Source organism: Paenibacillus sp. URB8-2 (assembly GCF_013393385.1).
GTDB lineage: Bacteria > Bacillota > Bacilli > Paenibacillales > Paenibacillaceae > Paenibacillus_AQ.
On the sequence record NZ_AP023239.1, the window covers coordinates 288,357 to 749,729 of the forward strand.

At 52.8% G+C, this 461,373-nt stretch carries 401 protein-coding genes, 1 tRNA gene, 20 pseudogenes, 1 CRISPR repeat array and 6 riboswitches (2 of these 429 running past the window's edge); of the genes and pseudogenes, 293 read left to right on the forward strand and 129 right to left on the reverse strand.

Annotation, left to right across the window (positions count from 1 at the left end; translation table 11 throughout):
* A protein-coding gene (locus PUR_RS01405) for a cold-shock protein (protein WP_025332779.1) crosses the window boundary here: on the reverse strand, nucleotides 1–156 show its 5' portion. 45 nt of this gene lie to the left of the window's left edge; only the first 156 of its 201 coding nucleotides appear in the window; the start codon lies at nucleotides 154–156; its stop codon lies off the left edge, out of view.
* A 236-nt stretch (nucleotides 157–392) separates the two neighbouring features.
* Nucleotides 393–1,799, reverse strand: coding sequence for a MocR-like pyridoxine biosynthesis transcription factor PdxR (pdxR, locus tag PUR_RS01410; protein WP_179033703.1), 1,407 nt, complete (start codon nucleotides 1,797–1,799; stop codon nucleotides 393–395).
* Between the two features lie 96 nt (nucleotides 1,800–1,895).
* Here pdxR (PUR_RS01410) and PUR_RS01415 point away from each other — a divergent pair, with 96 nt between their 5' ends.
* The 5 genes from PUR_RS01415 (at nucleotide 1,896) to clpB (ending at nucleotide 6,988) form a co-directional block, all read left to right on the forward strand.
* Complete coding sequence (locus tag PUR_RS01415; RefSeq protein WP_179033704.1) at nucleotides 1,896–2,480, forward strand: GNAT family N-acetyltransferase; 585 nt, start codon at nucleotides 1,896–1,898, stop codon at nucleotides 2,478–2,480.
* Nucleotides 2,481–2,633: 153 nt separating this feature from the next.
* Nucleotides 2,634–2,834, forward strand: coding sequence for an alpha-crystallin domain-containing protein (locus PUR_RS26360; protein ID WP_332107929.1), 201 nt, complete (start codon nucleotides 2,634–2,636; stop codon nucleotides 2,832–2,834).
* Entirely contained in the window at nucleotides 2,831–3,082 is a 252-nt protein-coding gene (locus PUR_RS26365) for an Hsp20 family protein (RefSeq protein ID WP_332107930.1), read from the forward strand. Before PUR_RS26360 ends, PUR_RS26365 begins: the two co-directional genes overlap by 4 nt.
* Nucleotides 3,083–3,266: 184 nt before the next feature.
* Nucleotides 3,267–4,256: a DnaJ C-terminal domain-containing protein gene (locus tag PUR_RS01425; RefSeq protein WP_179033705.1), complete on the forward strand. Its 990-nt coding sequence runs from the start codon at nucleotides 3,267–3,269 to the stop codon at nucleotides 4,254–4,256.
* 95 nt (nucleotides 4,257–4,351) lie between these two features.
* Nucleotides 4,352–6,988, forward strand: coding sequence for an ATP-dependent chaperone ClpB (gene clpB, locus PUR_RS01430; RefSeq protein ID WP_179033706.1), 2,637 nt, complete (start codon nucleotides 4,352–4,354; stop codon nucleotides 6,986–6,988).
* A gap of 7 nt (nucleotides 6,989–6,995) precedes the next feature.
* Here clpB and PUR_RS01435 read toward each other — a convergent pair whose 3' ends face one another.
* The gene (locus PUR_RS01435) at nucleotides 6,996–7,169 is read right to left on the reverse strand and encodes a hypothetical protein (protein WP_179033707.1); all 174 of its coding nucleotides are present in this window, start codon (nucleotides 7,167–7,169) and stop codon (nucleotides 6,996–6,998) included.
* Between the two features lie 279 nt (nucleotides 7,170–7,448).
* Between PUR_RS01435 and PUR_RS01440 the strand changes: the two genes are divergently transcribed.
* From PUR_RS01440 to cas5c (PUR_RS01455), 4 genes and pseudogenes are all read left to right on the forward strand, one after another.
* Nucleotides 7,449–7,946, forward strand: coding sequence for a hypothetical protein (locus PUR_RS01440; RefSeq protein WP_232101669.1), 498 nt, complete (start codon nucleotides 7,449–7,451; stop codon nucleotides 7,944–7,946).
* A gap of 14 nt (nucleotides 7,947–7,960) precedes the next feature.
* Nucleotides 7,961–8,164 (forward strand): hypothetical protein, encoded by a 204-nt coding sequence (locus PUR_RS01445; RefSeq protein WP_179033709.1) that lies wholly within the window; start codon nucleotides 7,961–7,963, stop codon nucleotides 8,162–8,164.
* Nucleotides 8,165–8,409: 245 nt separating this feature from the next.
* Nucleotides 8,410–10,839, forward strand: coding sequence for a CRISPR-associated helicase Cas3' (cas3, locus tag PUR_RS01450; protein WP_179033710.1), 2,430 nt, complete (start codon nucleotides 8,410–8,412; stop codon nucleotides 10,837–10,839).
* A gap of 29 nt (nucleotides 10,840–10,868) precedes the next feature.
* Nucleotides 10,869–11,129: pseudogene (cas5c, locus tag PUR_RS01455) on the forward strand (type I-C CRISPR-associated protein Cas5c); the annotation flags it as partial.
* Between the two features lie 280 nt (nucleotides 11,130–11,409).
* Here the strand turns inward: cas5c (PUR_RS01455) and PUR_RS01460 are convergent.
* Complete coding sequence (locus tag PUR_RS01460) at nucleotides 11,410–12,525, reverse strand: IS110 family RNA-guided transposase (RefSeq protein WP_179033711.1); 1,116 nt, start codon at nucleotides 12,523–12,525, stop codon at nucleotides 11,410–11,412.
* 100 nt (nucleotides 12,526–12,625) lie between these two features.
* On the opposite strand from PUR_RS01460, the pseudogene cas5c (PUR_RS01465) reads away from it, so the two are divergent.
* From cas5c (PUR_RS01465) to cas2, 6 genes and pseudogenes are all read left to right on the forward strand, one after another.
* Nucleotides 12,626–13,087: pseudogene (gene cas5c, locus PUR_RS01465) on the forward strand (type I-C CRISPR-associated protein Cas5c); the annotation flags it as partial.
* A complete protein-coding gene (cas8c, locus tag PUR_RS01470) occupies nucleotides 13,084–15,000 on the forward strand; it encodes a type I-C CRISPR-associated protein Cas8c/Csd1 (RefSeq protein WP_179033712.1) in 1,917 nt (638 codons plus the stop codon). The pseudogene cas5c (PUR_RS01465) and the gene cas8c, both read left to right, overlap by 4 nt.
* Nucleotides 15,000–15,878, forward strand: a complete 879-nt coding sequence (gene cas7c, locus PUR_RS01475; protein ID WP_179033713.1) for a type I-C CRISPR-associated protein Cas7/Csd2 — start codon at nucleotides 15,000–15,002, stop codon at nucleotides 15,876–15,878. The genes cas8c and cas7c overlap by 1 nt, the downstream gene beginning before the upstream one ends.
* The gene (gene cas4, locus PUR_RS01480; RefSeq protein ID WP_179033714.1) at nucleotides 15,865–16,524 is read left to right on the forward strand and encodes a CRISPR-associated protein Cas4; all 660 of its coding nucleotides are present in this window, start codon (nucleotides 15,865–15,867) and stop codon (nucleotides 16,522–16,524) included. Before cas7c ends, cas4 begins: the two co-directional genes overlap by 14 nt.
* The gene (gene cas1c / locus PUR_RS01485) at nucleotides 16,521–17,552 is read left to right on the forward strand and encodes a type I-C CRISPR-associated endonuclease Cas1c (RefSeq protein ID WP_179033715.1); all 1,032 of its coding nucleotides are present in this window, start codon (nucleotides 16,521–16,523) and stop codon (nucleotides 17,550–17,552) included. Before cas4 ends, cas1c begins: the two co-directional genes overlap by 4 nt.
* 9 nt (nucleotides 17,553–17,561) lie before the next feature.
* The gene (cas2, locus tag PUR_RS01490) at nucleotides 17,562–17,852 is read left to right on the forward strand and encodes a CRISPR-associated endonuclease Cas2 (protein WP_179037695.1); all 291 of its coding nucleotides are present in this window, start codon (nucleotides 17,562–17,564) and stop codon (nucleotides 17,850–17,852) included.
* A 182-nt stretch (nucleotides 17,853–18,034) separates the two neighbouring features.
* A CRISPR array of direct repeats spans nucleotides 18,035–22,658; the repeat unit is 32 nt; unit sequence GTCGCACCCTATGCGGGTGCGTGGATTGAAAT.
* Nucleotides 22,659–22,808: 150 nt separating this feature from the next.
* On the opposite strand, the gene PUR_RS01495 is transcribed toward cas2, so the two are convergent.
* Nucleotides 22,809–24,023: an MFS transporter gene (locus tag PUR_RS01495; protein WP_179037696.1), complete on the reverse strand. Its 1,215-nt coding sequence runs from the start codon at nucleotides 24,021–24,023 to the stop codon at nucleotides 22,809–22,811.
* Nucleotides 24,024–24,349: 326 nt separating this feature from the next.
* Between PUR_RS01495 and PUR_RS01500 the strand changes: the two genes are divergently transcribed.
* Nucleotides 24,350–25,393 carry an AI-2E family transporter gene (locus tag PUR_RS01500; RefSeq protein ID WP_179033716.1) on the forward strand — a complete coding sequence of 348 codons (1,044 nt, stop codon included), beginning with the start codon at nucleotides 24,350–24,352 and terminating at the stop codon, nucleotides 25,391–25,393.
* A 138-nt stretch (nucleotides 25,394–25,531) separates the two neighbouring features.
* Here the strand turns inward: PUR_RS01500 and PUR_RS01505 are convergent, their stop codons facing one another.
* The gene (locus PUR_RS01505; RefSeq protein ID WP_179033717.1) at nucleotides 25,532–25,930 is read right to left on the reverse strand and encodes a hypothetical protein; all 399 of its coding nucleotides are present in this window, start codon (nucleotides 25,928–25,930) and stop codon (nucleotides 25,532–25,534) included.
* Between the two features lie 393 nt (nucleotides 25,931–26,323).
* On the opposite strand from PUR_RS01505, the gene PUR_RS01510 reads away from it, so the two are divergent.
* From PUR_RS01510 to PUR_RS01525, 4 genes are all read left to right on the forward strand, one after another.
* On the forward strand, nucleotides 26,324–26,869 hold the full coding sequence (locus tag PUR_RS01510) for a MarR family winged helix-turn-helix transcriptional regulator (RefSeq protein ID WP_179033718.1): 546 nt from the start codon (nucleotides 26,324–26,326) through the stop codon (nucleotides 26,867–26,869).
* A 36-nt stretch (nucleotides 26,870–26,905) separates the two neighbouring features.
* A complete protein-coding gene (locus PUR_RS01515) occupies nucleotides 26,906–28,354 on the forward strand; it encodes an aryl-sulfate sulfotransferase (protein WP_179033719.1) in 1,449 nt (482 codons plus the stop codon).
* Between the two features lie 365 nt (nucleotides 28,355–28,719).
* A complete protein-coding gene (locus PUR_RS01520) occupies nucleotides 28,720–28,935 on the forward strand; it encodes a hypothetical protein (protein ID WP_232101670.1) in 216 nt (71 codons plus the stop codon).
* A 35-nt stretch (nucleotides 28,936–28,970) separates the two neighbouring features.
* Nucleotides 28,971–29,207, forward strand: coding sequence for a DUF6953 family protein (locus PUR_RS01525; RefSeq protein WP_124696177.1), 237 nt, complete (start codon nucleotides 28,971–28,973; stop codon nucleotides 29,205–29,207).
* A gap of 423 nt (nucleotides 29,208–29,630) precedes the next feature.
* Here PUR_RS01525 and PUR_RS01535 read toward each other — a convergent pair whose 3' ends face one another.
* Both PUR_RS01535 and PUR_RS01540 read right to left on the reverse strand, forming a co-directional pair.
* Nucleotides 29,631–32,066: a UvrD-helicase domain-containing protein gene (locus tag PUR_RS01535; RefSeq protein ID WP_179033722.1), complete on the reverse strand. Its 2,436-nt coding sequence runs from the start codon at nucleotides 32,064–32,066 to the stop codon at nucleotides 29,631–29,633.
* 216 nt (nucleotides 32,067–32,282) lie between these two features.
* Nucleotides 32,283–33,092 carry an alpha/beta fold hydrolase gene (locus PUR_RS01540; RefSeq protein WP_179033723.1) on the reverse strand — a complete coding sequence of 270 codons (810 nt, stop codon included), beginning with the start codon at nucleotides 33,090–33,092 and terminating at the stop codon, nucleotides 32,283–32,285.
* 249 nt (nucleotides 33,093–33,341) lie between these two features.
* Between PUR_RS01540 and PUR_RS01545 the strand changes: the two genes are divergently transcribed.
* The 13 genes and pseudogenes from PUR_RS01545 to pdxR (PUR_RS01605) all read left to right on the forward strand — a co-directional run bounded on the left by PUR_RS01545 (nucleotide 33,342) and on the right by pdxR (PUR_RS01605) (nucleotide 45,326).
* Nucleotides 33,342–34,142: a DUF6492 family protein gene (locus tag PUR_RS01545; protein WP_179033724.1), complete on the forward strand. Its 801-nt coding sequence runs from the start codon at nucleotides 33,342–33,344 to the stop codon at nucleotides 34,140–34,142.
* 126 nt (nucleotides 34,143–34,268) lie between these two features.
* Nucleotides 34,269–35,294 (forward strand): LacI family DNA-binding transcriptional regulator, encoded by a 1,026-nt coding sequence (locus PUR_RS01550; RefSeq protein WP_179033725.1) that lies wholly within the window; start codon nucleotides 34,269–34,271, stop codon nucleotides 35,292–35,294.
* Nucleotides 35,295–35,667: 373 nt separating this feature from the next.
* Nucleotides 35,668–36,420, forward strand: a complete 753-nt coding sequence (locus PUR_RS01555; RefSeq protein ID WP_179033726.1) for a B3/B4 domain-containing protein — start codon at nucleotides 35,668–35,670, stop codon at nucleotides 36,418–36,420.
* Between the two features lie 65 nt (nucleotides 36,421–36,485).
* Nucleotides 36,486–37,172 carry an AzlC family ABC transporter permease gene (locus tag PUR_RS01560; protein ID WP_179033727.1) on the forward strand — a complete coding sequence of 229 codons (687 nt, stop codon included), beginning with the start codon at nucleotides 36,486–36,488 and terminating at the stop codon, nucleotides 37,170–37,172.
* A complete protein-coding gene (locus tag PUR_RS01565; RefSeq protein ID WP_232101671.1) occupies nucleotides 37,169–37,468 on the forward strand; it encodes an AzlD domain-containing protein in 300 nt (99 codons plus the stop codon). Before PUR_RS01560 ends, PUR_RS01565 begins: the two co-directional genes overlap by 4 nt.
* A gap of 29 nt (nucleotides 37,469–37,497) precedes the next feature.
* Entirely contained in the window at nucleotides 37,498–38,175 is a 678-nt protein-coding gene (locus PUR_RS01570; RefSeq protein WP_179033729.1) for a flavodoxin family protein, read from the forward strand.
* A gap of 48 nt (nucleotides 38,176–38,223) precedes the next feature.
* Nucleotides 38,224–38,562, forward strand: coding sequence for an AraC family ligand binding domain-containing protein (locus PUR_RS01575; RefSeq protein ID WP_197970116.1), 339 nt, complete (start codon nucleotides 38,224–38,226; stop codon nucleotides 38,560–38,562).
* A 27-nt stretch (nucleotides 38,563–38,589) separates the two neighbouring features.
* Nucleotides 38,590–40,098 carry an anthranilate synthase component I family protein gene (locus PUR_RS01580; protein WP_179033730.1) on the forward strand — a complete coding sequence of 503 codons (1,509 nt, stop codon included), beginning with the start codon at nucleotides 38,590–38,592 and terminating at the stop codon, nucleotides 40,096–40,098.
* Nucleotides 40,070–40,669, forward strand: coding sequence for an anthranilate synthase component II (locus tag PUR_RS01585; RefSeq protein ID WP_179033731.1), 600 nt, complete (start codon nucleotides 40,070–40,072; stop codon nucleotides 40,667–40,669). The genes PUR_RS01580 and PUR_RS01585 overlap by 29 nt, the downstream gene beginning before the upstream one ends.
* Before the next feature lie 12 nt (nucleotides 40,670–40,681).
* Entirely contained in the window at nucleotides 40,682–40,987 is a 306-nt protein-coding gene (locus PUR_RS01590; protein WP_179033732.1) for a chorismate mutase, read from the forward strand.
* Nucleotides 40,956–42,431, forward strand: a complete 1,476-nt coding sequence (locus PUR_RS01595) for a UbiD family decarboxylase (RefSeq protein WP_232101672.1) — start codon at nucleotides 40,956–40,958, stop codon at nucleotides 42,429–42,431. Before PUR_RS01590 ends, PUR_RS01595 begins: the two co-directional genes overlap by 32 nt.
* Before the next feature lie 14 nt (nucleotides 42,432–42,445).
* Nucleotides 42,446–43,661: pseudogene (trpB, locus tag PUR_RS01600) on the forward strand (tryptophan synthase subunit beta).
* Nucleotides 43,662–43,787: 126 nt separating this feature from the next.
* Nucleotides 43,788–45,326: a MocR-like pyridoxine biosynthesis transcription factor PdxR gene (gene pdxR / locus PUR_RS01605; RefSeq protein WP_179033734.1), complete on the forward strand. Its 1,539-nt coding sequence runs from the start codon at nucleotides 43,788–43,790 to the stop codon at nucleotides 45,324–45,326.
* Nucleotides 45,327–45,891: 565 nt separating this feature from the next.
* On the opposite strand, the gene PUR_RS01610 is transcribed toward pdxR (PUR_RS01605), so the two are convergent.
* Complete coding sequence (locus PUR_RS01610) at nucleotides 45,892–46,311, reverse strand: hypothetical protein (RefSeq protein ID WP_179033735.1); 420 nt, start codon at nucleotides 46,309–46,311, stop codon at nucleotides 45,892–45,894.
* A 3-nt stretch (nucleotides 46,312–46,314) separates the two neighbouring features.
* Nucleotides 46,315–46,512, reverse strand: coding sequence for a helix-turn-helix transcriptional regulator (locus tag PUR_RS01615; protein ID WP_179033736.1), 198 nt, complete (start codon nucleotides 46,510–46,512; stop codon nucleotides 46,315–46,317).
* A 316-nt stretch (nucleotides 46,513–46,828) separates the two neighbouring features.
* Between PUR_RS01615 and PUR_RS01620 the strand changes: the two genes are divergently transcribed.
* The 6 genes from PUR_RS01620 to PUR_RS01645 all read left to right on the forward strand — a co-directional run bounded on the left by PUR_RS01620 (nucleotide 46,829) and on the right by PUR_RS01645 (nucleotide 52,987).
* Nucleotides 46,829–47,665, forward strand: a complete 837-nt coding sequence (locus PUR_RS01620; RefSeq protein WP_232101673.1) for a sugar phosphate isomerase/epimerase family protein — start codon at nucleotides 46,829–46,831, stop codon at nucleotides 47,663–47,665.
* Complete coding sequence (locus PUR_RS01625; protein ID WP_179033738.1) at nucleotides 47,665–48,624, forward strand: sugar kinase; 960 nt, start codon at nucleotides 47,665–47,667, stop codon at nucleotides 48,622–48,624. The genes PUR_RS01620 and PUR_RS01625 overlap by 1 nt, the downstream gene beginning before the upstream one ends.
* Nucleotides 48,625–48,626: 2 nt before the next feature.
* The gene (locus PUR_RS01630) at nucleotides 48,627–49,928 is read left to right on the forward strand and encodes an MFS transporter (RefSeq protein ID WP_179033739.1); all 1,302 of its coding nucleotides are present in this window, start codon (nucleotides 48,627–48,629) and stop codon (nucleotides 49,926–49,928) included.
* Nucleotides 49,925–50,713 carry an orotidine 5'-phosphate decarboxylase / HUMPS family protein gene (locus PUR_RS01635; RefSeq protein ID WP_179033740.1) on the forward strand — a complete coding sequence of 263 codons (789 nt, stop codon included), beginning with the start codon at nucleotides 49,925–49,927 and terminating at the stop codon, nucleotides 50,711–50,713. The genes PUR_RS01630 and PUR_RS01635 overlap by 4 nt, the downstream gene beginning before the upstream one ends.
* Before the next feature lie 90 nt (nucleotides 50,714–50,803).
* Nucleotides 50,804–51,352 (forward strand): 6-phospho-3-hexuloisomerase, encoded by a 549-nt coding sequence (gene hxlB, locus PUR_RS01640; protein WP_179033741.1) that lies wholly within the window; start codon nucleotides 50,804–50,806, stop codon nucleotides 51,350–51,352.
* A gap of 384 nt (nucleotides 51,353–51,736) precedes the next feature.
* Entirely contained in the window at nucleotides 51,737–52,987 is a 1,251-nt protein-coding gene (locus PUR_RS01645) for a DUF445 domain-containing protein (protein ID WP_179033742.1), read from the forward strand.
* Nucleotides 52,988–53,216: 229 nt separating this feature from the next.
* Here PUR_RS01645 and PUR_RS01650 read toward each other — a convergent pair whose 3' ends face one another.
* Nucleotides 53,217–53,543, reverse strand: coding sequence for a P-II family nitrogen regulator (locus tag PUR_RS01650; RefSeq protein ID WP_179033743.1), 327 nt, complete (start codon nucleotides 53,541–53,543; stop codon nucleotides 53,217–53,219).
* Nucleotides 53,544–53,693: 150 nt separating this feature from the next.
* On the reverse strand, nucleotides 53,694–54,806 hold the full coding sequence (locus PUR_RS01655; protein ID WP_179033744.1) for a glycosyltransferase family 4 protein: 1,113 nt from the start codon (nucleotides 54,804–54,806) through the stop codon (nucleotides 53,694–53,696).
* A gap of 231 nt (nucleotides 54,807–55,037) precedes the next feature.
* On the opposite strand from PUR_RS01655, the gene PUR_RS01660 reads away from it, so the two are divergent.
* The 24 genes from PUR_RS01660 to PUR_RS01775 all read left to right on the forward strand — a co-directional run bounded on the left by PUR_RS01660 (nucleotide 55,038) and on the right by PUR_RS01775 (nucleotide 82,174).
* Nucleotides 55,038–55,805 (forward strand): YheC/YheD family protein, encoded by a 768-nt coding sequence (locus PUR_RS01660; protein ID WP_179033745.1) that lies wholly within the window; start codon nucleotides 55,038–55,040, stop codon nucleotides 55,803–55,805.
* Between the two features lie 185 nt (nucleotides 55,806–55,990).
* Nucleotides 55,991–56,926: a glycosyltransferase family 2 protein gene (locus PUR_RS01665; RefSeq protein WP_232101674.1), complete on the forward strand. Its 936-nt coding sequence runs from the start codon at nucleotides 55,991–55,993 to the stop codon at nucleotides 56,924–56,926.
* Between the two features lie 139 nt (nucleotides 56,927–57,065).
* Nucleotides 57,066–59,105 (forward strand): ATP-binding protein, encoded by a 2,040-nt coding sequence (locus tag PUR_RS01670; protein WP_179033747.1) that lies wholly within the window; start codon nucleotides 57,066–57,068, stop codon nucleotides 59,103–59,105.
* On the forward strand, nucleotides 59,102–59,707 hold the full coding sequence (locus PUR_RS01675) for a C39 family peptidase (protein WP_179033748.1): 606 nt from the start codon (nucleotides 59,102–59,104) through the stop codon (nucleotides 59,705–59,707). The genes PUR_RS01670 and PUR_RS01675 overlap by 4 nt, the downstream gene beginning before the upstream one ends.
* Nucleotides 59,708–59,948: 241 nt before the next feature.
* Nucleotides 59,949–61,904 carry a type I pullulanase gene (gene pulA, locus PUR_RS01680; protein WP_179033749.1) on the forward strand — a complete coding sequence of 652 codons (1,956 nt, stop codon included), beginning with the start codon at nucleotides 59,949–59,951 and terminating at the stop codon, nucleotides 61,902–61,904.
* A gap of 966 nt (nucleotides 61,905–62,870) precedes the next feature.
* Complete coding sequence (locus tag PUR_RS01685; RefSeq protein ID WP_179033750.1) at nucleotides 62,871–64,355, forward strand: glutamate synthase subunit beta; 1,485 nt, start codon at nucleotides 62,871–62,873, stop codon at nucleotides 64,353–64,355.
* A gap of 311 nt (nucleotides 64,356–64,666) precedes the next feature.
* Entirely contained in the window at nucleotides 64,667–65,212 is a 546-nt protein-coding gene (gene yfcE, locus PUR_RS01690; RefSeq protein WP_179033751.1) for a phosphodiesterase, read from the forward strand.
* A gap of 332 nt (nucleotides 65,213–65,544) precedes the next feature.
* Nucleotides 65,545–66,573: an agmatine deiminase family protein gene (locus tag PUR_RS01695; protein ID WP_179033752.1), complete on the forward strand. Its 1,029-nt coding sequence runs from the start codon at nucleotides 65,545–65,547 to the stop codon at nucleotides 66,571–66,573.
* Nucleotides 66,574–66,594: 21 nt separating this feature from the next.
* Nucleotides 66,595–67,470 (forward strand): N-carbamoylputrescine amidase, encoded by an 876-nt coding sequence (aguB, locus tag PUR_RS01700; RefSeq protein ID WP_179033753.1) that lies wholly within the window; start codon nucleotides 66,595–66,597, stop codon nucleotides 67,468–67,470.
* A 265-nt stretch (nucleotides 67,471–67,735) separates the two neighbouring features.
* The gene (locus PUR_RS01705) at nucleotides 67,736–68,548 is read left to right on the forward strand and encodes a basic amino acid ABC transporter substrate-binding protein (RefSeq protein ID WP_179033754.1); all 813 of its coding nucleotides are present in this window, start codon (nucleotides 67,736–67,738) and stop codon (nucleotides 68,546–68,548) included.
* Nucleotides 68,549–68,678: 130 nt separating this feature from the next.
* On the forward strand, nucleotides 68,679–69,326 hold the full coding sequence (locus PUR_RS01710) for an amino acid ABC transporter permease (RefSeq protein WP_179033755.1): 648 nt from the start codon (nucleotides 68,679–68,681) through the stop codon (nucleotides 69,324–69,326).
* A gap of 13 nt (nucleotides 69,327–69,339) precedes the next feature.
* Nucleotides 69,340–70,062, forward strand: coding sequence for an amino acid ABC transporter ATP-binding protein (locus PUR_RS01715; protein WP_179037698.1), 723 nt, complete (start codon nucleotides 69,340–69,342; stop codon nucleotides 70,060–70,062).
* 323 nt (nucleotides 70,063–70,385) lie between these two features.
* Complete coding sequence (locus PUR_RS01720; RefSeq protein WP_179033756.1) at nucleotides 70,386–70,979, forward strand: TerD family protein; 594 nt, start codon at nucleotides 70,386–70,388, stop codon at nucleotides 70,977–70,979.
* A gap of 59 nt (nucleotides 70,980–71,038) precedes the next feature.
* The gene (locus PUR_RS01725) at nucleotides 71,039–71,614 is read left to right on the forward strand and encodes a TerD family protein (protein WP_179033757.1); all 576 of its coding nucleotides are present in this window, start codon (nucleotides 71,039–71,041) and stop codon (nucleotides 71,612–71,614) included.
* A 64-nt stretch (nucleotides 71,615–71,678) separates the two neighbouring features.
* Nucleotides 71,679–72,260 (forward strand): TerD family protein, encoded by a 582-nt coding sequence (locus tag PUR_RS01730; protein WP_179033758.1) that lies wholly within the window; start codon nucleotides 71,679–71,681, stop codon nucleotides 72,258–72,260.
* A 301-nt stretch (nucleotides 72,261–72,561) separates the two neighbouring features.
* Nucleotides 72,562–73,308 (forward strand): TerC family protein, encoded by a 747-nt coding sequence (locus PUR_RS01735; protein WP_179033759.1) that lies wholly within the window; start codon nucleotides 72,562–72,564, stop codon nucleotides 73,306–73,308.
* 83 nt (nucleotides 73,309–73,391) lie between these two features.
* Entirely contained in the window at nucleotides 73,392–74,600 is a 1,209-nt protein-coding gene (locus PUR_RS01740; protein WP_232101675.1) for an HpcH/HpaI aldolase/citrate lyase family protein, read from the forward strand.
* Nucleotides 74,545–76,053: a phosphoribosyltransferase family protein gene (locus PUR_RS01745; RefSeq protein ID WP_197970117.1), complete on the forward strand. Its 1,509-nt coding sequence runs from the start codon at nucleotides 74,545–74,547 to the stop codon at nucleotides 76,051–76,053. The genes PUR_RS01740 and PUR_RS01745 overlap by 56 nt, the downstream gene beginning before the upstream one ends.
* On the forward strand, nucleotides 76,050–77,201 hold the full coding sequence (locus PUR_RS01750; protein WP_179033760.1) for a cysteine protease StiP family protein: 1,152 nt from the start codon (nucleotides 76,050–76,052) through the stop codon (nucleotides 77,199–77,201). Before PUR_RS01745 ends, PUR_RS01750 begins: the two co-directional genes overlap by 4 nt.
* Nucleotides 77,198–78,028, forward strand: coding sequence for an HAD family hydrolase (locus PUR_RS01755; RefSeq protein WP_179033761.1), 831 nt, complete (start codon nucleotides 77,198–77,200; stop codon nucleotides 78,026–78,028). Before PUR_RS01750 ends, PUR_RS01755 begins: the two co-directional genes overlap by 4 nt.
* Nucleotides 78,025–79,080: an ATP-grasp domain-containing protein gene (locus PUR_RS01760; RefSeq protein WP_179033762.1), complete on the forward strand. Its 1,056-nt coding sequence runs from the start codon at nucleotides 78,025–78,027 to the stop codon at nucleotides 79,078–79,080. The genes PUR_RS01755 and PUR_RS01760 overlap by 4 nt, the downstream gene beginning before the upstream one ends.
* Before the next feature lie 82 nt (nucleotides 79,081–79,162).
* Entirely contained in the window at nucleotides 79,163–79,912 is a 750-nt protein-coding gene (locus tag PUR_RS01765) for a hypothetical protein (protein WP_179037701.1), read from the forward strand.
* 11 nt (nucleotides 79,913–79,923) lie between these two features.
* On the forward strand, nucleotides 79,924–81,024 hold the full coding sequence (locus PUR_RS01770; protein ID WP_179033763.1) for a toxic anion resistance protein: 1,101 nt from the start codon (nucleotides 79,924–79,926) through the stop codon (nucleotides 81,022–81,024).
* Between the two features lie 361 nt (nucleotides 81,025–81,385).
* A complete protein-coding gene (locus PUR_RS01775; protein WP_179033764.1) occupies nucleotides 81,386–82,174 on the forward strand; it encodes a formate/nitrite transporter family protein in 789 nt (262 codons plus the stop codon).
* Nucleotides 82,175–82,261: 87 nt separating this feature from the next.
* On the opposite strand, the gene PUR_RS01780 is transcribed toward PUR_RS01775, so the two are convergent.
* On the reverse strand, nucleotides 82,262–82,729 hold the full coding sequence (locus tag PUR_RS01780) for a rhodanese-like domain-containing protein (protein WP_179033765.1): 468 nt from the start codon (nucleotides 82,727–82,729) through the stop codon (nucleotides 82,262–82,264).
* Between the two features lie 129 nt (nucleotides 82,730–82,858).
* Here PUR_RS01780 and PUR_RS01785 point away from each other — a divergent pair, with 129 nt between their 5' ends.
* Nucleotides 82,859–83,737 carry a LysR family transcriptional regulator gene (locus PUR_RS01785; RefSeq protein ID WP_179033766.1) on the forward strand — a complete coding sequence of 293 codons (879 nt, stop codon included), beginning with the start codon at nucleotides 82,859–82,861 and terminating at the stop codon, nucleotides 83,735–83,737.
* 173 nt (nucleotides 83,738–83,910) lie between these two features.
* Here PUR_RS01785 and PUR_RS01790 read toward each other — a convergent pair whose 3' ends face one another.
* Complete coding sequence (locus tag PUR_RS01790; RefSeq protein WP_179033767.1) at nucleotides 83,911–84,060, reverse strand: hypothetical protein; 150 nt, start codon at nucleotides 84,058–84,060, stop codon at nucleotides 83,911–83,913.
* 332 nt (nucleotides 84,061–84,392) lie between these two features.
* Here PUR_RS01790 and PUR_RS01795 point away from each other — a divergent pair, with 332 nt between their 5' ends.
* Nucleotides 84,393–87,518, forward strand: coding sequence for an EAL domain-containing protein (locus PUR_RS01795; RefSeq protein WP_179033768.1), 3,126 nt, complete (start codon nucleotides 84,393–84,395; stop codon nucleotides 87,516–87,518).
* Nucleotides 87,519–87,756: 238 nt separating this feature from the next.
* On the opposite strand, the pseudogene PUR_RS01800 reads toward PUR_RS01795, so the two are convergent.
* Together PUR_RS01800 and PUR_RS01805 are read right to left on the reverse strand one after the other, a co-directional pair.
* Nucleotides 87,757–88,978, reverse strand: a pseudogene (locus tag PUR_RS01800) (IS110 family transposase).
* Between the two features lie 316 nt (nucleotides 88,979–89,294).
* Nucleotides 89,295–90,335 carry a GGDEF domain-containing protein gene (locus PUR_RS01805; protein ID WP_179033769.1) on the reverse strand — a complete coding sequence of 347 codons (1,041 nt, stop codon included), beginning with the start codon at nucleotides 90,333–90,335 and terminating at the stop codon, nucleotides 89,295–89,297.
* 251 nt (nucleotides 90,336–90,586) lie between these two features.
* Nucleotides 90,587–90,686, forward strand: a riboswitch (purine riboswitch).
* 73 nt (nucleotides 90,687–90,759) lie between these two features.
* Between PUR_RS01805 and PUR_RS01810 the strand changes: the two genes are divergently transcribed.
* The 7 genes from PUR_RS01810 (at nucleotide 90,760) to PUR_RS01840 (ending at nucleotide 100,218) form a co-directional block, all read left to right on the forward strand.
* A complete protein-coding gene (locus tag PUR_RS01810; protein ID WP_179033770.1) occupies nucleotides 90,760–92,190 on the forward strand; it encodes an NAD(P)/FAD-dependent oxidoreductase in 1,431 nt (476 codons plus the stop codon).
* Between the two features lie 243 nt (nucleotides 92,191–92,433).
* On the forward strand, nucleotides 92,434–93,957 hold the full coding sequence (locus PUR_RS01815; protein WP_179033771.1) for a methyl-accepting chemotaxis protein: 1,524 nt from the start codon (nucleotides 92,434–92,436) through the stop codon (nucleotides 93,955–93,957).
* 185 nt (nucleotides 93,958–94,142) lie between these two features.
* Nucleotides 94,143–95,807 carry a sensor histidine kinase gene (locus PUR_RS01820; RefSeq protein WP_179037702.1) on the forward strand — a complete coding sequence of 555 codons (1,665 nt, stop codon included), beginning with the start codon at nucleotides 94,143–94,145 and terminating at the stop codon, nucleotides 95,805–95,807.
* Nucleotides 95,804–96,529, forward strand: coding sequence for a LytR/AlgR family response regulator transcription factor (locus tag PUR_RS01825; RefSeq protein ID WP_179033772.1), 726 nt, complete (start codon nucleotides 95,804–95,806; stop codon nucleotides 96,527–96,529). Before PUR_RS01820 ends, PUR_RS01825 begins: the two co-directional genes overlap by 4 nt.
* Before the next feature lie 128 nt (nucleotides 96,530–96,657).
* A complete protein-coding gene (locus tag PUR_RS01830) occupies nucleotides 96,658–97,917 on the forward strand; it encodes an L-lactate MFS transporter (protein WP_179037703.1) in 1,260 nt (419 codons plus the stop codon).
* 498 nt (nucleotides 97,918–98,415) lie between these two features.
* Nucleotides 98,416–98,751 (forward strand): alpha/beta fold hydrolase, encoded by a 336-nt coding sequence (locus PUR_RS01835; protein ID WP_232101676.1) that lies wholly within the window; start codon nucleotides 98,416–98,418, stop codon nucleotides 98,749–98,751.
* A 96-nt stretch (nucleotides 98,752–98,847) separates the two neighbouring features.
* Nucleotides 98,848–100,218 carry an aldehyde dehydrogenase gene (locus PUR_RS01840; RefSeq protein WP_179033773.1) on the forward strand — a complete coding sequence of 457 codons (1,371 nt, stop codon included), beginning with the start codon at nucleotides 98,848–98,850 and terminating at the stop codon, nucleotides 100,216–100,218.
* 450 nt (nucleotides 100,219–100,668) lie between these two features.
* Here PUR_RS01840 and odhB read toward each other — a convergent pair whose 3' ends face one another.
* Nucleotides 100,669–101,955, reverse strand: a complete 1,287-nt coding sequence (gene odhB, locus PUR_RS01845; RefSeq protein ID WP_179033774.1) for a 2-oxoglutarate dehydrogenase complex dihydrolipoyllysine-residue succinyltransferase — start codon at nucleotides 101,953–101,955, stop codon at nucleotides 100,669–100,671.
* A 6-nt stretch (nucleotides 101,956–101,961) separates the two neighbouring features.
* Entirely contained in the window at nucleotides 101,962–104,874 is a 2,913-nt protein-coding gene (locus PUR_RS01850; protein WP_179033775.1) for a 2-oxoglutarate dehydrogenase E1 component, read from the reverse strand.
* A gap of 542 nt (nucleotides 104,875–105,416) precedes the next feature.
* A riboswitch (cyclic di-GMP riboswitch) is annotated at nucleotides 105,417–105,506 on the forward strand.
* Between the two features lie 26 nt (nucleotides 105,507–105,532).
* Between PUR_RS01850 and PUR_RS01855 the strand changes: the two genes are divergently transcribed.
* Nucleotides 105,533–105,685 carry an anti-repressor SinI family protein gene (locus PUR_RS01855; RefSeq protein WP_179033776.1) on the forward strand — a complete coding sequence of 51 codons (153 nt, stop codon included), beginning with the start codon at nucleotides 105,533–105,535 and terminating at the stop codon, nucleotides 105,683–105,685.
* A 187-nt stretch (nucleotides 105,686–105,872) separates the two neighbouring features.
* Here PUR_RS01855 and PUR_RS01860 read toward each other — a convergent pair whose 3' ends face one another.
* The 5 genes from PUR_RS01860 to PUR_RS01880 form a co-directional block, all read right to left on the reverse strand.
* Nucleotides 105,873–106,217 carry a helix-turn-helix domain-containing protein gene (locus PUR_RS01860; protein ID WP_124696223.1) on the reverse strand — a complete coding sequence of 115 codons (345 nt, stop codon included), beginning with the start codon at nucleotides 106,215–106,217 and terminating at the stop codon, nucleotides 105,873–105,875.
* Between the two features lie 166 nt (nucleotides 106,218–106,383).
* A complete protein-coding gene (locus tag PUR_RS01865; protein ID WP_232101677.1) occupies nucleotides 106,384–107,361 on the reverse strand; it encodes an aldo/keto reductase in 978 nt (325 codons plus the stop codon).
* A 50-nt stretch (nucleotides 107,362–107,411) separates the two neighbouring features.
* On the reverse strand, nucleotides 107,412–107,645 hold the full coding sequence (locus tag PUR_RS01870) for a hypothetical protein (RefSeq protein ID WP_179033777.1): 234 nt from the start codon (nucleotides 107,643–107,645) through the stop codon (nucleotides 107,412–107,414).
* Nucleotides 107,646–107,652: 7 nt separating this feature from the next.
* The gene (locus PUR_RS01875; RefSeq protein ID WP_179033778.1) at nucleotides 107,653–109,491 is read right to left on the reverse strand and encodes a bifunctional diguanylate cyclase/phosphohydrolase; all 1,839 of its coding nucleotides are present in this window, start codon (nucleotides 109,489–109,491) and stop codon (nucleotides 107,653–107,655) included.
* Nucleotides 109,492–109,889: 398 nt separating this feature from the next.
* A complete protein-coding gene (locus tag PUR_RS01880) occupies nucleotides 109,890–110,486 on the reverse strand; it encodes a DUF5317 domain-containing protein (protein ID WP_179033779.1) in 597 nt (198 codons plus the stop codon).
* 205 nt (nucleotides 110,487–110,691) lie between these two features.
* Between PUR_RS01880 and PUR_RS01885 the strand changes: the two genes are divergently transcribed.
* The 4 genes and pseudogenes from PUR_RS01885 (at nucleotide 110,692) to nfsA (ending at nucleotide 114,661) form a co-directional block, all read left to right on the forward strand.
* Entirely contained in the window at nucleotides 110,692–111,042 is a 351-nt protein-coding gene (locus PUR_RS01885; protein ID WP_179033780.1) for a metal-sensitive transcriptional regulator, read from the forward strand.
* Nucleotides 111,043–111,056: 14 nt separating this feature from the next.
* Nucleotides 111,057–111,260 (forward strand): copper ion binding protein, encoded by a 204-nt coding sequence (locus PUR_RS01890; RefSeq protein ID WP_179033781.1) that lies wholly within the window; start codon nucleotides 111,057–111,059, stop codon nucleotides 111,258–111,260.
* Between the two features lie 120 nt (nucleotides 111,261–111,380).
* Nucleotides 111,381–113,837, forward strand: coding sequence for a heavy metal translocating P-type ATPase (locus PUR_RS01895; RefSeq protein WP_179033782.1), 2,457 nt, complete (start codon nucleotides 111,381–111,383; stop codon nucleotides 113,835–113,837).
* A 52-nt stretch (nucleotides 113,838–113,889) separates the two neighbouring features.
* A pseudogene (gene nfsA, locus PUR_RS01900) lies at nucleotides 113,890–114,661 on the forward strand (oxygen-insensitive NADPH nitroreductase).
* 163 nt (nucleotides 114,662–114,824) lie between these two features.
* On the opposite strand, the gene PUR_RS01905 reads toward nfsA, so the two are convergent.
* The 5 genes from PUR_RS01905 to PUR_RS01925 all read right to left on the reverse strand — a co-directional run bounded on the left by PUR_RS01905 (nucleotide 114,825) and on the right by PUR_RS01925 (nucleotide 119,779).
* Nucleotides 114,825–115,691 carry an ABC transporter ATP-binding protein gene (locus PUR_RS01905; RefSeq protein ID WP_179033783.1) on the reverse strand — a complete coding sequence of 289 codons (867 nt, stop codon included), beginning with the start codon at nucleotides 115,689–115,691 and terminating at the stop codon, nucleotides 114,825–114,827.
* A 40-nt stretch (nucleotides 115,692–115,731) separates the two neighbouring features.
* Nucleotides 115,732–116,496: an ABC transporter permease gene (locus tag PUR_RS01910; RefSeq protein WP_179033784.1), complete on the reverse strand. Its 765-nt coding sequence runs from the start codon at nucleotides 116,494–116,496 to the stop codon at nucleotides 115,732–115,734.
* A complete protein-coding gene (locus tag PUR_RS01915; RefSeq protein WP_179033785.1) occupies nucleotides 116,493–116,786 on the reverse strand; it encodes an MTH1187 family thiamine-binding protein in 294 nt (97 codons plus the stop codon). The genes PUR_RS01910 and PUR_RS01915 overlap by 4 nt, the downstream gene beginning before the upstream one ends.
* A 99-nt stretch (nucleotides 116,787–116,885) precedes the next feature.
* Nucleotides 116,886–117,953: an ABC transporter substrate-binding protein gene (locus PUR_RS01920; RefSeq protein ID WP_179033786.1), complete on the reverse strand. Its 1,068-nt coding sequence runs from the start codon at nucleotides 117,951–117,953 to the stop codon at nucleotides 116,886–116,888.
* A gap of 209 nt (nucleotides 117,954–118,162) precedes the next feature.
* Nucleotides 118,163–118,275: riboswitch (TPP riboswitch) on the reverse strand.
* Nucleotides 118,276–118,345: 70 nt separating this feature from the next.
* Nucleotides 118,346–119,779 carry a hypothetical protein gene (locus PUR_RS01925; protein WP_179033787.1) on the reverse strand — a complete coding sequence of 478 codons (1,434 nt, stop codon included), beginning with the start codon at nucleotides 119,777–119,779 and terminating at the stop codon, nucleotides 118,346–118,348.
* Between the two features lie 196 nt (nucleotides 119,780–119,975).
* Here PUR_RS01925 and PUR_RS01930 point away from each other — a divergent pair, with 196 nt between their 5' ends.
* From PUR_RS01930 to PUR_RS01965, 8 genes are all read left to right on the forward strand, one after another.
* A complete protein-coding gene (locus tag PUR_RS01930; protein WP_179033788.1) occupies nucleotides 119,976–120,416 on the forward strand; it encodes a pyridoxamine 5'-phosphate oxidase family protein in 441 nt (146 codons plus the stop codon).
* A gap of 145 nt (nucleotides 120,417–120,561) precedes the next feature.
* Nucleotides 120,562–121,590: an EAL domain-containing protein gene (locus PUR_RS01935; RefSeq protein WP_179033789.1), complete on the forward strand. Its 1,029-nt coding sequence runs from the start codon at nucleotides 120,562–120,564 to the stop codon at nucleotides 121,588–121,590.
* Between the two features lie 144 nt (nucleotides 121,591–121,734).
* On the forward strand, nucleotides 121,735–122,409 hold the full coding sequence (locus PUR_RS01940; RefSeq protein WP_124696238.1) for a response regulator transcription factor: 675 nt from the start codon (nucleotides 121,735–121,737) through the stop codon (nucleotides 122,407–122,409).
* Nucleotides 122,406–123,917 carry a HAMP domain-containing sensor histidine kinase gene (locus PUR_RS01945; protein WP_179033790.1) on the forward strand — a complete coding sequence of 504 codons (1,512 nt, stop codon included), beginning with the start codon at nucleotides 122,406–122,408 and terminating at the stop codon, nucleotides 123,915–123,917. Before PUR_RS01940 ends, PUR_RS01945 begins: the two co-directional genes overlap by 4 nt.
* 92 nt (nucleotides 123,918–124,009) lie before the next feature.
* Nucleotides 124,010–124,918: an ABC transporter ATP-binding protein gene (locus PUR_RS01950; RefSeq protein WP_179033791.1), complete on the forward strand. Its 909-nt coding sequence runs from the start codon at nucleotides 124,010–124,012 to the stop codon at nucleotides 124,916–124,918.
* A complete protein-coding gene (locus PUR_RS01955) occupies nucleotides 124,915–125,631 on the forward strand; it encodes an ABC transporter permease (RefSeq protein ID WP_179033792.1) in 717 nt (238 codons plus the stop codon). The genes PUR_RS01950 and PUR_RS01955 overlap by 4 nt, the downstream gene beginning before the upstream one ends.
* A 4-nt stretch (nucleotides 125,632–125,635) precedes the next feature.
* Complete coding sequence (locus PUR_RS01960; protein WP_179033793.1) at nucleotides 125,636–126,373, forward strand: ABC transporter permease; 738 nt, start codon at nucleotides 125,636–125,638, stop codon at nucleotides 126,371–126,373.
* A gap of 217 nt (nucleotides 126,374–126,590) precedes the next feature.
* Nucleotides 126,591–126,956, forward strand: coding sequence for an ArsR/SmtB family transcription factor (locus PUR_RS01965; protein WP_124696243.1), 366 nt, complete (start codon nucleotides 126,591–126,593; stop codon nucleotides 126,954–126,956).
* A gap of 181 nt (nucleotides 126,957–127,137) precedes the next feature.
* Here PUR_RS01965 and PUR_RS01970 read toward each other — a convergent pair whose 3' ends face one another.
* Complete coding sequence (locus tag PUR_RS01970; RefSeq protein ID WP_179033794.1) at nucleotides 127,138–127,902, reverse strand: CPBP family intramembrane glutamic endopeptidase; 765 nt, start codon at nucleotides 127,900–127,902, stop codon at nucleotides 127,138–127,140.
* The gene (locus tag PUR_RS01975) at nucleotides 127,883–128,425 is read right to left on the reverse strand and encodes a helix-turn-helix transcriptional regulator (protein WP_179033795.1); all 543 of its coding nucleotides are present in this window, start codon (nucleotides 128,423–128,425) and stop codon (nucleotides 127,883–127,885) included. The genes PUR_RS01970 and PUR_RS01975 overlap by 20 nt, the downstream gene beginning before the upstream one ends.
* A 194-nt stretch (nucleotides 128,426–128,619) precedes the next feature.
* Between PUR_RS01975 and PUR_RS01980 the strand changes: the two genes are divergently transcribed.
* Nucleotides 128,620–130,860 carry a heavy metal translocating P-type ATPase gene (locus PUR_RS01980; RefSeq protein ID WP_179037705.1) on the forward strand — a complete coding sequence of 747 codons (2,241 nt, stop codon included), beginning with the start codon at nucleotides 128,620–128,622 and terminating at the stop codon, nucleotides 130,858–130,860.
* A gap of 180 nt (nucleotides 130,861–131,040) precedes the next feature.
* Here PUR_RS01980 and PUR_RS01985 read toward each other — a convergent pair whose 3' ends face one another.
* The 3 genes from PUR_RS01985 to PUR_RS01995 form a co-directional block, all read right to left on the reverse strand.
* Nucleotides 131,041–131,994: an L-lactate dehydrogenase gene (locus PUR_RS01985; protein WP_179033796.1), complete on the reverse strand. Its 954-nt coding sequence runs from the start codon at nucleotides 131,992–131,994 to the stop codon at nucleotides 131,041–131,043.
* Nucleotides 131,995–132,293: 299 nt separating this feature from the next.
* Complete coding sequence (locus PUR_RS01990) at nucleotides 132,294–132,791, reverse strand: CcdC family protein (protein ID WP_179033797.1); 498 nt, start codon at nucleotides 132,789–132,791, stop codon at nucleotides 132,294–132,296.
* A 346-nt stretch (nucleotides 132,792–133,137) separates the two neighbouring features.
* Nucleotides 133,138–133,395, reverse strand: coding sequence for a GlsB/YeaQ/YmgE family stress response membrane protein (locus PUR_RS01995; RefSeq protein WP_038693228.1), 258 nt, complete (start codon nucleotides 133,393–133,395; stop codon nucleotides 133,138–133,140).
* Between the two features lie 256 nt (nucleotides 133,396–133,651).
* Between PUR_RS01995 and PUR_RS02000 the strand changes: the two genes are divergently transcribed.
* The 3 genes from PUR_RS02000 (at nucleotide 133,652) to comX (ending at nucleotide 135,994) form a co-directional block, all read left to right on the forward strand.
* The gene (locus tag PUR_RS02000) at nucleotides 133,652–134,704 is read left to right on the forward strand and encodes a lactonase family protein (protein ID WP_179033798.1); all 1,053 of its coding nucleotides are present in this window, start codon (nucleotides 133,652–133,654) and stop codon (nucleotides 134,702–134,704) included.
* Between the two features lie 143 nt (nucleotides 134,705–134,847).
* On the forward strand, nucleotides 134,848–135,762 hold the full coding sequence (locus PUR_RS02005; protein WP_179033799.1) for a polyprenyl synthetase family protein: 915 nt from the start codon (nucleotides 134,848–134,850) through the stop codon (nucleotides 135,760–135,762).
* 34 nt (nucleotides 135,763–135,796) lie between these two features.
* A complete protein-coding gene (gene comX, locus PUR_RS02010) occupies nucleotides 135,797–135,994 on the forward strand; it encodes a competence pheromone ComX (RefSeq protein ID WP_179033800.1) in 198 nt (65 codons plus the stop codon).
* A 23-nt stretch (nucleotides 135,995–136,017) separates the two neighbouring features.
* Here comX and PUR_RS02015 read toward each other — a convergent pair whose 3' ends face one another.
* Nucleotides 136,018–138,342 carry an alpha/beta hydrolase gene (locus PUR_RS02015; protein ID WP_179033801.1) on the reverse strand — a complete coding sequence of 775 codons (2,325 nt, stop codon included), beginning with the start codon at nucleotides 138,340–138,342 and terminating at the stop codon, nucleotides 136,018–136,020.
* A 321-nt stretch (nucleotides 138,343–138,663) separates the two neighbouring features.
* Between PUR_RS02015 and PUR_RS02020 the strand changes: the two genes are divergently transcribed.
* The 4 genes from PUR_RS02020 (at nucleotide 138,664) to PUR_RS02035 (ending at nucleotide 141,912) form a co-directional block, all read left to right on the forward strand.
* Nucleotides 138,664–139,776 carry a sulfate ABC transporter substrate-binding protein gene (locus tag PUR_RS02020; protein WP_179033802.1) on the forward strand — a complete coding sequence of 371 codons (1,113 nt, stop codon included), beginning with the start codon at nucleotides 138,664–138,666 and terminating at the stop codon, nucleotides 139,774–139,776.
* A gap of 78 nt (nucleotides 139,777–139,854) precedes the next feature.
* Complete coding sequence (gene cysT / locus PUR_RS02025) at nucleotides 139,855–140,691, forward strand: sulfate ABC transporter permease subunit CysT (RefSeq protein ID WP_179033803.1); 837 nt, start codon at nucleotides 139,855–139,857, stop codon at nucleotides 140,689–140,691.
* 34 nt (nucleotides 140,692–140,725) lie between these two features.
* Nucleotides 140,726–141,589, forward strand: coding sequence for a sulfate ABC transporter permease subunit CysW (cysW, locus tag PUR_RS02030; RefSeq protein ID WP_179033804.1), 864 nt, complete (start codon nucleotides 140,726–140,728; stop codon nucleotides 141,587–141,589).
* Nucleotides 141,590–141,696: 107 nt separating this feature from the next.
* Entirely contained in the window at nucleotides 141,697–141,912 is a 216-nt protein-coding gene (locus PUR_RS02035; RefSeq protein ID WP_124697615.1) for a YezD family protein, read from the forward strand.
* Between the two features lie 117 nt (nucleotides 141,913–142,029).
* On the opposite strand, the gene PUR_RS02040 is transcribed toward PUR_RS02035, so the two are convergent.
* A complete protein-coding gene (locus PUR_RS02040; RefSeq protein ID WP_179033805.1) occupies nucleotides 142,030–142,338 on the reverse strand; it encodes a hypothetical protein in 309 nt (102 codons plus the stop codon).
* A gap of 161 nt (nucleotides 142,339–142,499) precedes the next feature.
* Between PUR_RS02040 and PUR_RS02045 the strand changes: the two genes are divergently transcribed.
* The 4 genes and pseudogenes from PUR_RS02045 (at nucleotide 142,500) to PUR_RS02060 (ending at nucleotide 146,671) form a co-directional block, all read left to right on the forward strand.
* Nucleotides 142,500–143,174, forward strand: coding sequence for a DUF421 domain-containing protein (locus tag PUR_RS02045; RefSeq protein ID WP_179033806.1), 675 nt, complete (start codon nucleotides 142,500–142,502; stop codon nucleotides 143,172–143,174).
* A 51-nt stretch (nucleotides 143,175–143,225) separates the two neighbouring features.
* Complete coding sequence (locus PUR_RS02050) at nucleotides 143,226–143,639, forward strand: GNAT family N-acetyltransferase (RefSeq protein WP_179033807.1); 414 nt, start codon at nucleotides 143,226–143,228, stop codon at nucleotides 143,637–143,639.
* Between the two features lie 508 nt (nucleotides 143,640–144,147).
* On the forward strand, nucleotides 144,148–144,780 hold the full coding sequence (locus tag PUR_RS02055; RefSeq protein WP_179033808.1) for an NAD(P)-dependent oxidoreductase: 633 nt from the start codon (nucleotides 144,148–144,150) through the stop codon (nucleotides 144,778–144,780).
* 30 nt (nucleotides 144,781–144,810) lie between these two features.
* A pseudogene (locus tag PUR_RS02060) lies at nucleotides 144,811–146,671 on the forward strand (NAD(P)H-hydrate dehydratase).
* A 48-nt stretch (nucleotides 146,672–146,719) separates the two neighbouring features.
* Here PUR_RS02060 and PUR_RS02065 read toward each other — a convergent pair.
* The 3 genes from PUR_RS02065 to PUR_RS02075 form a co-directional block, all read right to left on the reverse strand.
* Nucleotides 146,720–147,166, reverse strand: coding sequence for a hypothetical protein (locus PUR_RS02065; protein WP_179033809.1), 447 nt, complete (start codon nucleotides 147,164–147,166; stop codon nucleotides 146,720–146,722).
* Between the two features lie 48 nt (nucleotides 147,167–147,214).
* The gene (locus PUR_RS02070) at nucleotides 147,215–147,763 is read right to left on the reverse strand and encodes an SDR family oxidoreductase (RefSeq protein ID WP_179033810.1); all 549 of its coding nucleotides are present in this window, start codon (nucleotides 147,761–147,763) and stop codon (nucleotides 147,215–147,217) included.
* A 789-nt stretch (nucleotides 147,764–148,552) separates the two neighbouring features.
* Nucleotides 148,553–149,779 carry a phosphorylase family protein gene (locus PUR_RS02075; protein WP_179033811.1) on the reverse strand — a complete coding sequence of 409 codons (1,227 nt, stop codon included), beginning with the start codon at nucleotides 149,777–149,779 and terminating at the stop codon, nucleotides 148,553–148,555.
* A gap of 180 nt (nucleotides 149,780–149,959) precedes the next feature.
* Here PUR_RS02075 and PUR_RS02080 point away from each other — a divergent pair, with 180 nt between their 5' ends.
* The 3 genes from PUR_RS02080 (at nucleotide 149,960) to sdaAA (ending at nucleotide 152,282) form a co-directional block, all read left to right on the forward strand.
* Complete coding sequence (locus PUR_RS02080; RefSeq protein WP_442953748.1) at nucleotides 149,960–150,481, forward strand: GNAT family N-acetyltransferase; 522 nt, start codon at nucleotides 149,960–149,962, stop codon at nucleotides 150,479–150,481.
* Between the two features lie 218 nt (nucleotides 150,482–150,699).
* Entirely contained in the window at nucleotides 150,700–151,404 is a 705-nt protein-coding gene (sdaAB, locus tag PUR_RS02085; RefSeq protein ID WP_179033812.1) for an L-serine ammonia-lyase, iron-sulfur-dependent subunit beta, read from the forward strand.
* Nucleotides 151,401–152,282 carry an L-serine ammonia-lyase, iron-sulfur-dependent, subunit alpha gene (sdaAA, locus tag PUR_RS02090; RefSeq protein WP_179033813.1) on the forward strand — a complete coding sequence of 294 codons (882 nt, stop codon included), beginning with the start codon at nucleotides 151,401–151,403 and terminating at the stop codon, nucleotides 152,280–152,282. Before sdaAB ends, sdaAA begins: the two co-directional genes overlap by 4 nt.
* A gap of 5 nt (nucleotides 152,283–152,287) precedes the next feature.
* Here the strand turns inward: sdaAA and PUR_RS02095 are convergent, their stop codons facing one another.
* On the reverse strand, nucleotides 152,288–152,590 hold the full coding sequence (locus PUR_RS02095; protein WP_179033814.1) for a hypothetical protein: 303 nt from the start codon (nucleotides 152,588–152,590) through the stop codon (nucleotides 152,288–152,290).
* A 108-nt stretch (nucleotides 152,591–152,698) separates the two neighbouring features.
* Here PUR_RS02095 and PUR_RS02100 point away from each other — a divergent pair, with 108 nt between their 5' ends.
* Nucleotides 152,699–152,908, forward strand: a complete 210-nt coding sequence (locus tag PUR_RS02100) for a YwbE family protein (RefSeq protein WP_179033815.1) — start codon at nucleotides 152,699–152,701, stop codon at nucleotides 152,906–152,908.
* Between the two features lie 95 nt (nucleotides 152,909–153,003).
* On the opposite strand, the gene PUR_RS25895 is transcribed toward PUR_RS02100, so the two are convergent.
* Nucleotides 153,004–153,996 carry an HNH endonuclease signature motif containing protein gene (locus tag PUR_RS25895; RefSeq protein ID WP_232101678.1) on the reverse strand — a complete coding sequence of 331 codons (993 nt, stop codon included), beginning with the start codon at nucleotides 153,994–153,996 and terminating at the stop codon, nucleotides 153,004–153,006.
* 296 nt (nucleotides 153,997–154,292) lie between these two features.
* Here PUR_RS25895 and PUR_RS02110 point away from each other — a divergent pair, with 296 nt between their 5' ends.
* Together PUR_RS02110 and PUR_RS02115 are read left to right on the forward strand one after the other, a co-directional pair.
* A complete protein-coding gene (locus tag PUR_RS02110) occupies nucleotides 154,293–154,862 on the forward strand; it encodes a hypothetical protein (protein ID WP_232101679.1) in 570 nt (189 codons plus the stop codon).
* A 53-nt stretch (nucleotides 154,863–154,915) separates the two neighbouring features.
* Nucleotides 154,916–155,716 (forward strand): AAC(3) family N-acetyltransferase, encoded by an 801-nt coding sequence (locus tag PUR_RS02115; protein WP_179033816.1) that lies wholly within the window; start codon nucleotides 154,916–154,918, stop codon nucleotides 155,714–155,716.
* Nucleotides 155,717–155,911: 195 nt separating this feature from the next.
* On the opposite strand, the gene serS is transcribed toward PUR_RS02115, so the two are convergent.
* A complete protein-coding gene (gene serS / locus PUR_RS02120; protein WP_179033817.1) occupies nucleotides 155,912–157,204 on the reverse strand; it encodes a serine--tRNA ligase in 1,293 nt (430 codons plus the stop codon).
* Between the two features lie 272 nt (nucleotides 157,205–157,476).
* On the opposite strand from serS, the gene PUR_RS02125 reads away from it, so the two are divergent.
* The 5 genes and pseudogenes from PUR_RS02125 to PUR_RS02150 all read left to right on the forward strand — a co-directional run bounded on the left by PUR_RS02125 (nucleotide 157,477) and on the right by PUR_RS02150 (nucleotide 161,628).
* Nucleotides 157,477–157,890, forward strand: a complete 414-nt coding sequence (locus tag PUR_RS02125; RefSeq protein WP_232101680.1) for a hypothetical protein — start codon at nucleotides 157,477–157,479, stop codon at nucleotides 157,888–157,890.
* Between the two features lie 161 nt (nucleotides 157,891–158,051).
* Complete coding sequence (gene ssuE / locus PUR_RS02130) at nucleotides 158,052–158,606, forward strand: NADPH-dependent FMN reductase (protein ID WP_179033819.1); 555 nt, start codon at nucleotides 158,052–158,054, stop codon at nucleotides 158,604–158,606.
* A gap of 767 nt (nucleotides 158,607–159,373) precedes the next feature.
* A pseudogene (locus PUR_RS02140) lies at nucleotides 159,374–159,805 on the forward strand (alpha/beta fold hydrolase); the annotation flags it as partial.
* Between the two features lie 63 nt (nucleotides 159,806–159,868).
* Nucleotides 159,869–161,009 (forward strand): IS630 family transposase gene (locus PUR_RS02145; protein ID WP_179033643.1). Its coding sequence is split into 2 segments (ribosomal slippage): nucleotides 159,869–160,308 and nucleotides 160,307–161,009, totalling 1,143 coding nucleotides; the frame shifts between segments, so codons are not numbered across the junction.
* Nucleotides 161,010–161,049: 40 nt separating this feature from the next.
* The gene (locus PUR_RS02150) at nucleotides 161,050–161,628 is read left to right on the forward strand and encodes a hypothetical protein (protein ID WP_442953820.1); all 579 of its coding nucleotides are present in this window, start codon (nucleotides 161,050–161,052) and stop codon (nucleotides 161,626–161,628) included.
* 9 nt (nucleotides 161,629–161,637) lie between these two features.
* Here the strand turns inward: PUR_RS02150 and PUR_RS26455 are convergent.
* Nucleotides 161,638–161,894: pseudogene (locus PUR_RS26455) on the reverse strand (IS30 family transposase); the annotation flags it as partial.
* On the opposite strand from PUR_RS26455, the gene PUR_RS02155 reads away from it, so the two are divergent.
* Nucleotides 161,892–162,026 carry a zinc ribbon domain-containing protein gene (locus PUR_RS02155; RefSeq protein ID WP_179037709.1) on the forward strand — a complete coding sequence of 45 codons (135 nt, stop codon included), beginning with the start codon at nucleotides 161,892–161,894 and terminating at the stop codon, nucleotides 162,024–162,026. The pseudogene PUR_RS26455 and the gene PUR_RS02155 overlap by 3 nt on opposite strands.
* Before the next feature lie 302 nt (nucleotides 162,027–162,328).
* Nucleotides 162,329–164,473 carry a methyl-accepting chemotaxis protein gene (locus PUR_RS02160; RefSeq protein ID WP_179033822.1) on the forward strand — a complete coding sequence of 715 codons (2,145 nt, stop codon included), beginning with the start codon at nucleotides 162,329–162,331 and terminating at the stop codon, nucleotides 164,471–164,473.
* 134 nt (nucleotides 164,474–164,607) lie between these two features.
* Here PUR_RS02160 and PUR_RS02165 read toward each other — a convergent pair whose 3' ends face one another.
* Entirely contained in the window at nucleotides 164,608–165,129 is a 522-nt protein-coding gene (locus PUR_RS02165) for a hypothetical protein (RefSeq protein WP_179033823.1), read from the reverse strand.
* A gap of 188 nt (nucleotides 165,130–165,317) precedes the next feature.
* On the opposite strand from PUR_RS02165, the gene PUR_RS02170 reads away from it, so the two are divergent.
* Genes PUR_RS02170 through PUR_RS02180 form a run of 3 tightly spaced genes read left to right on the forward strand, consistent with a single transcriptional unit; the run spans nucleotide 165,318 to nucleotide 169,320 of the window.
* On the forward strand, nucleotides 165,318–167,282 hold the full coding sequence (locus PUR_RS02170) for an ABC transporter ATP-binding protein/permease (protein ID WP_179033824.1): 1,965 nt from the start codon (nucleotides 165,318–165,320) through the stop codon (nucleotides 167,280–167,282).
* 45 nt (nucleotides 167,283–167,327) lie between these two features.
* Nucleotides 167,328–168,005 carry a response regulator transcription factor gene (locus tag PUR_RS02175; RefSeq protein WP_179033825.1) on the forward strand — a complete coding sequence of 226 codons (678 nt, stop codon included), beginning with the start codon at nucleotides 167,328–167,330 and terminating at the stop codon, nucleotides 168,003–168,005.
* Nucleotides 167,998–169,320, forward strand: coding sequence for a sensor histidine kinase (locus PUR_RS02180; protein WP_179033826.1), 1,323 nt, complete (start codon nucleotides 167,998–168,000; stop codon nucleotides 169,318–169,320). Before PUR_RS02175 ends, PUR_RS02180 begins: the two co-directional genes overlap by 8 nt.
* Nucleotides 169,321–169,406: 86 nt before the next feature.
* On the opposite strand, the gene PUR_RS02185 is transcribed toward PUR_RS02180, so the two are convergent.
* The 4 genes from PUR_RS02185 to PUR_RS02200 all read right to left on the reverse strand — a co-directional run bounded on the left by PUR_RS02185 (nucleotide 169,407) and on the right by PUR_RS02200 (nucleotide 176,119).
* Nucleotides 169,407–170,438, reverse strand: coding sequence for a ribonucleotide-diphosphate reductase subunit beta (locus tag PUR_RS02185; RefSeq protein WP_179033827.1), 1,032 nt, complete (start codon nucleotides 170,436–170,438; stop codon nucleotides 169,407–169,409).
* 240 nt (nucleotides 170,439–170,678) lie between these two features.
* On the reverse strand, nucleotides 170,679–173,012 hold the full coding sequence (locus PUR_RS02190; protein WP_179033828.1) for a ribonucleoside-diphosphate reductase subunit alpha: 2,334 nt from the start codon (nucleotides 173,010–173,012) through the stop codon (nucleotides 170,679–170,681).
* Nucleotides 173,013–173,621: 609 nt separating this feature from the next.
* Nucleotides 173,622–174,137: an anaerobic ribonucleoside-triphosphate reductase activating protein gene (gene nrdG / locus PUR_RS02195; RefSeq protein ID WP_179033829.1), complete on the reverse strand. Its 516-nt coding sequence runs from the start codon at nucleotides 174,135–174,137 to the stop codon at nucleotides 173,622–173,624.
* Nucleotides 174,134–176,119 (reverse strand): anaerobic ribonucleoside triphosphate reductase, encoded by a 1,986-nt coding sequence (locus PUR_RS02200; protein ID WP_179033830.1) that lies wholly within the window; start codon nucleotides 176,117–176,119, stop codon nucleotides 174,134–174,136. Before PUR_RS02200 ends, nrdG begins: the two co-directional genes overlap by 4 nt.
* 206 nt (nucleotides 176,120–176,325) lie before the next feature.
* Nucleotides 176,326–176,559: riboswitch (cobalamin riboswitch) on the reverse strand.
* 324 nt (nucleotides 176,560–176,883) lie between these two features.
* Here PUR_RS02200 and PUR_RS02205 point away from each other — a divergent pair.
* Both PUR_RS02205 and PUR_RS02210 read left to right on the forward strand, forming a co-directional pair.
* The gene (locus tag PUR_RS02205) at nucleotides 176,884–177,192 is read left to right on the forward strand and encodes an MTH1187 family thiamine-binding protein (protein ID WP_179033831.1); all 309 of its coding nucleotides are present in this window, start codon (nucleotides 176,884–176,886) and stop codon (nucleotides 177,190–177,192) included.
* Nucleotides 177,193–177,441: 249 nt separating this feature from the next.
* A tRNA-Thr gene (locus PUR_RS02210) sits at nucleotides 177,442–177,513 on the forward strand.
* 102 nt (nucleotides 177,514–177,615) lie between these two features.
* On the opposite strand, the gene PUR_RS02215 is transcribed toward PUR_RS02210, so the two are convergent.
* A complete protein-coding gene (locus tag PUR_RS02215; RefSeq protein WP_179033832.1) occupies nucleotides 177,616–179,442 on the reverse strand; it encodes an APC family permease in 1,827 nt (608 codons plus the stop codon).
* Here PUR_RS02215 and PUR_RS02220 point away from each other — a divergent pair.
* From PUR_RS02220 to PUR_RS02230, 3 genes are all read left to right on the forward strand, one after another.
* Entirely contained in the window at nucleotides 179,360–179,635 is a 276-nt protein-coding gene (locus PUR_RS02220) for a hypothetical protein (RefSeq protein ID WP_179033483.1), read from the forward strand. The two genes, PUR_RS02215 and PUR_RS02220, sit on opposite strands and share 83 nt — an antisense overlap.
* Nucleotides 179,636–179,664: 29 nt before the next feature.
* Nucleotides 179,665–179,979, forward strand: coding sequence for a PA14 domain-containing protein (locus tag PUR_RS02225; RefSeq protein WP_179033833.1), 315 nt, complete (start codon nucleotides 179,665–179,667; stop codon nucleotides 179,977–179,979).
* Between the two features lie 260 nt (nucleotides 179,980–180,239).
* A complete protein-coding gene (locus tag PUR_RS02230; protein WP_179033834.1) occupies nucleotides 180,240–180,596 on the forward strand; it encodes a YmaF family protein in 357 nt (118 codons plus the stop codon).
* A 209-nt stretch (nucleotides 180,597–180,805) separates the two neighbouring features.
* Here PUR_RS02230 and PUR_RS25905 read toward each other — a convergent pair whose 3' ends face one another.
* Nucleotides 180,806–180,901, reverse strand: coding sequence for a YjcZ family sporulation protein (locus PUR_RS25905; RefSeq protein ID WP_232101681.1), 96 nt, complete (start codon nucleotides 180,899–180,901; stop codon nucleotides 180,806–180,808).
* A 187-nt stretch (nucleotides 180,902–181,088) separates the two neighbouring features.
* Entirely contained in the window at nucleotides 181,089–182,537 is a 1,449-nt protein-coding gene (locus PUR_RS02235) for a glycoside hydrolase family 32 protein (protein ID WP_179033835.1), read from the reverse strand.
* A 205-nt stretch (nucleotides 182,538–182,742) separates the two neighbouring features.
* On the opposite strand from PUR_RS02235, the gene PUR_RS02240 reads away from it, so the two are divergent.
* The 13 genes from PUR_RS02240 (at nucleotide 182,743) to PUR_RS02300 (ending at nucleotide 197,129) form a co-directional block, all read left to right on the forward strand.
* Entirely contained in the window at nucleotides 182,743–183,789 is a 1,047-nt protein-coding gene (locus PUR_RS02240) for a LacI family DNA-binding transcriptional regulator (RefSeq protein ID WP_179033836.1), read from the forward strand.
* Nucleotides 183,790–183,811: 22 nt separating this feature from the next.
* Nucleotides 183,812–184,804: a carbohydrate kinase family protein gene (locus PUR_RS02245; protein ID WP_179033837.1), complete on the forward strand. Its 993-nt coding sequence runs from the start codon at nucleotides 183,812–183,814 to the stop codon at nucleotides 184,802–184,804.
* Between the two features lie 159 nt (nucleotides 184,805–184,963).
* Complete coding sequence (locus PUR_RS02250) at nucleotides 184,964–185,467, forward strand: PTS sugar transporter subunit IIA (RefSeq protein WP_179033838.1); 504 nt, start codon at nucleotides 184,964–184,966, stop codon at nucleotides 185,465–185,467.
* A gap of 820 nt (nucleotides 185,468–186,287) precedes the next feature.
* Nucleotides 186,288–187,238, forward strand: coding sequence for an alpha/beta hydrolase (locus PUR_RS02255; protein ID WP_442953822.1), 951 nt, complete (start codon nucleotides 186,288–186,290; stop codon nucleotides 187,236–187,238).
* A gap of 473 nt (nucleotides 187,239–187,711) precedes the next feature.
* Nucleotides 187,712–189,235 (forward strand): HD domain-containing phosphohydrolase, encoded by a 1,524-nt coding sequence (locus tag PUR_RS02260; RefSeq protein ID WP_179033839.1) that lies wholly within the window; start codon nucleotides 187,712–187,714, stop codon nucleotides 189,233–189,235.
* Between the two features lie 149 nt (nucleotides 189,236–189,384).
* The gene (locus PUR_RS02265) at nucleotides 189,385–189,762 is read left to right on the forward strand and encodes a NusG domain II-containing protein (protein ID WP_179033840.1); all 378 of its coding nucleotides are present in this window, start codon (nucleotides 189,385–189,387) and stop codon (nucleotides 189,760–189,762) included.
* A complete protein-coding gene (locus tag PUR_RS02270) occupies nucleotides 189,746–190,297 on the forward strand; it encodes a Gx transporter family protein (RefSeq protein ID WP_025332917.1) in 552 nt (183 codons plus the stop codon). The genes PUR_RS02265 and PUR_RS02270 overlap by 17 nt, the downstream gene beginning before the upstream one ends.
* Nucleotides 190,298–190,329: 32 nt before the next feature.
* Nucleotides 190,330–191,196 carry an ATP-binding cassette domain-containing protein gene (locus PUR_RS02275; RefSeq protein WP_179033841.1) on the forward strand — a complete coding sequence of 289 codons (867 nt, stop codon included), beginning with the start codon at nucleotides 190,330–190,332 and terminating at the stop codon, nucleotides 191,194–191,196.
* Nucleotides 191,172–192,068 (forward strand): energy-coupling factor transporter ATPase, encoded by an 897-nt coding sequence (locus PUR_RS02280; protein WP_179033842.1) that lies wholly within the window; start codon nucleotides 191,172–191,174, stop codon nucleotides 192,066–192,068. The genes PUR_RS02275 and PUR_RS02280 overlap by 25 nt, the downstream gene beginning before the upstream one ends.
* Nucleotides 192,061–192,852 (forward strand): energy-coupling factor transporter transmembrane component T family protein, encoded by a 792-nt coding sequence (locus tag PUR_RS02285; RefSeq protein WP_179033843.1) that lies wholly within the window; start codon nucleotides 192,061–192,063, stop codon nucleotides 192,850–192,852. The genes PUR_RS02280 and PUR_RS02285 overlap by 8 nt, the downstream gene beginning before the upstream one ends.
* A 37-nt stretch (nucleotides 192,853–192,889) precedes the next feature.
* On the forward strand, nucleotides 192,890–194,827 hold the full coding sequence (locus tag PUR_RS02290) for a peptidase U32 family protein (RefSeq protein ID WP_179033844.1): 1,938 nt from the start codon (nucleotides 192,890–192,892) through the stop codon (nucleotides 194,825–194,827).
* Between the two features lie 62 nt (nucleotides 194,828–194,889).
* Nucleotides 194,890–196,200, forward strand: coding sequence for an aspartate aminotransferase family protein (locus PUR_RS02295; protein WP_179033845.1), 1,311 nt, complete (start codon nucleotides 194,890–194,892; stop codon nucleotides 196,198–196,200).
* A 44-nt stretch (nucleotides 196,201–196,244) separates the two neighbouring features.
* On the forward strand, nucleotides 196,245–197,129 hold the full coding sequence (locus tag PUR_RS02300; RefSeq protein ID WP_179033846.1) for a UbiA-like polyprenyltransferase: 885 nt from the start codon (nucleotides 196,245–196,247) through the stop codon (nucleotides 197,127–197,129).
* A gap of 106 nt (nucleotides 197,130–197,235) precedes the next feature.
* Here the strand turns inward: PUR_RS02300 and PUR_RS02305 are convergent, their stop codons facing one another.
* From PUR_RS02305 to PUR_RS02320, 4 genes are all read right to left on the reverse strand, one after another.
* On the reverse strand, nucleotides 197,236–198,216 hold the full coding sequence (locus PUR_RS02305; RefSeq protein ID WP_179033847.1) for a polyprenyl synthetase family protein: 981 nt from the start codon (nucleotides 198,214–198,216) through the stop codon (nucleotides 197,236–197,238).
* Between the two features lie 7 nt (nucleotides 198,217–198,223).
* On the reverse strand, nucleotides 198,224–198,685 hold the full coding sequence (locus PUR_RS02310) for a hypothetical protein (protein WP_179033848.1): 462 nt from the start codon (nucleotides 198,683–198,685) through the stop codon (nucleotides 198,224–198,226).
* 233 nt (nucleotides 198,686–198,918) lie between these two features.
* A complete protein-coding gene (locus tag PUR_RS02315) occupies nucleotides 198,919–200,799 on the reverse strand; it encodes an FAD-dependent oxidoreductase (RefSeq protein ID WP_179033849.1) in 1,881 nt (626 codons plus the stop codon).
* Nucleotides 200,800–200,846: 47 nt separating this feature from the next.
* Nucleotides 200,847–201,407 (reverse strand): FMN-binding protein, encoded by a 561-nt coding sequence (locus tag PUR_RS02320; protein ID WP_179033850.1) that lies wholly within the window; start codon nucleotides 201,405–201,407, stop codon nucleotides 200,847–200,849.
* 858 nt (nucleotides 201,408–202,265) lie between these two features.
* On the opposite strand from PUR_RS02320, the gene ltrA reads away from it, so the two are divergent.
* The 10 genes from ltrA (at nucleotide 202,266) to PUR_RS02370 (ending at nucleotide 215,214) form a co-directional block, all read left to right on the forward strand.
* Complete coding sequence (ltrA, locus tag PUR_RS02325) at nucleotides 202,266–204,122, forward strand: group II intron reverse transcriptase/maturase (RefSeq protein ID WP_179033851.1); 1,857 nt, start codon at nucleotides 202,266–202,268, stop codon at nucleotides 204,120–204,122.
* 619 nt (nucleotides 204,123–204,741) lie between these two features.
* Complete coding sequence (locus PUR_RS02330) at nucleotides 204,742–205,017, forward strand: hypothetical protein (protein ID WP_179033852.1); 276 nt, start codon at nucleotides 204,742–204,744, stop codon at nucleotides 205,015–205,017.
* Between the two features lie 109 nt (nucleotides 205,018–205,126).
* Nucleotides 205,127–206,542 (forward strand): sensor histidine kinase, encoded by a 1,416-nt coding sequence (locus PUR_RS02335; RefSeq protein WP_179033853.1) that lies wholly within the window; start codon nucleotides 205,127–205,129, stop codon nucleotides 206,540–206,542.
* 180 nt (nucleotides 206,543–206,722) lie between these two features.
* Nucleotides 206,723–207,916, forward strand: coding sequence for an MFS transporter (locus PUR_RS02340; protein ID WP_232101683.1), 1,194 nt, complete (start codon nucleotides 206,723–206,725; stop codon nucleotides 207,914–207,916).
* Nucleotides 207,917–207,975: 59 nt separating this feature from the next.
* Entirely contained in the window at nucleotides 207,976–208,686 is a 711-nt protein-coding gene (locus tag PUR_RS02345; RefSeq protein WP_179033855.1) for an oxidoreductase, read from the forward strand.
* Between the two features lie 57 nt (nucleotides 208,687–208,743).
* A complete protein-coding gene (locus PUR_RS02350; protein WP_124697214.1) occupies nucleotides 208,744–209,124 on the forward strand; it encodes a RidA family protein in 381 nt (126 codons plus the stop codon).
* Nucleotides 209,125–209,312: 188 nt separating this feature from the next.
* The gene (locus tag PUR_RS02355) at nucleotides 209,313–209,897 is read left to right on the forward strand and encodes a TetR/AcrR family transcriptional regulator (protein WP_179033856.1); all 585 of its coding nucleotides are present in this window, start codon (nucleotides 209,313–209,315) and stop codon (nucleotides 209,895–209,897) included.
* A gap of 87 nt (nucleotides 209,898–209,984) precedes the next feature.
* Entirely contained in the window at nucleotides 209,985–210,794 is an 810-nt protein-coding gene (locus PUR_RS02360) for an alpha/beta hydrolase (RefSeq protein ID WP_179033857.1), read from the forward strand.
* Between the two features lie 448 nt (nucleotides 210,795–211,242).
* Nucleotides 211,243–214,404, forward strand: coding sequence for a DEAD/DEAH box helicase (locus PUR_RS02365; protein WP_179033858.1), 3,162 nt, complete (start codon nucleotides 211,243–211,245; stop codon nucleotides 214,402–214,404).
* Nucleotides 214,405–214,449: 45 nt separating this feature from the next.
* Entirely contained in the window at nucleotides 214,450–215,214 is a 765-nt protein-coding gene (locus PUR_RS02370; RefSeq protein ID WP_179033859.1) for a hypothetical protein, read from the forward strand.
* Between the two features lie 284 nt (nucleotides 215,215–215,498).
* Here the strand turns inward: PUR_RS02370 and PUR_RS02375 are convergent, their stop codons facing one another.
* A complete protein-coding gene (locus PUR_RS02375) occupies nucleotides 215,499–216,080 on the reverse strand; it encodes a GTP pyrophosphokinase (protein WP_179037711.1) in 582 nt (193 codons plus the stop codon).
* Between the two features lie 224 nt (nucleotides 216,081–216,304).
* Complete coding sequence (locus tag PUR_RS02380) at nucleotides 216,305–216,682, reverse strand: hypothetical protein (protein WP_232101684.1); 378 nt, start codon at nucleotides 216,680–216,682, stop codon at nucleotides 216,305–216,307.
* A 242-nt stretch (nucleotides 216,683–216,924) separates the two neighbouring features.
* On the opposite strand from PUR_RS02380, the gene PUR_RS02385 reads away from it, so the two are divergent.
* The 4 genes from PUR_RS02385 (at nucleotide 216,925) to PUR_RS02400 (ending at nucleotide 219,587) form a co-directional block, all read left to right on the forward strand.
* Complete coding sequence (locus PUR_RS02385) at nucleotides 216,925–217,683, forward strand: zinc ribbon domain-containing protein (RefSeq protein WP_179033861.1); 759 nt, start codon at nucleotides 216,925–216,927, stop codon at nucleotides 217,681–217,683.
* Nucleotides 217,684–217,718: 35 nt separating this feature from the next.
* Nucleotides 217,719–218,561 carry a TrmB family transcriptional regulator gene (locus PUR_RS02390; RefSeq protein ID WP_179033862.1) on the forward strand — a complete coding sequence of 281 codons (843 nt, stop codon included), beginning with the start codon at nucleotides 217,719–217,721 and terminating at the stop codon, nucleotides 218,559–218,561.
* Nucleotides 218,562–218,605: 44 nt separating this feature from the next.
* Entirely contained in the window at nucleotides 218,606–218,911 is a 306-nt protein-coding gene (locus PUR_RS02395; protein WP_179033863.1) for a hypothetical protein, read from the forward strand.
* 97 nt (nucleotides 218,912–219,008) lie between these two features.
* Nucleotides 219,009–219,587: a xanthine phosphoribosyltransferase gene (locus PUR_RS02400; RefSeq protein WP_179033864.1), complete on the forward strand. Its 579-nt coding sequence runs from the start codon at nucleotides 219,009–219,011 to the stop codon at nucleotides 219,585–219,587.
* Between the two features lie 587 nt (nucleotides 219,588–220,174).
* Here the strand turns inward: PUR_RS02400 and PUR_RS02405 are convergent.
* The 3 genes from PUR_RS02405 to PUR_RS02415 all read right to left on the reverse strand — a co-directional run bounded on the left by PUR_RS02405 (nucleotide 220,175) and on the right by PUR_RS02415 (nucleotide 223,202).
* The gene (locus tag PUR_RS02405) at nucleotides 220,175–221,524 is read right to left on the reverse strand and encodes a YegS/Rv2252/BmrU family lipid kinase (RefSeq protein WP_179033865.1); all 1,350 of its coding nucleotides are present in this window, start codon (nucleotides 221,522–221,524) and stop codon (nucleotides 220,175–220,177) included.
* Nucleotides 221,525–221,671: 147 nt separating this feature from the next.
* Nucleotides 221,672–222,010, reverse strand: a complete 339-nt coding sequence (locus tag PUR_RS02410) for a DUF4870 domain-containing protein (protein ID WP_124697204.1) — start codon at nucleotides 222,008–222,010, stop codon at nucleotides 221,672–221,674.
* Nucleotides 222,011–222,176: 166 nt separating this feature from the next.
* On the reverse strand, nucleotides 222,177–223,202 hold the full coding sequence (locus tag PUR_RS02415) for a serine hydrolase domain-containing protein (RefSeq protein WP_179033866.1): 1,026 nt from the start codon (nucleotides 223,200–223,202) through the stop codon (nucleotides 222,177–222,179).
* Nucleotides 223,203–223,796: 594 nt separating this feature from the next.
* Here PUR_RS02415 and PUR_RS02420 point away from each other — a divergent pair.
* The 7 genes from PUR_RS02420 to PUR_RS02450 all read left to right on the forward strand — a co-directional run bounded on the left by PUR_RS02420 (nucleotide 223,797) and on the right by PUR_RS02450 (nucleotide 230,674).
* A complete protein-coding gene (locus PUR_RS02420) occupies nucleotides 223,797–223,985 on the forward strand; it encodes a hypothetical protein (protein ID WP_019913840.1) in 189 nt (62 codons plus the stop codon).
* Between the two features lie 347 nt (nucleotides 223,986–224,332).
* Nucleotides 224,333–225,379 carry a cytochrome c oxidase subunit II gene (gene coxB, locus PUR_RS02425; protein ID WP_179033867.1) on the forward strand — a complete coding sequence of 349 codons (1,047 nt, stop codon included), beginning with the start codon at nucleotides 224,333–224,335 and terminating at the stop codon, nucleotides 225,377–225,379.
* Nucleotides 225,380–225,499: 120 nt separating this feature from the next.
* Nucleotides 225,500–227,338 carry a cytochrome c oxidase subunit I gene (ctaD, locus tag PUR_RS02430; protein ID WP_179037712.1) on the forward strand — a complete coding sequence of 613 codons (1,839 nt, stop codon included), beginning with the start codon at nucleotides 225,500–225,502 and terminating at the stop codon, nucleotides 227,336–227,338.
* 7 nt (nucleotides 227,339–227,345) lie between these two features.
* Nucleotides 227,346–227,972, forward strand: a complete 627-nt coding sequence (locus tag PUR_RS02435; RefSeq protein WP_179033868.1) for a cytochrome (ubi)quinol oxidase subunit III — start codon at nucleotides 227,346–227,348, stop codon at nucleotides 227,970–227,972.
* Nucleotides 227,973–227,975: 3 nt separating this feature from the next.
* Nucleotides 227,976–228,299: a cytochrome C oxidase subunit IV family protein gene (locus PUR_RS02440; protein ID WP_179033869.1), complete on the forward strand. Its 324-nt coding sequence runs from the start codon at nucleotides 227,976–227,978 to the stop codon at nucleotides 228,297–228,299.
* Between the two features lie 965 nt (nucleotides 228,300–229,264).
* Complete coding sequence (gene ctaG / locus PUR_RS02445; RefSeq protein ID WP_179033870.1) at nucleotides 229,265–230,173, forward strand: cytochrome c oxidase assembly factor CtaG; 909 nt, start codon at nucleotides 229,265–229,267, stop codon at nucleotides 230,171–230,173.
* 36 nt (nucleotides 230,174–230,209) lie between these two features.
* Complete coding sequence (locus PUR_RS02450; protein ID WP_179033871.1) at nucleotides 230,210–230,674, forward strand: DUF420 domain-containing protein; 465 nt, start codon at nucleotides 230,210–230,212, stop codon at nucleotides 230,672–230,674.
* A gap of 147 nt (nucleotides 230,675–230,821) precedes the next feature.
* Here PUR_RS02450 and PUR_RS02455 read toward each other — a convergent pair whose 3' ends face one another.
* The 6 genes from PUR_RS02455 to PUR_RS02480 form a co-directional block, all read right to left on the reverse strand.
* A complete protein-coding gene (locus PUR_RS02455) occupies nucleotides 230,822–231,652 on the reverse strand; it encodes a PIG-L deacetylase family protein (RefSeq protein WP_179033872.1) in 831 nt (276 codons plus the stop codon).
* Nucleotides 231,653–231,693: 41 nt separating this feature from the next.
* Nucleotides 231,694–232,788 (reverse strand): sugar phosphate isomerase/epimerase family protein, encoded by a 1,095-nt coding sequence (locus tag PUR_RS02460; protein WP_179033873.1) that lies wholly within the window; start codon nucleotides 232,786–232,788, stop codon nucleotides 231,694–231,696.
* A gap of 32 nt (nucleotides 232,789–232,820) precedes the next feature.
* Nucleotides 232,821–233,996: a M24 family metallopeptidase gene (locus PUR_RS02465; RefSeq protein ID WP_179033874.1), complete on the reverse strand. Its 1,176-nt coding sequence runs from the start codon at nucleotides 233,994–233,996 to the stop codon at nucleotides 232,821–232,823.
* Between the two features lie 103 nt (nucleotides 233,997–234,099).
* On the reverse strand, nucleotides 234,100–235,665 hold the full coding sequence (locus PUR_RS02470) for an extracellular solute-binding protein (protein ID WP_179033875.1): 1,566 nt from the start codon (nucleotides 235,663–235,665) through the stop codon (nucleotides 234,100–234,102).
* 24 nt (nucleotides 235,666–235,689) lie between these two features.
* Nucleotides 235,690–236,562: a carbohydrate ABC transporter permease gene (locus PUR_RS02475; RefSeq protein ID WP_179033876.1), complete on the reverse strand. Its 873-nt coding sequence runs from the start codon at nucleotides 236,560–236,562 to the stop codon at nucleotides 235,690–235,692.
* A 25-nt stretch (nucleotides 236,563–236,587) separates the two neighbouring features.
* Nucleotides 236,588–237,553 carry an ABC transporter permease gene (locus PUR_RS02480; protein ID WP_232101685.1) on the reverse strand — a complete coding sequence of 322 codons (966 nt, stop codon included), beginning with the start codon at nucleotides 237,551–237,553 and terminating at the stop codon, nucleotides 236,588–236,590.
* Between the two features lie 250 nt (nucleotides 237,554–237,803).
* Here PUR_RS02480 and PUR_RS02485 point away from each other — a divergent pair, with 250 nt between their 5' ends.
* Nucleotides 237,804–240,152, forward strand: coding sequence for a helix-turn-helix domain-containing protein (locus PUR_RS02485; RefSeq protein ID WP_179033877.1), 2,349 nt, complete (start codon nucleotides 237,804–237,806; stop codon nucleotides 240,150–240,152).
* A gap of 294 nt (nucleotides 240,153–240,446) precedes the next feature.
* On the opposite strand, the gene PUR_RS02490 is transcribed toward PUR_RS02485, so the two are convergent.
* Both PUR_RS02490 and PUR_RS02495 read right to left on the reverse strand, forming a co-directional pair.
* Nucleotides 240,447–241,022, reverse strand: coding sequence for an NAD(P)H-dependent oxidoreductase (locus PUR_RS02490; protein ID WP_179033878.1), 576 nt, complete (start codon nucleotides 241,020–241,022; stop codon nucleotides 240,447–240,449).
* Nucleotides 241,023–241,170: 148 nt separating this feature from the next.
* Nucleotides 241,171–241,473, reverse strand: a complete 303-nt coding sequence (locus PUR_RS02495; protein ID WP_036588831.1) for an ArsR/SmtB family transcription factor — start codon at nucleotides 241,471–241,473, stop codon at nucleotides 241,171–241,173.
* A gap of 168 nt (nucleotides 241,474–241,641) precedes the next feature.
* Between PUR_RS02495 and PUR_RS02500 the strand changes: the two genes are divergently transcribed.
* The 5 genes from PUR_RS02500 to PUR_RS02520 are packed head-to-tail and all read left to right on the forward strand — an operon-like array spanning nucleotide 241,642 to nucleotide 245,928.
* Nucleotides 241,642–242,370: a hypothetical protein gene (locus PUR_RS02500; RefSeq protein WP_179033879.1), complete on the forward strand. Its 729-nt coding sequence runs from the start codon at nucleotides 241,642–241,644 to the stop codon at nucleotides 242,368–242,370.
* A gap of 44 nt (nucleotides 242,371–242,414) precedes the next feature.
* Complete coding sequence (locus PUR_RS02505) at nucleotides 242,415–242,822, forward strand: GntR family transcriptional regulator (protein ID WP_179033880.1); 408 nt, start codon at nucleotides 242,415–242,417, stop codon at nucleotides 242,820–242,822.
* 3 nt (nucleotides 242,823–242,825) lie between these two features.
* Nucleotides 242,826–243,755 (forward strand): ATP-binding cassette domain-containing protein, encoded by a 930-nt coding sequence (locus tag PUR_RS02510; RefSeq protein WP_179033881.1) that lies wholly within the window; start codon nucleotides 242,826–242,828, stop codon nucleotides 243,753–243,755.
* A gap of 3 nt (nucleotides 243,756–243,758) precedes the next feature.
* Nucleotides 243,759–244,661 carry an ABC transporter ATP-binding protein gene (locus tag PUR_RS02515; protein WP_179033882.1) on the forward strand — a complete coding sequence of 301 codons (903 nt, stop codon included), beginning with the start codon at nucleotides 243,759–243,761 and terminating at the stop codon, nucleotides 244,659–244,661.
* Entirely contained in the window at nucleotides 244,654–245,928 is a 1,275-nt protein-coding gene (locus PUR_RS02520; RefSeq protein ID WP_179033883.1) for an ABC transporter permease, read from the forward strand. The genes PUR_RS02515 and PUR_RS02520 overlap by 8 nt, the downstream gene beginning before the upstream one ends.
* A gap of 517 nt (nucleotides 245,929–246,445) precedes the next feature.
* Here the strand turns inward: PUR_RS02520 and PUR_RS02525 are convergent.
* Nucleotides 246,446–246,922 (reverse strand): annotated as a pseudogene (locus PUR_RS02525) (IS256 family transposase); the annotation flags it as partial.
* Between the two features lie 365 nt (nucleotides 246,923–247,287).
* Here PUR_RS02525 and PUR_RS02530 point away from each other — a divergent pair.
* The 13 genes from PUR_RS02530 to PUR_RS02590 all read left to right on the forward strand — a co-directional run bounded on the left by PUR_RS02530 (nucleotide 247,288) and on the right by PUR_RS02590 (nucleotide 260,508).
* A complete protein-coding gene (locus tag PUR_RS02530) occupies nucleotides 247,288–247,497 on the forward strand; it encodes an ATP-binding cassette domain-containing protein (protein WP_179033884.1) in 210 nt (69 codons plus the stop codon).
* Nucleotides 247,498–247,893: 396 nt separating this feature from the next.
* Complete coding sequence (locus PUR_RS02535; RefSeq protein WP_179033885.1) at nucleotides 247,894–248,931, forward strand: LacI family DNA-binding transcriptional regulator; 1,038 nt, start codon at nucleotides 247,894–247,896, stop codon at nucleotides 248,929–248,931.
* A 457-nt stretch (nucleotides 248,932–249,388) separates the two neighbouring features.
* The gene (locus PUR_RS02540) at nucleotides 249,389–250,780 is read left to right on the forward strand and encodes an ABC transporter substrate-binding protein (protein WP_179033886.1); all 1,392 of its coding nucleotides are present in this window, start codon (nucleotides 249,389–249,391) and stop codon (nucleotides 250,778–250,780) included.
* 112 nt (nucleotides 250,781–250,892) lie between these two features.
* Entirely contained in the window at nucleotides 250,893–251,969 is a 1,077-nt protein-coding gene (locus tag PUR_RS02545) for a carbohydrate ABC transporter permease (RefSeq protein WP_179033887.1), read from the forward strand.
* Nucleotides 251,969–253,036, forward strand: coding sequence for a carbohydrate ABC transporter permease (locus PUR_RS02550; RefSeq protein ID WP_179033888.1), 1,068 nt, complete (start codon nucleotides 251,969–251,971; stop codon nucleotides 253,034–253,036). Before PUR_RS02545 ends, PUR_RS02550 begins: the two co-directional genes overlap by 1 nt.
* 59 nt (nucleotides 253,037–253,095) lie before the next feature.
* The gene (locus tag PUR_RS02555) at nucleotides 253,096–254,775 is read left to right on the forward strand and encodes a glycoside hydrolase family 13 protein (RefSeq protein ID WP_179033889.1); all 1,680 of its coding nucleotides are present in this window, start codon (nucleotides 253,096–253,098) and stop codon (nucleotides 254,773–254,775) included.
* Nucleotides 254,776–254,806: 31 nt separating this feature from the next.
* Complete coding sequence (locus PUR_RS02560; RefSeq protein ID WP_232101847.1) at nucleotides 254,807–255,814, forward strand: HoxN/HupN/NixA family nickel/cobalt transporter; 1,008 nt, start codon at nucleotides 254,807–254,809, stop codon at nucleotides 255,812–255,814.
* Complete coding sequence (locus tag PUR_RS02565) at nucleotides 255,795–256,100, forward strand: urease subunit gamma (protein WP_179033891.1); 306 nt, start codon at nucleotides 255,795–255,797, stop codon at nucleotides 256,098–256,100. The genes PUR_RS02560 and PUR_RS02565 overlap by 20 nt, the downstream gene beginning before the upstream one ends.
* A gap of 69 nt (nucleotides 256,101–256,169) precedes the next feature.
* Nucleotides 256,170–256,538 (forward strand): urease subunit beta, encoded by a 369-nt coding sequence (gene ureB / locus PUR_RS02570; RefSeq protein WP_179033892.1) that lies wholly within the window; start codon nucleotides 256,170–256,172, stop codon nucleotides 256,536–256,538.
* Between the two features lies 1 nt (nucleotide 256,539).
* Nucleotides 256,540–258,243: an urease subunit alpha gene (ureC, locus tag PUR_RS02575; RefSeq protein WP_442953823.1), complete on the forward strand. Its 1,704-nt coding sequence runs from the start codon at nucleotides 256,540–256,542 to the stop codon at nucleotides 258,241–258,243.
* A gap of 16 nt (nucleotides 258,244–258,259) precedes the next feature.
* On the forward strand, nucleotides 258,260–258,943 hold the full coding sequence (locus PUR_RS02580) for an urease accessory protein UreF (RefSeq protein WP_232101686.1): 684 nt from the start codon (nucleotides 258,260–258,262) through the stop codon (nucleotides 258,941–258,943).
* Nucleotides 258,944–258,980: 37 nt separating this feature from the next.
* Nucleotides 258,981–259,664, forward strand: a complete 684-nt coding sequence (gene ureG / locus PUR_RS02585; protein WP_179033895.1) for an urease accessory protein UreG — start codon at nucleotides 258,981–258,983, stop codon at nucleotides 259,662–259,664.
* Nucleotides 259,665–259,800: 136 nt separating this feature from the next.
* The gene (locus PUR_RS02590; protein ID WP_232101687.1) at nucleotides 259,801–260,508 is read left to right on the forward strand and encodes an urease accessory protein UreD; all 708 of its coding nucleotides are present in this window, start codon (nucleotides 259,801–259,803) and stop codon (nucleotides 260,506–260,508) included.
* 485 nt (nucleotides 260,509–260,993) lie between these two features.
* Here PUR_RS02590 and PUR_RS02595 read toward each other — a convergent pair.
* A pseudogene (locus PUR_RS02595) lies at nucleotides 260,994–262,167 on the reverse strand (MFS transporter).
* Between the two features lie 52 nt (nucleotides 262,168–262,219).
* Nucleotides 262,220–263,164, reverse strand: a complete 945-nt coding sequence (locus tag PUR_RS02600) for an alpha/beta hydrolase (RefSeq protein ID WP_179033897.1) — start codon at nucleotides 263,162–263,164, stop codon at nucleotides 262,220–262,222.
* 186 nt (nucleotides 263,165–263,350) lie between these two features.
* Between PUR_RS02600 and PUR_RS02605 the strand changes: the two genes are divergently transcribed.
* On the forward strand, nucleotides 263,351–263,896 hold the full coding sequence (locus PUR_RS02605) for a TetR/AcrR family transcriptional regulator (RefSeq protein WP_179037714.1): 546 nt from the start codon (nucleotides 263,351–263,353) through the stop codon (nucleotides 263,894–263,896).
* 147 nt (nucleotides 263,897–264,043) lie between these two features.
* Here PUR_RS02605 and PUR_RS02610 read toward each other — a convergent pair whose 3' ends face one another.
* On the reverse strand, nucleotides 264,044–264,634 hold the full coding sequence (locus PUR_RS02610) for an isochorismatase family protein (protein WP_179033898.1): 591 nt from the start codon (nucleotides 264,632–264,634) through the stop codon (nucleotides 264,044–264,046).
* A gap of 138 nt (nucleotides 264,635–264,772) precedes the next feature.
* Here PUR_RS02610 and PUR_RS02615 point away from each other — a divergent pair, with 138 nt between their 5' ends.
* Nucleotides 264,773–265,666: a TetR/AcrR family transcriptional regulator gene (locus PUR_RS02615; RefSeq protein ID WP_232101688.1), complete on the forward strand. Its 894-nt coding sequence runs from the start codon at nucleotides 264,773–264,775 to the stop codon at nucleotides 265,664–265,666.
* A gap of 45 nt (nucleotides 265,667–265,711) precedes the next feature.
* Here the strand turns inward: PUR_RS02615 and PUR_RS02620 are convergent, their stop codons facing one another.
* Nucleotides 265,712–266,170: an SRPBCC family protein gene (locus PUR_RS02620; RefSeq protein WP_179033900.1), complete on the reverse strand. Its 459-nt coding sequence runs from the start codon at nucleotides 266,168–266,170 to the stop codon at nucleotides 265,712–265,714.
* Nucleotides 266,171–266,582: 412 nt separating this feature from the next.
* Between PUR_RS02620 and PUR_RS02625 the strand changes: the two genes are divergently transcribed.
* The 6 genes from PUR_RS02625 (at nucleotide 266,583) to PUR_RS02650 (ending at nucleotide 271,708) form a co-directional block, all read left to right on the forward strand.
* Nucleotides 266,583–267,059, forward strand: coding sequence for a PTS sugar transporter subunit IIB (locus tag PUR_RS02625; RefSeq protein WP_179033901.1), 477 nt, complete (start codon nucleotides 266,583–266,585; stop codon nucleotides 267,057–267,059).
* Between the two features lie 22 nt (nucleotides 267,060–267,081).
* Entirely contained in the window at nucleotides 267,082–267,885 is an 804-nt protein-coding gene (locus PUR_RS02630) for a PTS mannose/fructose/sorbose/N-acetylgalactosamine transporter subunit IIC (protein ID WP_179033902.1), read from the forward strand.
* On the forward strand, nucleotides 267,878–268,696 hold the full coding sequence (locus tag PUR_RS02635) for a PTS system mannose/fructose/sorbose family transporter subunit IID (protein ID WP_179033903.1): 819 nt from the start codon (nucleotides 267,878–267,880) through the stop codon (nucleotides 268,694–268,696). The genes PUR_RS02630 and PUR_RS02635 overlap by 8 nt, the downstream gene beginning before the upstream one ends.
* 30 nt (nucleotides 268,697–268,726) lie before the next feature.
* Complete coding sequence (locus PUR_RS02640; RefSeq protein ID WP_179033904.1) at nucleotides 268,727–269,149, forward strand: PTS sugar transporter subunit IIA; 423 nt, start codon at nucleotides 268,727–268,729, stop codon at nucleotides 269,147–269,149.
* Nucleotide 269,150: 1 nt separating this feature from the next.
* Nucleotides 269,151–270,836, forward strand: coding sequence for an alpha-glucosidase (locus tag PUR_RS02645; protein ID WP_179033905.1), 1,686 nt, complete (start codon nucleotides 269,151–269,153; stop codon nucleotides 270,834–270,836).
* A gap of 116 nt (nucleotides 270,837–270,952) precedes the next feature.
* Nucleotides 270,953–271,708 carry a MurR/RpiR family transcriptional regulator gene (locus PUR_RS02650; protein ID WP_179033906.1) on the forward strand — a complete coding sequence of 252 codons (756 nt, stop codon included), beginning with the start codon at nucleotides 270,953–270,955 and terminating at the stop codon, nucleotides 271,706–271,708.
* Between the two features lie 79 nt (nucleotides 271,709–271,787).
* On the opposite strand, the gene PUR_RS02655 is transcribed toward PUR_RS02650, so the two are convergent.
* From PUR_RS02655 to PUR_RS02665, 3 genes are all read right to left on the reverse strand, one after another.
* Nucleotides 271,788–273,218, reverse strand: a complete 1,431-nt coding sequence (locus tag PUR_RS02655) for a radical SAM/SPASM domain-containing protein (protein WP_179033907.1) — start codon at nucleotides 273,216–273,218, stop codon at nucleotides 271,788–271,790.
* A 248-nt stretch (nucleotides 273,219–273,466) separates the two neighbouring features.
* Nucleotides 273,467–273,640, reverse strand: coding sequence for a hypothetical protein (locus tag PUR_RS02660; protein ID WP_179033908.1), 174 nt, complete (start codon nucleotides 273,638–273,640; stop codon nucleotides 273,467–273,469).
* A gap of 20 nt (nucleotides 273,641–273,660) precedes the next feature.
* Nucleotides 273,661–273,966 (reverse strand): hypothetical protein, encoded by a 306-nt coding sequence (locus tag PUR_RS02665; protein ID WP_232101689.1) that lies wholly within the window; start codon nucleotides 273,964–273,966, stop codon nucleotides 273,661–273,663.
* Nucleotides 273,967–274,130: 164 nt separating this feature from the next.
* Here PUR_RS02665 and PUR_RS26460 point away from each other — a divergent pair.
* Nucleotides 274,131–274,244, forward strand: a pseudogene (locus tag PUR_RS26460) (transposase); the annotation flags it as partial.
* 84 nt (nucleotides 274,245–274,328) lie between these two features.
* Here PUR_RS26460 and PUR_RS26465 read toward each other — a convergent pair.
* On the reverse strand, nucleotides 274,329–274,451 hold the full coding sequence (locus PUR_RS26465) for a hypothetical protein (protein WP_442953856.1): 123 nt from the start codon (nucleotides 274,449–274,451) through the stop codon (nucleotides 274,329–274,331).
* Nucleotides 274,452–274,507: 56 nt separating this feature from the next.
* Here PUR_RS26465 and PUR_RS02670 point away from each other — a divergent pair, with 56 nt between their 5' ends.
* Nucleotides 274,508–275,422, forward strand: coding sequence for a transposase (locus PUR_RS02670; RefSeq protein WP_442953752.1), 915 nt, complete (start codon nucleotides 274,508–274,510; stop codon nucleotides 275,420–275,422).
* Here the strand turns inward: PUR_RS02670 and PUR_RS26470 are convergent.
* Nucleotides 275,337–275,705 carry a recombinase family protein gene (locus PUR_RS26470; RefSeq protein WP_179033909.1) on the reverse strand — a complete coding sequence of 123 codons (369 nt, stop codon included), beginning with the start codon at nucleotides 275,703–275,705 and terminating at the stop codon, nucleotides 275,337–275,339. The two genes, PUR_RS02670 and PUR_RS26470, sit on opposite strands and share 86 nt — an antisense overlap.
* A 480-nt stretch (nucleotides 275,706–276,185) precedes the next feature.
* Here PUR_RS26470 and PUR_RS02680 point away from each other — a divergent pair.
* Together PUR_RS02680 and PUR_RS02685 are read left to right on the forward strand one after the other, a co-directional pair.
* A protein-coding gene (locus tag PUR_RS02680; protein ID WP_442953824.1) for an IS630 family transposase occupies nucleotides 276,186–277,230 on the forward strand; the annotation gives its coding sequence in 2 pieces (ribosomal slippage) (nucleotides 276,186–276,689 and nucleotides 276,691–277,230; 1,044 coding nt in all).
* A gap of 560 nt (nucleotides 277,231–277,790) precedes the next feature.
* Nucleotides 277,791–278,399 carry a hypothetical protein gene (locus tag PUR_RS02685; RefSeq protein ID WP_179033910.1) on the forward strand — a complete coding sequence of 203 codons (609 nt, stop codon included), beginning with the start codon at nucleotides 277,791–277,793 and terminating at the stop codon, nucleotides 278,397–278,399.
* A 48-nt stretch (nucleotides 278,400–278,447) separates the two neighbouring features.
* Here PUR_RS02685 and PUR_RS02690 read toward each other — a convergent pair whose 3' ends face one another.
* The 3 genes and pseudogenes from PUR_RS02690 to PUR_RS02700 form a co-directional block, all read right to left on the reverse strand.
* On the reverse strand, nucleotides 278,448–278,915 hold the full coding sequence (locus PUR_RS02690) for a YhfM domain-containing protein (protein WP_179033911.1): 468 nt from the start codon (nucleotides 278,913–278,915) through the stop codon (nucleotides 278,448–278,450).
* Between the two features lie 161 nt (nucleotides 278,916–279,076).
* Nucleotides 279,077–279,403 carry a potassium channel family protein gene (locus tag PUR_RS02695; protein WP_179033912.1) on the reverse strand — a complete coding sequence of 109 codons (327 nt, stop codon included), beginning with the start codon at nucleotides 279,401–279,403 and terminating at the stop codon, nucleotides 279,077–279,079.
* A 118-nt stretch (nucleotides 279,404–279,521) separates the two neighbouring features.
* Nucleotides 279,522–279,812 (reverse strand): annotated as a pseudogene (locus PUR_RS02700) (DUF350 domain-containing protein); the annotation flags it as partial.
* A 336-nt stretch (nucleotides 279,813–280,148) separates the two neighbouring features.
* Between PUR_RS02700 and PUR_RS26475 the strand changes: the two are divergent.
* Nucleotides 280,149–280,307: pseudogene (locus PUR_RS26475) on the forward strand (transposase); the annotation flags it as partial.
* A gap of 36 nt (nucleotides 280,308–280,343) precedes the next feature.
* On the opposite strand, the gene PUR_RS26270 reads toward PUR_RS26475, so the two are convergent.
* A complete protein-coding gene (locus tag PUR_RS26270; RefSeq protein WP_269474695.1) occupies nucleotides 280,344–280,466 on the reverse strand; it encodes a hypothetical protein in 123 nt (40 codons plus the stop codon).
* A 56-nt stretch (nucleotides 280,467–280,522) separates the two neighbouring features.
* On the opposite strand from PUR_RS26270, the gene PUR_RS25910 reads away from it, so the two are divergent.
* Complete coding sequence (locus PUR_RS25910; protein WP_232101690.1) at nucleotides 280,523–280,912, forward strand: hypothetical protein; 390 nt, start codon at nucleotides 280,523–280,525, stop codon at nucleotides 280,910–280,912.
* Between the two features lie 137 nt (nucleotides 280,913–281,049).
* Here the strand turns inward: PUR_RS25910 and PUR_RS02715 are convergent, their stop codons facing one another.
* Both PUR_RS02715 and PUR_RS02720 read right to left on the reverse strand, forming a co-directional pair.
* Nucleotides 281,050–282,090, reverse strand: a complete 1,041-nt coding sequence (locus PUR_RS02715) for an NAD(P)-dependent alcohol dehydrogenase (RefSeq protein WP_179033915.1) — start codon at nucleotides 282,088–282,090, stop codon at nucleotides 281,050–281,052.
* Nucleotides 282,091–282,222: 132 nt separating this feature from the next.
* Nucleotides 282,223–282,768 (reverse strand): TetR/AcrR family transcriptional regulator, encoded by a 546-nt coding sequence (locus tag PUR_RS02720; protein WP_179033916.1) that lies wholly within the window; start codon nucleotides 282,766–282,768, stop codon nucleotides 282,223–282,225.
* A gap of 182 nt (nucleotides 282,769–282,950) precedes the next feature.
* On the opposite strand from PUR_RS02720, the gene PUR_RS02725 reads away from it, so the two are divergent.
* From PUR_RS02725 to PUR_RS02770, 10 genes are all read left to right on the forward strand, one after another.
* Nucleotides 282,951–283,280, forward strand: coding sequence for a carboxymuconolactone decarboxylase family protein (locus PUR_RS02725; protein ID WP_179033917.1), 330 nt, complete (start codon nucleotides 282,951–282,953; stop codon nucleotides 283,278–283,280).
* Between the two features lie 12 nt (nucleotides 283,281–283,292).
* A complete protein-coding gene (locus PUR_RS02730) occupies nucleotides 283,293–284,276 on the forward strand; it encodes an aldo/keto reductase (RefSeq protein WP_179033918.1) in 984 nt (327 codons plus the stop codon).
* Nucleotides 284,277–284,299: 23 nt separating this feature from the next.
* Entirely contained in the window at nucleotides 284,300–285,472 is a 1,173-nt protein-coding gene (locus PUR_RS02735; protein ID WP_179033919.1) for an MFS transporter, read from the forward strand.
* Nucleotides 285,473–285,813: 341 nt separating this feature from the next.
* A complete protein-coding gene (locus tag PUR_RS02740; RefSeq protein WP_179033920.1) occupies nucleotides 285,814–286,797 on the forward strand; it encodes an aldo/keto reductase in 984 nt (327 codons plus the stop codon).
* Nucleotides 286,798–286,988: 191 nt separating this feature from the next.
* The gene (locus PUR_RS02745; protein WP_179033921.1) at nucleotides 286,989–288,464 is read left to right on the forward strand and encodes a family 43 glycosylhydrolase; all 1,476 of its coding nucleotides are present in this window, start codon (nucleotides 286,989–286,991) and stop codon (nucleotides 288,462–288,464) included.
* Nucleotides 288,465–289,826: an ABC transporter substrate-binding protein gene (locus PUR_RS02750; protein WP_179033922.1), complete on the forward strand. Its 1,362-nt coding sequence runs from the start codon at nucleotides 288,465–288,467 to the stop codon at nucleotides 289,824–289,826.
* Between the two features lie 54 nt (nucleotides 289,827–289,880).
* Complete coding sequence (locus PUR_RS02755) at nucleotides 289,881–290,801, forward strand: carbohydrate ABC transporter permease (protein WP_232101691.1); 921 nt, start codon at nucleotides 289,881–289,883, stop codon at nucleotides 290,799–290,801.
* A 2-nt stretch (nucleotides 290,802–290,803) separates the two neighbouring features.
* On the forward strand, nucleotides 290,804–291,637 hold the full coding sequence (locus PUR_RS02760) for a carbohydrate ABC transporter permease (protein WP_179033923.1): 834 nt from the start codon (nucleotides 290,804–290,806) through the stop codon (nucleotides 291,635–291,637).
* Nucleotides 291,638–291,711: 74 nt separating this feature from the next.
* Nucleotides 291,712–293,451, forward strand: coding sequence for a sensor histidine kinase (locus PUR_RS02765; protein ID WP_179033924.1), 1,740 nt, complete (start codon nucleotides 291,712–291,714; stop codon nucleotides 293,449–293,451).
* Between the two features lie 28 nt (nucleotides 293,452–293,479).
* On the forward strand, nucleotides 293,480–295,063 hold the full coding sequence (locus PUR_RS02770; protein WP_179033925.1) for a response regulator transcription factor: 1,584 nt from the start codon (nucleotides 293,480–293,482) through the stop codon (nucleotides 295,061–295,063).
* Between the two features lie 108 nt (nucleotides 295,064–295,171).
* On the opposite strand, the gene PUR_RS02775 is transcribed toward PUR_RS02770, so the two are convergent.
* The 3 genes from PUR_RS02775 to PUR_RS02785 all read right to left on the reverse strand — a co-directional run bounded on the left by PUR_RS02775 (nucleotide 295,172) and on the right by PUR_RS02785 (nucleotide 298,470).
* Nucleotides 295,172–296,368 carry an MFS transporter gene (locus tag PUR_RS02775; RefSeq protein ID WP_179033926.1) on the reverse strand — a complete coding sequence of 399 codons (1,197 nt, stop codon included), beginning with the start codon at nucleotides 296,366–296,368 and terminating at the stop codon, nucleotides 295,172–295,174.
* 83 nt (nucleotides 296,369–296,451) lie between these two features.
* The gene (locus tag PUR_RS02780; RefSeq protein WP_197970119.1) at nucleotides 296,452–296,838 is read right to left on the reverse strand and encodes a MerR family transcriptional regulator; all 387 of its coding nucleotides are present in this window, start codon (nucleotides 296,836–296,838) and stop codon (nucleotides 296,452–296,454) included.
* 405 nt (nucleotides 296,839–297,243) lie between these two features.
* Complete coding sequence (locus tag PUR_RS02785; protein ID WP_232101692.1) at nucleotides 297,244–298,470, reverse strand: stalk domain-containing protein; 1,227 nt, start codon at nucleotides 298,468–298,470, stop codon at nucleotides 297,244–297,246.
* Nucleotides 298,471–298,593: 123 nt separating this feature from the next.
* Nucleotides 298,594–298,653, forward strand: a riboswitch (Fluoride riboswitch).
* Between the two features lie 66 nt (nucleotides 298,654–298,719).
* Between PUR_RS02785 and PUR_RS02790 the strand changes: the two genes are divergently transcribed.
* The 4 genes from PUR_RS02790 to PUR_RS02805 all read left to right on the forward strand — a co-directional run bounded on the left by PUR_RS02790 (nucleotide 298,720) and on the right by PUR_RS02805 (nucleotide 301,332).
* A complete protein-coding gene (locus PUR_RS02790) occupies nucleotides 298,720–300,063 on the forward strand; it encodes a voltage-gated chloride channel family protein (RefSeq protein ID WP_179037718.1) in 1,344 nt (447 codons plus the stop codon).
* A gap of 77 nt (nucleotides 300,064–300,140) precedes the next feature.
* Nucleotides 300,141–300,587 (forward strand): MarR family winged helix-turn-helix transcriptional regulator, encoded by a 447-nt coding sequence (locus tag PUR_RS02795; protein WP_179033927.1) that lies wholly within the window; start codon nucleotides 300,141–300,143, stop codon nucleotides 300,585–300,587.
* Between the two features lie 128 nt (nucleotides 300,588–300,715).
* Nucleotides 300,716–301,084 carry a YidH family protein gene (locus tag PUR_RS02800; protein WP_179033928.1) on the forward strand — a complete coding sequence of 123 codons (369 nt, stop codon included), beginning with the start codon at nucleotides 300,716–300,718 and terminating at the stop codon, nucleotides 301,082–301,084.
* Between the two features lie 65 nt (nucleotides 301,085–301,149).
* Nucleotides 301,150–301,332 carry a hypothetical protein gene (locus tag PUR_RS02805; RefSeq protein WP_179033929.1) on the forward strand — a complete coding sequence of 61 codons (183 nt, stop codon included), beginning with the start codon at nucleotides 301,150–301,152 and terminating at the stop codon, nucleotides 301,330–301,332.
* A 582-nt stretch (nucleotides 301,333–301,914) separates the two neighbouring features.
* Here PUR_RS02805 and PUR_RS02810 read toward each other — a convergent pair.
* A complete protein-coding gene (locus tag PUR_RS02810; RefSeq protein WP_179033930.1) occupies nucleotides 301,915–303,150 on the reverse strand; it encodes an MFS transporter in 1,236 nt (411 codons plus the stop codon).
* A gap of 204 nt (nucleotides 303,151–303,354) precedes the next feature.
* On the opposite strand from PUR_RS02810, the gene PUR_RS02815 reads away from it, so the two are divergent.
* Together PUR_RS02815 and PUR_RS02820 are read left to right on the forward strand one after the other, a co-directional pair.
* Nucleotides 303,355–303,747, forward strand: coding sequence for a MerR family transcriptional regulator (locus PUR_RS02815; protein ID WP_179033931.1), 393 nt, complete (start codon nucleotides 303,355–303,357; stop codon nucleotides 303,745–303,747).
* Between the two features lie 6 nt (nucleotides 303,748–303,753).
* Entirely contained in the window at nucleotides 303,754–304,077 is a 324-nt protein-coding gene (locus PUR_RS02820) for a thioredoxin family protein (protein WP_179033932.1), read from the forward strand.
* Nucleotides 304,078–304,739: 662 nt separating this feature from the next.
* Here PUR_RS02820 and PUR_RS02825 read toward each other — a convergent pair.
* The gene (locus PUR_RS02825) at nucleotides 304,740–305,648 is read right to left on the reverse strand and encodes a CHAD domain-containing protein (RefSeq protein ID WP_179033933.1); all 909 of its coding nucleotides are present in this window, start codon (nucleotides 305,646–305,648) and stop codon (nucleotides 304,740–304,742) included.
* 165 nt (nucleotides 305,649–305,813) lie between these two features.
* Between PUR_RS02825 and PUR_RS02830 the strand changes: the two genes are divergently transcribed.
* Together PUR_RS02830 and PUR_RS02835 are read left to right on the forward strand one after the other, a co-directional pair.
* On the forward strand, nucleotides 305,814–306,782 hold the full coding sequence (locus PUR_RS02830; protein WP_179033934.1) for a copper amine oxidase N-terminal domain-containing protein: 969 nt from the start codon (nucleotides 305,814–305,816) through the stop codon (nucleotides 306,780–306,782).
* Nucleotides 306,770–307,687 (forward strand): lipoate--protein ligase family protein, encoded by a 918-nt coding sequence (locus PUR_RS02835; RefSeq protein ID WP_179033935.1) that lies wholly within the window; start codon nucleotides 306,770–306,772, stop codon nucleotides 307,685–307,687. Before PUR_RS02830 ends, PUR_RS02835 begins: the two co-directional genes overlap by 13 nt.
* A gap of 444 nt (nucleotides 307,688–308,131) precedes the next feature.
* Here the strand turns inward: PUR_RS02835 and PUR_RS02840 are convergent, their stop codons facing one another.
* Nucleotides 308,132–309,190, reverse strand: coding sequence for a DUF4179 domain-containing protein (locus tag PUR_RS02840; protein WP_179033936.1), 1,059 nt, complete (start codon nucleotides 309,188–309,190; stop codon nucleotides 308,132–308,134).
* The gene (locus PUR_RS02845; protein ID WP_179033937.1) at nucleotides 309,165–309,713 is read right to left on the reverse strand and encodes a sigma-70 family RNA polymerase sigma factor; all 549 of its coding nucleotides are present in this window, start codon (nucleotides 309,711–309,713) and stop codon (nucleotides 309,165–309,167) included. The genes PUR_RS02840 and PUR_RS02845 overlap by 26 nt, the downstream gene beginning before the upstream one ends.
* 212 nt (nucleotides 309,714–309,925) lie before the next feature.
* On the opposite strand from PUR_RS02845, the gene PUR_RS02850 reads away from it, so the two are divergent.
* The gene (locus PUR_RS02850) at nucleotides 309,926–310,561 is read left to right on the forward strand and encodes a nitroreductase family protein (protein WP_179033938.1); all 636 of its coding nucleotides are present in this window, start codon (nucleotides 309,926–309,928) and stop codon (nucleotides 310,559–310,561) included.
* Nucleotides 310,562–310,615: 54 nt separating this feature from the next.
* Nucleotides 310,616–310,912: a putative quinol monooxygenase gene (locus PUR_RS02855; RefSeq protein WP_179033939.1), complete on the forward strand. Its 297-nt coding sequence runs from the start codon at nucleotides 310,616–310,618 to the stop codon at nucleotides 310,910–310,912.
* 259 nt (nucleotides 310,913–311,171) lie between these two features.
* Here PUR_RS02855 and PUR_RS02860 read toward each other — a convergent pair whose 3' ends face one another.
* Nucleotides 311,172–311,951, reverse strand: a complete 780-nt coding sequence (locus tag PUR_RS02860) for a carbon-nitrogen family hydrolase (RefSeq protein ID WP_179033940.1) — start codon at nucleotides 311,949–311,951, stop codon at nucleotides 311,172–311,174.
* 159 nt (nucleotides 311,952–312,110) lie between these two features.
* Here PUR_RS02860 and PUR_RS02865 point away from each other — a divergent pair, with 159 nt between their 5' ends.
* The 4 genes from PUR_RS02865 to PUR_RS02880 all read left to right on the forward strand — a co-directional run bounded on the left by PUR_RS02865 (nucleotide 312,111) and on the right by PUR_RS02880 (nucleotide 315,699).
* Entirely contained in the window at nucleotides 312,111–312,491 is a 381-nt protein-coding gene (locus PUR_RS02865; RefSeq protein WP_179033941.1) for a hypothetical protein, read from the forward strand.
* 127 nt (nucleotides 312,492–312,618) lie between these two features.
* Nucleotides 312,619–312,945, forward strand: a complete 327-nt coding sequence (locus PUR_RS02870; RefSeq protein WP_124697130.1) for an ArsR/SmtB family transcription factor — start codon at nucleotides 312,619–312,621, stop codon at nucleotides 312,943–312,945.
* A gap of 155 nt (nucleotides 312,946–313,100) precedes the next feature.
* Nucleotides 313,101–314,861 carry a SulP family inorganic anion transporter gene (locus tag PUR_RS02875; protein WP_179033942.1) on the forward strand — a complete coding sequence of 587 codons (1,761 nt, stop codon included), beginning with the start codon at nucleotides 313,101–313,103 and terminating at the stop codon, nucleotides 314,859–314,861.
* 148 nt (nucleotides 314,862–315,009) lie between these two features.
* On the forward strand, nucleotides 315,010–315,699 hold the full coding sequence (locus tag PUR_RS02880) for a DUF1361 domain-containing protein (protein ID WP_179033943.1): 690 nt from the start codon (nucleotides 315,010–315,012) through the stop codon (nucleotides 315,697–315,699).
* Here PUR_RS02880 and PUR_RS02885 read toward each other — a convergent pair.
* Nucleotides 315,696–316,013: an MGMT family protein gene (locus PUR_RS02885; protein WP_179033944.1), complete on the reverse strand. Its 318-nt coding sequence runs from the start codon at nucleotides 316,011–316,013 to the stop codon at nucleotides 315,696–315,698. The genes PUR_RS02880 and PUR_RS02885 overlap by 4 nt on opposite strands.
* A gap of 218 nt (nucleotides 316,014–316,231) precedes the next feature.
* Here PUR_RS02885 and PUR_RS02890 point away from each other — a divergent pair, with 218 nt between their 5' ends.
* The 6 genes and pseudogenes from PUR_RS02890 to PUR_RS02915 form a co-directional block, all read left to right on the forward strand.
* Nucleotides 316,232–316,867 (forward strand): alpha/beta hydrolase, encoded by a 636-nt coding sequence (locus tag PUR_RS02890; protein WP_232101693.1) that lies wholly within the window; start codon nucleotides 316,232–316,234, stop codon nucleotides 316,865–316,867.
* 47 nt (nucleotides 316,868–316,914) lie between these two features.
* A complete protein-coding gene (locus tag PUR_RS02895) occupies nucleotides 316,915–317,211 on the forward strand; it encodes an antibiotic biosynthesis monooxygenase family protein (protein WP_179033946.1) in 297 nt (98 codons plus the stop codon).
* Between the two features lie 24 nt (nucleotides 317,212–317,235).
* A complete protein-coding gene (locus tag PUR_RS02900; RefSeq protein WP_179033947.1) occupies nucleotides 317,236–317,781 on the forward strand; it encodes a DUF1697 domain-containing protein in 546 nt (181 codons plus the stop codon).
* A gap of 687 nt (nucleotides 317,782–318,468) precedes the next feature.
* Nucleotides 318,469–320,779: pseudogene (locus PUR_RS02905) on the forward strand (glycosyltransferase family 39 protein).
* Between the two features lie 89 nt (nucleotides 320,780–320,868).
* Nucleotides 320,869–321,855: a glycosyltransferase family 2 protein gene (locus tag PUR_RS02910; protein ID WP_179033948.1), complete on the forward strand. Its 987-nt coding sequence runs from the start codon at nucleotides 320,869–320,871 to the stop codon at nucleotides 321,853–321,855.
* Between the two features lie 367 nt (nucleotides 321,856–322,222).
* A pseudogene (locus PUR_RS02915) lies at nucleotides 322,223–322,537 on the forward strand (hypothetical protein); the annotation flags it as partial.
* Between the two features lie 71 nt (nucleotides 322,538–322,608).
* On the opposite strand, the gene PUR_RS02920 reads toward PUR_RS02915, so the two are convergent.
* From PUR_RS02920 to PUR_RS02955, 8 genes and pseudogenes are all read right to left on the reverse strand, one after another.
* Nucleotides 322,609–324,372: a glycoside hydrolase family 2 protein gene (locus tag PUR_RS02920; protein WP_179033949.1), complete on the reverse strand. Its 1,764-nt coding sequence runs from the start codon at nucleotides 324,370–324,372 to the stop codon at nucleotides 322,609–322,611.
* On the reverse strand, nucleotides 324,369–326,417 hold the full coding sequence (locus tag PUR_RS02925) for an alpha-L-arabinofuranosidase C-terminal domain-containing protein (protein ID WP_179033950.1): 2,049 nt from the start codon (nucleotides 326,415–326,417) through the stop codon (nucleotides 324,369–324,371). The genes PUR_RS02920 and PUR_RS02925 overlap by 4 nt, the downstream gene beginning before the upstream one ends.
* Before the next feature lie 19 nt (nucleotides 326,418–326,436).
* Nucleotides 326,437–327,364: pseudogene (locus PUR_RS02930) on the reverse strand (carbohydrate ABC transporter permease).
* Nucleotides 327,358–328,341 (reverse strand): ABC transporter permease, encoded by a 984-nt coding sequence (locus PUR_RS02935; protein ID WP_179033951.1) that lies wholly within the window; start codon nucleotides 328,339–328,341, stop codon nucleotides 327,358–327,360. The pseudogene PUR_RS02930 and the gene PUR_RS02935 overlap by 7 nt, the downstream one beginning before the upstream one ends.
* 33 nt (nucleotides 328,342–328,374) lie before the next feature.
* Nucleotides 328,375–329,964: an extracellular solute-binding protein gene (locus tag PUR_RS02940; protein WP_179033952.1), complete on the reverse strand. Its 1,590-nt coding sequence runs from the start codon at nucleotides 329,962–329,964 to the stop codon at nucleotides 328,375–328,377.
* Nucleotides 329,965–330,071: 107 nt separating this feature from the next.
* On the reverse strand, nucleotides 330,072–330,941 hold the full coding sequence (locus tag PUR_RS02945) for an AraC family transcriptional regulator (protein WP_179033953.1): 870 nt from the start codon (nucleotides 330,939–330,941) through the stop codon (nucleotides 330,072–330,074).
* A gap of 40 nt (nucleotides 330,942–330,981) precedes the next feature.
* Entirely contained in the window at nucleotides 330,982–332,139 is a 1,158-nt protein-coding gene (locus PUR_RS02950; protein WP_179033954.1) for an anaerobic sulfatase maturase, read from the reverse strand.
* A gap of 43 nt (nucleotides 332,140–332,182) precedes the next feature.
* A complete protein-coding gene (locus PUR_RS02955; protein ID WP_179033955.1) occupies nucleotides 332,183–333,685 on the reverse strand; it encodes a sulfatase family protein in 1,503 nt (500 codons plus the stop codon).
* 741 nt (nucleotides 333,686–334,426) lie between these two features.
* On the opposite strand from PUR_RS02955, the gene PUR_RS02960 reads away from it, so the two are divergent.
* Nucleotides 334,427–335,542 carry a DUF4037 domain-containing protein gene (locus PUR_RS02960; RefSeq protein WP_179033956.1) on the forward strand — a complete coding sequence of 372 codons (1,116 nt, stop codon included), beginning with the start codon at nucleotides 334,427–334,429 and terminating at the stop codon, nucleotides 335,540–335,542.
* Between the two features lie 367 nt (nucleotides 335,543–335,909).
* Nucleotides 335,910–336,257 carry a VOC family protein gene (locus tag PUR_RS02965; protein ID WP_179033957.1) on the forward strand — a complete coding sequence of 116 codons (348 nt, stop codon included), beginning with the start codon at nucleotides 335,910–335,912 and terminating at the stop codon, nucleotides 336,255–336,257.
* 410 nt (nucleotides 336,258–336,667) lie between these two features.
* On the opposite strand, the pseudogene PUR_RS02970 reads toward PUR_RS02965, so the two are convergent.
* Together PUR_RS02970 and PUR_RS02975 are read right to left on the reverse strand one after the other, a co-directional pair.
* Nucleotides 336,668–337,940 (reverse strand): annotated as a pseudogene (locus tag PUR_RS02970) (IS110 family transposase).
* A 188-nt stretch (nucleotides 337,941–338,128) separates the two neighbouring features.
* Nucleotides 338,129–338,677: a copper amine oxidase N-terminal domain-containing protein gene (locus tag PUR_RS02975; protein WP_179033958.1), complete on the reverse strand. Its 549-nt coding sequence runs from the start codon at nucleotides 338,675–338,677 to the stop codon at nucleotides 338,129–338,131.
* 264 nt (nucleotides 338,678–338,941) lie between these two features.
* On the opposite strand from PUR_RS02975, the gene PUR_RS02980 reads away from it, so the two are divergent.
* The 8 genes and pseudogenes from PUR_RS02980 (at nucleotide 338,942) to PUR_RS26370 (ending at nucleotide 346,621) form a co-directional block, all read left to right on the forward strand.
* Nucleotides 338,942–339,871, forward strand: coding sequence for a 2,5-dihydroxypyridine 5,6-dioxygenase NicX family protein (locus tag PUR_RS02980; RefSeq protein WP_179033959.1), 930 nt, complete (start codon nucleotides 338,942–338,944; stop codon nucleotides 339,869–339,871).
* A gap of 215 nt (nucleotides 339,872–340,086) precedes the next feature.
* Nucleotides 340,087–340,542 (forward strand): VOC family protein, encoded by a 456-nt coding sequence (locus PUR_RS02985; protein WP_179033960.1) that lies wholly within the window; start codon nucleotides 340,087–340,089, stop codon nucleotides 340,540–340,542.
* A complete protein-coding gene (locus tag PUR_RS02990) occupies nucleotides 340,535–341,209 on the forward strand; it encodes a DNA alkylation repair protein (protein WP_179033961.1) in 675 nt (224 codons plus the stop codon). The genes PUR_RS02985 and PUR_RS02990 overlap by 8 nt, the downstream gene beginning before the upstream one ends.
* 213 nt (nucleotides 341,210–341,422) lie before the next feature.
* Nucleotides 341,423–341,656, forward strand: coding sequence for an XRE family transcriptional regulator (locus PUR_RS02995; protein WP_179033962.1), 234 nt, complete (start codon nucleotides 341,423–341,425; stop codon nucleotides 341,654–341,656).
* Between the two features lie 288 nt (nucleotides 341,657–341,944).
* Nucleotides 341,945–342,566 (forward strand): annotated as a pseudogene (locus tag PUR_RS26480) (tyrosine-type recombinase/integrase).
* A gap of 141 nt (nucleotides 342,567–342,707) precedes the next feature.
* Nucleotides 342,708–344,846 (forward strand): serine hydrolase domain-containing protein, encoded by a 2,139-nt coding sequence (locus PUR_RS03005; protein ID WP_179033963.1) that lies wholly within the window; start codon nucleotides 342,708–342,710, stop codon nucleotides 344,844–344,846.
* A 360-nt stretch (nucleotides 344,847–345,206) separates the two neighbouring features.
* On the forward strand, nucleotides 345,207–345,911 hold the full coding sequence (locus PUR_RS03010) for a hypothetical protein (protein WP_179033964.1): 705 nt from the start codon (nucleotides 345,207–345,209) through the stop codon (nucleotides 345,909–345,911).
* An 11-nt stretch (nucleotides 345,912–345,922) separates the two neighbouring features.
* The gene (locus PUR_RS26370; protein WP_332107932.1) at nucleotides 345,923–346,621 is read left to right on the forward strand and encodes a CD3324 family protein; all 699 of its coding nucleotides are present in this window, start codon (nucleotides 345,923–345,925) and stop codon (nucleotides 346,619–346,621) included.
* 89 nt (nucleotides 346,622–346,710) lie between these two features.
* Here the strand turns inward: PUR_RS26370 and PUR_RS03020 are convergent, their stop codons facing one another.
* Nucleotides 346,711–347,610, reverse strand: a complete 900-nt coding sequence (locus PUR_RS03020) for an AraC family transcriptional regulator (protein ID WP_179033965.1) — start codon at nucleotides 347,608–347,610, stop codon at nucleotides 346,711–346,713.
* A gap of 157 nt (nucleotides 347,611–347,767) precedes the next feature.
* Between PUR_RS03020 and PUR_RS03025 the strand changes: the two genes are divergently transcribed.
* From PUR_RS03025 to PUR_RS03070, 10 genes and pseudogenes are all read left to right on the forward strand, one after another.
* A complete protein-coding gene (locus PUR_RS03025; protein WP_179033966.1) occupies nucleotides 347,768–348,682 on the forward strand; it encodes a DMT family transporter in 915 nt (304 codons plus the stop codon).
* A gap of 21 nt (nucleotides 348,683–348,703) precedes the next feature.
* Nucleotides 348,704–348,859: pseudogene (locus PUR_RS03030) on the forward strand (tRNA-binding protein); the annotation flags it as partial.
* A gap of 85 nt (nucleotides 348,860–348,944) precedes the next feature.
* On the forward strand, nucleotides 348,945–349,082 hold the full coding sequence (locus tag PUR_RS03035) for a hypothetical protein (RefSeq protein ID WP_179033967.1): 138 nt from the start codon (nucleotides 348,945–348,947) through the stop codon (nucleotides 349,080–349,082).
* Between the two features lie 85 nt (nucleotides 349,083–349,167).
* Complete coding sequence (locus PUR_RS03040; RefSeq protein ID WP_179033968.1) at nucleotides 349,168–350,958, forward strand: cache domain-containing sensor histidine kinase; 1,791 nt, start codon at nucleotides 349,168–349,170, stop codon at nucleotides 350,956–350,958.
* On the forward strand, nucleotides 350,936–352,192 hold the full coding sequence (locus PUR_RS03045; protein WP_179033969.1) for a response regulator: 1,257 nt from the start codon (nucleotides 350,936–350,938) through the stop codon (nucleotides 352,190–352,192). Before PUR_RS03040 ends, PUR_RS03045 begins: the two co-directional genes overlap by 23 nt.
* The gene (locus PUR_RS03050; protein WP_179037719.1) at nucleotides 352,140–353,396 is read left to right on the forward strand and encodes an ABC transporter substrate-binding protein; all 1,257 of its coding nucleotides are present in this window, start codon (nucleotides 352,140–352,142) and stop codon (nucleotides 353,394–353,396) included. Before PUR_RS03045 ends, PUR_RS03050 begins: the two co-directional genes overlap by 53 nt.
* A 398-nt stretch (nucleotides 353,397–353,794) precedes the next feature.
* Nucleotides 353,795–356,431, forward strand: coding sequence for a glycoside hydrolase family 31 protein (locus PUR_RS03055; protein WP_179033970.1), 2,637 nt, complete (start codon nucleotides 353,795–353,797; stop codon nucleotides 356,429–356,431).
* 93 nt (nucleotides 356,432–356,524) lie between these two features.
* Nucleotides 356,525–359,059: a glycoside hydrolase family 31 protein gene (locus PUR_RS03060; RefSeq protein WP_179033971.1), complete on the forward strand. Its 2,535-nt coding sequence runs from the start codon at nucleotides 356,525–356,527 to the stop codon at nucleotides 359,057–359,059.
* Between the two features lie 256 nt (nucleotides 359,060–359,315).
* Nucleotides 359,316–360,308, forward strand: a complete 993-nt coding sequence (locus tag PUR_RS03065; RefSeq protein WP_179033972.1) for a ParA family protein — start codon at nucleotides 359,316–359,318, stop codon at nucleotides 360,306–360,308.
* Nucleotides 360,305–361,174 carry an SIR2 family protein gene (locus PUR_RS03070; RefSeq protein ID WP_179033973.1) on the forward strand — a complete coding sequence of 290 codons (870 nt, stop codon included), beginning with the start codon at nucleotides 360,305–360,307 and terminating at the stop codon, nucleotides 361,172–361,174. The genes PUR_RS03065 and PUR_RS03070 overlap by 4 nt, the downstream gene beginning before the upstream one ends.
* A 200-nt stretch (nucleotides 361,175–361,374) precedes the next feature.
* Here PUR_RS03070 and PUR_RS03075 read toward each other — a convergent pair whose 3' ends face one another.
* The 4 genes from PUR_RS03075 to PUR_RS03090 all read right to left on the reverse strand — a co-directional run bounded on the left by PUR_RS03075 (nucleotide 361,375) and on the right by PUR_RS03090 (nucleotide 363,693).
* Entirely contained in the window at nucleotides 361,375–361,548 is a 174-nt protein-coding gene (locus tag PUR_RS03075) for a hypothetical protein (protein ID WP_179033974.1), read from the reverse strand.
* A gap of 116 nt (nucleotides 361,549–361,664) precedes the next feature.
* Nucleotides 361,665–362,309 carry a hypothetical protein gene (locus tag PUR_RS03080; protein ID WP_179033975.1) on the reverse strand — a complete coding sequence of 215 codons (645 nt, stop codon included), beginning with the start codon at nucleotides 362,307–362,309 and terminating at the stop codon, nucleotides 361,665–361,667.
* Between the two features lie 266 nt (nucleotides 362,310–362,575).
* Entirely contained in the window at nucleotides 362,576–363,007 is a 432-nt protein-coding gene (locus tag PUR_RS03085; protein WP_232101698.1) for a toxin-antitoxin system TumE family protein, read from the reverse strand.
* Nucleotides 363,004–363,693: a helix-turn-helix domain-containing protein gene (locus tag PUR_RS03090; protein WP_179033977.1), complete on the reverse strand. Its 690-nt coding sequence runs from the start codon at nucleotides 363,691–363,693 to the stop codon at nucleotides 363,004–363,006. The genes PUR_RS03085 and PUR_RS03090 overlap by 4 nt, the downstream gene beginning before the upstream one ends.
* Nucleotides 363,694–364,031: 338 nt before the next feature.
* Between PUR_RS03090 and PUR_RS03095 the strand changes: the two genes are divergently transcribed.
* Both PUR_RS03095 and PUR_RS03100 read left to right on the forward strand, forming a co-directional pair.
* Nucleotides 364,032–365,090 (forward strand): alpha/beta fold hydrolase, encoded by a 1,059-nt coding sequence (locus PUR_RS03095; protein WP_179033978.1) that lies wholly within the window; start codon nucleotides 364,032–364,034, stop codon nucleotides 365,088–365,090.
* Between the two features lie 55 nt (nucleotides 365,091–365,145).
* Complete coding sequence (locus PUR_RS03100; RefSeq protein WP_179033979.1) at nucleotides 365,146–365,745, forward strand: TetR/AcrR family transcriptional regulator; 600 nt, start codon at nucleotides 365,146–365,148, stop codon at nucleotides 365,743–365,745.
* Nucleotides 365,746–365,754: 9 nt separating this feature from the next.
* On the opposite strand, the gene PUR_RS03105 is transcribed toward PUR_RS03100, so the two are convergent.
* A complete protein-coding gene (locus tag PUR_RS03105; protein WP_179033980.1) occupies nucleotides 365,755–366,885 on the reverse strand; it encodes an NADH-dependent flavin oxidoreductase in 1,131 nt (376 codons plus the stop codon).
* 161 nt (nucleotides 366,886–367,046) lie between these two features.
* On the opposite strand from PUR_RS03105, the gene PUR_RS03110 reads away from it, so the two are divergent.
* The 13 genes from PUR_RS03110 to PUR_RS03170 all read left to right on the forward strand — a co-directional run bounded on the left by PUR_RS03110 (nucleotide 367,047) and on the right by PUR_RS03170 (nucleotide 385,671).
* Nucleotides 367,047–367,937, forward strand: coding sequence for a LysR family transcriptional regulator (locus PUR_RS03110; RefSeq protein ID WP_179033981.1), 891 nt, complete (start codon nucleotides 367,047–367,049; stop codon nucleotides 367,935–367,937).
* A gap of 266 nt (nucleotides 367,938–368,203) precedes the next feature.
* Complete coding sequence (locus PUR_RS03115; protein ID WP_179033982.1) at nucleotides 368,204–369,208, forward strand: LacI family DNA-binding transcriptional regulator; 1,005 nt, start codon at nucleotides 368,204–368,206, stop codon at nucleotides 369,206–369,208.
* 168 nt (nucleotides 369,209–369,376) lie between these two features.
* A complete protein-coding gene (locus tag PUR_RS03120) occupies nucleotides 369,377–370,792 on the forward strand; it encodes an ABC transporter substrate-binding protein (RefSeq protein WP_179033983.1) in 1,416 nt (471 codons plus the stop codon).
* 144 nt (nucleotides 370,793–370,936) lie between these two features.
* Nucleotides 370,937–372,019 carry a carbohydrate ABC transporter permease gene (locus tag PUR_RS03125; RefSeq protein ID WP_179033984.1) on the forward strand — a complete coding sequence of 361 codons (1,083 nt, stop codon included), beginning with the start codon at nucleotides 370,937–370,939 and terminating at the stop codon, nucleotides 372,017–372,019.
* A complete protein-coding gene (locus tag PUR_RS03130; RefSeq protein ID WP_179033985.1) occupies nucleotides 372,020–373,114 on the forward strand; it encodes a carbohydrate ABC transporter permease in 1,095 nt (364 codons plus the stop codon).
* A 121-nt stretch (nucleotides 373,115–373,235) separates the two neighbouring features.
* Entirely contained in the window at nucleotides 373,236–375,575 is a 2,340-nt protein-coding gene (locus PUR_RS03135; protein WP_179037720.1) for a glycoside hydrolase family 65 protein, read from the forward strand.
* A 54-nt stretch (nucleotides 375,576–375,629) separates the two neighbouring features.
* Nucleotides 375,630–375,794 (forward strand): YetF domain-containing protein, encoded by a 165-nt coding sequence (locus PUR_RS03140; protein ID WP_232101700.1) that lies wholly within the window; start codon nucleotides 375,630–375,632, stop codon nucleotides 375,792–375,794.
* 315 nt (nucleotides 375,795–376,109) lie between these two features.
* Nucleotides 376,110–377,846, forward strand: a complete 1,737-nt coding sequence (locus PUR_RS03145) for a sensor histidine kinase (protein ID WP_179033986.1) — start codon at nucleotides 376,110–376,112, stop codon at nucleotides 377,844–377,846.
* A 123-nt stretch (nucleotides 377,847–377,969) separates the two neighbouring features.
* Complete coding sequence (locus tag PUR_RS03150) at nucleotides 377,970–379,541, forward strand: response regulator (protein WP_179033987.1); 1,572 nt, start codon at nucleotides 377,970–377,972, stop codon at nucleotides 379,539–379,541.
* Nucleotides 379,542–379,886: 345 nt separating this feature from the next.
* Complete coding sequence (locus PUR_RS03155) at nucleotides 379,887–380,804, forward strand: ABC transporter permease (protein WP_179033988.1); 918 nt, start codon at nucleotides 379,887–379,889, stop codon at nucleotides 380,802–380,804.
* Nucleotides 380,805–380,821: 17 nt separating this feature from the next.
* The gene (locus PUR_RS03160) at nucleotides 380,822–381,757 is read left to right on the forward strand and encodes a carbohydrate ABC transporter permease (RefSeq protein ID WP_179033989.1); all 936 of its coding nucleotides are present in this window, start codon (nucleotides 380,822–380,824) and stop codon (nucleotides 381,755–381,757) included.
* Between the two features lie 66 nt (nucleotides 381,758–381,823).
* The gene (locus tag PUR_RS03165; protein WP_179033990.1) at nucleotides 381,824–383,407 is read left to right on the forward strand and encodes an ABC transporter substrate-binding protein; all 1,584 of its coding nucleotides are present in this window, start codon (nucleotides 381,824–381,826) and stop codon (nucleotides 383,405–383,407) included.
* A gap of 191 nt (nucleotides 383,408–383,598) precedes the next feature.
* Nucleotides 383,599–385,671, forward strand: coding sequence for a beta-galactosidase (locus PUR_RS03170; protein ID WP_179033991.1), 2,073 nt, complete (start codon nucleotides 383,599–383,601; stop codon nucleotides 385,669–385,671).
* A 231-nt stretch (nucleotides 385,672–385,902) separates the two neighbouring features.
* Here PUR_RS03170 and PUR_RS03175 read toward each other — a convergent pair whose 3' ends face one another.
* Nucleotides 385,903–387,717: a putative bifunctional diguanylate cyclase/phosphodiesterase gene (locus PUR_RS03175; RefSeq protein WP_179033992.1), complete on the reverse strand. Its 1,815-nt coding sequence runs from the start codon at nucleotides 387,715–387,717 to the stop codon at nucleotides 385,903–385,905.
* A gap of 242 nt (nucleotides 387,718–387,959) precedes the next feature.
* Between PUR_RS03175 and PUR_RS03180 the strand changes: the two genes are divergently transcribed.
* On the forward strand, nucleotides 387,960–388,316 hold the full coding sequence (locus tag PUR_RS03180; protein ID WP_124697380.1) for a nucleotide excision repair endonuclease: 357 nt from the start codon (nucleotides 387,960–387,962) through the stop codon (nucleotides 388,314–388,316).
* A gap of 74 nt (nucleotides 388,317–388,390) precedes the next feature.
* Here PUR_RS03180 and PUR_RS03185 read toward each other — a convergent pair whose 3' ends face one another.
* The 5 genes from PUR_RS03185 to PUR_RS03205 all read right to left on the reverse strand — a co-directional run bounded on the left by PUR_RS03185 (nucleotide 388,391) and on the right by PUR_RS03205 (nucleotide 392,998).
* Nucleotides 388,391–388,864, reverse strand: coding sequence for a ferritin family protein (locus PUR_RS03185; RefSeq protein ID WP_179033993.1), 474 nt, complete (start codon nucleotides 388,862–388,864; stop codon nucleotides 388,391–388,393).
* 122 nt (nucleotides 388,865–388,986) lie between these two features.
* Nucleotides 388,987–389,601 (reverse strand): hypothetical protein, encoded by a 615-nt coding sequence (locus PUR_RS03190; RefSeq protein ID WP_179033994.1) that lies wholly within the window; start codon nucleotides 389,599–389,601, stop codon nucleotides 388,987–388,989.
* Between the two features lie 228 nt (nucleotides 389,602–389,829).
* Entirely contained in the window at nucleotides 389,830–390,396 is a 567-nt protein-coding gene (locus PUR_RS03195; protein WP_179033995.1) for an FAD-dependent oxidoreductase, read from the reverse strand.
* A 179-nt stretch (nucleotides 390,397–390,575) separates the two neighbouring features.
* Nucleotides 390,576–392,315 (reverse strand): sensor histidine kinase, encoded by a 1,740-nt coding sequence (locus PUR_RS03200; protein ID WP_179033996.1) that lies wholly within the window; start codon nucleotides 392,313–392,315, stop codon nucleotides 390,576–390,578.
* Complete coding sequence (locus PUR_RS03205; protein ID WP_179033997.1) at nucleotides 392,312–392,998, reverse strand: response regulator transcription factor; 687 nt, start codon at nucleotides 392,996–392,998, stop codon at nucleotides 392,312–392,314. The genes PUR_RS03200 and PUR_RS03205 overlap by 4 nt, the downstream gene beginning before the upstream one ends.
* A 640-nt stretch (nucleotides 392,999–393,638) precedes the next feature.
* On the opposite strand from PUR_RS03205, the gene PUR_RS03210 reads away from it, so the two are divergent.
* From PUR_RS03210 to PUR_RS03220, 3 genes are read left to right on the forward strand one after another with little or no spacing between them, the layout of a single operon-like run.
* On the forward strand, nucleotides 393,639–394,802 hold the full coding sequence (locus PUR_RS03210) for a glucose-1-phosphate adenylyltransferase (protein ID WP_179033998.1): 1,164 nt from the start codon (nucleotides 393,639–393,641) through the stop codon (nucleotides 394,800–394,802).
* Between the two features lie 23 nt (nucleotides 394,803–394,825).
* On the forward strand, nucleotides 394,826–395,929 hold the full coding sequence (gene glgD / locus PUR_RS03215) for a glucose-1-phosphate adenylyltransferase subunit GlgD (protein WP_179033999.1): 1,104 nt from the start codon (nucleotides 394,826–394,828) through the stop codon (nucleotides 395,927–395,929).
* Nucleotides 395,930–395,967: 38 nt separating this feature from the next.
* Nucleotides 395,968–398,400 (forward strand): glycogen/starch/alpha-glucan phosphorylase, encoded by a 2,433-nt coding sequence (locus PUR_RS03220; RefSeq protein WP_179034000.1) that lies wholly within the window; start codon nucleotides 395,968–395,970, stop codon nucleotides 398,398–398,400.
* A gap of 137 nt (nucleotides 398,401–398,537) precedes the next feature.
* Here the strand turns inward: PUR_RS03220 and PUR_RS03225 are convergent, their stop codons facing one another.
* Nucleotides 398,538–399,017 (reverse strand): GAF domain-containing protein, encoded by a 480-nt coding sequence (locus PUR_RS03225; protein WP_179034001.1) that lies wholly within the window; start codon nucleotides 399,015–399,017, stop codon nucleotides 398,538–398,540.
* A gap of 257 nt (nucleotides 399,018–399,274) precedes the next feature.
* On the opposite strand from PUR_RS03225, the gene PUR_RS03230 reads away from it, so the two are divergent.
* The 3 genes from PUR_RS03230 to PUR_RS03240 all read left to right on the forward strand — a co-directional run bounded on the left by PUR_RS03230 (nucleotide 399,275) and on the right by PUR_RS03240 (nucleotide 401,828).
* Nucleotides 399,275–399,574 carry a hypothetical protein gene (locus tag PUR_RS03230; RefSeq protein WP_179034002.1) on the forward strand — a complete coding sequence of 100 codons (300 nt, stop codon included), beginning with the start codon at nucleotides 399,275–399,277 and terminating at the stop codon, nucleotides 399,572–399,574.
* Between the two features lie 154 nt (nucleotides 399,575–399,728).
* A complete protein-coding gene (locus PUR_RS03235; protein WP_179034003.1) occupies nucleotides 399,729–400,286 on the forward strand; it encodes a GNAT family N-acetyltransferase in 558 nt (185 codons plus the stop codon).
* Nucleotides 400,287–400,313: 27 nt separating this feature from the next.
* Nucleotides 400,314–401,828 carry an MDR family MFS transporter gene (locus PUR_RS03240; RefSeq protein WP_179034004.1) on the forward strand — a complete coding sequence of 505 codons (1,515 nt, stop codon included), beginning with the start codon at nucleotides 400,314–400,316 and terminating at the stop codon, nucleotides 401,826–401,828.
* A gap of 229 nt (nucleotides 401,829–402,057) precedes the next feature.
* Here the strand turns inward: PUR_RS03240 and PUR_RS03245 are convergent, their stop codons facing one another.
* A complete protein-coding gene (locus PUR_RS03245; RefSeq protein ID WP_025691115.1) occupies nucleotides 402,058–402,525 on the reverse strand; it encodes a MarR family winged helix-turn-helix transcriptional regulator in 468 nt (155 codons plus the stop codon).
* Nucleotides 402,526–402,842: 317 nt separating this feature from the next.
* On the opposite strand from PUR_RS03245, the gene PUR_RS03250 reads away from it, so the two are divergent.
* From PUR_RS03250 to PUR_RS03260, 3 genes are all read left to right on the forward strand, one after another.
* Nucleotides 402,843–404,153, forward strand: a complete 1,311-nt coding sequence (locus tag PUR_RS03250; RefSeq protein WP_179034005.1) for an MFS transporter — start codon at nucleotides 402,843–402,845, stop codon at nucleotides 404,151–404,153.
* Between the two features lie 101 nt (nucleotides 404,154–404,254).
* On the forward strand, nucleotides 404,255–404,998 hold the full coding sequence (locus PUR_RS03255; RefSeq protein WP_179034006.1) for an ABC transporter ATP-binding protein: 744 nt from the start codon (nucleotides 404,255–404,257) through the stop codon (nucleotides 404,996–404,998).
* A gap of 20 nt (nucleotides 404,999–405,018) precedes the next feature.
* Entirely contained in the window at nucleotides 405,019–406,281 is a 1,263-nt protein-coding gene (locus tag PUR_RS03260; RefSeq protein ID WP_179034007.1) for an ABC transporter permease, read from the forward strand.
* Nucleotides 406,282–406,419: 138 nt separating this feature from the next.
* Here PUR_RS03260 and PUR_RS03265 read toward each other — a convergent pair whose 3' ends face one another.
* Nucleotides 406,420–407,685, reverse strand: coding sequence for a BaiN/RdsA family NAD(P)/FAD-dependent oxidoreductase (locus PUR_RS03265; protein ID WP_179034008.1), 1,266 nt, complete (start codon nucleotides 407,683–407,685; stop codon nucleotides 406,420–406,422).
* A gap of 348 nt (nucleotides 407,686–408,033) precedes the next feature.
* Between PUR_RS03265 and PUR_RS03270 the strand changes: the two genes are divergently transcribed.
* The 3 genes from PUR_RS03270 to nadE all read left to right on the forward strand — a co-directional run bounded on the left by PUR_RS03270 (nucleotide 408,034) and on the right by nadE (nucleotide 411,117).
* Nucleotides 408,034–409,578 (forward strand): two-component system sensor histidine kinase NtrB, encoded by a 1,545-nt coding sequence (locus PUR_RS03270; RefSeq protein ID WP_232101701.1) that lies wholly within the window; start codon nucleotides 408,034–408,036, stop codon nucleotides 409,576–409,578.
* 168 nt (nucleotides 409,579–409,746) lie between these two features.
* Nucleotides 409,747–410,181, forward strand: coding sequence for a BrxA/BrxB family bacilliredoxin (locus PUR_RS03275; RefSeq protein ID WP_179034010.1), 435 nt, complete (start codon nucleotides 409,747–409,749; stop codon nucleotides 410,179–410,181).
* 129 nt (nucleotides 410,182–410,310) lie between these two features.
* Nucleotides 410,311–411,117 carry an ammonia-dependent NAD(+) synthetase gene (gene nadE, locus PUR_RS03280; RefSeq protein ID WP_179034011.1) on the forward strand — a complete coding sequence of 269 codons (807 nt, stop codon included), beginning with the start codon at nucleotides 410,311–410,313 and terminating at the stop codon, nucleotides 411,115–411,117.
* 88 nt (nucleotides 411,118–411,205) lie between these two features.
* Here nadE and PUR_RS03285 read toward each other — a convergent pair whose 3' ends face one another.
* The gene (locus tag PUR_RS03285) at nucleotides 411,206–412,030 is read right to left on the reverse strand and encodes an alpha/beta hydrolase family protein (RefSeq protein WP_179034012.1); all 825 of its coding nucleotides are present in this window, start codon (nucleotides 412,028–412,030) and stop codon (nucleotides 411,206–411,208) included.
* Between the two features lie 217 nt (nucleotides 412,031–412,247).
* Between PUR_RS03285 and acpS the strand changes: the two genes are divergently transcribed.
* A complete protein-coding gene (gene acpS / locus PUR_RS03290; RefSeq protein WP_179034013.1) occupies nucleotides 412,248–412,649 on the forward strand; it encodes a holo-ACP synthase in 402 nt (133 codons plus the stop codon).
* A gap of 71 nt (nucleotides 412,650–412,720) precedes the next feature.
* Nucleotides 412,721–414,012, forward strand: a pseudogene (gene mutY, locus PUR_RS03295) (A/G-specific adenine glycosylase).
* Between the two features lie 270 nt (nucleotides 414,013–414,282).
* Here mutY and PUR_RS03300 read toward each other — a convergent pair.
* A complete protein-coding gene (locus PUR_RS03300; RefSeq protein WP_179034014.1) occupies nucleotides 414,283–414,891 on the reverse strand; it encodes a superoxide dismutase in 609 nt (202 codons plus the stop codon).
* A gap of 419 nt (nucleotides 414,892–415,310) precedes the next feature.
* Between PUR_RS03300 and PUR_RS03305 the strand changes: the two genes are divergently transcribed.
* From PUR_RS03305 to folE, 5 genes are all read left to right on the forward strand, one after another.
* Nucleotides 415,311–415,733 (forward strand): GNAT family N-acetyltransferase, encoded by a 423-nt coding sequence (locus PUR_RS03305; protein WP_124697403.1) that lies wholly within the window; start codon nucleotides 415,311–415,313, stop codon nucleotides 415,731–415,733.
* Nucleotides 415,734–415,910: 177 nt separating this feature from the next.
* On the forward strand, nucleotides 415,911–416,528 hold the full coding sequence (lepB, locus tag PUR_RS03310) for a signal peptidase I (protein ID WP_179034015.1): 618 nt from the start codon (nucleotides 415,911–415,913) through the stop codon (nucleotides 416,526–416,528).
* Between the two features lie 40 nt (nucleotides 416,529–416,568).
* On the forward strand, nucleotides 416,569–417,756 hold the full coding sequence (gene queG / locus PUR_RS03315; protein ID WP_179034016.1) for a tRNA epoxyqueuosine(34) reductase QueG: 1,188 nt from the start codon (nucleotides 416,569–416,571) through the stop codon (nucleotides 417,754–417,756).
* 114 nt (nucleotides 417,757–417,870) lie between these two features.
* Nucleotides 417,871–418,122 (forward strand): YneF family protein, encoded by a 252-nt coding sequence (locus tag PUR_RS03320; RefSeq protein ID WP_179034017.1) that lies wholly within the window; start codon nucleotides 417,871–417,873, stop codon nucleotides 418,120–418,122.
* Nucleotides 418,123–418,173: 51 nt separating this feature from the next.
* Complete coding sequence (folE, locus tag PUR_RS03325; protein WP_179034018.1) at nucleotides 418,174–418,767, forward strand: GTP cyclohydrolase I FolE; 594 nt, start codon at nucleotides 418,174–418,176, stop codon at nucleotides 418,765–418,767.
* 54 nt (nucleotides 418,768–418,821) lie between these two features.
* On the opposite strand, the gene PUR_RS03330 is transcribed toward folE, so the two are convergent.
* Entirely contained in the window at nucleotides 418,822–419,988 is a 1,167-nt protein-coding gene (locus PUR_RS03330) for a Fe-Mn family superoxide dismutase (RefSeq protein WP_179034019.1), read from the reverse strand.
* A 31-nt stretch (nucleotides 419,989–420,019) separates the two neighbouring features.
* A complete protein-coding gene (locus tag PUR_RS03335) occupies nucleotides 420,020–421,090 on the reverse strand; it encodes an alpha/beta hydrolase (protein WP_179034020.1) in 1,071 nt (356 codons plus the stop codon).
* A gap of 284 nt (nucleotides 421,091–421,374) precedes the next feature.
* Here PUR_RS03335 and PUR_RS03340 point away from each other — a divergent pair, with 284 nt between their 5' ends.
* The gene (locus PUR_RS03340; RefSeq protein ID WP_232101702.1) at nucleotides 421,375–422,121 is read left to right on the forward strand and encodes an IclR family transcriptional regulator; all 747 of its coding nucleotides are present in this window, start codon (nucleotides 421,375–421,377) and stop codon (nucleotides 422,119–422,121) included.
* A gap of 306 nt (nucleotides 422,122–422,427) precedes the next feature.
* On the opposite strand, the gene acnA is transcribed toward PUR_RS03340, so the two are convergent.
* Nucleotides 422,428–425,166: an aconitate hydratase AcnA gene (gene acnA, locus PUR_RS03345; RefSeq protein WP_179034022.1), complete on the reverse strand. Its 2,739-nt coding sequence runs from the start codon at nucleotides 425,164–425,166 to the stop codon at nucleotides 422,428–422,430.
* 481 nt (nucleotides 425,167–425,647) lie between these two features.
* Here acnA and PUR_RS03350 point away from each other — a divergent pair, with 481 nt between their 5' ends.
* From PUR_RS03350 to def, 9 genes are all read left to right on the forward strand, one after another.
* Nucleotides 425,648–426,673, forward strand: a complete 1,026-nt coding sequence (locus PUR_RS03350; RefSeq protein WP_179034023.1) for an amidase domain-containing protein — start codon at nucleotides 425,648–425,650, stop codon at nucleotides 426,671–426,673.
* A gap of 19 nt (nucleotides 426,674–426,692) precedes the next feature.
* The gene (locus PUR_RS03355; protein WP_179034024.1) at nucleotides 426,693–427,787 is read left to right on the forward strand and encodes a D-alanine--D-alanine ligase; all 1,095 of its coding nucleotides are present in this window, start codon (nucleotides 426,693–426,695) and stop codon (nucleotides 427,785–427,787) included.
* A gap of 42 nt (nucleotides 427,788–427,829) precedes the next feature.
* The gene (locus tag PUR_RS03360; RefSeq protein ID WP_124697418.1) at nucleotides 427,830–428,147 is read left to right on the forward strand and encodes a hypothetical protein; all 318 of its coding nucleotides are present in this window, start codon (nucleotides 427,830–427,832) and stop codon (nucleotides 428,145–428,147) included.
* On the forward strand, nucleotides 428,144–429,151 hold the full coding sequence (gene uvsE / locus PUR_RS03365; protein WP_179034025.1) for a UV DNA damage repair endonuclease UvsE: 1,008 nt from the start codon (nucleotides 428,144–428,146) through the stop codon (nucleotides 429,149–429,151). The genes PUR_RS03360 and uvsE overlap by 4 nt, the downstream gene beginning before the upstream one ends.
* 97 nt (nucleotides 429,152–429,248) lie before the next feature.
* Nucleotides 429,249–430,019 carry an enoyl-ACP reductase FabI gene (gene fabI / locus PUR_RS03370; RefSeq protein ID WP_179034026.1) on the forward strand — a complete coding sequence of 257 codons (771 nt, stop codon included), beginning with the start codon at nucleotides 429,249–429,251 and terminating at the stop codon, nucleotides 430,017–430,019.
* Between the two features lie 83 nt (nucleotides 430,020–430,102).
* Nucleotides 430,103–430,981 carry an inositol monophosphatase family protein gene (locus tag PUR_RS03375; protein WP_179034027.1) on the forward strand — a complete coding sequence of 293 codons (879 nt, stop codon included), beginning with the start codon at nucleotides 430,103–430,105 and terminating at the stop codon, nucleotides 430,979–430,981.
* Between the two features lie 23 nt (nucleotides 430,982–431,004).
* Nucleotides 431,005–431,337 (forward strand): hypothetical protein, encoded by a 333-nt coding sequence (locus tag PUR_RS03380; RefSeq protein WP_232101703.1) that lies wholly within the window; start codon nucleotides 431,005–431,007, stop codon nucleotides 431,335–431,337.
* Nucleotides 431,338–431,558: 221 nt separating this feature from the next.
* Nucleotides 431,559–432,836, forward strand: a complete 1,278-nt coding sequence (locus PUR_RS03385) for a stalk domain-containing protein (RefSeq protein WP_179037722.1) — start codon at nucleotides 431,559–431,561, stop codon at nucleotides 432,834–432,836.
* Between the two features lie 103 nt (nucleotides 432,837–432,939).
* A complete protein-coding gene (def, locus tag PUR_RS03390; RefSeq protein ID WP_232101848.1) occupies nucleotides 432,940–433,506 on the forward strand; it encodes a peptide deformylase in 567 nt (188 codons plus the stop codon).
* Nucleotides 433,507–433,793: 287 nt separating this feature from the next.
* On the opposite strand, the gene PUR_RS03395 is transcribed toward def, so the two are convergent.
* Both PUR_RS03395 and PUR_RS03400 read right to left on the reverse strand, forming a co-directional pair.
* Nucleotides 433,794–435,110 (reverse strand): glutamate-1-semialdehyde 2,1-aminomutase, encoded by a 1,317-nt coding sequence (locus tag PUR_RS03395; protein WP_179034029.1) that lies wholly within the window; start codon nucleotides 435,108–435,110, stop codon nucleotides 433,794–433,796.
* 151 nt (nucleotides 435,111–435,261) lie between these two features.
* Nucleotides 435,262–436,311, reverse strand: a complete 1,050-nt coding sequence (locus tag PUR_RS03400) for an LCP family protein (RefSeq protein WP_179034030.1) — start codon at nucleotides 436,309–436,311, stop codon at nucleotides 435,262–435,264.
* Nucleotides 436,312–436,441: 130 nt separating this feature from the next.
* Between PUR_RS03400 and bcp the strand changes: the two genes are divergently transcribed.
* From bcp to PUR_RS03420, 4 genes are all read left to right on the forward strand, one after another.
* Complete coding sequence (gene bcp / locus PUR_RS03405; RefSeq protein ID WP_179034031.1) at nucleotides 436,442–436,909, forward strand: thioredoxin-dependent thiol peroxidase; 468 nt, start codon at nucleotides 436,442–436,444, stop codon at nucleotides 436,907–436,909.
* A 126-nt stretch (nucleotides 436,910–437,035) separates the two neighbouring features.
* A complete protein-coding gene (locus PUR_RS03410) occupies nucleotides 437,036–441,319 on the forward strand; it encodes a 2-hydroxyacyl-CoA dehydratase (protein WP_179034032.1) in 4,284 nt (1,427 codons plus the stop codon).
* A gap of 339 nt (nucleotides 441,320–441,658) precedes the next feature.
* Nucleotides 441,659–442,108: a MarR family winged helix-turn-helix transcriptional regulator gene (locus PUR_RS03415; protein WP_179034033.1), complete on the forward strand. Its 450-nt coding sequence runs from the start codon at nucleotides 441,659–441,661 to the stop codon at nucleotides 442,106–442,108.
* Nucleotides 442,105–443,613 (forward strand): DHA2 family efflux MFS transporter permease subunit, encoded by a 1,509-nt coding sequence (locus tag PUR_RS03420; RefSeq protein ID WP_179034034.1) that lies wholly within the window; start codon nucleotides 442,105–442,107, stop codon nucleotides 443,611–443,613. The genes PUR_RS03415 and PUR_RS03420 overlap by 4 nt, the downstream gene beginning before the upstream one ends.
* 57 nt (nucleotides 443,614–443,670) lie before the next feature.
* Here PUR_RS03420 and PUR_RS03425 read toward each other — a convergent pair whose 3' ends face one another.
* The gene (locus PUR_RS03425; protein ID WP_232101704.1) at nucleotides 443,671–443,958 is read right to left on the reverse strand and encodes a zinc ribbon domain-containing protein; all 288 of its coding nucleotides are present in this window, start codon (nucleotides 443,956–443,958) and stop codon (nucleotides 443,671–443,673) included.
* Between the two features lie 68 nt (nucleotides 443,959–444,026).
* Nucleotides 444,027–444,965 (reverse strand): helix-turn-helix transcriptional regulator, encoded by a 939-nt coding sequence (locus PUR_RS03430; RefSeq protein WP_179034035.1) that lies wholly within the window; start codon nucleotides 444,963–444,965, stop codon nucleotides 444,027–444,029.
* A gap of 170 nt (nucleotides 444,966–445,135) precedes the next feature.
* On the opposite strand from PUR_RS03430, the gene PUR_RS03435 reads away from it, so the two are divergent.
* On the forward strand, nucleotides 445,136–446,398 hold the full coding sequence (locus PUR_RS03435) for an MFS transporter (protein ID WP_179034036.1): 1,263 nt from the start codon (nucleotides 445,136–445,138) through the stop codon (nucleotides 446,396–446,398).
* Here the strand turns inward: PUR_RS03435 and PUR_RS03440 are convergent.
* Nucleotides 446,373–447,020: a DedA family protein gene (locus PUR_RS03440; protein ID WP_179037724.1), complete on the reverse strand. Its 648-nt coding sequence runs from the start codon at nucleotides 447,018–447,020 to the stop codon at nucleotides 446,373–446,375. The two genes, PUR_RS03435 and PUR_RS03440, sit on opposite strands and share 26 nt — an antisense overlap.
* A gap of 136 nt (nucleotides 447,021–447,156) precedes the next feature.
* On the opposite strand from PUR_RS03440, the gene PUR_RS03445 reads away from it, so the two are divergent.
* The 5 genes from PUR_RS03445 (at nucleotide 447,157) to guaA (ending at nucleotide 454,794) form a co-directional block, all read left to right on the forward strand.
* Nucleotides 447,157–448,602: a polysaccharide deacetylase family protein gene (locus tag PUR_RS03445; protein ID WP_179034037.1), complete on the forward strand. Its 1,446-nt coding sequence runs from the start codon at nucleotides 447,157–447,159 to the stop codon at nucleotides 448,600–448,602.
* 96 nt (nucleotides 448,603–448,698) lie between these two features.
* The gene (locus PUR_RS03450; RefSeq protein WP_179034038.1) at nucleotides 448,699–450,186 is read left to right on the forward strand and encodes a DUF58 domain-containing protein; all 1,488 of its coding nucleotides are present in this window, start codon (nucleotides 448,699–448,701) and stop codon (nucleotides 450,184–450,186) included.
* Nucleotides 450,155–452,239: a transglutaminase TgpA family protein gene (locus PUR_RS03455; protein WP_179034039.1), complete on the forward strand. Its 2,085-nt coding sequence runs from the start codon at nucleotides 450,155–450,157 to the stop codon at nucleotides 452,237–452,239. The genes PUR_RS03450 and PUR_RS03455 overlap by 32 nt, the downstream gene beginning before the upstream one ends.
* Nucleotides 452,240–452,265: 26 nt before the next feature.
* Nucleotides 452,266–452,736 carry a DUF4129 domain-containing protein gene (locus PUR_RS03460; protein WP_179034040.1) on the forward strand — a complete coding sequence of 157 codons (471 nt, stop codon included), beginning with the start codon at nucleotides 452,266–452,268 and terminating at the stop codon, nucleotides 452,734–452,736.
* 519 nt (nucleotides 452,737–453,255) lie between these two features.
* Entirely contained in the window at nucleotides 453,256–454,794 is a 1,539-nt protein-coding gene (guaA, locus tag PUR_RS03465) for a glutamine-hydrolyzing GMP synthase (protein WP_179034041.1), read from the forward strand.
* 101 nt (nucleotides 454,795–454,895) lie between these two features.
* Here guaA and PUR_RS03470 read toward each other — a convergent pair whose 3' ends face one another.
* Nucleotides 454,896–455,309, reverse strand: a complete 414-nt coding sequence (locus PUR_RS03470; RefSeq protein ID WP_179034042.1) for a helix-turn-helix transcriptional regulator — start codon at nucleotides 455,307–455,309, stop codon at nucleotides 454,896–454,898.
* Nucleotides 455,306–455,734 (reverse strand): AraC family ligand binding domain-containing protein, encoded by a 429-nt coding sequence (locus PUR_RS03475; protein WP_179034043.1) that lies wholly within the window; start codon nucleotides 455,732–455,734, stop codon nucleotides 455,306–455,308. The genes PUR_RS03470 and PUR_RS03475 overlap by 4 nt, the downstream gene beginning before the upstream one ends.
* A 177-nt stretch (nucleotides 455,735–455,911) precedes the next feature.
* On the opposite strand from PUR_RS03475, the gene PUR_RS03480 reads away from it, so the two are divergent.
* The 3 genes from PUR_RS03480 to PUR_RS03490 form a co-directional block, all read left to right on the forward strand.
* Nucleotides 455,912–457,834, forward strand: coding sequence for a sugar MFS transporter (locus tag PUR_RS03480; protein WP_179034044.1), 1,923 nt, complete (start codon nucleotides 455,912–455,914; stop codon nucleotides 457,832–457,834).
* 183 nt (nucleotides 457,835–458,017) lie between these two features.
* Nucleotides 458,018–458,117: riboswitch (purine riboswitch) on the forward strand.
* Nucleotides 458,118–458,239: 122 nt separating this feature from the next.
* A complete protein-coding gene (locus PUR_RS03485) occupies nucleotides 458,240–459,640 on the forward strand; it encodes an NCS2 family permease (protein ID WP_179034045.1) in 1,401 nt (466 codons plus the stop codon).
* A gap of 192 nt (nucleotides 459,641–459,832) precedes the next feature.
* A protein-coding gene (locus PUR_RS03490; protein WP_179034046.1) for a glycosyltransferase family 39 protein crosses the window boundary here: on the forward strand, nucleotides 459,833–461,373 show its 5' portion. The gene runs 2,287 nt beyond the window's last position; the window shows 1,541 of its 3,828 coding nt (coding positions 1–1,541); the start codon lies at nucleotides 459,833–459,835; its stop codon lies off the right edge, out of view.

A 461,373-nucleotide genomic window follows, 5' to 3' on the forward strand; every position in this document is an offset into this window, starting at 1 on the left:
AACGATGTTGAACTCAACGCGTTGGCCTTCATCAAGAGTCTTGAAGCCTTCGCTGACGATTGCGCTGAAATGCACGAATACGTCGCTGCCGCCTTCAACCTCGATAAAGCCAAATCCTTTGTCTGCGTTAAACCATTTAACTGTTCCTGTTTCCATTGTAGAAAACCTCCTTGTTTTGTTGAACATGACCTTTAAATTTCTAAATTGCGTTTAAAAATAAAAAATCACATATTGCACAAGGTTATGCGCTTAAAATCATAACCCTCTGCAATATGTGAGTTCAGGTCAAAATTCCAATATAGTAATCTTAGCAGATTTCGGGGACGGATGCAACTCATATATAAATCGGGCTGCAATGTCTTTCGAAATGATCCCTGGGTGACCGGATTTATTTAATCCAGCCACGCTTCTTTCAGCACCTTGATTCCGTCGTCAATGCGCTCCTCCGGTATTCCTCCGAAGCCAAGAATAAATGTTGGTTCCGTCCAGGACGGCTGGTTCCACCAGGTGTAGCTCATAGGCGCGATCCGGACATCGGCCTCCCTTGCCGCCGCTGCAAGCTCCTCTTCCGCGCTACCGCTTTTGACGGTAAGCAGCAGATGAAAGCCGGCGTCCCTGCCGGACAGTGACGCCGTTTCTCCAAAATGGCGTTTTACCGACCGAATGACAGCGTCGTGCTTGCGCTCGTAGAGCTGACGCATCCGGCGCAGATGCCTGCCGAAATGTCCCCGCTCCATAAACTCATGCAGCGCCATTTGATTCAGCCTGGAAGCGGAGTGCTCCAAATACAGTTCGTTCTTCAGGCGGTGATAGGCAGGAAGGAGAGATTCGGGCAGAACCATATAATGAAGACAGAGCGCGGGCGACACAGACTGCGCGAAGCTGCCCATATAAACGACGGGGCTGTGATCCGCCAGTCCCTGAATGGAAGGAACCGGCCTTCCGTGATAGCGGAATTCTCCGTCGTAGTCATCCTCGATCAGGAGGCCGCCGCTGTTCAGTGCCCACTCCAGAAGCCGCATTCGCCGCGCTATCGGCATCGTCATCCCGCAGGGGAATTGATGAGAAGGCGAGATATAGAGGACTTGCGCTCCGCTCTCAATTAGGCGCTCCACATTCAAGCCGTCCTTGTCCAGCGGCAGCGGCACGGTGCGAAATCCGTGTCTTTGAAAGGTAGAAGGCAGCAGATGATATCCGGGGTCCTCAAACCCGAGACTGTCCGAGTGCTCACGAAGCATCAGGGCGAGCAGGGAGGACAGCGTATACTGGTCGCCGCCGATCACAATTTGTTCCGGAGTGCAGCGAAGCCCCCGGAATTGGCGCAGATAAGAGGAGATGCTGTCCCGCAGGGCGGGTTCGCCCTGCGGATCGCCGTAATGCAGAATATCTCCCCGCCCTACCTGCTCCTGCAGCAGATTTCTCCAGATTTTATTCGGGAATAGGGTAAAGTCATTTTTGGATTGGTGAAAATCATAGGTATACTCCCGTTCATCCCGGGCTGTAACCCGATAGGATGGCGGCGCTGCCCTCCGCAGTTCCGCTGAATCATAGCTATGTATAGCTTGCACATAATAGCCACTCTTCGGCTTACTGTTAAGAAAGCCTTCGGCGAGGAGCTGTTGATAGGCGGTTTCGACCGGCGTGGCACTGATATGAAGCTGGGCAGCGGCCGACCGGATCGAGGGGAGCCGCGCGCCGCCGGGAAGGCTGCCGTTCATAATCTCCCGCTTTAGGAATTCATAGAGCTGAATATAGAGGGGGCCCCTTCCGGGATCATTCAGGCTGGGGAAGATTAGCATGTCTTTTTCCTCCATCTGTCCTTTGAAAATTATCCAATTTGTACATTTTAAAGGATGCAGTTATGAAATACCATAGCATTATCAAGGAAACGGGAGATGAACATAATGCGCACGGCAACCAGGTTTTTGACGGGAGAACGGGTCTATTTGCGCCCGATTAACGCGGAAGACGCGGAGTGGTACTATCATCAGTTAGACGGCAGCGAGACGAGAAGACTAACGGGAACGCAGAAGATCTACACCAAGGAGCAGATCGAACGCTATGTTCTGGAAAAAGCGAACGATGCCTCCGCCGTGCTGCTGCTGATCGCTCTGAACGAAAATGACGAGATGATCGGCGATATCGCGATTCAAGACATCGACCGGATGAACCGGAACGCAAATATTCGCATTGACGTGAGCGAGGAGCGTCATCAGGGAAACGGCTATGGACGGGAAGCACTGCTGCTAATGCTGGAATACGGCTTTGGCATTCTGAATCTGCACCGGATCGAGCTTGAAGTATATTCGTACAACAAACGCGCGCTTCATGTATACGAGGGACTCGGTTTTACGAAAGAGGGCGTGCGCCGCGAAGCGCTGTACTATGATCATGAATACCATGACATCATTACGATGAGCCTGCTGGAAGAGGAATACAGAAATAAGTTTTGCAGCAAAGGTCAAAAAAGGTCAAATTAATCAAAACACTAAAATTTTGCATTGAAAATGCCTGGAGACGCCGGAATTCGGCGTTTTTTCGTCTTTAATCGGCTTTGAGACTTGAGCGGGCGAGGGCTATAATAAACATGTAAGGTCAAATAAAGTCAAAGTCAAAAGAGAGGAGAATGCAAGATGTTTGATCTGGTTCCTTTTGGAAAATGGCGTGAAGAGGCCTTCGGCCAATTGGCCAAATCCTTCGGCGATATGTTTGGGGACGACTTCTTCGCTCCGCTCAAGAGTTTCACTTTGTCTTTCCGTACCGACGTCCGCGAGAGCGAGAACGCCTATCAGATCGAAGCCGAGCTTCCGGGATTCGCCAAAGAGGACTCGTGATTGATTACGCAGCGCCGTACTTGACGATCAAGGCCGTGCGCAAGGAAGAGAACGCCGAGGAGAACAACGACCGGCAGATCGTTCGCAAGGAGCGCCGTTACGGAGAGTATGTCCGCAGATTTTACGTTCAGGACATTAATGAAGAAGGTATCCGCGCTTCGCTGAGGAATGGCGTATTGTCGCTGGAGGTGCCGAAACGGCAAAAACCGGCGGGCACACGGATTGAAATCCGGGATGACGAACAATAAGGCTAATGTCTTTCAATGAAAAGACGGAAATTGGTCATTTAATAGATATGAGGAGCGCATTGTAGATCGTTTTCTGGCTATAATGCGCTTTTTTTCGAAGATATGCGGGTTTGGGGGATCAATTCGATTACAGCGGCCGCATTAGGGGGAAATAAATAATATAGGAAAGAAAGGGGGCGCGCAGATGGCGGAAACCGGATATTATGATGTGCTTGGCGTCAGCAAGGACGCGTCCAGGCAGGACATTAAAAAGGCGTACCAGAAGCTAGCCAAGCAGTGGCATCCCGACGTGAACAAGGCGCCCGAGGCGGAGGAACGATTCAAGAAAATAGCTGAGGCGTACGAAACGCTTGGGAACGAGGAGAAACGCAAAGCCTACAATGAAGCGGCGAAATACGGCTTCGGGCGCGGACCGTCGGGCGGCAGCGCATCCTGGGGAGCTCCGGGCGAAGGATGGAGCGGAAGCTATTCTTTCGGCGGCGCGGACATTCCGGACGGCGACCTGTTTGAGATGTTCTTCGGCAGCAGAGGAGCGGCCGACCGGACGGGATTCGATTTCAACCCGGGCGGAAGACGTCCGGGAACAGGCGGTTTCGCCGGAGTCATGGGCGGTATGGGCGGCATGATGGAAGCGCGGCTCGACATTACGCTGGAACAGGCGTATAAAGGCGGCGCCGTTACCGTGCAGGCCGGAGAGAGGACGGTGACCGTGAATATCCCGCCAAGGTCGGGTGACGGAACGGTAATCTCCGTGCCGGGAAGCGGAGATCGCGGACGGCGGGGCGAAGATGAAATGCTGATTATCCTGAACATCCGCGCTCATGAGACTTACGAAGTGAGCGGCGGGGATCTTCGCGGAATCCTCCAAATTGCTCCCTGGCAAGCCGTCCTTGGCGGCGCCGTAAAAGTATCCTTGCCGGACGGAAGCGCGGTCAAGCTGAAGATTCCGGCAGGCATCCGGAGCGGCAGGACGCTGCGGATACCAGGCAAGGGGCTGAAGCGGGAGAACGGATCATACGGAGATGTCCTGTTCGACATCGAGCTGGTTGTGCCGGAACACGTAAGCGAGGCTGAGAAGCAACTGTACCGGCAGCTTGAGCATTCCTCAAGCTTTCAGGCGGGCGCCAAAAAGCGGGGCGCGGAAGACAAGCGCCGCGGAGCCGCGGCCGGTTGAGCGGTAGGAGGACAAGCGGCAGAACAAGTAAGAACTGGAGCGAATGATTGAATGATTAAGGCAAGAGATCATATAAGGAAGGGAATGAAGCGGAAATGGACTTCAATAAATTAACGCAAAAGCTGCAGGAGGCGGTCGCTTCCGCGCAGTCATTGGCCTCGGGCGCAGGTCACCAGGAGATCGATAATCCGCATCTGCTCAAAGCGCTGCTTGAGCAGCATGAGGGGCTGCTGCCCCGGCTGCTGCAAAAAATGAACGTGCCCGTGAACGACCTGCTGTGCCGCACGGATGAATTGCTGCGGCGTAGGGCCTCTGTCGGCGGCACGGGCGCCGGAACGGTGCGGCGGTACGCTTCGCCCGCGCTGATCGCCACGCTGGAACAGGCCGAGAAGGAAGCGGCGGCCATGCAGGATGAATTTGTGGCGGTGGAGCATGCCGTGCTGGCGATGGTATCCGGCAGCGGTGGGAATGCGGATATCCGCCGGATTTTTGAAGCCCAGGGTGTGACGCGCGAGAAGCTGCTGCAGGTGCTGGCGGAGATCCGCGGGCACCAGCGGGTGACGAGCCGGGAGCCGGAAGCGACATACGAGGTGCTGGAGAAATATGGCCGCGACCTCGTCGCCGAGGTGCGCGCGGGCAAGGTTGATCCCGTCATCGGCCGCGACGGCGAGATCCGCCGGGTTATCCGGATTCTCTCCCGGAAGACGAAGAACAATCCGGTGCTGATCGGCGAGCCGGGCGTCGGCAAGACGGCGATTGTGGAAGGCCTGGCCCACCGGATTGTCCGCCGCGACGTGCCGGAGGGCCTGAAGGACAAGACGATTTTCTCCCTCGACATGAGCGCGCTTGTCGCCGGAGCGAAGTACCGCGGCGAGTTCGAGGAGCGGCTTCAGGCCGTTCTAAAGGAGATCAAGGAGAGCGACGGCCGGATTATCCTGTTCATCGACGAGCTGCATACGATTGTCGGCGCGGGCAAGACCGAAGGGGCAATGGATGCGGGCAACATGCTGAAGCCGATGCTGGCCAGAGGCGAGCTGCACTGTATCGGCGCCACGACGCTCGATGAGTACCGCAAGTACATCGAGAAGGACCCGGCGCTGGAACGCCGGTTCCAGCAGGTGCTGGTCAGCGAGCCGGACGTCGAGGACACGATTTCGATTCTGCGCGGCCTGAAAGAGCGTTTCGAGGTGCATCACGGCGTCAAAATCCACGACAGCGCGCTGGTGGCCGCGGGCGTATTGTCCAACCGCTACATTACCGACCGCTTCCTGCCGGACAAGGCGATCGACCTAGTCGACGAGGCCTGCGCGATGATCCGCACGGAGATTGACTCCATGCCGGGCGAAATGGATGAAGTGACCCGGCGGCTGATGCAGATGGAAATCGAAGAAGCGGCGCTCAAAAAAGAAACCGACGACGCCAGTCGTCGCCGTCTGGAATCGCTCCAGCGGGAGCTGGCGGATCTCAAGGAGAAGCACCTGGAAATGACGGCCCGTTGGGAGAAGGAGAAGTCGGCCATTTCCGGCGTCCGCGAGCTGAAGAAAAGATTGGAGCAGGCGCGAATGGACCTGGAGCGCGCCCAGGAAGAGTACGATCTGAACAAATCGGCTGAGCTGAGCTACGGCATTATCCCCGACCTTGAGCGGCAGGTGAAGGCTGCGGAGGAAGCGGCGCAGCAGGACGGCGACTCCCGGCTGCTGCGCGAAGCGGTGACCGAGGACGAAATTGCCGACATCGTTTCCCGCTGGACCGGCGTTCCGGTCAGCCGGCTCGTCGAGGGCGAACGCGACAAGCTGCTGCGCCTGGAAGAGACGCTGCATCAGCGCGTCGTTGGCCAGGACGAAGCGGTGTCGCTGGTGTCCGACGCCGTGCTGCGGGCGAGAGCGGGCATCAAGGACCCGAACCGGCCGATCGGTTCGTTCCTGTTCCTTGGCCCGACCGGCGTTGGCAAGACAGAGCTGGCGAAGGCGCTGGCGGCGGCGCTGTTCGACCGCGAGGACGGCATGATCCGTATCGACATGTCGGAGTACATGGAGAAGCACAGCGTGTCCCGGCTGGTCGGCGCGCCTCCGGGATATGTCGGCTACGAGGAGGGGGGCCAGCTTACGGAAGCGGTGCGGCGCCAACCTTATACGGTTATCCTGCTGGATGAAGTGGAGAAGGCCCATCCGGACGTCTTCAACATCCTGCTGCAGCTGCTCGATGACGGCCGCCTAACCGATTCGCAAGGGCGGATCGTCGATTTCAAGAATACAATTATCATCATGACTTCAAATATCGGCTCGCCTCATCTCATTCAGGGCACCGACGATAACGGCGACCTTACGCCTGCGGTCAAGGAGCGCGTCATGCGCGAGCTGCGGGGCCATTTCCGCCCCGAGTTCCTGAACCGGGTGGACGATATCGTGATGTTCAAGCCGTTGTCGCTTGGCGAAATCCGCCAAATCGTCGGCAAGCTGGTGGACGGCCTGCGGGCGCGCCTGGCCGAGCGGCAGGTCGGCCTTGTCCTCACGGACGATGCGGTGCGCTTTATCGCGAAGGAAGGCTTCGATCCCGTATACGGCGCGCGGCCGCTGAAGCGGTTCATCCAACGCAGCCTGGAAACCCGGGTCGCCCGGGCGCTGATCTCCGGAGAGGCGGGCGAAGGCTCCGTCCTGAAGGTCAGTGAGTCGGACGGCGGGCTGACGGTGACGATTGAGAAGCCGGAAGCCGCGCCAATTGGCAAAGCGTAATACAGTTTTAAAGTATCCGCAGACGAACAGAACAGGGATTTCCCGAAACCTTTAAGGCAATGGGAAGTCCCTGTTTTTTCATTGCGGTTAAATCAGAATCCTTGCCAATAAAGTCAACGAACAATTCGGAAAGTCCTGCAACGTCATCGGTTTTCGCTTTTCTAACTGTAATATGCTTCAAAAATAGCACCTCCCATGATATTCCAAATTATTTTACTATAATATGGAGAGTTGGGAGTATGGGATTTTCTCTCCGCCATTAAAAACTGGTGTTAAAAACCTAGGTTTCCCTAAGGCGGTAAGGCAGTGGGAAAGACTTTTTTAACTTGCATTTGCGGTTGATGCAACAGCTTGTCTACAATATATGACTAGATTAGCATTATTATCCTGGGGATCTTGTTAAAATAAAAAATAAAGAATTATAAGCCGATTTTATTATATCGTCACTATGATTCCAGATTTGAAAGGGGTGATTTCCATTGCTGATTGGTACCTTGAGGATATAGAGGGCAATCTACATAAGGCTTTTTTCATAGAAGTAGCTCGTAAAGACGTTGGCAAAATGAAGTGGGAGCGTAAGATTTCCTGGGGGCGTGAACTAACTTATGGGAAGCAGGATGGTCGGAAGGTGTACAAGCTTGTTGATTCGGCTACTAAGATGATACATGGTGGCATATCAATGAGGGATGCTGTTGACCATGTATTTATACACTTAATTGAATCTGCGACCCATAATCGTGAAGATCCCAGGAGGTTTATCAATGTCACTCGCTTGCTTATTGCATTTGCGGGTATGCGCAGCGTTGATATAGGCGCAGATGGATTCTTAGCCCTCGAACCGAAGACGGGATTGGAAAATTACTATGCGGATCGATATAAGGCTTACTCGCTTACCGGACGCAAAGTAGGTATAGCCGGTCCTGTTACGAAATACTGGATTCGTGTATACTATAAGTGAAAGGATGTGATCACATGCCTCGTAAAGTGATGGCTGTTCAGGGATCCGGTGGACGACCTATTCGCGTTTCAATCGGCGTTAAACAACAGGAGCGCATCGTTGATCCCACTGGTTTTCTTACCCATTCGTCTCAAAGGTTGACCAGAACAGAACATGAAGTATTTCAGGAGTGGAAACGGAAGGTACAATCCGGTGAAATTAATATTGAATATCCGTAAAAAGGATTGGATCCGTCGATAAGACGGGTCTTTTTTTATGTTTTTTTATGGCTCTCCTCATGCTTTTAATTTATATGGCTTGATATTTCTTTGACGCATAATCGCGCAATTTGGGAAAAAAGGATATTTTTCTTTAATATTTGTATAAAGGTGGAAGGAATGTGTCGCATGTCGGCGAAAAAGATAAAATGAGTCTTCAATCACTTGTTAGTTTGGATCATCAGACTAAGCGGACAGGAGGAACAATGGAATATATTGCTCATATCCGTCAAAAGGATGGGGAAATTCAGTCGGTGAATGCGCATTTGGAGGAAGTGCGTTCCGGTTGCGAGTATTACGGGGAAAAAGGTGGCGTCCGCCATCTGGCCGGAATGGCCGGATGGCTGCACGACCTTGGGAAAAATACCAATGCTTTTAAAAATTACATTCAAGAAGCGGCAGCTCATCCGGATGCTCCTCCGCGCAAAGGTTCCGTCGATCATTCTACAGCAGGAGGGCGGCTGCTCTACCGCCGATATCATTGGGGTGCGGCAAAAGTGGAAGACAAGGTGGCGTCGGAATGGATCGGAAATTGTATCATCTCGCATCATCAGAGTTTGAGAGATTTTCTTGATCCCGACTGCAAGTCGCCTTTTCTTGAGCGGGTAGCGCTAAAAAAAGATGGAATGGAGGAATATGAACAAGCGGTCTCCGTTTTTTTCGAGCAGCGGTCCGGAGAAGAGTTCGACCATTACTTCGCCAAAGCCAAGGCGGAAATGAAGCAAGTCCTGGAAGCTATTCATGAGCATAAACTTCCTTCCATCACTGCTTCCCTGATGATTAAATACATATTCAGCTGTCTGATTGACGCCGACCGGACGAACACTCGGCAGTTTGAAGAAGATGAAACCACAGAGTGGGGCAGGGACAGTCAACCGTTCTTCGCCAGAAGCTACGAGAAATTAATGAACGCCATTCATTCCTTTGATGGGGCGGCGGATGCCGATCATCCAATCAATCTTCTGCGGCGCGGAATGTCCCGTCAATGTGAAGATTTTGCTGTGCGTCCATCGGGCATCTATACCTTATCCATTCCTACCGGAGGAGGGAAGACGCTCGCGAGCCTGCGTTATGCACTCAAGCATGCGCTAACCTATGGCAAGGAGCGAATTATCTATATCGTTCCTTATACGACGATTATCGAACAGAATGCCCAAGATATTAGAGATATTCTTCAGGATGACGACATGATTCTGGAGCATCATTCCAATGTTATCGAGGATCGTGACGATGAGTCTGAAGCCTATGATATTCGCCGTAAGAAGCTCAGACTGGCTAGGGATAATTGGGACCGGCCAATTATTTTTACTACTATGGTGCAATTTCTGAATACCTTCTACGCCAAGGGAACACGCAACGCTCGAAGAATGCATCAATTGGCGAACGCCGTTATTATCTTCGACGAGGTTCAATCCATACCTGTGAAATGCGTCTCCTTGTTCAACGCTGCGTTGAATTTCCTGCATGTTCTGGGTAATTCCAGTCTTGTGCTCTGTACCGCTACACAGCCCGCGCTTGATTTCGTCAAGAACAAACTTCACTTGCCGGAGCAAGCGGAGATGATTGGCAATCTGGATGAGGTGGGCAGAAGTTTCAAACGGGTGGAGATAGAGGATAGGACGACGTCTGCGGGATGGGGAGCTGAAGAAATATCGGGTTTTATCGGACAAAATTTACAGGATGTACGAAGCGTGCTTGTCATTCTGAATACGAAAACAGCGATTCGCAAATTGTTCTTCCAATTGGAACAGGCAGAATGGCTTATTGACGGCGAGGTATTGCTGTTTCATTTAAGCACTAATATGTGCGCGGCTCACCGTAAAGATGTGCTGGCGGAGGTGAAAGCGGCACTTGAAGCTGGGAAACGGGCGGTTTGCGTCAGCACACAGCTGATTGAAGCCGGAGTAAATATCAGCTTTGAGTGCGTAATCCGCTCCCTGGCGGGACTGGATTCCATTGCTCAGGCAGCGGGCAGGTGCAACCGTCACGGTAAAGATCCGATTCGCAAGGTGTATATCATCCGGTCTGCTGATGAGAAGCTAACCTCGCTGGCGGAAATATCCGTTGGCGCGGACAAAACAGAGCGTTTGCTGGGTGAATTTAAGCGGGAACCCGAAAAGTTTGGTCGCGATTTGTTATCGCCTGCCGCAATGAAAACCTATTTTGAATATTACTTTGATCACATTAAAGAGGAACTGGACTATTATATTCCGAAGCTGGACAAGCAGATGTTTGATTTGCTTGGCGTTAACAAGGATTACTTTGGTGCCTACAAAAACAGGTATAGGAAAAATCCCGAGGTGCTGAGCAGAGCGTCTTTTGCTACGGCCGAGCATTATTTCGAGGTGATTTCCAATTCGGCCACTTCCGTTATCGTGCCTTATAACGAAGAGGCAAGGGACCTGATTCTGGCGCTGAACGGTGACCTGGATATCAGAGAACTTGGAGAACTGCTGCGAAAGTCGCAGCAATATGTAGTGAATATCTACGATCAAGAGCTGAAGAAACTGGAGAAGAACGGAGATCTATATCCGCTGCTGCATGGTCACGTTCTGGCGCTGCGTGAAACGGCATATACCGAACGGTTTGGAGTAAACGCAGAAGGAGACGGCGAATGGTCGATGGCGATGATATGAGAATGGATAGAACGAAAGGAGAGTGAAAAATGCGCAATCAAATTGAGTTCGAAGTCTACGGGAACTACGCCTTGTTCACGGACCCGCTTACGAAAATCGGCGGCGAGAAGTTCAGCTGCCAAGTCCCCACCCATCAGGCATTAAAAGGTATCGTAGAATCAATCTATTGGAAACCTACCATAATTTGGTATATTGATGAAGTTCGCGTTATGAACGCCATTCAAACCGAATCGAAGGGTATACGCCCAATCGAGTACAGCGGCGGAAATACTTTGGCCTACTATACATACTGCTATGAACAAATCTGTCAAGCACACAGTTACACACAGGGGCTAAATGGCTCGGCACGGGACAAAAATGCAGTCGTCGGCTTGCACACTGCTATTCGTGGGTTGGATACCACAGGGTAAGCCTTCGTATGGAGAGCTTCCGCAAACTTAGAACGCACGTCCTGGGATGAATCCCGGGTGCAAGAATGTATCGCGGATTCTCTCCAACCTTTTCTTTTGTCCCGGGCCCAGCCTTCCAGCCCGGACGTTCTGCTTCTGCCTGTTGCAGAGGGAGATGACTCTAGTGGGCCGCAGCGCTCTCCACTTCGCAGGCCACCGCCCACACAAACCCGCATAATTCACGCGCCACTGCGGCCACCGCCAGATTCTTCGCCTTACCTCGTTGTACCAGCTTCCGGTATTTCGTATGCAACCGTTCCTGGGCCTTCCATGAAATCAGCTGAATCTGCGGGTTTAATTCTTCCTGTCGCTTGGCGATTTCGCCCCGCACCGCCGGCTTGTGCCGGTAGCTCCACGCCGCTTCCACCAGCAAACGCCGCGCATGCCGGTTCCCCGTCTTTGTCAGTTTCCCCCGCCGCACACTCTGCCCTGACGAATACTCCCTCGGCACCAGCCCCAGGTACGCCATCAGTTGCATCGGGCTGCGAAAACGCCGGAAACTGCCGATTTCGGCCACCAGCGACACCGCCGTCACGAATGCCACCCCTCGCAACCCTTGCAGCGCCTTGACCAACGCTCCGTTCGCGCCCTGGGCGGCCTGCTCCAAAAGTCCCGTTTCGATCCTCTTCAGCCGCTCTTCTCCTTCTTTCACGGCGTGCAAATATTCCCGAAACGTTATCGCTTGCGCTTCCTGCTCCAGCTTCAGCCCTTCCAGCCACAGCCGGTAGCGTTTCGTCCATCTACGTTTAATTCCCGCCGGCGGTGTGATTGAGTACCGCAACAGAAACTTCAGCAGCCGCTGCTTCGCCCGGTGCAGATCTTCCCGGGCGTCTTCCCGCGCCCGCACCAGGTCCCGCAGCGCTTCGTCTTCCGCGCTTGGCACGTAGACCCCGCTCAGTTCGCCGGCCCGAAGCAGCTCCGAAAGGCGCAAAGCATCCCGTCGGTCCGTCTTGACCTGATCTCCACGCCGTACCGGGATGAGCGATGGCGCCACCACCATGCAACGCACACCCAGGCTCGTCAGCAAACGGTGCAGTCCGTAGCCTGTCGGTCCAGCCTCGTAGCAAATCTCCAGATCTCCCTTTTTTCCCAGTTGTTTCAGCAGTTTGCGGATCGCTCCAGCTTCGTGCTTGATCGCTCCCACATAGCGGGCGGCGTCTCTGCCGCTTTCCGCTACCGCCACCGCTATTGTTTCTTTCGATACATCCAATCCTACATATTTTGTGGTATAATTCATTCCAACCAGCTCCTTTGCTTGTAGCTCTGAAATGGGGGTTCTCGCTTCCATTTTAACCTACGTCCTGCAAACGTGAGCTGGCCTTTTTGTTCATCTTAACTTAAAGGCACCCAAATATCAGGTCAGAGCCCATTTTGAGTTCAACCCTCATCGTGAAGACCTGATTCACGACCGTAACGAAAACAAGCATTTTAGCATTGCGAAACGCTCAGTTCAGGCGGGAGGACGCAGAGATATTTTTCTCGGAACCCGAGAATGTCAGGGATATGTCGAACCTTGTATTTTTGGTGAAGGCGAGGGCTTCTACGACAATATCCCGGAGATTGATTTCGGCCTTATGATGCATGGCATCAATTACCCGGATGAAACGGGTAAGAGCGATCTCGAAACCCGTCTATGGCGAGCCAAGATGGAGCATGGCATTATTCGGTTTATCCGTCCGGAGGAATGCACATTGGTACGCAAGACAGGGAAGGGAGTAGCCAAATCGTTCACAACGGCGAATATGCAGTCTGTGGACACCCTGTATGCGGAATTGTTCGGGGAGGAGGAGCGCCGATGACCTGGCTGGCCAACTTGCATAAGACGTACGAGAATCATTCACACGTCATTGGACAGTTTGAGAAGAAGAAAAATGACCGTGAATACGCGCTGATCCCCGTCTCGCACACTACGCAGAGTGCCCATATTGAAGTGAACTTGGATAAGACCGGAAACTTCGTTTCGGCGAAAGTAGTAGATAAGAGCGAGAGCAACACCATTATTCCGTGTACGGAGGCCTCGTCAAGCCGGACTAGCTCACCGGTTCCACATGCCCTTTTTGATAAATTGGTTTATGTTGCCGGAGATTTTACCCGCTACTGCGGAGAAGTGAAAGGAGCGCCATATGCGGATTATATGCGGCAGCTGCGCTCATGGTGCGAGTCGGATGCTGCTCATCCCAAGGTGAAGAGTGTTTACACATACCTTGCCAAAGGGACGCTGATGAGCGATTTGATCCGGGAAAAAGTGCTGTGGACTGACGATGAAGGCAAGCTGCTTGATAAGTGGACTCCAGCGATGGAGACAAAATACGGGGAGAAGCCTGAGATATTCAAAGTCATTGCCTCGGATCAGAGCGCGGCCTTTGTCCGGTTCTCCGTTCAAATTCCCGGCGAGCCTGAAGCGCGCCTGTGGCGCAACCCTGCCGTGCAGCAGTCTTTTATTGCTTTTAACGAGATGAACTTGGCGGAGAAAGAGCTGTGCTATGTGACCGGTGAATATCTGCCCTACGCGGATAAGCATGCGTCCCGCATCCGTAATTCCGCCGACAAATCAAAGCTGATCTCAGCCAATGATTCAAGCGGGTTCACTTACCGGGGGAGATTCCGCACGAGCCGGGATGCGGCGGCGGTCAGCTATGAAGTGTCGCAGAAAGCCCATAACGCGCTGAAATGGCTGATTGAGCGTCAGGGTATTGCAATTGACGGCAAGGTGTTTCTGGTATGGGGTACTCAGGAACTGGATCTGCCGGACCCATTAGGCGATGCGTTTACCCTGTATCAGGAGGAAGATGAACTGACCGGCGGAGACAACACGCATAAGGAATTCGCCAACCGGATTCGGCGCGCCATTGGAGGATATCGTTATGACAGCGATTATAAGTCGGATGTTATCATCATGGTTCTTGATGCGGCCACCCCGGGGCGGATGTCCATTGTCTATTACCGCGATTTGAACAAGGAGCTGTTTCTGGACCGTTTGCAGCATTGGCATGAAACCTGTTCCTGGCTGCATCGTTACCGGAAAAACAAAGATAACCAGTTTGTTGCGTTTGTCGGTGCCCCGGCTACACGGGATATTGCCTTCGCGGCCTACGGTCCGCGGGCAAGCGACAAGATCGTCAAGAATCTGATGGAACGCATGCTTCCGTCGATTGTCGATGAACGGAGGATTCCGCAGGATATTGTGCGAAGCGCCGTCCACCGGGCTTCCAATCCGACAGGGATGGAGGATTGGGAATGGGAGAAGACCCTTAGCATTACCTGCGCATTGATCAACAAGACTCATGAGAAGGAGGGCTTTGAAGTGGGCCTGGACGTCGAAAATACAAATCGCGATTACTTGTTTGGCAGGATGCTGGCCATCGCCGACGTGCTGGAGAGAAGGGCGCTCGGCAAGGAGGAGAAACGGGCGACGAATGCTTTACGGTACATGAATGCTTTTGCCCAGCATCCGGGCCGGACCTGGACGGTCATCCAAACCAATCTGCAGCCTTATCAAGCGAGAATGGGAACAGATGCAAGATATTATAACAGTTTGCTGGATGAGGTAGGCGCTCGGTTAAAGCCGGAAGATTTTACGGACAAGCCATTGGGCGGATTGTACCTGCTCGGATTTTACAGTCAGCGCAATGATTTGTATACAAGCAGGAAAGACAAGGAAGCCGCCGCTTTGCAAGCCAATAACACTACCGATGGGGGAGAGAACGAATAATGAGCACACTTGATCACAAAATTGATTTTGCCGTCGTGTTGTCCGTCCGCAACGCCAATCCGAACGGTGACCCGCTGAATGGAAACCGTCCCCGCCAGAATTATGATGGGCATGGAGAAATTTCGGATGTCTGCCTCAAGAGAAAAATCCGCAACCGTCTGCAGGATATGGGCGAATCGCTTCTTGTGCAGTCCGATGAAAGACGGGATGACGCTTACCGCAGCATTAAAGACCGCGTGGATGCCAATGCGGAAGTGCAGGAATTCGCCAAGGGCAAGAAAACGAATAACGATCTTTATGCCCAGGCGGCCTCCAAGGCATGGATAGACGTCCGCAGCTTCGGACAAGTCTTCGCTTTCAGCGGAGCGGAAGCATCCAGCGGGGTATCCATTGGCGTTCGCGGTCCGGTCTCGATTCATACGGCGGTAAGCGTCGATCCGATCGACATCTCCAGCATGCAGATCACCAAAAGCGTCAACGCCACAACCCCAAAGGACCCGAACAAAAAAAGCTCTGATACGATGGGCATGAAGCACAGAGTGGATTTTGGCGTTTACGTATTCTACGGAAGTATCAACACCCAACTGGCCGAAAAGACCGGATTTACCTATGAGGATGCGGAGAAGATCCGGCAGGCGCTGATCACACTATTCGAGAACGATACCTCCTCCGCGCGTCCTGACGGCAGTATGGAAGTTCATAAGGTTTACTGGTGGGAGCATAAGTCCAAGCTGGGACAGTATTCCTCGGCCAAAGTGCATCGCTCTTTGAACGTTAAGCTGAACGAAGGCGTCGGCGAAGCCAAGTCGTTCGATGATTATCTCTATACGCTTCAGCCGCTTGAAGGACTGGAAGCCCAAGAGTATGACGGGCTATAACGAGGAGGATTTTCTGCTGCTCTCAGGGATTCAGCATTACAACTTTTGTCGCAGACAATGGGCGCTTATCCACATTGAGCAGCAATGGGAAGAGAACGTTCGCACGCTGGAGGGCACATACGTACATAGAGTTGCGGATCAACCACTTATTCGGGAAAAAAGAGGGGATAAGTTGGTCGTTAGAGCTTTACCGGTGCAGTCCAGGGAACTTGGCATTACGGGAATCTGTGATGTGGTCGAATTTATCCGCGATCCCAAGGGAGTCCCGCTTGCAGGAGAGGAAGGACTATACCTTCCTTATCCTGTGGAGTACAAGCGCGGAAAGCCGAAGAGGGACGATTCAGACCGTTCCCAGCTAATAGCCCAGCTTATGTGCCTGGAAGAAATGCTGGCTTGCGATCTCACGCTCGGTTTTCTTTTTTATGATGAAATCAAGCATCGAGTGGAAGTTCCGGTTACCTCTTCGGATCGGGAGCGGGTGAAGGAAGTTTTACAGGAGATGCACCGCTTTTTTCAGAGGAATCATACCCCCAAGGCCAAGGTAGGGCCGCACTGCCAAAGTTGTTCTCTGAATTTGGTGTGCTTGCCCGAAATGATGAAGAGAAGAAGTGTTTCCAGTTTCATTGAGAGCAGGTTGAACGAATGAAAAAGCTGTTGAATACCCTCTTCGTCACCACGCCGGACACGTATTTATCGCTTGACGGCGAAAATATTGTCATAAAAAATGAAGAGAACGTTCTGGCACGCTATCCGCTGCACAATCTGGAGGGCGTATGTACTTTCGGGTACGCAGGTGCAAGCCCAGCTTTGATGGGATCGTGTGCTGAGCGCAATATTGCCTTAACCTTTATGACTCGAAATGGACGGTTTCTTGCGCGGGTCGTTGGAGAGAGCCGGGGAAATGTAGTGCTGCGCAAGGAGCAGTACCGTATTTCGGACAACGAGAGAAGAAGCGCTCTTGCTGCCAGAAATATGATTCTGGGGAAGATATACAACAGCAAATGGATATTGGAGCGCGCGACAAGGGATTATCCACTCCGGATCGATGTCAAACGAATAAAGCAAGTGACGGCTTCCTTATCTGAAACGATGCAGGTGGTACGGTATGTGGAAGATTTGGAAATCTTGCGGGGTCTGGAAGGAGCGGCGGCGGTCCAATACAACTCGGTTTTTGATGATTTGATCTTGCAGCAGAAAGAGGAGTTCTTCTTTCGCGGAAGGAATAAACGCCCGCCGCTAGATAATGTCAATGCCTTGTTGTCCTTCACGTATACTCTGCTGTCCAATGATATGAAAGCGGCTTTGGAGGCGGTTGGGCTGGATGCCTATGTGGGATTCCTTCACAGAGACCGTCCGGGTCGGGCTTCTCTGGCTCTTGACATGATGGAAGAACTTCGGGGAGTGTATGCGGATCGGCTGGTTATCTCTCTGATCAATAAGAAGCTTATTAATGCGAAGGGCTTCCACAGGAAGGAAAACGGTGCGGTGATCATGGATGAGGCCACCCGAAAGCAAGTCTTGACGGCATGGCAGGAGAAAAAGCAGGAGAAAATCATCCACCCTTATCTGAACGAAAAAATTTCGTGGGGGCTCGTGCCCTATGCCCAAGCTCTGCTGCTAGCCCGGACGATTCGGGGAGATCTGGACGAATATCCTCCATTTTTGTGGAAGTAGGTGTTGATTGTGTTAATCCTGATTACTTACGATGTAAGCACATCAACTAAAGAAGGAAGAAGGCGGCTGCACCAAGTATCCAAAAAGTGTCTCGATTACGGCCAAAGGGTTCAAAATTCCGTTTTTGAGTGTATCCTCGACTCGACTCAGTTCCGCCGCCTAAAATATGAATTAGAAGAATTGATTGATGAAGAAACAGATAGTTTGCGCTTCTACAACCTGGGAGACAAGCACAAAACCAAGGTCGAACACTTTGGTGTCAAAAGCTCTTATGATATGGAAGGCCCGCTTATCCTGTGAGGTGCGAATGAGAAGCTCCCATGTTTTCCCTAGGTCCTTCGCACCTCGAATTTTGTCGAAATCCCTACTCTTTAATTCTTCTTCAAAAAAGTCAATACTCAACTCATACCTTTTAGTAATCTTTTTTATGAAAATGCTCTGCTATTAATGCTTTTATTGGATTGATTGCGTGCATTTTCACTGTCGCACCCTATGCGGGTGCGTGGATTGAAATCGGTAATTGGTCAATTGGCTTTGATAATTGGTTCTGGTCGCACCCTATGCGGGTGCGTGGATTGAAATTACATAGGAAGGAGGAATGAAATTGACGGTTAGAAGTCGCACCCTATGCGGGTGCGTGGATTGAAATCTTCGGTCATATCAGTCATCGTCCGTGTATTCCTCGTCGCACCCTATGCGGGTGCGTGGATTGAAATGTTATCGTATATCGTATAATTAACCTTGATTTAATGTCGCACCCTATGCGGGTGCGTGGATTGAAATAATGTTACTGCGGTTTTATCCCCTTTCTAAATCGTCGCACCCTATGCGGGTGCGTGGATTGAAATGCAGTAGCTGACACAATTGAAGACCAGGCTGACGCCGTCGCACCCTATGCGGGTGCGTGGATTGAAATATCATAGATATCATCAAAATAACTGATGACGAAGGTCGCACCCTATGCGGGTGCGTGGATTGAAATATGAAGGATGCCAATCAGTTTCCCCAAATTGCTGGTCGCACCCTATGCGGGTGCGTGGATTGAAATATCCGAAATGTAATAATCATAAGGGTTCAAACTTTAGTCGCACCCTATGCGGGTGCGTGGATTGAAATATGATCTTAATTGTGACATCGTCCAGCTTAATTGTGTCGCACCCTATGCGGGTGCGTGGATTGAAATAACCTCCTTGGGTGCTGGGGTATCTGGGTAAAGGTCGCACCCTATGCGGGTGCGTGGATTGAAATCGGCCGGTGGATAGGTTCGAGGACTAACTTATCAGTCGCACCCTATGCGGGTGCGTGGATTGAAATTCTAAGCGTCATGATTGGTGTGGAAGCTGCTTTTTCGTCGCACCCTATGCGGGTGCGTGGATTGAAATCCCAGAAACCAGCGTGTTTCCGGCTGCGTCCTCCGTCGCACCCTATGCGGGTGCGTGGATTGAAATTTCGGGCTCCGGATCGGATGACTCAACGGCAGAGGTCGCACCCTATGCGGGTGCGTGGATTGAAATCACGGAAGGCCAGATTTCTTGGGCATATTTCGAGTCGCACCCTATGCGGGTGCGTGGATTGAAATTCCATCCACCAGTTAGCGGGTGAGTGTTGTACTCGTCGCACCCTATGCGGGTGCGTGGATTGAAATATGGGTCCGTTTGTCTTAGCTCCGCCGTTTGCTCGGTCGCACCCTATGCGGGTGCGTGGATTGAAATAGCATTGACACCCAGCAGTCCCGCCTCCGTATAAGTCGCACCCTATGCGGGTGCGTGGATTGAAATCACGAAAGGCATGTCCGCTTTTTAAGCTCTGACGTGGTCGCACCCTATGCGGGTGCGTGGATTGAAATCACAGCTGTATCACCAGTCCACCGTATCTTTGGCTCGTCGCACCCTATGCGGGTGCGTGGATTGAAATTTTCATGGTTTTCAGATATTCCTTTAGTTTATCTGTCGCACCCTATGCGGGTGCGTGGATTGAAATACCCTATGCGCAGTATTGGTCGAATGACGTGAACGTCGCACCCTATGCGGGTGCGTGGATTGAAATCATGCTTATCCTCTCCTTATGGGGCTATGCCCCTGTCGCACCCTATGCGGGTGCGTGGATTGAAATATACACGGTCGTGGGTTTAAAGACTAACAAGAGTGTCGCACCCTATGCGGGTGCGTGGATTGAAATGATATGTCGGTCAACGGTGTGACGCTGGAAGACGTCGCACCCTATGCGGGTGCGTGGATTGAAATTTGAGCAGCGGTCACATCTTTGCGGGACTGCCGTAGTCGCACCCTATGCGGGTGCGTGGATTGAAATCTGCTAGCGGATCAGGACGGCGACAAGCTTGTGGTCGCACCCTATGCGGGTGCGTGGATTGAAATAATTAATAAGGAGATCAATGAGCTGCCGGTACGGTCGCACCCTATGCGGGTGCGTGGATTGAAATATGATGAGAAGACAGGACTCACGAAAAAGGTTCCCGTCGCACCCTATGCGGGTGCGTGGATTGAAATCAAGATTGACGGATATTGCAACAAAGAATGCCCAGTCGCACCCTATGCGGGTGCGTGGATTGAAATACTTGATAACGTTCGAATGCTGCCGACGCCGATCGTCGCACCCTATGCGGGTGCGTGGATTGAAATGTCTTAATGTGAAAAAGCGAGGAAGAAGGAGACAGTCGCACCCTATGCGGGTGCGTGGATTGAAATATCCCCGCGGACGTTCGGCGCTCCGAAACATCGACGTCGCACCCTATGCGGGTGCGTGGATTGAAATAAGTGTGCCGCTGAATTTATACCGGTTATTTGGGTCGCACCCTATGCGGGTGCGTGGATTGAAATCAGAGCATAGTCAGGAGATCCGCAAGGACCTTAAGTCGCACCCTATGCGGGTGCGTGGATTGAAATGCTGAGTCGGCCGACAAGCTGTTTCGGCAAGCATTGGTCGCACCCTATGCGGGTGCGTGGATTGAAATTGGCTGGCGACCGGCAAAACCCACTCATTCAGCGTCGCACCCTATGCGGGTGCGTGGATTGAAATTGCTCATCCAGAGAAACATTTCTCAGCGAGAGTTGGGTCGCACCCTATGCGGGTGCGTGGATTGAAATTCCTGGGCCGCCGCAACCATGCGCCGCGTCTCCAAAGTCGCACCCTATGCGGGTGCGTGGATTGAAATTATTCGTATATGATCTGCCCATCATCCGGCGGCAGTCGCACCCTATGCGGGTGCGTGGATTGAAATGCTTGGCCGCAGCGTCGAACAGCGTCAGGACAAGCGGCGTCGCACCCTATGCGGGTGCGTGGATTGAAATTTGAGCCGGTCCTGGTGGAGTAAGGTAGAGATGGTCGCACCCTATGCGGGTGCGTGGATTGAAATATCGCTGACTCGTCGTGGTCGAGTCCTGCGGCGATAGTCGCACCCTATGCGGGTGCGTGGATTGAAATCGACATGGTTGCCGTGCTGATCGCTCCGGCAGTGCGTCGCACCCTATGCGGGTGCGTGGATTGAAATAATCAATTCAATGAGCCGGGCGCGGTTATTGTCAGTCGCACCCTATGCGGGTGCGTGGATTGAAATCGGAACAAGACATGCTCTGAAGCGGCAACGAAAGGTCGCACCCTATGCGGGTGCGTGGATTGAAATTCATCACAAATCAAGCCCTTCCCGTGCTGATAGAGTCGCACCCTATGCGGGTGCGTGGATTGAAATCGCTATAAGGCGGCCGAAAAGGAAGCTCAGCTTCGTCGCACCCTATGCGGGTGCGTGGATTGAAATTATTTTAAAGGTTTTTAAGGATTTCCCCCCCCTCCCGTCGCACCCTATGCGGGTGCGTGGATTGAAATTTTTTATAATCTCAGCACAGACGACGCCTTCGATAAGTCGCACCCTATGCGGGTGCGTGGATTGAAATTCACCTCATGATGATTGTGTGTTATAATTCGCTCGTCGCACCCTATGCGGGTGCGTGGATTGAAATATTCGACAATTGAGGATATAGGAATTTCTGCAAGTCGCACCCTATGCGGGTGCGTGGATTGAAATCTCGTACCAGACAAACTTGAAAAAGCCCTTGCGGTCGCACCCTATGCGGGTGCGTGGATTGAAATCTGGTAGCGCGGCGGGATGGCCGCCCGATCGTCTGGTCGCACCCTATGCGGGTGCGTGGATTGAAATTTCGGAAGGTTGAAGGCGACCAGCCCGCGCATCCCGGTCGCACCCTATGCGGGTGCGTGGATTGAAATGTTTTGGTCGAGTTCAGAAAGCACCGGAAGACGTACGTCGCACCCTATGCGGGTGCGTGGATTGAAATAACGAGGAGGTGGCGTAATGCACACACACGAGTACGTCGCACCCTATGCGGGTGCGTGGATTGAAATTGTGTTGGTTGGGTCAACAAAAATTTCATTGTCGAGTCGCACCCTATGCGGGTGCGTGGATTGAAATAATTGCAACGATAAAAGGGATCAAATTTGCAAAGTCGAACCCTATGCGGGTGCGTGGATTGAAATCCCATTGACCCAGGGCAGCGACTTTACGGCCGTGGTCGCACCCTATGCGGGTGCGTGGATTGAAATGTTACCGGCAATCCGGACGACTGCGCTTATACGCGTCGCACCCTATGCGGGTGCGTGGATTGAAATTCCATCCTCGATCATGGTGGTAATACTCCACATCTGGTCGCACCCTATGCGGGTGCGTGGATTGAAATTGAAAACTGTGCGTATTCGCTAAATCCACCTGGACGTCGCACCCTATGCGGGTGCGTGGATTGAAATCATTGGGGGACTCGTTGGCGGGGCGGTCGGTACGGTCGCACCCTATGCGGGTGCGTGGATTGAAATATCGTCCCCGCATATGGAGTTAACGAAACCGCACCTGTCGCACCCTATGCGGGTGCGTGGATTGAAATTATGTCGACGGCAAGGAACGGAAATTTAGCGCGGGTCGCACCCTATGCGGGTGCGTGGATTGAAATAATAAATCTATTGAGGCCCAAGAGGAGGCCAAGGAGTCGCACCCTATGCGGGTGCGTGGATTGAAATTGATAAGCCGTTTGGCGCAAGCGTGGCTACAGTTGTCGCACCCCATGTAGATGCGTGGATTGAAATCATCAGCACCCCTCCGGACATTCGCAGCTTATCGTCGGACCCCGTGCGGGTGACTGGATTTATATAGAATCTGACGGTAGGATTCCAGGTCAATTACAAGGATAGATCGACGCCGTAATCTGTGTAGACTCTGTGCAAAACGGGGTTCCGCTACAGCAGCTCCCCCCGCTTCTTCAAATACCGGTACAGCGGCACGGCCGACAAGGCACAGAGCAGGGCGCACAGGCCGATGAAGGCATAGCCCGCCTGAAGCCCGGCCAGCAGGCCCTCCCCGGCGTTCCCGCTTGAAGCGACAACGTTCTTGATGCCGGTAATGATGGCGCCGATCAGATAATTGCCGATGACGCTGGACACGCCCATCAGGGTGACGATGAACGTAATAGCGGTGTCGCTGCCCTGGCGGTAGCGCTTCGCGATCAGCGCCATGACGGTGGGGTAGATCGGCGCGATGCCGATGCCCGCCGCGGCGAACAGAAACGCCCCCGGCTCGCCCGCCGCAATGGCGGCGAAGGTCAGCAGGCCGGACAGGGCGGAGAAGATGATGAGCGACAGCGTAAAGCCGATTTTGTCGGTTACGGGACCGAGAAACAGCCGGGCGAAGGTGAAGCAGAGAAAGAATACGGAGAGCATGCCCGCCGCGGCCGTTCCGTCCCAGCCGTAGGCTTTTTCCAGAAAGTTGACCAGCCAGCCGCCGACCGCCATTTCGGAAATGACGCCGAAGGACAGAATGGCGACCAGCATCCAGATGACGGGATCGGCGGCGATAGCTTTAAGCGGAATCCGGTCATCCTCCGAGGTGCCGCCGCTCGGGAACTTGCCGGCAAATGCGGGAATCATCGGCAGGACGGCCAGCAGCAGAATCAGCAGGTACACGTCCCGCCAATCGATGGCCCGGCCGCCGATCGACAGCGTCATCAGTCCCGATGCGATCATCGGTGCCACGGTCGAACTGAGCCCGTAGAAAAAGTGGGCGAGATTCATCATCGTGCCGGTGTTGCGGATAAAGATTCGCGCGGCAAGCACGGCAAGCCCGATTTCCAGCATTCCGTTGCCGATGTACATCAGGAAGAAGGAGCCGGAGAGCGCCGGATAGCTGCGGGACAAGAAAATCAGTACGCCGGACACTATCATGGAACTGAAAGACAGCAGGCAGACCGCCTTGATGCCGATTTTGCGGATCAGGTAGGCGGTGAAGGAGCAGGCCAGCAAATAGCCGAGCGAGTTCAGTGACAGCAGCGTGCCGATGCGCATTTCATCGAGGCCGAGTTCCAGCTGGATGCGGGGAATGGCGGGCCCCTTAATGTTCTCGGAGAAGCCGAAGATTAGAAATCCGATAAAGACGGTGAGCAACTGGAAAATATACATACGTTTGGACGACGAGACCGGAAACGTTTTCTTGTGATTGATTTCTTTTGGCAGAGTATCCAAGTGTAAGCCTCCATAGAGAAGTAATCTGGCCGTCCGCAAGGCGGGGGAAGCCAATGTAGTGTATTATACACGGCCCTGACCGTCCGGGGAAAGCGCCTGCCGGAACGCAACAATCTGATATTTAATGAAACAAGAAACGGATCAGCCCGTATAAGTTATTCAAAAGGCGCACTGGCCGATGTGCCGTTATTCGCCGGTTGCTTTCAGCTTTGTTGTTACGTAGACTATAATCAGTGTCAAATGCAGGCGAATGGAGAGAGACAATGGAATTATTTAAGCGGTTTTTTGCGGATTTGACGATCCGCAGGTTTGGAATTTTGCTGCTGGTATGCTTGCTGCTGTACGGAATCAGGGATATGCTCAATCTGGTGCTGCTGACCTTTCTGATCGCTTATATCATGAACAGCTTTCAGGTGCTGCTGTCCAGGCGGATCGGCAGATACATACGGGTGAACAGCAAGGTTATCATCATCATTCTCTATCTGGCTATGATTTCCACGCTGGTGATTGCGCTGGTGCATTATTTGCCCAAAATATTTGTCCAGGTCAGACAGCTCACCAATTTCCTCATAGCGTTAACCCCGGAGAATATTCCGCAGAACGAGATCGTCCAATATTTATTCAACACCGTCAAGGGCTTGAACTACGAGAAGTATATGACGAGCGGTCTCGATTATATAACGACGATCGGCAACTGGGGCACCACCTTTGTCCTGGCCATTATTCTCAGCTTCGTCTTTATTCTGGAGAAGAACCGGATCGTTGCGTTTACCGCGCGGATGAAGCAGAGCAAGCTTTCGTGGTTTTATAATGAGCTGGAGTATTTCGGCAAAAAGTTCATTCTGTCCTTCGGCAAGGTGATCGAAGCACAAATTCTGATCGCACTGTTCAACACGATTTTTACGGTCATCGGGCTGACGGTTCTAGGATTTCCTTATCTGTTCGCGCTCGGCGTTATGATTTTCCTGCTGAGCCTCATTCCGGTAGCCGGGTTTCTCATCTCGCTCATTCCGCTCTGCATCATCGGCTACAACATAGGCGGACTGATGATGGTGGTGTACGTGCTGGCGATGATCGCCGTGCTGCATTTCATTGAAGGCTACTTCCTGAATCCGAAGCTGATGTCCTCGAAGATGAATTTGCCGATGTTCTATACCTTTATCGTGCTGCTGTTCTCGGAGCATTACCTCGGCGTATGGGGATTGATTCTGGGCATTCCGATTTTTGTGTTCATTCTTGATATTCTGGAGATCAAACGCGCTAGCGCCGAAACGGACCTTCCGGCCGAACGCCTTAAGAAACTGTAATCCATTCCGGCCGCTGAGGCCCCTTTAAGACGGCAGTCCCCCAAGAGCATTAAGGCATGGCGGGAGGACGGTTCTTAAGGGGGCTTTTTCAAGCTTTAAGACGCTGAAATCCAAGAGCATCACGAGCGGGGCGCTGGCTTAAGCGGGGTTAACGCTCCTGCTTATAATCTCCGGCACTTCCGCCCTGTAAGCCTCATACTGCTCCTTCGTAATGCTTCCAGATGCAAGGCGCATGTCCAACTGCCGGGTGAGCTCCTCTGTCTGCAGGTCGATGACCCGCTGAACGTCCGCACCATTCGCGGCTGCGATATCGGCAAGCGACTTGCCCTCAAAGAGTGCATAATACAACTCCTCGCCGGAAGGCCGGTTCAGCGTTTCGAGCAAGTCGTCCCGATCCGATGCGCCGGCGGCTAAAGACAGCTTGGCTACCGGGCTTGCGCCGACGCTTTTGAACGCCCAGGCATTTCCTCCGAACGAGATTGCTACGATCATGGTGCCGATAATTACTACTCGTTTGATATTCCGTGTGATATTCATATGTAGTCCCTCATTTCTTATTTCGTTTTCGACCTGTTTATATTTTACCCCCCGAAACTGACCGGAACCTTAAGTGCGCTTTAAAATAACCTTAAGATGATGTGGAGAAACAGCAACCCCGGAAGCGCGGGGTCCAGTGCCTAATAGGCTGGATCGTCAGCTTGAGGGGCGGGAGAATGCTGCATTTGCTATATCTGTCTTTTCATAATTCATACTTGACAGGTAAGATTAATAGGTTTATGATTTCTTAATAACCTTTCAACACTAAATAAATGATTCATGAAATATCATTTCGAGCCGATTGGACCGTCAAAGGCTCCCGAAGCGCACCCCATGGGTGAGCTCCGGGGGCCTTTTTTGATGCCATGCGGCAAATTCGAGGAGCAAAAACCTATGGATAATACGGATTGGGATGTGCTGGAGGAGGCCGACTGGCTGTTCCGCAAGATGGTCAGAAGGTTTGTGAAGGAGCGGGACCGCATCAGCGTGGAGGGTATCGCGCTGCCGGGTATGATGGTCCTGCATAAGATTATCCGCGAGGGCGATCAGCGGCTCATCGATTTGGCGGAGCAGCTCGATCTTACATCGGGAGCGATCACTGCGCTGTGCGACAAGCTGGATGCGGCCGGGTATACCGTCCGGCGGCGCAAGAATGGTGACCGTCGGACGGTGCTGCTGGGCATCACGGATAAAGGTCGAGAGATGTTCGAGCGCAACCGCAGTGTCGGCTCGCGGTGTATCTCGCTTCTGTTCGAGGGCTTCGAACGGGAGGAGCTGACCGCCCAGAACCGGGCGTTCGAGAGAGTCATCGGCAATCTTGAGGGGTTCTCGGAGGCCATCCTGAAGCTTGCCAAGCAGAATGCCGAGCCTCCCTTACCGGCCGGCCCAGAACGGAAGCAGAGCCCGGTATCGACGCAAAGCCGTTATTTGACCTATTAGAATACGTTCAATTTATAACAAGGGAGATATGAAACAATGGGATTTCCAACCGTATATCCGACGGGGGCTACCGTCTATAACCCGAGCAAGGCATGGAGCGGCTATACCGTGTATCAGGCAGGCGAAGAGGGCGTCGTTCTGATCGATATGAACGGCAGAGAGGTTCATCTGTGGAAAGGGCTGATCGGCTTTCCGGCCAAGGCGCTTCCGGGCGGCTATGTGCTGGGCAGCACGGGCCGCAGAGATCCGAAATTCGGCATTCAGGACAATGTTGATTTGGTGCAGGTGGACTGGGACGGCAATATCGTCTGGAGATACAACGGCTACGAGCATATCGAAGATCCCGGCTATGAGCCGCTGTGGTATGCACGGCAGCATCATGATTACCAGCGCGAGGGCAATCCGGTCGGTTATTATGCTCCGGGCCTTGAACCAGAGGTTTCCAGAGGCAAGACGCTGATCCTCGCCCATAAAAATGTGAATAACCCGGCCATTTCCGACAAGCAGCTGCTGGACGATGTCATTATCGAGGTCGACTGGGAGGGCAATGTGAAATGGGAATGGAAGGCGAGCGACCATTTTGATGAGCTGGGCTTTGACGAATCGGCCCGCAATGTGCTGTTCCGCGACCCCAACACCCGGTCCTTCGGCCATCTCGGCGGCGGCGTAGGCGATTGGCTGCATATCAACTCGGCATCCTATGTGGGGCCGAACCGGTTCTACGACGAGGGCGACGAGCGGTTTCATCCGGATAATATTATCTGGGATGCACGGGAAGCCAACATCATCGCAATTACGGACCGAAGAACCGGCAGCATCGTCTGGCGCCTCGGCCCGGATTACTCCCTGCCGGAAGTGAAGCATATCGGCTGGATCATCGGCCAGCATCACGCCCATATCATACCGAAGGGCCTGCCGGGCGAAGGCAATCTGCTCGTATTCGACAACGGCGGCTGGGGCGGCTATGGACTGCCGAATCCCGCATCCCCGTTCGGCCAGAAGAATGCCATCCGCGATCATTCGCGGGTTCTGGAGATTAACCCCGTGACGCTGGAGATTGAATGGCAGTATACCGGAGCGGAAGCGGGCTTCTCGGTCCCGACCGACTCCTATAAATTTTACAGTCCGTATATCAGCTCGGCGCAGCGGCTGCCGAACGGCAACACCTTGATTACGGAAGGCTCCAACGGCCGGCTGTTCGAAGTTACGGTTGACCACGAGATCGTCTGGGAGTACGTTTCTCCCTATACCGACCGAAGAAACACGAATATGGTGTACCGCTCTTACCGGCTGCCCTATGAATGGGTGCCGCAGCTTGCGAAGCCGGAGGAGATTTCCATCGAGCCCATCGAATCCGCGCAGTTCAGAGTGCCGGGAGCCGCGCCAAAGGGCAGCGATTCTGTTGTCAGTGTCGCCACAGCGCTGCCGTTCGTGGAGGGAGCTGCCTGCGTCGCGACCTCGGACGAAACCCGCCGGAGAGCCTGATCGACAGTCCGGAGGGATAATAAGGCGTAGGCTGCTTCATCTCAAATTTCCGTCGGTCCTTCCGCCAAGGCTGGATTTTTGCGGGGGGTCTGCCTGGAGTTTAGGGGTTTTTTTACGAATTAGCTTGGCTGGTCGGGTGGTTTGGACGCAAGGTTCTGTACCCTTATGAAGTGGCCGAAACGGCGGTTCGACGGGAATAGACAATCGTATAGGACGGATAAGGCCGGAGATATATGGGAAACCAGGCAGACACAGGCATCGGAGCGACCGGAGCGGCAAGGATAATTAGGGACAAGTACGCATTACAAATTTAGAAAAACCTGGTATAATTCTTTGGAAAAAGGAAACGAAGGGAAGGTATGCTTGTGTTCCCCGATAACCTGAATGCCAAAGAAGATTCCGAATGGGAGGAAGCTCCCCGCACTGAAGATGCTCCGCAGGAGTACCGAGGGAGAAGCGCAAGGATCGCCGAGGAGTCCCGCCAAGGCTCGTCATGGAGCTTTTTTAACGCGTTTGTCGCGCTTGGCACGACCGTTTCGGTCATTATGCTGTTTCTTTGGCTGATGAATCTGATAAGATAGACATACGAAAGAAGCCATAAGAAAAGAGGATCCAAGTGGAACCGACAGCACAAGATGTGGCGGAGTGGATGGTCAAGGAAATCCGTTTTACGGGAACCTTGTACCAGGCCGACGCAATTGATTATGTAAAAAGAAATTTCGGCGAGCAGTTCGTCTTTGTGAACGAGAACGGCAACGCTTCGCTGTCGAAGGAAGTCAAAAAGGCGTTCCGCAAGCTGCACGGCGGACGGATCGCCTGGGACCGGGACGGCTTTCTGTGGGCCTGGACCTGAGAATACGGCGGGCTTGAAGCCGGACAGCCAGTGGCGGAACGGCGGAAACCTGTGACGGAGCAAGCCGCGTGGACCTCTAGGCGTGGAGATCTACGCGTAGACATTCTGCGCAAAAGGGAACCGGCGGCAAAGGCCGCGGTAATATGAAAATCTCCAGCAGTACCCTCTTAAGAGGATGCGGCTGGAGATTTTTGCGTGTTGGGGGGGCAGCTTGCGATATCGGATGAATAAGCTGGAATTTCTCCCTGTTATTCATCGGACAGAGGCTTATTTTTTAATTAAGCTGGAAATTCTCCCTCTTATTCTTGTGATTTTACGGAAAATAGAGGGAGGCGGACAATTAAATGGAGAAATTCCCTTTCGTATCCGGTAAAGCTTCATTTGGCAAGAAATAAAAGGGAAGAATTCCGCCCTGGCGATGTTCTACACCGGAACGTCCCGGCTGCCTCTCTCCATCGGCGTGCTGCACAGCGGGCAGGGCTTGTGCGCCAGGTGGTCTTCGGCGCCGCCGGACTTGACGCGCATCCAGCCCGGGCAGGCCGCGTCCGGGCAGCTCCAGGCCGCGACCGTGCGCGTGCGGCCGGAAGCGGCTGCTCCGGCGCCCCTGCCATCGGCGCCGCCGGAGCGCCCATGGCGGGCTGCGCCGCCGCCATATCCGCCGCGGCCGGTGGAGCTGTCCGCGTCAGCGCCGGCAGCTGCCGCGCGTCCGCCCAGGCCCGCGCCGCTGCCGGCGTTCCCGCCGCCGGACCGGGCGCCTTGCCGGCCGTCGCCTGCGCCGCCGTCGCCTGCGCCCGCCGCCCCGGCTGCGCCGAACGCCGCCAGCATAAAGCGGGAGACCGGGGCTTTCCTGCCCCGGTGCAGCGCGGGCGAGCTGACCAGCAGCTCTTCCTTGGCGCGGGTGACCGCCACGTACGCCAGGCGGCGTTCTTCCTCCATCAGCGCCAGCGCTTCACCGCCGCCTTCCGCCGTCTGGCGGTCCTTCAGCCGGCCCGCATCCAGCGCCGAGCTGTGCGGCAGAATGCCTTCGGACGCGCCGAGCAGCACGACGACGGGAAACTCCAGCCCTTTGGACTTGTGAATCGTCATCAGCGCCACGCGGTCGCCCTGCTCGGTCCCGCCGGGAAGCCGGTGATGCTCGTTTCTTGACGTCACCTCGTCAATGAAATCAAGAAATAGGGGGATGCTGCCGAAGCGTCCCGCCGACAGCTCCAGCTCGTCCAGCATTTCCTTCAGCGTCTCCCGGTGCAGCGTCGCCTGATGGCGCTCGTCCGCCAGGACGAAGGAATCATAGAAGCGGCTGCGGATCTGCCGGATCGCCTGGAGCGGCGTGAGCTCCCGCAGATGGCGGAGCATGTCCAGCCGCTCCCTTATGGCCGTCTGGCGAAAGTCCGCCAGCCCGGGCAGGCTCAGCAGATGGATCAGCGGCCCCTGTTTTGGCTGATCCGCCTCCATCCGGTGGATATGCGCCATTCCCTGCTCTCTGCTTACATAGAGTGTAGGCAGCATATCCTCCATGGCGGCAAAATTCCGCCGGTTCACCGTCAACCGCAAATGGCCGACGACCGGCGAAATGAGCCAATGCTCATACAGCAGACGGCCTTCGCCGTAGTCGATGTAAGGGATGTCGCGCAGCAGCAGCCGCTCCAGCACGGCGCGGCTGCTGCTGGATGCTCGGTACAGCACGGCGAAATCGCCGTAGCTCCGCACACCCTGCTCCACGGCGGAAACAATGTACTCCACGATGGCCTCCGCTTCCTCGTCGGCCGTGTAGGGTCGGAGGTACCGCGGCTGGACGCCTTCCGGCGCCGCCGCACGCAGCGTTTTGGGACGCCGCCGCGTGTTGCCCCGGATAATCCCGTTGCCGAGGCCGATGATGGCGGGGCCTGAGCGGTAGTTGATGTCGAGCGTAATCACCTTGGCCTCAGGGTACAGCTGCTCGAATTCAAGAATGAACTCGCTCCGCGCTCCGTTGAACGAATAGATCGTCTGATCGTCGTCGCCGACCACCATCAGATTGCTCCGGGGGCGGGCGATCATGCGGATCAGCTCGTACTGTAGCGCGTTCGTATCCTGAAATTCATCGACCATTATATATAGATAAGTTCTTTGCAGCTCCGCAAGCAGCTCCGGCCGTTCCTGCAGCATCCGGTAGGCGTGCAGCAGCACATCGTCGAAGTCGATTTTGCCGTTGTCCTGTTTCCACTGCTCGTAGCGCTTTAAAATCTCCTTGATTTCCTTGTCCGCATTCGTGAGCTCGGGAAGGCTGCCCGCATCGCCCATGTTCATTTTGCAGGAGGACAGAAGAGAGAGCAGACTTTCCGGCGGGTATGCGTCCTTGGGCAGGCCCAGTTCCCGCATGATCGCTTTAAGCAGAATATGCTGACGGCGCGTTTCATGGAAAATCTCCTGCCGGACTCCCTGTCTCCGCAGAAAGTACAGAAAAAAAGAATGGAACGTGCGGGCCTGCAGTCCCGAAAGTTCCATTCCGCCGATCCCGGGCAGCCTGCCGATCCGCTCCCGCATTTCAGCCGCCGCCCTGCTGGAGAACGTCAGCAGCAGCAGACGTCCGGGCGAAACGCGGCGCACGGACAATAAGTAGCCTGTCCGGCAGACCAGTACACTCGTCTTGCCGGAACCGGCGCCCGCCAGCGTCAGCAGCGGGCCGTCGCCGTGCCGCACCGCCGCGATCTGCGAAGCGTTCAGCAGAATGCCGTCCCGCTCCAGCGTCCTGAAATAGCCGGCATCCGGCTCATCACCGCGCACCAGCTCCCGGCTCGTCTTCGCCGAAGCCGCCGCCGCCCGCGGGACACGGGTTGCGGCGGCTCCCGGCGGAACCGGATGAAACAGCAGCTTGTTCATGATAATAGTCACCTTTACCTATATCCTAATCTTCAAATTCGCATTTTTACCAACCTACACTATACCATCTATGCAGGGAGTCTGCATCCAGTGGGAGGAACTGGCCGGTCGGGTCCTTTTACGCAATGCCAATGCGCAAGCCTGAACGGAACCGTCCAAGGCTTTAAGGTCCGGGGGCAGTGAGTGGAAATTTAACTGACCGTCCAGGCCTATCTTCTATCTCCCTCCAAGCACCTGGAGCAGACGCTGATTGAACAGCTCCAGCTCGTCATAGAAAATGGCATGCCCGCTATGTTCAAAGGTCAGCAGCTGCGAACCCCGGATGCCCTGGTGCATCAGACGGGCGAAATCGTAGGGACAAATCTGATCGAGAACGCCGTGGAAAATCGCGGTGGGCACCTGAATCAAGGGGAGATCGGGGCGTAAATCTTCGTTCCGCAGCATCAGTACGCCGCCGGCGGTTCCGTGGTTGGACGGCGATACATTAAGGGACTGGAACCACTCGCGAAAGGCGGGGGAAACCGGCTTGGCAAAAAAATTCTCTCCAAAGGAGGCGACCGTCTGCGGCCGGTCGGTATACACGCCCGCGAGCAGCTGATCGATGGCCGATACGGGCATCCCGTACGGATAGTCCGCTCCCCGGGCAAACTTGGGAGCCGCCGCCGACAGAAGCAGTAGCTGCGACAGACGGCAGCCCCGGTGCCGGGCCGCATAGTGCAGGACGACGGCGCCGCCCATGGAGAAGCCGATCAGCCGCACACCCGTAAGGCGCAGGGTATCGAGCACTACCCGGATATCGTCGGCCATCCGGTCATAAGTATAGCCCTCCCAGGGCCGGTCGGACTGGCCGTAGCCGCGCAGGTCGATCGAAATGCAGCGGTAGCCGTATTTGGGAAGATGCGTCACCTGATATTCGAACATTCGGTGATCGAGCGGCCAGCCGTGCACGAGGACAACCGGTGTGCCGCTGCCGATATCCTCCACGAACAGTTTGACGCCCGGTTCCGTTTCAATATAGTACTGCACAGAGTCATCCCGCCTTTCGGTATCGTTAACTATTCGATGTATACGCGAGGCTTCAGGGCGCTATGATCAAAAAGGAGTGAACCGGAAGGGTTGACTTTAATTGGAGTTATATTCAGAGCGGCGGGAGACACCCGGCGGGGCTTCTGCTCTGGTAAGCGGCGGACTCCCGATCATTTCATGTCAGCCCATTCCCTTTGAGGCAAACGTTCATACTCTAACAACAAATTGAATAAGTGGAGATGAACGCTTGTGTCCCCTACCTTTGAAGGACCTGCAATAGATGTGTTGATTCCGGCTATTGAGAAGGATCTGGCTACTTTGCCGCATGTGGTTGACGCTGTGAGGAAGCATGTCAGGCATCCGATTCGCAGCATTTTGATCGTCGCGCCCCGCAAGGAGCGGATTATGGATTTTTGCCGCAGGAAAGCTTGTACCTTCGTCGATGAAAATACGGTGCTGCCCATCACCAAAAAGGATATTCACTACCGGTCGCGCACCTGGGAGCGCTCGGGCTGGCTGTTTCAACAGCTGCTGAAGCTGGGGGGCGACAAGCTGTGCACGGCGGATTATTTTTTGGTCATCGATGCCGATACGGTCCTAATTGCGCCGCACCGGTTCCGCTCAAGCGGAAAGACGGTGTTTTACTGCCGGGACTGGAGCCAGCCGGAATATTTCACGACCTACCGGAAGCTGATGGGGCGCAAGGCTGCCCGGCCTTCCTCGTTCGTGACGCATTATATGCTGTTTGAGCGCCGCCGGCTCTCACGCATGAAGCGGGAAATCGAGTCCATGCATGGTGTTCCGTGGTATACGGCCATTATGCGCAGCATGAACCGCACCCGGCAGTTTGCTTTTTCCGAATTTGAAACCTACGCCAATTATGTGTACTCCGCGGACCGCGGCGGAATGATTCTAAAGAAAGCTCGCAACAAAAGCTTGAACATGAGTGCCTCGCAGATTTCCAAACCGGCTATCCAAAAGTACGCCCGCACCTTCCGGTCGCTCTCTTTTCATAAACGGAAAGGGTATATTCGGACGCCGAAGCAATGACGACAGAACCGTAATAAGATTCATCCCGCACTGGCCCGCCGCCGGCAGCCTCCCCTCGCCATTAGACAAGCGCAGTCAAGCGTTTTATAGTTAATGGATATAGGCGAATGATGGGAGTAGAGAATAGTGGTCAAAGCAACGATTGGGGATGTGGCGGCAAGAGCCGGCGTGTCCAAAAGCACCGTATCCCAATATTTGAACAAACGGTATCAGCATATGGGGACCGAGACGCGCGCCAAGATCGAAGCGGCAATCGAGGCGCTTGATTACCAGCCGAATGTGCTTGCCCGGGGACTGAAGCAGAAGCGGACGTCGACGGTCGGCGTTATCGTGGCCAATATCATGCATCGGCTGACCACCGAAATTTGCCGGGGCATCGAAGATTACTGCCAGGAGCAGGATATCAACGTTATTTTGTGCAACAGCGACGAAGACGGGGAGAAGGAGAAGAAATACGCCGAAATGCTTCAGGCCAAGCAGGTGGACGGCATCATTTTGCTTCCTACCGGGAAGAACGGTTCCCTCTATAAAAAGCTTGCCAAGCACGGGCACCCCATCCTGTTCATGGACCGGAAGGTGGAAAGCGTCAAGGCCGACACGATTGTCGTCAATAACCGCGAGTCGGTCTATGAGGCGGTGTCGCATCTGAAGGAGCGGGGACACCGGAGGATCGCGCTTGCTACAGCGCCGCTGACGATCAGCACCCGGACGGAGCGGACCGAAGGATTCCGGAAAGCGATGAACGACCACGGATTGGAATGCGGCAGCCGGTATGTGATTAATGCGGAAATATCCAGCCTGAACAGAAAGTTCCGCGAGCTGTTTGACGGCCCGGAGCCGCCTACGGCGCTGATCGCGGGCAACGACCTCGTGCTGCTGGAGGCGCTTGCCTTTGTGAAGGAGCGGAATCTCCGGGTGCCGGAGGATCTGGCGCTGGTCGCCTTCGACAACATTCCTTTTGCCCACCTGCTAACGCCGACGCTAACCACCATCAATCAGCCTTCATTGGAAATGGGAAGAAAAGCGGCCGAGCGGATCATCAGCCGCATCCGTTCGAAGGAGGACCTGGCGCCGGAAGAGTACGTCTTCAAGTGTGAGCTGGCGGTGCGGCAGTCGTCGGATTTGAAGCGCGGTGGCGCGGATTCACCGTGAACGTGAACATTTGCCATCCTTACAGTAAGCCGGAGGCTACTCATCAGAGCGTCTCGCTGACCGCAAGCGATATGGAAAAATCCCATTATCCCAGGAACACCTTCGTGAATCGTATGGAACGATTCGGCGGAGGTGTTCTTCATTTTAGCGGAGATATTTCCGGGCCGCTCCGTGGAGTAAGGCTGCGTAGAGAGACAGCAAACAGGGGGGAGAATCGATTGCAGGGAGACATGGAGGATCTAATCAATATGGAATGTGTTTCTTATTTCGGATTCTCTAAATTGGTATTGGATTTTAATACATAATTGGTTATTTTCTATCAAGTGTATAAAAGGTATTATTTTCCACGAGAACCGAAGTTAGGAGGAAATGCATGAAAGATCAGAGTCAAGAACTGCAATCTAAAAAGTTCAGGGTCGAGTTTGCCGAAGAAGTCTTCACAGTGGCACCGAACTTGTATGTGGGGTTAATTGCCGTTCCGCACGTGAACAATCTGGACAAAGATGCTGAAGTTAATGCCCTGCTTATGCACATGGAGCAGGAAATTATAAACTCCGGATTGCAGAAGGAGTCCGTTAGTGAAATTCCAACAATTGCGGCTTGGCGTAAAGTCTACAGCCAATTCGGAGCAAAACCTTCGAGGTATCCTTGTGCGGCCGAATCATTGATCAAGCGGGTGATTGAACACGGGAGCCTGCCTCGTATCCATACGTTGGTAAATCTTTGTAACGCTATCTCCCTCAAATCCAGAATGCCAATAGCGTCATGTGATATTGCTGACGTTCAAGGATTGGTTATTCGGCATGCTGAAGGAAATGAGCCCTACCTGCCAATCGGTAAACCGGAAGAGAGGGAATTTCCTGCCCCGGGTGAGATCATTTACGCCGATCAGCTTGGACGAGCCCACTCTCGGAGGTGGAACTGGCGTCAAAGCGATGTAGTGAAAACAACTGCAAAATCTAAACGAATGCTCTTTACAGTAGAGGCTGTCCATCAGGAAGCCAAGATCCTTGTGGAAGCCACTACATTTCTTCTTCTTGAACTGCTTGGGCCATTTACTGAAGAGGGGACTTGTGACAAGGCATTTATTCACGGAAATTCTCGTGTATACGAATTTCAAATGTAGCGACAGGGAGGTTTTTATAAATTGTGACGGATTACGCGCGGAGAATGAGCCTTTTCAGGAGGGGGATGCTTGATTCCGTTCCTATCGTTATGGGCTACATTCCTGCTTGCATCACGTTCGGACTCGTCGGCAAATCACTATCTTTGGGCAATTGGGAGGTTTTCCTTCTATCAGCCTTGGTTTACGCAGGAGCAAGTCAGTTTATCGGCGCCAAATTATTGGCTACAGGCACACTGGCCCCTATTATCCTGTTGCTCACCCTTATTATTAACTTAAGGTATGGTTTCATCAGTACTTCTTTCTCGCAAAGAATCAACCGGCAATCCGGATTATGGTCCAAAGCAATGGTCGGGTTTGGCTTAACGGAAGAGGTGTATGCAATAAGCATGATTTCCCGCGGGAACGGGGAACGCAAAGAGAAACTTTCGATAGCTTATTTGCTGGGGCTGGAGCTTCCTCCTTATGCGGTAACCTTGTTATCCACATGGACCGGAATAATACTTGCGCAATATATACCTGAACACATTCTTCCGGCGCTGAATACTTCTCTGTACGCCTTATTGATCGCTCTGATTGTTCCTCAATTGCGAGGAAGCAAGCGAAGCATCGTAATCTGTATTTCGGCAGCGGCCTCATCCTGGCTGTTGGAGCCCTTTCTGGGTGCGTCCACCGTACTCGTCTCCATGATGATCGGTGCTTGGGCAGGGGGAAGAACATCCTTGAAAAAGACAAATGGGAGGGAAGCGGCTTGACCATTCTTCTTATTGCCGCTATGGGGATAGTTACATTCCTGCTTCGGTTTACGCCGCTGCTTCTCGCAAAAAAAGTGCCGATAGAAGGAAAGAGCAACGGTTTCCTGGACAATCTTCCATTGGCTGTTCTTTCTTCACTAACGATCCCCGGCATTTTTCAAGTTGATGCAGAAACGCCCTGGGTTGGAATTGCAGCCGGATTAACCGCCGTTCTATTGGTTTGCATCCGCAAAGTTCCTTTGTTTCTGGTAATTGTTGCATCGGTCCTGGCCGCCCTTCTGGTAAAGATGATATAAGTTTCCGGTGAAGGAGAGATACAGTTAATATGATTTCCGTTCCGATAGAATTATTGGCTATTTGCGGGTCCACCCGTGCTGGTGGAAATACTGATCAAATTTTACAGTATACACGTGAAATTTCTTCTGAAAGGGGCGCTCATCTATCCATCGTGAATCTGCGGGATTATCATTTTTCCGCAAGTGGTACTTGTGTGGATTGCAATGATCGTGAAACGCCATGTGAGCTTAAAGATGACATGCCATATATCACGGATATGATGCGTAAAGCAGATGGAATTATCTACGCTGTACCGGTTCAAGGCTTTGGAATGGGCCATTTGATGCAAATTTTTATTGAGCGGTCGGGAGTTTGCTATCTTCGATTTGAAAGACCTCTTACCAATAAAGTCGGAGGAGTCATTGTTACCGGTCGTCGTTATAACCATAACCATGTATATTCGCAGATTGTGAATAACCTGCTATTAAATCGGATGATTATTGTAGGCAGTGGATTTCCAGCACTCCTTCAAGGGGGGAAACCCAGTGAAGTATTAGGGGATATCGAGGGATTAGACTCGGTTCGACGTATGGTTAATCGTATGATTGATATGGTGAAAACAATTAAACATTATTCACTATTAACCAATCAATCATACTTAACATTTAATGAAGGCAACGAACGAATGATAGGTGAAGACTTGCTCCAGCCACTAAAAAAACATTGAAAGCGAAGCACAGGATAAAAACCACAAAAAAATGGAGGATTGATACAAATGGATAAAGAGTTGATCGAACTTGGTGCTGTGAATTTTCCGAATATGGAATGGAGTACCTGGGAAAAGCCAGGAGCAGTTGGTCGAGTGAAAATGAGCTTTGTTGGCAACAAGAGACTCCGCCTATTGGAGCTTCCCCCCGGCTTTAATGAGGAGCACTGGTGTCTCAAAGGCCACATAGGCTATGTATTGCAGGGTGAATTTACTATTCATTACCAGGATAGAAAGGTAGCCTGCAGTCCGGGCATGGGATTTGTTATTCCTGATGGAGATCCTCATCGGTCACAAGGAATGGACGGAAGTCCTACATTGGTGTTTGTCATTGATGAAATCGACTAAAATTACAAATCGGAGAGTGAGTCTATCTTGAATTCCATTCAAGTGAACACGGAAATCCATGACATTGCTTTTCCGGAGCCGTTTGAGGCTTATCTGGGACTAAGAGAATATTTTGGATCGCGTGAGGTTTATCTGCTTGAATCGCTATCTGGTCCCGCCAAGGATGCACAAAGTACGTTATTGGGGTTTAAACCCATACTTACCATTACAACTCTTGGTTCAAAAATTAAACTGGATGGTGTCCGTCCTATTGTGGAAAGGGTAGTTCATGAAGCGCTGCAAGCCGGACTGTTGATTTCAGAAATTGATGGGATGCATTTAAAAAGCCGCAAAAAATTGTGGGATTTTTTTCGGTTTGTTCAATCCCAATTTTCTGTTTCGGTTCCTGACCCGGGCCAGTCTTTTTACTTTGGCTACTTTGGTTATTTGGGGTATGATACTGCCTGGTCTATTGAGGACTTGCCCTTTGAAATCCCGGTTAATGAAAGCATTCCGGATGTTGTCATGTCCATTTACCAAGGACTTATCGAATTTAATTTGGTCAAAAATACAGCGCGGCTTATTATCAATCAATCTCCTTACACATGGGACAATATTCACTGTGAAGATATTATCAATCTGTTAAATAGACCCATTCCAATTAATACGGCAGATTTGGACGAAATTACGGATTCGGTCTCTATAGATTTTACGGTCAATAGAGACCGTTATGAAGAAAATGTTAGAAAGGCTCTGGACTATATAGCTATCGGCGATATTTATCAGGTGCAGCTAGGGAATCAAATTAACATTAAAAGCACCATTGACCCTTTGATAGTATACCGGCGATTACGATCTCGAAATCCATCACCCTATATGTATTTGGCACCTTTTGGAGAAATTACGCTTGTTGGCGCGAGTCCGGAAATGTACGTGAAAATTCAGGATAGAACAATTACGATGCGGCCTATTGCTGGCACTTGTCGACGGGGCTTCACTCTTGATGAAGATGAGGAACTCGTTAGACAATTAAAAATGGATGAGAAGGAATTGGCCGAGCATATTATGCTGGTGGATTTGTGCCGCAATGATATTGGTCGAATATGTAGCAGCAAATCGCTTGAAGAGGAAGAATTAATAGCTGTTGAGCAATATTCGCATGTAAACCATCTCGTCTCCAGTGTAAGAGGGGAGCAACGAGCCGACATGGACATGTATGACATTATCGGGGCAACCTTTCCTGCAGGTACAATGACAGGGGCTCCAAAAGTCAGGGCAATGGAAATAATTGAAGAGTTGGAGACGACGCGCCGCGGTCCTTACGCCGGTGCCCTGGGGTTTATTGATTTCAACGGTTTTGTCAATATGGCTCTTTGTATCCGGACCGCTGTTCATCAGGAACCGGATCTGTACGCAATACGCGCATCAGCAGGAGTCGTTGCCGATTCAAAGCCGGAGAATGAATGGAAAGAAACCTTTCATAAAATGGGTGCGCTATTCTGGGCGGTGACGGGAAAGGAGGTACTGAATGAGAGCGATAGTTATAGATGCATATGACAGTTTCGTATATATCATCTGTCAATATTTAATGGAAGCCGGGGTTCATGTGGATGTAGTGCGAAATGATCAATTGGATCTACCGCAGATAGAATATTTTGCGCCGGATCTTATAGTACTGGGTCCGGGTCCGGGGCATCCTGCCGAAGCCCGTTATGTGGAGTTGATACATCAGTATAGCGCTCGTATCCCAACACTTGGAGTATGTTTGGGTCATCAAGCGATCGGTCTTGCCTTCGGTGGCGAGATTGTACGGGCCGAACATTTGATGCACGGTAAAACAAGCCAAATTTATCATGATGGAAAAGGATGTTTTTCTGACGTCGAAAGTCCTTTCCGGGCGACAAGATACCACTCTTTACTCGTAAGTAAAGAAGGTTTTCCAGATTGCCTTGAAATCACGGCACAATCAGAAGATGACGGATATGTTATGGGATTAAGACATAAGGTATACCCCATTGAATCCATTCAATTTCATCCGGAAAGTGTGTACACTGAGCACGGGCTCGTTTTGTTTCAGAATTTTATTCGAAAATACGTAAAATCGTCACTGGGAACTCAATTGATCTAGGAGGAAATCATAATGACTAAAGTACAACTTAATGCACATAGAAATGAAATTGATCGGATTGACCGTGAGATTATCGCCCTTATTTCAGCTCGAACTCGGGTTGTAAAAAAACTAATGGTTTTAAAAACTGACGAAGAATCGATACGTTCCTGTGATCGTGTTCAGCAGGTTCTTGATAAGGTGAGCAAGCTTGCCGAGGAGAACGGACTGGAACCGGAAATCGCTGTATCCACCTATCAAACACTGATTAAAGTTTTAACCGACATGCAGTTAGAATACTTTAGAAGTGACAAACTATCCAAAACAACTGAAGTTTGAGGTGTCTATGGAATTAGCAGCCGGATCTTTGGGTAGTCCCATAATACATGATTTACAATCCGCTCTTGCACTGATGGAACTGAACGGTGAAGAATTGCAATATATTAACCGGCCCACACAGGCGAAATATGAGCTTGCGGCAATTTACGCAGCCCATGGAGGCGGCGTTCCTGTGGTCCCCCCTACCCAAAAAGGCTCGCCAATTCTGTTTGAACAGGTTATGCCTGCGAACAAACCGGTACTGGCTGGTTTATTTGGAACACGCAGGAGATGTGCTTTACTCTTGGGGGCTGATGAACGCCATATATACGATTTATTACTTGAAGCGGTTCAGCACCCAATAGAACCTCTGCGTTGTGAGAATCCTCCATGCGAATATGACATCCAATCGGAGGTTGATCTTCTGAAACTGCCCATTCCTACCATGACCCCTAACGATGCGGGATCCTATATAACGCTCGGATTAGTGGTGGCTAAGCATCCGTTAACGAATGAGATCAACATATCCATTCATCGTTTGTGGGTGAAAAGCAAAAATGAGCTCACCATTTGGATGGTTCCCGGTCGTCATTTGGAGCAGTTATACCTTATAGCGAAGGAGATGGGAGTTTCCCTTCCTATATCCATTAATATAGGATTGGATCCTGCTGTTTATTTTGCCTCGTGCTGTACAGGATCAATTGCTCCGTATGGATTTAACGAACTTTCCATTGCCGGAGGACTGCGCGGACATCCGGTTCATATTTCCTCTTGTCTTTCTAATAACGCGGAATGTATCTCTAATGCGGAGTATGTATTGGAAGGGGAAATCACACATGAGTATTCCCGGGAAGGAAGCACGGGAGACCATTCAATGCCGGAGTTTCTGGGTTATAACGGTAAAGCACATCCTCATTTGCCGATTGTAAAAATTTCTTCGATAAATATAAAAAGAGACGCTATCTTTCAAACCGTAATCGGACCAGGTTACGAACAATCCAATCTTTTGGCAATTGGGATGGAGGCTTCAGTCGTTCATTTCGTTAGGAATCTAACGACAACCAGGATCATTAACGTATATTGCAGCTCTGCCGGTGGCGGGCAGCTGCTGCTGTTTGCCCAATTTGAAAAGCTCACCGCCGAGGATGATGATGCGGTCAGACAAGCGGGGATAGCTATCATTCATAAGTTCAGGATGATTAAGCAGGTCGTACTAGTAGACGAAGATATTGACCTTTTCAGTGAGGAGGATGTCTGGTGGGCTATGGCTACACGCTTCCAAGCGGACGCGGATATTATAGCGTTCACAAATCTTCCGGGATTTCAACTTGACCCATCCCAGAGTCCCGGTATGTCGCCCTCCATAACAATACCGGGAATGACATCCAAAGTTGTTTTTGATTGCACAGTTCCCTATAACATGCGAAACCGTTTCATACGAACCTCTTTTTATATGACAAAATAACAAAGGAGTTTAATATGAGCATACTACAAATAACCAAAGATGGGGTTTTTGGAGAAGGATCTCATGAGTTTGGCGGCAGTTACGTTCCAGAACAACTTGGACGGGCACTGGACAAATTAAGTGAAGCTTTTGAAAAGTATAAGGATGATCAAGCATTTGAGATGGAACTCCAGTATTATGTATGTAGGGCGTCCCAACCCACTTTATTTTGCTGAACGGCTGACAAATAAACTTGGCGGAGCAAAAATATACCTCAAACGAGAGGATTTAAATCATACGGGAGCACACAAAATTAATAACACAATCGGACAAGTCCTTCTTGCTAAACGTATGAATGCAAAGAGGATTATCGCTGAAACCGGTGCTGGGCAGCATGGTGTCGCTACGGCAACTGTATGTGCGCTTTTTAACATCCCTTGTACAATTTATATGGGCGAGGTAGATATACAGCGTCAAGCCTTAAATGTATTTCGTATGCAAACATTGGGGGCGGAAGTGGTTGCCGCCAAATCGGGAAATAGAACCTTAAAAGAAGCTGTTGATGAAGCTTTGGCGGATTTTGCAGAAAATTATGATAATACTTTCTATCTTCTTGGTTCTGCTGTAGGACCTCATCCTTTTCCGCTAATGGTTCGCCATTTCCAATCTATAATTGGTCGTGGAGCCAAGACACAGATTCTAAACAAAGAGGGAAGGCTTCCAGATGTAATTACGGCCTGTGTGGGCGGGGGCTCTAACGCAGTCGGTCTGTTCTATCCTTTTGTCGATGATCTTGAAGTTAAAATGGTTGGCGTTGAGCCGGCTGGAAAGGGAATTGAAACCGGATTTCATGCGGCGCCTCTCAGTACCGGAAAACCTGGTATTATTCATGGATTTAAATGTTACGTAATGGATAAAGCTGAACAATGCCACTCCATTGCAGCGGGACTGGACTATCCAGGTGTAGGTCCGGAACATAGTTATTACAAACAAATTGGACGAGCGGAATACGTTTCCGTCAACGATGAAGAAGCACTTAATGCTTTTTTGACTTTATCCAAACTGGAAGGGATTATTCCTGCTTTGGAAAGTTCCCATGCCGTTGCCTATGCGATGAAACTTGCACCGACAATGAGTAAGGATCAGATTATGATTGTGAATCTGTCCGGTCGTGGAGACAAAGATGTCACTCAAGTGTTTGAAATGATGCAGACGAATGAGTTCAAATCAATGAGTGGAATTGGAAAATAAAGTGTAATGAGTAAAATATCATTGATAATTTTGCAAGCCTCCGGTACTTTGGAAATTACCGGAGGCTTTTTATGCGTTTCATAATAACCGATTATAGTTAAGTATATTTGGAAAGAGGTGATGGTATTGTCACAGGAATTGCTAATTAGCATAGACAAATCGCTTCCTTCTCCATTAAGCCGGCAAATCAGTGAACAGATTCAAAATTACATAATCAGGGGCTTTTTGCGAAGGGGAGAGTCCATCCCACCAACGAGGCTGTTGGCCGAGCAGCTTCAGGTATCGAGGACAGTTGTTCTCGAAGCTTATGAACAGCTTCAAGCTGAAGGATACGTGGAAATGAGAAGAGGGGCGGGAACCTTCATTGCTGATCTTGCCGCCGGAATCAACACGGATGAGGATATCATAGATACGGATAAGCATGCGGCTGTATTCATCAGAGCACCCAGCGTTTTATCTATCGGTAACTCGTCAGCCTCCGGTCTTGTGGATATTACAAATACCGTTCCTTATGATTTTCGTCATGGGGTGCCTGCTTGGGATGCTTTTCCTATGGATAAATGGCAAAAGGCTTTGATGCATTCATGCCGGAAGGCCACTCCCGAGACTCTTACTTATGGTCCGGCGGAAGGCTCCCTTGCTTTACGTGAAGAAATAGCGCGCCTCGTCCGTTCAACCCGCTGCATTCCGGCTGTACCTGAACAAATTGTGATTACCGCAGGCGCAACGCAGGCACTGGACATTTTGTCCAGATTATGTCTGCAGGAGGGTGAGCAAGTAGTCGTTGAAGATCCAGCCCATACCGTACTGCGCGAAATATTCAGCTTCTCGGGCGGAACGGTAATTCCCGTACCTGTTGACCAAGAAGGATTGTGTGTAGATCGAATTGAACAAAGCATCGCCAGACACCGTAAAGATACTGCGGGGAAGACGAAGCTCCTTTACGTAACTCCTTCCCATCAGTTTCCTATGGGAGTAACCCTTTCATTGAACCGAAGAATCGAGATGTTAAACTGGGCCGGAAATAACGGAGCGCTCATTATCGAGGACGATTATGATAGCGAGTACCGGTATGTGGGTCAAAAGATGTCTGCACTTGCAGGACTGGATTCAGGAGGCATTGTTGTTTATGTAGGAAGCTTCAGCAAAGTTTTGTTCCCCGCCTTGCGGATCGGATATGCTATTCTGCCTTTATCCTTGGTTAAGCCGTTTCTGGCAGTAAAATGGATTACGGATCGGATGTCCCCTACCCTGGAACAGGATGCATTGGCCGAGTTCATCCGATCCGGGCAATATGCCAAGCATGTTAATCAAATGGGCAAATTGTATTCTGTAAGAAGGGCCTGTCTGGTAAGGGCGCTGAATGAAGAGTTTGGAAAGCGAGTGTGTTATTTTGGTGACGAGGCGGGACTTCATCTGTTAATTCAACTGGACACTGCAGCGGATGAGGAAACCATCGCCGGAAAAGCGATTCAGTATGGTACCAAGATCTATCCCGCATCCCAATACTTTTCTGATCATAAGCCCAATCGAGCTACATTTCTACTCGGTTACTCAAATCTGTCCGAGACACAAATTCGGAATGGCATTCGGAAGATGGCGTGTGCAGAAGCTGAAGTAACCCGGGAAAAGCGCGTATACAGCTCGAAAGAAGAGACAGAATGACTTTTAAATAAGAAAATCAAACAGTTCTCCCATTGCTTGGCGTAGACTGGGATTGAGGCATAAATCGCTTTGGCTTGTTCTTCATGATAAGTGTGCGAGGTCAGATTTCGGTCCCAAGCATTTCAATTCCATGTATTCTCATCCTGTATCCAGTGAGCTACGTAGGCCGCTGTAAAACGGCTGGCAGAGTTTCGGCTTTGATAAGCCAGCTTCCTTTGTAATGTCTTCCAGCATAATTCAATTACTGAAAGCCGAGGGAGGTCGCATATATCGGCCAGCGTTAAGCCGCAAAGCTCGGTAGGACCAAGACCTGCGGTGGCTTGGCTGACTGGAAACCCTCCTTTAATTAAGGGGAGAATTCCCGCTCATTGCGTTTACTTATAGACGCTCATCCGGCGGCGATGGCTTGAAGCTCCGGTGATGGCTCAGCAGCAGGTGGCCGCTTATGGCCCTAAGCTTTTCGGATGCAAAGTCCGGGCATGCTTCGAAGCCAAGGCTCCACGTTGGTGGGGCTATTTTAAGATATGAGAAAGCTTCTGTGCCCGGCGGCATGATATCACGCATTTCACATAACCTTGCTGTATTTAACGATGTAATAATAACGGATGCTGTAAGAGAATACATAGAACGCCACCACGGCAAGAGTCATCCAAAGAGGCGAATCCGCAAGGATCATTATAAAGGGAAGGATCACCATGGCATTGATCGTAATATCAAAAGCCTTGGCCTTCGACAAGTTATTGATAGAGACGCTTCGTTCATCCCCGGCTTCAATATCCTGCTGTTTCTTGAGCGCCGGGTGCTTGGCATAGTAGCGAATGATCAAAAGGTTGGCAATGCTCATGCCGATCAGGCCGGCGCCTACGCCTATGCACACACCGGATACGTTCCTTGCCATCTCTCCTCCTGCCAATATAGCAATAGCCAACAGCAGAACCCCCGTTGCCAGTACCATAACATTGCGCGCAGCAGAGCCTTTTTTCACAAGCTATTCCTCCTCATAGATAAAAATCTCCTCAATCGGCAGCTTGAAATAGCGAGCGATCTTGAACGCCAAAATAATGGAGGGATTGTAGCGCCCGTTCTCCAGCGAGCCTATCGTCTGTCTGGAAACCGACAAAGCCTCGGCCAATTCCTCCTGCTTGATTCCCTGTTGTTTTCGGATCTCCTCCAGACGGTTTTTCAATATCACACCTCTATCTCAATGGAAAGTAAGCTTTACATATTCAATATAACATCTACCGCCAGGGATGTAAATCCTACTTTCCATTGTGGGTATTCTATACACAGAATCTAAGGTACCGTGCAGATGGTCACCCAATGCAAATAAAAAAATGATAGCGCTTTAAAGAAAGGGCTTGCAAAGAACGGAAGGCTGGATTATAATTTGGTCATAAACAGTAAACCGATTTACTAAACCGATTTACAAATACTACGATCTGGCGACTATATCCAGCACAATCCGACATTAACGGTCTGCAAATTGCATGAAGGAGGACGTTATGATGAATGCGGTTTTTGTTCCAACTTCTGTTTTTGGAAACGCTTGCGTAGCGCAGCAGCACTTGGTGGAGCCGATACGCGCCGGAGGGGCGGACGGCATCGAAATCAGACGCGAGCTGTTTCGGCCCGGAGCCCTTCCGCTTGCCGAGTGCCGCGAGGCGAACCGGCGCAGCGGCCTGCGCTGTGTGTACTCCGTTCCGATGGAGCTGTGGAATCGGGAGGGCAGGCTGAACGAAGAGCTGCTGTCTCACATTCTTTCGGAGGCGGCGGTCCTGAAACCGGAAATGCTGAAAGTGTCGCTGGGCCGCTATGCGGGGATTCCGGGGTTAACCTCGGAGGAAGAGCTGATACTTGCCGAACAGGGCCGGCTCACCCAGCTTGACCGGCTCCTTCGGAAATACCGGGAGATGTCGGGTCCGCTTACGCTGCTGATCGAGAACGACCAAACGTTTTACGGAGGCAAAGCGGTTAATTTGAAAGCGTTCTTCCAAGCGGTAAAGCGGTGCGGGCTTGAGGGTGTGAAGATGACATTCGATACGGGGAACTGGATCTACTGCGAGGAAGACCCATTGGCGGCAGCGGTAACTTTTGCTCCTTATGTCGCCTATATTCACTTCAAGCATGTCGTCCGTTCAGGCGGCATGTGGATCACTTTGCCTCTTCCGGGAGAAGCGGATGCTCTTTGGCGGAAGCTGCTGGGGCTGCTGCCGGGCGATGTGCCGCGGGCGATCGAGTTCGCGCTTCCCGGAGCAGGATGCCTTGAAGGATATATCGGAATGCTGCGGAACAGCGGTTCCGGAGACGGTTGGTCAGCGACAGGAAAGGGGATAGCGTAATGAGCCTGAAGGATATAGTCACTTTCGGAGAAGCCATGGTGATGTTCGTCGCCGATAAGCCCGGGGCTTTGAAGGACATCGACAAGTTCAGCCGCCGTCTGGCCGGAGCGGAAGTGAACACGGCGGTCGGCTTCGCCCGGCTGGGACTTTCGGCCGGTTGGGTCAGCAGATTGGGCGACGATGCTTTTGGGGAATATATCCGCGAGTACTTGGCCGGGGAAAATATCGATATTTCCGGCGTAACGAGCGACTCCCGGTATCCAACCGGCTTTCAACTGAAGTCGAAGGTGCTGGAAGGCGATCCGCAGGTGCAGTATTTCCGTAAAAATTCGGCGGCAAGGACACTTTCGGGCGCGGACGTGGACGCCGATTACTTGACCGGCTTTCGCCATCTGCATATGACCGGCATCCCTCCGGCGCTGACGAAAGAGACCCGCGAGTTCGCCTATGCGGCGCTGGGCGCCATGAAGGCCGCAGGACGCAGCATTTCCTTCGATCCGAATTTGCGGCCTTCGCTCTGGTCCTCACGTGAAGAGATGGTATCGGTCATCAACGACCTGGCCTGCCGCGCCGACTGGGTGCTGCCGGGAGTCGAAGAAGGCGAGATTTTGACCGGTTCCAGAGACTCGCGCACAATCGCCGAATTTTATCTGAACAAGGGTGTGTCGCTCGTTGTCGTCAAGCTGGGGCCGGAGGGCGCGTACTTCCGTACGCAGACGGACGAAGGAACGGTACAGGGCTTCAAAGTGGAAGAGGTCGTAGATACGGTAGGCGCCGGGGACGGCTTTGCAGTCGGACTCGTCAGCGGAATGCTGGAAGGGCTTACGGTTTCACAGGCGGTGCAGCGGGGGAATGCGATTGGCGCGCTGGCCGTGCAGTCGGAGGGCGATCATGACGGCTATCCGGCCAAGTCCGAACTTGAAACTTATCTCCAATATCAACTTACGGGAGTGAAATAATGATGAATAACAAGAAAAGCGGCGGCTTTGTCCCCGCGCGTTGGCTGAGGCTCATGCCCATCGTATTCATTACGTACAGTCTGGCTTATCTCGACCGGGCGAACTACAGCTTCGGCGCGGCGGCTGGCATGGCCAAGGATTTGCAGATTACGGCCTCGATGTCTTCGCTGCTGGGCGCGCTCTTTTTCCTCGGCTACTTCTTCTTTCAGGTGCCAGGCGCGCATTACGCCGAGAACAAGAGCGCCAAGAAGCTCGTCTTCTGGTCCCTCATTCTGTGGGGCTTGCTGGCTGCGGCCACCGGCGTTGTCCATAACGTCAAATTCCTGATCGTCATCAGGTTCTGCCTCGGCGTTGTCGAAAGTGCGGTTATGCCGGCGATGCTGGTCTTCCTAAGCCACTGGTTTACGAAAAAAGAGCGCTCCCGCGCCAACACGTTCCTCATCCTCGGCAATCCCGTAACCGTGCTGTGGATGTCCATTGTGTCCGGTTATCTCGTATCCTCCGTAGGCTGGAGATGGATGTTCATTATCGAAGGACTGCCGCCGGTGATCTGGGCTTTCTTCTGGTGGAAGCTGGTAAGCGACAAGCCTTCCGAAGCGAAATGGCTGAATGATGAAGAGAAGAGTGCGCTGGAAAATGCCCTGCATGAAGAACAAAAAGGGCTTAAGCCTGTGAAAAACTACGGAGAGGCGTTTAAATCGCCGCTTGTTATCAAGCTCTGCCTGCAGTATTTCTTCTGGAGCATCGGCGTGTACGGATTCGTCATGTGGCTGCCTTCGATTATCAAGTCCGCTCCGGACATGAACATGGTAACGACCGGCTGGTTGTCGTCTGTTCCTTATGTGCTGGCGGTCATCGGCATGCTGACGGCTTCCTATTTCTCCGACAAGACGCTCAACCGGAAAATATTCGTGTGGCCGTTTCTGATGATCGGCGCTGTCGCCTTCTATGCTTCGTATCTGCTCGGTGCGGATCACTTCTGGATTTCCTTCATCCTGCTCGTGATCGCCGGCGGCGCCATGTACACTCCGTACGGACCGTTCTTTGCCATCATGCCGGAAATTCTGCCCCGCAACGTGGCGGGCGGCGCGATCGCGCTGGTCAACAGTATGGGCGCGCTCGGTTCTTTTGCCGGCTCGTATATCGTCGGCTACCTGAATGGCTCCACCGGCGGCTTCGGCGCTTCCTACATCTTCATGGCCGGTTCGCTGCTGTTGTCGGCGATTCTGACGATGACGGTCGGCAAATCCCGCAAAGCGTCCGAGCAGCAGCCTGAACCAAAGCTGGGGGTGTCCACGCGGTGAAGATCCAATTGGCGCTAGACCGAATGAGCATTGAGGAAGCGGCAGATATGGTCCGGCGCACGGAGCCCTATATCGACTGGATCGAGGTGGGCACCTCGCTGATCAAGGAGTTCGGCATGGCGTCCGTGGAAGCGCTGAAGCATGAATTTCCGCATAAAATCATAGTTGCGGACATGAAAACCTTCGATAACGCCAAATACGAATTCGAGCTGTGCTTCAAGGCGGGGGCGGATGTGGCGACCGTAATGGGCGCAGCCCCGCCGGTTACCGTAGGGTTGTGCATGGAGACGGCTCGGCGGATGGAGAAGCAGGTCATGATCGACCTGCTTCATACTTCGCCGGAGCAGCAGAGGGAGCTGGCGCTGTATCCCGGAGCAATTCACTGCCTGCATGTCAGCAAGGACCAGCAGGAAGGCGGCGGACTCCGGCTGGAAGGCACTGGCGCCGCGGATGCCGGGCATGGAAGCAATCCCGGGGCGCATGGCGCTGCGGGAGGCCAAAGCGGAGGCAGCGCAGAAGCGCATAGCGCTGCCGGGGGCCGGGAGGGCAGCGGCGAAGGAGCATCCGGCAGCCCCAGCGCTGAAGGCGCGGCAGGCCTAAGGTTTGCCGCCGCGGGCGGCATTACGCTGGAGTCGCTGCCAGATCTGCTGGCGCTGAAGCCGGAGGTCATTATCGTCGGCTCGGCGATTACGAAAGCGCCCGATCCGGCGCAGGCGGCCCGCCGTTTTAAGGAGTTTATTCGGGAATATGCCGGAGAGGGCGGGCTAAGCGGCCGTTCGAGCTGAAAAGTTTAATATAAAATGAAGCCAGGGAACGTATCCGGGACAATAAGCAGATTCAGCCTATTCATAAGCAGATAAGGAGTGACCGCCAAGATGAGCAAGCTGAAGGAAATCCTTTCGGAAGCCAGGGAAGTGCTGGAACGTGTTGATGAAGGGGCTGTAACGGAAACGGCCGGGCTGCTGGCCGGAGGAAAGAGAATATTTGTTGTCGGCGAGGGCCGGTCGGGCCTTGTGGCGAAATCATTCGCCATGCGGATGATGCATTTGGGCGCAACCGTGTACGTCATCGGCGAGACGATTACTCCGTCCATTTCGCGGGACGACATTCTGGTGGCCGTATCCGGATCGGGAACGACGCACAGCGTCGTGTGGACGGCTCAGAAGGCGCGGCAACTGGGCGCCTTCGTGATCGCCCTGACGACGGATGACGGCTCGCCGCTGGGCACATCCGCATCCCGGCTCCTGGCCATTCCCGCGGCGACCAAGCACCGCCGCGAGGGAGAACGCCGAAGCGTCCAGCCGCTTGGCTCCCTGTTCGACCAGTGCGTTCATCTCGTGCTGGACAGCGTCTGCCTGAGCTATGCGGAGCTGAAGGGCGTCGATAATGCCGCCGCATACAAGCTGCACAGCAATGTAGAATAGAAGGAAGCTCCGCCCACAGATACAGATTTCAAGCAGTCCCCCGGCGCCACTTGCGCCGGGGACTGCTTTTTTGATTCGGACGGGGCGAAGCAGAGTTTCTGTTCATTTCCGAAACGGGGATTATTCATGGTACAATATTTTTTAAAATACGAGAAAGTATAAGCTGTGCGCTTATTTAGGGCCTTTATATTTCGACGGGAAACGGATGCTCTCCTCCGGAGAGGACGGCGCAGCCGTTTCTTCTTGAAATATAAGACTTTATAAGCTGCGCGCTTATCGTTTGGTCTTATATTTTTACGAGAAACGTACTTGCGTCTTAAAAAGACGCTGTCAGGCGTTTCTTCTTAATGTGCAGGCTTTTCGAGAGAATGTGGGGGGCATGAAATGAAATCCAGATATTTGGCTACAATCTCACTTGCGGTTATGGCGTGCGGATTCCTGCTGACGCTGTTTCTGCCGGACAGTCTGGCAGTGGAGCTGCTCAGGGGCGGATTCGAGGCGGGGCTCGTCGGCGGCATCGCCGACTGGTTCGCGGTTACGGCGCTGTTTCGCCATCCGCTGGGACTTCCTATCCCGCATACGTCTTTGCTGCTGAAGAATCGGGACAAGATCGCACAGTCGCTGATTTCGGCAATGGAGAACGAGCTGCTGAACAAGCAGAGCATCGAGAACAAGCTGCGCGGAATCCGGTTCATCTCGCTGGGCTCCTCGATGCTTACAAGGTTCTTCAGCCGAAAGAAGAACAGAACGGAAATTCTGGAGCGCCTGGGTGTCCTGGTGAGCCGGATTCCGGCGGAGAAGGTGCTGCCGCATCTTCAATCGGCGCTCGCCGGCTATGTCCGGAACGCCGATTTGAAAGAGGCTGCCGATACGGTCGTCACGAGACTGCTGCATGACGGGAAGGACAAGGACGCCCTGGATTACGGGCTGGGACAGGCCGCCGACTGGATCGGCCGGACCGAGACGAAGACCATGCTCGGGCAGCTCGCATCCTCCAAGCTTGCCGAGGTTAAACTGGGCGGATTTAAGGGAATGGCCTTTCAGGCCTTTGCCGGCTTTGTAGACGATGAGATGCTGGGCGAGCTGCTGCAGAACATGCTTCTGTCGGCCATCCGTGATATTCAGGATGAGGACAGCGTCTACCGCGAGGGAATCATCCGGGAGATCCGGGTTGCCCTGTTCCAGCTCGTCAATGACGAAGAGCGGATGAAATCCCTGGCGGACTGGGCCGTGGCCGAACTGGAAGGGGAGGCGGCGGGAGCCTTTCTGCTGGCCCGTCTGGAGGACATGCGCGGCAAGGCGCTCGGGCTGCTGGAACAGGACCGCATCCGCGGCGGGCGGAAGCTGTTCGCCGCCTACGCGCTGCTTGCCCGCCGGATCGCCGGGGAGAAGGAATGGATCTCGGAATGGGAGGACAAGATCCGGCTCTCGCTTCTCGCGTTCGCGGAAGCCAACCATTACCGGATCGGTGTGCTGGTGAAGGAGAACCTCGACAAAATGGAGGATGCCACCCTTGTCGCCATGCTGGAGGAGAAGGTCGGGAAGGATTTGCAATGGATTCGCGTCAACGGCGCGGTATGCGGCTTCGCCGTCGGCCTGGTGCTCACCGCGATCCAATGGCTCTCTTTGGGATAACGAAACGCGGACGCGCAAAGGGCGAGGCTGCCGGAGCTGTTACAAGCATCCGGGGCCTCGCCCTTTCTTTTTAAAATATAAGAATTTATAAGCTAAGCGCTTATCATTTTGACTTATATTTCTACTAGAAACGTACCTGCGTCTTTAAAAGACGCCGTCAGGCGTTTCTTCTTGAGCCTGTCTCTTTATAGAAAATGAAGAATGCACAGCCGACGCCGCGTGCTCCGGACTACAGTTCTTTTTTGCCGGTACTAATTGTATACGCTTCCAGCACAGGAAGAACGAAAATTTTGCCGTCCCCGAAAGAGCCTTTCTCGCCGGTTCTGGCCGTCCGCTTCACAATGTCGATGACTTCTTCCTTGTCGTCTTCAGGAATGACCATCATCAGCATTTTTTTCGAAATCTGGTCGTAGTGAATATCGCCCACTTGAATCCCTTTTTGCTTGCCGCGTCCCAATATATCCATTTTACTGATGGACGGGAAGCCGGCGAGCAGCAGTTCCTCCATCACTTGATCAACTTTTTGCGGTCTTACGATAATTTTGAGCATCAACATAATAATCCACCCTCTCTATATCATTGACAAGAATATGCAGGGTGTTGCCGACTTAGGCGCTGTAATGATTATTTCGGAATGGCAACGCTTACAAATACATTATACAACGGATATAGATGCATCAAAGTGAATAATGTCATTGCATAACATTTAATTTTTTTCCTGATGCTTACAGAGCCAGGAGTACAGCAATTCCAGCCGATCGGCCGTCCGCCCCCAGTCAAACGCTTGGATTGCGTCCCGCCGCCCCTGCATCCCGATGGAGAAGGCCCGCTCTGGACTCCGGGCAAGCGCCAGCATCCTCCGGGCGAAAGAGGCGCTTTCCCGGTACCGGTCCACAAGGTAGCCGTTACGTCCCGATAATATAATTTCCCGGATGCCGCCGTTATTCGAGGCGATGACCGGCAGGCCGGAGGCCATAGCTTCCACATTGACCAGCCCGAATGATTCATGCCGCTGCGAGGGGCATACCAGGCAGTCGGCGATTTGATAGATCCGGTGAATATCCTCATGGGGAATGCCGCCCATAAAAGAAACGGACAGGCGCAAGCGCCGCGCGAGCTTCTTGAGGCTGCGCACATAACCGGGTTTTCCCGTTCCGGCGATGACGAGATGAACAGGCAGGCGTCTTCCCAGGATGGCTACCGCCCGCATCAGGACGGGCAAGCCTTTGCGGGGAATGATCCGCCCGACGAACAGGACCGTAAAGCGCCGGGGCAGACCGTATTCCAGGCGGAGCTGCCGCCGCTCCGCCTCCGGAAGCGGCGTGAACCGGGACAAATCGGCGCCTAGCGGAACAACTGCAAGCGGCAGGCGGTCGCCGGGAAAGATGCGCGCCAGTCTGCTGCCCAGCGACAGGCTGTTGACTGCGATCAGATCGGCCAGGCCGAGGCTTCCGGCGACCTTTGGATTCCCGGGAACAAAGGTCAGGGAGTGCAGGAATAACACGACCGGGACGTGGGGTACGGCCCGCTTCACGGCGGCCATCAGATGCGGACGGTTGTCAACCTGAACCAGCTCGTACGGTTCCTCCTTGACGGTCTTCAACGTTTCGGCAAGGTATAGGCGCGAAGTATCCGCGGGCAGGCGGATCAGCCTGACTCCTTCAAGGACCTCCCGCCCCGGCAGTCCGGGCGCTTCCCGGCTGATTACAGTGACGTTATGCCGGCGGGCAAGCTGCCTGGCTGTCGCCCAGATGCAGATTTCCACGGAGCCGCTGCCCGGAAGCGGAAACCGGCCCGGCGCGATCATGCAGATGTTCATCGTTAGGCTCCTCTCCTTCGTCCCGGCGGCTTCTGTCCTGCAAGGACGCTTCTCAGCCGTTTCTTCATCTTCCTTGTACTATATGCTCATGCCTTGCCGGGAGACACATTTCTTTGCCGGAAAGCGGCGTCTATCCAATGCGAAAGCTTTTACCCATGCATAGCTTACCTTGTATCGACAACAAGCTTCTTAAGCTGCAGAAGATTAGCGAACGGGAGTGTGGCAGTAAGAATGAAGGCAAAATCCACGTTGACCAGCAAATGGATTAAGACAAAGGTGCTGCTCCGCAGTCCGGAGATTTCGGCGCTGATTCCGGAGACGGCAAGACTGACCCGGGAGAACGCCAAGAGAATGCTGGACAAATACGGAATGGTGTATATCAAGCCGGAGGTGGGCACATACGGAAACGGCGTAATACGGGCAGAGCGGCGATTGCAGGAGCGGGGAGCTGCGTACTGGTACCAGAGCGGAACAAAGAAAAGAACGTTCGGTACCTTTGAGGCATTTTATACCTCGCTTAAGTCGATGACCCGGGGACGCAGCTACCTGATTCAAAAAGGAATTGACCTGCTGAAAGCCAAGGGGCAGCGTTTTGACATCCGCGTGATGGTCCAGCTCGGTCCGCGCGGAATCTGGGAGACGACGGGGCTGATCGGCAGAGTGGCCGGGGAGGGCAAGATTGTTACCAACTACCATGCCGGCGGCAAGCCGACGGCGGTGGAGAAGCTTCTCGCTCCGCATATGGACGGTGCGCATCAGGCTGCAACGATCAAACGTCTGAAGAAACTCGGCAAAGATATCGGACAGTTCTACATGAAAAATTATCCGGCGTTCAAGCAGCTTGGCGTCGATGTCGGCCTCGACCGTTCTTTGACGCCTTGGATCATTGAGGTCAACACCAATCCCGATCCGTACATTTTTAATCAGCTTTCCGACAAATCGATGTACCGCAAGGTTATGGCCTACCGCCGGGCGCAGACAACCCGATCCAAACGCTAGACCCTCCCACCCTTTCCATGAAAAAATGATTAAAATTTATGAAAATGTTGCATTTTGTGTTTAGACCTGCACAATAAAGGGTAATTACAAAAAAATTGCGCAGACATGAAATGTCTGCGGCGCAGCGCAAACGCAGTCTTGAGAACAGCATTCTGGAATTCATTTTTTCGAAAAGGGGTGGGAGTTTGAGCGACTCTCTGACATTGTCGGTGGCCATTTGCACCCGGAACAGACATGAGGATTTGCGAAAATGCCTGAAATCGATATTCGGACAGCAGGGTATTTCCGGTTCGGCGATCGAAATTCTAATTATTGACGACGGCGATACGGAAGAAGCATGGCTTGAAGAGGTCCGAAGGGAAATGCCTTCAAGCATGGAACTGGGTTACCACCGTAAAAAACGGGAGGAGGCGGGTCTGCTTAAATCGCGGATTTATGCGACTCACGCCTCCAAGTACGAGACCCTTCTCTTTCTCGATGATGATGTGGAGCTGGAACCGGACTATCTGGCCGTCCTTCTGCAGACATTTGACCGTTTTCCTGATGCCGTCGGCGTAGGGGGAGTAGACCAGAGCTTCTCCTGCTCCCTGAAAGGCAGGCTCCTCATGCTGGTAAGCGGGCGAAGCCGGTTCTCCCCGGGAAAGTTGTCCTACAGCGGATTTGCTTCGTCCATGAATTTGTGGAACCGGCAGAAAGAGATCTTCCGGACCGAGTTTCTGCACGGATGCAATATGTGCTTCCGCAAGTCTGCACTGCGGGATGTAGAGCCGGTTGAGTGGCTGAACGGCTACAGCCTTGGCGAAGACCTGTATCTGTCCTATCTGGCAGGGCTTCATGGACCGATGGTTATCAATCCGGGACTCAAGCTGGTGCACTACGGATCGCCGGCCTCCAGAGACAAGGAAGAGCAGGTCGCCTATACCAAGGTGATGAACCACTACGAACTGTTGAAGCTCAGAACCGGGATAACACCCTTCCGCTATGCCATGCTGCTGTGGACGGCCGGCTTTTTATATGCGGAAACCGCACTGAAGCGGCGGAAGGAGGCTAGCAGCGGCTATCTTAGAGGCATACGGGCGCTGAAAGGCGCGCAGGCCCGGAGCGGATCGCCGGGCGTCTGATGCGCTGTCCGTCCGCCGGAGCGGGCTGCGACCGCTGCCTGCCGTTTAGAGAACGAATAAAGCACCCGAATCATAGGCAGGAGCCTTGATTGCGGGTGTTTCCGTTTACCGGTTTTACGACAGAAAGGAGTCTGTTTTCATGGACTACTTGGCGGATGAAAGCCGTGTTCTTGACCACGCATTCATGAGGTCTCCTATCGGGATGGCGCTGCTGAAGCCCGGGGAAGGACGGTGGCTGAAGGTTAACACGGCGTTTTGCGGGATGCTTGGCTGTTTGGAGGAAGAACTGGAACAATACAATAAAGGCTTCCCGTCTTATGAAGAGGTCACCGAGCATCTTCCCGCACCGGACAGCGTCTATGAATCGGAGCGGCTCGCGGCGTGCAAGGGGGGAGGCCATATCTGGCTGTCACTACGGTACATATGGGCCGAGCCCGGTCAGGCAGCTTCCCGTATTATCCTGTACGCCCGGGATATCGGCGGTGGGATCATCGACGATCCATTCCCGCCGGGCGGCGATGACGGCCTTCCTTCCCAACGGCTTGGCATGATGCAGGATATTACGGACCGGGCGGAAATCGAGCAGATTGAGAAGCTCGGCAATGAATACACGCTGATTCTGAATGCGGTTTCCGAAGGGCTATTCGGTTTGGACCCCTATGGCAAGGTCACGTTTATCAATCCGGCGGGGGCTTATATGCTCGATTTCGAGTGCGACGATATATTGGGCCTCTCCTACCGGGAGCTGATTCACCAGACTTCGCTTGACGGCATCGATTACCTGCCGGAGGAGGCGCCGCTGATGAAGGCCATTCACAGCGGCGTTTCTCATCAGGGCAAGGAGGCGGTTCTGTGGCGGAGGGACGGGACAAGCTTCCTGGCCTCCTATCAAGTGACGCCGCTCTTTGATAAAGGAGAGTATGTAGGCGCGGTGGTGGTGTTCCGCGACATTACGGACGAGCGGGAGATTATCCGGGCCAAAGAATCCGCAGAAAAAGCCGATCAGGCCAAATCGGAGTTTCTGGCGGTCATGAGCCACGAGCTGCGCACCCCGATGAACGGCATTATGGGGATGACCGACCTGCTGGCACAGACAGAACTGAATGAGGAGCAGCGGAGCTACACGGAGATCATCAGCCAGAGCAGCGGGGCTTTACTGTCCATCCTTAATGAAATTCTCGATTTCAGCAAAATTGAAGCCGGCAAAATGACGCTGGCGCATGATCCCTTTGCCTTGCGCGAGGTGCTGGAAAGCGTGACGGAGCTGTTCTCGGCCAAAGCGAGGGAGAAGAACCTCGGCCTTATCTGCGAAATCGGCTCGGAAGTGCCGGATATCATTATAGGCGACGCCGCGAGACTGCGGCAGGTGCTCGTGAACCTGGTCAGCAACGCGGTCAAATTCACCGAGGGCGGAAAGGTTTCGATAGAAGTAAAAGCGGAATCCCGCCCTTCCCCGGGAATACCGGCGCTGAGCTTCCGGGTCAAGGACACGGGAATCGGCATTCCCGCCGACAAGCAGCCGCTGCTGTTTCAGTCGTTTTCCCAACTCCATCCCGCCATTAACCGCAAATACGGAGGAACGGGACTGGGGCTTGCCATCTGCAAAAAGCTGATCGAGCTTATGGGCGGAGCGATCGGCGTTGAGAGCGCCCCGGGACAAGGCTCCGATTTTTACTTTACTTTGCCGGCGGAAGCTTCGAATGGGGATGGCGAAACCGGAGAGACCGGGGCGGAAGAGGCTCTCCCGGTAAACCGGGGCAACTTCGGCGGGGATGAACCGTCATTGCTGCCGAAATATGGACCGATGCGCATTCTCATTGCCGAAGATCATCCTGTAAACCAGAAGCTGCTGCGGACGATCCTGCGCAAGAGAGGCTATGAGGCCGATGTGGCGGAAAATGGGGAAGAAGCGGTCAAGGCTGTGATAAATGGCCGGTACGATATTGTGTTCATGGACATCCACATGCCGGTAATGAGCGGCCTGACGGCGGCGGTACATATTCGGGATTTGCTTCCGGAGGAACAGCTGCCGTATATTGTGGCGGTGACGGCATACGCTAGGAGAGAAGACCGCGAGATATGCTTTGCCGCTTCAATAAAGGATTTCGTCAGCAAGCCGTTTCTTTCTACGGAGATCGACAGGATTCTGCTCACGCGACGGGATGCGGTTTCGTTATGACCTTTGGAGGAACTGGAAAAAAGCTGGATCTGGAACCGTATACCCAATGGGCACCGGGGGTCCGGTCTTCAGGATCCGCCTGCGGGCCTGCAACAATGGCCGCGATGGCGGAATACTGGGGCCGGCATCTGGGGCAGTCCGCCGTTATCGGCAGGGAACGTTTCCGCTCGAAAGTGGAGCATATCAATTATTTATACGGAAATTACGGCGGAAGACCTTGGGGTATGAGCGTCCGCGGTTTCGCGAAAGGCATCAAAGCGTATCTCCAATCGGCGCTCGGGGACGCTCCGGCGGTCCGCTTCCGAAGCTTCAATGATTTCGCTTTGTACAAGGCGGAAATTGACGCAGGCCGGCCGGTAGCGGTAAAGTTCGACAAATGGTTTTCCCTGCGCTGGATGGGGCGCTATGCATTCGATTATCACTGGACAGTGGGGATCGGCTATGAATTGACGGAGTTCGGTCCCCGGCTGATTTTACAGGATAACGGCGCCAGGCGCGCGGATGGAGGATATGCCGCAAGCCGGGAGCGCCGGATCGATTATGCCGGGAATCGGCCGGTGATTACGATGGTGGCGGTGGAACTGGTCCCAAAGGGGACCTGATTCAAGTTTTTGGAGGGCTCATGCGGCAAATGAAGAAGCACTAAGCATAGCCCTCGTTTTATCTGCAAATCCAATGATTGGATTACAGAAAACGGGTGAAAATCGGTTTGACAGCAGATTGGACGCATTGTATAATCCCGGGGAATACTAGAAGAAACTTCAAAAAAACAATCGTTTGCGCTGTGCGGGGCCTTGGCAGATTACCGGGCAGTGAGAATGTAATAAAGGAGTCCTGATCGATTTGTCGGTACAAGGGGAAAGGGATGAGCCGATTTATTACGGCGATCCTGCGGTCACCGGCGGTGTCTCCGTCTTTGTCGACGGCTTTGACGATTTATTTAGTTACGAGGGAGACGATTTGGGGCTGAGCTACACGCCGGAACGCTCCGCTTTCCGGCTATGGGCGCCTACCTCCCAGGAGGCGCAATTGGTGCTGTATGATTCCTGGCAGGGGGAAGCCTCTGCCGTAATGCCGATGACCCGCGATATCGGGGGAACCTGGATACTGACGGTAAAAGGCGATCTGGAAGGCAAATTCTATACGTACCGCGTATGGATTGAAGACCGGTGGAACGAAGCCGTCGATCCTTATGCGAGGGCGGTGGGCGTCAACGGCGACCGCGGCGCCATCCTTGATCTCCGCAAGACGGACCCGCTGCGCTGGACCGAGGACAAACCGCCGTTTGACGATCCCGTGGACGCCGTTATCTATGAGCTGCATCTGAGGGATTTGTCGGTTCATCCGGCCGGCGGCATCCGGCAGAAAGGCGGATTTGCCGGCCTTGCCGAGAGCGGTACACGGGGACCGGCGGGGATTCTTACTGGGCTGGACCATATCGCGGACCTTGGCGTCACACATGTGCAGCTGCTGCCGGTTAGTGACTATGCCACCGAAAGCGTAGACGAAACGAAGCTGGGCGAGCCGCATTATAACTGGGGCTACGACCCGAAGAACTATAATGTTCCCGAAGGCTCCTACGCGACCGATCCCTTCGTTCCGGGAGTCCGGATAAAGGAGTTCAAGCGCCTGGTTCAGACGCTGCATGACCGCGGCCTGCGGGTTATTATGGACGTTGTCTACAATCACGTCTACAACGGCTACCGCGCGCACTTCACGAAGCTTGTTCCGGGCTACTATCTGCGCTACAAGGCGGACGGGACACTGTCGAACGGCTCGGGCTGCGGCAACGACTGCGCCACCGAGCGCCAAATGATGTCCCGCTTTATTGCCGACTCCGTGCTGTACTGGGCCAAGGAGTATCATATTGACGGCTTCCGCTTCGATCTGATGGGCCTGATCGATACCGGCACGATGACGGAGATTCGGCGGCGGCTTGATGAACTTGATCCTTCGATCCTGACGATCGGGGAAGGCTGGGTTATGGATACGGGGCTTGCCCCGGAACGCCGGGCGAACCAGCATAACAGCTCTCTGCTGCCGAGGATCGGGCAATTCAACGACGGTTTTCGTGATGCGGTAAAGGGAAGCATCTTTCTGCATCACCGCAAAGGCTTCATCAGCGGCGGGGGCGGTAACGAGACCGGAGTCATGGCAGGCGTCGCCGGCGGCATCTCCTACGGGCCGGGCATCGGGCAGTTCGCCCAGGAGCCGCAGCAGTGCGTCAATTATGTCGAATGCCACGATAATCATACGCTGTGGGACAAATTGCTGCTGTCAACGGAAGGGGCCGGGGACGAGGAACGCCGCAGCATGCACCGGCTCGCTTCCGCCATGGTGCTGACGAGCCAGGGTATCCCTTTACTGCATGCCGGCCAGGAGTTTATGCGGACGAAGAACGGTGTGGAGAACAGCTATAACAGCCCGGTGGAACTCAACCGGCTTGACTGGGAACGATGCGCCGAGCGCCAGGATGACGTTGCCTATATGAAGAGATTGATTGCCCTGCGCAAGGAACATCCGGCGTTTCGGCTGCGGAGCGCGGAGGCGATCCAGGCCAGCCTCGTCTTCGAGCGGGCTCCGGGCGGCACGGTGGCGTTTACGCTGCGGAATCATGCCGGAGGCGATTCGGCGAGCCACATTTACGTGCTCTATAAAGCGAATATTGGCGAAATCCCGGTGACGCTTCCGAAGCTGGGGGAATGGCAGCCGCTGCTGGGCGAGCAAGGGATCGTTCTGCTGAATAAAGAACAGCTTATTGTCCGTGGTATCGGAATGACGGTGCTGGCGGTGAAGTAAGGTTTTATAAGGATGATATTTAAGTTGCAAAGAGGAGCGGCGGGTCTCGAAAGAGCCCGCTTTTTCAAAATATCAGGTTAAGGATAAGCTTCGCGCTTATCCTTAACCTGATATTTTTACGAGAAACGGATGCCTTCCTCTTCCAGAGGACGGCGAAGCCGTTTCTTCTTATTTGTATATTAAAAGGCGAAGCGTTGCAAAGGGAGTTGGCGCCCGTTGCAAACGGAAGGAAGTCCAATAATTCGGGGACAACCCCGCCTATTGGAATTTACAGGGAACTCCTCCCGCTTATTCTCCGATAATAAAACATCTCAGTCCCTGACCGGGAAAAGCTCCAGCTTAATTCCCGATTCTCAATTCCTTCCGGCTAAAACGGGAAAATTAGAGGGAGCTTTTCCCTCCCAAGTCTGGCAAAGACCTCTTTCAAGCAGAATAAGGTGGATAATTTCCGCTTTGTTCGCCATTCCGCTCCCTCATTTAAAGCCTGCTCTGATGAAGCCCTATGCCATTGTGTTCCTTGCACAGCGGGAACAGCTTCTTTTCCGGCTGCCGGTACAGCCGGTTGTACGCCTTTTTGAGATTTAACAAAAATGAGCAGCGAATGTAATCGTTTCCTGTCTCTCCATCTTGATTTGCCGCCTTGACATAGAGTCAAATTGATTTAAATTTGAAATTTCTGTGATAATGGCAAAATGATCTTCTCGATTTGCCCAAAAGGTGACATTGCTCACGTTCGGATACGGAAAGCGGATGGTACTATGTAGTCACTTATTACTTCTAATTTTAAATGTGGCGGACAACCATACAGCACGGGCAAGCGCCCGGGCGTGGCCTGCCGCTTCGCTGCTTTACAGCGTCATACGAATGGGCGCTCGGTAGGGACTGAAGTCCTTGGTGTAAGCGGCATCTAGAATAAATCGCCGGCCGGTCCGGCGAAAATCAAAGAAGACACGGAGGATGACAGGGATGGGCAAATCTACGGGATTTTTGGAATACCAGCGTGTAACGCCTTCGGAATGCGAAGCGCTTGAGCGGATCAAGAACTGGAACGAATTTTCGGTTCCTATGGAAGAGGAGAAGCTGCGCGAGCAGGCTGCGCGCTGCATGGACTGCGGAACGCCGTTTTGCCATGTGGGCCGGCTGCTGTCGGGGATGGCTTCTGGCTGTCCGCTGCATAATCTGATTCCGGAATGGAACGATATGGTATATAAAGGGAACTGGGAAGTAGCGCTGAAACGGCTGCAGAAGAGTAATAACTTCCCCGAATTCACAAGCCGGGTATGTCCTTCGCCTTGTGAGGGCGCTTGTACGGTGGGAATGAACGGCCTGCCCGTAACGATCCGTTCGATTGAGAAAGCGATCGTGGATAAAGGCTTCGAAGAAGGCTGGATCAAGCCGGAGCCCCCGCTTACCCGCACCGGCAAGAGCGTGGCAGTCGTCGGCTCCGGTCCTTCGGGACTGGCGTGCGCGGCGCAGCTCAACAAAGCGGGCCACACGGTTACCGTATATGAACGGGCCGACCGGATCGGCGGACTGCTGACCTACGGCATCCCTAATATGAAGCTCGACAAGAAGAAAGTGCAGCGCCGGGTTGATCTGCTTGAGGCCGAAGGAATCACCTTCGTGACCGGCACGGAAATTGGCAAGGATATTTCGGCCGAGGAACTGAAAGCGAAGCACGATGCGGTTGTACTGTGCGCCGGTTCGACCAAAGCCCGGGATCTTCAGGCTGAAGGACGGGAGTTGTCCGGAATTTACCAGGCGATGGAATTCCTGACGCTGAATACGAAGAGTCTGCTGGACTCGGAGCTTGCGGATGGAGAATACTTGTCTGCCGCCGGCAAAGACGTTGTCGTCATCGGCGGCGGCGATACCGGAACCGACTGCGTGGCAACCTCCCTTCGCCATGGCTGCAAGAGCGTGGTGCAATTGGAGATCATGCCGCAAGCGCCGCTTACCCGCCAGCCGAACAACCCGTGGCCGGAATATCCGAAGGTGCTTAAAGTGGATTACGGCCAGGTGGAAGCCAAGGCAGTGTATCAGGAAGATCCGCGGCGCTATCTTGTTTCGACAAAGCGTTTTGTCGGGGATGAGAACGGACATGTGAAGGAACTGCACACGGTACGGCTCGAATGGGTACGGAATGAAGAAGGCCGAATGGTGCCGAGAGAAGTACCGGGCAGCGAAGAGGTTATCCCTGCGCAGCTCGTACTGCTCGCGCTGGGCTTTACTGGACCGGAGGAGACGGTAGCCAGCCAGTTAGGTCTGGAGCTCGACGAGCGTTCCAACATCAAGGCGGAATACGGAGTTCACTCGACGAATGTGGAAGGCGTCTTTGCGGCCGGCGACATGCGCCGCGGACAGAGCCTTGTCGTATGGGCCATCAGCGAAGGCCGCCAGGCCGCCCGCGAAGTGGACCGGTATTTGATGGGCTCCTCGAATTTGCCTTAAGTTCGGCGAAGCGGCAAACCGGAGCATAACGCGAACATAAATGTAGAGCGGGGCGCCCTTTCCGGCGCCTCTTTAGTCCATTATCTGCCCGGGTCCCGCAAAGTACCTGACGCAAGCTTTGAAGGAAGGCCTCACTTTGTGAGGCTTTTTTCAAAATATCAGAAAGGATAAGCTTCGCGCTTATCCTTAACCTGATATTTTTACGAGAAACGGATGCCTTCCTCTTCCAGAGGACGGCGAAGCCGTTTCTTCTTAGCTGCCGGTATTGGCGGCAATCATATATATCGAGAACGGGAAGGGATGGGAAAAATATGAAGCTGATGTTTATTTCCGATATTCACGGTTCGCTGCATTGGTTAAAGAGAGCGCTGGAGAAATACGCCGAGGAGAAGCCGGACGGCCTTGTTATTCTCGGAGACTTTATGTATCACGGTCCGCGCAATCCGCTGCCGGAGGGCTATGACCCGCAGGGCGTGGCGAAAGAGCTGAATGCGTACAAGCGGCATATCACGGCCGTGCGGGGCAACTGCGACGCCGAGGTGGACCAGATGCTGCTCGATTTTCCGATGATGGGCGATTATACGCAAATTTGGTATGAAGGCAGACGCATTTACGTCACGCACGGACACGGCTTCAGCATCGAGAGCCTGCCCGAACTGAACGAAGGGGATATTTTTATTCAGGGGCACACCCATGTTCCCGTGGCTGACATCAAAGAAGGCGTTTATGTGCTGAATCCCGGCTCCATCTCGCTCCCGAAAGAAAACAACCCCAATTCCTACGCCGTGCTGGAGGGCGGGGAGTTTACCGTCAAAAGCTTTACCGGAGAGAGCGTGAAGTCGATCCGGATTTCCTGATTCTATTTAAAAAGAAGCCCGCCTCCGCGGGCCTCTGTAAGAAGCCGGGCGCATGCGTCCGGCTTTTTTGGAAATATCAGAAAGTATAAGCTTCGCGCTTATCCTTAACCTGATATTTTTACGAAAAACGGATGCCATCCTCTTCCAGAGGACGGCGCAGCCGTTTCTTCTTACCTGAATCGGATGTTTCGCTAAGCTGACGTTCCGCTGCCTTAAAATGCCGGATTGCTGTCTTCCCCCGAGGAATTGAGCCCGGGTTGATATTATTGTATTATGGGTAAGGAATGCAGAAGAGATGTGTTCCTTAAACTATTGTAAAGCGGGCTAAAATCATGAATCCTAAAGATTTCAATTATAGCATGCCGCCCGAATGGGCGGAGCATGAGCGCACGTTTATTTCCTGGCCGGTGCAGGCGTCCATGTGTTTTCCGGACGATCATGAGTCCGTATGCCAGGGATATGCGGATATTATCCGGGCAATCGCCGAATTCGAACCGGTGACGGTTGTTGTGAATCCGGACGAGCAGGAGGCCGTCATGCGCCTCGTATTCGGGCCGGGCATCACGTTTCTGCCGATCGAGCACAGCGACGCCTGGCTGCGGGACAACGGACCGACCTTTGTCGTGAACGGCGACGGGCAGCTTGCCGGGGTTAACTGGAAATTTAACGCCTGGGGCGGTAAATATTCACCCTGGGACCTCGACGATAAGGTCGCACCGCAAATCATCGAGAAAGTGAAGGTTACACGGTTCGATGCGCCGATCGTGATGGAAGGAGGCTCCTTTCATACCGATGGAGAGGGCACGCTGATTACGACCGAGGAATGTCTGCTGAATCCGAACCGCAATCCGGGCCTGGGCCGGGGAGATATTGAAGAGTATCTTCGCCAGTATACCGGGGCGGAGAAGATCATTTGGCTGAAGCGCGGACTAAGCGGCGACGAGACCGACGGGCATGTCGACAATATCGCCTGCTTCGCGTCACCCGGCAAGGTTATCATTCAGGTGTGCGATGACCCGCAGGATGAGAATTATGAGATTACTGCAGAGAATCTGCGTATTTTGGAGAACGCAACAGACGCCAAGGGCCGGAAACTGGAGATCGTCAAAATCCAGCAGCCGCCGCGCGCCGATCATGAGGGCAGCCGGCTGACACTCAGCTACCTGAATTTCTATTTTGTCAACGGCGGGATTATCCTGCCCGTATTCGGCGCGCCCGAAACGGATGCGTTGGCCGAGCTGGCCCTGACGCGTCTTTTTCCGGACCGGAGAATCCGCACTGTTGACGGGATGGCGGTCATCCGCGAAGGCGGGAACGTCCACTGCACGACGCAGCAAATGCCGGCCAAGGCAAGTCAATAAGGCAACAAGGAGGACATAAGCTTGAGAAAAGTAAAAGTAGCCGCGACGCAGATGAGCTGCTCCGGCAGCATTGATGAAAATATCGCCAAAGCCGATAAGCTGGTTCGGGAGGTGGCCGCGCAGGGAGCGCAGATTATTCTGCTGCAAGAGCTGTTCGAGACGCCGTATTTCTGCCAGAAGGAAAAATCGGATTACTATGAATATGCGACTGAACTGGAGCAGAACAAAGCCGTAAACCATTTCAAAGAGGTGGCGAAAGAGCTTAAGGTTGTGCTTCCGATCAGTTTCTACGAGAAGAAAAACTATGCGCGTTACAATTCCCTGGCCGTGATCGACGCCGACGGAAGCGTTCTTGGCAAATACCGCAAGAGCCACATTCCGGACGGCCCCGGCTATGAGGAGAAGTTTTATTTCAACCCCGGAGACACCGGATTCAAAGTATGGAACACCCGCTACGCCAAAATCGGGGTGGGCGTATGCTGGGATCAATGGTACCCGGAAGCGGCGCGCGTCATGACACTCATGGGTGCGGAGATACTGTTTTATCCGACGGCAATCGGCTCCGAACCGCAAGACAGCGCCATCGACTCGAAGGATCACTGGCAGATGTGCATGCTCGGCCACGCCGCGGCGAACCTGATTCCCGTGGTGGCGTCCAACCGGATCGGGCGTGAAGAGGACGAAGAGTCGAGCATCAACTTTTACGGTTCCTCGTTCATCGCCGGTCCCCAGGGCAACAAAGTTGCCGAGGCCGGACGGGGCGAAGAGACCGTGCTGGTCGGCGAGTTCGATCTGGACGAACTGGAGACGGGGCGGATCGAATGGGGCATTTTCCGCGACCGCCGTCCGGAGCTGTATCGACTGATCGCTTCCTATGACGGGGATCTGACCTTTTAACAGGCGCCTAAGATATTGAATAACATGAGCACTGACCCAGGGAACGGAAACCTGACAGTGCTCTTTTTTACAAAAGGTTGGACTCTGCGGGCCGAATTCGGAAAAACGCTTCTGCGAGGCCATAAGTCCCGAAATTGTAGATGTTACAAACTTCCGATAATTATGTGATATAACATAACACAAGAGGGAAAACATAATTGTCATCTACGCTTTAATCTGTTAAAATCTCTTTATGCTATTGATAATTTCGCAGGGGGATTGAGAGATGAAAAGCAGAAATAAATGGGTCATGTCAGCTTTGGTCGCGATGCTGGTAGTGATCATCGCCGGATGCGGATCGGACAACGCAAGTTCCGGCAGCAATGGCGAAACAGTAGTCAAGTTCGCGAGCGACGCTACCTATGCACCTATGGAATATATGGATAAGGATACGATCAAGGGCTTCGATATTGATTTTATCGATGCGGTCATGAAAGAAGCGGGAATGAAATACGAAGTGGTCAACACCGGCTGGGATACGATGCTTGAGAGCGTCAAGCAGGGCACGGAGTACCAGGCTGGCTTGTCCGCGGTATCCATTACCGACGACCGCAAGCAGACGTATGATTTCTCCGTTCCTTATTTTGAATCGACCAACATGATTATGGTTAAAGAAGGCAGCGACATCAAGAGCGCGCTGGATCTGAAGGAGAAGACCGTGGCTGTGCAGACCGCCACTACCGCCGATGAGCTGATGAGCAAGATTATGGGCGTGGGCAACACGAAGCTGAAGCGCTTTGACAGCAATGCGGTAGCGATGTTGGAACTGGACAACGGCGGGGCGGACGCAGTGGTGGCCGATATCGCGATCGTTCGGGAGTATATCAAGAACAATCCGGACATGAAACTGGTCGGCATCACGGATACGCCGAATTTCGGCTCCGAGTATTACGGCATTCTGTTTCCGAAGGGCAGTGAACTTAAAGCGAAGCTGGACCCTGCGATCCAAAAGGTAGTTGACAACGGCAAGTACGAGGAAATCTACAAAAAATGGTTCGGTGAAGCTCCCGACCTGACGAACCTGAAGAACGCACAGTAAGCAAGGCAAGCAAAGCAAGCATGCGTAATGAATACTATTGCGCGTGCTTTGTTTTTTTTCATAGAGAGATAATTTATGGGGAATGGCGGTATCCCGCCTACCCGCGAAAAGAAGAGAAGGGAAGAGAAAGATGGATTTCAATTTCGACATCATTGGAGGATATTTGCCCTTATTCTTGAGGGGAACCTTATATACGGTCGGCTTTTCGATCGCCTCGATCATCCTTGGTTCCATTTTTGGACTGGGCATCGGCTTCGGCAGAATGCTGAAAAGTCCGCTCTGGCGCTGGCCTTTCCTGGCCTACATCAATTTCTTCCGGGGCACGCCGCTGTATGTCCAGATCCTGATTGTGCATTTCGGGGTGGTTCCAACCCTTTTTGGAAGCACCAATGCGCTGATCTCCGGTGTCGTTGCGCTGTCGCTCAACTCGGCAGCCTATACGGCGGAAATTTTCCGGGCGGGCATTCAATCGGTTGATCCCGGACAGCGTGAGGCGGCGCTGTCGCTCGGCATGACCGGAAGGCAGTCGATGCGGTTCGTGGTGCTGCCGCAGGCTGTTAAGCGGATGGTACCGGCATTTGGCAACGAATTCATTGTGCTGGTGAAGGACTCCTCGCTGCTGGCGCTCGTCGCCGCCCCCGAAATCATGTATTGGAGTAACACGATGAAAGGCCAGTACATGCGGATATGGGAGCCTTATTTGACGGCGGCGGTCATTTACTTTGTTCTCACCTATTCGCTTAGCAAGCTGCTGTCCTATATCGAACGGAGGATATAACCAAATGGAACCGATCATTTCCGTCAGACATCTGAGCAAGGCATTTGGGAGCCACACCGTGCTCGGCGATATCAGCATTGATATCAACAGCCGTGAGGTTGTCGTTGTAATCGGGCCTTCGGGTTCCGGCAAATCAACCTTTCTGCGCTGCCTGAATCTGTTGGAGCAGCCGCAGCGGGGTGACATCGTCATTGAAGGCGTCAATCTGATGGACACAAAAACGCGGATTAACGAGGTGCGGACCGAGGTTGGCATGGTGTTCCAGCAGTTCAACCTGTTCCCGCACAAGAAAGTCATTGAGAATATTATGCTGGCGCCGGTTCAGGTACGCAAGTGGCCGGAGGAGCGGGCCCGGCAGAAGGCGCTGGAGCTGCTCCACAAGGTCGGGCTTGCCGAAAAGGCCGAGGCTTATCCCGCTTCTCTGTCCGGCGGACAAGCTCAGCGGGTGGCGATCGCCAGAGCGCTCGCCATGGAGCCGAAGATTATGCTGTTCGACGAGCCTACGTCGGCGCTTGATCCGGAGATGGTCGGCGAAGTGCTTGCCGTTATGAAGGATCTGGCCCGGGAAGGGATGACGATGGTCGTCGTCACGCATGAAATGGGCTTTGCTCGCGAGGTAGGCGATCGGGTGCTGTTCATGGAACAGGGAGCCATTGTGGAAGAAGGGCCGCCGGAGGAGCTGTTTGGAAATCCGCAGCACATGCGGACCCGGGAATTTTTATCGAAGGTGCTGTAAGCGGCGGGGATTCCCGCCGTTTTTTTTGAAATATCAGAAAGTATAAGCTTCGCGCTTATCCTTAACCTGATATTTTTACGAGAAATGGATGCCTTCCTCTTCCAGAGGACGGCGGAGCCGTTTCTTCTTAAAATATAAGAGTTTATTAGATTCATCGATGCCGCCGGGAGCGAAGTAGAATCTTGTCTATTAATCAAGTAAAATTGGAAGTGCGCGGTCAGGAATTGAAACATATTCGGTTTCTCCGCGTATGACCTTGTATATTTATTTTGCCGGGAATGCCCGGCGCAACCTAGCGATTTTTCGAAATGGAGGGTTAACGCTTGGCTGGAATTAATCTGGTAAAAGGCCAAAAAATCGATTTGACCAAAGGCAATGCCGGTCTGACGAATGTGATCGTCGGTCTGGGATGGGACCCCGCCGAATCCAAAGGGCTGTTCGGGTTCAAGAAGCAGGCCAATGTTGACTGCGATGCCTCGGCCCTGCTGCTGAACGCGGACGGAAAGCTCACGAAGAAGACCAATCTGGTCTGCTTCCACAACAAGCAGAGCGCCTGTAATTCGGTCGTTCATTCCGGTGACAATCTGACAGGCGAGGGAGACGGAGACGACGAGCAAATCAGAGTGAACCTTAGCGCAATCCCTTCCGATGTGCACCGGGTTCTGGTTGTTGTCAACATTTACGACGCCGTGAACCGCAAGCAGGATTTCGGCATGATCAGATCGGCGTATATCCGCGTGATGAATGCCTCGGGCGGTGCCGAACTGGTCAGATATAACCTGTCGGACAACTACTCCGGCTTCACTGCCCTGATCTGCGGCGAACTGTACCGCCACGGATCGGATTGGAAGTTCGCGGCGATCGGCGAAGGCAGTCATGCGGCGCATGTCAATCAGTTGGCCGAACGGTATGTATAACGGCAGTTTTCGTGCATTTTGACTTACCCATACCATTAATGAAGAGAGGTTATGCAAAAATGGCAATCAATTTATCCAAAGGTCAGAAGATCGATTTGACGAAGTCGAACCCGGGTCTCTCCAAAATTACGGTAGGTTTGGGCTGGGACACGAATAAATATGACGGCGGCAAGGATTTTGACCTGGACTGCTCCGTTTTTCTGGCGAACGCGAACGGAAAAGTAACTAAAGAGAGCAATTTTATCTTTTTCAATAACAGACAGAATGAGAATGGTTCCGTTGTGCATACCGGCGACAACCGTACCGGCGAAGGAGACGGCGACGACGAGCAGATCCAAATCGACCTTGCGGGCGTTCCTGCCGATGTGGAGAAGATCGCCTTTTCGATCACCATTTATGAGGCAGAGCACAGAAACCAGAACTTTGGACAGGTCTCTCGTTCGTATGTACGGATTCTGAACGAAGTGAACAATGAGGAACTGATCCGGTTTGATCTCGGTGAAGACTTCTCGATTGAGACGGGTGTTGTGGTAGGCGAGCTTTACCGCCACGCGGGCGAGTGGAAGTTCAATGCCATCGGCAGCGGATACAGAGACGGATTGGCCGGTCTGACCCGGGATTACGGGCTGCAATAATAGATGGAACTGCCGGCAAGAACTGCCGAATCTATGAAACTATAGGTGAAAGAAGGTTTTGATTGTGACGATAAGCCTTTCCAAAGGTCAACGGATCGATCTTACCAAGACCAATCCGGGCCTGACTCAAGTAGTGGTGGGCCTCGGCTGGGACACGAATAAATACAGTGGCGGGAATGATTTCGACCTGGACGCCTCGGCGTTCCTGCTCTATGAGGATGGCAAGGCCAAGGGCGCAGACGACTTCGTGTTTTATAACAATCAGACCGGCGGCGCAGGCTCGGTAACCCATTCAGGCGACAACCGCACGGGAGAAGGCGACGGGGATGACGAGCAGATTCTGATCGATTTCGGCAAGGTTCCCTCGCAGATTCACCGAATCGGCATTAGCGTCACGATTTACGATTGCGACGTCCGCGGGCAGAATTTCGGACAAGTCTCCAATGCGTTCGTGCGTGTCGTCGATGCATCAAACAACAGAGAAGTGCTGCGCTATGATCTGGGTGAAGATTTCTCGATGGAAACGGCCGTCGTATTCTGCGAGTTCTACCGCCATGGCGCAGACTGGAAGTTCCAGGCGGTCGGCAGCGGCTTCAGCGGCGGACTAAGCGCCCTGTGCAAGAACTACGGACTGGACGCGAGCTAGCATTCGGGCGGGGTCGGTGATGATCCCGCCTTTTTCGAAAATATTAGGAACATTTGGAAATCGGTGGGCAACCGGCGGGCAGGCGCCGAAATTCATCGCAGTGATCTTGAATATTATTTCTCTGGGGAAACAGCCATAGTGGCAGGAGAATTATAATAGATTGGGCGCGGGATGGAAGTTTAGCGCCATCGCGGCAGGTGCATTATTTCGGCGGACATCGTGAAATGGACGAAGCTTACCGCTGGGGACTGCGTCGGGTCGCAGGCAGAAAATAATATGAATATACCGGAGGCAAGTGACAATGGATTGGCTGTCAAATTTTTTTAGGAGCATAAGTGATAATTACAGCCATTTTTTCTCGTGGCATGATGTAATCGCAACACTTTCCGACCCCGTAAGCTGGGGGATTATCGCAAGCTTGGTTCTCCTTGAAGGACTGCTCTCGGCGGACAACGCGCTTGTGCTTGCGGTAATGGTTAAGCATTTACCGAAGGAACAGCAGAAAAAGGCGCTCTTTTACGGAATTTTAGGCGCGTATGTGTTCCGTTTTGTGGCTATTGGCCTCGGAACGTATCTGATCGGATTCACTCTGGTCAAGGTACTCGGCGCGTTGTATCTCTTCTACATTGCCTATAAAGGAATCTTCAAGGGCGGTGGTAACGATTCCGTCGAGAATAAGGGGGCTTCCTTCTGGAAAACGGTGCTGCTTGTGGAGCTGATGGATATCGCCTTCAGTATCGACAGCGTTATCGCCGCCTTCGGCGTGAGCAGCGAAGTATGGGTGCTGTTCATGGGCGGTATTCTCGGCGTGCTGATGATGCGCGGCGTCGCGCAGATTTTCCTGAAGCTGATCGAGAAGTTCCCCGAACTGGAACAGACGGCTTTCCTGCTGATTGCCATTATTGCCGGTAAAATGATGGCCGGCGCTTTCGGATACGAAATGTCCCATATCGTCTTCTTTGCCGTTATCATCTCCGTCTTTACCGGTACGATTCTGTACAGCATTGGCCGCAGAAGAAGAGAAGCGAAGAACGAAGTGCATCATTAAACGGAGCAACACGGCAGCCGTCCCCGACAGGACGGCAAAGCCGGTTTAAGGGGCAATCATTTTAGGATCGGGAGGGCTGGGCTTTGAGATATTTTGAACATTTGACACCGGATCAGGAAAAAATGCTTTTCTACTCACCGCCCGTTTGTTTTGATCACACTACCGATAAAGCCCTGCTGGCCTATGCCGTTGGCGCCGCTCTGTACATGCCGGCTACCCGCCCGAATGCGGCCGAGGATATATGGAAGCTGAGAAAGGGCGGTCTGGTCACCGTCATTATGGATTTGGAGGATGCGATTGGGGACGGAGAGGTGGAGCAGGCCGAAGAGATGGTCGTCCGGCATCTTTCTGTGTTGGCCGAGCTCGCGGAGAAGTCGGAAGAAGAGCGATGCAGCATTCCGCTGCTGTTCATCCGGGTGCGGAGTCCTCTCCAGCTGCGCCGGCTGATTTTCCGACTGGACTCCCTGATCCTGTTGGTGACCGGCTTTGTTTTTCCAAAGTTTACGGCGGAGAACGGCGGCGACTACTTCGAGGCACTTGCCGATTACAACCGGTCGCGCAGAGTCGGCGCTCCTCCACTGTACGGTATGCCTATTTTGGAGAGCGCTTCGATCATTTACCGGGAAAGCCGGCTGGACAACCTTCTGTCGATCCGGCAACTGCTCTACGGCTACCGGGATTACGTGCTGAATGTCAGAATCGGCGCAACTGATTTTTCCAGCGCATTCGGTCTTCGCCGCAGCTCCGACATCAGCATTTACGAGCTTGCGCCGATCCGCGACTGCATCGCCGATATTATCAATGTGTTTGGACGGATGGAGGACGGCTACGTGATTTCCGGGCCTGTCTGGGAATATTTTGCGAACAAGGGACACCGGGTGCTGCGCCCTCAGCTGAGGCAATCTCCCTTCGAGGAGGCATTCGGCCGGAGCGGCCGCAAAATGCGCAACCGCTATATCTCCAAGGCGCTGGACGGATTGATCCGGGAGGTGCTCCTCGACAAGGAGAACGGCATCGTCGGCAAAACGGTGATCCATCCCTCCCACCTGAGACCCGTGCAGGCACTGTACACGGTCATGCATGAAGAATATGTGGATGCAATGGGCATTGTGGAGAGCAGTGACGGGCTGCGGGGCGTATTCAAGAGCGAGTACACCAACAAAATGAATGAAATCAAGCCGCATCTGAACTGGGCGAAGCGGATACTGATACGATCTCAAATATACGGGGTGTTGCATGAAGAACAGCATTTTGTCGGACTACTGCCCGAACACGAATATGCACACGTTTAATATCGTCGACCAATTGTCTGTCAAGGTAACCGAAACCGCCAACCCGTTCCGCCTCCCTGTTTCTACGCTCTTCTCCATGGCCGCCCGAATCAACAAAAAGCGTTCGTTTCTGTTCGTCAGCAAGGTGCTGGGCAAGCACATTCCCGTGAACCCTTATACGCCGCTGCTGACCGGCGCGGCGCTCGGACTGCTGTTGTACCGCGAGCAGCTGCGGGCGGCCGGCGCGGAGTCCGATTGCTGCACGGCCGGAACGGCCGGGGCAATAACGGAAGAGGCGGTGGCCGGCATTGAAGAAGCGGCCGGTACGGCGGCGGAGCAGGCCGAGCTGCTGCTTGACCGGGCGGTGCGCGGACTGATGCATCCGGCCTATGCGGAAGAGGCTTACCGCGAACTCATCGCCGCCAGGCTGGTGCTGCCGAGGCCCGCGCTGTTTATCGGCTTTGCCGAGACGGCGACGGCGCTCGGCCACAGCATGTACCGGCTGTTTGACGGCGGGGCCGCTTATATTCATACGACGCGCGAGGATATCCCGGATTTGCAGCCTTTCATCAGCTTCGAGGAGGAGCATTCGCATGCCGTCGACCATCTCTGTTACGCGCTGGAACCGTCTTTATTGTCCGGCAGCGAGCCGGTCATTCTCGTCGATGATGAAATTACGACCGGCAATACCGTCATCAATATCATCCGCGATATCCAGTCCAAGTTTCCAAGGAAGGAATATGTGGTTGCTTCAATACTTGACTGGAGAACCGGCCGGAATCTTCAGACTTACGGGGAACTGGAGAAGGAACTGGACATTAGAATCACATCCTTGTGCCTGCTTCAGGGAAGCATCGAAGTAAGCGGCGCGCCGCTGCTTGAATCGGCGGAAGGCCGGGCTCCGGCAGCCGATGTGGAACGGGTGTCCTCTGTCAGAATCTATACGGCTGACGGGATGGAGCGGCTTCCCGTCTGTTCGATTGATTCGCTGCGTGAAATCAATGCCGCGCCGTATATCCGCAGCTCCGGCCGATTCGGCATCCGGACGCAAGACAATGCGGAGCTTGACCGAGCCGCCGCGGGTATTGCTCGGAAGCTGCGGGCGATGCGCGGAGGAGGCGCGTCACTGGTTCTGGGCGTGGGCGAATTTATGTATCTGCCGATGCGGGTGGCCGCCGAAATGGGCGAAGATGTCTTCTACCAGTCGACGACCCGCAGTCCGATTCATCCGGGTTCCGCCCCGGATTACGGCGTGCGCAGCGCAGCGGCCTATCCTTCTGCAGGCGATCCGGGCATTACGAATTATATTTACAATGTTGCTCCCGGGCAGTACGACGACATTTTTGTACTGCTGGAACGGGAGGTGCCCGCCTCGCGCATACAGCCGATGCTGGATGTACTGGACAAGCTCGCCGGGCGCAGGGTTCATTTGATTGTGCTGTCCGGCGAAGGAGAGGAGGGGGCGGAGGAATGAGGGAACTCGGGATGCAGCGATGGATGGACAAAAAAATAGCTCCGCCCGTCCCCCTGGGCAGTTATGCGCAGGAGGACGTCACTTTCCTGCTGAAGGACCTCGGCGGCGTTGCTCTGGAACAGGGGACGGAGGAGCGGGAAACCGCCATTCAATCCGGCGTCCACTATTCGGAGATGCTTCCGGCCGAGTACCGGCCGACAGACCGGTACGTCGATCTGTTCCGGGATACGCTGTGCCGGTCAGCGGGCAAGGTGGCACAATCTGTCGCCGCCGTATCCGAGCTGATCTGGGCGCGCAAAGGCCATGAAGCTGTGCTGGTCTCGCTCGCCCGCGCGGGCACGCCGGTCGGCGTGCTGATCAAGAGGTATATCAGGGAGATGTACGGAGCGGATCTCCCGCACTACAGCATTTCCATCATCCGGGGCAAAGGGATTGATGACAATGCGGTGCTGTATATACTCCAGCGCCACGGAGCGGACGCAAAGCTCCAGTTCATCGACGGCTGGACGGGAAAAGGTGCGATCCGGCAGGTGCTGATCGAAGCGTGCGAGAGCTTCGGCGTGAAGTACGGCGTCCGGTTGGACGACGATCTGGCGGTACTGGCCGATCCCGGCCGCTGCACGGCGACATTCGGCACAAGGGAGGATTATCTGATCCCGAGCGCCTGCCTGAATTCCACCGTTTCCGGACTGATGAGCCGGACCGTGCTGCGGGATGATCTGATCGGCCCGGAAGACTTTCACGGCGCCAAATTTTACAGGGAATGGCTGGATGAAGATGTATCCAATTTGTTCGTCGATACGGTCAGCTCCTGTTTCGCCTCCGCCGCAGAAGCAGGCCGCAGGTCCGCTGCGGAGATGCTGGCTTCGCCGCCGCCAGTGACCTGGCAGGGGCTGCGGGATATCCGCAGCATCCAGGAAACATACGGCATAGACGACATTAATCTGGTCAAGCCGGGAGTAGGCGAGACGACCCGGGTGCTGCTGCGCCGAATGCCGTGGAAAATTCTCGTGGACAGGGTAGATAATCCTAACCTGAGTCACATAATGCTGCTCGCGGAGGACCGCGGCGTTCCGGTGGAGATTTTCCCGGGTCTGTCCTATTCCTGCTGCGGCATCATCAAGCTGCTGAAGGGGGAGAGCGAATGATTTACGCAAGCGATCTGGACCGTACGCTAATCTACTCGCCGGCGGCGCTTGGCGTTCCGGAAGATACGCCCGGGCTCGTTCCGGCGGAGATCCGGGACGGCCGGGTCGTGTCCTATATTTCAAGGACGGCTCTTAAGGAGCTTACGGCGCTGTCGCCTGACATCGTCTTTATGCCCGTAACGACACGGACCGTGGCTCAGTACCGGAGGATTGATTTGTTCCGGGAGACTGTGATTCCGGACTACGCAGTCACCAGCAACGGCGGCAATATTCTGGTGAACGGAGCCGTCGATGAGGAATGGAGAAAGAGAATCGGTGAAAAGGTCTTGGCGGAATCCGCTCCCGAAGGCGATGTAAGATCGCTTGTGCTGGCAGCGCTTCGGGAAGAGTGGATCATCAGCGAGCGCTGGTGCGACGGACTGTTCTACACTTATGTCGTACATCGTGATTTGATACCGATTGAGGTGGCGTTGGAGCTGTCGGAGAAGCTGTACGGACTCGGCTGGAGGGTTTCCCTGCAGGGCCGGAAGCTGTATGCCGTTCCGGCCGCCGTCAACAAGAGCGACGCTATCGCCCATGTCCGCCGAACGGTCCGAAGCGAGCCGATGGCGGCGTCGGGCGATTCGCTGCTGGACCGGTGCCTGCTGGACAGCGCCGACTATGCCATCGTTCCGCCGCACGGAGAAATCTACGCGCAGCGGGAGAACGGACCGGAGATGCCGTACCGGTTCACGGATTCGTCCGGCGTGTTCGCCGCCGATGAGATTTTGCGGTATGTAAGGGAAATATATCACCGATTATCGGCAACGGGAGTGGAGGCGCAGTGAAGAGTGTAAATGTTTATTTCAACCGCTGGTTTTCGGTTGCCTACCACTATATGAACCTGATCCGCGGCAATGAGGACGGTATGCCTTTCCGAATTTTCGCGACTCATCCCGACATCCACCATATGTCACTGCAAGGGGCTGACGTGGCGGAGAAGGAGCCTGCGCTTACGGGCTTGCCGTATGTAGAGTTTTGCGTTGATTTCTGCCGCCGCCATGCCATCGATATCTTTATTCCCCGGCTTCATATGCTCGATATTTCACGTCATGCCCATCTGTTCGATGAGATCGGGACGAAAGTACTGGTGTGCCGGGATGCGGAGCTGCTGGAAAGCGTGATGATCAAGGACAGCTTTTATGAAAATGTGAGGGCCAAAGGCATTATGGCCATTCCCGACTATCATGTCGTCCGCAGCGCGGAAGACTTCGAGGCGGCTTACCGGGACTTTGCGGCAAAAGGGCATCGCGTCTGCTTCAAGCCGACCGAATCCGAAGGCGGGCTCGGCTTCCGCATCATTGACAACAACCGCAGTCCGCTGCAGGAGCTGCTGGGCTACGTGACGCAGCTAATTTCGTTTGAGGAAGCGCGGCGCATTCTGGCGGAGGCCCGGACTTTCCCGGATCTGATGGTCATGGAGCTGCTGGAAGGCTATGAGTACAGCATCGACTGCCTGGCCGACGGGGAAGGAAGGCTGCTCGCCGCCGTTCCGCGCCGCAAGGCGGGCGGACGTCTGCGGCTGCTTGAGCGCCATGCCGGATTTATGGAGCTCGCGGCCAAGGTGGCTGAAACGTACAGGCTCCCTTACAATTTTAATATCCAGATGAAATACAACGGGGAGACGCCGAAGCTTCTGGAGATTAATCCCCGGATGTCGGGAGGGCTGCATATCTCCTGTCTGTCCGGCATCAACTTTCCTTACCTGGCTGTCAAAAGCGCGCTCGGCGGCGAGGTGCCGCGGATGGAGCTTCAGCGCGACATTCTGGCGGCGCATATCGAACAGCCGGTCATCGTGACGGAAAAAGAGAATTCCGCCCCGCCGGATGTCGTTAATTGACAAAAGCGGATGGAAAGTGTTACTTTTCTTCCAAGAGACAGGCTGTCAGTTATAGGAATATGCTGTGCAAGAGGTGAGTGCTATCCAACATAAAGCGAAAGTATTGGTATACGCGGGCATCGGTTACGCCGCGGCGGTGGTGACCAGCGCCGTGCTGCCGGAAATGCTGTCCTTGCTGCTCCCCGCAGCGGGTGCGGCTTTCGGACTAATCGGCGGAAGGAGCCGGAGAAGCAACCTGCCCGGCGAGGCGCTCCCGGCGGGAGCCGAACCGTCCCCGGCAGCGCATCCGCTCCGGCCGGCGGCTTCCGCTGCCGGCACCCCGGCCGACGCGCGGGCGGCACAGGCCGGCATATCCGGCGCTCCGGCTTACCGGCCCGGGGCTCCGGCCGGTGAAGCGGCCGGCGGCAGGGGAGAACCGGCGGCTTCGAGTGTGCCGGAATTTGCACCTGTGGTCGAGTACCTGAGCATCCTGGAGGATATGATTATCTCCGAAGGGCAGAAGAATACGCTCGATAACGAAATCGTGGAGAAGTCGCTGGCGCTGTTCGCCCGGCTTCAGCGCGTCATTCCGCTGCTGCAGGAGCTGGGCAACGGCGAGATCAACCATACCGTTCGCCGCCTTATTTTGAAGGACCTGAACGGTGTGATCAACCCGTTCCTGCGGCTCAGCGGCGAGGCGAAGACCCGAAACCGGCGGACGCTGCTGAACGGTCTGAAGGATATCGATTCCAAAATTTCCGAGATTGCCTCTACGATTGAGCACAAGGACCTGCTGGAATTGCAAAGTAAAGCGGAGCTGATTCATCAACGCTACAACAGCGCCGAATTATAGGAGGGAAGACCATGTCTACGCCGATTATTCCACTGAAAAAAGAAGATGAAGACAAGGTTGTTCAGGAAGCCTCACAGCTGATCGAGAAGGTTGCCAAGACCGATACCGTGGCGCTGGACACCCTGATGGACGATATCGGCAAGCTTGGGGTGAAGACGCAGGAGAAGGCGGGACAGACGCTGAAGCTGCTGGACCGCCCGGTGAACGAACTGATGAGTGGCAAGCGCAGCGAAGTGTCGAACATGATTTTGAAACTGCGGGGCGAATGCGAAGAGCTTCAGCAGAGTAAAAATGTAAGCTTTTTCGGCAAAATGCTGCGCAAGAGCCCGCTCAAAAACTATGTCTACAAATACCAGTCCGTCCGCACGAATATCGATGGAATCATTACGGGCCTTCGGGACGGCAGAGACACGCTGGAAGAGAGCATTGTCAACATGCGCCAGCTCAAGCGCACCTCCATGGAGGAGATCTATAACCTGCAGACCAAAATCGCCTTCGGCAACAGGCTGAAAGAGCTGTTCGAATCGGAAATCGCCAAGCCGGAGAACGAGTACCGCAAGACTTATCTGGAACGCGGCCTTCGCAAGGTGGTTACCCGCATCCAGTCGATGACCGAGATGATTATGCTGTACAATCAAGCGATTGCCGCGACGGATATCATCAACGACAACAACGACAAGCTGATCGACTCCGTGAACAACGCGATCGACAAAACGTCCAACCTGATTACCGTGTCCGCGATGATTGCGATGTCCCTGGCCGATCAGGAAAATGTCATCTCCGCCGTGGAGGCGACGAACAAGACGATTGAAGACCAGTTCAAGGAAAATGCGCGCCTGCTGCGCACAACGACGGAGAAGACGAGCGAGCTGCTGGCCAAGCCGTCCATGTCCATGGAGGCCGTCAACCAGGCGATCGGCGATCTGATGTCCGCCCTCGATACGTCGGAGCAGTCCAACCGCCGGATCATCGAGAGCTGTCAGGATTATACGAACAAAATGACAGCGATCAATACGCAGCTTGGCAACCGCTTGGGCCAGAATGAAGCGGGCCGCTCCCAGGCGCTGAAACAGGCCGCGGCGGATGACGGGCTGAGCAGCTTTTTAAACTAAGAATTAATTATTCTACAACAAACAGATGTGAGACCTGACCATGTATCCGGCAGGTCTTTTTGCTGTGCTGCAATCATAATCCTTCTCCCATGCACATACATTGCCACAAGGCGCGGCAATGCGGGGAGGAGGGAATAACGTGATCCTGGGCTGCCTGATTCTCGTGCTTCTTGTGGTGGCCAGCAGCGAGAAGGCGGATGGGATCGCCGAATTGAACGACGACGATCCCTGATCCAAGGGATGATCCGGCAATCTCCGGGGTTTGTTGTTTCAAGCGTTTTCTTGCGGTTTATTGGGTATAATAAGCCACAGCTCGTATTATCCCGAGGCTGCTGAAAATACGACAACCCACGGAGGATCTATGGAAAACGAAGCACTGTTGAAAGTCGAGCAATTGGCGCTGAAGAAGCAAAAAGTGTACCACAACAGTATATTCCGCTACATTGCCCGCGCCATGCTGGCCAGTATGTTTATCGGATTCGGCGTTATCGTAGCCTTCAAAACCGGCAACTTTTTTTACATGGAGCATTCTCCGATGACCTATCCTATGGCCGCTATTACTTTCGGAGCAGCCATCATCCTCATTTCCTACGGAGGGGGCGACCTGTTTACGGGAGATACGTTCTATTACACCTATGCGGCGCTGCGCAAGAAAATGCAGTGGACGGATGTCGCGCGGATGTGGGTGTGGAGCTATATCGGCAACATTTTGGGCGCAACGGCATTCGCCCTGCTCATTTATTTGACGGGTTTATTCTATGATGCGAATGTAAACGGCTTTTTGCTAAATGTCGTTGAGCATAAAATGGCAGCGCCTGCAGCGCAGTTATTCTGGCGGGCGATTCTTTGTAACTGGCTCGTCTGTCTGGCTTTCTTTGTGCCGATGTCGCTCAAAGCCGACGGCGCCAAGCTCTTTTGTATGGTGCTGTTCGTATTCTGTTTCTTCATTTCCGGCTATGAACATAGCATTGCCAATATGTGCACCTTCGCGATTGCGCTTGTGCTGAACCACCCAGGAACGATCTCATGGGGCGGTGTTGTGCATAACTTGGTTCCGGTCACCTTCGGCAATTTGATCGGCGGCGGGGTGCTGATGGGCGTCATGTACTACTATGTGAACAAGCCTTTCCTGGATCAGGACAGCCATTAAACGGCGGCGGACCGGTTTTGCGGCGCAGTCCATTCAAAGGCAAAGAAAGACCTCCATTCTGCACAAGGCAGGATTGGAGGTCTTTCTTCACTCGCCGTCTTGCAGCGGCATCGGCGGCATTTGCCAGTAGAGCGGCGCTTCCTCGCGAAGAGTCCCTTCCAGCGGTCCGCCTTCCCGCCGCCAATATTCGATGCCGCCGAGCATTTCTTTGACCGGGTAGCCCTGTGCGGCCAGCCGGGCAGCGGCTTTGGTCGCTCCGTTGCAGGCTGGACCCCAGCAGTACACAACCAGCGACCGGTCCCGCGGCAGCTCCGGAGCACCGCTGCGGCCAAGATATCCGGAGGGCAGAGAGACGGCGCCGGGCAGATGCGCCTCTTCATAGGAACGGGCATCGCGGACATCAACCAGAATAAAGTTCGGCAACCCTTCGCGCAGATCATAGGCGATGTCGGCCACATCGGTTTCGAACCTTCCCTTTGCGGCGAAATAGGCTGCGGCTTCGGCCGGGGAAGCGGGCGGAACGGACAACACCTGTGATTTCGGCTGGATCTTCATGTTTACATCCTCCTTAAAGTCTACTGATGGCTCTTTCCTCCATTTTAACTTGAATAAATCATTACTGTTATCTATAGTATTAGATAACAACTATCGAAATGAATGATAGTACAGCCGGAGGAGAACGGGATGGAACTTACTTATCTGCGTACGTTTTGCGAGGTCGTCCTAAGCGGCAGCTATACCAGAGCGGCGGAACAACTTGGGTATGCGCAATCCAGCGTAACGGCTCAGATCGCGAAGCTGGAGGAGATGTACGGGGCGAAGCTGCTGGAGCGTTCGGGCAAGGGGATGACGCCGACTTTTGCCGGAAAAACGCTGCTCCGTTACGCCCGCCAAATGCTGGCGCTGAGCGAGGAGGCGAAGGAGGTCATCTCCGAAGGACAGGCGGGGGAGCTGACGATCGGTTCCATCGAGACGCTTGCTGCCTATTTTTTGCCGCACCGGCTGCATCGTTACCGTAAGCAGCACCCGGATATCCGGCTGCGCGTCCTGCCTGGCTCCGAAAGTGACATTATCGCCGGTGTGCGGAACAAATCCGCCGATTTCGGCCTGATTTTTGATAAGCCCTACGCATCGGATGACCTTCAGGTCCTGTCCTTGCAGCAGGAAGAATTGTTCGTAATCGTCTACCCCGGGCACCCGCTGGCGGAACGCGAATCGATAGAGATGTCCATGCTTGCCGCCGAGCCGCTCGTTCTGACCGAAGATACGTGCACATACCGGAATCATCTGCTGCAGGAAATGAGAGGTTTGGGGATTGCGCCGAGAGTGGAGCTGGAATTCGGGAATCTGGAGGGTATCAAGCAGGCTGTTAAGCATGAGTGGGGGATCGCTTTTCTGCCGGGCTATACGGTCTTGGATGAATTGGGCCGGGGAGAGCTTAAGGCGATTCCAGTGTCTGAGGACGGCGGCAAAGGCTTCTGCATTCAGCTGATCTACCGCAAAGACCGCTGGTTAGCCGCTTCATTTAAGAGGTTTATCGAAACGATGCAGGGAGACCGATGACGTAAAGGTAAAGGGCTCTGCGTGGTATGGAATTGCGATGAGACCGATCAAGCCCATTTGCCGGAATGGGAAAAAAGACGCCGCCAGACCAGTCACGAAACGGGGTCCTGAAAAGCCAAAAAGCCGCCATTCCGGCAAACCGGAATGCGGCTATTATCCAATAGTAAGGAAGATCAGCAGCTCTTGCAATTTCTGCAGGCTATGAACTGCAGGCGGCATTTAATCTCTTTTTGCCATTTCAAATCTCCTACCTTGACGGCAAGACTAAGCAAATCCAGGTAATCATCAACCTTCAGCGACGTCCGGGCAGTGGCTGCGTTCATAAGCGTTCAGTCTCCTTTAAATCAATATTATAGATATGTTTCAATAATGATAATCATTATCACTGAAACCGATATTGTTATTATCCACATTCTACGTCTAAAAATCAATATAAAAAGTGAATTATATCACTTTTAAATGTTACAATTTTAAGCGAGGTGACAAAGAAAGGGATGTATTGAAATGAAAGAAAGGCTTTGAAAGACATTATTACACATTTAAATTGCATTATTTACCGGGGAAAGCAGGAATTCCCCTGATAATTGTCGAACCAAGCTATTGTATGCTTAGCATAATGCTATTTTTGGAAAATAAACTAAAGGAGAAGTTAGAGATGAAGCGGTGCAAAGTCATCGTCCTGTTTTTCTTTAGTCTGCTCCTGCTTTTGCCGGGTGCCGCTCACGCTGCAAGAAAAGAAGTCGCCTATAAAGCGGAACTGGAGTATCCCCCCTATAAATACAAACAGAATGGATATTTGACCGGCTTTGATATTGATCTTGCCAATATGATTTTCGAGAAGCAGGATTACTTGGTTCAGTACGGCAGCGACACATGGGACAGGGTATACCGGCAGCTTATCGACGGCGATATCGATACGGTGGGCTTGATGGCCGTAACCGAGGAGCGGAGGCGCGAAATTCTCTTTTCCAAACCTGTCATGAAAATTCGCACCTCCATATACGCCCGGCAGAATTTCAAGGCTGAGGTAAGTCTGGACAACCTTGGCGACTATAAAATTGGCGTGGGAAAGGGACAGTATACCGAGAGCGTCCTTCTGAGGAAAATGGGAGTGTCCGGCTACATCACCTACCCGACGGTCGCGGAGGCTTTGGATGCCCTGAGCAGGGGCGAAATCGATCTCTTGTTCGAGAATCAGACGGTTGTCGATTATCTGATTGTCGAAGCAGGAATGACGGGCCGGATTATACATAAAATGAGCAACCTCTACCCGATGGATGTGGCTTACGGAATCAGCAAATCTTCACCGGATCTTGTGCCTTATATCAATGGACGATTGAAGCAATTGAAGCAGAACGGGGCGTTTGAGCAGCTGTATCGGCAGTATTTTTTCAATCATTCGGAAGATTACGCTAAAAGAATGCGCTTGAGGACGATTGCGGGCTTTGCCATCGGCTGCTGCTTGCTGGCCGTCGCCGCCTTCCTTCTTAGAATGTATATTAGCCATTTGCGCCGGATTATTCGCACCGAGCAGCAGTTTTTCGAGGATGTAATCGAGCACACGGGCATTCTGGTTTGGGCGGTGCAGGAGGACAAAACGGTGCTGCGCTTGAACAAGTACGGCGAGCGCGTTACCGGCCTGAGAGAACAGGAGATTGTCGGCAAGAGTCTGGATGATGTAGAGGCGAAGGTAGCCGGCGGAGCCAGGCTGAAAGAACTGCTGTACCGGGCGATCGGATATGATTTTGACGGCCATGTGGAATTTCAGATTCCGAGCGGAGTCGCGGAGGGAAGATACTTTACGTTTCGGACGATGCTGATCAAAGGCCTCGGCAGCGGGGCCTCTGACGCTTTTGTATTGATCGGCATTGATATCAACGAGCTTAAACGGAATGAGAGGAAGCTTGAGTCGAGCTATGGGAAGCTGGAAGCCACTCACTTGGAACTGGCAGCAGCAAAAGAGGAAATGCAGGACCAGAACGAGAAGCTGAGCTTCAGCGAGCAAAGATTCCGCCTGGCAGTGGAAGCCTCCGGCGCTCTACTGTGGGAATACGATTATGGGAAACAGAGCCACTGGGTGTCCGACCGCTGGTATGAAGTCATGGGTTATGAGCCGGGGGAACTCGATCTGTCCGTAGAAACGGTGTTAAGTTTGATTCATCCCGATGATCGGGAGCGCTCAAGAAAGGCGCGGGAGGAGCATTTGGCGGGCCTGACGTCGGTGTATGAATGTGAATACCGGATGAGAACCAAGGAAGGGCGATACTTCTGGTTTGAAGTCAGAGGCAAGGCTATCGTTGACCGGAAACAAGAAGTGACGATGTTTCTCGGCTCCCTGATCGATGTAACCAACCGGAAACAAATGGAGCTGAAGCTTAGCGGCAGCTACCAGGAGCTTGAAGCAACCTATGAGCAGCTTGCGGCGACGCAGCAGGAGCTTGTGGATCAGTACGGCACCCTGCTGGAGAATCAGAAAAAAATGCACCATCTCGCCTATTATGATTCTTTGAGCCATTTGCCCAACCGTCTTTGTCTGCTGGAGACGATGGAGGAATACTTCCAGCTTCCCGGCGGCAGCGCTGCGCTGTTGTTCGTGGATACGGACAATTTCAAATACATCAATGATACGATGGGCCATAAATTTGGCGATATCCTTATTCGTCAGGTAAGCGAAAAATTACAGTCGTCCATTGTCCGTGAAGGCAGCATACTTTCAAGGCTGGGCGGAGATGAATTTGTCGTCTTTATTAAAGATATCAAAGACCGTGAGGAAGTGCTGGCGCTGGCGGAGAGGCTGTTCCAGGAGTTCAAGATACCGTTCCAGATCGATGAGAGCAGCGTTTATATTTCGGTCAGCATTGGAATCTCCTTCTACCCGGCAGACGGAACTACGACGGAGGAAATTCTCAAAAATGCCGACGTGGCAATGTATCGAGCCAAGGAAGCGGGCAAGGGCATTTTTGTCGTATACGACAAATCGATGCATACCGAGTTCAAAGAACGCATGATGATCGAGAAGCATTTGCGCAGCGCGCTGGACAATGAGGAGTTTGAACTGTTCTACCAGCCGCAGGTCAACCTTCTGACAGGAGACATTTCCGGCTTTGAGGCGCTGATTCGCTGGAACAGCCCCGACCTTGGCTTCGTCTCGCCCCTGTCGTTCATCAAGATCGCCGAGGATTCCCGGCTGATCATCCCCATCGGCGAATGGGTGCTCCGGCAGGCCTGTCATTTTATGGCGGGGCTATGCCGGCAGCAATATAATGATTACAGAATTGCGGTCAATATTTCGGTTATTCAGCTGCTGCAGGATGATTTCATTCCTTCCGTGCTGGGTATCCTGACCGAAACCGGAATCTCTCCGAAATGCCTGGAGCTGGAGATTACAGAGTCAGTCTTCATGGAGTCGTTCGAGCGGATTGTCGACAAGCTGGAGTACTTGCAATCAAAGGGGATTCGAATCGCGCTGGACGATTTTGGAACCGGCTATTCATCGCTTAGCTACCTACAGCAGCTGCCAATCTCCACTCTCAAAATAGACAAGGCCTTTATCGACCCGCTGTCGGAAAATTCGTACAGTCAGTCGTTTATCAAGACGATGGTGTCGCTGGGCCATGAGATGGGGCTGGAAGTAGTGGCGGAAGGCGTAGAGGACCGCAGCCAGCTTGCCTTTCTTAAGAAGACCGGATGCGACAAGGTACAGGGTTATCTGATCAGCAGACCGCTGTCACAGCGGAATACGCAGGATCTGCTTAAGCGCTATGGGCATGACATGGTTTAAGAGACCGGCAATTTACCGGGATGCCGCAAGCGCCGTAGGCCGTCTATAAATGCTGTACATAAGAAGAAACGGCTTCGCCGTCCTCTGGAAGAGGAAGGCATCCGTTTCTCGTAAAAATATCAGGTTAAGGATAAGCGCGAAGCTTATACTTTCTGCCCTGAAAATAAAGTTGCTCCAGAACACTAAAAGTGTGCATACGAAAACAAACCCCAGATTGTATATTTTTTTGAATCAGCTGTCAGGCCGTTTGTTCCGTCAGATTCACTTGGTAGCCTAAGGATTCTAATCGTTTGATGGAACGGTTCATCACCATGTCGCGGTTTCGTTGATCGAAATAATCAAATCCTAGTTCTTTATATTCTTGTTTTCGCGTTAACAAGATATAAACGATCGTCAGGATGCTATGTCCGACAGCCACTGCTGCCCTGTTTTTTCCTCGCCTGCCTGCGATCCGGTGATATTGGGCCGACAGGTAGGTATTCTTTTTTCGTCCCGCGGCTCGTGCCGCTTCCACCAGTGCACTTCGCAGTTTCTTGTTCCCTTTTCGGGTCTTCGCTGACCGCTTTTTCCCGGCACTTTCATCGTGACCTGGAGTCATTCCTGCCCAGGAACATAAATGTCCCGGACTTGGAAACCGTGTCATGTCGGTCCCGATTTCCGCCAGAATTTGTTCGGCGGTTCGCTTACCGACGCCGGGAATGGTATCCAATAACTTCAGGTCCTCTGCGAAAGGGGTCATTCGGCGTTCCACTTCTTCATCCAGTTCAGTGATTAACTCGTTCAGTTGGTCGATGTGCGACAGCTGTTTTTCCAGCATGAGCAGCTGATGCGGCCCCAGGCTGCCTTCAAGGGCCAGTTTTAATTGCTCTTTCTTAGCCTTTAGCTTTTTTTGCGCGAAGTCAGCCAGGATCGATGGATCACTTTCTCCCTGAATCATCGCTTCCAGCATGTTCCGTCCAGATACGCCCAGCACATTGGAGGCCACCGACGAGAGTTTGATATTTCCGCCTTCCAGCACCTTTTGCAGTCGGTTTTACTTCCCGGGCTCGTTCTTCGATGATGCTTCGCCGGTAGCGAATGATTTCCCGAAGCTCTCGCTGCTCCCGACCCGGAATATAGCTCCCCTGCACCAGTCCATGCCGGAGTAGCTTGGCAATCCATTCCGCATCCTTTACATCCGTTTTTCGCCCAGGCACCGCTTTGATATGCTGAGCGTTCACGACGATCGGCTTGACATCTTCCAGTTCAAGCAGGTTATAAATCGGTTTCCAGTAATCCCCGGTACTCTCCATCGCGACATGGCTGCACCGCTCGCTTTTGATCCAATCCACCAGATCGACCAGTCGTCTGGTCAGGGTTTCAAAACTTCGAATCTCCTTTCCTTTCGGGGTGATGATACATGCGGTGATGCTTTTCTTGTGCACATCCAATCCACAGCAACGTTCAATCAGGATTTCCATGGTTTGCTTCTCCTGCCTGCTGGCGCTAATTAAGGCTGGTGCAAAGACCAATACTAAGGTTATTCTGCCCTGCGTGCTTCCCTGAAGGGAGCAACAATCTGTGATGCACCGGGTCGATGGGGTCCGTCTGATATCCGGGTTCGTGACACCAAGAAAGTACGACCTACCTTCGCCAGCCCAGTAACCAGTATCGCCCATATTTTCATTATTCAGTGGTGCCGCGTTAGCGGCATGGGAGTCTGATATTTTAAAAAAGGGATGCCGATTCAGCCGGAAGCTGAATGGGACATCCCTTTTCGCGGTTCATTGTCTCAATCTATAAAATGACTGTTTTATTCTTGCCCGTCTTCTTGGCTTCGTACAGGGCATCGTCCGCCTTCTGGAACACATGGTTTTTGGATTCGGCGCCCTGGAAATCATGCATGCCGATGCTCACCGTTACCGATTTCCCCTCCATTTCGGGAATCGGCAGATTGGCGATGCCCTTCCGGACCCGCTCTATGATTTCATAGGAGGCCTCAAGCGGTTTGGCGGTCAGTATAATGACAAATTCCTCGCCTCCGTAGCGGGCGGCGAAATCATCGGCGCCGATATGCTCCAGCACCGTCGCCGCGACCTGCCTGAGCGCAATGTCTCCCACCCCGTGCCCATAGGTATCGTTTACCTTTTTGAAATTGTCGATATCAAGTATGGCCAGCTGCATCGGGAACGGATTCGACTGCTGATGATCGATCAGCCAACTGAAATATTCGTGAAAGGTTTTATGGTTGTACAGATCCGTCAGAGCATCGATTTTGGACAGGCGGTCCATGATGATATTTTGAATACGCAAATCCTGCTCTGATTTCTCCGAGTTTTCCAGCGAGCGGATCAAATCCTGTCCCCGGCGGATAACCGCAAATCCCGTCAGTGCGGTTGCTGCAAAAATAATAGAAATCAGAATACTTTCAGACCACACGATATGGTTATGAACGGACAAAAGACTCAGCTGCACTATCATATAAAATAAACTGAATGCCGTCGAGGCGATCAGATAGGAGTTCTTCAGATATATCATGGAAACGAGAAGCGGAAACAGCATAATAAGGAGCGATGCCTGAATATTGGATGGAATGAGTATGGTGATAAATAAAGAAATTACATAGCTTCCAACCATGATGGAGACTTCGCATAATTTCGGCCTCCATTTGTGAATGCACTCAAGCAGAATAACGACTCCCAAAATAATCAAATCAGGAAGAAGGATGAGGGAATTGAACATTCGGCTTGATGTATGGACAAGCAGCCCAATCCAGAAGGCATTCAGCAGCACACGGTTCCAGTTCAGTTGGCGAGGAGTATGCGAAGGATTGAGCATAAGGTGTTCCTCATTTCCAGTAGCGATGTGTATATATTCGACAAGAATCCCCTTTTTTCCTCCCCTATGATGGCAGGCTTGGAATGTTCGTATTTTGTACAAAATCATACGTAATCATCCAAATAAACATTCGTTTTCATCCAAAAAACACGTATAATTATGTATATATTCATTGACATATTCGTCTATTTTCGTTAAGATTCTAGTGGTTCAAAAATATTTTTTATTGCAGATGTAAAATGATACTTTCGCGTGAACGCGTACTTGCTGTTCGTATATCCTCAAAGATAAGGTTTGGGGGTCTCTACAGGGAACCGTAAATTCCTGGCTACGGATGGGTGCCTTTGGCTTACCCTGATACCGGCCGGGTTTTTTGTTGTGCCGCCCTTACTTCGCATAATAAATTCGTTTATTGGAGGAACAGATGAGTAAATATGATGTAATCGTCGTCGGTGCCGGTCCTGCCGGTATTTTTGCCTGTTACGAGCTGACCCGGAAAGCCCCGCACTGGAAAGTGCTGCTGATAGACAAAGGACATGATATTTATAAGCGGAGATGTCCGATTCTGGAGGAAAAAATTCAGTTCTGTCCGCCGGCTGCCGGCCGCAAGGAGTTTGCCGGATGTCTGCCGGCCTGTTCGATTACCGCAGGCTTCGGAGGGGCGGGGGCATACAGCGACGGAAAATTCAACATTACGACTGAGTTCGGCGGCTGGATGACGGATTATTTGCCGCCCTCCAAGGTGCTGGATCTGATCCGCTATGTTGATTCCATCAACCTGGAGCACGGAGCGACGGAGATGATCACCGATCCTACGACCGACCCGATCCGGCGCATCGAGCAGCGCGGCTACGCGGCCGGACTCAAGCTGCTGCGTGCGCAGGTGCGCCATCTGGGAACGGAGCAGAATCTGGAAATTCTGAAGTCGATTTACGAATATTTGAGCACCCGCATTGACATGATGTTCAAGACGGAGGTGCAGGACATCGAGACGGTCAGCGAGAACGGCGCTCACCGGGTGACGGGCGTTACGCTGAAGAACGGGGAGACTTACGAGACGGAACTTGCCTTGGTTGCTCCGGGACGCGACGGTTCCGCCTGGCTCACGGATGTGCTGAAAAGACACCGGCTCAAAATGTACAACAATCAGGTGGATGTCGGCGTCCGGGTGGAGACCTCGGATGTCGTTATGCAGGAGATCAATGAGCATCTTTATGAAGGCAAATTCATTTTTAATACTTCGGTCGGTACCCGTGTCCGCACGTTCTGCAGTAACCCTTCCGGACATGTCGTCGTGGAGAACCACAGCGGGGTCATGGCGGCGAACGGGCACTCGTATAAGGACCCGGCGCTCGGTTCCTCCAACACGAACTTTGCCCTGCTCGTCTCTCATAAATTTACTGAGCCGTTCGACAAGCCCAATGAATATGCGCGCGAGATTTGCGAGCGGGCGAACGATCTGTCGAGCGGCGGAGTCATCGTGCAGAAGTACGGCGATATTTTGCGGGGGCGCCGCTCCACCGGGACGAGAATCGCCGAAGGCTTCGTCGAGCCCACGCTTAAAGAGGCGGTCCCGGGGGACCTCGGACTTGTGCTGCCGTACAATACGATGAAGAGTCTCATCGAAATGGTGGAGGCGCTGGAAAAGGTAACGCCGGGCATCGCCTCCGAGCATACGCTCTTTTACGGAGTAGAAGCCAAATTTTATTCGGCCCGTCCGAAGCTGTCGGAGACGTTCGAGACGGAAATTTCCGGCCTCTACTGCGGCGGGGACGGAGCAGGCATCACGCGCGGACTGGCCCAGGCGGGCGCGGCGGGCGTCTGGATCGCGCGGGGCATGCTGGATCGGGCCTGAGCGGTTTGATGCGGCAGCAAGTTTGAAGGAAAGCCGATTGTTTCCTTTCGGGGAGACAGGGCTTTCCTTTTTTAAATGAAACGATTTATAAACTTCTCGAAATGTAGAGCTGCATGAATGAAGGACATGTGATTACTCCATGAATCTTGTCGAAACACGAAGGATATTCATATAAAATGCATATACTTGGAGAATTTTTCCTGTTATAATGTCAATATACATAACATGAAGAAGTGGAGTGGAATGTCGTTGCGTAACAACCGTCAAGTCTTAGCTTTTACTGTCGCTCTTTCGCTGCTGGCCGGACTGTATGTGTTGTGGATTGAAATGTTGTGGATTCATAAGCTCGTGCTAATGTTGGTTGTTGTCTCCTTCGCTCTGTTCGCGCTGACCGCCTACCGGACTCGGACTCAGGAGCAGGAGCTTCTGCGCAAATCGGACGAACAGGTTCACACGCTCGGCAATGAAATGGTGGTGACGTCGGACCGAATGCATGGAGCGCTCGCGGAAATCAGCCGGCATACGGGCGAACTGCAGCAGACGGCCGATTACTCCCATCAGTCCGAGATGGCGCTGAAGAGCAGGAGCTATGAAGCCAGAGCGAATATGGAGGTGGCCACCACGACGATGGACGGCGTGGCGGAGGCTGCGGAACGAATTCAAGGACTGACGGACAAGCTCGGGATGAGCATGCGGGAAGCCAACAGAGAAGTTGCGGAAATGCTCGATTCCCTGGGGAACACCGATGCCGTTATGAAAGAGCTCAAAGAACAGAGCGGTAATATGTTTGAGGAGTTCGCTTCCCTGAGCAAGCTTATTGCGATGGTGGAAAGCATCAACGAAGTGATCGTGGGCGTGGTGGAGGAAACCTCGCTGCTGGCGCTTAACGCCTCTATCGAAGCAGCAAGGGCGGGAGAGCAGGGCAGAGGCTTTGCCGTGGTGGCCGACCGCATCCGCAAGCTGGCCGAGCAGAGCCGAACCTCCGTGGACCGTTCCTCCGCGCTGCTGCTGGATCTTAACAAGGGAGTAGGGCAGGTGCTTGAATCCGTTGATAAAGAGAGGGCTTCTGTGGAGAGGGGCGTAGGCGAGGTGGGGGCCGTGAGGGCGCGCCTTGGCGAAATTGCGGCCACGGTAAAGACGGTGGATACGGCGGTCGGCGATACGGTGAAGGCGGCCAGCCAACAGGGCGAGCTGATCGGCGGCGCTTTGCCCGAGCTGCGCAGCGCGGTAGCCTTGCTGAACGAGACGATTGCGAGCGTCGACCTTATGCTGGATCAAGTGAACCGGCAGCGGACGCAAATCGGGGAGCTGAACGGAGTCAGCGCGAGCCTGCTGGCCGAATCGCAGGCGCTGCGGCAGTCCGTAACCCGGATCGCCGGCAGCGAGGAGATTGAGGAAGGCCGTTACGCCGAGAAGCTGGAGGTGATGCAATCCCTGCTTCTGCACATTGCCGCCAAAGAGGACTTATATATGCCCGACCCGGATGTCCACAAACGGGTATTGGTTTCCTGTCTTACGGAGACGCCGGATCTGCAGGCCATTTGGTCGAACCGGACGGACGGAACCTTTATTTTCTCCGAGCCTGCGGCGGGCCTGCTTAATGCGAAGCGGCGCGATTGGTGGAGCGGGGCGATGAGTGACGGCGCTTTTGTCTCCAAGCCCTATGTGTCGGCCATAACAAAGCGTTCATGCGTGACACTGTCGAGAGCCATAACAAATGATCAGGGAGAGAAGGTTGGCGTCATCGGCATCGATCTGGCCGTATAACCGGCAGCAAGGGCTTTTGGCCCGAAGAAGTTGAATGATGATGGATACGGCGGGCGCTATCGGGTTTCATTTCCGGGCGCCTTTTTTTCAAATCCGGGGATGTTTTGGGTTGGACAAATAAAGGGCATCAGCCTATAATGACCGATATATTACCGATATATTTTAATTATGGGGGCAAGAAAGCGATGCAGTATACGTTCGTCATTCTGCTGCAGCTGCTGGAACGCGCGGCGCTGCTGCTTATGACTTTGTTTGTATTGACCCGGGTGCCGCGGTTTAAGGAAATTTTTCAAAAAGGGGCGTACGCGCCGCAGGAGCTGATCATTGCCACCGTTATTTTCAGCCTGTTCGCCATATTCAGCACGTACAGCGGTATTAAGGTGGAAGGCTCCCTCGTCAATGTGCGGATTGTAGCCATCATGGCGGGCGGCATTCTGTTCGGTCCCTGGGTGGGGCTGATTACCGGTATTATTTCCGGCGTTCACCGGTTTCTGATCGATATCGGCGGCGTCACCTCGGTGCCCTGTCTGATTACCAGCATCGCGACCGGTGTCGTTTCGGGGATTATCTACCGTCACACGTCCGCCGAGCGCCGCTGGCAGGCCGGGATTCTGGCGGGAATGGGCTGCGAAGCGCTGACGATGCTGCTGATTCTCGTCATGGCCCATCCGTCGTCGCTCGGCGTTGAAATCGTATCGAAGATTGCCTTTCCGATGATTATGAGCCAGGTCAGTGTCGGACTCATCGTCATGCTTGTCCAGAGTGTGGAAGGGGAGAAGGAGCGGATCGCCGCAAGGCAGTCCAAGCTGGCCCTTGATATCGCGAACAAGACGCTCCCCTATTTTCGCAGCATCAATCCGCAGTCTCTGCGCAAAATATGCACGATCATCAAAGAAGACATCGGCGCGGACGCGGTCGCGATTACGGATACCCGGTGCATTCGCGCCTACGTCGGCATCGGGGAAGAATATTATGCCGAGAAGAACGAGATTATCAGCGATGCCACGAAAATTACGCTGTCCAGCGGGGAAATCACGATCCGCAATAACGATACCGAATACAATCATCAGCATATCAAGTCGCTGATCATCATTCCCCTGAAAGAAAAGGGCGAAGTCACCGGCGCGCTCAAAATTTATTACACCAAAGCCCACAAAATCACCTATTCCCTCCAGGCAATGGCCGTCGGCCTGTCCCAGATTATTTCCACGCTGATGGAGGTCTCCCGGGTGGAGGACATCAAGGAAATGGCGAACAAGGCGGAGCTGAAGGCGCTCCAGACCCGGATCAATCCCCATTTTCTGTTCAACGCGCTGAACGCCATCGTCTCCTCCATCCGCATCGACCCTGATAAGGCCCGGGAGCTTATCATCAATCTGTCCGGCTATATGCGGTACAATCTGGAGCTCACCGACGATTTTATCGATATCCGCAAAGAGCTTCAGCAGGTTCGGCACTACGTGGAGATCGAGAAAGCGCGTTTCGGAAGACGCCTTACGGTTCTCTACGATATCGATGACGAGACGGAGGTTCGCATCCCAAGCCTCATCATTCAACCCTTGGTGGAAAATGCGATTGTACACGGCATACTGAAAGGGCGGGGCGTAGGAACGGTGACGATTTCGGTCAAGGACCGGGGCGACAGCGTGCGGATCGGCATCCGCGACACCGGGGTCGGCATCAGCGAAGAAACGATCCGGAAGGTATACGAAGGCAGCATGCCGGAGAACAAGATCGGGCTGTTTAACGTGCATCAGCGGGTGAAGCTGATTTATGGCGAGGGGCTGACGATTACGAGGCTGGATAAAGGGACGGATATAACTTTCGATGTGAAAAAGGAGAACCGATGAGAGCGATAATCGTAGAGGATGAAGAGCTGGCCAGACAGGAGCTGGCCTACCTGATTCGGGCGAACAGCGGCATAGAGATTGCGGCCGAGTTCGATGACGGGCTGGACGCGCTGAAATATTTGCAGGCCAATCAGGTGGATGTACTGTTTCTCGACATCAATATCCCTTCCGTGGACGGTGTGCTGCTGGCGCAGAATATCAGCAAATTTTCCGTGAAGCCCTATATTGTGTTCATCACCGCGTATAAGGAGCATGCCGCCGAAGCGTTCGAGATTGAGGCCTTCGATTACATCCTGAAGCCGTATAACGAAACGCGGATCAAGGGGATGCTGGGCAAGCTCGAGGCTACTTTAGCGCACCGGCCGGGTGGAGAAGAGGAGCGCAATCCGGTCAGCAACAAGATCAATCTGTGGAAAAATGAAAAGATCATCGTCGTCGACGCCGACGACATTTACTACGCCTCGGCCCAGGAGAAGACGACGAGCGTCTTTACGCGAAACGAAGAGTACTCCATGGGGGTCAGCATCACCGAGTTTCACGGACGTCTACCGCAGGATCGCTTTTTCCGCTGCCACCGTTCTTTTATTGTCAACCTGTCCAAAATCAAGGAAATCATCCCCTGGTTTAACAACACCTACCTGCTTAGGCTGCGCGATCTGGACTTTGAAGTACCGGTCAGCCGCAGCAAGGTCAAGGAATTCAGGCAGATTATGCGCCTGTAGAGGCCGTTCATTCCTTCTTTCCGTCATTTCGTTCCGTATTTCATCCGCATTTTTGCAATCAAGCTACAATAAAGATGCAAGAGGCGCTCATGAACGCGGCCATACCCGAAGGAAAGAAGGAACGAACCATGTCGGTAGGGACTAAAGCAAACAACCGTTTTCTAATCGTACTGGGAACCATTATTATGCAGATGGGTCTGGGAACCATTTATACCTGGAGCTTGTTCAACCAGCCGCTCGTAACGAAATATGGCTGGGAGCTCGGCTCCGTATCTACAACCTTTTCGATCACAAGCTTTGCGCTGGCATTCGCGACACTTTTTGCGGGCAAGCTTCAGGATAAAATCGGGCTTCGCCGCCTGACGGCCGTGGCGGGTGTTCTGCTTGGCCTCGGTCTGATGTACAGCTCGCAGGCAAGCTCGCTGCCGATGCTGTACCTGTTGGCAGGAGTAATTGTTGGGTATGCGGACGGAACAGCTTATATCACGTCGCTGTCGAATCTGATCAAATGGTTCCCGAACCGCAAGGGCCTGATCTCGGGAGTATCGGTCGGCGCGTACGGAACAGGCAGTTTAATCTTTAAATATGTGAACGCCCATCTGATCGGATCGGTCGGAGTCTCCCGTACGTTTCTGTACTGGGGCATGATCGTCATGGCCATGGTGGTTATCGGTTCGCTGCTTGTCAGAGAGGCCTCCGCGGCGCCGGCCGGAACGGCCAAAGCATCATCGCTGCTCGCCCCGCTGGAGAAAAAGGATTACACAGTGGGCGAAATGCTGCGCACCAAGCAAGCCTACCTGTTGTTCACCATCTTCTTCACCGCCTGCATGAGCGGCCTCTATCTGATCGGCATTGTCAAGGACATCGGCGTGAAGCTGGCCGGTCTGGATGTGCAGACCGCGGCCAATGCGGTAGCGATGATCGCCATCTTCAATACGGCCGGACGCCTTATCCTCGGCGCGCTGTCCGACAAAATGAGCCGCCTGAAGCTGGTTGGCGCAACGATGGCTGTTACCGCCGTCGCCACTCTGACTCTCAGCTTCGCGCAGCTGAACTTCGGACTGTTCTTTGCCTGCGTGGCAACTATCGCCTTCTGCTTCGGCGGCAATATTACCGTCTTTCCGGCAATTGCCAGCGACTTCTTCGGCCTGAAGAACCATAGCAAGAACTATGGCATCATCTATCAAGGGTTCGGCATCGGGGCATTGTCCGGTTCGTTCATCGCCGCTTTCCTGGGCGGATTCAAACCGACCTTCGTCACGATCGGCGTACTGTGCCTGATTTCCTGCCTGATCGCCGTGATGCTGAAACCGCCGGTTCAGGTCCGTAAGGAACGGAAGCGGAACCCGGAAATGCCCGGACGCACCGTATACGGAAAGATTTCTTAAGGAAGTAGCCGCCATCTCAGGCTTCGGCCTGCAAGGTGTGACTTCATATAGCTTCAAGCAAGGCTTTGAGCAAGAGTTTCGAGTGATGTCGGAAACTACAAGACCGCCCAACCGCAAATGGTTTAAACCTCCGAAATGAATAGAAAAAGGGCGGCAAAAACGAAAAAGAGACGGTTCCCGCGGGTCAACATAGACCTGAGGGAGCCGTCTTTTTCGAAATAGCAGAATGTATAAGCTGTGCGCTTATCATTTTGTCTTATATTTCTACGAGAAACGGTACCTAAAAGCGATACTCGTATCGCTACTTCGGAAGCTTAAGCTCCCTAAAAGGACGGCGAAGCCGTTTCTTCTTGTATGCGAACATGATAACATCGCGACTATCCGATAAATGGTAAAATAATCAAACGGGGGAGGAAGCGCATATGCCTTATTGTCCAACAGGAAAAGCGGAGCTTTATTATGAAGATTTAGGGGAAGGAAAGCCTATTGTAATGATCCATGGGTTCAGCCCTGACCATCGCCCGCTACAATGAGGAGATTTTATCCGGCTGCCGCTTGGCGGACGAAGCATTTCTGGCAGGGATCAAAACCCGGTACAGCTTCTCTTTTTCGGTTGACACGAACGTATTTGATAAGCCTGGACTCTTGATCACGGGAAGACAGGATTCCATGGTGGGATACCAGGATGCCTCTATCCTATTGGATAAGTATACGAGGACATCCTTTGCGGTCCTGGACCGTGCAGGACATAATCTGCAAATCGAGCAGCCGGGGCTGTTCAACGCCTTAATGCATGAGTGGCTCGACAGGGTGGAAGAGGACGGGTTAAAGTAACCGGCAAAGAGCTTTATGGGAACGAAACATACAGTCGCTGCCGCCTTCTTGGCCCTCTCTTGCAGCGGATATGCATTAAACGGAGGATAGTGAAGAATGGAGAGCTATAGCTGGATATTCGAAAAACAACAATCTTATTTTACCAGCGGGGCAACACAAGAATTAAGCTATCGGATCGACGCGCTTCGCCGTTTAAAGGGGAGTATAAGAGCGCATGAAAGGCAGCTGCTCAACGCTTTAAAAAGTGATTTGAACAAGTCGGAATTCGAAGCTTACTCTACGGAAATCGGAATCGTTCTTGAGGAAATCGGATTTACGCTGAAGCATTTGCGGGCATGGGCCAAGCCCCGTAAAGTAAAGACGCCAATCACGCACTGGGGCTCCAAAGGGTTCATTTATTCCGAACCGTACGGCGTCAGCTTGATTCTCGCTCCCTGGAATTATCCGTTCCAATTGGCGGTGGCTCCTTTGGTCGGAGCGATTGCCGCTGGAAACTGCGCGGTCCTGAAGCCGTCCGAATTAACCCCGAGGACTTCGGAGACGATCTCAGAGATTATCCGTGCAAGCTTTCAGGAAGAGTATGTTTCCGTCATCCAGGGCGGAATTGAAACAAGCGAGGCGCTGCTGAAGGAGAAGTTTGACTATATCTTTTTTACCGGGAGCGTTCCTGTCGGGAAGATCGTTATGGAAGCCGCCGCACGGCATCTGACACCGGTCACCTTGGAGCTTGGAGGAAAAAGCCCCTGCATCGTCCATGAAGACGCCAATCTCAAGCTGGCCGCGAGGCGCATTGCCTGGGGGAAATTCATGAACGCCGGACAAACCTGCGTAGCGCCGGATTATATCTATGTCCATCAAAGCGTCAAGGACCGATTCCTGAGTGAACTGAGAGACGCGGTAAAAGAGCTGTACGGGGAACAGCCTCTGCTGAATCCGGGTTATACGAGAGTGGTCAGCAGGAGGCATTTTGACCGGCTTGAGGCGTTTCTGGGCAACGGGACAATGCTGTTTGGCGGAGGAACGGACAAGGAAAATCTAACGATTGAACCGACCGTTCTGGAGGATATCGGCTGGGAACATCCCGTGATGAAGGAGGAAATCTTCGGGCCCATCCTTCCCGTGCTGGGATACCAACATCTGTCCGAGGCGGCTTACGGAATTCGCAATCAGCCGGGTCCGCTTGCGCTGTATTTGTTCACGGAAAGCAAGAGTGTGCAGGAGGAGGTGCTGAAGAGCGTTTCCTTCGGCGGCGGATGCATCAATGACACTGTGTATCATATCGTGTCTCCGTATCTGCCGTTTGGGGGAGTAGGGAACAGCGGGATGGGAGCATATCACGGACAAGCGGGCTTTGACACCTTCTCGCACCGCAAGAGCGTTCTGAAGCAGACGACACGTTTCGATCTGCCTTTCCGGTACCCGAATCGGAAGAACGGGCTTAAGCAGATCAAGCGGTTCTTGAAATGAAGGCTGCGGCCGGGTCAACTTCATAACCCGGATGAAGTATGGAGCTTGAGTTCAAGCAGGCGCGTATGAGCGGGAAAACATCCCTTTTATTCAAGGGAAAAGGGACGTCCTGCGACCCTATGCGGGAAAAGCTCCGGCTTATTGGCCGGGTTTTCTATGTTTCTGAACAAAACGCCTGATTAAGGGGGAGGAATTCCCTCACAGGCTTGGCATATGTTCTCCTTTTGAAAAATAAGAGGTAGGAATTCCATTTCATCTCTTCTGGGCCCGATTTCACACAATCCGTCCGGCGGTGAGGGGTTGCGAGCGTGAATTGCTCTTGGGGAGGCGGATAACAAGCGGGACCGGGCAGGGATAATTCCCTACCCGGTCCCGCTTGTTATGGTATTGCTCATTAATCCCTATACAATATCGGCATATCACGGCGGGAGAGATTTTAGGGAATCCTCTTCAGCCCTCCAGCAGCAGCGCTTCCGGGTCCTCCAGCAGTTCCTTGACCTTGACGAGAAAGCTTACCGCTTCCGAGCCGTCGACGATCCGGTGGTCGTAGGACAAGGCGATGTACATCATCGGCCGGTTGACCGTCGTTTCTTCGTCGATGGCGATCGGGCGGAGCTGGATCTTGTGCATGCCCAGAATGCCGACCTGCGGAGCATTCAGGATCGGCGTTGACATGAGGGACCCGAATACGCCGCCGTTGGTAATCGTAAAGGTGCCGCCCTGAAGGTTGGAGAGGGCGAGCGTATTGGCGCGGGCTTTGGACGCAAGCTCGGCGATCTGCCGCTCAATCTGCGGGAAGCTGAGCCGGTCGGCGTCCCGGACCACGGGCACGACAAGGCCTTCCTTGGCGGATACGGCAATGCCGATGTCGTAATATTTCTTGATCAGGAGGTCCTCGCCGTCGATTTCCGCATTGAGCAGCGGATAAGCTTTGAGCGCGCCGACGACCGCCTTGGTGAAGAAGGACATGAAGCCGAGGCCGATGTCATGCTTCTCCTTGAAGGTATCCTTGCGGCGTTTGCGGATATCCAGAATCGCGGTCATGTCCACCTCATTGAAGGTGGTCAGCATGGCCGCCGTATGCTGCGCCTCCACCAGGCGGCTGGCAATCGTCAGCCGTCTGCGCGACATGCGCTTGCGCTCCGTCTCTTTGCCGTCCGCCGCCTTGCCCGGCGGCGGCGTGCTGCCGGCCGGCGCGCTCTGCGGCGCGGCCGGGGCCGGGATCGGCGCAGCGGGCACCGCTGCTGCGCCATGGCCCTTCACATCGGCCTGGCCAATCCGGCCGATGGGATCGCGCGCGCCGACCTCGGCGAGGTCGATGCCGCGCTCGCGCGCGAGCTTGCGCGCACCCGGCGAAGCCAGGTACGCGGAGCCGTTTTCGGCGGCCGGACCCTCGGGGGCCGCCGCCGGAGCGGCAGCCGCGGGCTGCGCCGCCGCGGTTGCTGCGGGCGGCTGCGCTGTCGGCTGAGCCTCCGCAGCCGGTGGCTTGCCGCCTGCGGGAGCGCCGCCGCCGAGCCTGCCGATCACTTCGCCGACCGCGACATTCTCCCCGGCTCCCCGCAAAATCGCGGAAATGACGCCGCCCTCCTCGGCGCTGATTTCCAGGTTGACCTTATCCGTTTCCAGCTCGGCCAGAACGTCCCCCTGGCCGACGGTATCGCCTTCTTTTACATGCCACTTATAGATCGTACCTTCGGTAATGGATTCGCCCAAATCGGGCACTTTAATTTCAGACACAGGCCGCTACCTCCCCAAAGTGTGGATTTCTGCTATCGTGACACCGTCCCCGGAAGGAGACGGCACAGCCGCTTTTGCTTGCGAGTTCAAATTCAGGGCCTCAGTGACGATTCTCCGCTGCTCGAAGCTGTGGACGTCCGCGTATCCGCTCGCCGGACTTGAGCGTTCCGGACGGCCGATATACCGGACGCCGGTATGGGCCGGCGCAATGTCGCGCAGCCGCGGCTCGGCGTAGCTCCAGGCGCCCATGTTCTTCGGCTCTTCCTGCACCCAGACGATTTCCTGAAGGGAGCCGAAAGAGCTGAGATGGGCGGCCAGCTCGCGCTCGGGGAACGGATACAGCTGTTCCAGACGCAGGATGTGCAGCCATGACCAGTCTCTGCCCTGGGCCGCTTCCAGCTCGGTTTCCAAATCGATGGCGATTTTGCCGCTGCATACGACCAGCCGCTTGACTTCGCCCGGCTTTTGTCCAAGCAGCGGTTCAGAGAATACCGCTTGAAACTGACCGGTAGCCAGCTCAATGCCGGAGGAAGCGCTGCGCGGGTTGCGGATCAGGCTCTTCGGCGTCATAATGACGAGCGGCCTGGCGTCCGCCTGCCCGCACAGCGAAGCCTGACGGCGGAGCAGATGGAAGTATTGCGCCGCGCTGGTCAGGTTAGCAACCGTCCAGTTCTCCTCGGCCGACAGCTGCAAATAACGTTCCATTCTGCCGCTGGAATGCTCCGGTCCCTGGCCTTCGTAGCCATGGGGCAGCAGGATGGTCAAATTGCTGCGCTGGGTCCATTTGGCCCGTCCGGCGGAGATGAACTGGTCGAAAATGACCTGCGCTGCATTGGCGAAATCGCCGTACTGCGCTTCCCATAGCACGAAGGTCTCCGGCGCGAACACATTGTAGCCGTACTCGTAGCCGAGCACCGAAGCTTCCGACAGCGGGCTGTTATACACCCCGAAGGAAGCGCGGGCGTCCTCAAGCTGGTGAAGCGGGGCGAAGAGCGCTCCGCTGTCGCTGTCATGAAGCACGAGATGCCGCTGGGAGAAGGTGCCGCGCTGCGCGTCCTGGCCGCTCAGCCGGATCGGCGTCCCGTCCTGCAGAATCGTGGCGAAGGCGAGCGTTTCGGCCAGCGCCCAGTCCACCTTTTCCCCGTCATTCAGCAGGTCCTTGCGCCGCTGCAAAATGCGCTGCAGCTTCGGATATACCTTGAAACCGTCCGGAACGGACAAAAGCTGGCGGTTAATGCTTTGCAGTCGGCCCAGCGGCACGGCGGTTGCGGGCGTCCGGCTTTCCCCGGTCTGCACGGCGACCGCAGCTTTGACTTCGCCGTTCTTCTGCTTGCCCTCCTTCATCCGCTCGTAAGCCTGCTGAAGCACATTCTCCGCTTCACCGCTCATCTTCGCCACCTCTTCAAGAGTGACGAGCTTCTCGTGTTCCAGCCGCTGCGCATAAATCCGGTAAACGGTAGAGTGATTCTTCACCTTGCCGTACACAATCGGCTGGGTCATTTCAGGGTCGTCCATTTCATTATGTCCGTGTCTGCGGTAGCCGACAAGATCGATGAGGAAATCTTTTTTGAACAGACTGCGGTAAGCGCTGGCCAGACGGACGGCGGCGATGCAAGCTTCCGGGTCGTCGGCATTGACGTGTACGATCGGAATTTCATAGCCTTTGGCAAGATCGCTCGCGTAGTGCGTGGAACGGGAATCCTCGCTTTCCGTTGTAAAGCCGATGCGGTTATTGACGATGATGTGGATCGTTCCGCCATTCTGGTACCCGTTAAGCTTGCCGATGTTCAGCGTCTCGGCCACAATTCCTTCGCCGGGGAAGGCGGCGTCTCCGTGCATCAGTACGGCCATGGCCTTGTTCGTGTCCAGCCCAGGCAGCCCCGGAGCACTCCGGTCTTCCTGGGCCGCGCGCGTAAAGCCTTCCACGACCGGGTTGACGAACTCCAGATGGCTCGGATTGTTAGCGAGCGTCAGACGGGCGCGCACGGTCTCGCCTTCGTGCACCGCACGGTCGGCGCCCAGATGGTATTTCACGTCTCCGGTCCAGCCGTAGTTGATGCCCATGGAGCCTTCGGACGGGAACAGCTCCTTGTTCGGAGAGTGATGGAATTCGGAGAAAATAATATCGTAAGGTTTCCCCAAAATATGTGCGAGCACATTCAAACGGCCCCGGTGAGCCATGCCCATCAGGATATGTTCCGCGCCGTCATGCGCGGCCGCCCGGACGATCTCGTCCAGCATCGGAACCAGCACGTCGGTGCCTTCCAGGCTGAACCGTTTCTGGCCGACGAACGTCTTGTGCAGGAAGGTCTCGAAATATTCCACCTCGATCAGCCGGTTCAGCAGAGCTTTGCGCTCCGCCGCCGTCAGCGGGGCGGGGGAGGTAGCCGATTCGGCCTGGTTGTTCAGCCAGCGGAGCTCTCGCTCGTCGTGGACATGGCCGAACTCGTAGGCGATCGTCTTGGTATAAGCTTGGCGCATCCGGTGATAAGCGTCCCAGCCTGTCTGCACATCCTGCGGAGCGTTCTCCCAGATGAGCGAGGCCGGCAGGGCCAGCAAATCCTCGCGCGTAAGTTCATAAGTCTCGGGGTTCAGCCATTTGGCCATGGAATCATGGACTTGCTCCAGCGGGTCGATATCGGCCGCCAGGTGGCCAAAATTGCGGATGTTCGCAATCAGCTTGGAGGCTCTGACCGCTTTTCGGAGCCAGTCGGTATCTCCGGACAGCGAAGGTCCGGGGGTTCTGGCGGCCTCGGATGTCAGCGGAGGGGGGCCATAGATGGCGAAGAGTTCGCGGTAGTGGGCTTCGACGGAAGAAGGATCTCCGGCGAACTGTTCGTATTTTTCCTGGATGTAACCCAGATTGGGACCGTAATACCTGCTCCAAACGGATTCGTTGTAGGACTCATTGGCTGACATAAAAACATCCTCCTAACGGTTAAACTCCAAAGGGCGCCGAAAGACAGCCGGCTTAAGGAGCTGCAATGATTACGTTTTCATTCTATAACAATGCTAGCCGATTATAAAGTTATTGCTTCATCCTATTGTGCTACTTTCAATATATGTAATCAATTCAACCTTTCGTCCAATCCGTTCGAAAAAAGGCATGATTAATAATGCTTGTCTTCTCTTTGCCGCTCAGACCGAACAGGAGGCGATAAATTCTGATTATCGGGCCTAAATAACTATATAAATAATTTTTGACATTCGAAAAATATGATTAGGGGACTTGAAAAACGGGTATGTGTAATCTATAGTCCTTATATACTACACACTTCCAAGGTCATACATAAATGAAAGCGGTTGCTATATTTGGATCATTATTTCATCCCGGTTTGATTTTCCCTTCCGCGCAATTTATAAGATTTCCAATATTCGACACACTTTTGGCCAAGTCTTTTGTATAATATCCTTGCAACCTCAATACAATGAAGATCGGAACAAGATCCTTAAAACAAGGGTCCAGTAAAAGGTAAACTTGCTGAAAGGCAAGGGCACAAAGTCTCGGGTCTAAGGTGATCTTTAGAAGCTACGACGGCCGGACTGCCTGGGGACAAAAATCTTAGGAGGAGATTTTTTGGATAAGTCCAACCAGGGGAACATCGGAGAACTGCAGACGGTAGATCTTGATATGGAATGGGTATATTTGCTTCTGAAAGCAAAGAAGCAAGGGATTCATGCGGATGAAATTCGTCGGTTCTTCAATGACAGGACACTGAAGGCTATGTAGGGGAAGGTTCTGAAGACATTATTAAATCATAGTGAGAGAGGCCATGGCGGCGCGGCGTCATGGCCTCTTTATGTCAATATAAGAATTTTCAAGCTTCGAGCCTGCAATTCTTATATTTCTACGAGAAACGTAGTTGCGTCCTGCAGGGACGCCGTCAGGCGTTTCTTCTTGTGAATAAATTGTGGTTTTATTGTTCCTTTTGATCAAGCCGCCACTTCTGGTAATCCAGAAACTCCTTGAACTCGCGTTTGCTGACACCCGAGGACATAGCCTCCTGCACCAGCTTGAACCATTCCGAATCGAGCGGTTCCTCCTGCGTATCGGAAAGCTCTCCATAGAGAAGAATGTGAACGGGAACGTCCAGAGCTTCGGCAATTTTTTCGATGAATTGGATAGAGGGGTTGGATTGGATGTTGCGTTCAACATTGCTTAAGTACGATTTGGCCACATCCGCCTTGCCTGCGAGTTCGGATAAGGATAACCCCTTCTCGAGGCGGAGCTGCTGAATGTGCTGTCCTATGTTATCTGGCACGACGAGTTACGCCCCCCTCCTTGCTTTTTTGTACTAGTATAGCAAACGTCCGCAGACATGGCAAAACCGGCATTTTCCAGATTTGTACGAGAAATCCGAAAGCTGCCGGCCGACTAACCGTTAATTTATAAAATGATGATTCCCGCGTCGCTGCGCCCGCGAAGGGTCAAGGCAAACGCACACCCCGGGAACTGACATACAGGTCATACCATTCTTTGCGGGTAAGCGTAAGCTTGTCCGCGCCTTCGCAGGCAGCGATGCGCTTCGGATTTACCGTTCCGATGACAGGCTGAATCGCGGCAGGATGCGTCATCAGCCAGGAAAGGACGACAGCCTCGGGAGTTGTCCCTTTTTCCTCGGCCAGCGTTTGGACAAGGCGGGCGGTGCTGCGGACCGTTTCCGGTTCTCCATCCCCGAGCGGACGTCCGCTGTATTTGCCTTGGGCGAGCGGTCCCCAGGCCTGAAGCTGGATATTCTCCAGCCTGCAGTGCTCAATCGTCCCTTCGGGCATGCCGTGGGCTTTCCAGGCCTCCTGGTTCACGCTCACGACCGAATCGAGCCAAAAGATTTTCTCAAGGCTCATTTCCAGCTGATTGACGACAAATGGCTCGTCACTGTACGCCTGAAGCAGCTTGATCTGCCCTTCGCTCATATTGGATACGCCGAAATGCCGCACCTTGCCGGACTCCTTCAGAAGGCGGAGGGCTTCACCGACCTCTTCGGGGTCCATCAGCGGATCGGGCCGGTGCAGCAGCAAAATATCAAGATACTCGGCACCGAGACGCGACAGAATACCATCCACACTGCTCAGGATATGGCTCTTGGAAAAATCGAACACATTGGAGCTTTCGCCCGGTTCCGCCAGCTTGATACCGCACTTCGATTGAAGAATGATACTCTCGCGCAGCTCCGGGCGTTCTTTAAGAACGGTGCCGAATACCTTCTCCGCTTTGCCGCGGGTATAAATATCGGCGTGGTCAAACATATTGATGCCGATAGAGAGCGCCGCTTCGACAGCTTCATGTCCTTCCTTGATCAGCTCTTCGGTAATCGGCTCGCGGTCCCAGCCTCCGCCAAGGCCCATACAGCCCAGGACCAGCCGGCTTGCGGGGATTCCGCGTTTGTTTAGTGGCAACGTTTTCAATACGATCCCTCCGTCATTGTGATTGATGACATCAAGGATATTGTACAACTTTAAAAGCCGGTATGGTACTTTTTATCACTGGAGGAGCAGTGCTTGGTGACTTCTTTATCCTGCTCCTCATGTTTCTCCAATTTCAAATCCTGGGCGGGAATCGGGTCGGAATGCAGCTCGTCCTCATGGAGGTCGAACAGACTCGGATTGTCCGCCCGGTACTGCTTGGGATGATCCCGCCGGTGGCCTTTCAGGCCTTTTTGTGCGCCGGAGACTGCGGTGAATGCATACATCCAAGCGCTATACCGCCGCCTCTTTGGTGCGAAGTTGTCTGGACTCAATGTAGCTGATAAAAAACTCCGTAAGCTCCGGATCGAACTGGCTGCCCGCGCAGGCTTTAAGCTCGACAATCGCTTCTTCGACGGATTTGGTCGGCTGGTAGGGCCGTTCCGTTGTCATGGCGTCGAAGGAATCGATAATGGTCAGCATCCGGCACAGCTTTGGAATTTCCTCGCCTTTGAAACCATGGGGATAACCCTTGCCGTCGTATCTTTCGTGGTGCAGCTCGATATAGGCGGACAAATCCTTGAACTTGTCGTTGGTCATCGCCATCTGCTTGCCCCAGGTGACATGCCATTTCACCATTTCCCACTCCTCGGGCGTAAGCTTCTCCTTTTTATTCAGAATGCTCCAAGGAATTTCCAGCTTGCCGATATCGTGAATCAGCGCACCCAGCGTGAACTGGCGCTTGGAGAGGCTGTCCAGCTGCAGCAGCTCGCTGATGTCCATGGCGTAGCGGAATACCCGCTTGGAATGCTTGAAGGTCTCCATGTCCTTGTACATGAACAGGTTTAGCTGCTGCTCGATATCCCGCACGTCCTGGCTGAAATCGATATCCTGCTCAAGCAGCGATTGGTGGCCGTAAATATGAACCATATTCTTGCCCTGCTTCTTGGCGTAATACAGCGCCTGGTCGGCCTGTTCCACCAGCTCCGATTTATCGTGGATGTCGGAACGGTAGCCTGCGATGCCCGCCGAGAAGGACAGACAGCCCTGGGGGAAAATCTCCGCGCCGTCAAAGCGGGAATTGTTCAGCGTTTTGCGAAGGCGGTCGAGAAAGTCTTTAGCCTGGTCGGTATCGTAAGAGGGCATCAGAAGCGTGAACTCTTCTCCGCCGTAGCGGGAGACGACCATTTCCGCGCCGTCGCATTCCTTCTTCAGCAATTCCGCCAAAAACACGATCAGCCCGTCGCCCTTGAGATGGCCGAAGTGGTCGTTGTATTTCTTGAAATTGTCGATATCGATCATGGCCAGCGACAAGGAGGAACCTGTGCCCCGGGATTTGCGCATTTCCTCTTCCAGCGCCAGCTCGAAATAGCTGTGGTTGAACAGGCCCGTCCGCGGATCGCGATTCGCCCGCTCTTCGATGTCACGGTACATCGTAAACATTTGTTTGAAGGAATAGGACAGCAAGATGCTGAGACAGAGAAACAGGGCCAGACCGAAAATATGATTGTGATACAAAAGAATGGTCAGCACAAGCGACAGCACGAGGGTGCAGAGGTAGGCAATGATCGTATCCTTGAGCATCCCTTTTAATGTTTCGTACAAGTTTTCATTATAGAAGACATAGTAGTAAAGGACGATCAGCAGCGTGTTTACAATAAAGTAGATCGCCATGCCTCCGGCGTACGCTGCCAGATGGTTGTCCATAAGCGGTCCCCGTACGCCGCCCAGCGCTGCAAAGGAGTAGGACGCCGAGGCATTTATGATGGAATATACGGCAAAGTTGATCAGGTGTTTCCACCAGACGGTTTTTCGTTCAATCAGGAAAATCACCGCGGACGAAACCAGAAGAACGGTCAAGCTGAACGAGGGGCCGAATACGAAAATGCAGGCCAGATAAACGGAGGAGTCGAGGGATAATCCGTTGCCCTGCGGAGGAAGCTGGAATGTAAAGATCGTCAGCACCACAGCCGCTCCTGCCAGCGCATAGACCCATACCCAGGTTGGGGAGGTGTAATGGAAAAAAGCGCCCCGATTATATAAAGTGAACAGGCCAAGTCCAGTAAGACAAATGGCAACTGCGTATAGATGACCCAGGTTCAGCTTGGCAATGGCTGTGTCCCGCTTTGACAATGGTGATCCTCCTCTCGTAAGTGTCGTGTTGCTCGATTTATTTTAAGGGATTTAATGAAAATTTCATAGATGTGGCAGGCAAAATAAGAACGTACAAGAAGAAACGTCTTCCCGCCCCATAAGGGATGGAAACGTATTCCAAAGAAACAGGAAACTCATTCCCTACTTAATATTGTCGGAAAATGTCTTTGCCTTTGTTAATATGATAAAAAAGCAGGCTGAACATCAGCCTGCCTCTCTCGTGCCTTTGGATCAACGGCCGCCGCCGATGAGTCTGAATCCGGAAGTCAAAGCCATAACTACGGAAGCAACGATAACCGTATTGATAATAATGCGCGAATATAACACGCCATCCAGTTTCTTTTTCACAATTGCTCACCCCTTTCGGTAACGGATCGTCAAGACTGCTTGGCTTCCATCTCCTGTGTGTTTGGATCCCGTCGTTTGTCCGGAACAAGAATGTACTGAAGATAGAGGAAAATCCCCGCGTTCATCACAATATCGCCGATGCTGATGACCTGGGTGCGCGGATAAGGCTTGGACAGCGGAATAATGTCCCCCAGAAACGACAGCCTGGTCGCTGAATCCATCAGAAAATGCTTCGTAGCGACGGTTCCCGACTCAAGCAAATGCACGTAATAGGGGTCCAGAACCTTAGCCGCATCCAGCGATACAGGCATCTTGCCGCCATTGACGGCCATGACGAGAAAATTCAGAAAGACGCCGGCGAAAATAAACAGGAAGCCCGGAGTGCTCCGGTTCAACCACAGGATGTAAAGCCCGGCTACGTACACGGCGATAAAAATGATACCGCTGAACGAAGCAAAGGCAGACGACCGATCATTCAGTTCAAACACGGCAAACTGCAGCAGCAGCAGGAGAGGGAACCAGAGACCGCCCTTGATGCGTAGAGAGCCGAATTGCGTCAGGCCGTAACGGAATCCGCCGCGAAGCAGGCCCGCTACCAAACCGAGCACAATACCGTCGTAGACCATGTTGTATGCTCCTATACCTATGTATTGTGAAGATGGAAAGTCTTATATAAGAGGGAATATTCGACCCTAATTATGGAAATCCTCCTGCCTATAACAAATTTCTCCGAAGAAATGTGACAAAAAATAGCGAAGAAGGAGAAACGCATGGATTAGGCTTGACATACCCTATGGGGGTATAATAAAGTGTTGATAAGGAGGTTGATGCATGACGGCACATGAGAAACGCGATGAAGGGCTTGACGAACGGTCCTGCGGCAGCGATTGCCATTCTTCCGAAGAACGCAAAAGTCATCATACCCAGGAATTCAAGAACGGGCTGACGACCCGGCTTAACCGCATAGAGGGTCAAATTCGGGGCATCAAAGGCATGATCGACCGCGACACATACTGCGACGATGTCCTCACCCAGCTTGCGGCGGTCCAGTCTGCGCTTGGCAGCATCGGGAAGCTGCTGCTTGAGGGCCATATGAAGAGCTGTATTGTCGAGAGAATCGAAGCCGGCGAACACGAGGTTATTGACGAACTGCTGATTACGGTCGGCAGATTAATGAAATAAGGAGAGGATCAACAATGGCGAATGTTGTATTGAATGTGGAGGGAATGTCCTGCGGACATTGCGTCAGCTCGGTCGAGAAGGCCGTAGGCAATTTGGGAGCGTCGGCCAAGGCGGATCTGGCATCCAAGACGGTTGCGATCGATTTTGACGAGAGCCGGCTCAGTCTGGACGCCATCAAGGAAGCGATTGAAGATCAAGGCTACGACGTGGTTCAATAACCCGCAAGCGGCAAACGCCAAGGCATGGAGCGGCAGGGAAAGAAGTTCCCCGGATCGTTCCAGGCCTTCTCTTTTATTTGTTTATATACCCCCTATGGGTACATGAGAGGAAGTGATCATATGGAACAAGCTGCGGCGGCGCCGGCGGAGGAACAGGCAACCTTGCAGATTACGGGCATGACCTGCTCCGCCTGTGCGGCGAGAATTGAGAAAGGGATCACCCGCATGGAGGGCGTCTCCCGGGCGAACGTCAACCTTGCGCTGGAGCAGGCATCCGTGGGCTTCGATCCCAAGGTTGTCAGCGTGCCGAAGATCGAGGAGAAGATCCGCTCGCTCGGCTATGATACGGTGAAGGAAGCGGCGGACTTCGATATTTCAGGCATGACCTGCGCGGCCTGTTCGGCCCGGATCGAGAAGGTGCTTGGCAAGCTGCCGGGCATTGCCGGAGTTAACGTTAACCTTGCGCTGGAAACAGCGCATGTGGAATATACCCCCGGGATGATTACTCCCCAGGAGATTATCGCCAAGGTCGACTCGATCGGCTATAAAGCCTCGCTCAAGGAAGACCGGAAGGAGACCGCCGACCGGCGAGGGCTTGAAATCCGCCGCAAGCGCAGCAAGTGGATGATCTCGGCTCTGCTGTCCCTGCCGCTTCTGTGGGCCATGGTCGGGCATTTCTCGTTCACTTCCTGGATTCCCGTGCCGGAACTGCTCATGAATCCATGGTTCCAGCTTGTTCTGGCGACCCCGGTGCAGTTCATTATCGGCTGGCAGTTCTATGTCGGCGCCTACAAGGCGCTTCGGAACGGCAGTGCCAACATGGATGTGCTGGTCGCGCTGGGCACGTCGGCCGCTTACTTCTACAGCTTGTATCTCACGCTGGATTCCTTGCGGATGAACGGCATGGATCATGCGGTGGAAATGTATTATGAGACCGGAGCTGTGCTGATTACGCTCATTCTGGTCGGAAAATGGTTCGAGGCGCTGGCCAAGGGCCGCTCCTCGGACGCCATCCGCAGCCTGATGGGCCTTCAGGCCAAGACGGCTCTTGTGTTCCGCGAAGGAGCGGAAACAAGCGTCCCCGTGGAGGAAGTCGTTATCGGGGATATCGTACTCGTAAAGCCGGGGACCAAGATTCCCGTCGACGGCGAAGTGATCGAGGGCTTGTCTTCCGTGGACGAATCCATGCTGACAGGCGAGAGCATTCCGGTGGAGAAGAAGCCGGGCGACTCCGTGATCGGAGCGACAGTGAACAAGAACGGCGTGCTGAAGATCAAAGCCCGCAAGGTGGGCCGCGACACGGCGCTTGCCCAGATTATTCGCGTAGTCGAGGAAGCGCAGGGGTCCAAGGCACCGATCCAGCGCGTGGCTGATGTCATTTCCGGCATCTTCGTGCCGATTGTGGTGGCAATCGCCGTGCTGACATTCCTGATCTGGTACCTGTGGGCGGCTCCCGGGCAATTTGCCGAAGCGCTGGAGAAGGGGATCGCCGTGCTCGTTATCGCCTGTCCCTGCGCTCTGGGCCTTGCGACCCCGACCTCGATTATGGCCGGCTCCGGAAGGGCTGCGGAGCTCGGCATCCTGTTTAAGGGCGGCGAGCATCTGGAAGCCGCGCAGGGCATTCAACTCGTCGTGCTCGACAAGACGGGCACCGTAACGAGCGGCAAGCCGGTGCTTACGGACGTGCTTGTATCGCCGGACTTCAAGGGCGCGCCTGAACTGGCACCGGCAGACGGCCTGCTGTCGCTTGCGGCGGCGGCGGAGAAGCTGTCGGAGCATCCGCTCGCCGAGGCGGTGGCTTCGGGAGCGGCGGAGAAGGGTCTGGCGGTAGACGAAGCCGCAAGCTTCGCCAATGTACCCGGACGGGGTATCCGGGCGACCGTCCAGGGCAGAGAAATCATCGTCGGCACACGCCGGATGATGGAAGAGAACGGCGTCGATGCACGGCGCTGGTTAGACGCCATGAATGAACTGGAGCAGCAGGGCAAGACGGCGATGCTGGTCGCGGTGGACGGCGTCTGCGAAGGCATCGTGGCCGTCGCGGATACGATCAAGCCGACCTCGCGCGAGGCGGTGGCGGCTCTGCGGGGCATGGGGATCGATGTCGTGATGATCACCGGCGACAACGAGCGGACGGCCCGGGCCATCGCAGCCGAGGCCGGGATCGACAGAGTGATGGCCGAAGTGCTGCCCGAAGGCAAGGCCGAGGCGGTGCGGAAGCTTCAGGCCGACGGCGTGAAGGTGGCGATGGTCGGCGACGGCATCAACGACGCGCCGGCGCTGGCGACCGCCGATATCGGCATGGCGGTCGGAACAGGGACCGACGTGGCGATGGAAGCGGCGGATATTACCCTGATGCGCGGCGACCTCAAGGCCATCGCGGACGCGATTAAGATGAGCCGCCGGACGATGGGCAATATCAAGCAGAATCTGTTCTGGGCGCTCGGCTACAATACAATCGGCATTCCGGTGGCCGCGCTGGGATTTCTGGCGCCCTGGCTGGCGGGTGCGGCCATGGCGTTCAGCTCGGTTTCGGTCGTGCTGAATGCGCTGCGGCTGCAGCGGGTAAAGTTATAATACGAGAAAGCTGCAATGCAAGAGTGAAACGGCATGAAAGGAAGCGACGGGAATGAACAAGAACATCCGGGAGTCCGAAGCGGCCTCCCTTGACAACGCGGTGCTGTCCTTGCTGGGAAGACATGTCTCGGTACGTAAGTTCCGGCAGGACCCGGTAAGTGAAGAACAGCTTGCCGCCATTATCGGGGCGGCGCAGATGGCCTCTACTTCCAGCAATGTGCGTGATTGCTGTGACCGATCCGGCCCTTAAATCGGAGCTTGCGGCGCTTGCCGGGAACCAGGCCTATGTGGCGGAGTGCCCGGTCTTCCTGGTCTGGTGCGCCGATCTGTTCCGGCTGCGGGAGGCGGCGAAGCCCCATCTGAACGGCGCGGCCTCCTACGAGGACTCGACGGAGAATTTCATCATTGCCACCGTCGACACCGCGCTGGCCGCGCAGAACGCCGCCGTGGCGGCGGAGTCGCTGGGGCTTGGCATCGTCTACATCGGCGGGATAAGGAACAAGATCGCCGAGGTGGCGGAGCGGCTGGGGCTGCCCGAACTGGTCTATCCATTGTTCGGCATGTGCCTTGGCTATCCCGATCAGACCCCGGGGCAGCGCCCGCGTCTGCCGCTGCCGGCGGTGCTGCATCATAACCGCTACGATGCCGAAGGGACCGTACGGCAGGTCGAGGCCTACGACGGCACGATGTCCGATTATTTGCGCCAGCGGACCGGCGGGGCGAAGGATACCCCTTGGTCGGCCATCATAGCGGGCCGTCTCGCGGAGCCGATCCGGCTGCATATGAAGGATTTCCTGCAGGACAAAGGCTTTTTGCGCAGGTAAGACGGAATCGGCAGAGCAGGCTGGCGGAGTGTGGGTTTCAATAGAGGGGTATGGGCCTCGGCATGGGAATGCCGGTCCGTGCCCTTTTTGCCGTTGTAAGGTGACAGTTGTCATCACGCGAAGCGGACTCGTTTACTTGGCGGGGACAGGATGGCATATACAGTCAGCGGAGCGCGCCGTTCTTGGCCTGTTCTTCCCGCATCCACCCCGACAGCTGGCGTTTCAGCCGCAAAAATTCGGGATGCTCCGTCATTTCCTCCCGGCGCGGCCGGGGAAAAGGCACATCAACGGTGTGCAATATGGTCCCCGGCCGTCCCGAGAACACATAGATGCGGCTGGAGAGCAGCAGCGCCTCTTCAATGCTATGCGTGATGAACAGCACGGAGCGGCGGTTCTCCTCCCACAGCTCCAGCAGCCAGCGCTGCATCTCGCTGCGGGTGAGGGCGTCGAGCGCGCTGAACGGCTCGTCCAGGAGCATCAGCTCCTGGGGCGCCAGCAGCGCGCGCAGGAAGGCGGCGCGCTGCTGCATGCCGCCGGACAGCATGTGCGGATACGCCTTCTCGAATCCGCCGAGTCCAACCTTCGCGAGCCATCGCCGGGCTTCCTCGCGGGCTTCGCTTCGCGCCGCGCCCTTCAGCTCGCGGGCAAGAATCACGTTATCCTCGATGCTGCGCCAAGGAAATAGCGCCGGCTGCTGCGGCATGTAGCTGACGCTGCCCCGCTGCCCGGTAACCGTAGCGCCGTTCATCCGCACGGCGCCCGCATCCGGCTTGACCAGTCCGCCGATGATGTGGAAGAGCGTGCTCTTGCCGCAGCCCGACGGGCCGATGATGGATACGAACTCATCCGGCTTCACCGTAAGCGACACCTGCTCCAGCACCGGGATGCTACGCCCGCGCTGGGAGAAGGATTTGGAGATGCCGGAGACCTCCAGCGCGGGAGCTTCGGTGCCCGAATCCGGCGAAGCGGCGGCCGGCCTCTCCTCTTTTACCGGTTCTCCGCTTGATGGCGGAACGGTCTTGTTCGTCACTTATTAGCGCCCCTTTCTGCATATTCTTTCCTTGCGCCCGTTATTGTGCGTCCCGCCGCGGCTTCCAGCGGACCAGCCATTTCTCCATCAGAACAACGGCGGCGAACAGCAGCAGGCTCAGCAGCACGCTCAGAATTATGGCGGCGAACATCCGGTCCGTGCGAAACGCCGATTTCTGTATCTGCATATAGTAGCCGAGTCCCTGGTTCCCTCCAATCAGCTCCGCCACCACGGCGCCCGTCACGGCGTAGGCGGCGGATATTTTGATGCCGGAGAACAGGGAGGGCAGCGCATGTGGTAGCTCCAGCTTGGAGAAGATCTGCCGCCTTGAGGCGCCCGCCATCTTCATAAATTGAAGCATCATGCGGTCGGTCTGGGCGAGTCCGCCCAGGCCCGCGACCGCCACGGGGAAGAAGCACACAAGCGTAATGAGAATAATCTTCGGCAGCTGGCCGAAGCCGAACCAGATCACAAGCAGCGGACCGAGCGCAATAATCGGCACGTTCTGGCTTAAGATCAGCAGCGGGTACAGCGCGCGCGCCGACCAGGGGACAATATGCAGCAGTACGGCGGCGGCAATCCCTACGGCCACGCCGAGCGGAAAGCCAATCAGCGTCAGCCGCAGCGTTGCCAGCGTATGCCCTTTAAGGGATGAAGCGCTGGCCATGCCTTCCCGCCAAATGTCGGAGGGAGCGGGCAGCATCCATTTTTCCACATGGAACCAGGAGACCGACACCTGCCACAGCGCCAAAAACAAGAGGACCGCCACAAGGGGCGGCCAGATTTGTTTCCACCTGGAAATCACGGGCGGTATTTCTCCGTCAGTTTGTCCATGCTGATTCCGCCCGGGTTATGGGCGATCTTGACCTGCGAGATGACGCTGGGGCAGCCCGCTTCGATCAACGCCTCCTGCATCTCCCTGACAATTTCCAGCAGGTCGGAGAGCTCGCCTTCCATCGTCGTCTCCAGCGCGTTCACCTGATGCTTCACACCGGAACGCTGAATGACTTCAATCGCCTTGTCCACATAAGAAATTACGTCTTCGCCTCCCGGCGTCTTCGGAATCACCTGAATGCTCAGCAGCGTACTTGCCATTCACTATCATCCTTTCATGTCGTTGATACTTTCATGACCATAATACTTTCATACCGTTAATTGTGAACCCCGTGAATCAAGATTTTAATTCTATTAAACTTACTGCCCGTCCGGCAAAAATTCGTTCGTGAACGCTTTGTCGGCTTCAAGCGGTTTGTCCAGCAGCTTCAGCCCGTACATCCAGTCGGCGTAGTTTTTCCATACTTCGGGCTTCTGCTCGCCCCACTGAGCGGCGTCGTCCTTGTATTTCGGGCTGAGCCATTCCTGGCTGGCCTGAACGAGCTTCGCGTCCAGATCGGGAACCGCCTTGATCAGGATATCGGCAGCCTCTTTTGGATGGTCGATCGCGTATTGGTAGCCCTTGGACGTCGCCTTCAAAAAGGCTTTTACCACCTCGGGATTCTCGGCGATTTCCTTCTCGCTCGTCGTCAGCACCGGCGTGTAATAGTCGAGCTGCGGAGCGTAATCCTTCAAATACAGCATATCCAGCGGCTCGCCGCGCAGCTTCGCTTCAATACCGGTCCAGGCGTAGAAAATCCAGGCAAAGTCAATATCCCGTTTGACGGCTGTAAAATAATCGGCTTCGCCGATCGTGACCTGTTTGACCTTCTTCACGTCGCCGCCCACCGGGTCCATAATGGCCTTCATGGAAGCCTCTTCCACCGGCGATCCCCAGCCGCCGTAAGTTTTTCCTTCGAAGTTCTTCGGCGATTTGATGCCCCGGTCGACCGGAGCCGCGAAGCCGGATGTGTTATGCTGGATAATTGCCGCGATGGACACGAGCGGAACGCCCTGAATGCGTGCCAGCGTCAGGCTGTCCTGCGCGCCGACGCCAAAAGCGGCTTCTCCCGAAGTAACCATCGTATCCGCGCCTGCCGCTCCCGGCTGTACAATGTCCACGTTAAGGCCTTCCTCTGCGTAATAGCCGAGCTCTTTGGCGACATACAGTCCGGTGTGATTCGTGTTCGGCGTCCAGTCGAGCGCGACCTTTACCGGTACTGCCGCTTTTGGCGAACTTTGGGCGGAAGCGGATGCCTCCGGCGAAGCGGAAGCAGAGGTTCCCTGAGCACCGCCCGCGTTCCCTCCCGAATTATTGCTGCCGCATCCCGCCGCAGCGAAGATGAACAGGCAGGCCAGGCACAGTGATAACCATTTTTTGACTCCCATTTATATAATCTCTCCTTTGTATTGCCGCCCCGGATATCCCTGAAGCGGCGGATATTCCCGTCTTCATGAAAGCTCATCCCCAAAATCGCGGGAACGCCCTGCGGACCCGGAAATCTGCGCACCCCCCTCAGTGCCAAGAAATAATGCCAAAAAAGCGCCCCTGAACATCAGGGACGCGAAGGAACGCATGACTGCGGCGGTCCTGGAAGACCACACGCTTAGGCCTTTCCTACGCTGGCATTATCCAGATCAGGTATAAGGGTCAGTATCTTGCGGGATACACTCTCAGCCGGCCGTAATTCCAGCACCCCTGGTTCTATGAAGTTTCGGGTATTCTTGCTGCTTACGGTGTAATTATAGACGCAAGGTTCCGGGGTTGTCCAGCCTGCCGGTTATTCGAGTTTCTTGCGGCGGCGGCCTTTAATCCCGCTCCACAGTTCGCGCACCGTCAGAACGGCGCTGACAATTATGCCGCAGAAGGTCAGAAACAGAGCGATGTATTCGAATACGGAATACTGCAGTATTTTGCTCCAGTCGATGTTTCCCTTCAGATCCTCGATTACCTGGTTCATCCCGTAAATTCCGCTTACAACCGTGAATACCGTCAGAATCATCAGCAGATTGTCGCGGCGCTTGGCCTGGAAGGTCTCCTGATACTGGAACAGGTCGGCCAGCGTCTGCTTTACTTCCACGAATAATTCATCATTGCCGTACACTTTGCGCAATTGAAAGAAGATTTCACGGCCCTGTGTCTGCGAGATCAGTTCAAGAAAATAAAATTTGGCGGAGAACTTGTTGATATAGTAGATCAAATCCTCGATTTCTTCATAATCATGCTCGATCCGCAGCCGCGAGTGCACATTGGACAACTTCAGCAGCACGATCTTGTGAAACAGGCTGAGCAGCAGGCCGTAATAGTATTCGCCGTACATCTGACCCGCGAGCTTCACGGCGGTTTCGGAATTGCTGCGGCTCAGGCAGCAGAAGGTCTGCTCGTTCGTCATATAATAAGTGCCCGGACCCCAGCGGTCGTACCTATGCCTCCGGCAGTACTCCCCGATATATTCTTCGCTGCTTGCGCTCATGTAAGGACGGCCGTCCGGGTTCATTCCGTCGAGCTGGGAAGCGCGGTAGCATGTTCTGTAGTCGATTTCCTCCCCTTCCTCTACCCCGTAGAAGGCCTGAACCATCATGCGCTCATCCACGAAAAAAGGCAGCGTTTCGAAGTAAGCCGAGTTCAAATCCGACTGGTCGAGGAAAGTCTCCAGGCCATTCAACAGATTTCTGAACACGAAATCTTCCATCTGCTTGAACATTCTGTCCTCACAGTAAATACGCGCCGCCTCGTCCGCTTCCGATACATTTTCCAGCGAGCGGAACCGGTCGGCGAATTCCAGCGCGAAACTAAGTGGAAGCCTCTCTTCATCGATCGCCGTCCGGATAGTAATAAAACCGAGCTGAAACGGACAAATGAACACATCCGTCGAGAGCACCTGAAAGGAAACGGAGCCCTGCGGCATTTCCATCCGGCAATTCAGGCCGTTCACCCGGGAATAGCGGCGAAACGAATCTTTATCCTCTCCGCGCGGAAACAGCACATGGGCGGCGAACGGCATATAGGAACGCTCCATGTTCTCATGCGAGACACAGTAGCCTTCTCCGTAATAATCGTCCTGCAGTTCTTTATGATTCAGAAAAAACGGGGTGAATCCGTCCCGCTTAAGCCGCGCCTCAAGCTCCGGTCCTTGCCCCTGCTTAATGGAGAAGGGAAAAATAAACTGCAGGAGCGCGGTATGTAGAATGGGATCATCCAAGAGTTGGTTCATGGTAGTCCTCCTGACTTTGAGGGTAATCGACAATAGTATTTACACCGTCTGCATTGCCTTGAAAAAGGAGGCGCGCCCCCCGGAGTCAATCCCTTCCATTTAGGATTCATTCCGCCGAGTCAGGGTACATTATATTGTATCGACCCGCTGAGCTTATGTATCTCTTGGCTTGAATAGAAAGGAGATTGGGATGTTCATGGACAACAAAGAATTGGAACAACGTATAATCAAGGCGCTGGATGACAACAAATTCGGTTCTTTCGCCACAATTGAAGCCGGCAGCAAGCCGAAGGTTCGTTATATGGCCGTCTTTCATGAGGGGCTTAACCTCTATTTGGCCACAGACCGCAAGACGCATAAAGTGGAAGAACTGCAAAATAACCCGAATGTGTTTCTGCTGCTGGGCTATGAGGCGGGAGGCAGCAAGGATATCCTTGAGATTGAAGCGCAGGCGTCCGTTACCAAAGACGGCAGCCTGCGCGAGAAAATATGGAACAAAGATTTGGAGCGTTGGTTCAAGGGACCGGATGATCCGGATTACGTCATTCTGGAGCTTTCGCCGACGCGTATCGAATATACCGGAAAAGACCGGAAACCCGAGGTTTGGGAAAAGCAGACGGCGTCCGCGGGCAAGTAAGTTAAACCTTGTTTTTAAATAGCAGTCATGATTGAAAAGCGTCCCGAAAGGGGACGCTTTTTTCCATGGTTTCCCTTTTTCTGGGCGAAAGATGCTATAATGACCACAAGTGTTGGTATTAATATAGGTCATAAGGAGGATATCCATGCAGTGCAGTGATTGCTTACCCTTAGCTCCCATTGAAGATGAAGGAATCGTAAAAATTCGGCGCGCATCACCCGCTCTTGCCTCCGCCATTCAAGCGGCCGGATATGCCCTTGACGCTTTTAAGACAGGCTATGAAATTCCGTATGATTCCCGTGAGCAGCTAAAGGCCATCATGAAGCTGCTGGAAGAGTCGGAAGAAATGGAGCAGATTGCGGTGTGCGTAACGGGGGCGGCGATCTCGGGTCTTTTTGAGCGTTGGGTACCCCTCACCCAGTTAAAAGCCCGCGTTTCCAATCATACTCTCGTCGACATCATCACCAATAAAGAGTTTTGCAGTTACATGCAGCCGATCGTCGACTCCACCGAACAGATCATCGGATTTGAGTTTCTGCTGCGCCCGCTGCCGCATGGACCGGAGTTTCAGCCTCAAACCCTTTTTGAAGTTGCGAGGCGGAGCGGGCTCCACTCCTTTCTGGACCGGGCGGCCCGCATATCCGCCATCGAATCCAGCGCCCGGCATTTGCCTGAAGGAATCAAACGGTTTGTCAACTTTCTCCCCTCCTCCATATATAATCCCAAATATTGTCTTACACATACGTTTCAAACGATTCAACAGAAGGGTCTTCGTCCGGAAGACTTCGTGTTTGAGGTGGTGGAGACGGAGAAAATCCGCGATATCGACCATCTTGCAACTATTTTCTCGGAATACCGCGAGCATGGCGTGCATGTTGCGCTGGATGATGTCGGTTCGGGCTATGCAACGCTTGAGGTCATGTCGCGGCTTCAGCCGGATTATGTGAAAATTGACCGCGGGCTAATCAGCATGTGCGATCAGGAGCCCCATAAACAAACCAGCATTAAGGAAGTTGTCGAAAAAGCGGGCCGTTTCGGAGGCAAGGTGCTGGCCGAAGGCATAGAGCGGCGAGAGGAATTTCAATTTTGCCTGGATAACGGCATCGAATTGGCTCAAGGTTACTTTTTTGGCAGACCGGAGTTTGAGCCGCCGCCCCGGCTTTTTGAGATCTAGCTTGCCCGAGATCCAACTTTTTTACCATTCCAACCTGTACATAGGTTACGATGAAAAGAAACGGTTGCCATCCTGCATCGGAGGGCGCAGCCGTTTCTTCTTGTGTAAAGCGCCACAACGTGAAATGAAGGAGGAACTGTTGTTATGAGCGGCACTTTGCTGTATATCGAGGACGATCCGCAAATCGCCGGCCCTGTCGCCAGGGACCTGCGGGACCGCGGTTATGCGGTCCGCTGGCTGCAGACGGGAGAGCGGGCCGTGGAAGAAGCAGACGGCTGCCATCTGGCTATTCTGGACGTCATGCTGCCGGGGCTGGACGGCTTTACCGTCGGACAGCGGTTAAAAAAGTGTTTCCCGGGCGTTCCCATTCTGATGCTCTCGGCGAGAACGTCGATCGACGACAAGCTCCAGGGTCTGGAGTTCGCCGACGACTATTTGACCAAGCCGTTTCATCCTGACGAGCTGGCCGCCCGGATCGGAGTTCTGCTGCGGCGGTCGGGCAGCGTTTCGGCGGCGCCGCTCTCGCTGAAGCATCTTACCGTCTATGAAGAGGAGAACCGGATTGCCCTGACGGAGAGCGGAGAAGAGATACCGCTTACCGGCAAGCAGTTTCAGATTTTCTTTTACCTGCTGCGTCACCTCGGCCAGATTATGACCAAGGAACAGATCTATGAAGCGGTCTGGGGCGAGCCCTATATGGAAGGGGACAAAACGCTGATGGTTCACATCCGTTATTTGCGCGAGAAGCTGGAGAAGGACCCCGCCGCGCCGGAAATTATTGAGACGGTCCGGGGCATCGGATACAGGATCAAGGCATGATAAGAAGGAATGGAACGCGAGGGCGGAATCCGGGTTTCAGCCGGTCGCTTCTGTCGCGGTATTTGCTGATTATCGTGATTGCCGTGCTGTTTTTGCCCGTGCTCTTTCCGCTCAGTCTGATCATCTATACCTTGTCGGACCATTACCATTGGAAGTTCGGAAATACGGCAAGTGAGTCAGAGAAGGCCTTCAGGCCGTATTCCAATATCACCGAAATGGAAAAAATGTGGCACAAAGAAGCGCGTCTGCTGGCGGGCAAGTCCGACCGGGAAATCGGAGCTCGTCTGAAGGCGCTGGGAGACCGCTACCAGTATGCTTCCATGTTCTGGGTGAACGGGGAAGGGATCACTCGGCTTATGCTTCCTCCGGAGAAGAAGGCCGGTCCCGAAGCCGGCGCGGACAATGATGCAACGGGCGGAACGGATAATGGTGCAACGGGCCGAACGAATAGAACGGATATTGGGGCCACCGTGCCGGCACGGTGGACGGCGTCACAGGCCATCGCTTTCATGAAGGACAGCGTGGGCAGCGATCCGTTGACCGTCGTCGCCTTTATTGGCGACCGGGCGGATGCGGGCGAAGGGTTCATGGCGATGCGCGTTCCGAAGTCCGTTCTGCCGAGGAACACAGGCAGCGTCCCGCTTGCGCTGTACGGACTGATGCTGCTCGTTCTGCTCGCGTTTGCCGCCGTATCCTGGCTGTTCTTCGCCAGAATCCGCGGGCGTCTGCTCCGGCTTCAGACCGCCATGACTCTGGACGGGCGGGACGGCCTTCCGGCAACGATTCCGAAAGGCAAGCCCGACGAGATCGGCATGCTGGAAGAGGCGTTCAACACGATGGTTGCGGAGCTTAAGGACAGCCGGCGCCGGGAGAGGGAGGAGGAAGAGCTGCGCAAGCGGCTGATCGCCGATCTGTCCCACGACCTGCGCACACCGCTTACGGTCGTGCGGAGCCACCTGTTTCAGGTCGGCAAGGAGCCGCTGTCCCAGCAGGGCAAGGAATCGCTCAATCTGATGGATGAGCGCATTGCCGACCTTGGCGTGCTGATCGACAACCTGCTGAATTACAACCTGCTGGCAAGCGGCAGGGTGAAGCTTTCGCCGGGGAGACAGGATGTTCTGCGGCTGCTGCGGGAAAGCGCCGCCGCCTGGTATCCGGTATGGACCAAGGAGGGCATGGAGGTTGACATCGAGCTTGAGGGTGAACCGCTCGTTTGGGAGGTCGATGAAATCTGGTTCCGGCGCGTGCTGGACAATCTGTACCAGAATGTCGTACGCCATGCGAAGGGCGGCGGTTATGTGGGGGTTGCCGCCGAGGACCGCGGCGGCGTCCGCACTGTCGTCATCCGCGACCGGGGAAAAGGCTTAGACGAAGCTTCTCCGGCCAAAGGGGCGGGGATCGGACTGGCCATTGTCGACATGCTGCTCTCCCGGATGGGGCTTGCCTGGACGGCGGATAGCATCCCGGAAGGCACCTCGGTCTGCATATATCCGAAGGATCGCGGCTGACCGGTGATCCGATTTTAAACAAAACTTAAACTTTGCGGGCAGTCTTCTTTAACCTTGGAGCGGTAAGCTGTTAACCGAGGTGAAGAGAGAAAATGGAAACCATTATACAAACGACGGATTTGGTGAAGAGGTACCGCGGCCGGGCCGCGGTCGACCATCTGAATTTGAGCATCGGCAAGGGGGATATTTACGGATTTCTCGGGCCGAACGGCGCGGGCAAGACGACGACGATCCGCATGCTGCTTGGCCTGATTGCGCCGTCGGAGGGGCAGGTAGAGATCTTTGGCAAGGATCTCCGAAAGGAGAGGCTGGACATCCTGCGGAGAGTCAGCTCGCTTGTCGAATCGCCGTCCTACTACGGCCATCTGTCGGCCGTGGACAATCTGGAGGCGATTCGCCGCATTCTCGGCGCGCCGAAACGGCGGATCGCCGAGGTGCTGGATATCGTCTCGCTGACCGGAGAGGAGAAGCGTCCGGTCAAGGGCTTCTCGCTCGGCATGAAGCAGCGGCTGGGCATTGCCGCCGCGCTGCTCGGCAGCCCCGAGCTGCTCATTCTGGACGAGCCGACCAACGGGCTGGACCCGTCCGGCATTCAGGAGATTCGCAGCCTGATCATGTCGCTGCCGCGGGAGCACGGCATCACCGTGCTCGTGTCCAGCCACCTGCTGAGCGAAATCGAGCAGATGGCGGGGACGGTCGGCATCATCCGGCAGGGGAGGATGGTCTACCAGGACACAATCGCCCATCTCCGCCAGCGGTCGGCGGGAGAGATGCGGCTCGTCGTGTCCGAGCCGGAGGCCGCCTTGGAGGAAGCCTTCCAAAGAGGATACGACGGCATGCTGCGCACAGACGAGCTTCGCTTCTCCAGGATGAACGACGCGCGGGTTGCCCTGCTGGTCAAGGCGCTGGTAGAGCGGGGACATGCCATCTACCGGGTAGAGGAGCAGCGGCAGTCTCTTGAGGAGCTCTTCCTGCAGGTTGTGGAAGGGGAGGGACGATGATGGGCGGAGTAATTGCGGCCGATTGGCTGAAAATCCGGGGCAAAGGTCTTTGGCTTCTTGTCCTCGTAGGCCCGCTCGGTCTGACGGCGATGCAGGCGCTCAATTTCGGACTCCGTTTCGATTATATGAAGGAGAGATACTCCGGAGACTTATGGGGTGGGCTGCTGGACAATACCGCGCTGTTCGTCCCGATGGCGCTTTTTCTCGGAGGAACGCTGATCTGCTCCCTGATGGCCAATATCGAGCATCAGACCAGCGCATGGAAGCAGCTTCTGGCGCTGCCGGTTTCCCGTATAGCGGTATTTGCTTCCAAGCTGCTGCTGTGCCTGCTGTTGCTGGCTGTGTCTTGTCTGCTGCTCTCCGGCTTCGTGACGGCGCTTGGGCTGCTCTTCGGCTTCGGGGCTTCCGCGATTCCGGTCTATGGCATCCTGCGTATCGGCTTTCTGTCCTGCGCCGCCGTTATGCCCTTTATCGCCCTTCAGCTCTGGCTGTCGCTGGCCTTCCGGAATCAGGCGCTGCCGGTTTCAATCGGCGTGATTTGCGCCATTGTGTCGCCTTTTACGACCACCTTATCGGAATGGCTGCCGATCAACTGGCCATATATGGCCTGGACCGGTCCCTATCGCCTTTATTTTGCGGGTGCGGGACTTGCGCTGAGCCTGCTGGTGCTGCTGCCGGGAGCTGCGCATTTCGCCCGAAAGGATGTGAACTGACGGCATGAAGATGTTCCTGAGAATTCTGTCAGCCGAAAGACTGAAGCTGTCCGGCTCCTATATATGGCTGCTTGTGCCGGCCAGCCCCGCCGCCGCGGTGCTGATCGGAGTGTTCGCCTCCTCCCCGGCGGGAGGAAAGCCGGACTGGACCGTACTGCTCGCGGTCATGTCGATGCTTCACGCTGCCTTGTTTCTGCCGATCCTGTCCGGGCTGTACACCGCCATGCTGTGCCGCCACGAGCATCTGGACGGCGGCTGGAAGGCACTGCTGGCGCTGCCGGTTTCACGGACCGCCGTGTACCTCGCCAAGTTCGCGATGGCCGCTGTTCTGCTGGCGGCTACCCAGGCCCTTTTTGCCGCAGCGGTGATCGGAACAGGGGTGTTCCGGGGAATCGGGACTCCCGTTCCTTGGGAGATGATCCTGGGAGCCTGCGCGGCGAGCTGGACGGCCTGTCTGCCGCTGGCCGCGCTTCAGTTGGCCGTTTCCCAGGCGTGGAGCAGCTTCGCCGCGCCGCTCGCGCTGAACGTCAGCTTTACAGTGCCCAATATTCTAATCGCGAACTCGGCAACCTACGGCCCCTATTATCCATGGGTACAGCCGATGCTGGCCATGATTCCGCATGGGCAGGCGGGGTACGGAGCGTTCAATCTGCCGCTTGAAAGCCTGCTGATCGTCGTGCTGGGCAGCTTCATTGTCTTTCTTGCGGCGGGTCTACTGTCTTTCCGGCGCAAGGCGGTGTGAACCGGGAGAGTAGAACCGGAAAAGAATCACCCGCCGGATGACGGCAAAGCCGGATCTTTTGCCGTCCCTGCCGTTCCTCCCGGCCTCAAATATGCTGCAGCCACGGACGGCCAGGTTCCATCTAATGGACTATGCCCTCTTTTTTTCTTATAATGGTCTAAGAATGCGGCAGCCCGGTTGATACGACAAGGACCTTGCTGCAAGGAGGCGAAAGCAGATGAAACCGGCGGCTATTGAAGAATGCGACAACACCTGTAACGGCTCGGAAATTTCGCCTGAGAATATCCGGTTAACCCTGCCGGAAAGGGCGACGACAGACAAGATGGCTGAACTGTTCAAGGCGCTTGGCGATCCGACAAGGGTCAGGCTGATTTACGCATTGTCCTGCCAGGAGCTCTGTGTGCATGATCTGTCGGCTATTTTGGACATGGGCCAGTCGGCGGTGTCCCACCAGCTTCGCTATTTGCGGAACTTGCGGATCGTGAAGCGGCGGAAAGAAGGCAAGACCGTATATTATTCGCTGAATGACGCGCATGTCGAACAGATTTTTTTGCAGACGCACGAGCATATCAGGCACGAATAGATCGTATAGATCGTATAGATGAACAAACGGCAGGAGACCTTTTCGGTCTTCTGCCGTTTTTTTGAAATATCAGGTTAAGGATAAGCTTCGCGCTTATCCTTAACCTGATATTTTTACGAGAAACGGATGCCTTCCTCTTCCAGAGGACGGCGAAGCCGTTTCTTCTTACCTCACTGCCTATTTAGTTGAAGCTTTGTTCCGTCGTTGTGGGGACGGGCGTTTTTTTCAAGCTCAGCGCCAGCCATATGCAGAACAACGCAAGCAATACCAGAATCGCCAGGTCGTAGCCGAGGTAGGTGTCACTGTTGTCGTTGCCGACATACTGGATGAAGTTATGTAGAAAGTGAAACAGGATGAGCGGCCAAATATTGCGGCCCCGAACCATCAGAAGCGCCAGAGCGCCGCCGATCAGCAGAGCGTACACGATTTGCAGCACGGTCTGAAACCCGCTTTGTCCGGAAAGGACTTGCAGAATATGTGTGACGGCGAACAGGATGGATGAGGTCAAGACAGCCGTTTTGACTCCCTTGGGCAGCAGAATGTTCAGAATCAAGCCGCGGTAAATGCTCTCCTCGACGAACCCCACTAGCAGGGTGAACAGGAGATAGAACAGCACCTCGGAGACGGAAATCGGCCGGAAGCCGTTCAGGGCGATTATGGCGAGCACAGCCAGCAGCGGCGCATAATATACCAGATCCGGTTTGGGAATGCTCCGCAGACGGCGAAATCCGTAGAATCCCCATTTCTTTTTCAACGAAAAATAAAGGGCGAGCACCGCCGCAATCGGGATAAAGGAAATCAGCATCGGCGCGGTTCCGCTGAGCTGCCTGATCGTTGCGTAAGCTCCGGCAGCAAACACGGCAAGGAACAGAAGCGCCTCAATAATCACTACGGCGAGCACGGGGTGCTTTTGCGAAAATGATCTCTTAATTTCTAGGTTTGACATGTCCCAAATCCTTCCTCTCCATAATATCCTCGATCCACTGCTTCTGCATTCGCACATGGCTGAGTCCATATCCGAGCACAGACACACGGTAATAATAGTCCTCCGGATGCTCGAGCCCGGCCAGTTCTACCGCCACTATCGACTGCACCGCTTCCAGGGCACGGATCTCATGTTCGGCCGCATACAAATACTCCTGCAGACGCCGCAGACGGATATCCTCATCCAAATAATCGAAAAAGAAAACCCGGATGAGCTGCTCGCGGCCCCCGGCCTGCGGTTCTTCCAGCCATTTCAGAAATGCTTCTTTCCCTTCGGGCAGCAGGGAGTACAGCTTCTTGTTCTTGCTGTCCGCGGTTTCAAACACGGATACATACCCCTTATCCGCCATCCTCTTCAATGCGGGATAAAGACTGCCGTAGCTTGCCGCGTAGAAATGGCCGACCGAGCTGTCGATGGTCTTCTTCAAATCATAGCCGCTCATTTGGCCTTCCATCAGCATTCCCAAAAGAACATATTCCAGCATATTGCACCTCTTTATATCGTTTAGATATATCTAGTTGATATATTTATTATATCGAAAATTTCATCGCCGTCAAGCGGTCATTGCTGATTGACACTTCGAATGAATAAGGAATATAATGTCGGTAACAAACATATGAACAGTTGCTCATATATTAATCGTAAGCATTACGGAAGGGGTTGGAGAGGTTGAGTACCATGGAATCGACGGTAAAACGCCAATGGATATTGGAAGGTCTGGACTGCGCCAACTGTGCGATGAAAATTGAGAACCGGGTGAGCAAGATGGAAGGAGTCGCTTCCTGCTCGGTCAATTTTGCGACAAAGACGCTGACGATGGAAACGGACGGAAGCTTTCCGGAGACCGGTGTTTCGCAGGTGGAGAAGACCGTGACTTCTCTTGAACCGCATGTGCGGCTGCTGGAGAAGAAAGCCCCGGGCGCGGCGGCGGTTTCCCGCCTGCATACGCATGACGAAGGGGCAAGCGAATCCGAGCACGCTCATGACCATGCCGCTCCGCATGAACACGGGCATGCTCACGCGGAAGGCCGCGCGCATGGACATTCGCACAGCTATGGCGAGGGAGAGACGCGGCGGACGGTGCTGCGCCTCGGGGTCGGCGCGGCGCTGGCCGCAGCCGGGTATCTGATTCCTGCTGGCGGCTACTGGGAGCTGGCGCTCTTCCTGCTGGCTTACCTCGCGGCAGGCGGAAATGTCGTCTGGCAAGCTGTGAGAAATATCTCGCGGGGACAAGTATTTGACGAGAACTTTCTGATGGCGCTGGCGACCATCGGCGCGTTCGCAATCGGCCAGTACCCGGAAGGCGTCGCCGTCATGCTGTTCTATCAGGTCGGCGAGCTGTTCCAGGGTCTGGCGGTTAACCGTTCCCGGCGCTCCATCACGGCGCTGATGGATATCCGGCCGGAAACGGCGTGCCTGCAGACCGGGGAAGAGACGAAGATCGTTTCTCCCGAGCAGGTAAATATCGGGGATATTATCGTCGTGCAGCCGGGCGAGAAGGTTCCGCTTGACGGCACAGTCATCGAAGGAAGCGCGATGATGGACACCTCGGCGCTGACCGGCGAATCGGTTCCGCGTTCGGCGGAGCCGGGAAGCGCAGTGCTGAGCGGATTCATTAACAAGAACGGTGTCATCGCCGTGAAAGTAACCCAGACGTTTGCGGAATCGGCAGTTTCCAAAATTCTGGAGCTGGTGCAGAACGCTTCGAACAACAAGGCCAAGACCGAAAACTTCATCACCCGGTTTGCCCGCGGCTATACGCCCGTTGTCGTCATTACGGCCGCGCTGCTGGCCGTGGTTCCTCCCCTGCTGATCAGCGGAGCGACCTTCTCTGACTGGATTTACCGGGCGCTGGTCTTCCTTGTAATCTCCTGCCCGTGTGCGCTCGTCGTGTCGATTCCGCTCGGCTTCTTCGGGGGCATCGGGGCGGCTTCGCGGAGCGGCATCCTGATCAAAGGAAGCAATTACCTGGAGGCGCTGAACGATGTCAAGACCGTCGTGTTCGACAAAACAGGCACGCTAACCAAGGGGCAGTTCAAGGTAACGGATATTTATCCGGCGGAGGGGATGACGGAGGACGAACTGCTGCGGCTGGCCGCTTATGCGGAGAGCCATTCCGGCCATCCGATCGCCGAGTCGATTGTTGCGGCCTACGGCCGGAGCATAGCCGGGAACGCCATTGCCGACTACATTGAAATTTCGGGCCACGGCATCCGGGCCGCCGTCGAAGGCCGGACCGTGCTCGCGGGGAATGCCCGGCTTATGGAGCGGGAAGGCATCGCCTTCCGGCAGCCGGACGGGGCCGGTACGATCGTGCATCTGGCCGTGGACGGCCAATATGCCGGCAGTCTTGTCATCGCCGACGAAGTGAAGGAGGATGCGGCCCGGGCGATTGCCGCTCTCCGCAAAATCGGCGTCAATAAGACGGTGATGCTGACCGGCGACGCTTCTTCGGTGGCCGAGGATGTAGGGAAGCGGCTGGGTGTCGGTGAAATTCACGCCGAGCTTCTGCCCCAGGATAAGGTGGAACAAATCGAGCGGCTGGAATTGGGGAAGACGGGCCGAGAGAAAATCGCCTTTGTCGGCGATGGCATCAACGACACGCCGGTTCTGGCGAGGGCGGATGTCGGGATCGCCATGGGCGGGCTGGGATCGGATGCCGCCATCGAGGCGGCGGACATCGTCATCATGACCGACGAGCCGTCCAAGATTGCGTCGGCCATCGGCATCGCCCGCCGAACCCGGGCTATCGTATGGCAGAATATCCTGTTTGCGCTCGGTATCAAGGCGGTCTTTCTGCTGCTTGGAGCGTTCGGCATTGCGACGATGTGGGAAGCGGTCTTCTCCGATGTCGGAGTGACGGTGCTTGCGGTGCTTAACAGCATGCGGGCACTCCGCGCACCGGCTGCTGCGGATTGAGTCCCGGGATAGTCGCCTGGAATGAAAAAACCGCCTGATATGGATGCTGCATCCACATCAGGCGGTTTTATTAATTGTCGCACTCCGGCCCAGGGCCTGGCGCACGAAGCGCCCCGTTTGGAACACTCTGGTATGTTTCGCGGGCATATTCCTGTTTGGCGCCTGTCCGCGCCCAAGCCTTTAGTTCAGGCTCAGACTCTCGATGCCGCGGCGGATAATATCGCATGAGGAGGTAAATTTGGTGGTTTCTTCCTCATTCAGGTTCAGCTCCAGCAGCTCCTGAATCCCGTCGCCGGCGATGATTGCGGGGACGCCCGTACAGATGCCCTTCTGCCCGTATTCTCCGTCGAGGATGGCGGAAACGGCAATAATTTTATGCTCGTCGTTCAGAATCGACCGGGCGATATACGCCAGCGCGCTGCCGATCCCGAAATGGGTCGAGCCCTTGCGGGTGAAGATCTCCCAGCCGGCATCCTTCGTCTTGCGGGCGATATCGCTCAGATCCAGATGCTTGAACCGCTCGCGGTGCTGCTCCAGAATGTGCAGAATCGGCTTGCCGCCGATCGTCACATGCGACCAGGCCACAAATTGCGATTCGCCGTGCTCGCCGAGCGCATAGCCGTTTACGCTGCGGGGATCGATAGAGAACACCTCGGACAGCAGCGTCTTCAGCCGGGACGAATCGATGGACGTTCCCGTTCCGATTACCCGGTGGCGCGGCAGGCCGGAAATTTGCCAGACGAGATAAGTTACAATATCCACCGGATTGGCTGCGATGACAAAAATACCGTCGAACCCGCTCTCCACAATCGGTGTAACGATGTTTCTGGTAATGGTCTTCGCGTCGTCGAGCACGTCCAGCCGCGTCTGCCCGGGCTTTGGATTGGCCCCCGCCGTCAATATTACGATATCCATGCCGGCGCAGTCGCTTGCCGTTCCGGCGTATACTTTGGTTCGCGTACCCATAAAATCCATACAATGCGATAGATCAAGCGCCTGCGCCACCGCGCGGTCATAAGTGCGGTCGACCATCATGATTTCATCACAAATCGCCTGATTGACCATGGAATAGGCGCAGCTTGAGCCGACCATCCCGGAACCGACGATCGCCACTTTTCTTGATTTGCTTTTCATTAGCCCATCCTCGCTCTCTCCTTAAAGTGCTCAAAGCCTTAATTATCGAAAGACCCGGTCCGTGTCTTTATTTTACCTTAACCGTGGGGAAGTTACCTGACATGGGTGAAAAAAGGTACATGCGTTCCTTTTGCAGCTTGCCACCGCAAATCCGCGTCTTGGGAGGAATTTCGGTTCTTTTTTATTCCGGAATTCGCGGGGCTTTTTCCTTGTATTTGCAATGAGTTGCAGACAGCGAGTACAGGACAAGGGCGCAAAAAAACCGCATGGCAAGCATGCGGACGACAGGTTTGGGGCCGCTACTGCGAAACCCGCGCTTCCTGCTGAACGAGTGAACGGTATCTTTTGAGCATGAACACCCTCCAGTGCACGATCATTCCGAAAGCCAGAATGAAGAACAACCCGCCTGACTGCGGAATCGAGATGTAGCGGTCGATGAATTCATGCAGCAGCGTGCGCACCAGAAGCAGTCCGAGCAGAACAAAAAAGAAGCTTTTGGAGCGTTTGGCGTAAATAAGCCCTTCCTTTTCGTGAAAGGTGGTCGTCTTCATAAGCGGATAAGCGAATATGAACCATCCAGCAAGAAAAGCGGCAAGCGCCCACCATAGAGGAACTCTGACCTCGGGAACGACGAACATCATGAAGCCGGTCGACATGCCCAGCGGCGGAATGAGGATTTTGCGGATGGTAACGGGGCGGTCGCTTGACTTTAATCGGATAAAAATAACCATCAGCGCCATAAGCAGCGCGCCCAGGGTGGAACCGATATGCAGAAACGACGGATTGATGCTGCCCATGATTCACGTTCCTCTCTGAAATAAAAGTGGATTGTGCGTACGTTATGTACATATTATAACAGATATGCCCTCAGCCGCCTAAATGCCGCGCCCCAATGGAGAGATCCGCGCTTAAGCGTGAACGGCAAAAAACCGCCCGGCGGCAAGCCGAGCGGTTATATTGAAATATAAGACTTTATAAGCTGCGCGATTATCGTTTGGTCTTATATTTCTACGAGAAACGGTACCTAAAAGCGATACTCGTATCGCTACTTCGGAAGCTTAAGCTCCCTAAAAGGACGGCGAAGCCGTTTCTTCTTGCGTAAGCAGTATGTTTTTTAAACACGCTGTTTCAAAGGCAAAGTATTCAGGAACGGGTTCGTCCGCCCATTGAACGCATCACAAGACTTACGATCGCAATCAGAACGATTGCTCCGATCAGGGACGGCAGAACGTAGAAGTCGCTGACACGAGGGCCCCAGTCACCCAGGAAACCGCCCAGCCAAGAACCCAGGATACCTGCAATAATGTTTCCGATAATGCCTCCTGGAATATCTCTGCCCATAATCAGACCTGCCAACCAACCAATAATACCGCCGACAATCAGCATCCATATGAAACTCATTTTGCTTCAGCTCCTTTAAGGTTTTTGTCTTGGATGCTAACTATTAACCTCGTGCGGAAGGTTTAAATCAGGTGTCACATTTTGCCGAAAAGAAGGGAGGACGGCTGGATCGTCAGTGACGGGAAGCGATAAAAAATTAGTCGGGCAACCGGGTAAGTCCCCCTTGTGAAAGGGTAATAGAGAGTGGAGATCCGCGCTTTCAGAGCGCTTCGGATCCATGTCGAATCTTATACTGGTTATAGAAGGAGATGCTGCCATGAAACGTCCAGATGAAGTATTGTTATATGTCGGAACTTACAATTCCCCAGACAGTCCATCCATTTATTTATGCGGACTCAATCCCGGCGACGGCGAAATGAGGATCATCCGGGGGACTGCGGGAATCGAGAATCCGTCATACATAACGTTGAACGGTGCAGAGAATGTGCTGTATGCCGTCAGCGAAAAAGATGACGGGGAGGTCAGTGCCTTTTCCGTAGATCCCGAAACGAAAGAGCTGTCCCTGCTGGGCAGCCGGCGGACAGAGGGCGGGGCTCCCTGTTACGTCTCCGTCAGCGCGGAGGGAGATTATGTGTTTGTCTCCAACTATTCCGGAGGCAACGTCAATGCTTTCCCGGTGAATGAAGACGGTTCGCTCGGGGAAATGTCCTCCCAGGTCTTGCATGCCGGGAAGGGCTTCCGCGAAGACCGGCAGGAAGCGCCGCATCCGCATTCCGTGACCCCGGCGAGGAGCGGGAGGCGGGTGCTGGTCTGCGATCTTGGCATAGACCGGATCGTGAGCTACCTTTACGAGAACGGTGAACTGGCAAAGCACCACGAGGCGGCGCTTCCGGACGGCTCCGGCCCCCGGCATCTGGCGTTCCACCCGAGCGGGAAGTGGCTGTACTGTGTCAATGAACTGAACTGTACAGTGACGGTATTTGCGGTCAACGAACAGTCCGGAGAACTTGAAATGCAGCGGCATCTGTCCACATTGCCGGAGCAGTACACCGCCGGAAGCGATGATACCGCGGCCGATATCCATTTCTCTCCCTGCGGCAGGTTCTTGTATGTGTCCAACCGCGGGCATGACAGCATCGTGCTGTTCCACATCGATGAAAGCTCCGGCTTGCCGGAGGCGATGGATTGGCAGAGCACCGGCGGCCGCACGCCGCGTAATTTCGCCATTGCCGGAGGCATGCTGCTTGCCGCCAATCAGAACAGCGGCAATATTACGTCGTTTACGATCGACAGCGAGAACGGCAGGCTGATTCCGACGGGCAATGAGCTGGAAGTTCCTGCTCCGGTCTGCATTGCGCCGCTGAAATAATCGTCTGCGGCAACCGTTTGCGGCATGTCGAAATATTTTTTTATACGCTGCAAAAATTTAGAAGGATATGGAAAAGAAAGCGCGAATATGTATTCTTGACAAGATGCTTGTCGTTTTCCATAACTGGGAATAAGGGGGATAGAATGGACGATTTGGCGGAATCGGTAGGTAAGGAAATCGGGGAAGGCATGCGAGCCTATTTTGTCGTACCGCACCTGTACGAGCACGCCATGGCCTGCATCGAAGAGAAGCTGAGAGGGAGGATGCCGTTCAGCAAGCTGACCGTGCTTCACTTCCGCGCATTCGGAGGGACGGGTCATGCCGTTTTTCGGGCGGCCGCAGCGGTTGAACTGATGGTCCTCAGTGCGGATATAATCGATGATCTTCAGGATAAGGACAATGACTTGACGGCATGGAGCCGGATGAGTCCGGAAATTGCGCTCAACATTGCCTTTGGACTGACGCTCGTTTCCCAGCAGATGATGCTTACCGGCGATTTCCCGTTGGAAGTGATTCACAAGGCTGTACAATTCATGAACACCCAGACTCTTGCGGCGATTAACGGACAAACGACAGATCTGCTCAACGATATCGGGAGCGAAGAGGATTATCTCCGCATGGTCAAGCAAAAGTCGGCTGGATTCGTGGTTGCCGCCTGCATGATCGGCACGCTGCTGGCCACCGGCGAATGGAACGGCCAGGTCAGAGATTATGCTGAAGAGCTCGGAATCGCCGATCAGATCAAGAATGATATCCGTGATCTCCTGGACTGGGAAAGAAGCGATTTCAAGAATCGCAAAAAGACGCTGTCCACGCTGTATCTGCTTCAGTTCATCGCTGAGGAGGACCAATGGATAGCGGATTACTTTGAAGGACGCCTCCGGGTGGAGGAGATCAGCCACCGCCGGGAGGAATTCGAAAGAGCTATAGAGCGGACGGGAACCTTTCTCTATACCTCTGTTCGGATGAGAACGTATTGTTACAATTATTTGCAGTTGGTAGACAAGCTGGATATTGACGCTCACTGGAAGAACCGTATCATCACCCTGTCCGAATAGACCGGAGCGTAATAATCGATTGGGGGAATTGTCCATGTTAAAGGAAATCGTTCAAGTTTTGGTGAAAGATCCCGCAGCAGCCCATCGTTTGAAGAACGGCCAGTTTGAACTCGCTGGAGTCAGCGAAGTGGAGCAAAGAGCATTGCTTGCTGCATTGGGGGACAGAAATGGATTTGGCAAGGATGTACAACTCGGAGCCTGGGATACGGTCAAAGCGCAAGCGGCGTTCTAATCTGCAGGATTCAACAAACAGCCTTAATCCGATTCATTTCGGATTAAGGCTGTTTGCATGAGGGAAGGATGACTCCCGCCCGAATAAAAGCCGATATCGTCAAGCGTAATGGCATCTCCGCCGCCAAGAAGATAAAAAGTGATCTGCGCCAGCCGCGCCGGATCAAAAGAAGGATTCTTCCCCCGGAACAGGCCGAACGGAAGCTCATACGTCTGAAAGACCGCTTCGGAGGGCTTGCCGTACTTGCCGTCGCCGATCCGCTTCTCCAGCCAGGATGTCCGGGCGAACTGCGTCTGTGGCAGCTGCAGGGGCTGCATGACCTCCGACAGCGGCAGCCGCGCCTTATTCCCCAAGCGGTCGGTCAGTTCAACCGCCACCTGAGGCGGCAAGCCGGAGCCTGAATCGGCGTTGCGGTTGGCCATGGAGAAGGACAGACCGTCCGCGCCGTAGAGCGCGGCGTCAGTGGCGGGTCCGGCGTTCAGCGAAATCCGGTAAAAGGCTTCTCCGTTCTCAACCGCCCTGCGTTCCAGGAAGGCTCCGTAAGTCCCCTTGCCTCCTCCCTCGCGGTCTTTCGCCGTCTCCTCCGTCCAGCGCAGTCCTGCTGCCGTAATCGTGCCGCTGCGGCCGGCCGTCGTCTTGTCCCGGTCCTCTTCGTAGTCCGCGATACCTCTGAATCCGCCATCCTGGTAGCGATTGAAGTACGATGTTGTCTTAGGGAGCCACCCCCGCCCGCGGCGGTAATCCCGGAACAATCCGGCGTATTCCCGTCTTCCGTGCAGCGCCGTCTCCAGATAAGCGGAGAGATACACCTTGGCGATCTGCTGCTGCTCCTCTTCTTCCATGATATCGCTCCGGCTCAGGAACAATCCGGTCGGAAACGCCAGATCGAACAAGCCCCAGTCGCTGTTGAACTGGCTGTGATTCGCATCTCCGATATACAGCGATGTCTTGAACGAATCCGTATTCGCGGAATAGAAAGAACGGATATACTGCCGGTCTCCATAGAAATCATGCACATCCCCGTCCCGCGCGCCCTGAAGGGTCATATAGCTGATGTCCTGAAGCCGGGCCTGCTTGCCGTCGACCGTCTGGTCGGTGGGAGCCAGCGCGGCCACCGCCGAGATATGAAAACGGCTGACCGATGCCAGCGCGGGATCACCCTTGAACCAACGCTGTGCGTCCGCCGCCATAGCGACAGCCTGGCCGCCGCGGCTGTGCCCGATTAGAGCCGTCTCGGCAAAGTCGATTTTATTGTAAAAAGGGTTATCCGGCGTATCCGAGAAAGCGGCGAGCTGTTCCAGATGCTTCAGAATGATCCAGGCACGCAGCTTGTAGTCATCCTCCGGGATTCCGGACCAGGCGGAATAATTCAGGAAATTCTCGTCCAGAGAGATGGCGATGAATCCGCGGCTGGCCAGCAGTTCTCCGAGATAGGCGTAACCTCCGTCCGAGAAATCCTCCATCATATGATTGCCGTGCACCATAAGCACAAGCGGAAAAGGGCCGTCTTCCTCGGGCATCCATACCCGCCCGTTCAGGGGCAGTGATTCCGGATCGAAGCCCCAGAACAGCGTGCGCAGCGGGGACCACTTCTTCATATAGGAAGAAGCGTTCACCGAAGAAGAGCGGACAGCCGCCTCTTTCCCGAATTCGGCGCGGTGCCGGTCGCTGCCGCCGGCATAAGTGAAGCTCCGGTAAGCATACGGGCCGGGGACTCCCGGATTGGCCGCGGCCAGCGGAACGACGGCTGCGGAGGAAGCGGTGTCCGCAGCCGGGCCGGATACTTCCGCTTTGTCCGGATCGGCTGCGCGTTGAAGCTGAAATCCGTCGACCGGAATGAACGGAAGGGTCGCCAGCGCCGCCAGAAGCAGCAGTCCCGGCAGGATTCTTCCGGTCCGCAGAAGACCGACGCCAACGCCTGCCAGCGCTCCGAAAGCGGCGGCTGTGGCTGCGACGGCGGCTGCAGCGCCGGCGGTGACATGGGAATTGCAGAGAATCACCATGACAATTCCTGCGCCGCCGAGCAGACAGCCTGTGAACAGCCGCGGAAGACGCAGCCCCGCCAGCGCGAGCAGCGCGGCGGCCAGGTGGCCGACCGCTGCCAGCAGAGCTGTCCCGATTCCGGCGGCCAGCAGCAGATCCGCCGGCTTTCCCAGACCGGTAGGAGCCCCCAGCATGACGGCTGCAAACACCGCGAAGCTTATCATCCAGGGACCGGCAATCCCGCTGCGCCATATTCGCGTATCATAGCGGTAGGTTTCGCGGATTCTGCGTCCCAATATTTCAATAACAAGTCTGTGCCGTCCGGGCCTTTCCGGCGCGGGCGCTTGTCCCAATTCCAAATCCATCTTCGTTTCCCCCGGCTTCGTCCTCTATGGATTCTCCATTAAGATGTAGCAATAATAGTCTTTTGCCTAACGTCTGACAAGGGGGGCTTGCAGGATTTCAACGTTAAAATAAGTGGTTGACAACTAGACTAGAGGCCATTATTATAAGTCCATAACCTACTATTTTGGTAGGAATAATAAATGATTATTCTTGCTGTACAGACGGAGGAACCCGCGGCAAGGAACGCAGCGGCTGTTTTGCCGGTTTGCGAGGAAACGAGTTTCCTCTGTCTTTTATTGCAAAAAAAACACGGGTACATTCAAACGGGGGAGTGGATTGAAATGAGAAAAGGCTTGAAAAAGGGATTGTTAACAGGGTTTACGCTGCTGCTGACGGCGGGTCTTACGGCTTGCGGAAGCAACAACAGTGCGGAGAACGGAGCTTCTTCTTCGGCGGCGCCTGCGGCGTCGGCTGGCGCAGCGCCTTCGGCGGCGGCATCACCTGCACAATCGAAGGAGCCGGTGGAGCTGCTGAACGTCTCCTACGATCCTACGCGTGAATTGTATGAGAGCTATAACAAAGCTTTTTCCGCTTATTGGGAGAAAGAGACCGGACAGAAGGTGACGATCAAGCAGTCGCATGGCGGTTCCGGCAAGCAAAGCCGTGCCGTGCAGGATGGTCTGGAAGCGGACGTCGTGACCCTGGCGCTCGGATATGATATCGATGCCTTGCAAACGGCCGGTCTGATCAATGAAGGCTGGCAGAGCAAGTATGATCTTAACAGTTCTCCTTACACCTCGACCATCGTGTTCCTGGTTCGCAAGGGGAATCCGAAAGGTATCAAGGACTGGCCGGATCTGCTGAAGGACGGCGTAGAGGTTATCACTCCGAATCCGAAGACCTCGGGCGGGGCCCGCTGGAATTACCTGGCCGCTTGGGGTTATGCGCTGGATCATAACAACAATGACGAAGCCAAGGCGCAGGAGTTCATCAAGAACCTGTTCACGCATGTGCCCGTGCTTGATACCGGCGCGCGCGGATCGACAACAACCTTTGTGGAACGCGGAATCGGCGATGTGCTGATTGCCTGGGAGAATGAAGCTTATCTGTCCGTAAACGAGCTGGGCAAGGATAAATTCGATATTGTATATCCTTCGGAGAGCATTCTGGCGGAGCCTCCGGTAGCCGTGGTAGATAAAGTGGTTGATAAGAAGGGAACCCGCGAGGTGGCGGATGCCTATCTGAAATATCTGTACAGCGAAGAAGGACAAAAAATCGCTGCAGAGAACTACTACCGTCCGACGCTGGACAGTGTCAAGGAGCAATTCAAAGACAAATTCCCGGATATTAAGCTCTTCACGCTGGCCGACAAATTCGGTACGTGGAAAGAGACGCAGGAGAAGCACTTTAACGACGGCGGCGTCTTCGACAAGATCTATGTGCCGGGTAAATAATGAAATCTGCGGAGTAAAATAGCTAGGCGGTGCTGATCGGCCAAGCGGAGCCGAAGGCGAAGAAAGGATGAACAATCGATGAGTGTCACTGCTAAGGAGACGCGGCGGGGCGTGCTGCCCGGATTCGGCCTGACGATGGGGTACAGCATTTTATACTTGAGTCTTGTAGTGCTTATCCCGCTGGCGGCGCTGCTGTTCAATTCCACGGGGCTGACCTTTGCCAAGTTTTGGTCGGTAGCGAGCGACCCTCGGGTCCTCGCTTCCTACCGGGTCAGTCTGACCACAGCGGCGGCGGCGGCATTTGCGGACGCCCTGTTCGGTCTGCTGCTTGCATGGGTGCTGGTGCGCTACCGGTTTCCGGGAAAAAGAATCTTCGACGCCCTGATCGACCTGCCGTTCGCGCTGCCGACAGCGGTGGCGGGCGTGTCGCTGACGGCGCTGTACTCCGGAAACGGCTGGATTGGCTCGCTGCTTGAGCCGCTCGGCATCAAAGTGGCGTTTACGCCGCTGGGCATTACCTTGGCGCTGATGTTCATCGGTATTCCTTTTGTTGTACGCACCGTTCAACCCGTACTGGAAGATATGGAGAAAGACACGGAGGAGGCGGCAGCCACTCTGGGAGCCGGACGCTGGCGCATTTTCCGCAAGGTGCTGCTGCCGGAGCTGATTCCGCCCCTGATTACCGGCTTTGCCCTGGCCTTTGCCCGGGGAATCGGCGAGTACGGCTCGGTGGTGTTCATCTCGGGCAACATGCCGATGCGGACGGAGATCGCTCCGCTGCTGATCATGTCGAAGCTGGAGCAGTACGATTATGCCGGAGCGACAGCCGTGGCGCTGCTGCTTCTGCTGATTTCCTTCCTGATGCTTCTTGTAATCAATATGCTCCAGAGCTGGACCCGTAAGGCGTCGCGTTAAAGCTCATACGCCGAATATTCAAGGAGGAATAAGCATGGCTGGAACTGTCCCTCTTCGCACCGGGCAGCGGCAATCGGCTGTATCTTCGGCTGCCGTGAACGAATCGTCCGCGGTCAAATGGTTGCTGATTGGAGCTGCAGGGCTGGTGCTGCTCTGGCTGATCGTGCTGCCGCTGACCATTGTGCTGACTGAAGCGCTAAAACAGGGCTGGAACGTATACTGGGCCGCCCTGACCGATCCGGACGCCGCATCGGCCCTGCGGTTGACCCTGCTTGTAGCAGCCATTACCGTGCCGCTGAACACGGTATTCGGCGTAGCGGCCGCCTGGGCCGTAGCCAAGTTTAAGTTTCGCGGCAAGGGAGTGCTCATTACACTCATTGACCTTCCCTTTGCCGTCTCGCCGGTTATTGCCGGCCTCGTATATGTTCTGGTCTTCGGCGCGCACGGCTGGTTCGGCCCGTGGCTCGACGCGCATGATATCAAAATTGTATTCGCCTTTCCGGGAATCGTGCTTGCGACACTGTTCGTAACGTTTCCATTCGTGGCGCGTGAACTGATCCCGCTGATGGAGGACCAGGGCACTCAGGAAGAGGAAGCGGCGCTTACGCTCGGCGCCCGGGGATGGCAGATCTTTTTTCGCGTAACGCTTCCCAATATTAAATGGGGCCTGCTCTACGGCATTATTTTGTGCAATGCGCGGGCGATGGGCGAGTTCGGCGCGGTCTCCGTCGTCTCGGGCCACATTCGCGGGGAGACTAACACGCTTCCACTGCATGTGGAGATTCTCTACAATGAATATCAGTTCTCCGCTTCCTTTGCGGTTGCATCGCTGCTACTGCTGCTGGCGCTCGTAACGATGGTAATTAAAAGCTGGCTGGAACGTAAAACCAGCTATTGACAAATTGTAGAAAACCATGCTAACTTAAACCATAGTATACGGGTTGGAAATAAAGGAATTCGGTATGGAGCGGCAATCCGCTGCGGAAAGAAGAGGGGGCACGGTGAATGGCTAAACCGCTGAAGGTGGATGAAGTTTGGCTGGAGAGGATTGCGGGACTTCTGGACAATATGGAATTCGGCTCTCTGCATATTGTGGTGCATGAGGGGCAGATCGTGCAAATGGAGCGGACGGAACGCAAACGGTTCGAGAACGCTCCCGCACGGCACAGCGGGGAAGCCGGAAGCCGGCGTCCCGATACCCGTGCGGCAGGACGAGGGTAATCTGCAAGTCCCTGATATGCATAGGGTAAGCACTTAATTAGATGTTTTGATCCGCAGACAGCGGCCCGCTCCCGGGATATGGGAGCGGGCCGCTGCTGCGTTTATTAGGCCTGTGACTTAGTAACGGGGCGTCCGCCGCGCCGATGAAATACCCTCGATCAGCAGAACCAGGGCTGTTATGGCGTGCATGATCCAACCGACGATCGGAATAAAGGCGACAATGGAAGTGACGACACCGATAACGTTGCCGATGACGGGACCGCGCTCATTATACAGCACGGCAATCGCAACGGCATGGAGCAGAAATGCGATCCCGAGCGGCAGCCAGGCGTGGGCGATTACGAATGCGCCGCCGATGATCGGAAGCGCCAGAAAAGCCTCGTAAGCGAAAGTGCCCCATTTAAACAGTTTTCCCCAAGGAGACATCTCCTTCACCAACCTTTCTTTATTATTACTATTCCATAGAACATGCGGTGATACAAGGTTTGCCGTCCTGTACCGTCTCCTGAATAGGGTTATTTTCAACCGCTTGACGAATTGGGTAATACTCGTTGTGGGTCATTAACGATTGCAGGAGGAAGCGCAATATGGATTATGAATTAATTACGATCAAGCTGGTCACCGGTTTCATCGGCTTATGGATAATGACGCGGCTGCTCGGGAAGAAGGAGATTTCCCAGCTTACTCCCTTCGATTTTGTCTCCGCGCTAATGCTGAGCGAAATTGTTGGCAATACCATTTACCAGGAGGATGCGCATTATTGGCAGCTCGTTTACGGACTGGTGCTATGGGGGGCATTGTCCTATTTATTCGAAAAAGTGACGCAGCACGCCAAACGGATGCGCACGCCGCTGGAAGGGTCAACCTCCGTCCTGATCTGCAACGGCAAAATCGACATGAAGGAAATGAATCGCAACCGGCTCGATTTCGGACAGCTGCGGATGATGCTGCGGCAAAAGGATATTTTTGCGTTGGAGGAAGTGGCGTATGCTATATTTGAGAAAAACGGCTCGCTCAGCGTGATCAAAAAGCCGGATTACGAAATGCCGGCTAGAAAAGATCTGGGAATGCCGCATGAGGAGGCTTCTTTTGTCTACTCGCTCGTAGAGGGAGGAGACATACTGGAGGACAATCTGAAGAAGATCGGAAAGGATAAGGCTTGGCTGGAAAGCGGGCTGAGGGACGAGGGATACCGGGATGCCGCATCTTTGGCTTTTGTGGAATGGAGCAAAGACGGAGGCTTTTTTGTTATGGAGCGTTAAAGGTCAATCTTTAATGAGAATTTCGATGCGGGGAAAGGAACGAAAGCGACAATGAATGAAGTGAACAAGGTGGAGATCCGCCGCGGGGCGCCGTCCGTTGAGGACTATTTAAATCTGCGGCTTGAAGCGGGCTTAAGCCCGATGAGCCGGGAGGGGGCCGAGATTGGCCTGCCGCGTTCGCTGTTTGCGGTAACGCTGGTTGAGAACGGCGAAACCGTCGGCATGGGACGGGTGATTGGAGACGGGGGATGTTTCTTTCAAGTCACGGATATTGCTGTCAAGCCTTCCTGTCAGGGACAGGGGCTTGGGAAAGCGATAATGAGAGAGATCCGAGATTTTCTAGATACGGTGCCCGTCCCCTCCTACGTCAGCCTCATTGCTGATGGAGAAGCAGCGAAGCTGTACGGCAAATTTGGATTTGTGTCCGTACATCCGGAGTCTCAGGGGATGTTTTTGCGCCGCTGAATCTTTGTCTTGTGAACAAACTGGGACTGATTTTTGGTCCAGCCGATATGTCTGTACGGAGAAGCGATAATGATTACAAGAGACGGAGAAAAGTGGGGATTATATAAGATGGACTTGAAAAAATAGCATCAGGATAAGGAGTAACGAAGGAGAAGCGTGGAACTGGGGGAGCGATAGCGGCCGCCTCTGTCTACGGATTTCATCCGCGAAGAGCGCTATAAATCGAGGTGCAATGCGGATAAAAGGGAAAAGCTCCATCTAAATCGGACAGGTGCTGTGGTATTTGCCTTCACGTCAGAAATTAGAAGGAGATTTCCGTCCAATGTCTTGAAAAAGTCTCCGTTCAGAAAAATAGGGAGATGTTTTCCCGTTGTTTAGAGTTGGACACACGCTATGTCACTTGATTTACGGACGATGACTCTTCCGCTGCCCCACATCGAATCGTGGATGAACGAGGAAGGAAAGACTGAGCATGAAAAATTGTAAAGCCGAAAGAGAGGAAAGGGATATGAAAATCGTACTGTTCGGCGCATCGGGAACGATTGGCCGCGCCATCCTGGAAGAAGCGCTGAAGCGAAAGCATGAGGTAACGGCGGCGGTCCCGCGGCCGGAGGTGCTGGAAATTCAGCACAGCGGGCTGCTTACGCTGTCCGCCGATCTGCTGAGACCGGAAGAGGTCGCGGGGGCCGCCAAAGACCATGAGGCTGCAATCAGCGCCTACGGTCCGGAATTCGGAGCGGAGGGTGAACTGCTTGAGGTCGCGCGCTCGCTGGTCGAAGGACTAAAGACGGCCGGCGTGAAGCGGCTAATTGTGGTTGGTGGCGCGGGAAGTCTGAAGACGGACTCGGGAGACCGGTTGATGGACACGCCGGAGTTCCCGGAGGAGATAAAGCCGCTGGCGGCGGCCCACGCCGACGCTTATGAAATCTATGCGCAGTCCGGTCTTGACTACACGTATGCCAGCCCAGCCGCGATCATTACGCCAGGGCGGCGTACGGGGCAGTTCCGTGTCGGACTGGACAGGCTCGTCGTGGATGAGAACGGCAAAAGCGAGATCAGCGCCGAGGATTACGCCGCCGCGGTTGTCGATGAATTGGAGGAAGGGAATTTCATCGGGTCGCGGTTCACGGTGGGGTATTAACGCGCATGCAAGGGAAGGGGAGAACAGGGAATGCATTTGGTGACGGCGGAAGAAATGCGGCGGCTCGACCGCATCACGATTGACCGGCTGGGCATTCCGGCGGTCGCGCTGATGGAAAATGCCGGGCGTGCCATCGCGGAGGAGATTATCGCCCTCTGCAATCGGCGGGGCTGGGCCGGCACTGCAGGTGGCCCGCGGCAGGGAGGCGAAGCGGCGCGGGACAATGGCGCGCCGTGGAATGCCGGAGCGTGGGCGGCAGGCGGCGCCCACGGAGAAGCGGCCGCGCCGGGAGCCGGCGGAACGCGGCGTGCTGCCGCGCGAAGCGGCGTGCGCGGTGATGCCGCCGCCGCAGGCATGACGCCGAGCAGCGGCGGGAACGGCGGCAATGGCGGCGATGCCGGTGCCGCGGGCATGGCGCCGCGCAGCAGCGGCCCGGGCGGCGCTCCGGCGGGCGCGCCGAAGCTTGTCATCAGCGGCGATGCCGCGCTGATGACGGAGCATGCCGAGAGCGAGCATTGGCTCGTGCTCGTCGGCAAGGGCAACAACGGCGGCGACGGCCTGGTCGCCGCCCGGTATTTGCGCGAGGCGGGCATCGCCGTCTCGCTCTTGTACGCGGTCCCGCCGGAGTCGCTGACCGGCGAGGCCGCCCTGCAGCGCGATGCCGCTGCGGTGATGGGTCTGCCCGCTGCCGTGCATGGCGGCGGCAGCCCAGGCTTCGCCGGGTACAGCGGCATCCTGGATGCGCTGCTGGGCACGGGCGCCGCGGGAGAGCCGCGCGGCGCCTATGCGGAGCTGATTGCCGCGGCGAACGCGAGCGGCAGGCCGTCGTGTCCGCGGACATCCCGAGCGGGCTGGATGCGGACACGGGAGAGAAGCATGAGCCGTGCATTCAGGCGTCGCTTACCGTCTGCCTCGCCTTCCTCAAGCGAGGCCTGCTCCAGTACCCCGGGCGGGAGCCGCCGGCCGCATCGTCGTCCGCTCGATCGGCATTCCGGCAGGACTCGCCCAGGAAGAAGGCTTGTCCGTCTATTGGCTGACGTCCGCCGTTCTGGAAGGCGTGCTGGGCGTCGATGTCTCGCGCCGCCGCGCGCCCGACGGGCACAAGGGCACTTACGGCCATGTGCTCGTGGCCGCGGGCAGCCTCCGCATGGGCGGCGCCGGCCTGCTCGCGGCCCGCGCCTCGCTGCGGGCGGGCTGCGGGCTTACGACCTGGGCGGTGCCTGGCAAGCTGCTGCCTCTTCTGGTCGGTGCGGCTCCCGAGCTGATGCTGGCCGATGCCGGAGGAGAAGCGGACGGAACCTGGAATGCCGCGGCTGCGGAAGAAGTGCTGAAGCTCGCAGGTCAGCGGGATGTGCTCGCGATAGGTCCGGGAATCGGGCGGTTCGAAGACGACAAGGCCTGGCTGAAGGCCATTTGGGAAGGCGCGGAGTGTCCGCTGGTGGTGGACGCCGATGCGCTGAACATCCTGGCCGAGTGTGATTACGGGTCATGGCGGCAGCGCCGGGCACCCGTAATCCTGACGCCGCATCCCGGCGAAATGGCCAGACTGGCCGGTGTTCCGACGAAGGAGGTCCAGCGGGACCGGACCGGTCTGGCATTGTCCTTTGCCCGGGAGCGTGGCGTAACGCTCGTGCTGAAGGGAGCGCACACGGTGATTGCCTCGCCGGACGGCAGGGTCTTCGTCAATACGACCGGCCACCCCGGAATGGCCACCGGCGGCGCGGGTGACTGCCTGACGGGTATTATCGCCGCTCTGCTGGCGCAGGGGTTGGACGGCGCTCAGGCTGCGGCGTTCGGTGTCTATCTGCATGGACTGGCGGGCGAAAGGGCGGCGCTCCTCCGGGACGATCCGGCGTCGGTTATCGCTTCGGATATAATCGAGGCTCTTTGAATGAACCTGCTGCGCGGAAGTCTTACGGTTCTTGCCGGCGCGGCGCGCTCAGAGCAGCAGCAGGCAGAGCAGCGGGACGAACAGGGCGAACACGGGCAGCAGCGCCGGAATGCGCTCTCCGGCATGCTGGGTCAAGCGGAACAAGAGCAGTGCCGCAATTCCGGGAAATGCGCTGTCTGCCCAGCCGCTTCCCTGGTCATGGGCAAGCCACAGCCCCGCGCCGAATCCGGCAAGAGCATAAATGATCGGGACCACGGCCTTTGACCGGGTTCCCGTCAGCTTCAGCAAGCCGTCGGCCAGGAGCGAGACGGTAAGGGCATAGGCGTATACGTTGTAGGCCGGAGCGGACAGCCAGCCTGTGGCGGAATGTGGCAGAACAAGAGACAGCAGTCCCAGCAGCGTGAAGGTCAGGCCGGCGGCGGACAGCTTGCTCAAAGCATACATGCCCGCCGTCAGGCGGATGGACGGGACGTTTTTGATCCGGACAGGTTTCATACCGATTTCTCCTTTGGTGAATTGTATTCTTCGATACGAAGGAAGGCCTCAGGTCGTAACCATTTCCCCTCCGTCGACATGGATGCACTCCCCCGTTACATAGCTGGAATCGGAGCAGGCAAGATACACATAAGCTCCGGCGAGCTCGTAAGGCTGGGCGGCACGCTTCATCGGCGATTCCAGCCCGAAGACGCTAACGTCCTCGGCAGAGAAGCTGGAGGGGATGAGCGGCGTCCACACCGGCCCCGGCGCGACGCTGTTAACGCGGATGCCTTTACCCACAAGCGAAAGGGCGAGGGAGCGGGTGAACGAGACGATGGCTCCCTTGGTCGATGAATAGTCGATCAGCTCTTTATGCCCCTGATCGCATTCGATCAGCAGACAGCGTCTTCTCAGCTGCTCGATGCGCCGCCGCGTCTCCTCGGAATCCGATCTTTCCCACAGATAAGCGATGGCGATATCCGCGCCCTCTTTGGCAAAAGCGATCGCGGCTGCCTTGCCGATTCCGCTGTCTCCGCCGGTGATGAGCGCGACCTTTCCCATCAGCTTCCCGCTGCCTCGGGATTCGGGATCTTCGCTGATCGGACGGGGCTGCATCAGACTTTCGAGTCCGGGCTGGCGGTTCTGGTGCTGCGGGGGGGAACGTAAGCGGCTGCTCTTAACAGACCGTTTTTTGCCCGTAATAGGGATACATGGGGTTCACTGGCGGTATTCCTCCTTGGCGCTCGCATCGACTTCCCGGGATGGTATATCTCTATGCAACCGCCCAGGCAAGGGTGCCCGCCCGGGGAGTTTCATGGCGGCATTCGACTGTTGACGGTCGAGCGTGAGGGGCAGGCACACGATTGTCCGCAACCCGGCCCACTCGCTAATTCTGTTCAGTCTGTATCGGTGTAGAGTGGCCGGTGGCAGGGCGTTTACCTGCAAATCTGCAGGTTTGTCAGGTGAAATTCCCGTTGGAAGAAGGAAAGACTGCAATTGTGCAGTTTTTTGAGCTTGCGAGGCACCAAGGGGGAGATCGGAGGAGAAATGCCTGCACAATTGTAGGAATTGGGTCTGGAAAGGTGGAATTCCACGGAAAAAGATGTATAAACGCAGGAATGACCGTAGCCCGGCCTACTAACTAATATGAAGACCTAGCGCGGAATGGAGCCTCTCGGCGTCATGAAGACCTGGCGCGGGATGGAGCCTCTCGGCGTCATGAAGACCTAGCGCGGAATGGAGCCTCTCGGCGTCATGAAGACCTGGCGGAGAATGGAGCCTCTCGGCGTCATGAAGACCTGGCGCGGAATGGAGACTCTCGGCGCGCCGACGCAAAAGGCCGGGCAAGGGAATGCAATCCCCTGCCCGGCTTTTTTACATAGAAGGAGCGGTCCGCTCCATTTATTATTGTGCTGTGATGTACAAATCCACGCCATCGGCTTTCGTCTGGAGTCCAAATGCTTTTGAGACGAGATCCAGGCTGACGTAGGTTTTACCGTTAACAACGACCGAAGGGGACTCGACTTGCTGCTTCGTTCCCTGCGCATCGAGGAAGAAGCTGTCGCCCGATTTAAATGTCGCTGTTTTTGCATCATATTTGAATGTAATAGACTTTGTCTTCGAGTTGAAGGTTACACCGGACGCCTTGGTTCCGGAAAGCACGCCCGCCAAATTGCGGATCGGAATCAGGGCTTGTCCTTTGTAATCGAGCATGTAAATATCTTGTTTCATATCGTTCACATATAGATTGAAGCCATTCACCTGGGTAATCGTCGCAAAATTAACTTGCTTGTCGATCGCCTTAATGACCTCAACCACATATTCGCCTGTCCAGATGCCGGCGTTTCTGCCGCTCGTAGGATTCCAATGCTCATCATGTCTGCCTGCATCGGACATCCCTCTGATGCCTACGAAAGGAATGTGGAAGCCGTTCGCCACTTGAGCCACGGAAGCCGTCTCCATATCCTCCGCCATCATGCCCAATACCTCATTGGTCCACAGAATCCGATCCACTTCATTGTTGAATTGGTCGGCGCTGCCGATCGTTCCGGCAAAAACGTCCCCGTGCATGTACTTTCCTTTTACCGACATAGCGGCTTCAACCAGTTCCGGCGTGCTTTTGAACGTTTTGTATTTCATCAGGTTGTCTTCGTCATCCCGCACATCGGTCGTCATCATATTCCATGTTTCCGGTTTGCTGCCTTCGCCCGCTTTTCGGGTCGGGGAGATCGTGTTGATATAATTGATCAGTTCTTTACCGACGACAATGTCGTACAGATGCGTCTTCTCATCATGGCCTCCGGCTGTGCCCTGATTAATGATCGCACGCGGATGGAAGGTATTAATGAGCAGTGTTGTCGAAGTGGCCGCATTGACCATCCCCATCTCCGTACGGCTTACAATGACGGGGATTCCGTCAATTTTGCCTATGTAGTAGCTGTACATGCCGACTTTTTGCGTTTTGTATTGGCCCATTTCTTTAAGCAGCGATTCGATTTCGACATCAAGCGCTCCCTGTACCGCGATAGGGGCCGGCTCCGCAGTCTTCGCGGCGGCGGCAGACGGATGATAGGTGAAGCTGCTGATCACAACCATACAAAATACGATTAACATTGCTGAGGCTTTTTTCACTCTTACACTCCTCCAAGTAATATTCATTTTTTAATATTAAATATTAATATAATTAAAAAAAACGAAGTGTGTAAAGAAGAATTTTTTATCGGGCAGGAAAAACTATCCGATTTGAACGGCTTTTTGGGCGCTTAAGGCGCCCTGCCGAGTATGAATAGCCATTGATAGCAATTGAAAATTATGTTAAAAGTGGATAGGAAATATCGGGGGCCTGTCCCGGACGGGAAAATAACGCTGCCGGTGACGGAGCGCCGAATGATGGATCATGGAATCGGGGGGAGTATGATGATTTACAGAGAGATGACGAAGGAAGATTACGACGCGGCTTATTCGCTGTGGAAGAATACCGAGGGGATGGGGCTCAGCGCAGCGGATTCGCGGGAAGAAATATCCCGCTTTCTGGAACGCAACCGGGGCCTGAGCCAGGTGTGTGTATCTCCGGACGGCGGACTTGCCGGCACGGCGCTGTGCGGCCATGACGGGCGGCGGGGGTTTTTGTATCATGTCGCGGTAAGCGGGGAGCACCGGGGGAAGGGAATCGGACGGGCCCTGGTGTCGAACTGCCTTGAAGCCTTGCGCGCGGAGGGCATCGCCAAATGCCATCTGATGGTAATCGGGAGCAATGCGGACGGCCAGCGTTTCTGGAACGGAATCGGCTGGGAATTCAGGGACGGCATTCTGCTGTACTCGCACGTCACCTGACAAAAGAGCGGCTCATGTTCATCCCTGCAAGCCGGGTGCGCTGCCTGTATAAGGCGTAGAGCGGGCGGCACAGGGCCAGAGATTCGACAAATTTCACAGTTTCTCCGCCATTGCAGTATAATTAAATAAGCAATGATTTGATTTCATAATAAAATGCCGAACCGGCGGGAAGCCGGGAGCGGCATTTTGAGCTTTGGAAGAAAGCGGAGGCTTAAGCCATGCGGTTTAAAGATGTATTCTCTATAATAGGACCGGCGATGGTCGGGCCTTCAAGCTCCCATACGGCGGGGGCGGCCCGCATTGGCCGGGCGGCCAGACAGCTGCTGGGCGAAATGCCGCAAAAGGCGGAGGTTATTTTTTACGGATCGTTCGCGGCGACCTATCAGGGACACGGCACGGACCGGGCGATTGCCGGGGGACTGCTGGATTTCCCGACTGACGATTTGCGGCTGCCGGATTCCATTGAAATTGCCGAGCAGGACGGCATGGACATTTCGTTCCGGCAGGGTGCCGGATTGTTCCCGCATCCCAACACAGTACGGCTGTGTCTGTACGGCAGCGGCCAAGGTCTGACGCTTACGGGGATTTCGATCGGGGGCGGCAACATCGAAATTGTCGAAATCGACGATTTCAGCGTCAAGCTGTCCGCGATGTATCCGACCGTTCTGATTCATCACATGGACTATCTCGGCGTGCTGGCAAGCGTGACCGATACGATGCGCAGAGGCCAGGTCAACATCGGGCATATGTCTTTGGACCGCAAAAACCGCAGCGGAGCGGCTCTGACCGTACTGGAGCTGGATGAGATGCTGGCTCCGGAGCTGCTGAGCGAGCTGGAAGCCCTGCCCGCGGTGAAGTCGGTGAAGCTGATTCACCTGGACGAAGGTCCGAAGGAAGAGAAAGGGAAGGGAAAGACTTCATGAATTTTCAAACGTTAAGCCAGCTCGCGAATTTGGCCGAGGAACGGGCTTTAAGTATCGGCGCCTTGATGGTGGAAGAGCAGAGCGCCGAATCCGGACGTTCCGCGGAGCATGAATTTGCCAAAATGAAGGAATATTACGGGGTAATGAAGGAGGCCGTGCGGCGCGGAATGCAGGAGAACACGAATTCGCGCAGCGGCTTGACCGGACTGGACGCCCAGCGCGTCGGAGCTTATAACGCCGCGAACGAATCCTGTCTGGGCGGACCGGCGGGTCAGGCGATGGCCTATGCGCTGGCCGTCTCGGAGGTGAACGCCTCGATGGGACGCATCATCGCGACCCCGACGGCCGGCTCCTGCGGCATTATTCCCGGTGTATTCCTGAGCTGTCAGGAGCGCTTCGGCTGGGACGATGATGTTATGACTTACGGACTGTTCGCCGCCGGAGCGATCGGCTATGTCATCGCCAATAATTCCTTTGTTTCCGGAGCCGAGGGAGGCTGCCAGGCCGAAGTCGGTTCGGCGATCGGCATGGCGGCGGGAGCGCTGACCGAGCTGCGCGGCGGCACCCCAGTCCAGGCGGTACATGCCGTGGGTCTGGCGCTGAAAAACACCCTCGGGCTGATCTGCGACCCGGTAGGCGGCCTCGTCGAAATTCCCTGCATCGTCCGCAACGGCTTCGGCGCCGTGACGGCGCTGGCGGCGGCGGATATGGCGCTGGCCGGAGTGCGCAGCGTCATTCCGTCCGACGAGGTCATCAAGGTCATGCTTGAGGTCGGCTCGGCCATGCCGGAGAAGCACCGCGAGACGGCCGGAGGGGGCCTGGCCCAGACGCCGACCGGCCGCAAAATCATGGAGGATTTGCGCCAGCGGCACAAATAACCGGACTAGAGCAGCTTGAAGCGGCGAAGCTGGTCCCACTGTCCCTCTCGCTTCAGAATTTCCGGCTGCTTGGAACCGATGAGGTCGAAATGGGGGAATGGGGGCCGGTTATGGATATGCTGCGGAGGCAGGCCGTTGTCCCTGCACCAGTCGGCAAGACGGCCCAGGTCGCTGCAGCCGACCTTGGTCACGGTCGTAATTCCGGGGAAACGCGGATCGAGCCAGTAATGGGTCAGGAAAGCGATCTCTCCGTCCAGGACCGCCTGTTTCCAGCGGTTTAGTTCTTCTCTTTTTACACCAAAGGCCATAGCCGTTCCATCCTTATCTCTTGTATGTAGCTTAATTATAGCTGTTTCCGCCGGCTTTGCACCTGCAGGGCGCGGTTCGAATGTCATCGCGAAAGGAGGACAAGCGGCATGAACGGACAGAGCAGGGCGGATATCCGCCCCGGGCTTGAAGTTGACATCGTGCTGAAGCAGGATCAGCCTACGGGCAAGTTGACCCGCGGCACGGTCAAGGATATTTTGACGAATTCGCCCCGTCATCCCCATGGCATTAAGGTGAGGCTGACAAGCGGTCAGGTCGGGCGGGTCAAGCATATTCTTGATCCGAAATCCGGCAACTGATTCCCGCATGATCATTAACGCCCCATTCCTCGCGCGCCGCAGTCGATTGATTATGCGGCTTGCCGGAATGGGGCGTTTTGTATGGCTGTATAACGTTATTTGCCCATAAATTCGTCGACATACTGGTCAGCTTTGGCCTGATTGCACAGGTTGCAGGCGCAGACGCAGTTCATGGGCGTCGTATGCCCTCCCTTGGCGCGGGGCAGCAGATGGTCGATCGTATCGCCGTATAAGCCGCAGAAATGACAGGTATAGCGGTCCCGGGTCAAAATATACCGGCGGAAGTCCTTGTTGCTGTACAGCCGGCGGATCGTCCGGCGGTTGACCACCACGGCGGCCTGCTCCCGCACCAGCGTAACGGCGAGATCGAGGTCAATCTCCTGATGCCAGCGACGTCCCTTGTCGCTGTATCCCCGCATCAGAATCATTCCCTGCCTGGAGGGAATGAGCGCAGAGATGTCGTCTGGCTCGGGCTTTGGCCCGCGCTGGCGCTGAAGGGACGCCGCCTGTTCCGCTGTGCGCGGGCGGGGCTTGGCTGTCCCCTCCGAAGCGGAAGCATGCGGCTTCCGCTCGAGAGCGGCCGTTCCGCGGGAACGCTTGCGCTTCCGGGGCTTGTGCGCCGGCGCCTCCCCGGCGGGACTTGGCGCGGAAGCGCCCGCCGCAGGAACCGGCGCCTCCCCGGGCGCCGACTCCGGCGCGGACCGCTCCTTCGCCGGTGGCTTCGCCTGGCGCGGGCCTGGCCTGCCGGCTGCGGGAGACGCCGGGACGGCAGCGCCAGCAGCCCCCGGTGAGGCCTGGCTGCCGGGCGCCGGGGCTGCGGCGCGGGCTGGCCCAGCCGGCCAGGCCTTTGGCGGCGCTGCGGCTCGAGCCGTTAACGGCGCCGGGGTCTGCGCCTTTGGCTGCGCCGTCTCTGGCAGGGAGGCGCTTCGGGCCGCTTCGGCCTCGCGGCGTTTCCGACATTCCCGGCAGGCGCCTCGGCGCGACTCCGCCTTGGAGCGTCTGCCGGTGCGTCTGCGGAATTCCGAGAGCGGTTTATATTGAAGACAGTAAGCGCATTGTTTGGTTGTATGCTGATCAACTGAAGGCATGGGCATGCTCGAAAGCGGCCGGCCGGAGCCGCCGCCCTCTGTCACCTCGTTTTATAAAATATAGAAAGTATTAGCTTCCCGCTTATTCTTGAAATATAAAATTCTTTAAATTGGTCCCAATGATACAAGTATAACGCAAAGTACGGATAATCACACTTTTCATGCCGCTTCTATTGTTTTTGACCCGGTGTAATCTGTGTCTCATCGCGGAGCAGAAGGATTCGGTATAATGAGAGCAGATGATGACCGCTCGTTTGCGGGCCGCCCAACTTAAGAATGGAAGCGGGGAACAAGGAATGAGTCAACGGGTAAACCGGCCGGAGAAGCCAATCGCGGGAGCGGAGAGTACGTCCGCAGGAAGACGGCCGCCCGCCGTGCTGTTTCTTTATGTTTTGCAGGCCTTTTTGGGCCTGGGAGCGATCGTCGGAGGGGTGATGCTCATAATCGATCCGAGCGAAGGAATGATGGGGATGCCGGCGGATACCGTGCTGAAGAGGTCGCCTTTTTCCGACTTTTTGTTCCCGGGGATTATACTGCTGGCGGTATTCGGATTGTTTCCGCTCCTTGTGCTGTACGGTATGGTCAAAAGACCGCGCTGGGTATGGGCCGACACGCTTACTCCCTTTAAAGAACTGCATTCCGCCTGGACGCTGTCATTATATGTGGGATTCGGCCAGATTATCTGGATCATGGTGGAGACTTATATCATGAATTTGGTCAGCCTCGTGCATGTATTTTATATGAGCCTTGGGCTGCTCATTCAGATTGTGACTCTCCTTCCTTCGGTGCAGCGTTTCTTTCTGCTGCCTCCCGGGCGGGGAAGCTATGCGGCGGATGACCACGGGATGCGGACGGCTTCAAGATAAAGCTATAATAGTCTTGTCTGCAGATGGCTATAAATACGATTGGAGTTTGTTTTATGGAGGAAGTAAAAGGGAATTTAATTACGGTACGGACACTGGCGGAGGATTTCCGGCGCCTTGGTCTGCGTGAAGGAATGACGGTGCTGCTGCATTCGTCGTTCAAATCGCTGGGCGAATGGGTGGCGGGCGGGCCCGCCGCCGTGATTCTGGCGCTGGAAGAAGCGCTGGGTAAAGACGGAACGCTCATCATGCCGACGCATTCGACGGATCTCACCGATCCTTCGGACTGGATTAATCCTCCGGTTCCGAAGGAGTGGTGGGATTCGATCCGGGAGGAGATGCCGCCTTACGATCCTGGGTTGACGCTTCCGCGCGGTATGGGCGTTATTCCGGAAACGTTTCGCAAACAGACGGGAGTGCGGCGCAGCGGGCATCCGCTCTATTCCTTCGCCGCCTGGGGCAAGCATGCCGATACGGTCACTGCCGGGCATGAGCTGCCCTACGGTCTCGGCGACGGATCGCCGCTTGGACGGCTGTACGATCTGGACGGCATGGTGCTGCTGCTGGGTGTGGGGCATTTGAACAACACCTCCATGCATCTCGCGGAATACCGTGCCGGTTACCCGGGGAAAAAAGAAATCACCGCAGGCGCTCCGATCACCGAGAACGGGGCGAGAAGATGGACGCGGTTTCCCGATCTGGAATGGAACTCGGATGATTTCGGCAGAATCGGCGAGGACTTTGAACGGGAAACCGGGCAGGTCCGGCAGGGCCTGGTCGCGGCGGCGCCTGCCAGGCTGATGTCCCAGCGGGCCGTCGTCGATTATGCTGTACGGTGGCTGGAACAGCGGCGTTAGGCGTTATTAACCGCCAAGGCCGGGATGGCCGACAATCGTCATCTGCAATACAAAAGGTCCAACCGGACTGTTCCCGGTTGGACCTTTTTTCAGTGTTAGGCAAGCCGGCCGCGCCCATCTCGGCCCCGATTATCCCGAACGGATCCCTGGAATGGGGCGGGAACCGCGATGGGCGGCCTAACCTAGCGCGCCGTCTTATAGCGCTGGCTGCGGAGCGGGAATAACCTCCCGCCCGTCCATATACTTCCGCAAAGCCTGCGGAATATAAATCGAGCCGTCTTCCCGCTGGTGGTTCTCCAGCAGCGGAATGAGGATGCGCGGCGTCGCAACCGCCGTGTTGTTCAGCGTGTGGCAGTAGCGCGGCTTGCCGCCCGCGTCCCGGTAGCGGATATTCGAGCGCCGGGCCTGGAAATCAAGCAGATTCGACGCCGAGTGCGTCTCTCCGTAGGCGTACCGTCCCGGCATCCAGGTTTCGATGTCGTACTGCTTGTGCGTCTTCAGCGACATGTCGCCGGTACAGACCGCTACCACGCGGTAAGGAAGCTCCAGCAGCTCCAGAATATGCTCCGCGTTCGCCAAAATCTCCTGCAGCATATTTTCCGACACCTCAGGGTCATTCTCGCACAGGACGACCTGCTCGATCTTCGAGAACTGGTGCACGCGGTACAGCCCGCGCACGTCGCGCCCCGCCGATCCGACCTCGCGCCGGAAGCAGGGCGACATCCCGGCCAGCCTCATCGGCTCGGCCAACTCGACAATCTCGTCGCTGTACAGCGAGACGAGCGGCACCTCCGAGGTGCCCGCCAGCCAGCGGTTCTCGCCGCTTAGCTCATACGTCTGGTCCATCCCGCCGGGGAAGAAGCCCGTGCGCACAAGCGTCTCCGGACGGACAATGGCCGGCACGTCCATGACCGTAAATCCCCTTGCCGCCAGCACGTCGAGCGCAAGGCGCTGCACGGCGAGATGCAGATACACTCCGGTTCCCTTGAGCGTATAGCTGCGGGGCCCGCCCGCCTTGACGCCGCGCGGAATGTCGAGAATATCATGCAGCTCGCCAAGCTCCACATGATCCCGGGGCTTAAAGCCGAATGCCGGCGGCTCCCCGCACCGGCGGGCTTCCACGTTGTCCTTATCGCTCTCGCCGATGGGCGTATCCTTCGATACGGGATTCGGGGCCAGCAGCATCAGCTCCCGGCATTTCATCTCCGCTTCGGCAAGCCGCGCTTCCACACCGGCCAACCTTCCGCCGATTTCCCTTACCTGCTCCTTGGCCGCTTCACCCTCTGCAGGTTTCCCCTGCCTCAGCAGCGCTTCAACTTCTTTGGTAAGCGTATTTCGCCGCGCCCGCAGCTCTTCGGTCTCTTGGCGCTGCCCGCGCCGGAGGTCATCCCATTCCAGCAGCTCATCAAGCGGAAAATCAACCTTTTTCCACTTGGCCGTCTGTCTGACAAGCTCCGTATTCTCCCTGATCCACACCATGTCTAGCATAACCGTTCGCTCCTTTTTGTAAAAAAATACAAAAAACGCCCTCATCCATGGGACGAGGAGCGTCAGCTCGCGGTGCCACCCAGGTTGATCGAACCCAGCCTTAAACAGCTTTCATTCGATCCTCTTTGGTCTTCGCGGTAACGGGCGAAACCCGGTAAACTTAGTGAGCGGTCTTAATGCCGCCCCGGTCGCAAACGCCTCGCGGTTGGATGCCGGTCATGGGCCTGATCGGGATGTGATGTTGCCGTTTAGTATAGCGCACGAAGGTGTTAATGGCAAGGCAACAGAGCGGAACCATGTTCAACCTGGCGCGTCAGGGGATGTTCGTTTGGGACAGTCTAACCGGCTGGCAAACCTGCTCAAGTGCAGTTTTTTTCATCGAAAGCGTCGGTTATCAAGAAGTTCCTATGATTGCGCAGGCATTTCAGTTGTGTGGACTGAATTTGAGGTTGAACAGGCCTAAAAAATGCACATTTACAGGCGTGTTACCCCGTGGTTGCTTCAAGTGGAAAAAAAGATGCACGATTTCAGGTTTTCTGCCCTATCCTGCTCACTCGCTCCCATTGAGGTTCGGATTACGTGGGCAGTTTGCCCGCCGCTCCGGCTGCAGCCGTAACCTCTTGCGGAGTACTGTTCTAGAAGAGAGTTTGCCGCGTTCGAACATCTGTGCGGTTATTGATGCTTAAAGGAGCCTCTTCGCCAAGATCTCATTATTTGCAGCGTTTTCCATTCTTTAGAGGCCCGTCCGCGTTGACATGAGGAGTGTCCCTTTGATACGATAATTTAAATTTAAGTTATTGTCGGGTTTGCGGGGCCTTGTCTCGCTGACTGACAGAAGAGGTGGAAAGTGGCTAAGATTGTAGTGATTAATGGAACGCCGTCGCTCGTATCGCGGATCAATGCGGTGATCGAGTATGCAGAGAATGGGCTTGGCGGCAAAGGATTTGAGGTCGAGCGGATCAATGTGGCGGAACTGCCGCCGGAAGATCTGATTCATACAAAGTTCGAGAGCGAAGCGATTGTGAAGGCGAACGGCCTCGTGGCCGAAGCGGACGCTCTGATCATCGTAAGTCCGGTATACAAGGCTTCTTATACGGGGGTTCTCAAGACGTTTCTGGATCTAATTCCCCAAAAAGGACTTGCCGGAAAAATCGTGCTCCCGCTCTTTATGGGCGGCAGCCTTGCGCATCTGCTTACGATTGATTACGCTCTGAAGCCGGTATTGTCCGTGCTGGGCGCACGCCATATCCTAGGTGGCGTGTACGCGGTGGACCCCCAGGTTGCGCGTAATGATGCCGGAGCGGTGGAGATTGCCGATGAGCTGAAGCTGCGGCTGGACAATGCGTTGGGTGAGTTCGCGGAAGAGACGGAGCTGAAAGCTGGCCGCAAGGCGCGCCCGTAGTTCTCGAATGACTTTGGAAAAAGGGAAAAGCAGCAGAACTCCAGCAACGCGGAGTTTGCTGCTTTTCTTTTTCTGTCCGCTGCGGGCCGCCGAATCAATGTCCGAACATACTTTCCGGCTCCATCAACATGTGGGCGCAAGAACGTATCGTCAAATTTTAAACGTTATGAAACAAATTTATGAATCAGGAAAAACTGTGGTCATTGTGACGCACGATCCACAAATTGGAGACAGCTGCGAAAGAATCATTCAGATGAAAGACGGACAAATTTCCACCCTCTAGGTCACACACTCCCTTAGGTTCGTTTTCCAGGGTATGGTTATCCAGATATCTTGATATTCGTTAATATTCCTGTAAAGCGTTGTTTATCAACGAAACTCACCCTCGTGCCCCTTGGGGAAGAATTCTCGCAACAGACCATTTCCGCTTACGGATCTCACGAGGTCTTTGGCTGATGGGAGTCTCCACTGTGAATCGTCCACGCGTCTCAGACGGCTTCTGTCTCGTTGCCAAGGAGAATACGGGTCAACAAAATAGACGCCAAACGAGGAATATAAAGTTACTGGTCGGTGGGTGTACCGCTGGGATTGATTTTGACTCTCCTTCCCCGTCCCGGGTCTAGTAAAAATCCCGACGTTTGTACGTTCCCCCCAAAATCTTTCCTCGATTACAATTATTTTATTGAGTACAGGTGGTGAACTGAAGTGAGTATTTCAATGCGGGACAATGTCTATAATCATTCATACAGGACTAGGGAGATGAGACTATCAAAAAGGTAAGAAAAGTTCTGCTTTATTTGGGAGCAACTATTATTTTACTTGTTGGGTTAGCATTGATTTTTCCCACATGGACTCCCAAAATTGACGGCGTAAACAGCATAAGCGTACTCGAGCAAGTCGAAATTAATGGCACCGGTCATGAATTGATGATACGAGGTCAGGATAAGAACAATCCTATTATAATTTTTGCACACGGGGGTCCAGGTGTTTCGGAAATACCCTATGTAACCAAATACCAAGACCTACTGGAGAAGAATTTCACGATTGTCCATTACGACCAAAGAGCCAGCGGGAAATCTTATCACTTTGGAGAAGATTATTCCAACCTTTCGACAGATCTATTAGTGAAAGATTTATTGACTTTGACGGATTACATATCCACTCGTTTCAACCAAAAGAAGGTCATACTAGTACAGCATCAGAATTAAAATAGTTAACTTTTGGTAGATATGATATAGTCGAGAGAAAAAGAGGTATCGACTATGAAACTACGTGCATATGCGGTTTGCTTGACCCCGGATCAGCAGAAAGAATTACAAGGGGTGTGCTCAAAAGGGAAAGTGGCCGCACGCTCACTCCGGCGAGCACAAATTCTGTTGTGGGCGGACGAGAACCGGGTGGGCGGCAAGCTTTCGGACACCACCATTGCGGAGCAATTACACATCCACACCAACACGGTATATCTGGTCCGTAAGACCTTTTCGGAAAAGGGATTACAGGCTGCTGTCGAACGAAAAAAGAGACTGACACCGCCAAATCCTCCAAAGGTTACCGGCGAACTGGAGGCGAAAATCATCGCGCTCAGTTGCAGTACTCCGCCCGCTGGAAGAAGTCGGTGGACCCTTCGACTTTTAGCAGACAAGACCGTTGAACTGGGTTACATTGACAGCATTTCGTACGACACGGTGGACCGCATTTTAAAAAAACGAACTCAAGCCCCATCTTCGTAAGTGTTGGTGCATTCCACCGAAGCAGAATGCAGCGTTTGTGGCAGCCATGGAAGATGTATTAGAGGTCTACCATTTACCCTACGACAGCGAATGTCCCGTGATTTGCATGGATGAGAAACCGTTCCAACTGCTGGATGACGCTCGAAAACCGATCCCGATGAAGCCCGCCAAGCCGCTGCGTGAAGACTCCGAATACGTACGTCATGGGACCTGCAGTATCTTTATCTTCACTGAACCGCTTGTGGGCTGGAGACACGTCAGCGTTCGTCCTCGCCGCACAAAAATGGAATGGGCGGAGCAAGTTCGAGAACTGTTAGACGTACATTACCCGAGTGCACCCAAAATTCGTTTAGTGATGGATAATTTAAACACGCATTCGATCGCCTCGTTGTATGAAGCCTTTGAACCGGAAACCGCCTTGCGTCTAGCCAAACGGCTCGAAATTCATTACACCCCCAAACATGGCAGTTGGCTGAACATTGCTGAAATTGAGCTGAGCGTAATGACGCGCCAATGTTTAGCAAGACGAATTCCGTCAATAGAAGAATTAGCAAGCGAACTGACCGAATGGGAATCTGCTCGTAACGCTTCTCAAAGAGGTATAGATTGGCAATTCACTACCAAAGATGCACGGATAAAACTTAAAAGGCTTTACCCACAATTTAAAGACTGATGCTGTACTAGTCGGCCATTCCTTTGGAACATATATTGGCATACAGGCTGCGCAACAAGCTCCTGAAAAATATGAAGCCTATATCGGCATTGGACAGATGTCCAATACCTTAGAAAGCGAATTGGATGGTTTGAATTTCACGATTGATCAAGCAAAATTGAGCGGTAATACAACCGACGTCGAGTATTTGCAAGGGTTAACTGAAAAAGTTCAAAGCGGCGATATATTAACTCCACGCCATTATGTTCGAAAATATGGCGGTGCTGCAAGACTGATCGATGATAATGCGGACATGGCTGATGGTTTATTGTTCGGACCGGAGTATAATTTATTAGATCGCATCCGTTATTACCGTAGCGTATCTTATGCACAAGAAATTTTAATAGGGCAAGCATTCAAAAAACCTCTGCCTACGATCGTCACAAAACTAGATTTACCGGTGTATTTTATTATGGGACAATACGACTACATGACTTCCACGAAATCAGCCAAAACATACTTTGATCAGATTGATGCAAATAAAAAGGAATTTTTAACGTATGACCAATCCGCTCATTATCCGCAATTTGAAGAAAAAGAAAAATTCTCAAAGTGGATGGTGGATTCGTTCACAAGATGACGGAAAGCATGCATGAGCAAGTTCCTCTTCAGAGACCGTGGCAAAGTCGTGGCCCTTGGGGAAGAATTCTCGCAACAGACCATAACCATTCTCATAGGAGCAGCGTTGCCAAGGAGAATACGGGTCAGCGAAAAAGTCCTTGATCTGGAGAAGATGTTCCACCGAGGCGAAGCAAGCAAACTCCTTCCCTCGGTCTACCTTGCACTTTGGAAGGCAGGCTACGGGAACTGGCTGGCTACAACGCCACAGGCGACCTCCATGGAATGTTCAAAGTATTCTTATCTCATTGTTCAGAACAAATATTTATTACAATCAGCTGTACCGCCTGCGGATACACCGAGTTATACAAAGCGGAAACGTCCAGCGGACTTAATATCTTAGACTTTTTCATGAATTGATCTTGTCCAAGGCCGATTGCGGATCAGCTATACCAACGGTTACCGGAAAATAAAAAACGCTCAAGAAGCCGCCAATGCTCTCAAATCTCTTGAGGCAGGCGGCTTTTACTTTTTCAGCCTAAGCCGTACCGTGGAATCTCTGCATCCTCGCATTCTTGTGTTCTATGATCGAACTGTTTTCAAAGTTCAATTAGTATAATGTGACTATTTATTTCATTGACATAAGAAAGTAATCATGCTAGATTTCATAGTAATTTAGTAGGAATAGTATACTTTTAAAGATTGAAGTAGGGGGAAAGGTCATGAGTTCATGGGTTGGTGCACGTAAAGCGAGGAACATATGGAGATTTTTTGGACTGCAGCCGGGAATCGCTTTGTTGAACAGGTTGTCTTTTCTCGGAAAGTTCACGCTGATCGGGATAGCGGTGCTGGTTCCTGTGCTTGTATTGGCCGGGCAATCCGCGGTAGAATCCCGAAGCTCGGTCGCGGTCACGAAGGTCCAGATTGAAGGGCTGAAGGCTGTTGAGATATCGGGCGGACTTTTGAGACTCCTGGAGAGGCATTCAATTTTGCAGGCGGGCACCTATGCAGGGATACCGGATAACGGAGAGCTAAAGAAGGTCGAAGCCGAGATTGACCGAACCATAGAATCCTTTAAGGCCAACCTGGCCGCATTCCCAACCGATGCTTCATTTCAGGAGAAATGGAATGCTTATCTGGACCAATGGAATACGCTCAAAACAGAAGGGCTCAACCTAAGACGCCTGGAAAGCCTCGATGTACATACGCAGCTGTTGACTCAGACGGTCGATCTGATAGACCTTCTGGGGCTGAAGTCGGAACTCTTGCTGGAGTCCGATCCGGGACTGTTCCTGATTAAAGAGGAGACACTCCGCAAGTTCCCTTCGTTCCTGCTCCAGCTCGGATTGTTTCAGGTGGATACGCTGACTGCGGCAACGCAGACCACAATCGACGATGTCGTCAAGAACACGATAGCCGCCGACTGGGATTCCGTGCAGAATGGATGGAAGAGTATTTATTCGCCGTCTGCGGGCCCAGCCGGGCAGGACACTTCGCTCAAGGCGGTGAGAGCCGCGGATGCGGGAACGCAGGAGAATGTTGCGCTTGCGCTCGATAAAGTGGAATCCGGCGTGCTGCTGCCGCTCAAGGTAGCGATGAATCAGGGAGAATGGCTGGAGCTGTCGGAGAATGCGCTGGACAGTTCTTTTGCGCAGTGGAATGAACGAATTCACTGGGTCAACGATAGATTGGAACGGCAGGTCCAGGATGGCAACCGGCAGGTCTTCTGGACTCAACTGATCGGAGGAGGGGCGATTCTGCTCTCTCTGTATTTATTCACGGCGCTTTACCGGTCGATTACCCGTGTAGTGACCGAGATTAGGCAGACAGCCTCCCGGATGGCCGGCGGGGATTTATCCGCCCGGTTTCACGTTGACACCAAAGATGAGCTAAAGGTTATAGCCGACAGCTTTAATCATATTGCCGAGTCGTTCAAGTCCGTTCTAACCGAAATCGGCCAGTCTTCGAGTCAATTGGCCTCCTCTGCCGAACAGTTGTCCTCCAGCGCCAAGCAAACCTCCAAAGCGTCCGGGCATATCGCGGGGATTACCGAGAAAATCGCCGACGGCGCCGGTCTCCAGGTGCTTAAGGTGGAAGAAAGCGTACATACCATTCATGAGGTCGCTGCACAAATTCAGGAAATCTCCGAGCGCGCAATATCGGTTGCGGAAACGACAACCACCGCCTCCATCAAATCGTCCAAAGGGGGAGATGCGGTTCGTACCGTCACTGAGCAGATGAAATCCATCAATGGCTCTGTCGACAGAGTAGGAAAGGTAATTGTCCGGCTGTCATCCATTTCTCAGGAAGTTGGAAAAATGAATGAGGTCATTACGCAATTGTCGCAGCAGACCCATCTATTATCGCTGAACGCCGCCATTGAAGCGGCCAGAGCCGGAGAGCACGGACGCGGCTTCTCGGTAGTCGCCGAGGAGGTGAAGAATCTGGCCGAGCAGTCGTCCCGGTCCGCCGAGCAGATCGCCGGCCTCATTCAGACCATTCGCTCCGATATCGGTCATGCGGCGCATTCTATGCAGGAGGCAACGAAGGAAGTGGATCTTGGCATGGAGCTTGTCCATACGGCGGGCAGCTTATTCACCGAGATCGAACATTATGTCGATGAGGTGAAGAGTCAGGTCGAGGAAGTATCAGCGGCCACTCAGCAAATCTCAGCCGGTACAGGGTATGTCGTGCAGGCCATTCAAGGCATCTCCGACGTAGCGCATACCACGGCCGCCGGAACCCAGGATGTCTCCGCCGCGGCCGAGCAGCAGCTGGCTTCAATGGAAGAGATGTCTTCCTCCTTCCATGCGGTAACTCATATGGCGGAAGGGATGCAGGTGCTTGTAAATCGCTTCCGGGTGTAGAAGCCGCTGAAGCAATCACTCCATGAGTTACGCTCCTGTTCTCGGATACCGAAAAAGCAGCAAGTCCCCCATAACCGGGGACTGCTGCTTTTTTTGTACGCTGCGGTTCAAGCGCTTTATCAGTGTGAAAATCCTTACTTCACAGCTACTTCAATGGACTCAATTGTTGTGAAAATTCGCGTGTAGACATTCTCAATATTGGTTTCGGTTGCTTTATCGTTGTATAACCCATAACCCCAATGTTGATATTCCTTGCCAAATTGAAAGTAGCCTGTGGCATAGTTATCCGATGCAAAATCAGGAGAATCATCGTAAGACATTTCGTTAATAAAAGGGAAATATGATTTCGTAGACTCTATAAAGAAAAAAGGAATACCTGCATTTTTATATACTGTTGCATATTTTTGATTTGCAGCTTCGGATAGATATTCTTTCATAATGAAAATGGCATCAAAGTCAGGTGAAAGATTTTGATCCTCTAATTGATTAAAAGTTATTTTTTTGAAGACCACATTTTTTTCTCTTATTTTCGGAGCATCTCCTATAACGCCAATAACTAAGCGTTTGCCTTCGTAGTGAGGTGTATCGATTGTATCAGAGTTACAACCCGCTAAAATAAAACAGATAAAAAGAAGGATCATTGAGATTTTATTCATATTGGGAACTCCTTTGGAAATATATGGTCATGCTTAATAGTATAATACTTTTTTTCTCTGAACAGCGGTTTCTTTGATAAAATGCCGGCGGAAATCGATTCTATCATCGCTGCGCCCAGTTCATTTTCAGTTCATATTGAGCGGGTAGTATGAAGGCAGAAGAGAAACAGAATGGTGGAGGATGAAACATGAAATTATTAGAGATCAAAGAAGTGAACAAATCTTACAAACTGGCGGGAAAAGAGAAAATAGCTGTTCTTAGCGGCGTTAATCTGAGTTTTAGCAGCGGTGAGTTCGTTTCCATTCTGGGAGAGTCGGGCTCGGGAAAGTCAACGCTCATGAATATTATCGGCGGCATGGATTCGGATTACGAAGGTGAAGTGATCGTACAGGGGAAATCGCTGAGATCCATGAAAGAGAAAGAAATCGATGCGTACCGAAAAAATAAAATCGGGTTTATTTTTCAGAGTTTCAACCTGATTCCCCATCTGACCGTGCTTGAAAATGTAACCATTGCGATGCAGATGATGGATAAAAGCGAGAAGGAAAGAAACCGGCGCGCGCTGGAAATTCTGGAGGAAGTGGGCTTGAAGGGGCATGTGAAGAAGCGGCCGAATCAGCTGTCCGGGGGGCAGAAGCAGCGTGTTGCCATTGCGCGGGCATTGGCGAACGATCCGGATATTATTTTGGCGGATGAACCGACAGGCGCGCTTGATCAAGAAACCAGTGAACAAATCCTAGACCTTCTTGATTCTATCGCGCAAAAGGGCGTTCTCATCATTACAGTGACGCATTCCCAAAGAGTGGCCGATTTCGGCAGCCGGATTGTGAGGGTAGAGGATGGGAGTATAAGGGAAGATCAGGCACTAAAAGAGCGTTATAATTCGGAAAAGAAATCGGTGGATAAAAAAGGGAAGAGTTTAAGCTTCCTGGCTTCTTTTAAACTGGCCATTCGAAATATGCAATTAAAAGCAAAAAGAAATCTGCTCGTCGCTTTGGGAGCGTCAATCGGTATATCCAGTGTCCTGTTGATGCTGTCGCTCGGGAATGGCGTAACCGGCTATATCAACGACCAAATCAATTCCAGTACGAATCCGCTTCTTATTGACGTGGTGAAGTCGGCAGGTGGGAACGTTAAGGCGCAGGGTGGCCCGCCCGCTGAGAGGTTGGTAGGAGATCTGTTTACCGAAGAAGATGTGGCGAAGATAAGCGGTATCAAAGATGTGAAGAGCGTGGAGAAAGCAACGACCATCAGAGAGAAATCCAACATGGTATATGGCAGTAAAAATTATGGGCTTCCGGCCTTGCAGACCGTTACGGATTCGGTTACGGAGAGCAATATCGAAGCGGGAACCCTTCCATCCGGGAATGAGGTAATGTTATCAACCGGTTTTGCACAGCGCTTAACCAATGAACAAGCATACGGCTCCTTCATAGGGAAATCCGTCAAATTATTTGTGAACGAAATGAGTTCAAGCAATCAGCCCGTTATTGTGGAAAAAGAACTTACCGTCTCGGGAATCTATAAGCAGGCGGACAGGGGGCCGGTTGGGGGAGCGGATGCTTATGTTGCTTACAGCACGCTTGAAGAAGCCTATAATCAGCAAAATATTAGTTTGAATCCGCTGCAGATTAATGCTTATGCCGCAGATGTGAATGACGTGGAACATATCAAATCGGATATCGAGAGCGCCGGATTTGTGACTTCTCCCACCACCAAACTTATGAAGCAGCTGACAACCTATATCAATCTGGCCTCGTGGCTGCTCGCCGCCATTGCCGGAATTTCCTTGCTGGTTTCCGGTATAATGATCCTGATCGTTCTGTATGTAAGCGTAGTGGAGCGTACAAGGGAGATTGGTATTTTACGGGCAATCGGCGCACGAAAGAAAGACATTCAGCGTATTTTCTTTTCTGAATCGGCCCTGATTGGCTTGTTGAGCGGCGGAATTGCCGTTGTGGGATCGGTGCTGATCAGCTTTGTGCTCAATATGATCCTTAACCGTGCATTTGGTGTCGAGTTGATTCAATTGACTCCGCAGTATATGCTTTTTGGAATAGGAATCAGCACCCTGATCAGTGTCGTGGCGGGACTGCTCCCGTCATCCAAAGCGGCCAAACTGGACCCTATGGAATCGCTGCGCTACGAATAGCATTTAGGAATCGGATGGATACTGCCGGGTTGGAGGGACATAAGGATGAATAAGATTTTGGTTGTAGATGATGAACCCCATATCCGTAAATTAATTAGGCTCTATTTGGAAAACAGCTCTTTCGATGTGATCGAGGCGGAGGACGGGCAGGAAGCGCTGGATTATGTGGCCCATACCAAAGTCGATTTAATGGTTGTAGACGTAATGATGCCTAATATTGACGGAATAGAGTTAACCGAAGCTATACGCGGCTACTTGGATATTCCGATTTTGATCGTATCGGCGAAGGGCGAATCGATGGATAAAGTCAGAGGATTCACAGCGGGGACGGATGATTATCTGGTCAAGCCTTTTGATCCGGTTGAGCTGGTTCTGCGCGTGAAATCTCTTCTGAAACGGTACAACATGACCGCAACCAAGGTTATTCAGCTGGATGCAATCACGATTGACCTTGAATTCTTAACGGTTGCTTCGGAGGCGAACACGGTACAGCTGAAAAAGAAAGAATGCGAGCTGTTATTTATGCTGGCAAGCTCACCTGGCCGCATATTTACACGGACACAACTAATCGAAAGTTTATGGGGGATGGATTACGAAGGGGATGAGCGAACGGTTGATGTCCATATCAAACGTCTACGCCAGCAAATGGAGCCATTCCCTTCCGTGCTCATAACGACGGTTAGAGGACTCGGATACCGAATGGAGCCTATGGAGCATGTTTAGAAAAAGCCTGCGGGCCCAAATCATTGCCATTTTTGTTGTCATCGTGTTCATCAGCCTGTTTATTGCGTTCGCGATCAGCCGGTTGTTTTCAATGAAAGAAGTGGCTGTTGAACAACCTTTCCTGAAGATAGCGGAGGATGCCGCTTCTCTCTGGAAGATAACCGCGCCGGAATACCGCGACCGGTTGCCGGATATTTTATCCCATTATCACGTGCAGGCTGGGGTCGTGGAGGAACGCGGCAATCTTCCCTTTTCATTGAGCGCCGAGGAGGCGTCTCCGCTTTTTGAAAAGGGATTGACGAAGCCTGTATTTTTGAATACGAAGGAAGGTCCGGTCCGTTTTATCGGTGTGCCGGATATCGATGGAGCCGGACATTCCATGATTCTTAAGGTGGACTTCAGCCGCTTTTTGGAGAGTATTCTTAGAGTATTGCTCATTGGTCTTATCAGTGTGCTGCTTGTTGGGATTTTGCTTATTTTGTTGACCTCGCGTTACTTGGTTGGACCAGTAAGCCGGTTGACGGGCGCGGCGCGGGAGATGGCCAAAGGAAACTTGGCCTTTCGTCTTGCGCACCGAAGGAAGGACGAGATCGGAACGTTGATGGACAGCTTTAATCATATGGCGAGCGAGCTTCAGAATATCGATAAAATACGTGAAGATTTCGTCATCAACGTATCCCATGAAATCCAGAGTCCCCTGACTTCGATCCGGGGATTTACTCGGGCGATGAGAGACGGGGTCATTCCGGCGGAACAGCAAAAAGAGCATCTGGATATTATTTATGAGGAGACTCTCCGCCTTTCAAGATTAAGCGAGAATCTGCTCCGTCTTGCTTCACTGGATTCGGAGCATCATCCCTTTCATCCTGTAACCTATCGATTGGACGAACAACTGCGCAGAGTTATTCTGGTGTCTGAGCCTTTATGGACTGAGAAGAAACTCGATGTGGAGCTGGATTTGCAGATTTGCAGTGTCACAGCGGACCGGGATTTACTTGAACAGGTATGGCAAAATCTGATTGCGAACGCGATTAAATACTCGGATGTGAACAGCCGGATTGAAGTACTGATGGATAAGGCTCCCGGGAGTGTCGATATTCATATTAAAAATACAGGCAAGGGAATCCCGGAGCGGGATCTTCCCTTTATATTTGAAAGATTTTATAGAGTGGATAAAGCCAGAACCCGTTCAAAGGGCGGAAATGGATTGGGTCTGTCCATTGTGAAGAAAATCATTGGACTTCATGGTTATAAAATAGAGGTCAAAAGTGAAGAAGGGAAGGAAACCTGTTTTACGGTTTCGATCCCTTTGTAGAGCTTCACTTATGTAATTCGGTTCATCGAACAAAAGCTGCCGAACCGCTCAATTTCATGAGCGCCGGCAGCTTTTTTTCTGACAGGTTACAGATCGTCGAACCCGTTGTCGTCGCCGACCTTGCCGTAGTTGCGGGATTTGGCCTCGAAGAAGTCGGTCTTCGTCGCGTTCAGCGCTTCATCGGAGAAGGGCTTGATCCAAGGCATGCAGTTCACGTCAACGCCCTCGTAGGCTTTGTCCAGCCCCATCAGGGTGAGGCGCTTGTTGGCGATAAATTTGATATAGTCGCTCAGTTCGTTAAGGTCGATGCCGCGAACCTCTTGCAGCGTGTAGTGCGCCCAGTTCGTTTCCAGTTCTACGGCCCGGTCGATCGTCCGGTACACATAGTCCATATTTTCCTTGGTGTCCAGCTCCGGGAAATCCGCCAGCAGCTGCTTGAACACTTCGGCGAAGAAATAGCAGTGCTGGTTCTCGTCGCGCTGAATGTAGGAGATCATCTGGCTGGTCGCCATCATTTTCTGGTCACGGGCCAGGTTGTAGAAGAAGGCGAAGGTGCTGTAGAAGAAAATCCCCTCCAGAATGAGATCGGCCACCAGCGCCTGGAAAAAGCTCTGTCTCGACGGGTTGTCGCGGAACTCCTGGTAAATCTCCGAGATGAACCGGTTGCGTTCCAGCAGGACGGGATCATGCTTCCAGTATTCAAATATCTCCTTCTGCTCACGGTCGGAAACGATCGAGGAGAGCACGTAGGAATACGACTGATTGTGCACGACCTCCTGCTGCCCGATAATCGCCGAGATGGCTTCCAGGGAGGAGTCGGTAAAATACCGCTTCACGTCGCCGACGAACATCGTCTGCATCGAATCGAGCACGGCGAGCAGGGAGATGTTGATCTTGAACACGCGCTGCTCCTCCGCTTCCAGCAGCGGAAACTGCTGGGCGTCCTTGGACATCGGAATTTCATCGGCGATCCAGTGATTCAGCAGCAGCACCTTGTACAGCTTGTACATATGTGGCATGCGGATATCGTTCCAGTTCAGAATGCCGGAGCATTCGCCTTCAATAATGCGGGTGGATTGGTTTGGGGCTTCGGTGTTGAATATGTTTTGCAGCTGCATGGCTGTCACTCCTCTGTTCTCTTGAGCAAAATGATCGGATATCAGGTGATGGCCGCAACTTCCGGTGAATGTTTGGGCTTCCGATCGCTGTTGTCTCCAGATTTTTCGATTATTCCGCTCTAAGCGGATAAAATCCGGAGACAAAGGCGAACGCTAACGCTTCTCCAGCTCCAAACTTCCCCTTCGTTGCTTCACACCCATATCTTTGGCAAGCAAATCAATGACAAACGAAGCAGCGGATCAACTCGCGCAGGACTCGCACTCCTCTATCGTCAATGCCCGGCTGCGCACGTAATAGGTCGATTTCAGACCGCCCTTCCAGGCGTTCAGATGCAGATCCAGGAACTCGGTCGCCTTAATGTCCGGACGCACGTACAGGTTGAAGCTTTGGCCCTGGTCGACATGGCGCTGGCGGGCCGAGGCCATGCGGATCGACCAGTTCTGATCGATCAGGAACGCCGTTTTGTAGTACCAGATCGTCTTCTCGGACAGGTCGGGCGCCGGGTTGGCGATTTTGTATGTCGTCTTCTCCTCGTAGGAGAGAAGGTCATAGAGCGGGTCGATGCTGGCCGTCGAGCCGGCGATGATCGACGTCGAGCCGTTCGGCGCGATCGCGAACATCCAGGCATTGCGGACGCCGTCCCTCGCGACCTCTTCTTTCAGAGCGCGCCACTGCTCGGCCGTGACGAATTTGCCTTCGCGCTCGCCGCTGATGTAGCCGCGTAATTCGAAGTACGCGCCCGTCTCCCAGTCGGAGCCGGCGAACTTCGGATAGCGCCCCTTCTCGCGGGCCAGCTCCATGCTGGAGCGGACGAGCAGATAGTTGATATGCTCGTACAGATGGTCGTTGTACTCCACGGCTTCCTCGGACTCCCAGCGGATACCTTCCAGCGCGAGCAGATGATGCAGGCCGAAGGTGCCGAGGCCGACGGCGCGGTACTGGCTGTTCGTATACTGCGCCTGAAGCACTTCGATATTGTTAATGTCGATGACGTTGTCCAGCATGCGAACCTGAATCGGAATAAGGCGCTCCAGCACTCCAGCCGGAACGGCCCGGGCGAGATGGATCGAGTTCAGGTTGCAGACTACGAAGTCGCCGGGGATTTTGGAAATGACGATCCGGGTCTGGCCGTCCTTCGTCACAAGCTCCTCGTGCTCGACTACAGTCGGGGATTGATTTTGCATAATTTCCGTGCACAGGTTGGACGAGAAGACCATGCCCTTATGACGGTTCGGATTCGCGCGGTTAACGGTGTCGCGGTAGAACATGTACGGCGTTCCGGTCTCAAGCTGCGATTTCATAATTCGCTTCATAATGTCGATGGCCGGAACGGTGATGCGGGTCAGCTCCGGATGGGCGGACGCTTCGGCATATTTCTCACGGAAGGTCCCTTGCCCGAACTCCTCGTCGTAGAAGTCTTCAAGGCCAAGGGCGCGGCCGTTCCCGTCCTTCCAGCCCATCACCTTCTTCACTTCATGCGGGCAGAACAGATTCCACTGCTCCCGTGCTTCCATGGTTTCCATGAACAGGTCCGGCAGGCAGACGCCGTGGAAGACGTCATGGGCGCGCATGCGCTCGTCGCCGTTGTTGAGCTTGAGATCCAGGAAGGCGAGGATGTCCTTGTGAAATACGTCGAGATAAACGGCGATTGCGCCCTTGCGGGTGCCGAGCTGATCGACGCTGACGGCGGTATTGTTCAGTTGGCGAATCCACGGGATGACGCCGGAGCTTGTGTTCTTGTGGCCGCGGATGTCCGAGCCGCGGGCGCGCACCTTGCCAAGGTAGACGCCGATGCCGCCGCCCATTTTGCTCAGACGGGCAACGTCCGTATTGGAATCAAAGATGCCTTCCAGCGAGTCGTCGACGGTGTCGATGAAGCAGCTGGACAGCTGGCCCGCGACTTTTTTTCCCGCGTTGGACATCGTCGGGGTGGCGGCCGTCATATAGATGTTGCTCATTGCCCAGTAGGCTTCCTTCGCGAGCTCCAGGCGCTTCTCCGCAGGCTCTTGATGCATCAGGTACATGGCGATGATCATGTAGCGCTCCTGCGGAAGCTCCATCACGCGCCCGTCAAAATCGCGGGCCAGGTACCGGTCGGACAGCGTCAGCAGCCCGATGTAATCGAACAGCAGGTCGCGCGAAGGGTCGATGCAGGTTCCCAGCTCCTCGATCTGCTCTTTCGTATAGGCGGTCAGCAGTTCCTCGCGGTACACGCCTTTTTTGACGAGACCCTCAATCAGCGGATACAACGCGCCGTATGGCTCGTCCGGGTATGCTTTGTATCGGCGGTTTACCGCCGCCTTTTTGTAAAGGGAGGTCAGCAGGGAGCGGGCGGCAGCAAATTTCCAATCCGGTTCTTCCTTGGACACCAGCTCCAGAGCGCTCATCGTAAAAGCGCTGCTGATCTCCTCGCCGCTGACCTCGTCCCGGCGCAGCTTGGCATTCACGCCGCGCAGCAGACTCTCCTTGCTCAGGTTGTCCAGGCCGTTTAAGACCCGGTCGGCATAAACGGAAAGACGTATTTCATCAAAGGCAAGCTGGCGGTTGTCGGGTTTTACTACGAGTTGAGGCATTCGGATCGCTTCCTTTCACGGCATAAAATTTTTATGGGATGAAGGTTATAGGGCATGAATGAATAAGGGACATAAGTAAGTATGAATGCGGCCTTTTACAGATAACCGCAGCGTGTATATATAATTTTCAATATCAAAAATTGATATATTTAAGCGCATGGAAGGGCCCGGACCGGGCCTATAAACCGGAATTCCTCCCGTTTATAAGCCCTTGAACGAGCATTGCACTGAGTTGAACGGGAAATCCTCCATCATAATTTGCCGTTTCCGTCCAAATGGGGAGAAAACGGGCAAATAAGCTGGAGAATTTCCGTCTAAATAACTCAAAGGCATCTATATGATAAAAATAATCGGGAGAAATTCCCGCATATCTACTGTAGAAGGGTTCGAGCAAGAGAAGGGCCCGAGCAAGGTCAAAAAGGGTCCAAGCAGGGTCCAAGCAGGGTCCAATCAAGGTCCAAGCAGGGTCCAATCAAGGTCCAAGCAAGGTCCAAGCAAACAGGGATCTGGCTCAATTTGTGCCTCAGCCCATTCGTTTATCCCGGTTCAACTTCCGCCGCCAACCCGCCGCGAGTTCTCGCAATCGCATGGCCGCTTCCGAGGCCCGGCTTACAGCATTACCGGCTGCCACAGCACGGCCTCCGCGCCGGCAAGGCTGGCCTGAATATCGATAATCCGCTGGTTGGAGCTGCCTCGGAACCGGAGGGTGGTGTCCTTCAGGGCTTCCTCGAATCGCCCGTCAATCAGCACCTGGCACAGCGACAGCAGCTTCCATTCGGGTGATCCCGGCATGGCCGCCAGCTCTTCGTAAGTGTAGCCGGTGTAGATCCAGACCGGGAACTCCGGCAGTGTTCCGCGCACCTCGCCAATGAATTCCGCAACTTCCTCCGCGGAGAAAAAAGGGTCGCCGCCCGCCAGCGTCAGACCGCTCAGCAGCGGGTTGGCCGCCATGTCGCCGATGATCTGCCGCCTGCGTCCCGGTGTGAAAGGTTCGCCATACCCGAAATTCCAGGTTTCGGGATTGAAGCAGCCGGGGCAGCGGTGACGGCAGCCGCTGACGAAGACAACTGCCCGCAGACCGTCGCCTTCGTTAATGGACTCCGGGTAGTAGCCGCAAATATTCATAGATGCTTGACCCGGTCCCTGACCTCGGCCTGCTTGGCCGCGTTGAAGCGGGTCTGGTAATCCCCGGTCAGGTAGCCCGTAACCCGGCGCAGACGGCGGATATGCACCCGCTCTTCATGCGCGCCGCAGGAAGGGCAGTTCGTGCCGATCACGCCCTCGTAGCCGCAGCCGGAGCAGCGGTCGACGGGATGGTTGATGCTGAAATAGCTGATATTTTGCTCCAGGGCGTAACGGATGATTTGGACAAAAGCCGCCGGGTTGCTGCGCGCATTGCCGTCCAGCTCGACGTAGGAGATCGCGCCGGCATTGCAGTGATCATGGAACGCTGCTTCCAGTTTGATCTTGTTTGCCGCGCCCGTTGGATAATAGACCGGAACATGGAACGAGTTCGTATAATACTCGCGGTCGGTAACGCCTTCGATTGCGCCGAATTCCTTGCGGTCGATCTTGGTGAACTTACCGGACAGTCCTTCCGCCGGAGTGGCGAACAGGGTAATGTTCAGGTCCAGCTCGTCGCTCTTGCGGTCGCAGAATTCGCGCATATGCCGCACGATGGCGAGCGCCTTGTCATACACCTCGGCATCCTCGGCGTGATGCTTGCCGTACATCGCCTTCATGCATTCGGCCATGCCGATGAAGCCGAGCGACAGGCTGCCGTGCTTCAGCAGTTCGCTCACCTGGTCCTCGGGCTCTAGCAGTTCCCCGCCTTCCCATACCCCTTCGCGCATCATGAAGTCAGACGCTTTGGCCTTTTGCGCCGCCTGGATGCGGAAGCGGTGGAGAAGACCCTCCAGGGCGATTTCCATATAATGATCCAGATCATCGTAAAAGCCTTCCTCATCCGCCGCTTGCCGCAGACCCGTTGCGGTTCCGTATTGGATGCCAAGCCGGACAAGGTTCAATGTATTGAAAGACAGATTGCCTTTGCCGGAGCAGTAATTGCGTCCGAAGCGGTCGCCGAGCACCCGGGTGCGGCAGCCCATCGTCGCGAATTCGGTATCCGGGTTTGCCGGATCGTAATACATCAGATTCAGCGGGGCGTCCAGATTCGCAAAATTCGGGTACAGCCGCCGCGCCGAGCATTCCGCTGCCTTCAGGAACAGCGCGTAGTTGGGTTCGCCCGGCTGCTGGTTCACGCCTTTTTTACATTTAAAGATCTGAATTGGGAACACCGGCGTTTCCCCGCTGCCCAGACCATTCATCGTAGCCGTCAGCAGGGAGTCGATTACAAGCTGTCCCTCGGGCGAGGTGCAGGTGCCGTAATTGATGCTGGTAAAAGGAATTTGTCCCCCCGCTCTGGAGGACATCGTGTTCAGGTTATGTATCAGACTCTCGGATGCTTGAAGCGTTTCGCTCTGCGTCTCCTTCAGCGCGTAGCGGAAGGCCTTCGGATAACGTTCCTTCAGATCGGTCCGGCTCATTGTGATTTCCCCGAGGTCCTCGCCGGCTTGTCCTTCTTCAAAATAATCCAGGCCCTTGCGGAACAGCTTGGCGAAAGACTTGGCCACATAAGGGGCGAGATCATGATCGAGCTTACTTCCCGATACGCCGCCGTATTGGGCGTTTTGTTGGGATTGAAAAATAATCGCCGTAAGCGCCATGGCCGTCATAATGGAGTTCGGAGGCCGCACACTACCGTTGCCGGTGTTGAAGCCCTGCCGGAGCAGTTTGTCAAACGGGATGAAAATGCAGTTCGTCGTTCCGATGGCGTATTGGTCCAGATCATGCACGTATACGACGTTTTCCTTGATCGCCTGCATAAGCTGGGGCGGCATCGTGAAGCTGCGGGCATACCATTTGGAATACTCGCTGCCGAATTTGCTCATCTTGCCGGAGAAGCTTTCCCCGTTCAGATTGGCATTCTCCCTCAGCAGATCCATGTCCCGGCTGTCGATAATATCGCGCCCCAGACCGATAACTTCCTCCAACAGAACTTCGTTTGCGCTTTGGCCGCTTGTTTGCCGTTTCTCCAGCAGCGTCATTGTGCAGCTCTCCTCTCCATAACGTCCCTGTCCTAAAACTCTGATTATCCTTGTGTTCAAAAAAAACTTGCATTCCAAAAAGGCATTTCCTGCCCAAGAACGCAGGAAATGCCACTATGCTCGCCAGGCCCGTATAACCAAGCCCGGTCAATATAAAAAACTACATAGCGGACACCCCTCCTGTTCCTCGCAGGCACTCTTATGAATGGTGTCGCTGGAAACAGGCAGGTCTCCTGGCTTCCGTCTGTTCTTCCGGCGCCTTCCCGGGAGCGGATTCCTTGCGCTCTCAGTGGCCTTGTGCCGGAAGATGCCGCCCGCGTCCTCGCCTGAGGCGGGGCATCCGGTTACAGTGGCGGGACCGCAGCGGATTCGCACCGCGCTTCCCTATTAAGCTATGACTTCTCGTTAGAGAGTCAAGCACCTGATTCCACTATATTTTGTTGTCGTTTATTTAAGATAACCCAATATGTTGTATCTGTAAACATATTTTTTGAGTTTTTGATATCCACAGAACATCCACAAACCGTCCACAGGTAATCCACAAATTCATCCACAAACTGACCCTTCAAGAGTCACAAACGAGAGGGGATATGGCATCGTTTGAATCCGGATTTGCTGTGAGGTGCCACAAACAAAACCTGATAGGCCCTCCGGCTATGAACGAATGAGAGGACGATTTGTAGCCCGGCTCTCCAGTTGCTACAATATAGGAAAGCTGTATAGGGATGTTTCCGCAATGCAGCATGGAGAGGGAGGTTATTCAAATGACTATCGCCGAAATCACCGTAATTCCGATCGGAACCGGCAGCACCAGTCTCAGCAGTTATGTCGCCGGGATGCAGCGCGCGCTGGAGAGCGTGGAGGGCATAACCTTTGAGCTTACATCCATGGGCACTATTATTGAAGGCCCGCTGCCGCGCATTCTGGCTGCGGTCGAAGTCCTGCACGAAACGCCGTTCGCGGCCGGCGCCCAGCGCGTGTCCACTGCGCTCAAAATCGACGACCGGCGCGACAAAGAGGCCAGCAGTAAGCAGAAGCTGGAGTCGGTGGAGCGCAAGCTGCACGAAGAGTAGGAGCAGACGGACTGCCGGGGCGGCATGATTGCCGCTCTGGGCAGAGGCAGATTGGGCGGCAGGGACAGCAACATACGGTTTGAGCCGAACGGAGTGTGCAGCGGCGAACCGCTTTCCCGCCCGGTTTGTTAGGGGTATCCTCCCAAAGCAATGGCGACAATTTCTTGCAACAAACCGGTCTAAAAAAGAGTTGCTTTTTTCACCAAACGAGGTATAATAGTTTCTGTTGTGACGGAAAATTAAGTATATGCTGGTGTAGCTCAGGGGTAGAGCAACGCACTCGTAATGCGTAGGCCGGGGGTTCAATTCCCTTCACCAGCATCCTAAAAAGCTTGATTTGACGCGGTTCTCGGGTGTACGGGGACCGCGTTATTTTTTGTTGTAAAAGGATACTCTTTTTCGCATTGAGTCTGTTCTTTAAGCTTACTTCTTTAAATGATACGGCACCGTCGTTACGACCACATTTCTCCGGTACAACAGGTGGGTGCGAATGAGCAGACCGGATTGATTGTGGAGGATGTTGTGCCAGCCCTTTTTCGGAATGAACTGCGGGATGATCACCGTAACCTGGTAATTCGACTCGCTTGCCTTATTCTGAACGGTGTCGATAAATTTAATCAGCGGTTGAATGATGCTCCGGTAGGGCGAGTACAGGGTTACCAATCGGATATCGGGCTGCCACTTGGCCCATTTTTCTTCAAATTCGGCTTCTTCCTCCCGCTCAAAAGGAACATTGACGGCAATGATCTGGTGCGCCGAAAGTGTTTTGGCATAGTTCAGCGATTTCTCCACGACATGCGTAATGCCGGCCACAGGCAGAATGATGACATTTCCTTCGATCGGCACGGACGGCTCGCAGGTAGTGAGCCTCAGCTGGTCCGCTGCGGCTTCATAATGCTTCCGAATCCTGTAGAAGAGGTAGACGATCAGCGGCAGAAACACAAGTACTGTCCATACCTGGGTAAATTTGGTAAGTAAGAACATCAGGGTAACGACGAAGCTGATTGCGGCGCCGGTTGCGTTAATGAGGAGCTTCGTCAGCCATCCGGCCGGCTTTTCCCGCAGCCACTTGACGATCATCCCCGACTGGGAAAGAGTAAACGGGATAAATACGCCGACGGCATACAGGGGAATGAGCTGTTCGGTCTGTCCTTCAAATACAAGGATCAGCAGGATGGACAAAATCCCCAGAATAATGATTCCGTTGGAGTACCCGAGCCGGTCTCCCCGAACCGTGAACATTCTTGGAATGAACTTGTCTTTAGCGAGATTGACCGCAAGCAGCGGAAATGCCGAGTATCCGGTATTGGCGGCCAGAATCAAGATGAGCGCGGTTGTCACCTGGATAAAAAAGTACATAAAGCTCCGTCCGAACGTCAACTCGGCGATTTGGGAGACTACCGTAACTTCTTCATTTGGACTGAGCCCGTAATAATAAGCCAAAACAACAATTCCCGAAAACAGCAAAGCCAGCAGCAGCCCCATTGCGGCCAGCGTTTTGGCGGCGTTGCTCGGAGCGGGATCTTTAAAGTTGGGTATGGCGTTCGAAATGGCCTCTACACCGGTCAAAGCCGAGCTTCCGGAAGCAAAAGCCCTTAATAGCAGGAATAAGCTGATTCCGGCCACCGGAGTGCCGATCGGCGTATGCAGGGCCGGAGAGACTTGACCGGTCACGATGTCATACAAGCCTACCCCGATGAGAATAAACAAGGCCAACACGAATAAATAAACGGGATAGGCCAATATCGAGGCCGATTCCGTTACGCCCCTTAAATTCAGGGTTGTAATGATCAATACAAACCCGATTGCAATGATTACATTATAGTTATGCAGGTTGGGAAAAGCCGAGGTAATGGCATCCGTGCCGGCGGATACACTTACGGCGACCGTCAGAATGTAATCCACCAATAACGATCCCCCGGCGAGCAGCCCCGGGTATTTCCCCAAATTGTTCTTGGATACGACATAGGCCCCTCCCCCGTGAGGATAGGCAAAAATAATCTGCCGATAAGACATAATGAGAGCGGTCAGCAAAATCAGGACGCCGACGGCTATGGGAATCGAATACCAATACGCTGCAGCGCCTACGGTGATGAGGACGATCAATATTTGCTCGGGACCATAGGCCACAGACGATAGCGCGTCTGAGGAAAGAATAGCCAGAGCTTTGGTTTTGCTCAGCTTTTGTTCCCCTAATTCTGTGGATTTCAGAGGTCGACCAATAAGAAATCTCTTTAAGTATGTTAGCAATGACTTCACCGCCCGTAATGATTTACTGGTAATTTACCCGCCTTATGAAGAGATGATGCAACTCCTTTTAGTTTTAGATATCAAACTCTTCCCGGCCAGACGGCAGCGGCTCACCGAAGTCGACCAGAACGCCGATCTACAGCACGTCCTCAAAGATGCCGATGGCCGCGGCTCTGCCAATGCGGTTGCCTAAGCTGCTGGGGTGGCCCGGCGGGGAATCCCGTGTACCCGCCCGATACATCGGTTGGAAACGGTTTATGGGGAGATTATTACGTCGGTCCAAACTTTGAAAAGTACTTTCTGGGCAAAACGGTTCCCAAAATCGATTATAACTGGATGAAGGGAACGCCGGTGGGCAATTACAGCATGTCCATCAAGTGGGCAGGATACCTCCGTGCCAGATACACTGAAGATTATACGCTGTACACGAAAGCCTCGGACGGCGTAAAGCTGTATCTGGACAACAAACTCCTTCTGGATGACTGGACGGTGCACAGCACGCAGGAGCATTCCGTGACCATCCGTCTGGAGGCCTGAAAATATTATTTCATTGAGCTGCATTATTTCAACGGAGGCGATCCTGAGGCTGCCGTAAGCCTTTCGTGGTCCAGCTCCAGCCAGCCGAAGGAAGTCATTCCGCAGTCTCAATTGTATACAGGGTAGTCTTCAAGCCGCCAAAGGCGGTTTTTTAATTTTGCAAAAAGATACATAGGCTCTCGGTAGCTGCCCAGTACCTATCTTAAGCGGCCTTAATACAATGATGTGATGTCGCACAAATCACAAGGAGGATGCTACGAATGCTGAAGAAACGGCCTGCTGTAAAGAAGAGAACAACATCTACTAGACAGAGACATGTGCATGAATTTGAAGGCAGCACCAAGCTGGCGGAAGAAGGCGCAGACCGGCACAATCACCGGTTTGCAGGCGTTACAGGACAAGCGATTCGGTCGGGAAGCAGTCATGTCCATGAAATTGATCTGGAAAAAACGGATTTTCTGGACCATTTTCACAATCTGAAAAAGATCAGAACGGGACCGGCTATTCCGGTCGGAAACGGCAAACACGTACACTTTGTAACCGGCCGGACGACGTTGAACGATGGTCATACCCATCCATTTAATTTCGCGACCTTGATTGAATCGCCCCTTGTATAAATGAACCTGTCTATGTAATAAGCAAAACGGATGTGGCCGGAGAGCGGCGGCGAGATGAAGCAAAAATGACATCGCCGCCGCTTTTTCCATCCATTGTTGTATGCATACTTTAACGCTTGCCCATTATAAACTTCTTGTTATTACATCAATGTATAACTGGCAAAATAAGAGCCTACTTTTGAAGTAGGCTCTTATTTTGAACGATTTGACTAGAAAGTTTTAAGAACAATGACCAAGAGGATATAAAGCACCAAAATTACGGTTGTAGAAGTAAACATTTTTCCATAGCCTGCGCAGTCGCTCATTACTTTACCTCCTTTTGTTTTCTTAGACTAATGTATGCATCGTTTTGATTAGTGGTAGTGTTATCGCCTAACCAATGCTTGGATTTCTTTTCTTCACAGTTTTCCGGTCGAGCATTTTAGACAAACAGCCCGGCTCCCGCTAAAGCGGGAGCCGGGCTGTTAGGGTGATGTCATAAGGAGAATACGGCTATTGAATTAGCTTCACCGAGCCGCCCCGCAGCTGGACTTTGCCGCCGACCGAATAGAACGACAGGCGTTCGAGAGGTTTCTCCGGAAAGATCAGGCTGGTGATGGAGGCCAGGCCGTCATTGGCAAAAATCTCGACCGAGGAAGCGTCAATCAGCACGCGGATATCCTTGAGTTGGCCCAGTTCCTCTGTCGTCTGCGGCAGCGGGAACATTGTCGAGAAGCCGGTGTCCCCGGATTGCTCTCTCCGTAGAGAGAGGGTCCGCTCATCGGCAGAGTAAGAGATCACGGTCCGGTCGGTGCCGGTATGATGAATGATGATGCCGAACTCCTTGCCTTCCAGCCGCTCCAGATGAATGGTCAGATCGGCGCAGTCCGCCTCGGCTTTGAACTCGAACTCTTTCCCCGCGGACAGGAGAAGGTCGGGCAGAGCAACCGATTCAGTAAACTGGAGGTCCAGCTCTTTAACCGGGTGCTGGTGCAGCAGCGCGTGGCCTTCTGACGTCCGGAGCGACAAGGCGCGGGGAATGGTCATGGAGCCCCGCCAGCCCGAACTCGGAATCTGATTCGCGTACCGCCAGTTGTTCATCCAGGCAACATAGATTCTTCTTCCGTCTTCCTCCGGAATATCCGAGAAGCTGACGCCCGCATAGTTGTCTTTGCCGTAGTCGAGCCACCGGATGTCGCTGTGCTCCGGCGTAAAGACGCTTCCGTCAAAGGAGCCGACAAAATACTGCGTGCGGGAGCCGTGCTCAAGCTCCGCGTTGTCGCCGACGCTGACGAGCAGCACCCACTTGCGCTCCTCAGTCCCCTGGACCGCAAGCTCGAACAAATCCGGGCACTCCCACACGCCTTCATGCGAACCCGCTCCGTCGCCAAACTCGCTCTCGAACGTCCAATCGATCAGGTTGGGAGAAGAATACAGGGAAATGGTCTGGCCCGTAGCCAGAGCCATAATCCATTTTGCGTACGGCTCGGACCAGAAGACCTTCGGATCGCGGAAATCCGGATTGCTCGGATACGTCAGAACGGGATTTCCTTCGTATTTGATCCAGGTTCTTCCGTTGTCTTGGCTGTATGCCAGGCTTTGGCTTTGCACAGTGGGAGACGTTTCGCTTCCGCCCAAATGGCTGGTGTAAATGGCCACGATACCCGGCTGCTCCGGGAAAAAGCCGGAAGTATTGTTCCAATCGACAACGGCGCTGCCGGAAAAGATCGTTCCGTTATCATCCGGATACAAGGCGATATCGAGTTCTTCCCAGGTGGTCAAATCTTTGCTGACGGCATGCCCCCAGTGCATCGGTCCCCAAACTGAAGAATAGGGATGATACTGATAGAACAGGTGATACTCTCCATCCAAATAAACAAGTCCGTTCGGATCATTAATCCAGTTTTGCTTGGGAGAAAAATGCAGCACGGGCCTTTGATTGGCTGTTTTTAAAATTCCCACTCCATCTACCGCCTTTACTTTTATTGTTCGTACTTTACATTTGACAATATGATTAATTTACAATTTAGCAAACTTCCTTTGGAAATGTCAACAAAAATGTAAAGGTGTAATTGTTCATTTGTAAAATATCCATTGTGAATAGCGCTGGAATGCTATATATTAAATAATTAAGAAGGGTGCTATAAACAAAGGTGGAACAACATTCATGAGGAAACCGAAAGTTACCATTCAACACATCGCCGATTCTTTGGGAATATCCAGAAACACGGCCTCCAAGGCGCTTAACGGTGTTGTAAGCATTCCGGCAGAAACCAGGAACAAGGTGCTCAGGAAGGCGGCCGAGCTTAAGTATAAACAATTCGCTTATATGGAGATAGACACGGCGGGCCACGTTCCCGAAAGCCAGGGCAATATCGCTCTTCTGACCTCCAATCTTCCGAACAGCTCTCATTTTGGTTCCCAACTGATCAGCGGGCTGGAGAAAAGGATCAGCGCCGAGGGCTACACCTTGTCGATTTATTTTATCCGCGAGAACGAAAAGGGCGGTTTGGCTCTGCCCGGCAACTTTGAAGCTTCGAATGTGGACGGCATCATCTGTATTGAGATGTTCAACAAGGAATACAGCGAGCTGATCACCGGCCTCGGCATTCCGGCCATCTTTGTGGATTGCGCATCTGATATTTTCCACCCGGAACTGAAAGCGGATCTGGTACTGATGGAAAATGAGCACAGCGTGTATTCCCTGACCCGGGAATTGATCGGTCACGGATACCTGAGCTTCGGATTTGTAGGCGATTACAACCACTGCAAAAGCTTCAATGAGCGGTGGGCTGGATTCAACAAGGCTTTGAACGAATCCGGAATCAAGCCGGACCCTTCTTACTGCATCGTGGAACCGGACCGGAACTTTTTTCTGGAAGGCGATTGGATGAAACGGAAGCTGGACGCGATGAAAGAATGGCCCTCCGTCTTTATTTGCGCCAATGATTTTATTGCGATAAGCGTCATGAGGTCCCTGAAAAACAAAGGGATCAAGGTGCCGGAAGAGGTTGCGGTATGCGGATTTGACGATTCTTCGGAGTCGCGTGTCGTCGAGCCGCCCCTTACGACGGTGCATATTTACAGCAATCATATGGGCATTATTTCGGCCGAGATGTTATTATCAAGAATGAAAGATCCATCAAGGCCCTACCAAGTCACTCATGTGGGCACGGACCTGGTATTCAGAGGCTCCACGCCCGCACTGAACTAAATCCTACATATGAGGTGATGAAATGAAGAATTATGGAACGGTACTTTGCGTTGGTGAGTTGTTAATCGATTTCTTCTGCACGGATGTGGATGTCAATCTTGTTGACGGACAGCATTTCTCGAAGCAAGCGGGCGGGGCTCCGGCCAATGTCAGCGCGGCGATCGCCAAGCTTGGGGGGAACGCGTCCTTCCTGGGCAAAGTCGGAGACGATCCTTTCGGCAAGTTCTTGAAGCAGACGCTGGATCAGGAACGTGTCGACACTTCCATGTTGTTGTTCGAACAGGGAACGCCGACAACGCTGGCCTTTGTTTCGCTGCAAGGCAACGGGGAGCGCGACTTTGTGTTCAACCGCGGCGCGGACAGACTGGTGACTCCGGAAGATCTGGACAAAGAGCAGATCAAACAGGCGGCAATCGTTCATTTTGGCTCCGCAACGGCATTATTAAATGATCCTTTCAGACAGACTTATCTGGAGCTGATGGACGAAGCGAAGGACAATGGGCAATTTATCTCCTTTGATCCGAACTACCGGGGCGACCTTTGGAAAGGCAGAGAAGAGGAGTTTATCAGCCTTTCCAAGGAAGGCATCCAGAAAGCTGATTTCGTCAAATTGAGCGAGGATGAATTGAAAATCGTCAGCGGCGAGTCTGATCGTAAGTCTGCACTGGACATTTTGCATGGCTGGGGAGCCAAGACGGTAGCCGTTACCCTTGGAAAAGAGGGCACACTGATTTCGACCGGCGCCACCAGAACCCTGATCGACAGCATCAAGGTGAAATCCATTGATTCCACCGGGGCGGGAGACGCTTTTATCGGAGCGGTGCTGTTCCAGATCAGCGGGCTGGAGCAGCCGAAGGAATTCGCTCAAGATTTTGAGCAGCTTCAGAGCTTTGTGACGCTTGCCAACCGGGTCGGAGCTATCGTATGCACCAAAGTCGGAGCAATCGCGGCGCTGCCTACATTGGAAGAGGTTAACCGTTTTGCTTCACAGGCTGATTCGACAATTGAAGTTTAAGCTTGGTTTAAACGTGGTTCTCCGGTGATTCGGGGGGCCGCGTTTTTTTATTTTGTTATTGGAAACGGATAAGGCAGGAAAAAATTTCATCAAATAAAACTTTGAACTGAACGGTTGGGCCGGGTAAACTCTTCTTAAGACACAACGGGAGGATGCGCCATGTTTGGATTTTCTAAAAAGAAAAAAGCCGCTGAGTTAATCGAACTTATGGCTCCTTTAAATGGAAAACCGTTACCGCTGAAAGATGTGCCGGACCCCGCATTTTCAAGCGGTACGATGGGGGGAGGGCGAGCGATTCTGCCATCGGAAGGAAAAGTAACGGCGCCTTGTCCGGGGACGGTTGTTCATATTATGGAGAAAAGCAAGCACGCCCTTCTACTTGAGCATGAAACCGGATTTCTGGTGTTGATTCATGTAGGCATTGAAACCGTATCGCTAAAAGGAGAAGGCTTCTTCCCACGCGTCAACGTAGGCGATAAAGTGACGACCGGCCAGACGCTGCTTGAGTTCGATATACAGACTATTGAAAAGGCGGGGCTGTCGGCTATTACTTCGATTATTATACCTTGCGGCCAGGAAATGATCGAAAGCGTAGAGTTCACCGAGGATTCGGCCCTCCGCGAGGATGATCCTTTTATCCGTATTTTGCTGAAGAACCGATAAAAATATAGGATCAGGTGAAATTTAAGGTGTTTTTCAGCTTTTGGTCAGGTTATTTTCAGGTTCGGGGTGTATATTGAATTTACCAAACACCCCCCAGTGTTTTGTGAATATACTTTTACGGTCCTGTCGACTCCCACGGCAGGGCCGGTTTTTTTTAAAGGAGGACTTTTTTTAAAAAAAATCAATGGAATTTCTGAACAGGAAGAGATATTGTGATAAAATTCACAACGTTATATGCCAAATTGTTCTATATTAAATTTAGATAATTAAAATTAAAAATATAGGTTCAGGAAAGAGGAATGAATGATGAGAGTAGAAGGAAACTTCCGTCGCGGATTGGCTTTTGGCGTAATGTTCAGTGTTCCTTTGTGGATGTCCCTGATCGGCTGGCTGCATGTTCTGTAACCTAACTGTTTTCGGAAATGGCGAAAATTAATAATAGAGATGACTTGCGAAGGGCTGCCCGGGGATTGACGGCGGCCTTTTTTGAAATATCAGGTTAAGTATAAGCTTCGCGCTTATCCTTAACCTGATATTTTTACGAGAAACGGATGCCTTCCTCTTCCAGAGGACGGCGAAGCCGTTTCTTCTTACGTGAAAAAAAGCTCCGGCTTATTGGCCGGTTCTAATTCGTTTCCGGCTAAACCCCGGCCATGTTCAGGCTTAACCTGCCTCTGCACCGATTTTATGCAAGGCCTGGGATCATGCTATACTGTTGCGTAGCTTCCGAAAAGCGCAAGCTTTCGGAAGAATAGCGGAGCCGCGCCTGAGAATGGCGTATACGGTGGATTTTATGGGAAAGGCCGGGTGAACTGAAGTGCTGTGGAGTCTGATTGCGATTGCGGCAATTCTTATTTGTGCCGGCGGCGTAACCTATGCCGGGCTTTATTTTTACAAGGTGGCTGTTATGCGGGCCCCCAAAGTATTCATGAGCAATAATCCCGACCTAAAGAGCAACCCGCCCGTTGCGGGAGCTTCCTGGGGAGAGGGGCAGCAGTGGATTGCAAGCCAAGCCATCAAGAATGTCGAGCTGGTGTCGGACGATGGCTTGAAGCTGCGCGGATACTGGATTGCCTCGGATCGCGCCGAAGGGCGGACCGCGATTGTGGCCCACGGCTATTCAGGCAAGGGCAAGGACATGGGGGCGTACGCCAAAATCTACCGCGACGTGCTCGGATTCAATGTTCTGATTCCGGACGCCAGAGGGCATGGGGAAAGCGAAGGCGGCTATATCGGCTTTGGCTGGCACGAGCGGCGCGATTATGTGAGCTGGATTCAGCGCGTAATCGAGGAGACGGGGACGGAGGCGCAGATTGTGCTGCACGGCGTATCGATGGGCGGGGCGACGGTGCTGATGACTTCGGGGGAAGAGCTGCCGCCGCAGGTCAAGGCGGTTGTCGCCGACTGCGCCTATACCTCGGTCGCCGCCGAACTGTCTTACCAGCTGCGGAGAATGTACCGGCTGCCGAGCTTTCCCTTTCTGCAGAGCGCCAGCCTGGTGTCGCGCATCAAGGCCGGTTATTCCTTCCGCGAGGCTTCCGCGCTGAGACAGGTGCGCAGGGCGAAGGCGCCGATTTTATTTATCCACGGAGACGCCGATACCTTCGTTCCCTATTACATGATGGACGAGCTGTATGACGCCTGCGGCAGTCCCAAGGAACGGCTGGCGGTGCACGGCGCCGGGCACGGAACGGCCTACGATACAGATAAGGGGACATATATTCGCCGGGTCGCCCATTTTATCGGCAAGTATACCCAGCCATCCCCGTAAAAATGGACAGCGCCCGGAATCCGCATGTAGCGGTTACCGGGCGCTTAGTATGTTGACGGAAACGGCGATGTCCGTAAGACAGCGGGCTTCCGTTCAGTTATATTTAATCCTCCCGCCGTTCGTGAGCAACGGGCTTCTTACTCCTCATATATTTCCAGCAGCCGTATGGCGATAATAGATTCTGCATCCAAAACGACAAAAGCCCTACCTCTCTTTTGCCCTTGCGGCTCCAATGACCGCGCCAGTGTGAGTCGGAAAATCACAGGTTGAATATCGTCTCATAAATAAGGAAGAGTTGCATAAGAAAATGTAAAATTTTCAATAAAGGAAACCGATAAACACAGTAAGTTGCTCCTGTGCGATCCTTTTTTAGCGAATTTTTCATGCAGGGAAAATCAAATATTACTTTAGTATAGCACATGACAAGGTTGAATACAAACTAAATATTGAGGAAAAAGGAAAATGGAGGAGACATGAATATTTATAAATCCTTTTTAAAAAAGCAGATCCTCCATTATTTATGCGGTTCCGGGGTAGCCGTCATTGCGGGGGGCGGCCTGCTGATAGGCACCACGCTTGAGATCAGCGAAGCCGAGTATGGACGGCTGGTCCTTAATCTATGCTTTTCGTTTGTCATTATGGTGTTTGCCGAGTTGCGGCAGTTCAAAAAACATATTGAACCCGTCCGCCTCGCTTTCGCGGAGCCGGAGCCTTCGCTTGAGATGCTGAGGAGCGCCTATTTGCGGACACACCGGCTGCCGATGCTGGCGGTCAAGCGTATTTTCGGTCCTCATCTGTTCGGTCTGTCGGTGCCGTCGAGCCTTGCTGCGGTCTGGATGATTCATTCGGGACTGCTCCATCTTCCCTATATGTATATCGGTCTTGGGTTGATCGGAGCGGTATTGATTGCGAGCATGCATGCGCTGATTGAATTTTATCTGACCGAAGCGGCCATCCCCGTCCTGGTGCGGCACTTCCGGGAGGAGGCGCTGACAAGGCATAAGGTCGACTTCTCGCTGGAGGAGCACAGCTATGTGTCTATTGGCCCCAAGTTTCTGATCAGCTGTACGCTGATTGGAACCTTTCCGCTTTTTTTATTCAGCGTGATGACCCAGGTGCGGCTGGGCAGTCTCAGCGGTGCGTCGATGCGCAGCTATTGGGCGTGGGCGGGCCTTGTGGTTATGCTGGGCATTCTTTTCTCCATGATCGCCGCCCTTCTCCTCACGCGGAGCGTGCAGCGGCCCATCCAGCAGTTGTACGAGGCGATGAACGAAGTTAAAGACGGCCGTCTCCTGCAGCTGCAGAACCACTATTCGGATGAGTTCTCCCGGCTGGTGGCAGGATTCAACATGATGACTAAGGGCCTTGAGGTCCGGGAGCGCCAGAACCGGCAGATGCTGGACAGCTTGTTCACAACGCTCGCGGTGGCGCTTGACGCCAGAGATTCGTATACGGCCGGCCATTCGGTCCGCGTGGCGGAATATTCCGTCATTATCGGAAAACTCTCAGGGATGCGCGGCCAGGAGCTCGACAACCTTCACAAAAGCGCTCTTCTGCATGACATCGGGAAGCTCGGAGTACGGGACAGCGTGCTGTTCAAGGAAGGGAAGCTTACGGACGAGGAGTTCGACCAGATTAAGAGCCATCCCGTGCTCGGTGTGAATATTTTGGGCCAGATTGAGCCACAGGAGAAAATAGCGCCGTACCTCGGCGGTGTGCGTTCGCATCATGAACGTTATGACGGAAAAGGATATCCCGACGGGCTGAGCGGTGACGCCATCCCGCTGTTTGGCCGGATTATCGCGGTTGCCGACGCTTATGATGCGATGACGTCGGATCGCCCTTACCGCAAAGGCATAGCCCATGAGCAGGCGCTCGCCATATTGGAGAAAGGAAGAGGGACCCAGTGGGACCCGGAATTTGCGGCTTTGTTCTTGTCCTATTTCGGTAAAATATGCGGTTCCAGAGGCGAGGGTTATCCTGAAAAAACCGGATAATCCTTTTTTCTACAATGATAAATATACATTTTTGTGAAGTCCGCCGGAAATTGGGCAATCAAACTTTCGCTTTCATTGAAGGATTTAGAGCAGACCGTTATAATTAAAAAGTCTGGTTATTATTTAATTAAAAAATAAGGGAGAATTTTATGAAACGCGCAGATATGCTGCTGGTTGCCGTCGTATTGATTGCTGCGCTCGCTTTTCTTGTCCCCCGCTATTTCGGCACAGATGCCAAGGGGAAAGAGCTGATAGCCAATGTAACGGTGGACGGCAAGCATTACCGTACCGTAAAGCTGACCAAAGAAGAACAGACCATTGATATCCGGACGGAACGCGGCTACAACATCCTTAAAGTGCATGACTATGGCATAGAGATGTATGATGCGGACTGCCCCGACAAGGTATGTCTGGGGTTCGGATTTATTTCCCTTCCCAAGCAGACGATTGTCTGTCTGCCGCATCGGGTTCTGGTGGAAATCGCAAGTGGGGCGGGGGAGGACGAAATAGATGGGATTGTCAGGTAGCGAATCAACCCAGGCGCTGAAGAAGACGGTCATTATCGCGATCTTTTCCGCGGTTGCCGTCGTATTGGGCATTGTGGAAGCCCAAATTCCTTTATCCGCGATGGGACTGATGCCGGGGGCGAAGCTGGGCTTTGCCAACATTATGATTTTGACCTGCATTTATTTTTTGCGCGGACGCGACGCTTTTATGCTCGTTATACTGAAAACGCTTCTTACCGCTTTTATCCTGGGCACCTTCTCCAGTCTGCTGTTCAGCTTGTTCGGCTCGCTGCTCAGCTTTGCGGTCATGTTCCTTCTGATGAAGGGAGGGCGCAATCGGCTGAGTCTGATCGGGGTCAGCATCGCGGGCAGCATCGCCCATAATATCGGGCAGCTGGCTGCGGCGTCCATCGTAATGGGCACCTCAAGCATTCTGTATTATTTGCCGATCCTGCTGGTGACCGGGATTGTCACCGGCATCGCGGTCGGCTATGCGGTTCGTTATTTGGTGTCCTCATTGTCCAAAATATCGCTGTTTGAGGAATTTTTACGCTAAGCGCCTTCACAGCCGCTGGGAGGATGAACCACATGAATGAAAGGGACGGGAAGGGGCATTCCGCAGAGCATGGCCCTGACGCTATCGTGCTGAAGGACGTGTCATTCGGTTATGATCCGGAGAATCCGATCCTGCACGGCCTCTCGCTGCGCATTCCGCAGGGACAGTGGGTCAGCCTGGTCGGCGAGAGCGGCTCGGGCAAATCGACGCTGGTGAAGCTGCTGAACGCGCTGCTTCCCAAAAGCGCCGGAGAAATTACCGTGTGCGGCGAGAAGCTGAGCGAAGAAAGCATCTTAAGCATTCGCCGGACAATCGGTATGGTATTCCAGAATCCGGATAACCAGTTCGTCGGGGAAACGGTGGAGGAGGATATTCTGTTTGGTCTGGAAGGGTTGTGTCTGTCTCGGGAGGAGATGGACCGCCGTCTGCGGCTCTATGCCGGCAAGCTCGGGATTTCCGGTCTGCTGGCCAAGCACCCCGGGGAGCTGTCCGGAGGGCAGAAGCAGCGGGTCGCGATTGTCTCCATTCTTGCTATGGAGCCGGGCGTCGTCATCTTTGACGAGGCCTCTTCCATGTTGGACGAAGAGAGCAGGAACGGGCTGCTGGACATTTTGAGGGACATGCATGCCGAAGGGTATACGATTCTCATGATTACGCATGATGCCGATGAAATCCTGGCCTCGCAGCGCGTGCTCGCGCTGTGCGGAGGCGGGCTGGCGGGGGATATGACGCCGGCTGAGCTGTTCCGCAGCCCCGGGCTGATGGAAGAGTGCCGCCTGCATGCGCCGTACGCCTGGGAGCTGAGCCGCGAGCTTGAAGTCCTGGGCCTTGCGATCGGCGTTCCCGCCAGTGAAAAGGAGTTAATAGAAACGCTATGGCCATTCAACTGCAGCAAGTAAGCTATACGTATTCGGAGCGGAGTCTGTGGCGGCAGACGGCGCTGCATGGAATTGATTTCGAACTTCCCCAAGGGACGATGGTCGGCATCGCCGGAGCCACCGGCTGCGGCAAATCGACGCTGCTTCAGCTGCTCAATGGGATCTTAAGGCCGACGCAGGGAACGGTGTCGGTTCTGGATATTACGCTCCGGGCTGGGGAGAAGACGCCCAAGCTGCTGCCGCTAAGGCGGCGTGTCGGGCTGGTCTTCCAATTTCCGGAGCAGCAGATGTTCGCGGAGACGGTGGAGAAAGATCTGTGCTTCGGCCCGCTCAACTTCGGCATGAGTCCGGATGAGGCGCTGGAACGCGCCCGCCAGGCGATGCTTGATATGGGGCTGGACCTTGCGCTGCTGGAACGCAATCCGTTCCGCCTAAGCGGTGGGCAAATGCGCAAGGCGGCCATCGCTTCGGTGCTGGCCGCCGATCCCGAGATTGTCGTGCTGGACGAGCCGACGGCCTCGCTGGACCCGGTCAGCCGCAAGGAACTGATCGGGCTGCTCACGCGTCTGTGCCGGGAACGCGGGCGGACCGTCATTATCGTCACACACCGGATGGACGAGCTTCTGCCCTATGCCGACCGCTGGGTCATTCTTGACCAGGGCCGGTCCGTCTTTCAGGGCAGCGTCCGGGAACTGGCGGCGGACCCGTCTTTGCTGACGCGCTGCGGTCTGGCGGTGCCGGACTCTCTGCGCTACTGGCGGGCGGTCGCGGACCGGCTGGGTCTTGAAGACGAAGAACCGAGGCTGACGCCGGAAGGCCTGGCGGAGCTTATTGTGTCGAGGAAAAGCGGTAGTTCCGGCCGGGTTGGCGAAAAGGGGACCGGCCATGAATGATCGTTTGCTGCTCGGCAGAAGCATTGAGACCGGCTCCTGGGTGCATAAGCTGGACCCCCGGTCGAAACTCATCGGCATGCTGCTGTACGTCGCCGCCATTTTGTTGTCCCGGTCCTGGCCAGCCATGGCGCTGCTTGCCGTATTCTCGGTGGTGGTGGCGGTTTCCACCCGGATTCCACTGCAATATTATTTGAAAGCGGCCAAGCCGCTTCGATATTTAATGCTGTTTATTTTTATCGTCCAGCTGCTGACGGTCAAGGAAGGGGCGGCGCTGCTGACCATCGGCTCTTTCTCCCTTCACGAGGCCGGACTCAGGCTTGGCGTGTTCGCTGTCATCCGCACGTTCCTGCTGGTCGCCTTTACCGCGCTGCTGACGTTCACAACTACTCCGGCCCGGTTGAACCAGGGCCTGGAGGGGATATTGTCGCCGCTCCGGTTCATTGGGCTTTCTCCGAGCCGCTTTACGCTGATGGTCAGCCTCGCCCTGCGGTTCATTCCGACCATTCTGGACGAGGTGCAGATTGTTCTGAAGGCGCAGGCCTCGCGCGGCGCCGATTTAAGCGAGCTGCCGTTTAAGGAGAAAGGCCGGATGCTGGTGACGCTGCTTGTTCCCGTCATTGCCGGAGCGTTCCGGCGTGCGCAGGACCTGGTCTATTCCATGGAAGCCCGGGGCTTCCGGATGGATGCTCCCCGTTCGCGTTATCACCGTCTGAGGTGGGGCTGGGCCGATACTTTTTTTATCGCTATGTTTATTATGCTGGGCATTGCAGCTGCCATCCTGTGAATAGGAAAGCACCAGGAGAGTCTAAGGAGGAACACGAATGACGCGTTATTTTAACGGAAGAGAAATTGAACTGCTGGCTCCGGCCGGCACTTTTGAGATATTTAAAGAGGTTGTGCAATCCCGCTGCGATGCGGTCTATCTTGGCGGCCCCGTGCTGAATATGAGAATGATGCGTAAGGGCTACAATTTATCTCTGGAGGAGATTGCGGAGGCGCTGGACATCGCCCATGGTCTTGGCAAAAAGGTGTATATCACCGTCAACAACCTGTTCAGCGAACAGGAGATCGAAGAAGCCCGCGAATACCTGACTTATCTGGAGAGTGTCCGTCCGGACGCGCTGATCGTGCAGGATCTGGCGGTGCCGGAGCTGATTCGGGAAATGGGACTTACGCTGCCCATCCATGCTTCGGTTATGATGAATGTACATAATCTGGAGATGATCCACGCGCTGCACGAGCTTGGTGTAAGCCGCGTCGTCACCTCGCGGGAGATGGATCTGCAGACGGCGAAGCTGCTGGGATCAGCAAGCGGAATGGAGCTGGAGTATTTCGTCCACGGCGACATGTGCTCCGTCCACGGCGCGAACTGCTATTACAGCTCCCATGTGTTCGGGATGAGCAGTAACCGGGGCAAATGCATGAAGCCGTGCCGCTGGGATTACCGGATTAAAAAAGACGGCTACATCTTCCCTGCGGAATACCCGCTCGCGGTCAAGGATATGTTCATGTACGAGAATCTGCCCGAGCTGATCGAATCGGGAATCACCTCTTTCAAAATCGAAGGCCGCATGCGCGACAAAGATTTTATGGTCATGCTCGTCAACAGCTACGGCGAGGCAATTGACCGGTATATCGACGATCCTGCAGGTTTTGACCGGACGGTGGATTCGAAGCTGCTGTACAACAACCGCAAACGTGATTTCTCGACCGCTTATGCGTTCGGTAAGCCGGGACTCCGGAACATTAACCGGCGGTACGAAGGGACCGGCAAGTTCTACAGCACGGGCAAGGTGTTCAGTACGCCTACGGCGGAGCGCGAGCTGTCCGAAGAGCGTGTGGAGCAGCTGCGGGAACGGCTGGCGGCGGAGGGGAATCGAGAACGTGAGCGGATGAAGCCCGAGCTTGCGGTACGCGTCAACAACATGGCGCAGGCCAAGGCCGCCCTGGAAGCAGGGGTGGAGCATCTGTATCTGTCCGGCGATGTCTACGAGCCCGACCGTCCGTTCACCAAGCGCGACCTTCTGGAACTGGGCGCGATCAAAGGGGAAACGAAGCTGGTTCTGGGACTGCCGCGAATGATGACGGAGCTGCATTTTGACCAATACGACCAGCTGCTGATTCATGGAGAACGTCTCCCGATTGACGGACTGCTCGCAACGAATCTTGGCGCAATCCGCCGCTATAACAGAGCGGGATATCCGTTGATCGGTGACTCTAGCCTTAATATTTACAATACCCTTGCCGCCGGGCTGTACGCAGGGCTTGGACTTCAGCGGATTTCCGTATCGCCCGAAATGACGCTGGAGCATTTTGCTGCCTTTGCCCCCCGCTGCGCGCTGCCGCTGGAGATGGTGGTGCACGGCACGCCTGCGCTGATGTACATGGAGCATGATTTATATGAAAATACCGAAGTGATGGAACCGATCGGCGAGGAAGACAATCTCTATGTGGGCAATGACGTGCTTGTTCTGATGACCGACAAAGGGGAAAATCCGGTGTACCGCGATCAGCATGGCCGCTGCCATCTGCTGTTCTCCAAAGAGCTGTGCTATTTGCCGATGCTGGAAGAACTGAATACAGCGGGCATTTCCTGTTTCCGCATCGAGGGAGCGACCTATTCACCGGAGCAGCTGCGCGCGATCCTGAATGCTTATCGGCACGCAATAAACGGCAGTTCCGGTTCCGGAGAAGGGACGGCAGAGGGCCTGCAGCCTTTCTATGCGGGCTATACACTGGGATCATTGCAATTCAATTAACGTTTGCGGAGCGCTCTGCGGCAAGTGATTGGACGGTGTTTTCAGAAAAAGGGGGACTGGATATGAACGAGAAGGAAATGATCGGCAGAGAGGCCGTCGCGGCCAAGCGCAAACAGTTTTTTTATCCCTGTACGCAGCATTTTTACCGGAATTCGCCGCAGCTTGTCCGCGGGTCGATGCAGCATGTCTATGACGAGAACGGCAAAGAATACACCGATTTCTTCGCCGGGGTGTCGGTGGTCGCCTGCGGACACTGCAATCCGGCGATTACGGCGCGGACCATTCACCAGCTGCAGCAGCTGCAGCATACGACGACGGTGTATCTGACCCAGCCGAACGTTGATCTGGCGGAGAGGCTGGAGAAAGTGCTTCCCGGGGATTTAAGACGCACGTTCTTCGTGAACAGCGGCTCGGAGGCCAATGAGGGCGCGCTGCTGCTGGCAAGACTGCATACCGGACGCAAAGGATTTATTGCGCTGGAAAGCGGGCTGCACGGGCGGACCAATCTGACAATGAGCGTAACGGGGCTGTCCATGTGGCGGACCGATAAATATTTGGATGAGGATGTAACCTTTATCCGGCGTCCCTATGATCCCGAACTGACGCCGGAACAGGCCGCTGAGCGGTCTCTTGACGATCTGAAAAGGGTTCTTGAAGAAAAGGGAGAGACGATTGCCGCCCTGATCGCCGAACCGATCCAGGGCAACGGCGGGATGATTATGCCGGAGCTTTCGTACTTTCGCTCGGTCAAGACGCTGCTGGAGCAGTACAGCGTCCTGCTGATTGCCGACGAGATCCAGACCGGCTTCGGGCGCACGGGCGCCATGTTCGCCATGGAGCATTTCGGCGTCGTGCCGGATATCATCACGATGGCCAAGGCGCTCGGCAACGGCGTGCCGGTGGCCGCCTTTGCGGCCACCGATGAAATCGCACGTTCCCTGAATACGCCGTCCGCCTCCACCTTCGGCGGAAATCCGGTGTCGGCGGCGACGGCGCTGGCTGTGCTCGATTACATCGAGGCGGAGCGGCTTCCCGAGCGGGCGGAGCGGCTGGGCGCGAAGCTGAAGGAAGGGCTTAAAGCCCTTCAGCGCCGCTATCCGGCGCACATCGCCGATGTGCGCGGAGCAGGGCTTATGCTGGGCGCCGAGCTGCGTGTCAGCGGAGCAGCAGAAAGCGCAGCCTTTACGGATGAAGTGCTCGAAGAAATGAAAGACCGGGGATATTTGATCGGGAAGAACGGAGTGGGCCGAAATGTATTGGCCTTCCAGCCGCCGCTTGTTATTATGGAAGAAGATATCGACGGTTTGCTTAAGGCGCTGGACGAGACGCTGTCCCATATTCTTGCAGGAACAGCGCTTTCTCAGGAAATGTAGCGCAGGGCCGGAAGCAACAAGAGAAAGAATGGGGAAGAAATGCTATGGTCATTATTAATGCCTGCAAAATTGCGGCGCATAAACTCAAAATGTTCGGCGAGCTGGTCATGTTCTCGCATACGCTGTTCTCACTGCCTTTTGCCATCATATCCATGGTATGGGCAGCCGGGGGCTGGCCTTCGGGCCGTATCATGCTGTGGGGGCTGATCGCCCTTATCGGCGCTCGCAACGGCGCCAATGCGTTCAATCGTCTGGTCGACCGAACCTTTGACGGCCAGAACCCGCGAACGGCACATCGGCATCTTCCGCAGCGTCTGCTGGCGGAGAAGGAAGTTGCCGTGTTCGTTGTCGTCAACTACGCGATTTTCATAGCCGCTTCGGGAATGCTGAATCTGCTGTGCCTGATCCTCTCGCCCGTGGCGATCGTATTGATCTCAACCTACTCCTATACCAAGCGCTTCACCTACCTCAGCCATCTGTATCTGGGCTTTGTTATCGCCTCGGCCCCGATCGGCGCGTGGTTTGCGGTAACCGGGCAAATCGCTTTTACGCCTTTTGTCATCGGTACGGTCGTCATGCTGTGGATTGCCGGCTTCGATATTATATACGGCACCCAGGATATCGAATTCGACCGCCGCGCCGGACTGTGGTCCATTCCCAGCTACTTTGGACTGGAGAACGCGCTCCGCATTGCAAAGGCTCTGCATTTTATCATGATTATGCTGCTGCTCTTCCTGTATGTGTGGCGCGGACTGGGCTGGATATATCTTGTCGGCATCGGCATCGCCACCCTGCTTCTGATGACGGAGCACAACATCATCAAGCCGTCGAACCGGCGGCTGATGAAGGTAGCCTCCTACAATCTGAACCAGGTGATCAGCTTGGTCATCTTAACTTGTACGCTGGTTGATTACTTCTATGTAAGCTGAGCCATCTATGCGTCCCGGTAGTCAAAAAGGAAAAGGAGAATTAAAAAAGGCGGATACTCCATCGCAGGAGTATCCGCCTTTTCGTATGATTTAATGCTTGGGAGGTTCAGCGGTCCCTTCCCGCAAAGAACGCAATCAGCGTCTCCAGATCGGCATGGGCCGGATAGGAGGACAACCGCTTCGCAATGACGGCCGCCTGCTCCAGATAATGGCGGCTCATTTCTTCCGTGCGGGCGAGCGCACCGCTGCCGGAGATGGCCGCCAGAGCTTCCTCGATGTCGGCTTCCGGAGATTCGGGGCCGACGCAGCGGATGCGCGCAGCAAGCTCGGGGTCCTGCAGCGCGTAAAGTACGGGAAGAGTGACCTGGCCGTGGCGCAGGTCACTGCCGGCAGGCTTGCCGAGCGTCTCTGACGATTGGGTGAAGTCCAGCAGATCGTCCTGTATCTGAAAGGCGATGCCGAGCGCCTCGCCGAAAGCATACAAAGCGGCAGCCGTTTCCTCCGTGCATTCGGCCGACAGGGCTCCCACGCGAAGGCAGGTCGCCATCAGAAGAGCCGTTTTGTTGAGCGATTTCTCCAGATACTGCTCCAAGGTCAGATCGTAATCATAGGCGTGCTCCATCTGCTGGTATTCCCCAATGCACAGCTGGGCGGTGGCGATGGCCGACAGATCATGAACATATTGGTTTTTATCTCCCGCATGCTTGCCTAACAGCTCGATAACCCTTGCAGACATATAGTTGCCGATATGGACGGCTGAGAGAACCCCCGTCTGAGTATGCAGGGCGGGACTCCCGCGCCGCAGCTTGGCATCATCAATGATATCGTCATGAACGAGCGAAGCCGCATGGATGAACTCGGCCGCAGCGGCCAACTGGAGCGTGCGGCGGCCCTGCCCCTTCCGGCCGAACCGGCTGCCGACAATCACCATAAGCGGGCGAAGCCGTTTGCCTCCGGAGCCGATAAGCTCCAGCACGCCTTTCGCCAGCGGTGATCCGCCGGGCACATCCTTGTCGCGCGTTACTAGACGTTCGATTTCAAGGTTAACTGTCGAAATGTCGATATTCAAGGCTTCGTGCAGCTTCATGTTGGTGCTATCCCACCTGTTCTATCGCTTTTTCCGAACGACGCTTTTTTTTAAATTCGGCATTCAGGAATTGTCCGATTAGGGTAATGAGATCCAGTTCGGCATAGTCTCCGTTAGCTATTCTGATCTGCTGCTGCTTAATAAAAGGAGCCAGAAAGACCACGGCATCCAGTTCACGGTGCTTTATGGCGAACTGAAGGTAAAAGCTATATAAATAATCTCCGTCGAGCACATTGCGGATCAAATCAGGATGATTCGCGGAGCATTCCATATGCCGGCGGGCGGCCTGCACAAGAATAATATAAATGCCCATGAAGTGCAGTTTACGGCTGTATTCCAGGTTATAGCCTTCCATTACCGAGAGCAGACCTTCGCCTTCCGCCGGAGAGAAAGGAAGCTGAATTCCGGCGATGGGCGACAATTCAGCCTGGAGCAGCCGAAGAGTATCTCCAATGAGTTGTCTGTCCACAAGATTCTCTCCTTCTTGTCGGTTTTGCGGAAGCAGTCAAACGCCTGGATCATCCTTACAAAACCTCTCTTAAATAAGGAGAGTAATGTGCCGAAAGGACACATTACTCCATAAAGTTTGTTATTAAGCTTGTATAAATCAACATAAAAAACACATAGATGACTTTTATTATTACTTTAAGGAATTGCTATTTGGGTAAGGCGGGATTGCCTGGACTGATTAAATCAACTGCTTCAGTCGGTGTACAGATACCAGCGCCTTACAAGTGGAATTTTCTTCCACTGCTTCTTAAGCCAAGGCAGAACGTAGTAATCAAGACCGAAGACGCTGCCGGAACCGCCGATGCAGGCGATTGCCGCTGCTACATACCAGAGCATTTCCGTAGCTGCCATTTTGGTCGTCCAGATCATGACGGCCATGCCTATCGTCGCTATTGAAGCGATCGCGGTGAACAGACCGACAATGAGCATGATACCCAGCACGATTTCGGCACAAACCATACCGATTTGGAACCACTTAGCGAGGAAAGTGAAGTTGCCGTCCGGTTTATAGAACATGAGATCCATGAACCAGTTCGAAATGTTGTAGATGAACTTCGGAACCGGAAGAGCGGAAACCGCTTCTTTGGCCGTATCCACTGCCGATGCCGCCGATTGGGCGTCGACCGTAGTCTTAACCGCATCTACCGCTTCGCTTGCCGCCGAAGTCGCGTCCTTAAGATATGGCGCTGCCGGAATCAGGAAAATCTTGTTCGGGTCTACCCAAATCTTTCTTAATTTGTCGATGCCCTCATACAACCACATGCCGCCAAGCAGCATGCGAAGCGGAACGAGCCAGAAGTTCGGGGAGCGCTTGGAGAAATATCCGCCGACGAAGCTTCTGCGGTTCTCCACGTGGAAGAACTCGTGCATCATATAAGTCCAAACTTTATTGAAGCCGACGACACCGGACAGATAGTAGATATTGATCATATGCTTGGCAAACATAGCCATGAATCCGGTGAGCATGAACATTTTGTTCGGAAGGCCGACATTGGCTACGCCGTAGCGGCTTCCGATCGATACCATCGTGCCGTGGAAGGCCGGTTTATATCCCTTTTTCGCGGTTCCGTTAATGTCGGCGACAATGTTGCCGGCAATCAGCGGAGCTGCAAGCTCGGCATTCTCGACCATTTGCGGAACGGGACGCTCTTCGCCTTCGACAATGTAGAAGATGTTGTCGCCGACAATATATACGTTCTTGTGGTCTACGCTTTCCAGATGCTCGTTGGTGACAATACGCTTGCGTCCTTGCTGCTGAACATCAAGTTTGCCCACAAGCTCGGAGCCTTCGACGCCTGCCGTCCAGACGATAGTGTTGGCGGCCACGACATTCTTCTCGCCGAGAGAAACGCTTCCTGTGCCCACTTCGGTGATTTTGGCGCCGGTAACGATTTCCACGTTCAGCTTGCGCAAATGCGCCTCGGCTTTACGAATCAGCTTATCGGGCAGGATCGGCAAAATTTTCGGAGCCATATCGGCAACGATCAACCGCACATCCTTCGGATCGATAAAGAACTCTTTGCACAGCTCTTCGCGGTATTCCGCCATTTCGCCTACGAGTTCAACACCGGTGAAGCCTGCGCCGACGATAACGAAGGTCAGCATGGAACGGCGGACTTCCGGATTCTTTTCTTTGGCCGCCTGCGTGAACATGTCACGGATTTGGAGTTTCAGTGCAACGGCGTCGTCATAGGACCAGAAAGAGAAGGTGTTCTCTTCTGCGCCGGGAATTCCGAAGAAGGTCGGCTTGCTGCCTGTACCGATTACGAGGTAGTCGTATTCGTAGACTGCCTTCTCGGACGTAAGTTTCTTGCCTTTGAAGTCGATATTGCTGATCTCATCAAGGACAACGTCCACTTTGAGGCCGGCAAAAATTTTCTTCAGGTCAATCTTGATCGAATCCTCTGGAGCGCGGTTCGCGGAGACCTCATGCAGCTCAGTCAAGAGAGTATGATAAGGGTTCCGGTCGATCAGCTTGATTTCAATGTCTTTGTTGTTTTTTAATTTCTTTGCGAGCTTTTTGGCTGTAAGTACACCGCCGTATCCGCCGCCAAGAACTACTATTCTTTTCAAAAGAAACTCACCTCGTTTGTCTGATTAGCTGCAGGAGGAACCGCGAATTACTTCGCTTGTTCGAGTGCTTTTTCTGCCAGGGTCCAATATTCGCCTACGCTGACGGATACGCCGGAGATTGCATCGGTTTTTCCTTCGGCGTTAAACGCGGGAGCCGCGCCTTGGTTGGCCAGGTAATATTGTTCGGCTTTGGCAATTTCCTCATGCCATTCGGCCAGGGCTGCAGGATTTTTTTCCTTCATGCCGTACTTGCCGTCTTTGGAGAACTGCTGCTTGTCATTGCCGTCTTTGTCGACACCGGAGAATTTAACGGCGGACACGGCTCCGTTCGCAACCGTAACTTCGGCAGTAGATTTCCAGCCGCTCTTGGCGTCCATTTCGCCTTCGGCTTTATATACGCCGTCTTTGTACTGCGCGGCAGCTGCGGATGCGGCAGGAGCTGTGCTGGCGGCAGGAGCCGTGCTAGCAGCAGGTGCTGTGCTAGCAGCAGGTGCTGTGCTGGCAGCCGGAGCTGTGCTGGCGGCAGGAGCGCTGTTGTTGCTGCCACAGCCTGCGGCAAGCAAGCCGAGAAGCAGGGCGCTGGATACTACTACAGTTGTTTTTTTCACGTGAATGACCTCCAAAAATAGTTTAAAATATATATATTAAAATGTAAAAGTGCGACAAGAAGCAGCATTTTCCAAATAGGAGAAATTCTATCGATTAGTCCGAGCTTCTAAATATTTTGCCTTATGACAGTATAGAGGCAAGGTGCCTGAGATGTACAGGTACTCCCGCCCAAAACTGCGTCCACCGCAAGGAGTAAAATGAAAACGATTAGTACCTGTCGTGAGACAAAAACATCGTGAGTAAGACGTTAGGTTGCAAGAGGGTTAAATGTATCCTGTCTAGTTAGTTCTATACGAAGGCAGGGCTAGGGAGAGAGGATCAAAAGGGTCTGTGTGTAACTTCGCTTTTATATGGAAAAGTATATGCAGTCTATGGTTAGCTATGTTGGTGAAAAGGGAAATATGCCGTCCTAGCGGTATTAGCCCGTGTCAGGACTGAGGAAAACCTAAAGTAGCCAAGCGAATTCTCGTAAGCATCGTAATTTAAAACACAGGAAAAGAACTGATACCTGTGACCAGGGAGAACGTCGTCTTTTTACTACGGCCCGTTACATCCACAAAAACCCTGCGGTGTAGAGAGAAAACCTACGATCTTCGTATCTGATCAATGCTGAACTTGGTAAGCCCTTTAAAGTCCGGGTTTTACTCGGTAAGTCAATCGTAAGGGAGACCGAATTCTTTAGAGGGTAAAGGATGTATGAAAAAGCAAATGCCAGTGGAGCGAAAGCTTAGTCGAAAGGAAATAAGACGCTGGATAAGGGCTTGTGCCCTACCCGAAAGGGAAGCCCACTTCATACAGGTATGCAACACGGATGGAAAACGAAACGCAACGAAACTCATAACAGGAGGAAATGTGTGATGAATACCGTATCATGCAACTCTACACGGTCCGCTGTTCCTCCGCTTACGGATTGGTCGGATGTGGATTGGCATTTTATCGAAACGTACGTGAGGAAGTTGCAACAGCGAATCTACCGTGCCGAGTCTCAAGGCAATGCAAGGAAGACAAGAAATTTGCAACGGCTTCTCATTCGTTCAAGAGCTGCTTTACTGTTAGGCATAAAACGGGTAACCCAGATCAATCAGGGGAAACGGACGGCAGGGGTTGACGGATATAGAGTGCTGTCGCCTGCAGCCAGGGTCGATCTCTACAACAAGATGAAGGATCAACATCTTTCAAATCATAACCCCAAACCGACACGGCGCACTTATATTCCGAAGAAAAATGGCAAGCTCCGTCCTCTAGGGATTCCGACGGTCAAAGATCGTGTGTGGCAATATGTGGCTAAACTTGCATTAGAGCCGCAGTGGGAGGAACGTTTTGAATCCATATCGTATGGATTCCGCCCTAAGAGAAGCATTCACGATGCTGTGGGGGCTATCTTTATTAAGCTTAACGGGCGAAATAATAAAAAAAAGTGGGTATTCGAGGGAGATTTTAAAGGCTGTTTCGACAATCTGGATCACTCTTATATCTATGAACAGATAAAAACGTTTCCGACCGCACGCACGATAAAAAAATGGCTACAAGCAGGATACATCGACAATGGAGTATTCCACAATACGGAGGCAGGTACGCCACAAGGGGGGATCATTTCGCCGCTATTGGCAAACATTGCTCTCCATGGAATGGAAAAAGAGGTTGGGGTCCAATACCAGTTTGTAAAACCCTATTCGGCTCATCCCGAAGGCTTCTGGAAAGTAAGCACACCCTACTCCGTGGTCCGATATGCTGATGATTTTGTGATTCTATGCGAAACGAAAGAGGAAGCTGCTTCTATGTATGATAGGCTAAAGCCGTATCTTCAAAAACGCGGCCTAACGCTGGCAGAAGATAAAACTAAAGTGACCAACGTTACTGAAGGCTTCGATTTCTTAGGTTTCACATTCCGAAAATGGGAGACGCATAAACGCATCCTAGATACCAATACAGGCTATAAACAATCCCTAACCTACTATAAGACCCTTGTGAAACCTAGCAAGAAGAGTGTTAACAAAGCGAGAGCGGATCTAAAAGAGGTATTCAAGGTCACGCGCGGAAGCAGTGTAGATGACCTGATCAAAAAATTAAACCCAATTCTTCGTGGAAAAGCGAACGTTTGGAAACACACGGTTAGCAAGAAAACTCTCGCAGCAATGGACTATTATATCTGGATCAAAGTAAAGACATTCCTGAAAGCATTACACCCTAAGAAATCGCAAAAATGGATCGTAAGCAGGTATTTCAGATCAGACGTAACAGGACAGAGCAAAAACGCTTGGATTCTATCCTCACCAAATCAAAAGTACCTGCAATTGGTCAAAATGGCATGGACCGAAAATATCCGACATGATCTCGTTAAATTTAAAGCGACTCCGTTTGATCCCTGTCTAGGGTCTTACTATAGGGCGCGTGCTGTAAAAAACTTTAACAGTAATAACATCGCAAGCAGGCAAAAACTTGCCAAAAAGCAAAAGTACAAATGCCCGCTATGCGGAATGTCACTAGTTGAAACCAATGAAAGTTATGAAGTGCATCACCGTAAGCCGAGAGTACACGGCGGGGACAACAGCTACAAAAACCTGTGGCTAGTCCACAGTTCTTGTCACACAGAACACCACCGAATCTTTCCTGCTAAAGGTCCTATTCCGACAGGTAAACAGCTTCTTGCGCATAAGAGAAGACTAGCTTATTTAAGACGAATGAATGGGAACGAAAGATCCTATTTCAATTGATTCTGTCCATGCAAAGCCAGAGACAAAGATAAAAGCATACTTGAGCCGTATGTCTTGAAAGAGACACGTACGGTTCTTAGGGGGGAAAGGGGTAGTAATATCCCTGCCCTACCCGACCATTTAAATATCATTGAAAGTGACAAATATCACCTTGCGAATGATAAATGTCACTTAGGTTTGGGACTTTAGCCTATTTTATTGTTATCGGAATAGGACCATCAGAAAGTGATAGAGAAAATTTATAGTGTTTTAAGATTGCGTCGACGGAATATTAGCATATCCTCTCAAATTCATCATGTGAATTTTGTCACTTACTAAGACAACGCTTTACTTACTGCACAATTATATCGAAGTTTTAAATAAATTGATAGATTAATTTTATAATTTAAGAGAGGAATATGTGACAAAATCCGACTCGGTTCGTTTTTTCATTAAAAATGAAAGCCGATTCATCAAGCCGATTCACCCGAAAAGTGAAGGGGTAATCTTACTGTAAGGAAATAATGCCATTTCAAGGAAGCTGCCGAAAAGAATATAGCTTGGGGTGCTCTTTCCGCGATTGATGCCGGGTCTGTGAGATGAAACCGATCAATATTTTTCGATAAGGAAGGCGATGTCTATGTATAAATCCCATGTGATTGCCGGGAGGATTCTCGAAATCCGCGATGACCATGTGCTTACCCAGCAGGGTGATGTCATTTGCAGCTACCACTCCAGGTATTATTTGCTGCCGGATGAAGAGGCATGGACAGAAACGCTGAGCAACACCCAAGACCTTCCTGATACGCCGTTGGAGCCCCTTAAAAAGCATCACCGGTTTATGGGAATCGGCAAACGCTGGAACATAGCCATACCCCGCTTTCTCCATATGAAGAAGAGCGCAAATCGAATCTGATCTGCGCTCTTCCGCTTTAAGCCTGAGCGCCTCCATAATTAAAATTTATGGTTAATTATGGTAGTGTATAGATTGATGTATTATTTGGCGTTTCATGGGAGTGAGTTCTATGGAATACATAAAAATATTTTTTATAAATACGGCGCTGCTGATAACTTTAGCCTATCTGGCGAACTTGGTGTTTAAGCATACCATTTCCCGTACTTCTGAACAGACCAAGCAGGCAGCCTGGATCATAATGGCGATATTCGCAGGCTGGCTCAGCTCTTTTTTCGGGTATAGGCTGGATGATAATGTTATTTTCGATTTGCGTTACGTTCCGCTGATTATCTCCGCCATCGCTTATCCGCAGCCGCTGCTTCTGATTCTGATCGGGGTAATCACCGGCCTGATGCGCTTTGCGTTCGGCATTAATGCGGCTGCTGCGGCGGGAATGATCAATTTGTCCATTTTGGGATTGATTTGCGCGGCTCTTTCTCCTTGGATTCGCCGTTCCCCCGTATCCATGATTGCCAAGGGTTTGGTTGTCGTTCTGACGGTCAACTTCTTTAACGCGGTCAACATCATCATATTCGGAGTCATTCCCTTCTATGAATATGTATCAAAGATTATGCCGGTCACGTTCCCGGCGGGGATGGCGCTCAGCATTCTGTTTGCGCTGATTGCCCGCGATTTCCATCTGGAGCACCGGCGTATGCTGGAGATTGAGCAGGTCAATGCGCTGCTCTCTGAACAGACGAAAGAGCTTCACAAGAACAAAATCATTCTGGAAGAACGGGCGAAGCAGCTTATGCTGGCTTCTCAATATAAGTCGGAATTTTTGGCGAATATGTCGCATGAGCTGCGCACTCCCCTGAACGGGATTATCAATCTATCGGAGCTTATCGCGGAGAACGACGATTCGATCGGCAGAGAGGAGATTCAGTCTTACGGCAGCCTTATTCACAGCTCCGGTAAGGAACTGCTGCTACTGATCAACGATATTCTGGATTTATCCAAGGTGGAGGCGGGGAAGCTGGAGATCGTGCGCGAGGAGGTCAATGTCAGCGAGCTTCCCGCGCTGCTCTTTGAACAGTTCGATGTTGTCGCGAGGCAGAGAGGACTTGATTTTACCATTAAGCTGGAGGAGGACCTGCCGGAGACAATGGTCTCCGATCCGCAGCGGATGCAGCAAATTCTGCGCAATCTGCTCTCGAACGCGTTCAAATTTACCCATAAGGGCGGCGTCTCGCTGACCGTCCGGCGGGAGAAGCGCCGGCAGGGGGCGCGAGAAGGATACTGGATTGTATGGGAGGTAATGGACACCGGCATTGGCATCGCGAAGGACAAGCATCTGAGCATCTTCGAGGCGTTTCAGCAGGCGGACGGGACGATCAGCCGGCAGTACGGAGGAACCGGTCTGGGCTTATCCATCAGCCGGGATCTTGCCCGGTTGATTGGCGGTTTTATTACGCTTCAGAGCCAGGAGGGGAAGGGCAGCGCGTTCTCTCTGTACCTGCCGGCAGCCGGACAGGACAAGGCATAAAAACTCCAATTTTATTTGTAAGTCTGACGTATTGACGCTAGGCCGAAGCGGAGTAGAATGGAGCAATAGCCGCGTCAAAGGAGTGTTGCCGTTACGATCAACATCATGAGAAACCGCCCCGAAGCCTCTCCTCCCAAAAGAAGGGGCCGCAAGTTTTCGACATACCGGAGAAATCTGCATATGGCCACATGGGAAGGCGTACCTTCAACCATTTTTCAGGTGTTGCTTCAGGGGCAGTTTTTGACCGGTTTCCTGCTGTATCTCGGCGCGACTTCTGGACAGATCGGTTTTGTGATTGCGCTTACCACGCTGGTGAATGTCGCGCAAATCGGCGTAGCCTTTCTGATTCAGCGGCTTCCCAGCCGCAAGTGGGCGCTCGTTGCCTTTGTCTCCATCCACCGGCTGCTGTGGGCCTCTACCGGACTTGTCCCGTTTCTTTTTCCCCGTCCCTTTTGGGTTAGCGCCTTCATTGGGCTGTACGCCCTTGCTTTTATAGCGAATACCGCCGGCGCTGTGCTGTGGAGCTCGGTTATCGGCGATTTGGTTCCGCCGCGTGTGCGGGGCCGTTACTTTGGTATCCGCAACACCCTGCTGAATGCTTTGGGGAGCCTTGTCGTATATGGGGGAGGCGTGGTTTTAGACCGCTACCCGGAAGCGCAGGGATTTCTGATCTTGTATATCGTGGTGTGGATATTTTCCACGGCCAATATTGTTGTGTTCTTCTTTTATCCCGACGTGCCTTTTGAGAAATCGGATGAAAGAAAGTTTTTGCCGATGTTTAAGAAACCGCTTCACGACGGACTGTTTATGAAGTCGACGCTGTTTCTCTCGATCTGGCTGCTGCTGCAAAATGTGACCGTTCCGCTGTATTCCTATGTCATGCTCCAGCTGATGGACATCAATTACCAAACGCTTTCGCTTCTTAACGTGTCCCAGACCGTGTTCATGATGGCGAGCTTCTATTTCTGGGGGAATCTGAATGCGAGGTACAGCAACAAGCGCCTTCTCTTCTGGACGCTGCCCATCATCGCCGCTTCATCGCTGCTGTGGGGGCTGTTGTCCGTCTTTCCGACACTTCCGGTGCTGTTCGCTGCGCATATCGTGTTCGGAGTGGGAGTAGGCGGATTTAACCAGCTGGCCTTCAATTTCATTATCGGGGATACGCCTAAAAAAGAGCGTCCGATGTATATGGCGATGTACGCGGCGCTAACCGGGCTGGCGTCGTTCTTTGGACCGCTGATCGGCGGGAAAGTGTATGAGTGGATCGTAGGATGGCCGCATGGGTTTCAGGTGTACGGAATGCAGCTTATCGTAGGGGGGCTGATGATCGCGCTGATCGCGCTGCTGGGGCGCCGTATATTGAAGGACGTCTAAACCCGGCGCGGACTTGTGCGGATGAGATTCCCGGCTATTATAACCGAAGGAGAATGTTCATGAACAAAACGGCAATGGTGCTTGGAGCCACCGGACTCGTTGGAAAGGCGGCTGTGGAGCAGCTTCTGCGTGAAAATTGGAAGGAAGTGCGGGTGCTCGTTCGCAGGCCGCTCGCACTCCGCCATGACAGGCTCAAGCAGACAGTAACCGACTGGGAGCGGCTGGAGCGGTACGGCGATCTGTTCGAAGGAACGGACGCCGTATTCTGCTGTCTCGGGACGACGATCAAAAAGGCCGGATCGCAGAAAAATTTCGAGCGCGTCGATCTGGAATATCCCCTGAAGGCGGCAGAGCTTGCCCGGAAAGCCGGAGTCGGACAATTTCTGGCGGTATCCTCCATGGGGGCGAATCCGCATTCGCGCAATTTCTACAGCCGGACCAAAGGCCGGATGGAAGAAGGCTTAAGCCGGTCGGGCTTTCCGGGGCTGCACCTGTTCCGCCCGTCCTTGCTGCTGGGAGAGAGGGAGGAGTCCAGACCTTTGGAGCGTTCCGCCGCCTGGCTCATGACCAAGCTGGATTTTGTTATGGTCGGCAGGGCGGCCAAGTACCGTGCTATTAAGGGAGAGACCGTATCGCGTGCCATGGTCCATATTGCTGCGGCTGATCCGAAGGGACTGCATATCTACCCGAATGACGTCATTGGGGTGCTTGGAAAGGACTTTGCCGCCGAGTCCGATCCGGCTTGGGACGATGAGAAAGGTTTGCAATAAAGAGAGAGAACGATTTACAATGATGACGTAAATAGATGAATGGGAGGAAATTGAGAGATGAGCAAAAAGCAGGTAGCTACGTCTAAAGCGCCGGGGGCCATCGGTCCTTACAGCCAGGCGATCACCGCCGGAAATTGGGTATACACCTCCGGTCAACTCGGATTGGACCCCGTTACGGGCGAACTGGCGGGGGATGTACAGGCTCAGGCGCGCCAGTCGCTGGCGAACGTACAGGCCATTCTGGAAGAGGCCGGAACTTCGCTGGACCACGTTGTGAAGACGACGGTATTCCTTAAGGACATGAACGATTTTGCGGCCGTGAACGAGGTGTACAGCAGCTTCTTTACGGAGCCGTATCCGGCGCGGAGCGCGGTTGAGGTCGCCCGTCTGCCTAAAGACGGACTCGTGGAGATTGAAGTTGTAGCTCGCAGAAAATAACGGCGGCACCCTATTCCCGTATTGAAATCCGGACTCCAGTCTTATAGGGGGCCGGATTGAATAAAACCTTTCCCGGCAGGACTGCGGTAACTTGGCAGGACTACGGGAAAGGTTTTTTTGTAAAAACGGGTTTCCGGTTGTTGACATTCTACCTACTAGTAGGTATACTCAAGGCAAGAGGTGAAGACATGAACCGGTCCGAGCATATTATAAACGTTGCAAATCGTCTGATTCTGGAGAAAGGGTACAGTGCTTTCAGCTATGCGGATGTAGCTGCCGAAATCGGTATCCAGAAGGCGAGTATCCATTACCACTTTCCCTCCAAAGCCAACCTGGTGCAAAATGTGGTGGGCAGGTATCGGCAGGAAGTGCGGGCAAATCTGAACAAGCTGAATTCCTTGACTGACGACCCCCGGGAGAAACTGGAACAGTATTTGTCGTACTGGGAGTCATGCCTGCGGAGCAGGGCCATGGATATTTGCCTGTGCGCGCTGCTTGCCTCCGAGATTCCGATTCTGCCCGAAGAGGTGATCGGCGAGATCCGCGGGCATTTCCGGGATTTAACCGACTGGCTGGCCCGGCTGCTGCGGGATGCGGCCGACAAGAACCGGTTCGCCGGGGATGGCGAAGCCATCGAGGAAACGGCTCATACCATTCTGGCTTGTGTACACGGCGGAATGCTGGCTTCAAGGACATTTAACGATGCAGGGCAGTTCGACATGGTGAAAAAACGTATGCTGCCATTGATTGCGGCGAAGACAGTCACGGCGTAATTTTTTTTGCAAAGAGAAAGAGGAAAATTTTTTTAAGCTGAACCTACCTACTAGTAGGTAAATATCTAAATCAAAGGAGAAGATCACATGAAAAAACCGACGATTGTATTTGTTCACGGAGCCTTTGTCACACGGGCAAGCTTTGAGCCGCTGATGGGGTATTTCAAGGACAGAGGCTTTGAAGTCTTGGCGCCGGCCTGGCCTTTCCACGGTCAGTCTGTGCCCGAGCTGCGGGACCGTCCCGAAGCCGAACTGGGCAAGCTGGGGCTTGAGAATCTGACGGAATACTATGCCGGAATTATCCGGGCGCTGCCGGAAAAACCGATCATCATCGGCCACTCCTTCGGCGGACTGCTGACGCAGCTGCTGATGGACCGCGGGCTGGGGCTGGCGGGGATCGCTATTAATTCCGCGGGCGCCAAAGGCATTGTCGCAGCCGCTTATCCGACCACGGCGCGTTCTATCTTCGGCATCCTGTCCAAACCTTGGCGCAAAACCTTTATGATGTCCTTCAAGGAGTTTCAGTACGCCTTTGTTAATACGCTTAGCAGAGCCGAGCAGGAGCGGGCTTACCGGGAGCATGTGGTGCCGGAAACGACGCGCATCTTTTTTCAGGGAGCCGTCGCCCCGTTCGCTTCAAGCAGCCCGTTCAAAGTGGACTTTAACAACGGCAGCCGCGGGCCGCTGCTGATGATTGCCGGGGAAGTGGACCGGATCGTTCCCGCCAGCCTGGTCCGCAAGAACTATGGATTATACAATCAGCAGTCCGGGGCCGTTACGGAATACAAGGAATTTTCCGGCCGCAGCCACTGGATTATCGCGCAGCCGGGCTGGGAAGAGGTTGCGGACTTTATAGACCATTGGCTGAAGAAACAGCTGCCGGCCTACATCGGGTAAGCTTTCAAGAACATAACCAGAGGCAGCACGACAGCGGAAATTCGGCGGCAGTCCGGCCGGCCAGGCATACCTGGCCGGCATTTTTGCGTTCCGGCGCAATTTCGATGTACGGCCATATGACCCCAAACGGGGATGTGAAGTCCCAGGTGGGCACGCTGAAGATTTTGACGGAAAAAATGATCTGCCGTCACGAAAATGAGGCGCGCAAAATCGGTGAATTTGCCGTAATTTCGCCGGCGGCTCAATTTGCGGACCGCGAAATATGCAGAAATGTTTTTAAATCCCGGCTTTTTCGTATAAGATGGAGATAAAACCTTTTTTGGAATTTCGGGAACTCTGCATTGCAGAAATAGATATAGAATGATTACTTTTCCGGCGAAACGGCTGCCGCTTGCGACTTCGAAGCGGGATGTCCATTTTGGCCTGTTTAAAAAGACAGGAGATCACGATGACTAAGCATCTGTATGCAATGTGGTTAGGGGATGTTTTATTTTGCTTCTCTGGTGAGACTTCGGAACCTAAAGTAGATGCCTGGACTCGCGTGGTCAAGCGGCTGGAGCTGGGCGGCGGGCAGCGTCCGTTCGCGGGAGCGGCACTTCGTCTGGCTGAAGTGAAGTACCCTGCGGCCAGATCCGAGGGCAGAGCGTCCCGGCGGCCGATGTCCGGACGAATGCTCGAAGGGCTTGCCCTGTCTCCCAAGGACGCGTTCGAGCTGCTGCTCGGCTGGGATGAGGCGCTCTGCGAGAAGCAGGGCATCGATCCCGGAGGAGAGATGGGCTACTGGGCGGCGGCAGCGCGCTTTGCGCTGGAGCTGCTCGCCACTGGAGGCATCGCTCCGGGCGCCGTGCCTCCGCGGCCGGTGGGCACGCGGCGGCGCGGCGGGGAACAGGCGGCGGAGACGTGCTGGATTCCCGTCCTCAGGGAGCAGGGTCAGCGGGAAGCCTTTCTGCAGTTCTCTGCCTCCATGCCGGTGCTGGCGCTAAGCTCGTCAGCCTTGCAGGGGAGTGAACCGGCCTCCCGGGAAGAAGCCGGGGCGGCAGTGCTGTACTCCTTCCTGCAGGCGGTAATCAACGCGGAAGTCAAAGGGGTCGTGGCCGGAATGGAGCAGCATCTCGCTCCGTATAAAGCCAATTACCGGCGGGGCCGGTCGCCTTTGACGGAGCTGTGGTGGAACAGCCTGCTTACGGGCAGCCGCGACATACCGGTTCAAGGCACGCCCGCCGAGGTGATGGAGCTGCTGGGGGAGGTAAACGCCTCAGCGTCCGGCAATATTCCGTGCTTCGGAGCGGCTGAGGAGCAGAGCGGCCAGCTCGGCCTCGGACTGAGGCTGGAGCCGCCGAAAGAGGACGGAGAGATATGGAGGCTGTCCTTCTGGGCCGAGGGACGGGAGGAGAGCGGATTCTGGCTTCCGGCAGCGATGATCTGGAGCAGCGGGGACCGGGAGTTTACGCTCTGGGGCAAACGCTACAAGGGAATTCAGGAGCAGCTCCTTGCGGCGCTGGGCCGGGCTGCCGAATGGTCGCCGGATATTTCGCAGGCGCTTAGGCTTCCCGCCCCAACAGGTGTGAACCTTGAGCCGGAGCGGCTGTATTACTTCCTTAAGGAGACGGTGCAGAAGCTGACCACCCGAGGGATTACCGTACAGCTGCCTTCGCGCTGGAGCAAGGAAGGACGCCGCCGGATCGGCATGAAGCTGAAAATGCAGCTGCCGGAAATTCCAGACGGTACGCAGGCGCTTGCGCTTGGCATGGAGGCGCTGGTGTCTTTCAAGATCGAGGCTTCCCTCGGCGAAAGTTCCGTCAGTGCGGAAGAATTGGGCGCACTGCTGGCGGCAGGGGTCCCCTTTGTAAAATTCCGCGGGGAATGGATCGAGGTGGACCCGAAGGAAATCCGCCAGGTGCTCCGGTATATGAAACGCCATGAGAGCGGGGAAATGTCTACTTCCGACTGGATGCGTCTTGAGGCCGAGGCGGGAGAAGACCGGTTGTGGAAGGGAATGCCTATTACAGGCATGGAAACGATCGGTCTATTGGCCTCGCTGATGCGCGGGGACACCGTGCAGAGCCTGCCAGCGCTGCCGGTTCCCGAGGAACTGCAGGGAACGCTGCGGCCTTACCAGGAACGGGGTTACCAATGGCTGAGCGTCATGGGCGAACTCGGCTTCGGCGTCTGCCTCGCCGACGATATGGGCCTTGGCAAGACGATACAAGTCATCGCCAGCCTCCTCAGACGCGGGGCCGAGGACGACAAGGCTGTCGGACAAGGCGGCAGGCGGACGGAGCACGCGGCAGCTACGGATCGGCCGGAATACGGCCCACGCGGGCGCAATGCCGCAGGCGGCGATCCGGTTCTGATTCTGTGCCCGACCTCGCTGCTTGGCAACTGGCAGCGGGAGCTGCAGCGGTTCTCGCCCACGCTGAGCGTCTATATCCATCATGGAAGCCGTCGGGTGCGCGATACCGCCTTTCAGGAGCAGGCGGCCAGCCATGATATCGTGCTGACCACTTATCACTTGGCCGGCAGGGACAGCGAGGATCTCGCCTCGGTGTCATGGTCGACCGTTGTGCTGGACGAAGCCCAATACATCAAAAATTACCGGACCAAGCAGGCGCAAAGCGTCATGCGGCTCGAAGCCCCCCACAGGATCGCAATGACCGGAACGCCGGTGGAGAACAGGCTTGGAGAGCTGTGGTCGATTTTTCATTTTCTGAACCCGGGCTATCTCGGCACCTTTCATTCATTCCGCGAACGTTACGGGACCGGCGAAGGGACGGAACGGCTGCGGGAGCTTCACCGGCTCGTGTCGCCTTTTTTGCTGCGCAGACTGAAGAGCGACCCCGACATATCCAAGGATCTGCCGGAGAAGCTGGAGCTGAAATCCTACTGCGCGCTGACGGAGCACCAGGCGCTGCTGTATCAGAGCGTTGTGAACGAAATGCTGAATACGATCGGCGAAAGCTCGGGTATGGCGCGGCGTGGACTGGTGCTGTCTTCCCTGACGAAGCTGAAGCAAATCTGCGACCATCCCCAGCTCTCTCGCAAAGAGGAGGGCCGGCACAGCCGAAACGAACAGTCCGGCAAAATGGAGACGATGTTCGAGGTGCTGGACAGCATTTCGGAGCTTGGGGAGTCGGCGCTTATTTTTACCCAGTATGTGGCGATGGGTGAACTGCTGGTGAACAGACTGGCCAAGCGCTACGGCAAGACGCCGCTGTTCCTGCACGGAGGCGTTTCGAAGCGGGACCGCGACGAGATGGTGCGCTCCTTTCAGGAAGGGGAAGGAACGGCATTCTTCGTCCTGTCGCTTAAGGCGGGCGGGGTAGGGCTGAACCTGACCCGGGCCAATCACGTCGTGCATTACGACCGTTGGTGGAATCCCGCAGTCGAGAATCAGGCGACGGACCGGGCTTTCCGGATCGGGCAGCTTAAGAACGTGCGGGTCCACAAGCTGATCTGCCAGGGAACGCTGGAGGAGAGAATCGACGAACTGATCGAGCGGAAAAAGAACCTCTCCGAGCAGGTTGTCGGCTCCGGTGAGAATTGGCTGACCGAAATGTCCGATCACGAGCTGAAGGAATTGATCGAGCTGCAAAACCAAGACTGGATGTAGCCAAATCGCAAATAAAACGAGTGAAGCAAGCCGCGGAGGGAAGATATGACGGAGACGATGAACATGGTGCTGAAAGCTGTGCCGGGAGTGCTTACGGCGGTATGGACGCCCGTATCCGGCACGGCTACAGGGGGTCATACGGGCGGCGGCAGAGCTGCGGGTCCGCAGCAGGCCTCCCCGAAATTCCGGCAGGTCCTGAAGATGGAGGTATGGCCGCTTTCCCGGCGCAGGGAGGCGGTCGAACGGCTTGCTGAGAGTCCGCAGGAATTATACGGCCTGCTTAAAGGGCGCCTTCCCACATGGCTGGCTGAATTCGGGCTGTGGCCGAACGAGTCGGAGCTTGCGGTTCCGGATACGAATGACGAAGCCGCCAATAAAGAGGCAATGGCGAAGGTGAGAGAACGGCTGGCGAAGGAGCCGCTGACCGCGCTCGCGCTTCGCGGCCTGCCGAAGGGCGAGCTGACGGACGAGGTCTTCGCTCTTTGGGCCAGAGGCGAGGCTGAAGAAGCCGGGGCCCAGCCTGGAGCCGGACTGTCCGCGGAGCTTGCGAGGCTGGAGAAGAAAGGGCCGGCGGTGTCCGCCGGAGAATGGATGGCGGAGGCCGCGGCCGAAGGTTCGCTTCATCAGCCGGGCCCCGCGTTCCTTGAAGTCCGGGACCGGCCTGTTCCGGGCTCCCCATCCTTCCCGCCTGCGATGGAGGACTGGAAGCCGCTGCTGCCGAATGTGCCCCGCGCGCAGGAAGGGCTTGAACTTATCATGCGGCGGGCGGCGGAGACTGCGGCCCGGCGGGCGGCGAATCTGGTAAAATGAGCCTATTCTTGAGCCTATTTTATAAATAACGGCTGCTTCCGAAATGAAGCGTATGCGTGAAAGGGAAGAAGCCCCGCGGCTAATGGAATGATGCCGCGGGGCGTTTTTTTGAAATATCAGAAAGTATAAGCTTCGTGCTTATCCTTAACCTGATATTTTTACGAGAAACGGATGCCGTCCTCTTCCAGAGGACGGCATCCGTTTCTTCTTATCCGATGGGTATGCACTGCAGCTTCCCGGACATTCGGGCAAGCCTCAGATCTTCTCTTAAGTGTCCTATAGCCTTAAGGGAGTTCCAGAATCTCTCTGCGCAGACGCAGCATTCTCTTGTCCAGCTCGTCGGCGGCGCGTGCGGCGCTCTTCAGCTCTTCCGCAACATGTGGCGGAAGCTGCTTGTCGTATTTGTAATAGAGAATATGCTCCATGCTCGCCCAGAAATCCATGGCCAGCGTGCGCAGCTGGATTTCAGCTTTTACCCATTTGGTTCCATCCAGAAGAATGAGCGGCACGGCGACAATCACATGCAGGCTCTGGTACCCGTTCGGCTTCGGCTGGGCGATGTAGTCCTTGATTTCCAGCACCCGGATATCTTCCCTGGTGTTAATATGATCGGCGAGCCGGTAAATATCTTTGACAAAAGCGCAGACAATCCGCATCCCGGCGATATCGTGAATTTGCGTTTCAATATTCTCGAAGCTGAAGGCGTATCCTTTGCGCTCCAATTTTTGCAGGATGCTCTTCGGCTCCTTGACACGGCTTTTGATATGTTCAATCGGACTGTACCCGTCCCGCATCTTCCATTCGGTCTTCAGCGTCTCGACTTTGTTCTCAAGCTCTTTGAGGGCCAGGCGGTAAAGGGCGGGCATTTTCTTGAATTCGCCAAGCTGCCTGGACAGATCCTCGTTCAATTCCAAGCGGCCCAAATCCTGGACGTGAACCTGCAGTTGATCCAGTGTAAGTAATCTGTTCTCTTGTTCTTTCACGGATTCTCTCCCGAATTTTAAGTATTTTCCTCCCCTTTATTTTAACCGATGTGAAGCCCCGGAAGCAAAATTTTCCACTTGTATCCAAATCATAAATAGGAAAGCGCTTACTTATTGGTGGGCGATCCATCCTCGCCGTATCCTTTGTCGTGGTAGCCCGTGTTCTCCAGCTTGGTGAGAACGTTCAGGCTGACGATCATTCTCCGTGTTTCTTCGGTGCCATGCTCCCATAAAAAGCGGTACAGCCTGACGGTCTTGTCGTCGAATTGATTGGCGGCATCGTCGTGATCGACCGATTTATAAGGCACAAAGGTGCGGCGGAAGGCATATTCGTCTTCCCGTTCCAGCTCCTGAAGCCTGACCTGCAGTTCGGAAAGCCCGGTGTCGTCAAGCTTGACCTCGAACTCACCCGATTCGCCCCGCATATCCTGGATCAACCCGTGTTTAAGGGAAACATAGTAGCTTTTTTTATCGTTGTCCCGCACGACAATCCCTCCATCTTGGGTAAGATTTGCCAGCATCGTTTTTAAGTATTATACACAAGACGACAAATAATGAATCTGGCGTGCACATTTGGTATGATAGAGTCATAGTTTCCGGCGGCGCCGGGTGCGGATGCTTGTTTGACCCAGTTATCAAGTGGAAACGGATACCCTCCTGCCGGAAGGACTGCCGTTTCGTTTTCGCCGGTGCTATTTTTGGCTCATTGTGAGAAGGGGGACTATCGATGAATCTGTTGCAGCGCATTAAAGACGGAGCCAACCGGGTTAGCGAAAAAGCGCAAAACTCCGTGGAAATCGGCAAGCTGAACAGCCAAATTTCCGATATTGAGCGCGAAATGGAAATGGAATTTATGAAGATGGGCAAGATCTTTTATGAGGGATACCGCTCCAGGGATTTATCGCTGGCTGAAGGTAAAATGACAGAGATGTCCCGCTCCTGCCTCAGACTTCAGGATAAAATCGACGCTCTGCGCTCGCGCATCGCCGAATTGAAAAATGAACGGCTCTGCAAATGCGGATATATTGTCGCGCTGGACGCGAATTTCTGTCCGCACTGCGGACGCAAGCTGGAGCAGAACGCAAGCGCTCCTGCCCCGGTTATTTATGATAAGGGACCTGGGCTGCAAACGGATGAACCGGACAGAACGGGGGCAGCGGCGGGTCCGCAAAAGGAACCGGAGGAGCCTTATGGCTATATGTCTCCAGAGAGCGAAGATGAGGAGCTTCCGCTCCCGGTTCCGGTGGAGGAGTACGCCGGGAATGTGCAGGGAACGGAGCGTGAACGCCGCCTGGCCGATGAATTGGAGCGGGAGCGGGAAAGACAACTTGAGCTCGACCGGCGAATCCGGGATTGGCAGGAAAAGGGTTATGAGGAAACGGAAGGCGACAGCGGCCCGCGCGAGATGGTGAAATGCCAGATCTGCCGGGCGGACCTGCCCAAAGGCTCCATGTGGTGTCCGCGCTGCGGATCGGAACAGATTTAGCCTTGCATTCAGCCAGCCTTGGGGGGACGATAGGAATGGAACAATTGCTGCTGCATCTGCGCAGTCTGGGCTTTACGGAAATGGAGTCCAAAATTATGGTGGAGCTGGCGGCGATCGGTCAATCATCCGGTTACGAGGTGGCGAAGCGCCTCGGCGTCTCCAGGTCCAATGTGTATGCTGCGCTCCAGCGCCTGACCCAGCAGGGATATGTGCGCTGCGGTGACGGAGAGCCAGCCAGATACAGCGTTTTGGCCCCGGAAGAGTTGACCAAGATGATCTCCGGACGGGTTCAGGCGTCTCTCTCCTTCGTCGAGAACGAAATGCCGCGCGGCGGCTCGGTCAGCACTACATTTTATAATGTGGAAGGCGAGCGCAATGTAATGGATGCGCTAATCCGCCAGCTTAACTCAGCGGAGCATGAGATCATCGTCGATGTGTGGCGGGAAGAGGCCTCGCTGCTTCGCAGCGAGCTGGAACAGGCCGAGCGGCGCGGGGTGAGGCTCCTCTGGGCTTTCGACGGCGGCAATGCTGCAAGCCCATACCTTCCGTGGCCGCCTCTTGCAGGAATGGAGGAATCCGAAGGGCGTAAATTTTCGTTCGTGGTCGACCGCCAGTGGTGCATGCTCGGTACGAGCGGGGGCAGTGTGAACGGAATGGCTCAGGCGGTTGTGACGGAACACCGGGTGCTGGTGGATCTGCTGCTGGGCCATTTTATGCAGGAAATGGTGCTGTTCGAGCTGGAGCAGGATATGGCGCCCGAACTGGAACGGCGCTACGGCCATCGCTACCGGAGCATATACCGCAAATACGTCGGAAGCGATGACGAAGAAGAACGGATGGAGGCCCGGACTCCGGGGAACACTCGGGATGGATACTAGCCTAAACCGGAATATGCCAAATCACGCCAGGGAGGTGAAGAAGAGTGGAGTGTATCGTACATTTTGAAGTGCTGCATTCGAAAGGGCCGAAATCGCTGAGGGGTCTGCTGTTTCTTGACGAGGGAACGGCTCCGACCGAGAGCCAGCTGATCGACATGTTTAAGGACATGAAGTTCAATGTAAGGCTGGACGACCGGGAGAAGTTGATATTTAAGCCGGTGGACCCGGGTGCCGAATATTCCGAGATCCGGATAACCGGTTATGACGCGGATGGCAAAAAATCCGGGGAAGATCATGATTTGAAATCGATCGTAAGCAACCTGCTGCCGCCGAAGCCATCAGGTCTTTGAGCCGGCCGCGAAAGGCCCATTTTCTCCTCGACGGACCTGAGGGAGAATGGGCCTTTCCTGCAGCCGAATGAATCGGGATAAAGAAGGAGGAGTACATATGAAGCTCTTGAAGCAAAAGGTGATAAATGAAGGCATTGTGCTCGCCAAGGGTGTCTTGAAGGTGGACTCTTTCTTGAATCACCAGATGGACCCGTTCCTGATGCGTGAAATCGGACGCGAGTTCAAGGCGTTGTTTGCGGAGGAAAAGATTACGAAGGTGCTGACTATCGAATCCTCGGGCATCGCTCCGGGCATTATGACGGCGCTGGAGCTTGAAGTCCCGCTTATATTCGCCCGCAAGCAGAAGTCGCTGACCTTGACGGAGGATATATACGTGGAGAAGGTCTACTCTTTCACCAAGAGAGAGACCAATGAAATTACCGTCTCCAAAAAGTTCATCGCTCCCGGCGAACGGGTGCTGATCGTCGACGATTTCCTGGCTAACGGCGAGGCCGCCTTCGGCCTGGCACGGATTGTGGAGCAGGCCGGGGCCGCGGTGGCCGGGATCGGCATTGTGATTGAGAAGTCGTTCCAGCCGGGGCGGGATCTGCTGCTGAAAGCGGGCTACCGGGTGGAGTCGCTGGTGCGTATCGCGTCGCTCGAGGACGAGAGGGTGGTTTTTGTCGGGGAGGAGTAGGCCGGGCACTGAGTAATGCCGCAAGGTGCGGAGAGGTACGGTACCGGGGCTCTGGGCATGGCTCGGCTGCCGGGCTGGCCGAAGCCCGGTGAAGGTGGGGAGCGAAACGGCGAGGCTGGAGGCTTCGGCCTGTAGCCGGGCCGATCGATGCCCAGTGAAGGTGCAGCAAATCATTAGGTCCAGCGTACTGGTGACAGGGCGTTGGTCATCCGGACAAAGGGCGAAGGTCCTTCTTTATGTGCGCTTGCTGCCATTACAGGGAAAAAGTCCCGCTTATTTTAGAGTAAACCGCTCTTTTCGGAGGGTAAAAGGGAAATTATCCCTTTTATTTTGAATGAAAACCTCTTCTCCAGCCTTTTTCCCCGAATTTAGACGGAGAAATTCCTTCTAAATCAATGAAAAGAAGATGAATGCTAAAATTTAGAGGGAGTTTTTCCCTGTAATCCCCAAGGCCACCCCGTTTTCGGCCCGGGAAGTTGGATTCCTCATGTAATTATGTAATTGGTACCCGGAGCAATGGACACGCAAGAAATAAGCAGCCGTTATGGGGGGGCGGAAATTGCCCGGTCATAACGGCTGCTGTTCTGTTAACGCTTCCGGGGAGGGCGTTGTAAGCCGGGAGGCGGGAAGGCCTTAGGCCGGAAATGGGGCCAGCAGGCCGGAGATGAGACCTTCCCGGCCTCCGGCGACGTGTCCGGCGTGCGGAGGCGCCTTCCTGCACGCTTGCGCTCCGCCGCCCTCACGGCCTGGCCCCGGCCTGCGCCGCCTGCGTCGAGCGCCGCCCTCACGGCCTGGCCCCGGCCTGCGCCGCCTGCGTCGAGCGCCGCCCTCACGGCCCGGCCCCGGCCTGCGCCGCCTGCGTCGAGCGCCGCCCTCACGGCCTGGCCCCGGCCTGCGCCGCCTGCGTCGAGCGCCGTCCTCACGGCCTGGCCCCGGCCTGCGCCGCCTGCGTCGAGCGCCGCCCTCACGGCCCGGCCCCGGCTTGCGCCGCCTGCGTCAAGCGCCGCCCTCGCGGCCTGCGCCCAGGCTCCGCGGCGGCCCAGGCCCGGGGCGCCAGCACGGTCAGCGCCCCCGGCTCGCAGCGCACGGCCAGCGCGCCGCGGCCGAGGCTCGCCGTCGCCGATCGCCGGCCGCTCGCGCTCGAAGCTGACGGCTGCGCTTGTCCCGCGCAGCATCGTCACGAAGGGCAGCGAGACATGGCTGCCCTTCAGCACCGTCGGGAACAGCCGCAGCAGTTGCATGCGGCTGCACCCGTGCACGATGCAGACGTCGAGCCGGCCGTCGTCCGGCCTTGCCTGCGGCGCGATGAGCAGCCCGCCGCCGTAGCTTGGCAGGTTGCAGACGGACGCGAGCCAGACGTCCTCGAAGGTATGCTCCTGCCCGTCGCAGACGATGCTGGCCCGGCAAGGCTTAAAGGTAATCAGCGTATGCAGAATGCCGATCAGATAGGCCAGCCGCCCCGCGTGCAGGGCGTTGCACACCCGTTTGTACCGGCTGGTATTGACATTCTCGGCGACCTGGGCGTCGAATCCGCTGGCGACGGCGGTCAGCGTATAGCCGTTCCCGGCCAGCAGATCGGCCGGAACGCGGATTCCGTCCAGCGCGGCACCCAGCGCGGCCTTCGGCTCCAGCGGAATACCGAAGGCGCGCGCGGTGTCGTTTCCGGAGCCCGCGGGTACGATGCCGAGCGGAACGCCGAGTGTTCTCAGCGCCTCCAGCACGCTGTGTATTGTTCCGTCCCCGCCGATCACTACACAGGCGCTCCACCGCTCCCGGCGCGAGAGCGCCTGCATCACATCGCTGCCGGCGCTTGACGCACTCTCGGTATGCAGCGCTTCATACTCCGCCGCTCGCTCCTTCAGCAGTCTCTCGATCCGCAGCCAGGACCTCTGCCCGGCTCCTCCGCCGGAACGCGGATTGATAACAAACAAGTACATTCATTTTCCCCCAGGCCCAAATTCATGCTGTTGTGCTTTTCCGTTATGCTCTTCCATTGTAACGAAGGGAAGAGACAAAAGGGAATCCTTTTCATGAGTACCGAAAGGAAGGGACTAAGTGGAATCCTTTCATGAAGCGAAATGAGCTTACAGACGCCGCAGCTGCCGCTCCGAGATATCGCCGGCCCAGGGCAGCTTATACCAGTTGCCCCGGAGGGCATGATAGGTCATCAGCAGCCAGATGCCGAAGCTGCACAGGAAGATGAGCGCCGCAAGCAGCGGGCCGATGAAAGGCAGCAGACCGGCCAGAACATGGCCGACCATCAGCGCGCCGTAGGCCAATAACGACTGGAGGGAGTGGAATAGCACGAACCGGCTGCGCTTCTCCAGGGCAAGAAAGACGATTCCTCCAGCGAAAGGGAATAGATAGCACAGGGCAGCCGCAATATAATCCGGCAAGCCGACGGATGAACGAAAAGGGGACAAGGGCTTCACTCTCCTGTCATATGAACAGAAAGCACCCGCGGACATAGGCCTTAGACGGGCGCTTCCTCTATACAAGCGTATGAGCGGGGCGGACAAAGTATGAGCAGCATCCGCTTGACGCCTGCCGCCATCCTGCCAATCCCCAACTGTCTGCCAATGCCTTTTACTATCCGCCGCCTGCCATTGCCGGAATGATGTACTGTTCAACCAGCTTGCGGGGATGCTTCCAGTGGCTGGTTCTGCTCTCCGCCGTAAAAACGATGACGGCGGAGAGCTTTGGCAGCAGCAGAATCTGCTGCCCCCCGTGCCCGTGGGCCAGCGAGAACGGCTGGCCCGACATGGTGCCGGTCCAGAATTGAAAGCCGTAATCGCCGTATGCCGGGTAGCCGGCTGTCTGGGCGGTCAACGCCTGGTCCAGCCAATCGGCCGGGATGACCTGCCGCCCTGCGTACATGCCGCCGTCCAGAAGGCACAGGCCGATTTTGGCCATGTCGCGCGAGGTCATATGCAGGCCGATATGGCCCATGCTGTGGCCTTCGGGACTCGGCAGCCAGGCGGCGTGCGCGATGCCCAAAGGGGCAAATAAATGGTCCATGGCATAGGCGAAGGCGTCATGGCCCGTCGATTCCGTCAGCATCATGGAGATTAGATGCGAATCGGGGCTGCGGTACTGAAAGGTGCCGATGTTCTCCGGCACGATCGGCAGGCCGAGCGCAAAGGAACCCCAGCGGCGGCTGCGGTGAAACTTGTGGATCAGCGGTTCGCCGAGCCTTTTGCCGGTCTTCCAGCCGAAGCCCGAGGTCATCGTCAGCAGATGTTTGAGCGTAATCACCGGCAGCTGCTCCGAATGCAGGTAAGGGACATGCTTCCCCAGCGCCTCGATAACGGGAACGCCGGGTTCCGGCATATCTCCTCTTCCAATTGCTATTCCGGCCAGCAGAGAAGTAACGCTCTTCGTGCCCGAGCGGAGATCGTTCAACAGGGCGGCGTGTCCATTGCCGTAATATCGCTCCCAAATTAACCGGCCGCGGCGCGCGATAAGCATGCTGTGCATTTTCGGATATTCCCGCAGCGCGGTCTGATGGGCCTGTTCCAGCCGCTCCGCGCAGGTTCCCGTATCTTCGGGCTTCGCCATGGGAATGTAGGGGACGGAGGCATGTGGAGAGCGAAGCAGGGTCACTGCCGGTTTCATGGAGCGCTCCTCATGTTGGACCTTATCAACGAAGTCAGCAGCTGCTTATACATGGCGTTCCCCTTCCCGGCCCCGACGTAGAGGTCATGGTTTCGTCAATCGGGTGCTGTGCTATGTGCTGAATTTTCAACTTTGTAATGTAGGTTAACCAATTATTTTCAGAAATTCTCACACTTGACTTATCCGCTGCGGAGAATTTATGCTGTATTAGAACGTATGTTCCAAAAGATTCGCAAAAAAAATTTACCACGTAGGCATTTTACGGGAAAGGTGGAAGTTGGGCGGGAATATGATACAATAAAACGATAAAGCCCGAAAGGAGTGATTCAGAGACTTGGCTTTTCGGGTAATCACAGTGTCGAGGTGTTAATTAACACCGGAAACTCTCAGCCCAAATCGCGACGAACCTGCTTCACCGATTCCGATACGTAGGTCCTGGCTCCTGCCGGCTGATCGCGGAGGATCGATAAATGCAAGCGGCATTCGGTCTTAAGGCATTTACGCGCCCTTGCATTTCGAAGTTATGGCGGACTTTTCATCATGCATTCTCTACAACGGAGCATTCATTTTCAATGTTTTGGGAGGGAACTGATCATGGCAAGCAAAGGTCACAACGAAGTCAAGGAAAGTCTGCGGGAAATGACACGTATTTTCCGACCCAAGGATCCGAAGAAATTCGTCAAAGAGTATGTCCGTAAATACCGGATAACGGGAGGCTATGAGGAAGAACTCACCATGGTCGTGGAGCATGAACTCGTAAGAATGAATTCGTCTGTCTCTTAACCGTCCATCTGTTAATTCCGAAAGGATTCTATAAACCGTGATTTGCGTATGCCGCAGAGAACGGTTTTTTTGTACCTTCATGTAAGCTCATGGATTCAAAGCCCGATAATTTGTCAAATGAATAGTAGGGAGAAAAGGAATCTGTAAGCGTTAACACACATCTATTATTAATAATACCGCTTTCAGAAACCGATTGCAAATGCTGAATTGACAAGCTTTTTTCTTATTTTGAAATAGTTGTGAACGATTGACAAAACAGACCCTGAAAATTATATTAATAGTGATTGTTATAATTGACAGCACAGGATAAGTAATCTAATTGAAATCGGAAAAAGCGGGGTTGATCTATGATGAGAACGTGGCACTCTGCAAGGCGGCTTCTTCCCCTGATCGCGGTTTTCGGAACGGTTCTCGCCGGCTGCGGCCGGGAAGACCTCTCGGTCTTAAGGCCGCAGGGGCCGGCCGCGGAAAGCTCGCTGGGACTCATGAAGCTTGCGATTTCCATCATGATTGTCGTGCTGCTGATCGTTTTTTCCATCGCGGCTTATGTATTGATCCGTTTCCGCCGCAAGCCGGGGCAGAATGAAATTCCGGAGCAGATCGAGGGCAGCTTCAAGCTGGAAGTGCTCTGGACCGTGATTCCGCTCATTCTCGTTATCGTGCTGGCGGTACCGACGGTGAGGACGGTATTCGCCCTGGGCGACAATCATTCTGGCGACAAGAACGCGATCAAAGTCAAAGTGACAGGCCACCAGTATTGGTGGGAATTCGAATACCCCGATTACGGCATCAAGACGGCGCAGGATCTCATTATTCCCGCAGGCAAGAACATTGCCTTTGAGCTGACGACAAACGATGTGCTGCATTCCTTCTGGGTCCCCTCTCTTTCCGGTAAAATCGACACCAACCCGACCGGAGCAACCAACCGGTTCAGCTTCAGCGCGCCGAAGGAAGGCGTATACCGCGGCAAATGCGCCGAGCTGTGCGGACCTTCCCACGGGTTCATGGAATTCAAAGTGAAAGCGGTTAGCAATGATGAATTTAAGCAGTGGATCGAAGCGCAAAAAGCGCCCGCGGTGCTTCCTGAAGATCCGGCGCTCGCCCAAACCTTTAAGGAGCAGTGCCTGAAATGCCACGCGGTCGGCGATCAGGGGCTGTCGGTAGGACCGAATCTGACCGGCATCGGCTCCCGCGAATCGGTGGCCGGTATTCTGCTTAATGACGACACCCGCCAGGACGGCGCTCCCGTGGAGGAGAATTTAAAGTCATGGCTGCATGACACGCAAGGTGTTAAGCCGGGCAACCTTATGCCCGACCCCAAACAGGATATGGGCCTGACGGACGACGAAATCGATCGGATCGCCGACTATCTGGCCGGCTATAAATTGAACTAGTCACGGCAGCCCTTACCAAGCGGTATATTTGAAAAGGGGGTACGAACCTTGGCTCAGGCAGCGCATACCTTGGATCACCCGAAACCACTCGGGCACGGCGTCAAGCGGCATACCGGACTGATGGACTGGATTACGACCGTAGATCACAAAAAAATCGCCATTCTGTACCTGTGGGCCGGCGGATTGTTTTTCGGCATTGGCGGGATTGAAGCGCTCCTTATCCGGTGGCAGCTCATTAAGCCGATGAACGATTTTTTGGACGCCCAAACCTTCAACGAACTGATTACGATGCACGGTACGACGATGATTTTTCTCGGCGTCATGCCGGTTATTTTTGCCCTGATGAACGCGGTCATTCCGCTGCAGATCGGCGCGCGCGACGTCGCTTTTCCTTTTCTGAACGCGCTGGGCTTCTGGACGTTCCTGTTCGGCGGTCTGCTGCTTAATCTCAGCTGGGTTATGGGCGGGGCGCCCGATGCGGGCTGGACGTCCTACACACCGCTCTCAACATCGGCTTACAGCGGAACGCACGGCGTCGATTTTTACACGATCGGCCTGCAAATTGCCGGCCTCGGCACCCTGATCGGCGGCATTAACTTCTTGGCGACCATCATTACGATGCGTGCGCCGGGCATGTCGTACATGCGGATGCCGATGTTCGCCTGGGCGACGTTTATTACGTCCGCCATTATTCTGTTCGCTTTCCCCGCCATTACCGTCGGCCTTGTGCTGCTGACCTTCGACCGGATACTCGGCGCGAACTTCTTCGAGCCTGGAGCTGGCGGCAGCCCGGTGCTCTGGCAGCATATTTTCTGGATTTTCGGCCATCCCGAAGTCTATATTCTGATTCTCCCGGCCTTCGGCATCATCTCCGAGGTCATTCCGACCTTTGCCCGCAAGCGGCTGTTCGGATACAGCTCCATGGTGTTCGCGACAATCCTGATCGCGTTCCTCGGCTTCATGGTATGGGCGCATCATATGTTCACGACCGGACTCGGCCCTGTGGCTAACGCTCTCTTCGCCGTATCGACGATGCTGATCGCGGTTCCGACTGGGATCAAAATATTCAACTGGCTGTTCACGATGTGGGGCGGTTCGGTGCGCTTTACCACGCCCAACTTGTTCGCTTCGGGCTTCATTCCGACGTTCACCATGGGCGGCGTGACCGGTGTTATGCTGGCATCCGCGCCGGCGGATTTCCAGTTTCACGATACGTATTTCGTCGTGGCGCACTTCCATTACGTTATCGTCGGCGGCCTTGTGATGGGCCTGTTCGCGGGGCTGCACTACTGGTGGCCCAAGATGTTCGGGCGCATGCTGAGCGAGACTTTGGGAAAATGGACCTTCTGGACGTTCATCACCGGTTTTCATCTGACCTTCTTCGTCCAGCATTTTCTCGGCCTTATGGGCATGCAGCGCCGGGTGTTCACCTACCTGCCGAATCAGCATTTTGACACGCTGAATCTGGTCAGCACGATCGGGGCCGGACTGATGGGCGTCGGCACGCTGATCTTCCTGGCCAATATCGTGATCACTTCAAGAAATCCCATGGACGCTGACGACGATCCCTGGGAGGACGGGCGCACGCTGGAATGGAGCATTCCGTCGCCGCCGCCGGAGTATAATTTCAAGCAGACTCCGCTTGTGCGCGGGCTTGACGCTCTTTGGAAGGAGAAGACGGCGGGGAACAAGGGAATGACCCCGGCCGAGCCGGTAGGATCGATTCATATGCCTTCGGCGACCCCGCTGCCGTTCATCATGTCGGTGGGCATTTTTATCGCCGGGTTCGGCTTTATGTTCAGCCGGGATAATTTCAGCAGCGGGTTCGTGAGCTTTTTGTTCAACAACTATATTGTGACCGGGCTGGGGCTACTGATTACTTTTGGAGCGATGCTGATGCGTTCGCTGTACGACGATCACGGCTGGCATATCGAGCCGGAAGAGCTGGAAGGAAGGTGAAATGGAAATGACAACGACGCATGCAGAACCCGTCCACGGCGGCCTGCCGCATGAGCCGGAAAAAGCGACCGCCGAAGGCCGCAATAAAGTGCTAGCCTTCTGGCTGTTTCTCGGCGGCGAGGCCGTTCTCTTCGGCACCTTGTTCGCCACCTTCCTGGCGCTGCGAAATCAGACCAACGAAGGGCCGACGGCTAATGAGCTGTTTCATCTCCCGCTCGTTGCGGCCGCGACCTTCTTCCTGCTCGTCAGCAGTCTGACCAGCGTCTTCGCCATCCAGGCGATGCACCGGAACCGTCCGGCGCTGCTCCGGAATTGGCTGCTGGTCACCGTGATGCTCGGCCTATGCTTTCTGGGGCTGGAAATTTATGAATTCAGCGAATATGTAAGGCATGAGAAATTTGGCATGACCACAAGCGCATTCAGCTCGGCGTTCTATACGCTGGTCGGATTCCACGGCGCGCACGTCGCATTCGGCATTTTGTGGATTTCGCTGCTGATCGGCCAACTGGCCCGCAAGGGATTGACCGTAGTGACCGCGCCGAAAATCTACGTATCCGCCATGTACTGGCATTTTATCGACGTGGTGTGGGTCTTCATCTTTACGGTTGTCTATCTGCTCGGAAAGGTGGGCTAGGCTATGGCTGCTGAACAGCATACCCGAGATAACGGTGTAAAGCGCCGCCACCGTCAGGAAGGCCCGCGGAAGCATGTTATGATATTTGTCCTTTCGGCTGTGCTGACGCTTATCGCTTTTGCGGCGGTGGCGGCCGGAGGGGTCAACCCGGTCTTCGCGGTCATTCTACTGCTTGTCATGGCCGTGATTCAGGTCTTTGTACAGATGGGCTACTGGATGCATTTGAAGGATAAGGGGCATATGATGCCGATTATTTTCATGCTGGGCGGTTTCCTGATCGCCGGAACGTGCATTATTATGGCCTTGTACTGGGTCTGGTGGAATTAATGGAAAAAAGGGGCGGGCCGGGGGCCTGCCTTTTTGCGAAATATCAGAAAGTATAAGCTTCGCGCTTATCCTTAACCTGATATTTTTACGAGAAACGGATGCCTTCCTCTTCCAGAGGACGGCGAAGCCGTTTCTTCTTAGAGTGCAGCTCTGTCCGGGCTCTATCGTCATAGGGGCTGAACAAGCTTGCGAAGGCAGGGCGCCTCTGTTGGGGGATATCTTTTTTGAAACGGGTTCTAAGGGGAAATCCATTTCGTAACCACAGTTTAGAGACTTTGCTGAATCCGCAGGAGCCGGTAGGGACCATAGTTCGCGAAAGCTTGAGCGATGATGGATGATGCGATGACGCGATATCGGTCGTCCGGTTCAGCTGAACTGGAAATTCTCCGTCTTAATTGAGGTGGATGGACCGGAATGTTGGATTATAGCGGAAAACCTCCGGTTTAATTCACCGAAAACTGAAGGTTGGGCCTTTTTCGCCTGAATGAGAGGGAGAAAATCCAGTTTAATAGCGGAAATCGTTCGAAAAGGCGGAATAAGCAGGAGGTTTTCCCTGATATTCGAAAGTTGCTTGGGGAATGAGGTCCGCAGCTGCGGCAGAGGTAGGCTGGTGTGCTGCGCATACGAAGAGTCGTGGCAAATGTAGCGAGTACGCAGTCAATGAGGGAGTGGGTGTGCTACGGATTCGGCGAGCGCCGAAAGAGGTAAGTGAGGGATGTTAACGCATACGAGGGGGCGGCAGAGGTAGGCTGGTGTGCTGCGCATACGAAGAGTCGTGGCAAATGTAGCAGGTATGCAGTCAATTGTGGAGCGGATATGCTGCGTATTCAGCGAGTGGCGGTAGAGGTAGCGGGTATGCTGCGTATATGGAGAGCGCCCGCTAAGCCATGTAATGGCATCGGGTATCTGCCAACGACGGGACAGGGATTCATTGATGTACTTCCAAACGCGGGGAGGCTTGAACGATGCTCGGACTGAACGTATTCAGCTTTGCCGATTTATGGAGCCCGCTGTTTCTGGCGGCGGTGCTGGTTGCGGTCTCCGGTTATTTTATGCTGGTCGGGCCGTTGGCTGACCGGTTTGGGATGGCGGCTCCGGCAGCACCAAGGCAGCGGATCTTCTTCGTCACCGGGATGGCGACGCTCTATTTGGCTCAGGGCGGGCCGGTCAGTCTGATGGGCCATCTCATGTTCTCTTTACACATGCTCAGCATGGCGCTGTCCTATTATGTTGCCGTTCCGCTTATCATGCTCAGCATTCCGGCGGAGCTGTGGCGTACCTTACTTAGAGTCAATCCCTTCCGGCGGCTGGCCTTTCTCGCCCATCCGGTTACGGCGGCGCTGCTGTTCAACGGCTTGTTCTCCCTGTATCATATCCCGGCGGTCCATGACTATGTCATGCTGCATTTCGGCGTTCACCGGCTGTATTACGCCGTTTTGTTCGCCGCTTCGGCCTTGATGTGGTGGACGCTGATCAATCCGCTGCCGGAAAGGGACCGCTGGAATGGGCTGGCGAAGGTGGGATTTATCTTCCTCAATATGGTACTGCTGACGCCAGCGTGCGGGCTGATTATTTTTGCCGATAAGCCGCTTTATGCGACGTACAGCGACCCGGATGCCTGGGCCAGAGCGATGGGCTACTGCGTTTCGGGCGACACCGCCGCGCTGCTGCGGTCTTTTGGCGGACCGGCCTTCTTTGAAGTGATGTCTCCGAGAGTGGACCAGCAGGTTGGTGGCATCGGGATGAAGTTCATTCAGGAAGTTATTTTTGCCTCCATGCTTGCTTCTGTGTTCTATCACTGGTATAAAAAAGAGAACGGGCAGGACGGCGACGACAAGCTTCCGGAGTCTTCCGGGGTGAAAGCGGCGAACTGACCTGTGCATCTGCCGGTGAGGTCTAGGAGGACGAACATGGATATTTTCACAGTGTTTCCAACGATCAGCACATCGTTCATCGTCATCAGCGCGGTGCTTGTGGCTATCGGTTGGGGACTCATCATTAAGGGCAAACGCGAGGCGCACAAGAAGACGATGATTGCCGCTGCAGTGTTTGCGGTGCTGTTCTTTCTGGTGTATGCGTCGAGAACGGTATTTGTGGGCAACACGTCATGGGGCGGACCGGAGAGCCTTTCGGGGCTGTACCACGTATTTCTCATTTTTCATATCGTACTCGCATCCGTAGCCGCCGTATTTGGCATTACGACGCTGACGCTCGGCTTTAAAGAAAAGTACGCCAAGCACCGCAGATGGGGCAGAGTCACCTCGGTGATCTGGTTCATCACGGCCATAACGGGCGTGGCGGTGTATGTGCTGCTGTACTTGATGTACCCGGGCGGGCATACGTTGCCGGTGTGGAAAGTAATTTTGGGCGCTTAAAGGCGTCCGTCAATTAATAGTTAACAAAAAATCGCCGCTCTATCCGTTTGGAGGATTAGAGCGGCGATTTTGATTTGCTGATCAAACAGGGCGGCCAACAGCCGATTGAATACCGTTAACAGACTGCCGCGCCTTGTTCTTCCAAAGTTAATCCGCCAGCATCGGCAGCCACTTTCTTAATTCATCGATGCTCGTAGGCCGGCTGTACCGGGCGATTTCGAACGGTTCGGCGTAACGAACCTCCGCCGCGCGCTCTTTCCCGTACCACTGCTCCAGAGCAGGGAGCATTTTGGAGGAGACATAGAAGGTCTCTGACCACCCTTCCAATAAGTGCTTCTTCTTGTCTTCCCACTCCACGGGAAGCTGATCCGGGGTGCCCAGGTACCACGCCGGGTTCTCATAAAACTGCGTAGCGTGTGCGTCGCAGGCGCGCAGCTTCTTCTCGATCGTCTGCCCGACATCAATGACGATATCGGCCCGGTAATCGTCCAGCATCGTCATGTCGGGTATTAACAGAACGAGAGGCCGATCGGCCAGGGCAGGCTCATCCGGCAAATAGCCGCGGACCGTCGTGAACGGCACCGCGTCGCTGACGATGAGTCCCGTATACCGGTTGTCGGGACTGATGCCGCCTTCCGGATGGAAGGTGATGACCAAATCCGCTTTCCATCTGCGAATTTGCCGGATCACTTCGTTCCGGAAAGGCAGACTAGGCTCGATCGTTCCGTCCGGCGTATCCAGGACTTCATATTCCTCGATGCCAAGACATTCTGCGGCCGCTTGGGCCTCCAGTTTGCGCCGCTGCGCAAGCTCTTCCCCGCGCTGTTCGTAATGGCCGCAGTCGCCGTTCGTCAACGAGAGAAACTTGACCTTGTGTCCTCTCTCCGCGAACAAAGCGGCGGTGCCGCCTGCGTACATATCCGCTTCATCCGGATGGGCGCCGATCACAATCACCCGAGTCGGTCGTTCAAGTACCATGTCTGTGCCTCCTTATACGACTGAAAGCCAAATGATTTTCGTCAGGCGCGGCATACGCCGTCATGAGTCTCCCGCGAGATGCCGATCTTCCGGCAGATTTCGTCGATGTGCCGCCGGGACGATTCGATCCACTGAACCGCTTCGGCGTATTCGAACGGTTCCGCGTTCAGCTGCTTCCAGGATTTAACCTCTCCTGCTCGGATGCGTTCCGTGTAGCCCCGCACAAGTTCAAAATAGGCGGAGAACTCTTCGCGCGAAAGGTCGGGATGCCCTGCGATCCACTCTGGATCGTAAAGCTCGATAAGATGAGGCTCGCCCGGGATGATGCCCCATTCCGAACGGGGCACATCGTTCTCGAAAGTAAGATTAAGGCCGGGGTTATACTTGTTCAGCTCCTGAAGCACCGCCGAGAAATCAACGAGGCCGGCCCCGCAGTGAACCGCCTTCTGATGAGCGCCGCCATCGACGAGTTCGACATAGGCGTCCTTCAGATGCGTCTGGCGCACAAACGGGGCGATCCGCTTGGCGGCCATGACCGGGTGCTCGCCCCGGATAAGAACGTTCGCCGTATCGAAGACGATGCCGATGACATCGTCGCCGACGGCTTCAATGAGACGGAGAATTTCAAATGTTGTGATCTCCTCGTGCGTTTCGAGGTTCAGATGAATGCCGAGATCCTGGGCGATGGGCTTTAGCTTCAGCAGGAAGCGGCGTGTGGCCTCCAGCTGCTCTTCCCAGGATACGTCCGTCCGGAAGCGGTCCGTGCCGAACTTTCCCTTGTACGGCTTCGCGCCGGCCGTGGAAATCCACAGCTCGCGGATGTCAAACTCCGCGCAGGCCTCCATCATCCGCCGAAATCCGCGCAGCGTATCCCCATTTCCGATCGCCCGCACCTCCGGCGTCTCGGGCAGGGCATAGGGATTTACCTTTCCCAGCCCGGCCTCAAGATAAAGCCCCAGTTCGTCGGCGCGCTGCCTGACCTCGCGGATGATCCCTCGGTCGAGCTCCGGACTCACATCCAAAATGGTGCGGAAGAACACGCCCTCCATGCCGAGGCTCTTCGCATGCTCAAGCGAGCTGACCGGACCTCTGGACTTCGCTTCGGGTATTTTTCTGCCGTCAATTCCAATACGCATCGTTGCTAACCTGCCTTTCTCTTCTATGTGGGTTAGGAAATCCGGTATATGCCGCGCGGGAACTTCGATGCCCAGGAAGCCCCGTCGCTGCCGACAATCGCTACATCGCCCGCAACCACATGCCCAAGGTCGGGCAGGGTGAAGTTCGGGTGCACTTCATAGACCTGGTTCTCTATTACAAGCGGAGATTCCGAATCGAAGGATTTGTCGCGATCCGCGTAGAGGAACGGTGCAATACCGGGATCGACGTAGCTGCAGCTCATCGCATGGCAGGCCTGGAAGCGGAACGGGTCTGTCGCCCGGGTATACGGGCAGTATTCGTCGATCATGGATTCCAGCACATCGCTGATGGCATGGATCGGTGTTCCCGGCACCATCTTGGCCAGCGCGGCGTCCTGCATGGCGATAATGGCGTCCGCCGTTTCCTGAAGCCGCGCCGAGGGCTCTTTGAACGTTCCGATGCGCAGCACCTGGGAGAAGTACCCGTCGAGACATGTGGTAGCGCCGATCTGGAAGCGGGAGTCCGGGCCGAGCGTTTCCGTAAGCTCGAACAGCTCGAACATTGTCTCGGCCGGGCGTTCGCCAATAGCGATCCAGCATACGGACATATCGGCCCCGAGCCGCCGGCCCAGATATTCCACGTCCGCCATAATATCGGCCCCGGTCACCCCTTTGATCGCCGCGATGCTCATGGCGTGGGCGACAAGCTTGTCCGCCAGCGCGGTCGCCTTCCGGTGCTTCTCCGCCTCGAACGGCGTCCGCTCCAGACGCTGCTTGTTGATGATCGCGTTGCCGTTCGTCACCTCATACGGCGAGAGCAGCGCGCGGAATTCCTCTGCCCGCGCAACCGTAAGATCGAATTCGCCCGCCTGGGCGACGACTCTGCCGCGCGGGACCGCCGAAGCCAGCACTTCCTTGACCGTGCCGAACAAGTTGCCCGCCTTGACCACTTGCCCATCATTGCCGAAGAACCGGACAAAGCCCCGGGCTCTGTTCTTGTCGCTTGTGATCAGCACAGGCGTGCCTTCGGCCGGGACGATGAGAATCGCATCCGGGTTCTGCGGCATCCAGCTCGTAAGATATCTTATGGTGCCGCCGCTTTCCCCGGCGCCGTTCCCATACACCACCAGAGCATCGATGCCGTTCTTGGCAAGGCTGGCCTTCAGAATGGACATTCTTCTGCTTGTCTCGTTGGCAGGCATAATCATCTAAATTCCTCTCCTTTTACGTATTCTTTCGGGGCGTTAATCCCGTCACCGTACTTAACGACCCGGGGCCGGAATTTACGCCGGCCCCGTTCATCAAGTCATTTTATTTCAGCGTAGAGTTGTAGATGTCCAGCAGTTTGTCCACGCCTTTGGCATGAATTTCTTTCACATAGCTGTCCCATTCCTGATCGATGGACATTTTTCCGTACACGAACTGTTCCTGCATTTTGGCGTAGTAGTCGTTGACGCCCGCAATCATCAGACTTTCCTCGTCCTTCTGATCGGTACTGAGCTTCGGCACCTTGGCGGCCAGCGTAAACCAGTTGTTCTTATTGGCCTCTTCGGTATACTTCTCGAAATCTTCGTTGCCGAGAATCGTCGCGAACCATTTGAACGGCCACACCAGGGTAAAGGAGCCGTTGGCCGATCCGATATCCCACAGCGCCCTATTCAGGTTCTCCGACTGCTTCATTTTATCCGTGAATTCTTTCTTGCCGTCTTCTTTTACAACGTACGAATCGCCTTCGATTCCCCATGTCAGCAGGTCGATGCCTTCATCGCTATACAGGTAGTCGGCGAACTTCAGCAAGTCTTCAAAATAAGGCTTGTTCGCGGCGCTTGCCGGAATAACGGTGCCGCGATCGATACGGGTACCAGCAAGCGCCTTTTCTCCGGCTGGACCGGCGATAGGCGGGAGCATGGCCATCTTGAACTCCGGACCAGTGTTCTTCTTGCCCAGCAGATTGATATTGCTGATTTCCTCGCCGTTCCAGAAGAAATAGAACATGCTCTTGCTGGTGGAGAGCTTCTGGTGCATCTGATCGTAATTGGAAGTGAATAATTCCGGGTCCGCTAGACCTTCCTTGATCAGCTTGTTTAAATAAGAGACATACTTCTTGTAGTTTTCGCTGGTGTAGATATACTCGTATTTTCCGGTTTGCTCGTTGAAGATAAAACCTTTATAGCTCGGCTCAATGCCCCAGGCGGCGCCCCACATGCTCCGCAGATCGTCTGCGCTTGTGCCCGTGAACGGATAGCTGCCCGGATTCATTTCCTTCATTTTCTTGAGTACCGTGTACAGCTCATCGGTGTTCGTCGGCGCTTTTAGACCGTATTTTTCAAGCAGGTCCGTCCGGATCATCGGCGAGCGGTTATAGCTTGCGGACTGGGTCAGGAAAGGAAGCACATACAGCTTTCCATCCGGAGACTTCCAGTTCTCCAACTCGTCCTCCATCTTGAATTCCTCAATTCTCTTTTTGAGGTTCGGCAATTTGTCCATGTAATCGCTGATCGGGAGAAGAACGCCGGTGCCTCCAAGCTCAAGCACATTGGACTGGTTAATGTTCGTCACCAAATCGGGAATCTTGTCCGAGCTGAGGACGATTTTGGCCTTGCTCTGATAATCCGACTCGGGCACGACCTGCAGGTCCAGCTTCACGTTGGTGCGTGCTTGAAGTTCTTTATATATGGGCCAGTCCTTGTTGAACGGGGACCCCGATTCGGAATACAGCATCGTCAACGTTACCGGTCCGCCGCCCTCTTTTGCCGCGTCCGCGCTTCCGGATTGATTTGAGCTGTTACCGCAAGCCGCAAGCGGAATGGCTACCAGCAGGGAAAGAGCGGTAAGCCTCGACCATACACCGAATCTTTTGATTGACATCTTCTCCATAAATCATCATGCCTCCTAATGGAATTATCCTTTAACCGCTCCGAGCAGAACGCCCTTGGTAAAATGTCTCTGGACGAATGGAATGACGCAAAAAATGGGCAATGTTGTCGCCATGATGGCCGCGGATTGCAGGGAGGCCGTAGACAGCTTCTCCAGATTGGTTCCCGCCAAAGCGCCGTTCACCAGATTGGCCCCGTCCAGAATGTTCCGGACGATCAGCATGATCGGGTACTTGTCCGGGCTGTTCAAATAAATCAGCGAGTTAAACCAGTTGTTCCAAAACATCACGACCAGGAATAGGCACATGGTGGCCATGATGGTCTTGGATAGCGGAAGAACGATCCTAAACAAAATCTGAATCGGATTCAGACCGTCGATTAACGCGGACTCTTCAAGGTTATCCGGAAAGCTCTGAAAGAAATTAATCATGATCATCAGAAAATACGGCACAATGCCGAAAGGCAGCACGATGGCCCACAGCGTATCCAGCAGCCCCAGCCCTTTAACCAGCATATAGGTCGGAATCAGGCCGCCGTTGAAAAACATCGTCAGCATGATCAGCCAGATCATCACTTTCCGCCCTTTGATGGGCTTGGATAACGGGTAGGCACAGATCGTCAGCATGAAGATGCCGAAGGCGGTTCCGACTCCCGTCTGCACGATGGCATTCCAGAAGCCTCTTAGAATGCTGGGGTGCTGAAAAATAAACTTGTAGGCCTCCACATTGAATCCAATGGGAAGAAACTTGACTTTCCCGCTTGTATTCGCAGGCGAATCGCTGAAGGAAACGGCCAGCAGATGAAGAAAAGGCAGCATGACACCGCAGATGACCAGGGCCATGAACAGGAAGTTGATGACCGAGAACACCCTGAATTCCAATGTTTTTCGATAATGCATGAAAGGACCTCCTTCCCGGGTGCAATTAATAAAGCGAGTAGCGGGTTACCTTTTTGGAAAGGTAATTGGTTACAATGACGATCACAAGCCCGAGAACCCCGCTGAACAACCCGACAGCCGTCGCATAGCTGTAGTTGCTGCTTTCCAGACCCATCCGGTAGACGAAGGTTTCGATCACGTCGCTTACCTGGGAATTACTTGGCGTATACATCAGCAGCACTTTTTCAAACGCAACAGTCATTAATTGCCCAAGCGATAAAATATAGACGACGACGATCGTGGGCATGATTTGCGGTATGGTAACATGAATGATTTGCTTCAGCCGTCCCGCGCCATCCACTTCAGCGGCTTCATATAGCTGGGGATCGATCGAAGAGATGGCGGCGAAAAAGATAATCGAGTTCCACCCGGTGTACTGCCAGACTTCAGAAGAAATATACAGGGAACGGAACCATCCGGGTTCATTCATGAAGAAGATTGGATCAATCCCGATTAGCCCCAGCGCCTTGTTGATCAGGCCGTAGGTTGGCGACAGCAGCTCCTTCATTAAGCCGATGACGACGACGATCGAGATGAAATTGGGGAAATAAGAGATCGTCTGGACTGCGCTGCGAAGCTTTCTCGACTTAATCTCATTAACGAGCAGGGCGAACAGAATGGCAACCGGAACCGTAATGAGCAGATGATAGAAGCTCAGAAGCCAGGTGTTCTTAAAAGCCACCCAGAAATTAGGGTCCCGAAGAAACAGCTTGAAATATTTCAAACCGACCCATTCTTCGCCATAGATGGACCCGCCGGGAACATACCTGCGAAAAGCGAGCACGTTGCCGACGATCGGACCGTAACGGAAGACAACAAAATACAAGATCGGAAGGATTAGAAGGATGTAGTAATGAATATTTCTTCTAAAATAGACTCCTAAACTTATACGCCTCATTCCTTTCTGTTTGATGACCAAGCTTTTCTTTTCCTTCGCTATGGTGTTTTCCATTTGCGATCATCCCCTTTCTTGGCTGCTGCCCACACCCTTATTAAAAGCCACAAGGTCGTTCCGGCGAAACAGACAGTTCCGACATGATGTCACAAAAATTGACCTGATTTACCGTTTGTTCAGTGTACAAAAATGATATATGTCTCATTTATCGCCCTTATGCGTCATATTATGTCACATTTTGTTGACAGATCAATCTTTTTGAGGACATAATATAACCTAACTTATCTTCAGGGGGTAGAAATTACAGATGCTGAAGATTACGCGTTCATTGATGAAGGGGGCTTTTCGGAGTTTACTGTACCGTTTTTTCTTTTTCTTCCTCGTCGTCTCTCTGCTGATTCAATTGATCAACCTGATCACGTATCGGGTCAATTTATGGTATTTCGAATCCGAATTGGAGCAGAATTACAATAAATCTCTGTCCAATATAGCGGACGGCCTGAATAACGTGTTTACGGGCATCTATAACTCCAATTATCTTCTTTCTCTGGATACGGACGTCATGCAGCTGTTCTCCTCCGGTTTCAGTGTCGACGATCCATCCCAATATGCCGTGGTTTCCCAAACCATCCGTTCCCTGAGCCGAATTAGCCGTATGGGCGAATATGTAGACAGCGTATTTATTTATAAAAAGAACAATGATCTCATCATCAGTGATCAGGGAACCTATTCCGCCGCAGATTTTTTTGGGAGAAAAAACGCCCTCGAACAATACCCGAAGCCGTTCTGGGAAAATTACGGGTCACAGACCCGGCCCTTTCAGATTCTCCCGCCTTCCAGGTCGAGCTCGCGGAACGGCGCGTATATCCTTCCGATCGTTCAGACGGCCATTGCCGAATACCGGTCCAATGATTTGTATGTAATCAATCTAAAAGTCGATCCGATTATCGAGTCGCTCGTCAGCTCCAAGCTGACTCCGAACAGTATGCTGTTTATTGTGGATGACAGTCAGCAGCTGATCGCGTCCACCGAAATGAATGAGCCGAGGGAAGAGATTCGGGATTTTGTCAAGCAGTTCCAGTCTTCCGGCTCGCACGTTGTGAGAACGGCGGTAGGGCAGAGGGACATGCTGGCGATTCAGACGAGCACCCGTTTTGTGTTCAAAAACCTGAATATGATCGCCTTGGTTCCCGAATCGGATATCCGCGACACCATGAAGCACGTTAAGTATTGGGGAGTGACGCTGTCGTTGATCGCGCTTGTGCTGTCGATTCTTCTGTCCTTCCTGTTCAGTAGGAAGCTGTATGCGCCGATTCAATCCCTTATTGCCAAAATATCGCCCTCCGCCGAGCCGGCTGCCGATGAGTACAAGGTGCTGGACCGGGAAATTCACCGGATGATGGATAATATGGATCTATTGAGCAATAGTCTGACCTCGATCTCGCCGCTCGCTTTGGAGCAGTGGATCGTGCGGATGCTGCGGTATAGCCGGATTCCGGGTGAACAAGAGATCGCCTCTTTTCTGGGGAAATGCGGAATCACGTTCAAGCACGAGCATTTCGCCGCGGCGCTGATCCGGACCAAATTCACGAAAGCCTTCTATATGGATTACAGTAACGCAGAGCAGAATGCGTATTACGACAAAATGGCAGGCCTGCTCAAGGCGCATACTTTGGCGGAATATCAGAGCCTTTTGGTCGAGATCGAATCGAATGTATTCTGTCTGCTGGTTAATCTTCCACAGGATGCGGACCGGCATGAACTGACGAGTTATTTTGAGACGATGTTCAGTCTGTTCCGCCATGACGAAATCATGCATGATATGTTTATCGGGATGGGGGATATTCACCGGGGCTTCGAAGGACTTCAGGAGTCGTATCTGGAAGCGATGAAAGCGATGTGGCGTCTGTCGCCTTTCGAGAATAAGCGGCTGCACTACTATCAGAAGGAAGATGAAGAGTCGGTAACCATCCTGCTGGGGACGAATGACGATAAAAAAATATTCAACCTGCTGGCGTCTGTCAAGCGGGAGGAGCTGTTCGAGCTGCTGGAGAAGGTCATCCGGAACCATGTGTCGATGGGGCTGAGCGATTTTACGATAAAAGAGCTGTACATGCATCTCTTCGTGATCGGTTCGCAGGTGCTCAAGCATAAGGATAAGACGCTGCCCGAAGCGACGTACCGGGAATATATCCGCATAATCCTGTCCGAGCATCCCCTGTCGGTGGACGGCATGACGGAATTCATTTACGGCTATTTCAACAAAATCATGGATACGATCGAGCCGAAGGCGGACAAGCTGGAATCGCTGGCCTTCAAGCCTTTCATCGACGCCAATTATCCGGAGGATATTCATCTGGAGCTGCTGGCCGACAAGTTCCATACGACTCCGAACTATATGTCCCGTCTGCTGAAGAAGGAGCTCGGGCAACCGTTCAACCAATATTTGCAGGAGCTGCGGGTGCAGAAAGCGAAGGAACTGCTGGCGGGCTCCACAATGCTGATTCAGGACATTTGGGCGTCGGTCGGCTTTAACAACCGAAACACCTTTATCCGCGCTTTCCGCAAAATCGAGGGGATTTCCCCGATGGAATACCGTCTCCAGCATGCGCCGAACCCGGAAGAGGGCGGGCTTGAGGAGACGGAGGGTGAATAGGGGGGAGCAGCGATCCGAAAAAAGAAGCTGGGAAGTTTGCAGGCTTCCGGGGCTATAGATCAAAACAAACAGACTGCTCTTTAAGTGGAACTAGCCACTTAAAGAGCAGTCTGTTGTTGTTTTCGCGCCGGGCCGGGGGATCTAAAGTTCGGGTGCCCATGCCGCTATCGGGGTTAGGTACCCCGTACAGCTACCGCTGCGCCGGTCCTTCACGGCCGCGGGCACCTCCCGGCTCCTCCCGTCTACTGCCGACAAAATGAGGCCGGCACTGTCTATTGGGTATGCTGCTTTCGGTTAACCCCGCTTGCGGGAGAGGGCTGTTTGTCCCTCCACATAGTCGGCGTAATCCGCCGCATACTTCTCGAGCTGTTCGTCGGTCACTTCGCGAATTCCGCCCACAGCAAAGGGCGGCAGGTAGATCATTCCGGCCAGGTTGGCGGTCTGCTGGAACGGCCGCAGCAGCTCGCTGTAAGAGTAATTATGGAATCCTCCGGCTTGGTACATGCTCTCCGCGCCGCCCGATGAGATGGCAATGAGGAGTTCCTTGCCATTCAGCTTATCGCCGCCTCTGCCGTGCGCGAAGCCGAGCTCAAGTACTTCATCCATCCATTTTTTCAGCAAGGAAGGCGAGCTGTACCAGAACAACGGGAATTGAAACACGATACGGTCATGAGACGTCAACAGCGCCTGCTCGCGGGCGACGTCGATCTTTTCGTCCTGATAAGTCTCGTACAGCCGGTGAATGGTAACGTTGCCTCTTCGTTCAAGCTCGGCCGCGAGCCTTTTGTTAATCCGGGATGAATCCAAATCCGGATGCGCAACGATTACGAGTGTTGCGGCGCTGCCGGACGGGGTGGAACGGTTGGACATGAGAACAACTCCTTTTTTTGGATGTGGATAATTCGAGAAATGTCGATTTGTTAGTTAAAAATAAAAATATTCAGTTACAAATCTCGAATTATCGATTTATTTTATATATAAAAACTGAATTCAACGGGTTGAATCCAGTCCTTATGATTTAAAGGTCGTGCTGAATGTAGGAAGCAATTTCTTTGATTGCCTCTTCATCTCTTCTATAATATGTCCATTTGCCCAGCCGAGTCGCATGTACGAGTCCCGCCCGCTGCAGAACGGATAAATATTGAGATGTAGTCGATTGGGTCATATTCAGTTTCGATGTAATCTGGCTGACGCATACCCCAACCTCGATAAGATCTACGCCTCCCTGGGGGCCAAAATGGGCTTTCGGATCTTTTAACCATTCCAAGATTTGAAGACGCGCTTCATTAGACAGTGCTTTGAATACTTCAATGGGGTCAATTGGCTTCATGTAAACCATTATATCGACGTTTTGCGATATGTCAACGGTTATGCCAACACAGATATTTTGTTCCACTTATTGACAATGGAAAAATAAGGACATATACTGTGTATATAGATATATACAGTAATCACACATAATCACTTGATTAAAGCGAGGTTAACCTTTATGCAAACATGGAAAGATTCCTGGTTTATGATCCGGGGGGATTTGCGGGGCGACAAAATAAGGCTGATGCTCACTCTTCTGATCTCTATCATCTTTATGACTTATCTGGGGGGACTTATGGGACTCCTCATCAATGATTCAGCGCAGATCCAGCAGCGAAGCGTTTTGCCCGACTATATGCTGCTGGCTATGATTCCGTTCCTCGGCTTTGCGTACTCCCGCCGCACGATGAAGTATTGGAGCGCGGATTCCTATACGAAAATGCTGGCGTACCTGCGAAGCTTGCCGATTCCGCTGAATGCTGTCTTGTGCAAAAGAAAGCTGCAATCGGTCATATGCTTCGCGCTGAACGGCGTATTGTTCTTTGGGCTGGTCTACGCGCTCGCGGGCCATCTTAGAGCTTCCATTTCACCGCTCGGGTATGTCGTGTTTTCTTTTACCTGGATCGGCTATGGATTGGCAGTAATGGGTTTGTTCATTTTTATAGAGTTTCTATACAGCGGCAAAGCCTACTTCTGGCTCCTTCTGCTGGTGATGCTGATTTCTTTCGGAGCGGCCATGACGGTTAAATTTTCCGGCGGCAACCTGCTGCTCTACACCCTCGCCTGCTCGAAGGAATGGGGGCTGCTGTCTCCACTGATGTGGGGAACGCTGATTGCGGGCACGGTGTCCGTGCAGCTGTTCTCCAGATGGACCATTCACAGATTGAAGAGCCGGGACCTCGTATGATGGCGGGAGACGGATTGGCCGGCGGGCGGAAGGCGGTGTGAGCATTGTGGATTCCTATACAAATTGATGAAAAAAGCCCCGAGCCGCTGTACCACCAGATTGAGACGCAGCTTCGGTCGCTGATTATCAGCGGCAATCTTGCGGAAGGGTCGCTGCTGCCCTCCATTCGGGAATTTGCGGGGGAGTTGAAGTGCAGCGTGATTACGGTCCGCCGGGTGTATCAGGATCTGGAGGGCGAAGGAATGTTGCGGACGCGGCAGGGAACCGGAACCTTTGTCTCCCATGTCGGAGACGGGGCGAGAGAGGAATACCGGCGGGAGACGGTCCGCAAAGCGCTGGAGGCGGCGGTGGATGCCGCGCGTTCCGTTCAGTTCGGCGTGGAGGAGCTGGAGGAGCTTTTTCGGGAAATTGTAAAGCGCAAATACGGGGAAGAGGATAAAAAGGGGGAGTGAGGCATGGTTCGACTGGCGGTGGAGATGCGGAATGTGATCAAGAAAAGGCGCTCCAAAACGATTGGACCGATCAACCTGGAGCTGCCGGAGGGGCATATCATCGCGCTGGTGGGGCAGAACGGTTCGGGAAAAAGCACGCTTCTGAGCATGCTGCTGAAGCTGGCGCTTCCGGAAGAAGGGACCATAAGTTGGTTCGGGGATAGCGCCGAAGGCGAGCTCCCGATGGAGATCCGGCGGAGCATCGGCTATGTGCCGGAATCCCCGATTCATGAGGAGAGCCACTGGACGCCGGAAGAGGCCGCTTGCTTTCGCAGAAGGTGGTACCCGGACTGGAATCCGGCGTATTTTGAGGCGCTGCTAGAGCAATTCGAAGTGCCGCGGGGGATACGGCTCGGCAAAATGTCCAAAGGCGAGCGCCGCAAATTCGAAATCGCCGCCGTTCTTGCCGCCGGACCTAAGCTGCTCCTGCTCGACGAGCCTTCGTCGGGACTGGACCCTTTTGCCTGGCGGATCATGATCGAGACGTTCCAGCGCTATATGAATGAGCGACAGGCCACGATCATCATTTCCACGCATATTGTTGAGGAAGTGCGCCGGCTGGCCGATTATATCGTCCTGCTGCACAAGGGAGAGCTGCTCGGCATGGCCGAAAAAGACGCGCTGCTCGGCGCATGGAGCGAAGTTTGGGTCAGTGCGGCGGATGAAGCGGAACTGGCGGAGCTTGCGACCGAGCTCCCGGAGGCGCTGGACCTGAAAATGCAGACCCCGGGCATGGCGTCGATGATTACCTCGCGGATGCAAGATTTGGAGAAACGCTTTTCGGATTTGGGCGTAAAGATGATCAAGAACCGCAGCCTGGATTTGGAAGAGATTTTGAGTTTGTGGACCATGGGACACCGTCCCGAACTTGCCGATTCAAAGAGAGGAGATTAACGAATGGAAGCATTGAAGCTGGAAAAGGTAGTTAAGCAGTACGGCGACAAAACCGCGGTGAACGGAATCAGCCTCGGGGTGGAGCGGGGAGAGATTTACGGTCTGCTCGGGGCCAACGGCGCGGGCAAGACGACGACGATGCGTATGGTGCTTGGCCTTATTTATCCTGACGAGGGGGATATCCGGTATAACGGCAAGCCTTTCAACAGCGAACTCCAGGCCATCATGGGCTATCTGCCCGAAGAACGGGGGCTGTATCCGAAAGTAAAGGTCAGCGAGCAGATTAACTATCTGGCGCGTCTGCGCGGCATGTCCGCAAGCGATGCCGACAAGAGCCTGCGGTACTGGCTGGACCGCTTTGACGTGCCGGACTACTATAACAAGAAAATCGAGGAGCTCTCCAAAGGCAATCAGCAAAAAATGGGCTTCATCGCCGCCGTTGTACATAAGCCGCAGATCCTGATTCTTGACGAAGCCTTCAGCGGCCTTGATCCAGTCAACGTCGAACTGCTCAAAGATACGGTCAGGGAGCTCCGCGACCAGGGAACGAGCATCTTGTTCTCCACGCACCGGATGGAGCATGTTGAGGAGCTGTGCCGCCATATCACGATTCTGGACCGCTCCAATACGGTCGTGCAGGGCGACCTCCGCGAGATCAAGCAGGGTTATCCGCGCGAAGAGGTGCTGCTGCGGACGCCGGGCGAGGTGACCGGCCTTGACAGCATACCGGGCGTTACCGCCGTGGAGCGCCAGGAGCGGGGCTATATCGTCCGCATCACCGAAATCGGCGCCGCCCAGCGCATTCTGCGGACAGCGCTGGAGCAGGGCGAAGTGGAGCATTTCGAAGTCAAGGAACCGACGTTAAACCAAATCTTTATCAGAGCGGTGGGTGAATCTCATGAATAAAATGGGAACGATTATTGGATTCACGTTCAAGAACAAAGCGAGAACGAAATCCTTTTTGATTACGACGCTGATTATGGTGCTGCTGCTCAGCATCGGAATGAATATCCCTTATTTTATCCAAGTGTTCAAAGGCGAAGACGGTGGCGCTCAAAGCTCGGGCGTCCACATCGCCGTCATTGCGGAGAACGGCAGCCCCGCCGCGCAGCTTCTGCAAGCTTACACCAAGCAGCCGGGCTTGGACGCGACCGTCACCCCGTATCCCGCAGCCGATGCCGCCGGCTTGAAACAGGCGCTCTCGGATGGCAAAGTGGACGGATATCTCACCTTTACGGAGCAGAGCGGAGCGGGACTCGGTTCGGTCGTCTTCCACTCCACGGACGACAGTGCCAAGGCGAAGAGCTTTCTGCAGGCCGCGCTTCAGCAGGTCAACGCGCAGCTGATCGCGGGCGACCGGCTGACTCCGCAGCAGATCGCGGCGATGAACGCGCCGGTGCAGCTTGGCACCGAGAAGATCAGCGCGGACGGGGTAGCGGCTCAGGTTAAATCCCATCCGTTGATCAACTATGTCATTGTCTACATTTTACTGATTCTGTTCTTTATGTCGATTATGATGACCGGCAATATGATCGCGGCAGAGGTCACCTCGGAGAAAAGCTCGCGCATCATGGAGATTCTGATTACCAGCGCCTCGCCGCTGGCGCAAATGTTCGGCAAAGTCATCGGCATTTTCCTGGTCGGCCTGCTGCAAATCGCCATTATCGCGGCCGCCATCGCCGCCAACCTGATGCTGCCGCATAATTCGGGCATTCTGCAGGATTTCAATCTCGATCTGGGACAGCTCAGCGTCAGCCTGCTGCTGTACGGAATCGTTCTGTATATTCTCGGCTATTTCATGTTCGCCCTGATGTATGCCGCCGTCGGCTCCATCGTCAGCCGCACCGAGGACCTCGGGCAGGCCGCGATGCCGGTCATGATGCTCGGCTTCGTGAACTTCTACGTTCCGCTGTTCAGCATTTCGACCCCGAATACCCTGCTGATCAAGGTCACAAGCTTTATCCCGTTCACGTCGCCCCTCAGCATGCTGCTTCGGATCGGCGTCGGCGATGTAGCCGCATGGGAAATTATCCTGTCGCTGCTGCTTCTACTCGTTACGATCTTCGGCCTAGGCTGGCTGGCCGCGAAGATTTACCGCACCGGCGTGCTGATGTACGGCAAGCGCCCGAGCATCAAGGAGCTGCGCAAGGCGATGAAGGCTTATAAGATATGAGGGAGAGCGGTAAATTGTGATGTGAGTTATATTTATAACTGAGACAATTTATATTAATAGTTGAGACTTTTATATCGTCTATTTGATACAATAAATGGTGTACCAGTAGGGTCAAATCCTTGATTCTACTGGTTTTTTTCATTGTGTGGATATGATCATCGTATAAATATGAGTCACAGCGGGTAGCATAATAATAATTATGAATATATGGTTTCGGATGATACTTCCCGTTAAAAGGAGGTTGGTATATGGATTGGAGCGATAAGAGTTGGCTTAAAGAGACGAAAGGTATACTCCGAAGAGGAAGGTTAGTAACCGCGGAAGTAAGTGGCATCTCATATTATTGGCAGCTTTTTTGGTCGTACCAATAATCGACCGATGGACTACGAATCGTTAAATGAAAGGTTGTTTTATTATTTTTTGGAATTAGATTCCCAAGTGGTTAGGTATTACATTCAAGTAATAGCTGTGCCGATGCTAACTAAAAATAAAGAATGATTACATGTACCGGATGTTAGAGTTCTCCCCAGTTATTTCGCCAAAACCGGACAAATGAGCGGATACCTGGTTCCCCAGACTTCCTCGAAGCGGTCCACTTTGAGCAGTACCCCTTCCTATGTTTCGGCTTTGTGGATCGGCTTCGGATCGGCGGTGACTTTTCTTGAGGTCTTTGTACGACACGTAGCGAGTGGAATTCCGGATTTGGTGAATGATACACTTCTGGATTTCGGTCTTTGGATAACAGGAGGAAATGGCCTCGGAGAACCCGTTCAGGTTGTCCGCGTAGATGATGAGGATGTCCTGGACGCCTCGGCTCCGGAGGTCATTCAGCACGCTGAGCCAGAACTTGGAGGTTTCGTTCTCGCCAATCCACATGCCCAGCACATCCTTGTTTACAGTCCAGGACGATGCCGATGACCATGTACGCGGCTTTCTTCTTCACAATGGCTCTGTTCTGCTTCACTTTGAAGTGAATCGCGTCTAGAAAGACGACCACTTAGCCCCCTTCGACTGGGAATCCGGATGAGATGAATGAAGACCTGGTATTAGAACTGTTCTGAACTGTATAGGGAGGGACATACCATTATTATGGTAACACATGCTCTCAAGGTGGTAGAACTAGCTGAACGGCAAACTTGGTTCGAATAAGGAAATATTAAGGGACTAACCACCAGGTCCGACCCGACCGTCATTTTTACTTAGGAAACGAATAAGTCGAATGCGTTCTTACGGATACAAGTTCTTAATTTCCGAGAATTAATATTGTTACCTTTTGTTTAGGGACAGAAAATTCTCTATATATGTAATGTAAAAAGCCTGTTAAATCAGGCTTTTTTATTTTTCTCATACTGTTGAACAGTGAATATTCTCCATAAAGTAGGTTTAAAAACAGACCATTATTACCGGTATTCGCATGAATTTTCCGGCGGACAGAGGCAACGGATCGGATTGGCAAGAGCGTTGATGGTTGATCCGAAAATGATGATATTATCCTATCCGTGGATGATTACAGCTTTACTGCAAAAATGCTGGTTGAACAGGCTCCAAAACCTGCAAGTAGTTCCTTGAGCAGCTGCCGTTCAAGTCCTTGTTTGTACAAGGGGCATGGAGCGGGGAGATTTTCTTTACTCCTTTGGAATATCAAGCAAAGCATCTTCCATTCGAACACCCGACGAACCGCCGAGGCTACATATGAGTCAGCCAAGCAGACTGGCAAGGGCGATCTGGACGTGACAGGGATCTTTAAAAAGCTGCGGAAGAGGAATTTCCGTTAAATTTTCATTGTCTGCCGAATAATATGATTAAAGGGAAGTGGATGGTTAAGTCTTAGAGGACATTGCCGTCCATTTTTCCGTTATCGCGGCGTTGACAATTGATGCAGGCCAAAGTATGATATAGTCATCTTGTTACATGAAAAATTAATGATTTTACATGAAAATTGTTGGAAAAGCCGGAGGGATAGGCGTGTCAAAAATTCAGGAGGTAGCTAAACTCGCAGGAGTATCTATTGCGACTGTATCCAGAGCGCTTAACGACTCGGAACTCGTCAGCCCTGATACAAGGAAAGTTGTGGTCGAAGCTGCAAAAAAATTAAATTACAATCCCAATACCAGGGTGAAAGCCACAAAACCTAAAGAAGGCGAACTTTCAATCGGGATTATTATACCGGACATCGCCACCTTCTATTTTGGGGAGCTGTACCAGGGAATCGGAAAAGTAGCCCACGAAAATAAGGTAAATGTTCTGCTGAATGATTTGTATTACCATGACACCGAAAAAAGCGGCATTCTGAGTTCCATCAACTTCATGCAGAAAAAGGGCGTTGACGGCATTATTTTAGCCAGCCGTTCACTGTCGGATCAATATGATGAAGAGCTTCAGCAAGTAAAGGTCCCTATTGTGCTTGTATTAGGGGATCATGAGCAATCGCACCTGCCCTCTTTCAGGATAGACGATATACGCGCGTCTTTTGACGCTGCTTCTTATCTGGTATCCCGGGGACACCGGAGCATAGGCGTGATATCGGCGCCTCTTACGAACAAGGTGGCCGGGGAAAGAAGACTCGCGGGATTCAAGAGGGCGGTGGATATTTACAATCTGCCCTTTACCGAGCAGCATATCGCTTACGGCGACATGCGTTATGAAGGCGGATACATGGCGATGAAGGAACTCTTGTCATCCAGGGATCAAACCGGTATTACAGCGGTGTTTGCGGCAACGGACGAGATGGCCGTCGGGGCCATGCGTTGTATTTATGATGAGGGACTGCATGTTCCTGGTGATATATCGGTGATCGGTTACGATAATTTAAGCATTTCGAACATGACTACGCCGAAGCTTACGACTATTTCCCAACCATTTGCAGATATCGGTATGGAGGGAATGAAGCACCTGGTACAAGTATTGAGGGAACCGAGAAAAGCATTTGAGCAGGGCAGCCATTTTTTGCCTTATAAGCTTATAGAGAGAGAGTCCGTGTTGGAAGTCAGGGAAAAAAAATAAGAGTACACCAATAGCGTCTGTTGGATCAGACGCTATTTTTTTGTCTTTTTTACATAAACAATTATGACCTTTACATGAAAAAGGGAGATTATGGCCACTGTAGAGATATGGTTTCGTTATCATATATAAGCACCATTCTATGTACAAAATCAATCATTTTATTGCTTGGAATTCTCGCTTGAGATTAAAAAAACCATTTATTTCAAGCGTTTTTTGGGTTTATTAGAACATTGTTGATAAAAGACCCCCCCTCGTGTAAGTTAATGTAACATGAATGAAAAAGAATTGTTGACAAATCAAAACTGCACTAGGTATATTATTAATGCGATGTAAATTTACATTTTTATTCATGAAAATAAGTGGGTGATAAATCAGCTTAAAGATTGGGAAACTAAGAGTGAATTGCTAGGCGATGGTTATGATACAACCAAATAATGTAGAGAAGGGTATGATTTGAATGAAAAAAAGTAAGTTGCTCGTCCTTATGCTAGCTTTACTAATGATTCTTATTACGGCCTGTGGCCAGTCCGCTTCGAACACCTCCTCTACTCCAAATGAGGGGAATGGAACCGCTCCAAGCCCTTCGGCAGGATCCGATTCCGGCAGCGGCTCGCCTCTGGAAGAAGCCTATGCTGGAAAATATAAAGGAACGACCGTGAAGCTGTTCGCAAAAGAGATTGGGGAAGAATCGGTTAAGTTCATGGATGCCCTGCAGTCATTCCAAGAGAAAACGGGAATTACTATAGAGTATGAAGGTAATCAAAGCTTTGAATCGGCTCTCTCTGTCAGAGTGGACGGCGGAAACGCTCCGGATATTGCTAAAATCTCCCAACCGGGTCTGCTGGCGAATTTTGCAAAGGCCGGCAAGGTTGTGGATGTGAGTACCTTTTTGGATTTGGACAAGCTGAAGAGCAACTACAATCAAAGCTGGCTGGATATGGCGACCATGGACAATGGGAGCGGCGGAACAATGATGGCGGGCGTATGGCATCAGGCACTGGCCAAAAGCCTTGTGTGGTACAACACGAAAGAATTTGAGGCTGCCGGTTATGAAATTCCTGAGACCTACGACGAGTTGCTTGCTCTATCGGATCAAATGGTTGAAGACGGCGTAGCTCCTTGGGCCATCGGCATCCAAAGTGAATCGTCAACAGGATGGGTGACCACGGACTGGATCGAAGATTATATGCTGCGCACGACCTCGCTTGAGAATTACGACAAGTGGACAAGAGGCGAGCTACCGTTTTCTTCTCCGGAAGTGAAGAATGCCGTTCAGAAAATGCTGGATCTCTGGAATAAGCCAAACTATGTTGAAGGCGGCGTGAAGTCGATCGTATCTACGACCTTGGCTGATGCAACCATTCCGATGTTCGAAGATCCGCCGACCAGCATGATGTATAAGCTGGCAAGCCTTGCCGTAAACTACTTCCCTTCCGATGTGAATGAAGATGATTATGATTTCTTCTACTTTCCGCCGATTGACGAAAAATACGGCAAGCCGGTTCTGGTAGGCGGCGAGATCATGGCGATGTTCAACGACCGTCCGGAAGTGCGGGCCGTCATGGAATACTTTACACTCGGGGAGTCCCTTAAAGGCTGGATTGAACAGGGCGGCGTTGTTGCACCGCATAAAGACGCAAGTCTTGACTGGTATGCCAACAAGGTCGACCGTGGAGTAGCGGAAATTATTCAGAATGCTGACAGCCTCCGCTTTGACGGTTCGGACTTGATGCCGGGTGAAGTAGGAGCCGGCACGTTCTGGAAAGCCATGACCGATGTGGTAAGCGGCTCTGTGGATTTGGATCAAGCACTGAAAGAAATCGATGAATCCTGGCCCAAGTCTCAGTAAAAAATGAAGCGGGAGGAAGCTCTCTTTCAAAATGGAGAGCTTCCCTTCTTCTAACAATACCCTGATCCTTTCTTTGTCGGATTAGGCATTAGAAAGAAACGGAGAGCTTTCGATGAATACCATGATTAGAAATAGTTGGGGAAAGACTTTCCTCTCTTTAATTGTCCTGCTGCTAAATATTGCGGTTCACCGTTTGTTCTGGAATTTGTTCCGGGATTTTACGATGCCCATCCCGGTAACAATTATTCTCGCTCTGATCTGGGGCGTTCTCGGGCTGTATCTGACTTATTATTCACTGAATTGGATTGTGGAGCAAATGAACGGCAGGTGGAAGGGGAAGATCCTTCCCGTGGTTTTTATCGGGCCCGCGGTACTTCTTCTGGCCTGGCTGCTTCTGTTTCCGGCGATCCGAACGCTCTTGTTAAGCTTTTTTAATGCGGACTCATCCGTGTTTGTAGGTCTAGGCAACTATATCGCCGTATTTACGGAAAGAACCCTGCAGATGGCGATCCGCAACAATTTGTTATGGGTATTGATCGGCACCTCCCTGTCCGTTTCGCTCGGATTGATAGTAGCGGTTCTGGCGGACAGAAGCTCCTTTGAGAAAACGGCAAAATCCATATTATTTATGCCCATGGCGATATCCTTTGTGGCAATTGGAATTATTTGGAAGTTTGTTTATTATTATAAACCCGGCGATGAACAAATCGGTTTACTGAACGCTGTTGTTGTGGCGCTAGGAGGCGAACCTCAAGCCTGGATTGGACTGATACAGCCCTGGAACAACCTGTTTCTTATTGCAACCATGGTGTGGACGCAAACCGGATTCGCGATGGTCATGCTGTCGGCGGCGATCAAAGGCATTCCGGAAGAGATTCTGGAGGCGGCCCGGGTGGACGGCGCGAATGAAAGGATTATTTTCTTTCAAATTATCATTCCTTATATTCAAAGCACGATCTGGACGGTTCTTACAACCATTGTCGTGTTCACCTTGAAAATTTTCGACATTATCATGATAATGACCGGTGGACAATATGGAACCGAAGTTATCGCGACGCAGTATTACAAGCAATTCTTCAACTTCCGGAACTTCGGCTACGGCTCTTCGCTGGCTATGATCCTGATGATCATACTGATACCTGTCATTGTCTACAATCTGCGCATGTTTAAAAAGGAGGGAAGAATGTAATGCGAAAGAAACATCTTTCCTCCAAAATGATAATCAATGGAATACTGCTCGTCATATGCCTGATCTGGATCATTCCAACGCTGGGATTGTTTATCTCATCCTTCCGTATGCCTGACGACATTAAACAAAGCGGATGGTGGAATGTGTTTCCTCACCGCGAGTGGAAGCAAGTGGAAACGGTTGTCCTTCCGGCAGGGACAAATCTGAAGGGTCCTTTGGTGATTGAAGGAGCCGCAACGACCGACCGAAAGCTCCGCCAGGGCATTGAACTAGAGAATGGGCAAAGAGCCAAGTGGGAAAACCGGCGTGAATTATCCGTTGCGGTGCTGGAGAAGCGCTGGACGGTCAATTGGAATTTCACACTGGACAATTATATAAGTATTTTGCAGGATAAGGGGCTGTCCTCCAGCGGACAACAGGTGAAAGGCTTGTCGAAAGCATTCTTCAATACCCTTACCGTATCCATACCGGCGACCATTATCCCCATACTTATTGGCATTATCGCCGCATACGGCTTTTCCTGGATGCAGTTTAGGGGCAAACGCCTTCTGTTTTCCATTGTCATTGCCCTGCTCGTAGTTCCGCTCCAGGTATCCTTGATACCGATATTAAATGATTTTCTTAAGCTGGGGATCAACGGAACGATTCTGTCGATCTGGATCGCTCATACCGGCTTCGGGCTACCCCTGTCCATCTATTTTATGTATAACTATGTCAGCCAGCTGCCCAAGGATTTGTTCGAATCGGCTCATATGGACGGAGCGAACCATCTAACCATTTTTCAGCGGATTGTACTGCCGTTGTCCGTTCCCGCATTGGCTTCGTTCGGAATTTTTCAATTCCTATGGGTGTGGAACGATTATCTTGTATCCCTTATTTTCCTGGGAAGCCAGCCGGAACGCAAGGTTCTTTCCATCTATCTTTCGGAAATGTCCGGCCCTTACGGAAATGAATGGCACCTGCTAACCTCTAGCGCGTTCATCTCCATTATTATGCCGCTCGCTGTGTTTTTCCTTCTGCAGCGCTACTTTATCCGCGGTTTGATGGGCGGCTCGGTGAAAGGTTAATTTACAGCATTTATCATGCACTTATTTAACATCTAAGTCCAACTTGTGGAGGTCTCATAATGAAAACGAATTGGTGGAAAGAAAGCGTCGTTTATCAGATTTATCCCAGAAGCTTCAAGGATTCGAATGGAGACGGGATCGGAGATCTGCAAGGCATTATTTCAAAACTGGATTATATCGAAAATCTCGGCGTGGACGTGGTATGGCTTTCCCCGGTATATAAGTCTCCGAATGATGACAACGGCTACGATATTAGCGATTACAGGGATATCATGGACGAATTCGGTACGATGGCCGATTGGGAACAACTGCTACGGGAAGTCCATGGACGTAGAATGAAGCTGATCATGGATCTGGTTGTTAACCATACCTCCGACGAACACCAGTGGTTTATCGAGTCCCGCAGCTCAAAGAACAACGCCTACAGGGATTATTACATGTGGCATCCGGGCAAGGACGGTCAGCCCCCTAACAACTGGGAGTCCGTTTTCAGCGGATCGGTTTGGCAGTTTGATGAGAACACCGGTGAATATTATCTGCATTTGTACAGTACCAAGCAGCCGGATTTAAATTGGGAAAATGAGGACGTCCGCAAGGAAATTTACGATATGATGAATTTCTGGCTCGAAAAGGGGATCGACGGATTCCGGATGGACACCATCACCACACTGTCGAAGGTGCCTGATTTTCCGGATGCGCCAATTGTTAAAGAAGGGCCTTATCAGCCGGCCACGCAGTATTATATCAACGGTCCCCGCCTTCAAAGTTATCTCGATGAAATGAAGCAGGAAGTGATTTCCAAATATGACATCCTGACTGTTGGCGAGACGCCGGGAGCGACTCCCGATGAAGCCATACATTACACGAATGAAGAAACAGGCTTTATGAGCATGTTGTTCCAATGGGAGCATATTGAAGCGGATCCCGGTACGGGCGGTAAATGGGAAGAAGATACATGGAACATGCCTGAATTCAGATCAGCCATGACAAAGTGGCAGAACGAATTGGAAGGCAAAGGCTGGAATACGCTTTATTTAAGCAATCATGATCAGCCGCGTCAGGTTTCCCGCTTTGGCGATGACCGGGGCTACTGGAAAGAGTCGGCGAAAATGCTCGGTACGTGCCTGCACATGATGAAGGGTACTCCTTTTGTTTATCAAGGCGAGGAGCTTGGGATGACCAATGTGGCGTTCGGGTCGATAGATGATTATCGTTGTGTAGAAACGAGAAATATGTATCGGGCAGCGATTGCTGCCGGGAAAGATCACGAGTCTCTGATGAAGGCGATTCATCATAAAAGCCGGGATAACGGCCGGACTCCAATGCAATGGGACGACAGCGTCAACGGCGGATTTACGACGGGAAATCCATGGATCGGTGTAAATCCGGCTTACCCTCAAATCAACGCTGAGCAACAGCTTAATGACCCGGATTCCATATATCATTATTACAAAAAGCTGATTTCCTTGAGACGGGAATATCCCATTATTTTATGGGGTATCTATGAATTGATTTTGAACGACCACAAGCATATTTACGCCTATACCCGGCGTATGGAAGAACAGACACTGCTGGTGATCAACAACTTTTCGGGAGAGGCCCAACGTTTTGTATGGGACGGAATTAGCGCTTACTTCAACCGGCAGCGGCTGATTGGCAACTATTCGCCTTCCGGCGAGCTATCGGAGAATATGGAGCTTCGGCCGTATGAAGCCGCAGTTTATTTACTGCATCCTTAAAAAGGCGAAGGAGGTCAGTTCATTGAGGAGAATGTTCGCAAATAACGGCTACGCCTACTTCCTTGTCGTATTAGCGCTGCATCTACTCGGGGGAGCCGGATTTCTTATGGCAACGGACCGTCAGCCGGAACTGTGGGGGCTTGGTCTTTTGGCTTATTCGCTTGGCCTGCGTCACGCTTTTGACGCCGATCATATTGCGGCCATTGACAATACGATCCGGAAACTGATCGAACGGAAGAGCAACCCTTTGGGGGTTGGCCTGTATTTTTCTTTAGGCCACTCGACGGTCGTCTTTCTTATGGTGCTGGCGATCGCGTTCTCAATGAACACGTTTGTGTTCGACAATCCGGCACTGCGTGAAATCGGCGGGCTGATCGGGACGTCGGTATCCGGTTTCTTCCTGATCTTCATCGGACTGATCAATGTGATCACGCTTGTGAAGCTATGGCGCGGAGCATGGGGAGCGGGGGGCCGAACAGGTGGGAATTTCAAATCGGACCATCAGAGCCATCAGCATGGACCCAAAGGAATTTTTACGAAATGCTTGGCTCCGGCTCTTCGAATGATCAACAAAAGCTGGCATATGTATCCGCTCGGCTTTCTGTTTGGACTAGGATTTGATACGGCGACGGAAGTTAGCCTGCTGGCCTTGACGGCTGGTACAGCGAGTCAATCGTTCTCCATCGTCGGCATTTTGTCCCTGCCGCTGCTGTTTGCCTCGGGGATGAGCTTCATGGATACAATTAACGGTGCGATTATGACCAGAGCCTACCGGTGGGCATTCGTTTCCTATAAGAAGAAAATCGCCTATAACCTGATTTTGACCGGAGTCTCGGTCGTATCGGCATTATTCATCGGTATCATTCAGTTGGTTCATTTAATGGAAGCCCGGTGGCCGAAGTCCGCTGCTGATTGGGTAAACGGGCTGGATTTCGTGTATCTGGGCTACGCTCTGGCCGGATTTCTGATCCTCAGTTGGATCGTCTCCATAATCATTTGGAAAGGGATGAAGAGCAGACATGCAGTTGACGGAACGTGAAAAGGAAAAACTTCTGATTACGGTTGCGGCCAATCTGGCCCGGACCCGGTTAGAACGGGGAGTCAAGCTGAATTATCCGGAAAGCGTGGCGCTGATTACTTCGGAAATTATGGAAGGCGCCCGGGATGGAAGGAGTGTAGCGGAGTTAATGGAATACGGAACCCGCATTCTTACGGCGGACCAGGTTATGGAAGGCGTTCCCCAAATGATCCACGAGGTTCAGGCGGAAGCGACGTTCCCGGACGGGACCAAGCTGGTAACCGTTCATCAGCCTATCGGCTCATGAGCAGGTTTCATTGTAGTGGATGAAGCGGCCCATGAGGAGCAGCCACGTCTGAAAAGGAGGGATTGTAACATGGTACCGGGCGAATACCGGGTTAAGCCGGGAAAGATCGAACTAAATGCCGGGAGGAAAAGCTGCGAAATACGGGTGACCAACCTTGGCGACCGCCCTGTTCAAGTCGGTTCGCACTTTCACTTTTTCGAGGTCAACCGGCAATTACAGTTTTCGCGCGAAGTCGCTTTTGGCATGAGGCTGGATATTCCGGCCGGAACGGCCGTCCGCTTTGAGCCGGGAGAAGAAAAGCCTGTACCGTTAACCGGGCTTGGAGGGAGCAAGCTTTCGTTCGGGCTGAACGGATTATCGAACGGTCCCGTGGAAGCGGGCGCAATGCCCGATGTAATAAGGAAGCGGATCTCGGAATGGGAGGGATTCGGTGAGTAAAATGAATCGAAGCGCGTATGCCGGCATGTTCGGTCCTACTACAGGCGATGCTGTCCGGCTTGCAGATACAGAGCTTTGGGCGGAAATTGAACGGGATTATACCGTGTATGGCGATGAATGTAAGTTTGGCGGAGGAAAGGTGATCCGGGACGGCATGGGACAGTCCGCTAATGCCCTACGTGATGACGGTGTTCTGGATACGATCATTACGAACGCGGTGATTATTGATCACTGGGGAATTGTAAAGGCCGATATCGGACTCAAGGACGGAATGATTGTCGGGATCGGTAAAGGGGGAAACCCGGACATTATGGACGGCGTTCATCCGGATATGATCATCGGGGCGAGTACGGAGGTGATTGCGGGGGAAGGAAAAATCGTCACGGCAGGCGGGGTGGACGCCCACATTCACTTCATATGCCCGCAGCAGATCGAAACCGCCCTTTCTTCCGGAGTTACCACGATGATCGGCGGAGGAACAGGCCCCGCGACCGGCACGAATGCGACAACCTGTACTCCGGGAGCGTGGCATATGCGGCGCATGCTGGAGGCGGCGGAAGCCTTTCCGATGAATCTCGGATTCACGGGCAAAGGCAACGCTTCGTCGGCAGGACCGCTCGCCGAGCAGGTTGAAGCCGGGGCTATCGGACTAAAGCTGCATGAAGACTGGGGAACAACCCCTTCTGCCATTGATACTTGTCTTCAAGTGGCGGACGAATATGACGTTCAGGTAGCCATTCATACCGACACCCTGAACGAAGCTGGATTTTTGGAGGATACCCTTCGGGCGATTAACGGCAGGACCATTCACACCTATCATACGGAAGGTGCAGGGGGCGGACATGCGCCGGACATCATCCGCGCTGCTTCCGAGCAGAATGTGCTTCCTTCGTCCACCAACCCAACGCGGCCTTTCACGGTCAACACCGTTGAGGAGCATTTGGACATGCTGATGGTCTGCCATCACCTGGACAGCAAAATCCCGGAGGACGTGGCCTTTGCCGACTCCAGAATCCGTCCGGAAACGATTGCTGCTGAGGATATTTTGCACGATCTCGGAGTGTTCAGCATGATCAGCTCCGACTCGCAAGCGATGGGACGCGTAGGTGAAGTTATACTCCGGACCTGGCAGACCGCGGACAAGATGAAACGGCAGCGCGGACCGCTTGCTCCGGATACTGTCAGCGATAACTTTCGGATTAAACGCTATATTTCCAAATATACGATTAACCCGGCAATTACTCATGGCATTTCCCATCTAGTCGGTTCGGTGGAGGCAGGGAAGTTCGCGGATTTGGTCATTTGGTCGCCGATGTTCTTCGGAGTTAAGCCGGATCTTGTACTCAAGGGCGGCAGTATCGCCTATGCCCAAATGGGAGATCCCAATGCATCCATACCGACGCCTCAGCCGGTTATGGGCAGACCGATGTTTGCCTCCTATGGAAAATCGGTGGAGCAAAGCGCCATTACCTTTGTATCCAAAGCGGCCTTTGAGAATGGAATCGTGGAGCAGCTGGGCTTGCGTAAAAGAGTAGAGCCCGTCCGGAACTGCCGCGGAGTTGCCAAAAAGGATATGATCCATAACGACTGCACTCCGAAAATCGAAGTGGACCCGGAAACCTACAAAGTGACGGTTGACGGTGTTCCGGCCGTGTGTGAACCGGCGGACAAGCTCCCTATGGCGCAGCGTTACTTCTTATTTTAAGCCTGGAGGGATGCCAATGATACCTTGGCTGGCGGTTCAACAGCTTCTGGATTCCGCATTGCCGATAGGCGGTTTTTCACACTCATTCGGACTTGAAACGGCGGTGCAGGAAGGACGGATCCGCAATATGCTGGAGCTGGAGAAGTATCTTGGCACGATGATTCTGCAAAGTTGGTCCACTGCCGACGCCATGGTCGTTAAGGCCGTTTACGAGACGGCCGACGGGCAGGATTGGAAGCGGCTCTGGCATGTGGAAAGACTGGTCCATCTTCAGAGGATCGGATCCGAAACGCGTTCAGGCGTGGAAAAGATGGGCAGACGCCTGCTGCAATTGGCTGTCGTTATCCACCCTGCGATCGACTGGTCTCCGCTGCAGAAGGCGCACGAGTCCGGAGAATGTCTGGCTACCCATCCTCTTGTCCACGGCTTTATCTGTCTCCGCCTGGGATTGAGTCTGGAGCAGGCGGTGCAGGGATATTTATACACCTGCATCGTTACCGGAACGGGCAGCGCTTTACGCCTGTTATCCGTGGGTCAAACCGAATGCCAGGCGCTTATTACGAGGCTTTCACCCGTAATCGGACAGGGATGGGAGATCGCAAGGGAGTTGCGGCCCGAGGATGCATATGGGAATGTGCCGGTCTCAGAGCTTTACGCAGCAAGGCATGAAACGTTATATTCCAGGCTTTTTATGTCATAACCGCAAAGATTTCCATACTTGAAACGGAGGGAATGTTATGTGCCAAGGGCAAGGACATCATCACCAGGATTGGTCACAACCGGTATTCGGCGGGGCGCGTCCGATTCGAATTGGGATCGGCGGCCCTGTGGGTTCGGGTAAAACCGCATTAGTGGAACGGGTTGCGCGCGAATTGGGAGACAAATACAGCCTTGCTGTCATTACCAACGATATTTATACCAAAGAGGATGCACGCATCCTGCTGGATACCGGAGTCCTTCCGGAGGACCGGGTCATCGGCGTAGAAACGGGCGGCTGTCCCCATACGGCGATCCGGGAAGATGCTTCCATGAATTTTGAAGCGGTTGAGGAATTGGAAGGGCGCTTCTCCGATCTGTCCATGATTTTGATTGAAAGCGGAGGGGACAATCTGGCGGCGGCCTTCAGCCCGGAGTTGGTGGATCGTTTTATTTATATTATTGATGTAGCTCAAGGCGAAAAAATCCCCAGAAAAGGCGGACCCGGCATTATGCGTTCAGACCTTCTTATCATTAACAAGACGGACCTTGCTCCCCATGTCGGCGCAAGCCTGAAGGTGATGGAAGAAGATACGAAACGGATGCGGGGCGAACAACCTTATGTATTCTCCAATCTATTGGGCGGCGACGGTCTAAATGAAATTGTCTCCTGGATTGAGCATGAACTTCTTCACGCTCATAAAATCGAACATGATCACGCCTGATTCCGCATCTACAAAGGCTTCGGTTCTTCAGGCTGCGGCATCCTTCCGGAATGGGACAACGGGGCTGAGTCGAAGGTACTGCACCTCCCCTGTCAAAATCGCCAAAACTTTTCCGAATTTGAAGGAGCTTGGCGTAATGATAATGGACGCATCCCCCGGGATGCTGGAGGGCGACCGTTATGAATTCGATTGGGAAGCGGAAGAAGGCGCGCATCTTTCCCTCACGAACCAGGGGTTTACAAAGGTTCATCCCGGCAGCCCGGAGAAAGGCTCATCCATGGCCAGCAGATTCCTTCTCGCGCCTAATGCCTGCATAGAAAATATGATGAAGCCGATTATGCTTTACAAGGACGCCTCCTTTGAGAACGAAACCACGGTGAATCTTGGAGTGGGGGCGGTCTGGATGCAGGGGGAAGTGCTGTGCCCGGGAAGGACTGCGCGTGGAGAGAGCTTCCTTTACCGCAAATTGGATAACCGGCTTAAGGTTTACTATGAAGGGGAGTTGATCCATTACCAACGGCAGCGGATCCTTCCGGAAGCCCAGCAGATCTATTCCATAGGCGCTTGGGAGAATCATAGCCATATCGGAACGTTTCATGTATTTTCAGATAAGGTTACACCGGACCTATTGGTGAAAATAAGGAATGCATTAGAAGAAGCGCCATCCCGGACGGACTGTCCTGCTTATGCCGGAGCTGCGTTAACCTACCGGCACGGTATCGCTGTAACAGCAGCTTCCTCTTCTGCATGGATTCTTCAGGAATGGCTGCAGTTGATTCGTGAAATTGTACGCGGGGACCTACTGGAACCTTTGCCACTCCTTTGGAGCAATGGCTTGCTCTAAGGAGGATGATAAGAATAGAACTTGTGGTCCTCATTTCTGAAAATTATTAGGCGATGTCTGACCTGTTGTTATACAGTGTCCGGCGTCGTTTTTTTATCAGAAATAGGAGAGAAGACCCCTTCCTCTGTTGCGTGCACCCCTTAGAATAGACATTGGATAAAGCCCCTGGTTTATCCGATGAAAAAAGGGGGTGCATTTTTATGCCAGTGACAAAAGGGAAGAAGTGTAACACGTATACGTATGAGACCAAGCTGGAGGCAATACGGCTTCATCTTGAATTCCAGTTAGCAACCTGTGTAAACTTTTTGGTGCTTCCAGAAGTGGATACTACGCCTTCTTGAGACGTAAAGAAACGGATCGAGATTACGAAGCCAAGGCACTTGTCAGAAAAGTATATGAGCAATATACAGCCTAGGGGGGCAGTGTATATAAAATAGGGTTTTGACCTTTGCAGGCAGGGGATGAATCGACTTTCCACGTCTTTCTTATACAGAAAGCTGTTTTGCAGGACTATACATATAGTATCTTAGTAAAATGGTTGCCAAACTTAGTATCAATGATAGGATTCCCACCAATACGACATAGGGCACACCCATTTCTGATATAAATAAACCGCCTATAGCTGCACCCAATGTCGTTCCTACGTTACAGGATGATATAAATAATCCATTAGCAAAATCAGGGGCTTCTGGAGCAGAAGTCGCAATCAAATATTGATTGATATTTGCCATTATTCCTCCAGCCAAGACTCCCCAAATTAAAGTTATAATTTCCATAGGTACGGCAAATTGGCCTGTGAAGAATAAAATGATGTAAACAGCAACCAATAACAAAGGAAAGGATACTACAGATTTGGTGGCACTATGAGTAAGTAACTTTCCTGCGACAATGTTTCCAACAATTATTGGCTCCACCGAAGATGAATAACGTTAAACTTATGGTATTCGGAGACATATTCGTTACGGTTTTCAGATATTCGCTAATATAACTATAAATCCCAAATACAGCTGAGTTTAATAAAATGACAGTCACGATGGAAAGCCATAGAATAGGTTTTTTTAATACGGAAAATTGTGTACTGTAAGAAAGTCTTTCTTTAACAGGCATAGAGGGTACAAATAGTAAAGTAGCAATGAATACAAGAGCATTTACAATAGCAAAGAATGCCATCGCCATTTCATAAGAAACGGCACTATCAATAAAACTTGCGATCGGTACGCCGGCTACCATACCCGCAGATACTCCTATAAATACTTTAGAAACAGCCTTCGGAGCTTCTTCTATACTTACTGAGGAAGCAGCTACTGTAAATGCCAAAGAACAATAAATGGGATGAAAAAAGGCTGGAATGATACGAGCAATTAATAGAATGGTAAAGTTAGATGTAAATAAGGAAACAATGTTTCCCAAAACGAAAACTCCTAATACAAGTAACATGACCTCTTTGCGGTTTATTCCTGAAAATAATAACGGCAAGATTGGACCAGATATAGCAATGCCCAGCGCAAAAAGGCTCACCAGCAAACCAGCTTGAGTTACACTGACATTATAGTGGTCAGCAATGGATGGTAATATCCCAATAACACCCATTTCGGTATTTAGAATGCCGAACACTCCTATGGTCAATATGAAAACCAGTAAATTATTTTGTTTAGCCAAAAAAGCAACTCCCTATCTTCAATGAAATCCTCCAAACCTCCCAATACCTGGGCTACTTTAAATTCTCGGTAAAGAATGCTTCCAGCTTCTCGGATGGAATAAACTCCGTTCTGTCGTACAGATCAACGTGTCCTGCATTTGGAACAATGTACAGCTCTTTGGGTTCTGCCGCCAATTTGCAAGCATCTTCACTAAAGTACCGTGAGTGAGCGTGCTCACCAATGATGAACAAAATGGGTCTCGGCGAAATCGATTTAATGTACGTAAGCAGAGGGAAGTTCATAAATGACATGCTGCTTGTCACGGTAAATTGAGTAATTGAGTTTGGGTGGTACCCGCGAGGCGTAGAATAGAACTCGCCAAACTCGCGACCAATAGGGTTTGTATTTTCGTCAAATCCAATAGGTGATCCCCGATCGGTCAGCACTGGCGGGTTGCCCTCAAAATCTGCGTAGCGCTGCTCAGCAATTGCATCGAGTATTCTGTTGCGATCTTCTTCGGTGAACGAGTCCTTAAAGCCGCTCGCTTGCGCACGGGAGATATCATACATGCTGATCGTGGCGATAGCCTTGATGCGTCTGTCTACCTGTGCTGCACTGATCGCAAAACCACCGCTCCCGCACATACCGATTACACCAATTTGATTTCGATCTACAAATGGACGCGTACCCGCAAAATCAACGGCTGCGCTGAAATCTTCTACAAACAGATCAGCCGAAGAAAGGTGCCGTGGCTCTCCGCTACTGTATCCGTTGTACGATGGGTCAAATGCAAGAGCCACAAAACCACGCTCTGCCATGTTTTGAGCATAAATACCCGAACCCTGCTCTTTAACACCACCATAGGGGGCACCTATAATAATGGCTGCGTGTTTCTTGGACTCATCAAAGTCTTTTGGCAAGTAGAGATCTGCCGCAATTTTTATTCCAAACCGGTTGTTATAAGAAACTGATCTTCTTGTTACCTTATCGCTTAACTCAAAAATATAATTTGGCATATTAAAAAACATCCTTTCATGTGAAATAAAACTACGATTGATGTTTTCTCGACATCTGCTTATAATTTATAATATACAAATAAACAAAACAAGGCATACAAATCGTTGATTTTATCAGTTTTATTGTTTAAACAACAAATCAATAGAAATTGTCGATTATATCGAGTAAGGGTTGATGTTAATAACATGGCAAAAGTGGATAGAAGAATTGTTAGGACTCAAGAGGCTATTAAAAAAGCATTTCTTGAATTGATGTCAGAAAAAAATTTCGATAGCATTACCATTCAGGATATCTCTGATCGGGCAAATATTAACCGTGCAACGGTTTATCTTCATTACTTGGATAAATTTGACCTGTTGGACAAGATCATAGAAGAACATATCAATAACATGGTTAAACTTTGTGAGTTGGAAGTAGAAATGGATTGGATTGAATCGACTGTTCACTGCATGGAATATCTTGAAAGTAATTATTTATTTTTTTCAACGATGTTGGCGAGTGGAGGAGCTCCGTATTTTCGCAGCCGGTTTGTTCAACATAATATCGAAGAGTTCAAAAAGGAAGTGGATATAACAAAAGGCAAAAATTTAGGTCAAAGCGAAGATGTAGTTGTCGAATTTGTTGCAAATGCTTACGTAGGTGTAGTGGAGTGGTGGCTAAAAAATGGCATGCCTTATCCAGCGAAGGAAATGGCAGAAAAAGTGGGGGATCTATTAGAGAGGATTATATAGATCTATCTTATAAAAACTGATGGATCAGGGGTTTTCTATTTGCGCCCCCCGGGCAAAGAAGTTCCACCACGGTTACCCGAGAGGCAGGGGTCGTCTTTCGATTATTTTTCCCTAAGGATGCCTTGCTCTGATTCCGATAGCTTCGTTTTATTCAGGAGCCGAAGACTGAAGGGAGGCACAGGCTAGAATGTCCGCCGTCGTGCGAATTCTGCCAAGCCGCGGGAAGATCACGGAACGTACATGCTCATGCTCCGCCTCACTTAAGCCGGTCATAGCGTCTATCGCAAAAATCACCTGATACCCGTGGGCGAAGGCTTCTCGCGCTGTGGTATCCACACCAATACCTGAGGCAATGCCGCAAAGGACGATCGTCGTAATGCCGCGCCGGCGCAACTGCTGATCCAGGTCCGTCGCATGGAAGGCACCCCATTGGCGCTTTGTAATCACGTGGTCGGTGTCCGTGACACCGATCTCTGGCACAATTTCATCCCAGCCGGGTGGCAGGTTCATTGCAGGAGGAGCCTGGTCCAGCAAAGGACGCGGCATATCCTTGAAGTCCTTGCTGGATACGCGCACGAGCCCCACGAATGCACCTGCATCTCGGAACGCCTTTACCATGGAGGCGGCACGGCTGACGACTTGCTCAGCTGAATGAGGGGCATAGCGGGTTCCAAGCCATTTTTGCAAATCAATTACGATTAAGGCTGTCTGAGGAAAATGAAATAATAATTCTTCCATGAATTATCACACTCCGTGAACAAAATCGAGTTTGACCCTCGCTATGACTCATTGTATAAAAATATGAACCATCGGTCACTTGACTCTATGTTTATTATTTTGTACCTTTGGTCAAAGGGTGTCAAGAGAGGATTTGTGATGATGAGTGTAACTAAACAGGAGATTATTCGTTCAGCTTTCCAGTTGTTTAAGAAAAAAGGGTTTCTTGCGACTTCGATCCAAGAGATCGCCGAGGATTGTTCCATTGCCAAGGGCTCGGTGTACAAATACTTTCCCTCGAAGGAGAACCTGTTCTGCCAAGTATTCGATGAGTGCCAGACGGCGTATTTTGACCAGGCAGAGCATCTGAAGAAAACAGAGACGGGGACTCCCAAGGAAGGGCTCGTCAAGCAGATTGTGTTCCGCTATCAGTATTTTATCGAATTCAATCGGATTTTGGTTGAGTTTACGGAGCTCCCTATTACGCAGGATGCTGCCTTCCGTCCGCTTCGGAATCATGTTCGCGGCCGCATGATGGAGTGGCACAAGGCTTGGCTGCTAGAAGTTTATGGTCCGCAAATTGAGCCGTTTCTATGGGATTTGCTGTTTATATACCGTGCTATTCTTAAGGATTATCTGCTGCGTATCCTTTATGAGGTGAAGCCGCTGTCGATTGAAGAAACGGCTTGGTTTATCGTCGATAAGTTGGATGCGCTCGCCGCACATATGACAAGGACAGGCTCGAAGGCACTGCTCGGGAAAAGTGCTTACGGCGCTTTCATACATATGGACTCGAACGACTGGCGGAGGGGAAGAGAGCAGGCTGCCGAGGAGCTGCTTGGCAGAGTGACGGCTGCACTGGAGGCTTGGCCTAACGGGAGCGCTCGGCGGAAGGATCTACAAGAGGTTATTCATCTGTTAGGCGCTGAGATTGCCCAGCCGCAGCTAAAGCGGCCGCTCATCCAGGCGCTGTGCGCCTTTTTGGAACAGGAGCAGGAGCTTAAGAGCCTGGTCATCCAGCTAAAGCAGATTGTCCTATCTGAACGGGATTGATGGCAGAGACAGTTGGCCCCAATGCTCCCAAGGTTCTTTTTTTCATTAGAGAAGCCCCTTTGCCTTAATATTAGTGCTTCCGTTCTCTTCCATCAGAGTTTTTAATACGTACAGGTTATTATTTACTTCACGTTGTATATTCCCTTTTAGCAGTTTAAGCAGAATAGCGCTGGCACCGGAAGGCTTCATGATAACATGATTAGCGAGTATGGTTTTATTTTCAAATGCTTTGAGCTCATATTTAGATTCGTAATCAAATCTTCCGCCGGCTGCTTGCAAATGGAGGAATTGGTCTGTCCGAGCCTCAATGACCGTAATGGTTTCTATTTCTTGCGAGTGGACTAAATCTCTTGTCAATCTATAGGTATCTTTACGGTCTCCCGTCGGCTCTACGGTCATGACAGCATAATTCCAAGATGAATAGTTCTCCACATTTCTTAAAAATTCATAAACCCGTGCCACAGTACAGTCAATGATTAGCTCATTGCTAAATGAAATATCCATTGTTACTTCCTCCTTTGCTCGTGCCAAGCTTTTCTTCTGAAAATATATGAATAAGCGGATTTTGTTCTATCCTCCAAATTAGATGACACATCATTTATGTGTTTAGGATAGATGATGTATCATCTATTGTCAAGAACAAATCTGCAATCTGACTGCGGCCGTTTCCCGGTATTCTACCGGGGAGCGGTCGTTTCGTTTACTCCTGATTCGTCAGAAATACTGATGGATCAGGGGTTTTTCTATTTGCGCCGCCCGCTTGGAGGGCTGTGGGAATTTTCCCGTACATCTGATACTTTTCCCGGTTTGATAAGCGCTTTCCTAACTTCCTCCAAACGTATTGTTAGCGTTTTCTCATGGTGATATCCTCTGTTCATGGCCATAAAGAAAACACTTACAAAAGGAGATTAGAGATATGGGTATCGTACTGGCGCGAATTGATCAACGTTTGATTCATGGAATTGTGGTAACGCAGTGGGCGGGACATACAAGAGCCAAACGGCTGATGGTCGTGGATGATGTTGTAAGTCAGGATGAAGTCCAAAAAACGGCGATGCGCATGAGCAAGCCTGCCGGGACCGGGATGTCGATCATTGATACGGATACGGCCATTACCAACTTCAATGCCGGAAAATATGACGATCATAATGTTTTGCTGGTTGTCCGGGAGCCTGAAACGTTACTGAAGCTTGCTGCGGGCGGCGTTCAAATTCCGAAAGTAAACGTCGGAATCATCTTTGACGGCGAAGGCAAAACAACGGTCAAGAAGATGGTTTCGGTCAATGAAAAAGAAGTAGCTGATTTAAAAGCATTAAAAGCTAAAGGAATTCCGGTCACCTTTCATTTTGTGCCGGGAGATGCGGAAGAATCACTGGAAACCTATATCAAATAACCAAGCAGGAAGAGGATAAAACATGGAGATTATACAAGCGATACTCATTGTTGCATTAGCTTTCTGGATGGTTCTGGACCAGCAGGGTTTTGTTATTACGACCTGGTTCCCATCCATTATCGGAATGATTGCCGGACTTATTATGGGCGATGTCCCTACGGCCATGGTCATAGCCGGGACCTTCCAATTGATGGCCCTGGGTGTAGCCAATATAGGCGGGTCCTCGGTGCCCAATTACGGTCTTGCGACACTTGTCGGGATTTATGTAGCCCTCCGCACAACCGGTGATATTGAAAATGCAAAAGCCATTGCCTTGGCGGTCGGGGTACCTGTCGGAATGCTGGGTATTCAACTGGATGTTCTGGGTAAGATCCTCAATTCCTATGTGTCTCATGCGGCTCAAAAAGCGCTGAACGAAGGAAAATTCGCCAAAATGAACCGTATTTTCTGGATTGGGCCTCTTATTTTTGGTTTGACTACAGCAATCCCCACCTTGCTTTGTGTAATCTTCGGAGACAAGATCGTGAAGGTGCTGCTGGATGTCGTTCCGAAATGGTTTACAGACGGATTATCCATAGCCGGGTCCATGCTGCCGGTAGTCGGGATTGCCTTGCTGCTTCAGTATATGCCAGTGAAGAAATACCTGACGATGCTCTTGATTGGCTTTGTGATTTCCGCGTATCTGGGCTTGCCGATTCTGGGAATTGCCATTTTAGGCTTCGCCTTTGCCTATTATTTCTTCACCCAAAAAATAAATAGTACACCTGCGGCGGCTGCGGCGGGGAACGGCAATACCTCAGTTGAAGGAGACGAATTCGATGAGTAACACAGAACCGGCAACAAATCAGGTAACGAAAAGAGACATTCGGTCAGCAGCCATCCGGTATATGTTCATGGCTTGTAACACCTTTAATTACGAGAACCAGCAGGCTCCGGCGGTAGTGTTTGGACTGAACAAGGTTTTACGCAAAATCCATAAAAATGATGAGGATTATAAAGCATCTTTAAATAATCATTTCAACTACTTCAATACCACGACCTGGATGGCCAATCTCCTCCTGGGAGCCTCGGTGGCGATGGAGCAGAAGGATGGCATCCAATCAAAGGATGCGGTTCAAGCGTTTAAAACGGGGATGATGGGACCGCTTGCCGGTGTTGGAGATACGCTTGTTTGGGTACTGTACCCAACGATTATGGGATCAATTGCCGGATATATGGGCTTACAGGGAAATCCGACAGGTGCGATTATTTGGTTGCTGCTCAATATCGTCTTCTTCATTTTCCGGATTAAATTGTTCGATGTGGGCCACACCTCCGGATTGAAATTAATCACTGCCCTTGGCGACAGACTAAATGTCTTTACTGAAGCCGCCTCCATCATGGGGTTAACCGTAGTTGGCGCATTAATTCCAGCCGTTGTCAAAATGAATGTTCAGCTTAAATATCAAACGGGAGAAGTCACGCTGCCCATTCAAACCGAAATTCTGGACAAGATTATGCCGGCGCTGCTGCCGGCGGTATTGACCATTGTCGTCTATAAGCTGATCGGATCGAAGAAGATTGGCCTCACAAGCATCATATTTTTGATTATTGGTTTAGCGTTAGTCTGCTCTTACCTTGGAATTTTGGGCGTTTAATTGATAAAGAAAGAGGAAGGAAACGAACCTATGCGAAAAATTATCATAGCCAGCCACGATCGAATGGCAGAAGGCGTAAAAGAAACTTTGAATTATATCACTAAAGGTATCGGTAATGTTCATGCCCTCTCAGCATATCTGACCAACACACCGGTTAAGGAAGAAGTCAAGCGATTGCTGGAGGATGTAGGGGAAGATGATGAAGTCGTGGTGTTCACGGACCTGCTCGGGGGATCGGTAAATCAGGCATTTGCAGCGTATTTAAGCCGTCCGCATTTTCATATTATCGCGGGAATCAATCTGCCGGTTATCATTGCGGTACTGGTGCAGCCGGAGGATGAATATTTAACGGCGGATCAGATTCTGTTTGCCGTGAATGAAGCCAGACAGCAGTTAGTGTATGTGAATGACTTTGTCGCCAATATGCCAAAAGATGATGAAGAAGATGAATAATATGGCGAACGAACAAGATTGGTGGAAGAAAAGTGTCGTTTACCAGGTTTATCCGCAAAGCTTTAAAGATACAACCGGGAGCGGCATAGGCGATTTAAACGGAATCATTGAAAAGCTCCCGTATTTAGCGGATTTGGGCATCAGCGTGATCTGGCTGAATCCGATTTATCAATCGCCGCTGGTGGATAACGGGTATGACATTGCAGATTACTACAAGATTAATCCCGAATATGGGACAATGGATGATTTTAAACGACTCCTGGATCGAGCGCATCGCTTGGATATCAAGATTATTATGGACCTGGTAGTTAATCATACAAGCGATCAGCATGAATGGTTCAAGAAGTCTTGTGAATCCCGCGACAATGAATTTTCGGATTTTTACATTTGGAAAGATCCGAAAGAAGATGGAAGCGCACCGACGAATTGGGGCTCGACTTTTGGCGGTCCTGCTTGGGAGTATGTTGAAAGCCGCGGACAATATTATCTGCATCTGTTTGCTAAAGAACAGCCGGATTTGAACTGGGAGAATCCCAAGGTTCGTGAAACGATTTATGATATGATGAGGTTCTGGTTTGAGACGGGAATTGACGGTTTCCGGATGGATGTCATCAGTTTGATCAGCAAACGTCAGGATTGGCCGGATGCGCCGGATGACGCGATCTATACCAAATCCTATTATATCGGCGCCTCCAATGGGCCGCGCGTTCACGAATTTCTCCATGAAATGAATCAAGAGGTATTGAGTAAATATAACATTTTGACCGTGGGCGAGACAGCCAATACCAATAGTGACCAAGCGATTTTATATACAGACCCGGATCGGGAAGAATTAAATATGGTCTTCCATTTCGATCACATGCACCTGGACTACGGACCCTACGGAAAGTTCTCGGACATTCGTTTCAAGCTGAGCGATTTACGGGACGTCATGACGGAGTGGCAGGACAAACTGGAAGGCAGGGGGTGGAACTCCCTTTATTGGAGCAATCATGATCAGCCGCGAGCGGTTACCCGCTTTGGAAATGACACAACCTATCGGGTAGAGTCTGCAAAAATGCTGGGAACACTCCTTCATATGATGAAAGGCACGCCTTATATTTATCAGGGAGAAGAGCTGGGAATGCGCAATGTCCGCTTTGATTCTTTTGATCAATATAAGGATATTGAAACCTATTGTATGAAGGAAGAATTTGGGGAAAAAGGACTTCCGGAAGCGTACATCAAAGAGTCCATCTTCTTGAAGTCGCGTGATAATGCGCGCACACCGATGCCATGGAATGGATCGGATAATTATGGATTTACAAGCGGAACACCGTGGATTGATTTCAGCCCGGATAACGACTGGATCAACGTGGAGGATTGCATGGCCGATCCAAACTCGGTGTATTACCATTACAAGGAACTGATTCGTCTTCGGAAAGAGCTGCCGGTCGTGGTTGACGGAATCTATGAGCTGATTCATCCGTACGATTCCGCTGTCTACGGGTATACGCGTACCCTGGATCAGCAGAAGCTAGTCGTCATCTGCTCCTTCTCCGAGAGCAAAGTCAATTATAAATTGCCTGAGGAGCTGAAGCACTCATCCGGCAGACTGTTACTATCCAATTATCCGGATACCCGGAAAGAGCTGGGTAATCTGGAGCTTCGCCCATATGAAGCGGTAATTTATTATATTCAAGCATAAAGAACTGATAATAGGACTAGACTAGTAGAGAATCTCCTCTTACTAGTCTTTTTTACGGTATACTGTTTTTCATAGATGATGATACTTAGTAATACTACATAACGAGGAGCAGCTATATGGATTTTGACTTGCGAGTAAAGATAAATTATGACGATTTGACCGATTCTGAAAAAGAAATGGTAAGATTCATAACCAATCGGCCCCAAGATGTCCTTAACATGAATATTGTCGAATTAGGCGAGGCCATGCTGAGTTCAAAAAGCTCGGTGCTTCGCTTGGCAAAAAAGCTGGGGTATCATGGATTTTCAGAATTAAAGTATGCCCTCAGGTCGGACATGACCCTAGCCTCACTTGAGCCCAGTGATTTGACTCTATTATTAAAACAGGATTTAGACCGGATTTTCCGATACATAGAGCAAACAAATTTCCAGCCTTTCCTGGTGAAGTTGAAAAATGCACGCATGGTCTTTTTATACGCCACCGGTTTCTCACAGAATAATTTCACTAAAGAATTTTCCAAGGATTTAATGATTGCGACACGACAAAATATATTGATTTCAGGCGAGACAAACTTGGCGATTAACAGCTCTATTATTACGGAAGACGATTTGGTTATATTTACATCGTTCAGCGGCGAGACCGAAATGATAAAGGATGTCGTCCGGGAGTTAAAAATAAAAAACGTAACGATTGCAGCCATTACGAAATTTGGCAGTAACTTTTTGAGCGGGCATGCCGACTATTCGTTCTTTTATGAGGCAACCCCATTGCCGAGTTATCAGAAGCAAGGGGTTCATTCGTTGATTGGGTTAGAAGTGATACTGGATGTCATTGCGCGAAAATATCGTGAGTTCATACTCTTTGATGAATAAGCTTTTTGCAGTACATGCTTGGCACAAAAGGGGGCCCTTGATTCACCGGAATGAGTGACGAATCAAGGGTTTTTAGATTTTACGCCAAACGGCTGCCCACAGGCGCCCGGGGACAACGGGGATCTGGAGCATAGTGCTGATCCAATCCATAAGCTTTAAGAGCTTCCCTGACGCATCTTCCGAGACCTTCATGACACTGCTGGAAATCAGAGCAATCCTGGCAAGGTCCGTTGGAAACGGCAGCCTGATCCGGGTAAGCAAGTTCCAGGGCTTTTGGCGAATTCCACACTTCCAGCAACGTCTGTTTCGTTAAATCGCCGATAATAAAATGCTCATGATTGTACAGCTCTTCGCAGATGGTTACCTTACCGTCGGGCAGCACAACAACCCCGCGCCGGTTAGCCGTACAATACGCTCTTTCCCAAAAGTTTTTCTTCCTTAACGATTCCTCTCCGGCATAGGGATTATCACTGGCGCCGCTGAAATTTACTCTATCCGGAAATTCCTCTTTAATCTTGCTGAATTTTTTCTCGAAAATCTTGATATCCTCCGGCGAACAGAACAGGCTGTCGTCATGGCGATATAAGGAACGTCCGTAGCAAGTAAAGTTGCTCCTCAGCACATAAGGCTTGCCCATCAAATATCGCGCCAGAGACACGGCATCCTTGATGTTAACCGGGGTTAGCACCGTGTTGGTGCGGACCTTGATTCCCGCTTCACCCAAGTAATCGAGGGTTTGCAGTATTTTCTCCCCATAGCCGGTAAGACCCATGAGATGGTCAATGATTTCCGGGTTAAGCGCGTCGATACTAACCTGGATGGTGGATAGTCCGGTTGCCGCGAGCCGCTGGGCCATACTTCTGGATAAAGGATACTTCGTGGGGATATTGAGATACAGACCTGCAGACAGAGTGCTCTCAATGAAATCAAAGGCATCCTCCCGGCAAAAAAAATCGCCCCCCGAGAACTCGACGGTTTCTATACCGCACTCACGGGCCTCTTGCAACAGGCGGCGGTACAGATTTAAATCCAATTCCTGTTTTCCTCTAAAACCCTCACGATCCGCATAGCAATACCTGCAACTGGTCACACAGCGCATCGTAGGGAGTACCAGCAGGGTGTAGGGCATTTTGCACCGGGTATCATCCATGTCAATCTTCTCTTCCGGAACGATAAAAGTCTTGGGGTCGTAAATCCGTGCCTGATCCGGGTTGATACCGGAAGCTTCGATGATCAAGGATTCCATGGTCTGTTCTTCATTTACCCGCACAGCCAGCAGGGCATCCACTTGCCGAGACGCTGCTTCCCTATCCAGATCGAAGATATAGGCCACGGCTTCACGAACGGCAGTCAGGTCCCGTTTCCCGTCAAACAAGGAGAGGATGACAGCCTGTTGCGGGAATAGAAATTTAAACACATCCTGCCGGCTATCCCCCGGATTGGCGGTAAACAGGATTGATCTTCCCCCGTCAGGCCGCAGCTTCACCTCTGGGCTTAGCAGAAGTCCCATTATTATAACCTCCCTATCATTTAACTGTTCCTCCGTTAGAGCATCCTGGAGAACATGATGTGCAGCGCATTGAACATCCCACTGTGCATCTTAATACATCCTCATCCTCCGTTACCGTATCCATAATGAGTTCTCTTAAAAGCTCACGCTTCGAGAGACCTGTTCCGGAAAGAAGAGCCCGGATTTCCTTTAACCCACTCATTAATGTCACCTCATCCTCTATGATTTAAAGTCCTTAATCCAGCGCATCACTTTGCCGTAGGTCCGGTATTGCAGCCGATTTGACAATTGATACACCCGGATTCACACTGCCCGCATATTCCCCTACTGTCCGTGACAGCATCAATCAGCTCTTTTAGAAGCTGGTGCTTGGAGAGACCGCATTCGCACAGAAGAGCCTTGATTTCCTGTAATTCACTCATCACTATCACCTCGTCTTTAGCTATATTGTACATTTTTTCACATAAGCCGGATTTTCATACCCTTTTTCTGGAAAAAAAGAAAACTCAATTGTTCCGCTGCCCTCTGAAGTAGTCCTTGGCAAACCTCTGGCGGCAACAAAAAAAGGGCCAACCCATGAAGCGGGAAGAGCACTGAAAAACGAATCCAAATTCAGGTAAAAGGGTTGGCGAATCTTCGTCAGCCTTTTTGATACTTTGGCACAGCAGAAAAGGTACTTCTCCGTTAAACTGGAGTTGAGGTGAATGACATGCTGGAACTTCACAAACAACAAACGTTGTCCTTTCATAGTGAACTTTATCGGCTGATCCCCCCGGATCATCAGCTTATCCGTATCCACTAACTGATTGATTTTTCATTTATCCTGTCTTTTGTTCAAGAACAGTATGACTTGTACTAGGGCCGCCGGGCCAAAGATCCGGAAATGCTGTTTCGTTCACTGTTTATTCAAAATTGTACAACCTATTATCAGACGAGCGTGTCATTGAGGAAGCCAAAGTCAATCTGGCATACAAGTGGTTTATTGGACTAAATCCCGAAGACCCATTGCCCGACCCGTCGCTGCTCTGTCTGTTTCGCATTCACAAGATTGGTGCTGGTGAAGTGGAGACGCTACTGGCCGAGGTTGTGAAACAGTGCGTGGCTCAAGGATTAGTGAAATCCCCGGCTCTGCTCATCGACGCCACGCATACTCACTCGAAGCATGTAGCCTCCAAACCGCTGCAAGTCTTGAAACAGGCCGCTCACCGCTTGCAGCGGGCGGTGAAAAAGCATACAGCAAACTGCTCAAAAACCTCCCGTCCATGCCGGTATTCGAGGGAGAATTCCGGGTGCAAGAGAAGCAGGCGCTCCGTTATCTGGATGAACTGGGCCAAGCGGTGGAAAGGCTGGTGCCGGATGCAGAAGGGAAACTTGGGCAGCGCCTGGAAGAAAGCCGCAAGATTGTGGAGGATGAACGGCTACTGGCCTGGAAAGGGGTGCAGTCAGCGATTGACCCGGACGCACGATTGGGCTGGAAGAGCGCGAAGGAATCCTTTTTCGGCTACAAGGAAAGTGTGGCGATGACCGAAGACGACTTGGTTACGTCGATGAAAGTGGAGCCAGGGAACGCAAGTGATTGTCCCGCGTTTGAAGGGCTGCTAGAGCAAACCTTACAGGACGGAGTGAAGGTGGCTGAAGTGCTGGCGGATAAAGCCTACGGCAGCTTTGAAAACCTGGAAAAATTGGAGAAAGAACATATAACGTCGACCATTAAGCTGAACAGCATGATGCTGTACGGCCAGCAGTCCAGTGAGCAGCGGGAGCGGTTTGTGTACCACAAAGACAGCGAAAGTGTGGAATGCCCGGCAGGACACCACAGCGTGCGCAAGACCCGCAAGGGAGAGAAGGACGGCAAAGAATGCCAACGGCTAACCTTTTATTTTGACGTGGAGAAGTGTAAAACGTGTCCGCTGCAGGCCGGCTGCTACGAACCGGGCAGGGATTTCCGAACCTATTCGGTTCCAGTGGTGCCGGAATTTAAGCGAAAAGCGGTCGAGTACCACGAGAGTGAGAGGTTTCGGACACGCTACCGGAAGCGAAACAAGATTGAGCAAAAGAACAATGAACTGAAAACGCACCATGGCCTGGGAAAAATGCAGTACAGCGGAGGTCTGCTTTTCATGCGAATCCAGGCCATCTTGACGACCATTGCTGTAAATGCGAAGCGGATGGTGAAGCTGGCGAGTGTGCAAACCACGGGATAAGGGGAGGATTCTCCCTAATCCGGGGTGAAAAAAGAAGCGAAAAGCCCAAAAAAGTCGCGGTTGGTTGCTGTTCGCAACCAACCGCGACTTTTTCAGTGCTCTCCCTTTTTGGGGACTTTGCCTGGGGAGTAACTGACCCGTCTGTTTTCCACACCCAAACTTCTTGCACTTTTCGGCTCTTAACGTCTTTCAGCAAGTTTTGAAGCGCTGGACGCTTCTTGATGGATTTTCCAGAAACTCCGGCGTCTGCGTATTCGTTAAAAACAAGCTTATGTTCCATCATGCAACGAGTTCGAAGTATGGTTATGTAAAATAATATAATAATTTTGAAAAATATTGAATATAAGGTAGATTAATAGGAACTTATAGGGTACAATACCTCTAAATTATTCTAATTTCGATCATAAATGCTTGAAAATGGTAGTTACATATGAAAACCACGGAATCACGATAGATTTAAATCGTGTTCCAAGTTCTTCTGATGTTATCTATAAATAAACTGGGAAAGGTGTGATTTCAATTTCTAATTAGATCAGTATAAACAAATGTATTTAAATCTATAAAGGTGGTGCGAGCTTGAAAAAATCATTAATCTCTACGAAAAAGTTGTTTATTATTGGTATGATATTATCTAGTGTATATACCCGGCGAAAAATAAATTGAGTTGAGCGATCATGCACAACCCACAAAGAAATAAATTCCAGTATAATAGTCTTCAATACGATGATTATTGGAGACGATACAAATGAGTGTACGAGTTGGTGTGGCAGAAGAACACAAAGCAGCAGCCATTCTGGAAATCAAAGCCGCGATGAAAATAAACAAAGATTTACGGATGCACGAAAGGTATCAGACGATCCTCCTGCTGTTACTTGGCGAATCCTACGAACGAATTTCCGAAGTGACAGGACGAACGGTTGCGACCTTATATAACTACAGCAAAGCTTACCGAGAGCAAGGGATGCAGGGGCTACAAATCGGACGTCCTCCAGGACGACATCGCTTGTTAACTGCTGAACAAGAGCAACAAGTGTATGAAGTGATAACGAATCAAACGCCCGAGGATCAAGGATTTCCTTCCCAGATGAACTGGACTTCTCCACTCGTTCGGAAATGGATCGAACAAAAGTGGAATATTCGGTATTCGGATCGAGGGACACGAGACCTTTTGTACCGTTTGAAGCTTAGCTTTACGAAGCCGACCTACACACTGGCTAAAGCAGACCCACAGAAACAAGAAGAATTCAAAGAACACTTTCAGGAGTTAAAAAAAACTCCTCGCTGGGCGCATCGACCGGATTCTGTTTGAAGATGAGTCCATGATCCGGGATTACCAAGCGCTTTCTCGTACCTGGTTTCCCAAGGGGCAGCAAAAAATCATTCCCACCTACGGCAAGCATTGGGGAGCGAAGCTGATCGGGACGCTGGATTATGAATCCGGCGAAGTGTTTTGCGTACAAGAAGAACAGTATACCGCCAAAGAATTCTTGTCCTTTCTGGAACGCGTCTTGGAAAAGTATGAAGGCGACCGAATCGTGATGATTTTGGACAATGCACGAATTCATCACGCAGACCTCATCCAGCCTTTTTTAAAAGAACATCAAGCCAAACTCACCTTGGTTTATTTGCCTCCGTATAGTCCGAATTTGAACATGATTGAAGAATTGTGGGGCTGGTTAAAATCATCCGTAATTCATAATGTCTTCTTCGACTCGGTACAAAAAATTCGCAAAGTTGTTCAAGGATTTATCCGTTTGATTAATGAAACGCCCGCTGCCACAGTTGAACGCTTATGTCTTCAATTCTAAATATTAAATGCCGAATATATAGTTGCTTTTAGTACAGCTTCTTTTGCAACTATCTGGTATGGAGGAAGAAGTTCAGCATTTTTTAATGCATACTATGATTCTTCTGTTGCTTCTTATGGCTATACGGGCGCATATGATACAGCCCGATCTCGTTGGAATGGTGCTTCATCATCGGTTGATATTGGTAAAACAACCTCGACCAGTGGAAATCCAGACAAATATTTTGTTGGCACTACCAATAATTTCGGCGTATTGGGACAACAGACTGCTTATAATTCCTCTGGTCAGATAGTCGGAGTATCTGATAGTTGGGCATATAGTACGGTAGCAATTTATCATAACCAGATGGAATTTCAAGGTATGACTTCATCGGAAATATCATCCAATGCCACTCATGAAGTCGGTCATACACTATCCCAGGCGCATCCTGTAACTTCCGAAGCTTCTGTCATGAAACAAGGTATACAATCTATTGGTGTTCAATCTTATGATGTAATGTCCTTAATCTCTAAGTGGGGAGATTAAATATAACAAAAGGTTCGGGAAGGGGTACATTATCTATGGCTATCAGCAAGCCTAAGTTAGGCTTAATCACAATAGCAGTTATTATAATTGCTTCGGTAAGTTTCTTTACATTGACCTACGGTTCTCCAAAGACATCTGCAAGTATTCCTAAAATTTCAATAAATGCTTCTTATGTGAAGTTTGAAACGGTCAGTGAATTGGATTCCAGCGCGGAACTAATTATAGTGGGAACGCCTACGCAAGATTTTGATGAACGTAAACATGTTGTTACAACTTTTGATGATGGCACTTTACAAGACTTTTATACAATAACTGATGTAAAAGTCGATCAAGTAATTAAAGCGCCAAAAGATTCTTCATTGGCTAATGGTGACTCCTTAAGCATCATTGAACCGATCTCCTATATTGAAGATGGAGCTGGCAAGAAAAAGATAAGCTTCGAGGATTACACTGAATTGAAGCAAAGTGAAAAAAATATCATTTTCCTAAAAAAGAATACCCAAGGTCAATATAGTATTATTAATATGGATCTCGGGAAGTTTAGCCTTAATTCTTCAGCTAAATCATTCAGCGCTTCGTCAGAAGAACAAATTGTTAAAGACGGTTTCCGGAAACAAGTGTTAGAAAAATACAAAGTGAATTAAACATAATAAAACCGTGTTCTTGATTTTTCAGAAGAACACGGTTTTATTTTATTTTGAAGTTTCTGCATCTACTAACATTTTGTTGATAGAATCTGTAAGCTCAACTGGTATACTGTAACCCGTTTCAGTATCTCCTTTATTCATATACATAGCATTAGATGTCTTAGCAGTAGTATCTATCCATAAATAATACGAACTTTCAACACCATCCTTTTGAAATGTAACTTCATAAGTAGGAGATCCTACATTAAGTGTACCTGGTATCTTTTTTGACTCCTTAATTGCCTGAGTAAAGGTTTCAATGTTGGAAGAATCCTCAATAGTAGCCGCTATGTCTCTTTCTGTTGAAGGCTCGTATTCCTGTAGCGTCTTGCCTTCCTGTTTTTTAACATATGAGAATATGACTTTTTCCTGTAAGGATTCAGTTTGAAAAGAAGTACTTGCTTGGTCAGTATTTGAACTACAGGCAGTTAATAATAAAGCAGCACTTAACAGTGCAATAACTTTTTTCCACATTATTTGAAATCACTCCCTTTTTAAACGATAATCTTCAGTATAATTACTAAACGAAATTATTATGGAAAAGTTTCGATGATTTAGAAAAAATAAAGCATATATACAAAATGAATTAAAAAATTACACATAATACACAGTCGATTGATGACTTCCATTGGGTTCTAGTTCACGCGATTTATAAATCGGGGCAACCTCCCCGCCCTCCTCTGCCTTCCGATTTCCGCAATCGCGTCGACAACCTTTCCGATCACCAAACTAAGCAGCCCGATGCCGAAAATGTATAGAAAAATCGTAAATATTTTGCCGATGACGGTCTTTGCAAAAAAGTCCCCGTATCCGACCGTTGCCATAGTCGTTATCACCCAGTTGAACGAATTGAACCAGCTGCCGAACGTATCGGGTTCCAGCAGGAAGGCGACCGTTGCGCAGAACGCGACAAACAAGAGAATACTGAGAAAGTCCGTTCTTTTCCTGACGTTGGTTATCATAGTAGACAGCCTTAACAAAAAGTGAATGGCAGTCACCCTCCCCGGACGTTTCGAAAAGGTCCGCAAAGCCGCCCGCCGATTGACGGCTTTAAGGACAGCCCTGCGGGCCTTCTATTGGCTAAATAATCAGACTGCTGACCGTAAACGCGGTTCCGATAAAAACAAAGCACAGCAGCGTTTCCACCGCGACATTGCCCTGCTTCAGTTGGTTGGAGATTTTAAAGCTGATCGTGACCAGCTCGAAAATCCAGTACGTCGCCACCAGACAGACATAGCCGACAGCGAACCAGAGCACCATAAATCAGATCGAGGAATTCGTATAGGCCGCCACACCGAGAATAATCGCGGTCGCCAGAAATTTCCCGTCAAGCGCCAGACCTACGGCAACATTGCCGTTCTTCAGCTCCTCCCCCAAAAGGGAGAGCACTGAAAAACGAATCCAAATTTAGGTAAAAGGGTTGGCGAATCTTCGTCAGCCTTTTTGATGCTTTGGCACAGCGGAAAAGGTACTTCTCCGTTAAACTGGAGATGAGGTGAATGACATGCTGGAACTTCACAAACAACAAACGTTGTCCTTTCATAGTGAACTTTATCGGCTGATCCCCCCGGATCATCAGCTTATCCGTATCCACCAACTGATTGATTTTTCATTTATCCTGCCTTTTGTTCAAGAACAGTATGACTTGTACTAGGGCCGCCGGGCCAAAGATCCGGAAATGCTGTTTCGTTCACTATTTTTCCAAAATTGTACAACCTGTCAGACGAGCGAGTCATTGAGGAAGCCAAAGTCAATCTGGCATACAAGTGGTTTATTGGACTAAATCCCGAAGACCCATTGCCCGACCCGTCTCTGCTCTGTCTGTTTCGCATTCACAAGATTGGTGCTGGTGAAGTGGAGACGCTACTGGCCGAGGTTGTGAAACAGTGTGTGGCTCAAGGATTAGTGAAATCCTCGGCTCTGCTCATCGACGCCACGCATACCCACTCGAAGCATGTAGCCTCCAAACCGCTGCAAGTCTTGAAACAGGCCGCTCACCGCTTGCAGCGGGCGGTGAAAAAGCATACAGCAAACTGCTCAAAAACCTCCCGTCCATGCCGGTATTCGAGGGAGAATTCCGGGTGCAAGAGAAGCAGGCGCTCCGTTATCTGGATGAACTGGGCCAAGCGGTGGAAAGGCTGGTGCCGGATGCAGAAGGGAAACTTGGGCAGCGCCTGGAAGAAAGCCGCAAGATTGTGGAGGATGAACGGCTACTGGCCTGGAAAGGGGTGCAGTCAGCGATTGACCCGGACGCACGATTGGGCTGGAAGAGCGCGAAGGAATCCTTTTTCGGCTACAAGGAAAGTGTGGTGATGACCGAAGACGACTTGGTTACGTCGATGAAAGTGGAGCCAGGGAACGCAAGTGATTGTCCCGCGTTTGAAGGGCTGCGAATCCAGGCCATCTTGACGACCATTGCTGTAAATGCGAAGCGGATGGTGAAGCTGGCGAGTGTGCAAACCACGGGATGAGGGGGGGTTCTCCCTCATCCAGAGTGAAAAAAGAAGCGAAAAGCCCAAAAAAGTCGCGGTTGGTTGCTGTTCGCAACCAAAACCGCGACTTTTTCAGTGCTCTACCATTAAGCGGGCTAACCCTCCTTATTTACGAATTACAATGTGGTTACGTCAATAACGAACCGGTAACGCACATCGCTGCGGAGGACACGCTGATACGCTTCGTCTACCTGGTCCGCGCGGATTACCTCGATTTTGGGGGCAATGCCGTGCTCCGCGGAGAAATCGAGCATTTCTTGCGTTTCCCGGATTCCGCCAACGAGTGAACCTGCGATGCTGCGGCGGCCCATGATCAGGGAAAATACCTGGTACTTATCCGGTTCGGCCGGCGCACCGACATTGACAAGCGTTCCATCGATGCGAAGCAGCGATAAATAGGCATCAACGTCAAGATTGGCTGACACGGTATTTAGGATGAGGTCGAATTGACTGGCCAATGTTTTGAATGTAGCGGGATCGCTGGTTGCAAAATAATGATCGGCGCCAAAGCTCAGGGCTTCCTCTTTTTTACCGATAGATCGGCTCAAGACGGTGACTTCAGCACCCATCGCATGCGCATATTGAATGGCGAGGTGACCAAGACCCCCCACGCCCACAATGGCAACCTTCTTACCCGGGCCGGCGTTCCAGTGCTTCAAAGGAGAGTATGTCGTAATGCCCGCGCACAGCAGAGGGCTTGCCACATTCAGCTCCAGACTGTCCGGGATACGGACAACGAATCTTTCGGTTACCACTATTTGTTGGCTGTATCCGCCGTATGTCGGATTGCCGTCATAGTCCAGGGAGTTATAGGTGGCGACAAAGCCTTTCGTACAATATTGCTCCTCACCCTTAAGGCAGTATTCGCATTCCCCGCAGGAGTCAACAAAGCAGCCAACGCCAACGCGATCGCCAACCGCAAATTTGGTAACTTCTGTTCCTACGGCCGCCACAACACCGGCGATTTCGTGACCGGGAACCATGGGGAAAATTCCGCCGCCCCATTCATCGAATGCGCTGTGGATGTCGGAGTGGCAAATCCCGCTAAACTGAATATCGATCAGGACGTCATGAGGCCGTAAGGCTCTCCGCTCAATCGTGGTTTTTTCGAATGGCGCTTTGGCGCTGGAAACACTTAAAACTCGAGTTTGGCACATGTTTGTTCTCTACTCCTTTTCTTGTGAAGATATAAAACATTGATGCTTTAATGCACATCTGTCTAGTATTATAAACTGATTCATACGGCATGCAATTGTTAAATCAGCCGTATTTGTTCATTAATGAACAGATCATACATTTCTTTCTAATAAAGCCCCCAGTTGTCTGGCCAAAACATCCTGCGGGAACGGCTTTTCATTCATGAACCACCATTCCACCACCCCCACGTAAGCAGACGCAACAAACCTGACGATAAGCTCTTCATTTATTCCGTGATTTTTTCCTCCGGTCACGTCCACTTCTTTCCGGAATTCTTCGATTAGAAAGTTAAGGAACCGATTGCGGAAATAAGGAGCCCCTTTACTCGCCAGCATCAGCGAAAAGAAGGAATAATGGCTTTCGAAGTATTCGCAGAAGATTAGCGTCGCCTCGATAAAATCCAATTGACATGCCGATTCGCACAGCTTCCGCAGCTCGTCGATATGTTCTTCAATCAGCTTATCCAGCAGATCGAATTTATCCAGGTAATGAAGATAGATGGTTCCGCGGCTCACGTTTGCTCTGTCGGAGAGATCCTGTATCGTAATGTCATCAAAATTCTTTTCCGACATCAATTCAATTACAGCTTTTTTTAACGCTTCCTGCGTTTTGAGTATTCTTCGATCCACTTTGGACATTGAGGGTCACCATGCTTTCTTAAAAAATAATTTACACCTATAGAGTATCTGTTCAGTAATGAACAAATTGCGCTCAATTAACAATTGAAGTTGTTCTATATCCTCTTATAATTATAGACGGATGTATATTAATGTATCAATAATCAATATTTCCTGACAACGAATGAAAGAGGGAATCTTACATGTCCAATGAAAAAGAGCTTACAGGTGCACAAAAAGTGATTGGAGATTTTGCCCCGAAACTCGTGGAGCTTACCGACAATATTCTGTTTGGCGATGTATGGGAACGCAAGGAGCTTGCTCCGCGCGACCGCAGCTTGATTACCGTAGCCAGCCTGATTGCTGGCGGGAACACGGAACAACTGGGATTTCATTTGAACAAAGCGAAAGAGAACGGACTGTCGGAAGAAGAGCTTAAAGAAGTTATCATTCATCTTGCTTTTTACGCGGGTTGGCCGAAAGCGATGTCTGCCATTATGGTAGCCAAAGAATTGTTCTCAAAAGTGAAGTAGGGAGGTTCATTCATGAAATACCGCACAGTAGGAAAAACAGGGATTCAGGTCTCGAATTTATGCTTCGGTACGATGTCTTTTGGCGGCAACGCGGATGAAAAAACGTCCAAAGCCATGTTCAAGCGCTGCCGTGAAGCGGGGATCAACTTTTTTGATACAGCAAATGTTTATAGCGGGGGGCGTTCTGAAGAAATCCTGGGAAAGTGTATTGCGGATTGCCGGGACGAAATTGTACTGAGCACCAAAGTGTTCTATCCCATGGGAAAAGATATTAATGCAGGGGGGCTCTCCCGCCGCCACATCATGCTCGAAGTTGAAAATAGCCTGCGGCGTTTGAAAACGGATCGCATCGATTTTTACTTTGTGCATATGTTCGATGAGAAAACTCCGATGGAAGAAACGCTCCGTGCGCTTGACGACCTTCAGGCTCAGGGCAAAATTCTCTATCCGGCAGTAAGCAACTGGGCGGCTTGGCAGATTGCCAAGGCACTGGGGATTTCCGCAAAAGAGCAGCTTGCCCGTTTTGAATTAATCCAGCCGATGTTTAACCTGGTTAAGCGCCAGGCCGAGGTTGAAATTTTGCCGCTCGCTGCTTCCGAACAAATTGGAGTCATTTCCTATAGCCCGCTCGGAGCCGGGCTTCTTACGGGCAAATATGGAGTGAACAAACGGCCGGAGCAGGGGCGGCTCGTTGAAGAGAAGAGATATACGGATCGATACGCGGATGAAATGAATTTTGCCGTAGCCGACCGGTTTAATGCCTATGCCACAGATCGTGGCGTGAAGCCCTCGACGCTGGCCGTCGCCTGGGCAATGTCGCATCCTGTGATAACGGCGCCGATTATCGGGGCAAGAAACCTGGAGCAGCTTGAGGATTCGCTCGCCGCGGCCGCTGTGGACATGACTCCGGAGTGGCGGGACGAAATCTCGTCGCTTTCGGTTACTCCTGCACCCGCGACGGACCGCGGCGAAACGCTGCTGCCGATATGGACATAACTCCAACAGCGGGCGAACACAATATGAACAACACCTGGAAAATTTACTTGCTGGCCTTCATTACCTTCATGACTGCTACATCGGAGTTTATCATTGCAGGCATTTTGGATAAAGTAGCGGCCTCTGCCCATATTTCGGTATCGTCGGCAGGACAGCTAATCACGGTATTCGCGATTGCCAATGCAATCGGCACGCCTGTTGTAATGATGGCGATGGCGAAAATGGATCGGCGTAAGCTACTAATGCTTTCTCTGGGTGTCATTGTGCTCGGCAGCGTGTTGACAGTCGTCCTTCCCGGCTTCGGATTTCTCATCTTCTCTCGCGTTCTGCTTGCTATAGGAAGCGGGGTTTTTGCCACCATCGCCAAGACGCTCGCGTCAAAGCTGGCGCCGCCCGAACGCCGGGCCGGGGCGATTGCCACCGTTATAACGGGGGCCAGTGCAGCCCTCATTGCCGGCGTCCCCATTGGCCGTGTTGTGGCCGCAGCTTACGATTGGAGGGTCATCTTCTGGGGGATCGGTATTCTCAGCCTTCTGGCCATCTTCACTGTGGCTCGAATGATTCCGGCCACAAATGGCGAGGAAGCCGTCCCTCTGGGCAAGCAGCTCGCTCTTTTGAAGAATCCAAAAATCTTAATTGGCCTTGGTGTAATATTCTTCTGGCAATTAGGGTATGCGGTACTCTTTTCATATATCGCTCCCTTCCTGCTAACCGTCCCACGGATGAGCGAACGGGAAGTGAGCGCTGCTCTATTTGCCTTCGGCATCGCTACGTTGATAGGCTCCAAGTTCGGCGGATTTCTGACGGACCGGATCGGTATCCCCCGGACGCTTGTGGGTGGCATGGTTGTCCATGTCATCGCTCTTGTGCTGCTGTCCACAATCGCCGGATCAGCCACTGTTGCCATTCCACTATTGATGCTGTGGGCTTTCTCGGCATGGTCGTCCGGCCCGGGTATGCAGTATAACCTGGTCTTGCTCGCTCCGGAAGCCTCAGGAATCATGCTCAGCCTGTACGGTTCCATCTTACAGCTCAGCATAGCCGCAGCCGCCGGAATCGGGGGAATTGCCGTGAGAAGCGCATCGATGCCGGCGGTCAGCTGGACCGGGGCTGCATCCGTTGCGGTTGCTCTATGTATTGCGGCCGTCTCATTTGGCCTTGCCCGTTCGTCCCACAATAGTATAGCGATGAAGTGACGGGGGATTCTCCCGTGCTGTAAAAAATGCTGGAAGAAGCAGCCGAACGCAGAGTGCTGCCGTACTGAATCATCAATAATAAGATAGCTTTTCACCTGCCGGTATATGAAACTGCCCTCAATTCATCATCTTATGAGGCAGTTTTTTTATTTTTCCTTCAAGTGCTTGATGTCCGCTCTGATGCCGGACCATACTACGATCGGCAGTGTAGTAGGAGTGAGAGGATTAGGCAAAAATTTGAGACGAATGGGATAGCGGCCCTTTTTCAATTATTGGATAATAAGGGTATGCCCTGCCTTGGCGGAATGAGGCCTATACCAAACAAAGGAGTTGTGCCACTTATGGATTATGTCAAACTTGGCCGTACCGGTCTGGAAGTCTCCCGATTATGTCTTGGCTGCATGAGTTATGGGGTGCCCGAACGCGGAATGGCTCCCTGGTCGCTGAATGAAGAGGAGAGCAGACCCTTCATTAAAAGAGCGCTGGAGCTCGGGATTAACTTTTTCGATACGGCAAATGTGTACTCCGACGGAACAAGCGAAGAAATTGTCGGACGCGCCCTGAAGGAATATACCCGCCGGGATGAGGTGGTCATCGCGACAAAGGTATTTTTCCGTATGAGTCCGGGCCCAAATGGTGCGGGACTTTCCCGCAAGGCAATCCTGAGCGAAGTTGATAACAGCCTGAAACGGCTGGGTACGGATTACATTGACTTGTACCAGATCCACCGTTGGGATAATACGACGCCGATTGAAGAGACGATGGAGGCGCTCCATGATGTCGTGAAGGCAGGCAAGGCCAGATATATCGGAGCGTCTTCCATGTATGCTTGGCAGTTCCTAAAGGCGCAGCATATTGCCGAACGCAACGGCTGGACCAAGTTTGTCTCCATGCAGAATTTCTACAATTTACTGTACAGGGAAGAAGAGAGGGAGATGCTGCCGCTTTGCCTTGAAGAGGGAATCGGCGTCATTCCGTGGAGTCCGCTTGCCAGAGGCAAGCTAACCCGGGATTGGGAGGAACAGACCGCCCGTTCGGAGAAAGACGCAGCCGGACAAGCATTTTATTCGAAAATGGCCGACGCCGACCGCAAGGTGGTGGAGAAAGTGGCCGAGATTGCCGCCAAACGGGACATTCCGCGCGCGCAGGTTGCCCTTGCGTGGGTGCTGCAAAAGGAGGCGGTAACCGCCCCGATCATCGGCGCAACAAAGCCCCATCACCTGGAGGATGCCGTAGCCGCGCTGTCGGTTAAGCTGGATGCTGACGAAATGGCGAGCCTTGAGGAGCCTTATGTACCGCACCCGGTTCTGGGTAATCTTAGCTAGGGCGGGCCATTATTCACTTTATTTAGTTAAGTTCGGTTCAGAGAGACTTACCGCCCCAAGGTCATTATTGATCTTGGGGCATTTTTTTGCGGAACCCAAAAATATTGAACATCTGACAAAGAACTTAGAATTTAAAGCGCTTTCACATCCCCTTATAATCAAGTCAGGACACAAGAAAGGGGCCGCATACCATGTCGAACCTGTTTTACAAGCCAGAGGGGGCTTGGGTGGGAGATCTCATTCCCTTTTACAAAGACGGTACATTCCGGTTGTTCTATCTCCATGATTGGAGGGAGAATAAGAGTATTCACGGAGAAGGAACCTCCTGGTTCGAGCTCCGCACAAGCGATTTCGTGCACTACGAGGAAAAAGGCGAAATGTTGAAGCATGGAAGCGTGAGCGAGCAAGACTTGAATTGTTATACCGGCTCCATCATTGAAGCCGAAGGCGAATTTCATCTGTTCTATACGGGCCTGAATCCGTACCCGGACTTCACTGAGGACGGCGAGCCGCTCCAATGCGTCATGCACGCCGTGAGCAAGGATATGGAGTCGTGGCGGAAAATTCCCGAGGACACCTTCTACTCTGACGGGATTCAATATGAAAGGCATGACTGGCGCGATCCCTTCGTGTTCTGGAACGAGGAGGAGAGGGAATACTGGATGCTGCTCGCCGCTAGGAATAAGGAAGGCCCGTCCCGGCGCCGGGGGTGCATTGCATTGTGCGCTTCCGAGGATCTGAGGAAATGGGAAATCCGCAAGCCGTTTTGGGACCCGAAAATGTACATTACCCACGAGTGTCCGGACTTGTTCCGGATCGGGGAATGGTGGTATCTGGTATACTCCACATTCTCGGACCGGTTCGTCACCCATTACCGCATGAGCAAATCGTTAAGCGGGCCTTGGACGGCGCCGAGGAACGACGCGTTTGACGCCAGAGCGTTCTATGCCGCGAAGACATGGAGCGACGGAAACCGGCGGTACGCGTTCGGTTGGGACCCCAGCAGGGAGAACGAGGATGATTACGGGGATTGGCAGTGGGCCGGCAATTTAGTCGTGCACGAGGTCGTTCAAGAACCGGACGGAACGTTGACGGTGCGCATACCGGAGACCGTGTCTCGGCATTTTGCAAACAGGCAGGCTGCGGAGTGGGGCTTACGGCTCGGGGAGTGGAAGGTATCCGAAGAACGTATCTCTGCGGCGGCTGACGAAACCTTCTCCTGCATTGCGGCCGGCTCCATGCCCGAAACGTGCATGATTTCAGCCCGGCTATCCTTCTCCGAAGGGATGAGAAGCTGCGGCATCATGCTGCGGGCTAGCGAAGATCTGGATGAAGCCTACTATGTTCGCCTTGAACCAATTCATAACCGGCTCGTGTTCGACATGTGGCCCCGGAGGGTGAAGGGCGAGGCGCAGTGGCATATCAATGGCGACCGCCCTCATGCGGTTGAGCTTGAAGTGCCGATTGAATTGCAAGCGGATACGGTATATGATATCCGGATCGTGGTGGAGAATTCCGTATGCGTCGTGTACTTGGCAGACCGGGTCGCGATGACGACACGCCTTTATAATCTGAAAACCGGAAGCTGGGGCTGCTTTGTCCAGGAAGGTAGGGCGCAATTTGAGCAGGCAACTTTATCCGTTCCAAGCGAACAGGAGGTAGTATAGATGAAACGTTACGTCAAATGGCTGGTTCTCGCGTTATCGCTTGTAGTGCTGACGGCAATAGTAAGCGCTTGCGGAGGCGGCAGCAATACAGGCAGCGCTGCGGAAAATGGTTCGGGAGCTCCTGCGAACGAGGGGAAGAAAGCGGACAAGAAAACCTACAAATGGTTCGTGGCCCGCGGCGTAGACAGTCCTCCGGCCGTTACCGTTAAGGAAATCGCTGATGAATTCTCGAAGACGCATCCGGAATTCGAGCTGGTTCTGGAAGGTACGGGCGACCGCCCATCCTATTTGCAGAAGCTGCGGACATTGATCGCGAGCAACGAGATGCCCGCCATGTTCGACACCGATCCCGACGCCTATGCTTCCAAGCTGGTGGAGAAGGGCAAGCTGGTCGATATGAAGAAACTGCTGCAGGACCTTGGGAAATACGACGCGTTCCGACCGGTTGCCCTGCAATATCAGCAGTTCGCAGACGGCAGCATGTACACTCTCCCGATCGAATACGGGATCGAGGTATTCTGGTACAACATCAAGATGTTTAAGGATCTTGGCCTGGAACCGCCAAAGACGTTCGATGAGTTCATGAAGGTATCCGAGACGCTCAAGCAGAACGGGATTACGCCGATTGCCGTCGACGGCAAGGACAAATGGCCGGTTCTCCGGTACCTGGCGTTCGAGCCTTTCCGCATGACCGGCAATGATTTTATCGAGAACGTAAAGCAAGGCAAGGCCTCCTTCAAGGACCCGGCGGGCATGGCAGGCATTAAACTCGTTCACGAACTGGGCACCAAAGGGTACTTCCAGCAAGGGTTTTCTTCAACGGATTATACAGCTGCGCGCGATTTGTTCCTGGCCGGCAAGACCGGTATCTACTACATGGGTTCGTGGGAAACGATGAATTTCGCCAACGACAAAGTGAGCGAGGACATGAAGGACAACATCGGATTCTTCAGGCTTCCCATGATGGAAGGCGCCAAGACGGCGGAGAATGATTATTTCATTAATTCGGGCATCGGCGTTGCATTCAATCAGGAGACCTTCGACGATACGATGAAGGAATTCGTCAAATTCCTCCTGGAGAAATACCCGGAAGCTTATACGAAAAAAGGCCAATTCTCGCCTTTCAATTATTCGCTGGATCAGGCGCAAGGGATGCCGGAGGTTTTCTATAAAATTCAGGACGAAATTGCAAAGTCCGGAAGCGTCTTCGCGGTGCCGTGGGATACGCGCCTCGACCCGGCCACAAATGAGCTGCTTGGCAACGAGCTGAACGCCTTGGCTCTCGGAGCCCATACCCCGGATGATTTTGCGGAATTAATGGATCAGGCGATTAAAGAAAACGCGCCGAAATATTTCAAATAACCACGCTGATAAGCATGCTGAACAACCGGCCAGCCGGATTTTCGGTTGGCCGGAATGAAGCACAAAATTTATAAGTGGGGAATGAGCAAAGGTATGGATAAAATCCTCCGCAACCGCAAAGCCGTTCTCGTCTTCCTGCTGCCGGCATTGCTCGTGTATTTGTTCACCGTTCTGGCGCCCATCCTCTGGTCGATGTATTTCAGCTTCTTCTCCTGGGACGGGGTTTCCGATATGGTCTATATCGGCTTTGACAATTATGCCAAGATGTTCGGCGGCGACAAGACGTTCTGGAAGGCATTCAGCAACAACCTGATCTATGTTTTCATTATTGTGGCCATGCAGGTGTTTCTCGGATTGTTAGTTGCCATCTTGCTGACCAGCATCACCAAAGGCAGAGAACTATTTAAAACGCTGTATTTCGCTCCCGCAATTATCACATCGGTAGCCATAGCGCAGCTGTTCACAAGCGTATACTCGTTCGAACCGGTCGGAATATTGAATTTTATTCTGCAGCAACTCGGTCTTGGAGAGTGGAGCAAGCCTTGGCTGTCCGACCTGAAGTGGGCGCTTGGCGCCGTATCGGTGCCCGAAGGCTGGCGCTACATCGGTCTTTATATGATCATCTTGTATACTGCGCTCATTTCCATTCCTTCCGATCTCGAGGAAGCCGCGAGAATTGACGGAGCTTCTTCCTGGAACCTGTTTTGTTCGATCAAAATGCCGCTGATTAAGCCGGTACTGATGGTTTCAATTATTATGGCTACTACGGGAGCTTTAAAAGGGCTCGACATCCCGTATCTCATGACGAACGGGGGACCGGGCCGCGTGACGGAACTGCTGCCGACTTATATGTACAAAACCGCATTTTCCAGTCTGAACTTCGGCTATGGCAGCGCGATGGCTGTATTTATCGTCATTGAGAGCCTCATTGCCGTCGCCTTTATCAGACGGATGATGGACAGTAAGGAGACCTGAAAATGAAATATTCTCGCTATTCCAAGGCGGTTCTTGCGGTTATTTCCTTGGTTTTGCTCGTCATTCAAGTGTATCCGCTCATATGGGTGTTCATCTCCAGTTTTAAGGCGCCCACCGATTTTTCCGGCGATAACCCGCTTAGCCTGCCCAGCCAATTTACATTGGATAATTATCTGAACGTTTGGCGCAAAGGGAATTTGGGCACTTATTTTTCCAACAGTATCATCGTCGCCGTAACGACCATCGTTCTGGTGATTCTGTTCAGCGCCATGGCCGCTTTCGTGATTGAGAAGATGCGTTTTAAATGGAGCCAAAGCGTGCTGTTCCTGTTCCTGTGCGGCATCATGATCCCGATTCAGGTCGTGCTCATCCCGCTGTTCATTCTGTATAACAAAACGGGGATTATCAATACGCTGACTTCTCTAATTTTGCCCCAAGTAGGTTTTGCTCTGCCGATCTCGATCTACCTTTTTGTCTGCTTCTACAAATACATCTCGAATGAGATTATGGAGGCCGCTGTCATGGACGGCTGCGGAATTTACCAGGTGTTCTGGCGGATGATTTTCCCCCTTTCCCGCAATACGATCGTCACGGTTGTCGTCATGAATCTGATTTTCATCTGGAATGAGTTTATCTTCGCCAATACGTTCATTCACGACCTGAGCTCGCGGACCCTTCCGGTTGGTCTGATGGATTACATCGGCCAGTACGGCCTGACGGATTGGGGAGCGACCTATGCGGCAATCAGCATTACGACAATCCCGACCATGCTGGTGTACTTCATTTTTAACAAGAGCGTGATTTCCGGCATGACTGCTGGAGCGACGAAAGGTTGATCTACCATCTGCCTTGGGCTGAAGGTATACTGAAGGTACAGGCTTTATACTATTCTTAAGGGCAGAGGGATTTCATGAAAATAACCCGGCCGTTCCTGTCGATCAGCATCCGGAGCAAGATTATCATTTTATCCATCGCCTGCTCCCTGCTACCGCTTGTCCTGATCGCTTCCTTAACCTTTGTTTATTTGAGCAAGGTGGTCGAGAACAAGGTGTCCGATACTACCTCCAATCTGCTCGGCTCCATCAACTGGAATATCCAGACTTTCGTGAACGACGTCGAAACGATTTCGAAACTGATGCTGTCTTCCCGCGACGTTCAAAGCTTCCTTTCTTATGACAAGAATGATTTCAAGAAAATCTATGACCTTCAGAATGCCACCCGCAACCTGATCGTCAATATTTCCAACAACAAATCGTATATACGTTACGTTTATGTTGGCAGTGAGCAAAGGGAACTGATCATCACGAACCAGTGGGACCGATTAACTTATGATCATATCTATCAGGAGGTCTCCCGGTCGAAATGGTATCGGCAGGTGGGCGACATGGGCGGCAGAGGATTGTGGCTGAGCAGCAATGAAGTCCGTCTCGTCAAAAATAGTCCGGATTTGCTGCTGTACGGCAAACGATTAAACAACCTGGATACGCTCGAACCGATCGGCATGCTGATCATTTCCATTGATAGACGGGTCTTCGACGAAATGTTCAAAGACATTACCAATGCGGAAAACGGGCATCTTATGATTCTGGATCAAAATCAGGTCATCTTTTACAACTCCCGAACCGCCGATTTGAAGCAGATTCCGCAAAAGGAATTGAACCTGCTCTATGATCTGCCTGAACGGGGCACCCGTATTGATACGGTGGGCGGAGAACGTTATGTCGTCACCTTCGATACGAATCCGGGAACCCGGTGGAAAGTGGTCAGCATGATCCCCTATTCCAACATCAATTCGGAAATCGTCTTGATTCGCAATGTTACGCTTTCCTTGACGCTGGTGGCTTTCCTGCTCGCCGCCTATGGTTCGTACCTGATCTCTAAACGGATCACCAAGCAGTTGACCTTGCTCTCTTCCGTCGCCCGAAAAGCGGCCAAACGGGAGGAAATAGACGGCATCCTCTTTGAGGAGAAGGACGAAATCGGAAAGATCGGCAATCAATTCCTTCGGACCTTCCGCACCAACAGCGAACTGTCGGATAAGCTGATGGAAGCCAAGCTGAAGGAGAAGGAAGCGGAGCTGCATGCGCTGCAGAGTCAGATCAACCCTCATTTCCTATACAATACGCTGAATTCCATCTATCTGATGGCGGAACGAATCGGCGCCAAAAATATTTCCAAAATGGTCATGTCTCTTTCCAACTTTTTTAAATTAAGCTTGAACAACGGAGACTATATTACGACTGTCGGCAATGAAATCGACCAGGTGAAAAATTATCTGGAGATTCAAAACATCCGCTATAACGGAAAATTTGAGGTGGCCATCGACCTGGAGCCGGGAATCGAGCAGATCCCGATGTTGAAGCTCCTGATCCAGCCGCTGGTGGAGAATGCGATCTTTCATGGAATTGAGCTAAAAGAGGACAAAGGGAACATTGCCATTCGGGCCCGAAGAGAAGGGGAGACGCTTGTATTTGAAGTAGAGGATGACGGAGTAGGTTTTGATTCGGCGGTTACGCGGCCAAGGGGATATGCGTTGAGGAATATACAGGAGAGAATCCAATTGCATTACGGCCATGACCGCGGGATTCGCATAGACAGCGTTCCGGGCGCCGGAACCAAAGTTACCCTTGAGATCGGCATCATCGATTAACATCTGGCTATGAAAGGGGGAACAGGTCATGCATAAACTTTTTATAGCAGATGATGAACAGCTTGTTGTGGAAACGCTGTCATCCGTGATCGATTGGAACGCGTCCGGGGTACGGATTGCGGGGACGGCCAACAACGGCAAGCAGGCGCTGGAACGGATTCTGCAGTGCGATCCGGACGTTGTCCTGACCGATATCCGAATGCCCGGGATGAGCGGGCTTGAGCTAATTCGCGCCTTGAAGGAGAGAGGCTGCAAAGCGGAATGTATCATCGTGAGCGGGTATTCCGAGTTTGAATACGCCAAGGAAGCCATTGAGCTGGAGGCGGTGGATTATCTGATCAAGCCGGCCGAGCTTGAGGAAGTGGCCAAGACCGTCACGAAGGCGATCGAGCGTATGAAGCGTAAAGCGGACCCGGCAGGGAATCGCCCTGAGCTGCGGATCGCCAATGCGCTGGATCGGGCGGTGTTTACCGATCTCATCGTCCATGCCAAACGTCCGTCGTTTGATCAGAAGCCGTACGAACGCTATGACCAGTTTGCGGCCATCGTGATCGGAAGCCCGGAGGCGCTCTGGCTCGAACGGATGAAGAGCAGCGGCGTTACGGATGCTCTCCTCGGTTTTTTGGCAAGTCGCGGGATCGCTGTGGATCTGCTCTACGAGCAGCAGAAAGTCATCTTGTTATGCATGGCGGCTTTGGAGGAATCCGAGTCATTATCGGAGATTCTGATGGCTGCGGGAGCACTGTTTTCGGCTGACGGTTCCCCGGACTCGGACGATCTTGCCTTGTCGTTTGGAATCGGTCCAGTTGTAAGCGGAATCATGAAGGCTCATCTTTCTTTTCTGGCGGCGGATCAGGCTTGTCAGATGGGGCTGTTCTTCGGCGTTCCGGTAACGGATGGGAACGCTTGGCCGGAGATCACCCGCATTTCTGAGAGATTGCTCTCCGATTGGTTTGACCAAATACAATCCTTTGTCCGTTACGAACAGAAAGAGTTCGAAGAGATGCTCGAGCGTTGGACGGAATGGGGGACGGGGCGATTGATCGCTCCCGTTACCCTGAAGAAGGCCGGCATCCAATGGGTGAACCGCTTGCTCGATCTGATCGAGCAGGACTATGGAATTAAGATCGAGAGCGTGATCGGAGACAGGACACGGCTGATTGACGGGATACTGGAAGCGCCGGATTGGGCGTCTTTGCAGAAACAGTGCCAGGATTGCGCGCAGGCTGTGCAATTTTATTTGAACGTTACGAAAACCACACTGAAAGAAAAGGTGGTTCAAGAAATCAAAGCTTATCTGGAATCCCATTACCATGAAAATATCCAGCTCGACCAATTGGCGGAGCGGTTCGACCTTAACGCTTCCTATGTCAGCCACTTATATTCCAAATCGACCGGGCAGACGATTCTTGAATATGTCACGCTGCTGCGCATTCAACAGGCAAAACGGATGCTAAGGGAGAGCAGCTTCAAAATCTCCAAAATCTCGCAGAACATCGGGTATGATAACCAGCGGTATTTCTGCCAGGTGTTCAAAAAGCGTGTGGGCGTAAGCCCCGGCCAGTACAGAGAGGATCATATGATCACAATCGAAGAAAGCCGTTCGTCATGAGTTTATCTCAGCCCCCAAGGAAAGTTTCCGGAGCGGCAAAAAGGCCTGCGGCCTTCGTTCGCTAGTCAAGCGGACGCGGACTGCAGGCTGTTTCGATTCATCTCCTCTTTAGGAACTGACTGCATTCAGACGTTCTTTATCCGCCGAAGGCTTGGCGCTCCACGCCGTAACGGCCGCCGCCGCAAGCATAATGACGGACAGCGTCCCGCATAAAGCGGCGAATCCGAAGGGCATGAGCGTAGCGGCCAGGACTGGGCCCAGGCTCGCTCCGACGAAAACGAAAAATCCGTAAAGCGCCAGAGCCATGCCGCGTGCGGCCGAGCCCAATAGGGCGATCCGGGAAATGATCGACGGAACGGCCGCGGCGATTCCCGCTACAAAGACAACCGTCGCGGCGATGAACAACGACATATGAACGTTGGACAGTACCGCTTCCCCCGCTAATCCGGCCGCAGCGATGAGAAAGCCCGCTACGAGGACTCGAACAGGCCCGAAGCGGCGGATCCAAGAGCCGCAGAATAGTGCGCACACCATTCCGAGCATACTGATGAGTCTAAGCCAAAGAATACGCTCGGGAGACAGATGAAGCTGCTGCACCGCGAACTCGCTCAGCCCAAAGAACATAGCGACAAAGCTCATTAATATCGTTACCGCCGCCCCGTAAGCGACAAGCAGCGAGGGAATCCGGACCAGAGTGCGGAAGACTTCGAACACGCCGGGGCCGGCCGCGGGGCGTTCGGCATTCGGCCGGTCTTTCGGCAGCCGCAAGGAGATGACGATCAAAATGACGTAGATGAGGCTTAAACTGGAGAACACAGCTTTCATTCCCCAGTTGGCCGCCACTTCGGCGGAGAAGATCTGTCCGGCCACTCCGGCAAGCAAAAATCCGCAGCTCAGGTAAGAAATGACGTTCGGCCGCTGGGCCGGGGGAATCACATCGCTGACATAAGCAAGAGCGACCGGAGGAAATGAAGCGGCAAGAAAGCCTTGCGCCGCCCGCAGCCAGAGGAACGGGGTAAAGGTTGAGACCAGTTCCACGGATAAGGTGCATATGACAAGCAGAATGAGTCCCGCGAGCATCAAACACTTCTTAGGCACTCTATCGGACAACGTGCCGAAGAACAAATTCCCCAGGGCAAAAGCCATGCTGAAGATGCTGCTCGCCCAGACGGCCCGAATGGGGCTTACGGAAAATTCCGCGATCACGTAAGGCGTTAGCGGAATCATCACATACAGCAGCGACACGACAGCAATCCCCGACACGGTTAGCAGCAGCGCTGTATAAGCGAGATGAGATTTACTCATTTCAATAAATGAACCTCCTTTTCCATCGATGACGATTACGTAAACGTAATGGTTTGGGGATAAAAACACGGATTGGACTCCGCTTAGTTTGATATTTCATCAATCATCAGCTGGATCCGGGCCATGTTGCTCAGAATCTCCTGCCTGAATTGATCCAGAGCCTCCATCTTTTTGTCGGTCTGTTCCAGGTGCTTCGACAAGATTTCGAGAACCTTCCGCTTGCCTTTAATCATGGACGGCTCTTCAAAGTACAAATCGATGACGGATTGAATTTCATCCAGGCTGAGACCCAATTTTTTCAAAACGTTGACTTTGTACAGCCGCTGCAGCGTTTCATCCGAGTAATAGTGATATCCGTTACTTTCCTGCTCGACATTCCCCAGCAATCCTAGCTCTTGATAGTGGCGAATGGTCCGGGGCGTCACCCCGGCTCTGCGAGCCAGTTCTCCGATTAACATTTTTAATTCCATTTGCATCCTCCAACCATTACGTTAACGTCACAGTAAGTATAATGAACAGGGGGGCCGATGTCAAACGTTGCTGCCGTGACTCCCAAATCAGAAAGAACACCCTTACAAGCCAAGTGATAAAATAAGGTGGCAGCCTTACTGACCTTCACTTCCTCGATGCTGATTCTGCTTGTAAATTAAGTGGAAGGCGAAGCTTGCCCTTTGGCCCTCGGCCCGGATTATCCCGATGACTGCCGGAGCCGTCGATGCTTGATCGAGTTGCGAATTACCGGCAGGGGAAAGAAGGGCAGTGAAGGGTTTGTAACTTAACAGGCTCAAGCCGCAGTGAATGCGCCTCGGCTTGAGCCTGTTTTCTTTTATCTGCGATTTAGCTAAATATATGGAGTTAAAAGTGACTAGCTTGTCCTAAAACACCCGCCGCGCCGTCACGAACCGTTTCTTCCAGTAGTCGCTAAAGGCTTCGGTTCGGACGCCGTATTTCTCCGAATAGGTATGCAGCAGCTGGTTATCCCCCGAATAGATAGCGACATGCCCGATATTCAAATCGCGGGCGCCGAAGAACAGCAGGTCGCCTTTGCGCAGTTCGTCCAGCCCGACCTCCGTGCCGACCTTGGCCTGATCGTAGGACACGCGGGGAAGGTCTATCGCGAGCATATCCTGAAAGACGCGCTTCACAAAAGAAGAGCAGTCGAAGCTGCTTGTCTGATCGGGCGAAGCTCCGAATACATACGGAGCGCCAAGAAAGGTCTCGCCGTAGGTGACCAGCTCGTCCGTCTGCTTGTCTGTCAGGGACGGGCTGGTATAATCGGTGTACTTCGGTTTCGCCGATATGTATCCCGTTTGGTTATCCTGGGTTCGCACCTCCAGCCAAAAGGCGTCCACTTCGCGGACGACGTGAATCTTCGCGCCCGTTGGCAGCAGTTCCAGAATGTTTGAGCCGCCGCGGGCATCCGTTGAACTGCCGCCAACAACCGGCGAACGGCCAACCTTTGTCAGCGAAGGGGCTGCCGCATCCGGCGAGCTACTGCCTGAATCCGGCGAGCTGCGCAGATTGACGCCCCACCGGATGGACGTCTCGAAGGTCATCGTAGAGATTTGGACGGAGTGGGCCGCCTGGTCCCAGGTAACGGTGCTGCCCAGGGCTTCGCTGACGAAGCGCAGCGGAACCATGGTATATCCCCCGGATATTTGTCCGGGAGCATTAAGCTGCACCGTCCGATCGTTCACCATGGCTGTAAGATCGCCTATGCGGTAGGTCAGGGTAGTGCTGTCCTTCGTTGCCGTGACCGTCTTGTCCGTATTGTTCCAGGAAAGCTTGGCCCCCTGCCCCTCAAACAGGCGGCGCATCGGAACGAGCAGCGTACCGTTCACATTCACCGGCTCCGCCCCGGGCTGAAGCTGCGAGCCGTCCAGATAGATGGATATCGGCGCGGGAACCGTTTGGGACGGCTGAGTAGTCTGAGCATCCGGAGCCATCTGAACGGTCCCGGCGGCCTGAACGGTTCCGGCCGTTCGGGAATTCGTTTCAGCCGGTTGGGCGGGCGGCTTGGCCGCTTCCTCCGCCCGTGCTGAGGCTGAGAATAGCAGGGACAGGGCCAGTGCGGAAAGGAGCGCGTTTTTTCGTATCGTCATGAGTTCATCACCTTGTAGATTGATTTGTTATGTATAGTTAGACTAAGAAAACACGAAATGGTTTTGTTTGACGATTGAGTTATCGCATTGACGATCACCCCAAAATGAATTAGAATCGACCTATCTATTACAGGCGATGGAGTTCGCCGTAACCGCCGCGAGGCTGATGACTCCTACCAGAGGATCTTTACTTCCCTGGTAGGAGTCTGTTTTTTTATGAATATTTATATAACGAAGGGAAAGAAGAAGATGAATGCAGTAAGACAGAAGTGGGCCCAGTGGGCTGAACAACGCGTGTTTGCGGCGCTTGTAGGCACGCTGCTCAAATGGATCGTTCTCGGGAGCGGTGTAGGCATACTATCCGGCACGGCCTCCGCCTTTTTTCTGAAAAGCCTGGACTATGTGACCGATGTGAGAATAGCCAACCCGTGGCTGCTGTTCCTTCTTCCGCTCGGGGGCGCGCTGGTCAGCTTCCTTTATATGAAGGTTGGCAAGAACAGCGGGAAGGGAAACAACCTGATTCTTGAACAAATCAGCAGCGGCAATGAGACGATTCCGCTTAGAATGGCGCCGCTCGTCTTGTTCGGAACGCTTGTCACTCATTTGTTCGGAGGGTCCGCAGGCCGGGAAGGGACAGCCGTTCAAATGGGCGGAAGCCTGGCCGAATGGTTCGGGAAAATCATCCGCGTCCGGCCCACCGACCGCAAAATCCTGCTGATCTGCGGCATAAGCGGCGGGTTTGGCTCGATTTTCGGCACGCCTTTGGCCGGTACGGTATTCGGCTTGGAGGTTCTGGCCATCGGGCTGATTCGGCATGAGGCGCTGATTCCGGCTTTTGTGGCCGCTTTTACGGGCAATCTGGTCACCACCTCGTTCTGGGGCGTTTCCCACATTCATTATCATATCGGCGCGGTGCCCGAGTTAACGTGGATCGTCGTTCTTAAGGTCGTATTCGCTGCGATTCTGTTCGGGTTGACCAGTATATTGTTCAGTGAAATGACCCATGCGCTGAAAAAAGGGTACGCCAAGCTGTTCAAGAACCCTGTGCTCAAAAGCGCCGTGGGGGGCGTTGTTATTATCGGTCTGGTCTATTTGCTCGGAACGCGCGATTATTTGGGGCTGGGCATCCCGCTGATTCAGAGCTCTTTTACGGAGATCGTGTCTCCGTTTGCTTTCTTGGGCAAGCTTGTCTTTACTTCCCTTACCTTGGGAGCCGGATTCCAGGGAGGCGAGGTCACCCCGCTGTTCGCGATCGGGGCCACTCTGGGGAACGCGCTGTCCGGTTTTCTGCATCTGTACACTCCTTTTTTGGCGGGCCTGGGGTTTATCTCCGTCTTTTGCGGGGCGACCAACACGCCGATTGCCTGCTTTTTGATGGGGATTGAATTATTTGGAGCGGACGCTGCCGTTTACATGTTCATGGCTTGTCTGGTCAGCTATCTGTTCTCGGGGCATACGGGCATTTATACCTCCCAGCAAATCGGAGTATCCAAAAGCTATCTCCTGCCGATTCCTCAGGGCACAACCCTGTCGGCGGTGAAAAGTATAGTAAAGAAGAAAGACGAGCCCGTTTCCGCGGCCGAGAAGCGATAGAGGCGAAACATCTGCCGTGTGAAAACAATGCGCGGATGATATAATAAAGAAAGTCTTAGACGAAAGGGAATTACGATATGGAAATTGCGGAATGTAACGGACTTGTGGCCGGTTGGCTGGCGCTGACCCATATTCAGAGCAATATGGCGGGCAAGCTCGAACAAGCGCTGCAAGAAAGGCACCGGATGTCCCTGAAGGAATTCTATATGCTGCTGTTCCTGTCCGATGCCCCCGGGAAGAAGCTGCGACTGCAGCAGCTCGAATCCATGGTGGGTCTGAGCCAGAGCGCCATGTCGCGTCTGGTCAGCCGGTTCGAGGCCAAGGGCTGCGGAGCGATGAAAAGACATATTTGCGAGGAAGACCGCAGAAGCGTCTATACCTCCTTAACTCCGATCGGCCAGGAAAAGGTGGATAAGGCGTATGCTACTTTTCAGTCCGTCCTTTTGGACGCCCTGCCGGAGCGGGAGCTTAAAATTCTGCTGCAGCAGCTTATTGAAGCGAAGGGCCAGTCAGCGGATTCATGAAATGCGGCGCGGACAGACCGCTGTCAAGGTAAAGATAAGCCCTTGATTCATCAATCTCCTGATGGATTAAGGGTTTTAATAATTAAGGGGATGAAATGATCCTCTGAATGATCTTCTGGGAGGGAGACATGAAAGAGCAGGTTAGCGAATCGAAATATACGCAGCAGCATCTGGCGAACGAACGGACATATCTGGCCTGGATTCGCACGGCGGTCGCGCTGGCGGGTCTCGGCTTTCTGGCCGCCGGCATCGTGTTCCGGGATTCCCGTTACAGCGGAATCGGCCACATTGTCGCGGCGGTCGCGGGCATTTCGGCGGTGCTGCTCGGCGGAGGCGTGGTAGCGGCAGCTACAGGCGATTATATGCGAAAAAGAGAAGGAATCAACAACGAACAGTTCCGTTCGTCTTCTTCGCTCATCCGGCTGGTGTTTGTCTCGCTGACAATCATCGAAGTGCTGCTGATTGTGCTGGTCGTGTTGATGCTGTTGTCCTCTTAGAATCGTTGCGGCATAATAAAAGATTATGACCTTTTGCGTCAGAGGTCCATTTGAGGAGGAACACGGTGAAGAACAGAACCGGCATCATGGTTGCCGTCTCGATTATCCTGATTATCATCAGCAGTCAGATTAACGCCTACGAATCCAGAATGCTGGGTGCGCTGCAGCAGCTTTTGCTCGGACTCGGCCTGGTCGGCTGCCTGCTCGCCATGTGGAAATTTATGAAGAGCGGCAAGACCAAGAAATGATCGATGGATAAAAAGCCGCGGATTACAGCGGAGGCATTCTTAAGGGAGGCATTTTTGCGTCCGGGGGAAGAGAACTCTGAGGGGTTCGTCTAAGCATAAGCATCGCAAGCATTGTAAGCTTCAGCATTGTAAACTTCGTAATCATTGTAAGCAACGTAAGCAACGTGAGCAATGTGAGCAACGTAAGCAACGTAAGCAACGTAAGCATTCGCCTCGTAGTCAGCCCAAACGGGCTGGATCGCTCTTGTGACTTCTATAAACCTTCCTTCGGGAAGGTTTTGTACATTACCTTTGGATGAACGGGAAAACCTCCGGTTTATTCCTCTCAAAAATCGATTTCTTGCCTACAAAAGGGAAAAACTCCTGCTTATTGGACAATTCTGCTTCATTTCAGGCAAAACCGGCAGATTAAACAGGAGAAATTCCCGTTTAGTGCTGCCAGAGGGTTGTTTTCATGTGAATAAACAGGAGAAATTCCATTTCGTCTCCTCCCTGAATGCAGCAAGACGCTTCTTGAAATGAAGCGGCTTCCCCTGTATTTCCGCGGCTTTTTGGGTTCAGCACTCCCGCCGCTAGGGTCGGTTACGCCTGTTGGTCCGCGCCGTATATAGTCCGGACGCTTGGCGCCGGTTCGTCCGGCTGGAGCGTTTTCAGCTCTGTTTTCCGCGACCGGTGATGAAGGAAGTAATAGAGAATCAGCGCCAAAACCGAAATCGTTCCGGCCCAGAGATACATCGTCCGGTAATCCGTATGGGCTGCGATGATGCCCAAAATATAAGAACCGAGGCCGAAGCCGAGATCGAACAGCACGAAATAGGTCCCGGTGGCAAGCGCCCGCCGGTGAATGGGAGCCGCCTGGATAGCCAGGGTCTGAAAGCTTGGAAGAATGGCGCCGTAGCCCAGTCCGATCAGCCCCGCCGTGGCCAGAAATTCCGGAACGGAGGATACCCGGCTGAGCCAGATCATGCCCGCAATGAACAAGAGGATGCCTGGATAGACGAGGACATGGGCTCCTCTGCGGTCGAACAGACGGCCGGTAAAGGGCCGGGAAATAAGCACCAGGGCCGCGAATACGATGAAAAAGTAACTTGCGACGGCGCCGAGGCCGATCGACTTGGCATAGACGGAGATAAACGTCGACAGTGATCCGTACGAAAAAGCCAGAACAAATCCGGACAAGGACACCGGCACGGATTTGGGCTCGATATACCGCCTGATGTTCCAATTGCCGAGCGTATGCGGCCGGGGCGTATGGGAAGGAACGGGAGTCAAAATGCCGCAGAGACAGGCGAGCAGCGCAAATACGCTGATGGTAACGAACAGCAGGCGGAAGCCGGCGTGCGCAGTGATCGTGAGACCGATAAACGGGCCCATAACCATCGCGAGGCTCATGAACAGGCTGAAATAGCCGATGCCTTCGCCCTTGCGGCGTTCCGGAATGACATCAAGCACGATGGCCGAGGTGGCGGTCGCCCCGATCCCGAAGGAGATGCCGTGGATAAAACGAAGCAGCAGCAGAGCGGCATAGCTGTGAATGAACAGGTACAGCAAGGAGCAGCCCGTAAACAGCAGGAGCGAGCCGACCACTAGCGCCTTGCGGTTGACCTCGTCGAGCCATCGACCAGCCAGCGGCCGGAATATAACGGAGGCGATGACGAACACGGTGGTCACCAGTCCAATATTTTGCTTGCTTCCGTGCAAATTTTCCAGAACGAAAGCGGGCAGCGTCACCGTCAAAATATAAAAGGTCATAAAAATAAAAAAGCTGCTGAGGCATATGGTCAAAAAATGACGGTTCCACAGGCGGTCCTTTTCCAAAGGCAATCTCTTCTTTCCATAATAGTTGTTATAACAAGTATATGAGGGGAGGGCGATTTTGTCAAATTGACAATATCCGTCGTTTGGATGGAAACCCGTTATGTAACGACCCGAAGAGCCTTCAGGCGAAAAAGGAGTTGACCTTAACACTGGTGTCAGGGTCTATAATGAATGTAAACATTCTCAAATCCGGAGAGAAATGCTATGAAAATAGGCGAGCTTGCCAAATTGACGGGCGTCAGCGTCCGGTCGCTTCGATACTACGAGTCACAAGGTTTGATTTCGCCGGTCCGTCTGGCCAACGGTTACCGCGAATACTCTCCGCTTGCCGCGGAGACGGTGGAAACGATCAAGCTGTATTTGAATTTGGGACTGACGACAGAGCAGATCGCGGGCTTTTTGCACTGCGTGCTGAAGAACAAAGAGGCGTTCTGCGCGGAGGTGATGCCGCTGTATGAATCCAAGCTGGAGGAGATTGAGCGCCAGCTGCACCAGTTGACGCAGATCAAGCTTAATTTGGAGGAAAGAATGGCTTCCATCCGCCGGGAGCGGGAATTGACCGGTGCGGACTTCCAAGCTAAATCAGGAGAGGAATGATTCAAAATGGCGATTAAACATGCGGAAACACCCGAGGTTCTGCGGGAAGCGGTGGAGGGCGGCGGCATTGTGCTTGCAGACTACGGCGCAGCCTGGTGCCCGCCCTGCAGAAATCTGCTGCCCATACTGGAGGACCTGGACCGGGATTACGGAGACGCGGTGACCGTTGTAAAGATAGACTGCGACGAGCTGCCCGAGCTTGCCGAGGAAGCCGGCGTCATGAGCATGCCGACCGTAATTGTGTACAAGGGCGGTGAGCCGGTGGAGAAGCTGGTCGGACTAAGTCCGAAATCCGTCTATACCGGTGTGCTCAGCCGGCATCTTGCGTAAGCACTAATCCGTCGATAACACCTGATAGAGCGGCGCAGATCAAAGGGCCTGCTCAGGCAAGGGGGTCACCCCTGTGAAATAGCGTCAATGCAAACAAGCGACCTTTCACCGGTATTGGAACGGTGAAGGTCGCTTTGGCTTGACCTGGCTTGGATAAGTGACTGTAACGCCCCTCCTCGGAATTGAACCCTGTATCGATGCCAACAGAATCCCCCACTTCATGCGTAAGCTAAGTGGGGGAGAGTTCACGCGGCGGCTTAAGTTTTCTATCCTTTCATTGACCAAGAGTGGCCTTTACGGTACCCAGATCCTGTGAGGGCTTGAACGAACGATTATGCTTGCTCAAGGCCGGAACTTGCGTAAACGAAGAACGATGAAGGATGAGCGATGAACGGGAAAACCTCCCTTGCATTTTCCTGAAAACCGGCATTTCAGCCAATAAGTAGGAAAACCTCCCGCTTATTGGCGGGTTTTTTAGCATTTCCGGCTGATGAGCCGGATTAAAAGGGAGTTTTTCCACCCTGTACTTGTTCCAGGCCTCATTATTAAAAAATAAGAGGGAATAATTCCGCTTCGTCTGTCCGGCTGGAGCCGCAAGAGCCGGAGCTTTTTCTGCTTAAGATTATGAGGGGGGCATGGCCAATACCGGCGCTCATTCCTGCTCATTCCTGTACGGCGGCGGTTTGACTTTGGGCTTCCGGCACGTCGACGACGGTGTTCCGGCGAAGCGCGTCCGTCAGTTCGGCTTGAAGCTTATCTAAGAAGGAATTCCACGTATTGCGGCTGGCGCCCAGTTCCTTGCGGCCGATGTTCTCCAGCTTCTCCAGCCACATGCGTTTGTCGGTGATTTCACCGAGTTCCGACTGGATGTCTTTATATATCGTTTCATTCGCGTGAAACTTCCGGTCCAGCGAGAAGGACGCCGCGCTTGCGGTGTAACGGATACGCTTGGCCAGCAGCCTCAGCTTGTGCAGTTCGTCCAGCGCCTCCCGGGATGCCGGGTTCTCCTGTTTGAACAGTTCCTTGCACTGTTTCTTCTGCTGCTCGAAAGCGACTTCAAGCTCGCGCATCGCGACATTGACATCCTGATCGGAAACGAGGGCGGGCAGACGTTCTTTTACAAATTCATTCCATTTGCCGCCGGGCTCGCCTTCCAGCAGCCCGGGCAGCTCGTCGGCCAATTTCCCGCGCTGCCGTTTGCGCCTCTCTTTTTGATGCAGAATGACCGCTTCCAGCAGCTTGGCGGTCTTCTTATCGCCTTCGAGCCTCGCTTCCTTCCGCCGCTTCTTGAAGGACTGGATGAGCACGTCGGCATCCCTTACCTTGCCCAGACGCTTCTGGGAGCGCTTGAACACCGCGCGGAGACTTGAGGCATCCTCGGGATCGAGAATGGACAGCAGCGTGATCAGCTTGCGGCTGCTCACCCGCGCCTGATGAACAGCCTCGTCGTCAAAATCCTTCAGCGCCTCTTTTCCGTAATTCAGATAGCTTCTGTACAACTCCGACATGGCTTGCTCCCATTGCTGTGACCGGCTTGCCTCGGAATTTTGGACTCTCGTGCCTGTTGACATTAGTTATCACTCCCAACTCATAGTCACCTGCGGGACCGTGTTTTAGAAGATGTAGCATAGCGGTAATAAATGGTGTGTAACCTTTTGTGTATTCAGAGCGTCTTAATTTTAGAATAGCGTGATTATAGTCACATTACAAATATATCCGGTGAAAGGGTGAGACAGATGTTTAAAAAAATAGCGGCGGTCTGGATCGGCCTCGGTCTAACCGCTACGATTACGGGATTGGGTTCTGGCGGCACGCACTCCGCACAGGCTGCTGTCCCGGCCAGAACGGTGTCCGTGACAATCAATGGGGCAACTCTGAAGCTTCAGTCTCAGGCTTATGTCAAGCAAGGAAGAGTGATGGTCCCCCTTCGAGAAATGGCGGCAGGGATGGGAGCGCAGCTGTCCTGGGATGCGGCGACCCGCACGGCGACGATCCGGAAAGCTCCGTACCTGGCCAAAATCACGGCCGGCAGCAGCCGGGCGGTGAGGGACGGAGGAACCGTCCTTCTGGATGCTCCGGCCGAAATCCGCAGCGGCCGGGTGTATATTCCGCTGCGCTTCTCGGCAGAGAGCTTGGGCGGGACGGTAACCTGGAACGTGCGGACGGGCACGGCCAAAATTGTCCTGCCGCTTGACCCGGTGAGCGCGAAGGCGGCCATTTCGGACCGCGCCGAAGAGGCGGTGCTGGCGCTGAAGAAGAAAGACTGGACCACTCTTTCTTCCATGATCCATTCCAAGGGTGTTCGCTTCTCGCCGTACGGGCATGTAGACACCGCGAAGGACATTGTATTGAGCTGGAGCGAAATCGCGGCGGTCGGCGCGGATCAAACCGTCCGGACCTGGGGCGCCTATGACGGTACAGGTGATCCGATAAAGCTGACCTTTGCGCAGTATTACAATAAATTCATATACAGCGCCGACTTTGCGGACGCGCCGGAAATGGGCTACAATCAGACCATCGGCACCGGCAATTCGCTGAATAATGCGCGGAATGCGTACCCGGATGCTATCTTGGTCGAATACCATTACGACGGGTTCGATCCGCAGTATGCCGGCATGGATTGGCAGAGCCTGCGGCTTGCATTCGTCAAGGAAGGCGGGCAGTGGATGCTGGTAGGCATCATACATGATCAATGGACCATTTAAGCGAAATCAGCCCATCAAGTGGATTGAACGAGCATCATCCCAATCCGGCAGGAGCGCTTCCCGGACGCATGGCGATCTTTGAACATCTGTCCGGCAGCTCTGCGGAAAAAGAGGGGGACGGCGATATGCTGATCCCCTTTGCCTTTGAAGAAACGCTGTGCCGGGATGTCGGCGCGGGGCTTGCGCCTCCTTCGGTGCATCTGTGGAGCCATCCCGGCGGAGTGGCGCTCGGACTCAGGGACAGCCGGCTGCCCTGCGCAAGCCGGGCGATGATGAGCCTGGAAGCAAAGGGCGTCCGCACAGCGGTCAGACATTCCGGCGGCGCGGCGGTGCCTCTGGATGACGGAGTCGTCAACGTATCCCTGATTTTGCCCAAAAGCCGGGGAACACTCGACTTTCACCGCGATTTCCGCCTTCTGGCCTCCCTGATTGCTGAGGCGGCAGGCTTCTCCCACCCTTCCGCCGCCGCGCGAATCACGGCGGGAGAAGTCAAAGGCTCTTACTGCCCCGGCGATTACGACCTGTCCATCGGGGGCCGGAAATTTTGCGGCATCGCCCAGCGGCGGCAGAGCCATGCCTACTTTGTGCATGCTTTCGTCGTTGTGAGCGGCTCGGGACGGGAGCGCGGCGAATTGGTGCGCCGCTTCTACGAGGAAGCCGTCTGCGGCGCTTCGGGCCTGGACTATCCCGCGGTGCGGTCCGAGACCATCGGCGGACTGGGTGAGCTGGGCGGCCCGGATTCGGCGGCCGTGTTCGCGGAAGGAGTCCGGCAGGCGGTTGCCGCCCGGGGCACGGAGCTGGCCACGGCTGCCGATCTGGCGGCGGAGACCGGCTACAGTCTCGGATACGGCGATCCAAGGGTGCTGGAAGCAGCAAAGATGCTGCGCGAGCGGTACGCCCAGTGAGAGGTGTTTGAGCGGCGTTATAGATATGCGGCTGTCCTATATGCAAATGCTAAGAAGCCAGCAGGTCTTTCGGTTATCGAATGACTTGCCGGCTTCTGTTGTTCTATTCGACATTTCCTCCATCGGATCTGGTCAGGAATCGGACAATCGCTCCAATATCAATTGACGGGGTCAGGGTGATTGCAGTTGGTTGCAGTTTTGGTTCAGCGCCCTGCAAAACAGCCCAAGTACAGCCTTTTTTACCCAAAGTGTTTATTCATAAGGAATTCCTGCTATCATGCAGGAATTTGAGGCTGTGCTGACTGAATTTGATGCTGAGCGAGGAAATACATGTATTTTCGTAGGCATGTAATACAATAGCTGTTCGCAGGCGATCAAAAGATGCACAATTTCAGGTTTTTACATTATTTGCTTATCATGCCCTGAATTACATGTACACGGAGCTTAAGGCAGGATCACGGTGAAACTGTCAAATTTGATTTTTCCCGATGCTTTCGGAGTAAACTCGATCGGTGTCTCTGTGCCGTCCCGGTCAATCGCAACCCCGCCGCCCATGCTTGGAAAAGACAGATGAGGAGTGAATGTTAAGATTTTTGTACCGGCTGGAAGCGGATCGAACAGTTGGGTGCCGGTAGAGTATTGTTTTCCGCCGCTGATCCAGCTCTTGGCTCCACCAGAGTGATTGCCCAGTGCATGCCCTGTTTCATCGACAGCAATGAATGATATATAGTTGACTAAATCATCGGTTTCCGAGGATACCGCATTGTATGTGAGCCGTATTCCCGCTGGGCCTGTTGTTATTTCGGGTACCGCCAGGTCGATGCCGCCAGCCTGCTGCTTATGATCAATGGTTACCAGTTTGGTATCGGCTTGCGCAATTACGGGTATGGAGAACTCCCACTGCTTGCTGTCTTCGGCTTGGAAGGTTAGACCCAGCTTGAACTGATCCGGAAGATCCGTAGGGGGATCGATTTCCAAAATGCCGGTACGATAGGTCGGGGTGATTATCGTTTGTTTTTCGCTGCCGGAGAAACCCTTCACTTTTCCGTTGACAGTGAGACCTGGCCTTAAATTGGAATAAGCTTCTCCCATCGGCTTCTCCGTTTCCAGCGAGTACCCGATACTTAAACGTGTCCCGTCATAGAACACCTCGTTAATGGTAAGCGAGACGCCGCCGGATATCTTGGTTACACCAACCGCGGCAGTTAATCCATTGTCGCTGACGCGCTTCAAACCGCTGTCCCCGTACTGGCTGAATACCGACCCAAGAACCGGAATTTGCGAAACAAGGTTTGCCATTGCCGGAGACAAGGCCGCTGAACCAAGCAAAAGGCCAAAAGCTACCGCTACCGCCCCCGTTCTGTACAAGATCTTTTTTCGTCTGGATGGCTTTCCATTCGCGGCGGCTTCCTGAACCGTCTTTGTAATGATTGCGTCCAGCTTGTCATAGGGTACCGGAATGTTGTCGATTTCTTTTTTATAGGAATGAATCTCTTGGATCATCGCAGCTGGCTCCTTTCAGCTTTTTTCGTAGAATCGCTAGGCCCCGGTGAATATTCGTCTTTACTGTTCCTTCCGGGTAGTCCACAATTTCAGAAATCTGTTTAACCGAGTAATCTTTGTAGTAGCGAAGCAGCAGCACCGTCTTGTATTTCTCTTCAAGCGTCTCCACAGCCTCAAGAAGATCGAGCTGATCCTCCAGCTGAAGTTGATACGAATCCTCGATATATTCAAGCGATTCCGGACTCATGGCGGTAACCTTGCGGTTCTTTTTTAAGAAGGAAATGGCTGTATTAATCAGAATCCGCGTGAGCCAGGTGGAAAAATACCGGCTGTCCTGCAGCGAGGATATCGACTTGAACGCCTTATACACGGTCTCCTGAAAAACCTCCAGCGCATCCGACTCATTTCTCATGTACACATAGGCCATTCTGTAGAGCTTCTCTTTCTCTGCATGAATGAGCGCTTGAAAAGCGTCCGGATCGCCGCGCATGGCGCGAGGGACCAAATCTGCCGTAGTACTCATGAACCCGCCTCCTTTTCTCCTTAATTAGAGATTTTCGGCCCAAGAAACGTTTCAACTTCTTTCTTTTTTACATCATCGCCCGCAGGCGAATGAACGGCTTGTAACATAAATCATATAAAAATTAATCTTTTACAATTTATATAAGAGAAAGAGCTTCCGAGATTAAACGCACAGGAATTTGGATTTTTTTTATAAAAAGGAGAGAACTACTGATGAACAAAACTCTTAACAACGATTTTACCGAAATTATTACAAAACGCCGATCGATCAGGAAATACGACCCTGACGTAAAAATCAGTAAAGAGGAAATGACGCAAATTCTTACGGAGGCGACGCTGGCGCCTTCTTCGGTCAACATGCAGCCCTGGCGTTTTCTCGTGATCGAAAGTCCGGAGGGTAAGGCGGCCTTGGCCCCGCTCGCCATGTTCAACAAGGTGCAGGTGGAGACTTCCGCGGCGGTGATTGCCATTTTCGCGGATTTGAACAGTTTCGACTACGCCGAAGAGATTTACGGCACCGCCGTAGAGCGCGGCTGGATGCCGGCTGAAGTGAAGGAAAGACAGATCGCCGGGCTGACCAAGTATTTCGCTACCCTGCCGCCGCAAGTCAACAAAGAGACCGTGCTGATTGACGCCGGTCTGGCCACGATGCAGCTTATGCTGGTCGCCCGCGCCCACGGCTACGATACGAATGCGATCGGCGGCTATGAAAAGGACAAGGTCTCCGAAGTCTTCGGTATGGATAAAGAACGGTATGCGCCCGTAATGCTTCTCTCCATCGGCAAAGCGGCGGAGGAAGGCTTCAATTCGGTTCGACTGCCGATCGACAAAATCGCCGAATGGAAATAATTAGATTTGAAGCGTAAAATATAGAGGAACACGACAAGGAGGGAAATCGAAATTATGATCATTATTCATGCCGTTTTTCATGTGAATCCGGAACGCAGAGAGACCTTTTTGGTCGAGACGGGGCCGCTGGTGGCCGCTAGCCAGGCGGAAGAGGGAAACCTGTCCTATGAATTGTACGAGCATTCGGAGCAAAAGAATGTGTTCATCATGGTCGAAACCTGGCGTGATTCCGAGGCTGTGAAGTTCCATAACGCAACCAGCCATTTCACAGCATTTGCGGGCAAGGCGGGGGAATTCCTGTCCGCGCCGCTGGACGTGAAGGTATATAGCGCCGAACAGGCAAACGTGTAACGGCGGGCCTATCCCTTTAGCTCTCGGCAGCTGCCGACAAGAGCTTCCACGGAGGTTTAGCGACCTTAGGAGAAACGGCTGCACCGCACCCTTACAGGGCGGCGCAGCCGTTTTTTCATGTGAGAATTTATGGCTGAAACGGAATTGCCTTTGTAGGGGCGGCATGTGGTTGACCACCGTCATGTGACGCCAAACACCGCGCGCTTGGAGCTTTACGCGGTGCGGGAGAGGATTTTTTTGGGGCCGGAGGGCCGCTCCATCAGGTGTACAACTCGGGTCTCCGGTCGGCGAATACCGGAATTTGACGCCGGGCTTCCCGCACTTTGGCCAGATCAAGCTCACCGGACACGATTTCTTCCCCTTCGCCCGCTTCGCAGACAATTTCTCCCCAAGGATCGATAATCATCGAGTGCCCGGCAAAAACATTGGCGGGATCGGAGCCCGCCCGGTTGCAGGCGACAACATAGCATTGATTCTCAATCGCCCGGCTGACAAGCAGAGCGCGCCAGTGGGCAAGGCGCGGCAGCGGCCATTCGGCGGCGGCGAACAGCACCTCGGCACCGGCAACCATATGGGCGCGTATCCATTCCGGAAACCGGATATCGTAGCAGATAACGCCGGCGCAGGGAGTCCCGTCGAGATCGAACAGGCCTTTGGACGAGCCCGGCTGGAGATACAGGTGCTCATCCATTAGACGGAACAGATGCAGCTTGCTGTATTCCAAGACAGGCAGACCCTCGCGGTTCACGGCGAACATGGTGTTGGTTGCGCCGCCCCCGCGCTGCCAGGCGGTGGAGCCTGCGACAATGTTGATGCCGTATTCTTTGGCCAAGCCGCCGATAAACGCTAATGCCGCCGTTCCTTCGGGATCGGCCATTTCGCCAAGACGCGTCAGGTCGTAGCCGGTCGTCCACAGCTCGGGCAGCAGGAGACAGTCCGGCTGCCTTTCAGCCGCAAGGCGGATGGCGCGCTCCGCTGAAGCGTAGTTGGCCACCGGATCGCCGAAGGCGATGTCGAGCTGAAGCAGGGAAACTTTCATTTGGCGGTCCACCTCCTTATGTATAGCACTATACGTTTCCCTGTTGCTCAAAGCAACATGGAGCCCCGGCTTGTCTTCTCTGGGACAGCCCCGACATTGACAAAACCGGCTGAGGGAAGTAAAAAAAGAGGAGATACCGGAAGAAAAGAGGTAGGGGACATGAAAATATCGATAACCCGCACCGCAGAGCGCCATGGCGAAGTCTATTTCTCCTCGGCCTATGGCGAGGGCAAGGGGCAATGGCTTGGCGCTTCCCCATATGTTCTTGGAGAGGAATACGAGGCCGAATTTGAACTTCCCGAGCTCTTCATCAAATGGGTTGACCTCGTCCCGGTGCCCGGGCAGCCGCTGGCGATCTCGATGGAAGCGGGCAAGAACGTTCTGACCGGTACGCTGGAGGATATCGAGGAGGACGGAACGGCCTATCTGCGGCTCGGAGAGTCGCTGATTATGTTCGAATGCCTCGGCGAGCCTATGGCGATTGGCGGCACTGTGGAGCTTACGGCCGGAATCCTCCGCATCTATCCGGCCGCTTACTAGCGCCGGAAGGGCCCTCCATTTCGGCGTGCGGCGGTTCAGCGGCCGAAGAGGTGGGAGAAGCCGGGCTTGTGCGCGGTTACTTCCGCGGGTATGCTTAATTAAAGAAGCTGTAAGGAGCAGAAGCGATATGAACAGTGATATTCAGCAATTTAAAAGCGAGTTTTTCAAGGCGTTGGCTCATCCGATGCGCATCCGCATTTTGGAACTGCTAAGCGAAGGGGAGAAGAACGTTAACGAGATGCAGGCGATTCTGGGTTCGGAGGGCTCCGCCGTATCGCAGCAGCTCGCCGTTCTGCGGGCAAAGAACGTGGTGAACAGTGTGAAGGAGGGCACCTCGGTCATCTATTCGCTCCGTGATCCGCTGATCAAGGATCTGCTGGCTGTGGCCAAGCAAATCTTCGATAACCACCTGGTCAACGCCATCTCTCTGCTTGAGGAGATCCGCAGCGAATAAATGCTGCGGCTCCCGCAAGGTTTAAATTGAAGGCGTTCTCAGGCGGTGCGGCTGCGGAGGATCGAGGCTTTTTAGGATTGACAACGAAAAAAGACAGGAGTAATGTGTCATATATATTCAAATAATCAGATATTCAAAGAAAAGAAGGTTATAACATGATCGGATGGAGCCGATTTCAGGACTACAGCATGAGTTCTCTGCGGAAGGACCTTGTTTCCGGCGTAATTGTCGGCGTTATTGCCATTCCTCTGGGAATGGCTTTTGCCATTGCATCGGGCGTCAAGCCGGAATACGGCATTTACACGACGATCGTCGCCGGCATTCTGATCTCTCTGTTTGGAGGATCGAGGTTTCAGATTGGAGGCCCGACTGGGGCTTTTATCCCGATTCTGTTCGCCATTGGGGCGGAGTATGGCTACGAGAATCTGCTCATTGCGGGCATGATGGCCGGTATTATTCTTGTCTTAATGGGTGCGCTCCGGCTCGGCGTCCTGATCAAATTCATCCCTAAACCCGTCACGATCGGATTTACGGCAGGCATCGCCGTCATCATCTTTACCGGACAGATCGCCAGCTTCCTTGGTCTCAAGGGCATAGAGCGGCATGAGAAGTTCGTGGACAACATGCGCGAGATCGGCCGTCATCTTTCGACGATTAATCTATACAGCATCCTGACCGCGGCAATCTGCCTGGCGGTGGTGCTGCTGGCGGTCCGGTTCGCCCCGAAGGTGCCGGGCTCGCTGATCGGCCTGATCGTTGCCACTGTAACGGCAGCTCTGTTCTTCAGCGGCAAGGTCACGACGATCGGCTCGGCTTACGGAGACATCCCGAACACGCTGCCAAGCTTCCACTTCCCGGTTATTACCTGGGATCGGATCGGATCGCTGCTGCGGCCCGCGTTCCTGATTGCGATGCTGGGCGCGATTGAGTCGCTGCTGTCGGCCGTCGTGGCCGACGGGATGAGCTGCAGTCGGCATGACAGCAACCGCGAACTGATCGGACAAGGCATCGCCAACATCGCGGCGCCGCTGTTCGGCGGGATTCCGGCGACCGGCGCGATAGCCCGGACGGCGACCAATATCAAGAGCGGGGCCGCTTCCCCGCTGTCCGGCGTGATTCACGGTGTCGTGGTATTCCTGATTCTGCTGCTGTTCGCCCCGTATGCTTCCAGTATTCCTCTGGCGGCGATGTCGCCGATTCTGATGGTGGTCGCCTGGAATATGAGCGAACGGAAGGCGTTTCTTCATCTGCTCAAGACGAAGACGGGAGATTCGCTGGTGCTGCTGATTACCTTTCTGCTTACGGTCTTCGCCGATCTGACGGCGGCCGTGGAAGTGGGTCTGGTGCTGGCCGTTATCCTGTTCGTGAAACGGATGGGCGAGGTTCATCTGGTCTCCAAGGTGCTGCCCGATCCGGAGTCGGTTAAAGTGGGGCCGCATATGGTCTCCGAGGAGCATGACTGCCCGCAGATCGGCATTTACAACGTGGAAGGCCCGCTGTTCTTCGGGGCGGCGTACCGTTTTGAGAACACGATGCCCGGCGCCGGGCCGGATCAGCCGAGAGTAGTTCTCCTGCGGATGAGCAAAGTGCCGCTGATGGATACGACCGGCGAGAGCAATCTGGCGGAGCTTGTTAGGCATTTGGAAAGTTCGGGCGGCAAGCTGCTCATCTCCTGTATACAGCCCCAGCCGCTTGAGCTGCTGCGGAAGACCGGACTCTACGAGCGGATCGGCGCTTCCCGGTTCTACGATCATACGGGGGAGGCCATCAATGAAGCGCTCCAGACCGTTTCCCGGGAGCAGTGCATCGGCTGCCGGCATGCCGCCTTCCGGGAATGCGCCGCCTTGTCCGGTTATGAAGAAGCGCAGAACCGGCTTGGCTTCAAGGCGCGCTCCAATCCGAAAGTCGCCCGCTGACCGTTTGGCGGCGGAGCAAAGTGAAGATAAACCTTGAAAACCGCCCGGGCGAACAGCGCCCGGGCCTTTTTGGGTGGACGGGGGCCTTTCTTCTTCTATACAATGGGGGAATATACATTATTATCGCTGATAAGGAGAATGCAAACCGATGAAGGAGCTGAATTATCCGAAAGTATTTCTGCTGCTTGCCGGGCTTACTCTGGCAACGCTGGCCGTGTATGGCATAGTTTCGCTGCGGACCGATGATTACTACAAGTTTTTGATCTGGAATCTGTTTTTGGCCTGGCTGCCGTTTCTGTTCTCGCTGGCGGCGCATGCGTTGCACAAACGGAATTCCAGCAGTCTGCTGCTGTTTCCGCTCGGAGCGGCCTGGCTCGTCTTTTTCCCCAATGCCCCGTATATTATGACCGATCTGCTTCATTTGACGATTCGGAGCGGTATTTATATTGTTAACGGCGTCGTCCAGAGCCGGTTCTGGTATGATCTCACCATGCTGCTGCTGTTCACTTGGACCGCGTGGCTGACCGGATTTTTCTCGCTGTACCAATTTCAGACGGTGATTTGGCGCAAGAGCGGTCTTGTGGTGTCCTGGCTGTTCGTGCTGGCCGCCTGCGCTCTCGGAGGGTACGGGGTACTGCTTGGCCGGGTATACCGTCTCAACAGCTGGGATGTGCTGACAGACAGGCACCGGCTGTATCAACTGATGCTGGACAGCGTGAACCGACAATCCATCTTTTTCAGCCTGTTCATCGCCTTTGTGCTGCTGGTCATCTATATGACTCTGTACAGTCTGCTGAATGCGCGCGGAAGCAGGGGCGGTGCGCGGTGGCCGCGCTAATCCTGCGGACCCGGATCGTAGCCGAACCGCTTGAGGTCGATAACTCCGAGGTCGTCGAACTCGATGCCCTCGCCCAGAAGATAGAGCCGCTGAAGCGCGCCCTCTTCCCCCTCCTCCAGGGAGATTCTTCCCTTGGCATTGATAATCCGGTGCCAGGGAAGCTTGTGGCTGCGGCTCATGGAGTGCAGAATCCGAACAACCTGCCTCGCTCCCCGCGGGCTGCCCGCAGCGGCGGCGACTCCTCCGTAAGTCATCACCCTTCCTTCGGGGATCGATTGCATGATGCGAATGGCTCTTTCGGTAAATGGCGTCACTTTGAGCGTACTTCCTTCCAATAGTTTATGTCCTTCGATTATATCAATAAAAGCATATCATAATGATTACCGGCAACCCGTTGTTTGTTCGGCGGGCGCCGTTTTTTTGGCGTGAAGGCTTGTTAATTTCCAACGCCTATCCATTAAAGGTATAATGGGAAGCATCAGGGCGAAAGGCCCGACTAAACGATCATTCGTTTCGGGAGGCGGCCGGGAAAATGGCGGATAAGGTAATGAAGTACATAACAATGCCCTCACATTGGGGCCGGGAAGTCAGACACAAATACTATTCGCAGGGATCGGACACGCTGGCTGTTGTGTTTCCGGGGAGGAATTATCCGGCGGAGCTCCCATTGTTGCATTATGCGGGCAAGACCGCGCTGGAGTACGGATGCGACCTGCTGCTGCTGGAATACGGTTATCAGAGCGCGCGGGTCGATCTGAAGCGTGAGGAAATGGGGATTATCGAGGAAGAATGCGGGCGGGCGCTGTCGTCGGTCCCCGGGTATGAACGGCTGCTGTTTATCGGCAAAAGCATCGGCACGGTCATCGGGGGCAGACTGGCGGTCAATTACGATCCCTCCGTGAAGTTGGACTGCCTGTTCCTGACGCCACTGCCGGAGACGGTTCCTTATATAAAACGCACGGGCGGCACCGTAATTTACGGCGGCGGCGATCCGCTGTTCAGCGAAGAGGATACAGCCGGAATCAGCGGGCTAACGGATGTATCTCTGTACAAAATCGACGAGGCCAATCATTCGCTTGAGGTCGGCAGCGTCAACGAGTCTTTGGCCGTTCTTATTGTCGTTAATAATTTAGTGCATGAATTTTTTCGGGGAGCGCTGGGTTCATAAGGAGTGTTAATCCTGGAAATTTAACGGGCGATCGGAGGCGGATGACAATGATACTGGAAGCGGCAATGCTGCATATAAAGCCGGGAATGACGGAGGCGTTTGAAGTCAGCTTCAAGAAGGCTTCGCCTCTTATTTCGTCAATAGAAGGCTATTTGGGCCATGAGCTGCAAAAATGTCTGGAAGACGATCACAAATACCTGCTGCTCGTCCGCTGGCGGAGCCTTGAAGATCATACGGTCTTGTTCAGGGAATCCCCGGAGTATACGGAGTGGAAGGCGCTGCTTCATCACTATTACCACCCGTTTCCTGTAGTCGAACATTTTGCCCGCATCGAGCTGGAGTAAGCGAAAGATGAAGGAGGCTGTCCTTTGGGAAAATATATTGCCCTGATTCGCGGCATTAACGTCGGAGGAAATAAAATCGTCAAAATGCAGGATTTGAAGACGATGCTTCAGTCCCTCGGATTTCAGAACGTGAAGACCTATATCCAGAGCGGAAATGTGGTTTTCGACGGCGGGGAAACGGGGGAAGAGGCTCTTAAGGAATCCATTGAAAAAGGAATCAGGGATACCTTCGGCTTCGACGCCTCCGTGATCATCCGCACCGCGGAAGAGCTGGAGGCGGCGATCGCGAACAGTCCGTTCGAGCTAACCGAACCGGAGGAGTTCAAGCGCCTGTACGTTTCTTTTTTGGCCGGAGAGCTGACGGCTGAAGCGATGGAGCGGCTGCGCCCATATGATGACGGAGAGGACAAGCTGCGCGTCATCGGCAAGGAAATGTACATTCTCTACAGTACGAAAGTGAGCGATTCGCCGCTGTTCAAGGTTCCCCTGGAAAAAATCATGGGCGTGGCCGCCACATCCCGCAACTGGAACACGGTGAACAAGCTCGCCGCGATGGGGAGAGAAGAATAATACGAAGGAAAATCCTGTTCGTGAGAAACGGGCATTCGGGAAATTGAAACGCTTCCCGGATGTTTCCGGCTTCAGGTAGGATCATAAGCTGCTTCCGGTACTTTTCCGGCGGCAGCTTATTTGCTTTTAATAGGGCTATGACGCGTATGACGCGGCTTTCGCCCTGAAGCGGCAACAGGGAGGGACAGTTGTTTTACCATTAAAGCGGCTGGCAGCGGCCGAAGGTAGTGAAAAATTGCTGCATTGGTGCATCTATTTTCTCGTGAAAATCTCTCCCCAATCCAATACCTGCTAAAGCGCAGGCATTTCGGACCCAATCTCCCCATATCGGCGTTCAGGCGTCAAATAACTGCACAATAGCATCCATTTCTTTTTTTCAGACGAAATTCATTAGAAAACCTGCAGATTTGCAGGAAATGCTAGCTGCTGCTTACCACCTGAAGAGACCCAACAGACCCAACAGACCGAGTTGACCGAATACAATGATTGGCTGTTCACTCTATCCCTTTGGCTGCGGAAAACGATTGGATGGTATGACTCTCCAGCAGCCGGCCTGTTCCTTCAGCAAACATTCAGCCCGAATTCATTACGAGTTAAGGTAGGGATGCCATAATACATTACGGAAGAGGAAGCGGCAAGCCTTGCGGCGGGCCGTAAGAAACAAAGAGCGGATGGAGAGTGATAAAGATGAGATTAATTAGAAAAATGGGGTCCGATCTCGTTCTTTTGGCCATATTGCTGCTTGCGGCATTTTTGTACGGCTACGGGATCTGGAATGACAAGTATGTGAATTTGTACTATACAAGCGCGGTAGGAGGCATGCTGCAAAGCTGGCATAATTTCTTCTACGCTTCGCTGGACTCGGCGGGGTCGGTAACGGTGGATAAGCCCCCGGTTGTGTTCTGGATCCAGACGCTGTTCGCCTGGATATTCGGAATTAAGGGCTGGAGCGTGATTCTTCCGCAAGCGCTGGCCGGAGTGGGATCGGTCCTGCTGGTCTATCTGCTGGTGAAGCCGACCTTCGGCAAAACGGCGGCCCGGCTCGGCGCGCTGGCGATGGCGCTTACGCCTGTGGCGGCGGCCGTCAGCCGAACGAACAATATCGATGCCATGCTCGTGTTCACACTGCTGCTGGCGACGTGGTTTTTGTTCAAGGGAACGAGGCGCGGCAGAATCGGCAGCCTGATCGCCGCGTTCGCGCTAATCGGCGTGGCGTTCAACGAGAAGATGCTGCAGGCGTATATGGTGGTTCCGGCGTTCTATCTCTTTTATTGGCTGGCCTATAAGGTCAATTGGAAGAAAAAAACGGGCGTGCTGGCCGCATGTACCGCCGTTATGCTGGTCATCTCCGTCTCCTGGGCGGTTATCGTCGATTCGATTCCCGCCAGCGAGCGCCCTTTTATCGGCAGCAGCACGACCAACTCGGTCATGAAGCTGGCCTTTGGGTATAACGGCGTATCGCGTCTGACCGGGGACCGCGGCAATGGAGGCGGCGGAGGCTTCCCGCAGGGCATGAACGGAGAGGTGCCGTCATGGAACGGCGCAATGCCGGGAATGGACGGCGGCACGGGCGGTGGACAGGACGGCGTGGACGGAACATCGGGGGCCTCGGTGAATCCGAATGGGAACGCCGCGGGCACTCAAGGCGCAGCGTCCGGCACTCAGGACGGAGCCTCGGCGGACGATGGCCGGCAGGATGGAGGAATGCGCGGACAGTTCCCGGGAAACGGATCGGATGACGGCGGCAGACGGGAGTTCGGACAGATGGGAGGCAGCCGGGGCGGCATGGGCGGCGGCGGTATGTTCAATACCGGCACAGCCGGACCGTTAAGGCTGTTCCAGTCGGAGCTGTCGGGACAGGCCAGCTGGCTGCTTCCCTTCATCCTCTTTGGCTGCATCGGCATCTTCTCCAGTCTGCGCAGAAGACATTTTACGGATAAGCACAAGGAGGCCCTATTCTGGCTGGCCTGGCTGCTTCCGGTTGCGGGATTTTTCAGTATCGCGGGCTTCTTCCATCAATACTATCTCATTATGATGGCTCCGCCGATTGCGGCGCTGGCCGGAGCGGGCTTCGTCAAACTGTGGAGCCTTTACCGTGAACAGACGGGCTGGCTCTCCTGGCTGCTGCCGGCGGCGATTCTGGCTACGGCAGGGTTCCAGTGGTACATTCTGCATCCCTACCAAGCAACCATCGGGGCCGGCTGGTCCATCGGAGTACTGGCCGGAGGCATTGTTCTTGCCGTGCTGCTGGTGATGCTTAAGGTTAAGGGCGGCGGGAAGCCGATCACCAGGCTCGCGGCGACCGCCGGACTGCTCGTGCTTCTGATCAGCCCGCTGTACTGGTCGCTCACGCCGATCACCTATGGCCTGAACAGCAGCGGGTCCGGACAGCAACAGCATGGGCGGCGGGATGAGAGGCGGCATGGCAATGAACGGATTCGCCCAGGACGGCGCGAATGCCCAGGGCGGAACAGGCGCTCAAGACGGTTCCGGCGCACCCGGCGGAACGGCACCGGACGGCGCGGCCCAGGACGGCGCTAACGCCCAGGACGGCACGGGCGCCCCAAGCGATGACGGCGCCGGAGACAGCCGCAGCGACGTCGTCGGCCAGTTCGCATTCGACAGAAACGGCGGCGAGAGCGTCAATGAATCGCTGGTGGCCTATCTGAAAGAGCATAACACAGGTCAAAAATATCTGTTCGCCACGATGAATTACAGCACGGGCGGGCCTTACATCATCGAAGGCAACAAGGTTGTCATTCTTAACGGCTTCTCCGGTTCCGATGTGGTCTATACGACCGATACGCTTGCGGCGCTGGTGAAGAGCGGCCAGGTCAAATACTTCTATGTATCCGGCGGCGGCATGGGCGGCGGACGCGAGGGCAACTCGAGTCTGACGGCTTGGATCACCGAGAACGGCACGGAAATTACAGCCTCGGAATGGCAGGGTACAAGCGGCACGGCAAGCGGCACACTGTACGAGGTTACACTGAACTGACCGTCAAGGAACGACGGCTTAACAGGCGGCGCGCCGAAGATTAACACCGGTGCGCTTGCCCATCTTTTTTAACAAAGGAGGAACTGCTCATGAATGCAAACGTGCGTTATTCCGTAATTATACCGATGTACAACGAGGAAGCGGTCATCCAGGAGACCTACCGGCGGATCAAAAAAGTGATGGACAGGGCGGAAGAGCCGTATGAGCTGATCTTTGTCAATGACGGCAGCGCCGACAACTGCGCGCAGATGATTGAGGAGTACGGCTGCTGGGACGAGAGCGTGAAGCTGATCGACCTCTCCCGAAACTTCGGCCACCAGATTGCGATTACGGCAGGGATGGATTATGCGCTCGGCGATGCGGTCATCATTATCGACGCGGATTTGCAGGACCCGCCAGAAATGATTTTGCAAATGATCGAGGAGTGGAAGAGCGGCTATGAGGTGGTGTATGCCAAACGGGTGAAGCGGAACGGCGAGACGTTCTTCAAAAAATGGACGGCAAGCCTGTTCTACCGGGTGCTCGCCTATTCGACTGATATCAACATTCCGGTGGATACGGGGGATTTTCGTCTGATCGACCGCAAGGTATGCGATGAGCTGAAGCGATTGCCGGAAAAAAACCGGTTCGTGCGGGGGCTGGTCAGCTGGGTGGGCTTCCGCCAGAAGGCGATCGAATATGAACGTGACGAGCGGCTGGCGGGCGAGACGAAATATCCACTGAAGCGGATGATCAAGCTGTCGCTGGACGGAATTACTTCTTTTTCATACAAGCCGCTCAAGCTGGCCGGGCTGCTTGGCGCTTTGCTGTCGGCGTCGGGGTTTCTGTACCTGCTGTACGTACTCTATCTGGCGATTTTTACCGACTCGGTTGTCAAGGGCTGGGCTTCGGTCATCGGCATTACACTGACCTTCAACGGCTTCGTGCTGTTGATGCTCGGCATTCTGGGGGAGTACGTCGGCCGCATCTATGACGAGTCCAAAGGGCGCCCGCTGTACATTGTGCAGGAGGTATACCAGGGGAAAAAGAAGCCGCAGCCGGTCGGTCTAAAAACGGCTCAGTATGAGTCGAAGTAACGTTTTGGCCCGTTCGGGTGAATACTCCTTATAAGGGCTGAAGAGTTTACTCACTCGATATTGCGTACCCATTTCTATCCGAACTGAAAGATTAGATGCAGCATTCAGGAGTATCTGAAACGGCTGTCTCCATACGTACCGGCGTTTAAGATTCAGCATGGTGAACCGTATCATAAGTAGGGGCAAGTTTTTTAAAGAAAAACTCGCAGGAGCCTATTTACAGCATGATAGCTATAGGAGTGAGTTGGGTCACACTCCGGTCAGAAAGGTACGTAAATAGTCTTCTGCGAAGTTTTTACAAAGTATAACGATTGGGGAGGAGAATATATTCTGAGATAAACGCCAATTACAGTAGTTACAAGAACTACTGCGAAAGCCAGAGTGGTGGACGACTGAATTTGGCCGCCCTTTCTTATCCTGGCCAAAACGTCTGGCGAAGCCGGCCAACGAAGCTTACAACGCTGCAGAAGCAGCCTTGGCCGAGGCGCGCAGCTTGGCCGATGCTGAGGCTGCTATCACCGCTTTTACCGTTCGCTTCAATATCCTCAAAGGAATTGAAACCACTGAAAGAGAAGACCTTGGCGAAGCCGTATGGCAGCTCAGCCAATCCAATCACCAAATTGGCCAGTCCATACCGGAGGAGATGGCCCAAGGCTGGTTCGATGCCGCACGCGATTATTAATTGAAATGCACCTAAAGTAAAGGCGGTTTCTTAGCTTAAACCGCGTTGTGAACCATGAGCCTTTCATAAGTTCAAGTTAAATTGATTTCCTTAATCTGCGCCAACGGGATTTTGGGTATGCGGTCTTCCGTCAGAAGGCCGTTAATTTCCTGCTGTACATCGGCAAGCTGCGTATAGCAGTATCCGCAAATATAATCGATGCTCTTGATCGCCTGGACGAGACTCTCGAAACGTGTGAGGAATTCCTCGTCAGATGCGACTTGCTGGCCGTAGCCCCAGCCTTTGTCCGACCGGTAGGCGATTCCCCCGAATTCGCTGATAATGACCGGCTGCCCCCGGTAAGCGTATCCCTTGGCCAAGGCATATTTCCAGTGGTTACAAGCGGCAGTTCCGTTGACAATCGCCTCTTTGTTATTGGCATACCGCTGGAGGAAGCCGTATCCATTCTCTACATAATCATGCAGCGTCAAAATGTCCGAAACGGTATGCTCCCAGCCGTCGTTCGTAATAACCGGACGGTATGGATCAATGGCTTTGGTGAGGTGGTAAATACCCTCGGTAAACTTTTGCTGCTTCAGGTCACGCTGAATGTTCGGAACCCCCCACGATTCGTTAAACGGCACCCAGGTGATAATACTAGGATGGTTGTACTGCTGATGAACGATCTCTATCCATTCTTTCGTAAACACCTCAACTGCGCGGTCCTGAAACTCGAAGGTGGCAGCCATCTCCGACCAGACCAGCAGTCCCTTCACATCACACCAATAAAGAAAGCGGGCATCTTCGATCTTCATATGCTTGCGGACGCCGTTGTAACCCATCGCAAGTATATGATCGATGTCGGCAATGAGCGCCTCCTCACTCGGCGGCGTCAGATGGCTTTCTTTCCAATATCCCTGATCCAAAATCAGCCTCTGGTAGATGGGGGAGTTATTCAGAAGTACTTGACCGTTCTCAATCGACACCTTTCTCATTCCAAAATAGGAAAATACGCGGTCGACGACCCGGTCTTCTGCATATAGCACAAATTCTACGTCGTACAAATTCGGATGCTGCGGCGACCAAAGGCGTTTTTTCCATGGCCCGTTCGTCTCATGTACTAAATCGAATTCCACCGACAGGTCTGGACGGTCAATCGTCAGGGCAATCCGCTTCACCGGATTACCCTTCAGCGTCACTGTCGCTTCCATCCTTAAATCCCGGCCCGCTGTCAATCCATGCACCCGATAGTCGAAACGGACTCTATTGCTGTCGATATCCGGCGTAATTTTGACTGCGTCCAAGCGGCTCTCCTCCACGAATTCCAGCCATACTGTCTGCCAGATGCCGGTCGTCTGGACATAGAAGCATTCGAAGCTGTCCTTGGTCCACCGCTGCTTACCCCGTGGCTGAGTACAATCGTTGCTGTCCTCCGCTTTCACCGTGATCCGGTTGTCGGCCCCGAACACCAAATAGGGGGTAATATCAAAGGAAAAGGCCGCATAGCCCCCTTGATGGCTCCCTGCCATGATACCGTTTATCCATACCTTAGCGATATAATCGACCGCCTGAAAATGCAATATCACCTGCTTGCCTTCGGCCTCTTTTGGAATCGGAACCGATGTACTATACCAGACCCGCGGATGGAATACTTCCTCTCCGATCCCGCTGCTTGGTGTCTCGTAAGTAAAAGGAACTGTGATCTTCCGGGTACCCGCGAACTGTTCCGGCCATTTCTGCAGCTCTCCCGTATTGTTGTCATCGAAGCGAAAGTCCCATTCGCCATTCAAATTCAGCCAGTGCTCCCGAACAAATTGGGGTCTGGGGTAATCTTTCCTATACGCTCTGGTTGTCATTCTTCTCCCCCTGCTAATTGTCCTTCTGTCTTCAGTGCAGCTTTGATCTCAATCGCATAGACTGAAGACGGGCGCAGCGGGTAACCGCTGAACAACGCACTAGTCGGAACCGGGCTGGCCTTGCAACTGATGCGATTTGGTGCAAAGACGTTATTAATCTCGTCGATGGAATCGCCTGTAATCTCGTACAGCAGCGTCTCTTCGGAGGGCTCAAACCCACGCAGCTTCAGCTCGGTCTTTACTTCCCGGAGGCTGCGGTTAACGATGAACACGGTGATGAGGCTTCCTGCCTCATTAATGCAAGCCGTTACGTCCAAATCCGGGAGGGCGTCCAGCCCAAAGGGAGCCGGCTTGTTCGAATGCACGGAGAAGGTACCGCAAACGGATTCGGCGGGAAGCATCCGCGCGATGTCACGGCCTGCATACAGCTTCAGCACTTCATAGCTCGGCGTTCCGTATACTGTGAGGGAGTGGCCGCTCCAGCCAGGCGTTTTTCCGCAATATTGGTCGGCATAATAGTCGCCCACACGAATGCAGCCCCCGAGCCAGCCGTTCACCAGGTCAGAGAAGCTGCCGATATGTACCATATCACTTAGGCGCAGCATTTCATTCAGATTGGCAGCATTGGCGACTGCGGCCCCCAGGGTGTGTTCATCCGGCAACCCCTTGCGCACGGTATTCGGATAGTACATCGTGTTGTATTCGGTAATGGCCAGCTTTATATGGCGATGCTCCGCATTAGCAAAGATCTGCTCCACCGTCTGCCGGATGCTGTCACGAGTCCACTCCGGGAAGGTGGCCATCGCCTTGTAACGCTCTTCCGCCGGCGAATCCCGTTCCAAACCGAACCGTCCGTAGCCATGGTACAAATGCAGGGTCAAATAATCGATATGATTGCCCGCAATATCCAGCACTGTCCGGTTCCACGCCTGATCAGTGTGCCCGCAGGCAAGAATCACAAGGGAAGGATCCGCCGCTTTCATGGCTTCCGCAAAGGAAACGCACCGTTCCGCGAATCGGTCTGCAGAACAAGCGCCAACCTGCCAAGCACCCCATACTTCGTTGCCGATCTCCCAATACTTTACGTTGTACGGCTCCGGGAAACCATTGGCCGCCCGCCTTGCTCCCATCGGGGTGTCGGTGCTCCCGTTGCAGTATTCCACCCAGCGCGCGGCTTCCTCGGGTGTTCCCGACCCGTCGTTCACGCAGATGAGCGGCTCCACCTGCAACTCCCGGCAGAAGCTGATGAACTCGTCCGTACCGAAATATTTACATGTCCATCCGCTCCACGCTTCGTTGTACATGACAGGCCGCTCCAGCACTGGACCGACACCATGCTCAAAGTGGTAAGCACTGATGTAATTCCCGGCAAGTCTCATCATGCCTGCGTTTAGCGCTTGCGTCATCTCGAGCACTTCGCGCTTCACCAGGCCAATGTTATCCGCAGGTATCAGGGATACGTGATCAAGCCAGAACATGCCGGTGGATACATGATCGGCCCACCTTGGGTGACTGGCTGGCACATACAACCGGACTTCAGCGTCGGCACAAGTGCGATAGACGAATAGCTCCGTCCTGTATTCCTGCCAGTTGTGGCTGACAAGTTCGATGCGCGCATGGCCAAGCCGCTCTTCTGTGCGCCGGTCCACTGCTTCAATGACCACGTGCTGAAGCCCGACCGATGCCCGTGCCACGAACTGAACCTTATATTCCATTGGGCCCTTCAGTGCGGCCGGCTGGGCAATCCCGACATATGCTTCGTCGTCACTCAGGATACGGATGCGCAATGCGCGGCCCGAATGCTTCGGGGCCGGTGCTTCCAGCGCATACCTCGTATTCCGTCCATTTGTGTAAGCATTCCAGCACCCGGATACGGAGCCCCTTCCTTCAGCCTCACTTTCAAAATCCATGTCCTTCAGCGGATAGGCGAGCATCGCTTCCATATGGTCGCGAATGTCCTCTACGAAATGTCCGAACAGATAAGGATTTACCTTGTGCCCGCTGGCTTGGCTGCCTTCGATGGTAATCGTCGCGTTTGTTTTCAACCTAAAACCTCCTAGCGATTTATCCTTTGATTGAACCGACCATGACGCCTTTCACAAAATGCTGCTGTACAAAGGGATACATAATGAGTACCGGCAGGGTGGATACGATAATGACCGCGTATTTGATGCTCTCAGCGAGCAGAATCTTATCCTCCAGCCCAACGCCGCCGTCCACAGCGTCCGATTGGCTGATCAACAGAATTTCGCGCAGTACCAGTTGAAGAGGATACAGCTCTTCACTCCGAATATAAATGAGCGCATTAAAAAATAAATTCCAGTGGCCCACCGCATAAAACAGTACCATCACCGCCAGGATCGGCTTCGATAACGGTAAAATAATGCTGAGCAGCATCCGCCAGTTGGAGCATCCGTCCACATGGGCGGCTTCCTGCAGCTCCCAGGGAATGCTGGACTGGAAGTATGTTCGCATAACAATCAGATTGTACGTCGAGATTGCACCCGGAATAATTAAGGCCCACATCGTATCGACCATTCCCAGATCTTTAACGAGCAGGTATGTCGGAATCAGCCCCCCGCTAAAAAAACATTGTGAGCGTTACGATCAGCATCAGCCCTTTGCGTAAGGGGAGGTCCGGGCGTGACAGCGGATACGCAGCGAGTAGCGTCATAACGATGTTGATGATCGTGCCGACCGTAGTGTATAGAATCGAATTGGCAAATCCGGTCCAGATTTTACCGTTGTGCAGAATATTGGTGTAGGCTTCAACGGTGAAGCCTTTCGGCAGCAGCCACACTTCCCCGCCGAGCACCTTCGCCGGATCGCTGAATGAGGCGCTGACCACAAAAAGCAGCGGATAAAGTACGAGGATCATAATCACTGAGGCGATCAGGTACACGATCGTATCAAAACCCCGGTCGGCAGCCGGGCCGTTTGTCCCTCTTTTTAATACAGCTTGCTTAGACACGAGGCCCTCCTCCTTTACCATAAACTAGTTTCTGATGTTTTGCGCGCAAGCCGGTTGACCAGCAGCAGCAGCGTCAGATTGATCACTGAATTGAACAGCCCGATTGCTGCAGTGTAGCTGTACTCTCCTTTAAGAATCCCGGTCGTATAGACGAAGGTGGAGATCACGTCGCTGGCTTCGAGATTTAAGTTGTTTTGCAGCAGCAGAATTTTCTCGAACCCTATGTTCATAAATTGCCCGACGTCCAGAATGAGCAATATAACAATGACGGGAACGATCCCCGGTAGGGAGACATGCCAAATGCGGCGCAGCCGGGAAGCCCCGTCCATCTTGGCTGCTTCATACAACTGGGGATTGATTCCGCTAAGCGCTGCAATGTAGATAATCGACTGCCACCCCATGTTCTGCCAAATATTCGAGCCGATAAAGATTGTCTTAAACCAACCGGCCTCTTCCAGAAAGCGGACCGGACTGCCGCCGAAAGCCTGAATCAGCATGTTTGGCGGTCCGGTAGGCGAGAGAAGCACCGTCAGCATACCCACGATGACGACGACCGAGATGAAGTGCGGAATATAGGTTATATTTTGAAGCCATTTGCTGAAGGCCTTGCTGCGGATTTCATTGATGAGGAGTGCCAGAAAGATAGGAATCGGAAAGGCAATCAGCAAGGAAAACAGATTGATGGACAGCGTATTCCACAGAAGCCTCCAGAAATAATACGAATCAAAAAATCGTGTGAAATGATCGAGGCCTATCCAGTCACTTCCAATGATTCCCTTTGCCGGATTGAAGTTTTTGAAGGCAATTTGGAGTCCGTACAGCGGACCATAGTGAAAGATCAGATACCACGCCATCGGCAGTAGCAGCATGAGATACAGGTCATAACGATTGATCATTCGTTTTAACAGCCGGACACTGCGTTTTGAATTGCTCCTGAAAGAAACGGAAGGAGGATCAGCTTGTTCCTTCTTTGTGAATTCTATTTGCGTCGTCTTCATGAGTTTTCCTTCCTCCCGTGTCCGGAACCGCAACTATTTCTCCATTTTGTCATAAGCTTCCTGATACAGCTGTTCCAGTTCATCAATCTTAAGCTTCTTCAGGGTTGCCTGAAATTCGTCCCATTTGTCAAAGCTAAGGGCTCCGGCAATGAATTTCGTGCTCTGTTCCTCATAGTATTTGTCGATATCGTTCCGCAGGATATTGACCTGCTGCGCGGTTTGCTCATCAAACATTGGAGAAGCATATCGCACCTTTGGCATGAATGGGTCCAGCTTCTGCTGCGCCTCTTGCACCTGCAGCGGATTGATGTAGGAAGCGACCTTGTCACTGATGAGATGCGGGGCTCCGCCTCCGGCGTACGGGGTGATTTTGGCTTGATTGCCCGATTTCAAGAAATCTTCCTTGTAATAAGGAATACGGTCCTTCAATTCGTAATGCTCGCCTTCTCTCCCGAATCTGAGCAGCGTCGAGCCTTCCTCACTGTAGAAATAATCGACCCAGCGCAGCGAAGCTTCCGGGTATTTGTTAACTGAAGTAATCGCAAAAGCCCCAAAGTCTCGTGCGATAGGCGCACCTTGACTTTGCAGCCGATCCCCGTGCGGACCTTCGAGAGGTGCGATTCCCGTATATTGATCCGCGATCTCCAAGAACGGATTGTTCGTCTGATCAAAGAAGAACCCGGCGGTTCCTGATGCCTGTTTGGCGAGATACTCCGCTTCTTTATGCGAGAATACCGCGGGATCAAGCAGTTTTTCGGTATATAGCTTGTTCAAATACTGCAGCAGCTCTTTGTTCCGTTCGCTGCCCATCCAAATCTCCACTTTGTCATCAGCCAGGTTAATATTGTAGCCAAGCTGCTGATCCAAACCAAACGATCCGCTCATCATGGTTACAACCGGTATGCCTTGGCCTGAGCCGCTGCTTGCACGGGCGGTCATAGGAATTTCATCGGCTTTCCCGTTGCCGTTCGGATCTTGATCCCGGAAAGCAACCAGCACGTTATACAGATCTTCCGTCGTCTCCGGTTCTTCCAGATTCAGCTTCTTCAGCCACGCCTGATTGATCCATTTTTTATCTGTCCGTGCAGAGCCCAGGGTAACAACGGCGGGAAGTGCGTAAATATGGCCTTCCGGAGTAGTGATCGCCGAGCGGATTTCAGGGTACTGATCCAAAAGTTTTTTAAAGTTCGGCGCATAATCGTCGATCAGCTGTTCCAGCGGAATCAACTGGCCAGCCGTTCCGTAACGGATGGTCTCCAGCGGAGTAAGACCGGAGCGGTACAATGCATCAGGCAGCTCATTGGAGGCGAACAATAAATTCTTCTTCTCCTGAAAGCCGTCTGTCGGAGCTTCGGTAAATTCAACCTGCACATTGCTTAATTCCCCGTAATCCTGAAATACCGGCATATCCTTAAACGGGCCGTTGACGGGAGCGATCCGGGTGAACATCGTGAGCGTAATCGGCTCCTGCACAATCGGATATCCGTTTTTACTCACTGTGGTCCCGGCCCCGCCTTCAGCTTGAGCCTCATTTTCCGTGCCGGCACCTGTACTGCACCCTGTAAGCCCCAGACTCAAAATGATCATCGCCGATATTGCATTTCTTCTCCAATGGTTACGCATAATTTCTACAGCCCCTTCTAATTTGTAGTATTCCAAGCATTATAGTATGTTTTAAAGTTGTATTTAGCATAATGTAAGCCGCAGAAAATAGGAATAACATTTCGTTGTCATTCATTTGTCATTTCGTTGGAAGAAAGCAAGCTGCGGCGGTAACTTGAAGGTGATATTCCGTAATAAGTACAAAAAGCCCTCGAGAACGTATACAGGTCCGTGTATCCGAGAGAAAGCGCAATTTCCGTAATCGATAACGTCCGGCTTTTTAGCAATTCTCCTGCACGCCCCATACGCAGCTTGATTAAAACCTCACGGGGACTCATACCGGTACTATGCTTAAACCTGCTGGAAAGATGTGAACGGTGCATTCCGGTAAAATGGGCAATATCAGAGACAGTAATGCCTTCGGCATAATGCGATTCTATGTACCGCAGACAGGTGCTCAACCAGTCATTGCCGTCTGAAACATCGGGAAGCGGACGCGATAATAATTCAAATATCCGGAACAGTATGATCTGCAGCTGCAAATTCCCGTCCTTCTCCAGATTTTCGATTAATTTCATGCAGACCTTCAGCAATTTGGCCAACTCGGCCGTAAGCTTGTTGTGCAAATACGGTTTTCGTTCCGTGATTCCGATCCTTCTCACCAATAGCTCCGCCTGCGGTCCATTAAATGCCAGCCAGTGCATCTGAAGCGGTACTTCAGAATCGTATTGAGAGATCCAATAGCTGTGTTTCACATCCGGGAAAAGGCAGAACATACTTTCTTTCTTCAGAACAACCGTATTCCCCAAGCTGGACAAAGTGACCTCGCCGCTGAGCACAAAATGAAAAGAAAAACATTCAATAACTCTTGGCCCCACGCTGTAATTCTCTTTCGCTACATTATGTCCGGTCCGCAGCGGCCAGAGTCCGCCAAGCTTCTCAAACTCATTCGGCGTGTAATAAAAGATGTCCGCATATTCATGACCGTAATCTTTCATAGCTTTTACCTCCGAACAAAACACAGCAAAATAATCGCTGCTATGTTTTTAGATTTCCTGAGCGGCGCAGGCGAAGACTAAGAGATTTTAACTCTTTGTCCGCATATGCATAAATCTTTTTATAGGATGCGCAGAAATAATCAACCTCCGAGGAGGACAGATCTGAGGTCCATGCTCTATTGCGTGGACACCCGCCATGACAAAGAGATTTCCATTCGCAGGTTCGGCAAGGATCCGGAAGCTTTGACTTTAAAGATTTAAATGTATGATAAACAGGATGCGATATGATCTCTTCGAGAGAATGAGTTCTTACATTCCCCAGCTTCCAGTTGGAGTTGATATAAAAATCGCACGGGTAGGCATCACCGTTCTGTTCCAGGATGATCGTATCCGGGCAAGTAGAACGGTGCACGCACAGTTCGGCTTCTCCAAATACATATGTGCCAAGCAGGTTGTCAAAAAAGCGGATGGAGGTTTTCGGAGTCCCGTCATTGTACCAATGATCAAAAACCTCGCATAAAAAACTGCCGTATTCTTCAGCTGTGATTTCATAGGAGCCGGGCTGATCGGCCTCCTGGGCGCTGAAGTCCATACATGGAATAAGCTGTACATGGCTAAAGCCTTCTCTTTCATAAAATGCCAGCAGCTCCGCCGCTTTGTTCACATTTCCTTTATGCACCACGGTCAAAATATTGAAATCAACCTTGTGCTGTCTTAAATGCGCGATCCCCTTCATGACCCGGTCGTAGCTGCCTTGTCCGGCAGCGTCCCTTCTTCTTGCATCATGGATCTCCCTGGGCCCGTCCAGACTAACGCCTACCAGGAAACCGTAGGTTTTCAGGAAAATTGCCCATTTTTCGTTAAGCATAGTGCCATTGGTTTGTAAAGAATTGCTGATTATTGTACGGGGCGGCGCATACTTCGCCTGGAGGCTCACCACTTCCCTGAAAAAATCAAGACCTGCGAGCAGCGGTTCTCCTCCTTGCCAGGCGAAGGCTGCGCTTCCGTGGCTGTTCTTCATAAATTCTTGTATAAACTTATCAAGTATAGAGGAATCAATCCGATTAATTTTCGGTCCCGGAATACCTCCGCATGTACTATAGTAACAGTAATCGCAAGCTAAATTGCAGTCCTCGGATACCGTTTTCCACATGACACTTAAGTTTCGTCCTCCTGCTACAGCGCAAGCTCCATTCATCGCAAGCCCTCCTTCAAGTTCCGGTTATTGGAAACCCGTGAAATTATGCATGCCAAATACGAGGCATCGGCATGGCCTCCTTGCCAAGCTCTGCCCAGGCATATTTAAGCAGAAGATCCGTTTTGAGAGCAGCGTAACTGGGATCGTTCCACAGATTGCGAAGCTCGCCGGGATCCTCCTGCAGATCGAACAGTTCGCCGTACGTCTGGCGGTAATATACTGTCAGCTTATAGCGGTGGTCAATGTAGGTTTTCTGATGGATCGTTGTAGGTTCATGCCTGAATTCGCACAGCGCGTGATCGCGGACCTGCGGAATCAGCCCCTGCCAAACCATACTCTGATCCATGCCGGTCATTCCGCTTGGAGGCCGTATGCCGCATAAAGACAAGAACGTAGGCGCAAGATCAACCAGCGATTGAATGGCTGGATTGTGCACGCCTGCAGGTACTTTTCCTGGATAACGAACCAAAAACGGCAGCCTGAGCAAATCTTCATAATGAAAGCCGCCCTTATGCTGCAGTCCGTGCTGCCCGAAAAAATGCCCATGATCGGTCGTAAACACAACGATGGTGTTGTCGTAAAGTCCCAGCTCATCCAGCTTGTCAAGAATTTTTCCGATATATTTGTCCATCAAACTGATCATACCGTAATAGGTTGCGACCAGCCTTTTGCGCTCGTCCTCGGGGAGCAGATGGGAATGATAGCCGTGAATTTCGTGGCCGGTTTCTAATAAATGCGTAAAGTCCGGATTCTCTTCCTGGGTCAGCTGAAAATGCGGCGGGTTCTGATCATGCTCTCCGTCCACAAGGGCAGGAATTGTCAGTGACTCCGGATCGTACAGCGTATCCCATGGCTCAGGAGCTAAATAATCGGGATGCGGATCAAAGAAGCTGGACCAAAGGAAAAAGGGCTGATCCTGGAACTGTTCAAGCAGTGCGTTTGTGCGCTCGGCGATCCAAGTGTCGTAATGGTATTCCTCCGGTATCGCCCATTTGTGTTTCTCAGAAGGGTCCATCGTTCCAGTTGGAGGGAGAAAATAATCGCGCCAATTGTTGCATCCTTTTTCTTCCATCCAATTGACATAATGTTGCCCGACATGCGCTTCGTTGGTATGATTCCGTGCTAATTCCACGTGATCGAAGCCATAAAAGGGTCCGTGAAATGAACTCCAGAAGTTCAAATCCTGCAGGATCGGGTAGGATTCAAGAGAAGGATATTCCTCAGTCCCCCGAAGCGGCTGAAAGTGTGCTTTTCCAACCAAGGCCGTCCGGTAGCCGTCCGCCTGAAAATCCTCACCGACAGTATGGCGGTCTTCCAGCAATTTGGTTCCGAGCGTCCAGGCGCCATGTTGGCTCGGGTACATTCCCGTAATGATCGACGACCTGCTGGGCGTACAGACGGGGCTTGGGCAATAAGCCCGGCCGAACGTGGTCCCTTCACGTGCCAGGCGGTCAAGATTAGGCGTATGAATTTCGGAGTTGTACGCTCCTATTGTGTTCCAGTGCTGCTGGTCACTCGTAATTAATAGGATATTCGGTTTCTTCATGAAGCGCCTCCTTCATCCGTATGAATTATTTCACCGCGTTTAAAAAATCATAACACATTATTCCAAGTGATATAGTTAGATATAGACATATAATTAGCATAATGTAACTCAGTGGAAAGAGAAATAACATTTCGTTGTCAATAATTTAACATTTTGTTGGGTTTTGCGAGTGTACTGTAAAATCTTTAACTGATAGATTAATAGAAGCAACATCTTCCGGCACAAATTGTTGCGAAGCTATTTTTCGCCCCGTCTATAATTGAAATTGAAAGGAGGGATTAAGATGCAGTGGCTGGAGCGGATGAATCGGGGACGGGTACACCTCGGTGAGTATTCCAGCGCATACATGGGCGATTTTCCCATCTGAGCCGCATCCGTGGGATCAGAGAACAAGAGAAAACAGAGAGCCATCCTGTAAGGTACGGCTCTCAGCTTGCCGTTACAGACGCCGCGGAGAACCGTATCATAAGTAACGGCAAGTTTTTTGGTGAAGCTTATTATATCGATATATTCATCAACGCGTCTGATTACAGGCGTTTTTTTATGTTCAAATGAAAAAAAGCCTAGAAAATTTTCCGGCTTCTAAAGTAAATATGGGACTCCGATATTTCACCAAGACTTCAATCTAAATGATAACAGAACCCAAAAGAATAGTCTAGTAATTTTTGTTTTAAATGTTAACATTAGGATACCGGTAAAAATAATGTGGGTGCGCACAGCTACATGGGATGGAGTTCACCAATGAAGGGTTTAGACTTAAGTGAGGAGTTTTATTGGGAGATCGTAAGGCCAATAATAGCCTGTCGTTTCCCGCAACTGTTGGAAAAACATGCTGCTGGATTAATTGGTTATGGCTCAGATGTCTTAGGTTATGATGATGATTTATCTAGAGATCATGAATGGGGAGCGAGATGCTACATTTGGTTGCTTGACTCGGACTATGATGAGTACGCTACATGCCTTAATCAAGCATTTGACGAAGAAGTTCCAATTTTATTCAAGGGATATCCCTCTCGTTTTTCCGTAGATGAACTCAATGAGGTGCTTGTACCGTATAATGGAAAAAGCAATATACATCATATTGCAATTACTAGTGTTTCTCGGCATATGCGAATCCAATTGGGATTGCATACTTCTCAGCTCTCCATTTACGATTGGTTAGTAATTCCTGAACAAAAATTGATAGAGTGGACAAGAGGAAAGATTTTTACGGATCCTGTAGGCGAAATAACTGAAGTACGAAAGAATCTTTCTTATTTGCCCGAAGATGTGTGGCGGTATAAATTGAAATATGCATGGAGCGCATTTCGTCATCTCTATGTGGCAAGGCTCACAGATATTAGAGGAGAATCATTATCAGCTAGATTATTAATAAACAGAATGGTAGAGAAAGTAATTCAATTGGTCTTTCTCTATAACAAAAGGTATCGACCTGGTACTTACAAATGGATTTCCAAGGAACTAGCACAGATCAGTCCTTTAGCCAATGAGTTGATTGAGCATCTTGAAGGCATTTTGATGGAACCTTGTGTTACAAAAGCAGTTGAACAATTGGAGGGTGTATTAGCGATACTAGTAAGACAACATAACGACATGAAGTTGACGGAATATATCGAACTTGAACCTCCCATCTTCTACGCAAGAGGTTTACAATCCTACTCTTATATTAATTTAGAAAATGCGTTATTTTCTTCGTTACCTAAAGAACTTCAACATCTTGAAATACCAGGGTCTTTAGACCAATTTGTTACCAGTGAACATATATTGGTATGGGCGGATCATTATTCAAAGTTCAAGCCAATATACAGTACAAAGTCCGACATAGAAAGAACTGGAATAGGGGATATGATTGTTTAGTCGGCCTGTTAGTTAATTATGATTAACATTGAGCGTATAGCATTCAGATTGAATGGCCATTCCTGAGGGATGGCCATTTTTCAAAACTTGCCGTTAAAGACGGCGCGGTGAACCGTATCATAAATAAGGGCAAGTTTTTTTGCAGAATTCCTTGTGGCTACGGGCTAAGGAAACGCGAAAAAGGTACATGGGGCAATCGTTTTTTGAGTTGAACAACCTCGTCATATCCTACGGAAGGAAGCGGGCATCGAGGACCGGAGAAGGCCACGTGGGGCAGGATAGTTGAAAAAGGAACTTAAATTTAAATCTCGAATATCTAATGTAATCGGATAGCTAAAAATTTGATGACAGACAGGAGTTAGATACGATGATAAAAGGTTTCGGAGGAATATTTTGGAGAACTAAGAATCTTGAAGTTATAAAAAAATGGTACAGTGAGGTGTTGAAGATTGAAATGGAAAATTGGAATGGGACTGTGATAAACCCCCAATTAGGAAATGAGACTATCTTTTCTTTCTTTACCGAGGATGACAGTTATTTTCCAACAGAACAACAAGTGATGTTAAATTTCCAAGTACATAATCTAAACGAGACTATTCAGCATCTTGAACATATTGGTGTACCTCTTGCAAAGAAAAAAGAGATTAGTGAATTTGGAAAGTTTATTTGGATTGAAGATCCTGAAGGTCGACTGGTCGAGCTTTGGGAGAAATAACGAGTTGTAATTCATTGCTATTGAGCTCCCTCAGTACGATTCAGTTTTCTCACGAAAGCTCGCTTATTCGCAGGATTTCACCCTTGTCAGATTTACCGAAAGATTGTTAGAGCAACTCGGTTGAGGACCAGGACAACATGAAGGCGTGAGGAAATAGAGGGGGATGCTGAAACCCCATATCCTTCCATATACTGCACGTTTCTCCACGCCGCCCCTGGAGGTTTTCACTCCCATGTCTCAACGGGTCATTGCCCTCTCATTCCTTCGTTACGCCTTTCCAAGGGGTGGAGGCCGGTCATGCTAACGTTACGGGTCGGTGCCCTTTGGTTCAATATATCCGGTACTCCGTGCTTTCTTTTGAAATCCCGCGAATAAGCCAAAATTCGTACGACGAAACGGTGAGAAATCGCTTAAGCTGCTAGCTGAAGTGGCATCGTTTTATGTGGATTGTAGGCTTCACCGCTGCGAGCCATCCCCACGAGAATGCGAGCTAGTTTACCACACAGTTTCATTAGTGACCTCATTTTCTTCATCTTTTTTACCTGAACATTGTACGCATGCATCGCCTTGAATTCCGGATTATTGGCGGTTAAGCTCAGGGTCATCATGAAGATGAAACGTCGGAGTCGAGATCGTCCGCGTTTACTAATCTTCATCTGTCCGGTCCATTTGCCCGAGCTTGCTTCCGCAAGGTTGAGACCAGCATGACGCAGCAAAGCGTTGCCATGAACAAAGCCGCTTAAATCCCCAGCCTCTCCAAGAATACCAGCTAGTGAGATTGCATTAATCCCTTGTACAGCAAGCATCGACTTAGCAAAAGGTATACGGTCTAAAACTGCTATAATCTCTGCCTCCACGACTCGCAGTTGCTCACAAGCGAGATCATATTCTGCGAGAAGCTGCATTAAATGGAGCTTGTACGCATGCGTTGCCTGCTTAGAGCCAACAGAATGACTAGCAAGAGCGATTAGGGCTTGAGCCTTTTTGTCCCCAGGTTGCCGTTGCATAATGGATTTCCAGCCCCTTACCACGTCTCGAGGCGTTAACTTACTCAGTTCATCAGGCGTCGGGAAAAGACGTAGTGTCGCCAATGAGCCTTTGCACATCAGATTCTTAAATACTTGTCTCAACTCGGGGAATACGACGTCAACCCAACGATGAATCTGGTTCTTTGCACTAACGAGTCTCCTTACGACGGAGTCTCGGTTGGAGAGAAAGACACGAAGCTCTTCAAAGGCTTCAGGTGTGTTGCGAATGAATGAGTAGTAGCCGTTCTTCACCATGTCTGCGATGACGAGAGCATCCTTTTTGTCGCTCTTCGATGGCGTATTGTCGCGGTTTTCCTTGTTCTTTTTCACGAGATGAGGATTAACAAAGAACAACTTCAAACTGCTTCTCAGATAGCCATTTGGAGACGCTTAACCAGTAATGCCCCGTTGGTTCCATACCGATGATTGCGAAGTCTAGGTTATGGGTTGATTGCAACGATTGGATCCAGCGAAGAAGGATCCGAAACCCTTCTTCGTCATTTGAGAAAGATAGTGGATTGCCAACTACGATCCCGCGGAAATTTACCGCACGAGCGACGTGAATTAGCTGTGCGATGTCGATTCCGACGACGAGATGCTGAGGGGTAATTTTTTCAATGAGTTGATTTTGTTTGTCCTGGGCTTTAAACTTCATAGTAGAGCGTCCTCCTGGATGATGGGATTTTAAGGGCTATGACCCGTTGCGTACTCCCATCGTACCGAGGCGCTTTTCTTTTTGCAAAGCTCGTAATTAACGCTCTACAGGAATGCTAACGGGGGCGTTACTGAACAAGTTAAAGACAAAAAAGAACCGACCCTGCGGTCGGCTTTTACATAGCGTCTTTACTCCTGCGTCTGGCTGATAAATAAGACATCTGTCCCTTGCTCGAGCTCAACGGAAAGTTGCAGCACGTCGCTAAAAAAATCCTGTAACACGTAAAGCGAGTCGTTGATTATTACCGGAGCGATGCCAAGCGAGATCGGCGTCCTGTCATTATATAGGTAGTAATCGGTGTCTTTCTGCACCGTTGTCCATAACGCGCCTTTTCTAACTTCTGCCGAACGGGTCGCTTGATCCCATTTCACCGTATAGCCGATTTTCTCAGCGACAGCTCTAAGCGGCAGTAACCGATACCCATGTCCGGTGACCAAGTAGGCGGGCTCGTCATCCGTTTTATCTGCTTCTTTAACGATTCTAACGCTGAAGTCTGTTTGTAACTTGATTTCCTTAGACGTTCCCGTGATGGCAGGGACGTCGGCCTCCAGGGCTATAGGATCGGCTGGAACCGATGACGCGCCTCCAGCATAAACGGTGGGAGCTACAGTGGCGGATACCGCCAGAAGGCAACTGCCGGCGATGGTGAACGTTAAAATTTTTAAAGGTAGCTTCATGGCCAGGGACCTCCTTAATTCATATAGCAACCTTACTTTTTATAACGTAACGAAACAGGATAAAGTTGCGCAACATTTCAATGAATTCTCGTCATTAAGGCTAACGGGAAACGATAGCACCATGACAATAGGCAGCCGAGATCATCGGCTGCCTGTTCAGCTAACGGGCAGGTTAATGTAGTAAAGAGTGGACCAACTATTTCGAATCAGCATATAACTATCTAATGTATCCATTGCTTCATAAAATGAAAGGGTGAAGTTCAATTGGACGATTTATCACGAATAGCATTAAACATAATAGATAGTATTCCTATACCCCCTACACAAATGTATTTAATTCTGGTATCAGAGAACAAAGAGCAAATTGGACTCGCAATTCAATCTTTTTTGTCTTCCCAAGGATTTGAAACGCACCTTGTTCGGTTAAGTTCGAAGATGGTACAAGGGCAACCCTACCTTCAAAACCTTGTAAATCAAGTAGTTAAGAGTAATTCAGGGATCATTTCTTTACTTCAACCTGAACATGCGACTTTCTTATTCGATACTTTTGGACGCCCAGATTTAGGATATATACAGCCGATGAAATATATATACAATGATTGGTTAATGCCCGCAGAAACCATTAGAAGAACAATGAGTGCTAATTTTACTGAATTAAAAGAATTCAAAAATCGGCTTTTAAGTCGGGTTGAGAATGCCCGCGAAATAAATATAAGTACAACAAAAGGGACAAATGTAACTTTATATCCACGGAACTGGATGCATTCAGAAGGAGAGGTTTTTTGTACACCTTTTGAAGAAAGAACATGCGGGAAGATCTTTGTTGATGGGTGTGTTTATTGGGGACCACCGAAAAGACCCTTTGCAATATGGATTAATGAAGGACGGGTTATAAATACGAAAGAAATTGAAACAGATGATCTTCAACATCAAAATGTATTAAAGGACTTAAATAGAGATGTAAATTCGAATATAATTTCGGAATTAGGAATAGGCATTAACCCTAATGCATTATGGAATGAACACCTAATGGAATCGGAGCAAGCGAGAGGCACATGTCATTTTGGATTTGGACACAATAAGAATTATGGTGGAACGGTCGAATCGAAATATCATTTTGATTTGGTTATTCAAAAACCAACAATCACTATCGATAACAATGTTATCTGCATGGACGGTGTGTTTTTGAACTAACGGGAAACGGGAGTTCCGTAAACACCAGGACGAGGCTGCCTGCATAGAACGGCAGCCTCGTTGAGCTAACTGGCAGGATAGCTCAATAATTTCGCGAATAAGAAACTGTCTAAACAACTGCTCTAAAAAAACAAGAACTCTTGTTCTCATTAATGCTTTGGGATAGAATGAATGAAAGTATATTATCAAATTACAAACCTGAGGAGGGTATATATATGCATCTAGGTTCAATTTATTTGATAGTAAGGGATTTTAATAAGTCAATTAGATTTTATGAGAAATTATTAGAAATGTCAGTAAGTTCTCAAAATATGCAGCGATTTGCTCAGTTTGAGTTTGATGGGAAGAATATATCTATTATGAATGGTTATTTTGATGCTATGAATCCAAATTTGACTGTTAGAAAAGGGGAATATGTAGAGGAGTTTGATAATTTAGTTGCAATAGTTGAAGCTGAGAATACACATAAGTTTGTACTAAACTTCTGGACTGAAAATTTGGAACAAGAGAGAGACAGAATAGAACAGTTGGATATTAGCGGGGAATTGACCAGCATCAAATATGTTAATAATGTTAGTCCATATTATTACTTTCAACTAACAGACCCAGATGATAATGTTATCGAAATCACTGGTCTATATTCACCCCAAAGAGGAGAATTTAATGAATAATATATTCGAATTTATTGATAACAAAGTTGAATTCTTAAATGAGAACAATCCAATAGGGGCTCATATCAAAACGGGTGATATACGAAAATTGTCAGGCAAGGTATTCAGAATGCTTCCTGATCAAAAGATAGAGCATATTATTCCATTATGTGAACGTTTACTGGAAGAACGTCGCTGGGAAAAGGGAGTTATTGCTTTTGATTGGGCGAATAGGGTGCATAAGCAATATACTAAGAATACATACTCTGTTTTTTATTTGTGGTTAAAAAAATATGTACGTGGCTGGGGAGATTGTGATGATTTTTGTACCCATGCATTTGGAAATTTGCTTTTACAATATAAAGAACTGTTTACCAATGTATTAGAATGGACAGAAGATGAAGATTTTTGGGTTCGAAGAGCATCTGCTGTTATTCTTATTCCATCTATAATGCGAAATGATTTTAAAAGATTAAAGCCATTTTACATTGCAGATAGGTTAATGAATGATAAACATGAATTAGTTCTTAAAGGATACGGTTGGATGCTCAAGTCTTTTTCTCAAGTAAATAAAGAAGAGGTCATTGACTATCTCATTAATAATCACAAAAATATGCCAAGAGTTTCTTTTAGATATGCGATAGAAAAAATGGATAAAGAAAGTCGTTCGTTTCTTATGAGTTTATAAAATCATTTTTATTAAAGGCTATTATAATCGATATTCAAATGATTCATTACACTAACGGGAAACGATAGCGCTTCGATAGAACTCGCCCAACAAATTTGGCAGACGCATGGGGAATTTCATCGTTATGGCTCCCTTTATAAAGTATACTCATGCTGGCAATGGACAACGCTTAAGGTTGAATAAATATTTTCTTACGCGGGAGGTCATCGCTTCTTGAAATTTGAACTTGGACGTTGCTTGCTGAATGAACGATTGATGGAATCCGGAAAGTCAGCGGAATGGCTGGCAAAAGACTTGCTTTTTAAACCCGAACGAGTTTACGACTTTATTGAAAACAAAAGAGTGATGCCACTCAAAATTGCCATATCGATCGCCGATTCCATCGGTTGTGATGTTCGTGCCTTGTATGAATTAATTCCGAACGAATATGAAGTAAAGGGAGATTAACGGAGTATGTGGTATGTGGCATTAATGCTACAAATGTGATCCATTAAGCTTACGGGAAACGCTAGTTCAAAACAGCAGGCAGATTAAAACCTCTCCTTAGAAGCAAACTAGATTTAAAAGCTTCTAAAGGGAGGTTTTGTTATGAACTTAAGTGAGTTGTGGAGTTTGTATGAAGCTGACAAACGCATTCAAGGATTCAGTCCGAAAACATTAAAAGCATACGCCCTTCAGAACAAAATGTTGATGTTGGAGCTAGGCAATCTCGATATCACAGAGGTAACGTTAACCATGCTGAAGGAGTACTTGGCAAAACAAGCAGATCGTTTGAAGCCAAGCAGCCTTGGTCATCGAATTCGGTTTGTTCGTTCTCTTTTCCGCTACGCTTATGAAGAGGCGTATCTGACTTCAAATCCTTCACTAAAATTGAGAGAACCGAAATTAGATAAGCGCATTCCTAAGTTTTTGATTGAGGAAGACGTCATACACTTGAAGATCTCTTGTCAGTCACTCAGGGAAAGAGCGCTGCTTGAGTTTCTCTACAGCACCGGCTGCCGGGTTGGGGAGGTGGAGAAGATCAACATCCAGGATCTTAACTGGGAGAACTGCTCAGCAATCGTTAATGGCAAGGGATCGAAGCAAAGAGAAGTTTACTTCACGACAGAGTGAAACAAAACGAATGGCTATACCTACGATTAGATGGGCATTAAAACGGCTTGCAGATCGGGGAGAAATTGAAGCGAATGTATTCCCGCATCGCTTTCGACATACTTATGCATGCCAACTCCTTGATAACGGTGCCCCATTGGATTTCATCCAAGGAATGCTCGGTCATGAGAAAGCATCGACCACTCAAATCTACGCACAGCTCCGCGGCGAACGTCGGAGAGAACTTTATCGACGATTCTTTTAGTTTGTATTGGCGGCGGATCCCCCTTTAGAATCCGTCGCTGTTCAACTAAAGGGCAGTTTTGCATAAATACTAATTTTTCATTAATATATAAATATACCAATTTAGGGTCATTTCTACCAAAACTCCGGAAGGAGAGTTCGAATGATGAAAAGTCGATGGATAATGGGAGTTGTGCTATCTTCGTGTCAGCTGCTAGCCTCCTGCGACGACAACAAAGCACCGGCAGAGACGCAGAACATAGCAGGGGCGCTGAATACATCTGAGCCAAAGGTGGCAATGGACTCGCCTTCGAACGAGGCTTTGATCACCTACGAAGTAACCCGGAATTATGCAATGGAGAAGGCAGATCTCCTCACGAAAACTTACGACACGAACAGCGTGCAATACGCCCTTATCGATCATGGACACATCGTCGTATCCGGCCAATCCGGCAAGAATGATGAGCAGGGACAGAGGCCGCTCACGAAAGACACGATGTATGGGATCGGCTCGACGAGTAAAATGTTTACCACGGTTGCCGTTATGCAGTTGGTCGATCAAGGGAAAATCGATCTCGATACGCCGGTCGTCCAGTATATCCCTGAGTTTACGATGACGGATGAACGCTACAAACAGATTACGCCGCGCATGCTGCTCAATCATTCGTCCGGACTGAAGGGATCCTCGCCTACGAACGCCGGTTTATTCGAAGATAACGATACTTATGCCCACGACACACTGCTGAAGCAACTGTCCGGTCAGACCTTGAAAGCGGACCCGGGGGCTTATTCGGTTTACTGCAATGACGGATTTACGCTGGCCGAGATTCTGGTCGAGCAGGTCAGCGGTATGGACTTTACCTCTTATATCCATCGATATATTACGAAACCTCTGGGTATGGTCAATACGAAGACGCCACTCGATTCTCCGGACACAGCGAAGATGGCGAGACTCTATTATCCTACATATACAGGACAACTCCCCAACGAGACGCTCAACGTGATCGGAACAGGAGGCATTTATTCCACGGCGGAAGATTTGGCTCGATTCTCGCAAGTTTTCACGGGGGAAGCGGAAGAAATCTTGTCCGGTAAATCGGCTGCGGCCATGGCGCAAGACGAGTACAAGACGCCTTTGTGGCCTGACGATGCGGACAATTCAATCGAATACGGTCTCGGCTGGGACAGCGTCAATCTGTATCCCTTCAGGGAATACGGGATGAAGGCGCTGACCAAAGGCGGGGACACCCCTCTCTATCACGCGTCGCTCGTTGTGCTTCCCGAACAGGACATGGCGGCAGCTGTTGTCACTTCCGGCGGGAGCAGCACGTACGATCAGCTTCTGGCGAACGAAATCCTGCTTCAGGCGCTGAAGGAGAAAGGCACAATTACTGAATTTAAGCCTGAGAAGTCATACGGCGCTCCGGTAAAGAATGATATGCCGGAGTCCATGCTGCAGTATTCGGGAATCTATGGCGCGACCGGTTCAACGACAAATATAGATATTACCGAAAGTGGCGTCATGACCATCACTTCGGAGCAATCGCCCGATAATCCAGCCGAGATCTACGAGTATTCGGCAGACGGGACGTTCCGGAGTGCGGATGGGAATGGGATGATCAGCTTCGTCACGGAGGAGAACGGCCGCACCTACGAATGGCTTCGTCGATACGCTTCGGTCCCGGGTCTTGGGCAGGTGGCTATATCAATGTACAGCGCCGAGAAGCTCCAGCCCCAATATCTTCCGGCAGAGACCAAGGAAGCATGGATTCAGCGCGACGGGAAGAAGTATTATCTGCTGACTGAGAAGTATACGTCGATTTCTTATTTGACAAAGGTAACCACCAACTTGAATGTGTCGAAACAACTGCCGGGGTACGTGTTGGATAAGCGAATAACCGGCCCGAATACGGCCGTCTCCGAATTGCAAATTCCGGGATCGAACGGGCGGGATCTCTCAGGTCTTACGTTCTTTACACAAGACGGGGTTGAGTACTTGAATTATGGTGGAATCATCTTAGTGAACGAGGACGCCGTGAAGCCTTTTAACTTCGCTAAGAAGTCAATCGTTACGATTCCGCCCAGCGGATACGCCAGGTGGTATACGATAAGCGACAAAGACGGGGGCAAGATCGTTAAGGTGAGCATGTCCTCGAAAGCCTCCTTCGCCGTTTATGATGCAAAGGGAACATGCATCTACTTCAGTGTCATTGGAGGCAAGGATCCGGTCGTACTGCCCTTGGGAGGATACATAGTTTTCGCCGGAGATGCCGGGACGAAGTTCGAGATTTCCGCTCAGTAACTTCGCAATAAGCATTTCATAACTGGCCAAGATATAGTCCTGCGTATAAGAAAGAAGATTCCTCAAGAAAAGTTGGATGAACTAAAAATATCCATAAAAAGTGCCTTGATTCATTCCAATAGGTGAACATTCAACGGAGAACGTTCAACAAACAAATAAAGGCCATCCCGAAAAGGGATGGCCTAAAACTTGCCGTTACAGACAGCGCGGTGAACCGTACCGTAAGTAACTGCAAGTTATGTGTAAAGTTAATTAAAGATATTCCTTGCCTATAACCTAGACATTTCCAGTGCTATTATTTTCATATCAGATGCACAGCTGATGTTATTCTAATTTTAAAATGGAAAAGGAGATCAAAAGATGGGTAAGGACAATATCATTAAAGCGATGCTTTCTGAAAGGGTAAGTATGACACCCGATGGTTTTTTTGCAGATCAATTAAGCCCAGAACAATTTGCAGATAGCTACGAATTGTTTTTTGACAAGATTTTTGAAATCGGTTCATCAGATATAGCGGGAGTAGAAGGCTATGGTGAGTTTAATGATGATTGTAAAACAGAATATGGGACCTGCAGGGAATTTCTGATCGATACATTTGCAGAAGATAAAGAGGGGTACTGGTTTAATTGGAAGGAAATGTTCGAAACAACGGTTTTAGAACGTGAATTCTTCGAGAAATCCTTCAAGGAAATGGAGGGCAGAATTCGTTATTGTGAAGGAAATCGTTATTTGGTTTACAATAATACGTTTTTCGTCAATATGATCACAGATGGAAAGACAATGGTCGGGTTCCCTGACTGGAGCAGATCCGGCATTTGCGATTTCCTTTTGGATTTTGCCATTATGGACTTAAATAAGCCTTACTTGAAGATACCGGAACTGTTGGTTGAGTATTGCAAGAAAAGGGATATCGTCCTACCGGATTTTAAAGAAAGATTCTTATGTATGGCTTATTATAAAGGGATCGATACCTTGCGTTGGCATGCATCGATTGAAGACACGGAATCCTGCATGTCCATCATGAAATCCATCAGTGAACTGAAAGATCGACTATACGCCTTATAGATGGTGATGGTATGAAATATGAAAATGCCGGCGATGTGATACCAGAGGAGCTATTGAAAGAAATCCAGAAATACGCGGCAGGAAAACTTCTTTATATTCCTATTGGGGAGGAAAAAAAGGCTTGGGGCGAGACGTCCGGTTACCGAAATCAACTGCAGAGGCGAAACCTCATGATTCGCAATAAGTATGCCCATGGGGTTACGGTTTCGGAACTTGCCGACGAATACTTTTTATCCTTGGATTCCGTTAAGAAAATCATCTATTCTAAGAAAATCGAAAGACATTTAACATATGCTCCGACTTTGGAGTCAGCCGTACAATATGCGAATGTCGGGATGATCGAAGAATGGATTCAATGCTATCTGCTGCTTACCCGAAAAGTCTCTCCCATTCTACATGATTTCATGAAGGAAGATCATCTATATTTCGGAGTCGTTAAGTTTCCACTGCGTCTTATTCAGCGTGATGGATTAGAAACCGGGGAAAACCATGTAGATGAAGATGATGACCATGCAGTCGTTCTACCCCCGCTTCTTGTTCAGTATGAAGAAGGAAAATTTCATTGCATCGTACAAAAGGATTCATTGGCTGTATTAAAACATCGCAAAATAAATGCTTATCCGACCATAATCGTTATGAAAGGAAATGACGATTATAAAAGGTTTATGAAATACTATGGAACCATATTCTTTTATGTTGATAAAGTGTGATTTTAATGGGCCATCCATTGCAGGATGGCCCAAAAGCTTGCCGTTACAGACAGCGCGGAGAATCATATCACAAGTGATGGTACACACAATCAGAAAAGAAATTGGATTTCACTTCTAAATTTCCGGAAATCTTTAGGTGTACTTTCATGATATTTTTTAAAAGACTGAATGAAGTGATTTACATGATTGAAACCCACTCTGTGGGCTATTTCGGTTATTGTATAATCTGTTGAGATTAATAACTCGCTGCTTTTCTTGATACGGTACTTAATTAAGTAGTCGTAAGGTGTCATATGAATGGTTCTCTTAAAACTACGAGTGCATTCCGAAACACTTAGATGCGCTATATCAGCAATCTCTTGCAGCGTTATATTATTTGAGTAGTTCTGATGGATGAAGCTGAGCATTAATTGAAGTCTTTCTTGTTGCAGCTTTAAGTATTTAGGTGCTTCCTCAGAAGAGAGTGAAATGTTAGAAATTAAGGTAAACCATAATTGTACAGTTTTGATAGAAACCTCATATTCCCACCCCCAGTTTTTTTTCATATCAAATTTCTTTTTCATATCCCAAAGCGTTTCCAGTACTTGACTTTCCCATTCAACATCTCCCTTGATTACTAGTGACACTAAGGAAGAGTTTGTATAAGGCAGTACATAATTTTTTTCCATGGCACTATCCGCATAAAAAGCCAGCAGCTTCTCAGGAAAATTAAAACTAACATATTGACCGTTATGTGTCAGGTTCGTAGTAACATGAAGGACGCCCTTATTAATTAAAATGGCCTGACCTGTTTCTAATTCATGATCAATCCCATTAACTTGTATAACTAGTTTTCCTTTAGTAACCAAAGTGATTTGTAGTTCTTCATGCCAATGTAAATCGTTAAATCCTCTACCTTCAGGAATACTTCCATGAATAGTATGGGTGTACATGATGTATGGAAATGAAACATCGGGATATAAAATGGTCTCGTGCAATTGTTTTTCCATTTTAGCGAAGTCCTTTCTTATGACGATATTTCTATATAAATTAAAGATATAGTTACACAAATAAAATAAAAGTGGTGATATTATTATATCAAATATTCGGCTTATCATTACAATCCTGTGCACAGACGATTGGATAAGACCTCTTGGAGGCGTACATGTGAAAACAAATCAATCGTCGTTACCGTTTCACCCGTATATTTTGCTTTTAATCAGCATACTGTCTGTTTCGATCTCATCCATCATGATAAAATCCTCAGATACTCCAACCTCTGTGGCTGGGATGTACAGATTGTATATATCAGTAATCATTATGCTTCCTTTTGTACCTTGGAAAACTCTCCGAACCTCAGAGATGAACAAAAAAGATTGGAGTACCGTTTTATTAGCCGGCCTATTTCTCGGGTTATACTTCTTATGTTGGATGGAATCATTAGTATATACCTCAGTTGCGAGCTCCATGGTGATCTTATCATTGCAACCTTTATTTGTAATGATTGGTTCATATTTTATATTCAGAGAACGAACCAACATATTAACCATACTTTGTTTGATTGCTGCTCTTTTAGGTTCACTAATCATAGCTTGGGGAGACATCGGGGTTTCGCGGGAGGCGTTAATAGGAGATGGATTATCCTTATTAGGAACCATCTTGGTTTCAGCATATATGCTGGCAGGACAAAAAGTAAGTCGCAAAATAGACGCAAATTTATACAGTGTTATTGTTTTTTTTCTAGGCGGGAGCGTCATGCTAGTCTACAATTTGCTAAATAATATCACATTGATCGAATATAACTCTTCGGATTGGACATATTTCTTTTTACTTGCAGTAATCCCAACTATTTTTGGGCAGTATATCTTTAATCTGTTGTTAAAATCTATAGGCGCGACTACTGTTTCTGTAGGTATTATTGGAGAGCCTGTTTTGGCAATAATTCTTGCCTATCTATTCTTGGGAGAAACCATCTCAATCTTTCAATTCATAGGTGGATTGATTACCTTATTAGGAATGGCGGGTTATTTTTGGACACCTTCTTTAACCCAAACTGTTTCAAAAGATAGAAGTTACAGTTGAGTGCTTTGTAACTTTTAAAATTTAGGGCAACAAGTAATAGGGGTAGTCAATTTTCCTCCGCGTCGTATAGTCGGGTTCATTTCAGAGGTATTAGTTCTTGGAGGAATACCCGAAAAGGGGGATGTAGTTCTATTAAAACCTGATTTTAAACTGCCTGATGGAACTCCGATTGGGTGATAGATAGTTAGAAGGCTTATTCCACTTGTTGAAATTGGAGTGAGCCTTTTTTGCATGCAGAAAAATCTAAGGAGATGAACAGACAATGGCAAAACGTGAACAGATAGCAGAGGAACAAGTTGCAGAGGAAACGGTGCATTCAATTGCTCAGGCTCAAGCAGAGTATGAGAAGTTGGTGCGGTTTTTTTATTTTGAAAAATACGCTCAAGGCGAATTTCAGTGATTTTCCAATTATATCTACCCATTGCATGGTATCTCTTGTTTTATAATAGACCGTGTCGGAAACCACAGAAGGGAACATCCATGTCATGAAAAGCAGCATTCGTAACCGCTTATTGGTCATGCTTCTCGTATTTATTATCGTCCCCTATTTCATTTCGGTACTGGCCATCTATCTTCATACTAAACAAAAGGTAGAGCAGCACGAATATCGGATCAGCGAAATCCAGCTTCAAAAGGGCAGTGAAGAGCTCGGGCAATATTTTCAGGATATGGTCAATTTGCCGTATATTTTATACCTTAATCCTGGTTTATTCCGGATTTTCGAAAGAGGCTTTGATAAAGAAATTTACTCGAATCAGCTTGAAGTCGATAAATGGTTTCAAGCCTTCTATCTGATGCGCAGAGAAATTCATCAAGTTCGGTTTTTTATGGTGAAAGACGGGGATTCTTTTACCGTTTACGATGCCAAGGTGAGCGCCCGTATGAAGCAGCCTGATCTATCAGAAAGTCCTCCCATTCAGAAGTTGATTCAATCCGGATCCAATTTTTTGATTGAACCGCCGCATTTGATCCGGAATTATAATGGAGCTGCCGTGATGCCAATGTCGGATCGGACGTTAGTGATGACGATTCATCATAAAATCAAAAATATACTCTCCAACGAATTTTTAGGTGTTGTCACCATGGATATCGACTTAAGCCGCCTTTCCACCATTTCCAACCGTTTTCTGAAGGATGGTGAATTGGTTATCCTTACGGATGGGAATGGAGCTGTCGTCTATTCAACCGAGCAAACGCTGATAGGTACAAAGTGGAGACCTGATTCCGGATTGTCTCTCACGAGTGGAAGATCAGGCGATATTACGATGTCCAAACCGCTTCCGGGTGAATTTGGAGATTGGCATTTGATCAAGGTGACTTCGAGCGGCAACTTATACCGCGATGTGAGGCAAACGGCGTATATCAGCGCCTTATTTGGTGTAGGTGTTGTTATTTTGGGACTTATTATGGTCCATTTTATTTCAAATAAGATCACTCGACCTATTCAATTATTAAGTAAGAAAGTCCGAAAGATTGAAGGGGGGCATACGAATATATGGTTTAATGATACCGGCCGTGACGAAATCGGTCATTTGGAGAGGCATATTAAGGAAATGATGGAACGAATCAACTTGTATATTGATAGAGAATATCGGCTCGAACTCGAGAACAAAACGAACCAATACCGGGCGATTCAATCGCAAATCAACCCGCATTTTCTGCATAATGCTTTACAATCCATCGGTGCGGTTGCCCTTCGTTCTCAAACTCCGCAAATTTATCAATTGGTGACTTCCTTGTCGAAAATGATGCGGTATACGATCCGAATGGATAATTGGGCTTCGATACGCAGTGAAGTGGATTACGTGAAAGCATACTTAGATCTGCAAAAAGAACGTTTTCGGGTGGAATTACGCCACTCCATCTCTATAGAAGATTCCATGATGGATATATCGGTCCCGGTCATGATCTTACAGCCGCTCGTTGAGAACTTCTTCAAGCATTGTTTTGAAGAAGGGCATTACGGTTCGCATCTCAGCATTCGGGGATGGCTTGAAGAAGGTTATGTGAAACTTGTGGTCGAAAATGATGGCCCCGGCTTGTCCCTCGAAGAGTTGAACGAACTGAGAAGGAAATTAAACGCAGTCGGTCATGATGCAGCATCGCCTAATAACCGGATTGGTCTGAAGAATATACATGATCGGTTAGTCTTGAACTACGGTTCCCACGGAGGCCTAGAGGTGGATTCGGGTCCCGGCGGAGGATTTACCGTCCTTATTACGATTCCAACCCAATCCAAGGAGGACGATAATCATGAAAGCTCTTATTGTGGATGATGAATTCAATGTGCGTGATGTGATTCGGTATTTGGGGCAATGGGACCAACTGGGCGTGACGGAAATATGGGAAGCCGGCAACGGGGAAGAGGCTCAGACCATTATTGAAAGGGAGCGACCCGAAATCATATTTGCCGATATCAAAATGCCCAAAGTCACCGGAATCCAGCTTTTGGAGTGGCTGGACCAGCAAGCTTATCCGGGAAAAGTGATTATCGTCTCGGGATATGATGACTATTCCTATATGCGCAAAGCCATCCAATGCTCCAGCTATGATTATTTACTGAAGCCGGTTGAAGAAGACGTATTAAATAAGGTCTTGGAGGGCGCCATACTGGCCTGGAACCGTGAGGAAGCGGAACGGCGAAGCGACTCTGTCGTTGCCCGAGAAGCCGAAAGGCTGCACAGTAACCGGTTAATTACGGCGGCCTGTGAAGGAGGCCCTTGGAATGAGGAGGACCTGGCGAGGTACCTTCCGAAAGCCGATGCCTACGATCTTACTTTGCTGTATTTTTACCATATTCACAGCGCCGATACTTACATCAATCGGCTCGCTGAGGAGATGACGGCACAGGAGTGGGGCAATGCGTTTGTTCTGCAAAATGAGGATTGCACCGGTCTGTTGATCAGTCCGCGAGGCAGCAAGTTCCCGGTAGAGCAGTGGATTTCCAACCAGTTTGATATTCCCGTACGATTGGCCGGCGGCGATCCGCTAACGTCCTTGAACGATCTTCCGAATGCGTATCAATCGGCCAAAAAAGCGATGGAGCTGCAGAATTTCAGGACCATTCATCGTCTAAGCGATTTGGATGACGCGCGGCGAATGAATGACATTGTCGCCTATTTGGAGGAGCATTACACGGAGGAGCTTTCTTTGGATAAATTGGCCAATCGTTTCTTTCTAAGCCGGGAGCATATTTGCCGCCGATTTAAACAAGAGCAGGGGATCAACCTGTCCAATTATTTAATCCAATTAAGAATTGAACAAGCCAGACAATGGCTTAGTCAAACGGAAGAAAGAATGTACTCGATTGCGGTGAACCTCGGGTATCAGAATGAAAAGTATTTTTCAAAATTATTTAAGAAAGAAGTAGGCATGACCCCGGCCCAATATCGCAGCCTTTACGGAAAACAAAATAAAAAGAAGGGAGGGGAGATTGGTGAACAAATTTACGAAAATAATGTTGACAGCAGTGATGGTCGTATCGCTTGCGGCGTGCGGGGAAAGGAATGAGGAAGGCCAAACCGGTCAACAAAAAGTTCACAAGATCGTTCTGAGCGTATTCAATCCCAAGGTGGAGATTGCCTCCCAGTTTGAGCGGCTGGTCAAAGAATACGAGAAGGAACACCCTGAAGTGGATATTCACATTCGGACGGTCGGCGGGGGCGCGGATGACCGCGCGATGCTGATGACCCAATTTGCTGCCGGGAAAGGTCCCGATATTTATACAAACGGCGGATATGAGGAAGCCAGACTGTGGAAAGATTATCTGGAGGATTTGTCTGATCAGCCTTGGGTCCGACATGCGTATAAGCACGCATTAGAACCGATAGAAATGGACGGTAAGATCTACGGCATGCCGATGAATGTAGAGGGCTACGGCTTTATTTACAATAAAGATTTGTTAGCGAAAGCGGGTATTAAGGAAACACCGAGAACACTGAGCGAATTAAAGGATGTGTCGGAAAAGCTTAAGGCCATGAGTATTACTCCTTTCTCGATCGGGTACGCGGAAAAATGGCTCCTTGGCGTATTCATGGTAAACATCGCATTTGCGCATCAGGACAACCCTGATGCTTTTATTAAGGGATTGACGGACGGAACGCAAAAGTTTAAAGGAAACGAACCATTTATAGGAATGCTCCGACTGCTTGATCTAACCGTACAATTTGGCAGTAAGAATTCGCTGACCATAGATTACAATGCGGCAGTCACCGGATTTGCAAAGGGTAAAACAGCGATGATCCTGCAAGGAAACTGGGTACAGCCGATGTTGGACAAAATCTCACCGAACATGAATATAGGATTCTTCCCAATGCCGATCAGCGACGATATAGCAAAAAACGATGCACTCGCAATCGGCATACCCAACAATTGGGTCGTAAATAAAAAAACTACCGCTGTGAAGAAAACGGAGGCTAAAAAGTTCTTAAACTGGATGGTTTCTTCGGAACAAGGCAAAAGATTTATGACCGAACAATTTAAGTTTGTTCCCGCCTTTTCCAATATAAAGATCAAAAATCCGGATCCTCTTGCCGCTGATATGATCAAGTATGTAAAAGAAGGTAAAACATTATCATGGAACTGGTTCAAATATCCTGCCGGAGTAAGCGATGAGTTTGGGCCTGCCATGCAAGCTTATATCAATAAACAAATGAACAGGGATGAACTTCTGCAGGAATTCCAAAAATCGTGGAACAGATATTCGGAAAAATAAGTTGAAATGGGCTGAGAAAAACAAATTCTTAAGCCTTTTTTATTTGTCAAATAACACCATATCAAGCATGAAGTTGGATTCCCTTATCCAAGACCTATATTTATATTGATGCAGCTTCACTTGTTCGCATGGAGGTTAAAAGCCTTGATTTCGCATTCATATTGGCCCTTACCGGATGATTTGTGATGTCCATATAGAGGACAATATCAATTTAGATACGTCCCGCCGCTCCTGCACCGGGCGCTGATTATTTGAGTCCTTGTCGCTATTGCTCGAAATCCGCTCGTTAACCTAACATGGAACATGAAATCGAAATACATATATTCGCTTGAGCAGAGAGGGGGAGAGCGTAAGAACGGGCAAAGCATGACCAATTCATTAACAAGGAGAGAAACCTAATGAAACGAAAAAGAACGAAAAAAGCGGTAACCGCACTATTAGCAACTGCTGTTCTACTTTCAGGTAATGCCGTTTCACAGTTCTATCTCGCTCAACCTGTATTTGCGGACGATTTGGTTTTCCCGGTAGAAGCATTTAGACCGACCGATGATAGGCCACTTGATAAAAGCCATCTGCAGCAGCCTATGACGGTGCAAAGCTTCGAGCAGTTGGACAATGGCGTAAAGCTTAATTTAGGCGCACAGGAGGCTTACATCCGGATGCTTACATCCGATATGGCCAAAGTGTCGCTCTTGAACAAAGGAGACAAGGAATATACCTCTGTAGGGATCGCCAAAACGGATTGGTCCGCTCCTAAATTCAAAGTGAAGGAAGACGACAAGAGAATCGTCATTACTACCGACAGCTTAACCGTAGACATCAAGAAAAGCCCGTTTGGAATCAAATATATGGATAAAGACGGCAACGTCATTAACGAGGACGGGGATCAAGGGATCGGTTACGAAAACGGGAAGCCTTACGTGTTCAAAAAGACCGATAACAACGAGAATTTCTACGGATTAGGCGAGAAAACCGACGGCTTGAACAAACGGGGTAAGGAAGAGGGCATATGGCATCAGGACCCGTTCCCGTATGAGTCGAAATACATTTACCAATCGGTTCCGTTCTTTATCGGCTTGAAAGATAAAAAGGCGTACGGCATTTTATTCGACAATACGTACCGCACTTACTACAACTTCGCCAAGGAAAGCGATGATTACTATTACTTCTATGCCGACGGCGGCAAACTGACCTACTATTTCTTCAATGGGCCGCAGATCAAAGATGTCGTAGACCGTTATACCGATCTGACCGGTAAAATCCCCCTGCCGCCTGAATGGTCTTTGGGCTTCCATCAATCCAGCTGGGCTTATTCCCAGAACGATATGGAAGAAGTAGCCGCAGGGTACCGTGAAAAGAAAATTCCGGCGGATGGATTATTTTTTGACATCGAATATATGGACGACTATAAAGCTTTTACATGGGGTAAGAAAGTTCCCGACCCTGCAGGGCTGGGCAAACGTATGGAAGAGCAGGGTTTCCATCAAGTGAATATTTTCGATCCGGCGATCAGGGCCTTGCCAGGCTACAGTGTTTATGATGAAGGGACCGCGAAGGATCTCTGGGTTAAAAACCCCGATGGCACCGCCTTCCTTGGGAAGCTTTGGCCATGGAATCCGTCTGCCCCGCCTTCTTCCGTTTATCCCAATTTCCTGAAAAAGGAAACCCGCGATTGGTGGTCGATGCAGTACAAGCCGTTCTTTGACACAGGCATAGACGGTATTTGGAACGACGTGAACGAACCGGTCAGTTTTATAGCCAAAGACCACTGGACGCTGCCGCTGGATGCTGTGCATGAGGATGATAACGGAGTCAAACATGCTCATGAAGAGGTCCATAACATTTATGCGCATTTGGAGGAAGAAGCGTCTTATAACGCATTCAAAAAACTCAAACCGAACGTCCGTCCGTTTGTATTGACACGTGCCGGATATACGGGAACGCAGCGTTACGCCGCAACCTGGACTGGTGATAACCACAGCACCTGGGAACATCTCAGAATGTCGATTCCGATGAATGCGAATGTCGGATTGGCCGGTCATCCGTTTGTCGGCAATGACATCGGCGGTTTCACCAAAAATAAACAATTGGGCGAAATCTGCACACCGGAACTGTTCGCACGCTGGCTTGAGCTTGGTGCCTTCCTTCCGTTCTCTCGGGACCACTACAATAATGACGGCGACAGCCCGTCGGTTAAGCAAAACATTAATAGACAAGAACCGTGGCAGTTCGGCAAGGAAGTTGAGGATATTAGCCGCAAGTACATTTCCATGCGTTACGAACTGATGCCTTACCTGCAGAACGCGTTCAAACAGGCGCATGAAACCGGAAACCTGATTCAGCAGCCGCTCGTGTTCCAGTTCCAGGATGACCCGAATACCTATAACAACGAAGATCAATTCATGTTCGGTGATTCTCTGATGATTGCACCGGTTGTGGAGAAGGGCGCAACGTCCCGCAGCGTGTATTTGCCAGCCGGGGTGAAATGGATCGACTACTGGACCGGAGAAGAGTTTGAGGGCGGCCAAACGATTACCAAACAAGCCGATCTCGGCACGCTTCCGCTTTACGTGAAGCAAGGCTCGATCATCCCGCGCCGCGAAGTCCAGCAGTATGCCGGCGAGAAGAAGCTGACGAATCTGACTCTCGACACCTATCTTAACGACAAGGCTTCCTACAGCTACTATCAGGATGATGCAACTACAGAGGATTATACAAGAGGCGAATTTAACGTTACTGACTTCCACGTAGAGAACAAAGGCAACCACGTTGAATTCGAACAGGACAAAAAAGTTCAGAATTACGCTTCCGACATTCAGTCCTACACACTGAAGCTTCATGATGCTGTGGAACCGAAGAAAGTACAAGCCGCTAACAACAAGTATGCCAAAGCAGGCAGCGTGGAAGAATTGAATGGGCAAGAAAGAGCTTACTACTTCGATGCGAATGAACATGTGCTGTATGTCAAAATTCCGGTAAACGAGAAACAGAAAGTGAAGATTCAAACTCAAGACGATGTAGATGGAAGCAAATAATACCGCTGTTGGAACTGCAACTATCAATTACCGGGTTGGAGACTCTTGTCTCCAACCCGTGTTTACAATGTCATTATGAAGGAGAGAAACCAAATGAAGCCAAAAAAGAAATGGGTGCCATTAATTCTAGCAGGTGCAGTCCTTCTCTCAGGCAATGCTCTTTCCCAGCTTTATTCTCCCCAAACCGCCTATGCGGAAGTACAGCAGCCGGCTCCTGATACGCCTTTGGATAAAAACAAGCTGCAGCAGCCGATGGCCGTGCAAAGCGTCGAGAAACTGGACAATGGCGTAAAGCTTGATTTGGGCGGAGAGGAAGCTTATATACGTTTGCTCACTTCCGATATGGCCAAGGTGTCGATCTTAAACAAAGGCGAGGAAGAATTTGTCTCTCCGGGGATCGCGAAAAAGGATTGGTCTGCTCCTAAATTCAAAGTGAAGGAAGACGACAAGAGAATTGTCATTACTACCGACAGCTTAACGGTAGACATCAAGAAAAGCCCGTTTGGAATCAAATATCTGGATAAAAACGGGAACGTAATTAATGAAGACGACATTAAAGGGTCCGGTTATGAAGACGGAAAGCCATACGTGTTCAAGAAAACGGACAAGACCGAAAACTTTTACGGTTTCGGCGAGCAGACCGGCGGTTTGAACAAACGCGGCTACGATATCGGTATGTGGAATACGGATGCCTACTCCTATACGAAAGAAACGAAATATGTGTATGCCACCATTCCGTTTTTTATCGGTTTGAAGGGCGAGAAGGCGTACGGTCTTTTCTTCGATAATACGTACCGTTCCCATTTCAACATGGCTAAAGAAAGTGACGATTACTATTATTATTACGCCGATGGCGGAAAACTGACCTATTATTTTATTAACGGTCCGGAAATCAAAGACGTCGTGGACCGGTATACCGATTTGACCGGCAAGATCAATCTGCCGCCGGAATGGTCTCTCGGTTTTCAGCAGAGCAAATGGGGTTATTGGCAGGATGATATGGTCAGGGTAGCCAAAACATTCCGCGAAAAGCAAATTCCCGCCGATGCGATGTACGCGGATATCGATTATATGAATGACTATCGCGTATTTACCTGGGGGCCGAAGTATCCCGATCCAGACAAGCTGAAGGCAGATATGGACAACCTGAATTTCAAATATGTTACAATCAACGATCCGGGCGTTAAAGTTGATGAAGGTTTTGATACTTATCAGGAAGGAACCAAGAACAACTTCTGGGTTAAAAATGCCGGCGGCAGCCCCTATGTCGGTTATGTTTGGCCGGGCGACTCTGTTTTCCCTAACTTCCTGAGAACGGATGTCCGTGATTGGTGGGCAAAAAAGCACAAAGCGCTGTTTGACAAAGGGGTAGCCGGTATTTGGAACGACATGAACGAACCGGCCGTCTTTGGCGGTCCAGGCTGGTCCATGCCGCTCGATACCGTCTATGAGGCGGATGACGGCAGCAAAAAACAGAACAAAGAGATTCATAATATCTTTGGCCATCTGGAAAACGAAGCGGCGTACGAAGGATTCAAAGTGAACAAGCCGAACATTCGTCCGTTCGTGTTGACTCGCGCCGCCTATGCGGGAACCCAGCGTTACGCGGCCATCTGGACCGGCGATAATACAAGCAACTGGGATCATCTCCGCATGACAATTCCGATGAATTCGAATCTCGGCTTGTCCGGCGCAGCGTTTGTCGGCAACGATATCGGCGGCTTTGCGAAACCGACTTCGCAGGACATACCTTCGCCGGAACTGTTTGCCCGCTGGATCGAGGTCGGCGCTTTCGTTCCGTTCTCACGTGACCATTACAGTTGGGACAAGGAGCAGGAACCGTGGGCGTTCGGCAAGGAAGTGGAGGACATCAGCCGGAAATATATTTCCCTGCGCTATGAACTTCTGCCATACCTGTATAATCAGTTCAAACATGCTCAGGAAAGCGGGCAGCCTGTACAGCAGCCGCTCGTCTACCATTTCCAGCATGACCCGAATACCTATAACAACGACAATCAGTACATGTTCGGCGATTCGCTAATGATCGCGCCTATAGTGAATCAAGGAGCCACGTCCCGCAGCGTGTATTTGCCTGCTGGCGTGAAATGGGTCGACTACTGGACCGGCGAAGAATTTGAGGGCGGCCAAACGATCACGAAACAAGCCGATCTCGGCACGCTTCCGATCTATGTGAAACAGGACTCGATCATTCCTCGCCGCGAAGTTCAGCAGTACACAGGTGAGAAAAAGCTGACGAATCTGATTCTTGACACTTACCTTGCAGGCCAGGCTTCCTACAGCTTCTATGAAGACGATGCAAATACAGAGGATTACACGAGAGGCGAATTCAACGTTACCGACTTCCGTGTAGAGCAGAAAGGAAATCACATCGAATTCGAGCAGGACAAAAAGACGCAAAACTACGCGTCTGACATCCAGTCTTACACGCTGAAGCTGCATGATGCCAAAGAGCCGAACAAAGTGCAGGCGGCTGATAACAAATACGGCAAAGCAAGCAGCCTTGACGAACTGAATCAACAAGAAAGCGGCTATTACTTCGATGCGGCAGCGAAAGTTCTGTATGTTAAAATTCCCGCAAACGAAAGCCACAAAGTAAAAATCGATTAATCGTATAATATCAAATGAAAAACGGGTTGGAGACATTGTCGCTCCAACCCGTTTTTTATGTTATTCGTATCCATTTCTATCCGAACTGAAAGATTAGATACAGCATTCAGGAGTATATGAACGGCTGTCTCCGTAGGTACCGGCGTTTAAGATTCAATGCGGTGAACCGTACCATAAGTAGGGGCAAGTTTCAACGCCCCCCTTTATTACTAATAATTTCTATTATATAATGAAGGAAAACTTTAGGGGGCTAATCGTGAAATCCCTAGCAATGTTTAACAATAAAGGTGGCGTAGGAAAGACAACACTAGTCTGTAATTTAGCAAGTTATCTAGCAGACAATTTCGGCAAAAAGGTTTTAATTATTGATGCAGACCCACAGTGTAACTCGACTGTTAATCTATTGAGCGATGATGATTTTGATAAAGTTTATTATAAACGTGAGGGATTTACTATTTATGATACAATACTTCCTTTATTTAGAGGGCAGGGTTATGCAAAGGACATAGAATTATACGATGTGCCAAATTATAAGGTGAAATTCCTAGTAGGGGATCCTCGACTTTCGTTAATGGAGGACTTGTTATCAAATGATTGGAGGGATGCAGTATCCGGATTGCCACGAGGGTTAAGAACGACTTTAGTCTTCAGTGAGTTACTTGGAAGATGCAATGAATACGATTTCGTTTTTTTTGATATGGGACCTTCTTTAGGTTCTTTAAATAGATCGATATTATTAGCCTGTGATTACTTTATTTCTCCTATGTCCTCTGACATATTCAGTTTATTGGCTATTGAAAATATTGGGCAGACACTTAATACATGGAAAAGTAGGTTTGCCTTGGGTCTTAGTAATAATGAGGATCCTAGTGCCTTAGATGGAATCAACACAGAAACTGATCTTAGGTTTGCAGGATATATTACACAACAGTATACAGCTAAGCTTGTAGATGGGATAAAGAGACCAGTAAAGGCTTATGAACAAATACTTGCAGAAATACCAGATATTGTAGAAAAAGAATTGACGGGAGTAATCAATAAAGGATATGAGCACGTTGACTATAATCTCGGCTCGATTCCCAATTTTCACAGTGTTATTCCTATGTCTCAAACTGCACATAAACCTGTCTATAAGTTAGATCACACAGACGGAGTTGTTGGTGCACATTTTACAAAGGTAAGAGAATATGAAGAAATCATCCGAGGTATATCGGAGAACCTCTTAAGGAATTTGGAGGTCTTAAGATGATAGAGTGGCCTCAGCAAATTATCACAGATATAGCACGAAGAAAGGTTGTTTTATTTCTCGGCGCAGGAATTTCCCGAAATTCCGTCGGAAGAGATGGGCATACTAGGCCTCCGACATGGGAAGAATTTTTGAAAAATGCCGCTACGAAGATTAGGACTGATACAACTTATATTAATCAACTAATCAATGAAAAAGATTTTTTAACTGCATGTGAAATTATCTTTGAGAAAATGGGAGATCATAATTTTTATAGTTTTGCAGAAGAGAGTTTTTTGCAGCCTGGATTTACAAAACATAAGATCCATGAGCATATATTTGGGTTAGATTCCCGTATTGTTGTAACACCTAATGTTGATAAAATTTATGATATTTTTGCTAGCCAAGAATCTATGGGGACAGTGTTGACTAAGAAATATCATGATAATGACTTAGCAGATAAAATTAGGTCGCAACATCGAATTGTTGTAAAGGCTCATGGTAGCATTGAACAACCAAATATGATGATATTTACGAGAAAGCAGTATACTAAGGCTAGGTACGAGCATGCTGCTTTTTATGAAATTTTAAATGCTTTGGCGTTGACACATACCTTTATTTTTTTAGGTGCAGGGTTATCTGATCCGGACATTAGATTGATTTTAGAGAATTATACTCATACTTTCCCAAATTGTAGGCCCCATTATATGGTGACATCAGCTGAAAATGTGAATGAAGATCTTAAAAAATCTACGAGGGATAATACGAACATTGAACTTGTGACATATAGTTCCGAAAATAATCACATTGAATTAGTAAACTCATTGTCACATCTAGTGGGTTTAGTCGAGGAAGAACGGACAAAGTTGTTGACAGATATGAATTGGTGAGTGTGGGCCTCAAGCAAAGGAGCTTGAGGCCTTTTAACTTGCCGTTACAGACAGCGCGGTGAATCGTATCATAAGTAAGGCAAGTTTTTTGAGGTGAAACGTGCATGATCATGTAAAAGAGTGTTCGGAGCCATAAGTTTGGCCACGGGCACATTTGGGAAAATTCCAGCGCACACGGGCTTATGTGGGCTTTTTTGGTGTCAGAGGACGATGGTGTACTTGGAGGGGCATTTTTGCTTGCGGAAAGTAAAAGCCCCCTCCGCTGTTTTTGCGGAAGGGACTAACTCAAAAAAATGCTTTTGGAATGTCGGGTCAAACTCAAGTTCGATGCCTTCGACCTTGCGCCCGTCCTTGATGTGGATCTGTTTGACCACCGTCTAGCTTGCCCATCTGGCTCAGGTGCACGAAAGCTACCTGGGTAAGCTGGAACGCGCAGAAAAGTGTTCCGTGGACGTATAAGCGGTCACCGATTTAAGGGTTACCGCCACTTTTAATTTAATCCAAAATGTTTCTCAATATCAGTGAGGATTTCTTCTTTCCTCGTTGCAGCATTTCTTACAAAGTATTGAACGTTATGATGTTTTACTTGATGTAGATAGTGATTTGATGCCATTACTACGGTATCTAAAGTTTCACTTCTAGCTCGTTGAGGTTCAGACAACGTTAAAAAAATACTTTCCATACCTTTTAAATGATGACGTTCTAAATACCCAGAGCGGATCAGCTCATCTTCCGCAAACAGATATACAATTTGATTATGATCGGCAATGGCTTTGAGAAATTCTGGTTCCATAAATGTGTCAACAACGATAGGTTTGTCTTTGCCCATTTGTAGTAAATCCAAAATGATAAACTCCACGCTTTCCTCGAACACAGAATTGAGCCACTGTCCTCTGTCGTTACCCCGCCCAAGAAAGTACCATTCCCAATCGACGAAATGTCTTAATATTGCTGGGTGGTCTTGAGGATTAGCTTTTTTCTGGTACTCAAAAGTATGGTCGTCCGACGAATAAAGTGTCATTCCCCATTTGGATGATACCATCTCCGTCATTGTGCTCTTTCCGCCACAAGGACCACCACAAATCCAATAGACATGATCTAGATAGCGTCTCAGCAATCGGTCTGAAATTTTCATATGTCCATCCCCCTGTAATTTAAAAGTCTGGTTACAGAAGGGAGTTTCTCATCCTTGTTGCATTGAACGAAAATGTCGCTGGCATATGCACACCACCTTTAATTAAGTCCTAATCATTATCTCATGTGATTTGGTTGTCGTATAGCAAGGACTTAATGATTCGCATTCAAAGCTCCTCCCAAGAAAAGCAAAACCCCCTTCACGAAGGGGGCTTTGGCGTAATGTATCAAAACTTTATCTCTGAGTCCTTGAAAACTTAGAGTTGCTTAAATCTTTTTCGCTGCCACAAGCGAGAAGAAAATATGTTCCATGATCGTATGTAGTTCCTGATGATGAAAGTTCGGGTAACGCGTGATGTTGGTCAACTTGGTATCGTCGGGCGGATGAACGTGGTATGGCTCGGACGCCGTCTGATAACGCGGATCCTGGTCGTGCGGCTCACTATGAAAACAGAGGATCGTGTTCCCGCTTTGATCCACCCAGTTGTAGTAGGAAACATCTATGATGCCACCGTTCAATTCTTCGGTAACAAGCAAACGCGACCCATCGACGAAGACGAACGTATGGCGCGTAAATTTGCGAGAAGACATCAATCCAGATCCATCTCCGTCTCTGGTGTCCATTATGATGTGGGCGTAATCCCGCTCTAATTGCGTTATATTTGACGGTGGTCTCGCCGCTCGGTGTGATTTTGTCAAGCCCCGGCTCCCCGTCTTTCTATCGATCGCAGTAAGCCGCCCCACTGCTGGGCGTCGCGGGATTCGTCAGGCGTAAGTTCAGGTTTTACGCCAAGCGTTTCTTCATATGTGCCGTCATATTTTTTCTCGAAATGAACGACCGCGTTCACCAGTTCAGCGAGTTCTTCAGCATCCGTCATCGGCCGGATCCGGTTCAGGCGAGCTTGCTCGCGCTCATACGCTTCGGCGGCGTCTGCAACCGTCGTTTGAACACCCGTTGGAGCATGATAGACGGCGTTTTCTGGAATGCGAACCTGCTTAAACCGTTCGCCTTTCTCAACACCGAGTAATCGTCCTTGATTGACCCAGTTATTGATTGTGGCGACACTGACGCCGAAAAAGCGAGCAACTTCTCCCGTCGAGTACATGCGCACGTTTAATGCGTCCTCCGACGTACCTACGGTCACCATATGCACAAGCATCCTCTGTAGCGCGCGATGCGTATTTTTCTCAGTAAGACAATGTTGAACTTCCTGCAAAATCACTCCTGGATTGTGGAATGACGTTTTTTCAATGTAGTTTGCCAGAGCCATTATAAAAAACGGTATCTTCTTGCTGTCCGGTTCCGGAAGACCCTTAACCAATTCGGAGATCGTGACCGCTTCGGTTATGGCGATTTCCTTTTCGGCTAGATTAAACATATACATCACCTCACCGCCTATTCTAACATATTCAAATTCAAACTTCAAGGTAACTTCAAGTTTATATATAATCAACTTCAAACTCAGTATAAACCTGAACTCGCTGAATTATTCTAGACATTTAATAACGGAGAAAGGGGAAAACAAATCCCAAGGCTGGAGGGGGATTTGCTACATAATGCTATCCAAAAGAGTGTCCCTAAAATTTGCCATGTTGATAAGCGGGCAGCGTAGTGCTACTAATTTACGCGATTGACAATAAGCGGGAAAAAGTATACTTTTATAATGAGTGAGTTACTCACTCATTATAAATTCAACATTCGTTTTTAAAGGAGATGCAAAAGATGAGTAAAAAGAACATCCTGCCGGATTTATTACTGCGGCAACGTAATCGACGTAAAAACACAAGGCTGCTTCAGATTCATACGCCGAATCGTATCGTTGAAAGCCGTTACGTTAAAATCGGCGATATCGACCAATGGGTAACCATACGGGGAGAGGATTACCATAATCCCGTTCTATTGTTCATCCATGGCGGACCAGCTTCCCCGTACTCCATTTTCAGTCCGTTATTGCGTTCGTGGGAGAAACATTTCACAATCGTTCAATGGGATCAGCGAGGCGCTGGCAAAACGTTCACTAGGAACGGAAAAGACGGAAGCGGTACGATCACCTTCGACCGCCTTGCTCAGGACGGCATCGAGTTGGCGGAATATCTGTGCAACAAACTCCGGCATCAGAAAGTGATACTCATCGGCAGTTCAGTAGGCAGTCTGATTGGAATTATGATGGCTAAACAGCGTCCCGACCTGTTTTATGCTTATGTCGGAACAGATCAAAATGCTCCGGATCCTCAGCATCAAACGTACAAAGTGATGCTAGGTGCTTTCCGCAATGCAGGCAATGCGAAGGGAGTTCATTTGGTCGAGAAAATGGGGCCGGATCCCACGCTTTGGAGCCGCAAAGATTTCGAACTAAGGAATCAGTATCTGGTTAAAGTGATCAACGATGTGCCAAATATGATTATGGACCTCATACTGCCGTCTATGCTCTCTTCCCCTGAACACAAGTTCAGTGATCTCATTAATATTTTCAAAGGGATGAATTACACCCTTGGCCACCTGTTTGACGAGTTAGTGGCTTTTGACTTCGACAAGGTTGGACTGTGCTTTGAATTGCCTTTCTTTATTATGCATGGCGATCAAGATATCATAACGCCGACTGAAACGGCACAAGCATACTTCGACAAGATTGAAGCTCCTTTCAAAGAATATGTTCGGATTCGGAATGCCGGCCACCTTGCTTGTTTTTCCCGGCCTGAGCAATTCTTAGAGGAACTTATGAAGCGGGTACGTCCTCTAGCGGCCGGAACAGAGAACGAATTGCAGATGGGATTAATTTAGAGATTTCGTGGTACTATGAGGATAATTCCTTAATAAGATTGGAGATTGAGGCTCATTGTCCCCATTAAATAAACACCAGCTGAATCTGATCCGCGACGAGCGCAGAGAACAGATTAAGCAAGTGGCGCTTAAACTATTTGCCCGGCGCGGATACTCGGGAACGAAAACGAGTATGATCGCTGCGGAAGCCGGTATCAGCGAAGGCCTTATTTTCCGGTATTTCAAATCCAAAGAAGAGCTATTCACCACGCTCGTTCAGGAGTTAATGGAAGAAGCGAAGAAGGAAACCGAGAACCTTCAATATTTGTCTGGCTCTCCCTTTGAACAAATCAAGACTTTAACCCAAGGCATGCTAGACGAAAGCAGTAAATATGCATTTATGTTCATTCTAAGGGCACGCAAGACGGGTGAAATTCCAGAGGCGGCGGCACGGATTCTAGAACAACATTCAGTAGATGTTGTTCTCGACAGGCTGATTCCAATCTTTGTTCAAGGGCAGCATGCTGGAGAATTCTCCTCGGGAGATCCACGGAAGCTGTTGGCCTGGTACTTTTACATCATCAATTGTCTGATTTTGGAGGAAGTTGAGAAGGAAGAGTACGGGTTGCCGGATGCGGACTTCTTAATGCGATTATTGACAAACGGGAAACCCTAGTTCAATCTTTCAAATGATAGAGCTACCATCACGCTCAAGTGGAAACCAATCTGGGATATCTATAATAAATTTCCAAAGCGAGTCGGGTATAATCAGCTTCTCCTGATCTTTAACGGACAGGGTTGTTTTAATTTCTCCTTCAACTCCTTGCGCAATCTTCTCGATCCAGTCCGGTTCCATAATGATCTCACGTCCTAATGCAATAATTGGAACGCCTGATTGCAACGCTTTAACGGCATTTTGAGGAGTACGGATGTTTCCAACACCGATAACAGGAACCTTATGGCCGACTCGTTCTTGAATAATTTCCAAGCGAGAGCGGGAATCATCGATACCTCGACGTGGAACAGACCAAAAATCATTCAACGAAATATGCAGATAATCAAGCCCTTTAGATACAAGAATCTCTATAAATTCAAGCGTGTCGGCCATTGTAACTCCTGGCGTTTCTGGCTCCTCGGGGGAAATACGATAACCGATAATAAATGGTTCCTTGGCATGCTGACGAGCGACCCGCTGTATTTCTTCGATTAGCTGCAAAGGAAAGGTTGATCGTTTTTCAAAGCTTCCTCCGAAGCGGTCAGTGCGTCTGTTGGTATAAGGCGAAAAAAATTGCTGAAGGAGACATCCGTTTGCGCCATGGATTTCAACCCCATCGAATCCAGCTTCGATTGCACGTCTGGTAGCCTCACCAAACGCATGAATGATCTGAATAATCTCGGCTTCAGTCAATTCATAAGGTACCAGGTCTGCTTCTTTATCTTCGGGCAAAGCACTCACACATACTGTGTTTCCATCTACAGGGGCGGCTTTTCGGCCTCCATGAAAAATCTGTAGAACAGCCTTGGCTCCGTGCTCCTTAATAACAGAAGCGAGTGTGTTTAAGCCTGGGATCTTGTCGTCCCGATCAACAGCGGCTGATCCGGACAACCCGCCATTGGACATTACCCAGGTGCCAGCCGTTATGACCATGCTTACACCATTAGCGCGTCGCGCATAATATTTTAGTTCTGTATCTGTTATGGAGCCGTCTGTATTTGAAGCGCCATGAGTCATGGGGGCCATGACGATCCGGTTTTTTAATTTAATACTATTCGGCAGGACAAGCGGTTCGAAAATTGGTTGATAGATATCCTTCATATTGAAGCCTCTCCTTTGGAAAAAATGATCGTTTTTTTAAGCAAAACGGCTGATGTCTGAGCAGGCAAGCTGTTTATTCCAGCGTCTCTTGCGAAGAGTATAATTGATTTGTTAAAATGAGCGCAAATCATATTTGTCATAATTATATGAAGGGGATTCATATGAAACTATCACAACTTCAATGTTTTGTCGCCCTCGCCGAATTGGGGAGCTTTACTGAAGCTGCTTATGCGGTTGGTTTGACGCAATCGGCGGTAAGTCATGCCTTGGCAGCCCTTGAAAATGAAGTGGGAGTAACCCTCCTTGAGCGTAACCGCAAAGGCGTTGCAGCACTAACTGACGCTGGACAAAAAATCATCCCGCACGTTCGTGAGCTTTTGGCGCAAGCAGAGGCCATTGAACAAGAAGCAAAGTCAGCGCGCGGCTTGGCAAAGGGGAAACTTCGACTGGGCGGTATTCTTTCCTTTAGCCCAGGCTTACTTGCCGGTGTGTTGGCTCGATTTCAGAAGAAATATCCTGATATCGAAGTGGTTCTGTTTGAAGGCACGATTCAAGAAATTAACGATTGGATTACGTGCAGCATCATTGATGTCGGGTTCGTGCTGCACCCCGCAAAAGATGTTGAGAGCACGTATATTACGACGGATGAGTTGTGCGTACTCGTTCCATCCAGGCATCGACTGCACGCTCAGACGGAAGTGTCCTCCCAGGAACTGTGTGAAGAAGGATTTATTATGGCCAAAGACGGCTGCTCAAGTCAGTTAATGGAACTGGCTGGTCTTGAGCTAACGCAGTTCAAGCCGCTTACTCGCTATCATGCCAACGATAGCGCAACGCTCCTAGCGATGGTTCGTGAAGGACTTGGTATTACGCTGTTGCCGCGTATGATGCTACCTAAAAAGCTGGAGGGAGTCGTTGCGCTTCCGCTCAATCCTCCACAAATGTTACAGATCGGACTCGCTGTCAGGTCGCAGGAAATAGCATCGCCAGCAGCCGTGCTGTTTGTTCAAACGGTATTGGCCTGGATGCAAGAGGTTGGGGAAATCTCATAACAGCTTGCGCAGCTCAGTCACCTTCTTACTGTGAGGGGGACGCTATACCGCATTTTTATGACGAGAAGCGTCCGGACTCGCCATAACATTCGGGCTTGAATTTGAGGTTGCCCGGTTTATCGAGGTAAAGCGGCCGCCATCCCGGCCTGTAATGAAAGCGCTTAAATTTTGATTGCCATCTGCGATTTCCCTTGTTATAATGCAATTGAAAAGGTTTCCAAGAATCGCAGGCAGGAAGACGGAGGCAAGAAGGAAGAGACCTAAATATGAAAGCAACGATCCGAGATGTGGCCCGATTGGCCGGAGTATCCATCAGTACCGTATCCCGGGTGATGAACGCGCCCGAAACCGTCGTAGCCAGCAAAAGGGACCGTGTCCTCGAGGCGATCCGGCAGTTGCAGTACCAGCCGAACGCGTTTGCGCGCGGGCTGATTTACAAGAAGTCGTTCACGCTGGGGCTGCTCATTCCCGACATTGAGAATCTGTATTACGCGGGGATTATCCGGGGCATGCAGGATGCCTGCATCAAGCTTGGGTACAGCCTCATGATCTGCAACACGGACCGCGACAAAGAGCGTCTGCTGTCTTACATTGATACGTTCCGCGAAAAGCAGGTCGACGGCATCGTATTCGCCAGCGACAAGCTGCACCCCGAGTATTACGAGAAGCTGGTCGGCTGCCGGATTCCGTTCGTCATGCTGTCCTCCCACTCCGACGAATACGAGATTCCGAGCATCGAGGTGGACGATGAGGCGGCGGCCTACGATGCGGTAAAGTTCCTGATAGAATTGGGACACCGTGAGATCGGGATGATCGGGTTCGGCCACAGCGATTCCATTTCGGGACCGCCGCGGTATGACGGCTTTGTCAAAGCGGTTACGGAATCGGGCCTCGGCCACAACGTGAACAGGGTGAAATATGCGAACCACCGTTTTGAGGACGGTTACCAGGCAGCGCATGAATTGTTCACCGACCATCCCGGACTGACCGCCGTGTTCTGCGTGGCAGACGAGTTCGCGATGGGGACGATTTCCTACCTGAAAGACCGCAATGTGCTGGTGCCGGGGCAGGTATCGGTCATCGGATTCGACAATTTGCGGATGGCGAGCATGTTCATTCCGAAGCTGACGACGATCGCCCAGCCGATCTATCAGTTGGGATACCGGGCAGCGGAGAAGCTGCATGAGCTGCTGTCGACCGGAAGGGTGGAGGTTCTCCGGGAGAAAATGCAGCATAAACTGATCGTGCGGGAATCGTCCAGGGAAAAGTGAAGCCGATGGGTTTCACCTTATGTCTTTGAAAACCTTTTCAGAGACAGGCGGAAAGGCTTTTACTAAAGTGGGCAGGCACGAATGATGTTTTGAAAACCCTTTCAAGGAGGTGATCCCGCTTATCGGACGGTTGACCTCAAAAAACAATTAAAGGGGATGTATGAGAAGATGAACAAGAAGACGGGACGCAAGCTGTCTACTCTCGCTGTACTCGGTCTGTCATTCTCCATGCTCATTACCGCCTGCGGCAGCGGCGGCAACAACGCTTCGCCAAGCCAGGCCCCGGCGGCCACGTCCGGCGATCAGGCGAAAGCCACTGCGGCCGCGACCGCGAGCGCGGCAACGGCCAACACGCCGCTGGAAAAGGCGCTGAACGGCGAATTTAAAGGTACCAAGGTTACCATGTTCGGTCCGTTTGTGGACGCCGACCAAGTGAAGTTCGAGACGAGCATCAAGGATTTCGAAGAGAAGACGGGCATCGACATCCAGTACGAAGGCTCCAAGGAATTCGAAGCCACCATTAACGTTCGCGTGGACGGCGGCAACGCGCCGGACATCGCCGATTTCCCGCAGCCGGGTCTCCTGGCTTCCATCGCCAAGACCGGCAAGGTCATCGACCTGAACACGATTCTGGATACCGAGAAGCTGAAGGCCAACTACAACAAGAGCTGGCTGGACATGGCGACCATGGACGGAGCAAGCGGCAAGATTATGGCCGGCATCTGGAACCGCAGCAACGTGAAGAGCCTCGTTTGGTACCCGAAGAAGCAGTTTGAGGAAGCGGGCTACAAGGTGCCTCAGACTTGGGATGAAATGATGGCGCTTACAGAACAGATTGCCAAGGACGGCGACCCGGCCTGGGCGATCGGCATCGAGAGCGGCGCGGCCACCGGCTGGGCGGCGACGGACTGGGTCGAAAACATCATGCTGCGGACGACGACACCGGAGAACTACGATAAGTGGGTCAAGGGCGAGCTGCCGTTCACGTCGCCTGAAGTGAAGAACGCGGTAGAGATCATGTCGAAGATCTGGATGAACAAAGATTATGTCTATGGCGGCACGAAGTCCATTGTCACAACGGCCTTCGGAGACGCGCCGAAGCCGATGTTCGAGAACCCGCCGAAGGCCTGGTTCAACCTTATGGGCAACTTCATCACGAGCTTCTTCCCGGAAAACGTAAAAGTCGACCAGGACTACGACTGGTTCTACCTGCCGCCGATTGACGACCAGTACGGCAAGCCGGTGCTGGTAGCCGGCGACATCTACGCCATGTTCAACGACCGACCTGAAGTGCGGGCTGTCATCGAATTTTTCACCACGGGCGAATCGATCAAGAGCTGGGTGCAGTCGGGCGGCGTGGTCGCGCCGATGAACGACGCTTCCCTCGACTGGTACCAGTCGGAATCCGACCGCCGGATGGCAAAACTCGTGCAGGACGCGTCGACGCTGCGCTTTGACGGCTCCGACCTGATGCCGGGCAAAGTGGGCGCGGGCAGCTTTTGGAAGGGCATGACCGACTATGTCAGCGGCACCGCCACGCTCGACCAGGCGCTGGAGCAGATTCAGAAAGGCTGGAAGAACTGAGTCCGCGGTTCAGGAGTGAATCGGGTTAAAGCTGACCGGGGCGAGCGAAGCGGGCCGTAAGTGAGAACATCAAAAGGGGGAGCGGGCAGGAAAGGCTCTGCCCCCCTTTTGTTATGGTAAGTACAACATTTAGGAGGAGCGCATATGGGGACACAAGCCAAACCGGGAATCCCTCTGAGAGCCGTGTTGATCTCCTTGGGCATACTGCTCGCCAATATAGTGGTCAACGGCCTAATTTTCCTGTTTTTTCGGGATTCGACGCTGAATCCGCTGCTGACAGCGGTGCTTGCCGTACTGTGGGGCGTCGTGGGCGTCTATCTGATTTATTACACGCTGACCTTTGCAGCTGAGCAATATCCCGATAAGATCCGAGGCAGGATCCTCCCGTTCATCTTCGTGGGGCCGGCGGTGCTCCTGCTGGGCTGGCTGCTGGTGCTGCCGGCGCTGCGGACGCTGTACCTCAGCTTCTTCGATGCGTCGTCCGACAAGTTCGTCGGGCTGGCCAACTATGCGGCCGTCTTCAGCGACCGGCTGCTGGGCACGGCGCTGCGCAACAATCTGCTGTGGGTGTTCGTCGGCACGCTGGCGTGCGTCGCCTTCGGCCTGCTGATCGCCATTCTGGCGGACCGCAGCAGCTACGAGAAAACCGCCAAGTCCATCATCTTCATGCCGATGGCCATTTCGTTCGTGGCGGCAGGCGTGATCTGGAAATTTGTCTACTATTATCAGCCGGGCGACGAGCAGATCGGTCTGCTCAACGCCATCGTGACGTACTTCGGCGGACAGCCGCAGGCCTGGACCAGCATGATCCAGCCTTGGAACAACTTTTTCCTGATTCTTATCCTGATTTGGATGCAGACCGGGTTCGCCATGGTCATCTTCTCGGCGGCGATCAAGGGAGTGCCCGACGATATTCTGGAAGCGGCGCGCGTGGACGGCTCCGGCGAAATCCGCATTTTTTTCCGTATTATCATTCCGTTCATCTCGACCACGATCCTGACGGTCACCACGACCATTATTGTCTTTACGCTGAAAATATTTGACGTCGTCATGGTCATGACAGGCGGTCAATACGATACAGAGGTTGTCGCGACGCAGTTCTACCGGCAGTTCTTCATGTACCGCAACTTCGGCTATGGCTCGACACTGGCCATCGTGCTGCTGATCGCGGTCCTGCCCGTCATCTTCGTCAATCTGCGCCAGTTCCGCAAGCAGGGGGGATTCTAAATGGTGGGCTCCAAGAAAAGAAAAGGCAACAAGGCGGTCGTCAACATCGTGCTTGGGATCATCTGCTTCATCTGGCTGATTCCGACTCTCGGCTTGTTCATCTCCTCGTTCCGCCCCGCCGCGGACATTCTGCAGACCGGCTGGTGGAAGGTGTTCCCGCACCAGGAATGGAAGGCTTCGAATGATGTGATCCGGCTGTCCAAGGATGTAGACCTGCGGGGACCAATCGAAGTGAACGGCAAGACCTACACGGACGCGCAGCTCAAAGCGGGCGTGGTCGAAGGCGGCAAACGGCTCATGTGGGAGAACCGCAGAGCGCGCATGATCAGCGTGCAGACGGAGGGCTGGGTGACGAAGCCCAACCTGACGACGGAGAATTACAAGAACGTGCTGTCCGGCAAGGAGTATAAGCTGAAAAAAGCCGACGGCAGCGAGACGGTGCAGAAGGGAAGCGGTCTCTCCCAGGCGTTCTTGAACACGCTGACCATCGCGGTGCCGGCGACGATTATTCCGGTTCTGATCGCGTCCTTCGCGGCTTACGCTTTTGCCTGGCTGCGTTTTCCGGGACGCAAGACGATGTTCGTGACCATCATCGCGATGCTGGTGATTCCGCTGCAGGTTGCGCTCATTCCCGTGCTTAAGGATTACACGGCCCTCGGGCTGAACGGAAGCTATCTCGGCATCTGGCTGGCGCATACGGCGTTTGGCCTGCCGCTGGTAACGTATTTCATGTATAACTTTATCAGCCAGCTTCCGAAAGATCTGTTCGAGTCGGCGTTCATTGACGGGGCGAGCCATTTCACGATCTTCAGCCGGCTGATCCTGCCTCTGTCGGTACCAGCGCTGGCTTCGATAGGCATCTTCCAGTTTCTGTGGGTCTGGAACGACTACCTGGTGTCGCTGATCTTCATAGGCAACCAGCCGAATGTGCAGGTCATGTCGATGAAAATCGCCGATCTGGTCGGCTCCCGCGGCAACGACTGGCATCTGCTGACCTCGGCGGCCTTTATCTCGATGCTGATGCCGCTCGCCATCTTTTTCCTGCTGCAAAAGTATTTCGTCAGAGGATTGATGGGCGGTTCGGTCAAAGGCTGACGCCTTGACGTACGTCCCTACGGCGCGTAAGGGTTCGCTCAGGGCTTACGGCCCGTCCGTTCGATAGGTAATCCAGGCGGAGACAGACCGCCGTACAAAGGAGTGCGGAGTATCCATGAAAATGAAACCCTACGTCCATCCCGAGCCGTTGTACCCGTACCGGGAATGGAGCCTGGAAGAAGAGAGCTTCGCCGACGGCGAGAACCAGCGGAGCGAAAGCTTGTTTGCCGTTGGCAACGGCTATATCGGCATGCGGGGCAATTTTGAGGAGGGTTATCACGGTACTGAAGGAACGTCGGTAGTCGGCAATTACCTGAACGGCTTCTACGACGCTGAACCGATTATCTATCCCGAAGGCGCGTACGGCTACGCGGTGCGGAACCAGGCCATGCTTAACGTCACCGACGCCAAAATCATCGGCCTGTCCGTCGAAGGCCACGCCTTTCATCTTAATGCAGGAACCGTGCATCGCTACAAGCGGACGCTCGACATGCGTAAGGGGGTGCTGCGCCGCGAGGTGGACTGGGAATCGCCCGGCGGGCATCGCGTGTCCCTCGTTATCACCCGCCTGGCGTCGTTTGGGAACAAACACTTGGCCGCCATCCATTACGAGGCGACGGCGCTCAATTTCGACGGCGCGATAACGTTCGCCTCGGCCATGGAAGGCACCATCGCCCGGCCGCTGGCGACCGACGACCCGCGGCTCGGGGCGGGAAGCGAGCTGCCGAGCCTGCTGCCGGAGGACATGGAGCACGGCGGCACGTTCTCATGGATGCGCCAGCGGACCCGGCATACCCGGTTCGTGCTGCTGACGGCGGTGAGCCACGTTCTGGAGACCCCAGCCGGCTGCGGGACGAACCGGAAGGCGGCGGAACAGCGGCTGACGGAGGAATTCTGCGTGCCGCTGCGCAGCGGCGAGAAGGCGGCACTGACGAAGTACATCTGTTACCATACCTCCAAAGACTATCCGGAGGAGGAGCTGATGCCGCGGACCGAAGTGCTGCTGCGCGGGGCGGCGCATGCCGGATTCAGGCAGCTGTTGGCAGAGCAGGAAGCCTACCTGGACGACTTCTGGAAGCGGGCCGACATCGAGATCGCCGGTGATCCCGCGCTCCAACAGGGCATCCGCTTCAACGCGTTCCAACTGCTGCAATCCGTTGGCAGGGACGGTGTGACCAACATCGGGGCCAAGGGCCTGACCGGCGAAGGCTACGAAGGGCATTATTTCTGGGATACGGAAATGTACATGCTGCCGTTCTTTACGTACACCCGGCCGGACATCGCCCGATCGCTGCTGGAATTTCGTTACCATACGCTCGGCAAGGCTCGTGAGCGCGCAGCAATCATGTCGCAGAAGGGTGCGCTTTACCCGTGGAGGACCATCGACGGAGAGGAGAACTCGTCCTATTTCCCGGCAGGCACGGCGCAGGCCCACATCAACGCGGACATCGCGTACGCCATCCGGCAGTATGTCCTGGCGACGGGAGATACCGATTTCCTCGCCGCCCAAGGCGCGGAAATCCTGTTCGAGACGTCCCGGTTCTGGGTCGACCTCGGCCATTTCAATCCGGCGCGCGGCGGAGCGTTCTGCATCGACGCGGTGACGGGGCCGGACGAGTACACGGCGATTGTAAACAACAACGCCTACACGAATTTGATGGTGCGCAGCCAGTTGGAGTACGCCGCCGACACGGCCGACCTGCTCCGCGGCTCATATCCGCAGCACTACGAAAGGCTGGTCCGGGCCATCGGGCTGAAGGAGGAAGAAGTGCGTCTCTGGCGGAAAGCGGCGGCCTGCATGTTCGTGCCTTCAGATGAACGGCTTGGCATCATCGCTCAGGACGACACGTTTCTATCAAAAGAGAAATGGAATTTCGAGCAAACGCCGGAAGGCAAGTATCCGCTGCTGCTGCATTTTCATCCGCTCGTCATCTACCGCCATCAGGTGCTGAAGCAGGCCGATGTCGTGCTGGTCATGTTCCTGCTCGGAGAGCAGTTCACGCTGGAGGAGAAAATTCGCAATTACCAGTATTATGAGCCGCTCACGACCCATGATTCCTCGCTGTCGCCGTGCATCCACAGCATCATGTCGGCGGAGATCGGCGATCTGGAGGGCGCTTACGCCTATTTTGACCGGACGGTGCGAATGGATCTTGACGACATCAACCGGAACGCCAAGGACGGCCTGCACACGGCGGCGATGGCCGGCTCGTGGATGTCAATCATCAACGGCTTCGGCGGCATGCGGCTCCGGGATGGCATTCTGTCCTTTCAGCCGCGCCTGCCAGGTCAGTGGGAGAGCTGCCGGTTCCGAATCGCGTTCCACGGCTGCCTTTTGGAGGTGCGCATCGGCCGGGAGAGCACCCACTACACATTGCTGGAAGGCGAAGTGCTGGAGCTGCTGCACATGGGGCTCCGGGTCTCACTGTCTCGGGGACAACTGGCTTCCTTTCCCTTATAAGCCAACAGCAAACGGCGCTCCGTCCCCTGAAGTTGGGGGAGCGGAGCGCCGTTTGTGCGTTGCCCTTTGCAAACATCAGGAATCCGCTATACCCAAGATTCGCTGGACCAATCCTTAAGGGAGAAGGGAGTCTTTAATATAGAAGAAGCGGAGTATGCCGTTCTTGAAGACAATGGAAGGGTCTCCATCCTAAAAAAGAGCGTACCAGCTTGTAACTAAAGGGCAAAGCGGATTTGCATCGCGGGGTGAGGGAGATCAGCGGGCTGGCGAGCATCCACTACATCCGGCCAAAAGAGCCGCTCCGCCTTGGGCATGCTATTTCTGTCGGCGTCTGGCAGGTCCCCGGCAAGATGTGATATCCGAACCCATAGCCGGCCAGTACCTCGTTTGAAATCTCCGGGAAGCGGTCCCCCGCTGTCCACGCATTCCGGCGTGGCGGACGGCTATGGGCGTTCCTGAATTTTTCTCTTTCATCCTCGTGCCCGTAAGAAGTAATATAGACATACCAAATTGCGTTCAAGAGGATGCTGATGTATGAAGAGATACATGCCCTTCACTTACAAAACCTTGATTCCCTACCTGCTGCTGGTTCTGCTGACCGACGTGGTAATCGGTTACATTTCCTACACGATGCTGGTTTCCTCGCGGACCGACATGGCGGAGACGAACATCCGGACCGGGATGAAGCAGGCGAGCAGCAATATCCGCTACCAGATGGACGAAATTCAGCGGATGTCGGACACGCTGTTCGGCAGCCTGTCGTTCCAGCGGGCCCTTCAGTATAAAGGCAGCCCGTTCGAAATTTATTTGGTAATGCTGGATGAAATCGTGCCCCAGATGACCGCTCCGCTGAAGCTGTTCGGCAACAAAATCCGGCTGATGCTGTACACGAACAACGAGGATTTGAATATCGTGTCGGGCGACAATCTGAACGAGCAGATCAAGCGCAGCGATTATTATATTCTTTCGTATCACGACTTAGAGAACACCGCCTGGTATAAGAACAACAAGGATTCGGCGCGGGACAATATCTGGCTGCAGATGGACATGGACCGGAAGCTGGGCAATATTTCGCATATCCGCAGGCTGGTCTCGTACAGCGATTACAAGACGGTGATCGGCTATGTCCGCATCACGACCGCACTCAGCGGCCTCTTCGGCAACTTTGACACCTTTCCGGTCGATCAGGGGATTACGGTGCGGCTGCGGGAATCCGCCACGGGCGAGCAGATTTTTCAGCGGGGGGAGGGAGACGACAGCAAAAAGGGCGGCGATTTTCTAACCCTTCAGCAGACCATACCGGACAGCGGCTTTTATATCGAGGCCGTCGTTCCGCCTGCTTATCTGCACAAGGACGCGGGCAAAATGCAGCGCATTATCGTGGCCGTCTGTGCGATCAGCTTCCTGGTCATGGCCATCATCGGCCTGCTGGTCGCCCGCCTGTCCGGACGCAAAATGTCGCGGATCGTCACCCTGGTCCGTTCCTTTCAGGAAGGCAACTTTCAGAGGCGCATCCGCTTCTCCGGGAATGACGAATTCCGGCAGATCGCCGACGCCTTCAATGTCATGGCGAAGAATATCCAGGATCTGATCAGCAGCGTCTATGTTCAGGACATCCGGCGAAAGCAGGCCGAGCTTGAGGCCTTGCAATCGCAGATCAATCCGCATTTTCTGTACAATACCCTATCGACGATCAGCAGTCTGGCCAATCTGGGAGAGACGCGGAAAGTGACGGAGATGGTTCAGGGTCTGTCCCGCTTCTACCGGCTTACGCTGAATCAAGGCCAGGTTTATATCAGTCTGGAGCAGGAGCTTCAGCAGGCGGAGACCTACCTGGAGATCCAGAAGGTCAAATATGCCGACGCCTTCGCCGTCTATATCAATGTCGAGCCTGAAATCATGGACGCCCGGGTCATCAAGGTGATTCTTCAGCCCTTCATCGAGAACGTGTTCAAGCACGCCTGGTTCGGCGAGACGGTTGCCATCCGGATCTGCGGAAGACGGCTGGGGAACGACATTGAGCTCAAGATCATCGACAACGGGATCGGCATGCGCGCGGAGACGATCGAACGGATTCTGGCGGGCAAAAGCGAGACCGGCGGTTATGGCGTGAAGAACGTAGATGAAAGGATCAAGCTGAAATACGGGACGGGCTATGGACTTACCATTGCCAGCATCTACGGAGCGGGAACGACCGTCTGCATCGTTCTTCCGTTCGAAAGCGCCGAATCGGAGACCCGGCAGGAGGATCATCTGGAAGCGTATCTTTGAAAAAGTATGGTGTTTAATTGAATCGCCCAATGTGACACCCGTTTGTTCAAAGCTATGATTGGGGGAAGAGGATAATCTGTCCTGCGGCTCGCGTGGAGCCGGCAGGCAAGGAGGGAACAGCTTATGAGCGTCAGCATGCTGCTTGTGGACGACGAGGCGGTAGATTTGGAATGGCTTCGCCGCCGAGTGTTGAACAGCGGTCTTGACATAGATGTGGCCGGCGCGGCCAATAATGGCTTCAACGCGTTGAAAGTGATGGAGAGCGAGCGGATCGACCTGATTTTGTCGGATATTCGTATGCCGATCATGTCGGGAACGGAATTCGCCCGCAGGGCCAAGGCGATCAACCCTGACGTCAAAATAGTGTTTATCAGCGGCCATGAGGACTTCAACTATGCCAAGCAGGCGATTGAACTCAACGCTTCTGCCTATCTGCTGAAGCCCGTTGAGGATACGGAGCTGTACGAAACGCTGTCGCAGCTCTGCCGGAAGGTGGAAGAGAAGCGGGAGGAAAGCCGAACAATCTCCGAAACGCTGTCACTCGTGAGCGAGGAACTGCTGCTCCGCTGGCTGGGCGGCGATTCCGCAGATTGGGAGGAAGGCCGCGTCCGCCTGCTGCTCGGTCCTATTCTGGAGGGAGGCTCGGCTGCGGCATTGATTGAAATCGACGATGTGGAATGGAAAATGAGAGAGGCCTCCGAGCGGGAACGCCGGTCGCGGACGGCAGAGATCATATCCCATATTCGGACATTCGTTTCCGAGCATCGACTCGGAACCTTCATCAGCGCGCATCACGAGCGCTGCCTGGTGCTGGCCTCTGTGCCTGAGGATGACTTTCTCGCTGGACTGGAAGAATTGATCCCGCTTGTTCAGCGGAAGACCGCTTTTACCGTGACGGCGTCCGCCGGTCCCTTCGCGTCCGATGAGGGCGAGCTGTGGGAGTCCTACCAGAAGGCGCAGGCGGCGCTCAGCGCCAAGTGGCTACTTGGTAAGAACCGCCTCCTGCGGGACGTCACTCCGTCCGCTCCGGCCGGCAACCTGAGCGCCCGCTTCGATGAGCGGCTGGATACAATGATTTCCGCGATCAAGGAGTACGACCTCGTCGCCATTGACGACTGCCTGCTGCGGCTCTTTGGCGGTGATGTTCCGCTGGCCAGCCGAAACGAGGCTTACGAGCTTATTATCCGGATTACCTCAAGGCTGCATTCCGAGCTTCAGACCATGAACGAAGATCTGTACGAGTTGCTGAAGTGGGACAGCCACCAGCCCAATCTGCTGTTTCAGTTTGAAACGGTCCACGATATCGTATCCTGGCTCCGCCGACGCTTCTTCGAGCTGTCCGAGATGATCTATGTGAAGCGGCAGCGGCAGAAGCGGAAGCTGATCGACAGCATCATCTCCTATGTCGAGGACAATCTCGAGCAGAAGCTGACGCTCAAGGAAGTGGCCGCCCGCTTTGACTTTACGCCCAACTATCTGGGGTACCTGTTCAAGGAGGAGACGGGGACGCATTTCAGCGATTTCCTGAATGGGCGGCGGCTAGCCCGGGTGTGCCAGCTGCTGACCGACCCGGGGCTTAAGATTTACGAAATCGCCGAGCGAATGGGCTACAAGAACATCATTTACTTCAACCGGCAATTCAAGCATGCAATGGGTATGACGCCGGGCGAATACCGGAAGGAGCATAAGATTTAAAATTGCGGAATTCGCGCGAGGGCGGGCAGTCGGCCCGCTTGTTCAATATGCGGGCAAAGAACGGATAAGCGGCGAAAGGTGCCTTCCTCCGGCGGCGGGGGAAGGTACCTTTCGCCGGTTTTTCTTATGCCTCGGACTATCTTCATCAACGGTTCAAGACATGAAGCCGCAGATCTTTATAGACAGGGAGGATGCCGGACTCGTCCACCACCGTCTCCAAAGTAAGCGTTTTTATGAGATCGTTGAATAAGTATTACTTTTAGTTGCTCTGCTGAATCCCGTCCCCCGATCCGTTGCGGGTATACTTGAGTTGTTACCGAGGAAAGGGAGAGAGGAGTGGAAAAGATGAGACAAGGCTTTTGGGGCGAATTAAAGAAATACCGGACGCTGCTCCTGATGCTGACGCCGGCCGTACTGTTTTTTATCCTCTTTGCTTATATCCCCATGGCGGGAATCGTGCTGGCTTTCAAAAAATACAGCTACGACGGAGGGATATTCGGAAGCTCGTGGAATGGGATCGACAACTTCCGGTTCTTCTTTGATTCTGGGGATGCCTGGAGGGTTACGCGTAATACCGCGCTGTACAATATCGCTTTTATCATCGTGAACAATGTGCTTCAGATCTTCGCCGGCATCCTGCTGTTCGAAGTGGCGGGCAAATGGTTCCGCAAAATCACCCAGACGCTAATGTTCCTGCCGTATTTTATCTCCTGGGTTGTGGTGGGAGCCATCGCATACAACCTTTTCAACTTTGACGTAGGCACGGTTAACTCACTGCTGGTTTCGCTGGGCTTTGAAAAGAGTGACATTTACAATACGCCTGCTTACTGGCCGTTCATTCTGGTCATCGTATCGGCCTGGAAAGCGCTTGGGTACGGATCGGTGATGTATCTGGCCGCGATTACCAGCATCGATACGGAAATGTACGAGGCGGCCCAGATCGACGGAGCGAATATTTTCCAGCGGATCTTCCGCATTACAATTCCGAATCTGATGCCGACGGTTATTATTCTGGTGCTGCTGGCGGTGGGCAATATTTTCAGAGGCGACTTCGGTATGTTCTATAATATGGTGGGCAACAACGGTCTGCTGTTCTCCTCCACCGACGTTATCGACACCTATGTGTTCCGCTCGCTGATTACCTCGAATGATATCGGCATGTCGGCAGCCGCAGGCTTCTTCCAGTCGGTTCTTGGGTTCGTCACTATCATGCTGGCCAATTTCGCGGTTCGCAAATACGATAAAGATTACGCACTGTTTTAATAGGGAGGGGAACAAGAATGAGTACTGTTGTTTCAGAGAGCAGGGCCGGTTCGCAGCCCGCGGGCCAAAAAATCCGCCATTCCGACCGCATCCTGCTTGCCGTTATCGGTTATGTCTCACTTTCGCTGCTGGCGCTGTTCTGCCTGCTTCCATTCTGGCTGGTCGTTTCGTCCTCGCTGACCGATGAGACCGCCATCACGATGAATGGCTTCTCACTGATTCCGTCCACGTTCTCGGTCGAAGCCTACCGCATTCTGTTCGAATTCCCGAAGGATATGCTGAAGGCCTACGGCGTTACCATCTCGGTAACGTTAATCGGCACGGTGCTTGGCCTGTTCCTGACTTCCATGACGGCCTATGTGCTGACCCGGCGGGATTTCAGATGGCGAAACCGCTTCTCGTTCTTCTTCTTCTTCACAACGCTGTTCAGCGGGGGCCTCGTTCCCTGGTATCTGATGATCGTCAACTATCTTCAGCTGAAGGATACGCTGGTCGTGCTGATTCTGCCGATGCTGCTGAACGTCTTCTACATCATCGTTATGAAATCGTTCATGAGCAGCATTCCGGAAGCCATTACCGAATCGGCCAAAATCGACGGTGCCGGCGATTTCCGGATCTTCATACTGCTGATCGTGCCGCTGTCCAAGCCGGCTCTGGCGACCATCGGGCTCTTTATCGCCCTTGCCTACTGGAATGACTGGTACAACGCGCTGTTGTTCATCTCCAAATCGGATTTGATGCCGCTGCAGTATTACCTGTACCGGATGCTTGGGAATATGGACGGCATGCGCAAGGCCATGATGCAGGCCGGCGCGGTAGTCAACACTAATCTGCCGACGGAGAGCCTCAAGATGGCGATGACCATTGTGGCAACCGGCCCGATTCTGCTGGCCTATCCGTTTATCCAGCGCTTCTTCGTCCAAGGTCTCACCATTGGTGCAGTCAAAGGATGATCACAGGCAACCTGGTTATCAATATAAGGTTACTAATGCGAACTAATTCTTAAGGGGGAACTGGTTATGCGTAATCAAAGAAAAACATCCATGCTGCTGATGGTCTTGATTCTGGCCATGGCAGCCATCCTCTCCGCCTGCAGCGGAGGTAACTCGAACAACGGCGGCGCGGCTGCTACAGATGCTGCTGAAACCGCTCCATCCGCCTCAGCGGCGGCAAGCTCCGGAAATGCGGATACGTCCAAGGAAGTCAAGCTGAAAATGATTCTGGTCGGCGGCCAGCCTGCCGATTACAACGAGGTGTTCGACCAGTTGAACACGCTGCTCAAGCAGAAGATCAACGCTACGGTGGAGACGGAATTCCTGGACTGGGCCGACTGGAACCAGAAATATCCGCTGAAATTCGCCGCCAACGAAGACTTCGATCTGGTCTACACGGCTAACTGGGCGTACTATAACGATCAGACGCTGAAGGGCGGCTTCCTGGAGCTAACCGACGACATGCTGCAGAAGTATACACCCAAGACCTATGCCACCATGGATAAAGTAGCTTGGGATCAAGCCAAGGTGAACGGTAAGGTGTACATGGTTCCAAATAACAATAAAGAAGTGACGGACAAAGCCGTTCTGATCCGTGAAGATCTGGTCAAGAAATACAATCTGCAGCCAGTGAACAGCCCCGAAACTTATGCCGCCTATATGAAGGCGATTGCAATGGGAGAAAAAGGCATCAACGCTTTCGGCGCCAAGCCGGCTGACGGCTGGAAATGGCATGAGCTGGATCAAATCATGGTCGAGCAGCAGAATGAATGGAACCTGGTTGACTACAACTTTCCGCTGGCTTACAAGCTGGACGATCCGGCGGGCAAGGTATTCAACGTATACGATACGCCGGAATTTACGCAGCTGTTGAAATACTATAAAGATCTTGCCGACAACAAGGTATGGTCTAAGAACATCGTGAGCAACAAGAATGACGTATGGCAGGATATGAAAGCCGGCAAGGTTGCTTCGTATGCACAGAACCTGGGTACTCTCGCCGCGAACATTGAAGAAGCCAAACGCGATACGCCGAACGTCGAATATGCGATTGCCGACCTGACGCCGGACAAGAAGAAGATCGGAGCCATCTCCACCCAGAACGGCATGGCGATCCATGCGACCTCCAAGAATCCGGAGCGCGCGCTGATGCTGATCGACCTGCTGCAGAACGACAAGGAAATTCATGACCTGACAATGAACGGCATCTCCGGCAAGCATTATGAGCCGGTAGGCGACGACAAATACAACCCGGGTCCGAGCGCCGCGAACTATACGGGCTTCTCGAACTGGGGCTGGAACTCGCCTCTGAATCGTCAAAGCTCGACCTATCCGCAGGAAGCGAACGACCTGCTGGATACGTGGATGACGAAAGTGTACCACTTCCCGCTTGAAACCTTCATCTTCGACGATGCAAATGTGAAGACCGAGGTCGCCAACGTAGGCAACGTCATGCTGCGCTATGCGGTTCCGCTGGAATACGGCCTGATCGACGATCTGGACAAAGGCCAGAAAGAGCTGGTCAGCCAGCTGAAATCGGCCGGTATCGACAAGATTCAGACCGAGCTGCAGAAGCAAATCGACGCCTTCCTGGCGAACCAGCCCAAGTAATATCAACAAAATAGAGTGCAGGCAGGCAAGGCCCGTAAAGGCAGGGCGACAGTGAGGCCAGACCGCCCGGAGAACCGCTAGGCTGACCGGACCCGGAAGCCTAAAAATGGGGGAGACCGAGGTCTCCCCTTTGCCGTTATGCGGCTTAATCGCCTGTTGTATACCACATACCACACAAAGGAGAGAAACCAATGACTGTAAAATTTTCGCCCATTAGTCCGAAGCTGCCCGTCTTTATGCATGGAGCCGATTATAATCCCGACCAATGGCTGCATGATCCTTATGTACTGGAGGAGGATATCCGGATGATGAAGCTTGCCGGCTGTAATGTAATGGCTGTCGGCATCTTCTCTTGGTCGATGCTGGAGCCTGAAGAAGGCGTGTTTGAATTCGCCTGGCTGGACCAGGTGCTGGACCGGTTCGCCGCTAACGGCATTTACGCCTGGCTGGCTACTCCGACGGGAGCGCGTCCGGCCTGGATGTCGGAGAAGTATCCGGAGGTGCTGCGCGCGGAGAAGAACCGCGTCCGCAACCTGCACGGCATGCGCCATAACCACTGCATGACCTCGGCGGTCTACCGGGAGAAAACCACGATCATGAACACCAAGCTGGCCGATCGGTATTCGAACCATCCCGCCGTTATCGGCTGGCATATTTCGAACGAATACGGCGGCGAATGTCACTGCGATTACTGCCAGGAAGCGTTCCGCGGCTGGCTGAAGAAGAAATATGGAACGCTGAACGCGTTGAACTTAGCCTGGTGGACCAAGTTCTGGAGCCATACGTATACCTCGTGGTCCCAGGTCGAGTCGCCGGCTCCGCATGGCGAGAATATGGTGCACGGACATAACCTGGACTGGCGCCGTTTCGTATCCGACCAGACCATCGACTTCTACAAGCACGAGATCGTTCCGCTGAAGGCCATGAATCCGGATCTCCCCTGCACGACCAATTTCATGGACTGGTTCTACGGACTGGATTACCGCGAGTTCGCCAAGGAAGTGGACGTGGTCTCCTGGGACGCCTATCCGACGTGGCATGAGGCGACATCGGAAGTGAATATCGCTTCCTGGTTCTCCTTCAACCATGATATGTTCCGGACGCTGAAGCATAAACCGTTCATGCTGATGGAGAGCACGCCGAGCCTGACCAATTGGCAGCCAGTCAGCAAGCTGAAGAAGCCGGGCATGCACAAGCTGTCCTCGCTGCAGGCGGTTGCCCACGGATCGGATACCGTTCAGTACTTCCAATGGCGCAAGAGCCGGGGGGCCAGCGAGAAGTTCCACGGAGCGGTCATCGACCATGTGGGCCATGAACATACCCGCGTCTTCGGCGACGTTGCGGAGCTTGGACGCACGCTGGCCGGGCTAACGGAGCTTGTCGGCACGACCGTTCCGGCGGATGCTGCCATCCTGGCCGACTGGGATAACCGCTGGGCCGTGAACGACTCTCAGGGACCGCGCAACGGCGGGCTGCACTACGAGCAGACCGTTATGCAGCATTACCGGGCGCTGTGGCAAATGGGCGTGCCGACCGACATTGTCGGCTCGGACGATGATTTCTCAGCCTACAAGCTGCTGATTCTGCCGATGGCGTACCTGCTGCGGGAAAGTACGGGCTCGGCGATCGACAAGTTCGTGCAGAGCGGCGGAACGCTGGCCGTCACCTATTGGTCCGGCATTGTCGACGAGAATGATCTTTGCCATCTCGGCGGCTTCCCGGGTCCTCTCCGCGAGACGGTCGGCATCTGGGCCGAGGAGATCGACGGGCTGCACGATGAGCAATGCAATCGGCTGATTATGGGCGAGGGCGCCGGGTTCGGCGGCGAGTATGAAATCCGCGATCTGTGCGAGCTGATTCATATCGAAGGCGCCGAGACGCTGGCGTTCTACGGCGACGATTTCTATGCCGGACGTCCGGCTCTTACCGTGAACAAAAGAGGAGAGGGCAAGGCCTACTATTTGGCTGCGCGAGTAAGCGACCCGGCGTTCTACGACGCGTTCTACGCCGGGCTGGTGAAGGAAGCGAACGTTCGGCGCTCGCTGGAGGCGGAGCTGCCGCAGGGCGTGACCGCCCAGCTGCGGACCGACGGAGAGCATGAGTATGTGTTCCTGCTCAACTTCTCGGGTCGCGCGGAGAAGGTGGAGCTTCCGGGAGAAGCCTTAGCCGATGCCGAAAGCGGCGCTGAAGTGTCCGGCGTTCTGGAGCTGCCGGTGTACGGGGTTTGCATTTTGAAGCGGGCCGCATCCGGGGTTCGGGCTTAAAGCCCTGGCGACCCAGTATCGGCTGTGGAGTGGAACCATCTGGAGATTATGGGACAATCGCCGGACTATTTAGGGGCCTGCTGGTCTGATGGATCAAGACGACGACCATTTCAAAGCTGCAGGCCCCTATAAGCCAACAGCAAACGGCGCTCCGTCCCCTGAAGTTGGGGAAGCGGAGCGCTGCTTGTGCGTTGCCCTTTGTCTCGGCCTGGGCGGTGCCGAAACGGATTTCTAATGGAGGCTCTCGGGCTCTTTGTCCAATACGGGGATTAAATCAACGGAAGCCTCTTTCCAGTAGGCTAACCATTTCTCCATATCCTTTGCCGCCAGCGGCCTGCTAAAGAAGTAACCCTGGATTTTGTCACAGCCCTGCTCCAGTAAATACGCCAGCTGTTCCTGTCTTTCCACTCCTTCGGCAATGACCGACATGTTCATTCGTTTGCCGATCATAATAATATGCTCCACTAATGCTGCATGATTCGTGCCGGTTGGAATCGAATCTATGAAAGATTTATCTATTTTTAAAGTGGAGATCGGCAGATAGGTCAGGTAGCTTAAAGAAGAATAGCCTGTGCCGAAATCATCGAGGGCAATTTTAATGTCTCTTGCTCGGAGTGCATTCAATTTGGCGACAACATGATCGTAGAATTCGACTAAGACGCTTTCCGTGATTTCCAATTCCAGATAATTGGGTTGAAGCCCGAAGGATTCAAGAGTTTCCAGGACCAATTCATTAAAATCGGTTTGCAGCAGCTGCAGCATCGAAATATTGACTGACATCGTTAAATGTCCGAATCCCTGTTCATGAAGAAGCTTCAGAAAAGCGCAGGCGCTGCGCAGCACCCAGGCTCCCAAAGGAATAATCAAATGCGAATCCTCGGCCACTTTGATAAATTTCAAAGGAGAGACATAACCGAGATCCGGACTTTTCCAGCGCAAAAGAGCTTCCAGACCGGTCACTTTGTTCAGTATCAAGTCGACCTGGGGCTGATAGACCAGCTCAAACTCTTCCTGTTCCATTGCGGTATACAATTGTTTTTCTATATTCATCCTTTCGGCAAATGTATCGTTCAGGGGATGGTCAAATACGACGTAACTGCCTTTCCCCGCTTCTTTCGCCTTGTACATGGCAATGTCGGCGCGTTTAACCAGCTCCATAATATCGCTGCCGTGATCGGGATAAATGCTGATTCCGATACTGATGCTTATGTGGAGCAGACTGTTATCCATATCAACAGCCTCTTTAAAACCGGTAAGAATTCGGGCGGCAACTCGATCAATATCCGCTTTTTCTTTCAGGGGCTGCAAAAGAATGATGAATTCATCGCCTCCGAACCGGTAGATCACCCCCTCTTTTTCTATGATGGAGAGGAGCCTTTCACTGGCTTTGACAATTAGGCGGTCGCCGAATTCATGCCCCATTGTATCGTTAATATATTTAAAATTATCGATATCCACGAACAGCAAGGCAGCTTTGCCGCTTGAATCCGCAAGGAGGTTATCGGCTGCATTCTCATATAACGCCAGCTTGTTGGGCAGATCTGTCAGTATATCGTGATAGGCCAAGTGATGCATCTTCTCTTCACTTTCTGTAAGTTTCCGCTGATTCTCAATTAATTGATCGTACTGTTGTCTTAATTCATCCTCCGTAGCTATGATTTCTTCGTATGCGGCTTCCAGCTTCTCATGGCCGTCTACCATATCCCTGTACGTGATCTCCAGCTTTTCTTCCATTTTTTTAATCCGCTTGAGTGTTCTGAGAATAAGGCCAAAGATCAGAAGAGCCGTGGTGAAAACAAAGAACCATCCCTTGATCATATTGATTCTGGCGATCCATTGGAGGTTGCCTGTTATAGCTGAAACCGCTTTATCCGTTAGCAGAATCCACAAGCATCCCACAATAAAATAAATTCCGGCAATTCGGGTTGACCCCCACAGAGGACTAAAGGCTCGTTTATCTATAAGTGTCAGGTCAATTTCCTCATTTGAATTTCTGCTCAGTTCAACGAATTTATGAGTTTTCTCGTCATTATTTTTTTGCAGCATAGCGCCCCTCCATTATTAACCTAAGCTTATCACCTTCCCTGGATGTTGAAATTTTCAACAAAATTCTCCAAAATCCTCTATTTTTCATTAACTTTTAAAGAATATCCCCATCTTTTCACAAAAAGCGGTGCAAGCAGAATGAATAACGGAGCGCAGTGGATTCTATGAAGGATACCCAAATGGTGCTGCCTCAGAAAATATGGTAAGATGTAGGCCTAATTACACAGAGGAAGTGAAGAATATTGATTAGTATAACCGTGCCTGAACCGGAGGTTACCATTACCAAGCAGATTGCCCCCGAACTAAGCAACATTTACGGATTTACGGATTTCCACCTGATCACGAGGGAAAAGGGCGGCATTTTTATGTTTTACAACGACCGGGACGAGCTTCTGTTTGTCGGTAAAGCAAGAAAGCTGAGACCCCGAATTAAAAAGCATTTCGAGGATAACGTTTCCCCCATTAAAGACCACCGGAACGAAGTCGCCAAAATTGAGGTGTGCGTGGTAGAGGACCCCGTCGAACGGGAAATTTACGAGACTTACATTATCAATACGTTCAAGGCAAAGTATAACGTGGAAAAAGTATACTACCGGTAAGTTAACGCAAAACAATGCGCCGCGAGGCCCTTTTCAAAAACAATGAGAGCGGGCCTCGGCGGCGCAACTACACACTAAATCTTGTCATGATTCAAGGTGAATAAATAATTGTACTTGCTCGCATGCTTTAACTCATCCAGGATAATGCCACCCACCGTATCCCGATAGATGCCAGCCGGCAGGCCAAACCATATTTTTCTGTACTTCTCCGTTGCCGACAATTCACCTTGAAGCGCCCGCTGTATCCCGGTAGTATAGGACTCTACTCGCTGATACTGCTCGTTACTGATCCCCCTGATTTCCTGACCCGTTAACTCTTTGTAGATCACCCGAAACATACGGTTATGCCCCCGTTCATCGTCGCGGATGGAAGTAATGATCGAGGCTTGCTCGGAGTTTGGGGCGAGTTTGATCAGTTCATCGTAAAAAAGTTCGTCATTTCGTTCTCCCTGAACCGCTTCTTTGATCATATCCAAGGCCTGCGGGGTAGAGGTGGACCAAACGGGCTGAAATGTGGCTCTGCTCCAATACGGGTTTACCCAATACATATAACCAGGACCTCCCAATGCTTTTTTAATCGTCAGGTTTAGCATATGTGCAAACGCCCAATTTGGTTTCAAAAAAAGAAAACCGCCCAAAGAGCGGTCGATAAACAGGATATGCAGGAAGACTAAACGGCTTTCGGTTGAGCCTGTCTTTCCAGGAATGTAACCCCGACCCAGACAACGGCGGTGATCACGGCTGTGAGGATTGCCGATCCCCCTGCGTGAAGAAGCAGCAACGGAATCCACATGAGGCTCAGGAAAAAATGCGCTTTACGCATCCATTTATTTCGCACCCGCTTGATAAGCCACCCGTACCCGGCCAAAGTTAAAAGAATCAAAAACGCTGCCAATCCGGTAAATATTTTGTCGTCTTGAAGTCTCGTAATCAGATAATAAGCGCCATGCACCAAAATGAGGGCTAGTGCGGTCCAGCCCATGAACTGGTGAATGCGGTGCAGCAGTTTGCCCAGTTTTTGTACCGGAAGGGAGGAGGATCTGAGCTTCTTCTTGAAACGCACCCAGGAAAAGCTGACCGCTCCGCAAACGACAGCCATAGTTCCGAGCCATTTAAAAAGCTCCAGATCTTCCTTTCTTCCTCCTTGAGGGGGCAAGCCCCCGGCACCGCTTGAAGGCTGGGGATGCGTTCCGTTGGCTTGAGCGTAGAAGGAATAGGCGATCAGCAGCAAACTGAATATCACAGCGAGAATGGCGGGAATCCATACTGTTTTTCTTTTTGACATGTGAGCTTCGTCACGCTCCTCTCTTTTTCTTTATAGTATCAGCAAGATATTAATTAATAATTAACGCAGACTGAATCTTTATTAAAAGGTACCGCCCTGTTTTGATAGGGAAATTCCAGGAATGGTCACAAAAAAACGCCCCGGATGAGGCGAACAAGCCCGGGACGTTAGCAATCGGTTTTAAGCACATTTATGAGGTTAGACATCTTGGCTTAGGGTTTGCGCCGCTTAAGCCTTCAGCACATCATGGTCCACATAGCGCGCGCCGTTCAGCTCGCTGATGACGTTCACCGCCACCTTCGCGCCGTCGCCCGCCGTAATAACGGCATGCACGCTTACTCCGGCTACGGTGCCGGCGGCCCAGATGCCCTCGACGTTGGTCTTGCCGGCCGCGTCCACGGCGACGACCGTCTTGATTCTCGGCTCCGTGCCTTCTTTCGTCTGCACTCCCGCTTTGGCGGCTAGATCCGTCAGCACGCCGGTAGCCAGAATAACATGCTTTGCTTCATAGGCCGCTCCGCTTTCGGTTTCAATGGCAAAGCCGTCGCCGCTTTTAGCGATGGAAACGGCCTGTTCAGCGACCAGTTCGGCTCCGAACTTTACCGCCTGCTTGTGTCCGGTTTCCACCAGGTCGGGTCCGCCAATTTCGGAAATGCCGTAGTAATTCTCGTACCAGCCTCTGCGGGTCATCCCTTTGTCGTTGTCGATAAGCAGCGTCTTCTTGCCCGCCTTGGCGGCGAACAGTGCGGCGCTTGCGCCGGCGGGACCGGCGCCGATTACTGCGATTTCGTACATAGTAGGACCTCCTAAAAGTTTTGCGTAGCAAAACTCGCTACGAAAGCATGGGCTAAGTTTTGCGTAGCAAAACTCGCTACGAAAGCATGGGCTAAGTTTTGTGAAGCTAAGCTTCCTGAGAATGCTGCGCAGCAAAACTCGCATCGAAAGCGTATTGTCGCTATATATTATAGCGCTATCTATGTCTTATTTGCCAATGCCTGCAGGCAGGGCAGGGTTACCCGGAAGGCTGTACCCTTGCCCGGGGCGCTCGTTACCCCGATTTCCCCGCCATGTGCTTCGGTTATCGATTTCGTAATCGACAGGCCAAGGCCGGAACCGCCGTACTTACGGGCGCGGGAGGGATCGCTGCGGTAAAACCGGTCGAACACATGGGGGAGATGTTCCGCAGGGATACCGGCTCCGTTATCCAGCACCGTCAGCTCCGCGCGGGAGCCTGAAGGATGCAGGGAAATGGCCACTTTTCCCGTTTTGGGATCGGTATGCTGCACCGCATTCTGGAACAGATTCAGAATGACCTGCTTGATTTTGTCCGGGTCGTAAAGCCCTTTTATGCCGGGGGAGAGGGCAAAGTCGACTTCACGGTCTCCGGCAAGCATCTCCAATTGAGGCCGCATTTCTTCGATCACTTCGTCCAAATAGAGCTCTTTGGCCCGGAGCTGCGGAGCGCCGTCCATCCGGGCGAGGAGAAGCAGATCCTCAACCAGCTTGTTGATGCGCTTCGATTCGCCGTGCATGCTATTCAGCGCGTTGTACAACTGGTCCCTGTTCTCCGCCGCTCCCCGCAGCAGCACCTCGAGAAAACCGTGTATCGAGGTCAGCGGCGTCCGCAGCTCGTGGGAGGCGTCTGCGGCGAATCTGCGCATCTGTTCCTTGGCTTCCCGCTCGTTCCGAAATGAAGTTTCCAGACGCTCCAGCATGCCGTTAAAGGAGGAAGACAGCTGGTCGATTTCGGTCTGTCCCTGCGCAGACGGAAACCGGACATCGAGATTTCCCGCATCGATAATCTGGGCGGTCTTACCCATGTTGGACAGCGGGACAAGAGTCTTGCGGAGGGCGGGCATGTAGAGAAGAAGGCCGCCCACCAAAGCGGCCACGGACAGAGCCGCGTAAGTCAGCAGCTGGCGCATAATAACGTCGCGCAGAGGTGCCGTATCCGTGGTCATTTGCAGAACGCCGAGCGGATTGTCCGGATGGCCTATGGTCATGAATACAGCCAAATGCTCGGTGCCGTCTTCAGAAGTCAGAATCTTGTAATTGCCCGCGGCTCTGCCGACGGGATGCTGAAGCAGCAGCTTGTATTCCTCGTCGGTCATCCGTGGAGCGGGCGAGTCGGCCAGCGTCTCCGTCTGCAGATCGGAAAAGGTGCCTTCCGAACTAAAGAGGGCGAGCGTAGTCCGGGCGTCCAGCAGCAGGGGGCGCCGTCCCGGGGTGCCCCTGCCGCTGCCTTGGGCGTCAGCGGAACCTCCCTGGCTGCCGCTCGGCCCGCCGTCACTGACCTGCTCGGTATAGCCGCCGCTCTCAGTGCCGCCGCTTTGTCCTCCGGCGCTGCCGCCCGGCTCCCCGTCACTGCCCTGTCCGGCGCTGCCGCCGGGCGCTGTATCGCTGCCCTGGCCGGTATAGCCGCCACTCTCTGCGCCGCCGTTCTCTGCCCCTATAGGGGGGCTTTCCGCCGCTCCGCTGCTCTCCTGGCGGTTCCCGGCCAACTCGAAGATCAGCTCGCGGGGAACCGAGCGGATTTGCAACTGCATGGCTTCCACCCTGCTGGTGTAAAGGAAATTGCGCATAATCGCGTATTGAAGCACTCCGATGAGCAGGAGCAGTCCCGAGAGAATCAGCAGCGAGATGGCAAGGAGCTGCTTGCGGAGCGAGCGGGGAGGATGCAGCCGATTCCTAATGGCCGATAAGAATGGAATCATATGAGATCCACCCGGTAGCCCGCGCCGCGAAGCGTGCGGATAATGCGGTGCTCCTTATCGCCCAGCTTCTCGCGCAGGGAACGGATGTAGACCTCCACAATGTTTTCTTCTCCTCCGAAGTCGTATCCCCAGACCTTGTCAAGGATCATCGGCTTGCTCAGCACAAGCCCGTGGTTGATGACCATATATTGCAGCAGCTCGTACTCCGTCGGCGAAAGTTCGAGCACGACATCCTTGAAGCGGATTTCCTTTCTCCGGCTGTCGATCCGGAAGGGACCGCAGCGCACCTCGCCGAGCAGTCCCGGAAACCGGTTGCGGAGCCGCGCCTGAATACGCGCGAGCAGTTCGTCGAAGCTGAAGGGCTTGACCATATAATCGTCGGCCCCGATGGACAGACCCTTTACGCGGTCGTCGACCTCGTCCTTGGCCGTCAGCATAATAACGGCGATGTCCGGCTCCTCGTCCCGGAGATACCGGCATACATCGAAGCCATCCATTCCCGGCATCATAATATCGAGGATGGCTACATGAGGTTTGAATTCGGCGGCGATCTCCAGAGCGGACAATCCGTCCGGCGCCGTTCTGATGTCAAACCCTTCATTTATAAGACCCAGTTCGAGGAACTGGAGGATGTGAGGCTCATCGTCCACCAGCAGCAGACGGATGCCTTGGTGAGCTTTCATGTATATCCCTCCATACCATATTTAACATGCGGTTATTATAAGTTTTGGGGTCCTCGCAAACGAATTGGAATAAGCTGGGAAGGCAAGGCTTCACTTTGTGGGGCGTGTTATATTATGCCACATTAACTTGAACGTTTGCTGAAAATTACCTTTCACATTTCATTCCTAATATTCTTTCACCGGTGTTCAAATTGGTTAATCTTAAGTATGTGGAGAAAATATCGCTCTTCTTCTCCGTCATGATAAACGGGTAATTACGATGTCGGGGAAGCGATTGCACAAAAAAGTGGATGGCGATTGTTCATGCGAGGAAATAGGCCGAAAATGCGAACTATTTTTTTATTCAGGAAAGGGTTTTGACGATGGGTATCGAAAACTTTACTATAAGGATATAGAGTCGGAAACCCATTCATCCCCGTTTAGGTCCGGCCGATCCAATCCATTCCAGCCTTCCCCGTTTACATGACTTTTTCAAGCATCCTATTCATTTCAAAAAATTCAGAAACACCCGGTTTAAAACGGTCTGTTATTCAGTACAATGCATTAGGAACGCTTTTCGCGCTGTCTTTGCTTCGCACCAATCATTTTATTCCATTTATTGAAGAAGCTTTACTACCCCAAGTCAAGGAGGCTCTTCCAAATGAAGAAAAAAGAAATGGTGGCCATGCTTCTGGCTGGTGGTCAAGGCAAAAGATTGAAGGGCTTGACCAAATCGATTGCCAAACCCGCTGTCTATTTTGGGGGCACCTACCGGATCATTGATTTTCCCCTCAGCAATTGCACGAATTCCGGAATAGACACAGTTGGCGTATTGACTCAATATGAACCCCTTGTGCTGAGTTCCTATATCGGCATCGGCAGCGACTGGGATCTCAACCGCAAGAACGGGGGAGTATTCGTACTGCCTCCGCATGAACGCGAAGACGGCAGCAGCTGGTATCGGGGAACGGCTGACGCAATTTACCGGAATCTTAAATTTGTCGATCAATTCGACCCTGAGCATGTGCTCATCCTTTCGGGTGACCATATATACAAAATGAACTATAACGCTATGCTTGAATACCATAAGGAAAGAAAGGCCGACTGCACTATTTCGGTCATTGACGTCCCGCTTGAAGAAGCAAGCCGTTTCGGCATACTTAACACGGAAGAAGACCTGAAAATTTACGAATTCGAAGAAAAACCCGCAAAGCCCAAGAGCACTTTGGCTTCCATGGGGGTTTATATCTTCAAATGGGATGTTCTTCGTCGCGCTCTGCTGGAGGATGGAGAGGATGCGCTTTCCTCCCACGATTTCGGCAAGGATATCATCCCGGCGCTACTGTCGAAGGGCAAATCGATGTACGCCTATCCGTACGAAGGTTACTGGAGAGACGTCGGCACGGTGAACAGTCTCTGGGAAGCCAATATGGATCTGCTGAGCGACAACCCGCCGCTTAACCTTAACGATCCGTCCTGGAGAATTTATACTCGCAATCCGAACCAGCCCGCCCAATATGTGGCTCCGGGAGCGAAAGTGTCGGGCTCCATTATCAACGAGGGCTGCATTGTTCGCGGCGAAGTGAAGCATTCCGTGCTCTTTTACGGCGTCGAGATCGGCGAGGGCAGCGTAATCACGGATTCCGTCATTATGCCCAAGGTCAAAATCGGCAAAAATGTTCACATACACAAAGCCATTATCAGCGAAAATACGGTGATTGAGGATTATCTGGAAATCGGAACGGACCGGGAGAACGAGGATGAAATCCTGTTGATCGACAACCGCAGCAAAAAACGGAAATCGGTTCCGGCCAAAACCATATAATCATAAAGAGGACGGTGAACTCGATGAAACAGCTCATGGGAGTAATCAATCTTGATCATGAATTGGACCATTTAAACGAACTAACCTATTTCCGCTGCGGCGCAGCCGTGCCTTTTGCCAGCCGCTATCGTCTGATTGATTTTGTCCTCTCCAATATGATGCGTGCCGAACTGGAGAGCGTGGGACTGTTTGTGCGCCGCAAATACCGCTCCCTGATGGACCATCTGGGCGACGGGAAATCATGGGATATGAACCGCAAGCACGGCGGTTTGTTTATTTTGCCTCCCGACTGGAACGACCCGACAGACACGTCTTTGGGCGATTTGCAGCATTTTCACAACAACCTGGACTTCTTTAAACGGGCATCCGCCAAGTACATTGTGCATTCCGGAAGCCAGCATATCAACACGATCGATGTTCAGGAGCTCTACAGCTACCACCTGCAAAAAGGCGCAGACGTCACGCTTGTGTACAAAAAAGTCGACCAGCTTGAGCCGGAGCATGATCCGTGCCTGCGTCTTGAGGTGGATGGAGAAGGCAATGTGACGAATATTCATCATGAGAAGAACCATCCGAATATTTATATGGATATGTTCATCATGGAAAAAGAATTGTTCCTCGAACAGGTGGAGTACTGCATCGCCCACGGAGAAAGCTTCTTCTTCCGGGATGCCATACAGAAGAGACGCGATAAGCTCAAGATTGCCGCTTTTGAATATACAGGCTATCACGCTGTCATTAACTCTGTATCCAGTTATTACAAGAACAGCATGGAACTGTTGAACCAGAAAGAATACACGGATTTATTCCGTGACAATCTGATCCAGACCAAAATCAAATACGAAGCTCCGACCCACTATCTGGAAAGCGCCAATGTAAGCAATTCGCTTGTGGCGAACGGCTGCGTCATCGCGGGCACGGTGGAGAACAGCGTTATTTTCCGCGGCGTCCAAATCCGCAAGGGTGCGAAAGTTTTGAACTCCGTTATCATGCAGAAATGCATTATCGAAGAGGACGCTGTCATAGAGAACGTTATCTTGGATAAAGACGTGCAGCTTAGCCGGGAACGGATTCTCGTCGGCGACAGCAAGCGTCCGTTTGTCATAGCTAAGAGCAGCAAAATGTAAGGTCAGCAAAACATCCAGTGTCAGGAGGAACCTGCTTGTTGTTTACCGATAAAGAAGCATTCAAAGTAGCATTTGTCGATGATTTGGTCGGGAAGCTGGGCAAGCCGCTGGAAGAAGCAGTGAACGCCGATGTTTATCATATTCTGGGCAGTATGGTCCGCGCGCAGGCTGGGAAGAATTGGGCGAATACGAACCTGAAATACAAGGCCGGCAAGGAAAAGCAGGTTTACTATTTCTCCATGGAATTCCTGATCGGTAGGCTGCTGGGCAATAACCTGCTGAATATGGGGGTTCTGGAGATGGTCCGGGACGGACTTTCGGAACTGGGCTTCTCTCTTCAGGATGTCGAGGAGGAGGAAGCGGACGCAGGCCTTGGCAACGGCGGCTTAGGGCGGCTCGCGGCCTGCTTCCTAGATTCGCTGGCTTCCCTGCAGTATGCGGGGCATGGCTGCGGCATCCGTTACAAATACGGCCTGTTCGAGCAGAAGATCGTTGACGGGTATCAAGTGGAACTGCCCGATTACTGGCTGCAAAAAGATAACGTATGGGAAGTCCGGCGGGAAGACAAGAGCGTGGAAGTCAGATTCTGGGGACGCGTCGATATCGATAAGGTGGGCGAAAAACTCGTGTTCCGGCACAAGGATTACGAGGCGGTGCGCGCGGTCCCGTATGATGTGCCGATCATCGGCGCCGACCGGCGGCATGTCAATACACTGCGCAACTGGAGCGCCGAGTCGATTCTCCGGCCGGACAAAGCCTTCGGTCTGGAGCCCGGCACGGACTACCACAAATTCCTCGAGTATAAACGCTCGGTGGAATCCATTTCTGAATTTCTGTACCCGGACGATTCCGAATACGAGGGTAAGCTGCTGCGTCTGAAGCAGCAATATTTCCTGTGCAGCGCAGGCCTGCAAAGTATTCTCCGAACCTTCGGGAAGCTGGGACTTCCCCTGTCCGAGCTTCCGGACAAGGTGGCGCTTCATATCAACGATACGCATCCTACACTCGTGATTCCGGAACTGATGCGGATTCTGATGGATGACAGAGGCCTTGAATGGGATGAGGCCTGGGATATAACGACTCGCATGGTTTCTTATACCAACCATACGATTCTTAGCGAAGCGCTGGAGAAATGGCCGGTGAACATGGTCCGCGAATTGGTGCCCCGGGTCTATCTCATCATCGAGGAGATTAACACAAGGTTCTGCGGCGAACTGTTGAGACGCTATCCCGGCGACCATAACCGGATTTCGCAAATGGCGATTATTTACGACGACCAGGTCCGGATGGCGCATCTGGCCATTGTCGGCAGCCACAGCGTCAACGGCGTGGCCGCGCTGCATACGGATATTTTGCGAAAACGGGAAATGAGACTGTTCGACGAGCTGTATCCGCGCCGGTTCAACAACAAGACTAACGGCATTACTCACCGGCGGTGGCTGATGCATGCCAACCAGGATTTGGCCGGTTTAATCACCGATGCGATTGGCTCGCGCTGGATGACGCATCCGCAGGAAATGATCGGTTTGATCAAATACTGCGAGGATTCCTCATTTCAGCAAAAGGTAGCCGATATCAAACGGAAGAACAAGCTGCGTCTGGCGGAATACATCAAGAGCCGGCATAACGTAATGGTCGACCCGGATTCCATCTTCGATGTGCAGGTCAAGCGGCTGCATGCCTATAAGCGCCAACTGCTTAATATCCTGCATATCATGCATCTTTACAATCAGATCAAGGCCAGTCCGACGATCGATATGGTGCCGCGCACGTTTATTTTCGGCGCCAAAGCCGCTCCAAGCTATCATTTAGCCAAACGAATCATCAAGCTGATCAATACCGTTGCCGATATCGTCAATAAGGATTCCGACGTGAAAGGCAAAATCCGTATCTTCTTTCTGGAGAACTACTCGGTGTCGCTGGCCGAGAAGATCATTCCAGCTGCCGATGTCAGCGAGCAGATCTCGACGGCGAGCAAGGAAGCGTCGGGCACCGGTAATATGAAGTTCATGATGAACGGCGCGCTGACCATCGGAACAATGGACGGAGCCAATGTCGAGATGAACGAAATGATCGGCAACGACAATATGTTCATGTTCGGACTGCGCGCTGAGCAGGTCTTGGATTATTACCAATACGGCGGTTATAACGCGCGCGGCATGTACAGCAGCGACAGCCGGGTGAAGGAAGTGTTGGACCAGCTTATTACGCCGGGACCGATCTGCTGCTACCACCAGGATTTCGAGCATATTTTCCATTCGCTGCTTGATAATAACGACGAATTTTTCGTGCTGAAGGATTTTCCGAGCTACGTCGAGACGCATGTGGAAATCGACCGCGCCTACCGCAACCGCGCCGGCTGGTTGAAGAAATCGATCATCAATATCGGCCACTCCGGCAAATTCTCAAGTGACAATACGATTAGCCGGTATGCGTCCGAAATCTGGAACATCCGTCAGGTGCCGCTGTAAACCATTGGAATCGGACAAAAGGCGGAAAGAAGGATAACGACAAACGGCTGCGCCCCGGGGAATCGGGAGCGCAGCCGTTATTTTTGTATATGCAGGAACTACTGGGGAGCGCCATATTGCAGGCTGATGGGCAAATGTCAGAGAACCTCGGAGACCATGGCCGCAAAGCGCTCCAGAAACCGGCGTTCCTCATCGTCGAACCGGTGCTTGAGCGGGCTGTCGATATCAAGCACGCCCAGCAGCTGGCCGTCCTTGATCAGCGGAACGACAACCTCGCTGTTGGATGCGGCGTCGCAGGCGATATGCCCCGGAAAGGCGTGCACATCATCCACGACAAGCGTCCGGCGCTCGTTCGCCGCCGTTCCGCACACCCCGCGGCCGAGCGGGATGCGGATGCAGGCCGGCAGTCCCTGAAACGGGCCGAGCACAAGCTCATTCCCGTCATACAGGTAGAAGCCGGCCCAGTTCGTATCCGTAAGGGAGAACTTGAGCAGCGCCGCAGCATTGGCCAAATTCGCGATCGCGTTCGGTTCGTCTTTCATCAAGGCCCCGAGCTGAGCCAGCACGGCTTCAAACCGCTCGCTGCGCGTTCCGTCATAAGGCATGGCCTGAAACATGGAGCATCACCTTTCTGTATATGAAGTCAGTCTTAAATAAGTAAACTGTTGTAACTATCAACATAGTACAGCCGTTAAGCAGCCGTCAAGCTTTGGCGCAGTATTGTCAAAATTTAAATCTTTTGTTTATCAAATTTATGGATTGCCCGGGCTGTAGTCTCCCTTTTCCGTTCTTTCCCAATGAGTGTTTCCCGGCCCTGGCCAGAGGGTAATGAATTCATAAATAAAGGAAGGCTTATTGCCGGAAGGAGTGAAACATGCGCGCCGATGTACAGAACATGTTCATAGGAATCCACATGCTTTATTACGCCCGCGAGCGGGACCTGACGGTAGCGGATATGCAGAATGAGCTTGAGAAATACGGGTACCGTATAGGCGAGCGGGAGGTCAAGCAGGAACTGGAGCGTTTGACGCAGGAAAACTTCCTGACCGCCCATGGCGAGGAGTACAGCATTACAGGTACGGGAATCGAGGAGTTCAAGGAAATTCTGGCCAAGCTGGAATTGGTGTGCAGCGAGGTTCTGAAGCCGGTCAAGGCTGCAGGAACTACCGGCTGAATCAAGGAAGCGGGGGTTACCCGGACAATGGCGGAGCGGACATTCATTATAATAATGGCGTCAGTAACGGAAGGCGTGCTGCCCTCCTGTGCGGGCGCTATTTTTGTTGTCTCGAAAATAGGGTATAATTGACAGGTTAAAAGGGGGCGAGGGGATGAAGGAGCACAGCGGAACGGCGCCTGTGCTAACCGGCCGCAGGCTGACACTGCGGGCTTTAAGACAGGAAGATGCCGGCGCGCTTCTTCACTGCTGGTCCCACCCGGAAGCGGCCTGCTGGCTTGGAATCCAGCCGCTGACCTCAAGGGCGGAAGCGGAAGAATTGATCCGGCTGCTGCTGGAGATGGAGAGCGGGGAGGAGAGCCTGCGCTGGAGCATCGAACTTTCCGGCGGAGAAGTGATCGGCAGCTGCGGCTATAACAGCTGGCAGCTCGCGGGGGCCTTCCGCGGCGAGATAGGCTGCGAGCTGGCCCCCGCATTCTGGGGCCAAGGCTATATGCGCGAAGCGCTGACGCTGGCGCTGGGCTACGGCTTCGAAGAGATGAGGCTCAACCGGGTGGAGGCGCAGTGCCAGCCGGCCAACCTCCGGTCGGGCCGGCTGCTCACTTCACTTGGCTTTCGCCGGGAAGGAACGCTGCACGAGTACCGCCATACACCGTCCGGGTTTCAGGATGTTGACTTATATGCGCTGCTGCGCAAAGAATGGTTTGGTTGAATATCAGAGAGAGAAGGATAATGATTCATGAAGTTACCGGGAATGACAGAACGCGGGCTTATATTGACAGGGGTGCTGCTGGCGACCTTCCTGGCCGCGATTGAAGGCACCGTAACCGGCCCCGCGGGACCGGCCATTGTCGGCGATTTTGAAGGCATGCAGTGGCTCAGTTGGATATTTACCGCTTATCTGCTGGCAATGGCGGTGGCTACGCCGATTTTCGGCAAAATCAGCGATCTGTTCGGCCGGAAGCCCGTATTTATAGGGGGCGCGGTTGTGTTTCTGACAGGCTCACTGCTGTGCGGCCTGTCGCAGAGCATGGAGCAGCTCGTGGCCTTTCGCGCGCTGCAGGGGATGGGAGCGGGAGCGCTGATTCCGATGACGTTTACGATTATCGGCGATATATACAGTATCGAGGAGCGGGCCAGAACTCAGGGCATGCTCAGCTCGGTATGGGGAATCTCCTCTCTTGTCGGCCCGCTGCTGGGCGGTTATGTGGTGGATTACCTGAGCTGGCGCTGGGTTTTTGTCTTTAACCTGCCGTTCGGCCTGCTGGCGATTGCCTTTATCGCCCGCTATTTGAAAGAAGAACGGATACGCCGCAAGACCGAGATCGACATAGCCGGTGTGCTGCTGTTCGCGGCGGGCATGGGCGCGCTGCTGTTCGGCCTGTCCACGGGCGGACAGAACTTCCCGTGGAACTCGCCGCTGCTGATCACCGTGCTCGCGGCCTCCGTGCTGCTGCTGGCCGCTTTTTGGGCCGTGGAGCGGCGCGTTCCTGAGCCAATACTGCCCTTAAGATTGTTCCGGGTCCGCAATATCGCGTTCTCGACAGGCGCAAATCTGCTGATCAGCACACTGGTTATCGGGCTGTCCACGTATGTGCCGCTCTGGGTGCAGGGGGTGGATGGAGGCAGCGCGGCGTTGTCAGGCCTGCTGCTCGCTCCGTTGTCAGTCGGCTGGATGTTCGGCTCCGTGGCGGGCGGGCGTATGATTCTGCGCGAAGGCTCGCGCAGAACGGCCATGCTTGGCCTTGCGCTGATCTTAGCGGGGGCCTTCGGCCTGGCAATGTTGTCCCAGGGCTCATCCCGCTTTTTGATGCTTGTCCTGATGCTGCTCTGCGGCGTCGGCTTCGGCTATTGCTCGACCGTCTTCACGATTATCGCCCAGTCCTCGGTCGGGTATGGCATGCGCGGAGCTTCGACGGCGCTGAATACGTTCACACGCTCGCTCGGACAGACGGTCGGGGTGGCCGTGTTCGGCTCATGGCTGAACCTGCGAATCGACCACATGCTGAAGGGCTCTCCTTCGGTCGGGGTCTCGGGAGAAGACATCAACAAGCTGCTGAACGCCCAAGCCGGAGAATCGCTGTCCGAGAGGGCGGGCGAAGTCCTGCGGACCGCGCTGGAAGGCGGCCTGCATTCGCTCTTTATCGTTATGGCCGTCATCGCCGGGCTGTCCCTGCTGATTTCGGCGGGTCTCCGCAGCGGAGTTCCGGCGCCTGAAAGCCGGGGGGCTGTCTCTAAAGAAGGTTTAGGCTAGCATACCTCCCCAACCGCTTGGTGTACACCTGGAGCAGACTATTTGCGAACAATGTCTTCCAACCTTAGCTTTTCGCCGCACTGCGGCGGGCAAATGCATGCTCCTGGAGCTGTGCTGGCGAGCTTAAAGCATGATTATGATTACAAGAAAAAAGCGGCTGCGCCGCCCTTACAAAGGGTGGTGCAGCCGCTTTTGTGCGGATAGCCGGTGCAGAACCGACAGCCTGTGTTTATTTACGCGGAAGCGGAGACAGCTTCTCCGCCTGTAGGCCCATCTTTTTCAGCAGAACGATCATCTGCTCTTTCTCCTCGTCGTTCAGTCCGCTGAAGGCGAGATGGATGCGTTCCGAATATTTCGGGTACATATCGTTCATCAGGCGCTCTCCCTCGGCCGTCAGTTCCGCAAAAATAACGCGGCGGTCGGTAGGGCAGGGCTTGCGCTGCAAATAGCCGCGCTCTTCAAGCTTGTCGATGACGTAAGTGACGTTTCCGCTTTGGAGCAGCAGCTTGGCGCCGATCTGCTGGATAGGCTGCGGTCCTTTATAGTAGAGCACTTCCATGACGGCAAAGGCCGTCGGATTGAACCCTTCGATTTTACTTCCGATTACGGCATGCTCATTGATACTCTTGAAAGACTTGGCGAACACCCGGTACAAGTGCAGCGTCAGCTGGGTATCGCGTTCATAGGATTGTATCATGCATCTCTCACCCTTTTTTTTCAATTCTTCGTGCGGGCCGCCCGCAGGGTTGAACAATCTCATCCTGAAAGCACGGTCACCTGTGCAGCGAACCTGTATATATCCATACAATACGTTAAAAAATTGAAGAAAAACATGTGATTTGTCACAATGAGCAACTTTTAATTATTAAAAATCAAAATGCTTTCGTTCTCTGTGCTGAGACTAAAATCGGCCTTTGCGGGTAGAGGCGATTACACCCCGGGACCGATGGTGAACGGCGCCTGTTGTCTTAATATGGCTGTATAGACCAAAAGGGACGATAGGAGTGAAATGAAATGAAAGATCGGAGCAATCCCAATGAACAAAAAAGCAAGCTGAAGCTGGGCCGCCCGCTGACGCTGCTGCTCTCGGCGCAGCTCGTATCGAATGTGGGCGATTGGCTCCACGTGCTCGCGCTGCTGACGATGGTCGGCTTGAAGTGGAACGCCACGCCCTGGGAGATCACGGCTATCTCGCTGTGCATGGCCGCTCCAATGCTGCTTGGCGGGCCGTTCGCCGGAGTGGCCGCCGACCGGCTGAACCGCAAGGCGCTGATGATCGGCTCGGATGTGGTCCGCGCGGTTATCGTTGCCTCGCTCGTATTCGCCGGGTCGCTGACCCAAGTCTATGTGCTGCTGCTGCTGAAGGGAACGATGGACGTCATCTTCTCGCCGGCCAAAAGCGGCAAGCTTAAAGAACTGGTTCCCGCTTCGCAAATGGATGCCGCGGTTAGCTTAAGCTCCTCCATTGAGCAAATCACGAAAATAATCGGGCCCGCTCTCGGGGGTCTGCTTGTAGCGATGTTCGGCATCTCCGTCTGCTATCTAATCGACGCCGCGACGTTTCTCGTATCGGCTGCGATTCTGGTCGCCCTGCCGCGGGGGCGGAGATTGGAATCTGAGGATCGGGCGGAAGGACGCCCCGGAAACCGGCCGTCTTTCCGCAGTGAGATGGCGACGGGTCTGCGGATGATTGCCGGAATGCCCGCTGTGCTGAGCGGCATTCTTATGCTCGTATCCGTTCTGCTCGTGCTGAATATCGCCGATTCGCAGCTTGTGACGCTGTTTCGGATCATTCCCGGCGTCAGCGGCGATCTGCTGGGCTGGTGCGTAGGGGCAAGCGGGCTGGGCACGCTGATCGCCGCGCTGCTGGTCGGACGGATGGGCAGCTCGCGGCCTCCGCTTCTCTTCATGGGCCTTGGCGCCGTATTGATGGGAGCGGTATTCGCCGGGGCAGCCGTGGCGACCGCTTACGGCGAACCGGGAGCGGTCATTTATATTATTTTATTCTCCGCCTTTCTGCTCGCAGGGGCAGGAGCGGGGCTTGTCTTCATTCCGTTTCAGTCGATGCTGCAAAAGCGGACACCCGAAGCCTATACCGGCCGGGTTTTCGGAACAGTCAACAGTCTGGCCAGCGCGTCCGTCATTTTGGGACCGGTGGCCGGCGGGGCGCTCGTTACGGCGTCGGGTCCGGTAGCCGCCTTTATCGTCTCCGGATTGCTTACCCTGCTGCTGGGCGCGGCGATGCTGACGCTCCGGGGCTATATCGACCGCAGGGATCAAGCGGCCGGCGCCGGAACCGCCGGAGAGAATGCGGCTGCGTACTAATCAGGAGTTGCTGCAAAAGCTGTGATCAAGTGGTAATATGTGTATTAGTGTCCGACGCGGGAATGCGGCGTTGACCTTTATTATTTAGACATTACTGGGAGATGGAACAGTTGGAAGATAAAGAAACGGGACGGGAGCAGCCGGATATTGTACTGGACGTTACCATAGCCGAAGCGGGGTACGAGGAAGGAGATATTCGTATCGCGGATATTTCGTTTACCGTCCGTCGCGGTCAGCTGCTTGGACTGATCGGTCCGAACGGAGCCGGCAAAAGCACTACAATCAAGACCCTGCTCGGCTTGTTGAAGCATGCGAAGGCCAAGGTGGAGATTGGCGGTTTGGGAGGCGGTTCTTACGCCTATGTGCCGGAGCAGCCGGTATTTTACGAGGATCTGACGCTGTGGGAGCATCTTGACCTGTCTGCTGCCGCTTACGGGCTGGATTACGGACAATTCAAGGAGGCGGCGCAGCGTCTGCTCCGTCAGTTCGGCATGGAGCATGTGCGCGACGATCTGCCGGCGGGCTTCTCCAAAGGGATGAAGCAAAAAATGATGCTGATGCTCGGCTTTCTTGCGCAGCCTGACGTTTATATCGTAGACGAGCCGTTCATCGGCCTCGACCCCCGCGCGACCAAGGACTTCCTGCGTCTGCTGGAGACGGAGCGGCGGCGCGGAGCCGGGGTGCTGATGTCGACGCATGTGCTGGATACGGCGGAAAAAATTTGCGACTCCTTTGTGCTCGTTTCCGCCGGAAAGGTGGCGGCCTCCGGGACGCTTGAGAATATCCGCGCGGCGGCGGGGCTGCCTGAAGCCTCGCTCTTTGACTGCTTCGATGAGCTGGCATGATGGGGGAGGGAAGGCTTGCCATGAACAATCCGATTGAAGACCGGCACGGCTATGACACCCCTGCACCCCGGCGTTTGCTGCGGAGGCGGCTTGGCCACCACTGGAAAGAACAATTGGGCATCATCCGCACCGCCGCGGACTGGACGGTGTTTCTATACCTCATCATACCGGGGGCGCTGCTGGGCGGAAGATACTATTACGGATTCTGGAATGAGCCGATTCCGGCATGGAGCACACTCTTGCCCTATGCCCTCCTGCCGGCGCTGCTCGCCTTACTGATGCAGGGCGGCATTCTGCTGCTGCTGCATGAAGGAGACCTGCTGTTCTTGCGGCAGCGCAAGGAATGGATGCGGACGGTTATGCTGGGCGGGATCTTCTACAGCCTGTCGGTCACGGCGCTGAAAATTACGGCAGGATTTCTGATCCTGCTGCCGTTCCTCGTTCGCGGATACGGGCTGAGCGGAACGGACGCGGGAGCGCTGCTGATCTTAAGCCTGTGCTGCGGGACATGCGTCAAGCTGCTCGTGCACAATGTAAGGGTACAGAAGCAGGGATGGCGCAGGTGGATGTGGATGCTGCTCGCCGCATGGCTGCCCTGCGGACTGTACATTCGCGCCGCCGCGGCATGGAGCGTTCATCCGGCGCTGCTGCTGCTTGCCGCAGTTGTGTATGCTGCGGTGGCGGCTGCCGCGCTGCGGGCAAGGCTTGCCCTAAGGGGCACGTTCCTTGGCGACGTGCGCGAGGACTTCAAGCAGCGGATGAAAATAGCCGCATTGCTGCTGAGAGGCGTCATCGATAAACCTCGGCCGACCCGGCATAAGCCGTGGATCTTCCATAAATCCCGGCCGCTGCTGCGCCCCGGTACTCCTGAAAGCCGGCTTGCCGGTGCATCGATCAAGGCATTTGTACGCAATCCTGGACATTTCAAGCTGTATCTTCAGTTTACCGGGGTGGGCGCTATAGCCATTCTGATCGTGCCGGGAATGCTGAAATGGGCCGTATGCATTGTGCTGGTCTTATTGATGGCTTCCTGGCTGGTCTCGTACTGGAAGGTGTTTTCCAGTGAAGAGTTCATTGCGCTGCTCCCGTTCAGCAAAGACCAGAAAGCGGACGCGGGGAGCCGGGCGGTTCCGATTCTCCTTCTTCCTTTTTCTATACTGTGCGCGGCCACCGTCTCAATGCCGCTGTACGGCTGGTGGGGGCTGGCGGTGTTCATCCCCGCCGGCGCGGTGATCGGTATTATGGCGGCAAGGGTATTTACCGCTTTTCGCCTGGCCAGATAAATCGAAATGGATAAACGCACCAGCGTGAACGACGAGGGCATCGTACGTTCACGCTGGTTTAATTTAACAAAATATTTTGTTTCATACCGGAATTTACCGGGTAAGTGGGAATTACTCTGAATATTTAGAGATCCACGCTCAGGCTTCCTGCCGGGCGGCATGCATCCCGGCCGTATATCCCGTAGAGAAAGCCGCAGTGATATTATACCCACCCGTATATCCGTGTATATCCAGGATTTCACCGCAGAAATACAGACCCGGCATCAGCTTTGACTGCATGGTTCCAGGATCGACTTCCTTCAAATGGATGCCGCCCCCCGTAACAAACGCTTCCTCCAAAGGACGGGTACCGTGAGCAAGAACCGGCATGCGCTTCATTAGGGCGGCGAGCGCCGCAAGGTTGCTTTTGGAGAGATGAGGCCCAGTAAGGTCGCCGTCAATTCCGGATTTAGACAGCAGAAGCGGAATAAGCCGTTCCGGCAGCAGCCCCTTTAGCGCGTTACGAACCGCTTTTTTGGACTCTGCTTCCAGCCTGTCCCGCAGCTGCGCTTCCGTCTCATTCGGCCGCATATCGGGGAACAGATCAATGGAAAGTTCGACGGATTGTTTTCCTGTCTTGCGCTGAACCTGCCGCAGAAACTGGCTGCAGCGCAGCGCAATCGGACCGGACAACCCGAAATGGGTAAAAATCATATCGCCCCTGTGGGAGATCAGCTTTTTGCCTTTTTCATTCCATACGGAGAGCGCCACATCGCGAAGAGAAAGCCCTTGCAGCTCGCCGGATTTAATCCAGTCCTCGCGAGATACAATCGGCACTTCCGTCGGGTACAGCTCCGTAACCGTATGGCCCGCCGCTTCGGCCCAGGCATAACCGTCGCCGGTGGAACCGGTATGGGGAACCGACTTCCCCCCGGTCGCTATAATGACCGCCCGGCCAGTCAGCCTTTTTCCCGAAGCGAGAAGGACGCCGTGAACACAGTCCTTCCCATAAACCACTTCGCGGACGGGACTGTCCGTGATGACCTGAACGCCGAGACTTTTTACTTTGCCGACCAATGCGGAGACGACACTGGAAGCTTTATCGGAAACGGGGAACATTCGGCCGTTATCTTCTTCCTTTAACCGAATACCCAAATTTTCAAAAAAGTCGACTATGGAACGGTTGTCGAAATGGCCGAGCGCGCTGTACAAAAAACGTCCATTTCCCGGAATATGGGCGATCAGTTCTGCCGTTTCTTTCATATTAGTCACATTGCAGCGACCTCCGCCGGAGATGCCCAGCTTGCGTCCAAGCTTGGTTCCCTTGTCGATCAGCAGCACGGAGGCCCCGTGTTCCGCTGCGGCTACGCTGGCCATCAGACCGGAAGGTCCGCCGCCGATGACGATAACATCGAATTCACTCATGAAATTGGCTCCTTTTGCAAATTGCAAAGCTGCGTTTGATTCAGGTCTCATCATACCATTACCTCCCCGGAGGGGACCAGTCCCGCCCCTAGAGGGTATTCTCTCATTGTCAGATTAAACGGATATGCTTTAATCTAAGCTTGTACATAAAATTAACCGGTTCGGACGGTGATCACAATTACAACTGCGATAAAAGATATAATCCTGCAAATAGCCGCTGCCTCATCTTTTTTGCTGTTGTTTCAATGGAGGCTGAATCAAAGCCATCCAGCGCGCAGAAATCTCAAATTTCCCGATGACCAGACCTTCCTTGTGATTGTCTGTGCAATAAGTCTGATTCTTTGCTCTTTGCTGTCCAGCAGTCTGTTCGGGATTGTCAATTTAAACTGGGGAGTGCTTCCGGCGTTTATCGGTATGTTATATGGAGGCTTCCGCTCCAGGGTTGTTCTTGGGGGATTGCTGCTGGGCTGCACCAGTGTATTCTCCTATCCGGCCACGCCGATCCATATTCTGCTTGATTCGAATATTTTAATATTCCCGCTGGTATTCAGTCTGGCCAAAAGATTCAAGCGGGGAACGGATTTGGAGAAAATTTCGATTATGTGGGGATTGCTGGCATCGTGCACCTTGTTTAGAGTGCTTGCCCCTCTGCTCGACGGCAAAAGTTACTCCGGGCTGCAGACGGATGAAATCGTGCTTATCCTAAGCATGCTGTTTTTCAGATTCCTGCTGGGTGGTTTAATGATCTACTTGATTGAATCTGCCTTGGACAAGCTGGAAATTGATGAGCGCATGGCTCATATGTCCGAGAAATTCAGGCAGGAAACCGATAATTTCCAACAGATTACCAATATGGTGCCCTTAAGCATTATTTCCATTGACGATAACTACAAGATTACCAGCATTAACGATACGATGATGAAGAAATTGGAGAATCGGCTGCCTAATATAAAAAGGAGCGATGTTCTGTTTCTTCCCGTGTTCGACCTGATACATAAGCTGAAGCTCAACGAGGAAAAGGAATTGGACCGCCTTCTGGAGATTATTTTTCTTAAACACAGGTTCATGGAAAGGGTAACTTTCTCAGGAAGAGTTCTGCATATTTTTGCCGCTCCCCTGGTTCCGCAAGCACCCGGGCAGATCGGAGGGATGGTTCTGGTCATTCAAGATGTGACGGAGGAAGAGCTGATCCGAAACGAACTGGACCATGTCGAGCGGTTGACGCTGGTAGGTCAGATGGCGGCTGGGATTACCCATGAGATTCGCAATCCGATGGCGGTGGTCCGCGGTTTTCTGCAATTGATGAGAGAGAAAAGCCCTTCAGATATGGATTCTTATTACCAGATTGTTATGGATGAGCTGGACCGGGCCAACAGTATTATTACCGACTTTCTGTCGCTTGCGCAGAGCGGCATATCCAGCAAGGAGGACGGCAATCTTCATGATGTGATCGAAGAATTGGCGCCGCTGCTGTGGGCCGATGCGAATCTTCGCGGGCAAAGCGTTGAACTCAAGCTGTGCGATTCCCTGCCGGTTCTGCGGCTCAATATTAAGGAAATCAAGCAGGTTGTTCTGAACCTGGGACGCAATGCCATGGAAGCGATGGAGCCGAAGGGAGTGCTGACGCTGGAAACCCGCTGTGAGTCGGGAATGGTGGAGCTGCTGGTAAAGGATACGGGTTGCGGAATGTCGGAGCTGGAGCTCGAGAAGCTGTTCGTTCCTTTCTTCACCACCAAGGATCAAGGGACCGGGCTGGGCCTCCCGCTATGCCTCAGTATCGTCGAGCGGCACGGCGGTACGATTTCCGTCGATTCCCGCACGGGAGCCGGAACGGTCTTCACCGTGTCCTTTCCTTACGAGGCTCAGGAGAAAGCGACGTACGCCGAAGTTTAAACGGGAAACCGTTTGAAACCGGATGCCCTACCTGCCAACCGCTTCAAAGCCGGAGCAGCTAGGTCTGCCGCTTGCTTTCGGAGAGTAGGAATGTATAATAAAGTTAGCAAGTGTCACTGTTAAAAAGTTAATTGACAAGCTATTAAGCGTAGAGGAGAGTGCAGAACCATGTCCATGTCTTTTGACCAATATATGAGAGATTCAATCCAACCGATGCGCGACGATCTGACCAATATCGGCTTTACGGAGCTGAGAACGCCGGAGGAAGTGGAAGCCGCACTGCCAAGCACCAAGGGAACCTCGCTTGTCGTTGTCAACTCTGTCTGCGGATGTGCCGCCGGACAATGCCGCCCCGGCGTTGCCCAGGCGCTGCAAAATGAGATCAAGCCGGATCACCTGTTCACCGTCTTTGCCGGCCAGGAGAAGGAAGCAACCGCCAAAGCGCGCGAGTATTTCGCTCCTTACCCGCCTTCTTCCCCTTCAATCGCCTTGATGAAGGATGGAGAACTGGTCCATTTTATTGAGCGTCATGGGGTGGAGAACCGCTCAGCTGCCGAAATCGCGGAAGAGCTGAAGGAAATCTTTGACCGCTACTGCCAATAAAGCTAAGAACCTTACACGCTATTTCATCCCGCGGCGCCGATTTTTTGGCGCCGCGGGATTATTTTTGGACATATACGGACAAGACTTTCTTGAAAAAGATTTCAGCGTGATGAAACGGAGTGAGATGCTGTGAGCATGCAGGAAGAGATCATTGCCGCCCTCGGCGTAAAACCGGCGATCGATGCGGAGGCGGAAGTAAGGAAGAGAGTCGATTATCTGAAAGCGTATATTGTGGAATCGGGAACCAAGGGACTGTTGATTGCGATAAGCGGAGGCGTGGACAGCGCGGTGGCCGCTGGTTTATGCAAACGCGCGACGGACGAGCTGACCGCCGAACAGGGCAGGGAGTATATGACGCTAGGGGTCTTCCAGCCTTATGGGGAGCAGGAGGATATCGGACACAGCTACGCGGTTGCCCAAACGTTCGGGCTTAAGACGGTGGAGACGAATATAGAGGATGCTGTTGACGAGATCGCGCTTGAAACGGAGTATGCGCTGAAGGCAATGGGACAGCACCGCCATATGACGCATCAGGGCAAAGGGAATATCAAAGCGAGAACGCGGATGGTGATCCAGTATGCGCTCTCCTTTGAGAACAACCTGCTCGTGGTCGGCACCGACCACGCATCCGAAGCGATCACCGGCTTTTACACCAAATGGGGCGACGGAGCCGTAGATATTGCGCCGCTTTCTTCCCTGAACAAACGCCAAGTCCGCCAGCTGGCCTCTTATCTCGGCGTTCCTGCCGAAATCATCGAGAAGGCGCCGACCGCCGGATTGTGGGCCGGACAGACGGATGAAGCCGAGCTCGGTATTACATACGAGGACAACAGCGATTACCTGGAAGGAAAGACGGTGAGGCCCGAAGCTGCGGAACTGCTGGAGAAATTCTACCGGAGAACTGCGCATAAGCGGGGCGTCATACGCGGCATTTAAGATCGGCACCGTGCCTTGTTAACCGCACAGCCGCGGCAGTTTTGCGCCAGGAGGACTGGCCGCCGCGGGCGGTGTTCGTGCGGGGAATTCAGGAGTGCAGCACCCGGTCAATAAAGGCTTCAGTCGCGAATAAGGCTTGCTCCAATTGCGGGGTAGGCCCGGCAAACGGATGAACCGTTCCAAAGGTATGATCTCCTTCCGGAATTTGAATCCAGTCGATATCCGGTCTAATGGCGGTCAGCTTCTCGGACCCCTGACGCAGACGGGCGCCGTCCTTGCTTCCCTGGATGAGCGCAACCGGAAATTTCGCCGTCCGCATCCGTTCTATAATATTGTAACGCTGCTTCTGAAGCACCAAATCCTCCAGAATGACGGCATCCAGAGGCATTTGCTGTCCGGTCCGCCCGTTCAGGACATAGGCGCGGCCTTTTTCGCGCATGTCCTGCTTCTGTTCTTCCGTGAACAGGTCCAGATCGGTGACGCCGTTCCAGGAGATGACGCCGGCGACTTCGCCCGGATGGTCAAGAGCATACAGCAGGCAGTCGCCTCCGCCCCGGCTGTGTCCCAGGAGGAAGAGCGGAAGTCCGCCAAGCTTCGGATGCTGGCTGAGATAGGAGAGCAGCACTTCCAGATCTTTGAGCTCACGGTGGTATGTATTCCGGGCGAATTTCTCAAGCTCGGTGAAATTCTGGAGATCCTCGCCGATCCCGCCATGGGAGAAATTGAAGGTGACGACCTCATGCTTCCCGCTCAGCGATTCCGCGGCATAAGGTAACATTCCCCAATCCTTGAAGCCTTTATAGCCGTGAGCGATCACGATCAGACTGGCTGCCGCTCCCCGGGAGGGGAAGCGCGTACAACGCAGAACGGCGTCATCCCCTGCGGGTATTTTAAAATTGGTGCTTCGACTCATCAGAAAACGTCCCCTCTCGTATGCGAACAGCTATTCCATTGCAGTCGCCGAATACGCCGCGGAGGCGGCGCATGGACTTCGGCGCGGTTTTCTTTTAAAATATAAGAATTTATAAGCCATTTCTTCTTAAGATAGCAGAAAGCCTGCCTCAACACTATACTATTATAGCATTCCCCATATGATTTACGGAAAAAGAAGATTTGAGGAGCGTGTACCCTTGATATATGGAATCGGGCATGACGTGCTGGAAATCGAACGGATTGCCGTCCTGCTGAAAGGACGGCTCGGCGGCAGGCTCACACGCCGTATTCTGACCGGGGGCGAGCTTCGCCTGGCCGGAAGCCGCGGCGGCCTTACGGCCGAATTCGCCGCCGGACGGTTTGCCGCCAAGGAAGCCGTGGCCAAGGCGTTCGGGAGCGGAATCGGAGCCGCGCTGGGGTTTGCGGATATCGAAATCCTCCCCGGTGAGAACGGCAGACCCGAGGCGGTCCTTTCGGAAAAAGCCTGGACGAGGCTGGGTCTGCCAGGAGAGTATCCATACGTCATCCATCTTACGATTACGCATACCCGGGGTCTGGCGTCGGCCTTTGCCGTCGTTGAACAGCGGGAGAAGGAATAACGGCACAGCGGATTGTTCAAAAGAATTTGACACCAAGGAGCGTGACCATGGCACAGGAGGAAGGGCAGGACATGAAGCGGCGGGAAGATATGGAGTTCTTCAGCCGTCATCTGCTGGAGTGGTACCACGGACAGAAGCGCGATTTGCCGTGGCGGCGCTCCCGCGACCCGTATCATATCTGGGTATCGGAAATTATGCTGCAGCAGACAAGGGTGGATACGGTCATCCCGTATTTTAACCGCTTTATCGGGCGCTTCCCGACTATCGAGTCTTTGGCCGAAGCGGCGGAGGAAGAAGTGCTGAAATGCTGGGAGGGACTCGGTTATTACTCCAGAGCCCGTAATTTGCAGCATGCTGCCAGACAGGTGAAGGATGCTTATGGGGGAAAGGTTCCGGACGACCGTGAAGCGGTGTTCGGCCTCAAGGGGGTAGGCCCCTATACGGCGGGAGCGATTCTCAGCATCGCCTTTAACCGGCCGGAGCCGGCCGTGGACGGGAATGTCATGAGGGTGCTCTCCCGCTTCTTTCTGATCGAAGACGATATTGCCAAGACCAAGACCCGGGTCAAAATGGAAGGCCTGGCGAAGGAGCTTATTCCCGGCGGCGAGGCCTCTCATTTCAATCAGGCGCTGATGGAGCACGGGGCGCTTGTCTGCACCCCGAAATCGCCTCGCTGCCTGGTCTGCCCGGTGATGGAGCGCTGCGCCGGGCGGCTTGCGGGCCGCGAGACTACGCTGCCCATCAAGACCAAGGCCAAGCCGCCGCGCCCAGAAACGCGGCTGGCGGCCCTGGTGGAGGGCCGCGGCGAGCGCGCGGGCCGGGTGCTCATCCGGCAGCGACCGTCCAGCGGGCTTCTGGCCCGCATGTGGGAGCTGCCGCACTGGCCGGCGCCGGAGAATGACGGCGCCGGCGCCGGAGCCGCGCGGCCGGAGGGCGCGGCCGCGATGGACCGGCTGCGCCGGTCCCGGCTGAGGCCGGGATCTCCGCCCGGCCGGAGGAGCACTTTATGGCTGCCGAGCACACGTTCAGCCATATCCATTGGACCCTGCAGGTGTACCGCTGCGGGGAGGAACGGCTTCCGCTGCCGATGGCTGCGGAAGCGCGGGCGCCGTACGCTGCGCAGCGTACGGCCGTGGAGGCGCCGGCAGAGGCTTCGCCGCCGGCGCTGTTCCCGGCGGCGGACTCCGCCGATCCGGGCGCGGCGCCCGAGCTTTTCGCCGACGAGGCTGGCCATGCCGGCGAGCGGGCGGAAATGCGCTGGATCGGACGCGAAGACATGGCGAATTACGCTTTTCCGAATGTCTTCCTTAAGCTGCTGAACGCTTATTTCGATCAAAGGGACGCTGCGGCATCCGGCGGGTAGGCTGCCCCGCGGAATGGGCTGCGGCATCCGGCGGGTAGGCTGCCCCGCGGAATGGTCATTTATCGCAGGGCGGCTTTAGTGAGAAGGCCAAAGCCCAGAACGTGGTGCATAAGGCCGATTCGGCTGAGTGCAGAGATTAAGGGGAATAAGTAAACGCAAAAAAGGGACTGCCTCCGCGAGGCAATCCCTTTTTTAAATGTTGTTCTAACTGCCTGCGCAATGGCAACTTGCTGCTGCCGTCACACGACCTGCGGCTAAGCCGCAGCCGGTTTACTTGGCGCTTTCGTAGCGCTTGCCGACGGCATCCCAGTTAACAACGTTCCAGAACGCTTTGATGTAATCGGGGCGTTTGTTTTGATATTTCAGGTAGTAAGCATGCTCCCAAACGTCAAGTCCGAGCAGCGGAGTCGCGCCTTCCATAATAGGGCTGTCCTGGTTGGGCGTGCTGGTTACGGCCAGTTTGCCGTCCTTGAGCGAGAGCCAAGCCCAGCCGCTGCCGAATCGGGTTGTTGCTGCAGCAGCGAAGTCTTCCTTGAACTTCTCGAAGCCGCCCAGTTCGCTGTCGATCGCTTCGGCCAGTGCGCCTGTCGGTGCGCCGCCGCCGTTCGGTCCGATCGTTTCCCAGAACAAGGAGTGGTTGGCATGCCCGCCGCCGTTGTTGCGGACCGCTGTGCGGATTGCTTCCGGTACCGCGTTCAGATCGGAAATGAGCTCTTCAAGACCTTTGCCTTGCAGTTCGGGTGCCTTTTCCAGTGCGGCATTGAGGTTGGTCACGTACGTATTGTGGTGTCTGTCGTGATGAATCTCCATCGTCGTCGCGTCGATGTGCGGTTCGAGTGCGTCATTTGGATATGGGAGTGCCGGTAATTCAAAAGCCATGGAAAAATCCCTCCTGATTTGTAATGGAATTTGTATACATATTATTAAACCGTATCTGAAACGAGAATGCAACACTAAACAAACAAAAATGTTTATAAAGTGAAACGGCCTGTAAACGTCGACTCATAACGGTCATACTATATGTAAACTCGGTGTTAATTTCGTTAATATTTCCTGAAAAAAGAAACTTATAAACTAAATATTTCCTAAAAGATGAACAATTTGCATATACCTCTATGTATACGCTTTATATTAAGCGTTTTCACTATAAAAGTAATGATATCGCCCGAAATATGTGTTTTAATAGAGATAAAAGCGGGTATTCCTCGTTATTTGATGCTTTTTTCGCCCTCCGGATTATAAAGGGAACTCCTTCTTTTTGTAAAATCCAAAGCCATAGAAAAGGGAGACTGTAAAGAATGCACGTTCGTTCCTTTCAATTAAGCGATTGTAGTCCAGTGACTGAGCTGTTGCAAGCCGCCTTATCCGAAGAATGTTTCGAAAACACCATCGAACCTTTCTCCAGACAGCTTTCTTGGGATTCCGATCTCATTGTTGTTGCGGAAGAGGAAGGAGAAATTGTCGGAGCGCTGATTGGCACAATTGAGAAAAATCACGGTTGCTATTTCCGCATTGCCATCCATCCCGATTATCGCCGCAGAGGAATCGGCAGAAGTCTTGTATCGGCTATGGAGAGCAGATTTCAGGCGCGCAAGGTCAACGGAATTTACGTTGTCGGCGATGAGCATAATGCGGCCGCCCTCCCGCTTTACGAAGCGATGGGGTATGGCGAGAACCAAATCTTTAAATCGGTGCGAAAGCTGAGCATCGTTGGACAATAAAGAGTGGGTCAGTCTGCATTGCGAAAGCGGAAACATTAACCATATAGACCAGCATCACCGGAGCCGGGAGACGGCTCCTTTTCTTACTTAGCATATCATCCCCAACGTTGCAAACGGGCGGGAGATATGCTTTTCTATTGTTATGATGTCATTCATTTATCGGATCAGGGGTGAACTATGGAGCTGGAATTGGAAGAGGGAGGCTTGCCCTACCGCAAACGAAGCGACCGGACTTCCAGACTGAAGAAATATCGCTCCCTCCGGAGAAAAAAATGGATCGCGGAATTCAGAGACTGGATGATTATGGCGATTGTAGTATTCGCGGTTATGTCGCTGCTTAATCTGTTCGTGTTCAATATTTCCATGGTCAAGGGCCATTCAATGCAGCCTACGCTGTATGAAGGCGAACGGCTGTTTATTAATAAAATCACACTTGCGTTCACGGACCCGAAGCGCGGCGATATTGTCGTGCTGCATGATCCGAGTTCCGGGCCGGAACGGAAAGAATATCTGGTCAAACGGGTCGTCGGCATACCTGGAGATATTGTCGAAGTGCGGGAGCACAAGCTGTACGTAAACGGCAAGCCGGTTGTGGAGTCGTATGTGGACGCGGCAATTGAAGATGCGGATTTCACGCCGGTTCCCGTCGGCAGGGGATTTTATTTCGTTATGGGTGACAATCGCCATGCCGGTGCCAGCAAAGACAGCCGCTTTATCGGAGCCATTCCCCTGGAGATTATCGTTGGCAAAGCCGCCTTTATCTGGTGGCCGCTGTCGAAATTAAATGCGTTATAATGAGGTCTTGGTTTATGCCAATACAAAGGAGGCGGAGGTAATGAGTACCACGGAATATACATCTTATGCGCCCCCGTCCCCAAAGTGGGAAAGACTAAAGAAGGAAATCAAGGAGGCGGCGCAGTCGCTGGGTATCGATGATATCGGATTTGCGACGGCGGAGCCGTTTCTTTATTTGAAAAATCTGCTGCAGGACCACCGGGACAAGGGCTATGAATCCGGCTTTGAGGAGCCCGATTTGGACAAGCGGACGATTCCCGCCCTGAGGGAAGGACGGCCGATGTCGATCCTTGCGATCGCTGTGGCCTATCCGTCGAAAATGGACAATCCCCCAAAGTCCGAGCCGGGCGAGCGCAGGGGCATTCTGGCGCGATCCGCTTGGGGCCGCGACTATCATCTCGTGCTGCGCGAGGCGCTGGAGCGACTGGAAGCCTTTATCCGGCAGCGGGTACCGGACGCGGTGATGGAGAGTATGGTGGATACCGGCGTTCTGGTTGACCGGGCGGTGGCTCAGCGGGCCGGGATTGGCTTCAGCGGCAAAAATTGCTCGGTCATTTCACCGAAATGGGGCTCGTGGATCTACCTGGGCGAATTGGTCACAGACATCCCCTTTCCGCCCGATACACCTGTGATGGAAGGCTGCGGCACATGCACGAAATGCATTGACGCTTGTCCGACGGGCGCCCTGGTTGGGCCCGGAGAGCTTAACGCTCAGGCGTGCGTCTCTTATCTGACGCAGACCAAAGGCTTTCTGGACGAAACGTACATGTCCAAAATCGGCAACCGCCTGTACGGCTGCGACACCTGCCAAATTGTCTGTCCTTACAACCGGGGAAAGAACTGGGATCACCATCCTGAGCTTCTGCCCGATCCTGAGCAGGCGAAGCCGCTGCTTCTGCCGATTCTTGACCTCAGCAACAGGGAGTTCAAGGAGAAGTTCGGAAGCAGCGCTGCGGCCTGGAGGGGGAAGAAGCCGATCCAGCGCAACGCAGTCATCGCGCTCGGTAATTTCAAGGATGCTTCCGCCGTGCCGAAGCTGACGGAAGTGCTGCTCCGTGACCCGCGTCCGGAGCTGCGCGGCGCGGCGGCCTGGTCACTTGGCGTCATCGGCGGCGAAGCGGCTCTTGCGGCCGTGGAACTTGCGCTTGAGAGCGAGCGGGATGAAGAGGTCGTCAGACGTTTGTTCAGGTCGAAAGCCAAGCTGGCAGGGACAATGGAGCCTGAATGATAAAGAGTTTGACAGGAGCGGATATTCCAATTGCTGTCCAGTTCTTGAAATGCTATGATAGATTCGCGCGCGTTAAAGATGCGCGCTACAATACAACTCAGAGGTGGGTTTTGAATGGATATCGCTCTTCCTATTATTACACTGGTTGTGGGGCTGATCGGCGGCTTCTTCATCGGTGTATATTATCTGCGCAAGCAAATGACCAACATGCAGAACGATCCGGAAATGCTGCAAAAGGTTGCCAAGCAGATGGGATATAATTTGAACAGTAAGCAAATGCAGCGCGCCCAGCAAATGATGAAGAACCAGAACGTGCCGGGACGTCCTGCCGGCGGCGGCAAAGGACAAAAAAGAAAGAGCAAGTAACCGGCCCGCCGCTCGGAGTGTTAGCGGGACGGCATGAAGGAGGAAAGTTTCATGGGCGGCGTCAAAGATTATGTGAACGGAAGCGTAACGGCGAACCGTGAGAAGATAGAGTATCATGTCCAGAAAATATTGGAGCTCATCGGCGAGGATACCGGACGGGAAGGACTGCTCGAGACACCTGCGCGGGTAACCCGGATGTACGAGGAGATATTCGCCGGATACTCCGTCGATCCGAAAGAGGCGCTTGGCGTTACCTTCGACGAGTCCCACGAAGAGCTCGTCATCGTCAAGGACATCGTCTATTACAGCCAGTGCGAACACCATATGGCTCCTTTCTTCGGCAAGGTGCATATCGGGTACATTCCGAGTGGACGCATTGCCGGGCTAAGCAAGCTGGCACGGCTGACGGAAGCCGTAACGCGCCGCCTGCAGGTGCAGGAGCGCATCACTTCGCAGATCGCCGATATCATGACCGAAGTGCTTCATCCGCACGGCGTCATGGTGGTCGTTGAAGGCGAGCATCTGTGCATGTGCGCTCGGGGCGTTAAGAAGCCGGGCAGCAAGACGGTTACCTCGGCTGTCAGAGGGACTTTCCGTAAGAACCCTGCAGCCCGGGCGGAATTTTTGTCGTTAATTAAGGAATAACGGACGTATGCAGCGAACCGGCCCCCTGTTGAATTCAGGGGGCCGGTTTATTTTTTAGTAAGGCTTCCAGGCGAGCTTGCTTGCCGCGGCATATCTTTCGGATACATAAGGCCAGTTAACAACCTTCCACCAATCCTGAATATAATCGGCGCGCTTGTTCTGATGCTTCAGGTAGTAGGCATGCTCCCAGACATCCAGAGCAAGCAGCGGTATGACATCCCACTGGGACAAGTTCTGGTGCTTCTCCGCCGTTAAGATCTCCAGTCGGCGGCTGCGCGGACTCCAGACGAGAATAGCCCAGCCTCCGCCCTCCACCTTGTCGGCGGCTTCGCTGAACTGCTTCTTGAAGGCGTCATAGCTTCCGAAGTCCCGCTCGATGGCTCCAAGTAAAGCGCCGGTCGGGCGGCCTCCGCCCTGCGGAGACATTTCATCCCAGAATATCGTGTGCAGATAGTGGCCGGCCCCGTGAAAGGCAAGCTCCCGCTCCCAATGCTTGACCAGATCGAAATCGCCGCTCTTTCGGGCATCAGCCAGCTTTTTCTCCGCTTTGTTCAGGCCGTCCACATAGGTTTGATGATGCTTATCGTGATGAATCCGCATCGTCTTCTCGTCGATGTACGGTTCAAGGGCGTTATAGGGATACGGCAGCGGGGGAAGCTTATGCCCTCCGATCGGTACGGACGGCAGGTCCCGGTGGGCGATAGAAAGCGCCGGGTCCTGCGCGGCCGCGCTGATGGCAGATGGCCCGGGCGGCGCATCGGCCGGTTGATCGGCCGTGTTACTCCGAGCGACCCCGAAGTTCGCACCGGGATGGCCCAACCCGCCAAGAACGCCGAGAAAATACTCTGTCTCCCGGATAACATGAGGTAGTAAGGTCTCCGCCGCTCCTCCCCTGAGGTCCGGTATCTGCTCTTTAACGGCATGCAGCTGACGGATGAATTCCCGGGATTGTTCGCAGGAAACCGCCGCCAGCTTGTTAATCTCGGCCGGGTCGACGCTCCCGGCCGACGCAGGCGAAAGCGCCGTCTCCAGCAGGCTCCGGGCGCTTTGCTCCGTAGCAAAGAAGACGGCGTCCCATTCATCCATCAGCTTCACATAAGGCTCTGTCAGTTCGGGAACGGCGAGCTTGATGAGTCCCGCATTCTCCTTTTCTTGTTTTTTCCAGAATGCAATTTCATTCAATATCCCCACCGCAGGCGGCGGTCCATATACATACTGCATGACGTACAGCCCTCCCATAATATGTCTTTCCCTATAAGGTATGAGCGGAGAAGGTTGTACTATGTGAGGCGTTAGTTGGCTGCTGTTTCTCTTTCGCGGCTTTGGCCAGCGGAACATTGCTTAAGAAGGCGGAAACCCGGCGCAAATATTCGCGGGGGTGTTCACGGAACAGCAGCTCGTGATGGCTGTCTTCGACAATCCAGGAATCGGAATACGGATTGGTTTGATTGGCGGCCAGCGACTCGGCAATTGGATAAGGGGCTTTTTCATCCTGCGTTCCATGTATAAATAAAGTCGGAAAAGGATAATCTTCCGCCTTCACCTTGGCATAAGGAATCTGATTCAGTCCGGTGCCGTTCAGAACAGGGAAGAGCAGCTCCATAATTTCAAGGGAGGGGTGGCGCGGAAGATTGATATTCTGCCTGATGTTGTGGTACAGCGTATCCGGCTCCAGCAGGAAGGTGCTGTCCAGAATCATCGCATCCACATCCTTGGTAACGAGCCCTGCCTGCAAGGCGGTGCCTGCGCCCATGGAGAAGCCCCATACGACAATCTCCTTCGCTCCGCGCTGCTTGGCAAGCTGGATGGCCCCCAGCAGTTCGCGCGATTCTTTTTTGCCGCCGGTGGCGACATCTTTGTTGCTTTGGGAAGCGAAGCCGTAATCGAACATAATGACATTGAAGTTCAGACGGTGCGCAAAATGGGCCAGATCGTACATCGGAACCCAGGATTCCTCGCGGTTGGCGCCATAGCCGTGGCTGAACACAATCGTCTTGGTTGATTTCTCAGCTGGGATATACCAGCCTTGAATATTGCGGCCGCCATCGCTTGCCGGAAAGGTCACATCCTCGTACTTAAGACCTTTGGCCAGAAGCGGATTGGAGAACACCGGAGCGACCGTCGGATTGGACAGCACCCAGGTAATATAAGCGTGCAGCGAGATGAAGCAGAATACGAAAAAAAAGAAAACGGACAGCAGCAGCGCCACAATCACATGCTTTATGCGAATCATCCGCAGGGACAGCTGCGGCGGGTGATCGGACGGACGGTCTAGCGGCCTTGGGGAGACCGGCGTGCCGGCGCGTGATGATGCAAGATCCATAAGGTCCCCTCCTAAAAGTTTTGCGAGCGCAAGGGCTTCGGTTAATTCTTCAGCAAAACTCGCTTCGAAAGAGTGGATTCGTTTGCACTCCTAAATCTAATCGTAGGGTTCTGTTAATGCAAAGTCAATGAATGTAACCCATTTGTAATGCAACTGTAAAAATGAGGCGCCGACCTGCCGGCAGGCCGAATATGCTGGACTTTTCACAGACTTTTGCTAAGATAGAAATGACTATAAATATTGTAACCGTGTTTCATTTGGTGAAACATGAAAGGGAGATACCCGTGGACGACGACCGTAAGCTGACGGTGCGCGCCGTGGAGCGTGCGCTTGATATTCTGCTGTGTTTTACAAGAGACAGCGATTTGAGCCTGACCGAGATTGCCGCGAACATCAGCCTGCACAAAAGCACGGTGCACCGGCTGCTGACCACGCTTGAGGATAGAGGCTTCATCAGCCGCAATCCGGCAACGGAAAAATACCGGCTCGGCATCCGGATCTGGGAGTTGTCGACCCACCTGCCAGTTTCGGAGAACCCGGGGGCGCTGCTGCTCCCGGCGATGGAACGCTTGCGCGACCGGCTTGGGGAGACGGTCAGCTTATATCTCAGGGACGGACTTGAACGGGTGCGCATACAGGCGGTACAGAGTAATCAGGCCATCCGGCGCGTGGCGCAGATCGGCGCCAGGCTGCCGCTGTCGGTGGGAGCTTCCAGCAAGGTGCTGGCCGCCTGTGCTCCGCCGGAAGTCCAAAGGGAGCTGCTGGAAGGCAAGGATTGGCCGCAGGCGATAGACCGCCAAGGGTATGCGGATCAATTGAAAGAAGTTCTGCGGGCTGGCTATGCCACCAGCTTTGAGGAACGCGAGCCGGGCGCGGCCGCCGTGGCCGTACCCGTCATCGGACGGAGCGGCGAGGTAGCCGCCGCCTTGTCGCTGTCCGGACCGGTCAGCAGGCTTTCCCGCGAGACGCTGGTCGAATACGCGGGCGTGCTGAAGGAAGCGGCGGCGGAAATGGGGCTTATGGTGAGCTGAATTCAGGAAGGCGGGCAGCTTCGAGGATATGATTCAAGTGTTAGTAACTGCTATGATCTTTCTTCTGAAACGGCATATTTTCTTGAATATCATTCGGGTAAAGCTTCCATAGCTGCTTATCCGGTTCATTAACAAGTTGTCTGCTATAAGTTTGTCTTCTCCAGGCTCAAGCGGCCATAGAAAAAACGCCCCGTCTTTACACCTAAGTGGTGGAAGACGGGGCGTTTTGGTTGAATTTGCGAATCCGGCGAGTTGGCCGGGAGGCTGGGCTACAGTCTCTGTGCTGCCCCAGCCGAACGGGTCCGCTTACTCCGCCGTCGCGGCAGCAGGAGACGCATCCGCCAGCATCTGGCGCAGCACCGTTTGCAGGATGCCGCCGTTGCGGTAGTAATCAACATCGACCATGCTGTCGAGCCGGGCGATTGCCGGGAAGTCGAACTTCGTGCCGTCCTCGCGGGTGGCGGTAACTGTCAGCTCTTGTCCAGGCTGCACCTCATTGCTGAGTCCGGTAATATCGAAGGTCTCGCGGCCTGTCAGCCCCAGGCTGCTCCAGCCGTGGCCTTCCTGGAACTGCAGCGGCAGCACGCCCATGCCGACGAGATTGCTGCGGTGAATCCGCTCGAAGCTCTCGGCGATGACAGCTTTGACGCCCAGCAGGAACGTGCCCTTGGCCGCCCAGTCGCGCGAGCTGCCCGTACCGTATTCCTTGCCGGCGATAACAACGAGGTTCTGTCCGTCAGCCTGATAGCGCATGGAAGCGTCATAGATCGGCATTACTTCGTTCGTCGGCAGGAAGGTGGTGACTCCGCCTTCTGTGCCTGGAGCGACTGCGTTGCGAATCCGGATATTGGCGAACGTTCCGCGCATCATGACTTCATGGTTGCCGCGGCGAGAGCCGTAGGAGTTGAAGTCCTTGCGCTCAACGTCGTGCTCGCTCAGGTACTTGCCCGCAGGACCGGACGTCGTGATATTGCCGGCAGGCGAGATATGGTCGGTCGTTACGGAATCGCCCAGCAAGGCGAGTACGCGCGCACCGTTGATGTCCTCGATGTCGCCAAGTCCGTCGGCCAGATGCTCGAAGAACGGCGGGTTCTGGATATACGTCGAATTCTCGTCCCATTCATACAATTCGCCTTCCGGCACGGGAATCGCGTTCCAGCGCTCGTTGGCCGTAAAGACGTTCTCGTATTTGCTGCGGAACATTTCCGGGCTGACCGACAACTGAATCGCTTCGCGGATCTCGGCGCTGGTCGGCCAGATATCTTTCAGGTATACCGGCTCTCCGAGCGTGTCGTAACCGAGCGGATCGTTCTGCAGGTCGATATTGACCGTGCCTGCGAGCGCATAGGCCACAACGAGCGGCGGGGAAGCGAGGTAGTTCGCCTTGACCTGGGCGTGCACGCGTCCTTCAAAGTTCCGGTTGCCCGAAATGACGGAAGCCACCGTCATGTCGTTCACCGCAACCGCCTGGGCGACTTCATCCGGCAGCGGGCCGGAGTTGCCGATACAGGTGGCGCAGCCGTAGCCGGCAACGTAGAAGCCGAGCGCTTCCAGCGGCTTCAGCAGGTCCGCCTTCTCCAGATATTCCGTGACGACCAGCGAACCCGGCGTCAGGCTGCTCTTGACATAGCCCGGCTTGGTCAAGCCGCGTTCGACAGCCTTCTTCGCGAGCAGGCCCGCGCCAAGCATAACGCTCGGATTGGAGGTGTTCGTACAGCTTGTGATCGCCGCGATAACGACGGCGCCGGTGCTCAGCTCGCTTTTGCTTCCGTCTTTGTGGAGGAGCTCGACCTTTTGCGCAATTTTCTCATCGCTCAGGCCGTAGCCTCCCTTGTCGACAGGAGTACGGATAATGCCTTCAAAGTTCTCTTTCATATGAGTAAGCTCGATCCGGTCCTGCGGACGCTTCGGCCCAGCCAAGCTCGGCACGACCGAGGCGAGATCAAGCTCGATTGTATCGCTGAATACCGGGTCCGGCGTTTCCGCCGTGCGGAACATGCCTTGGGCTTTGTAATACGTCTCAACCAGATCCACCAGCTCATCGGGACGGCCCGTGCTGCGCAGATAGAAGAGCGTCTCATCGTCCACCGGGAAGAAGCCGATCGTCGCGCCGTATTCAGGCGCCATATTGGCGACCGTCGCCCGGTCAGCAAGGCTTATATTCGCAAGGCCAGGTCCGTAGAATTCGACGAATTTGCCGACCACGCCTTTTTTGCGCAGCAATTGGGTAACGGTCAACGCTAAATCGGTTGCCGTAGCGCCTTCCACCAGGCTGCCCGTCAGCTTGAAGCCGATAACGTCAGGGGTCACAAAATAGAGCGGCTGCCCCAGCATCCCGGCTTCCGCTTCAATGCCGCCGACGCCCCAGCCCACCACGCCAAGACCGTTAATCATTGTCGTGTGGGAGTCGGTGCCTACCAGCGAGTCCGGATACACGGTCGTTTCGCCGTCCACCGTCTTCGTGGTCGCAACCGAAGCCAGATACTCCAGGTTGACCTGATGCACGATGCCGGTTGCCGGGGGAACCGCGCGGAAATTGTTGAATGCCGTCTGCGCCCAGCGCAGGAACCGGTAGCGTTCCTCATTGCGTTCGAATTCAACGTTCATATTGTATTCAAGCGCATCCTTGGTGCCGAAGGCGTCGACCATAACGGAATGGTCAATTACAAGGTCGACCGGCACGAGCGGGTTGATCTGCTTCGGATCGCCGCCGGCTTTTTGCACGGTGTCGCGCATGGCCGCGAGGTCTACTACCACCGGTACGCCGGTGAAATCCTGCAGCACGATCCGCGCCGGAATGAAAGGGATTTCCTTCCCGCGGTCGATGTCGCCCGCCCAGCCGGCGAGCTGTTTGACATGCTCTTCTGTAATGGCTCTTCCGTCGAACTGGCGGACGGCCGCCTCAAGCAGCACTTTAATGGAAAAAGGAAGGGAGGAGATATTGCCGTGGCCCTGCTGTTCAAGGGCTTGAAGATCATAATAGCTGTACGTTTTGCCGCCCGACGTGAACGAGCGAGCCAGATTGAAAGAATCCTTGCTTGGCATGAATTTGCCTCCTTGTTTCATCTGTTGAAACTCCATTTCATATTCATTCTGTCTTTTAGTATAACGGTTACAGGAGGGGGAGTAAAGTTTTTTCCTTCATTTTATTCGAAAAATCCGCATCCCTTCGGCCCGGGTTCTCTGGTTCGCTCAAATTTAAGAATGATAAGCTTCCCGCCTATTATCGGCCTAATATTCCTGCTGTAAACAAACGGATGACGCCCCTGAAGGACGGCGCTATCGTTTGTTATTGATAGTTTAAACATCAGGGACGCCTGCAAAGCACCTATGCGAGGCTCCCGCCAAGACTGCACTTTGTGGGGTTATTGTCCGTATAGCCGCCCGTTCTGCCTCATATATATAGTACGGCAACATACTGCCCTGGCGAAGCCTCCGGCTTCGGAACTCTTTTCGGAGTCTCTTGCAGGTAAAGCGTAAGTGCGGTGAAATTTGGTATCTGTGCGGAAAGGGGCGAAAATGGGCAATGGATCAGAAATGGAAGAAAAGTCTGTATATATATGTTGATCAATGCAACAAAAGCCGGGTGGTGCCCGAAGCGGAAACATTCACCGGGTCCTTGAGCGAATTGGGTCACAGGCTTGGGGAGCACGAGCGCGGCGGGCGCATTGCGAAATGGTACAAGGACAGAGGGATTACGCCCCGGCGCTGCGAGACGGGGGTCAAGGTGCTGCGGACGGCGCAGCGGGATGCTGGGGACGTGATAGCTGAGGTCGCCCTGCACAGCGCATTTTACTATGAAAAAGGCGGGATCACGCACCGCGAAGACAAAGTGGAGCGGGAGCGTCTGACCTTTGCGAACGCAAAAGGGGAAGCCGGGTGGACCGTGGCTGGTGTGGAGCGTGACATTCCGGAGCAGGGTTCCCGGAAAAGCCGGGCTGGAGCCTCTCACGTAGAGATCCACGGCCTTGACGAGGCGTTCGGCCAGCCGTCTCTCCCGAGTCCGCTGCTGAGCCGCAGGGTGCTCTCCGCTTCCGCGCGCGATGTCCGTTACCGACGGGAAGACGCAGCGGCCTACGCGGACCGGTGGTGGAACGAGCATAACCCTGAATTTGAAACGTTCGCCGTGGATTGCACCAATTATGTGTCCCAATGTCTCTTTGCAGGGGGAGCACCGATCAACTATACTGGTAAAAGAGAAACGGGCTGGTGGTACAAAGGCTATGTTGGCGGGCAGGAAGGGTGGAGCTACAGCTGGGCGGTCTCGGACAGTCTCCGCCGCTACCTGGACGGGGAGCGCAGCTCGGGCTTGCGCGCTCAAATTATGGAACGTCCCGAGCAGCTGATGCTTGGAGACGTCATTCAATATGACTGGGATGGAGACGGCCGCTATCAGCACAGCACGGTCGTTACGGCGTTTGACGCGGGGGGCATGCCGCTTGTCAACGCGCATACAGTTCCCAGCCGCCACCGCTATTGGGACTACCGGGATTCCTATGCCTGGACCGACAGAACGGCTTATCGTTTTTTTCACATTTACGACTATTTATAATTCGGAGAGAGGTTAAGGAATGGATAACGCAAAACTGACCGTGGGCCTGGCGTACGGCGGCAAATCGGGGGAGCACGAAGTATCGCTGCAGACCGCTTTTGCCGTAATGAACGCTTTCGACTACGCTAAATATGAAATACTGCCTTTTTATATTTCAAAACAGGGGCTGTGGAAGATTGGGGAGAAGCTTCAGGCCCCTTTCGGCCGGCTGGAGCAACTTAAGCTGGAAGGAGAGTCCGCAGATACGGGCAAGGCGCTGAACGCCGTATTCAGCGGCTTGGATGGCGGGGAACGAGTGGTCGACGTGATGTTCCCGCTGCTTCACGGCACGAACGGAGAAGACGGGACGATTCAGGGGCTGTTCGAGATGGCTAATATCCCTTATATCGGAGCGGGGGTGCTGGCCTCGGCGGCGGGCATGGACAAAGTTGTCATGAAGAAGCTGTTTGAAGAGGCAGGGCTTGATCAGTGCAAATACAGCTACTTTACCGCAAGCTCATGGAAGCGCAAGAGCCATGATCTGATCATCGAGGTCGAGGATAAGCTCGGCTACCCGGTGTTCGTAAAGCCCGCCAATCTGGGCTCCAGCGTCGGCATTTCCAAAGCCGAAGGCAAGGAGGCCCTCGTTAAAGCGATCGAGACCGCCTTCCGTTACGACACGAAGGTGATTATCGAGGAGTTCGTCGAGGCGCGTGAGCTGGAAGTCAGTGTGCTGGGCAATGACGAGCCGGAGGCATCCGTTCCCGGCGAAATCGTCTCCTCCGGCGAATATTACGATTATGCTGCCAAATATATCGACGGCAAGTCGCAAATGCTGATTCCGGCTCCCGTCGATCCCGAGACCGCCGACCGGCTGCGGGAATTGGCGCTGGCCGCCTTTCGAGCCATTGAAGGCAGCGGCATCACACGGGCCGATTTCTTCCTCCGCAAATCCGATGGCAGAATTTTGATCAACGAAGTCAACACCATGCCCGGCTTTACGCCGTTCAGCATGTATCCGCTGCTGTGGCGCGAGACGGGTGTATCCTACCAGGCTCTGCTGGACCGCATGATCGCGCTGGCGCTCGAGCGGTATGAGCTCAAGCAGGGCTTGAAATACGATAACGAGCAATAATAGACAATAGGCGGAATATCCGGCCGGAAAGGAGAAGGTATTATGGGATTTCAAACGGAATTTAATTCGGTCTGCAAATTCAAGAATGAGCAGGAATTGTACGAACTGCTGGAATACGGACGCTGCAAAATGCTGAAGCAGGGGTTCCGCATCTTTCCGACCGGACAGAAGGTTATTGCTTATACGCCGGACAACGTTGCCGTGGCCATCGTCAAAATTTCGGCGTCCATCGCGGAGATCAACTTTCAGGGCCGCGAAGTCACCGCGGTCGAGATGGAACTGGTCCGCAAGCTGAATGAAGAAGAGTCCAGAGTACAGACGGCGCTTGCTGACGAGATGTTCTTCGGGGAGCGGGAATGATCGTCCGCTTCGGTTATGTCGCGATGTCCACCGTTATTGAAAATTGTTCGCCGTCCAAGACGATGACGATGGCTTCGTTCAGCAAGCTGGAAGACCGCGAGGCGGCGGTTCGCCGCCTTGAGTCGATCGCCAGGGGCAATCTGCACAACACGCTCCGGCTGCTGAGGCATAACCGGGCATCGGATATTAGAGTTTACCGGCTGACCTCGAAGCTGGTCCCTCTGGCCACGCATCCGGAGCTGCGGGACTGGAACCCTTTTGCCGCGCTGGCCGATGATTTTGCCGAGGTTGGCAGGTATATCAAGGAGAACGGGATGAGGACGTCCTTTCATCCCGATCATTTTACCGTGCTGAGTACGCCAAGGCCCGAGGTGCTGGCCAGTTCCGTCCGTGACCTCCGGCACCATACGGACATGCTGTGCGCAATGGATCTTCCGGCAACGGCCAAGAACAATATTCATATCGGAGGCGCCTACGGAGATAAGCCTTCAGCGGCTGCGCGGTTCGTGGAGCACTTCCGGGATCTTGCGCCGGAACTGCAGGAACGCATCACGCTTGAGAACGACGACAAGACGTTCAACGCGGTGGAGACGCTGGAAGTCTGCAAGACGCTCGGCCTTCCGATGGTTCTGGATATCCATCATCAATGGGTGAATAACGAGGGAGAGCTTCCTTGGGAGCTGTGGCCGGAAATCAGCCGGACATGGCAGACGCCGCTGGCCTTGAAGGACGTCCCCAAAGACCAGCCGCTTCCGCCCAAGATCCACGTGTCCAGCCCCCGCAGCCCTTCCGATCCCCGCAGCCATGCCGATGGCGTGGAACCTGCGCCGCTGCTCGCCTTTCTGAAACGGATCGCGGCGGATACGGCGGCGGTGGATGTGATGATCGAAGCCAAGGCGAAGGACGGAGCGCTGTTTGAGCTGATGGAGACGCTGAAAGGAATGGAAGGCCCAGGGAGCCGGATTATCGTGCTGGACGGAGCAAGCATCAGCATCGAGGCATAGATTATAGCCTTACTGACTTGATAAGTGGCCGCAAATGCGGTACGTTGAAGGAAACCTCGGTTTACCCTATATCTTAACAATTAAAGGAGCATTTGAAATGGGAGAACTGCTGACCGGAAAAAATATAGTTGTGATGGGCGTGGCGAACGACCGCAGCATCGCCTGGGCGATTGCCAAGAGCCTGTCTGAACAGGGGGCGCGTCTGGCCTTTACATATGAAAGCGAACGTGTGGAAGGCCGGGTGCGCAAGCTGGCCGAGACCATTCCCGGTTCGGTGATTTTGCCGTGCAACGTGACGGTGGATGAGGATATCGACAAGCTGGCGGAGGAACTGAAAGAACAGTTCGGCGTGCTGCACGGCATTGTCCACAGCATAGCCTTCGCCAAAGGCGAGGATCTTGAGGGCCGCTTTGCCGCCACCTCGCGTTCCGGCTTTGCTCTGGCGCATGATATCAGCGCCTATTCACTGGTAGCGGTCGCCCAGCGGCTGCATCCTCTCATGACCGAGGGCGGGTCCATCATTACGATGACCTATATGGGCTCGGAACGCGTTATGCGCAATTATAACGTCATGGGCGTGGCCAAAGCCGCGCTTGAAGCTTCGGTTCGCTATCTGGCAAGCGACCTTGGTCCGGACAACATCCGCGTGAACGCCATTTCTGCCGGACCGATCCGCACCCTGGCGGCCAAAGGCATCAGCGACTTCAACTCGATTCTTCGTGTCGTGGAAGAAAAAGCGCCGCTTCGCCGCGGCACCGATACCGCCGAAGTCGGCGATACGGCCATGTTCCTGATGAGCCATCTGTCGCGCGGGATTACCGGAGAAGTGATCTATGTCGACGGTGGATATCACATCATCGGAGGTTAGCAAGCGGGCCGGACGGCGGTCCCCGCGAGCTGCGAAGGGATCTCACGCCCCGGCTATCAAGTTTAAGAAAGCGGAGTGAAGAGATGAGTTCTTTAAATCCTAATAGCAGTAATGAGCGGGAGCCCTATGTCGTATCCGGCAAGGGGTACACGGCGGTAGCCATCAACGCGGCCGCCAAAGCCGGGGAGTATATCAAGAGCAGACAGGGGACGGTAAAGGAGCTGGGAACGAAGTCATCGGCTCAGGATCTGGTGACCGAAGTGGACAAAGGCGCGGAGCAAATGATCCGCAGACTTGTACTGACGCATTATCCCGAACACGCCATTCTGGGCGAAGAGGGAGTTGAACCGGGTGCCGATGCTGTGACCGCCGCGCTTGAGGAAGCGAAAGAGCATGAGTACCTCTGGATCGTCGATCCGGTGGACGGAACAACGAACTTTGTCCACGGCTTCCCTTTTTACGCGGTGTCCATTGCGCTTGCCGTACGCGGCGAATTGACGGTCGGCGTCATTTACGATCCGGTGCGCGATGAAATGTTCGTGGCCGAAAAGGGCAAAGGCGCATACGTGCATGGCGTCAAGACGGCCGTCTCATCGGAAGCTTCACTTGGCGACAGCCTGATTGCGCTAGGCTTTCCGCCGGACCGGCAGTTCTCGCAGCCAGCTAACCTGGCCGCTTTTCAGAACATTCTGCCGAAAGTCCGCGGCATCCGCGCCGGAGGCTCGGCTGCTCTGCATCTGGCCTACGTGGCCGCGGGGCGGGTCAGCGGCTACTATGAAGTCGGCCTGAGTCCTTGGGACTGCGCCGCAGGTGTGCTGCTGGTCAAGGAATCGGGCGGCCAGGTCACCGATACGCTGGGCGACCCATACCATATCGGCACTCGCCATATCGTAGCCAGTAACGGGCATATTCATGATGACATCCTGTCTTCGCTTAAGGAAGCGGGAGCGACCGGATTCTAGTACGCGCGAGGAGGCTGGCTTCTATGAACGAGAAGGAAGATCTGGAGCGCCGCTTGAGCGAAATGCTGACCGGGGGCGAGCTGGAACAGAACGAACGTGAAGCGAGGCAGCTTCGCCAAATATCGCCTAAATACGAAATCCGTATTCAGACTTCGCTTGATCCGATTGTGGAGGAAACTTACCGGTACCGGGAAATGGCCCGCGACCTTGATGACCGGTATGATAAATATCTGGAACGGACGCTGAAGAAACAGCGGGATGTTGTTCCTCCCGAATCGGCGGCAGACCGGAAGGAAGCCCCTGGCGGCGGTGAGCGGAAAGACCGGAGCACCGGGGGAGAACAAATAGGCGATTAGAAGCGCAATATCATAACAAGAGAAAGAGTCAAGGCCGGGGTGAAGTGGAACCTTGGCTCTTTTTTTAATCCGCTTTATGCCAAGAATACCCGAGCGCTCTTCAGTATGCTGCGGAGCCCAAGCCCCTTTTTTAGGGCTATTTTTGGTTGCGGCGCGGTCTCTACCTTTACGGGAAACGGAATGATAGAATGGAAGAATCAATGCAGACTTGGAGGGATAAAATGATCGATTCGCTGAAAAAATGGATAACTTCCACAAGCTTCCTGCTGCTCGCAATCATGCTGCTGGGTCTTGGAACCCAAGGGGTTTCGGCAGCCGCCGCACAGACGCCTCAGCCGGATGAAGTCGGTATCGTGGCTTTGGGAGACTCCGTTACGGCAGGCTATGAGCCGGGTATGAATATGAATTCCCAGCCCTACGGCTACGCGGAACGCCTGCTGGAGCAGGCCTGGTTTCACGGCAAGCGCGCTGCGCTGGGAAACTACGGCATTCTGGGGCTGAAGACCGCCGGACTTCGAAGCTATACGGCGGCGATCAAGGATGGCACGGCCATTACGGCGGACAGCATCCAGCCCGGCATCGCCGATCCGCGCCTGGCCTCGTTTGCGGCCAAGTCCGCGCAGACCAAGGCCGATATTGCCGCAGCCAAACTGATTACAATCACTATCGGCGGCAATGATGTGAGCAGTCTGCTGGTGCAGGCCAAGGATATGTCGGATGACGATCTGCAGGCCCGCGTACAAGAGCTGCTGGCCGCTTACACAACTAATGTCACCGCCGCGCTGGAGAACATACGAGCGATGAATCCGAATGCGACGATCATCATTGCCGACCAATATCAGCCCGTTCCGCAGCTTTATGCCGGCCAGAGCTATGCGAAACTGATGGGCGCCGCGGCAAGCTTTACGCAAGCGGCGGACAGTCTGGCCGCAAACGTGACGCGCGCCGAGGCCCCCGTGCTGGTCGCTCATGCGGCCTCGCGGTTTGCGGGCCAGGAGGGATCGCTGACGCATATTATCGCCGACTCCGATTTCCATCCGACTCAGCTCGGCTACGAGACGATTGCCAAGGTGTTCGCCGAAATGGTTTGGGGTGACTACCGTATACCGAGCTCCTTCTTGACGCCATCCGGCTCGCAGCGGCCGATGACGATTGTCGTTAACAGCACGGAGCTGAACACGCCCAATAAACCGATCGTCCGCAGCGGCCAGAATTTCCTAGCGCTGGCGGATGTGCTCAAGGCCATGGGCGCAAGCGGCAAATGGGACAACAAGACGTCAAGCGCGACCATTGTATACGGCGGACGGACGGTCGTGATTACGATCGGCTCGAAGACGATACAGGCGGACGGGCGCAAGATTGGGATAGACAGCCCGGCTTTTTTGCAAAAGACAGGCAAGGAAGTCAAGACGTATTTGCCTCTGGCCGCACTCGCCGCGGGCCTGGGCTTCGATGTTGAGTACAGCGCGCAGCTGCGTACCGCTTTTATCAATCCTTAATATAGTAATGATTAAACAAGCGCGTATTAATAGATCATCAAGTGAAGCAAAGGTGGAGAAAACGGTGTCTGATGCAAAGTTTACGCAAGATTATGTGATTACGATGGACGATATTGTAAGAGAGGGGCATCCGGCGCTTCGAATCGTCACCGAATCGGTTAAGGTGCCTCTGACGGAGGAGGACCGGGAAACGCTGCTCTGCATGCTCCAGTTCCTGAAGAACAGCCAGGATGAGGAGATGGCCGCCAAGTATAAGCTGCGTTCGGGAGTGGGTCTGTCGGCTAATCAGATCGGGCTGAACAAGCGGATGTTTGTCATGTATGCGCAGGATGAAAATGGCACGCTCATCGAGCATGCACTGGTCAATCCCAAAATCGTCAGCCATTCCCTGGCGATGGTCTATTTGCCGGAAAGCGAAGGCTGCCTGTCGGTAGACCGGCCGATTCAGGGTTTCGTGCCGAGATATGACGCGGTTAAAGTAAAAGCGTATGACCTTGTGGCGGGCAAAGAGGTCCAGCTTCGGTTCAAGGGCTACACGTCGATCATTATCCAGCATGAGATGGATCACCTTGACGGAAAGATGTTCTACGACCGGATCAATAAAGAGAATCCGTTCAAGCTGCCGCAGGGCGTAGCCATCCGCAGCCTGTACGACCGGGAAGAGAAGTAAAGGTTGAAACCCAATGATTACGGAATGAATAATTTTCAGAAAAAGGAGTAAATTATTAAGCAAGGCGGCCGTAGCTTTCCTAACCGGGGCGACGGTCGTTTTTTACGCGTTCATCTGTCGGAAGCCAGGGATAGCGAAGGGGAATGCGCGCGAGTCATTCGCTGTGCCGGTCTGCCCACAGCCTTGCGGACGGTTGCCGCCCTTGTGCTGGACGGCCGGACACAAAAACGCCGTCCAAAGGCGACAGCGTCTGCCTTTGAACGGCGTTTTTTCGCAGCTTGCGGTACTTATCGTTCTTCCTTCATCGCGCGGAAGGAGGCCTCCGCCGCTTCCAGTGTAGCGTCGATGTCTTCATCGGTGTGAGCCGTGGTCAGGAACCACGCTTCAAACTTCGAGGCGGCCAGATTGATGCCGCGGTTCAGCATATGGCGGAAGAAGCTGGCGAACGCTTCGCCGTCGGTGTCCTGGGCCTCCTCGTAGTTAGTGACGGGATGATCGCAGAAGTGGGTGGAGAAGGCGCCGCGGATGCGGTTGATTGTAAGCGGAATGCCGTGCCGGTCCGCCGACTCTTTCAGACCGCCTGTTAAACGGATGGCCAGCCGCTCCATTTCCTCGTAAACGCCTGCTCCCTGCAATACCTCCAGGCAGGCGATACCCGCCGAGATGGACGCGGGGTTGCCCGCCATCGTGCCGGCCTGATAGGCCGGTCCGAGCGGCGCGACCTGATCCATAATCTCCTTGCGGCCGCCGTAGGCGCCGATCGGCAGACCGCCGCCGAAGATTTTGCCCATCGCCGTCAGATCGGGCACGATCTGCTCGTGATTGTCCAATCCGGCGTAAGTCTGCGCGCCGCCGTAGTGGAAGCGGAAGTTCGTAATCACCTCGTCGTAGATAACGAGCGAGCCGTTGTCATGAGCCAGCTTGCACATGCCTTCCAGAAACCCGGGCTTCGGCATGACCATGCCGAAATTGCCGACGATCGGCTCAACCATGACGGCGGCGACATCGTCGCCCCATTTGTTCAAGGCCTCGCGCAGCCCGTCCAGATTGTTGAACGGCACGGTAATGACTTCGTGCGCGATGCTTACCGGGATGCCGGCGCTGTCCGGGATGCCCAGCGTGGATGGGCCGGAGCCTGCGGCAACCAGCACCAGGTCGGAGTGGCCGTGGTAGCAGCCGGCGAACTTGATGATTTTGCTTCGGCCGGTGAACGCCCGGGCGACCCGTATCGTCGACATGACAGCCTCGGTGCCGGAATTGACGAACCGGACCTTGTCCAGCGACGGAATGGCTTCCTTGACCATTTTGGCCAAGGTAATTTCCAGCGCCGTCGGGGTTCCGTACAGCACACCGTTCTCCGCGGCTTTCGTGATGGCGGCTGTAATATGCGGGTGTGCGAACCCGGTAATCACCGGGCCGAAGGCCGCGAGATAATCGATATAGCGGTTGCCGTCCTCGTCCCAGAAATGGGCGCCGGAGGCGCGCTTCATGAAGACGGGCGCTCCGCCGCCTACCGCTTTAAAGGATCTGGAGGGGCTGTTGACGCCTCCGACGATATGCTGGAGCGCTTCCTGATACAGCTGTTCTGAGGTGGAACGATTCATAAACGGGTCATCCTTTCGGTTGGGTGTTCCCTAAGCATCATATTTGGGTTAACGCGCGTCAACGGGCGGAAGGCGTTGTTCCGCCGTCCGCCCGTTACCCGTGTGAAGCGCCATTTGTGCCAGCCGCTTTCCCAGAAATGCGGCTGGGTGATTACTGTGAGCTGTCGCTTCCCGCCGAGGGGGAAGGCGATGAAGATGGAGACGGAGAAGCCGCAGCTTCCGTCTTGGCCATCGTTTCCTGCACGAACTGCTTCAATTCATCGAGATCCCGAATGCCCAGCACGGATGAGCCCCGGACGGTCTCCTCTTCCAAGAGCTTCATCGGCGGAATCTGCTCGCTTCCGGCCACGCTGCTGCCATAACCGACGTTTGCCAGTTTCCACATATCGTTTATTGACAGATTCGTGTCGATATAGGGGCTGATCTGCGACAGAATGCCGGGAAGCTTAACAAGCGAAGTGGTGCTCTTGAGCTTGTCCGCAACGGCGCTCAGGAATGCCCGCTGGCGCTGTGTGCGCGTGAAGTCCGAAGTGGCGTCGTGACGGAAACGCACATACTGGAGCGCCATATTGCCGTCAAGGTGCTGATATCCTTTTTTGAGATCGATGTCGTATTCGGGGCCGTCGGCCTTGGTCTTGTAGACCATGTCCTTTTCAACCGTATAGTCTATGCCGCCGACCGAATCAATCAGCTTGATAAAGCCCTGAAAGTCGGTGTAGACATAATATTGAATCGGAATGCCGAGCAGATCGCTGACGGTCTGCATCGCCGTGTTGGGGCCGTAGATGATCGCCGTATTGATGCGGTCCCGGCCATGATCGGGAATCGACACGTAAGTATCCCGGAGGATGGAGAAGACGTGGGCCTTCTTGTTCACCGGATCGAGAGAAGCCACGAGCATCGTGTCCGAGCGGGGAATTTCGCCCTTTTTCACGCCGCGCGCATCCACGCCCATCAGCAGGATATTCACCGGCTCCGTACCCTCCCATTTCGGAGGATCGGGCGTATCAGCATCTACCGTTTCCACATTTTTAAAAGGAGAAGCATCTCCCTTCTTCTGCATGCTGTCAAGACCTTGAAAGATGGAAGTGAAATAATAAACGGCTCCCCCGACCAAGAGCAGAAGAATGATGCTAAAGCTCCAAATCAGCGGTTTCCTGGACTTTCGCTTTTTTGCGTGTCGTTTCGATCGTGGCGGCATTTCTCGCTCTTCCTTTCACATTCGCATTCCCTACATTATAATTTCTTTTATGGTTACAATCAATTGTACGTCCCGCCGGCGGGGCGCGCCCGAAAGGGCGAGTTTTAAAAATCGAAGGAGTGCATGAACTATGGAAGAACTGACTATCGGACAAGAGGCGCCGAACTTTACGCTGCCCGCTTCGGACGGAAGCGAGGTAAGCTTGAATCAGTACAGGGGACGCAAGGTGCTGCTGTATTTTTATCCGAAAAATATGACCCCGGGCTGCACCCAGGAAGCTTGCGAGTTCCGCGACGTCAATGACCGGATTACGGCCAGGGGGGCCGTCATTCTGGGCGTGAGCCCCGACAATCTTCAGTCGCACGCCAAGTTTATCGCGAAGAACGAACTGCCTTTTCTGCTTCTGTCCGACGAAGACCACAAAGTAAGTGAGCAATATGGGGTGTGGCAGCTCAAGAAGCTGTACGGGAAGGAATTCATGGGTGTTGTGCGCTCCACCTTCCTGATCGACGAGTCGGGCATTGTATCGGATATCTGGAAAAAGGTGCGGGTAAAAGGGCATGCGGAGACGGTCGCGGCGCGCCTTGACGGGGAATAGGACGATAGTTGTGTTTGCAGCGGTCAATTACATTTTTAATTGTTACATTTTTAATAGATTTCATTAGCCTATTATGTGATATTTTTCCTAAAGTTAAAATATTCAATAAGGCATGGTGATGGCAGAATGCAGTTGAGGATCGGGCTGGATGTCGGATCGACTACGGCTAAATTGGTTGTCATGGAGCGAAACGAGATTGTTCATCAGAATTATATAAGACACTATAGCGATATAAAAAAGGCGGTTCTCGCTTTACTGGATGAAGTGATATCCCTGTTTCCGGGAAGAAATGCGGTGCTCGCGGTTAGCGGTTCTTCCGGCCTGTCCCTGTCCAAGCTGGGGGATGTACCCTTTGTCCAGGAGGTTATCGCCTGTACGAAAGCGATAGGCGAGCTGCTCCCGTCCTGCGATACCGCAATTGAGCTTGGGGGAGAGGACGCCAAGCTTATCTATCTCAGCGGCGGCATCGAGCAGCGGATGAACAATGCCTGCGCGGGCGGGACGGGCGCTTTTATCGATCAGATGGCCGCGCTGCTGCAGACCGATCCCACCGGACTCGACGCGCTTGCGGCGAATCACGAGCGCATTTATCCGATCGCTTCGCGCTGCGGCGTCTTTGCCAAGAGCGATATTCAGCCGCTCCTGAACGAAGGGGCGCGCCGCGAGGATGTGGCGGCCTCGATCTTCCAAAGCATCGTCAATCAGACGATCGCCGGTCTGGCCTGCGGGCGTCCGATTCGCGGCCGTGTCGCTTTCCTGGGCGGTCCGCTGACTTACTTGTCCCAGCTGCGGGCCCGGTTCGTGGAGACGCTGGAGCTTGCGGAGGAGGAGATTCTGTTTCCGGAGAGATCGCAGTATTTCGTGGCGATCGGCTCGGCGCTGTCCGAAAGCGACAGCTCCGCTTTGCCGCTTACGGAGTGGATGGAACGGATCGCGGCCGTTGATTTTGCGTCGGAGCGCTCCGAGGATGGCGAGCTTCCGCCGCTCTTTGAGACGGAGGCCGACCTTAAGGAATTCCGGCGGCGTCATTCGGAAGCCGGGGCGGTTCGGGCCGATCTGTCCTCCTACCGCGGACCCTGCTATCTCGGCATCGACGCCGGCTCCACGACGACGAAGCTTGTGCTTACGGGCGGCAGCGACGAAATTCTGTATACATATTACGGAAGCAATCAAGGAAATCCGCTGCAATCGGTAAGCGACGCGCTGAAGGAGATATACCGGCTGCTGCCGGACGGCTGCCATATCGCCGGCTGCTATGCGACCGGCTACGGCGAGGGTCTGATCAAGGCGGCGCTCAAGGCCGACGGAGGCGAAGTGGAGACGGTCGCCCATTACAAGGCGGCCGCCAAGTTTATGCCGGAAGTCGATTTTATTCTCGACATCGGCGGCCAGGATATGAAATGCATCAAAATCCGGGGCGGCGCCATCGACAGCCTCATGTTGAACGAAGCCTGCTCTGCGGGCTGCGGATCTTTTCTGGAGAGCTTCGCCTCGGCGCTCGGCCTTGGCGTCTCCGATTTCGCTGAAGCCGCGCTGCAGTCGGAGAAGCCCGTTAATCTCGGCTCGCGGTGCACCGTGTTCATGAACTCGAAGGTCAAGCAGGCGCAGAAGGAAGGGGCGTCCCTGTCCGATCTTTCGGCCGGTCTGGCCTACTCCGTCATTAAGAACGCGCTGCAAAAGGTCATCAAAATTCGCAGATTCGATGAACTGGGAGAACGTATTATCGTGCAGGGCGGGACTTTTTATAACGAAGCCGTGCTGCGCGCCTTTGAGCAGTTGACGGGGAGAACCGTCGTACGCCCGGATATCGCCGGCGTAATGGGAGCTTACGGTTGCGCCCTGCTCGCGAGGGAGAACGCGAACGCGGAGGAGAGCGGCGTCAGCACGCTGCTCGGCCCGCAGGAGCTGGAGAGCTTTGCTTACGAGGTGACGCAGGGACGTTGCGGTCGATGCGGCAACAATTGCCCGCTGACGATCAGCCGGTTCCCGGACCGCAGCTTCCATGTAACCGGCAACCGCTGTGAGCGTGGAGCCGGCGGGAAGAAGGAAAAGAACAAGCTGCCGAATCTGATGCAGTATAAATACGAACGTTTCTTGGATTACGCTCCTCTGCCCGATGAGGAGGCAGTCCGGGGGGCTGTAGGGCTGCCGCGCGCCATGAACCTGTTCGAGAACTATCCGTTCTGGCATGCGTTCTTTACCGCGCTGCGCTACAAGGTGGTGCTGTCTCCGAAATCGGACAAAAAACTGTACGAGAGCGGCATGGACACAATTCCGTCCGAAGCGGTCTGCTATCCGGCCAAAATGGCCCACGGCCATGTGCAGAGCCTGCTCGGCAAGGGCGTTGATTTTATTTTTTACCCTGCCATCGTATATGAGAAGAAAGAGGATAAGACTGCCGACAATCACTTTAACTGTCCGGTCGTCGCCTCCTATCCGGAGGTAATCCGCAACAATATGGACGGCCTCAAAGAGAAGGGCATTCCGCTTGTCAGCCCGTTCCTGACCTTTGACGACATTCCCGCGCTGACGAAAGGGCTGGCGCGCACCTTCCCGGATATTCCGAGGGATGAGATTGTCGCCGCCATACAGGCCGGGCTGGCTGAAGCGGAACGGGCCAAGAGCGACTTGCGGCGGAAAGGCGAGGAGACGCTGGCGTTCCTTGAAGAGACCGGAACAAAAGGCATCCTGCTCTGCGGGCATCCGTACCACGCCGACCCTGAAATCAATCATGGAATTGCGGATCTCATTACCGGCATGGGACTGGCGGTTCTTACCGAGGATGCAGTCTTCCATTTGGGACGCGCCGAGAGCGATCTGAGTGTCGTCAACCAGTGGACCTATCACGCGCGGATTTATAGAGCCGCGCGGCTCGCGGCGGCTCGCAGCGATCTGGAGCTGGTGCAGCTTACTTCGTTCGGCTGCGGCATCGATGCCATCACCTGCGATGCGGTGCAGGATATTATGGAGCGAAGCAATAAGGTCTACACGCTGATCAAGATCGACGAGATCAGCAATCTGGGCGCGGCCCGCATCCGGCTGCGCTCGCTGCTCGCGGCGATGCGCGAGCGGGAGAATGGAGAGGCGGCTCCTCTCCGCGTCAAGGCTGCCGATCAGAGCGCGCCGTTTACGAAGGACATGAAGTCGGCCTATACGATTCTGGCGCCGCAAATGTCGCCGATCCACTTCGAGCTGTTCGAGCGGGTGTTCCGGGATTTTGGTTACCGGCTTAAGGTGCTGGAAAAGTCCGGCCCCGAGGAAACGGAGGAAGGCCTGAAGTATGTCAACAATGACGCCTGCTACCCGGCAATTGTGACGATCGGCCAGATCCTGTCGGCGCTGCAGAGCGGAGATTACGATCCGGACCGGACCGCGGTCATCATGTCGCAGACCGGCGGAGGCTGCCGGGCAACGAATTATATTTCCCTGCTGCGCAAGGCGCTTAAGGATGCAGGGCTCGGGAAGATTCCGGTTCTGTCGCTGAACGCTTCGGGTCTTGAGAACCAGCCGGGCTTCCGGATCGGGTTCAAGATGATCAACCGGATGTTCGCCGCGGCCTGCTACGGCGATTTGCTGATGCGGCTGCTGCACCGCTTCAGACCTTACGAGAAGGTTCCAGGAAGCGCAGAAGCCCTGTTTCGGCAGGGGATGGAGCGCTGCAAGGACAGCCTGTCGTCCTTCTCGTTCCGCGACTATAAGAAGCTCTCCCGCGAGATTGCTTCAGACTTCGGTCGTTTGCCGCTGACGCCTGCGGTTAAGCCGCGGATAGGCGTCGTCGGCGAGATTTTGATCAAGTTTCATCCCGACGCCAACAACCGGATTGTCGATTTAATCGAAGCCGAAGGCGGGGAGGCCGTGCTGCCTGATTTTCTCGATTTTATCTTTTACTGCCTGTACAATCCGATTTACCGGGCGGAGCAGTTCGGCAAGAACAAAACGCTCGGGCTGATCAATCCGCTGCTCATTTCATATCTGCAAATGTACCGCAAGCCGATTGCGGCGGCGCTTGAAGAAGAGGGGGTCGCCCATAAAGATAAGAACATTTACCGTCTCGCCGAAAAGGCCGAACGGCTCGTTTCCGTAGGCAACCAGATGGGCGAGGGCTGGTTCCTGACCGCCGAGATGATGGAGCTTCTCGATCACGGTGTGAACAACATCGTCTGCATCCAGCCGTTCGCCTGCCTTCCGAACCATATTACCGGGCGCGGGACGATGAAAGGCCTGAAAGAGCTGTATCCAAGCGCGAATATCGCCGCGATTGATTATGATGCCGGGGTCAGTGTCGTGAACCAGACGAACCGGATCAAGCTGATGATGTCGATCGCAAAAGAGCTGGAGAGCGGCGGGGCGTTATTTGAGGAAGCAAGCGGCCCCAAAGCGGACACGCAGCTGAAGACGGTTCAGGCTTAGACGGATCGGGGAGAGGACGGCCGGAGCAGATTTCTCCGAAACCGGCTGTTTTACTTACTCGCAGACGAATCGACTGGCCCGATTTTGGAATAATCATAAGGAGATCTGTGTCCGGAAGGACAGGATCTCTTTTTCTTTTTCCAAAATACATGAATTTATAAGTTTCACGCTTATAAAAGATCTTGTATTTCTACGAGAAACGTTCTTGCGTCTTAAAAGACGCCGTCAGGCATTTCTTCTTGGAAACTTTCAACGCCCGGTTGACGGAAATTTAAGTAAGCAGTAAAATATTTCGTACACGAAATATATAGCTTTGAAATAGATGGAGGTTCAAAATAGATGGATCACAGGGAACAGCTTGACGAGATCGTGTCCTCTTTCCGGCGTATCAGCCATTCGTTTCAGCAGCTGCTATGGAAGGATGCGGAGCAGTTCGGCATTACTCCCGCCCAGCTGATGGTGCTGCGCAAGCTTTCGCTCTGCTCGGAGATGTCGGTAACCGAACTTGCGGAACGGATGTATCTCGGCAACAGCTCGGTCAGCGGCCTGGTTGAACGGATGGTTAAGGCGGGATTGATTACAAGGAAGCGGGCGGAGGACGACCGTCGTATTTTCCGGCTCGCGCTGACGGAGAAGGGCAAGGAAATCTGGGAGAAGAGCGAAGTGGAGCTGAGAAAGCATCTGCTTCCACTGACTCATATTCCCCGGGAAGACGCGCAGGAGCTGCTGAGGATTCACGGTCAAATTATTGAAATATTAGAACAAGGGAGAGAGCAGTCAGAATTATGAGCACGATAACCGCAAATGCCGCATCCGTGGCAAAAAATATCCGAAGAGGTCCGATTATCGCGGCGCTCCTGATCGGTGCATTCGTCGCGCTTCTGAATCAGACGCTGATGAACGTCGCTCTGCCGAACATGATGGACAGTCTGGGGATTCAGGCCAATACGGCCCAATGGCTGACCACCGGTTTTATGCTGGTGAACGGCGTATTTATTCCGGTAAGCGCCTATCTTGTCGAGAAGTTTACGACGCGAGCCTTGTTTATTACGGCGATGTCCTTATTTTCAATCGGAACGCTGGTATGCGCCCTGGGGCCCGGCTTTGACGTGATTATGGTTGGCCGTGTGATTCAGGCCGCCGGAGCCGGCATTCTGATGCCGCTGATGAACATCGTATTTCTGATGATCTTCCCGATCGAAGAGCGCGGCAAAGCGATGGGGCTGATGGCGGTCGCCATGATTTTTGCGCCGGCCGTAGGCCCGACTCTCTCCGGCTGGGTAGTGCAGAACTATTCCTGGCGGGTGCTGTTCTATATTGTGCTGCCGCTGGCGGTTTTCGCCACGCTGCTGGGCGTGAAGTTTATGCAGAATGTAACGGTCAAAACATCGCCGAAGCTGGATAAGCCGGGAATTATCTTCTCGACACTCGGCTTTGGCGGACTGCTGTACGGTTTCAGCGACGCGGGAACCGACGGCTGGAACAGCAGCACGGTGATAATCTCATTAATTGTAGGCGTGATCGGACTCGCTTTGCTGGTGTGGAGAGAACTGGTCGTGAAGAAGCCGATGCTCGAATTCCGTATTTTCCGCTACAACATGTATTCGCTCACCACCGTCATCAACATTATCGTAACCATGGCGCTGTACTCCGGCATGATCCTGCTTCCGCTGTATCTGCAAAAGATCCGCGGCTTTACACCGCTCGAATCCGGCGTGATGCTGCTGCCGGGAGCGATTCTAATGGGGATCATGTCGCCGGTCACCGGCATTATTTTTGATAAAATCGGCGCCAGATGGCTGACGATTATCGGCCTGGCCATTACCGTCATTACGACATGGGAGTTCAGCCAGTTGACCGATTCGACCACTTATACGCATTTAATCCTGACGTATACGGCGCGGATGTTCGGCATGTCCATGCTGATGATGCCGATTACTACGGCCGGGCTGAACCAGCTGCCGCAGCGCCTCAGTTCTCACGGCACGGCGATGGCTAATACGCTGCGGACCGTAGCGGGGGCGCTCGGAATGGCGCTGTTTGTGAGCTTGATGACGAACCGTACGAAGAGCGAAATTACCGACGCCGTCATGAGCGGCCAAATCTCGCAAGTCGACAAGCTTGCTTTTGCGAAGTTCTCTCAGGAAGCGATGATTCACGGGATTACGCACGCCTTCGTCGTCGCGACATGGGTGACGGTGGCCGGGCTCGTTCTGGCCTTCTTCATTCGCAAGACATCGCCGCAGCCGGATTTTCTGAAGACCGGGAACGAGGCCGTTTTGGAAAAAGAATAACAACGTAAGCGGGGACTCATCCCAAGGTTGGTTAAACCGGGATGAGTCCCCTTTTTGTTAAGAGGCGCTCTCTTGTCTCCAGCGCTTAAGCAGAGGCAGCGTTTCGGCGAGTAGCCCCCGGGCGTCCGCCTCATCCATGCCATTCTGCACAAGATAACCGGCGCACAGATCGATCATGCCCTGAAGGGTAATGTCCGGCTGCTTGAATTGTCCGCCTTCGTAACAGTACAAGCAATATTCTTCCGTCTTTGCGCCTTTCCGTTCTGTCCCGAGCAAATTTTCCTCCGGCATCGGCATTCCGCAGCTTTGGCAGAACCGCCCGTTTGGATCCGTGTTATGTTCCAATCTCGATCACTCTCCCGCAAATGTTTTATACAGGAACAGTATAAAACGGGGAACTTGACAGCATTACGTCAAGTTGACGGGCTGTATTTGCAGGCAACGGCCGCCGCCATCTCCCAAAGCCGCCTCCTTACATGCGCCGGTTCCAGCACCTCGGCCGCAGGCCCGAAACTTAGCAGAAACCCGTACAGCCATTCGTCTACCGGATAGCGCAGGGCGACCGTATAGCCGCCGCAGCCGTCCGCCTGAAGCTCGGAGCAGTCGAAGCGCTCCTCCGCGATATGCTTGTCCCCGGCGGAGAAATGCACAATCACTACGGAAACGGTTGCTTGATCTCCAGGATAGTCATTCCACGGCAGTTCACCGGAGGGCAGATCCAGCCTTGTATAAGCCGTGGTCTCCTTGACCAGGTCCTTCATCCGCGGAAGCTTGAACAGCCTGAATTCTCCGCGAAGCCTGCAGTAGCCGTATAAATACCAGGACTGGCCTTTCATGACAAGGGTGTAAGGCTCCACGGACCGGACCGTTGCCGTTCCCTCGGCGCTGACATAGGCAAAAGAGACGGTTACGCTCTCCTCCAGCGCCTCCTTGATCAGGGCAAGCTTCTGCTGAAGCGCTCCATGATGGCCCCACGGAGAAAGGTCGACGATTTGCCGTGACGCTATACTGCGGAATTGCTGCGAGCGCGACGGCGGGACGACACTGCTGATCTTCTCCATCAGCCGTTCATGATCGCTTGTATACGAAGAGAGGCTTCGCAGGGCGGAAAAAATTTGCGCCAGCTCGCCGTCGGTAAGCACATTCCGGTCGAGACGGTAGCCTTCGATCAGCCCGATTCCGCCGCCTCCGCCCTGGTAGGTAACGACAGGAATCCCGGCCTGGCTCAGCGTTTCGATATCACGGTAAATCGTTCGCACCGACACTTCGAAGATGTCGGCAAGCTCCTTCGCCTGAACGAGCCGGCGGCCCAGCAGCACGATAACGATGGACAGCAGACGATCTATCTTCATGGGTTTGATCTCCTTCCTGAACAAGCGTTTATCAAAGTATGGACACAAGGTTGTTTCTAATCATTTTATTTGTTATTTAAACTTCCGGAAAGGGCATTGCCATACGAAATAAATTTGATTATTATCTAATTAGACATTTATTTAATTTGTAGCTTGAGAGGATGAAAATCATGAATAAAAGAACGTCCGGCCGTGAGGGCATAAGCGGCGGCTATTACAGACTGTTTGCCGCCGGCATCATCAACGGAATCGGCGACCGCTTCAGCCAGGTCGCCATGCTGTCGCTGATTCTTCAGCTGACCGGATCGGGTATGGCCGTAGGGCTGTCGCTTGGCATCCGGCTGCTTCCTTGCCTTGTGCTCGCCCCCCTCGGGGGTTATCTGGGCGGAAAGTTGCCGCGCAAGGCGGTCATGATGGCGACCGATATCGCCCGCATCCCTTTCGCGCTGTCTTTACTGTGGGTGACGAGCGAGGACCGTCTGTGGCTGCTCTATGTCGGCAGCTTCATGCTGGCCGCGGGCGAGGCGATTTACGCTCCTGTCCGCAAATCTTCCATACCGCTGCTCGCGGAGCGGGGCGCACTCATGCGGATTAACGGAATGGAACAGCTGATGATCGGCTGTGTGCTGATTCTCGGCGCGCTCTCGGGGGGATTCGTCTCCCACTGGTTCGGACCGGAGACGGCGTTCGTACTGAATGCATGCTCGTTCCTGGCTGCGGCGGCGATCATTTCCGGCATTTCTTTTCCGCGGAGCGCGCCTGAAGACAGGGAAGAGGAGAAAGTGCGGAGCGATGAACAAGATCCAAGTCGTTCATCCCGCCGAAAAGGTCTGGCCTCGCTGCTGGCAGGAAGCCTTGTTTTGCAGGTGGTATTGGGCTATGAGCTGCTCGTTTCGCTGGTGAACGGGCTGGACAACGTGCTGATCAGCGTCTATGCGATCCGGGTATTTCATGCCGGGGATATCGGTGTAGGGGCTTTTTACGCGTCGCTCGGCGCCGGACTTACTCTCAGCTTCTGGGCGGGACGATGGATCAAGCGAAACTTTTTGGCTGCCGCGCTGGTAGGGCTGCTGCTGGAGGGGCTGCTGCTGATGGGGATCAGCGTGGTGGGCGGCTTTGCGGCTGCCTGTGGATTGTATGTGCTGCTGTCCCTGGCCTCGGGGATCGGAAGCGCCTCCCTGGATACGCTGCTGATGCGGGAGACGCCTGCCAAGTGGCAGCCTTTTCTGTTCGGGCTGTTGACGGCAGTGAGCGGCACGCTGCTCGGCTTGTCCATGCTGCTTGCCGGTTCGCTGCTCACCAGGGTGGAGCCCCGTTCGCTTGGCTTTGCGGGGGGCGCTTGTTTTGCCGTAATTGCCATTGTGCTGAGTGCATACGTATGGATCAAAGACAAAAGGGGAGGGGCGGTCAACGTTCCTTCGAGGACTCCTTGACCCTCAATGCGCGAAGGGCTTTAGGTCTGCGGCTGGAACGGAAACGGTAGACGAGAATCAGCGCGGCCACAAGGACAGCGGCGAGCACGATCCACAAAGCGTAAGTCTCGAACAGATGGAATACGGCCGTCCACTGGGGTCCGAACATCCGGCCGATCCCCAGAAACAGAATGACCCAGAACAGGGCGCCGCCATAAGCATACAGGGCGAACTTGCGGTAGGGTAAAGCAATAATTCCGGAGAAATAACCAGTAAAGTGGCGCACGCCAGGGATGAAATAACCGACCGTAATCAAAAAGCTGCCGTATCGCTCGAACCAGCGCTGCGTTCTTTCAAGCTTGGCGGGCGATAATAGAAACCACCGGCCGTACCGCTGGATAAACGGCAGTCCGGCTTTGAGGCCGATGAAATAGGTAACGGTCATCCCCACGGTCGTTCCGAAGAAGGCGACGATAATCAGCAGCATAAAGTCGAGCCGTCCCGTATAGGACAGATAGCCGGCAAAGGCCATCGTCGTCTCCCCGGGAAAGGGCAAAGCGATAAACTCCAGCAGCAGCCCGAAGAACAGCACGCTGTATCCATACTGCGCGAATAATTCCTGTATCCATTTCAGCATTTCCATAATTGATGTCACTCTCCAAAAAAGATAGGCGCAGACGCCGGTTTGGTAAATCGGGTGGGCATGTCTATTTTGCGGCTTGTCCTCATATAATCCAGCACAAGGCTTAATAGCCAATAGAATGCTGGAGGTAGAGAATATGGTTCGGAAAAAGCGCGGATTCAGCCGCCGTAAGGCTGTCCGGCTCGTGCTTGCCGCCGCGGTCCTCGCGGCTGCCCTGATATGCCGTGAAGCAGGAAACTCCCCATTCTGGAAATCATCCGTGACGCTTCATGCCGCGGATGGCGGGGGAGCTGCCGAAGGAAGGGAAGCCTCATCGGCAGGCTTATTGTCCGGTGCGGCAGTCTCCGGCGCGCCGAACGGACAGGCAAACGCAGGCTTGCCGATCCACGGCAGCGCTCAAGCGGCACCGGCTGTCCGTCTGTCGCCGGCCTCTCATTCACAGCGGGGATCATTCTCTCAAACCTCCGGAACTTCCAACAGTGCGGCTAAAACCGCTGCGGCTACGGTTAAGAAGAGCGCCCTGCCCAAAACCGTCTATCTCACTTTTGACGACGGACCCAGCGCCGTTACCCCCAAGGTGCTAGAGATTTTGCGGCGGGAACAGGTGAAAGCGACATTTTTCGTGCTGGGAAACGGGGCGGAAAGGCATCCCGAATGGATTAACGCGATCTGGGAGCAGGGAAGCTCCATAGGCAACCATTCCTACGATCATAACTATAAAGATTTATACAGCAGCTTTACGCGTTTCTGGGGCCAAATTAAAAAAACGGAGGAAATCATCCGCCTCATTACCGGGGTCCGGCCTCAGCTTGTGCGCGCTCCCGGCGGAACGTTCGATCATTTTGATGATACCTACTTCCATCTGATGAAGCAAGCGGGCTATCGGGTGACGGACTGGACGGTGGACAGCGGCGATTCGAAGCGGCGGGGAGTGCCGGCCTCGGAGATTCTGAAGAACTCTATTTCGAACACCAAGGCTTCCAAGGTCGTTCTGCTGCTTCATGACGGAGCGGGACATGAGGAAAGCGCAAAGGCTCTGCCGGAAATCATTAAGCGGTATAAAGCGGCGGGGTATATCTTCAAAACACCGGACGTCAGGGAGGAACCGGTACAGTTCAAGACGCATCCGGGCAAGAGCGCCGCGGGAAGAGTCAAGCCGGCCGAAGCATGGATCGACGCCAATATAACTCCCAATATAGCCTTGTTCTCATCCGGAACAAAACTGGTAGTAGAAGCCGGCATGCTGCAAACTACGCTTCAACCCGGGGAATACCGTATTGAGAACGGGCGGTATATCGTCCCGCTTCGGTCCGTAGTCGAGCGGCTTGGCGGCCGGGTAAGCTGGGCTGCCGGTACGCACAGCGGTCAAGCCGAACTGAACGGGCGGAAAATAACGGCGGATACGGTCGGCGGCGGGCTTGCCTTGGCCGGCGAAGGCCGGGGGCAGGGAGCGGTATCTTCGGGGGTCACTCTTAGGGGCGACTCCATCTGGCTGCCGCTCCGTGATTTACTGGAGGTCACGGGACACCATCTGCTAGGAGTGACAAGCGAACCGGAAGAACGGAGGGTAAAGGCATCCTGAAGCGATGCGAACGGATGCCGGATTTATTAAGGTCTGTCCGCTCCTTTTCATGGGAAGAATAATAGAAAACCCTTGATAAGGAAGGAGAATTCATTGATGAAACCCATTCGCCGGCCCGATCTCCCAGCCGTTTCTCCGAATGCGAGTCTGCCCGGTCAATGGGCGCGTGCGCTGGCTGCTGCGGGCATCGTCGCCGGACTGTACGGATCGCTCGGCGGTTCCGCTCTGTTGTTTCTTCTTATATTCATCGGGCTGGTTATGCTCGGCGGACTGCTGCTGCAGGTGCTCGGTCCGAGAAAGATCGAACTGGTCCGCACGCTCTCTCCGGTGCAGCCCACGGCGGGGAATGGCGTGCTGGTAACGGTCAACCTCAGCTTTCGCTGCCGTCTGCCCATTCCCTGGTTGATGATTGAAGAGCGCTGGACCTGCGGGAATCACCGTCTGCTGCTGTTCCCCGGATTCCGGCGCGAGTTTCAGTATACTTATCGCCTGGAGCGGCTGTCGAGAGGCCGGCAGCAGCTGCGTTACTGCCGAGTCAGCTGGGGCGATCTGCCGGGCTGGTTTACCGGGACAAGCGCCCCTGAGGTCAGTCAGGCGTTCAAAGTGCTGCCGTCACCGCTATATCTCGGGAAGAGACCGTCCGAAGAGGGTGCCGGAAAGGTGCTGACCCAAGTCCCGAGCCGCAGACGGACAGGACCGGAAGAAGTATCCGATATCAGAAATTACCAGCCGGGTGATCCGATGAACCGGGTGCATTGGAAAAATACGGCCCGGAGCGGCTTCCTCCAAAGCCGCGTTCCCGAAAGGGAGAAAGGACGCATGCTCTGCGTCGTGCTGGACAACTGCCCGAGCTCCTATGAAATTCCGTGGGAATCGCTCCCTCCAAGGGGCCATTCTTCGTATGGGGAGCCGGCCTTCGAACGGGCCGTCTCGGCGGCCTTGGGTCTGCTGCTTACTGCGGAACGCGCGGGCTCCTACGCTCAATTGTTCACCGGCGGCTGGCCGGAAGGAATGGCGAGATATGAAGGGCTGGGCGTAATCCCGGGCAGGGTGCTGGATACGCTGGCGGAGATAGCGCCGGACGGAACGCGCACGCTGGCAAGGCTGCTTGAAGATGCTTCCCGGCAATGGATTCCGGGCATGAACGTTGCGGTGATCACCGGCTGCCCGGACCGGGAAGCCGCCCTGACGATCTCCCGGCTGCTCGCTCAAGGAATCAAGGTGGATTTGTATTATGTATGGGACAGGGAGGCGCCGGGTAAAAGGAATCCGACTCCCGGACCCGCCGCCGGACATCGGCGCCCATCCGCTGAAGCAGGAGCGCTCGTTCCGCATTCCGCCCCGGTCCTGAGCGATAAGATAACCGTTGTATATGAAGCTGGGCAAGGCGGGTTTTCCGCATCGGCGGATGTTGTATCAAACTTGAGCGGAAAGGAATCGGTCGGCTCCGGGACCGCCCCGACGATCTGCGGCAGCCTGGGCCGTCTGGGTGCGGGCCTATACTGCCTGGAGCATGTCCCGCCGGCAGGCGAACGCGGGGAGGGGAGAGCGGATGGAGAAGTCCGCAAGCCGTCGGCACGTTAAGCTGCCCGCTTCCCCTGATCTGACAACGTCAGAGGCCGATAAAACAGAGCGGTACGCTCCGGACGGCGAAAGACCTTACAGCGTCCCCGGCCCGGTGTTTATGTCCGGTGTCTTGCGTCGGCAATTCAGCCGTCCGGGGGGCGGGGCTCAGCCTGCCGGACTTTCCCGCCATGAGGCATACGGAGCGGGCGCCGCTTCCAACGAAACATCTTTGAGCTATCGCGCGCTGTTCTCTCTCTCCCTGTTCGGATTGTTCGCGGACTGGTTGCATCCGCTGTACCGGATGAATTTGGGAGCGGAGACGGAAAGGCTGCTCGGCGTTCTCGCGTTAATGGCCGCGGCGCTGCTTGCGTCCGGGTTGTTCCGCGTATCGCCCTGGCGGATGGCTCCGATCCGATTGGCCATTTTTACGCTGTCATGGTTCTATTTATGCTCGGCATTGGCGGGAGGGTCCTGGCCTGCCGATTATTTCCCGGGCATGGGGAATGACGCCGTTCTGCTCCTATCCGGCAAAATTGATGAAGTGAACGCCGCGAGCCGGCTGCTTCTGCTGCTGGCCGGTTGGAGCATGCTTGTGTCGTCGGTGCAGCATCTAGCGCTGTTCAGGGGGAGCACCGTGCTCTTCACGTCCGTGACGCTGGTTTACCTGCTGGTTCTGGACAAGGGGATCGGGAGCGATACGACCGTGGACATCATACTCTCCGCAGCCCTTATTGTGTGGATGCAGGGGATGGGTGGGCTGCCGCGTCTACTGGAAAAAGCCGGCGGAGCGGCAGGGATTCCGTTCCGCCGCTGGGCAGGCTCTGCTTGCCTTCTGGCGGTGGGCCTGACGGTCGCCGCCTGGATTGGGACGGAGGCCTCAGGCGGACAACCGGGCCGGATTGAGCCGCTGCAGACGGCAGCCCAGCGGCTGCAGGCCTGGGCGTCCGAGGGACTGCGCAGCCGCGCGGCCGCGATAACCGGGACGACGGGGTACGGCTCCGGCGGCGAGCTTGGCGGTCCGCTGGCGCGAAGCGACGACCCGGTCTTCACCGTGGAAAGCTCCCAGTCCGCCTATTGGCGCGGGGAGAGCCAGGACCGCTACGACGGACGCCGCTGGTCGCGGAGTGACAGCCTCTCCTCGCCGATCAGTCTGACCGCACTTTCTGCCAGGGAAGCCGCAGGCTCAGGCGGGCGGACTCTTCGCCAACGGTTCCGCTTCGCGGCTCCTTCAGCGGGCGGTATTCCCGTGTTCGGTACGGGCAGGGTGCTGTCCGTCTCGGATGTGCGGCAGCTTGACGGCAGCCGGCTTGGCTATATTTTGACCGGCGGAGAGAGGGACAGCTTTGCTCTGCCCGATCTGGCGGGCTCCTCCAAAGTGACGGAATATACGGTAGATTCGCTGCTCCCCGAGAGCGATCCCGCCGTGCTGCGGAAGCTTACGGGCGGCGACCCACCGGAAATCCGGGCTGCCAATCTGGAGCTGCCGACCGCCCTCCCGCAGCGGGTAAAGACGCTGGCCGCCAGTCTTACGGCCTCCGCCGGCAGCCGGTACGACGCGGCATTGGCCGTCCGCGATTACTTGCAAAGCTCGTATCCCTACACGCTGGATACACGCGTTCCGCCGGAAGGCGCCGACTTCGTCGATGATTTTTTGTTTACGGAGAAGAGGGGATACTGCGTCCACTTCGCCTCCGCCATGACCGTCCTGCTGCGCAGCGAGGGCATTCCTGCCCGGTACGTCCAGGGCTACGCGCCGGGCAGGATGCTGGCGGGCCGCGGACCGCAGCGTTATGCCGTGACCCAGGGCGATGCCCATGCCTGGGTCGAGGTGTATTTCAGCGGCGCGGGCTGGGTCCCCTTCGACCCGACGCCGGCCACGGCAGCGGGCTCCGCGCTGCCGCCCGTCACCGCGGCGGCTGCGCCCGCGCCGCCGGAAACCCCCGCGCCCGCCGCAGCCGGCGCGGGAACGCTGCCCGCCCCGGCGCTGCCCGGGGCGGACCGGCGCCTGCGCCGCCCGCAGCCGCGGCGGCGCTGCTCGCCGCCGCCGCGTGGCGCTGGCGGCGGAGCCTAGCGCTGCTGCGCCTCGGGCGCAGCGCCGTGCGCAGGGAGCGGCTGCTGCTGGCCGCGTCCCTGTCCTGGCGGGTGCTGGCCGCGCGCTACGGCCCGCCCCCGCCGGGGATGACGGGCAGGGAGTATGCCGCGTCCCTGCCCATTGACGATGCCGGACTGCGCGCAGCCGTCCGGCGGTTCGTCCGCCAGTGGGAAGCGCTGGCGTACGGCTCGGGAGGCCCTGATCTGCGCAGGGCCGCTCCCGCTCCGCATGGGCGGCATCAGCCCAGCGTTTCCGGGCCGGACTCCGCTCCAGCTGGCGACTGCTTACCGGGCCCCGGCCCTGCGCGCAGCCTCCCGCAGCGCATCCGCCGCTTAGCCGGCGGCTCCGTTATTCCGGTGGTATTCCCGGCCCTCCGCCAGTCTTCGAAGGCTGCCGGAGGGCCGGGAACGCCGGCTCACTGGAGCGCAAGAGCATTCATGCGCGATTGTCTGCGGATCGCTTTCTATTTAAGCTAAAGAGGCGGGTGCCTGGACGCCCACCTCTTGCTTTTTACAGATAACCTGCGGTTGTACATCTTTTGGCGTCTAGAAGTCGCCACTGAACAATATGCGTGCTAAAGTACAGTTTTTTACCCGTTCAGCCTCACATGCAGCCGGTACAGCCTCAAAATTCCTGCACAATTGTAGGAATTTCCATGCTGGCATACGCATTCGCTGGAAAAACATGCGCTATAGTAGGTTTTGTAAGAGGCAGAACTATAAATCACAACTAACCTGACTTTGATCCCTTTCGAGTCCATCTCGATTTCATATACCCCCAGGGAGAAACGCTCACGAAATGGTTGACTTCAATCATTGCCTTCAATATACAAGTCAGCCGAAGCTGTATTTTTCGATTGAGAAAGACATTCTCCTTCTGTGAACTCTTATCGTCAGAAGAATCCGTAAGCGATTACTTCGCAGCCTGTCCGCCTTTCCTTGACGGTGCGAATTCCGTTCTCGTATAATGAATCCAACAATCAAGGGAGGCAAGTAATGAACAAGCCAAATGAAATTATCGTTGTTCTCGATTTCGGAGGACAATACAACCAATTGATCGCGCGCAGAATTCGGGATTTGGGCGTATACAGCGAACTTCTGCCATATAATACGCCAGTCGACCGGATCAAGGAACTCTCGCCCAAAGGTATCGTATTCTCCGGCGGCCCGATGAGCGTTTACGCCGAGGACGCTCCGCATGTGGACCCGGCCATTTATGATCTCGGACTGCCGATTTTCGGGATCTGCTACGGCATGCAGCTGATGGCTCATCAGCTAAGCGGCAAGGTCGAGCGAGCATCCAAGCGGGAATACGGCAAGGCGGATCTGACTTTTGAAGCCGGAGCCACGATCGTCAAAGGACTCGAAGGCAGCCAGACCGTATGGATGAGTCACGGGGACCATGTGTCCCTGCTTCCGGAAGGTTTCAAGCTCGATGCCGGCACCGAAAGCGCGCCGATTGCGGCGATGAGTCACGAAGGACGGAAGCTGTATGCAGTGCAGTTCCATCCCGAAGTGCGCCACTCCGTACACGGCAACGAGATGATCAAGAATTTCCTGTTTGAAGTCTGCGGCTGCGAGGGCAACTGGACCATGGAATCCTTTATCGAGGATGCCATCCGCGATATCCGCGGCAAGGTCGGCGACAAAAAGGTGCTGTGCGCCCTGAGCGGCGGCGTCGATTCTTCCGTTGTCGCTATGCTGATTCATCGCGCCATCGGCGACCAATTGACCTGTATGTTCATTGACCACGGCCTGCTGCGCAAAGGAGAAGCCGAGAGCGTTATGGAGACGTTCGTCGGCAAATTTGATATACACGTCGTCAAGATTGATGCACGTGATCGCTTCCTCGGCAAACTGGTCGGCGTGGACGATCCCGAACAGAAGCGCAAGATTATCGGCAACGAATTTATCTACTGCTTCGACGAGGAATCGGCCAAGCTCGGCGATTTTGATTTCCTTGCCCAGGGTACGCTGTACACGGACATCGTGGAGAGCGGAACCGCCACGGCGCAGACGATCAAGTCGCATCATAATGTCGGCGGACTGCCGGAGGACATGAAGTTCAGCCTGATCGAGCCGCTGAATACGCTGTTCAAGGACGAGGTGCGGAAGGTTGGCGAGGAGCTTGGCCTGCCGCATGCCATCGTATGGCGCCAGCCGTTCCCGGGACCGGGTCTCGCCATCCGCGTGCTGGGCGAAGTGACGGAGGACAAGCTGACGATTGTCCGCGATTCGGACTACATCCTGCGCGAGGAAATCGCCAAGGCGGGTCTTGAGAGCGAAATCTGGCAGTACTTCACCGCGCTGCCGAACATGAAGAGCGTAGGAGTCATGGGCGACGCCCGGACCTACTCCTATACGGTAGGCATCCGCGCCGTAACCTCCATTGACGGCATGACCGCCGACTGGGCCCGCATCCCTTGGGATGTGCTGGAGAAGATTTCCGTGCGGATCGTCAACGAAGTTGAGAACGTCAACCGCGTTGTGTACGACATTACCTCCAAGCCGCCTGCAACGATTGAGTGGGAGTAACCTGCTGGTTCCCCTTCAAAATCCCCACCAAGAAATTTCTTGGTGGGGATTTTCTTCATTTGGAAATCATCAAGATGAGCGGAAGAGAATGTAGTAAACCATCATATTTTTCGTTCGCTTCTAAAGATGGTCGGTGAAACGCCAAACTTATTTTTAAATGCTCTCGAAAAGGAGTCCACATTTGAATACCCGACTTCCTCAGCAACTTCATAAACGGTTTTTTCACTGGTTTTCAGTACAATTCTTGCTTGTTGCAGGCGATGATCTTTTAAATATTGAACAGGAGGAACACCGATTTCTTTTTTAATCACCTGACTGAGATAGGCTGGAGCCAGGTTCAATGACTCAGCGATCTCCTGAATCGAAAGATCGAGACGCGAATAATTGTTGTGAACAAACAGCAAAAATAATTCACAATACTTTTTCTGCTTTATATTCATTGGATTAAGGAGAGCATAGTTCTTCTCGATCTTGAAATGAGCAAAAATCGTATAAAACAATGCTTGTACACTCATTTTTTCTTCATATCCAATAAATCCATTTTCATCATTTTTTCGAATAGCTTAGGCAACTCATTATCGGGTGACACCGTTCCAACTGAATCACGGCCATTGATGCCATTGCATAACAACAATTCCGCAACTCGACTTCCGTTAAACCCAAGCCAGTAATATTCCCAGGGATTTGTTTCATCTGCTTGATAGAAATGTACCTCGTTAGGACGAATAACAAAAAAATCTCCTTTTTTTAAATATTTCTTTCCTCCATTTCCTTCAAAGATTCCCCCTCCTGATACTATGTAATGCACAACGTAATTTTCTCTCATGCCCGGACCATAGCTATGCAGTGGCGCACAAATTTCATGACCTACATTAAAAAAATAGAAATCGGCAAAATAATCTTCCTTAACAAATACATTCCAATATTTCCGCTTGTTCATCGTTGAGCCTCCGTTACTCAAATCTTTCAAATAAAATTACAGTCCAGCGTTACACGAAAGTTCGGAATCTTCTAAAAAAATGTAGGATTTAACAAAATTCATTCCATTCTAAGTTGAAAGCGTTGCCTTTACTATTTAACTGTAAGAAATCGGATACATGCAAAGGAGATTCTTAGGATGGAAAATTCAAAAGGAAACATCGTTTCACGGTTGTCTTACAGTTTTGGCGCTTTTGGGAATGACTTGCTGTTTGGATTACTCAGTACATATTTCATTATGTTTGTGACAACCCACTTGTTTAACAGTGGAAATAAAGCGCAGGATGCGAAAATGATTGGATTTATTACACTCATTATTTTCTTCTTACGGTTTGTAGAATTAGCTATTGACCCATTTATTGGAAATGCCATTGACAACACCCATACGCGTTGGGGGAAATTCAAGCCTTGGGTTGTAGTGGGTGGTGTCTTAGGACCAGCGGCTTTAGTCATATTATTCACAGATTTTGGCGGACTGACGAAAAGCAATCCGATGCTATATCTTATCTTGTTTGCTATTTTATATATTATGATGGATATTCTATACAGTTTCAAAGATATTGCATTTTGGTCTATGATTCCTGCATTGTCATTTGATTCACGTGAACGTGAAAAAACAGCCACATTTGCTCGAATCGGGTCAAATGTTGGCGGAGGAACCATTGGTATTGTGGTCATGCCTTTAGTGCTGCTGTTCTCACTCCATGCCAATGATGGAACAGGTGATTCTCGCGGATGGTTCTGGTTTGCGCTGATTATTGGTTGTGCCGCAGCTTTATCAGCAGTTGTAGTGGGATTAGGGACAAAAGAAGTAGACTCTGATTTGCGAAAGAACAAGGAAGCAACAACGTTTAAAGGAGTCTTTCGCGTTCTTATGCACAACGATCAGCTTATGTGGTTGTCGTTAGCATATGGTCTTTATGCCATTGGTATGTCTTTAACCAACTCCTTTGAACTCTACTACTTCACATTTATTTTAGGAGATGCATCGAAATTTTCAATTTTGGCATTACTAAATACAATCGTTGGCTTAGCTGCCGTTTCGATTTTTCCCGCATTGGCGAAGAAGTGGAACCGCCGAAATGTATTTCTGGTAGCCATTGCCTTAATGCTGATAGGCTTAGTGGTATTCAGTCTTGCGAACAGCTCTCTTATTCTAGTGCTTGTCGCGGCGGAGTTATTTTTCATTCCACAACCCCTAATCTTTTTAGTGGCTTTGATGACTATTACTGACTCAGTAGAATATGGTCAATTAAAATTAGGACATCGCGATGAATCGCTGACTTTATCTGTTCGCCCATTGTTGGATAAGCTTGCAGGAGCGATTTCAAACTTAGTTGTTGGGATCACGGCTGTAGCGGCCAGTATGACAGCAGGAGCCACAGCTGCAACGATCACGAACCACGACCGCTTTATCTTTAAATTCGCTATGCTTGGTGTCCCGGCAGTAATCATTTTAGTTGGTGCATTTGTCTTTTTCAAAAAAGTGAAGCTTGATGAAAAAATGCATGCTTCAATCGTTGACGAGCTTGAGAGAACATGGGCAAAGGGCTTTGATCGTGATGATGAAAGTGAGTCAACTGGAAGTCAACCGAATTTCAAAGCTAAACTATCTTATTACGCCCCAGTCGCTGGTGAAGTGATTCCCCTTGAACAAGTTTCAGATGCAGTATTTTCGACTGGATCAATGGGGAGAGGGTTTGCAATTAAACCAAGTGATGGGAGAGTTTACGCGCCATTTGATGGCGTAATTGAGGCAACATTCTCAACGCGTCATACTGTTGGTCTTGTCTCCGAAAATAAAATTGCAACATTGATTCATATTGGGATTGGAACAGTCAAGATGAATGGAACTGGTTTTATCACTTATTTCGAACCAGGGCAACGTGTTTCACAAGGGGAGCTCCTAATTGAATTCTGGTCTCCAGCCATTAAGAAAGCTGGATTAGATGATACTGTTATTGCGGTAATCACGAATTCTGATAATTTATCTGAATTTGAAATCAAAAATAAGGGTGAAGTTACAAAGAATGATATTGTTTTGACTTTAGAAAAAAAATAGCGTTCTTCTTGATTCACCTCCTTTTCTTACCAAGCTATTTAAAAAGTCCGTCAATAAATCGGGCAGAAGGAGCGCAAATTCCGCCAATTTCGCCAATCAAGGCAGGCTGCAATGACAAAAACATGACAAGGGTTGTTCGTTTTCATCATTGACAACTCATGTCATGTCCGCCTAAAATGAGAAAGCATTAGCAACAGGAATATTCGTATAATCCCGGGAATCGGCCCGGGAGTTTCTACGAGGTCACCGTAATGACCTGGCTACGATCAAAGAAAGCTGTCCCGACTTGAATCTGCGGCCACCGTGCTGCAGCGGCTTCGGGGAGAGCTCTTTTTCAGGCCGGCGTCCTCGAGACTCCGGCTTTTTTGCTGCTGCCTCATACCAACACAACAGGGGGAGAACATTTTGGAACGCTTTTTCAAACTCAGAGAGAACGGCACAACAGTACGTACTGAAATTATGGCCGGTCTGACCACCTTTATGGCAATGGCGTATATTTTGTCGGTGAATCCCGGTACGCTGACCGCCTTCGGCCGTATCGATATGGGCTGGTATTCCGTATTTTTGGCGACCGCGCTGGCCGCGGGCATTTTCACAATCGCCATGGGACTGTTCATTAACTTCCCGGTTGCCCTCGCGCCCGGCATGGGCCTTAACGCGTATTTCGCATCGGTTGTCCTGTCCTCGGCGACGTCGGATCATCCGTTTACTTGGCAGATGGGTCTGACGGCGGTCTTCATCTCCGGTCTGATCTTCATACTGCTGACCATCACCCGGATTCGCCAGATTCTGCTGGATGCGATTCCGGACAGTCTCAAGCATGCGATCACGGTCGGCATCGGACTCTTCATCACCATTATCGGCCTGAAGAACAGCGGGATTATGACGATCGGCGTAGAGGCGGGCAATGCGATCCCGGCCAATACCTTTACCGATGTGCTGTACTTCGAAACGGTGTTTCATCTCGGAAGCCTTCAGAACACGAATGTTCAGCTTGCCCTAATCGGCCTGCTGCTGATCAGCATCCTGATGGTGCTGCGGGTGAAAGGTGCGATTCTGTTCGGTATTCTCGGCACCACGGTAATCGGTATGCTGATGGGAGCGGTTGACTTCTCCACCTTGTCCAATCCGTCTACGCCATGGGTTCCGGATTTCACGCAGCTGAACTTCCTGGAGTTTGATTGGAAAGGCATTCTGCATACTGGCATTATTTCCGCGATTGCCACCTTCACCTTCGTTGAACTGTTCGACACCTTCGGCACTCTGGTCGGAACGGCGCAGCGCGCGGGAATTATGGACAAACCGGAAGAGGGAAAAAGACGCGTCGGGAAAGCAATGCTCGTCGACGCGGCCGCGGTTGCCGGAGGTGCCATCCTGGGCACATCCACCACAACGGCTTATGTGGAAAGCGCGGCGGGCGTGGCTGAAGGCGGACGTACGGGACTTACCGCCGTTACTACAGGTGTGTGCTTCCTGCTTGCCCTGTTCCTGGCGCCGGTTGCTGCTCTGATTCCCGGCTCAGCCACAGCGGCGGCCCTTATCATTGTCGGCGTGCTGATGGCGCAGTCCATCCGCCAGATCGATTTTAACGATATGGTGATTGCCATTCCGTCGTTCCTGACCCTCGCGATTATGCCTTTTACCTACAATATCGCGAACGGTATTTCTTTCGGCATCGTCACCTACGTGATCTTGGCATTTGTCGCCAACGTGTCGGGCAAAAAGAAATACGACATCCACTGGATGATGTGGCTTCTGGCCGTACTGGTGGTGCTTCGTTACTTGCTGATCGGCAGCCAGGGTTAACCGCGGCCGCTCCTTTACGGCTCCTTCCCAACCGGAAGGGGCCGTTTCTATATATAAAGATCGAAATCTGCGGCACTTTCGGAAGGGAGGCCGGACTTTTCTTCACCCGGCAATTCGATTATATTGAAATGAGGGAAAAATGAGGAAAGTTCATATACATAGATTCGGACGACTAGGGCGAAGGTGGTAACGATGATGAAGAAGTGGCGTATGGCCGCAAAATTGATGTTTATGCTGCTGCTGTGTATGCTTGCCATACCTCCGGGAACAATGTTTGCGGAAGGGAATCTTTTGCATAATTCGGGCTTTGAGGAGACGGCTTCGAATGCGCCCGCTTCCTGGAACAAGGACGTATGGGTGCAGGGCGATCAGGCAAGCCTGCTGTCTGTGGAATCCGCGGATGTCCATTCCGGCAGTTTCGCGGCCGTCGTAGAGAATGTGCAGCAGAATCATGCCAAATGGATTCAGACCGTCGCCGTAAAGCCGGACACCCACTACCGGATTTCCGGCTGGGTGAAAGTGGTGAACGCGGGAGCGGAGGGCATCGGGGCCAATATCTTCGTCGTCGGCGTAGGCGGGGGATTTCCAAGCACTAAAGACACCGGCATAGGCTGGCAGCAGCTCACGTTCGTGGGCAAGACGGGCGCGGATCAAAAAGAAATAGGCATCGGCGCCGCCCTCGGCGGGTACGGCAATCTGGCCACCGGCAAGGCTTATTTCGACGATTTGTCCGTGGAAGAGCTGACCTCCGCCCCAGCGGGAACTTCCGTCATCTCGCTTGATCCCGGGACGTCCTCTGCGGGGACGGCCGGGAAGCCGGTTAAAATATCATCCAAGGATATTTTGCTCTTCTCCGCTCTGTTCGCCTGCCTGTTCGCGTGGGTATACCGGACCGCGCTTCGCAGCAGACGTCTGCTCAGAAGAGAGAATTACAATTATGGCCTATGGCTGGGGCTGGTTCTTGCCGCGGCTTTCCTGCTGCGCCTGTGGCTCGGATGGACTTCGCAGGGCTATATGAACGACATGAAGACCTTTATGTACTGGGGGCAGCGGCTGGCCGAGGTTGGACCGGGCCGTTTTTACCAGGAAGGCCTGTTTGCAGATTATCCCCCAGGGTATCTTTATATATTGTATCTTCTGCATGTCATACAGGGCGGACTCGGCCTGAGTCCGGATTCTTCGTCCGAGATGCTGCTGTTCAAGCTGCCGGCGATTCTGTCGGATATTGCGGCCGGCTGGCTTATTTACCGGATCGGAAGCAAAAAGCTCGAAAGCGGCACTGCGCTCGGCCTTGCGGCGCTGTATTTGTTTAACCCGGCTGTATTGACCGATTCGGCGGTGTGGGGTCAGGCGGACGCCTTCTTCGTGCTGTTCCTGCTGCTAAGCATCCACGCCGTCTCGGATAAACGGCTGGCTGTTTCCGCGCTTTGGTTCGCGGTGGCCACTGCGGTGAAGCCGCAGGCGCTTATTTTTACGCCGGTGCTCCTGTTCGCTTTCCTTCATTACCGCGCCTGGAAAGAACTGTTGAAGGGAGCGGTATACGGGCTGATCGCTTTTGCCCTGATTACTCTGCCGTTCTTTTGGGGCAACGGAGGGCTCGGCGGACTGATTAATCTGTACAAAAGCACGCTGTCTTCCTATCCTTACTCGACCGTCAACGCTTTTAATCTGTACATGCTTATTGCTCCCAGCTGGGCGCCGATCGACCAAGCATGGCTTGGAATTCCTTTCCG

Bases quoted from the DNA above. Each gene is read 5' to 3' on its own strand.
- pdxR (WP_179033703.1), bottom strand. From the start codon at position 1,799: ATGCTAATCTTCCCCAGCCTGAATGATCCCGGAAGGGGCCCCCTCTAT.
- PUR_RS01415 (WP_179033704.1), top strand. From the start codon at position 1,896: ATGAACATAATGCGCACGGCAACCAGGTTTTTGACGGGAGAACGGGTC.
- PUR_RS26360 (WP_332107929.1), top strand. From the start codon at position 2,634: ATGTTTGATCTGGTTCCTTTTGGAAAATGGCGTGAAGAGGCCTTCGGC.
- PUR_RS01425 (WP_179033705.1), top strand. From the start codon at position 3,267: ATGGCGGAAACCGGATATTATGATGTGCTTGGCGTCAGCAAGGACGCG.
- clpB (WP_179033706.1), top strand. From the start codon at position 4,352: ATGGACTTCAATAAATTAACGCAAAAGCTGCAGGAGGCGGTCGCTTCC.
- PUR_RS01445 (WP_179033709.1), top strand. From the start codon at position 7,961: ATGCCTCGTAAAGTGATGGCTGTTCAGGGATCCGGTGGACGACCTATT.
- cas3 (WP_179033710.1), top strand. From the start codon at position 8,410: ATGGAATATATTGCTCATATCCGTCAAAAGGATGGGGAAATTCAGTCG.
- PUR_RS01460 (WP_179033711.1), bottom strand. From the start codon at position 12,525: ATGAATTATACCACAAAATATGTAGGATTGGATGTATCGAAAGAAACA.
- cas8c (WP_179033712.1), top strand. From the start codon at position 13,084: ATGACCTGGCTGGCCAACTTGCATAAGACGTACGAGAATCATTCACAC.
- cas7c (WP_179033713.1), top strand. From the start codon at position 15,000: ATGAGCACACTTGATCACAAAATTGATTTTGCCGTCGTGTTGTCCGTC.
- cas4 (WP_179033714.1), top strand. From the start codon at position 15,865: ATGACGGGCTATAACGAGGAGGATTTTCTGCTGCTCTCAGGGATTCAG.
- cas1c (WP_179033715.1), top strand. From the start codon at position 16,521: ATGAAAAAGCTGTTGAATACCCTCTTCGTCACCACGCCGGACACGTAT.
- PUR_RS01495 (WP_179037696.1), bottom strand. From the start codon at position 24,023: ATGTATATTTTCCAGTTGCTCACCGTCTTTATCGGATTTCTAATCTTC.
- PUR_RS01500 (WP_179033716.1), top strand. From the start codon at position 24,350: ATGGAATTATTTAAGCGGTTTTTTGCGGATTTGACGATCCGCAGGTTT.
- PUR_RS01505 (WP_179033717.1), bottom strand. From the start codon at position 25,930: ATGAATATCACACGGAATATCAAACGAGTAGTAATTATCGGCACCATG.
- PUR_RS01510 (WP_179033718.1), top strand. From the start codon at position 26,324: ATGGATAATACGGATTGGGATGTGCTGGAGGAGGCCGACTGGCTGTTC.
- PUR_RS01515 (WP_179033719.1), top strand. From the start codon at position 26,906: ATGGGATTTCCAACCGTATATCCGACGGGGGCTACCGTCTATAACCCG.
- PUR_RS01535 (WP_179033722.1), bottom strand. From the start codon at position 32,066: ATGAACAAGCTGCTGTTTCATCCGGTTCCGCCGGGAGCCGCCGCAACC.
- PUR_RS01555 (WP_179033726.1), top strand. From the start codon at position 35,668: ATGAAAGATCAGAGTCAAGAACTGCAATCTAAAAAGTTCAGGGTCGAG.
- PUR_RS01560 (WP_179033727.1), top strand. From the start codon at position 36,486: ATGCTTGATTCCGTTCCTATCGTTATGGGCTACATTCCTGCTTGCATC.
- PUR_RS01570 (WP_179033729.1), top strand. From the start codon at position 37,498: ATGATTTCCGTTCCGATAGAATTATTGGCTATTTGCGGGTCCACCCGT.
- PUR_RS01575 (WP_197970116.1), top strand. From the start codon at position 38,224: ATGGATAAAGAGTTGATCGAACTTGGTGCTGTGAATTTTCCGAATATG.
- PUR_RS01585 (WP_179033731.1), top strand. From the start codon at position 40,070: ATGAGAGCGATAGTTATAGATGCATATGACAGTTTCGTATATATCATC.
- PUR_RS01590 (WP_179033732.1), top strand. From the start codon at position 40,682: ATGACTAAAGTACAACTTAATGCACATAGAAATGAAATTGATCGGATT.
- PUR_RS01620 (WP_232101673.1), top strand. From the start codon at position 46,829: ATGATGAATGCGGTTTTTGTTCCAACTTCTGTTTTTGGAAACGCTTGC.
- PUR_RS01625 (WP_179033738.1), top strand. From the start codon at position 47,665: ATGAGCCTGAAGGATATAGTCACTTTCGGAGAAGCCATGGTGATGTTC.
- PUR_RS01630 (WP_179033739.1), top strand. From the start codon at position 48,627: ATGAATAACAAGAAAAGCGGCGGCTTTGTCCCCGCGCGTTGGCTGAGG.
- hxlB (WP_179033741.1), top strand. From the start codon at position 50,804: ATGAGCAAGCTGAAGGAAATCCTTTCGGAAGCCAGGGAAGTGCTGGAA.
- PUR_RS01645 (WP_179033742.1), top strand. From the start codon at position 51,737: ATGAAATCCAGATATTTGGCTACAATCTCACTTGCGGTTATGGCGTGC.
- PUR_RS01650 (WP_179033743.1), bottom strand. From the start codon at position 53,543: ATGTTGATGCTCAAAATTATCGTAAGACCGCAAAAAGTTGATCAAGTG.
- PUR_RS01655 (WP_179033744.1), bottom strand. From the start codon at position 54,806: ATGAACATCTGCATGATCGCGCCGGGCCGGTTTCCGCTTCCGGGCAGC.
- PUR_RS01660 (WP_179033745.1), top strand. From the start codon at position 55,038: ATGAAGGCAAAATCCACGTTGACCAGCAAATGGATTAAGACAAAGGTG.
- PUR_RS01670 (WP_179033747.1), top strand. From the start codon at position 57,066: ATGGACTACTTGGCGGATGAAAGCCGTGTTCTTGACCACGCATTCATG.
- PUR_RS01675 (WP_179033748.1), top strand. From the start codon at position 59,102: ATGACCTTTGGAGGAACTGGAAAAAAGCTGGATCTGGAACCGTATACC.
- PUR_RS01685 (WP_179033750.1), top strand. From the start codon at position 62,871: ATGGGCAAATCTACGGGATTTTTGGAATACCAGCGTGTAACGCCTTCG.
- yfcE (WP_179033751.1), top strand. From the start codon at position 64,667: ATGAAGCTGATGTTTATTTCCGATATTCACGGTTCGCTGCATTGGTTA.
- PUR_RS01695 (WP_179033752.1), top strand. From the start codon at position 65,545: ATGAATCCTAAAGATTTCAATTATAGCATGCCGCCCGAATGGGCGGAG.
- PUR_RS01705 (WP_179033754.1), top strand. From the start codon at position 67,736: ATGAAAAGCAGAAATAAATGGGTCATGTCAGCTTTGGTCGCGATGCTG.
- PUR_RS01710 (WP_179033755.1), top strand. From the start codon at position 68,679: ATGGATTTCAATTTCGACATCATTGGAGGATATTTGCCCTTATTCTTG.
- PUR_RS01725 (WP_179033757.1), top strand. From the start codon at position 71,039: ATGGCAATCAATTTATCCAAAGGTCAGAAGATCGATTTGACGAAGTCG.
- PUR_RS01735 (WP_179033759.1), top strand. From the start codon at position 72,562: ATGGATTGGCTGTCAAATTTTTTTAGGAGCATAAGTGATAATTACAGC.
- PUR_RS01745 (WP_197970117.1), top strand. From the start codon at position 74,545: ATGAAGAACAGCATTTTGTCGGACTACTGCCCGAACACGAATATGCAC.
- PUR_RS01750 (WP_179033760.1), top strand. From the start codon at position 76,050: ATGAGGGAACTCGGGATGCAGCGATGGATGGACAAAAAAATAGCTCCG.
- PUR_RS01755 (WP_179033761.1), top strand. From the start codon at position 77,198: ATGATTTACGCAAGCGATCTGGACCGTACGCTAATCTACTCGCCGGCG.
- PUR_RS01770 (WP_179033763.1), top strand. From the start codon at position 79,924: ATGTCTACGCCGATTATTCCACTGAAAAAAGAAGATGAAGACAAGGTT.
- PUR_RS01775 (WP_179033764.1), top strand. From the start codon at position 81,386: ATGGAAAACGAAGCACTGTTGAAAGTCGAGCAATTGGCGCTGAAGAAG.
- PUR_RS01780 (WP_179033765.1), bottom strand. From the start codon at position 82,729: ATGAAGATCCAGCCGAAATCACAGGTGTTGTCCGTTCCGCCCGCTTCC.
- PUR_RS01785 (WP_179033766.1), top strand. From the start codon at position 82,859: ATGGAACTTACTTATCTGCGTACGTTTTGCGAGGTCGTCCTAAGCGGC.
- PUR_RS01790 (WP_179033767.1), bottom strand. From the start codon at position 84,060: ATGAACGCAGCCACTGCCCGGACGTCGCTGAAGGTTGATGATTACCTG.
- PUR_RS01795 (WP_179033768.1), top strand. From the start codon at position 84,393: ATGAAGCGGTGCAAAGTCATCGTCCTGTTTTTCTTTAGTCTGCTCCTG.
- PUR_RS01805 (WP_179033769.1), bottom strand. From the start codon at position 90,335: ATGCTCAATCCTTCGCATACTCCTCGCCAACTGAACTGGAACCGTGTG.
- PUR_RS01810 (WP_179033770.1), top strand. From the start codon at position 90,760: ATGAGTAAATATGATGTAATCGTCGTCGGTGCCGGTCCTGCCGGTATT.
- PUR_RS01815 (WP_179033771.1), top strand. From the start codon at position 92,434: ATGTCGTTGCGTAACAACCGTCAAGTCTTAGCTTTTACTGTCGCTCTT.
- PUR_RS01820 (WP_179037702.1), top strand. From the start codon at position 94,143: ATGCAGTATACGTTCGTCATTCTGCTGCAGCTGCTGGAACGCGCGGCG.
- PUR_RS01825 (WP_179033772.1), top strand. From the start codon at position 95,804: ATGAGAGCGATAATCGTAGAGGATGAAGAGCTGGCCAGACAGGAGCTG.
- PUR_RS01830 (WP_179037703.1), top strand. From the start codon at position 96,658: ATGTCGGTAGGGACTAAAGCAAACAACCGTTTTCTAATCGTACTGGGA.
- PUR_RS01835 (WP_232101676.1), top strand. From the start codon at position 98,416: ATGGGTTCAGCCCTGACCATCGCCCGCTACAATGAGGAGATTTTATCC.
- PUR_RS01840 (WP_179033773.1), top strand. From the start codon at position 98,848: ATGGAGAGCTATAGCTGGATATTCGAAAAACAACAATCTTATTTTACC.
- PUR_RS01850 (WP_179033775.1), bottom strand. From the start codon at position 104,874: ATGTCAGCCAATGAGTCCTACAACGAATCCGTTTGGAGCAGGTATTAC.
- PUR_RS01870 (WP_179033777.1), bottom strand. From the start codon at position 107,645: ATGTATGCATTCACCGCAGTCTCCGGCGCACAAAAAGGCCTGAAAGGC.
- PUR_RS01880 (WP_179033779.1), bottom strand. From the start codon at position 110,486: ATGGTCTACGACGGTATTGTGCTCGGTTTGGTAGCGGGCCTGCTTCGC.
- PUR_RS01885 (WP_179033780.1), top strand. From the start codon at position 110,692: ATGACGGCACATGAGAAACGCGATGAAGGGCTTGACGAACGGTCCTGC.
- PUR_RS01890 (WP_179033781.1), top strand. From the start codon at position 111,057: ATGGCGAATGTTGTATTGAATGTGGAGGGAATGTCCTGCGGACATTGC.
- PUR_RS01895 (WP_179033782.1), top strand. From the start codon at position 111,381: ATGGAACAAGCTGCGGCGGCGCCGGCGGAGGAACAGGCAACCTTGCAG.
- PUR_RS01915 (WP_179033785.1), bottom strand. From the start codon at position 116,786: ATGGCAAGTACGCTGCTGAGCATTCAGGTGATTCCGAAGACGCCGGGA.
- PUR_RS01920 (WP_179033786.1), bottom strand. From the start codon at position 117,953: ATGGGAGTCAAAAAATGGTTATCACTGTGCCTGGCCTGCCTGTTCATC.
- PUR_RS01925 (WP_179033787.1), bottom strand. From the start codon at position 119,779: ATGAACCAACTCTTGGATGATCCCATTCTACATACCGCGCTCCTGCAG.
- PUR_RS01930 (WP_179033788.1), top strand. From the start codon at position 119,976: ATGGACAACAAAGAATTGGAACAACGTATAATCAAGGCGCTGGATGAC.
- PUR_RS01935 (WP_179033789.1), top strand. From the start codon at position 120,562: ATGCAGTGCAGTGATTGCTTACCCTTAGCTCCCATTGAAGATGAAGGA.
- PUR_RS01940 (WP_124696238.1), top strand. From the start codon at position 121,735: ATGAGCGGCACTTTGCTGTATATCGAGGACGATCCGCAAATCGCCGGC.
- PUR_RS01945 (WP_179033790.1), top strand. From the start codon at position 122,406: ATGATAAGAAGGAATGGAACGCGAGGGCGGAATCCGGGTTTCAGCCGG.
- PUR_RS01950 (WP_179033791.1), top strand. From the start codon at position 124,010: ATGGAAACCATTATACAAACGACGGATTTGGTGAAGAGGTACCGCGGC.
- PUR_RS01955 (WP_179033792.1), top strand. From the start codon at position 124,915: ATGATGGGCGGAGTAATTGCGGCCGATTGGCTGAAAATCCGGGGCAAA.
- PUR_RS01960 (WP_179033793.1), top strand. From the start codon at position 125,636: ATGAAGATGTTCCTGAGAATTCTGTCAGCCGAAAGACTGAAGCTGTCC.
- PUR_RS01965 (WP_124696243.1), top strand. From the start codon at position 126,591: ATGAAACCGGCGGCTATTGAAGAATGCGACAACACCTGTAACGGCTCG.
- PUR_RS01970 (WP_179033794.1), bottom strand. From the start codon at position 127,902: ATGTCAAACCTAGAAATTAAGAGATCATTTTCGCAAAAGCACCCCGTG.
- PUR_RS01975 (WP_179033795.1), bottom strand. From the start codon at position 128,425: ATGCTGGAATATGTTCTTTTGGGAATGCTGATGGAAGGCCAAATGAGC.
- PUR_RS01980 (WP_179037705.1), top strand. From the start codon at position 128,620: ATGGAATCGACGGTAAAACGCCAATGGATATTGGAAGGTCTGGACTGC.
- PUR_RS01985 (WP_179033796.1), bottom strand. From the start codon at position 131,994: ATGAAAAGCAAATCAAGAAAAGTGGCGATCGTCGGTTCCGGGATGGTC.
- PUR_RS01990 (WP_179033797.1), bottom strand. From the start codon at position 132,791: ATGGGCAGCATCAATCCGTCGTTTCTGCATATCGGTTCCACCCTGGGC.
- PUR_RS01995 (WP_038693228.1), bottom strand. From the start codon at position 133,395: ATGAGTTTCATATGGATGCTGATTGTCGGCGGTATTATTGGTTGGTTG.
- PUR_RS02000 (WP_179033798.1), top strand. From the start codon at position 133,652: ATGAAACGTCCAGATGAAGTATTGTTATATGTCGGAACTTACAATTCC.
- PUR_RS02005 (WP_179033799.1), top strand. From the start codon at position 134,848: ATGGACGATTTGGCGGAATCGGTAGGTAAGGAAATCGGGGAAGGCATG.
- comX (WP_179033800.1), top strand. From the start codon at position 135,797: ATGTTAAAGGAAATCGTTCAAGTTTTGGTGAAAGATCCCGCAGCAGCC.
- PUR_RS02015 (WP_179033801.1), bottom strand. From the start codon at position 138,342: ATGGATTTGGAATTGGGACAAGCGCCCGCGCCGGAAAGGCCCGGACGG.
- PUR_RS02020 (WP_179033802.1), top strand. From the start codon at position 138,664: ATGAGAAAAGGCTTGAAAAAGGGATTGTTAACAGGGTTTACGCTGCTG.
- cysT (WP_179033803.1), top strand. From the start codon at position 139,855: ATGAGTGTCACTGCTAAGGAGACGCGGCGGGGCGTGCTGCCCGGATTC.
- cysW (WP_179033804.1), top strand. From the start codon at position 140,726: ATGGCTGGAACTGTCCCTCTTCGCACCGGGCAGCGGCAATCGGCTGTA.
- PUR_RS02035 (WP_124697615.1), top strand. From the start codon at position 141,697: ATGGCTAAACCGCTGAAGGTGGATGAAGTTTGGCTGGAGAGGATTGCG.
- PUR_RS02040 (WP_179033805.1), bottom strand. From the start codon at position 142,338: ATGTCTCCTTGGGGAAAACTGTTTAAATGGGGCACTTTCGCTTACGAG.
- PUR_RS02045 (WP_179033806.1), top strand. From the start codon at position 142,500: ATGGATTATGAATTAATTACGATCAAGCTGGTCACCGGTTTCATCGGC.
- PUR_RS02050 (WP_179033807.1), top strand. From the start codon at position 143,226: ATGAATGAAGTGAACAAGGTGGAGATCCGCCGCGGGGCGCCGTCCGTT.
- PUR_RS02055 (WP_179033808.1), top strand. From the start codon at position 144,148: ATGAAAATCGTACTGTTCGGCGCATCGGGAACGATTGGCCGCGCCATC.
- PUR_RS02065 (WP_179033809.1), bottom strand. From the start codon at position 147,166: ATGAAACCTGTCCGGATCAAAAACGTCCCGTCCATCCGCCTGACGGCG.
- PUR_RS02070 (WP_179033810.1), bottom strand. From the start codon at position 147,763: ATGCAGCCCCGTCCGATCAGCGAAGATCCCGAATCCCGAGGCAGCGGG.
- PUR_RS02080 (WP_442953748.1), top strand. From the start codon at position 149,960: ATGTTAAAAGTGGATAGGAAATATCGGGGGCCTGTCCCGGACGGGAAA.
- sdaAB (WP_179033812.1), top strand. From the start codon at position 150,700: ATGCGGTTTAAAGATGTATTCTCTATAATAGGACCGGCGATGGTCGGG.
- sdaAA (WP_179033813.1), top strand. From the start codon at position 151,401: ATGAATTTTCAAACGTTAAGCCAGCTCGCGAATTTGGCCGAGGAACGG.
- PUR_RS02095 (WP_179033814.1), bottom strand. From the start codon at position 152,590: ATGGCCTTTGGTGTAAAAAGAGAAGAACTAAACCGCTGGAAACAGGCG.
- PUR_RS02100 (WP_179033815.1), top strand. From the start codon at position 152,699: ATGAACGGACAGAGCAGGGCGGATATCCGCCCCGGGCTTGAAGTTGAC.
- PUR_RS25895 (WP_232101678.1), bottom strand. From the start codon at position 153,996: ATGCCTTCAGTTGATCAGCATACAACCAAACAATGCGCTTACTGTCTT.
- PUR_RS02110 (WP_232101679.1), top strand. From the start codon at position 154,293: ATGAGTCAACGGGTAAACCGGCCGGAGAAGCCAATCGCGGGAGCGGAG.
- PUR_RS02115 (WP_179033816.1), top strand. From the start codon at position 154,916: ATGGAGGAAGTAAAAGGGAATTTAATTACGGTACGGACACTGGCGGAG.
- serS (WP_179033817.1), bottom strand. From the start codon at position 157,204: ATGCTAGACATGGTGTGGATCAGGGAGAATACGGAGCTTGTCAGACAG.
- PUR_RS02125 (WP_232101680.1), top strand. From the start codon at position 157,477: ATGGCAAGGCAACAGAGCGGAACCATGTTCAACCTGGCGCGTCAGGGG.
- PUR_RS02155 (WP_179037709.1), top strand. From the start codon at position 161,892: ATGTTCAAAGTATTCTTATCTCATTGTTCAGAACAAATATTTATTACA.
- PUR_RS02160 (WP_179033822.1), top strand. From the start codon at position 162,329: ATGAGTTCATGGGTTGGTGCACGTAAAGCGAGGAACATATGGAGATTT.
- PUR_RS02165 (WP_179033823.1), bottom strand. From the start codon at position 165,129: ATGAATAAAATCTCAATGATCCTTCTTTTTATCTGTTTTATTTTAGCG.
- PUR_RS02170 (WP_179033824.1), top strand. From the start codon at position 165,318: ATGAAATTATTAGAGATCAAAGAAGTGAACAAATCTTACAAACTGGCG.
- PUR_RS02175 (WP_179033825.1), top strand. From the start codon at position 167,328: ATGAATAAGATTTTGGTTGTAGATGATGAACCCCATATCCGTAAATTA.
- PUR_RS02180 (WP_179033826.1), top strand. From the start codon at position 167,998: ATGTTTAGAAAAAGCCTGCGGGCCCAAATCATTGCCATTTTTGTTGTC.
- PUR_RS02185 (WP_179033827.1), bottom strand. From the start codon at position 170,438: ATGCAGCTGCAAAACATATTCAACACCGAAGCCCCAAACCAATCCACC.
- PUR_RS02190 (WP_179033828.1), bottom strand. From the start codon at position 173,012: ATGCCTCAACTCGTAGTAAAACCCGACAACCGCCAGCTTGCCTTTGAT.
- nrdG (WP_179033829.1), bottom strand. From the start codon at position 174,137: ATGAATATTTGCGGCTACTACCCGGAGTCCATTAACGAAGGCGACGGT.
- PUR_RS02200 (WP_179033830.1), bottom strand. From the start codon at position 176,119: ATGACGCTGCTGGAGAAACGGCAAACAAGCGGCCAAAGCGCAAACGAA.
- PUR_RS02205 (WP_179033831.1), top strand. From the start codon at position 176,884: ATGACTATCGCCGAAATCACCGTAATTCCGATCGGAACCGGCAGCACC.
- PUR_RS02230 (WP_179033834.1), top strand. From the start codon at position 180,240: ATGCTGAAGAAACGGCCTGCTGTAAAGAAGAGAACAACATCTACTAGA.
- PUR_RS25905 (WP_232101681.1), bottom strand. From the start codon at position 180,901: ATGAGCGACTGCGCAGGCTATGGAAAAATGTTTACTTCTACAACCGTA.
- PUR_RS02240 (WP_179033836.1), top strand. From the start codon at position 182,743: ATGAGGAAACCGAAAGTTACCATTCAACACATCGCCGATTCTTTGGGA.
- PUR_RS02245 (WP_179033837.1), top strand. From the start codon at position 183,812: ATGAAGAATTATGGAACGGTACTTTGCGTTGGTGAGTTGTTAATCGAT.
- PUR_RS02250 (WP_179033838.1), top strand. From the start codon at position 184,964: ATGTTTGGATTTTCTAAAAAGAAAAAAGCCGCTGAGTTAATCGAACTT.
- PUR_RS02260 (WP_179033839.1), top strand. From the start codon at position 187,712: ATGAATATTTATAAATCCTTTTTAAAAAAGCAGATCCTCCATTATTTA.
- PUR_RS02265 (WP_179033840.1), top strand. From the start codon at position 189,385: ATGAAACGCGCAGATATGCTGCTGGTTGCCGTCGTATTGATTGCTGCG.
- PUR_RS02270 (WP_025332917.1), top strand. From the start codon at position 189,746: ATGGGATTGTCAGGTAGCGAATCAACCCAGGCGCTGAAGAAGACGGTC.
- PUR_RS02275 (WP_179033841.1), top strand. From the start codon at position 190,330: ATGAATGAAAGGGACGGGAAGGGGCATTCCGCAGAGCATGGCCCTGAC.
- PUR_RS02280 (WP_179033842.1), top strand. From the start codon at position 191,172: ATGGCCATTCAACTGCAGCAAGTAAGCTATACGTATTCGGAGCGGAGT.
- PUR_RS02285 (WP_179033843.1), top strand. From the start codon at position 192,061: ATGAATGATCGTTTGCTGCTCGGCAGAAGCATTGAGACCGGCTCCTGG.
- PUR_RS02290 (WP_179033844.1), top strand. From the start codon at position 192,890: ATGACGCGTTATTTTAACGGAAGAGAAATTGAACTGCTGGCTCCGGCC.
- PUR_RS02295 (WP_179033845.1), top strand. From the start codon at position 194,890: ATGAACGAGAAGGAAATGATCGGCAGAGAGGCCGTCGCGGCCAAGCGC.
- PUR_RS02300 (WP_179033846.1), top strand. From the start codon at position 196,245: ATGGTCATTATTAATGCCTGCAAAATTGCGGCGCATAAACTCAAAATG.
- PUR_RS02305 (WP_179033847.1), bottom strand. From the start codon at position 198,216: ATGAAGCTGCACGAAGCCTTGAATATCGACATTTCGACAGTTAACCTT.
- ltrA (WP_179033851.1), top strand. From the start codon at position 202,266: ATGAATACCGTATCATGCAACTCTACACGGTCCGCTGTTCCTCCGCTT.
- PUR_RS02330 (WP_179033852.1), top strand. From the start codon at position 204,742: ATGTATAAATCCCATGTGATTGCCGGGAGGATTCTCGAAATCCGCGAT.
- PUR_RS02335 (WP_179033853.1), top strand. From the start codon at position 205,127: ATGGAATACATAAAAATATTTTTTATAAATACGGCGCTGCTGATAACT.
- PUR_RS02340 (WP_232101683.1), top strand. From the start codon at position 206,723: ATGGCCACATGGGAAGGCGTACCTTCAACCATTTTTCAGGTGTTGCTT.
- PUR_RS02345 (WP_179033855.1), top strand. From the start codon at position 207,976: ATGAACAAAACGGCAATGGTGCTTGGAGCCACCGGACTCGTTGGAAAG.
- PUR_RS02350 (WP_124697214.1), top strand. From the start codon at position 208,744: ATGAGCAAAAAGCAGGTAGCTACGTCTAAAGCGCCGGGGGCCATCGGT.
- PUR_RS02355 (WP_179033856.1), top strand. From the start codon at position 209,313: ATGAACCGGTCCGAGCATATTATAAACGTTGCAAATCGTCTGATTCTG.
- PUR_RS02360 (WP_179033857.1), top strand. From the start codon at position 209,985: ATGAAAAAACCGACGATTGTATTTGTTCACGGAGCCTTTGTCACACGG.
- PUR_RS02365 (WP_179033858.1), top strand. From the start codon at position 211,243: ATGACTAAGCATCTGTATGCAATGTGGTTAGGGGATGTTTTATTTTGC.
- PUR_RS02370 (WP_179033859.1), top strand. From the start codon at position 214,450: ATGACGGAGACGATGAACATGGTGCTGAAAGCTGTGCCGGGAGTGCTT.
- PUR_RS02375 (WP_179037711.1), bottom strand. From the start codon at position 216,080: ATGCCCGCCCTTTACCGCCTGGCCCTCAAAGAGCTTGAGAACAAAGTC.
- PUR_RS02385 (WP_179033861.1), top strand. From the start codon at position 216,925: ATGAATCTGTTGCAGCGCATTAAAGACGGAGCCAACCGGGTTAGCGAA.
- PUR_RS02390 (WP_179033862.1), top strand. From the start codon at position 217,719: ATGGAACAATTGCTGCTGCATCTGCGCAGTCTGGGCTTTACGGAAATG.
- PUR_RS02400 (WP_179033864.1), top strand. From the start codon at position 219,009: ATGAAGCTCTTGAAGCAAAAGGTGATAAATGAAGGCATTGTGCTCGCC.
- PUR_RS02405 (WP_179033865.1), bottom strand. From the start codon at position 221,524: ATGTACTTGTTTGTTATCAATCCGCGTTCCGGCGGAGGAGCCGGGCAG.
- PUR_RS02415 (WP_179033866.1), bottom strand. From the start codon at position 223,202: ATGAAACCGGCAGTGACCCTGCTTCGCTCTCCACATGCCTCCGTCCCC.
- PUR_RS02420 (WP_019913840.1), top strand. From the start codon at position 223,797: ATGGCAAGCAAAGGTCACAACGAAGTCAAGGAAAGTCTGCGGGAAATG.
- coxB (WP_179033867.1), top strand. From the start codon at position 224,333: ATGATGAGAACGTGGCACTCTGCAAGGCGGCTTCTTCCCCTGATCGCG.
- ctaD (WP_179037712.1), top strand. From the start codon at position 225,500: ATGGACTGGATTACGACCGTAGATCACAAAAAAATCGCCATTCTGTAC.
- PUR_RS02435 (WP_179033868.1), top strand. From the start codon at position 227,346: ATGACAACGACGCATGCAGAACCCGTCCACGGCGGCCTGCCGCATGAG.
- PUR_RS02440 (WP_179033869.1), top strand. From the start codon at position 227,976: ATGGCTGCTGAACAGCATACCCGAGATAACGGTGTAAAGCGCCGCCAC.
- ctaG (WP_179033870.1), top strand. From the start codon at position 229,265: ATGCTCGGACTGAACGTATTCAGCTTTGCCGATTTATGGAGCCCGCTG.
- PUR_RS02450 (WP_179033871.1), top strand. From the start codon at position 230,210: ATGGATATTTTCACAGTGTTTCCAACGATCAGCACATCGTTCATCGTC.
- PUR_RS02455 (WP_179033872.1), bottom strand. From the start codon at position 231,652: ATGGTACTTGAACGACCGACTCGGGTGATTGTGATCGGCGCCCATCCG.
- PUR_RS02460 (WP_179033873.1), bottom strand. From the start codon at position 232,788: ATGCGTATTGGAATTGACGGCAGAAAAATACCCGAAGCGAAGTCCAGA.
- PUR_RS02465 (WP_179033874.1), bottom strand. From the start codon at position 233,996: ATGATTATGCCTGCCAACGAGACAAGCAGAAGAATGTCCATTCTGAAG.
- PUR_RS02470 (WP_179033875.1), bottom strand. From the start codon at position 235,665: ATGGAGAAGATGTCAATCAAAAGATTCGGTGTATGGTCGAGGCTTACC.
- PUR_RS02475 (WP_179033876.1), bottom strand. From the start codon at position 236,562: ATGCATTATCGAAAAACATTGGAATTCAGGGTGTTCTCGGTCATCAAC.
- PUR_RS02480 (WP_232101685.1), bottom strand. From the start codon at position 237,553: ATGGAAAACACCATAGCGAAGGAAAAGAAAAGCTTGGTCATCAAACAG.
- PUR_RS02485 (WP_179033877.1), top strand. From the start codon at position 237,804: ATGCTGAAGATTACGCGTTCATTGATGAAGGGGGCTTTTCGGAGTTTA.
- PUR_RS02490 (WP_179033878.1), bottom strand. From the start codon at position 241,022: ATGTCCAACCGTTCCACCCCGTCCGGCAGCGCCGCAACACTCGTAATC.
- PUR_RS02500 (WP_179033879.1), top strand. From the start codon at position 241,642: ATGCAAACATGGAAAGATTCCTGGTTTATGATCCGGGGGGATTTGCGG.
- PUR_RS02510 (WP_179033881.1), top strand. From the start codon at position 242,826: ATGGTTCGACTGGCGGTGGAGATGCGGAATGTGATCAAGAAAAGGCGC.
- PUR_RS02515 (WP_179033882.1), top strand. From the start codon at position 243,759: ATGGAAGCATTGAAGCTGGAAAAGGTAGTTAAGCAGTACGGCGACAAA.
- PUR_RS02520 (WP_179033883.1), top strand. From the start codon at position 244,654: ATGAATAAAATGGGAACGATTATTGGATTCACGTTCAAGAACAAAGCG.
- PUR_RS02540 (WP_179033886.1), top strand. From the start codon at position 249,389: ATGAAAAAAAGTAAGTTGCTCGTCCTTATGCTAGCTTTACTAATGATT.
- PUR_RS02545 (WP_179033887.1), top strand. From the start codon at position 250,893: ATGAATACCATGATTAGAAATAGTTGGGGAAAGACTTTCCTCTCTTTA.
- PUR_RS02550 (WP_179033888.1), top strand. From the start codon at position 251,969: ATGCGAAAGAAACATCTTTCCTCCAAAATGATAATCAATGGAATACTG.
- PUR_RS02555 (WP_179033889.1), top strand. From the start codon at position 253,096: ATGAAAACGAATTGGTGGAAAGAAAGCGTCGTTTATCAGATTTATCCC.
- PUR_RS02560 (WP_232101847.1), top strand. From the start codon at position 254,807: ATGTTCGCAAATAACGGCTACGCCTACTTCCTTGTCGTATTAGCGCTG.
- PUR_RS02565 (WP_179033891.1), top strand. From the start codon at position 255,795: ATGCAGTTGACGGAACGTGAAAAGGAAAAACTTCTGATTACGGTTGCG.
- ureB (WP_179033892.1), top strand. From the start codon at position 256,170: ATGGTACCGGGCGAATACCGGGTTAAGCCGGGAAAGATCGAACTAAAT.
- ureC (WP_442953823.1), top strand. From the start codon at position 256,540: ATGAATCGAAGCGCGTATGCCGGCATGTTCGGTCCTACTACAGGCGAT.
- PUR_RS02580 (WP_232101686.1), top strand. From the start codon at position 258,260: ATGATACCTTGGCTGGCGGTTCAACAGCTTCTGGATTCCGCATTGCCG.
- ureG (WP_179033895.1), top strand. From the start codon at position 258,981: ATGTGCCAAGGGCAAGGACATCATCACCAGGATTGGTCACAACCGGTA.
- PUR_RS02590 (WP_232101687.1), top strand. From the start codon at position 259,801: ATGATAATGGACGCATCCCCCGGGATGCTGGAGGGCGACCGTTATGAA.
- PUR_RS02600 (WP_179033897.1), bottom strand. From the start codon at position 263,164: ATGCCAAATTATATTTTTGAGTTAAGCGATAAGGTAACAAGAAGATCA.
- PUR_RS02605 (WP_179037714.1), top strand. From the start codon at position 263,351: ATGGCAAAAGTGGATAGAAGAATTGTTAGGACTCAAGAGGCTATTAAA.
- PUR_RS02610 (WP_179033898.1), bottom strand. From the start codon at position 264,634: ATGGAAGAATTATTATTTCATTTTCCTCAGACAGCCTTAATCGTAATT.
- PUR_RS02615 (WP_232101688.1), top strand. From the start codon at position 264,773: ATGATGAGTGTAACTAAACAGGAGATTATTCGTTCAGCTTTCCAGTTG.
- PUR_RS02620 (WP_179033900.1), bottom strand. From the start codon at position 266,170: ATGGATATTTCATTTAGCAATGAGCTAATCATTGACTGTACTGTGGCA.
- PUR_RS02625 (WP_179033901.1), top strand. From the start codon at position 266,583: ATGGGTATCGTACTGGCGCGAATTGATCAACGTTTGATTCATGGAATT.
- PUR_RS02630 (WP_179033902.1), top strand. From the start codon at position 267,082: ATGGAGATTATACAAGCGATACTCATTGTTGCATTAGCTTTCTGGATG.
- PUR_RS02635 (WP_179033903.1), top strand. From the start codon at position 267,878: ATGAGTAACACAGAACCGGCAACAAATCAGGTAACGAAAAGAGACATT.
- PUR_RS02640 (WP_179033904.1), top strand. From the start codon at position 268,727: ATGCGAAAAATTATCATAGCCAGCCACGATCGAATGGCAGAAGGCGTA.
- PUR_RS02645 (WP_179033905.1), top strand. From the start codon at position 269,151: ATGGCGAACGAACAAGATTGGTGGAAGAAAAGTGTCGTTTACCAGGTT.
- PUR_RS02650 (WP_179033906.1), top strand. From the start codon at position 270,953: ATGGATTTTGACTTGCGAGTAAAGATAAATTATGACGATTTGACCGAT.
- PUR_RS02655 (WP_179033907.1), bottom strand. From the start codon at position 273,218: ATGGGACTTCTGCTAAGCCCAGAGGTGAAGCTGCGGCCTGACGGGGGA.
- PUR_RS02660 (WP_179033908.1), bottom strand. From the start codon at position 273,640: ATGAGTGAATTACAGGAAATCAAGGCTCTTCTGTGCGAATGCGGTCTC.
- PUR_RS02665 (WP_232101689.1), bottom strand. From the start codon at position 273,966: ATGAAAGGACAACGTTTGTTGTTTGTGAAGTTCCAGCATGTCATTCAC.
- PUR_RS26465 (WP_442953856.1), bottom strand. From the start codon at position 274,451: ATGCTTTTTCACCGCCCGCTGCAAGCGGTGAGCGGCCTGTTTCAAGAC.
- PUR_RS26470 (WP_179033909.1), bottom strand. From the start codon at position 275,705: ATGATGGAACATAAGCTTGTTTTTAACGAATACGCAGACGCCGGAGTT.
- PUR_RS02685 (WP_179033910.1), top strand. From the start codon at position 277,791: ATGGCTATCAGCAAGCCTAAGTTAGGCTTAATCACAATAGCAGTTATT.
- PUR_RS02690 (WP_179033911.1), bottom strand. From the start codon at position 278,915: ATGTGGAAAAAAGTTATTGCACTGTTAAGTGCTGCTTTATTATTAACT.
- PUR_RS02695 (WP_179033912.1), bottom strand. From the start codon at position 279,403: ATGATAACCAACGTCAGGAAAAGAACGGACTTTCTCAGTATTCTCTTG.
- PUR_RS26270 (WP_269474695.1), bottom strand. From the start codon at position 280,466: ATGCTTTTTCACCGCCCGCTGCAAGCGGTGAGCGGCCTGTTTCAAGAC.
- PUR_RS02715 (WP_179033915.1), bottom strand. From the start codon at position 282,090: ATGTGCCAAACTCGAGTTTTAAGTGTTTCCAGCGCCAAAGCGCCATTC.
- PUR_RS02720 (WP_179033916.1), bottom strand. From the start codon at position 282,768: ATGTCCAAAGTGGATCGAAGAATACTCAAAACGCAGGAAGCGTTAAAA.
- PUR_RS02725 (WP_179033917.1), top strand. From the start codon at position 282,951: ATGTCCAATGAAAAAGAGCTTACAGGTGCACAAAAAGTGATTGGAGAT.
- PUR_RS02730 (WP_179033918.1), top strand. From the start codon at position 283,293: ATGAAATACCGCACAGTAGGAAAAACAGGGATTCAGGTCTCGAATTTA.
- PUR_RS02735 (WP_179033919.1), top strand. From the start codon at position 284,300: ATGAACAACACCTGGAAAATTTACTTGCTGGCCTTCATTACCTTCATG.
- PUR_RS02740 (WP_179033920.1), top strand. From the start codon at position 285,814: ATGGATTATGTCAAACTTGGCCGTACCGGTCTGGAAGTCTCCCGATTA.
- PUR_RS02745 (WP_179033921.1), top strand. From the start codon at position 286,989: ATGTCGAACCTGTTTTACAAGCCAGAGGGGGCTTGGGTGGGAGATCTC.
- PUR_RS02750 (WP_179033922.1), top strand. From the start codon at position 288,465: ATGAAACGTTACGTCAAATGGCTGGTTCTCGCGTTATCGCTTGTAGTG.
- PUR_RS02755 (WP_232101691.1), top strand. From the start codon at position 289,881: ATGAAGCACAAAATTTATAAGTGGGGAATGAGCAAAGGTATGGATAAA.
- PUR_RS02760 (WP_179033923.1), top strand. From the start codon at position 290,804: ATGAAATATTCTCGCTATTCCAAGGCGGTTCTTGCGGTTATTTCCTTG.
- PUR_RS02765 (WP_179033924.1), top strand. From the start codon at position 291,712: ATGAAAATAACCCGGCCGTTCCTGTCGATCAGCATCCGGAGCAAGATT.
- PUR_RS02770 (WP_179033925.1), top strand. From the start codon at position 293,480: ATGCATAAACTTTTTATAGCAGATGATGAACAGCTTGTTGTGGAAACG.
- PUR_RS02775 (WP_179033926.1), bottom strand. From the start codon at position 296,368: ATGAGTAAATCTCATCTCGCTTATACAGCGCTGCTGCTAACCGTGTCG.
- PUR_RS02780 (WP_197970119.1), bottom strand. From the start codon at position 296,838: ATGGAATTAAAAATGTTAATCGGAGAACTGGCTCGCAGAGCCGGGGTG.
- PUR_RS02785 (WP_232101692.1), bottom strand. From the start codon at position 298,470: ATGACGATACGAAAAAACGCGCTCCTTTCCGCACTGGCCCTGTCCCTG.
- PUR_RS02790 (WP_179037718.1), top strand. From the start codon at position 298,720: ATGAATGCAGTAAGACAGAAGTGGGCCCAGTGGGCTGAACAACGCGTG.
- PUR_RS02795 (WP_179033927.1), top strand. From the start codon at position 300,141: ATGGAAATTGCGGAATGTAACGGACTTGTGGCCGGTTGGCTGGCGCTG.
- PUR_RS02800 (WP_179033928.1), top strand. From the start codon at position 300,716: ATGAAAGAGCAGGTTAGCGAATCGAAATATACGCAGCAGCATCTGGCG.
- PUR_RS02815 (WP_179033931.1), top strand. From the start codon at position 303,355: ATGAAAATAGGCGAGCTTGCCAAATTGACGGGCGTCAGCGTCCGGTCG.
- PUR_RS02820 (WP_179033932.1), top strand. From the start codon at position 303,754: ATGGCGATTAAACATGCGGAAACACCCGAGGTTCTGCGGGAAGCGGTG.
- PUR_RS02825 (WP_179033933.1), bottom strand. From the start codon at position 305,648: ATGTCAACAGGCACGAGAGTCCAAAATTCCGAGGCAAGCCGGTCACAG.
- PUR_RS02830 (WP_179033934.1), top strand. From the start codon at position 305,814: ATGTTTAAAAAAATAGCGGCGGTCTGGATCGGCCTCGGTCTAACCGCT.
- PUR_RS02835 (WP_179033935.1), top strand. From the start codon at position 306,770: ATGGACCATTTAAGCGAAATCAGCCCATCAAGTGGATTGAACGAGCAT.
- PUR_RS02840 (WP_179033936.1), bottom strand. From the start codon at position 309,190: ATGATCCAAGAGATTCATTCCTATAAAAAAGAAATCGACAACATTCCG.
- PUR_RS02845 (WP_179033937.1), bottom strand. From the start codon at position 309,713: ATGAGTACTACGGCAGATTTGGTCCCTCGCGCCATGCGCGGCGATCCG.
- PUR_RS02850 (WP_179033938.1), top strand. From the start codon at position 309,926: ATGAACAAAACTCTTAACAACGATTTTACCGAAATTATTACAAAACGC.
- PUR_RS02855 (WP_179033939.1), top strand. From the start codon at position 310,616: ATGATCATTATTCATGCCGTTTTTCATGTGAATCCGGAACGCAGAGAG.
- PUR_RS02860 (WP_179033940.1), bottom strand. From the start codon at position 311,951: ATGAAAGTTTCCCTGCTTCAGCTCGACATCGCCTTCGGCGATCCGGTG.
- PUR_RS02865 (WP_179033941.1), top strand. From the start codon at position 312,111: ATGAAAATATCGATAACCCGCACCGCAGAGCGCCATGGCGAAGTCTAT.
- PUR_RS02870 (WP_124697130.1), top strand. From the start codon at position 312,619: ATGAACAGTGATATTCAGCAATTTAAAAGCGAGTTTTTCAAGGCGTTG.
- PUR_RS02875 (WP_179033942.1), top strand. From the start codon at position 313,101: ATGATCGGATGGAGCCGATTTCAGGACTACAGCATGAGTTCTCTGCGG.
- PUR_RS02880 (WP_179033943.1), top strand. From the start codon at position 315,010: ATGAAGGAGCTGAATTATCCGAAAGTATTTCTGCTGCTTGCCGGGCTT.
- PUR_RS02890 (WP_232101693.1), top strand. From the start codon at position 316,232: ATGGCGGATAAGGTAATGAAGTACATAACAATGCCCTCACATTGGGGC.
- PUR_RS02895 (WP_179033946.1), top strand. From the start codon at position 316,915: ATGATACTGGAAGCGGCAATGCTGCATATAAAGCCGGGAATGACGGAG.
- PUR_RS02910 (WP_179033948.1), top strand. From the start codon at position 320,869: ATGAATGCAAACGTGCGTTATTCCGTAATTATACCGATGTACAACGAG.
- PUR_RS02920 (WP_179033949.1), bottom strand. From the start codon at position 324,372: ATGACAACCAGAGCGTATAGGAAAGATTACCCCAGACCCCAATTTGTT.
- PUR_RS02935 (WP_179033951.1), bottom strand. From the start codon at position 328,341: ATGAAGACGACGCAAATAGAATTCACAAAGAAGGAACAAGCTGATCCT.
- PUR_RS02940 (WP_179033952.1), bottom strand. From the start codon at position 329,964: ATGCGTAACCATTGGAGAAGAAATGCAATATCGGCGATGATCATTTTG.
- PUR_RS02945 (WP_179033953.1), bottom strand. From the start codon at position 330,941: ATGAAAGATTACGGTCATGAATATGCGGACATCTTTTATTACACGCCG.
- PUR_RS02950 (WP_179033954.1), bottom strand. From the start codon at position 332,139: ATGAATGGAGCTTGCGCTGTAGCAGGAGGACGAAACTTAAGTGTCATG.
- PUR_RS02955 (WP_179033955.1), bottom strand. From the start codon at position 333,685: ATGAAGAAACCGAATATCCTATTAATTACGAGTGACCAGCAGCACTGG.
- PUR_RS02960 (WP_179033956.1), top strand. From the start codon at position 334,427: ATGAAGGGTTTAGACTTAAGTGAGGAGTTTTATTGGGAGATCGTAAGG.
- PUR_RS02965 (WP_179033957.1), top strand. From the start codon at position 335,910: ATGATAAAAGGTTTCGGAGGAATATTTTGGAGAACTAAGAATCTTGAA.
- PUR_RS02975 (WP_179033958.1), bottom strand. From the start codon at position 338,677: ATGAAGCTACCTTTAAAAATTTTAACGTTCACCATCGCCGGCAGTTGC.
- PUR_RS02985 (WP_179033960.1), top strand. From the start codon at position 340,087: ATGCATCTAGGTTCAATTTATTTGATAGTAAGGGATTTTAATAAGTCA.
- PUR_RS02990 (WP_179033961.1), top strand. From the start codon at position 340,535: ATGAATAATATATTCGAATTTATTGATAACAAAGTTGAATTCTTAAAT.
- PUR_RS03005 (WP_179033963.1), top strand. From the start codon at position 342,708: ATGATGAAAAGTCGATGGATAATGGGAGTTGTGCTATCTTCGTGTCAG.
- PUR_RS03010 (WP_179033964.1), top strand. From the start codon at position 345,207: ATGGGTAAGGACAATATCATTAAAGCGATGCTTTCTGAAAGGGTAAGT.
- PUR_RS26370 (WP_332107932.1), top strand. From the start codon at position 345,923: ATGAAATATGAAAATGCCGGCGATGTGATACCAGAGGAGCTATTGAAA.
- PUR_RS03020 (WP_179033965.1), bottom strand. From the start codon at position 347,610: ATGGAAAAACAATTGCACGAGACCATTTTATATCCCGATGTTTCATTT.
- PUR_RS03035 (WP_179033967.1), top strand. From the start codon at position 348,945: ATGGCAAAACGTGAACAGATAGCAGAGGAACAAGTTGCAGAGGAAACG.
- PUR_RS03040 (WP_179033968.1), top strand. From the start codon at position 349,168: ATGAAAAGCAGCATTCGTAACCGCTTATTGGTCATGCTTCTCGTATTT.
- PUR_RS03045 (WP_179033969.1), top strand. From the start codon at position 350,936: ATGAAAGCTCTTATTGTGGATGATGAATTCAATGTGCGTGATGTGATT.
- PUR_RS03050 (WP_179037719.1), top strand. From the start codon at position 352,140: ATGTTGACAGCAGTGATGGTCGTATCGCTTGCGGCGTGCGGGGAAAGG.
- PUR_RS03055 (WP_179033970.1), top strand. From the start codon at position 353,795: ATGAAACGAAAAAGAACGAAAAAAGCGGTAACCGCACTATTAGCAACT.
- PUR_RS03060 (WP_179033971.1), top strand. From the start codon at position 356,525: ATGAAGCCAAAAAAGAAATGGGTGCCATTAATTCTAGCAGGTGCAGTC.
- PUR_RS03070 (WP_179033973.1), top strand. From the start codon at position 360,305: ATGATAGAGTGGCCTCAGCAAATTATCACAGATATAGCACGAAGAAAG.
- PUR_RS03080 (WP_179033975.1), bottom strand. From the start codon at position 362,309: ATGAAAATTTCAGACCGATTGCTGAGACGCTATCTAGATCATGTCTAT.
- PUR_RS03090 (WP_179033977.1), bottom strand. From the start codon at position 363,693: ATGTATATGTTTAATCTAGCCGAAAAGGAAATCGCCATAACCGAAGCG.
- PUR_RS03095 (WP_179033978.1), top strand. From the start codon at position 364,032: ATGAGTAAAAAGAACATCCTGCCGGATTTATTACTGCGGCAACGTAAT.
- PUR_RS03105 (WP_179033980.1), bottom strand. From the start codon at position 366,885: ATGAAGGATATCTATCAACCAATTTTCGAACCGCTTGTCCTGCCGAAT.
- PUR_RS03110 (WP_179033981.1), top strand. From the start codon at position 367,047: ATGAAACTATCACAACTTCAATGTTTTGTCGCCCTCGCCGAATTGGGG.
- PUR_RS03115 (WP_179033982.1), top strand. From the start codon at position 368,204: ATGAAAGCAACGATCCGAGATGTGGCCCGATTGGCCGGAGTATCCATC.
- PUR_RS03120 (WP_179033983.1), top strand. From the start codon at position 369,377: ATGAACAAGAAGACGGGACGCAAGCTGTCTACTCTCGCTGTACTCGGT.
- PUR_RS03125 (WP_179033984.1), top strand. From the start codon at position 370,937: ATGGGGACACAAGCCAAACCGGGAATCCCTCTGAGAGCCGTGTTGATC.
- PUR_RS03130 (WP_179033985.1), top strand. From the start codon at position 372,020: ATGGTGGGCTCCAAGAAAAGAAAAGGCAACAAGGCGGTCGTCAACATC.
- PUR_RS03135 (WP_179037720.1), top strand. From the start codon at position 373,236: ATGAAACCCTACGTCCATCCCGAGCCGTTGTACCCGTACCGGGAATGG.
- PUR_RS03145 (WP_179033986.1), top strand. From the start codon at position 376,110: ATGAAGAGATACATGCCCTTCACTTACAAAACCTTGATTCCCTACCTG.
- PUR_RS03150 (WP_179033987.1), top strand. From the start codon at position 377,970: ATGAGCGTCAGCATGCTGCTTGTGGACGACGAGGCGGTAGATTTGGAA.
- PUR_RS03155 (WP_179033988.1), top strand. From the start codon at position 379,887: ATGAGACAAGGCTTTTGGGGCGAATTAAAGAAATACCGGACGCTGCTC.
- PUR_RS03160 (WP_179033989.1), top strand. From the start codon at position 380,822: ATGAGTACTGTTGTTTCAGAGAGCAGGGCCGGTTCGCAGCCCGCGGGC.
- PUR_RS03165 (WP_179033990.1), top strand. From the start codon at position 381,824: ATGCGTAATCAAAGAAAAACATCCATGCTGCTGATGGTCTTGATTCTG.
- PUR_RS03170 (WP_179033991.1), top strand. From the start codon at position 383,599: ATGACTGTAAAATTTTCGCCCATTAGTCCGAAGCTGCCCGTCTTTATG.
- PUR_RS03175 (WP_179033992.1), bottom strand. From the start codon at position 387,717: ATGCTGCAAAAAAATAATGACGAGAAAACTCATAAATTCGTTGAACTG.
- PUR_RS03185 (WP_179033993.1), bottom strand. From the start codon at position 388,864: ATGTATTGGGTAAACCCGTATTGGAGCAGAGCCACATTTCAGCCCGTT.
- PUR_RS03190 (WP_179033994.1), bottom strand. From the start codon at position 389,601: ATGTCAAAAAGAAAAACAGTATGGATTCCCGCCATTCTCGCTGTGATA.
- PUR_RS03195 (WP_179033995.1), bottom strand. From the start codon at position 390,396: ATGTACGAAATCGCAGTAATCGGCGCCGGTCCCGCCGGCGCAAGCGCC.
- PUR_RS03200 (WP_179033996.1), bottom strand. From the start codon at position 392,315: ATGATTCCATTCTTATCGGCCATTAGGAATCGGCTGCATCCTCCCCGC.
- PUR_RS03205 (WP_179033997.1), bottom strand. From the start codon at position 392,998: ATGAAAGCTCACCAAGGCATCCGTCTGCTGCTGGTGGACGATGAGCCT.
- PUR_RS03210 (WP_179033998.1), top strand. From the start codon at position 393,639: ATGAAGAAAAAAGAAATGGTGGCCATGCTTCTGGCTGGTGGTCAAGGC.
- glgD (WP_179033999.1), top strand. From the start codon at position 394,826: ATGAAACAGCTCATGGGAGTAATCAATCTTGATCATGAATTGGACCAT.
- PUR_RS03225 (WP_179034001.1), bottom strand. From the start codon at position 399,017: ATGTTTCAGGCCATGCCTTATGACGGAACGCGCAGCGAGCGGTTTGAA.
- PUR_RS03230 (WP_179034002.1), top strand. From the start codon at position 399,275: ATGCGCGCCGATGTACAGAACATGTTCATAGGAATCCACATGCTTTAT.
- PUR_RS03235 (WP_179034003.1), top strand. From the start codon at position 399,729: ATGAAGGAGCACAGCGGAACGGCGCCTGTGCTAACCGGCCGCAGGCTG.
- PUR_RS03240 (WP_179034004.1), top strand. From the start codon at position 400,314: ATGAAGTTACCGGGAATGACAGAACGCGGGCTTATATTGACAGGGGTG.
- PUR_RS03245 (WP_025691115.1), bottom strand. From the start codon at position 402,525: ATGATACAATCCTATGAACGCGATACCCAGCTGACGCTGCACTTGTAC.
- PUR_RS03250 (WP_179034005.1), top strand. From the start codon at position 402,843: ATGAAAGATCGGAGCAATCCCAATGAACAAAAAAGCAAGCTGAAGCTG.
- PUR_RS03255 (WP_179034006.1), top strand. From the start codon at position 404,255: ATGGAACAGTTGGAAGATAAAGAAACGGGACGGGAGCAGCCGGATATT.
- PUR_RS03260 (WP_179034007.1), top strand. From the start codon at position 405,019: ATGAACAATCCGATTGAAGACCGGCACGGCTATGACACCCCTGCACCC.
- PUR_RS03265 (WP_179034008.1), bottom strand. From the start codon at position 407,685: ATGAGTGAATTCGATGTTATCGTCATCGGCGGCGGACCTTCCGGTCTG.
- PUR_RS03275 (WP_179034010.1), top strand. From the start codon at position 409,747: ATGTCCATGTCTTTTGACCAATATATGAGAGATTCAATCCAACCGATG.
- PUR_RS03285 (WP_179034012.1), bottom strand. From the start codon at position 412,030: ATGAGTCGAAGCACCAATTTTAAAATACCCGCAGGGGATGACGCCGTT.
- PUR_RS03300 (WP_179034014.1), bottom strand. From the start codon at position 414,891: ATGGCTTTTGAATTACCGGCACTCCCATATCCAAATGACGCACTCGAA.
- PUR_RS03305 (WP_124697403.1), top strand. From the start codon at position 415,311: ATGCACGTTCGTTCCTTTCAATTAAGCGATTGTAGTCCAGTGACTGAG.
- lepB (WP_179034015.1), top strand. From the start codon at position 415,911: ATGGAGCTGGAATTGGAAGAGGGAGGCTTGCCCTACCGCAAACGAAGC.
- queG (WP_179034016.1), top strand. From the start codon at position 416,569: ATGAGTACCACGGAATATACATCTTATGCGCCCCCGTCCCCAAAGTGG.
- PUR_RS03320 (WP_179034017.1), top strand. From the start codon at position 417,871: ATGGATATCGCTCTTCCTATTATTACACTGGTTGTGGGGCTGATCGGC.
- folE (WP_179034018.1), top strand. From the start codon at position 418,174: ATGGGCGGCGTCAAAGATTATGTGAACGGAAGCGTAACGGCGAACCGT.
- PUR_RS03330 (WP_179034019.1), bottom strand. From the start codon at position 419,988: ATGCAGTATGTATATGGACCGCCGCCTGCGGTGGGGATATTGAATGAA.
- PUR_RS03335 (WP_179034020.1), bottom strand. From the start codon at position 421,090: ATGGATCTTGCATCATCACGCGCCGGCACGCCGGTCTCCCCAAGGCCG.
- acnA (WP_179034022.1), bottom strand. From the start codon at position 425,166: ATGCCAAGCAAGGATTCTTTCAATCTGGCTCGCTCGTTCACGTCGGGC.
- PUR_RS03350 (WP_179034023.1), top strand. From the start codon at position 425,648: ATGGATCAGAAATGGAAGAAAAGTCTGTATATATATGTTGATCAATGC.
- PUR_RS03355 (WP_179034024.1), top strand. From the start codon at position 426,693: ATGGATAACGCAAAACTGACCGTGGGCCTGGCGTACGGCGGCAAATCG.
- PUR_RS03360 (WP_124697418.1), top strand. From the start codon at position 427,830: ATGGGATTTCAAACGGAATTTAATTCGGTCTGCAAATTCAAGAATGAG.
- uvsE (WP_179034025.1), top strand. From the start codon at position 428,144: ATGATCGTCCGCTTCGGTTATGTCGCGATGTCCACCGTTATTGAAAAT.
- fabI (WP_179034026.1), top strand. From the start codon at position 429,249: ATGGGAGAACTGCTGACCGGAAAAAATATAGTTGTGATGGGCGTGGCG.
- PUR_RS03375 (WP_179034027.1), top strand. From the start codon at position 430,103: ATGAGTTCTTTAAATCCTAATAGCAGTAATGAGCGGGAGCCCTATGTC.
- PUR_RS03380 (WP_232101703.1), top strand. From the start codon at position 431,005: ATGAACGAGAAGGAAGATCTGGAGCGCCGCTTGAGCGAAATGCTGACC.
- PUR_RS03385 (WP_179037722.1), top strand. From the start codon at position 431,559: ATGATCGATTCGCTGAAAAAATGGATAACTTCCACAAGCTTCCTGCTG.
- def (WP_232101848.1), top strand. From the start codon at position 432,940: ATGGACGATATTGTAAGAGAGGGGCATCCGGCGCTTCGAATCGTCACC.
- PUR_RS03395 (WP_179034029.1), bottom strand. From the start codon at position 435,110: ATGAATCGTTCCACCTCAGAACAGCTGTATCAGGAAGCGCTCCAGCAT.
- PUR_RS03400 (WP_179034030.1), bottom strand. From the start codon at position 436,311: ATGCCGCCACGATCGAAACGACACGCAAAAAAGCGAAAGTCCAGGAAA.
- bcp (WP_179034031.1), top strand. From the start codon at position 436,442: ATGGAAGAACTGACTATCGGACAAGAGGCGCCGAACTTTACGCTGCCC.
- PUR_RS03410 (WP_179034032.1), top strand. From the start codon at position 437,036: ATGCAGTTGAGGATCGGGCTGGATGTCGGATCGACTACGGCTAAATTG.
- PUR_RS03415 (WP_179034033.1), top strand. From the start codon at position 441,659: ATGGATCACAGGGAACAGCTTGACGAGATCGTGTCCTCTTTCCGGCGT.
- PUR_RS03420 (WP_179034034.1), top strand. From the start codon at position 442,105: ATGAGCACGATAACCGCAAATGCCGCATCCGTGGCAAAAAATATCCGA.
- PUR_RS03430 (WP_179034035.1), bottom strand. From the start codon at position 444,965: ATGAAGATAGATCGTCTGCTGTCCATCGTTATCGTGCTGCTGGGCCGC.
- PUR_RS03435 (WP_179034036.1), top strand. From the start codon at position 445,136: ATGAATAAAAGAACGTCCGGCCGTGAGGGCATAAGCGGCGGCTATTAC.
- PUR_RS03440 (WP_179037724.1), bottom strand. From the start codon at position 447,020: ATGGAAATGCTGAAATGGATACAGGAATTATTCGCGCAGTATGGATAC.
- PUR_RS03445 (WP_179034037.1), top strand. From the start codon at position 447,157: ATGGTTCGGAAAAAGCGCGGATTCAGCCGCCGTAAGGCTGTCCGGCTC.
- PUR_RS03450 (WP_179034038.1), top strand. From the start codon at position 448,699: ATGAAACCCATTCGCCGGCCCGATCTCCCAGCCGTTTCTCCGAATGCG.
- PUR_RS03455 (WP_179034039.1), top strand. From the start codon at position 450,155: ATGGAGAAGTCCGCAAGCCGTCGGCACGTTAAGCTGCCCGCTTCCCCT.
- guaA (WP_179034041.1), top strand. From the start codon at position 453,256: ATGAACAAGCCAAATGAAATTATCGTTGTTCTCGATTTCGGAGGACAA.
- PUR_RS03470 (WP_179034042.1), bottom strand. From the start codon at position 455,309: ATGAGTGTACAAGCATTGTTTTATACGATTTTTGCTCATTTCAAGATC.
- PUR_RS03475 (WP_179034043.1), bottom strand. From the start codon at position 455,734: ATGAACAAGCGGAAATATTGGAATGTATTTGTTAAGGAAGATTATTTT.
- PUR_RS03480 (WP_179034044.1), top strand. From the start codon at position 455,912: ATGGAAAATTCAAAAGGAAACATCGTTTCACGGTTGTCTTACAGTTTT.